The organism is Citrobacter sp. Cpo148, from assembly GCF_030332375.1.
Taxonomy (GTDB): domain Bacteria; phylum Pseudomonadota; class Gammaproteobacteria; order Enterobacterales; family Enterobacteriaceae; genus Citrobacter; species Citrobacter portucalensis.
Genome location: NZ_JAOWHY010000042.1, coordinates 288,358 through 682,178 on the forward strand (window position 1 = coordinate 288,358; position 393,821 = coordinate 682,178).

Annotated in this window: 357 protein-coding genes, 13 tRNA genes, 3 pseudogenes and 1 riboswitch (1 of these 374 running past the window's edge); of the genes and pseudogenes, 173 read left to right on the plus strand and 200 right to left on the minus strand. The window is 52.3% G+C overall.

Translation table 11 applies throughout. The annotated features are described in order from the left end of the window. On the minus strand, positions 1-110 hold the 5' end (the start) of the coding sequence (locus tag OGY10_RS08000) for a heme/hemin ABC transporter substrate-binding protein (protein ID WP_032942568.1). Its footprint begins 715 nt before the window's first position; the window shows 110 of its 825 coding nt (coding positions 1-110); its start codon is at positions 108-110; its stop codon lies off the left edge, out of view. Between the two features lie 2 nt (positions 111-112). Next, positions 113-2,257 (minus strand): TonB-dependent receptor plug domain-containing protein, encoded by a 2,145-nt coding sequence (locus OGY10_RS08005; RefSeq protein WP_100272827.1) that lies wholly within the window; start codon positions 2,255-2,257, stop codon positions 113-115. Between the two features lie 290 nt (positions 2,258-2,547). Between OGY10_RS08005 and cueR the strand changes: the two genes are divergently transcribed. Next, positions 2,548-2,958: a Cu(I)-responsive transcriptional regulator gene (gene cueR / locus OGY10_RS08010; RefSeq protein WP_048214774.1), complete on the plus strand. Its 411-nt coding sequence runs from the start codon at positions 2,548-2,550 to the stop codon at positions 2,956-2,958. On the opposite strand, the gene OGY10_RS08015 is transcribed toward cueR, so the two are convergent. From OGY10_RS08015 to OGY10_RS08030, 4 genes are read right to left on the minus strand one after another with little or no spacing between them, the layout of a single operon-like run. Beyond that, entirely contained in the window at positions 2,955-3,671 is a 717-nt protein-coding gene (locus tag OGY10_RS08015; RefSeq protein ID WP_137377101.1) for a DUF3142 domain-containing protein, read from the minus strand. The two genes, cueR and OGY10_RS08015, sit on opposite strands and share 4 nt — an antisense overlap. Beyond that, the gene (locus OGY10_RS08020; RefSeq protein ID WP_286576602.1) at positions 3,641-5,785 is read right to left on the minus strand and encodes a PA5441 family protein; all 2,145 of its coding nucleotides are present in this window, start codon (positions 5,783-5,785) and stop codon (positions 3,641-3,643) included. The genes OGY10_RS08015 and OGY10_RS08020 overlap by 31 nt, the downstream gene beginning before the upstream one ends. Before the next feature lie 19 nt (positions 5,786-5,804). Further along, on the minus strand, positions 5,805-6,263 hold the full coding sequence (locus OGY10_RS08025; RefSeq protein ID WP_286576604.1) for an NfeD family protein: 459 nt from the start codon (positions 6,261-6,263) through the stop codon (positions 5,805-5,807). Next, the gene (locus OGY10_RS08030; protein WP_003831073.1) at positions 6,260-7,177 is read right to left on the minus strand and encodes an SPFH domain-containing protein; all 918 of its coding nucleotides are present in this window, start codon (positions 7,175-7,177) and stop codon (positions 6,260-6,262) included. Before OGY10_RS08030 ends, OGY10_RS08025 begins: the two co-directional genes overlap by 4 nt. Positions 7,178-7,310: 133 nt before the next feature. Between OGY10_RS08030 and fetA the strand changes: the two genes are divergently transcribed. Together fetA and fetB are read left to right on the plus strand one after the other, a co-directional pair. Next, on the plus strand, positions 7,311-7,988 hold the full coding sequence (gene fetA, locus OGY10_RS08035; RefSeq protein ID WP_286576605.1) for an iron efflux ABC transporter ATP-binding subunit FetA: 678 nt from the start codon (positions 7,311-7,313) through the stop codon (positions 7,986-7,988). Next, positions 7,975-8,754, plus strand: coding sequence for an iron efflux ABC transporter permease subunit FetB (gene fetB / locus OGY10_RS08040; protein WP_008783989.1), 780 nt, complete (start codon positions 7,975-7,977; stop codon positions 8,752-8,754). Before fetA ends, fetB begins: the two co-directional genes overlap by 14 nt. A 105-nt stretch (positions 8,755-8,859) precedes the next feature. Here fetB and OGY10_RS08045 read toward each other — a convergent pair whose 3' ends face one another. From OGY10_RS08045 to tesA, 3 genes are read right to left on the minus strand one after another with little or no spacing between them, the layout of a single operon-like run. Further along, a complete protein-coding gene (locus tag OGY10_RS08045) occupies positions 8,860-9,714 on the minus strand; it encodes a co-chaperone YbbN (RefSeq protein ID WP_048226259.1) in 855 nt (284 codons plus the stop codon). A gap of 58 nt (positions 9,715-9,772) precedes the next feature. Next, on the minus strand, positions 9,773-10,543 hold the full coding sequence (locus tag OGY10_RS08050; protein ID WP_003835790.1) for an SDR family oxidoreductase: 771 nt from the start codon (positions 10,541-10,543) through the stop codon (positions 9,773-9,775). 28 nt (positions 10,544-10,571) lie between these two features. Further along, entirely contained in the window at positions 10,572-11,195 is a 624-nt protein-coding gene (gene tesA, locus OGY10_RS08055; RefSeq protein WP_032932667.1) for a multifunctional acyl-CoA thioesterase I/protease I/lysophospholipase L1, read from the minus strand. On the opposite strand from tesA, the gene ybbA reads away from it, so the two are divergent. The 6 genes from ybbA (at position 11,166) to OGY10_RS08085 (ending at position 18,407) form a co-directional block, all read left to right on the plus strand. Beyond that, entirely contained in the window at positions 11,166-11,852 is a 687-nt protein-coding gene (ybbA, locus tag OGY10_RS08060) for a putative ABC transporter ATP-binding protein YbbA (protein WP_008783992.1), read from the plus strand. The genes tesA and ybbA overlap by 30 nt on opposite strands. Next, the gene (ybbP, locus tag OGY10_RS08065; protein WP_079934836.1) at positions 11,849-14,263 is read left to right on the plus strand and encodes a putative ABC transporter permease subunit YbbP; all 2,415 of its coding nucleotides are present in this window, start codon (positions 11,849-11,851) and stop codon (positions 14,261-14,263) included. Before ybbA ends, ybbP begins: the two co-directional genes overlap by 4 nt. A 186-nt stretch (positions 14,264-14,449) precedes the next feature. Continuing rightward, entirely contained in the window at positions 14,450-15,583 is a 1,134-nt protein-coding gene (locus OGY10_RS08070; protein WP_008783995.1) for a porin, read from the plus strand. Positions 15,584-15,844: 261 nt separating this feature from the next. Then, positions 15,845-16,675 carry a MetQ/NlpA family ABC transporter substrate-binding protein gene (locus tag OGY10_RS08075; RefSeq protein WP_003831083.1) on the plus strand — a complete coding sequence of 277 codons (831 nt, stop codon included), beginning with the start codon at positions 15,845-15,847 and terminating at the stop codon, positions 16,673-16,675. A 63-nt stretch (positions 16,676-16,738) separates the two neighbouring features. After that, on the plus strand, positions 16,739-17,755 hold the full coding sequence (gene sfbB, locus OGY10_RS08080) for a virulence-associated ABC transporter ATP-binding protein SfbB (protein ID WP_267454098.1): 1,017 nt from the start codon (positions 16,739-16,741) through the stop codon (positions 17,753-17,755). After that, the gene (locus OGY10_RS08085) at positions 17,748-18,407 is read left to right on the plus strand and encodes a methionine ABC transporter permease (protein WP_003831085.1); all 660 of its coding nucleotides are present in this window, start codon (positions 17,748-17,750) and stop codon (positions 18,405-18,407) included. The genes sfbB and OGY10_RS08085 overlap by 8 nt, the downstream gene beginning before the upstream one ends. On the opposite strand, the gene mnmH is transcribed toward OGY10_RS08085, so the two are convergent. The 5 genes from mnmH to ppiB all read right to left on the minus strand — a co-directional run bounded on the left by mnmH (position 18,408) and on the right by ppiB (position 22,621). Then, positions 18,408-19,493 carry a tRNA 2-selenouridine(34) synthase MnmH gene (gene mnmH, locus OGY10_RS08090; RefSeq protein WP_267438902.1) on the minus strand — a complete coding sequence of 362 codons (1,086 nt, stop codon included), beginning with the start codon at positions 19,491-19,493 and terminating at the stop codon, positions 18,408-18,410. 96 nt (positions 19,494-19,589) lie between these two features. Next, positions 19,590-20,657, minus strand: coding sequence for a 5-(carboxyamino)imidazole ribonucleotide synthase (purK, locus tag OGY10_RS08095; protein WP_286576611.1), 1,068 nt, complete (start codon positions 20,655-20,657; stop codon positions 19,590-19,592). Further along, complete coding sequence (purE, locus tag OGY10_RS08100) at positions 20,654-21,163, minus strand: 5-(carboxyamino)imidazole ribonucleotide mutase (protein WP_003831107.1); 510 nt, start codon at positions 21,161-21,163, stop codon at positions 20,654-20,656. The genes purK and purE overlap by 4 nt, the downstream gene beginning before the upstream one ends. A 238-nt stretch (positions 21,164-21,401) precedes the next feature. Then, complete coding sequence (gene lpxH, locus OGY10_RS08105; protein WP_267445360.1) at positions 21,402-22,124, minus strand: UDP-2,3-diacylglucosamine diphosphatase; 723 nt, start codon at positions 22,122-22,124, stop codon at positions 21,402-21,404. A 2-nt stretch (positions 22,125-22,126) separates the two neighbouring features. Next, positions 22,127-22,621: a peptidylprolyl isomerase B gene (ppiB, locus tag OGY10_RS08110; protein WP_003021875.1), complete on the minus strand. Its 495-nt coding sequence runs from the start codon at positions 22,619-22,621 to the stop codon at positions 22,127-22,129. A 173-nt stretch (positions 22,622-22,794) separates the two neighbouring features. On the opposite strand from ppiB, the gene cysS reads away from it, so the two are divergent. Further along, entirely contained in the window at positions 22,795-24,180 is a 1,386-nt protein-coding gene (cysS, locus tag OGY10_RS08115; RefSeq protein ID WP_208744600.1) for a cysteine--tRNA ligase, read from the plus strand. A gap of 77 nt (positions 24,181-24,257) precedes the next feature. Here cysS and OGY10_RS08120 read toward each other — a convergent pair whose 3' ends face one another. From OGY10_RS08120 to folD, 3 genes are all read right to left on the minus strand, one after another. Further along, complete coding sequence (locus tag OGY10_RS08120) at positions 24,258-24,782, minus strand: metal-dependent hydrolase (RefSeq protein WP_003831110.1); 525 nt, start codon at positions 24,780-24,782, stop codon at positions 24,258-24,260. 125 nt (positions 24,783-24,907) lie between these two features. Further along, on the minus strand, positions 24,908-25,120 hold the full coding sequence (gene ybcJ, locus OGY10_RS08125) for a ribosome-associated protein YbcJ (RefSeq protein WP_003831111.1): 213 nt from the start codon (positions 25,118-25,120) through the stop codon (positions 24,908-24,910). Position 25,121: 1 nt separating this feature from the next. Continuing rightward, positions 25,122-25,988, minus strand: a complete 867-nt coding sequence (folD, locus tag OGY10_RS08130; RefSeq protein ID WP_003831112.1) for a bifunctional methylenetetrahydrofolate dehydrogenase/methenyltetrahydrofolate cyclohydrolase FolD — start codon at positions 25,986-25,988, stop codon at positions 25,122-25,124. 575 nt (positions 25,989-26,563) lie between these two features. Here folD and fimA point away from each other — a divergent pair. From fimA to sfmF, 6 genes are all read left to right on the plus strand, one after another. Continuing rightward, positions 26,564-27,118 (plus strand): type 1 fimbrial major subunit FimA, encoded by a 555-nt coding sequence (fimA, locus tag OGY10_RS08135; protein ID WP_032934356.1) that lies wholly within the window; start codon positions 26,564-26,566, stop codon positions 27,116-27,118. A 77-nt stretch (positions 27,119-27,195) separates the two neighbouring features. Beyond that, entirely contained in the window at positions 27,196-27,729 is a 534-nt protein-coding gene (fimI, locus tag OGY10_RS08140; protein WP_267445361.1) for a type 1 fimbrial protein subunit FimI, read from the plus strand. A gap of 41 nt (positions 27,730-27,770) precedes the next feature. Then, positions 27,771-28,463, plus strand: coding sequence for a type 1 fimbria chaperone FimC (fimC, locus tag OGY10_RS08145; protein ID WP_008784004.1), 693 nt, complete (start codon positions 27,771-27,773; stop codon positions 28,461-28,463). A gap of 7 nt (positions 28,464-28,470) precedes the next feature. Next, positions 28,471-31,092 carry a fimbrial biogenesis usher protein gene (locus OGY10_RS08150; protein WP_057067808.1) on the plus strand — a complete coding sequence of 874 codons (2,622 nt, stop codon included), beginning with the start codon at positions 28,471-28,473 and terminating at the stop codon, positions 31,090-31,092. A 4-nt stretch (positions 31,093-31,096) separates the two neighbouring features. Further along, the gene (fimH, locus tag OGY10_RS08155; RefSeq protein ID WP_191226311.1) at positions 31,097-32,104 is read left to right on the plus strand and encodes a type 1 fimbria D-mannose specific adhesin FimH; all 1,008 of its coding nucleotides are present in this window, start codon (positions 31,097-31,099) and stop codon (positions 32,102-32,104) included. Positions 32,105-32,138: 34 nt separating this feature from the next. Then, positions 32,139-32,633, plus strand: coding sequence for a fimbria assembly protein (sfmF, locus tag OGY10_RS08160; RefSeq protein WP_187392937.1), 495 nt, complete (start codon positions 32,139-32,141; stop codon positions 32,631-32,633). A gap of 49 nt (positions 32,634-32,682) precedes the next feature. Here sfmF and fimZ read toward each other — a convergent pair whose 3' ends face one another. The 3 genes from fimZ to fimW form a co-directional block, all read right to left on the minus strand. After that, the gene (gene fimZ / locus OGY10_RS08165; RefSeq protein ID WP_003831119.1) at positions 32,683-33,315 is read right to left on the minus strand and encodes a fimbria biosynthesis transcriptional regulator FimZ; all 633 of its coding nucleotides are present in this window, start codon (positions 33,313-33,315) and stop codon (positions 32,683-32,685) included. A gap of 586 nt (positions 33,316-33,901) precedes the next feature. Then, positions 33,902-34,624: a fimbria biosynthesis regulator FimY gene (gene fimY, locus OGY10_RS08170; RefSeq protein WP_191226310.1), complete on the minus strand. Its 723-nt coding sequence runs from the start codon at positions 34,622-34,624 to the stop codon at positions 33,902-33,904. 386 nt (positions 34,625-35,010) lie between these two features. After that, positions 35,011-35,604, minus strand: coding sequence for a fimbria biosynthesis transcriptional regulator FimW (gene fimW, locus OGY10_RS08175; protein ID WP_191226309.1), 594 nt, complete (start codon positions 35,602-35,604; stop codon positions 35,011-35,013). A gap of 34 nt (positions 35,605-35,638) precedes the next feature. On the opposite strand from fimW, the gene OGY10_RS08180 reads away from it, so the two are divergent. Both OGY10_RS08180 and OGY10_RS08185 read left to right on the plus strand, forming a co-directional pair. Then, the gene (locus OGY10_RS08180) at positions 35,639-35,818 is read left to right on the plus strand and encodes a hypothetical protein (protein ID WP_003831122.1); all 180 of its coding nucleotides are present in this window, start codon (positions 35,639-35,641) and stop codon (positions 35,816-35,818) included. Positions 35,819-35,857: 39 nt separating this feature from the next. Continuing rightward, positions 35,858-35,934: transfer RNA gene (locus tag OGY10_RS08185), tRNA-Arg, on the plus strand. Positions 35,935-35,971: 37 nt separating this feature from the next. On the opposite strand, the gene torS is transcribed toward OGY10_RS08185, so the two are convergent. Then, positions 35,972-38,737: a TMAO reductase system sensor histidine kinase/response regulator TorS gene (gene torS / locus OGY10_RS08190; protein WP_286576613.1), complete on the minus strand. Its 2,766-nt coding sequence runs from the start codon at positions 38,735-38,737 to the stop codon at positions 35,972-35,974. 82 nt (positions 38,738-38,819) lie between these two features. On the opposite strand from torS, the gene torT reads away from it, so the two are divergent. Then, a complete protein-coding gene (torT, locus tag OGY10_RS08195; RefSeq protein ID WP_032942593.1) occupies positions 38,820-39,851 on the plus strand; it encodes a TMAO reductase system periplasmic protein TorT in 1,032 nt (343 codons plus the stop codon). Here the strand turns inward: torT and torR are convergent. Further along, complete coding sequence (gene torR, locus OGY10_RS08200; RefSeq protein ID WP_020996565.1) at positions 39,824-40,516, minus strand: two-component system response regulator TorR; 693 nt, start codon at positions 40,514-40,516, stop codon at positions 39,824-39,826. The two genes, torT and torR, sit on opposite strands and share 28 nt — an antisense overlap. Before the next feature lie 131 nt (positions 40,517-40,647). Between torR and torC the strand changes: the two genes are divergently transcribed. From torC to torD, 3 genes are read left to right on the plus strand one after another with little or no spacing between them, the layout of a single operon-like run. Then, a complete protein-coding gene (torC, locus tag OGY10_RS08205) occupies positions 40,648-41,826 on the plus strand; it encodes a pentaheme c-type cytochrome TorC (RefSeq protein ID WP_191226299.1) in 1,179 nt (392 codons plus the stop codon). Further along, entirely contained in the window at positions 41,816-44,356 is a 2,541-nt protein-coding gene (gene torA, locus OGY10_RS08210) for a trimethylamine-N-oxide reductase TorA (RefSeq protein WP_191226298.1), read from the plus strand. The genes torC and torA overlap by 11 nt, the downstream gene beginning before the upstream one ends. Further along, on the plus strand, positions 44,353-44,967 hold the full coding sequence (gene torD, locus OGY10_RS08215; RefSeq protein ID WP_191226297.1) for a molecular chaperone TorD: 615 nt from the start codon (positions 44,353-44,355) through the stop codon (positions 44,965-44,967). The genes torA and torD overlap by 4 nt, the downstream gene beginning before the upstream one ends. A gap of 55 nt (positions 44,968-45,022) precedes the next feature. Here torD and uspF read toward each other — a convergent pair whose 3' ends face one another. After that, a complete protein-coding gene (uspF, locus tag OGY10_RS08220; protein ID WP_003831130.1) occupies positions 45,023-45,451 on the minus strand; it encodes a universal stress protein UspF in 429 nt (142 codons plus the stop codon). A 527-nt stretch (positions 45,452-45,978) separates the two neighbouring features. Here uspF and OGY10_RS08225 point away from each other — a divergent pair. Then, a complete protein-coding gene (locus OGY10_RS08225; RefSeq protein ID WP_191226296.1) occupies positions 45,979-47,073 on the plus strand; it encodes a NapC/NirT family cytochrome c in 1,095 nt (364 codons plus the stop codon). Between the two features lie 20 nt (positions 47,074-47,093). After that, on the plus strand, positions 47,094-49,538 hold the full coding sequence (locus tag OGY10_RS08230; protein WP_032942601.1) for a trimethylamine-N-oxide reductase 2: 2,445 nt from the start codon (positions 47,094-47,096) through the stop codon (positions 49,536-49,538). Between the two features lie 69 nt (positions 49,539-49,607). On the opposite strand, the gene OGY10_RS08235 is transcribed toward OGY10_RS08230, so the two are convergent. The 5 genes from OGY10_RS08235 to cusR form a co-directional block, all read right to left on the minus strand. Next, the gene (locus OGY10_RS08235; protein ID WP_191226295.1) at positions 49,608-50,411 is read right to left on the minus strand and encodes an MBL fold metallo-hydrolase; all 804 of its coding nucleotides are present in this window, start codon (positions 50,409-50,411) and stop codon (positions 49,608-49,610) included. Positions 50,412-50,494: 83 nt separating this feature from the next. Next, on the minus strand, positions 50,495-50,998 hold the full coding sequence (locus OGY10_RS08240) for a hypothetical protein (protein WP_048235932.1): 504 nt from the start codon (positions 50,996-50,998) through the stop codon (positions 50,495-50,497). 372 nt (positions 50,999-51,370) lie between these two features. After that, positions 51,371-51,697 carry a PcoE/SilE family metal-binding protein gene (locus OGY10_RS08245; protein ID WP_191227222.1) on the minus strand — a complete coding sequence of 109 codons (327 nt, stop codon included), beginning with the start codon at positions 51,695-51,697 and terminating at the stop codon, positions 51,371-51,373. A gap of 125 nt (positions 51,698-51,822) precedes the next feature. After that, entirely contained in the window at positions 51,823-53,274 is a 1,452-nt protein-coding gene (locus OGY10_RS08250) for a Cu(+)/Ag(+) sensor histidine kinase (RefSeq protein WP_032942607.1), read from the minus strand. After that, entirely contained in the window at positions 53,264-53,947 is a 684-nt protein-coding gene (gene cusR / locus OGY10_RS08255; RefSeq protein WP_003831137.1) for a copper response regulator transcription factor CusR, read from the minus strand. Before cusR ends, OGY10_RS08250 begins: the two co-directional genes overlap by 11 nt. 195 nt (positions 53,948-54,142) lie before the next feature. Here cusR and OGY10_RS08260 point away from each other — a divergent pair, with 195 nt between their 5' ends. From OGY10_RS08260 to OGY10_RS08275, 4 genes are all read left to right on the plus strand, one after another. Further along, a complete protein-coding gene (locus OGY10_RS08260) occupies positions 54,143-55,525 on the plus strand; it encodes an efflux transporter outer membrane subunit (protein ID WP_191226294.1) in 1,383 nt (460 codons plus the stop codon). 32 nt (positions 55,526-55,557) lie between these two features. Further along, positions 55,558-55,905 (plus strand): cation efflux system protein CusF, encoded by a 348-nt coding sequence (cusF, locus tag OGY10_RS08265; protein ID WP_191226293.1) that lies wholly within the window; start codon positions 55,558-55,560, stop codon positions 55,903-55,905. Positions 55,906-55,982: 77 nt separating this feature from the next. Next, a complete protein-coding gene (locus OGY10_RS08270; RefSeq protein WP_191226292.1) occupies positions 55,983-57,275 on the plus strand; it encodes an efflux RND transporter periplasmic adaptor subunit in 1,293 nt (430 codons plus the stop codon). Between the two features lie 11 nt (positions 57,276-57,286). Continuing rightward, positions 57,287-60,430: a CusA/CzcA family heavy metal efflux RND transporter gene (locus OGY10_RS08275; RefSeq protein WP_071445813.1), complete on the plus strand. Its 3,144-nt coding sequence runs from the start codon at positions 57,287-57,289 to the stop codon at positions 60,428-60,430. Positions 60,431-60,482: 52 nt separating this feature from the next. On the opposite strand, the gene rclR is transcribed toward OGY10_RS08275, so the two are convergent. After that, a complete protein-coding gene (gene rclR / locus OGY10_RS08280) occupies positions 60,483-61,337 on the minus strand; it encodes a reactive chlorine-specific transcriptional regulator RclR (RefSeq protein WP_191226291.1) in 855 nt (284 codons plus the stop codon). A gap of 237 nt (positions 61,338-61,574) precedes the next feature. Between rclR and rclA the strand changes: the two genes are divergently transcribed. From rclA to OGY10_RS08310, 6 genes are all read left to right on the plus strand, one after another. Then, positions 61,575-62,900, plus strand: a complete 1,326-nt coding sequence (rclA, locus tag OGY10_RS08285; protein WP_137377131.1) for a reactive chlorine resistance oxidoreductase RclA — start codon at positions 61,575-61,577, stop codon at positions 62,898-62,900. A gap of 171 nt (positions 62,901-63,071) precedes the next feature. Further along, entirely contained in the window at positions 63,072-63,302 is a 231-nt protein-coding gene (gene rclB / locus OGY10_RS08290; RefSeq protein ID WP_048216347.1) for a reactive chlorine resistance periplasmic protein RclB, read from the plus strand. Between the two features lie 11 nt (positions 63,303-63,313). After that, entirely contained in the window at positions 63,314-63,874 is a 561-nt protein-coding gene (gene rclC / locus OGY10_RS08295; protein ID WP_008784029.1) for a reactive chlorine resistance membrane protein RclC, read from the plus strand. Between the two features lie 569 nt (positions 63,875-64,443). Then, positions 64,444-65,139 (plus strand): flagellar brake protein, encoded by a 696-nt coding sequence (locus OGY10_RS08300; RefSeq protein ID WP_008784030.1) that lies wholly within the window; start codon positions 64,444-64,446, stop codon positions 65,137-65,139. Positions 65,140-65,160: 21 nt separating this feature from the next. Then, positions 65,161-65,742, plus strand: coding sequence for a helix-turn-helix transcriptional regulator (locus OGY10_RS08305; protein WP_003831148.1), 582 nt, complete (start codon positions 65,161-65,163; stop codon positions 65,740-65,742). A gap of 100 nt (positions 65,743-65,842) precedes the next feature. After that, a complete protein-coding gene (locus OGY10_RS08310) occupies positions 65,843-66,610 on the plus strand; it encodes a putative bifunctional diguanylate cyclase/phosphodiesterase (RefSeq protein ID WP_003831149.1) in 768 nt (255 codons plus the stop codon). A 144-nt stretch (positions 66,611-66,754) separates the two neighbouring features. Here the strand turns inward: OGY10_RS08310 and OGY10_RS08315 are convergent, their stop codons facing one another. The 3 genes from OGY10_RS08315 to OGY10_RS08325 form a co-directional block, all read right to left on the minus strand. Continuing rightward, positions 66,755-76,099, minus strand: a complete 9,345-nt coding sequence (locus OGY10_RS08315; RefSeq protein WP_286576619.1) for an autotransporter outer membrane beta-barrel domain-containing protein — start codon at positions 76,097-76,099, stop codon at positions 66,755-66,757. 196 nt (positions 76,100-76,295) lie between these two features. Beyond that, positions 76,296-76,874 carry a helix-turn-helix transcriptional regulator gene (locus tag OGY10_RS08320; protein WP_008784033.1) on the minus strand — a complete coding sequence of 193 codons (579 nt, stop codon included), beginning with the start codon at positions 76,872-76,874 and terminating at the stop codon, positions 76,296-76,298. 617 nt (positions 76,875-77,491) lie between these two features. Continuing rightward, positions 77,492-78,667: a coiled-coil domain-containing protein gene (locus tag OGY10_RS08325; protein ID WP_032942620.1), complete on the minus strand. Its 1,176-nt coding sequence runs from the start codon at positions 78,665-78,667 to the stop codon at positions 77,492-77,494. A 299-nt stretch (positions 78,668-78,966) separates the two neighbouring features. Between OGY10_RS08325 and OGY10_RS08330 the strand changes: the two genes are divergently transcribed. From OGY10_RS08330 to OGY10_RS08355, 6 genes are all read left to right on the plus strand, one after another. Further along, on the plus strand, positions 78,967-80,052 hold the full coding sequence (locus OGY10_RS08330) for a YncE family protein (RefSeq protein WP_137377133.1): 1,086 nt from the start codon (positions 78,967-78,969) through the stop codon (positions 80,050-80,052). Positions 80,053-80,198: 146 nt separating this feature from the next. After that, the gene (pheP, locus tag OGY10_RS08335; RefSeq protein WP_008784036.1) at positions 80,199-81,593 is read left to right on the plus strand and encodes a phenylalanine transporter; all 1,395 of its coding nucleotides are present in this window, start codon (positions 80,199-80,201) and stop codon (positions 81,591-81,593) included. Between the two features lie 180 nt (positions 81,594-81,773). Further along, positions 81,774-83,015, plus strand: a complete 1,242-nt coding sequence (locus OGY10_RS08340; RefSeq protein ID WP_003835691.1) for an MFS transporter — start codon at positions 81,774-81,776, stop codon at positions 83,013-83,015. A 15-nt stretch (positions 83,016-83,030) separates the two neighbouring features. After that, complete coding sequence (locus OGY10_RS08345) at positions 83,031-84,059, plus strand: sugar phosphate isomerase/epimerase family protein (protein WP_103284851.1); 1,029 nt, start codon at positions 83,031-83,033, stop codon at positions 84,057-84,059. After that, on the plus strand, positions 84,056-85,207 hold the full coding sequence (locus OGY10_RS08350) for a Gfo/Idh/MocA family protein (RefSeq protein WP_111465954.1): 1,152 nt from the start codon (positions 84,056-84,058) through the stop codon (positions 85,205-85,207). Before OGY10_RS08345 ends, OGY10_RS08350 begins: the two co-directional genes overlap by 4 nt. 77 nt (positions 85,208-85,284) lie before the next feature. Continuing rightward, entirely contained in the window at positions 85,285-86,265 is a 981-nt protein-coding gene (locus tag OGY10_RS08355; protein ID WP_191226289.1) for a LacI family DNA-binding transcriptional regulator, read from the plus strand. Positions 86,266-86,268: 3 nt separating this feature from the next. Here the strand turns inward: OGY10_RS08355 and OGY10_RS08360 are convergent, their stop codons facing one another. The 4 genes from OGY10_RS08360 to OGY10_RS08375 form a co-directional block, all read right to left on the minus strand. Beyond that, positions 86,269-87,513: a mechanosensitive ion channel family protein gene (locus OGY10_RS08360; protein ID WP_057066482.1), complete on the minus strand. Its 1,245-nt coding sequence runs from the start codon at positions 87,511-87,513 to the stop codon at positions 86,269-86,271. 65 nt (positions 87,514-87,578) lie between these two features. Further along, the gene (gene nfsB / locus OGY10_RS08365; RefSeq protein ID WP_003831162.1) at positions 87,579-88,232 is read right to left on the minus strand and encodes an oxygen-insensitive NAD(P)H nitroreductase; all 654 of its coding nucleotides are present in this window, start codon (positions 88,230-88,232) and stop codon (positions 87,579-87,581) included. Between the two features lie 119 nt (positions 88,233-88,351). Then, positions 88,352-88,720, minus strand: a complete 369-nt coding sequence (locus OGY10_RS08370) for an MmcQ/YjbR family DNA-binding protein (RefSeq protein ID WP_191226288.1) — start codon at positions 88,718-88,720, stop codon at positions 88,352-88,354. After that, positions 88,720-89,301, minus strand: coding sequence for a TetR/AcrR family transcriptional regulator (locus OGY10_RS08375; protein ID WP_032942632.1), 582 nt, complete (start codon positions 89,299-89,301; stop codon positions 88,720-88,722). The genes OGY10_RS08370 and OGY10_RS08375 overlap by 1 nt, the downstream gene beginning before the upstream one ends. 190 nt (positions 89,302-89,491) lie before the next feature. Between OGY10_RS08375 and OGY10_RS08380 the strand changes: the two genes are divergently transcribed. Together OGY10_RS08380 and OGY10_RS08385 are read left to right on the plus strand one after the other, a co-directional pair. Further along, positions 89,492-90,604, plus strand: coding sequence for an MBL fold metallo-hydrolase (locus OGY10_RS08380; protein ID WP_008784042.1), 1,113 nt, complete (start codon positions 89,492-89,494; stop codon positions 90,602-90,604). A gap of 17 nt (positions 90,605-90,621) precedes the next feature. Then, entirely contained in the window at positions 90,622-90,963 is a 342-nt protein-coding gene (locus OGY10_RS08385; RefSeq protein ID WP_003021996.1) for a RamA family antibiotic efflux transcriptional regulator, read from the plus strand. Between the two features lie 21 nt (positions 90,964-90,984). Here OGY10_RS08385 and OGY10_RS08390 read toward each other — a convergent pair whose 3' ends face one another. Together OGY10_RS08390 and OGY10_RS08395 are read right to left on the minus strand one after the other, a co-directional pair. Then, positions 90,985-91,233 (minus strand): DUF1158 domain-containing protein, encoded by a 249-nt coding sequence (locus OGY10_RS08390; RefSeq protein WP_032942634.1) that lies wholly within the window; start codon positions 91,231-91,233, stop codon positions 90,985-90,987. A 67-nt stretch (positions 91,234-91,300) separates the two neighbouring features. After that, positions 91,301-92,419, minus strand: a complete 1,119-nt coding sequence (locus tag OGY10_RS08395) for a YbdK family carboxylate-amine ligase (RefSeq protein WP_008784045.1) — start codon at positions 92,417-92,419, stop codon at positions 91,301-91,303. 142 nt (positions 92,420-92,561) lie between these two features. Here OGY10_RS08395 and OGY10_RS08400 point away from each other — a divergent pair, with 142 nt between their 5' ends. After that, a complete protein-coding gene (locus tag OGY10_RS08400; RefSeq protein ID WP_167820321.1) occupies positions 92,562-93,266 on the plus strand; it encodes a GNAT family N-acetyltransferase in 705 nt (234 codons plus the stop codon). A 42-nt stretch (positions 93,267-93,308) separates the two neighbouring features. On the opposite strand, the gene OGY10_RS08405 is transcribed toward OGY10_RS08400, so the two are convergent. The 8 genes from OGY10_RS08405 to OGY10_RS08440 all read right to left on the minus strand — a co-directional run bounded on the left by OGY10_RS08405 (position 93,309) and on the right by OGY10_RS08440 (position 102,146). Beyond that, positions 93,309-94,094, minus strand: a complete 786-nt coding sequence (locus OGY10_RS08405; protein ID WP_060682608.1) for an SDR family oxidoreductase — start codon at positions 94,092-94,094, stop codon at positions 93,309-93,311. 35 nt (positions 94,095-94,129) lie between these two features. Further along, positions 94,130-94,927 (minus strand): SDR family oxidoreductase, encoded by a 798-nt coding sequence (locus OGY10_RS08410; protein WP_003831170.1) that lies wholly within the window; start codon positions 94,925-94,927, stop codon positions 94,130-94,132. Positions 94,928-94,980: 53 nt separating this feature from the next. Further along, positions 94,981-96,048 (minus strand): ABC transporter permease, encoded by a 1,068-nt coding sequence (locus tag OGY10_RS08415; protein WP_003831171.1) that lies wholly within the window; start codon positions 96,046-96,048, stop codon positions 94,981-94,983. 17 nt (positions 96,049-96,065) lie between these two features. Next, complete coding sequence (locus OGY10_RS08420; RefSeq protein ID WP_008784047.1) at positions 96,066-97,610, minus strand: sugar ABC transporter ATP-binding protein; 1,545 nt, start codon at positions 97,608-97,610, stop codon at positions 96,066-96,068. Position 97,611: 1 nt separating this feature from the next. Beyond that, entirely contained in the window at positions 97,612-98,232 is a 621-nt protein-coding gene (locus OGY10_RS08425) for a DUF2291 family protein (RefSeq protein WP_020996556.1), read from the minus strand. Between the two features lie 43 nt (positions 98,233-98,275). Beyond that, positions 98,276-99,211 (minus strand): D-ribose ABC transporter substrate-binding protein, encoded by a 936-nt coding sequence (locus OGY10_RS08430; protein WP_003831174.1) that lies wholly within the window; start codon positions 99,209-99,211, stop codon positions 98,276-98,278. A 125-nt stretch (positions 99,212-99,336) separates the two neighbouring features. Next, on the minus strand, positions 99,337-100,857 hold the full coding sequence (locus tag OGY10_RS08435; protein ID WP_191226287.1) for an FGGY family carbohydrate kinase: 1,521 nt from the start codon (positions 100,855-100,857) through the stop codon (positions 99,337-99,339). 338 nt (positions 100,858-101,195) lie between these two features. Next, positions 101,196-102,146 (minus strand): sugar-binding transcriptional regulator, encoded by a 951-nt coding sequence (locus OGY10_RS08440; protein ID WP_003831176.1) that lies wholly within the window; start codon positions 102,144-102,146, stop codon positions 101,196-101,198. Positions 102,147-102,507: 361 nt separating this feature from the next. On the opposite strand from OGY10_RS08440, the gene OGY10_RS08445 reads away from it, so the two are divergent. Both OGY10_RS08445 and OGY10_RS08450 read left to right on the plus strand, forming a co-directional pair. Continuing rightward, positions 102,508-103,338, plus strand: a complete 831-nt coding sequence (locus OGY10_RS08445) for a transketolase (protein WP_003831177.1) — start codon at positions 102,508-102,510, stop codon at positions 103,336-103,338. Beyond that, positions 103,331-104,266, plus strand: coding sequence for a transketolase family protein (locus OGY10_RS08450; RefSeq protein WP_008784049.1), 936 nt, complete (start codon positions 103,331-103,333; stop codon positions 104,264-104,266). The genes OGY10_RS08445 and OGY10_RS08450 overlap by 8 nt, the downstream gene beginning before the upstream one ends. A 3-nt stretch (positions 104,267-104,269) precedes the next feature. Here OGY10_RS08450 and entD read toward each other — a convergent pair whose 3' ends face one another. Further along, the gene (gene entD / locus OGY10_RS08455) at positions 104,270-104,893 is read right to left on the minus strand and encodes an enterobactin synthase subunit EntD (RefSeq protein ID WP_008784050.1); all 624 of its coding nucleotides are present in this window, start codon (positions 104,891-104,893) and stop codon (positions 104,270-104,272) included. A 50-nt stretch (positions 104,894-104,943) separates the two neighbouring features. Further along, positions 104,944-107,238, minus strand: coding sequence for a TonB-dependent siderophore receptor (locus OGY10_RS08460; protein WP_191226286.1), 2,295 nt, complete (start codon positions 107,236-107,238; stop codon positions 104,944-104,946). Positions 107,239-107,491: 253 nt separating this feature from the next. On the opposite strand from OGY10_RS08460, the gene fes reads away from it, so the two are divergent. The 4 genes from fes to wzz(fepE) all read left to right on the plus strand — a co-directional run bounded on the left by fes (position 107,492) and on the right by wzz(fepE) (position 114,207). Continuing rightward, entirely contained in the window at positions 107,492-108,709 is a 1,218-nt protein-coding gene (gene fes, locus OGY10_RS08465) for an enterochelin esterase (RefSeq protein ID WP_191226285.1), read from the plus strand. A gap of 30 nt (positions 108,710-108,739) precedes the next feature. Beyond that, on the plus strand, positions 108,740-108,958 hold the full coding sequence (locus OGY10_RS08470) for an MbtH family protein (RefSeq protein WP_032941816.1): 219 nt from the start codon (positions 108,740-108,742) through the stop codon (positions 108,956-108,958). After that, positions 108,955-112,845: an enterobactin non-ribosomal peptide synthetase EntF gene (entF, locus tag OGY10_RS08475; RefSeq protein WP_191226284.1), complete on the plus strand. Its 3,891-nt coding sequence runs from the start codon at positions 108,955-108,957 to the stop codon at positions 112,843-112,845. Before OGY10_RS08470 ends, entF begins: the two co-directional genes overlap by 4 nt. Positions 112,846-113,073: 228 nt before the next feature. Further along, entirely contained in the window at positions 113,074-114,207 is a 1,134-nt protein-coding gene (gene wzz(fepE), locus OGY10_RS08480) for an LPS O-antigen length regulator Wzz(fepE) (RefSeq protein ID WP_153686930.1), read from the plus strand. Between the two features lie 46 nt (positions 114,208-114,253). On the opposite strand, the gene fepC is transcribed toward wzz(fepE), so the two are convergent. From fepC to fepD, 3 genes are read right to left on the minus strand one after another with little or no spacing between them, the layout of a single operon-like run. Next, entirely contained in the window at positions 114,254-115,051 is a 798-nt protein-coding gene (gene fepC, locus OGY10_RS08485) for an iron-enterobactin ABC transporter ATP-binding protein (protein ID WP_100272788.1), read from the minus strand. Then, positions 115,048-116,040 (minus strand): iron-enterobactin ABC transporter permease, encoded by a 993-nt coding sequence (fepG, locus tag OGY10_RS08490; protein ID WP_191226283.1) that lies wholly within the window; start codon positions 116,038-116,040, stop codon positions 115,048-115,050. Before fepG ends, fepC begins: the two co-directional genes overlap by 4 nt. Next, positions 116,037-117,044, minus strand: a complete 1,008-nt coding sequence (gene fepD, locus OGY10_RS08495; protein WP_003831192.1) for a Fe(3+)-siderophore ABC transporter permease — start codon at positions 117,042-117,044, stop codon at positions 116,037-116,039. The genes fepG and fepD overlap by 4 nt, the downstream gene beginning before the upstream one ends. Positions 117,045-117,153: 109 nt before the next feature. On the opposite strand from fepD, the gene entS reads away from it, so the two are divergent. After that, positions 117,154-118,389 (plus strand): enterobactin transporter EntS, encoded by a 1,236-nt coding sequence (gene entS / locus OGY10_RS08500; RefSeq protein WP_286576628.1) that lies wholly within the window; start codon positions 117,154-117,156, stop codon positions 118,387-118,389. Between the two features lie 60 nt (positions 118,390-118,449). Here entS and fepB read toward each other — a convergent pair whose 3' ends face one another. After that, on the minus strand, positions 118,450-119,406 hold the full coding sequence (gene fepB, locus OGY10_RS08505; protein ID WP_191226281.1) for a Fe2+-enterobactin ABC transporter substrate-binding protein: 957 nt from the start codon (positions 119,404-119,406) through the stop codon (positions 118,450-118,452). A gap of 187 nt (positions 119,407-119,593) precedes the next feature. On the opposite strand from fepB, the gene entC reads away from it, so the two are divergent. From entC to entH, 5 genes are read left to right on the plus strand one after another with little or no spacing between them, the layout of a single operon-like run. After that, positions 119,594-120,769, plus strand: a complete 1,176-nt coding sequence (gene entC / locus OGY10_RS08510) for an isochorismate synthase EntC (protein ID WP_057066466.1) — start codon at positions 119,594-119,596, stop codon at positions 120,767-120,769. Positions 120,770-120,802: 33 nt separating this feature from the next. After that, the gene (gene entE, locus OGY10_RS08515) at positions 120,803-122,413 is read left to right on the plus strand and encodes a (2,3-dihydroxybenzoyl)adenylate synthase EntE (RefSeq protein WP_191226280.1); all 1,611 of its coding nucleotides are present in this window, start codon (positions 120,803-120,805) and stop codon (positions 122,411-122,413) included. A 13-nt stretch (positions 122,414-122,426) separates the two neighbouring features. Further along, positions 122,427-123,284, plus strand: a complete 858-nt coding sequence (locus tag OGY10_RS08520) for an isochorismatase (protein WP_003831197.1) — start codon at positions 122,427-122,429, stop codon at positions 123,282-123,284. After that, on the plus strand, positions 123,284-124,039 hold the full coding sequence (gene entA / locus OGY10_RS08525) for a 2,3-dihydro-2,3-dihydroxybenzoate dehydrogenase EntA (protein WP_032942661.1): 756 nt from the start codon (positions 123,284-123,286) through the stop codon (positions 124,037-124,039). The genes OGY10_RS08520 and entA overlap by 1 nt, the downstream gene beginning before the upstream one ends. Positions 124,040-124,041: 2 nt before the next feature. Then, positions 124,042-124,455, plus strand: coding sequence for a proofreading thioesterase EntH (entH, locus tag OGY10_RS08530; RefSeq protein WP_032944336.1), 414 nt, complete (start codon positions 124,042-124,044; stop codon positions 124,453-124,455). A 38-nt stretch (positions 124,456-124,493) separates the two neighbouring features. On the opposite strand, the gene OGY10_RS08535 is transcribed toward entH, so the two are convergent. Next, positions 124,494-128,903, minus strand: a complete 4,410-nt coding sequence (locus tag OGY10_RS08535; protein WP_191226279.1) for an autotransporter outer membrane beta-barrel domain-containing protein — start codon at positions 128,901-128,903, stop codon at positions 124,494-124,496. Positions 128,904-129,402: 499 nt separating this feature from the next. Between OGY10_RS08535 and cstA the strand changes: the two genes are divergently transcribed. Together cstA and OGY10_RS08545 are read left to right on the plus strand one after the other, a co-directional pair. Further along, positions 129,403-131,508, plus strand: coding sequence for a pyruvate/proton symporter CstA (cstA, locus tag OGY10_RS08540; RefSeq protein WP_008784063.1), 2,106 nt, complete (start codon positions 129,403-129,405; stop codon positions 131,506-131,508). Between the two features lie 63 nt (positions 131,509-131,571). Further along, on the plus strand, positions 131,572-131,769 hold the full coding sequence (locus OGY10_RS08545) for a YbdD/YjiX family protein (protein ID WP_008784064.1): 198 nt from the start codon (positions 131,572-131,574) through the stop codon (positions 131,767-131,769). Positions 131,770-131,867: 98 nt separating this feature from the next. On the opposite strand, the gene OGY10_RS08550 is transcribed toward OGY10_RS08545, so the two are convergent. Beyond that, a complete protein-coding gene (locus OGY10_RS08550) occupies positions 131,868-132,956 on the minus strand; it encodes an oxidoreductase (protein WP_212024117.1) in 1,089 nt (362 codons plus the stop codon). 132 nt (positions 132,957-133,088) lie between these two features. On the opposite strand from OGY10_RS08550, the gene OGY10_RS08555 reads away from it, so the two are divergent. Next, positions 133,089-134,249 (plus strand): pyridoxal phosphate-dependent aminotransferase, encoded by a 1,161-nt coding sequence (locus OGY10_RS08555; protein ID WP_153686936.1) that lies wholly within the window; start codon positions 133,089-133,091, stop codon positions 134,247-134,249. Here the strand turns inward: OGY10_RS08555 and OGY10_RS08560 are convergent, their stop codons facing one another. The 4 genes from OGY10_RS08560 to dsbG all read right to left on the minus strand — a co-directional run bounded on the left by OGY10_RS08560 (position 134,250) and on the right by dsbG (position 138,093). Continuing rightward, positions 134,250-134,867 (minus strand): IbrB-like domain-containing protein, encoded by a 618-nt coding sequence (locus OGY10_RS08560; protein WP_079934786.1) that lies wholly within the window; start codon positions 134,865-134,867, stop codon positions 134,250-134,252. It lies immediately after the preceding gene. Then, positions 134,852-136,075, minus strand: coding sequence for a phosphoadenosine phosphosulfate reductase (locus OGY10_RS08565; RefSeq protein ID WP_153686937.1), 1,224 nt, complete (start codon positions 136,073-136,075; stop codon positions 134,852-134,854). Before OGY10_RS08565 ends, OGY10_RS08560 begins: the two co-directional genes overlap by 16 nt. A gap of 165 nt (positions 136,076-136,240) precedes the next feature. Continuing rightward, the gene (gene citR / locus OGY10_RS08570; RefSeq protein WP_079934602.1) at positions 136,241-137,143 is read right to left on the minus strand and encodes a DNA-binding transcriptional repressor CitR; all 903 of its coding nucleotides are present in this window, start codon (positions 137,141-137,143) and stop codon (positions 136,241-136,243) included. A 203-nt stretch (positions 137,144-137,346) separates the two neighbouring features. Beyond that, positions 137,347-138,093 carry a thiol:disulfide interchange protein DsbG gene (gene dsbG, locus OGY10_RS08575; RefSeq protein ID WP_032942669.1) on the minus strand — a complete coding sequence of 249 codons (747 nt, stop codon included), beginning with the start codon at positions 138,091-138,093 and terminating at the stop codon, positions 137,347-137,349. Positions 138,094-138,467: 374 nt separating this feature from the next. Here dsbG and ahpC point away from each other — a divergent pair, with 374 nt between their 5' ends. The 6 genes from ahpC (at position 138,468) to OGY10_RS08605 (ending at position 145,117) form a co-directional block, all read left to right on the plus strand. Next, on the plus strand, positions 138,468-139,031 hold the full coding sequence (gene ahpC, locus OGY10_RS08580; RefSeq protein WP_002894394.1) for an alkyl hydroperoxide reductase subunit C: 564 nt from the start codon (positions 138,468-138,470) through the stop codon (positions 139,029-139,031). Between the two features lie 154 nt (positions 139,032-139,185). Further along, positions 139,186-140,751 (plus strand): alkyl hydroperoxide reductase subunit F, encoded by a 1,566-nt coding sequence (gene ahpF / locus OGY10_RS08585; protein ID WP_048226121.1) that lies wholly within the window; start codon positions 139,186-139,188, stop codon positions 140,749-140,751. Positions 140,752-140,974: 223 nt separating this feature from the next. Beyond that, on the plus strand, positions 140,975-141,529 hold the full coding sequence (locus tag OGY10_RS08590; protein ID WP_008784072.1) for a TorD/DmsD family molecular chaperone: 555 nt from the start codon (positions 140,975-140,977) through the stop codon (positions 141,527-141,529). Continuing rightward, on the plus strand, positions 141,526-143,796 hold the full coding sequence (locus OGY10_RS08595; protein ID WP_286576634.1) for a molybdopterin-dependent oxidoreductase: 2,271 nt from the start codon (positions 141,526-141,528) through the stop codon (positions 143,794-143,796). The genes OGY10_RS08590 and OGY10_RS08595 overlap by 4 nt, the downstream gene beginning before the upstream one ends. Beyond that, positions 143,793-144,350, plus strand: a complete 558-nt coding sequence (locus OGY10_RS08600) for a 4Fe-4S dicluster domain-containing protein (protein ID WP_008784074.1) — start codon at positions 143,793-143,795, stop codon at positions 144,348-144,350. Before OGY10_RS08595 ends, OGY10_RS08600 begins: the two co-directional genes overlap by 4 nt. Beyond that, positions 144,350-145,117: a dimethyl sulfoxide reductase anchor subunit family protein gene (locus tag OGY10_RS08605; RefSeq protein ID WP_057067699.1), complete on the plus strand. Its 768-nt coding sequence runs from the start codon at positions 144,350-144,352 to the stop codon at positions 145,115-145,117. Before OGY10_RS08600 ends, OGY10_RS08605 begins: the two co-directional genes overlap by 1 nt. A 69-nt stretch (positions 145,118-145,186) precedes the next feature. Here OGY10_RS08605 and uspG read toward each other — a convergent pair whose 3' ends face one another. Both uspG and rnk read right to left on the minus strand, forming a co-directional pair. Next, positions 145,187-145,615: a universal stress protein UspG gene (gene uspG / locus OGY10_RS08610; RefSeq protein WP_003022101.1), complete on the minus strand. Its 429-nt coding sequence runs from the start codon at positions 145,613-145,615 to the stop codon at positions 145,187-145,189. Positions 145,616-145,798: 183 nt separating this feature from the next. Further along, a complete protein-coding gene (gene rnk / locus OGY10_RS08615) occupies positions 145,799-146,209 on the minus strand; it encodes a nucleoside diphosphate kinase regulator (protein WP_003831264.1) in 411 nt (136 codons plus the stop codon). A gap of 275 nt (positions 146,210-146,484) precedes the next feature. On the opposite strand from rnk, the gene OGY10_RS08620 reads away from it, so the two are divergent. Together OGY10_RS08620 and OGY10_RS08625 are read left to right on the plus strand one after the other, a co-directional pair. Then, positions 146,485-147,315, plus strand: coding sequence for an alpha/beta fold hydrolase (locus OGY10_RS08620; RefSeq protein WP_048235896.1), 831 nt, complete (start codon positions 146,485-146,487; stop codon positions 147,313-147,315). Positions 147,316-147,411: 96 nt separating this feature from the next. After that, positions 147,412-148,035 carry a flavin reductase family protein gene (locus OGY10_RS08625; protein WP_103284869.1) on the plus strand — a complete coding sequence of 208 codons (624 nt, stop codon included), beginning with the start codon at positions 147,412-147,414 and terminating at the stop codon, positions 148,033-148,035. Between the two features lie 41 nt (positions 148,036-148,076). On the opposite strand, the gene rna is transcribed toward OGY10_RS08625, so the two are convergent. From rna to citC, 8 genes are all read right to left on the minus strand, one after another. Further along, entirely contained in the window at positions 148,077-148,883 is an 807-nt protein-coding gene (gene rna, locus OGY10_RS08630) for a ribonuclease I (protein WP_048236469.1), read from the minus strand. A 110-nt stretch (positions 148,884-148,993) separates the two neighbouring features. Next, positions 148,994-150,457 (minus strand): citrate/succinate antiporter CitT, encoded by a 1,464-nt coding sequence (gene citT / locus OGY10_RS08635; RefSeq protein WP_003831271.1) that lies wholly within the window; start codon positions 150,455-150,457, stop codon positions 148,994-148,996. Between the two features lie 25 nt (positions 150,458-150,482). Continuing rightward, positions 150,483-151,388, minus strand: coding sequence for a triphosphoribosyl-dephospho-CoA synthase CitG (gene citG, locus OGY10_RS08640; RefSeq protein ID WP_003831272.1), 906 nt, complete (start codon positions 151,386-151,388; stop codon positions 150,483-150,485). Then, entirely contained in the window at positions 151,357-151,911 is a 555-nt protein-coding gene (gene citX / locus OGY10_RS08645) for a citrate lyase holo-[acyl-carrier protein] synthase (protein ID WP_071445765.1), read from the minus strand. The genes citG and citX overlap by 32 nt, the downstream gene beginning before the upstream one ends. 3 nt (positions 151,912-151,914) lie before the next feature. Beyond that, positions 151,915-153,447 (minus strand): citrate lyase subunit alpha, encoded by a 1,533-nt coding sequence (gene citF / locus OGY10_RS08650; RefSeq protein ID WP_003831274.1) that lies wholly within the window; start codon positions 153,445-153,447, stop codon positions 151,915-151,917. 9 nt (positions 153,448-153,456) lie between these two features. Continuing rightward, positions 153,457-154,365 (minus strand): aldolase/citrate lyase family protein, encoded by a 909-nt coding sequence (locus tag OGY10_RS08655; RefSeq protein WP_003831275.1) that lies wholly within the window; start codon positions 154,363-154,365, stop codon positions 153,457-153,459. After that, complete coding sequence (gene citD, locus OGY10_RS08660) at positions 154,362-154,658, minus strand: citrate lyase acyl carrier protein (RefSeq protein WP_003831276.1); 297 nt, start codon at positions 154,656-154,658, stop codon at positions 154,362-154,364. Before citD ends, OGY10_RS08655 begins: the two co-directional genes overlap by 4 nt. Next, the gene (citC, locus tag OGY10_RS08665) at positions 154,655-155,731 is read right to left on the minus strand and encodes a [citrate (pro-3S)-lyase] ligase (RefSeq protein ID WP_003831277.1); all 1,077 of its coding nucleotides are present in this window, start codon (positions 155,729-155,731) and stop codon (positions 154,655-154,657) included. The genes citD and citC overlap by 4 nt, the downstream gene beginning before the upstream one ends. A 391-nt stretch (positions 155,732-156,122) precedes the next feature. Here citC and dpiB point away from each other — a divergent pair, with 391 nt between their 5' ends. Then, entirely contained in the window at positions 156,123-157,784 is a 1,662-nt protein-coding gene (dpiB, locus tag OGY10_RS08670; protein WP_286576638.1) for a sensor histidine kinase DpiB, read from the plus strand. Further along, positions 157,753-158,433 (plus strand): two-component response regulator DpiA, encoded by a 681-nt coding sequence (dpiA, locus tag OGY10_RS08675; RefSeq protein ID WP_003831279.1) that lies wholly within the window; start codon positions 157,753-157,755, stop codon positions 158,431-158,433. Before dpiB ends, dpiA begins: the two co-directional genes overlap by 32 nt. 116 nt (positions 158,434-158,549) lie before the next feature. Here dpiA and dcuC read toward each other — a convergent pair whose 3' ends face one another. After that, positions 158,550-159,935 (minus strand): anaerobic C4-dicarboxylate transporter DcuC, encoded by a 1,386-nt coding sequence (dcuC, locus tag OGY10_RS08680; RefSeq protein WP_003022136.1) that lies wholly within the window; start codon positions 159,933-159,935, stop codon positions 158,550-158,552. A 462-nt stretch (positions 159,936-160,397) separates the two neighbouring features. Here dcuC and pagP point away from each other — a divergent pair, with 462 nt between their 5' ends. Both pagP and cspE read left to right on the plus strand, forming a co-directional pair. After that, positions 160,398-160,961, plus strand: coding sequence for a lipid IV(A) palmitoyltransferase PagP (pagP, locus tag OGY10_RS08685; RefSeq protein ID WP_003831280.1), 564 nt, complete (start codon positions 160,398-160,400; stop codon positions 160,959-160,961). Positions 160,962-161,150: 189 nt separating this feature from the next. Continuing rightward, complete coding sequence (gene cspE, locus OGY10_RS08690) at positions 161,151-161,360, plus strand: transcription antiterminator/RNA stability regulator CspE (RefSeq protein ID WP_000034825.1); 210 nt, start codon at positions 161,151-161,153, stop codon at positions 161,358-161,360. Between the two features lie 52 nt (positions 161,361-161,412). On the opposite strand, the gene crcB is transcribed toward cspE, so the two are convergent. Beyond that, on the minus strand, positions 161,413-161,796 hold the full coding sequence (gene crcB, locus OGY10_RS08695) for a fluoride efflux transporter CrcB (protein WP_003831281.1): 384 nt from the start codon (positions 161,794-161,796) through the stop codon (positions 161,413-161,415). A 90-nt stretch (positions 161,797-161,886) separates the two neighbouring features. Here crcB and OGY10_RS08700 point away from each other — a divergent pair, with 90 nt between their 5' ends. Next, on the plus strand, positions 161,887-162,675 hold the full coding sequence (locus OGY10_RS08700; protein WP_008784083.1) for a deaminated glutathione amidase: 789 nt from the start codon (positions 161,887-161,889) through the stop codon (positions 162,673-162,675). A gap of 128 nt (positions 162,676-162,803) precedes the next feature. After that, positions 162,804-163,007: a twin-arginine translocase subunit TatE gene (gene tatE, locus OGY10_RS08705; protein ID WP_003022699.1), complete on the plus strand. Its 204-nt coding sequence runs from the start codon at positions 162,804-162,806 to the stop codon at positions 163,005-163,007. 98 nt (positions 163,008-163,105) lie between these two features. Here the strand turns inward: tatE and lipA are convergent, their stop codons facing one another. From lipA to OGY10_RS08755, 10 genes are all read right to left on the minus strand, one after another. After that, positions 163,106-164,071 carry a lipoyl synthase gene (lipA, locus tag OGY10_RS08710; RefSeq protein ID WP_286576640.1) on the minus strand — a complete coding sequence of 322 codons (966 nt, stop codon included), beginning with the start codon at positions 164,069-164,071 and terminating at the stop codon, positions 163,106-163,108. Positions 164,072-164,277: 206 nt separating this feature from the next. Then, entirely contained in the window at positions 164,278-164,919 is a 642-nt protein-coding gene (lipB, locus tag OGY10_RS08715; RefSeq protein WP_032942682.1) for a lipoyl(octanoyl) transferase LipB, read from the minus strand. 114 nt (positions 164,920-165,033) lie between these two features. After that, positions 165,034-165,297, minus strand: coding sequence for a DUF493 family protein YbeD (ybeD, locus tag OGY10_RS08720; RefSeq protein WP_003022706.1), 264 nt, complete (start codon positions 165,295-165,297; stop codon positions 165,034-165,036). 106 nt (positions 165,298-165,403) lie between these two features. Then, entirely contained in the window at positions 165,404-166,615 is a 1,212-nt protein-coding gene (dacA, locus tag OGY10_RS08725; RefSeq protein WP_003022711.1) for a D-alanyl-D-alanine carboxypeptidase DacA, read from the minus strand. Positions 166,616-166,757: 142 nt separating this feature from the next. Further along, positions 166,758-167,867: an endolytic peptidoglycan transglycosylase RlpA gene (rlpA, locus tag OGY10_RS08730; protein WP_128316850.1), complete on the minus strand. Its 1,110-nt coding sequence runs from the start codon at positions 167,865-167,867 to the stop codon at positions 166,758-166,760. A 10-nt stretch (positions 167,868-167,877) separates the two neighbouring features. After that, positions 167,878-168,990 (minus strand): peptidoglycan glycosyltransferase MrdB, encoded by a 1,113-nt coding sequence (mrdB, locus tag OGY10_RS08735; protein ID WP_003022718.1) that lies wholly within the window; start codon positions 168,988-168,990, stop codon positions 167,878-167,880. Positions 168,991-168,992: 2 nt separating this feature from the next. Then, positions 168,993-170,894, minus strand: coding sequence for a peptidoglycan DD-transpeptidase MrdA (gene mrdA, locus OGY10_RS08740; RefSeq protein WP_003831292.1), 1,902 nt, complete (start codon positions 170,892-170,894; stop codon positions 168,993-168,995). Between the two features lie 30 nt (positions 170,895-170,924). Further along, a complete protein-coding gene (gene rlmH / locus OGY10_RS08745) occupies positions 170,925-171,392 on the minus strand; it encodes a 23S rRNA (pseudouridine(1915)-N(3))-methyltransferase RlmH (protein ID WP_003022725.1) in 468 nt (155 codons plus the stop codon). 3 nt (positions 171,393-171,395) lie between these two features. Next, positions 171,396-171,713 (minus strand): ribosome silencing factor, encoded by a 318-nt coding sequence (gene rsfS / locus OGY10_RS08750; RefSeq protein ID WP_003022728.1) that lies wholly within the window; start codon positions 171,711-171,713, stop codon positions 171,396-171,398. Positions 171,714-171,967: 254 nt separating this feature from the next. Then, positions 171,968-172,579: an adenosylcobalamin/alpha-ribazole phosphatase gene (locus OGY10_RS08755; protein ID WP_032942684.1), complete on the minus strand. Its 612-nt coding sequence runs from the start codon at positions 172,577-172,579 to the stop codon at positions 171,968-171,970. A 96-nt stretch (positions 172,580-172,675) separates the two neighbouring features. Between OGY10_RS08755 and cobD the strand changes: the two genes are divergently transcribed. Then, complete coding sequence (cobD, locus tag OGY10_RS08760) at positions 172,676-173,770, plus strand: threonine-phosphate decarboxylase CobD (protein ID WP_191226269.1); 1,095 nt, start codon at positions 172,676-172,678, stop codon at positions 173,768-173,770. Here the strand turns inward: cobD and nadD are convergent. From nadD to leuS, 4 genes are read right to left on the minus strand one after another with little or no spacing between them, the layout of a single operon-like run. Then, entirely contained in the window at positions 173,745-174,386 is a 642-nt protein-coding gene (gene nadD / locus OGY10_RS08765) for a nicotinate-nucleotide adenylyltransferase (protein WP_122973951.1), read from the minus strand. The two genes, cobD and nadD, sit on opposite strands and share 26 nt — an antisense overlap. Before the next feature lies 1 nt (position 174,387). Further along, positions 174,388-175,419 (minus strand): DNA polymerase III subunit delta, encoded by a 1,032-nt coding sequence (gene holA / locus OGY10_RS08770; RefSeq protein WP_032942687.1) that lies wholly within the window; start codon positions 175,417-175,419, stop codon positions 174,388-174,390. Further along, positions 175,419-176,018: an LPS assembly lipoprotein LptE gene (gene lptE / locus OGY10_RS08775; protein ID WP_020996551.1), complete on the minus strand. Its 600-nt coding sequence runs from the start codon at positions 176,016-176,018 to the stop codon at positions 175,419-175,421. The genes holA and lptE overlap by 1 nt, the downstream gene beginning before the upstream one ends. Positions 176,019-176,032: 14 nt before the next feature. Then, on the minus strand, positions 176,033-178,615 hold the full coding sequence (gene leuS, locus OGY10_RS08780) for a leucine--tRNA ligase (RefSeq protein ID WP_095533124.1): 2,583 nt from the start codon (positions 178,613-178,615) through the stop codon (positions 176,033-176,035). A 235-nt stretch (positions 178,616-178,850) separates the two neighbouring features. Between leuS and OGY10_RS08785 the strand changes: the two genes are divergently transcribed. Then, positions 178,851-179,333, plus strand: a complete 483-nt coding sequence (locus OGY10_RS08785) for a zinc ribbon-containing protein (RefSeq protein ID WP_003022748.1) — start codon at positions 178,851-178,853, stop codon at positions 179,331-179,333. A gap of 96 nt (positions 179,334-179,429) precedes the next feature. Here OGY10_RS08785 and rihA read toward each other — a convergent pair whose 3' ends face one another. The 10 genes from rihA to miaB form a co-directional block, all read right to left on the minus strand. Beyond that, complete coding sequence (rihA, locus tag OGY10_RS08790) at positions 179,430-180,365, minus strand: pyrimidine-specific ribonucleoside hydrolase RihA (protein ID WP_191226268.1); 936 nt, start codon at positions 180,363-180,365, stop codon at positions 179,430-179,432. Between the two features lie 116 nt (positions 180,366-180,481). Next, positions 180,482-181,207, minus strand: a complete 726-nt coding sequence (gltL, locus tag OGY10_RS08795; protein WP_003022754.1) for a glutamate/aspartate ABC transporter ATP-binding protein GltL — start codon at positions 181,205-181,207, stop codon at positions 180,482-180,484. After that, complete coding sequence (gene gltK, locus OGY10_RS08800; RefSeq protein ID WP_003831315.1) at positions 181,207-181,881, minus strand: glutamate/aspartate ABC transporter permease GltK; 675 nt, start codon at positions 181,879-181,881, stop codon at positions 181,207-181,209. Before gltK ends, gltL begins: the two co-directional genes overlap by 1 nt. After that, positions 181,881-182,621 (minus strand): glutamate/aspartate ABC transporter permease GltJ, encoded by a 741-nt coding sequence (gltJ, locus tag OGY10_RS08805; RefSeq protein ID WP_003831316.1) that lies wholly within the window; start codon positions 182,619-182,621, stop codon positions 181,881-181,883. Before gltJ ends, gltK begins: the two co-directional genes overlap by 1 nt. Positions 182,622-182,780: 159 nt before the next feature. Continuing rightward, positions 182,781-183,689, minus strand: a complete 909-nt coding sequence (gene gltI, locus OGY10_RS08810; RefSeq protein ID WP_003831318.1) for a glutamate/aspartate ABC transporter substrate-binding protein GltI — start codon at positions 183,687-183,689, stop codon at positions 182,781-182,783. 412 nt (positions 183,690-184,101) lie between these two features. Further along, on the minus strand, positions 184,102-185,640 hold the full coding sequence (lnt, locus tag OGY10_RS08815; protein WP_008784094.1) for an apolipoprotein N-acyltransferase: 1,539 nt from the start codon (positions 185,638-185,640) through the stop codon (positions 184,102-184,104). Positions 185,641-185,664: 24 nt separating this feature from the next. Further along, the gene (gene corC / locus OGY10_RS08820) at positions 185,665-186,543 is read right to left on the minus strand and encodes a CNNM family magnesium/cobalt transport protein CorC (protein WP_003022770.1); all 879 of its coding nucleotides are present in this window, start codon (positions 186,541-186,543) and stop codon (positions 185,665-185,667) included. Positions 186,544-186,701: 158 nt separating this feature from the next. Next, positions 186,702-187,175, minus strand: a complete 474-nt coding sequence (ybeY, locus tag OGY10_RS08825) for an rRNA maturation RNase YbeY (RefSeq protein WP_048214688.1) — start codon at positions 187,173-187,175, stop codon at positions 186,702-186,704. Then, complete coding sequence (locus OGY10_RS08830; protein WP_003022776.1) at positions 187,172-188,218, minus strand: PhoH family protein; 1,047 nt, start codon at positions 188,216-188,218, stop codon at positions 187,172-187,174. Before OGY10_RS08830 ends, ybeY begins: the two co-directional genes overlap by 4 nt. 206 nt (positions 188,219-188,424) lie before the next feature. After that, positions 188,425-189,855: a tRNA (N6-isopentenyl adenosine(37)-C2)-methylthiotransferase MiaB gene (miaB, locus tag OGY10_RS08835; RefSeq protein WP_003831327.1), complete on the minus strand. Its 1,431-nt coding sequence runs from the start codon at positions 189,853-189,855 to the stop codon at positions 188,425-188,427. Between the two features lie 145 nt (positions 189,856-190,000). Between miaB and ubiF the strand changes: the two genes are divergently transcribed. Next, a complete protein-coding gene (gene ubiF / locus OGY10_RS08840; protein WP_191226267.1) occupies positions 190,001-191,176 on the plus strand; it encodes a 3-demethoxyubiquinol 3-hydroxylase in 1,176 nt (391 codons plus the stop codon). A gap of 120 nt (positions 191,177-191,296) precedes the next feature. Here the strand turns inward: ubiF and OGY10_RS08845 are convergent. From OGY10_RS08845 to nagB, 12 genes are all read right to left on the minus strand, one after another. Continuing rightward, positions 191,297-191,371 (minus strand) — tRNA-Gln (locus OGY10_RS08845). Positions 191,372-191,407: 36 nt separating this feature from the next. Continuing rightward, positions 191,408-191,482: transfer RNA gene (locus OGY10_RS08850), tRNA-Gln, on the minus strand. Between the two features lie 43 nt (positions 191,483-191,525). Next, positions 191,526-191,602, minus strand: a tRNA-Met gene (locus OGY10_RS08855). Positions 191,603-191,623: 21 nt separating this feature from the next. Next, positions 191,624-191,698, minus strand: a tRNA-Gln gene (locus OGY10_RS08860). Positions 191,699-191,736: 38 nt separating this feature from the next. Further along, positions 191,737-191,811, minus strand: a tRNA-Gln gene (locus OGY10_RS08865). A gap of 23 nt (positions 191,812-191,834) precedes the next feature. Continuing rightward, a tRNA-Leu gene (locus OGY10_RS08870) sits at positions 191,835-191,919 on the minus strand. A gap of 8 nt (positions 191,920-191,927) precedes the next feature. Beyond that, positions 191,928-192,004, minus strand: a tRNA-Met gene (locus OGY10_RS08875). A gap of 223 nt (positions 192,005-192,227) precedes the next feature. Next, on the minus strand, positions 192,228-193,892 hold the full coding sequence (gene asnB, locus OGY10_RS08880; RefSeq protein WP_071445750.1) for an asparagine synthase B: 1,665 nt from the start codon (positions 193,890-193,892) through the stop codon (positions 192,228-192,230). 251 nt (positions 193,893-194,143) lie between these two features. Further along, the gene (gene nagD, locus OGY10_RS08885; protein WP_003022792.1) at positions 194,144-194,896 is read right to left on the minus strand and encodes a ribonucleotide monophosphatase NagD; all 753 of its coding nucleotides are present in this window, start codon (positions 194,894-194,896) and stop codon (positions 194,144-194,146) included. A gap of 166 nt (positions 194,897-195,062) precedes the next feature. Then, positions 195,063-196,283 carry a DNA-binding transcriptional regulator NagC gene (gene nagC, locus OGY10_RS08890; RefSeq protein WP_048235883.1) on the minus strand — a complete coding sequence of 407 codons (1,221 nt, stop codon included), beginning with the start codon at positions 196,281-196,283 and terminating at the stop codon, positions 195,063-195,065. Positions 196,284-196,291: 8 nt separating this feature from the next. Then, positions 196,292-197,440: an N-acetylglucosamine-6-phosphate deacetylase gene (gene nagA / locus OGY10_RS08895; RefSeq protein WP_003831339.1), complete on the minus strand. Its 1,149-nt coding sequence runs from the start codon at positions 197,438-197,440 to the stop codon at positions 196,292-196,294. A 61-nt stretch (positions 197,441-197,501) separates the two neighbouring features. Continuing rightward, positions 197,502-198,302 (minus strand): glucosamine-6-phosphate deaminase, encoded by an 801-nt coding sequence (nagB, locus tag OGY10_RS08900; protein WP_003022803.1) that lies wholly within the window; start codon positions 198,300-198,302, stop codon positions 197,502-197,504. A gap of 342 nt (positions 198,303-198,644) precedes the next feature. On the opposite strand from nagB, the gene nagE reads away from it, so the two are divergent. From nagE to OGY10_RS08920, 4 genes are all read left to right on the plus strand, one after another. Then, a complete protein-coding gene (gene nagE / locus OGY10_RS08905; protein WP_003831342.1) occupies positions 198,645-200,594 on the plus strand; it encodes a PTS N-acetyl glucosamine transporter subunit IIABC in 1,950 nt (649 codons plus the stop codon). Between the two features lie 187 nt (positions 200,595-200,781). Continuing rightward, a complete protein-coding gene (gene glnS, locus OGY10_RS08910) occupies positions 200,782-202,449 on the plus strand; it encodes a glutamine--tRNA ligase (protein ID WP_286576644.1) in 1,668 nt (555 codons plus the stop codon). A gap of 436 nt (positions 202,450-202,885) precedes the next feature. After that, positions 202,886-204,292 carry a chitoporin ChiP gene (gene chiP / locus OGY10_RS08915; RefSeq protein WP_008784105.1) on the plus strand — a complete coding sequence of 469 codons (1,407 nt, stop codon included), beginning with the start codon at positions 202,886-202,888 and terminating at the stop codon, positions 204,290-204,292. A gap of 49 nt (positions 204,293-204,341) precedes the next feature. Next, the gene (locus OGY10_RS08920; RefSeq protein WP_008784106.1) at positions 204,342-204,674 is read left to right on the plus strand and encodes a ChiQ/YbfN family lipoprotein; all 333 of its coding nucleotides are present in this window, start codon (positions 204,342-204,344) and stop codon (positions 204,672-204,674) included. Between the two features lie 50 nt (positions 204,675-204,724). Here the strand turns inward: OGY10_RS08920 and OGY10_RS08925 are convergent, their stop codons facing one another. The 9 genes from OGY10_RS08925 to ybfF form a co-directional block, all read right to left on the minus strand. Then, positions 204,725-206,020: an MFS transporter gene (locus tag OGY10_RS08925; RefSeq protein ID WP_286576646.1), complete on the minus strand. Its 1,296-nt coding sequence runs from the start codon at positions 206,018-206,020 to the stop codon at positions 204,725-204,727. A 53-nt stretch (positions 206,021-206,073) separates the two neighbouring features. Further along, complete coding sequence (gene tcuB, locus OGY10_RS08930; protein WP_191226265.1) at positions 206,074-207,213, minus strand: tricarballylate utilization 4Fe-4S protein TcuB; 1,140 nt, start codon at positions 207,211-207,213, stop codon at positions 206,074-206,076. Continuing rightward, positions 207,200-208,603, minus strand: a complete 1,404-nt coding sequence (gene tcuA / locus OGY10_RS08935) for an FAD-dependent tricarballylate dehydrogenase TcuA (RefSeq protein ID WP_079934613.1) — start codon at positions 208,601-208,603, stop codon at positions 207,200-207,202. The genes tcuB and tcuA overlap by 14 nt, the downstream gene beginning before the upstream one ends. Before the next feature lie 97 nt (positions 208,604-208,700). After that, the gene (gene tcuR / locus OGY10_RS08940; RefSeq protein WP_191226264.1) at positions 208,701-209,627 is read right to left on the minus strand and encodes a tricarballylate utilization LysR family transcriptional regulator TcuR; all 927 of its coding nucleotides are present in this window, start codon (positions 209,625-209,627) and stop codon (positions 208,701-208,703) included. Between the two features lie 127 nt (positions 209,628-209,754). Continuing rightward, the gene (gene fur, locus OGY10_RS08945; protein ID WP_003022836.1) at positions 209,755-210,201 is read right to left on the minus strand and encodes a ferric iron uptake transcriptional regulator; all 447 of its coding nucleotides are present in this window, start codon (positions 210,199-210,201) and stop codon (positions 209,755-209,757) included. Further along, entirely contained in the window at positions 210,194-210,280 is an 87-nt protein-coding gene (locus OGY10_RS08950; protein ID WP_100247215.1) for a ryhB-regulated fur leader peptide, read from the minus strand. The genes fur and OGY10_RS08950 overlap by 8 nt, the downstream gene beginning before the upstream one ends. Positions 210,281-210,490: 210 nt before the next feature. After that, positions 210,491-211,021 (minus strand): flavodoxin FldA, encoded by a 531-nt coding sequence (gene fldA, locus OGY10_RS08955; RefSeq protein ID WP_003022839.1) that lies wholly within the window; start codon positions 211,019-211,021, stop codon positions 210,491-210,493. 155 nt (positions 211,022-211,176) lie between these two features. Further along, positions 211,177-211,464, minus strand: coding sequence for a LexA regulated protein (gene ybfE / locus OGY10_RS08960; protein ID WP_003831362.1), 288 nt, complete (start codon positions 211,462-211,464; stop codon positions 211,177-211,179). A 128-nt stretch (positions 211,465-211,592) separates the two neighbouring features. Further along, positions 211,593-212,366, minus strand: coding sequence for an esterase (ybfF, locus tag OGY10_RS08965; protein WP_286576650.1), 774 nt, complete (start codon positions 212,364-212,366; stop codon positions 211,593-211,595). Between the two features lie 194 nt (positions 212,367-212,560). Between ybfF and seqA the strand changes: the two genes are divergently transcribed. Further along, the gene (gene seqA, locus OGY10_RS08970) at positions 212,561-213,103 is read left to right on the plus strand and encodes a replication initiation negative regulator SeqA (protein WP_003022848.1); all 543 of its coding nucleotides are present in this window, start codon (positions 212,561-212,563) and stop codon (positions 213,101-213,103) included. A 24-nt stretch (positions 213,104-213,127) separates the two neighbouring features. Further along, positions 213,128-214,768 carry a phosphoglucomutase (alpha-D-glucose-1,6-bisphosphate-dependent) gene (gene pgm / locus OGY10_RS08975; RefSeq protein WP_286576651.1) on the plus strand — a complete coding sequence of 547 codons (1,641 nt, stop codon included), beginning with the start codon at positions 213,128-213,130 and terminating at the stop codon, positions 214,766-214,768. 96 nt (positions 214,769-214,864) lie between these two features. Here pgm and kdpE read toward each other — a convergent pair whose 3' ends face one another. Genes kdpE through kdpF form a run of 6 tightly spaced genes read right to left on the minus strand, consistent with a single transcriptional unit; the run spans position 214,865 to position 222,646 of the window. After that, the gene (gene kdpE / locus OGY10_RS08980) at positions 214,865-215,542 is read right to left on the minus strand and encodes a two-component system response regulator KdpE (RefSeq protein WP_048226088.1); all 678 of its coding nucleotides are present in this window, start codon (positions 215,540-215,542) and stop codon (positions 214,865-214,867) included. Continuing rightward, positions 215,539-218,223, minus strand: a complete 2,685-nt coding sequence (gene kdpD / locus OGY10_RS08985; RefSeq protein ID WP_286576653.1) for a two-component system sensor histidine kinase KdpD — start codon at positions 218,221-218,223, stop codon at positions 215,539-215,541. The genes kdpE and kdpD overlap by 4 nt, the downstream gene beginning before the upstream one ends. Positions 218,224-218,233: 10 nt before the next feature. Further along, the gene (gene kdpC / locus OGY10_RS08990) at positions 218,234-218,800 is read right to left on the minus strand and encodes a potassium-transporting ATPase subunit KdpC (protein ID WP_286576654.1); all 567 of its coding nucleotides are present in this window, start codon (positions 218,798-218,800) and stop codon (positions 218,234-218,236) included. Positions 218,801-218,808: 8 nt separating this feature from the next. After that, the gene (kdpB, locus tag OGY10_RS08995) at positions 218,809-220,857 is read right to left on the minus strand and encodes a potassium-transporting ATPase subunit KdpB (protein ID WP_020996545.1); all 2,049 of its coding nucleotides are present in this window, start codon (positions 220,855-220,857) and stop codon (positions 218,809-218,811) included. A 20-nt stretch (positions 220,858-220,877) separates the two neighbouring features. After that, positions 220,878-222,557, minus strand: a complete 1,680-nt coding sequence (kdpA, locus tag OGY10_RS09000) for a potassium-transporting ATPase subunit KdpA (RefSeq protein ID WP_125362509.1) — start codon at positions 222,555-222,557, stop codon at positions 220,878-220,880. Further along, positions 222,557-222,646, minus strand: coding sequence for a K(+)-transporting ATPase subunit F (gene kdpF / locus OGY10_RS09005; protein ID WP_001670793.1), 90 nt, complete (start codon positions 222,644-222,646; stop codon positions 222,557-222,559). The genes kdpA and kdpF overlap by 1 nt, the downstream gene beginning before the upstream one ends. Positions 222,647-222,954: 308 nt before the next feature. Here kdpF and OGY10_RS09010 point away from each other — a divergent pair, with 308 nt between their 5' ends. The 4 genes from OGY10_RS09010 to OGY10_RS09025 all read left to right on the plus strand — a co-directional run bounded on the left by OGY10_RS09010 (position 222,955) and on the right by OGY10_RS09025 (position 226,315). After that, entirely contained in the window at positions 222,955-223,161 is a 207-nt protein-coding gene (locus OGY10_RS09010; RefSeq protein WP_003022870.1) for a YbfA family protein, read from the plus strand. A 97-nt stretch (positions 223,162-223,258) separates the two neighbouring features. Then, positions 223,259-223,813, plus strand: a complete 555-nt coding sequence (locus tag OGY10_RS09015; RefSeq protein ID WP_100247216.1) for a DUF1722 domain-containing protein — start codon at positions 223,259-223,261, stop codon at positions 223,811-223,813. 18 nt (positions 223,814-223,831) lie between these two features. Next, on the plus strand, positions 223,832-225,250 hold the full coding sequence (gene phrB / locus OGY10_RS09020; RefSeq protein ID WP_125362510.1) for a deoxyribodipyrimidine photo-lyase: 1,419 nt from the start codon (positions 223,832-223,834) through the stop codon (positions 225,248-225,250). A gap of 162 nt (positions 225,251-225,412) precedes the next feature. Continuing rightward, positions 225,413-226,315 (plus strand): Rpn family recombination-promoting nuclease/putative transposase, encoded by a 903-nt coding sequence (locus OGY10_RS09025; protein WP_020996544.1) that lies wholly within the window; start codon positions 225,413-225,415, stop codon positions 226,313-226,315. 46 nt (positions 226,316-226,361) lie between these two features. Here the strand turns inward: OGY10_RS09025 and dtpD are convergent, their stop codons facing one another. Next, the gene (gene dtpD / locus OGY10_RS09030) at positions 226,362-227,843 is read right to left on the minus strand and encodes a dipeptide permease DtpD (protein WP_125362511.1); all 1,482 of its coding nucleotides are present in this window, start codon (positions 227,841-227,843) and stop codon (positions 226,362-226,364) included. Positions 227,844-228,132: 289 nt separating this feature from the next. On the opposite strand from dtpD, the gene ybgI reads away from it, so the two are divergent. Genes ybgI through nei form a run of 8 tightly spaced genes read left to right on the plus strand, consistent with a single transcriptional unit; the run spans position 228,133 to position 234,428 of the window. Further along, the gene (ybgI, locus tag OGY10_RS09035) at positions 228,133-228,876 is read left to right on the plus strand and encodes a radiation resistance protein YbgI (protein WP_057067734.1); all 744 of its coding nucleotides are present in this window, start codon (positions 228,133-228,135) and stop codon (positions 228,874-228,876) included. 15 nt (positions 228,877-228,891) lie between these two features. Continuing rightward, positions 228,892-229,548, plus strand: coding sequence for a 5-oxoprolinase subunit PxpB (pxpB, locus tag OGY10_RS09040; protein WP_191226258.1), 657 nt, complete (start codon positions 228,892-228,894; stop codon positions 229,546-229,548). Further along, on the plus strand, positions 229,542-230,474 hold the full coding sequence (pxpC, locus tag OGY10_RS09045; RefSeq protein ID WP_153686957.1) for a 5-oxoprolinase subunit PxpC: 933 nt from the start codon (positions 229,542-229,544) through the stop codon (positions 230,472-230,474). The genes pxpB and pxpC overlap by 7 nt, the downstream gene beginning before the upstream one ends. Continuing rightward, positions 230,464-231,198 carry a 5-oxoprolinase subunit PxpA gene (pxpA, locus tag OGY10_RS09050; RefSeq protein ID WP_267445095.1) on the plus strand — a complete coding sequence of 245 codons (735 nt, stop codon included), beginning with the start codon at positions 230,464-230,466 and terminating at the stop codon, positions 231,196-231,198. Before pxpC ends, pxpA begins: the two co-directional genes overlap by 11 nt. Positions 231,199-231,253: 55 nt before the next feature. Continuing rightward, complete coding sequence (locus OGY10_RS09055) at positions 231,254-231,976, plus strand: DUF969 domain-containing protein (protein ID WP_003831395.1); 723 nt, start codon at positions 231,254-231,256, stop codon at positions 231,974-231,976. Beyond that, complete coding sequence (locus tag OGY10_RS09060; RefSeq protein WP_032942722.1) at positions 231,973-232,968, plus strand: DUF979 domain-containing protein; 996 nt, start codon at positions 231,973-231,975, stop codon at positions 232,966-232,968. Before OGY10_RS09055 ends, OGY10_RS09060 begins: the two co-directional genes overlap by 4 nt. 9 nt (positions 232,969-232,977) lie before the next feature. Then, positions 232,978-233,622, plus strand: coding sequence for a pyroglutamyl-peptidase I (gene pcp, locus OGY10_RS09065; RefSeq protein WP_003831398.1), 645 nt, complete (start codon positions 232,978-232,980; stop codon positions 233,620-233,622). A gap of 14 nt (positions 233,623-233,636) precedes the next feature. After that, the gene (gene nei / locus OGY10_RS09070) at positions 233,637-234,428 is read left to right on the plus strand and encodes an endonuclease VIII (RefSeq protein ID WP_048214670.1); all 792 of its coding nucleotides are present in this window, start codon (positions 233,637-233,639) and stop codon (positions 234,426-234,428) included. On the opposite strand, the gene OGY10_RS09075 is transcribed toward nei, so the two are convergent. The 3 genes and pseudogenes from OGY10_RS09075 to OGY10_RS09085 form a co-directional block, all read right to left on the minus strand. After that, positions 234,425-235,471 carry an AbrB family transcriptional regulator gene (locus OGY10_RS09075; protein ID WP_267445096.1) on the minus strand — a complete coding sequence of 349 codons (1,047 nt, stop codon included), beginning with the start codon at positions 235,469-235,471 and terminating at the stop codon, positions 234,425-234,427. The genes nei and OGY10_RS09075 overlap by 4 nt on opposite strands. Before the next feature lie 175 nt (positions 235,472-235,646). Further along, on the minus strand, positions 235,647-236,930 hold the full coding sequence (locus OGY10_RS09080; protein ID WP_003831404.1) for a citrate synthase: 1,284 nt from the start codon (positions 236,928-236,930) through the stop codon (positions 235,647-235,649). A 203-nt stretch (positions 236,931-237,133) separates the two neighbouring features. Beyond that, positions 237,134-237,244: pseudogene (locus tag OGY10_RS09085) on the minus strand (hypothetical protein). Between the two features lie 383 nt (positions 237,245-237,627). Here OGY10_RS09085 and sdhC point away from each other — a divergent pair. From sdhC to sucD, 8 genes are all read left to right on the plus strand, one after another. Beyond that, on the plus strand, positions 237,628-238,032 hold the full coding sequence (gene sdhC, locus OGY10_RS09090; RefSeq protein ID WP_003831406.1) for a succinate dehydrogenase cytochrome b556 subunit: 405 nt from the start codon (positions 237,628-237,630) through the stop codon (positions 238,030-238,032). After that, entirely contained in the window at positions 238,026-238,373 is a 348-nt protein-coding gene (sdhD, locus tag OGY10_RS09095; RefSeq protein ID WP_003831408.1) for a succinate dehydrogenase membrane anchor subunit, read from the plus strand. The genes sdhC and sdhD overlap by 7 nt, the downstream gene beginning before the upstream one ends. Next, positions 238,373-240,139: a succinate dehydrogenase flavoprotein subunit gene (sdhA, locus tag OGY10_RS09100; protein WP_003831409.1), complete on the plus strand. Its 1,767-nt coding sequence runs from the start codon at positions 238,373-238,375 to the stop codon at positions 240,137-240,139. Before sdhD ends, sdhA begins: the two co-directional genes overlap by 1 nt. A 15-nt stretch (positions 240,140-240,154) precedes the next feature. Next, the gene (sdhB, locus tag OGY10_RS09105) at positions 240,155-240,871 is read left to right on the plus strand and encodes a succinate dehydrogenase iron-sulfur subunit SdhB (protein ID WP_003022921.1); all 717 of its coding nucleotides are present in this window, start codon (positions 240,155-240,157) and stop codon (positions 240,869-240,871) included. A gap of 265 nt (positions 240,872-241,136) precedes the next feature. Then, positions 241,137-243,938, plus strand: a complete 2,802-nt coding sequence (gene sucA / locus OGY10_RS09110) for a 2-oxoglutarate dehydrogenase E1 component (RefSeq protein ID WP_003831411.1) — start codon at positions 241,137-241,139, stop codon at positions 243,936-243,938. A gap of 14 nt (positions 243,939-243,952) precedes the next feature. Further along, positions 243,953-245,176 (plus strand): 2-oxoglutarate dehydrogenase complex dihydrolipoyllysine-residue succinyltransferase, encoded by a 1,224-nt coding sequence (gene odhB / locus OGY10_RS09115; protein WP_003022925.1) that lies wholly within the window; start codon positions 243,953-243,955, stop codon positions 245,174-245,176. Between the two features lie 90 nt (positions 245,177-245,266). Beyond that, the gene (gene sucC / locus OGY10_RS09120; protein WP_003022927.1) at positions 245,267-246,433 is read left to right on the plus strand and encodes an ADP-forming succinate--CoA ligase subunit beta; all 1,167 of its coding nucleotides are present in this window, start codon (positions 245,267-245,269) and stop codon (positions 246,431-246,433) included. Next, complete coding sequence (gene sucD / locus OGY10_RS09125; RefSeq protein WP_003022929.1) at positions 246,433-247,302, plus strand: succinate--CoA ligase subunit alpha; 870 nt, start codon at positions 246,433-246,435, stop codon at positions 247,300-247,302. The genes sucC and sucD overlap by 1 nt, the downstream gene beginning before the upstream one ends. Before the next feature lie 97 nt (positions 247,303-247,399). Here sucD and OGY10_RS09130 read toward each other — a convergent pair whose 3' ends face one another. Genes OGY10_RS09130 through otnK form a run of 8 tightly spaced genes read right to left on the minus strand, consistent with a single transcriptional unit; the run spans position 247,400 to position 254,154 of the window. Further along, positions 247,400-248,053, minus strand: a complete 654-nt coding sequence (locus OGY10_RS09130) for an aspartate/glutamate racemase family protein (protein ID WP_032942725.1) — start codon at positions 248,051-248,053, stop codon at positions 247,400-247,402. Next, the gene (locus OGY10_RS09135) at positions 248,050-248,469 is read right to left on the minus strand and encodes a GlcG/HbpS family heme-binding protein (protein WP_060682564.1); all 420 of its coding nucleotides are present in this window, start codon (positions 248,467-248,469) and stop codon (positions 248,050-248,052) included. The genes OGY10_RS09130 and OGY10_RS09135 overlap by 4 nt, the downstream gene beginning before the upstream one ends. Positions 248,470-248,474: 5 nt before the next feature. Beyond that, positions 248,475-249,821: a bile acid:sodium symporter family protein gene (locus tag OGY10_RS09140; protein ID WP_191226255.1), complete on the minus strand. Its 1,347-nt coding sequence runs from the start codon at positions 249,819-249,821 to the stop codon at positions 248,475-248,477. Between the two features lie 21 nt (positions 249,822-249,842). After that, positions 249,843-250,655, minus strand: a complete 813-nt coding sequence (locus OGY10_RS09145) for a beta-keto acid cleavage family enzyme (protein ID WP_191226254.1) — start codon at positions 250,653-250,655, stop codon at positions 249,843-249,845. A gap of 28 nt (positions 250,656-250,683) precedes the next feature. Beyond that, positions 250,684-251,460, minus strand: coding sequence for a hydroxypyruvate isomerase family protein (locus OGY10_RS09150; protein ID WP_020996542.1), 777 nt, complete (start codon positions 251,458-251,460; stop codon positions 250,684-250,686). Beyond that, a complete protein-coding gene (locus tag OGY10_RS09155) occupies positions 251,441-252,250 on the minus strand; it encodes a DeoR/GlpR family DNA-binding transcription regulator (protein WP_008784145.1) in 810 nt (269 codons plus the stop codon). The genes OGY10_RS09150 and OGY10_RS09155 overlap by 20 nt, the downstream gene beginning before the upstream one ends. 6 nt (positions 252,251-252,256) lie before the next feature. Further along, complete coding sequence (gene otnC, locus OGY10_RS09160) at positions 252,257-252,901, minus strand: 3-oxo-tetronate 4-phosphate decarboxylase (protein ID WP_191226253.1); 645 nt, start codon at positions 252,899-252,901, stop codon at positions 252,257-252,259. Continuing rightward, positions 252,898-254,154, minus strand: a complete 1,257-nt coding sequence (gene otnK / locus OGY10_RS09165; RefSeq protein ID WP_191226252.1) for a 3-oxo-tetronate kinase — start codon at positions 254,152-254,154, stop codon at positions 252,898-252,900. The genes otnC and otnK overlap by 4 nt, the downstream gene beginning before the upstream one ends. A 372-nt stretch (positions 254,155-254,526) precedes the next feature. On the opposite strand from otnK, the gene OGY10_RS09170 reads away from it, so the two are divergent. Further along, positions 254,527-255,420, plus strand: a complete 894-nt coding sequence (locus tag OGY10_RS09170; protein ID WP_060682561.1) for a PocR ligand-binding domain-containing protein — start codon at positions 254,527-254,529, stop codon at positions 255,418-255,420. On the opposite strand, the gene cobA is transcribed toward OGY10_RS09170, so the two are convergent. After that, positions 255,399-256,187, minus strand: coding sequence for a uroporphyrinogen-III C-methyltransferase (gene cobA / locus OGY10_RS09175; RefSeq protein WP_003831416.1), 789 nt, complete (start codon positions 256,185-256,187; stop codon positions 255,399-255,401). The two genes, OGY10_RS09170 and cobA, sit on opposite strands and share 22 nt — an antisense overlap. A 405-nt stretch (positions 256,188-256,592) precedes the next feature. On the opposite strand from cobA, the gene OGY10_RS09180 reads away from it, so the two are divergent. Then, entirely contained in the window at positions 256,593-257,495 is a 903-nt protein-coding gene (locus OGY10_RS09180) for a LysR substrate-binding domain-containing protein (protein ID WP_003022936.1), read from the plus strand. Positions 257,496-257,577: 82 nt separating this feature from the next. Here the strand turns inward: OGY10_RS09180 and cobO are convergent, their stop codons facing one another. The 10 genes and pseudogenes from cobO to glmS all read right to left on the minus strand — a co-directional run bounded on the left by cobO (position 257,578) and on the right by glmS (position 268,754). Next, entirely contained in the window at positions 257,578-258,180 is a 603-nt protein-coding gene (gene cobO, locus OGY10_RS09185) for a cob(I)yrinic acid a,c-diamide adenosyltransferase (RefSeq protein ID WP_003022939.1), read from the minus strand. A 9-nt stretch (positions 258,181-258,189) separates the two neighbouring features. Beyond that, on the minus strand, positions 258,190-259,842 hold the full coding sequence (locus OGY10_RS09190) for a class I fumarate hydratase (protein ID WP_060682560.1): 1,653 nt from the start codon (positions 259,840-259,842) through the stop codon (positions 258,190-258,192). A gap of 109 nt (positions 259,843-259,951) precedes the next feature. Continuing rightward, positions 259,952-260,953, minus strand: coding sequence for a glutaminase A (glsA, locus tag OGY10_RS09195; protein WP_032942734.1), 1,002 nt, complete (start codon positions 260,951-260,953; stop codon positions 259,952-259,954). 119 nt (positions 260,954-261,072) lie between these two features. Beyond that, a pseudogene (locus OGY10_RS09200) lies at positions 261,073-262,354 on the minus strand (dicarboxylate/amino acid:cation symporter); the annotation flags it as partial. A 169-nt stretch (positions 262,355-262,523) separates the two neighbouring features. After that, entirely contained in the window at positions 262,524-262,841 is a 318-nt protein-coding gene (locus OGY10_RS09205) for a DUF4387 domain-containing protein (RefSeq protein WP_286576657.1), read from the minus strand. After that, entirely contained in the window at positions 262,838-264,208 is a 1,371-nt protein-coding gene (locus OGY10_RS09210; RefSeq protein WP_003022951.1) for an acyclic terpene utilization AtuA family protein, read from the minus strand. Before OGY10_RS09210 ends, OGY10_RS09205 begins: the two co-directional genes overlap by 4 nt. A gap of 3 nt (positions 264,209-264,211) precedes the next feature. After that, positions 264,212-265,453: a methylaspartate ammonia-lyase gene (locus tag OGY10_RS09215; protein ID WP_032942736.1), complete on the minus strand. Its 1,242-nt coding sequence runs from the start codon at positions 265,451-265,453 to the stop codon at positions 264,212-264,214. Beyond that, positions 265,453-266,898, minus strand: coding sequence for a methylaspartate mutase subunit E (locus OGY10_RS09220; RefSeq protein ID WP_003831428.1), 1,446 nt, complete (start codon positions 266,896-266,898; stop codon positions 265,453-265,455). Before OGY10_RS09220 ends, OGY10_RS09215 begins: the two co-directional genes overlap by 1 nt. An 18-nt stretch (positions 266,899-266,916) precedes the next feature. Next, complete coding sequence (gene glmL / locus OGY10_RS09225; protein WP_174770547.1) at positions 266,917-268,305, minus strand: methylaspartate mutase accessory protein GlmL; 1,389 nt, start codon at positions 268,303-268,305, stop codon at positions 266,917-266,919. Beyond that, positions 268,305-268,754: a methylaspartate mutase subunit S gene (gene glmS / locus OGY10_RS09230; protein ID WP_003022963.1), complete on the minus strand. Its 450-nt coding sequence runs from the start codon at positions 268,752-268,754 to the stop codon at positions 268,305-268,307. Before glmS ends, glmL begins: the two co-directional genes overlap by 1 nt. Positions 268,755-269,971: 1,217 nt before the next feature. Here glmS and cydA point away from each other — a divergent pair. From cydA to pnuC, 18 genes are all read left to right on the plus strand, one after another. Beyond that, the gene (gene cydA, locus OGY10_RS09235) at positions 269,972-271,540 is read left to right on the plus strand and encodes a cytochrome ubiquinol oxidase subunit I (protein ID WP_008784156.1); all 1,569 of its coding nucleotides are present in this window, start codon (positions 269,972-269,974) and stop codon (positions 271,538-271,540) included. Between the two features lie 15 nt (positions 271,541-271,555). After that, positions 271,556-272,695 carry a cytochrome d ubiquinol oxidase subunit II gene (gene cydB / locus OGY10_RS09240; protein WP_003831431.1) on the plus strand — a complete coding sequence of 380 codons (1,140 nt, stop codon included), beginning with the start codon at positions 271,556-271,558 and terminating at the stop codon, positions 272,693-272,695. A 14-nt stretch (positions 272,696-272,709) separates the two neighbouring features. Further along, a complete protein-coding gene (cydX, locus tag OGY10_RS09245; RefSeq protein WP_003022970.1) occupies positions 272,710-272,823 on the plus strand; it encodes a cytochrome bd-I oxidase subunit CydX in 114 nt (37 codons plus the stop codon). Then, complete coding sequence (ybgE, locus tag OGY10_RS09250) at positions 272,823-273,116, plus strand: cyd operon protein YbgE (protein ID WP_003831434.1); 294 nt, start codon at positions 272,823-272,825, stop codon at positions 273,114-273,116. Before cydX ends, ybgE begins: the two co-directional genes overlap by 1 nt. Before the next feature lie 542 nt (positions 273,117-273,658). Beyond that, positions 273,659-274,063 (plus strand): tol-pal system-associated acyl-CoA thioesterase, encoded by a 405-nt coding sequence (ybgC, locus tag OGY10_RS09255; RefSeq protein WP_003831439.1) that lies wholly within the window; start codon positions 273,659-273,661, stop codon positions 274,061-274,063. Further along, positions 274,060-274,752, plus strand: a complete 693-nt coding sequence (gene tolQ, locus OGY10_RS09260; RefSeq protein WP_003022976.1) for a Tol-Pal system protein TolQ — start codon at positions 274,060-274,062, stop codon at positions 274,750-274,752. Before ybgC ends, tolQ begins: the two co-directional genes overlap by 4 nt. A 3-nt stretch (positions 274,753-274,755) precedes the next feature. Then, positions 274,756-275,184, plus strand: a complete 429-nt coding sequence (tolR, locus tag OGY10_RS09265; protein WP_003022978.1) for a colicin uptake protein TolR — start codon at positions 274,756-274,758, stop codon at positions 275,182-275,184. 64 nt (positions 275,185-275,248) lie between these two features. Then, positions 275,249-276,505, plus strand: a complete 1,257-nt coding sequence (gene tolA / locus OGY10_RS09270) for a cell envelope integrity protein TolA (protein WP_008784157.1) — start codon at positions 275,249-275,251, stop codon at positions 276,503-276,505. A 128-nt stretch (positions 276,506-276,633) separates the two neighbouring features. Continuing rightward, positions 276,634-277,926, plus strand: coding sequence for a Tol-Pal system beta propeller repeat protein TolB (tolB, locus tag OGY10_RS09275; RefSeq protein WP_003022981.1), 1,293 nt, complete (start codon positions 276,634-276,636; stop codon positions 277,924-277,926). Positions 277,927-277,960: 34 nt separating this feature from the next. Then, entirely contained in the window at positions 277,961-278,479 is a 519-nt protein-coding gene (gene pal, locus OGY10_RS09280; RefSeq protein WP_003022983.1) for a peptidoglycan-associated lipoprotein Pal, read from the plus strand. A gap of 9 nt (positions 278,480-278,488) precedes the next feature. Beyond that, positions 278,489-279,280 carry a cell division protein CpoB gene (gene cpoB / locus OGY10_RS09285; protein WP_003831441.1) on the plus strand — a complete coding sequence of 264 codons (792 nt, stop codon included), beginning with the start codon at positions 278,489-278,491 and terminating at the stop codon, positions 279,278-279,280. A 165-nt stretch (positions 279,281-279,445) separates the two neighbouring features. After that, a tRNA-Lys gene (locus tag OGY10_RS09290) sits at positions 279,446-279,521 on the plus strand. A 36-nt stretch (positions 279,522-279,557) separates the two neighbouring features. Next, a tRNA-Val gene (locus tag OGY10_RS09295) sits at positions 279,558-279,633 on the plus strand. Positions 279,634-279,636: 3 nt separating this feature from the next. Next, positions 279,637-279,712, plus strand: a tRNA-Lys gene (locus OGY10_RS09300). A gap of 45 nt (positions 279,713-279,757) precedes the next feature. Continuing rightward, positions 279,758-279,833: transfer RNA gene (locus tag OGY10_RS09305), tRNA-Lys, on the plus strand. 32 nt (positions 279,834-279,865) lie between these two features. Beyond that, positions 279,866-279,941, plus strand: a tRNA-Lys gene (locus tag OGY10_RS09310). Between the two features lie 281 nt (positions 279,942-280,222). Continuing rightward, positions 280,223-281,266 carry a quinolinate synthase NadA gene (gene nadA / locus OGY10_RS09315; protein WP_003837113.1) on the plus strand — a complete coding sequence of 348 codons (1,044 nt, stop codon included), beginning with the start codon at positions 280,223-280,225 and terminating at the stop codon, positions 281,264-281,266. A 26-nt stretch (positions 281,267-281,292) separates the two neighbouring features. After that, the gene (pnuC, locus tag OGY10_RS09320; RefSeq protein WP_008784161.1) at positions 281,293-282,012 is read left to right on the plus strand and encodes a nicotinamide riboside transporter PnuC; all 720 of its coding nucleotides are present in this window, start codon (positions 281,293-281,295) and stop codon (positions 282,010-282,012) included. Here the strand turns inward: pnuC and zitB are convergent. Both zitB and OGY10_RS09330 read right to left on the minus strand, forming a co-directional pair. Further along, positions 282,009-282,950, minus strand: coding sequence for a CDF family zinc transporter ZitB (gene zitB / locus OGY10_RS09325; protein ID WP_032942740.1), 942 nt, complete (start codon positions 282,948-282,950; stop codon positions 282,009-282,011). The genes pnuC and zitB overlap by 4 nt on opposite strands. A gap of 113 nt (positions 282,951-283,063) precedes the next feature. Then, the gene (locus tag OGY10_RS09330) at positions 283,064-283,438 is read right to left on the minus strand and encodes a YbgS-like family protein (protein WP_003022994.1); all 375 of its coding nucleotides are present in this window, start codon (positions 283,436-283,438) and stop codon (positions 283,064-283,066) included. A gap of 317 nt (positions 283,439-283,755) precedes the next feature. Between OGY10_RS09330 and aroG the strand changes: the two genes are divergently transcribed. Continuing rightward, on the plus strand, positions 283,756-284,808 hold the full coding sequence (gene aroG / locus OGY10_RS09335) for a 3-deoxy-7-phosphoheptulonate synthase AroG (RefSeq protein WP_286576661.1): 1,053 nt from the start codon (positions 283,756-283,758) through the stop codon (positions 284,806-284,808). A 108-nt stretch (positions 284,809-284,916) separates the two neighbouring features. On the opposite strand, the gene gpmA is transcribed toward aroG, so the two are convergent. From gpmA to modE, 7 genes are all read right to left on the minus strand, one after another. Then, positions 284,917-285,669, minus strand: coding sequence for a 2,3-diphosphoglycerate-dependent phosphoglycerate mutase (gene gpmA / locus OGY10_RS09340; RefSeq protein WP_003022999.1), 753 nt, complete (start codon positions 285,667-285,669; stop codon positions 284,917-284,919). Between the two features lie 232 nt (positions 285,670-285,901). Beyond that, the gene (gene galM / locus OGY10_RS09345; protein ID WP_286576663.1) at positions 285,902-286,942 is read right to left on the minus strand and encodes a galactose-1-epimerase; all 1,041 of its coding nucleotides are present in this window, start codon (positions 286,940-286,942) and stop codon (positions 285,902-285,904) included. Then, positions 286,936-288,084: a galactokinase gene (gene galK, locus OGY10_RS09350; RefSeq protein ID WP_032942744.1), complete on the minus strand. Its 1,149-nt coding sequence runs from the start codon at positions 288,082-288,084 to the stop codon at positions 286,936-286,938. Before galK ends, galM begins: the two co-directional genes overlap by 7 nt. 3 nt (positions 288,085-288,087) lie before the next feature. Then, complete coding sequence (galT, locus tag OGY10_RS09355) at positions 288,088-289,134, minus strand: galactose-1-phosphate uridylyltransferase (protein ID WP_032942745.1); 1,047 nt, start codon at positions 289,132-289,134, stop codon at positions 288,088-288,090. A gap of 9 nt (positions 289,135-289,143) precedes the next feature. Continuing rightward, complete coding sequence (gene galE, locus OGY10_RS09360) at positions 289,144-290,160, minus strand: UDP-glucose 4-epimerase GalE (protein WP_003831462.1); 1,017 nt, start codon at positions 290,158-290,160, stop codon at positions 289,144-289,146. A gap of 217 nt (positions 290,161-290,377) precedes the next feature. Continuing rightward, positions 290,378-291,850, minus strand: coding sequence for a molybdate ABC transporter ATP-binding protein ModF (modF, locus tag OGY10_RS09365; RefSeq protein ID WP_286576664.1), 1,473 nt, complete (start codon positions 291,848-291,850; stop codon positions 290,378-290,380). Positions 291,851-291,917: 67 nt separating this feature from the next. After that, complete coding sequence (gene modE / locus OGY10_RS09370; RefSeq protein WP_003831465.1) at positions 291,918-292,706, minus strand: molybdenum-dependent transcriptional regulator; 789 nt, start codon at positions 292,704-292,706, stop codon at positions 291,918-291,920. 129 nt (positions 292,707-292,835) lie between these two features. On the opposite strand from modE, the gene OGY10_RS09375 reads away from it, so the two are divergent. From OGY10_RS09375 to modC, 4 genes are all read left to right on the plus strand, one after another. Then, positions 292,836-292,985: an AcrZ family multidrug efflux pump-associated protein gene (locus tag OGY10_RS09375; protein WP_020996536.1), complete on the plus strand. Its 150-nt coding sequence runs from the start codon at positions 292,836-292,838 to the stop codon at positions 292,983-292,985. A 184-nt stretch (positions 292,986-293,169) separates the two neighbouring features. Then, positions 293,170-293,943: a molybdate ABC transporter substrate-binding protein gene (modA, locus tag OGY10_RS09380; protein WP_003831470.1), complete on the plus strand. Its 774-nt coding sequence runs from the start codon at positions 293,170-293,172 to the stop codon at positions 293,941-293,943. Then, positions 293,943-294,632: a molybdate ABC transporter permease subunit gene (modB, locus tag OGY10_RS09385; RefSeq protein WP_008784169.1), complete on the plus strand. Its 690-nt coding sequence runs from the start codon at positions 293,943-293,945 to the stop codon at positions 294,630-294,632. Before modA ends, modB begins: the two co-directional genes overlap by 1 nt. Positions 294,633-294,634: 2 nt before the next feature. Further along, positions 294,635-295,693, plus strand: coding sequence for a molybdenum ABC transporter ATP-binding protein ModC (gene modC / locus OGY10_RS09390; protein WP_048235822.1), 1,059 nt, complete (start codon positions 294,635-294,637; stop codon positions 295,691-295,693). Here modC and OGY10_RS09395 read toward each other — a convergent pair whose 3' ends face one another. Further along, positions 295,694-296,512, minus strand: coding sequence for a pyridoxal phosphatase (locus OGY10_RS09395; RefSeq protein ID WP_008784170.1), 819 nt, complete (start codon positions 296,510-296,512; stop codon positions 295,694-295,696). A gap of 165 nt (positions 296,513-296,677) precedes the next feature. Here OGY10_RS09395 and pgl point away from each other — a divergent pair, with 165 nt between their 5' ends. Further along, positions 296,678-297,673, plus strand: coding sequence for a 6-phosphogluconolactonase (pgl, locus tag OGY10_RS09400; protein WP_020996535.1), 996 nt, complete (start codon positions 296,678-296,680; stop codon positions 297,671-297,673). An 82-nt stretch (positions 297,674-297,755) separates the two neighbouring features. On the opposite strand, the gene OGY10_RS09405 is transcribed toward pgl, so the two are convergent. After that, the gene (locus OGY10_RS09405; RefSeq protein ID WP_060683743.1) at positions 297,756-299,039 is read right to left on the minus strand and encodes a putative acyl-CoA thioester hydrolase; all 1,284 of its coding nucleotides are present in this window, start codon (positions 299,037-299,039) and stop codon (positions 297,756-297,758) included. A 224-nt stretch (positions 299,040-299,263) separates the two neighbouring features. Between OGY10_RS09405 and hutI the strand changes: the two genes are divergently transcribed. The 5 genes from hutI to hutH all read left to right on the plus strand — a co-directional run bounded on the left by hutI (position 299,264) and on the right by hutH (position 305,577). Continuing rightward, entirely contained in the window at positions 299,264-300,487 is a 1,224-nt protein-coding gene (hutI, locus tag OGY10_RS09410) for an imidazolonepropionase (protein WP_286576665.1), read from the plus strand. Continuing rightward, complete coding sequence (gene hutG / locus OGY10_RS09415; RefSeq protein ID WP_286576666.1) at positions 300,484-301,425, plus strand: formimidoylglutamase; 942 nt, start codon at positions 300,484-300,486, stop codon at positions 301,423-301,425. The genes hutI and hutG overlap by 4 nt, the downstream gene beginning before the upstream one ends. Positions 301,426-301,512: 87 nt before the next feature. Then, complete coding sequence (locus tag OGY10_RS09420) at positions 301,513-302,232, plus strand: histidine utilization repressor (RefSeq protein ID WP_003831502.1); 720 nt, start codon at positions 301,513-301,515, stop codon at positions 302,230-302,232. Positions 302,233-302,369: 137 nt separating this feature from the next. Next, the gene (gene hutU, locus OGY10_RS09425; RefSeq protein ID WP_008784176.1) at positions 302,370-304,055 is read left to right on the plus strand and encodes a urocanate hydratase; all 1,686 of its coding nucleotides are present in this window, start codon (positions 302,370-302,372) and stop codon (positions 304,053-304,055) included. 1 nt (position 304,056) lies between these two features. Next, positions 304,057-305,577: a histidine ammonia-lyase gene (gene hutH / locus OGY10_RS09430; protein WP_286576668.1), complete on the plus strand. Its 1,521-nt coding sequence runs from the start codon at positions 304,057-304,059 to the stop codon at positions 305,575-305,577. A gap of 95 nt (positions 305,578-305,672) precedes the next feature. Here hutH and OGY10_RS09435 read toward each other — a convergent pair whose 3' ends face one another. Beyond that, positions 305,673-306,149 (minus strand): kinase inhibitor, encoded by a 477-nt coding sequence (locus tag OGY10_RS09435; protein WP_191226242.1) that lies wholly within the window; start codon positions 306,147-306,149, stop codon positions 305,673-305,675. A gap of 57 nt (positions 306,150-306,206) precedes the next feature. Next, positions 306,207-307,496, minus strand: a complete 1,290-nt coding sequence (gene bioA / locus OGY10_RS09440) for an adenosylmethionine--8-amino-7-oxononanoate transaminase (protein WP_020996533.1) — start codon at positions 307,494-307,496, stop codon at positions 306,207-306,209. A 76-nt stretch (positions 307,497-307,572) separates the two neighbouring features. Between bioA and bioB the strand changes: the two genes are divergently transcribed. From bioB to bioD, 4 genes are read left to right on the plus strand one after another with little or no spacing between them, the layout of a single operon-like run. Beyond that, on the plus strand, positions 307,573-308,613 hold the full coding sequence (gene bioB / locus OGY10_RS09445; RefSeq protein WP_008784180.1) for a biotin synthase BioB: 1,041 nt from the start codon (positions 307,573-307,575) through the stop codon (positions 308,611-308,613). Beyond that, the gene (gene bioF / locus OGY10_RS09450) at positions 308,610-309,767 is read left to right on the plus strand and encodes an 8-amino-7-oxononanoate synthase (RefSeq protein WP_191226241.1); all 1,158 of its coding nucleotides are present in this window, start codon (positions 308,610-308,612) and stop codon (positions 309,765-309,767) included. The genes bioB and bioF overlap by 4 nt, the downstream gene beginning before the upstream one ends. After that, positions 309,751-310,506, plus strand: coding sequence for a malonyl-ACP O-methyltransferase BioC (bioC, locus tag OGY10_RS09455; RefSeq protein WP_032942762.1), 756 nt, complete (start codon positions 309,751-309,753; stop codon positions 310,504-310,506). The genes bioF and bioC overlap by 17 nt, the downstream gene beginning before the upstream one ends. Then, on the plus strand, positions 310,499-311,197 hold the full coding sequence (gene bioD / locus OGY10_RS09460) for a dethiobiotin synthase (RefSeq protein WP_071445157.1): 699 nt from the start codon (positions 310,499-310,501) through the stop codon (positions 311,195-311,197). The genes bioC and bioD overlap by 8 nt, the downstream gene beginning before the upstream one ends. Here the strand turns inward: bioD and OGY10_RS09465 are convergent. Further along, a complete protein-coding gene (locus OGY10_RS09465; RefSeq protein WP_008784184.1) occupies positions 311,163-311,885 on the minus strand; it encodes an ABC transporter ATP-binding protein in 723 nt (240 codons plus the stop codon). The genes bioD and OGY10_RS09465 overlap by 35 nt on opposite strands. A gap of 768 nt (positions 311,886-312,653) precedes the next feature. Here OGY10_RS09465 and uvrB point away from each other — a divergent pair. Next, complete coding sequence (uvrB, locus tag OGY10_RS09470) at positions 312,654-314,675, plus strand: excinuclease ABC subunit UvrB (RefSeq protein WP_008784186.1); 2,022 nt, start codon at positions 312,654-312,656, stop codon at positions 314,673-314,675. A gap of 121 nt (positions 314,676-314,796) precedes the next feature. On the opposite strand, the gene yvcK is transcribed toward uvrB, so the two are convergent. Beyond that, complete coding sequence (gene yvcK, locus OGY10_RS09475; protein WP_060682511.1) at positions 314,797-315,705, minus strand: uridine diphosphate-N-acetylglucosamine-binding protein YvcK; 909 nt, start codon at positions 315,703-315,705, stop codon at positions 314,797-314,799. A 329-nt stretch (positions 315,706-316,034) separates the two neighbouring features. Beyond that, positions 316,035-316,180: riboswitch (molybdenum cofactor riboswitch) on the plus strand. Here yvcK and moaA point away from each other — a divergent pair. From moaA to OGY10_RS09505, 6 genes are all read left to right on the plus strand, one after another. Continuing rightward, positions 316,168-317,157, plus strand: a complete 990-nt coding sequence (gene moaA, locus OGY10_RS09480; RefSeq protein ID WP_149617946.1) for a GTP 3',8-cyclase MoaA — start codon at positions 316,168-316,170, stop codon at positions 317,155-317,157. Its footprint overlaps the riboswitch before it by 13 nt. A gap of 19 nt (positions 317,158-317,176) precedes the next feature. Continuing rightward, complete coding sequence (gene moaB / locus OGY10_RS09485) at positions 317,177-317,689, plus strand: molybdenum cofactor biosynthesis protein B (RefSeq protein ID WP_003035187.1); 513 nt, start codon at positions 317,177-317,179, stop codon at positions 317,687-317,689. 2 nt (positions 317,690-317,691) lie between these two features. Further along, positions 317,692-318,177 carry a cyclic pyranopterin monophosphate synthase MoaC gene (gene moaC / locus OGY10_RS09490; protein ID WP_003035188.1) on the plus strand — a complete coding sequence of 162 codons (486 nt, stop codon included), beginning with the start codon at positions 317,692-317,694 and terminating at the stop codon, positions 318,175-318,177. After that, positions 318,170-318,415, plus strand: coding sequence for a molybdopterin synthase sulfur carrier subunit (gene moaD / locus OGY10_RS09495; RefSeq protein WP_003831530.1), 246 nt, complete (start codon positions 318,170-318,172; stop codon positions 318,413-318,415). Before moaC ends, moaD begins: the two co-directional genes overlap by 8 nt. A gap of 1 nt (position 318,416) precedes the next feature. Beyond that, the gene (gene moaE / locus OGY10_RS09500; RefSeq protein WP_008784190.1) at positions 318,417-318,869 is read left to right on the plus strand and encodes a molybdopterin synthase catalytic subunit MoaE; all 453 of its coding nucleotides are present in this window, start codon (positions 318,417-318,419) and stop codon (positions 318,867-318,869) included. Positions 318,870-318,910: 41 nt separating this feature from the next. Beyond that, a complete protein-coding gene (locus OGY10_RS09505; protein WP_003831536.1) occupies positions 318,911-319,615 on the plus strand; it encodes a Bax inhibitor-1/YccA family protein in 705 nt (234 codons plus the stop codon). A 72-nt stretch (positions 319,616-319,687) separates the two neighbouring features. Here the strand turns inward: OGY10_RS09505 and OGY10_RS09510 are convergent, their stop codons facing one another. The 3 genes from OGY10_RS09510 to OGY10_RS09520 are packed head-to-tail and all read right to left on the minus strand — an operon-like array spanning position 319,688 to position 322,649. Next, positions 319,688-320,650 carry a lysylphosphatidylglycerol synthase domain-containing protein gene (locus OGY10_RS09510; RefSeq protein WP_191226240.1) on the minus strand — a complete coding sequence of 321 codons (963 nt, stop codon included), beginning with the start codon at positions 320,648-320,650 and terminating at the stop codon, positions 319,688-319,690. Then, positions 320,650-321,891: a cardiolipin synthase ClsB gene (gene clsB / locus OGY10_RS09515; protein WP_032942766.1), complete on the minus strand. Its 1,242-nt coding sequence runs from the start codon at positions 321,889-321,891 to the stop codon at positions 320,650-320,652. The genes OGY10_RS09510 and clsB overlap by 1 nt, the downstream gene beginning before the upstream one ends. Next, entirely contained in the window at positions 321,888-322,649 is a 762-nt protein-coding gene (locus OGY10_RS09520; RefSeq protein ID WP_286576673.1) for an endonuclease/exonuclease/phosphatase family protein, read from the minus strand. The genes clsB and OGY10_RS09520 overlap by 4 nt, the downstream gene beginning before the upstream one ends. A 132-nt stretch (positions 322,650-322,781) precedes the next feature. On the opposite strand from OGY10_RS09520, the gene OGY10_RS09525 reads away from it, so the two are divergent. Beyond that, the gene (locus OGY10_RS09525) at positions 322,782-323,192 is read left to right on the plus strand and encodes a YbhQ family protein (RefSeq protein WP_003831542.1); all 411 of its coding nucleotides are present in this window, start codon (positions 322,782-322,784) and stop codon (positions 323,190-323,192) included. On the opposite strand, the gene OGY10_RS09530 is transcribed toward OGY10_RS09525, so the two are convergent. The 5 genes from OGY10_RS09530 to cecR form a co-directional block, all read right to left on the minus strand. After that, entirely contained in the window at positions 323,154-324,260 is a 1,107-nt protein-coding gene (locus tag OGY10_RS09530; RefSeq protein ID WP_008784194.1) for an ABC transporter permease, read from the minus strand. The genes OGY10_RS09525 and OGY10_RS09530 overlap by 39 nt on opposite strands. A gap of 115 nt (positions 324,261-324,375) precedes the next feature. Beyond that, on the minus strand, positions 324,376-325,509 hold the full coding sequence (locus OGY10_RS09535; RefSeq protein ID WP_003831545.1) for an ABC transporter permease: 1,134 nt from the start codon (positions 325,507-325,509) through the stop codon (positions 324,376-324,378). After that, positions 325,502-327,238, minus strand: a complete 1,737-nt coding sequence (locus OGY10_RS09540) for an ATP-binding cassette domain-containing protein (RefSeq protein WP_032942768.1) — start codon at positions 327,236-327,238, stop codon at positions 325,502-325,504. The genes OGY10_RS09535 and OGY10_RS09540 overlap by 8 nt, the downstream gene beginning before the upstream one ends. Beyond that, positions 327,231-328,226 carry a secretion protein HlyD gene (gene hlyD, locus OGY10_RS09545; RefSeq protein ID WP_008784196.1) on the minus strand — a complete coding sequence of 332 codons (996 nt, stop codon included), beginning with the start codon at positions 328,224-328,226 and terminating at the stop codon, positions 327,231-327,233. The genes OGY10_RS09540 and hlyD overlap by 8 nt, the downstream gene beginning before the upstream one ends. Then, positions 328,223-328,900, minus strand: coding sequence for a transcriptional regulator CecR (gene cecR, locus OGY10_RS09550; RefSeq protein WP_003831550.1), 678 nt, complete (start codon positions 328,898-328,900; stop codon positions 328,223-328,225). Before cecR ends, hlyD begins: the two co-directional genes overlap by 4 nt. 221 nt (positions 328,901-329,121) lie before the next feature. On the opposite strand from cecR, the gene rhlE reads away from it, so the two are divergent. From rhlE to OGY10_RS09570, 4 genes are all read left to right on the plus strand, one after another. Further along, the gene (gene rhlE / locus OGY10_RS09555; RefSeq protein WP_032942769.1) at positions 329,122-330,468 is read left to right on the plus strand and encodes an ATP-dependent RNA helicase RhlE; all 1,347 of its coding nucleotides are present in this window, start codon (positions 329,122-329,124) and stop codon (positions 330,466-330,468) included. A 96-nt stretch (positions 330,469-330,564) separates the two neighbouring features. Then, complete coding sequence (gene dinG, locus OGY10_RS09560) at positions 330,565-332,715, plus strand: ATP-dependent DNA helicase DinG (RefSeq protein WP_191226239.1); 2,151 nt, start codon at positions 330,565-330,567, stop codon at positions 332,713-332,715. A gap of 29 nt (positions 332,716-332,744) precedes the next feature. Then, positions 332,745-333,713, plus strand: a complete 969-nt coding sequence (gene ybiB, locus OGY10_RS09565) for a DNA-binding protein YbiB (RefSeq protein WP_048214626.1) — start codon at positions 332,745-332,747, stop codon at positions 333,711-333,713. A gap of 162 nt (positions 333,714-333,875) precedes the next feature. After that, the gene (locus OGY10_RS09570; RefSeq protein WP_100272726.1) at positions 333,876-334,961 is read left to right on the plus strand and encodes a malate/lactate/ureidoglycolate dehydrogenase; all 1,086 of its coding nucleotides are present in this window, start codon (positions 333,876-333,878) and stop codon (positions 334,959-334,961) included. Positions 334,962-335,057: 96 nt separating this feature from the next. Here the strand turns inward: OGY10_RS09570 and ybiJ are convergent, their stop codons facing one another. From ybiJ to mcbA, 5 genes are all read right to left on the minus strand, one after another. Beyond that, entirely contained in the window at positions 335,058-335,318 is a 261-nt protein-coding gene (ybiJ, locus tag OGY10_RS09575; RefSeq protein ID WP_003831561.1) for a DUF1471 family protein YbiJ, read from the minus strand. A 300-nt stretch (positions 335,319-335,618) separates the two neighbouring features. After that, on the minus strand, positions 335,619-335,885 hold the full coding sequence (locus tag OGY10_RS09580; RefSeq protein WP_032942775.1) for a DksA/TraR family C4-type zinc finger protein: 267 nt from the start codon (positions 335,883-335,885) through the stop codon (positions 335,619-335,621). A 75-nt stretch (positions 335,886-335,960) separates the two neighbouring features. Further along, positions 335,961-336,638 carry a PKHD-type hydroxylase YbiX gene (gene ybiX, locus OGY10_RS09585; RefSeq protein WP_137377809.1) on the minus strand — a complete coding sequence of 226 codons (678 nt, stop codon included), beginning with the start codon at positions 336,636-336,638 and terminating at the stop codon, positions 335,961-335,963. Between the two features lie 43 nt (positions 336,639-336,681). Next, entirely contained in the window at positions 336,682-338,967 is a 2,286-nt protein-coding gene (locus OGY10_RS09590; RefSeq protein ID WP_032944356.1) for a catecholate siderophore receptor Fiu, read from the minus strand. A 292-nt stretch (positions 338,968-339,259) separates the two neighbouring features. Next, positions 339,260-339,520, minus strand: a complete 261-nt coding sequence (gene mcbA / locus OGY10_RS09595) for a DUF1471 family periplasmic protein McbA (protein WP_003831565.1) — start codon at positions 339,518-339,520, stop codon at positions 339,260-339,262. 210 nt (positions 339,521-339,730) lie between these two features. Here mcbA and rlmF point away from each other — a divergent pair, with 210 nt between their 5' ends. Then, positions 339,731-340,657, plus strand: coding sequence for a 23S rRNA (adenine(1618)-N(6))-methyltransferase RlmF (gene rlmF / locus OGY10_RS09600; protein WP_191226237.1), 927 nt, complete (start codon positions 339,731-339,733; stop codon positions 340,655-340,657). Here the strand turns inward: rlmF and ybiO are convergent. The 6 genes from ybiO to rhtA form a co-directional block, all read right to left on the minus strand. Then, positions 340,654-342,891, minus strand: a complete 2,238-nt coding sequence (gene ybiO, locus OGY10_RS09605) for a mechanosensitive channel protein (RefSeq protein WP_100272722.1) — start codon at positions 342,889-342,891, stop codon at positions 340,654-340,656. The two genes, rlmF and ybiO, sit on opposite strands and share 4 nt — an antisense overlap. 118 nt (positions 342,892-343,009) lie before the next feature. Then, complete coding sequence (glnQ, locus tag OGY10_RS09610) at positions 343,010-343,732, minus strand: glutamine ABC transporter ATP-binding protein GlnQ (RefSeq protein WP_003035246.1); 723 nt, start codon at positions 343,730-343,732, stop codon at positions 343,010-343,012. Then, positions 343,729-344,388 (minus strand): glutamine ABC transporter permease GlnP, encoded by a 660-nt coding sequence (gene glnP / locus OGY10_RS09615; RefSeq protein ID WP_003035248.1) that lies wholly within the window; start codon positions 344,386-344,388, stop codon positions 343,729-343,731. Before glnP ends, glnQ begins: the two co-directional genes overlap by 4 nt. 137 nt (positions 344,389-344,525) lie before the next feature. Then, positions 344,526-345,272: a glutamine ABC transporter substrate-binding protein GlnH gene (gene glnH / locus OGY10_RS09620; protein WP_048235778.1), complete on the minus strand. Its 747-nt coding sequence runs from the start codon at positions 345,270-345,272 to the stop codon at positions 344,526-344,528. 365 nt (positions 345,273-345,637) lie between these two features. After that, positions 345,638-346,141, minus strand: coding sequence for a DNA starvation/stationary phase protection protein Dps (dps, locus tag OGY10_RS09625; protein ID WP_003035253.1), 504 nt, complete (start codon positions 346,139-346,141; stop codon positions 345,638-345,640). A gap of 303 nt (positions 346,142-346,444) precedes the next feature. After that, a complete protein-coding gene (gene rhtA, locus OGY10_RS09630; RefSeq protein WP_008784209.1) occupies positions 346,445-347,332 on the minus strand; it encodes a threonine/homoserine exporter RhtA in 888 nt (295 codons plus the stop codon). A gap of 411 nt (positions 347,333-347,743) precedes the next feature. Here rhtA and ompX point away from each other — a divergent pair, with 411 nt between their 5' ends. Then, complete coding sequence (gene ompX / locus OGY10_RS09635; RefSeq protein WP_003831579.1) at positions 347,744-348,259, plus strand: outer membrane protein OmpX; 516 nt, start codon at positions 347,744-347,746, stop codon at positions 348,257-348,259. A 138-nt stretch (positions 348,260-348,397) separates the two neighbouring features. On the opposite strand, the gene OGY10_RS09640 is transcribed toward ompX, so the two are convergent. Together OGY10_RS09640 and mntS are read right to left on the minus strand one after the other, a co-directional pair. Beyond that, positions 348,398-349,978, minus strand: coding sequence for a phosphoethanolamine transferase (locus tag OGY10_RS09640; RefSeq protein ID WP_057067342.1), 1,581 nt, complete (start codon positions 349,976-349,978; stop codon positions 348,398-348,400). A gap of 276 nt (positions 349,979-350,254) precedes the next feature. Further along, positions 350,255-350,383, minus strand: coding sequence for a manganase accumulation protein MntS (gene mntS / locus OGY10_RS09645; RefSeq protein ID WP_003831584.1), 129 nt, complete (start codon positions 350,381-350,383; stop codon positions 350,255-350,257). A 186-nt stretch (positions 350,384-350,569) separates the two neighbouring features. Here mntS and mntR point away from each other — a divergent pair, with 186 nt between their 5' ends. Both mntR and OGY10_RS09655 read left to right on the plus strand, forming a co-directional pair. Further along, positions 350,570-351,043, plus strand: a complete 474-nt coding sequence (gene mntR, locus OGY10_RS09650; protein ID WP_003831586.1) for a manganese-binding transcriptional regulator MntR — start codon at positions 350,570-350,572, stop codon at positions 351,041-351,043. Beyond that, positions 351,040-352,149 carry an anion transporter gene (locus tag OGY10_RS09655; RefSeq protein WP_286576674.1) on the plus strand — a complete coding sequence of 370 codons (1,110 nt, stop codon included), beginning with the start codon at positions 351,040-351,042 and terminating at the stop codon, positions 352,147-352,149. Before mntR ends, OGY10_RS09655 begins: the two co-directional genes overlap by 4 nt. Positions 352,150-352,243: 94 nt before the next feature. Here the strand turns inward: OGY10_RS09655 and ldtB are convergent, their stop codons facing one another. Further along, positions 352,244-353,164, minus strand: coding sequence for a L,D-transpeptidase (gene ldtB, locus OGY10_RS09660; protein ID WP_008784213.1), 921 nt, complete (start codon positions 353,162-353,164; stop codon positions 352,244-352,246). 232 nt (positions 353,165-353,396) lie between these two features. Between ldtB and OGY10_RS09665 the strand changes: the two genes are divergently transcribed. After that, positions 353,397-354,989 (plus strand): ABC-F family ATPase, encoded by a 1,593-nt coding sequence (locus OGY10_RS09665; RefSeq protein WP_008784214.1) that lies wholly within the window; start codon positions 353,397-353,399, stop codon positions 354,987-354,989. 78 nt (positions 354,990-355,067) lie between these two features. On the opposite strand, the gene OGY10_RS09670 is transcribed toward OGY10_RS09665, so the two are convergent. From OGY10_RS09670 to OGY10_RS09685, 4 genes are all read right to left on the minus strand, one after another. Next, positions 355,068-356,330: a DUF1479 domain-containing protein gene (locus OGY10_RS09670; protein WP_103015135.1), complete on the minus strand. Its 1,263-nt coding sequence runs from the start codon at positions 356,328-356,330 to the stop codon at positions 355,068-355,070. A 152-nt stretch (positions 356,331-356,482) separates the two neighbouring features. Further along, on the minus strand, positions 356,483-357,298 hold the full coding sequence (locus tag OGY10_RS09675; protein WP_218659426.1) for a Cof-type HAD-IIB family hydrolase: 816 nt from the start codon (positions 357,296-357,298) through the stop codon (positions 356,483-356,485). Between the two features lie 226 nt (positions 357,299-357,524). Then, entirely contained in the window at positions 357,525-359,957 is a 2,433-nt protein-coding gene (locus OGY10_RS09680) for a glycyl radical protein (protein ID WP_191226236.1), read from the minus strand. 5 nt (positions 359,958-359,962) lie between these two features. Further along, entirely contained in the window at positions 359,963-360,862 is a 900-nt protein-coding gene (locus OGY10_RS09685) for a glycyl-radical enzyme activating protein (RefSeq protein ID WP_008784219.1), read from the minus strand. Between the two features lie 132 nt (positions 360,863-360,994). Here OGY10_RS09685 and fsa point away from each other — a divergent pair, with 132 nt between their 5' ends. After that, a complete protein-coding gene (fsa, locus tag OGY10_RS09690; RefSeq protein WP_032942786.1) occupies positions 360,995-361,657 on the plus strand; it encodes a fructose-6-phosphate aldolase in 663 nt (220 codons plus the stop codon). 86 nt (positions 361,658-361,743) lie between these two features. Here fsa and moeB read toward each other — a convergent pair whose 3' ends face one another. Together moeB and moeA are read right to left on the minus strand one after the other, a co-directional pair. Further along, on the minus strand, positions 361,744-362,493 hold the full coding sequence (gene moeB / locus OGY10_RS09695; protein ID WP_153753452.1) for a molybdopterin-synthase adenylyltransferase MoeB: 750 nt from the start codon (positions 362,491-362,493) through the stop codon (positions 361,744-361,746). Next, on the minus strand, positions 362,493-363,728 hold the full coding sequence (gene moeA, locus OGY10_RS09700; protein WP_286576675.1) for a molybdopterin molybdotransferase MoeA: 1,236 nt from the start codon (positions 363,726-363,728) through the stop codon (positions 362,493-362,495). The genes moeB and moeA overlap by 1 nt, the downstream gene beginning before the upstream one ends. Before the next feature lie 174 nt (positions 363,729-363,902). Between moeA and OGY10_RS09705 the strand changes: the two genes are divergently transcribed. From OGY10_RS09705 to gsiD, 6 genes are all read left to right on the plus strand, one after another. Next, positions 363,903-364,691 (plus strand): aminoglycoside adenylyltransferase family protein, encoded by a 789-nt coding sequence (locus tag OGY10_RS09705; protein ID WP_286576676.1) that lies wholly within the window; start codon positions 363,903-363,905, stop codon positions 364,689-364,691. Between the two features lie 191 nt (positions 364,692-364,882). Further along, complete coding sequence (gene iaaA / locus OGY10_RS09710; RefSeq protein WP_003836974.1) at positions 364,883-365,848, plus strand: beta-aspartyl-peptidase; 966 nt, start codon at positions 364,883-364,885, stop codon at positions 365,846-365,848. Next, positions 365,835-367,706: a glutathione ABC transporter ATP-binding protein GsiA gene (gsiA, locus tag OGY10_RS09715; protein ID WP_057067350.1), complete on the plus strand. Its 1,872-nt coding sequence runs from the start codon at positions 365,835-365,837 to the stop codon at positions 367,704-367,706. The genes iaaA and gsiA overlap by 14 nt, the downstream gene beginning before the upstream one ends. Positions 367,707-367,734: 28 nt before the next feature. Beyond that, positions 367,735-369,273 carry a glutathione ABC transporter substrate-binding protein GsiB gene (gene gsiB / locus OGY10_RS09720; RefSeq protein ID WP_079936827.1) on the plus strand — a complete coding sequence of 513 codons (1,539 nt, stop codon included), beginning with the start codon at positions 367,735-367,737 and terminating at the stop codon, positions 369,271-369,273. A 46-nt stretch (positions 369,274-369,319) separates the two neighbouring features. After that, a complete protein-coding gene (gsiC, locus tag OGY10_RS09725; RefSeq protein ID WP_032942797.1) occupies positions 369,320-370,240 on the plus strand; it encodes a glutathione ABC transporter permease GsiC in 921 nt (306 codons plus the stop codon). 2 nt (positions 370,241-370,242) lie between these two features. Next, the gene (gene gsiD, locus OGY10_RS09730; protein WP_032942798.1) at positions 370,243-371,154 is read left to right on the plus strand and encodes a glutathione ABC transporter permease GsiD; all 912 of its coding nucleotides are present in this window, start codon (positions 370,243-370,245) and stop codon (positions 371,152-371,154) included. Between the two features lie 92 nt (positions 371,155-371,246). Here gsiD and rimO read toward each other — a convergent pair whose 3' ends face one another. Next, on the minus strand, positions 371,247-372,554 hold the full coding sequence (rimO, locus tag OGY10_RS09735) for a 30S ribosomal protein S12 methylthiotransferase RimO (RefSeq protein ID WP_286576677.1): 1,308 nt from the start codon (positions 372,552-372,554) through the stop codon (positions 371,247-371,249). A gap of 231 nt (positions 372,555-372,785) precedes the next feature. Here rimO and OGY10_RS09740 point away from each other — a divergent pair, with 231 nt between their 5' ends. Together OGY10_RS09740 and glgP are read left to right on the plus strand one after the other, a co-directional pair. Continuing rightward, on the plus strand, positions 372,786-372,971 hold the full coding sequence (locus tag OGY10_RS09740) for a glycine cleavage system protein T (RefSeq protein WP_239497869.1): 186 nt from the start codon (positions 372,786-372,788) through the stop codon (positions 372,969-372,971). Between the two features lie 51 nt (positions 372,972-373,022). Further along, positions 373,023-375,473 carry a glycogen phosphorylase gene (gene glgP / locus OGY10_RS09745; RefSeq protein WP_057067352.1) on the plus strand — a complete coding sequence of 817 codons (2,451 nt, stop codon included), beginning with the start codon at positions 373,023-373,025 and terminating at the stop codon, positions 375,471-375,473. 32 nt (positions 375,474-375,505) lie between these two features. Here glgP and OGY10_RS09750 read toward each other — a convergent pair whose 3' ends face one another. Then, entirely contained in the window at positions 375,506-376,432 is a 927-nt protein-coding gene (locus OGY10_RS09750; protein WP_286576678.1) for a LysR family transcriptional regulator, read from the minus strand. A gap of 220 nt (positions 376,433-376,652) precedes the next feature. Here OGY10_RS09750 and bssR point away from each other — a divergent pair, with 220 nt between their 5' ends. Next, a complete protein-coding gene (gene bssR / locus OGY10_RS09755) occupies positions 376,653-377,036 on the plus strand; it encodes a biofilm formation regulator BssR (RefSeq protein ID WP_048225978.1) in 384 nt (127 codons plus the stop codon). 102 nt (positions 377,037-377,138) lie between these two features. Further along, positions 377,139-378,236, plus strand: coding sequence for a PQQ-dependent sugar dehydrogenase (locus OGY10_RS09760; protein ID WP_191226231.1), 1,098 nt, complete (start codon positions 377,139-377,141; stop codon positions 378,234-378,236). A gap of 5 nt (positions 378,237-378,241) precedes the next feature. Here the strand turns inward: OGY10_RS09760 and OGY10_RS09765 are convergent, their stop codons facing one another. Next, on the minus strand, positions 378,242-378,868 hold the full coding sequence (locus OGY10_RS09765) for a glutathione S-transferase family protein (RefSeq protein WP_003831628.1): 627 nt from the start codon (positions 378,866-378,868) through the stop codon (positions 378,242-378,244). Positions 378,869-379,196: 328 nt separating this feature from the next. Here OGY10_RS09765 and dacC point away from each other — a divergent pair, with 328 nt between their 5' ends. Next, positions 379,197-380,399, plus strand: a complete 1,203-nt coding sequence (gene dacC, locus OGY10_RS09770) for a serine-type D-Ala-D-Ala carboxypeptidase (RefSeq protein WP_020996521.1) — start codon at positions 379,197-379,199, stop codon at positions 380,397-380,399. A 45-nt stretch (positions 380,400-380,444) separates the two neighbouring features. On the opposite strand, the gene deoR is transcribed toward dacC, so the two are convergent. After that, entirely contained in the window at positions 380,445-381,203 is a 759-nt protein-coding gene (deoR, locus tag OGY10_RS09775) for a DNA-binding transcriptional repressor DeoR (protein WP_008784233.1), read from the minus strand. A gap of 64 nt (positions 381,204-381,267) precedes the next feature. Continuing rightward, positions 381,268-381,876, minus strand: a complete 609-nt coding sequence (gene ybjG / locus OGY10_RS09780) for an undecaprenyl-diphosphate phosphatase (RefSeq protein WP_060682487.1) — start codon at positions 381,874-381,876, stop codon at positions 381,268-381,270. A 297-nt stretch (positions 381,877-382,173) separates the two neighbouring features. On the opposite strand from ybjG, the gene OGY10_RS09785 reads away from it, so the two are divergent. Continuing rightward, the gene (locus OGY10_RS09785) at positions 382,174-383,406 is read left to right on the plus strand and encodes an MFS transporter (RefSeq protein ID WP_191226230.1); all 1,233 of its coding nucleotides are present in this window, start codon (positions 382,174-382,176) and stop codon (positions 383,404-383,406) included. A gap of 217 nt (positions 383,407-383,623) precedes the next feature. Here the strand turns inward: OGY10_RS09785 and OGY10_RS09790 are convergent, their stop codons facing one another. The 3 genes from OGY10_RS09790 to OGY10_RS09800 form a co-directional block, all read right to left on the minus strand. Further along, a complete protein-coding gene (locus OGY10_RS09790) occupies positions 383,624-383,905 on the minus strand; it encodes a hypothetical protein (protein WP_003831642.1) in 282 nt (93 codons plus the stop codon). A 107-nt stretch (positions 383,906-384,012) separates the two neighbouring features. Continuing rightward, entirely contained in the window at positions 384,013-384,828 is an 816-nt protein-coding gene (locus OGY10_RS09795; RefSeq protein ID WP_191226229.1) for a Cof-type HAD-IIB family hydrolase, read from the minus strand. After that, positions 384,828-386,036, minus strand: a complete 1,209-nt coding sequence (locus tag OGY10_RS09800) for an MFS transporter (RefSeq protein WP_008784238.1) — start codon at positions 386,034-386,036, stop codon at positions 384,828-384,830. Before OGY10_RS09800 ends, OGY10_RS09795 begins: the two co-directional genes overlap by 1 nt. A gap of 85 nt (positions 386,037-386,121) precedes the next feature. Between OGY10_RS09800 and OGY10_RS09805 the strand changes: the two genes are divergently transcribed. Continuing rightward, positions 386,122-386,682, plus strand: coding sequence for a TetR/AcrR family transcriptional regulator (locus tag OGY10_RS09805; protein WP_003831648.1), 561 nt, complete (start codon positions 386,122-386,124; stop codon positions 386,680-386,682). Here OGY10_RS09805 and OGY10_RS09810 read toward each other — a convergent pair. The 5 genes from OGY10_RS09810 to OGY10_RS09835 all read right to left on the minus strand — a co-directional run bounded on the left by OGY10_RS09810 (position 386,669) and on the right by OGY10_RS09835 (position 392,048). Next, positions 386,669-387,466 (minus strand): SDR family NAD(P)-dependent oxidoreductase, encoded by a 798-nt coding sequence (locus OGY10_RS09810; RefSeq protein WP_191226228.1) that lies wholly within the window; start codon positions 387,464-387,466, stop codon positions 386,669-386,671. The genes OGY10_RS09805 and OGY10_RS09810 overlap by 14 nt on opposite strands. A 200-nt stretch (positions 387,467-387,666) precedes the next feature. Next, the gene (locus OGY10_RS23715) at positions 387,667-388,719 is read right to left on the minus strand and encodes a phage integrase (RefSeq protein WP_353655382.1); all 1,053 of its coding nucleotides are present in this window, start codon (positions 388,717-388,719) and stop codon (positions 387,667-387,669) included. Between the two features lie 89 nt (positions 388,720-388,808). After that, the gene (locus tag OGY10_RS09825) at positions 388,809-389,738 is read right to left on the minus strand and encodes a hypothetical protein (RefSeq protein ID WP_137397199.1); all 930 of its coding nucleotides are present in this window, start codon (positions 389,736-389,738) and stop codon (positions 388,809-388,811) included. Positions 389,739-389,754: 16 nt separating this feature from the next. Further along, a complete protein-coding gene (locus tag OGY10_RS09830) occupies positions 389,755-391,431 on the minus strand; it encodes an SNIPE associated domain-containing protein (protein ID WP_124038722.1) in 1,677 nt (558 codons plus the stop codon). A gap of 20 nt (positions 391,432-391,451) precedes the next feature. Further along, positions 391,452-392,048, minus strand: a complete 597-nt coding sequence (locus tag OGY10_RS09835) for a phage repressor protein CI (protein WP_087052922.1) — start codon at positions 392,046-392,048, stop codon at positions 391,452-391,454. A 95-nt stretch (positions 392,049-392,143) separates the two neighbouring features. On the opposite strand from OGY10_RS09835, the gene OGY10_RS09840 reads away from it, so the two are divergent. The 6 genes and pseudogenes from OGY10_RS09840 to OGY10_RS09865 all read left to right on the plus strand — a co-directional run. Next, positions 392,144-392,365, plus strand: coding sequence for a regulator for prophage (locus tag OGY10_RS09840; protein ID WP_004201303.1), 222 nt, complete (start codon positions 392,144-392,146; stop codon positions 392,363-392,365). Between the two features lie 32 nt (positions 392,366-392,397). Continuing rightward, positions 392,398-392,907, plus strand: coding sequence for a phage regulatory CII family protein (locus OGY10_RS09845; RefSeq protein WP_286576681.1), 510 nt, complete (start codon positions 392,398-392,400; stop codon positions 392,905-392,907). A 7-nt stretch (positions 392,908-392,914) separates the two neighbouring features. Then, positions 392,915-393,115 carry a phage filamentation protein Fil family protein gene (locus OGY10_RS09850; protein ID WP_000956168.1) on the plus strand — a complete coding sequence of 67 codons (201 nt, stop codon included), beginning with the start codon at positions 392,915-392,917 and terminating at the stop codon, positions 393,113-393,115. Beyond that, entirely contained in the window at positions 393,079-393,420 is a 342-nt protein-coding gene (locus tag OGY10_RS09855; protein WP_000963480.1) for a DUF5347 family protein, read from the plus strand. Before OGY10_RS09850 ends, OGY10_RS09855 begins: the two co-directional genes overlap by 37 nt. Before the next feature lie 67 nt (positions 393,421-393,487). Then, on the plus strand, positions 393,488-393,721 hold the full coding sequence (locus OGY10_RS09860) for a DUF2732 family protein (RefSeq protein ID WP_001244238.1): 234 nt from the start codon (positions 393,488-393,490) through the stop codon (positions 393,719-393,721). Further along, positions 393,721-393,821: pseudogene (locus tag OGY10_RS09865) on the plus strand (TraR/DksA family transcriptional regulator); the annotation flags it as partial. The gene OGY10_RS09860 and the pseudogene OGY10_RS09865, both read left to right, overlap by 1 nt.

A 393,821-nucleotide genomic window follows, 5' to 3' on the forward strand; every position in this document is an offset into this window, starting at 1 on the left:
ATGGCGTATACCAGTTCACTAAGCGAGCCGCCCGCCACCACCAGGCGGTCGGCGGACTGGGCACTGAAAACGCAGGCGAGGCTCAGTAAGCCAATCATGAGCTTTTTCATCGTCAGAAATTCCACGCAAAGCCAACGGCGGCATTGAAACCAGCATCTGGAATAGATTCATGTGCGGTTCTGTAACGCTTATCGGTCAGGTTGTTGAGCGCGAGGTTGACCTGATACTGGTCCTGCGGACCGAACTCGGTGTTGAATGCGAGGTTAAGTGTGGCCCAGCCTGGGTAGTTGATTTCCGTGGTGCCGGTATTATCTTTAGCGCTGGACGCCGCGCGGATAAAGGCATCGGACGTCACGTTAGCGACATTCATCAACCAGGTATGTTTCAGGCCGACACGCCCGGTCAGCGTGGGTTCGCCGGTATCCCAGGTTTTTAGGGTATTGCCTTCGTACTGACGGCGAATGAGATTACCGCTCAGGTAAGGTGAAACCGCCCAGCCGTTGTATTCTGCGGTGAGTTCCATGCCCCATGTTTTGGCCCGATCGATGTTTTCGTAGTAGTAATAGCCGCCCCGTGAAGAGGTGGTATTACCGCTGCAAACGGGTTGGCCTGAACAGGCCAGGCTGGCGATATAGTCTTTGGCTTCGGAGTAATAAATGGCGCCGTCAATCAGCCACATATTCCCTTTATACCGTGCGCCCAGCTCATAGTTATTCGAGTGTTCCGCCTTCAGGTTTGGGTTGCCGTAGGTCACGCTTCCGCCTGCGGACGTCTGCATAAACAGCTGAGTCAGCGTGGGGAAAACATAGCCCTGGGCATATGCTGCCCGGAGTTCAAGATCTTTAAAACCGGAATAGCGTAGGCTGGTTGAGGTCACCAGTTCATCATCGTGTACTGAATTTCCCCCGGTGGAATGCCAGGTGCTGCCGCTGCTTTGCAGGGTTTGCGTATCGTTGCGATTGAGCTTCGAAGACAGCCAGTACTGGCGTGCGCCTACGGTCCAGGTCCAGTCATCGGCAAAGCGCCAGTCGTTTTGCGCGAACAATGAGGTGTTGCTTTGCTCCGCTTCGTTGTATGACAGGGTGCGGGTTTGCGTATCGAAGAAGCCGGTAGCTGCGGTCTGGCGCGTACTGCCGTCCGTGTCCTGTTTGATTTTGTCATGCTGATATTGAGTGCCAATTACCAGCTCGTTGTTCGCGGGAAGGGAGAAATTGCCCTGCAGCGTTACCCCCTGGGTATACTGTTTGTCGTTGGTATTGGTTTGATTGTTTATCGTCAGCGCTTTAATCGCCGGGCTGGGGATTACCTGAGTCGTTTTGACCCGGTTTTCAAATTTGCGCTCTATTGTCTGGGTGTATGCGTCAACATGGATTTTCTTCAGGTAATCCCCGCCAGCCGCGTAGTCGTAGAAAAGACCAATTTTCTCGCGTTCCAGCTTAGGTATTTTGACGCTAAAGTCGTCGAACTGGCCCTCTGGATCGTCAAACCAGGTTTGAGTAGACAGTTTGTAACGATCGAGGGAGAGTCCGATTTTATGGCGATCGAAATTGTAGCCAAGCCACACGCCCTGGCCGTTATTACGGAAATTGGTGTCGGGCAATCTCCCGTCAGGTGTATCGCGGTCCCCCTGGTCGGAATAGCTGCCATTGATGCGGTAGTCAAAGTTTCCGATGCTGCCCCAGGCTGCTGCTGATTCTTCCCATCCTGCCGTTGCGGAGTTATAAACGGCCTTAACGCTGCCGCCGAGAGGCTTATCGCCACCTTTTTTCGTAATAAAGTTTACGACACCGCCAATCGCCTGCGAACCGTAAAGGACAGAGTAGGGGCCTTTTACTACTTCAATCCGTTCCAGCGCGGATTCGTCAATCAGCAAACCGGCCCCGTAGTTTTGCCCGGCGCGCTGGTAGCTGACGACCTGGCCGTCGATCAAAATCAGCACCCGCGAAGAGGCTTCGCCACGGATACGAATTTGTTTCCGGCCAGCGAGGGCGTTATCGGTGACTTCGACGCCGGGAATATCTTGTAAATCATCAGCAATAGAAACGCTGGTGGAGTTTTGCAGCGTCTGGCGATCGATAACCTGAATAGTTGCCGGGCTATCCCAGAGACTACTTTCAGAGCGGTTAGCCGTGACGATCACCGTATCATCGTCGGGCGTTGAAGCGTGTGTTGTAGAGGTAGCTGCAGAAGCAGCGCCGGACATGCATAATGTCAGGGCTGAAAGAATAAATGGCCTTTGGTTAATCCGTGGCAACATAAGAGAACCTTTATTAAATGTAAATGATCATCATTATCATTCGCATTTGTATATAAAAATGTTTCCCTTTGTTCAATATGAAAGATGCATAACCAATATATCTTTTGATTTGAGTCAATTTTGTACGGTCAATAAATACTGAAATGTGATCTGTATCGGGTATAACAATGTGAATAGAAAGGATTTATTCATCTCTTTGTTGGCTTATAATGTGCAGATTTCTCGGGTAAATGATTACGGCAATCTGGGCTATAATGTGGCTCAGCACCAACAAGCACCGCGGGGGAAATGTGAATATTAGCGATGTTGCGAAAAAAACCGGTTTAACCAGCAAAGCCATTCGCTTTTATGAAGAGAAAGGACTGGTGACGCCGCCGCTGCGTAGTGACAATGGCTATCGCACTTACAACCAACAGCATCTGAATGAACTGACGTTGCTGCGTCAGGCGCGGCAGGTTGGGTTTAACCTGGAAGAGTGCGGCGAGCTGGTAAACCTGTTTAACGATCCGGCGCGTCATAGCGCGGATGTGAAAAAGCGCACCCTGGAAAAGGTGGCTGACATTGAGCGGCATATCAGAGAATTGCAGGCCATGCGCTTGCATTTACTGGCGCTGGCAGACAGTTGCCCTGGCGATGACAGCGCTGAATGTCCGATTATGGATAATCTCTCCGGTTGCAGTCATCACAAAGCGAAGGCTTAACGGCGAGAGGGATTAAGCATAAACACCACCGTGCCGCGGTACCACGGGGATTTCTCAAGCTGCGCTTCAGCCAGTGGATCCTGATTACCGTTTTGCACCAGTCCCAGCTTAAATGGAATGCGCAGGCGGCTCAGCGCGGGTAGATACGCCTGATAATTCGTCACCGTGTGACGCCCCTGATAGCTTTGCACCACCAGTTCATCGACCGCCAACGCGTTCAGCGTAGCGACGTCGCCCGTTTTTGCCCAATCCAGTAGTCCGGTTACGCCTAGCGCAAACTCGGCCGGGAGCTGTTGGCGCAGTTGCTGTAGAAAGCGGGCGTAGTCGGTCAGTTGATGGGTCGCAGCGTCAAAATCAACCTGCAGGCCGACGACGTGATTCCCTGCAATCTGCCAGCGCTGCATCAACCGTATGATACGCGCCGGGATCTCTTCCGGTACGTCGAGGGTGGTAAAGCGTACGGTCAGCCAGATTGAGGGAAAAGACAGACGACTGACCGGCAGTCCGAGGCGCTGGAACACCACGTTACCGGAACGAACCAGTACCTCGCCCTGGTGCAGATAAACCGTTTGCGCGTCTTTCAGCTCGTCACTGGCCTTCACCCCAGACCACAGCCAGAAGGCTGAATGTTCACGGGCGGCGACGATATCCGCCGCCTGTGCCTGGCCGAGAAGCAGTGCGGTTACCAGTAATATTTGAGTTTTTGCGCCCACGGGCTTCCCGGATACTGCGTTTTCAGTTGGGTGAACCAGCCCTTACGCTGCAATTTGTCCACGTCTTCTCCGCCACATTCGTTAGCGCCTGATGGCGCATAGCACATGATGGCGCGATACAGCGCGAAGCTCTTATCTTCGACTTCCGCGGTGGGTGAGGTGATTACCTGCTGATAGTAGCTCTGCCTGTCGAACTGGCCGAACGGTTTCTTACGCGAAATAGCTGATTCAAGCACGTCGTTGCCAGCGCTGTTTTTCCACAGGTCGACTTGTGTTTGCGTGGTGCGGAAGAATTCGCCAAGGCAGTTCAGCGCGTGAGCATCATCCGCTTTTTTGCTCAATACCGTTACCGTTTCATTGAGGCTGCGGCACGTATAACCCTCCTGCGCCGTGTCGCCATTCCAGTCGAATATGCTCAGGTTAACGTCAGCAAACGCTTCGCCAATGACCGGTGATGTAATCGCGCTGGCCAGTTTTCTGTCAGTAAGCCAGTCGCCAAAACGATTATCTGTAAGATCCCGCACCAGCAGCGTATGCAACGCAATGGTACGCTCTTCGTTATTCGGGCCATGAACGGCCTGCTGGCGCAGCAGTTCTGGCGTGGCCTGCGTTTTCAGCACCTGCGAACGAAAGCGCAGGTTGGTCACCGCGCTATTCGGTGCGAAAACCGCTGCCACGTCGCCGCTATACACCAGCGTGGCGGCAAGCTTAGCCTGTACATATTGCTGCTGTTCGTTATCCTGGCTGAGTTTTAACAACTGCTGCCAGAAATTGCGCGCCTCGGCCCATTTTTTCTGGCCCATCAACGCTTCGCCGTACAGCACCTGTTCGCTGAAGGCGAGGGTATCGTGAGCGGCAAGTTTCTGCGCTGGCGTAACTGCCTGAATAATTGCCGCGTAGTTGCCCGTTGCCAGCCACAGATTCAGTTGCAGATCGCGCCATAGCGGCAGTTTTTGGCTCTGTTCAAACACCGGTTTGCTGGCGTCGAGCTGTGCCTGCGTCAGCGTCGGTTTGTTATTGTTATCCAGGCGCAGCGCGCGTAGTAGTTCGATATAGCTGACTCGCGGCGCGTCGGGGAAGGACTCAACGACGGACTGGTCGTAGAACGCCATGCCATAGACATTATCGTATTCGATGACATTTTCGCGCAGTTGCCGTGCGTCTGCCGACTGCTGCAAAGCCTGTTCATACAACCCGGCCAGCTGCGGCCATGACTGTAAATACCAGTTGATGCGACGCAACATGCCTCGTGAAGAGTCAGCGTAGAGTCCTTGGGGAAAACGCTGCAGATAGGCCTGCGCCAACTCTTGAGCCTGAGTGGCATCCTCGCGGTTAATTTTCGCAATATCAAAATCGCCGTACTCGCCCACGCTGTTCTGACTGCTCTTGTTCAACGCCGTGCGCATCAGCATGTATTGCGCGGTTTCTGCTAACCACGGACGATCGCTTTTGGCAAGCTGAGTGAAATCCCGTTCGGCACTGGCATAATCACCGGCATAGAAACTGGCGGCTGCTGCCAGATAGCTTTTATAGGGCAGAGCTTGAGAATCTGCCGGGAAGGTGGCAAGAGAAGACTCAATTTGCTCGCGGGTTGCCCCAGAAAGCAGTCCTGTACGCGCCTGGGCTAAAGCCTGACGCTGTTCCGCTGTTAATGTAGAATCGGCCAACAGCGCGGCAAAAAAGGCGCTAACGCTCCCGGTATTATTCGAAACATGACGGTTCTCTAGCTCAGCGTCATTGATGTTTATTTCGTCGGCGCTAATGTTCAGCTCGGCCATCTGTCGGGAGAGAGGACTGTCCGCGGCGGATGCCTGAGCTGCCGCTGTTTGCGGGGCAGCCTCATCCCATTGCGGGTGATAGGCAAAATAGAAATCTCGGGAGCGAGTGATGTCTGCGGGCATCGACTGCACGGGCAGAACAAATGATTTTTCCTGGCTCAGCAGCCGCAGCAGGTTGTCGCGGCTGTCGTTTTCAGGGTTAAAGGTCGGCGTTCCCTTCAGCAGGCAGCTGTCGTCGCTCCATTTGCAGTCTTCCATATCGAACGAAGCGAATGCCTGCGGGGTGGCGGTCAGCAATGTGCAAAGGGCAAAGGCAAGGGGTGTCTTCCTGACCATAGTCTTATTTCCTGTCTTTTTAGTGTGATACCGCTTTTATAATCAGGGTTATTCCCTCAACGGCAATGACTTCAACCTGCGTTCCGGCGCTCAAATCGTCACGGGCGCTAACGGGCCAGGAACTGTCGCCGACGCGCATATGTCCGCGACCATTGACCAGGTTAGTTTCCAGAGTAAATTGACGGCCAACTAACTGTTGTCCACGTTGGTTAAGATGGCTGTCGGCTGGCTGCTGCTCCTGAACGCGTCTTGCCAGCCACTTCCACCACAGCCAGGCCGCCAGCAGGGTGAGGGCGGCGAACATCGCCCCCTGCCACGCCCAGTCTAGCGGAACGAGCCAGACGACCAGACCGGTAATCACCGCTGCCACGCCGCTCCACAGCAGATAACCGTTGCCGCCCAGCATCTCGGCGGCCAGTAACAGACCACCGAGGCTGAGCCAGAAAATATGCTGGTGCGCCAGAATCATCGCTATCATGATTTTTTCCGCTCGCTGGCGCTGTCCTTAACCAGTTCGGCGATCCCGGCAATGGAGCCCATCAGGCTGCTGGCATCCAGCGGCATCATCACCACTTTGCTGTTATTCGACGAGCCGATATGCTGCAGCGCTTCAGTGTATTTCTGTGCCACGAAGTAGTTCACGGCCTGAATATCCCCGGCGGCAATGGCTTCAGACACCATCTGTGTTGCGCGGGCTTCTGCTTCTGCGGAACGTTCACGCGCTTCAGCCTGTAAAAATGCGGACTGACGTTCACCTTCCGCGATGAGGATTTTCGACTGCTTCTCACCTTCGGCCTTGACGATTTCCGCCTGGCGGATCCCTTCGGCTTCCAGAATGTAGGCGCGCTTGGTACGTTCGGCTTTCATCTGCGCGTTCATGGCGTCAATCAGTTCCGCCGGTGGACGCACGTCACGAATCTCAATACGGGTGATTTTGATGCCCCAGGGATTGGTGGCCTCATCAACAATATGCAGCAGGCGCGTGTTGATGTTGTCACGCTGGGAGAGCATTTCATCGAGCTCCATCGAGCCGAGAACAGTACGAATGTTGGTCATGGTCAGGTTGATGATCGCCAGTTCCAGGTTGCTGACTTCATACGCGGCTTTCGGCGCGTCGATCACCTGAATAAAGCACACAGCATCAATCGAGACGTTGGCGTTATCTTTGGAGATGACTTCCTGAGAGGGGATATCAAGCACCTGTTCCATCATATTGATCTTACGACCAATGCGGTCCATGAACGGTACAACAAGGCTTAAACCCGGTTGCAGGGTTTTGGTGTAACGGCCAAAACGCTCTACCGTCCACTGATATCCCTGCGGGACGATTTTGACGCCTGCGCCGACGATCACCAGCGCGACAAAAATAAGAATAGGAATAAAAATGAGCATTGATGAAACCTCCTGTTGTGCTGTCCTTTACTGCCTCATTAGTCAAATTATACCCGATTTATCAAGGTGGGCTCCCCTATAATAAATTACAGGGATAGACTATCTGCACGAAAGATGTAAAAAGGGATTGGTAATGGAAGAAAGCAGCATTCTGCTTCAGTTAAAAAATGTCGCATGGCAGGCAGGGGCGACGCGGGTTCTTAATAACATCTGTTTTGATCTCCACGCCGGAGAATTTAAGCTGATTACCGGCCAGTCCGGCTGCGGTAAAAGTACGTTACTCAAGATAGTCGCGTCGTTAATTAGCCCGAGTTCTGGTGAAATCCTTTTTGAGGGTAAGGAGATATCAACGCTTAAGCCTGAAGCTTATCGCCAGCAGGTCTCTTATTGCGCGCAAACGCCCGCTTTGTTTGGTGACACCGTTTACGACAATCTCATTTTCCCCTGGCAAATTCGCGACAAACGTCCGGATCCGGATGTGTTTCTGGCCGATCTGGCCCGCTTTGAGTTACCCGAGACGATCCTCAAAAAAAATATCAATGAGCTATCCGGCGGCGAAAAGCAGCGCGTCTCGTTAATTCGTAATTTGCAGTTTCTGCCGAAAATTCTGCTGCTTGATGAAATCACCAGCGCGCTGGATGAAGCCAACAAGCGTAATGTGAACGAATTAATTCACCACTATGTTCGCGACAAGAATATTGCTGTGCTGTGGGTGACGCATGACAAAGATGAAATTGAACATGCGGATAACGTCATAACCCTTCAACCGCACGCCGGTGAAATGCAGGAAGTCAGCAATGAACGAGCATAATATTACCAATGAATCCCTGGCGTTAGCGATGATGCTGGTGGTGGTCGCGATACTGATCAGCAACAAAGAAAAGCTGGCGCTGGAAAAAGATATTCTCTGGAGCGTTTGCCGGGCAGTGGTTCAGCTTATTATCGTGGGCTACGTGCTGAAATATATTTTCGGCGTCAACCATAGCATTCTGACCTTATTGATGGTGCTGTTTATCTGCTTTAACGCGGCCTATAACGCGCAAAAACGCAGTAAATATATTGATAAAGCTTTTCTCTCGTCGTTTATTGCTATTACGGTGGGAGCGGGGCTAACGCTTTCGGTGCTGGTTCTTTCAGGCTCTATCGAGTTCACGCCGATGCAGGTCATCCCGATCTCCGGCATGATTGCAGGCAATGCGATGGTGGCGGTGGGGCTGTGTTACAACAATTTGGGGCAGCGGTTTAACAGCGAGCAGCAGCAAATTCAGGAAAAACTCAGCCTCGGCGCAACGCCGAAGGTGGCTTCTGCACCGCTTATTCGCGACAGCATTCGCGCCTCACTAATCCCGACGATTGATTCAGCGAAGACCGTGGGGCTGGTGAGTTTACCGGGAATGATGTCAGGATTGATCTTTGCAGGTATTGACCCGGTAAAAGCGATTAAGTATCAGATTATGGTGACGTTTATGCTGCTATCAACCGCCAGCCTGTCGACCATTATCGCCTGCTACTTAACCTATCGAAAATTCTATAATTCGCGCCACCAATTAGTGGTGACGCCATTAAAGAAACCGTGATGTGATGCCGTATGGCGGCTACCGCCATATCCGGCCGACGGGAATGAGGTGTTGGTTGTGTTTGTAGGCCCGATAAGCGTAGCGTCATCGGGCATGATGAACCAATTAGTACAACAGCGCGTACAGCTGGCGGCGATACTTCGAGGCCAGCGCATCACCGGTACCCAGTGCGGCAAGGATCTCCTGGAAAGTCTTACGCGCCTGACCATCAGCAGCCGTAAGATCTTTCTTCAGGTGGCTGAACAGTAATTCCAGCGATTCCTCGTTGCGCCCGACCTGGTGCAATTGAATAGCCAACTGCGTTGCCAGCGCCGCATCCTGTGGATTGCTGGCGACCTGCTGCTGCAACTGTTGGATTTCCGGTGTATCAGCGGCCTGCTTCAGCAGTTCGATCTGTGCGATAAGCCCTTGATAGCGGGTGTCCTGATCCTGCAACGGAATGGTTTTCAGTACCGCTTCGGCTTCATCAGAACGGTTCAGGGCGATTTGCGTTTCCGCCAGCAGCAGACCGATTTCGCTGCTCTGGTTGGAGATCTGCCAGGCTTCTTTCAGCAGTGGCAGCGCATCCGCGTGATTACCGGCTTCGATGAATTCGATAGCCTGGCGTGCTTTCAGCTCTTCTTCGCTCGGCAGCACTTTCTCCAGCAGTGCGCGAATAACCTCTTCCGGTTGCGGGCCCTGGAATCCATCCACTGGCTGGCCGTTCTGGAACAGATAAACCGTAGGGATCGCGCGCAGACCAAACTGGGAGGCGATCATCTGCTCGGCGTCGCAGTCCAGCTTAGCGAGAATAAACTGACCGTTATACTGGGCGGCAAGGCTCTCCAGTACCGGCGTTAATTGCAGACAATGCTGGCTGCGCTCAGACCAAAAATAGAACAGGACCGGGGTGGTCATCGACTGTTCGAGGGTCTGCTGTAGGTTCGATTCGTTAATGTTAACAATATTCTGTGTGGACATGGAGTTACTCTCTTTTGTCGATTTCTTGTTACATGGGGGCTGACGCGCGAGCTTCAACTCAACCCTGTAAAATTTTGTCCATTATGCGGCCTGGCAACAGGCGTTTAAGCAGCATCACTGCCCAGGTCACCAGCGTAACCGGATAACGTAGCTTTGGTTTATCGCTCTCAAACGCGTGACGCACTTTGGCGACAACCGCTTCTGGTCCCAGCGTAAAACGCGCGGCAATGCCGGGATTTTCCACGGGAGCATCGCTCTGGGTCTGGTTGACGTTTTCGGTAAAGCGGGTACGGATGGGGCCGGGTTCAATCAGGCTGACCTTAATCCCGCTGTGGCGCAGTTCCATACGCAGTGCGTCGGACCAGGCTTCCAGTGCATATTTGCTGGCGGCATAGGCGCCGCGTCCCGGCGTTGAGATCAATCCCATCACCGAGGAGGTCATCACGATGCGCCCTTCGCCGTGGGGTAACATGGCAGGTAACAGGCGCATGGTAAGCTGATGTGCGCCAAAGAAGTTGGCGGAAAACTGCTGTTCCATCTGTTCGCGGCTGATGGTGGGCAGGGGACCATAGACACCGTATCCGGCGTTGTTAAAGATCCCATATAAACGATTATCGGTCAGGGCGATCACTTCATCGGCGGCACGATCCACGCTTTCGGGTGAATCCAGATCCAGCAATACGCCGGTGAATCCCATACTGTTCATACGCGCGACATCGTCAGGTTTGCGGCAGCCTGCCAGAATTTGAAAACCCTGGCGCTTTAGCTCAAGCGCGCTTTCCAGACCGATTCCGCTGGAACATCCTGTTATTAAGACCGATTTTTGCATAACTTTACCTGTCAGGATCTCCGTTGTTTTACGAGTCGTGATTTACTAGAGGTGTGAGATGTTGCGCCATCCAGTCGGCGATAAACGGCTGGGCGTCACGGTTAGGATGAATACCATCATCCTGCATCCACTGGGGTTTCAGATAAACCTCTTCCATAAAAAAAGGCAGCAGAGGAATATCAAACTCTTTGGCGAGCTTTGGATAAATCGCGCTAAAGGTTTCATTATAACGGCGACCGTAGTTTGCCGGCAGACGAATTTGCATCAGCAGTGGTTCGGCATTTGCCGCTTTTACGTCCTGCAGAATCGTGCGCAGGGTTTGTTCGGTTTGCGCAGGTGCGAAGCCGCGCAGGCCGTCGTTGCCGCCAAGTTCGACCAGTACCCAACGCGGCTGGTGCTGCTTGAGTAATGCTGGCAGACGGGCCAGACCTTGCTGCGAGGTGTCGCCGCTAATGCTGGCATTCACCACCGGCGTTTTGGTTTGCCATTTATCATTAAGTAGCGCAGGCCACGCGGCGCTGGCGGACATTCGGTATCCGGCGCTCAGGCTGTCACCCAGAATTAATAACGTGTCCGCTGCGGCGGCGCGGAAAGTTAACAGGACCAGGAACAGGAAAGGCCAATGCCAGCGGAAAACATTGTTGAAGTTCATCATCTTAAGAAATCCGTCGGTCAGGGTGATCATGAGCTATCCATCCTTACCGGAGTTGAACTGGTTGTCAAACGCGCCGAGACCATTGCGTTGATTGGCGAGTCGGGATCGGGGAAATCCACGCTGCTGGCGATTCTCGCCGGGCTTGACGATGGCACCAGCGGTGAAGTCAGCCTGGTGGGGCAGGCGCTGCACACCATGGACGAAGAAGCCCGGGCGCAGCTGCGGGCGCGGCACGTGGGTTTTGTCTTCCAGTCATTCATGTTAATTCCGACCCTCAACGCGCTGGAAAACGTCGAACTGCCCGCGCTGTTGCGCGGCGAAAATAGCGGAAAAAGCCGCGACGGGGCAAAAACGCTGTTGGAACAACTGGGACTGGGAAAACGTCTCGATCATCTTCCGGCCCAGCTTTCCGGCGGGGAGCAGCAGCGCGTGGCGCTGGCGCGGGCCTTTAACGGTCGCCCTGACGTGCTGTTTGCCGATGAACCAACGGGCAACCTCGATCGCCAGACCGGAGACAAAATAGCCGACCTGCTGTTTTCTCTGAACCGGGAACACGGCACCACCCTGATTCTGGTGACGCATGACCCGCAGTTGGCGGCGCGTTGCGACAGGCGCTTACGTCTGGTGAATGGACAGTTGCAGGAGGAGGCATGATTGCACGCTGGTTCTGGCGCGAATGGCGCTCGCCTTCATTACTGATTGTCTGGCTGGCACTAAGCCTGGCGGTAGCCTGTGTGCTGGCGCTGGGCAATATCAGCGATCGTATGGAAAAAGGGCTGAGCCAGCAAAGCCGCGAGTTTATGGCGGGAGATCGGTCGCTACAAAGTTCGCGTACCGTGCCGAAAGCGTGGATTGACGAGGCGCGACAGCGTGGCCTGAAGGTAGGCGAACAGCTCACCTTTGCCACCATGACTTTTGCCCGGGATACGCCGCAGTTGGCGAACGTCAAAGCGGTAGATGATGTGTATCCGATGTACGGCACACTGCAAACCAACCCGCCGGGACTGAAACCGCAGCCGGGCTCGGTGCTGCTGGCCCCACGTCTGATGGCGCTACTCAACTTAAAAGTCGGTGATTCCATCGACGTTGGCGATGCCACGCTGCGTATTGCCGGGGAGGTGGTGCAGGAGCCGGACTCTGGTTTTAATCCGTTCCAGATAGCACCGCGTCTGATGATGAACATGGCGGATGTCGAAAAAACGGCGGCGGTCCAGCCGGGAAGCCGCGTGACCTGGCGCTATAAATTTGGCGGGACGCCATCGCAACTGGAAGCCTATGAAAAGTGGCTGCTGCCACAGTTAAAGCCTGAACAGCGCTGGTATGGGCTGGAGCAGGATGAAGGGGCGCTGGGGAAATCACTTGAGCGTTCGCAACAGTTCTTGCTGCTGTCGGCGCTGTTAACGCTGTTGCTGGCGGTCGCCGCGGTTGCCGTGGCTATGAGCCATTATTGCCGCAGCCGTTACGATCTGGTGGCTATTCTGAAAACCCTCGGTGCGGGCAGAGCGCAACTGCGCAGGCTGATTGTTGGTCAATGGCTGATGGTGCTGGCGCTGTCTGGCGTGACCGGCGGACTATTCGGACTGTTATTCGAGCGCGTGCTGGTGCTGCTGCTCAAGCCGGTTCTGCCTGGAGAACTACCGCCTGCCAGCCCCTGGCCGTGGTTATGGGCACTAGGCACCATGACGGTGATTTCGCTATTGGTGGGGTTACGCCCTTACCGCCTGCTGCTGGCAACGCAGCCGCTGCGGGTGCTGCGCCGTGACGTGGTGGCAAACGTCTGGCCCCTGAAGTTTTATTTGCCGGTGGTCGTGATAGTCGTGATTGCACTGCTTGCTGGACTGATGGGCGGAAGTCCACTGCTGTGGGCGGTACTGGCTGGTGCGGTGGTACTGGCGCTGTTGTGCGGGGTGCTCGGCTGGATGCTGCTCAACGTGCTGCGTGGTCTGACGCTCTCCTCACTGCCGCTGCGTTTGGCGGTCAGTCGACTGTTACGCCAGCCGTGGTCAACGCTCAGCCAGCTATCGGCATTTTCGCTTTCCTTTATGCTGCTGGCGTTGTTACTGGTGCTGCGCGGCGATCTGCTCGACCGCTGGCAGCAGCAAATGCCGCCGGAAAGTCCGAACTATTTCCTGATCAACATTGCCACCGAGCAGGTGGTTCCGCTGAAGGCTTTCCTGTCCGAGCATCAGGTGATCCCGGAATCGTTCTATCCGATTGTGCGGGCGCGTCTGACGGCTATCAATGAGAAGCCGACCGAAGGCAATCAGGATGAGGCGCTGAACCGCGAGCTTAACCTGACCTGGCAGGATACCCGACCGGATCATAACCCGATAACCGCCGGAAGCTGGCCGCCAAAAGCGGGCGAAGTATCGATGGAAGAGGGGTTAGCGAAACGGCTGAATGTCAAACTCGGCGATCGGGTGACTTTTATGGGCGATACCCAGGATTTCAGCGCCACGGTCAGCAGTCTGCGCAAAGTGGACTGGGAAAGCCTGCGGCCCAACTTCTTCTTTATCTTCCCCTCCGGCGCGCTGGATGCTCAGCCGCAAAGCTGGTTAACCAGCTTTCGCTGGGAGAACGGCAACGGCATGCTAACGCAGCTTAACCGCGAATTCCCGACCATCAGCCTGCTGGATATTGGCGCCATCCTCAAACAGGTGAGCCAGGTGCTGGATCAGGTGAGCCGCGCACTGGAGGTGATGGTGGTACTGGTCACCGCCTGTGGCATGCTGCTGCTATTGGCGCAGGTCCAGGTCGGGATGCGTCAGCGTCATCAGGAGTTGGTGGTCTGGCGCACGCTGGGCGCGGGTAAGAAGCTGCTGCGTACCACGCTGTGGTGCGAGTTCGCCATGCTCGGGATGGTTGCCGGACTGGTGGCGGCCATCGGTGCGGAAACAGCGTTGGCGGTACTGCAAACCAAAGTGTTTGATTTCCCGTGGGAGCCAGACTGGCGACTGTGGGTAGTATTACCATTTAGTGGAGCATTGCTGCTCTCTTTATGCGGCGGATGGCTCGGTTCACGTCTGCTAAAAGGTAAAGCGCTGTTCCGTCAGTTCAGTAGTTAATTCATATTCGTGATGATTACGCACCGGTTTTAAAATCGGTGCGTCTTTTTTTCTATGTAGCACAAATTGATAACTCCTTGATATTTAACAGCACAGAACAATAAAAACCCAACAACACGAGAGTATTAATAAACGTTAATATTTGTGTGCTGAATAATTGGCAGGCTATCTATCAAGGTATAAATAATGACTATAAAAAAAACAGCGCTGGCGGTATCGATCGGCGCAGCAGTGGCATTAACGACTTTCGCTTCACAGGCGGAAATCACGGTCCTGAAACAAGATCCGCAGGCGGGCAACCCGCTGAGCCGTCTTAACTTCACCGTCGGCGGAAGTATTCGTCCGCAGTTCCAGAATATGGCCGGTGACGATGGTAAGAATGGCTACAAACGTAATGGCTTCGATGGCGGTACACGTTTCCGCTTCGCCGCTGACTACTATTTGTTTGATGATATCAGTTGGGTGAGCTACTACGAGCTGGGCGTTAACTTCCCGGCGATGTTCAACTGGGATAACCACTACGCTGACGGTGCCAACGATACCACGCGTCGTATGCTGTACACCGGTCTGAAGAGTGCAACCTGGGGTACGCTGACCTTCGGTCAACAAAACAGCATTTACTATGATGTAGTCGGTGCGAAAACGGATATCTGGGACTATGACATGATCGGTCAGGCGCCAGGTAACGGTATTAATGGCGACTATGATGGTTCCTATCGTACGCGTAAATCACTGAAGTATAAGAATACCGTTGGTGATGTGGATCTCTACGCCTCTTATCTGTTCAGTGATGATTACAACCCGAACAACGGTCTGCGCTACAAGCGTAAAGGCGGCGGCTCACTGGGTGTGGATTATCACATTACCGATGACCTGACCTGGGGTACGGCGTGGAACTACACTCGCGCGGAAATGCGTGGCAACACCAGCAAAACCTACGATCAAAACATCGTCGGTACCGCGCTGAGCTGGAAACCGGACAACTGGACCTTCTCGATGGGCGGCGGTTGGTATCAAAACTTCATGACCACCAAAAAAGTCTCTGTTAACGACTACTTTGCCGGTGACGCCTGGGGTCTGGAATACTTCGCCGGTTACACCTTCCCGGTGGGTCAATATGCGCTGAAATCCGTTCAGCCGTACTTTATGGGCGACCGTATTGAGTACGTGAATGGCCGAAACTATCTGCGTACCGACAACGGCGTGGGGATCAGCTTCCAGCTGGATTACGGTTTCCGTGTTGACTACGAACACGTCTTTACCTCCAGCACCGACAATCTGGGTGACATGAACCTGGTTCGTCTGCGTTACGACTTCTAATCGAACGCCTGCCGCCCGATACGCTTGCGCTTATCGGGCCTAAGAAAGCTGTTGTAGGCCGGATAAGGCACTTGTGCCGACATCCGGCTTTTTCATACCTTCTTTCATTTAAAAACATACTCTGCAACATCATGAAATAATTTCAAGGACAGCAGGTTGTGATCTGTGTCATGTTAACAATCAGCCTGTTAACGGGCCAACAAGAACAACGCCGCAAGAACGGCGTGAGACATGACACCACAACGTTAAAATGGAGAGAATATGGGATTGCGTCAGAGTTTACGCGTCGCGACCGGGGCGCTGTTACTGGCCTGTGGATTACAGTTTGCTCATGCGAACAGTGACCCGCACACAATCGTGTTTGGCGTCGCGCCTGGGCCATACGGTGATATGGTGAAACAGGCCATTGCCCCCACGCTGAAAGAGAAAGGCTATAAGGTAGTGGTGCGCGAATTCAGCGATTACGTGCAGCCAAACATGGCGCTCTCCAACGGTAGCATTGATGCTAACCTGTTCCAGCATTCGCTCTATTTTGACAAATTCACCGCCGATAAAGGCCTGAAGCTGAGCAAGCTGATTGTGGTCCCGACGGCCGGGATGGGGTTTTACTCACATAAAATCAAAAGCCTGGATGAGTTGAAAAAAGGGGATGTGATCACGCTTTCCAACGATCCCACCAACCTGGCTCGCGGTCTGCGTTTCCTGCAGTCTATTGGCCTTATCACCATCAAAGACAATATTGATCCAACTAAAGCCTCCGAGCGCGATATCGCCAGCAATCCCAAAGGGCTGGTGTTTAAACCGCTGGAAGCGGCACAGCTGCCGCGTACGCTGGACGGTGTGACCGGTGCGCTGGTCAACGGTAACTTTGCCGTGGCGGCAAAAATGGATCTCGCCAGCGCCATCAAGCAGGAACACCTGGACGAAAATCTGAAAAATATCATCGCGGTACGCAGTGAAGATGCGGATAAACCGTTCGCAAAAGATATTGTTGAGGCGGTGAAATCTCCGGCGTATCGCGCGGTGATCGACGATCCGCAAAATATCTACAGCGCCTTCCAGAAACCGGAATGGATGTCGACAGCCCAATAATCGCTGCGCACAAGGGTTAACAGGGGCAGCGACGACTGCCCTTTTCGCATTTCTGAGGTGGCTATGATTGAGATTGAGAAAGTTTGCGTGGATTTTAGCGCGGGCCGTGGACCATCAACCCGGGCGGTTGATGACGTTAGCTTGCGCATTGGCGCAGGTGAGATATTTGGCATTGTCGGGACCAGCGGCGCGGGGAAAAGTACGCTGCTGCGCACCCTGAACGCCTTAACGCGTCCGAGCCAGGGAAGCGTGAAGGTGAACGGCGTAGAAATTTCCGCGCTGGAAGGGGGGCATCTACGTAAAGCCCGTCAGCGTATCGGTATGATTTTTCAACATTTTAACCTGATGCATACCCGTACCGTGGCGCAAAACGTCGCCTTTAGCCTGAAGGCTGCCGGATGGGAGCGCAGTAAAATTGGCCCGCGCGTGAGCGAAATCCTGGCGCTGGTGGGGCTGTCAGACAAGGCGAACCGCTTTCCGGTTCAGCTCAGCGGTGGGCAAAAGCAGCGTGTGGGTATTGCCCGCGCGATTGCCAATCACCCGGATGTGCTGTTGTGTGATGAACCTACCTCGGCGCTGGACCTCGAAACCTCAGCCACGATTCTGGCGTTGCTTAAGCAGATCAACCAACAGTTGGGGATCACGATCGTGCTGATCACTCACGAGATGAACGTGATCAAATCGATTTGCGATCGCGTGGCGGTAATGTCTGGCGGCAAGGTGGTGGAGTCTGGTGAGGTGTTTGACGTTTTTGCTCACCCGCAGCACGCGTTCACGCAGCAGCTGGTGTCGCATACCCTCAATTTGACGCTGCCCGAGCGTATGCGCCAGCATCTGCCTGGTCAGTTGCTAAAAATTCTGTTCATCGGCGATTCGGCGGAACAGCCGGTGTTGTCAGAAGTCGCGGTTAAATTTGGCGTGGCGGTGAACATTCTGCACGGCAAAATTGAATATATTGGCGAACGTGCGCTGGGGATTCTGGTCGTGCAACTGACCGCGCCGCATAACCCTTCAGCGGTGGAAGTCGCCGTGGAACATATTCGTCAACGTACTGCACAGGTGGAGGTGATTCGTGGATGATTTATTGCCGGATTTGACGCTGGCGTTTAATGAAACCTTCCAGATGCTGAGCATCTCTACGGTGCTGGCAATTATTGGTGGTCTGCCGCTCGGTTTTCTGATTTTCGTCACCGACCGGCATTTATTCTGGCAAAACCGTTTTGTGTATCTGCTCAGCTCCGTGCTGGTGAATATCATTCGTTCGGTACCGTTTGTGATCCTGCTGGTCCTGCTGCTGCCGCTAACCCAGTTTTTGCTCGGAAATACCATTGGCCCGATTGCGGCGTCGGTCCCGCTCTCAGTGGCGGCAATCGCCTTCTATGCCCGTCTGGTTGATAGCGCGCTACGTGAAGTCGATAAAGGGATTATTGAAGCGGCGGAAGCGTTTGGTGCCAGCCCGATGCGCATCATCTGCACCGTTCTGTTACCTGAAGCGAGCGCGGGTCTGCTGCGTGGGTTGACGATAACGCTGGTGAGTCTGATCGGATACTCCGCGATGGCCGGGATCGTTGGCGGCGGTGGAGTCGGCGACCTGGCGATTCGCTTTGGTTATTACCGCTACGAAACCCAGGTCATGATCGTCACCGTGGTGGCGTTGATTATTTTGGTGCAGGTCGTTCAGGTGCTGGGTGACTGGCTGGCAAAACGCGCAGATAAGCGCGACAGACACTGATCACTGTGCGTTAAGCCACTCGGCAACGTCCTGCCATGTGCCGCGAAAGACGATTTTCGCGGCTTTCTTTTCCAGCTGATAGCGATACATCGGGTCGTAATACTCATTGAGCAACGGTACCAGCCAGCCCATATGGGCGTCGGTGCTGCCCGTTGCCTGCTGTTCGCGCAGAGCCTCGTCGAGCAGGGTGGTCAGCTCGGCAAAACGTTGTAAACCCAGACGACGGCGTATAGCAAACAGGCCGTGGTGCAGATACTCGCTGTACTCCTGCCAGCCCTGGCTCTCGCCATAAGCGTGGGTAAAATCGTGGTGCATCTTCACGAAATACTCTTCGCGTAGTCGCTCCAGACGACGCTCAAAAGGATCGTCCACCACCGCAATTGATGCCTGGGTCATGCGCTCGCGCAGGCATTCTGGCAGATGATTAGCCCCGATCATGCGGCCTTCATCTTCCAGTACCCACAGACGTAAATCCTGACGGCTATCGGTTTTGAGCATTTCAACCGCCAGCAGGTTTTCAAAACTCGCCTGACTCAATTGAGGTTCAACGGTGCGCCCAAACGAGGAGCCGCGATGGTGCGCCAGACCTTCGAGATCCACACCGTTTGGCTGCTGTTGCACCAGTTGCGTTTTACCGTTCCCGGTACAGCCGCCAATTAAGACGATCGGCTTTTGCACTAATTCTTCAGTCAGCTGTATCACTGCCTGGCGCAGGGCTTTGTAACCGCCTTTAATCAACGGATAGTCAATGCCGGACTCATGCAGCCACTGCTGCACAATATGCGAACGCTGACCGCCGCGCGCGCAGCATAAATAGCCCGCAGGATGTTGACGGCAGGCGTCCTGCCAGGCCCGCATTCTCTGTTGGCGGGTCTCACCCGAGACCAGTTGATGGCCGAGCGCGAGGGCGGCTTCGGGCCCCTGACGTTTATAACAGGTCCCGACGGCGGCACGTTCGTCATCGTTCATTAAGGGAAGGTTGATTGCGCCCGGCATTGCGCCTTGCTGAAATTCGACGGGGGCGCGTACATCGATTAAAGGCGTACCGGCGAGCAAAATTGCGCGGTAGTCCGTTCCATCGTTCATGTTTGATCCTGAAAATACAAAACAGCAATGGAGGGGATTTTACGCGCCAGAGGAGGGGCCGGGGAAGGATAAAATCAACTCCCCGGCATTATTGGCTTATTTCAGCTTTGACTGCGCCCAGATAATACCGCTGGCATATTCCGGCGGCAGCAGGGGGATAAGCGCTTCCAGCGTCGCGCTAAGGCGCGCGGTATCGCTGTCGCTCAGGTTCAGGTGACCCACCTTACGCCCTTCACGCACCTCTTTGTCATACCAGTGCAGATGCACCAGCGGCAGCTTCAGCCAGTCGTAGTTCAGGTCGCTACCAATCAGGTTTACCATCACCGAAGGGTGGTTCACCACCGGCGTCGGTAATGGCAGGTTGGTAATGGCACGTAGATGCAACTCAAACTGGCTGATGCTGGCGCCGTTTTGCGTCCAGTGGCCACTGTTGTGCACGCGCGGAGCCAGTTCGTTAATCAGCAGACCTTCCGGGGTGATGAAACACTCCATCGCCATCACGCCGACATAGCCCAGCTCCTGCATGATGGCAGAGAGCATTGCTTCAGCCTGTTCCTGCTGTCTGGCGTTAGCCTGCGGGAATACCACGCAGGTGCGCAGAATACCGTCCTGATGGAGGTTATGGGTCAGCGGATAGAAAACGGTGCTGCCGTCGTGCGCACGAGCGCCAACCAGGGAGACCTCACCGGAGAAGTTGATTCCCCGCTCGACGATGCACTCGCCGTAGCAGTCGTCCGGCAGTTGCTCAGTTTCATTTGCGCGCAAGCGCCACTGTCCACGTCCATCGTAGCCGCCGACGCGACGTTTCACGATCGCCAGCTCGCCAAGTTTGTCGAATACCGCAGACCATTCGCTTTTATCTGCCAGCAGCTGCCACGGCGCGGTCGCCAGACCGAGCTTGTCAAAAAGCTGCTTTTGCGTCAGACGGTCGGCAATAATCGGGAAGACGTCGCGGTTAACAAACGCCGGGTGGCGTGCCAGTTCGCGGGTGAGTGCCGTTTCCGGCCAGCGCTCAATCTCAGCGGTGATCACGCTTTGCTGAAAAGGGACCGCAGCCGGTTCAGCGTCCAGCCCGACGGGCCAGACCGCTATGCCCAGTGGCTCACCGGCCTGGCGCAGCATGCGCCCTAGCTGTCCGTTGCCAAGTACGCAGACCTGCTTCATGCGACACCTCGCGGGTCCGGGTTCTCCAGCACCTCATCGGTTTGCGCTTTGCGCCAGTCGTTCAGACGCTGGTGTAATGCTTTGTCGTGTGTTGCCAGAATTTGTGCTGCCAGCAGGGCCGCATTTGCCGCGCCCGCTTTGCCGATAGCCAGCGTGCCGACCGGAATACCGCGCGGCATTTGAACGATAGAGTAGAGGCTATCTACGCCACTCAGCGCTGCGCTTTGCACCGGGACGCCTAAAACAGGCACCAGCGTTTTCGCCGCAATCATGCCAGGCAAATGCGCTGCGCCACCGGCCCCGGCAATAATCACCTGATAACCGTTCTCCTCAGCGCTTTCGGCGAAGCTAAACAGTTTGTCTGGGGTGCGGTGGGCGGAGACGACTTCAACATGATGCGGAACGTCCAGGATTTCGAAGATTTCGGCGGCGAACTGCATGGTAGCCCAGTCGCTTTTGGACCCCATCACGATGGCGACACGCGCCGGATTATTGCGGGAAGACATGCGTCTGAAAACTCCTGTGGTGCACTACACTCGACTTTTGAGGCCACAGAGAATAGCATAATTCACCGCCAAGGAAAACGATTGCGCGCTTTGCACTTCACTCTTCAAGTAGCCTCTTTGTTGGCTGCATCTGCTCACCCCAGTCACTTACTTTTGTAAGCTCCAGGGGACTCACAGATTTGCCGCCTCGATGCAACTCGAATAGTTTTGTGTAAAGAGGAACTGGGTATCTGCAGAATTAAAACGGAAAGGCGATCAGTTCAACGTCGTCAGGGGTGACTTTGATCATCGAACCTTCGGTGTGCCATGCGCCTAATACCACGCGGAAAGCGGGTTGCTCATTGGCCGTAAGTTTGTGGACGGCAGGGCGGTGGGTATGGCCGTGAATTAACCACTGAACCTGATGTTTTTCCATTTCGCTAATCACGGCCTGCTGATTCACATCCATGATTTCCAGCGATTTGGTGTTGTTGGCTGCTTTGCTGTTGGCACGCATTTTCGCAGCGATTCGCTGGCGAACGAACAGCGGCAGAGCGAGGAACAGCTTCTGTAACCAGGGTTGATGCACTTTGGCGCGAAATGCCTGATAGCCTGCGTCGTCGGTGCATAAGGTGTCGCCATGCATGATCAGCACCTTGCGGCCATACAGGTCGAGCACTTTTTCTTCGGGAAGCAAGGTCATGCCGCTCGCACGGGCAAAACGTTTACCGAGCAGAAAATCACGATTGCCGTGAATAAAAAAGCAGGGAACGCCGGAATCAGTCAGTGATTTTATCGCCGCGGCCATTTCACGATGCAGCGGATTAGGATCGTCGTCACCAATCCAGGCTTCAAACAGGTCGCCAAGAATATATAGCGCATCGGCCTTTCGCGCATCACCGGCTAAAAAACGCAGAAAACCGGCGGTAATCGCCGGTTCTTCTGTGCAGAGGTGAAGATCTGCAATAAACAGTGTCGCCACGATTACTCGCTGACGGTCACGTTTTCGATGATAACGTCTTCTTTTGGCACATCCTGATGCATACCGCTGCGACCAGTGGAAACGCCTTTGATTTTATCAACCACGTCCATGCCTTCAACAACTTCAGCGAACACGCAGTAACCCCAACCCTGCATGCTTTCGCCGGAGAAGTTCAGGAAGTCGTTGTCTGCAACGTTGATGAAGAACTGTGCGGTTGCGGAGTGCGGAGCCTGAGTACGCGCCATCGCCAGCGTACCACGGGTGTTTTTCAGACCGTTGTTCGCTTCGTTTTTGATCGCTTCTTTCGTGGCTTTTTGCTTCATGCCTGGCTCGAAACCGCCGCCCTGGATCATGAAACCGTTAATAACACGGTGGAAAATGGTGTTGTTGTAAAAACCTTCGCGGCAGTAGTCCAGGAAGTTTTTAACTGTTTCAGGCGCTTTATCATCAAACGTTTTGATTACGATATCGCCGTGATTAGTGTGGAAAGTAACCATTTTTGCATCCTGTTCCGATAGATTGGTGCTTCGACCCCGTCAAGGGTCAGAGTTAGGGGTGTGTTATAGCATAACCGCAAGCTGCGATCACCTCGCAAAGTGTGCTGCTTCCGGTCTAAATTATGGGTATTATACAGACTTTACTATCCACACACGTCTACACGGAATCTTCGATGTTAAAAATCTTTAATACACTGACGCGCCAAAAAGAGGAATTCAAACCTATTCATGCCGGGGAAGTCGGCATGTACGTGTGTGGTATTACCGTTTACGATCTCTGTCATATTGGCCACGGACGTACCTTCGTTTCTTTCGACGTCGTTGCGCGTTATCTGCGCTTCCTCGGCTATAAGCTGAAGTATGTGCGCAACATTACCGATATCGATGACAAAATCATCAAGCGCGCGAATGAAAACGGCGAAAGCTTTGTGGCGTTGGTCGACAGAATGATCGCGGAAATGCACAGCGATTTCGATGCGCTGAATATTCTGCGCCCGGATCTGGAACCGCGTGCTACGCACCATATCGCTGAAATTATCGAAATCACTGAACAACTGATTGCCAAAGGTCACGCTTACGTTGCTGATAACGGCGACGTGATGTTCGACGTGCCGACTGACCCGAACTACGGCCAGCTGTCGCGCCAGGATCTGGATCAGCTGCAGGCAGGCGCACGCGTTGACGTGGTTGATGTGAAACGCAACCCGATGGACTTCGTGCTGTGGAAAATGTCCAAAGAAGGCGAGCCGAGCTGGCCGTCTCCGTGGGGCGCGGGCCGTCCGGGCTGGCACATCGAATGTTCGGCGATGAACTGCAAACAGCTGGGCAACCATTTCGATATTCACGGCGGCGGTTCGGACCTGATGTTCCCGCACCATGAAAATGAAATCGCTCAGTCCACCTGTGCTCATGACGGTGAGTACGTTAATTACTGGATGCATTCCGGGATGGTGATGGTTGACCGCGAGAAAATGTCCAAATCGCTGGGCAACTTCTTTACCGTTCGCGACGTGCTGAAATACTACGACGCCGAAACCATCCGTTACTTCCTGATGTCCGGTCATTACCGTAGCCAGTTAAACTACAGCGAAGAGAACCTCAAGCAGGCGCGTTCTGCGCTGGAGCGTCTGTATACCGCGCTGCGTGGCACCGACAAATCCGTTGCGCCAGCCGGTGGCGAAGCCTTTGAAGCGCGCTTTATTGAAGCGATGGACGATGACTTCAACACCCCGGAAGCCTACTCCGTGCTGTTTGATATGGCACGTGAGGTTAACCGTCTGAAGGGTGAAGATATGGCGGCGGCTAACGGCATGGCTGCGCATCTGCGTAAGCTTTCCAGCGTACTGGGCCTGCTGGAACAGGATCCAGAAGCGTTCCTGCAAAGCGGTGCGCAGGCGGATGGCGGTGAAGTTGCTGAAATTGAAGCGCTAATCCAACAGCGTCTGGATGCCCGTAAGGCGAAAGACTGGGCGGCAGCTGACGCCGCGCGTGACCGTCTCAACGAGATGGGCATCGTGCTGGAAGACGGCCCGCAGGGTACCACCTGGCGTCGTAAGTAACTCTGTAATGCCCGGTGGCGCTTACGCTTACCGGGCCGTATAGGCCGGATAAGACGCATCGCGTCGCATCCGGCAGATTAATGTTTCCGATACCACCACAGCACACCCATCATTACGATTCCCGGCAGCCATACCCACATCAACTCCGACATGATCACCTGGTGCCCGTACGGCGTGGCGTAGCGTGATAACGCAAACGGGGCGACTTTAATCACCTGCCATGGCGCGAAGAAGCGCTCATCCGACCACGGCCACAGCCAGCCGACGCCTTTACCGCCGGTGGTGACAGAATCCAGCAGACTGTGCGACAGCAGTGAAACCGTCAGGAATAGCCAGCAGCGAATCAATCCCGCCTTAAACCATCGTCGGCCAATCAAGACGCAGAGCAGCGGTACCACGAAGGCGAACAGCAGTGAGTGGGTAAATCCCCGGTGGCCAAACACATTGCCGTAGGCGACGCCGAACTTAAATGACAACACGTCGGCATCTGGCAGCATAGCCAGAACGACGCCAGCAAACAGTAATCGTGGGGGGATGACTTTAAGTCCGAGACCTAACCCTAAACAGAGCGGAACGGCCGCGTGGGTAACGATAGTGGGCATGATGATCGCTTCGTATGGAAAAACAACATGCTATCAGTTCACTGTGAAGTGGGGATGAAGTCATTATCTGAAAACGAGAGGGGGAAGTGGCCGGATACGGTGTTAACCTCATCCGGCACTTAGGGTCACGCCACGACGTTAATGCTGTGGCCTTCAAAGCTGACGGTCTGTCCGGCAACGATTTTGCAGCGTTTACGCGTTTCAACAACGCCATCGACCTTCACTAACCCTTCGCCAATAGCAATTTTTGCCTGGGCGCCACTTTCGCTCCAGCCTTCCAGCTTCAGCAAATCGCAGAGTTCAACGTGTGGGTGTTTACCCAGTGAAAATGTGGCCATCTTAAACGTCCTTTACATCATGATATTCAACACACGCCTGCAGCGTGTTTTCGATAAGTGTGGCGACCGTCATTGGTCCTACGCCGCCGGGGACCGGCGTGATATATGACGCTCGTGCGGCCGCATCGTCAAAGACCACATCGCCAACAACCTTACCATTCTCCAGACGGTTGATGCCGACATCAATCACAATCGCACCTTCTTTGATCCACTCACCAGGAATAAAGCCCGGTTTACCGACGGCAACAATCAGCAGGTCAGCATTTTCTACGTGGCGGCGCAGATCTTTGGTGAATCGGTGGGTGACGGTGGTGGTGCACCCAGCCAGCAGTAGCTCCATACTCATTGGGCGACCGACAATATTCGAGGCACCAATGACCACGGCATTCAGACCGTAGGTATCGATGTTGTAACGCTCAAGCAGGGTAACAATACCGCGCGGAGTACATGGGCGCAGGCGCGGCGCGCGCTGGCACAGACGACCGACGTTATACGGGTGGAAACCGTCAACGTCTTTATCTGGCGCAATACGTTCCAGCACTTTCACGTTGTCAATACCCGCCGGCAAAGGCAGTTGTACCAGGATACCGTCGATGGTGGTATCTGCATTGAGCGTATCGATCAGCTCAAGAAGCTCCGCCTCGCTGGTGGTTTCAGGCAGGTCATAGGAGCGGGAGACAAACCCCACTTCGTCACAGGCTTTGCGTTTACTCGCAACATAAATCTGCGAAGCCGGGTTGCTACCTACCAGCACAACAGCCAGGCCTGGGGCGCGTAATCCAGCCGCTAAACGCGCCTGAACTTTTTGAGCAACCTCAGAGCGCACCTGCTGCGCAATCGTTTTACCGTCAATAATCTTTGCTGCCATCAGAGAGAGAATTCCGTCTGTTACGTTAAACCGAAGGGGATGTCACTATTTTGTCAGAAGCGGGGCGTGCTGTCAGTTTTCGTTTGCGTTTTTACGTGCGATAACGGGTGCCATGGTCAGAGCATGGGATCAGCACAGAGGCTGAAGTCCCCCGGATAATTAATGAGCATGCGAATTAAAATTAACGTGAATGAAACAATTCATCACCCTGGTGTTTTCAGGGGTAATGCGCCATAAACCAGTCTGTTACGTACCTTTATGGGAGCATTTAAGTAATATTCACCCAGATTTTTCTTAGGTCCCAATAAGAATTGGCCAGGGTCAATAAAAGGATTTGCAGGTATTTTTCATTAATTGAAATGTTTAATTTAACCCTGTGACGAATAGTCATATTCGCGAAGATTAATTAGTGAATCAAATACTCAGGAGAGTTGGGGTAAAAGGTTAGCTAATTCTCTTGCGATATATATCTTTACAGGATGCAGAGATAATTAGCCTGACATTTAATGTCGATAATGATTCAAACGGATCCCGCAGGACGCCGGAGCCGGATGTGTGTAATTCAAGGGAAATCCATGAAACGTAAATTAATGACCTCTTCTGTTATTGCCAGCCTGATGTTAGTTGCAGGTGCAGCGGTTGCAGCCGATCCGGTAAGCGTTAGCGGCGGTACTGTGCATTTTGAAGGTGAACTGGTCAATGCAGCCTGTGCAGTCAGTACTCAGTCATCCGATCAGGTTGTCACCTTAGGCCAGTATCGTACCGCCAGTTTTACCGCAGTTGGCGATACAACGGCGCAAATTCCGTTCTCAATCGTGCTGAACGACTGTGACCCGAAAGTTGCCGCAACCGCAGCCGTGGCTTTCTCTGGTCAATCCGATATTACCAACAACAACCTGCTGGCTGTCACTTCTGCAGATAACGGTACTACTGCCAGCGGTGTCGGGATTGAGATCCTGGACAATACGTCCACCGCGCTGAAGCCGGATGGAGCTACCTTCTCTACCGCTCAGGCGCTGGTAGAAGGGACCAACACCCTACGTTTCTCTGCGCGTTACAAAGCCACAGCCACCAGCGCTACGCCGGGTCAGGCAAATGCCGACGCGACGTTCATCATGAAGTACGAATAAGCCGTTCTGATTTGCGCAAGGATGACGTTCGCCTCACTGGATGAGGCAATTTCCGGGGATGATGAAGGATGCGGCAGATGATAGGGAAAGGCGTGGCGCTGGCGGGAATGCTGTGCGTACTGCCTGTGTTTGCACATACGGTAATACTGGAAAGTGGCCGCCTTCACTTACGGGGGCAGCTCGTCAATGGTGCCTGTACGGTCGCTACCGACAGCCAAAATTTGCGGGTGCAAATGGGGCAGTATCGCACCAATGCTTTCTCCGGGACGGGAAGCTTTGCCTCTACCAGCGTGCCGTTTTCACTGCGCTTAACGTCATGCAGCTCCGATGTTTATGACCACGTTGGGATTGCGTTTGCAGGTGTGACACCAGCAGAAGATCCGCAGGTTTTTCTTGCCAGTGGTGATGCGTCTGCGGCTTCGGGGATCGGTCTGGCGTTATTTGATGAGCGCCAACAGCAAATTATTCCGAATACGCTGCCGCTTCATTATGCGCCGATTATAACGCAAGAGATGACGTTTCATTTCACTGCTCGTTATCGGGCTGTCTCGGAAAATATAACGCCGGGAACGCTTCGTTCAGACGTGTGGTTTACGTTGGTTTATCCCTGATTAATTTCCCAACGATAATCACACCAAAGGTATTTGTAGCTATGTTTAATTATCTAAAATCAGGTTTTATCCTTTTACTGGCCTTATTTTCTGCTGCCAGTGTTCAGGCTGCCGGAGGCATTGCATTAGGCGCCACCCGCGTTATTTATCCAGCCGATGCCAAACAAACGTCCCTGTCTATTAGCAATAGTGATACCAAAGAACGTTACCTGGTCAATTCATGGATCGAGAATAGCGCAGGCGTTAAAGAAAAATCGTTTGTGGTTACGCCTCCGCTGTTCGTCAGCGAACCCAAAAGCGAAAACACGCTGCGTATCATCTATGCAGGTGTTCCGCTGCCCAAAGACCGTGAATCGCTGTTCTGGATGAATGTGAAAGCCATTCCGTCAGTCAATAAAAACAGCCTTGAGGGTAAAAACGTTCTGCAACTGGCGATTCTGTCCCGCATCAAGCTTTTTGTCCGTCCGAATAATCTGCCGCAAATTCCGGAAGATGCGCCCGGGATGCTGAAATTCTCCCGTACCGGCAACCACCTGAAAATCAATAATCCGTCAGCGTATTACGTCACCTTGGTCAATCTCAACGTGGGGAAAACGAAGGTTGATAACGTGATGGTCGCGCCGAAAAGTGATGCGCAGGTCCTGCTACCAACGGGCGTTCAGGGCAACGTCACGTTCCAGACGGTCAATGATTATGGCGCCGTGACCCCGGCCCAAACGGTTAGCGTGCGTTGAGATAACGATGAATAAGACAACGTATTTTCCTGGCCTGTTACCGGGGGTTACGCCACCGCTGGCGGGGGTGGCGTTGTCCACGCTGGCGGCGCTCTTTCCCTCTTTAAGCCATGGGGAAAGCTATTTTAATCCGGCCTTTTTATCTGCGGATACGGCAACCGTGGCGGATTTATCACGTTTTGAAAAAGGCAATCATCAGCCTGAAGGCGTTTATCGCGTGGATATCTGGCGCAACGATGAGTTTGTTGCCACTCAGGATATTCGTTTTACGACCAGCGCGGGAAAAGCCGGGGAGAAGTCTGGTGGGCTGATGCCGTGTTTTGGACTCGACTGGGTGAAGCGCCTTGGCGTCAATATCACCGCATTTCCGGCACTCAGTAAGGATCCGAACGATACCTGCATCAATCTACCTGAGGCGATTCCAGGCAGTGAGATTGCATTTGATTTTTCTACCCTGCGCTTGAACGTCAGCCTGCCGCAGGCGTCAATGTTAAACAGCGCGCGTGGCTATATTCCGCCGGAGGAGTGGGATGAAGGGATCCCGGCTGCGCTGGTCAACTACAGCTTTACCGGCAGCCGCGGCAGTGACACTGACAGCTATTTCTTAAGTATGCTCAGTGGCCTGAACTATGGCCCCTGGCGCTTGAGAAATAACGGCGCATGGAGCTATTCCAAAGGTGACGGATACCACTCACAAAGCTGGAAAAATATCGGTACATGGCTTCAGCGCGCGATTATCCCGCTGAAGGGTGAACTGGTGATGGGCGACAGCAACACCGGCAACGACGTTTTTGACAGCGTCGGGTTTCGCGGGGCGCGGCTCTATTCCTCAGACAGTATGTATCCCGACAGCTTACAGGGCTACGCGCCAACCGTTCGCGGCATTGCGCGTACCGCAGCGAAACTGACCATTCGTCAGAATGGCTATGTGATTTATCAAAGCTATGTGTCACCGGGCGCTTTTTCGATAACCGATCTCAACCCGACGTCATCCAGCGGTGACCTTGAGGTGACGGTGGACGAAAAGGACGGCAGCCAGCAGCGCTATACGGTGCCGTACTCCACGGTTCCCTTGTTACAACGAGAAGGGCGTTTCAAATACGACGTGGTTGCCGGGGATTTTCGCAGCGGCAATAGCCAGCAATCTTCACCGTTCTTTTTCCAGGGAACATTAATTGCCGGGTTACCAGAAGGCTACACCGCTTATGGCGGTACGCAGCTGGCCTCACGTTACACCGCGGTAGTTTTAGGCACTGGCCGAAACCTGGGGGACTGGGGGGCGGTTTCTGTGGATTTAACCCATGCGCGCAGTCAACTGGCGGATGACAGTACGCATCAGGGGCAGTCTTTGCGTTTTCTGTATGCAAAATCGCTGAACAACTTTGGTACAAACTTCCAGCTGTTGGGATATCGCTACTCAACGCGCGGTTTCTATACCCTCGACGATGTCGCGTATCGCAGCATGGAAGGGTATGAGTATGAATACGACAGCGAAGGCAATCGCCACGACGTGCCCGATGTGAAGAGTTACCACAACCTGAGTTACAGCAAAAAGGGCCGCTTCCAGATTAACATTTCGCAGAACCTGGGAGACTACGGCTCGCTGTATGTTTCGGGGAGTCAGCAAACGTACTGGAATACCTCAGACACCAATACCTGGTATCAGGTGGGCTATGCCAGCGGTTGGCAGGGAATTAGCTATTCACTCTCCTGGTCGTGGAATGAATCGGTAGGCATTTCCGACACTGACCGTATTCTGGCATTCAATATGTCAGTGCCGTTCAGCCTGCTAAGCGGACGGCGCTACTCGCGTGATAACGCGCTCGATCGCACCTACGCCACTTTTAATGCCAACCGCAACAGCAACGGACAAAACAGCTGGCAGAGCGGGATCGGCGGTACGTTACTGGATGGACGCAACCTGAGCTATAGCGTGAATCAGGGGCACAGCAGCACCAACGGTTACAGCGGAAACGCCAGCGCCAACTGGCAGGCGGCTTATGGCACGCTGGGCGTGGGATACAACTACGATCGCGATCAGCATGACTATAACTGGCAGCTCTCCGGCGGCGTGGTGGGGCATGCGGACGGTATTACGCTCAGTCAGCCGCTGGGGGACACCAATGTGCTGGTTAAAGCACCTGGCGCGCAGGGTGTGCGGATAGAAAACCAGACCGGCGTGCAAACCGACTGGCGCGGATACGCGGTGATGCCGTATGCCACCGTTTATCGCTATAACCGCGTCGCGTTAGATACCAATTCAATGAACAACAATACCGATGTGGAAAATAACGTTAGCAGCGTCGTGCCAACGCAAGGGGCATTGGTGCGAGCAGCGTTTGATACACGTATCGGCGTGCGGGCGCTGATAACCGCGAAATATGCAGGTAAACCTGTGCCATTTGGATCCGTTGTGCGTGAAAACACCAGCGGCGTGACCAGTATGGTGGGCGAAGACGGACAAATCTACCTGAGCGGCTTACCGCTAAAAGGCGAATTGCTGATCCAATGGGGGGAAAGCGCTAACGCTCGCTGCGTGGCGCACTATGCCTTGCCTGAGGAGAGTCTGAAACAGGCGGTGACGCTCACGAACGTGACGTGCGAATCTCCAACGGCACGACAGGAATAATACGATGAAACGACAAACAGGTTTGTTACTGGGAAGCGCTTTACTGCTGATGGCTCATTCGTCCTGGGCGACGGTCTGCCAAAACTCGAATGGCACACCAACGGATGTTTTTTACGATCTGTCGAACGTCTTTAACAGCAGCAATAATCAGCCGGGGCAGGTGGTGACGTTACCGGAAAAATCGGGCTGGGTTGGCGTTAATGCCACCTGTCCGGCTGGGACAACGGTGAATTACACCTATCGAAGCTATGTCACTGAACTTCCTGTTCAAAGTACCGAGGGTGGTTTTCAGTATCTGAAGCTCAATGACTACCTGCTGGGGGCCATGAGCATCACCGACAGCTATGCAGGGTTGTTTTATCCTCCGCGAAATTATATCCGTATGGGGACTCACCCCAACGTATCGAAACAGCAGCCTTTTGGCGTAATGGATTCAAAGCTGGTGTTTAAACTCAAAGTGATTCGCTCGTTTATTAACATGGTGCCGATCCCGCGCCAGACCATGTTCAGAGTCTATGTCACGACCAGTACTGGAGATGCGCTAAGCACGCCGGTTTATACCATCAGCTACAGCGGTAAGGTGGAGGTTCCACAAAACTGTGAGGTGAACGCTGGGCAGATTGTCGAGTTTGATTTTGGCGATATTGGCGCATCGTTGTTCAGCAAGGCGGGGGCAGGAAACCGTCCCGAAGGCATTAATCCGCAGACCAAAACGGTGGCGATAAAATGCACCAACGTCGCTGCACAGGCCTACTTAACCATGCGGGTAGAGGCCGAGAAAGCCTCCGGGCAAATGATGGTATCGGACAATCCTGACTTAGGGTTCATTATCGCCGACAAAACCGGTAGACCGCTGACGCCCAATAATCTGTCCAGCACGATCCCATTTCAACTGGATGATAACGCCGCGGCAAACGTGAGTATTCGGACTTGGCCGGTCAGCGTGACGGGGAATAAACCTACCGAAGGGCCTTTTACTGCCCGTGGCTATCTGCGAGTAGATTATGACTAACAAGCAAACGCCAACTTCATGGGCGCTTCTGGTGATGCTGCCCATACTGACATTCAGCTCGTTGTGCCATGCGGCCTCATCGCTGGGCGAAATCAATATTGAACTGCGCGGAAACGTGGTGGACTTTACCTGTGCGGTGATTGCCAGCGACAGCAATAAGTCGGTTGAATTGGGCACCTGGCCAACAAAGCAGTTACAGACCAGCGGGGATACTACCCAACCAGTCGCGTTTACGCTGAAGCTGGAAGGCTGCCCGCCGGGATCCGCGTCAATAACGTTTTCTGGTACTCCGGCCCCCGGTACGACGTTGCTGGCGCTTGATGACGCGGTGATGGCGCAAAAGGTGGCGATCGAACTGCATGACAGTGACCGTACGCGATTACCGCTCGAGCAGGCCAGCCAAACCGTAGGGATTGATGAGAACGGCAATGCCACGCTGACCTTTTTCGCCAACTATATCGCGTTAGCAGACGGGGTTCAGCCAGGCCTCGCCAGGGCCGATGCCACATTTATGATTAACTATAACTAATCAATGCGCGGATAAAACACTCCCGAACGAAGTCTCGCCGGGAGTGCTATTACATTAATTCATGCATTTTTGCGTAATCGATCAGCTCAACGATAGTGTGCAAGCCGAGTTTGGCGTAGATGTTAGCTTTGTGAGCACTAATCGTTTTATTGCTGAGTAACAGCTGCTCAGCAATTTCCTTATTAGAGAGGCCATTTGCCAGATAACGCAAAACCGTAACTTCGCGATTAGAGAGCGGCATGTCATTCAATACACCTTTTTTCATATTTATATTGTTAATGAAGTTAAGGGTATCTGAAGGGAAAAAAGAATATCCCGATAAAATCATTTTTACCGCATTGTAGATATCATTCAAATCCTTTCGTTTACTGACAAAACCATTTGCACCGGCCCGGATAGCACGCCCGGCATAAAAAGACTCCGATTTGGAGGAGAGAAACAGCACCCGAGTATTCTCCTGCAGAGACTTTATTCTCTTGAGTAATGTAAATCCATCTGAACCAGGTAGTTCAATATCCAGAATGACAAGATCGACAGGGTAAGTGCGCAGGTGCTCTATTGCCGTACGGCTGTCATCGGTCTTCAACACAACCTGGATATTACTGTTTTTTTCAAGTAGTACTTCTATCGACATTCTGACAATAGGGTGTTCGTCCATAATGATAACGGATGCTGGTTTCATTGTTGTATGCCTCAAACTGTATGCGTATCTTGATAATTTTATAAAACATCAGGCGTTATAATATTGTCAAATAGCCAAGGGTTGTTCTGAGGGAGAGTCGAATAAATATTATTTCATCCTTGTTTATTCGGTTGCTCTTCTACAGAACAATGAATTTGTGGAAAATCCATTTCACACTGGGAAAACTAACAATTAATCAGAAAACTATGGGGATTATACCTGCTCTGTTCTTTCGGAAAAGGCTTACAACATTCAGGTTGTTAATGTCAGTTAGGATGTTCTAAAAGATCCAGATGTGTTAATGACTATTGGCATTATTTTACTGCTGTTTGAATTATGGCAGACTGAAAAAAATTTTTAAATGGTAAAAACAATACAATAAACTAATTGTTTAGGATTTGTTAAGGTGGGAATGACGCTATTTGTGCTGATATGCACAGAATCAGTATGGTTTACTAGGGTGGTGGAAGTTAGCATAATACCAGGAATAGTTGTAAATATTAAATAGTTGTGAAATTTAGATCTTTTATCTCATATAAAAATAAGTAATTTCCTAAAAAATCTTATGGCACATAGGGTTAGGGTGTTAAATTAAATGAGCAGAGGTAACGCTGAGGCGATGTATCAGGTGCAAAAAACGCTGCCGGTTTGCTAAGCCCAGACGCGCAATCAGCTGGTTCAAGCGATAGATGATACGGTGGTAGGGGCGAGCTTGTAACAAAGCAATCTCTTTTAAGGAGTTACCTTGTAAGAGTAATTCCACCATCTCCCAATCGAGTTGGTTTATGTGCCTGGAGTGAATATAGTTAAGGACTGGCGACAATAAAGCGCGGCGCATCTCCGGGAGGCGCAGGCTACGTGACAAGATATAAAATGGACCGGACAGAGAAATAAAAGGGATTAGGTCTTCATCGTGGCGGGAAAGCAATATGAAGATTTGGATGTTATTCCGCGGTTTAATTAGCTGGCGCAGATACTCCAGAACATCAAAATAAGAGATTGTTAAACCTTCCATATCAACCACTAACTGACTAATTACCGACTCTCGCAGGCTGGCTTTGGCCGATTCAATGGTCTGGAAGATTGCGGTACGTGCTCCTGAAAATAAATGTCGACCCAGCGCATAGGCCAGATAGTAATCTGTCGTAATAATCGCCTGAGATATAGTGTCACTCGGTAATGTGTATTCGAGTTTTTGCGTCAGATACTCAAGTTGGTCAAATACCTGTGATGTGTAGTGAGGATATTGCCAGGTACAGTTAGTGTTTCGTATACGGCGAAGTCGATCCCGGCGTTTTGCGCTGTGCATCCTTTTCCATTCCATTTCTGTTGCGGCAGGTCTGGATAAATTGCCGACTATAAACATCCCTGACCCAAATTTTCTCCAGCATAAAGGCGAGTTTCCTTGTGCTGTTGGGTTTCAATGCTTCAGCAATCATCAGACTGGCAATTGCGTATCCCATCAGAATAATCTGCCGGAAGTTTTCTGATGTCTTACTCAATGCCCAAAAAGTCGTTTTATCCAGTTCAACCTCTCTATGGGATTAGATAAAATATTACCGGGTGTGTCTTTCTGTTACCCCGGAAATAGTAAGCCAAGATTATTCTGGCAGCATGGAGATAGGTACAGTAGGTGTCGATACTTAATTGGTGATGAGATTTTTCTCAATAAAAAATCAGGCAGAGAGATGCCACCTAATTTTGTAGAAAGTTCAGATGCGCCCGGATGTATCTTAAGAATTGCTGATCGTTTTTCACATGCAGCTTTTTCATAATGCTGCGACGGGTGGCTTTGGCCTGAATTTCGCTTACCGAGAGCAAGTGGGCCGTTTCGGCTAAGGTATAGCCGCTGGCGAGAAACATTAAGAACTGACGTTCTTCGATAGAAAAGTTACGAGTGGTGCAGTAATGGCAGATAGTTGCGGGCACGTTGTTGCGCAGCGCACGTTTTTGCAGGATGAGGACTAATTTTTTAGTCATTTCCTCAACGTCATCTTCCCGATAGATCAGTGGCAACATGTACAGGCAGGGCCGGAACATCAGCTTATCTTTATCGTTTCTGTTGCAGATGACAACCCGGTGTTGGCGGCGGGTATGGACCGGAATCTGATAGCAATCGGCGCTGAGCCAATCTTCATCCAGGGAAATAAACGCGATGTCAGCGCGATCGATATCCTCGACAGGCAAAAAGCAAATCTCCTGATGCCACTGATTTGCCAAATGGGAGATGATAATTTTTAGTCCATGTTCGAAGTGACAGTTTTCTTCCTTGATGGCGATACTTAACATTAAAGAGTTCCTGAACCGCTGGAGGGGTAAGGGAATGTTAAGCAAAATCATAAATATTCTAAATACATGTATCCCTAAATCTGGCGTTTCGTGGGCTGAGTTGTTACCAGGCGATTTCCTGGATACCCTTGAACAAGCAGAAAAAATCAACATTCGTTCACTTCGCCAGCAACTGAAACAAAAGGCATTGACTCAGCAGGCGCTGACCGTATAATTCACGCGTTTCATCTGCATGAAGTAATCACTTCGCAATGCGCCCTTAGCTCAGTTGGATAGAGCAACGGCCTTCTAAGCCGTAGGTCGTAGGTTCGAATCCTACAGGGCGTACCATTTAAAGTTAGTCCCTATGCTCAGCTTCAACGTACCGTTACGCGCGGGACGGTTTTTCTTTTTCCAGCCAACGTTCTACCTCATAAAGACTTTGTTGGATCTCCTCTCTGAGTGAAAAATCACCCAACGGCTGCTGTTCAAGTGCTGCACACATCGTGCTGGCTGAGCGCATTCCCATGCTGACGCAGCTGCTTTTTAGCTGATGCGTCAGACGTTTTATCCGCTCGTCGTCATGTGCTGCGCGGGCAGCGTCAATCTCATCTAATACAGGAAGAGTGTGTTGCTTAAAGAGCGCTAACCATTCGCGCACCTTTTGCCATCCCATAACCTGGATATCTCCAGACAACTGATGAAAATCTAACCGTTTGTTGTCATTTTCTGATGCAAGCGGGAGAGTCGCACTACCGTGCAGATAATGCGTAATAAGTCGACTGAGTTCATCCCGGGGGACTGGTTTTTGAATAATGCCGAGGAACAGGGTGCTGGTTCTTTGGCTTAGCGTTTCGTCGATGACGTGCGCGCTAAAACCGATCAGGCTAAGTGCCGGATAGTCGTGGGCTAACTGCTGTGCCAGCGTGATCCCGTCGATATCAGGAAGATCGAAATCAACCAGAGCAGCATCGTAGCGAGTATCTTCCTGCAATATTTTTAGCGCCTCAGCGGCGCTGCTGGCAGCAGTAACCTGTGCGCCATTGAGGATGAGCATTTCAGTACTGATACGTTGTGTAAGAGGATTATCCTCGATAAGCAATAAGCGTAAGCCCTGTAACGATATGGAGCGTTGTGCGGGTTTCATGATGGGCATCGTGGTTGCCCGCAATGGCAGACGCAGCTGGAAACAACTCCCGACGCCGGGTGTGCTGGTGACGCTCAGCTCTCCCTGCATTGCCTGAGCGAGACTGGCGCTGATGGTTAGTCCGAGTCCGGTTCCACCTCGTTTACTGCTTACCTGAACAAACGGCTGAAAAATATCGTGCTGGCGGGCAGGGTCAATACCACATCCCGTATCTTCAACCTCGATGTACCAGTTTTTGCCCTCACATCGGCTACGCAGGATGATGTGTCCCCGATCGGTAAAGCGTAGTGCGTTGTTTAATAAATTAGTAATGATTTGCCGAATGCGGCGCGGATCGCCACGCAGGGAAGCGGGAACGTCATCGGCAAAATCCGCAACCAGCACGACCGGGCGACCAGCAACACGGCTGTTCATGAGTTGAAGCGTACTTTCCAGCAAGGGTTTGGGTTCAAAAGGCTCATCGCCTATCGCCACATTTTTTCCACCGGCTTCGATGGCGGAATAGTCCAGGATATCGTTGAGGATGGTCAGCAAAGACTCGCCCGAGTCGGTGATTGCGCGTAGATTTTCCCGATGCTGTGCCAGGGAGGGATTGTCTGAGAGTAACTGCGCAGTGCCGAGGATACCATACAGCGGGGTGCGTATTTCATGGCTCATGGCGGCAAGAAACGCCGATTTTGCCTGGTTAGCTTTTTCAGCTTCTGCACGGGCCTGTCGGTGTTCAGATACCATAGAACGCAGCTCGGCGGTGCGAGCTTTGACCTGTGCAGCCAGATGTTCGCGATGGCTATTGAGGGCGTGAACGCTGCCGCGAAAGGCATCCATCAACCGCCCGATGGTATCCAGTTCACGAACGCCTGCGGTTTCCGGGAATGGGGAGTCAATATCCCCCTCGAGCAGACGCTGTAACGCCTGGGTTTGCTGTGCCAGTGGTCGAGTGACTGAGCGATAAACCACACGCCAAAGTATAAGAATCAGCAAACATAATGACACGCCACCTAACAGCAGCAGCAAGTGTTGCCCGCGCTGGCTGGTCTGTTTGAGATGCGCCAGTCCACTTTGATTACGCTGGCCGATGGTTTCCACCAACTGGCTGACTTCGCTACTGAAACGGGTAAATTGCTCGATATTATTCTGCGATAAGATCTGCAATTGGGTCGTGATGTCATTATCCTGGCGATACAGGGACAGCAGCTCAACATAACGGCTAATCGTATTGACGGTGTTGGCCACCTGAGTGCGCACCACGGGATCTTCAATACGAATTTGTCGGCGCTGAAGTACTCTGACGGCGGCATTCAACTGGTTTTCCAGCGCAGCCAGGTTATTCTGCGCCTGGTTATTCCCCAGATTCATCACCATTTGCTGCACGCGTAGCGCACTCAGGCGCAGTTCATTCATCTGGTTATAATATTCCAGATCGATATCGATGAGCCTGTCCAGCGCGTGTTCAGCGGCCTGCCCCTGATGGCTCTCAATCAAATCATAAATGCTGGCCTGTGTCGCTCCCGCCGACGTGGCGGCATTACTGGCCTGACCGCGTGCCATTTCGGCAACGTCAGCGGTGGCCTCAATAATTTGCTGGCTGAGTTGTTGCTGTTGAGCACGTAATTTCAGGCGTTCGCCAACCATCTCCCCCTGATGGCTTAACGACCGGGCGATTTCTTTCTCCTGCTGTTCAATGGCAGAAGTATCAAAGCCCTGTTCACGAAGGGTTTTGAGTAATGTGGTTATTTTCAGACTCTGGGCGGTTAGCATTCTCCCCTGAGCCAGCCACATATTTTCATTGTCTGCGGTGGTCAGATTTTGTGCGGAAAACAGTTCCCAGGCGCTGGCTTCGCTGAGCTGGCGTGCCATATCCATGGTTGGAATTAGCGCCTGGGTATTGGCCTGCTCAACCTGGCTGACAAAACGCAGGTTATACCAGCCTGTCAGCGTACTGATGAGAGTCAGTGCCGCCATCAGCGCAAAGCCTATCCACAGTCGTTTGGTCAGAGATAAATTCACTGTCTGGTCGCCACAGATTAAAAAGGTTGAGTCCAAAAGAGGAAAGCAACTAGGATAAAGCCTTATCAATGTTGAGGCTATCATGCGCGTATTGGTTTTCCTGTTAATCACGCTTTTTCCCGGTTTGAGTCATGCGGCTGGGGCCGCATTGCTGCGCTGGCAGGATACGCAGCAGGCAGTCCCGGAACTGCAATCGGACGTTACTGCAAACAAAGTCTGGAAACTGTGCGCGCTGTATCCCAGCCTGAAAGACTCCTATTGGCTTTCAGTGAATTACGGCATGCTTGAGGCGGCGAGAAAATACGGAGTAAGTCTGAAGGTGTTAGAGGCGGGAGGGTATCGTCAGTTCTCCACGCAAAAAACACAAATCGCCCAGTGCCAGCAATGGGGAGCAGATGCCATATTGCTGGGTAGCAGCACGACGACTTTCCCGGATCTTTCCGCGCAGGTAGGCGCGTTGCCGGTCATTGAGGTAGTGAATGCGATAGACGATCCGACGGTGAAAGCACGGGTCGGTGTTCCGTGGTTCCAGATGGGGTATCAGCCGGGCCGCTATCTGGTCAAGTGGAGCGGCGGCAAACCGTTAAAGGTTCTGCTATTGCCAGGACCTGATGACGCCGGAGGCAGCCGCGAAATGGTGGCAGGATTCCGTCAGGCGATTGCCGGTAGTCAGGTGAACATCGTGGATGTGGCGTTGGGGGATAATGATATTGAAGTTCAGCGCAACCTGTTGCAGGAGATGCTTGAGCGTCACCCGGATGTCGATGTGGTTGCCGGTACGGCAATTGCTGCGGAAGCGGCGATGGGAGAGAAGCGGAATCCGGGGACGCCGCTAACCGTGGTCTCTTTTTACCTGTCGCATCAGGTGTATCGCGGACTTAAACGCGAAAGAATCATTATGGCTGCCAGCGATCAGATGGTCTGGCAAGGTGAACTGGCGATTCAACAGGCGATCAGGGTGCTACAAGGGCAACCGGTACCGGAAAATATCAGTCCGCCGATCCTGGTGCTCACCCCGAAAAATGCCGACAGCCAGCATGTTCAACGCTCGCTGTCTCCTGGCGGGTTCCGTCCGGTTTATCTGTATCAGTACACGTCGGCCGCTAAAAAATAACCTTCGCCGTGCTGTGTCACCAGTAAATCAGCCCGTAGCTTGTGGCGCAAACGGCGGATCAGTACATCTACGGTTCGTAAGTCTGGATTGTCTACCCGTCGTGCCGAAAGCATACGCAGTAAACGTTCGCGGCTGAGAATTTCCCCCGGATTGGTGACAAAGGCGACCAGCATTTCATACTCGGCGCGGGTGAGTTTGATCGTCTCATCTCCCAGCTCCAGGGTATGCCGGGAGACATTCAGACAGTATCCGGCAAACTGATAGCAGTTATCTTTAGTCTCCGGCTGTGCCTGGCGGGCAAGATCGATACGCCAGAGCAAATTTTTAACCCGAACCACCAGTTCACGTAGCTCCAGTGGCTTGGTGACATAATCATCAGCGCCCATTTCCAGGCCAACGATCCGGTCAATTTGATCGCTACGACCTGTCACCAGAATGATCCCCACCGTTGAGCGTTCGCGCAGGGCGCGGGTCAGCATTAAGCCATTTTCGTCCGGGAGGTTGATATCCAACAGAATGAGATCGACAGGATGTTGTGACATTATTTCACGCAGACCAGCTCCGCTGGCGGTGACAGAGACATGATAACCTTCCTGTTCAAAATAAGCCTGTAACCTCGCCTGGGTGACGGGTTCATCTTCAACAATGACAATGTGATGCGGCATCCTGATGGCGTTCTCTTTCTGTTCATATCTGTTCACATTGTGCCGTAAGCCATTCATCCTGACCAGTGTTGCTGTTCACATTTGAGAAATAAGATCCTCTGTAACTAAACCATAAGATTACAGGGGCTATTATGCGGAAACTATGGAGGGCGCTGCTCAGACCGAGCGCACGTTGGTCAGTGTTGGCGCTGGTCGTTATCGGGATTGTGGTCGGTATTGCGCTGATCGTCTTGCCGCACGTTGGTATTAAATTAACGAGTTCTACCGAGTTTTGCGTGAGCTGCCACAGTATGCAGCCGGTTTACGAAGAATATAAACAATCTGCGCATTTTCAGAATGCCTCCGGGGTGCGCGCAGAATGCCATGACTGCCACATTCCATCCGATATTCCAGGCATAGTGAAACGTAAGCTGGAGGCCAGCAACGATATTTACCAAACCTTTGTTGCCCACTCTATTGATACTCCAGAGAAATTCGAAGCCAAACGCGCTGAGCTGGCGGAGCGCGAATGGGCGCGAATGAAGGAGAACAACTCCGCGACCTGTCGTTCTTGTCATGACTATGATGCGATGGACCACGCTAAACAACATCCTGAAGCTGCGCGCCAGATGAAGATTGCGGCCAAGGACAACCAATCCTGTATCGACTGCCATAAAGGTATTGCACACCAGCTTCCCGATATGAGCAGCGGTTTCCGCAAGCAGTTTGATGAGTTACGCGCCAGGGCGAACGACGATGGCGAGACGCTCTACTCTCTGGACATCAAACCTATTTATGCCGCCAAAGGTGATAAAGAACCTGCAGGCTCACTGCTGCCCGCTTCTGAAGTGAAAGTGTTAAAGCGTGACGGTGACTGGCTGCAAATTGAAATTGTGGGCTGGACCGAGAGTAATGGGCGTCAGCGCGTGTTGGCGCAACTGCCGGGCAAGCGCATTTTTGTGGCTTCCATTCGTGGCGACATCCAGCAGCACGTGAAGACGCTGGAGCAAACCACCGTTGCGGAAACGAATACGCCATGGAGTAAATTGCAGGCCACTGCCTGGATGCAGAAGGGCGATATGGTCAACGATATCAAACCTATCTGGGCTTATGCCGACTCGCTCTATAACGGAACCTGTAACCAATGCCACGGTGCACCAGAGAAAGAACACTTTGATGCTAACGGTTGGATTGGCACGTTGAACGGCATGATTGGATTTACCAGTCTGGATAAACGCGAAGAACGTACCTTGCTGAAATATTTGCAGATGAATGCCTCTGACACTACGGATAAGCCGCATGGCGATAAGGGAGAAAGCAATGAAAAATAACGATCTCTTTCAGGCATCGCGCCGACGTTTTTTGCTGCAACTGGGCGGCTTGACCGTAGCCGGTATGTTAGGGCCTTCGCTGCTCACGCCGCGTAGCGCTATTGCCGCAGAGGTGCAGGGGGCAGGCGTCAAAGAGGGGATTCTGACCGGTTCTCACTGGGGGGCGATTCGTGCCACCGTGGTTGACGGTCGTTTCATTGAAGCCAGGCCGTTCGAGCGCGATAAATACCCGTCAAAAATGATCGCCGGACTCCCGGATCACGTACACGGTGGAGCGCGTATTCGCTATCCCATGGTCCGCGTGGACTGGTTGCGTAAACGCCATCAGAGCGATACCTCGCAGCGTGGAGATAACCGCTTTGTGCGCGTTTCGTGGGATGAAGCGCTGGATTTCTTCTATCAGGAGCTGGAGCGCATTCAGAAGACTTATGGTCCGAGCGCGCTGCTAACGGCCAGCGGCTGGCAATCGACCGGGATGTTCCATAATGCTTCCGGGATGCTGGCGCGTGCCATTGCGCTGCATGGCAACAGCGTGAGTACGGGGGGCGACTATTCCACCGGTGCCGCTCAGGTGATCCTGCCGCGTGTAGTCGGGTCAATGGAGGTATATGAGCAGCAGACTTCCTGGCCACTGGTACTCGAAAACAGCAAAACCATTGTGCTGTGGGGTTCTGACCTCATCAAAAACCAGCAGGCGAACTGGTGGTGTCCAGATCATGATGTCTACGAATACTACGAGCAACTGAAGGATAAAGTGGCGCGGGGCGAGATTTCGGTCATCAGCGTTGACCCGGTCATTACCTCGACTCACGACTACCTGGGCCGCGACAAGGTTAAGCACATCGCCGTGAATCCGCAGGCTGATGTGCCGCTACAGCTGGCGCTGGCACACACGCTGTATACCGAGAAGCTCTACGATAAGCATTTCCTCGAGAACTACTGCGTTGGGTTTGAGCAATTTCTGCCTTATCTGCTGGGAGAAAGTGACGGACAGCCTAAAGATGCCCAGTGGGCGGAAAAAATCTGCGGGATTGATGCTGAGACAATCCGTGAACTTGCGCGGCAGATGGCGGGCGGCAGAACGCAAATTATTGCTGGCTGGTGCGTGCAGCGTATGCAGCACGGGGAACAGTGGGCGTGGATGATCGTGGTGCTGGCCTCAATGCTCGGTCAAATTGGCTTACCCGGGGGGGGATTTGGCTTTGGCTGGCACTACAACGGCGCGGGCACCCCAGGGCGTAAAGGCGTTATCCTGAGCGGATTTTCTGGTTCCACCACCGTTCCACCGGTACATGACAGCACCGATTATAAGGGCTACAGCAGTACCATCCCGATCGCGCGTTTTATCGATGCGATTCTGGAGCCGGGCAAGAGCATCAACTGGAACGGTAAAACCGTCAAGCTGCCACCGTTGAAGATGTGCGTTTTTGCCGGGACCAACCCTTTCCATCGTCACCAGCAGATCAACCGTATTATTGAGGGCTGGCGCAAGCTGGAAACCGTTATCGCCATCGACAATCAGTGGACTTCGACCTGTCGATTCGCCGATATCGTATTACCGGCGACGACCCAGTTTGAACGTAACGATCTCGACCAATATGGCAACCACTCCAACCGCGGCATTATCGCTATGAAGCAGCTGGTGCAGCCGCAGTTTGAAGCGCGTAATGATTTCGATATTTTCCGCGATCTTTGCCGCCGCTTTAACCGTGAAGAAGCGTTCACAGAAGGGTTGGATGAGATGGGCTGGTTGAAGCGCATCTGGCAGGAAGGAAGCCAGCAAGGGAAGGGACGCGGTGTTCATCTTCCGGCTTTCGACGTTTTCTGGAATCAGCAAGAGTACGTTGAATTCGAACATCCGCAGATGTTTGTCCGTCATCAGGCCTTCCGCGAAGATCCCGACCTTGAGCCTCTGGGGACGCCGAGCGGTTTGATCGAGATCTATTCGAAAACTATTGCCGATATGCAATATGACGATTGTCAGGGGCATCCAATGTGGTTTGAGAAAATCGAACGTTCACACGGTGGGCCTGGATCGCAGCGTTGGCCGCTGCATCTGCAATCCGTCCACCCGGATTTCCGTCTGCATTCACAGCTCTGCGAGTCCGAAGCGCTGCGTAAGCATTACGCGGTAGGTGGCAAAGAGCCGGTGTTTATTAACCCGCAGGATGCCAGCGCCAGGGGGATCCGCAACGGCGATATAGTTCGTGTATTTAACGCGCGTGGACAAGTGCTGGCCGGAGCGGTTGTCTCCGATCTCTACTCGCCGGGCGTGGCGCGCATCCATGAAGGTGCCTGGTACGATCCTGATAACGGCGGAGAAATCGGAGCGCTGTGTAAATACGGCAATCCGAACGTGTTAACCCTAGATATCGGCACGTCTCAGCTGGCGCAGGCGACCAGTGCGCATACTACGCTGGTGGAAATTGAGAAATATACCGGTAAGGTGGATAACGTGACGGCGTTCAGCGGCCCGATAAAAATGGTGGCGCAGTGTGAATATGTCCCGGCACAGAAGGTGACGTCATGATGAAACACACCTCCCTGACGACAGAACAGATGGCCTGTGTTTATGCATGGTTGGCGCAAATGTTTTCCCGGGAGCGTGACGGTGAGGGATTAGCGCAATTGCAGTCCAGCGAAATGACTGAGTGGTTCACCGTACTCAAAGGTGAACCGTCGCTTGAGGCGGATGTTCTTTTGCTGGAAGCGAAAATTGCCGCGCTCAAGGTACGTGAAGACGCTACCCTGGAACTGGCGGCTGATTTTTGCAGCCTGTTCCTGATGTCGGATAAACACGCCGCGTTACCCTATGCGTCGGCTCATCTTGAAGAAGGGCCAAACTACGGGGTCATTAAACAACTGTTATCTGATGCGGGCATGCAGGTAAGCGATACGTTTAGCGAATCAGCCGATCATCTGGCGATTTTTATCGAATTGCTGAGTCATCTGCATTTTTCTCTTGGTGAGCCAGGGGGGAGCCGTCAGCGTATTGATGCGTTGCGCAGAGAAACGCTGGCGGGGCTGTTACGCTGGTTACCGGAGTTCACCGCTAAATGCCGCCGATATGATGACTTTGGTTTCTACGGTGCGTTGAGCCAGCTGCTGCTGGCATTTGTCAGGCTGGATCATCAGAACTGAGTGATGGCCTGAGCCACAGAAAAACGGGAGCACATTCGCTCCCGTTTTAACCTTATCACCGCACAACCAGCACCGGGCATTTCGCGTGGCGGACTACGGCTGCCGCCGTTGAACCCAGTAAATAAGTGCTAAACCCCGGCTTGTGTGAGGCGATGACGATAAGCTCGGCGTCAACCGCCTCCGCCAGCTTGAGGATCTGATCCTTCGGCGGGCCGTAAACAACGTGGGTCTGAGTCCTGCCGGCAGGAATATTGAACTGCTTAATAATCTCTTCGAGTTTTTCGCTGGCCTTGGCCTGCAGACCACTTCTGTCCGGAAATTCGGTAGAGTAGGCCAGTCCCAGCGAGGCATAGAACGGAACGGTAGGAATAACGGCTAAAAAGTGGACCTTCGCGGTTTTGGCATGCGCCTGGACCTGCGGCACAACATGACGAGTGAGATCGGCTTCAGAGATATCAATGGGCACCAGAATTGAGCGATACATATTCACTACCTCCTGTTTGTTTTACCTCTACCCTGAGTGTAGCGAAAGTTGTTTCTGTATAATAAGTGACCAGATCAAGGATGTGTGCATCAGTGCGCGTCATTAAGCAGTATGTACTGTAAGCCTATCTTGAATGTATTTCTGAGCAAAACCAAAAGAGATGTCCCCTCGTTAATGCTTGCCATCTCGAAATAGAAAAGGGTGCTTTTTTATATTTTTCATTGTATATTTAATTATATAACGATGGCCGTTAAGGGGGTAATTTCAACAGCGTTATGAACTCCGTAATTTTTTATTCTGACATCATCTTACTTTACAGATGTATAAACTTGGTAAGTGGTTTAAAAGTCTGTTTTTAAAGAAAAAACAATAATTACATTTCGTTCTCACTAATTATGCGAGCCTCTTCAAACTTACCCATTTGCTGATTCTCATTTCTCTCCGCGCTTGATGAATATCAATAAATAGCTGCTTTAGGATATTTATTGTCTACCTCTAAAAGGGTATTCGTCTGATGGAATTAAAAGATGAGAAAAATAAATAAAACTATCCTATGGACGATGCTGCTGTGCATTGTTCTTGGTGCAGTTATTGTTTTGGCAGGGCAATGGACATTACATAAAACCTCGAGTACAGAATTCTGTTTGTCTTGCCATACGATGCAGGCACCCTACGAAGAATATACAGGCTCGGTTCACTTCCAGAATCAGAAAGGCATTCGCGCAGAGTGCGCGGACTGTCATATCCCGGAGGGCGGTTTGGATTTTCTGGTGGCTAAGCTGCGGGCCTCAAAAGATGTTTATCATCAGTTCATAACCAAAAAAATCGATACCCCGGAAAAATTTGAAGAACACCGTCTGGAGATGGCGCAAACCGTTTGGGCACAGCTCAAGGCTAATGATTCTGCGACCTGCCGTAGCTGCCACAGTATGGACGCCATGGATCTTGCCGCACAAAGCGCGGATGCTCAGAAGATGCACAAAATGGGCATCGCGGAAAAGCAAACCTGTATTGATTGCCATAAAGGCGTCGCCCATTTCCCACCTGAAATAAAAATGGATGACAGTGCGCTTAAAGGGCTTGAAGCGCAGTCAGCCTCCACCCCAGCTTCAGCAACTGAACTTTATGCTGTAAGCAACACCGCGTTGGGCGATCTGGGAACTGTTTACCCGGCAACTAAAATGCAGGTCCTGAAAACAACGGACAACGCGCGACTGGTCGAGATTCGCGGTAGCCAGATGCAAGGAAGTGAACAGGTTATTTACTACGCAGCAGGGCAGCGTTTGATTCTTGCCAGCCTGAGTGAAAAAGGTCAACAGTCGCTGACGATCCTCTCCGACTGGAAAAAAGATGACTACGGCAATGCGTGGCGAGATGTCGTGCTGCAGGGCGAATGGAGCGGTTCCGCACTCGCCAGCCGTGAACCTATGTGGGATTACGCGCGCAAACTCGACAATGTTTACTGCGCGGGCTGTCATGCGCCAATTCCGGCGAATCACTTCACGCTCAACGCCTGGCCTTCAGTAGCCAAAGGGATGGGGGCTCGCACCAATATCAGTGAAACCGAACTGGATATCCTGAGCCGTTACTTCCAGTACAACGCTAAAGACATGAATAAATAAGCGATCAATCAGGAGAAATCATGAAACTCACAAGACGTGACTTTATTAAGACGGCTGGCGCGGCAACCGGGACAATGGCGATTTCTTCGGTGATCCCAATGCCAGCTTGGGCCGAAGGCCAGAATGGCGGAGCAATCCTGACGGCAGCACGTTGGGGTGCGGTATACGTGGAAGTAAAAGACGGAAAAGTGGTTTCCTCAAAAGGTGCGTTGCCGAAAACGGTGCCGAACTCATTACAGCAAACCGCGCCAGATCAGGTTCATACCAATATCCGCGTTAAGTATCCGATGGTGCGCAAAAGCTATCTGGAAAACCCGGGTAAAGCGGATGGCAAACGCGGTAACGATCCCTTTGTGCGGGTCAGCTGGGAACAGGCGCTGAAGCTCATTCATGAACAGCACAGCCGGATCCGCAGCAGCTATGGTCCCGCTTCGATATTTGCCGGTTCTTATGGCTGGCGATCCAGCGGCGTTCTGCATAAGGCGCAAACCTTACTGCAACGCTATATGAGCATGGCCGGTGGCTACGCTGGGCATACCGGAGATTATTCAACCGGTGCCGCGCAGGTGATCATGCCATACGTTGTGGGATCGGTTGAGGTTTATGAGCAGCAAACCACCTGGCCGATGGTGCTTGAGCACAGTCAGGTCGTGGTGCTGTGGGGGATGAACCCGCTCAACACCCTTAAGATTGCCTGGAGCAGCACGGATGAACAAGGGATCGAATACTTTAATCTGCTGAAGAAATCAGGGAAAAGCGTCATCGCCATCGATCCGATGCGTTCTGAAACCATCGAGTTCTTTGGTGATAATGCGACCTGGATTGCGCCACATATGGGGACCGATGTGGCAATGATGTTAGGGATCGCCCATACGCTGGTGAAGAAAAACCTTCACGACAAAGCCTTCCTGGAAAAATACACCACCGGATATCCGCAGTTTGAAGAGTACCTGCTCGGCAAGAGCGATAAAGTAGAGAAAACCGCCGAATGGGCATCTGGCGTGTGTGGCGTGCCTGCTGAGCAACTGGAAAAGCTGGCGGAAATTTTCTCCAGCAACAAAACCATGCTCATGGCAGGTTGGGGGATTCAGCGCCAGCAATACGGTGAGCAAAAACACTGGATGCTGGTGACTCTGGCGGCGATGCTGGGGCAAATTGGTACCGAAGGCGGCGGCTTCGGGTTCTCTTATCACTATTCCAACGGCGGTAATCCAACGCGCATCGGTGGGGTCTTACCGGCGATCTCCGCCAAAATTGAGGGTGGGTCATCGGCAGGTAATGACTGGGCGGTTTCCGATGCGGTGACCAGCCTGCCGGTAGCGCGAATTGTCGAAGCGCTGGAAAACCCAGGCGGCAAATATCAACATAACGGTAAAGAGCAAACCTTCCCGGATATCAAAATGATCTGGTGGGCGGGCGGCGCTAACTTTACCCATCATCAGGATACCAACCGCTTAATCAAAGCCTGGCAGAAGCCTGAACTGGTTGTCATCTCTGAATGCTACTGGACCGCTGCGGCCAAACACGCCGATATCGTTCTGCCAATCACCACCTCGTTTGAGCGTAACGATCTGACCATGACCGGTGATTACAGTAACCAGCATCTGGTACCGATGAAGCAGGTCATTGAGCCGCAGTTTGAAGCGCGTAGTGATTTTGACGTATTTGCCGATCTGGCTGAGATGCTCAAGCCGGGGGGGAAAGCTGTCTACACCGAAGGCAAAGACGAAATGGCGTGGCTGAAGCAGTTCTATGACGTCGCGCAAAAAGCCGCCCGCGCCCAGCGTGTTGCCATGCCTCAGTTCAACGCGTTCTGGCAGCAGAATAAGCTGATCGAAATGCGTGAGAATGAAAAGAATAACAAATATGTGCGCTACGCGGATTTCCGCAGCGATCCGGTGATGAACGCACTCGGAACGCCGAGCGGCAAGATTGAAATCTACTCGAAAACGATTGAAGGCTATCAGTATAAAGACTGTCCGCCGCATGCGTCCTGGATTGAACCGGATGAATGGAAAGGAACTGCGGATAAAGATCAGCTGCAGCTACTGACGGCGCACCCGGCACATCGTCTGCATAGCCAGCTGAACTACGCGTCGCTACGTAAAGAGTACGCGATTGCCAATCGTGAACCGGTGACGATTCATCCGGATGACGCAAAAGCCAGAGGGATTGCCGAGGGCGATCTGGTCCGCGTATGGAATGCTCGTGGACAGGTTCTGGTTGGGGCGCACGTTAGCGACGGCATTAAACCGGGTATCATCTGTATTCATGAAGGCGCATGGCCGGATATTGAAAACGGTATCTGTAAAAATGGCGGCGCGAACGTGCTGACGGCGGATATCCCGACTTCAAGACTGGCGAATGGTTGTGCCGGGAATACCAGCCTGGTATACGCAGAAAAATACACCGGTGAAGCGCCAAAACTCACCGTCTTTGATGAGCCAGCAATTGTCACCATGTAATGATGACTGATAAACGGGGGCCGTAAGGCTCCCGTTTTTTATTGCTGTTTGGGCAACGTTTTACTGTTGTTACTCAGCCAGCACTATCACATCTCCCGTTGCCGGGGCGTCAGTTCCCGGTAGCCACAATCGCCCCCACGAACCGGTGCAATGACAGCCGAGCAGTTTTTCGGGTTGCTGTTGCTGAATAAATTGTCGGGTCCGCCATAGCTTAGCGGGGGAGGCGGAGCGTAAATGAAAGCCACCGACCAGGGCGTGAATTTTGGTAACCCCGGTGATTTTCTGGCAATGGCGTACGATGTTCTCTATTCCCCGATGCCCGCAACCGGTAATGATGACTAACCCGCGTGCAGATTTATAGATCAATACGCCTTCGTCACTGATGTAATCTGGCTGGAGTGTTTTCTCGCTAATCACGCCATAGGACTGTGGCGTGGGGACACTGATTTCCCCGGACCACAAAAAACGATCGCTGATAGCCAGCGGCTCGCGGGTGTATTCCATTATGAATCGAGAGTAGTTGTTATCACGCGAGAGTTTTTTTATTTTTCGTGGTGTTCCCGCAACCGTAACTGAGGCGTACCGTTCGCAGGCTATTTGGGGATGGCAAATGATACGGCTGTTATCCGCAAGCCACGGCACGCCGCCGCAGTGATCATAATGACCGTGCGACAACACTACGGCGGTTAAGTGCGTCAGGTCCACGCCCATTTGCGTAGCGTTGTGCATGAAGCTGCCATCCGGCCCGGTATCAAACAATATTGTGGTTGTTTCATCCTGAACTAACAGACTTAATCCAGGCTTGGCCAGTATTGATTTTTCTGCGCCAGCAGCGCGTCGGTTTTCAAGCAGCACTGTGAGGGTTAAAGCCATGCCTGACTCCCGTATTAAAACGGCATACTGTAATGCATCGCTTTTGAGAGCGCTGTGATCGCAGCGCTCTTTAGCGTTATCCGTTATTCACGCACAATTTTGCCTGCGTTTCCTGCATCGCTGTCATTCCAGCTACCGTGACCATTTGTTTTAATCGTATAGGTGGCATAGCCGACACGGAAGGTCATCGTATCCTTATAGGTATTTACGTCACGCACTTCATTACCATTGACGTAAACGCCGGAATCTTCGACGTGAATATCAACGCTGCGTTGACCACTGGCAAATTTGGCTACGTAATTTCCGCTGAATTTGCCATCAATACCGGCATTATCGTGGTTATCCGTGTTAGTGGTATTTTGCTGTTTTTCACCATGATGATGACGATTCTGCTGGCCGTTACTGTTCTCAATAAAGCCATGATCGCGGTTCCACTGATAGGATTTATTCACATCGCAGCCATTGAGTTCACTCATCTGCGTACAACCTGAACGTTCATACTTTTTCTGCATTGCCGGGGTAATTGCACATGCTGTTGTGGCAGTTGTCAGGCCAAGGACCAGGAGGGTTAGCAGACGTTTATTCATTTTTTACTCACTATCATCATTAAATTTATTTATAGGAATGCGAACTTTTTGACTGTCATGTTTACGACGACGGCAGTCTCCCATTAAATATTAATGAAGCATACCAGGGGGAATCCTAATTTATAATTAGGGTGGGGTGGTGAATGCTGTAATACGCAACATAATAAGCTGTTTATTTACTTATTTTATACAATCCGGGTAGAGAGCTAAGATACATTTACTTTTAGAAGAAGGATTTAATGAATTATTAATATTGACATTAACGATGAAGTGGGACGCGGGCTTGTATATAAACAGGCCCGCGTGGGGAGAGTAGTCCACAATATTCAAACTTCGCGTATTTATGGATGTCGTTGTCAATATAGTTCGTCTTTACCCCTGAGTGGAGATCTGCGCGCGGTGCTGCTCGGCCTGTACCTCATGAGCAAATGAATGGCCGTTGTTTACCGATTGGTGAACAACCATCGCTTTTTCATGTTCATTCATTTGTGAAAATGATTGCGCATTGGTTGGTGTTGACGATGAATTATTTGCTTGCGCGGCGTGTGCTTGTGCCATTTGTTGATGTGCAGGAGCGTCGCTGTTATTCATCATTTCATGAGCCATTGCGGCCTGCTGATGCATTTTTGGTGTTTCTGCCGCATTAACGCCAGCTGAAATAAAAAACGCGATAGCTAAAAAAGAGGACATCTTATTCATCATATTTCTCCTGTTTGGGTTTACGGAAGAAAGTATAATTAATAGGGGCTGTCAGTGGCGTGACAGGATTATGACGGTTGTGTCAGACAACAGGTGATGACGGGTATAAGCGTCATCACCATAAATTAAATCGCGTGCTTGGGTAGCGTCAGAATAAAGCGAGTGGCATGAGGGTCGGAAGTCACCGAGACTTTTCCTTGATGGGCAGTCACAATTGATTTCACAATCGCCAGACCAATGCCGCTGCCTTCGCCCTTACGCTGTCGTGAAGGGTCCACTCGATAAAAGCGGTCAAAGAGTCGCGGAAGATGTTGCGGGGGAATGGGGTTTCCGGGATTCTCAACGACTATCTGCACCTGGCCATCCGCCTCTTTCACCCGCACGGTTACCGACTCGCCTTTTGGCGTATAGCGCATGGCATTTGACAGCAGATTACTCATTGCCCGGCGTAACATTAATGGGTCGCCTGAAACCCAGCATGCGCGTCCTTCAAACCGTAAACCAACCTCACGCTCTTCAGCCCAGGCTTCGAAAAAGTCGAACACTTTACCGACCTCATCAGCCAGATTGAGCGCTTTTTTTTCTGGGATCAGCTGATTGTTATCCGCCTGCGCCAGAAACAGCATATCACTCACCATCTTCGACATACGGCCAAACTCTTCGAGATTGGAATACAGCACATCTTCCAGCTCTTTTTGGCTGCGGGTCTGGCTGAGTGCAATCTCCGTTTGGGTGACGAGGTTAGTTATTGGCGTGCGGATCTCATGGGCAATATCCGCTGAGAAGTTCGACTGGCGTTTAAATACGTCTTCGATGCGTTCGATCATATGATTAAACGAACTCACCAGTTGTTCCAGTTCAATAGGAACAGCTTGCGGATCGAGGCGTACATCGAGATCTTTCGAGGTGATATTTTGGATGCGACGACTGACGTTACGAATCGGTTCATGACCTTTGTATACGGCGAACAACACGATAAAAACAATCATCATGCTAATCAGCGATGCTGTCATAATCAGCTTGTTTTTCAGATCGTTAATATAGTGCAGATGAAAGTCGATCGATAATGCCAGATACAGCGTATACGCTGGTTTTCCATCGGCAAGTTGTCCTACCGGCAGGCGAATCATTCGCCAGTTAGACGATGTTTTCTGTCCGTGGATATGTTTGGAGGTTTGCAGTGTGGGGCCTGAGATAATAAAAACATCGCTGGCATGAGCATTTTTATCCGGCCTTGCACTGGCGATAAACTGCCGGAGATCCGGCGCATTGGGCGAATGGAAAATGGCCTTTTGGTTGTTATCTTCCAGAGAAATAATGACGTTCGAATAACCCGCCACCACATTTTTTAGCGTTTCCAGGCGGCGTGATTCTGGCTCGTTGGGTTGGTTAATAATCCTCTCCAATGTGGCGCTAATCTCTTGTAAATCGTTGATGTCCTGCTCGGCGAAGTGGACTTTCACGGAGTGGATCATTATCCATGCAAAGGCGAAAAATGAAGCAATTGTCGCCAGGCTGATAAAAAAGGTCAGTCGTGTCGCCAGTGAAAAAGGGCGCCGCCATCGTTTACTGGTCATCAGGAACCTCAAGCATATATCCCACACCGCGCACGGTCTGAATCAGTTTCGGCTCAAAATCGTTATCAATTTTGGCGCGCAGACGCTTAACGGCGACGTCGATGGCATTAGTATCGCTGTCAAAATTCATATCCCAGACCTGGGAGGCGATCAGTGAGCGGGGTAAAACTTCCCCCTGATGGCGCAGGAAAAACTCAAGCAGCGTAAACTCTTTGCTGGTCAGGGTGATGCGCGTACCGCTGCGGGTGACTTTCCTGCTGACCAGATCGACCATTAAATCCGCGACCTGAAACTGGCTTTCAACAATCACCGCAGCGCCCCGGCGCAGCAGCGTTCTGACCCGTGCCAGCAGTTCGGCGAAGGCAAACGGTTTAACCAGGTAATCATCAGCACCTAATTCCAGACCTTTAACCCGATGTTCAATGGTACCCAGTGCGGTGAGGAGAAGAATGGGCATTCCTTTGTTGGCGGAACGCAGCATCCGCACGATATCCCAGCCGTTTACATCCGGCAGCATGATGTCGAGTATGAGCAGATCGTAATCGCCGGTCATCGCCAGGTGATACCCGTTCAGGCCGTTATCCGCCAAATCCACAACAAAACCCGCTTCCGTCAGGCCTTTCGTCAGGTATTCACCGGTTTTTTTCTCATCTTCGACTATCAAAACCTTCATCGCATTCTCCTTCTCGCACTGGTTGTGCGGACTTTCAATTCTAGGGAAGCGGGATCGGATAGCAATCTGTTATTGGGAAAATGACAGTTTTGTCATTTTCCTGTCACCGGTTAAACAGAGTCACTTCGTTAAAGTACAAGACTATAAATTCCTACTTATTTTAGGGACATCAGTCCGGTCAGGACGAGAAGAACTATGAGCAAATTTAAGCTTCTTACTCTCAGCGCTATATTCGTGCTCGCTGGTTGTTCATTGGCGCCGGACTATCAGCGCCCGGCCTTGCCGGTGCCACAGCAATTTTCTTTAAGCCAGAATTCCCTGGTGTCGGCTCCTGGTGAATACCAGGACACGGGGTGGCGAACCTTTTTTGTTGACGACCAGGTGAAGGCGTTGATTGGTGAGGCGCTGATCAATAACCGCGATTTACGCATGGCGACGCTGAAGGTTCAGGAAGCGCGAGCGCAGTATGGCGTCACGAACGCTGACCGTTATCCGCAAATCACGGCAGGCTCCAGCGGTACCTACAGCGGTAAATTAAAAGGTGATAGCAGCACCGATCGTGAATTCGAAGCTGGACTCAATCTCAGTTTCGACCTGGATTTCTTTGGGCGGCTTAAAAATATGAGTGAAGCCGAACGGCAGAACTTCTTCGCCAGCGAAGAGGCGCGTCGGGCGGTGCATATCTTATTAATTTCCAACGTGTCGCAAAGCTATTTCAACCAGCGTCTGGCTTACGCGCAGTTGCAAGTTGCCGAAGAAACGCTGCAAAACTATCAGCGCTCTTACGCTTTTGTAGAGAAGCAACTGATAACCGGTAGCACCAACGTACTGGCGTTGGAACAAGCGCGCGGCGTGATTGAAAGTACGCGTAGCGAAATTGCCAAGCGTAAAGGTGAGTTGGCACAGGCCAATAACGCGCTGCAACTGTTGCTGGGTACATACGGGAAATTACCTGATGACCAGGCGCGCAGCCGTGGGGATCTTAAACCGGTAACGCTGCCGCCATCGCTTTCGTCGCAAATACTGTTGCAGCGCCCGGATATTATGGAAGCTGAGCACGGATTATTGGCGGCAAATGCCAATATCGGTGCTGCGCGGGCGGCATTTTTTCCGTCGATAACGTTGACCAGTTCCGTGTCCAGTAGCAGTAGCGATCTTTCCAATTTATTTAATGCCTCCAGCGGCATGTGGAATTTTGTCCCCAAAATAGATATTCCAATCTTCAACGCCGGACGTAATCAGTCCAATCTCGACCTGGCAGAAATTCGCCAGCAACAGTCAGTAGTTAATTACGAACAAAAAATTCAGAACGCGTTTAAAGAAGTGGCGGATGCACTGGTGTTACGCCAAAGCATTGCCGATCAAATTAGTGGGCAGCAGCGTTATCTGGATTCATTGCAAATCACACTACAGCGCGCCAGAGCGCTTTATCAGAATGGCGCAGTTAGCTATATCGAAGTATTAGACGCAGAACGTTCTTTATTCGCTACGCGGCAATCGCTGCTCGATCTTAATTACGCCCAACAGGTTAATGAAATTAAACTGTTTGCTGCCTTAGGCGGCGGTTGGGTGGAGTAATCCTTAATATTAACTTTTCAGGAGCATGATGTATGAATACTACCGCCAAAGCCGTACTGTTTAGCCTTTTCTCTGTGGTTATGTTTAACGCCCAGGCCAATGAAAATCAGCATGGCGAGATGATGAATATGCAGCCAGCGGCTCAACAGGAACAACTCATTAGCGCTAACGGGGTGATTGAAGCTGTTGATACGGAGAGTAAAAAAATCACGATTAAGCATGACCCTATTCCAGCGGTGAACTGGCCGGCCATGACGATGCGCTTTACGCTGGTTGCTGATACGAAGGCTGATGATATTAAGCCAGGCGATAAGGTCGCGTTTACGTTTGTTCAGCAGGGAAATCTCTCTGTGTTACGCGATATTCACATCAGTAAATAACGTTCTCGCTGGTCTCTTTTATTCTTGCCCGAGTTTTTTGCGAACGCGGGTGAGACTATCGCGCAATGGAAATCACTATGGCGTCTTTAAATATTAAAAATACCGCGCTTATTCTCGGTAGCATGATTGCCGGCGGGATTATTTCTGTCGGTGTTTATACTTATTATTCATCGGTAAAAATATCGTCTGTAGCCGGGCCAGTTCAGCAAAAAGAAGCCAGAAAAGTGTTGTTCTGGTATGACCCCATGTATCCGAACACGCGCTTTGATAAACCGGGTAAATCGCCGTTTATGGATATGGATCTGATCCCGAAATATGCCGATGAAGAGACCGCGAACGCGTCATCGCCTGGCGTGCGCATCGATCCTACACAGACCCAGAACCTGGGGCTGAAAACAGAGCCAGTGCGTCGTGGACCACTGCACTACGCGCAAACGTTCCCGGCCAACGTTAGTTATAACGAATACCAGTTTGTTATTGTCCAGGCACGCTCTGCGGGCTTTATCGAGAAGGTTTACCCGCTGACCGTGGGGGACAAAATTAAGAAGGGTTCGCCGCTGATCGACCTGACTATTCCTGATTGGGTTGAGGCGCAGAGCGAATATTTATTGCTGCGGGAAACGGGCGGTAGCGCGACGCAGGTGGAAGGGATTCTGGAGAGATTACGTCTGGCTGGAATGCCTGAAGCAGATATCCAGCGCTTAAAATCGACTCGTAAAATTCAGACTCGCTTTACCCTGAAAGCGCCTATCGATGGGGTGATCACCGCATTCGATTTGCGTACCGGTATGAACATTTCCAAAGACAATGTGGTCGCGAAAATTCAGGGTATGGACCCGGTATGGGTTAGCGCGTCGGTCCCGGAATCTATCGCCTGGCTGATTAAAGATGCCTCGCAATTTACCATCACCGTGCCCGCCTGGCCGGATAAGCCTTTCACCATCAGCAAGTGGAGTATCTTACCAAGCGTTGATGCTACCACGCGTACGCTCCAGCTCCGTTTACAGGTCGATAACCCCGACGAGGCGCTCAAGCCCGGGATGAATGCTTACCTGCAACTGAAAACACAAAGCGAGCCAATGCTGCTGATCCCGTCTAAAGCACTGATTGATACGGGTACCGAGCAGCGGGTCATCACCGTTGATAACGAAGGCCGATTTGTGCCGAAACAGGTTGCGGTATTCCATGAATCCCAGGGGCTGACGGCTATCCGCTCCGGCCTGACCGAAGGCGAAAAAGTGGTGTCCAGTGGCCTGTTCCTGATTGATTCCGAAGCGAATATCTCTGGCGCACTGGACCGTATGCGCGCCCAGAACAGTAAGGCGCAAGACGCAGCCGCCATGCCAGCCCAGGCGACCCATTCACACTGAGGACATGATAAATGATTGAATGGATTATCCGTCGTTCGGTGGCAAACCGTTTTCTGGTGATGATGGGGGCGCTGTTTCTTAGCGTCTGGGGAACCTGGACCATCATCAATACGCCGGTTGATGCGCTGCCCGATCTCTCTGATGTTCAGGTGATCGTCAAAACCAGCTATCCGGGGCAGGCGCCGCAAATTGTTGAAAATCAGGTGACCTACCCGCTGACCACCACCATGCTGTCGGTACCCGGCGCGAAAACCGTGCGCGGTTTCTCGCAGTTTGGTGATTCCTACGTGTACGTCATTTTCGAAGATGGTACCGATCCTTACTGGGCGCGCTCGCGCGTACTGGAGTATCTCAACCAGGTTCAGGGAAAATTACCGGCTGGCGTTAGCGCGGAAATGGGACCGGACGCCACGGGCGTCGGCTGGATATTTGAGTACGCGCTGGTGGATCGCAGTGGGAAACATGATCTGGCGGAATTACGCTCTCTTCAGGACTGGTTTTTAAAGTATGAGTTAAAAACGATTCCTAACGTGGCGGAAGTAGCTTCGGTAGGCGGCGTGGTTAAACAGTATCAGGTCGTTATCGATCCGATGAAGCTGACGCAATATGGCATCAGCCTGGCGGACGTGAAATCGGCGCTGGATACGTCGAATCAGGAAGCGGGCGGCTCATCTGTTGAGATGGCTGAAGCGGAATATATGGTCCGCGCCAGTGGATATCTGCAAACGCTCGATGATTTTAATAACATCGTCCTGAAAACAGGGGCCGACGGTGTACCTGTTTACCTGCGCGATGTGGCGCGCGTACAGATTGGACCGGAAATGCGCCGTGGGATCGCCGAACTGAATGGCGAAGGCGAAGTCGCGGGCGGGGTGGTTATCCTGCGTTCCGGTAAAAATGCGCGTGAGGTGATCTCTGCCGTTAAAGCCAAACTCGACACGCTGAAAAGCAGCCTGCCGGAAGGCGTAGAGGTAGTTACAACATACGATCGCAGTCAGCTCATCGATCGCGCCATTGATAACCTCAGCTACAAGCTGCTGGAAGAGTTTATCGTCGTGGCGCTGGTGTGCGCACTGTTCCTGTGGCATCTGCGTTCGGCGCTGGTGGCGATTATTTCCCTGCCGCTGGGGCTGTGTATCGCGTTTATCGTGATGCATTTCCAGGGTTTGAACGCCAACATCATGTCGCTAGGGGGAATTGCCATTGCCGTCGGGGCGATGGTTGATGCCGCAATCGTGATGATTGAAAACGCCCATAAGCGGCTGGAAGAGTGGGGGCATCAGCATCCGAATGAAAAGCTCGATAACGCAACGCGCTGGAAGGTTATTACTGACGCCTCGGTAGAAGTCGGCCCGGCGTTGTTCATCAGCCTGTTGATCATCACGTTGTCGTTTATCCCCATTTTCACGCTTGAGGGGCAAGAGGGGCGACTGTTCGGCCCGCTGGCGTTCACCAAAACGTATGCCATGGCAGGCGCGGCATTTCTGGCGATTGTGGTTATTCCGATCCTGATGGGATTCTGGATCCGTGGAAAAATACCGGCCGAAAGTAGCAACCCGCTTAACCGTTTTCTGATCCGTATTTACCATCCGTTGTTGCTGAAGGTGTTGCACTGGCCCAAGACCACCATTCTGGTGGCGGTGCTTTCAATACTGACGGTTGTCTACCCGCTGAATAAAGTCGGTGGTGAATTCCTGCCGCAGATTAACGAAGGCGATCTGCTGTATATGCCTTCGACATTGCCGGGGATCTCAGCGGCGCAGGCAGCGGATATGCTGCAGAAAACCGACAAGCTGATCATGACCGTTCCGGAAGTGGCGCGCGTGTTTGGTAAAACCGGTAAGGCAGAAACCGCAACAGACTCCGCGCCGCTGGAAATGGTTGAAACGACGATCCAACTGAAGCCGCAGGACCAGTGGCGTCCGGGGATGACGATGGACAAAATCATCGCCGAGCTGGACAAAACCGTACGCTTGCCGGGGCTGGCGAATCTGTGGGTTCCGCCGATTCGTAACCGTATCGACATGCTCTCTACGGGGATCAAAAGCCCAATTGGCATTAAGGTGTCGGGTAATGTTCTGGCAGATATCGACGCCACGGCGGAGCAAATTGAAGAGGTGGCCAGAACCGTGCCGGGTGTCTCTTCGGCGCTGGCCGAGCGTCTGGTGGGCGGACGCTATCTCAACGTAGATATCAATCGTGAAAAAGCGGCCCGGTACGGCATGACCGTAGGTGCTGTGCAGCTGTTTGTCACTTCAGCGGTAGGAGGGGCAATGGTGGGCGAAACGGTGGAAGGGATTGCACGCTATCCTATCAACCTGCGCTATGCGCAGAGCTATCGTGATAGCCCGGAAGCATTGCGTAATCTGCCGATTCTGACGCCCATGAAACAGCAAATTACGCTGGCGGATGTCGCCGATGTGACGGTGGTTTCGGGGCCTTCGATGCTGAAAACCGAAGATGCGCGACCAACCAGTTGGATTTACATCGACGCCCGAGATCGTGACATGGTCTCAGTGGTAAACGATCTGAAAAAGGCTATTGCTGAAAAGGTCCAGTTAAAGCCTGGGACCAGCGTGGCGTTTTCGGGGCAATTCGAGCTGCTTGAGCGCGCCAGCCATAAGCTCAAGTTGATGGTGCCAATGACGCTGATGATTATCTTCGTCTTGCTTTATCTGGCCTTCCGTCGCTTTGGCGAAGCGCTGCTGATTATCACCAGTGTGCCTTTTGCGCTGGTGGGCGGCATCTGGTTCCTTTACTGGATGGGTTTCCATATGTCGGTCGCAACCGGAACCGGATTTATCGCCCTGGCAGGTGTTGCAGCGGAGTTTGGCGTGGTGATGCTGATGTACTTGCGCCACGCTATTGAAGCCGAACCCGCGCTGGAAAATCCGCAAACCTTTACGGCGGACAAGCTGGATGAAGCGTTATATCACGGTGCCGTGCTGCGCGTGCGCCCAAAAGCGATGACCGTGGCGGTGATTATCGCGGGTCTGTTACCTATCTTGTGGGGGACGGGAGCTGGCTCAGAAGTCATGAGCCGCATCGCAGCGCCGATGATTGGCGGTATGATCACCGCACCATTGCTGTCGCTATTCATTATTCCGGCTGCGTATAAGCTGATGTGGCTGCACAGACACCGCGGTCAAAAATAATGCTCTAAAGCGCGCGCCTGCATTCGGATTTGTTGCCGAAGCAGGCGCCGCGTTATACCTCCAGTGCCTTCACGCGTTTGCGGTACTCACCCGGCGTGCAGCCAAATTCCCTTAAAAAGACTTTATGGAATGACGATTCGCTGGCGTAGCCCACCGACTCGGCCACCACAACCAATGGCTGCGACCCGCGAGACAGCATCTGGGCAGCGAATTGCAGGCGTAATGTGGTTAATACTGCGAGCGGCGTGGAGTTTGAGACTTCACGAAATAGCTGCGCGAAGCTGGCCCGCGACATATGCGCACGTTTCGCCAATTCTTCGACGGTCCAGGCAAATGCCGGTGACTCCAGCATCATGAAGACGACAGCCCCTAGTTTGGGATGAAGCAGTAGATTCAACACGTTTTGAACGGGGGTCGCCTTGGTTAACCATTCGCGAACGGCTAAGGCGAACAGTGTGGCGCATTGTTGACTGCAGACTACACTGGAACCTGGCAGAGAACTCATGGATTCCTGTTGCATCAACGCAATCATGGCCTTGAGCCATTGGCTGACAGGGCTATTTTCATCAGGTGCCAGAACCAATACTTCCGGTAACGCAGTTAAAAAATAGCGTGAGGAAGCGTGCAATCGAAGGCTGCCACAAACAATGTGTGTTTGTTCATCGCCAGACTGGCAGAGCCGATGTGCGGAGTTTTGCGGCAGGATCACGATAGTACCGGGCCGCAGAGTAAAAGATGTTCCATCGGGCATGTCCAGTTGGGCTGCCCCTTGTGTGACCGTATGCCAGCGGATAATGGACAATTCACCTGCTGCGTGCGGCAGTTGCCAGTCCCTGCTCAGTAGGCAGTTTTTGTCAATTGAGCCTTGTGGGTCGTTAAGCATCAGTAATCGGCTAAGGGCATCCATGGAGACTCCTGAACATTTTTTGTTGTCGTTTATTGAAACGATATTATCTCTTTATTTCATTATTATATTAATACCTTCAAAGTGTTAGTGTAATAATTCATTCTCGAAATGTTAGTCATCTTTAAGGCTAATTTAGACGATCTGACAGTTATCTGCGAGTTGTGGATACATTGTTCTGGCAGAGTTAGACCTATACTTCATTTCATTAAACGAACAGTGACTTGGCGGAGAGACAGCATGAATCAGTATCAGGCGATTATTATTGGATTTGGCAAAGCGGGTAAAACGCTGGCGGCAACACTGGCCAAAACGGGTTGGCGGGTAGCGATTATTGAACAGTCAAACACCATGTATGGCGGGACATGCATCAACATCGGCTGTATCCCAACCAAAACCCTGGTACATGATGCTGAACTTCAGCATGACTTTGCCGAAGCAATGCAACGCAAGGCCTCTGTTGTCAGTTTTCTGCGCGATAAAAATTTCCATAATCTTGCCGATCTGGAAAACGTGGATGTGATTGAAGGTCGTGCTGAATTCGTTGATAACCATACTGTGCGAGTCGTGCAGTCAACAGGCGAGATTGAGCTGAGCGGCGAGAAAATCTTTATTAATACTGGCGCCCAGTCAACGATTCCAAACGTTGAGGGATTAACCACGACACCTGGCGTATTTGACAGCACCGGGCTGTTGAATTTGACGCAACGTCCAGAGCGTCTGGGCATTTTGGGCGGTGGGTATATCGGCGTTGAATTCGCATCGATGTTTGCCAACTTTGGTAGCAAAGTCACTATTTATGAAGCAGCTCCGCAGTTTTTGCCTCGTGAAGACCGGGATATTGCTGACGCTATCGCCAACATTTTACGCGACAAAGGCGTCGAGCTGATCCTCAATGCCAACGTGCAGTCGGTCTCCTCTCATGATGGTGCAGTACAGCTGCACATGCCGGAGGGTGCCCAGACGGTGGATGCGCTGTTGGTAGCATCAGGTCGCAAACCGGCGACAGAAAACCTGCAATTGCAGAAAGCGGGTGTGGATGTAAACGATCGTGGTGCCATTGTTGTGAATAAATATTTGCGTACATCGGCAGATAACATTTGGGCAATGGGCGATGTCACTGGTGGATTACAATTTACCTATATCTCACTGGATGACTTCCGTATTGTGCGTGACAACCTGCTAGGCGAGGGGTTACGTAACACGGGCGATCGCCAAAACGTACCGTATTCCGTCTTTATGACGCCGCCGCTTTCCCGCGTCGGAATGACTGAAGAACAGGCTCGCGCCAGTGGTGCGGCGGTGCAAGTCGTGACGTTGCCGGTAGCGGCTATCCCGCGTGCACGTGTGATGAATGATACGCGTGGTGTTCTTAAAGCGGTGGTGGATAGCGAAACGAAACAAATATTAGGCGTGTCGCTGCTGTGCGTGGATTCTCATGAAATGATTAATATCATCAAGACGGTTATGGATGCGGGGTTACCTTATACCACATTGCGTGACCAGATATTTACCCATCCAAGTATGAGCGAATCATTAAACGATCTCTTTTCTCTCATAAAATGATAATAGCGTAGTCTGCATATTTGCCCCACCCGTGTGGGGCTTTTTTTTATTTGTTTTTATATTCCTGATACTAATTGACAGTTATTCTGGCGTTACGGATGAAATAAAATAAAGTGACATGTTTTATTATATTCCCACTGAAATAACTCGTTAATGGAAATAGAAATGAACATGCTTAAAACTACGTTACTAATGACTGCGTTACTGACTGCTCCGGTGACATTTTCCGCGTTAGCGCAAACCGAGGTTGCCCACGTTAGCGTATCAGCCGTGTCTGGCTCTCCTTCCGTGGTGGAAGATGCCATTGCGAAACTGGCGCAGGAAAAGAATGCGACTTCCTGGAAAATTACCTCAATGCGCATTGATAGCAGCACTCACGCAACGGCAATTTTGTACAAGTGAGGAGAGCCGGGATGGAAAAGTATCTTCGTATATTGGGCAAAGGCGATAGAGTTGGATTAACCTTGATTCGCCTGAGTATCGCGATTGTTTTTATCTGGATTGGTTTATTAAAATTTGTACCTTACGAAGCCGACAGCATTACGCCGTTTGTCGCCAATAGTCCGGTAATGTCATTTTTTTATGAGCATCCAGAAGAATACAAACAACATTTAACCCACGAAGGTGAATTCAAACCACAGGCTCGTGAATGGCAGACAGCGAATAACACGTATACGTTCTCAAATGGCCTGGGCGTAGTCGAAGTTCTTATCGCTTTGCTGGTGCTGGCTAATCCTGTTAGCCGTTGGTTGGGATTAATTGGCGGCGTTCTGGCATTTGCCACACCAATTGTTACCTTATCATTTTTAATAACCACTCCAGAAGCATGGGTAATGCCGCTGGGTGATTTACACCACGGATTTCCGTACTTGTCAGGCGCTGGGCGGTTGGTGTTAAAAGATACGTTAATGTTGGCGGGAGCAGTGATGATTATCGCAGATTCATCCCGATCAATAATTAAGCAGCGGTATTGAATTTTTAACGTTGTGCCCTCTGTAAGATAGCAAGCCACTATAGTTCGATTCGGTACTTACCGGGCCAGCAGGATGCTGGCTTTTTTTCTGACTTAAGGTAAATTTATTAAGCATATATAAATTGCAATTATTCAATTTAGAAGCATAACGAGTCAGGGCTATATTTTAGTTAATGATAGAGTGCAGTAAACATCTTCTCTTATCCCCCGCGATAGCACGCCAACCCGCATGTTGCGTAACCCCTCCATCATGATTGCTTTATTTTTTTCTGTACAATTCTTGCTATTTGTTATCTCAAAACCTCATTTTAAAAATTTTGTTATTCGCTTTTGTTATAGCCAGTACGCAAGTTCGCGTGGTTTTAGGCCTGGCTTGAGCTAGAATTAATCCTGATTAAATGTTTTTACGTATCAATAACTGACTAAAGATAGTTAAAAACTTAATTTTTAACCAACTGTTTGACATGGAATCCACTATGGTAATTAAGCACCAGGGGTGGATGCTGATCTCGCGTTTTGTGAGTAACCAAAGGCGGGACATATCTTAAATATGGAAATAAGGGTTTTAGAATGAGCTTTGGCTTAGCAAAGGAAGACAAGTTTGAAATCATCGCTATCCTTCGTGAAGAGCTTCATAAGAAAACGAAACTGGAAATCCTGTGTGGAGACAGTAGCGTTATCACGCAGTTAGAGAAGATTGATTTCGAACGGTTTGTCATCTCCGGACACGGAGACATTGTTCCTGAAAAGGTCCAATACTTTATCCTGCACAGTGAAAGCGGGATTGTAAAATTTAGTGCCAGGTTCGAACAAACCTCGTCAGCAGGTGCGGAAGCAGGATTATCCTACTTCATCCCGGATATGATTTTCTTTGCCCAGCAGAGACAAAATCAGCGTTTTTCATTCCTGAAGGGTTATGACTTTTTCTGTTTTGGTCGTTACAAAAATGGAGAAAACTACTCTCTCAAGATTAAAAATATCTCGCAGGGTGGTTGTGCGTTAATCGTTAAAGATGTAAACGCCCGTTTTCTTTATAAAGATGCGGTGATTAAAAATGCATCTCTGGATTTCGATACCTTTGGCAGTTTACAACTGGACTTAAAAGTGATCGATGTCGTCCCGATCAATGAATTTGATGAGGATAACCAGTTGTATTCCTGTCATCAGATCTCATGTGAGTTCGACTTTAAAAATCGTCGTGAAGAGACTGAAGTCGAGAAAATCATTATTAAATTTTTAATGAGTAACAAGATTAGAAGCTTATAAGGAACGGTGAACAGGATGTTGATGTGTGGCAGTGATAATTTTGTGGGCAATGGTATGTTTGCCTACCTGACCAGCAAACATGTACCGATACAAACATTCCAGTTTGAGGATATGTTGCATCAGTCATCATTATGCCAGCATCAAACCATGGTTTTTAATATCATTGATAATGAACAAGCGTGTTCAGACATTGTTCAGTTTTTGAATAAAAACCGATTCAAATTTTATAATAACGTCGTGGTGATTGTTGCTGATAGTTTGGTGGCGAAATTATGCGTAGAGTTATTATATGTCGAAAAAACAATAGTTTTGACTGAAAAATCTTCACTGCGCGATTTTGGTCAATTGGCGAAATTATCAGTCGGGAAATGGAACCCCCGACTGTATCGTTCGCAGAAGAGATTAACCGAAAGAGAACAGCAGATCCTGAACTTACTGGTAAGTGGTTATACAGCCAAAGAAATTTCTGAGTTAGTTAGCCTGAACTATAAAACGATTCAGGCACATAAGATGAGAGTCGTCGCCAAACTTGGCCTGACCAATACCTCTGATTTAAATAAGTTAATTGTCAGATTTACCCATCGTATGTCTTTTTTACCCTAACCTGACCATTCTTTTCTGATGTAATACACCTAATAGTAGATACAATTTGGGAGTGATTTTGACTGGTTTTTAATTTTATGATTTGTAGAGGGAGAGGGGAATGTTTAATTCCAATGAGGTGCTAACTGCGCTTGAAAAGGCTTTGAATACCAGTCAACTTTATATGGTTTATCAGCCTATTTTCAATTTGCATGCCCAGCGTATAAGCGGATTTGAAGCATTAATGCGTTGGAATAGTCCTCAGATGGGTATGATCTCTCCCGATGTTTTTATTACCTTACTGGAAGATAGCGGCAATATTATTTCCATTGAAGATATGGTTACTCACTCTCCGTGGGATGTTGCAACTTCCTGGCCTGACCCCATTGTATTATCCGTCAATATTTCCGCGCTTGAATTCTGCGATCCTCTGCTACCCCAACGCGTCAGACAAAATCTTGCCACTTCCGGACTGCCGGTCCATCGATGCCAAATAGAGGTCACGGAAACGTCACCGCTGTGTGACAGCCAGATTGCGGCTAAAAATATGACGGAATTAAAGGCGATAGGGGTCAAGCTTGCACTTGATGATTTTGGAACCGGCCATGCTAATCTTAATTACCTGTTGAAATATCCTTTTGACACTTTAAAAATTGATAAGGAATTTGTCACCGGTATTGAGCCCGACACCCGATCAACGAAGATTGTTGAGGGTATTATTTCACTGGCGCATAATTTTGGCATTGAAGTTCTTGCCGAAGGGGTGGAAACCCAGTCCCAGCTGGAGCGGTTGATGCAGATTGGTTGTGACAAAATTCAAGGCTTTTTCATTTCTCCCCCGGTGCTGGCAGAAGAGATCCCTTCACTCTTAGCACAATATAATCGTTAATCCCTCCTTTTCACGTTTCCCAACCCCTTGGTTGTTCCGCGTTGCTGTTAAGTCTGTAGGCCTGATAAGCGTAGCGCATCAGGCGGCTTTGAACGGCAAAAAAAAGCCCCCTGCAGAACAGGGGGCTGGTGAGTTTATGTCAGCTTAGAACGATTTCTTAAAGCCGATAGAGGCATTGACCGGCGCTTCTACCTGCGATTTACTGCCGCCGTTGCTGAATTGCGTACCCAGCTCACCGTAGACCTGCAGGTTTCTGTCGATGGACCATGACAGGCCGGCTGCAACTTCAGTGCTGGAGTACTGCTGTGAAGATTCCAGCGTGGTGGTGGCTACCGCATTGGTAAAGTGCGTTTTGTCTTTTGAACCCAGACCCTGCCAGACGTTTACCCTGCCATACGGCTGGAATTTGCCATGGTTGGTGTCATAGTCAGCGACCAGACGCACGCCCAGACGCGCGGTAAAGGAATCCGCAGTATCCATTTTCACTTTCGTTGGGGTCACACCATCCAGCGTGCTGTTATCAAAGTCGCTGTACTGGTAGATCAACTGAGCCTGAGGTTCCAGACTCCATGCGCTGGCACCTAAACGGAACGATTTACCTACCTCTGTCGACGCCGTCAGCGTGTTGCCTCTGACCGTATACGAGCCGTTGTTACCGGTCGCCTCCAGGCGGGATTTATGGTTACCGTACTGCAGGACGTTATCAACATACATACCGTCACCCGAGAACCAGGTAGCATATCCGCCGACGTAAAATGCGTTGTCGTCGATGTTACCGCCTTTGCCATCGCTGCCTGTCTTCGTGCCTTTCACGTTGCTGTCGATATCAAGGATGCTGGTATACATCCCGGCTTTCCAGCTTTCGTTAGCATACATATCAACGCCGACCTGAATGCCCATGGTATGGGAGCTGGTTTGCGTACCGGCCGCGTCATCCAGTTTGGTTTTACCGGAGTAGCCAATCATTCTTGCCCACGCGCGATTGTCTTCATCAATGCCCGGTTTAACCTCGTCACCCATACGTTGGTGCATGTTACCCAACAGGCTAAGATCACCCTGACGTACGACGCTGGCGAGGCCAGAATACAGCATGGTTTCTGGACGGTATTCACTTCTCAGATACCAGTTTTCACCCTGGCCCTGAGCATTACCCGCATGCAGTTGGTACTCAAACGCACCTGCAGCCATACGATCGGCGGCAAGATGGAAGGCATCCCGCGACGTTTGTGCGGTGGTGGTTGCGCCATTGAGCGCTGTCACCACTTCGATACCATCCCCAATGGTCGGCGCGCCGAGACCAGAACCATCGACATCCAGCAGCGTGCTACCGCTGGCTTTACCGCCATCGATAATCAGACGGTCGGCAATGCCTGCGCCGCTACCATTCTGGATAGCCGCCATGTTGATAGTCCCTTTTTCGCCGGTGTAATCCCCTTTGACGGTTAAGGTTGTGCCAGTCTGCTGACCGATGAGCGAGACATCGCCACCGTTGCTCAGGCCCGCTACCGTTTGGTTGTAACCCTGAGTGTTCAACGTGGTGTCTGCGACCACATAGTGGTGCGATGCGCTACTCAGGGTGTTGGCATTACCCGCTTGCAACACGCCGTTGGCGATCAACGTCGCGCCGCTGTAGCTGTTTTCACCTTGCAGCTCGGTAATGCCGCTACCGGTCTGATGCAACTGGCCTTTACCACTGATATTGCCGGTCAACGCCAGGGTATCGCCACGATTGACGTTGAGTACGCCGTTATCAACGACATCCCCCTGAATGCTGCCGATATCACCGCCGTTACCCAGCTGTAAAACGCCTTGTTCGATGGTGGTGCCACCGGTGTAGGTGTTATCCAGCGTCAGGGTGAGGGAGCCTTTACCGGTTTTGGTCAGTTGACCGTTACCTTCGACTTCAGTCAGCAGAGAAACGTCATGCCCGTTGGTGTCGAATGTCCCGCCGCCGGATTCCAGCGTCACCTGACGGGCAGTATCAAACGCTTCGCCATACTTCAGCGTACCGCCATTAAAGGTAATTCCCGTATCTGCCGCACCCAGGTTGGTATCGCCCGCTACCTGCAGCGTCCCGGAGGTGATGGTCGTTCCGCCGCTGTAGGTGTTGTCGCCCGTGAGGATGAGGGTACCGAGATCGCCTTTATTCAGGCCGCCGGTACCGCGGATAACGCTGTCGATAGTCGCGGTGTAGTTGGCGCCGTCTACTGTGCCATCGCCAACGCGAATCAGGGTGTTGGCCGTATCGGTGGTAATGGCTTCGCCACCCACGCGATAACCATCGGTGGCGAACTGCGCGCCGCTGATGATGACGTCGCCTTTGCTGTTATCGACGGTCACGTTGCCTGCTTCACCCTGGAAGACGGCAAACGCGGCATCGGTAAACGGTGCGTTCAGCGCGCCTTCCGGCGTTGATTCATCGGTAGTCCAGTTGTCGTTACCCTGGCTGGATTGCCAGATACCGTCGCCGCCGTTGATGACGCCGTTGTTTTTCAGCTCGCCATTCTCACCGCCGGTGCCGTCCCAGAAGCGCAGCGTTAGTCCTGCGTGGTTGACCAGGTTGACCTGATTTTTCACCGATGTCTGCACGTACAGGCTGTCAGCCGCTTCCGGCGCGTTAGCAATATCCATCACATTGTTGGTCAATGTGCCGGTGTAGTTGATGACGCGATAGACGCCGACATCAAAGCTGCCGCCCGGTGAGGTTTCAATGTTGAGCTTACCGTCGAGCGTCAGATCGCCATTTACATCAATCAAGTCGTTGAAAGCACCGCCCGGGGTGTAAGCCTGACCAAACTGATAATCCAGCTGTGCGTTATCACTGAGCGTCAGCGAACCGGTAGTCAGTTTACCCACGCTGTTGATGGCCGCACCTGCGGTAATATGAGCGTCGTCCAGCACATCAACCGCGCCGCCAATAATCCCGTTACCGCCGAGCGTTGCCCCGGATTTCACTGTCACCTGGCCGGTAGCCGCAGACTGATTACCGTTGACCAGCAGCACGCCTTCATTGACGTCCGTGGTGCCGGTGTAAGTATTGTCGCCGGTCAGCGTTAACGTACCGTCACCGATTTTCACCAGGCTGCCGTCGTTGCCGCTGATAATGCCGCTGATGGTGTCATCAAGATGCAGATTACCCAGCGACAGCTCTTTATTGCCCAGTTCGACATTACCCGCACCGGACAAGGAGCCGATCGATGTTGCGCTGTCGACTGCGCTGATATCGACCTTACCGCCCGCCAGGTTTTTAACGACGGTATTTTCTGCCATCGCCTGGTCAGCGAAGGTCATCAGTCCGCTGTTGTTCACGGTGGCATTGCCGCCGCTGGCGTCTTCTTCCAGCGCCAGAGTACTGTCTTTTGACACGTTAACCGTCGCGTTGCCCGCGGTGGCGTTGTTGGTTAACACCGCTTTCGCCGTGCCCGTCAGGTTCAGCATTGCGCTCGCTGCGGTGACGTTATCTGCCAGCGTTAACAGGCTGTCGGCGATGTTCATGGTCAGGGATTTCAGGCTGGTATCTGTCCCGCTGACATTGAGCGTCGCGCCCTTATTGACATTCACGGTGCTGCTTTCGTTACTGCCAAAGGCTCCGGTTTTGCTGACGTTGACCGTCACATTGTTGGTGTTTCCGGTACCGGCAATTTCTGTGTCGCCTTTGTAGCTGTTTGCGCGGTCGAGCGACAAGGTGCTGCCCGCATCGCTAGAGCTGCTGGTGACTTTCAGTTTACCGTCGCCAGTAATCTCACCGGTTGGCGTGAAGTGGTGCGAATTGAGATCGAACACCGCTGCGTTCTCATTCGCTCCCAGCTCGATGGTGCGATTGCTGGTCAGGTCCGCGCCCAGTTGCAGCGTTGAACCGTTATTGATTGCCAGGTCAGTTCCGCTCTGGCCGAGATTGCTGTCGGAGGAGATCTGCAACGTGCCGCCATCAATGCGCGTGCCGCCGCGATACTCGTTATCGCCGCTGAGGATCAGACGGCCAAGGTCGGTTTTCACCAGCGTCAGCTTGTCAGCAGTACTGGCTTCGCGGATAACAGACTCAATGGTCGCGGTATAGTTTTGCCCCGCGCCACCGGCGCCAACGCGCAGCAGCAGTTCGCCTGTTCCCGGCGTCTGGCCTGCGTGGGTCGCGTTTTCAGTGGTGGCATACGCGTTAAGCGCATCGCCTTTAACGACATAGCCATCGGCATCAAACTGTGCTCCGGAGAAGTTAACTTCTCCCGCGGCGTTGTCCACGGTAACTGTACCGCCTTTGGTGGTGAAGACGGCGAAGGACTTCTGTGCCCAAGGGGCGTTACCTTCACCGGTTGCGGTGGTCCAGTTGTTATCACCCTGGCTGCCGATTGCCATCCATTTGCCATCGCCACCGTCAATTTTGCTGTCGCCTTCAATGCCCGACGCGCCGTGGCTCTGATTGACGGTTGCGCCGTCCCAGAACTGCAGGGTAACGCCGTTGGCGTTCACCAGGTTGACCTGTTTGTCGATAGAGGTCTGGACAAAAATATTGCTCTTATCCTGACTGTCCGGTATTGCGCCTAATTCCAGCGTCTGGTTATCCAGCGTGCCGCCGTAGTTATAGATACGGTACACGCCCGGTCCGAAGTTACCGCCCTGTGAAGTGGTGACATCCAGAGTCCCGTCCAGTTGCAGATCGCCCGCGACGTTAATCAGATCGTTTAGCGCGCCGCCTGGCGTATAGGCCTGACCCAGTTCGAAAGCGGAAGTCGTTTTGCTACCAAGCTGCAGATTACCGTTAATGGATAACGTACCCGCACCACCGTCACCGGCGCTGAGGGTCGTGGCATCGTTCATCAGCACGTTGCCGCCGATAGTGCCATTACCGCCAAGTGTGGACGTGCCGCTAACGGTGGTGGCACCGCGTGCCGCGCTTTGATCGCCATTCACCAGCAGCGTGCCGTTGGTAACGGTGGTGTCGCCGGTATAGGTGTTGTTGCCGTTCAGACGGGTAATGCCGCCGCCGATTTGCTGTAGCGCGCCAATACCTGAGATCACGCCGTTGAGAAGCACGGTGTTGGCGCGATTAATCGCCAATATGCCGTTGTCGATAATGTCTGACACGGCGCTGACTTCGCCTGTATTTCCGCCGTCACCCAACTGCAGCGTACCGGTTTGAGCGATAGTGGTAGAGCCGGTGTAGGTATTGTTAGCTGTGAAGATCGTGGTACCGCCCGCCGCACGTTCGAACTTCCCGTCACCGCTGATGATACCGCGATAAATTTGCGCCGCTGAAGCATCCCCCTGGGTATCGAAGATAACCCGGCTGCCTGTGCCCTGGGTCGTAACATTGTAATCGCCAATGCTTGCTGCAGTACTGGTCGGCTCGACGTGGTCGCCGGTGCTCAGGGTTGCGCCATTGTTTACGGCAATGGTTTTGCTTGCCAGTGTCAGGTTTTCTACGACGCGGACATCCGCGTTTGAGCCGCTGATGGTCAGCGAATCCCAGCCGGTGCCGATGTTGGTGCCAGTGGTCAGATTGTCGCTCGCCAGCGTACCAATCTTCGCACCTTTTGTATCGGTGAAGGTGAGGGCGTTGCCGCTACCAGCTTCAGTAGTGATGTGGCGTGTTTTATCCAGCGTCACATTGCCGATGTTGGCTTTATTGTTACCGCCAGTACCGGCGAAATTCACTTCACCCGCATAGGAGCCACTACGCCAGTTAAAGATGTCCGCACCTTCGCCGGTATTGATTACGCCGCTGGTTACACCGCCGCTGATATCAATGGTGTCATTGCCTTTGCCGGACTGAATGGCCACGGCCGTGTCGTTGATGGCCTGCAGGGTTCCCGTGTTGGTAATGGTTTTACTGCTGTCGCCGCTGGCGTCAATAACCGGTGAGGTGGTGCTGGCAGAGATAATCTTGCCGCTGTTGGTCAAGGCGCTGACGTTTTTCGCGATGATCGCCGAACCGCCTGCGTCGTTATGCACGTTAATGTCGGCATTGGTGGTGACATTACCGTTGGTATTAGCGCGGATACCGCTGCCTTCGCTGTTCAGCACCTCAATGGTGTAGCCTTTGCCGATGGTCAGATCGCCCGATACCGAGCTGCCATCGCGTTTTTCAAAGGCAAAGCCGGTACCTTTCCCGTTGACGTTGAGGATATTTCCAGCGCTGTCTTTATCGGTCATGGTCAACGCCACGCTGGTGCGGATGCCTGCGCCATCGTTGGAGTTTATGGTGACGTTTCGTAACAGGATATTGTTATTGTTAGCATCGTTTTGAATGCCAGCACCGTCACCCTTTGCACTGATCTCCACATTTTGCGCGGACAGAGCGCCAGCGCCTTCGGCCAGACGAATACCGTCAGCGGTGCCATCGGTAGTAATACTGTCGCCAGAAATACCGTTAATCAGCAGGCTGGCTCCTTGGGTGAGCAGAACCCCGGCAGTACCATCATCAACCTGAACTTTGCCCAGTGTATTGATCTGTGCGCTGGCACCTGAAGCCCTAACACCGATGCCGTTGCTGACATGCAGGGCGCTGGAGGAGTTATTGGTTAAGCTCCCGCCTTGTTGAACATCAACGCCGATGCTGTCGACGCTGGCCAGATCAATAATCGAGTTGGTATCCAGGATCAGGTTGCCCTGATTCCTCGCCACATAAGCGATAACCTCATTGCCGCTAGCTTCAGAGGTAATCTTCGCGTTGGAGGTGAGGGTGGTGCTAGTAGGATTACCCTGCGTGTCACCATTCAACTGGTGAGCCTGACCATCCACAACCCCGGCAACGGTTCTTTCGCCGGTTAAATTGATGGTCGTTTTATCGCTGATAGTTCCTTTCGCGCCGCCTTCGATAACCAGCGCCGCTGAGTCGCTACCCTTAACGGTAAACGTAGCTTCACCGGTATCTACGCTACTGCCAGCGCCGGTGGCGAGAACGCCCACGGAATTCTTACCGCTGAGGGTAAGATCAAGGTTGGAGCCAGCCTGACCATTCGGCGGCGTGGTATTCCCGGCCAGCAATGCGCCATTGGCGATACGGAAAATGGTGGTGCGATCCTGACCATTGTCATTCATCACCGCCTGACCAATGTTGGCGGTAGCGCCTTTACCAAACAGGTAATAACCAATCTGATCGGTGCTGTTAAATGTCGGGCTACTCAGACTGTCAACGTTAGCGATGGCGTTATCACGTACGTGCACACCGATGTTACCGGCTTTATCCAGCGTAATGTTGGAGTAGACGTTGACCACAGCCTGGCCGTTAGCGCCGCCTTCTGCCCAGATAGCGTAGTTACGGTTACCGACACCGCCTTCACCGTCCACCACGATAGAGCCTGAAGCGCTGGTGGTGACTTCGGCATTTTTGTTATTGGCGCTAACGTGGATCCCCACGTTGTTGGTGCCATTTACGTTAATCTTGCCGTCGTTGCGGATTTCCTGATTATTTTCCGCGCCGCTGTCGCGTACGGAGATGCCGTAGTTTTTACTGCTGCCCCCGTCAGAACCTCCATTGATCACGATATTGCCGGTATTGAGAACGTTGCCTGTGGCATTCCCGACCAGAATCCCCGCGGCGTTGCGTATCCCGGTTCCCAGCGTGATCAGACCGTTGTTAATCACCTCTTTGGCACTTTTGGTCATGATCCCGGCGCTCAGACTAGAGCCGCCAGCCATCGTGACATCTTTAGACGGATCGCTTGCGTCGCGACCAAGATAAATTGAGGCATCCTGAGCGTTAGTGAAAGTGGCATTCCCGGCAACTTCTACGCCATAAGCGGTGCCTTTGGCAAAGGATGCACCGTTTTTGCGCCCGTCCACGACGTTGATATCGCCGTTGTTGACGCCTTGCGATTCGTCAGACAGTTGCATGCCAATAGCCAGCGTCAGCGAAGAATCTGGCTCATCCTTACTCCAGGGATCTGCTGCCGACGCGGTACCAAAGTTATCGGTGGTGATCGCCTGGTTAATGGTGCCGTTGTTTGCTATCTGGCTGGCGCCTTGCCCCTGCATGCCAAATGCGCCATAGCTGTTGACGTTTTGATTGCCGTCTTTGTCGATAAACAGCCCGGAGTTGATGATCCCGTTGTTGGTTGCCGTTGCGTCTTTTGCCAGCATGCCAATCGCCAGACTCTGCCCGGTAGACGTGCGTAATGCGTTCAGCTCGCCAAGGTTAGTGATAACCCCGCCATTAAGGGATTTCATGACACCGTTAATACTGCCGTCAACGGCAATAATCGCATCTTTGTTCAGGGTGCCGGAGGTGCCTGCACCGTTGGCGTAAATAGCATGCAGCTCACCGCGGCCAGCGGTCGCGTTATTGCTATGCGACAAGCCGTCGGTCCAGACGTCGTAATCCCAGGTAAGCACGTCTGAAGACTTGCTGGAGTTGATCAAGCCATCAATCAGCTCCGCGTATTTTGTCTGCGCGGCGGTGACGGTTGTGATATCACCGTTTTCAACATCCAGCCACAACTGCAGTTGGCTGACCTTTTGCCCTTCAGGGTTTTCTGCTGCGTCGCTGCTTTTACCCAACAGCCAGTCGTTAAAATCGGCCAGCTCCTGCGTGCTGGTAATGTTAAATGTGCGCGTACCCGTTTCGACTACTTTACCGTCTGCATCATAGCCGTAGGACATGAGTGTTACATCATCGCCAAACACGGAGGTTTGCGCTGAACCGGCGAACGTTTTTTCAGGGATAACTGGGGCGGCGTTAAATTTTATATAGTTATCGGATTGCCAGTTAACCTGGCTACCTGCGTCCTGAGCCTCCAGCAAGGAGGAGTCTTTAGCCAGCAACTCGATAGTATTGGCTTTGTCACGGACATTGAGCGTGTCGTTGCCAATATCCAGATTGGCTATGGAGCCATTTGTCGCCAGCGCGATGCCAAATTGTTTATAGATTTTAGACAACGTTGGATCGTAGGTGTTTAATACCGAATCGCCGATCTGTGATTCGGTAAGAAAACTACTTAACTCTTGGGTATCAAAGACTTTAATTGATGCCGGCTCACCAGGAAATGCCGGGTCGTTAATAGAGAATTCTGTGCTCTGTGAAGGCGTCGACGACCGGTTGTACGTCAGGTATTCCGCCAGCTCTTCAGCATTAGTAATCGTTTTTACGCTCTGGTCAGGGCTGGTGGCCTTAAGAGTGATTTTGCCGGTTTGCAGCAGCTCTCTGATGGTCGTTGATTCAACAACGCCACTTTGACCCGGACTGATCGTTGGGATCGCACCGCTGATATTGAGCGCCTGACCAGCAGTGATATCTTTATATAAGAATCCGTAGTCGTGGATACCCGCATAATCCCCAACGGAAATACCTGCCTGGTAGTCGGTGAAAATATTGTGATCACCGATATCGATAATCGGATCAGCGGAAACCTGCATTGAAGCAGCGCTTAATGCACCCGCTGCTAATACCGCAACCGTTTTACGCGAGCTGCTTTTTTTCTTTCCTTTGGTTAATTCAGAAACGACCACCCAGATACCGAGCGCCGCGTTCCAAATAATGCTGTAAACTTTGTTCATATATAACCCTCGTCTACATTCCTGTTATGCATGTGTTAATACATTGAGTTGTTGGCTATGGTTGGCACGCGGATGTGCTACCCGGTAATATATTTTTGGGAATAGGGTTTCCTTCCGTGCGATGCGGAATTAAAAAGCGAGTCGAAAGAAAACTTTTTTAAATAATAACCGTGATAATTGTCCTTAAATAAGTCAGTTACGGCTGGCTATAGTGAGAAATGGTGTACTTGAGCCGGGTGTTATTTTTGCCGAGTTTTCTGGCAATATTGCTTTTGTACGCCCCGATGGTTTTTTCACTTTTTTGTGATGCCCCGGCGATTTGTGTCAGTGACCATCCTCGGGCAAGCATCATCATTACGTTGAATTCGTTTGCTGTGATCTTGTTGTGTAATGCTTTGATATTTTGTTGGTTATTGTTTTTTGTGATACGTGTAACGGCATGGTGTAGCCGATCAAGACTGGCATCTTGATCAAGAAACAGCATGTTCTTCCCACAAACGGTTTGAAAAAGAGTAAAAGTAGCTTCATCTGCCAAAACAATAATTTTGGTGACAGGTCGTAAAGCCATGTTGCGGATAATCCTGGCATATTTTAAAAAATCTGATTTGTCAGGATTAATGATGATGCAATCCGTTTCATAAGGAAGCATTTTGACAGCAGAGAGCGTCTGGGAGGAGTAATACGCGATATCAATATATAATGATGAGCCACGTAGGATTTCTCGCATGCCTAGCCAAGGGTAAATTGAGTCACCCAAAAAAATAGCCTTTGACATAACGATCTCCTTGAAATTTTGGTGCAAGCAGCCGCCTCTTTTTGTAGGTTAAAAAAGAGTTTCTTGCGACGCGTGAAATGTTAATTAAATCTCGTATTACGTTCTGTGCTGTGAACGTATCCTTATTAATTCCAGATTAAACAGATATTCTCTGTATTTATTAGAATCATTAACTATTCTTAAAGTAGATATTACACTTTGTTAAAATTTAAGATAAATCGTTTATTTCAGCTCTGCGTAAATGATTGATAGATTTCGCTTATGAATCGCATGAATAATGATTGAGTGGTTTCTATAAAGACAGGGTATTCCTATCTGTTTTGGAAGGGATTTATATGAAAAACATTATATTTCAGATGGATACCCGTTTTTCTTAATGGGCTTACTGGTTGGTAGGAGAATTCTTAATCAAGACCAGGACAAAGAGAAGGCGCGTCGAGGGGAAGAGAGAAATATCGCTAAATTTGCAGTTATCGACCTGAAACTCGAGTATTCAGGTTGATAATTCTTAGTGTTGTGAATTTTTTAGGGAATTATCCTATTTTTGGCTTTTTGTGCTTAATTTTAAAAACTCACTTGAAGAGGTTATTTTTTCTGATTGCTATTGCTGATAGGGCTTAGCCCGCCAACAGTTCCTGTTCAACCTGATGCACCTGCTGTTCCAGCGTATTGCGGATTTCCGTAAGCGCCCGTTGTTGATCGGAGAAGTAGGCTTCTTTATCAGTCACGGAGGTGGCAAGCCGCCAGGCGTTCTCGGCTTCCAGTTCGGTAATCTCTTTGAGCAGCGCGTTAATTTGTTCTCTGAGCTGCTGTATTTTGCTGCGTAAATGCTGCAAATCGTTCAATCGGTCACTCGCCATCATCGGTTCGAGGCCGCTTTGCAATTGAGTCAGTAGCGCCCGGACGGCGGCAAGATCGGCATTTTGGCGCGCCTGGTTAAGCTGCACCATCATCTGATGCGCTTTCTCTTTCAGATCATCGGCTACCACGTCCGGGTGGCAAAGACGGCTTGCCTGACGCCACAGGCGTTTTAACTCATTACGTTCATCAGAGGAAAGCCGCTGGTCACGGCTAAAACGATGCTGTGCATCCTGCTGCTGCTCCTGATATTCATCATATTCATGGCTGGCCTCTTCCTGTGCCTGACGGGTTGCGCTGTCGTCCTGGCGAGAAAAGTCGTTTTCCAGCTCACGAATCTCAGCCAGCAGGGCGGTAATCAGTTCAGTTTGCTGCTGAATACGTTGGCGTGTTTCCACCGATTCGCGCGAATCTGAATTCTGGTTCATCCAGTGCTGCTTGAGCCTGGCCAGTTGATCAACAGCCTGGGAAATATAGTGCTGACAGGATTGATAGTCTTTTTCCCGGCGTTTTCGCTCCGCTTCCTGTTTGCGCTGGGCACTGGCGGCGAGCTGTTTACGCAGTTCGAGAATGCGGCTCATCAGCGGTCCAAGACGAAGGTGATACAGATCGTTGAAATCATCGAGGATTTGAATGCGCGTGTTACGCTTATCGATCAGGTCACGCAACTGTGTTTCGAGTGCTTTGAGTTCCAGCTTACTGGCGGCAATGGCGGGATCCTGCCACGTAGAGACTGCCCGTTGAGATTGCAGCCAGGCCGAGATTTCACGCAGGGCATCACCAAAGCGTCGTTCTTCGATCGCCTGCACAATGGTGCCTGGTACGACTGACAAAGGCTCATTTTTAAGATGCGCCACCTGCTGGAAAATAATCTCCTCATCTTCCAGTTCAATAGCGCTTTTGACGATTTCCAGTCGTTTGATGATCTTATTCATGACAGTCGTTGCCTGGCCTGGCTAAAAAACGAGTGGCTGAAGTACAACAGGTTCACCCGTTTGAAAATGTTAGAAAAACAGTAAAGCGCATTCTGTGGCCTGCGATGCCTTTTCGTCCAGAATAATTCACTGTAATTATGAAAAACCGGAAGTCGCGCGCACCTGTCTGCATCTTCAAACCTCTGTTTCATGTTTTTTACTCTCGGGTAATTATTCTTGATTCAGTAAAGATAATGCGTATAGTTCTCATTCTCTTTTGTTATTAACTCCCTGTATTACTTCTGGTAAGGATCCCGACAATGAAAAAAACAACATCCGCGCTGGCATTGCTGATTACTGCGGCGTTAAGCGGTTGTGCGGCGCATACCACGCCAGCCAGCAACGCCAGCGTTACGGAAAAAACAGCGCAACCTGCCGTCAGTGATGTGCAACAACGCGCGCTGGCGGATGGGTTATATGAAATGGCGCTTAGCCCGGCAGGGGATGCGTTGTACGTTGCCAGCGCCGAAGGATTTAAAGATGTGCAGGGCGGCGTGGTTTACAAGCTGGATCCAAAAACGCTTAAAACGCTCGGCTTGAGTCATACCGATATGAAAAACTTTGGTATGGCTATCTCGCCGGACGGTAAAACGGTGTATGTCACCAACTCATTGGATGGTGGCCTGAGCGCGCTGAATACCGCTGACGGCAAAGTGAAAAATCGCGTACTGTTCCCGGAACGTAACCCAGAAGGTTTCCCGTATGGTGCGCGCCAGGTGCTGCTGCATAACGGTTTGCTCTATATTGGTGCCGTGGCGGATCCGGCGGTGATTTGGGTGGTTGACGCTGAAACCCTGAAGCTAAAAACCCGCATTAAAAATACGGGTAAATGGATGACCGGACTGCATTATTCAGAAGTGACGCAGCGAATTTATGCAGCTAACGGCGGCGGTGAAATTCTTGTTATCAACCCGCGTAATCAGCGCGTAGAAAAACGCTGGCAACCGCTGGGAGAACAACCTGCGCTGTTGCTGAATATGACGGAGGACGCACAAACGGGTCGCCTGTTTGTCACCGACAACTCGAAAGCGAAGACTACCCTGGTGCTGGATATCCATACTGGTAAGCTGCTGAAAAAATTGGATGTGGGTGATTCGCTGGCGGTGAAATTTAACGCAAAACGCAACGAAATCTATATTACCCAGCGTGATTCAGGGAAATTGCTCAGCCTGAATGCGACCGATTACAGCGTGAAGAAAAGCTGGGATTTACCACCAAACCCTAACAGCTTGCTGCTCTCGGCGGATGGGCAAACCCTGTTTGTCACCGTGAAACAGAAATTTAATAAAGACCACTCTACGTCTGCGCCAGATAACGTGGTACGTATTGACCTGAATAAACAATAACAACTCGCCTTCTTTCTATTGTTTTTCTCCCGAGCCTCGGTGCGTTGGGCAAGGAAGCCCGGCGTATCCAATCGATTGCGCCTTGCGACAACCAGGTTGAAATGTTAAAAGAAGCCCCTTCAATAAAAACCACACAGGGGAAGGGCGTGAAAAACGCGTCAACTGCATCTGACACCAGCGTGTCTGATGCCGCGTCGACGAACGAGCCGACGCTTCAACGAGGGTTGCAAAACCGCCATATTCAGTTAATTGCGCTGGGCGGCGCAATTGGTACCGGCCTGTTTTTGGGCATTGGCCCGGCTATTCAGATGGCGGGACCTGCGGTGTTACTGGGTTACGGCGTTGCCGGGATCATCGCTTTTTTGATTATGCGTCAACTGGGCGAAATGGTGGTCGAAGAACCCGTTTCCGGATCGTTTGCCCATTTTGCCTATAAATACTGGGGACCGTTCGCGGGTTTTCTGTCCGGCTGGAACTACTGGGTGATGTTTGTGCTGGTCGGCATGGCAGAACTGACAGCGGCAGGGATCTACATGCAGTACTGGTTGCCCGATGTTCCAACCTGGATTTGGGCCGCGGCATTCTTCGTGATCATCAACGCCGTCAATCTGGTCAACGTACGTCTGTATGGCGAAACGGAATTCTGGTTTGCGCTGATTAAAGTACTGGCCATTATCGGCATGATTGGTTTTGGCGTGTGGATGCTGTTTTCCGGTAACGGCGGGGAACATGCAAGCATCGATAACTTGTGGCGTTACAACGGCTTTTTTGCTACCGGCTGGAACGGATTAATTCTGTCGCTGGCAGTGATTATGTTCTCCTTTGGTGGGCTGGAGCTTATCGGGATTACTGCCGCGGAAGCGCAGGATCCGCAGAAAAGCATTCCAAAGGCGGTAAACCAGGTGGTGTACCGTATTCTGCTGTTTTATATCGGTTCTCTGGTGGTGCTGTTGGCGCTGTACCCGTGGGTGGAAGTGAAATCCAACAGCAGCCCGTTCGTAATGATTTTCCATAATCTCGACAGCAACGTAGTGGCTTCTGCGCTGAACTTTGTCATCCTGGTGGCTTCGCTGTCGGTGTATAACAGTGGCGTCTACTCTAACAGCCGCATGCTGTTTGGTCTTTCGGTTCAGGGTAACGCGCCGAAGTTCTTAACCCGCGTCAGCCGTCGCGGCGTACCGGTGAACTCACTGATCCTTTCCGGTGCTATTACGTCGCTGGTGGTACTCATCAACTATGTGCTGCCGCAAAAGGCCTTTAGCCTGCTGATGGCACTGGTGGTGGCGACGCTGCTGCTGAACTGGATTATGATCTGCCTGGCACATCTGCGATTCCGGGCGGCGATGCGTCGTAAGGGACGTGACACGCAGTTTAAAGCGCTGCTGTATCCGGCAGGGAACTACCTGTGTATTGCATTCCTTGGCATGATTCTGGTGCTGATGTGTACGATGGATGAGATGCGCCTGTCAGCTATCCTGCTACCGGTGTGGATCCTGTTCCTGTTTGTTGCCTTCAAACTGCTGCGTCGTAAGTCCCGCTAAGTTTCTACCGATCTTGTTATTACCGATCCCATCGTCAGGATGGGATCGGATCCTCACTCAACGTTTATCGTGACCGTTCTCGCAATTTTGCTGCTGCTGACAGGATCTTTATTTTGTAATCGATTACTTTTCTATTGAATCTATTTTGTAATCGATTACTTTTTAAGGATGGGGCAAAAAATGGTGTCAACAACCGAAAGTAGTGGAAAACAGAGCGTACAGTACCGGCTGCTGGTCCCCCGGCTGTCGCTAATGATGTTCTTACAATTCTTTATCTGGGGAAGTTGGTCCGTCACGCTGGGGCTGGTGATGAGCCAGCACAACATGTCGCTGTTGATTGGCGATGCGTTCTCAGCCGGGCCCATTGCCTCTATTCTGTCGCCATTCGTCTTAGGGATGCTGGTAGACCGCTTTTTTGCCTCGCAAAAGGTGATGGCGGTGATGCACCTTGCTGGCGCGGCAATCCTGTGGTTTGTTCCGCAGGCATTGGTGGCGCAAAACGGTGCACTGTTGATTGGTCTGCTGTTTGGCTACACGTTGTGCTACATGCCAACGCTGGCGCTTACCAACAATATTGCTTTTCATAGCCTGTCGGATAAGGACAAAACCTTCCCGGTGGTGCGGGTGTTTGGCACCATTGGCTGGATTGTCGCGGGGATCTTTATCGGTGTAACCGGAATTTCGGACACCACCGGCATCTTTACGCTGGCGGCGATTATCTCTGTGATTCTGGCCCTCTACAGCCTGACGCTGCCCAACACGCCTGCACCGGCGAAAGGACTGCCGGTGAAAGTTCGTGATCTGTTTTGTGCGGATGCTTTTGCCTTACTCAAGGTCCGTCACTTTTTTGTCTTCTCGCTCTGCGCGACGCTTATCTCTGTACCGTTGGGAACCTATTACGCGTATACCGCGTCGTTTCTTGCTGATGCGGGCGTCGGCGACGTCAGTACGGCGATGTCGTTTGGTCAGATGTCTGAAATATTCTTCATGCTGGTGATCCCGTTCCTGTTCAGACGTTTGGGCGTGAAATACATGCTGTTAATCGGGATGTGCGCCTGGTTCGTGCGCTACGCATTTTTTGCCCTCGGCATCAGCGAAGAGGGGCGATTCCTGCTGTATCTCGGCATTCTGCTGCACGGCGTGTGCTACGACTTCTTCTTCGTGGTCGGCTTTATTTACACCGATCGTATCGCCGGGGAAAAAGTAAAAGGTCAGGCGCAAAGCATGATCGTCATGTTTACCTATGGGATCGGTATGCTGCTGGGCTCGCAAATTTCAGGCGCACTTTACAACCGGCTGGTGGCGGGGCAAACCGTGCCTCAGGCGTGGACCACATTCTGGTGGATCCCGGCAGTCGCTGCCGCAGTGATTGCCGTGATTTTCCTTTTCTCTTTCAAGTATGACGACAAAGAGCAGGCATAATTTTCAGGAGGGGTTATGAAAACCATCAAGGGGCCTGGCATTTTTCTGGCGCAATTTATCGGGGATCGCCCGCCATTTAACACCCTGGAAGGCGTGGCAAAATGGGCGGCGGAGCTGGGCTATAAGGCATTACAAATCCCGTGTAATCACAAGTCGCTGTTTGATGTCGAACAAGCTGCTGTAAGTCAGGCTTATTGTGATGATATTCGCGGGATGCTGGCCGGATATGGGTTAGTGATTAGCGAATTATCTACCCATCTTGAAGGTCAACTGGTTGCCGTCCATCCGGCTTACGATGACGCTTTTGACGGATTTGCTCCGCCGTCTGTACGCGCTAATCCGCAGGCCAGACAGGCATGGGCCATCGAAACCTTACACCAGGCCGCTGCGGCTTCGCAAAGACTGGGGCTGACGGCACATGCCACGTTTTCAGGTTCGCTTGCCTGGCCTTTCTTTTATCCGTGGCCACCGCATAATCGTCAGCGCTTTGAAGAGGCTTTTCTGGAGCTGGCGCGCCGCTGGAGACCGATTCTCGATCGCTTTGATCACCATGGGGTGGATGTTTGCTTTGAGATCCATCCCGGCGAAGATCTGCACGATGGCGTGACGTTCGAGCGTTTTCTTGCGCTGGTTGATAATCATCCTCGCTGCAACATTCTCTATGACCCGAGCCATCTGTTATTGCAACAGATGGATTATCTTGGGTTTATCGATGTCTATCACTCGCGTATTAAAGCGTTCCACGTCAAGGACGCTGAGTACCATGCCAGTAGCCGCAGCGGTGTCTATGGCGGTTATCAGCCGTGGCTCGATCGCGCCGGGCGCTTCCGTTCTTTGGGGGACGGGCAGGTCGATTTCAAAACGATCTTCAGCAAGCTCACACAATATGATTTCCCTGGCTGGGCGGTGCTGGAATGGGAGTGTTGCCTGAAAGACGCGCAAACCGGGGCGCGTGAGGGGAGTGATTTTATACGCCGCCATGTTATTCCGGTTTCTGCACGTGCATTTGATGATTTCGCCGCTGGCGATGAGGTACGCAAATGATACAGGTTGGCATTATTGGCAGCGGATTTATTGGGCCTGCACATATTGAGGCGTTGCGTCGACTCGGCGGTGTGAACGTGGTGGCGCTCTGTGATAGCTCGCTGGCGGTTGCCCAGGAACGCGCAGATGCTCTTCATATTCCTCATGCGTACGGCAGCGTTGAAGCGCTGCTGGCGCATCCCGGACTACAGGTAGTGCATAACTGTACACCGAATCATCTGCATGCCGACATCAATCGGCAGATTTTACGCGCGGGTATGCACGTGTTTTCAGAAAAGCCGCTGTGTATGACGCCGGATGAGGCTCGTGAACTGGAAACGCTGGCGCAGCAGGCTGGAGTGGTGCACGGCGTGAGCTTTGTCTATCGCCAGTTTGCAATGGTGCAGCAGGCGGCCAGTATGGTCAGAAGCGGCAGCGTGGGCAGTCTGTTTGCCGTACAGGGGAGCTACCTGCAGGACTGGATGCTGCTGGAGACTGACTACAACTGGCGGGTCGATGCCGCACAGGGCGGCGATTCACGGGCGGTAGCGGATATCGGTTCGCACTGGTGTGATACGGTGCAATTCGTGACTGGAAAACGTATTGTCGAGGTGATGGCCGATTTGGCTATCGTCTGGCCGGTACGTAAAGCCAGCATTGCCAGTAACGCTACGTTTGGCCAGCAAACGGCTGATGTGCAATTTGAGGATAAAGCGGTTACGACAGAAGATCGTGGGTCGGTGCTGGTACGTTTTGATGATGGCAGCAAAGGCTGCTTTAGCGTTTCGCAGGTGAGTGCCGGGCGCAAGAATCACCTGAGCTTTGAAATTAACGGTAGCCACTGTTCACTGCACTGGGATCAGGAAACGCCGCAACAGCTTTGGGTTGGGCATCGTCAGCAGGCGAACCAGATCCTGACGGACGACCCTGGATTGATGAATGCTGATGTAGCTGCCAGTGCGCACTTTCCGGGTGGGCATATTGAAGGCTGGCCGGATGCGTTCAAGAATATGATGCAGCAGTTTTATCAGGCGGTGTTGGCAGGCAAAATGCCCGCGACGGCGGAGCGTCGATTTGCGTCTTTTTCTGATGGTGCGGATGTGATGTATATTATTGATGCAATTATAAAAAGCCATCAGCAGCAGCGTTGGATATCAGTACAGCGCTAAACACGCATCCGGTTCGCCAGTCGGCGATTTTATGGTAGCCTCAACGCAAAGCGTAAACCGCAGGATGTGTCGTCGTTATGTCTATTCAAAAAATCGCCCAGCTTGCCGGTGTGTCGGTGGCGACGGTATCGCGTGTACTGAATCACAGTGATACCGTCAAAGCCAAAAATCGTGAGCGCGTGCTACAGGCTATTAAAGAAAGCAATTATCAGCCCAACCTGCTGGCGCGTCAGCTGCGTACGGCACGTAGTTCGATGATTCTGGTGATGGTTTCCAACATCGCCAATCCTTTTTGTGCAGAAGTTGTTAAAGGCATTGAAGAGGAGGCGGAGAAGAATGGCTATCGCATTTTACTGTGTAATTCCGGCTCGGATACAGCCCGCTCAAAATCAGCATTGAAGCTCCTGTCGGGGAAAATCGTCGATGGCATTATCACCATGGATGCATTCTCCAAATTACCGGAACTGACTACGCTGATTGGCGATGCGCCCTGGGTTCAGTGCGCGGAATATGCTGACAAAGGCGCGGTTTCCTGCGTGGGGATTAACGATGTTGACGCCGCACAGTCGGTAATATCTCACCTGGTGGATAAGGGCTACCGACGAATTGCCTTAATCAATCATGACCTGAGTTATAAATATGCTCGTTTGCGCGAACGCGGCTATAAAGCGGCGCTGCATGCGCTGTCGCTTGAATATCAGGCTGTGGAATATGCCAGTGAATTAAGTTCCAGTGCAGGAATTGCGGCGATGAAAACACTACTTGCCGCAAAGGTGAAACCCGACGCGGTGTTTGCCGTATCGGACACGCTAGCCGCTGGTGCGATGCGCGCTATTTTCGATGCCGGATTACAGATCCCGCAGGATATCGCCGTTGTTGGTTTCGACGGTACGGAACTGGCAGAAATGGTTTCTCCACAGCTTTCGACCATTGAGCAGCCCTCACGGGATATAGGCCGCAAAGCGGTAGGATTATTGCTGAATAAAATAGAAAATCCTGACGCGCAGACGGAAAGGGTGATGATGGACTGGCGCTATATTTCACGCGCCAGTACCTGAGCTTTATCGCTGAAACGCGCCAGACAGCGCACGAATATCGTTTCCGGTAGGCGACTGATGAATGCGCAAGCCAAACTCTTCGACTACGGCAAATATATGGTCGAAGATATCAGCCTGAATACTTTCATATTCCAGCCAGACCACCGTATTGGTAAAGGCATAAATTTCGATCGGTAATCCGTGATCGTCCGGCGCAAGCTGGCGCACCATTAACGTCATATCTTTGCGAATACGCGGATGATGACGCAAATACTCGTTCAGATAAGCGCGGAAGGTGCCAATATTGGTCATCCGGCGGTGATTCAACACCGATTCAGGCGCATCTAACTGCTGATTCCACTCGTCAATTTCCTGGTGACGTGCGGTTAAATACGGTTTCAGCAGGTGGGCTTTATGCAGACGCTGGCGCTCATCCTCATCAAGAAAATGGATGCTGGTGGCATCGATGCTGATGCTGCGTTTTATTCTCCGCCCACCGGAAGCCGACATTCCACTCCAGTTTTTAAAAGAGTCTGAGACCAGTGACCAGGTTGGGATAGTGGTGATGGTGTTATCCCAGTTGCGCACTTTCACGGTGGTTAAGCCAATATCGATAACCGCGCCATCTGCACCATATTTCGGCATTTCCAGCCAGTCACCCAACTTCAACATATCGTTGGCTGAAAGTTGTATTCCGGCAACCAGTCCGAGGATTGGATCTTTAAACACCAGCATTAACACGGCGGCCATGGCGCCCAGACCGCTTATCAGTATTGCCGGTGACTGACCAATCAGCAGGGAAATCATCAATATTCCGACGAGAATTGCGCTGATGAGTTTGATGCCCTGGAATATGCCTTTTAGCGGCAATTGCGACGCAGCAGGGAGTTTTTGCGACAGATTGAGAATAACGTCCAGCAGGGAAAACAGGGACAGCAGGGCGTACATCATGATCCACAACTGTGCGCAGGTCACTAATATTTCTGCTGCTTCGCTGCCTTTCTGTAGCCAGAGTGCGGCCTGTATATTGACAATGATACCCTGTAGGGTGAATGCCAGTCGGTGAAATAACTTGTTCTGCGTGATGATTTGTAGCCACAGGCGGGAGCTGGCGCTGGCGCGCTTTTCAAATGCGCGTAATACCACCCAGTGCAAAATAACGTGAACAATAATGGCGGTGATAAAAATAATGCCAAAAATCATCACCAATGAGGTGGTGTGATTTATTTCAATGCCGAGTTCTTCTACCTGAGATATCAATTCCTGCATAACGTCTCCTTAATAAACAGCGGTCTATGATGACCGCTGCGCGGAGCTTATGCAAATGCGGAGGATTAGACTTCCGTCAGCGTCGTTTCCAACGGCAGACGAGATTTCGGCAGCGCGGCGTTGAAATCTTCTACGCTGTGATGACCCACAGGAACCACCACTACGCTGGTGAAACCTTTTTCTTTCAGGCCAAATTCTGCATCCATGACTGCTGAATCAAAGCCTTCGATCGGCACAGCATCCAGGCCCATCGCCGCAACGCCCAGCAGGAAGTTACCGACGTTCAGGTACACCTGTTTTGCCATCCAGTGGTTGTCATCTTTCAGTTCTTTGCGATGCATGTCGGCAAAGAAGGTGCGGCCTTTGTGGTTTGCGGCTTTCGCTTCAGGCGTGGCGAAACGACCATCGCTTTCTTCTTGATCCACCACGCGTTCCAGCCATGCATCATCCATCGCCGTTTTGGCGCAGAACACCACAACGTGGGAAGCATCCAGCATTTTACGTTCGTTGAATACAAAGCCGCCGGCTGCGGATTTAGCCACACGCGCCTTACCTTCGTCAGTGCTGGCGACGATAAAGTGCCATGGCTGAGAGTTGGTGCTGGACGGGCTAAACTGCAGCAGCGTTTTTAATTTTTCGGCCTGCTCAGCGGTCAGTTTTTTATTCGGATCGAATGCCTTAGTGGAGTAACGTTTTAAGGCGACAGAAACAATATCCATAACTACTCCTGGTGATTTTCCATACCCTGCGGGTGCGTTTTGTTTCAGCAGGGTACAGGGTTAGCAGGAAAAAGATAAGACAGGAAAATGCAAAAACACTTATCGGGGTTAGCGATAAATCAACCTGGACGCAGGCGTTTTTGATCCCGCTTCGGCAAGCCGTCGACGACGCGGTGCCAGGAATCATTCACCAGCTCTGCCAGTAATGACTCGGTAATATCGTCACCAGGATAGACCGAGATCCAGTGCTTTTTATTCATGTGATAGCCGGGCTTAATGCTGGGGTAGATCTGCTGGTTTAACAGTGATTTTTGCGGATCGGATTTCAGGTTAATAAGCGGCCGTCTGCGAAGCTCCGTGACCAGCATAAAAATTTTACCGCCAACCTTGAAGACATCGTATTCCGGGCCGAAAGGCCAGCAGTGTTCGGTAAAAGGCAATTCAAGCGCAAGGCGTTTCGCACAGGCAGGTAGGGTCTGGCCGTCCATTATTGTTCCTCGCGGGTCAGGGCGCGCCACATGGCTTCAAACCCCATCGAAATATATTCATTTGCGCGGGCAGCGTCGCGGGCGGCGAACTCCATGGTGGTTTCTGCCAGAGAAAGGAATAGCGCGTCGCCAAAGGCGCGATATTCGTCAGACATAAACTCGGGTCGTACGGAACGATGACAAAGATCGCGCAGTTCCGGGAACATATCGTCAGCCTGTTGTTCGGTTTCTTTGCTTATTTTCTCGCTGACGGCCAACTGACGAATCGTGCGATGCCCGCAGGTGTGGTTCAGGCCCCAGCTAATGTAGCTGTTCCAGATGTAGTGAGTCATGGTTTTGGCATCGGTCACTGAACGATCCAGGTTTGCCATCATCGACTGACAAAGGTCTTGCTTCAAAAAGAGGTAAAGCTCGTTGATCAAATCATCTTTGGTCGCGAAATAGCGAAACAACGTTCCCTCCGCAACCCCTGCATTGCGCGCGATTACGGCGGTAGAGGCCGCAACACCTGATTGTGCAAATGCTGTGGTTGCAGCTTCCAGTAATGCCAATTTTTTGTCTTCACTCTTCGGACGAGCCACTACACTTTACCCTTAAGTCTGTAAAAAACATGATTGAATCACGGCGTTTGCTGCGCCGCAACGGCGAATGTCAAAGATTGAAAATCATCTTGACGGAGAACTTTCGATTTCTATAATGAGTGCTTACTCACTCATAATCAAGAGTCAGTCGCGCAAACCAGCGGAAAGGGGGCGCGTTTAAGGTCAGGATATGAAGCGTCTCACAGTTTGTGTGGTTGTTATTATGCTTATTGCTGCAGCTGCAAGTTTACCGTTTGTACTCAATGCCGGGTTTGGTCAGGCGCCGCAAGGGGCACAACTAAGTCAGGTTGAACAGTCACCGCACTATCGTGATGGACAGTTTCATAACCAGGTGCCGACACCGGGCTATACCGGCAACAAAGGCATGCTGGCGGCCTGGTGGGAGTTTCTGGTCGCTAAGCGTGAAAATGCACGACCAGCACAACCGTTACCTATGGTCGCGACCGATCTCGCCGGGCTTTCGCCGCAGCAGGATACCCTGGTCTGGCTGGGCCATTCTTCGTGGTATTTACAGCTGGCGGGTCAGCGTATCCTGATTGATCCGGTTTTCAGCAATTATGCCGCACCGTTCTCGTTCCTGAACAAGGCCTTTGCCGGTGATTATCCGTGGACCGCACAGACGATGCCGGAGATAGACCTGCTCATCATCTCGCACGATCACTATGACCATCTGGATCTCGCCACTATCAAGGCGCTAATGCCGAAAATTAAGCGGGTGATTACGCCGCTCGGCGTGGGATCGCATTTGCGTTACTGGGGGATGCGCAGCGAGATAATCGAAGAACGGGACTGGAATCAGTCCGTCAGAGTGACGGATTCTCTGATCGTTCATGTGCTGCCTGCTCGTCATTTCTCGGGACGTGGTATCAAACGCAACCAAACGCTATGGGCGAGCTTCATGTTCGAAACGCCGGAGCAGAACGTTTATTACAGCGGCGATTCCGGCTATGGACCGCATTTTAAAGCCATCGGCGAGCAATTTGGCTCTGTCGATTTGGCGATTATGGAGAACGGTCAGTATGACCAGGACTGGAAGTTTATTCACATGATGCCGGAAGAAACGGCGCAGGCTGCGGCAGATCTGCATGCGAAAGCCGTGTTGCCAGGGCATGCCGGCCGTTTCGTTCTGGCGAAACATACCTGGGATGATCCTTACAAACGACTGGCGCTTGCCAGCCGTCATCAGGATTACCGACTGCTGACGCCAATGCTGGGTGAACCGGTAATACTGTCCGAACCGGACCAACCGTTTACGGCCTGGTGGCAACAGGTGACTCAATGAATACAGGGGAGAGCATGATGACGATTTCTGCTCAGGTAATTGATACGATTGTTGAATGGATTGATGATAATTTGAATCAGCCATTGCGCATTGATGATATTGCACGCCATGCGGGATATTCCAAATGGCACCTGCAGCGTCTTTTTATGCAGTACAAAGGCGAAAGTCTTGGGCGTTACATCCGCGAGCGCAAGCTGCTGCTGGCGGCGCGCGATCTACGCGATACCGACCAGAAAGTGTACGACATCTGTTTGAAATACGGATTCGATTCGCAGCAGACCTTTACGCGTATTTTCACCCGTACGTTCAGCCAGCCGCCGGGAGCTTATCGCAAAGAAAATCATAGCCGAACGCATTAACAGCAGAGGGTTCTCGCGGGCCTAATCCGCCAGCGAGAACCAGCGCCGCCAGATGAAGCGCAGCACCAAATATTCAATCACGCCCAGCAGTAAAAACCACAGGCAAAACAGTAAAGTATAAAACTGATTGAGATCCATCAGATGAAAAATGGCGACGAGTTTTTGTGCCAGCATCAGGCCAAGTGAGGGGGCAGGTAGCAGCAGGCAAGACAAAAAAGCCAGTAGCAGGATCCCTGCGACAGTCATCAGTGATTCAAGCGGGTGTTTCATGACATTGTTAAACTTGAGTTAAAAAGCTATTGTCCGGGATCTCAGCGGGCAACGCAAATTCCCACGCTTACAACCCCGCCCAAATCTCACAATGTTTTTTCACCAGACCACTTAGTGACCCGCCTTCGGCGACAAAGTCACGCATGTTTTGTGCTTCATCATGACCATTTTTAACCTGCAGATGTATAGCTTCAATCGCGCTGGTTGCGCCTACTTTATCTGCAGAGGTAGCGATATTCTCCAGGAGTCGCAATGTGTCTTCTGACAGGCGGCAACCGTCGCCGGTATTGACGTCGGTGACGATTCCCGCCATACCAAAGCGACAGGCCTGAAAACGATTGAATTTATACAACAGGTAATCACGCTCCTGGTGCTTGAATGGACGTTTGGTGAGTAACCAGTGGGCGGTAGCCTGAATAAGTCCTGCCATATTGACCGCATGATCAAGGGTCAGCGGCGTATCCATGACCCGAACCTCTACCGTGCCAAAGTGCGGGCTGGGGCGGATATCCCAGTGTAAATCTTTAATGCTATCAATCATGCTGGTGTAAGCCAGTCGACGGAATAGCCCCTCGAATTCTTGCCAGTTATTCACCCATGGCATCGGGCCATTATCGGGAAATCCGGAGAATATATTCAGTCGCGCGCAGGCAAACCGCGTGTCGGAGGTCTGCATATAAGGTGAGGCGGCCGAGAGCGCAATAAAATGGGGAACAAATCGCGACAGGCCGTGTAGCAGGTAAATGGCATCATCGCCGTTTGCGCAGCCGATATGTACATGCTGGCCGAATACCGTCGCCTGCTGGATAAGATAGCCAAAATTTTCCAGGTTGCGCCGATAGCGTTCGTCATCGCAGACTTCCTGACGTTGCCATTTTTGAAATGGATGTGTGCCGCCGCCACAAATGGCGAGGTGATGCTCTGCAGCAACTCGCATAATTATCTGCTGCATAGCGGACAATTCAGCATCAGCCTGGTCGATATTTCGGCAAACTCCGGTCGCCATCTCCAGCATACTTTCGGTGATATCGTGCTTCACTTCTCCGGCGGTGAGCTGCGGTTTTACGGCATCAATCAGCCGGGAAGAATCCTGGCTCAGGTCGTAGCCTGGCGGATTGACCACCTGCATTTCCAGTTCAATGCCTAACGTAAAAGGGTCGGAAACATGAAAATCGGGTAGTGGCATAAGGCTCTCTTCCGCGTTGATTTTTAATCAGTATAGAAGGACTGCTGATTTTCTGTTTGTTGTCAAAATCACCCTGGTGACGCTTTGAAGGTGTAATGGCCGGTGTTATAACTATTTTTTTCTTCGCAACTGGGGTTGAATCGTGCCGGAAATAAATCTTTATGGGCAGACCGTCGGCGATGTCGTGCCGGACTGGAATGGCGCTGCCGTACTGCCACGGGAAACGCTGATAGGGCAATATTGTCGACTGGTTCCCCTGGATGCCGACAGCCATGCCGCCGATCTGTTTGATGCCTACGCGCAGGCGCCGGACGATCGCGACTGGACCTGGCTTGCAAGCTCTCGCCCCACAAGCGTCGAGGCCGCAGCTTGCTGGGTGCAGGGGAAAGTTACTGATGCATCTCTGGTTCCCTATGCCGTCATTGAACAGCGTTCAGGACGTGCCGTTGGACTGGTGTGCTTTATGGCGATTGAACGAGAGCACGGTTCGGTCGAAATTGGTCATGTGACCTGGTCACCGCGTATGAAAAATACGGTTCTCGGCACCGAAAGCATCTGGCTGCTGTTACGCCAGGCATTTGCGTTGGGCTATCGTCGCGTGGAGTGGAAATGCGATTCTCTGAACACCGCTTCTCGAAGGGCAGCGGAACGCCTTGGGTTTATCTTCGAAGGTCGCTTTCGCCAGAAGATTGTGCGCAAGGGGCGTAATCGCGACAGCGACTGGTTATCAATGATTGATAGCGAATGGCCCCAGTGTGACGCCGTGTTACAGCGCTGGTTGGCCGCAGAGAACTTTGATGAACACGGGCGGCAACGAAAAACGCTGGCTGCCTGTAGCCGCGAATAAATTAACGCCCGCAGCTAACAATGGCTGCGGGCGTATTGCTGTTTACCAACAGATAAATCCGCCATCTACAACCAGGTCTACACCGGTGCAAAATGAAGCGGCATCGCTGGCCAGAAAGAGTGCCGGGCCCGCCATCTCTTCCACTTTTGCCATGCGCTGAATTGGCGTCTGGCTTTCAAACTCCCGCGTCTGATGAACCATTTCCGGTCGAGTATTCATCGGCGTGGCGGTATATCCCGGGCTGATGGAGTTCACGCGTATTCCTTTTCCAATCCACTCCATCGCCAGGCTTTTCGACAGATGAATCACCCCCGCCTTAGCGCTATTGTAATGGGCTTGTTCAAGGCCTCGGTTAACAATAATCCCGGACATGGATGCGATGTTAATAATCGAGCCACCACCGGATTCCAGAATCAGCTCGGCTTCGGCTTTACAGGAATTCCACACGCCAGTGAGGTTAATGTCGATAACGCGCTGCCACTGCTCGCTTTCCATTTCCAGCGCAGGGTTGGCGTTGGCAATGCCTGCGGCATTGACCGCAATATCCAGACGACCAAAGCGTTCCTTCGCCAGGGCTACCGCGGCGCGAAGGTCGCTAAGCTGGCGGACATCGCCCGTATAGAGCGCAGCCTGGGCGCCAATAGCGGTGATAGCATCAACGGTCGCGTTCAGCCCGCCGTCTTCGCGCAAATCAAAACAGATCACGTGCGCGCCCGCGCTGGCAAGTGCGCAGGCGATAGTCTGACCGATGCCGCTACCTGCGCCAGTAACGAAAGCGACGCGCCCCTCAAGATTAAACAGTTGTTGAGCAAAATCTTTTGTAATCATAGTGATGACTCTCTTAACAGATACCCTGGTGGGCATTAAGACATAATCAGGCCGCCATCGATGTTGATGGTTTGTCCGGTGAGATAACGCGCATCGTCAGAGGCGAGAAAAGCGACCAGTCCGGCGACATCCTCAGGTTTGCCCGCGCGTTTCATGGGGATGCCTTTAACCCATTCCGCCATCAGTTCACCTTTGCCATAGCGTTTTTCATCTGTGCTGAGAATTTCGCCCCAGACACGATCGTTGTAATCCCACATTTCGCTTTCGATTATCCCTGGGCAAAAGGCGTTGACGGTGATATTCCACGGTGCCAACTCATGCGCCAGGCTTTGCGTAATACCAATTACGCCCATCTTGCTGGCGGCGTAGTGTGGGGTATAGATGAAACCCTGGCGTCCCTGACCGGAAGAGGTATTAATCAGACAGCCCTGGTTTTGCTTAACCATATATTTTGCTGCTTCCCGACAGCAGAGCCATACGCCAGTGGTATTTACGGCGAGGACTTTTTCGAAATCGGCTTTCGGCATGCGGTCGAAATAGTCGATGGTGATAACACCCGCGTTTTGAATCGAGACATCAATGGTGCCGAAGCGCGCTGCGGCCTGCTCGTACAGAGATTGCACCTGCGCCTCATTGGTGACATCCACCTGCAAAGATAAAATATCTGCCTGATAGCGCTGACGAAGCTGTTCCGCTGTTTCGTGGACGCGCTCTGCATTAGATACCATCACCAGGTTTGCGCCGTCGCGGGCAAAACGTTCGGCGATACCTGCGCCAATCCCTCGACAAGCACCAGTGATGACAATTGTCTTACCATGAAAATCACGTTGCATATTTTTATCCCCTGTATAGGCCGGGCAAAAGATGCCCGGCGGAATGTTGCTGCTTAACTGGATACGGTATTTACTGAAGGTGCTGCCGCCAACTTTTCTTCATGGCGACGCATAAGAATGACTTTGTTCTGCAGCTTTTGCTGGAACTGATCGACAACAACGGCGGTGACGATAACCACACCTTTGATAACCATCTGCCAGAAGTCGCTGACGCCCATCATCACCATGCCATCGGCGAGGAAGACAATTACGAAGGCACCGATAATGGAGCCGGAGACGCGTCCGCGTCCTCCCGCGAGCGCAGTTCCGCCCAGCACAGTTGCGCCAATGGCATCCATCTCAAACATATTGCCGGTCATCGGATGTGCGGTTTGCAGTTGTGAAGCCACAATCAGCCCAACAAAAGCGGCACACAGGCCGGAAAAGGCGTACACAAAGATCTTCGCTTTTACGATAGGGACACCCGCCAGACGTGCGGCGGACTCGTTCCCTCCAATCGCGTAGATATAGCGGCCAAGTGGGGTTTTGGTGGTTACCCAGTAGCCCAGCAGCAGGAAGGCAATCATCAGCCAGATAGGGAGATAAATCCCCAACAAAGTACCTGAACCCAGCGTGGCAAAACCGGTATTGCCCAGCGCGTCCATGCCGTTAAGATTTGGGTAAGTGCTGCCGTCGTTAAACAGAAGAGCAGATCCTCTGGCAACGTACATCATGCCGAGCGTACAGATAAACGGCGCAACGCCGAAACGCGTGATGACGGCACCGTTGACAAAACCAACGACAACGCCGAAGAGGGCAACACAGATTATGACCTCTGGTACGTTGAAGAAGATGATGTTGCCACCCCAGATGGGCAGACCGTTGGTAAGCAAGGCGCCTGCAACCATGCCGCAAATACCCGCTACCGCCCCGACGGACAGATCGATACCGCCAGTGAGTATCACCAGCGTCATACCAATTGCCAGTAAGCCCGTGATGGCGACGTGCTGGGTCATGATCAACAGGTTAGAGGTGGTCAGGAAATTAGGTACCATCACGCTAAAGAATGCGATAACCAGCAGCAGTGCGATAAACGTTCTGGCCTTCAGGAGGTACATATAAATCATATATTTCTGGTTCATGATGGATTCCAGCCTGATTAATCTTGAGGTGTAGAAGCCGCGATTAATGTCTCGCGGGTGACCGCATGACGGGGGACATCAGCGGTTATTCGGCCATCGGCCATCACCAGAATACGGTCCGCCAGCGCCATCACTTCGTCCAGCTCTGATGAAGAGAACATCACAGCCAATCCTTGCTGCGCCATTTTGCCGATAAGGTGATACACGTCGGTTTTGGCACCCACATCAATGCCTCGGGTGGGTTCATCAAGGAAGACCACCTGCGGTTGCGTCATCAATGCTTTACCCAGCACCACTTTTTGCTGATTACCACCGCTTAATGAGGTGATAGGCAATTGGGGATCGCTCACTTTGATGGCCAGTTGCTGGATCATCGCCTTCACGCTGGCCTGCTCTTTATGCGGGTTTAACCATTTCCAGGCCCGACGAAAGCCTTGCAGGCTGAAGTCAGACAGCGTCATGTTGGACTGAATCGACATCATCTGCACAACGCCTTCGCCCTGACGGTCTTCAGGCACCAACGCCAGCCCCTTTTTAAGACGTGACTGAAAATGGGCTTTATCAATGCATTCGCCGTTAAGCTGCACGCTCCCACTCTGGCAGGGCATAAGTCCCACCAGACCTTTGAACAGTTCCGTGCGTCCAGCGCCCAGCAGACCATAGATTCCGATGACTTCGCCTTTACTGAGGCTAAACGTCACGTCATTAAGCTTATAGCCGCCGCTCGGATGAAGGGCTGTGAGACCCTGTACGGATAAAACCGTTTCACCTTTTGGTGCGGGTTGATAATCAAAATGTTTTTTCTTGTCACCCACCATTTGTTCAATGATCCACGGAATACTGGCATCATTGACTGGGCGTTCGCTGATAAAACGACCGTCGCGGAAAATCGTGATGTAATCACCAATTTCCATCAACTCTTCCAGACGGTGAGATATATAGATGATGGTGACACCGCGCCGTTTAAGTTGCTCAATGACGTTAAACAACACTTTCACCTCAGACTGGCTGAGTGCGGAGGTTGGTTCATCCATGATTAAAACGCGGGTATCTTTGGAGAGCGCACGAGCAATTTCGACCAGTTGCTGATGACCGATCCCTAGTTCCTCCAGAGGTGTATACGGATCAACATCCAGCTCGAGTCTTTCCAGTAAGGATTTTGCCAGTGCGTACTGGTATTTTTCGTTGATTTTCCCTTTTTGAAAGAACTCGTTAGCCATGAAAATATTATCCATGACATTCATGTTTGGGAATAAATTCAACTCCTGAAAAATAATGCTGATACCCAGTTTTTCGGCCTGATGGGTCGAATTTAATGTGACGGGTATGCCATCCATAATAATTTGTCCGGAAGAGGGACTTTCGACACCAGCAAGCATTTTCATCATGGTGGACTTACCAGCACCATTTTCTCCGATCAGCACGTTTACTTTATTCCGATATACCCGGTAGTTGACGCTATCTAATGCCACTACCCCAGGGTAAACACGCGATAAATCGTGTGTTTCGATAATAACTTCAGATTCGACGGAATGAGGAGTGACGATATCTTGCTGCTGCATGTTATTGTCCTCCTACAGATTCAATTTTCGCTGGTGTAATAACCGGGATGGATTTTGGTATCTCCCACTCAGAGAAAACACCATAAACGTGTACTGATTCTCCGGTTTTAAGCTGCGCAGATTGGATCATCTTTATTGCTTGTTCGTTAATTCCTCGACCATATTCACCAAATAATACCTGGTCATTGAAATCACTATAACTTGTGCCTTTAAAGGCATCGCGTAATTGTGTGCCGCGCAGCGTCGGACCAATCTGCACAATAATGCTGTTGCCGCTTTTATCGGCGATAGTCATTTTTCCACTACGAGAGGCGGTATCAAGATTGCTAATTTTTCCTTCTACTTGTACGTAAAAGATGCAGGGATTCTCTTCCTGAGAACGGTAGCCGAGATTTTTACAGGCGCTATCAAAATCTTTTTCAGCATGCAAGGCCATTAATAAATCGGCCACCGGACGAGCCTGCCCGACAATTTGCGGAACAATTTTGTTTTGCCACGTTTGATCAATATTGGCCATGTGTGGATTCGGTGGCGACTTGAGGTCCGCAAGTTCCTGCTGCGAGACGATGCGGCATCCGCCCACGGTCAACAAGGCCAGCGCAAACCAGGCTTTTTTAGACATAATGTTCTCCTCTGCGCCTCCTGAGAGGCGCAACAACCCGGGATCAGGACTTGATATTGAAATCCTGCACTTTATCTGCGTTTTCTTTAGTGATAAGAATTCCGCGGAACATGACGCGTTGCTTTTCGGGTTTTATGCCTTTTTGCAGGTAGTTATCCAGATCGGTAACCCCTTGTGCTGCGATAGCCTGAGCCTGGAGCATGACGGTTGCCTGTAGAGTGCCTGCTTTCACCGCATCACGTTCGTCGTTGCTGCCGTCGATACCGACCACTACCACGTCGCTGCGGTTCGCCGCTTTTAATGCAGCAATAGCGCCCAGTGCAACAGGACCGTTACCGCAGATGATACCTTTCACGTCCGGGTGGGCCTGTAGGATGCTGTCCATAATACGTTTACCGTCGATAAGCGTACCTTTGGCATCCTGTCTGGCGACACTAACCATATCCGGGAACTGATCAATAACCTGGTGGAAGGATTTGGAGCGCGTAACACAATTATTATCCGCAAGGTTACACGTCAGTTCAGCATATTTACCTTTTTCGCCCATCTTCTCGACGAAAATATTTGCAACTTCGGAACCCGCCTGGAAGTTATTGTGGGTAATTTGCACCAGTGCAACATCATCAACGGGAATTTCACGGTTGATTAATATGACGGGAATTCCAGCTTTTTTCGCTTTTTCAATTGCCGCGACGCTGGCCGTTGAATCTGCATTATCCAGAACGATACCCTGGACTTTTTTGCCGATTGCCGTATCAATCAATTCATTCTGTTTTTTCACATCTTCACTGTGCGACAAAATTGTGGTTTTGTAGCCCAGTTCCTTGGCTTTTTCACTGGCACCTTTTGCTTCTGAGGCGTAATACGGGTTATCCAGTGAATTCACCATAATCATGATTGTCCCTTTTTCCGCTGCATGAGCAGTAAAAGACAAAGCAGTCAGGGTTGCAGCAGTTAACAGCGTTAAACGTAATTTCATGACAATGTTCTCTCTGTGTTGTTATTGTCGGGTACGGTGAAACAACGTAAAGCTTGAATTTCTTATGGTCCGGTGTCCTCCTGTATGTGTGGTAAATAACGTCGCGCGTTTTCCCAGGTGAGGCATCAGGCGGACGGGGCCGGTTTCCATAATGTTCTGTTTACCGCATGGCGCCATTCCTGCCATCTTTTTTGCAACCGATGATGGCGATCCATGTCGGGTTGAAATGTGCTATGTACGGTTAAAAAAGCTTTTAAATCAGTCAGTGAGCCAGGGTAAAGCGCTTTACGCGCCAGTAATGCCGCGCCAATGGCGGAAAGTTCTGGCACATCGCTACGCATAACCGGATAACCAAGCAAGTCTGCCTGGTATTGCATTAGCCAGTCGTTTTTGGTGGGGCCACCGTCAACCATTAATGCAGTTAACTTGAAATCATCGTGCTGCTGCATGGCAACTACAACATCGGCGATTTGATAGGTAATCGACTCAAGTGCGGCACGAATGAGATGTGCTCGTTTAACTCCCCGACTGAGTCCGCAGATGACTCCACGGGCACTATCATCCCACCACGGTGCGCCAAGCCCGGTCAGTGCTGGCACAAAATAAACGCCGAGGGTTGAATCAACGGAGGCGGGAAGGGTGTTGAGTTCGTAGGTCAGTTCGGCATCCGAAAGTTCGCTCAGACCCGTACTGTCTGCCATCCATGCCACCGCATCACCCGTGTGCGGGATATTGCCTTCCAGTCCGTATATGATGCTGTTTCCATCGTGCCAGGCGATGGTGGTAGCCAGTGCGTCAATATCACATTGGGCTGATTTGACCGGCGCCATCACCGATGACCCGGTACCGTAAGTTGCTTTAACGCATCCCATTTCGCCAAGAGCATGGCCAAACAGAGCGGCATGTGAGTCACCCACCATCGACATCACAGGAATGCCGTCTGGGATGCCATTGAGTCCACGAGTATGACCAAATAATCCACTGGAGGGTTTGATTTCCGGTAAGGCGGCGCGCGGAATGTGGAAGAGTGCCAGCATGGCTTCATCCCACTCTCCAGAGTGCAGGTTTAGCAACTGTGTGCGGGCGGCATTGGAATAGTCACAGCAGAAGGCTTCACCAGCGGTTAAATTCCATAGCAACCAACTGTCGATCGTTCCCAGGCAAATTTGTCCCTGCGCAGCCAGCTGTGGGCCATCGATCACGGATTCCAGTAGCCAGCGCATTTTTGATGCGGAGAAAAGTGGTGCGATTGGCAGACCAGTGGTTGATTTTATTAGTTGTTCTTTATTTTCATGCCGCAGTTCCTCGCAGTAAGCCGCACTGCGCGTACATTGCCAGGTGATTGCGGAATTTAGCGGTCTGCCAGTCTGGCGATACCAGCCTATGGCGGTTTCACGCTGATTACTGATAGCCAGTGCTGCGACGTTTTCAGCACCAACATGATTCACAGCTTTGGCAATGACACCAATAGAAGTATCAATCAACACCTCGCCAGATTGTTCAACCCAGCCATCCCGAGGGGTCTGAATCGCCAGTGGCTGAGAAAACTTTGCCACCACATTGCCCTGTGCATCAAGCGCAACCGCTTTGGCGTTAGTTGTGCCTTCATCCAGCGCAATGATGAACTCTTTCTTCGCTGCACACATAGATTATCTCCTGAGTCACATTGCGTCCCGGTTTGGAGGATAAAGCCCCCTCATTGTCGCGTCATTACTACATCAGGCCTGGCTGTGACATCGTTTTTCAATTATTGAATATATATTCGGTAGTGATTATTTATTTAATACCTTAGCCACAATCTTTCCGTTGGGCTACAGAAAAAATCATCAATTGTGCTGAGAATCACACTTACACAGACGGGACAATAACAGAAAGAAGAGTAAATTAAGGCGAGGTGAAACCTTTCAGTCTATTGAAATATATGGATTTTAGTCACAGCCTTTGCTTTTTATCTTTCGTGCAAAGGCTATCAGCGAATTGAGGATCAGGAGGTGACCAGCATGCGGGCCGTAGGATAGTCGGTAATGAGCACGTCGATATAACCTCCGTTCAACGCCCCTTTAATTGCCGCGACTTTGTCTGTACCGCCAGCAAGCGCCACGACATTCGGGCATTTTTTTACCTTGTCCAGGGCCATGCCAATCACTGGATCTTCGTCATCTTGCAATACCGGCTGGCCCTTGTTGTCGTAGTAATGCAGGCAAATGTCTCCGACCGCGCCGCGATCTGCCAGTACCTGCAACATATCTTCGTGGTAGTAGTTGCCTGATGTTTTCAGCAATTGGGACGGTTCGAGGATCCCGACGCCAACAATGGCGATGTCTACATTATCAAAGCGTGAAATCACATCGGCGACATCTTTGCTGGCAACGAGACGGTTTTTCTCTTCAACCGAGCCTTCGATACTCTGCGAAGGAAGCAGCCAGGCTTCACAATTCAGATGTTGTGCCAGCGTCTGCGTCAGAATTGTGGCCTGTACGTTGCCGTTGGGACCCACGCCGCCCAACAATTGAATTACGCCGCCGGCCTTCAGGTTCTGCGTATGGACTTCATCCACCATCGCTCGGATAGTCGAACTCCATGAGGAAACGCCCACCAGATCTTTGGGGCGCAGCCGGGTTTCCAGATAGTGGGCTGCGGCAGAACCAATGGCGCGTTTGATGGTGTGGTCGCTGGCATCCTCTTCGGTATCAACCACAATGGCCTGCTTAATGCCGTAACGTTCCTCGATCCCTTTTTCAAGATTAAGGAAGATATTTGAGGGCTGGACAACGCTGATTTTCACCACCCCTTCTTTCTGACAGCGGGTGATGGCGCGGGAGATAAACGACTGAGAAAGCGAGAGAAGTTGAGCAATATCGGACTGTTTGCGTCCTTCAAGATAGTAAAGGGTAGCGATTTTAACCAATAGCCGTTGTTCGTCCTGCTTAGCCATATATTTCCTCGAAAATCATTTACGTACCGCCATTATCTTAATGCGTTTTATCATACGCGAAAATTGAAGACAGGTAAGTGTGATAAAGCTCTAACTTTAACCAATCCTCCAAAACAGCTATGGACAAATACGAAAATTAGGTTGCATAATTGAATAAAGAATCATTTGTGAATATATATTCATGGTGGTTACAGGTCAACTTATTATTACCAGCGTCAGTGTGGTCGCGGTAAGGAGGCAGAATGTTCCTGAGTATGATACAACGGCGTAAGCCTGAAGATGTGACGTATGGGAAATTCTGGTTTTTTTAGTCCCATGCGGAATAAATATTCCATATTGAAAATAAATTCAGAGGTGCTAAATGAATCCCTGGAACTATGATATCCAGACTCTTGAGCGCAAAGCGCGGGCGGTTCGCCGTCACATCGTTAGATTAAATGCTAACAGCCCTGCGGGTGGGCATACTGGTGCGGACTTGTCTCAAGTTGAGCTGTTGACGGCACTCTATTTTCGTATACTCAATGTCGCTCCGGAGCGTATCGCTGATGAGGCTCGGGATATCTACATCCAGTCTAAAGGTCACGCGGTAGGCTGTTACTACTGCGTTCTGGCGGAGGCGGGTTTTTTTCCCGTTGACTGGCTGGAAACCTATCAACATGCCAATTCCCATCTTCCCGGACACCCGGTGCGCCAGAAAACGCCGGGTATTGAGCTGAATACCGGTGCTCTGGGCCACGGTTTACCTGTTGCGGTGGGACTGGCTCTGGCTGCGAAGAAAAGTAACAGTTCACGCCGCATCTTTTTAATCACAGGCGATGGCGAACTGGCCGAAGGAAGTAACTGGGAAGCGGCGCTGGCTGCTGCTCATTATGGCCTCGATAACCTGATCATTATTAATGACAAGAACAATCTTCAATTAGCCGGACCGACTCGCGAAATCATGAATACCGATCCGCTTGCCGCAAAATGGCAGGCATTTGGTATGACGGTGACTGAGTGTCAGGGGAATGATATGGCGTCGGTTGTCGCCACGCTGGAAGGACTTAAGCAGGATGGCAAACCTAACGTCATCATTGCCAATACCACGAAAGGCGCGGGTATATCTTTTATCCAGGGGCGCCCTGAATGGCACCATCGGGTGCCAAAAGGTGAAGAGATCGAACTGGCTCTGGAGGAATTAAAAGATGAGTAATGCAGAACACCTCGCGAACGTCATGGTTCAGGCGTTCATTGATGCAGTGGAACAAGGTGTTGACCTGGTGCCGGTCGTAGCGGACTCGACATCAACCGCGAAAATTGCTCCTTTTATAAAGCAGTTTCCCGGTCGCCTGGTCAACGTAGGTATTGCCGAACAAAGCATGGTTGGAACGGCGGCAGGACTTGCACTTGGCGGTAAGGTCGCCGTCACCTGTAACGCTGCGCCATTTCTTATCTCCCGTGCCAATGAGCAAATTAAAGTTGATGTTTGCTACAACAATACCAATGTGAAGCTATTCGGTCTTAATGCCGGTGCCAGCTATGGCCCGCTGGCGAGCACTCACCATTCGATCGATGATATTGCCATTATGCGAGGCTTCGGCAATATCCAGATTTTCGCCCCATCTTCGCCACGAGAGTGCCGACAGATTATCGATTATGCGATTGGTTATCAGGGACCGGTATATATTCGTCTTGATGGAAAAGCACTGCCGGAACTTCATGACGAGAGTTACCGTTTTGTTCCGGGGGCGGTGTTGACGCTGCGTGAAGGGGAGCATGTGGCGCTGGTGGCAACGGGCTCGACAGTTCATGAAATTGTTGATGCCGCTGCGCTGTTGGCTGATGCCGGTATTCAGGCGAAGGTGGTCAGTGTACCTTCAATTCGACCATGTGATACCAAAGCCCTGTTGTCAGCACTACAGGGCAGCAAAGCGGTGATTACCGTAGAAGAGCACAACATTAATGGTGGATTGGGAAGCCTGGTGGCAGAAGTGCTGGCTGAGGGCGGAGTCGGGGCGGTGTTAAAGCGTTTAGGCATTCCGGATGGAGAGTATGCAGCGGCAGCGGATCGTGGCTGGCTACGCCAGCATCATGGTTTTGACGCCGCAGCTATCGCTGCTCAGGCGCGAGAACTGCTGTGACGTTCACACTGTTGCCAGTGTGATTACATCATTGCCCGAGAACCGCCATTGCACGCGATACGTTTGGTGGTGCGCGCGGAGGATCATCTGGTTATGCTGTAACACCACGATTTGATATTGCGTAAACCCGGCGTCTGCTTGTCTTGATGTCCGGGTTGCTTTAAAAGCGCTCTCTTTGGCGGAAAACGCCAGGGTGAGCGCCTGTTCAATAGACAAGCCGCTGTTTGCCAACAATTCTTTCTCAGCATGAGTGACAATGCTACTTGCCAGTTCGGTTGCCGTTTGTGGCGTAAAAATGGCTTCTATGTCAATACCCACCGGCTGTCTTGATACCACCGCCAGCGCAGTTGATGCGCTATGGCTGATACTGCCAAACAGCCCCTGCGGCCATACCGGTTGGCGTTGTGTACCGATGCCGGGTACCGTTTTAAGGCCAAATTCGCGCAAAGCGTGTACTGCGGCGATCCGCCCTGCTAAGTGTTCAGCTTTACGCTTGCGTCCGCTGGACAGAAGCTGCGCGTGGTGGGGGAGCCAGAGCAGATCGTGGTCATGGCAGCTGGCGGGATCAAACTCGACAAAATGCAGCGCGTGGTCGGCGAAGGGAAGCGATGTGTGTGTTGTACGCATGGTTGTGTATCGTTTCCCTCTCCCCGTCGCGAGGAGAGGGAACAACGCTATCAGAAGTGGGTGTTAACGCTCATATACCACGTACGACCCGGCTCGTTATAGGTGTACGCGCCAGCGCCCGCCATATAGTCGCCAGTTTTGATATCGCTGGTGGTTTGGGCATTACCTTCACGCCACAGACGTTTGTCGAAGACGTTATCCACGCCGCCGGTCAGGCTGACGTTTTTCGTCACATCCCAGGTTGCGCTCAGGCCGACGATGCTGTACGGACTCACTTCCTGGGCTGAACTGCCGGTTACTGGTTTACCCTGGTAATCATATTTCTTCGGCTGTTGTTTGCCGTACCAGGTAAAGGTGGATTGCAGTGACAAATCTTCACGCGCCTGCCAGCTCAGCGTTGAGTTCAGCGTGTATTCAGGAATAATCGACAAGCGTTCGCCGGTCTCTTTATTCTTACTTTGCAGCATGTAAGTGATGTTGTTGGTCCAGGTAACGGTTTCGCTAACCGGTACGTTCAACGTCCCTTCCAGGCCTTCCACCACAGCTTTAGGTACGTTTTCCCACTGATAGATATCGGTGTAGGTTGTTGTTTCTTTACCCGTAGTCGGGTTTTTCTGGGTAATTGACGTTCTGCTTAGCGGTACAGTCCCCGCTTCGATCTTGTTACGGTAATCGTTGCGGAACCAGGTTACGCCGGCCAGCCAACCGTCACGTTTGAACTCCAGACCAATCTCTTTGTTGATACTGGTTTCGGCCTTCAGGTCATCGTTGCCCATCATGTAGCAACCAATGCCCGTCGCAGATCCGGTGGCATAGCAGCCCTGGCCTTTGCTGTACAGAATATAGTTCGGGTTAGTCTGGTACAGGCTAGGTGCTTTATAGGCCCGTGCGATACCCATTTTCAGCGTAAAGTCGTCGCCCAGACCTTGGGACAGGTTCAGGGACGGGCTCCAGTTGTCGCCAACGACGCTGTGGTGGTCGAAGCGCAGACCCGGCGTCAACATGGTGCTGTCGGTCAGCTCCATGTTATTTTCAGCAAACAGGGAGAAAATTTCAGCCTGTGAATATGGGCTACGATCGGTGCTGCTGGCACCAGGTATGTTCCCGCCCATAAAGGTCTGGGTATTGGAACTCATGTCTTTCATTCGCTGCTGGTTCCATTCGGTACCGAGCGTCAGGTTCTGGTTAACTAACAGGTCGAATGGAATGCTAATTTCGCTGTGCAGGGTGACATCCGCCAGGTCAGTGTCGGTAAATTGATTACTGTTAAATAACCCTTCAAGGCCACCTGCCAGACCTTCACCCAAACGGGAGTTACGGGTGTGTTCGTATTGCGCCCAGTTGCTGGTGGTAATGCCGTTGTCCCAGCCGCCGTTCCACGTCAGCGCATAGTTCTGGCGGTACATACGGTTGGTTTCTTTACCGTAGTATCTTTTTACCAGCCCGTTAGTTTTGTTATCGTTGTTGGTGTTTTGAGTGTCACCCGCATACAGGTTGCCCTGACGGCTGTAGCCAGCTTCAAACTCCAGCGATTGCATTGGGGCAAAATCCCAACGCAGCAGGCCGTTGATATCTTTGTTTTTTACCCCTTCACGACCCGCAGGCATCGTATCGGCATATGACCCTGTACGTGCTGACTGGTGACCGTCGTTAATGTCCCAGGCATCGGCCTGGGTTTTGTCGAGGTTACCGTTCAGGCGGAAGCTGAAATCTCCGCCCAGCGGTCCATTCAGACTAAAGTTGGTACGCTTGGTTGAACCTTCCTCTTTGTGTTCCGGGGCGTTGAAATAGGTATTCCAGGAACCATGCCACTCATCGCCGCCTTTCTTGGTGATGATGTTCACCACACCGCCAGCTGCGCCATTGCCATAGCGTGCTGCGGCAGGACCGCGCAGCACTTCAATACGTTCAATCATTTCCGGAGCAACCCAGGCGGTATCGCCGCGGGTATCACGCTCGCCGCGCCAGCCCTGGCGTACGGAGTTACGGCTGGTAACCGGTTTACCGTCGATCAAAATCAGGGTGTTTTCTGGCCCCATGCCGCGAATATCGATCTGACGGTTGTTGCCGCGCTGTCCGCTGGTTGAGTTACCGGTCAGGTTAACGCCAGGCATGGTACGGATGATTTCCGACACATCGCGAGCGGGAGGATTCTTACGAATTTCATCAGCGGTAATGGTTGATACGCCCGGTGCCTGCAGGTTCTGCTGGGCGGCGGTAACGACGATGGTGTCTTCATGAGAGACAGCGACGCTATCGGTTTGATCTTCTGCCATTGCTGGCAGGGCTACCCCGTAAATCCCTAAATTGACCAATAAGGCCAGTGAATGAATCTTGTTGTTCATTGTATGTCCTGCTGTTCTTTTAGCCACGAGTACCAATGTGCCGTGGTGCGGCATTTGGCCTGATGTCGCCCGCATCTGCGTAAACTATCCATTCCAGAAAAAGTACGCAGCGCCAGGTCGGTTTATAAGTGGTGAAAAACTGTACGCGCTTCCCACAGCGCGACAATACGCTATTGCAAATGCAAATAGTTATCAATAATATTATCAATATATTTCACGCTAGATCATAAAATTTCACAATAAACATGGGGTTATGGTTGTGACGACGTTAAAGATGGGAAGCGAGGCGTGGTGGCAGTCAAAAAAAGGCCCGGAGTGGGAGCGTGAAGACAACGGAAATTATCGGGTAACCTTCTGGTGGCGTGACCCGCAGGGAACGGAGAAAGAGTCAGCCATTCATCACGTTTGGGTTTATATCACCGGCGTCACCGACCACCATCAAAATGCTACCCCTCAGTCGATGCGACGCATTGATGGAACAAATGTTTGGTGCTGGAGTGTTTCCCTCAGCGCCAACTGGCGTGGCAGTTACTGTTTTATCCCAACAGAGCGCAACGATATCTTTTCCTCGCTTGTGGCAGGCGAAGCGCCTGACCGAAACGTGCTGCGTGAAGGCTGGCGGCAATTGCTGCCACAGGCCATTGCCGATCCCCTTAATCCGCAGAGCTGGCGGGGCGGTCGTGGCCACGCGGTGTCTGCGCTGGAAATGCCGGAGGCACCCGTACAGCCAGGATGGGATCGACCTGAAAACCCAGATTCACCCGCAGTTTGCCTGCAATGGCATAGCGCCAGGCTCGGCAATACGCGTCGCGTATGGGTGTTTACCACCGGTGATGCTCAACCCGAAACGCGTCCGTTGGCTATCCTGCTGGATGGGCAGTTTTGGGCACAGAGTATGCCGGTCTGGCCTGCGTTGACTTCACTCACGCATCGCGGACACCTTCCTTCTGCCGTTTATCTCCTGATTGATGCCATTGATACGGCTCACCGCAGCCATGAGCTACCGTGTAATGCGGATTTTTGGTTGGCGGTGCAGGAGGAGTTATTACCACTGGTGAAGACAACGACCGCGTTTAGTGACGATCCGCAGCGCACCGTGGTGGCTGGGCAAAGTTTTGGCGGGTTGTCATCGCTGTATGCTGGACTGAACTGGCCCGCGCGCTTTGGCTGTGTGCTTAGCCAGTCGGGCTCTTACTGGTGGCCGCATCGTGGTGGTCATCAGGACGGGGCGATCGTCGAGCAACTGAAAAGCGGGAAGGTGAGTGCTCAGGGGCTGCGTATTGTCCTGGAAGCGGGGATCCGCGAGCCCATTATTTATCGCGCTAATCAGGCGCTATATGCCCAGTTACCTTCTGCACCACAGTCTATTTTCTGGCGTCAGGTTGATGGCGGACACGATGCGCTTTGCTGGCGCGGCGGTCTGATGCAAGGGCTAATGACGCTCTGGCAACCGCTTACCGACACGATTTAACCGGACGATGTTCCACGACAGGAGTTGAGTATGGAATTCAGTAACCCCTTCGATAATCCGCAGGGCCAGTTTTACATTCTGCAAAATCCCCAGCGTCAGTTTAGCCTTTGGCCGCAGCAGTGCTCGCTTCCTGCTGGCTGGCAAATTGCTTGCGAACCCCAATCCCAGGAAGCCTGCCAACAATGGCTGGAAGCAAACTGGACCACGCTTACGACCGCGAACTACGTCGATGTGCAGGAGGCTCCATGACTCAGCGTTTACCGTTAGTGGCGGCTCAGCCGGGGATCTGGATGGCGGAAAAACTCTCCACATTGCCCTCGGCGTGGAGCGTGGCGCACTACGTAGAGTTAACTGGCGAACTGGACGCGTCGTTGCTGGCGAAAGCCGTTGTGGCGGGCCTGGAGCAGGCCGATACCCTGCGGATGCGGTTTAGCGAAGATAACGGTGAGATCTGGCAATGGGTGGATTCTGCGCTCGCCTTTGCGCAACCTGAAATTATCGACCTGCGCGCAAAATCAAATCCACATGAGGCGGCGCGTGCGTTGATGCAGGCAGACCTGCAGCAGGACATACGTGCTGATGGCAATAAACCGCTGGTTTTTCACCTGCTTATACAGGTGGGAGAAAAGCGTTGGTATTGGTATCAGCGTTACCATCATTTGCTGGTCGATGGCTTCAGTTTTCCGGCCATTACCCGCCAGATAGCCGCAATTTATCGCGCATGGCTACACGGCGAGCCTACGCCAGACTCGCCTTTTACGCCGTTCGACGAGGTGGTGGAAGAGTATCAACAGTACCGTCAAAGCGATGCCTGGCAACGCGACGGCGCTTTCTGGAGCGAGCAGCGAAAGCAACTCCCGCCTCCTGCCTCGCTGTCGAACAATCCGTTGCCGGGACGATCGGCCAGCGCGGATATTATTCGTATGAAGTTAACCGCGCCTGAAGGGGCGTTTCGTCGGCTTGCGGCACGTATGCCTGACGTTCAGCGTGCGGATCTGGCCCTCGCGCTGGTGGCATTGTGGCTGGGACGTTTATGCAGCCGAATGGATTATGCCGCCGGGTTTATCTTTATGCGGCGCATGGGGTCGGCGGCGTTGACCTCCACAGGACCGGTTTTAAACGTACTGCCATTTGGTGTGAGGCTGGATGCGGCAGAAAGCTTGCCTGCGCTTGCACAACGACTGGCCGGACAGTTGAAGAAAATGCGTCGGCATCAACGTTATGATGCCGAACAAATCGTTCGCGACAGCGGGCGTGCAGCCGGTGCCGAGCCGCTGTTTGGCCCGGTGCTGAACGTGAAAATATTCGACTATCAGCTGAATATTCCCGGCGTTCAGGCGCAAACCCACACGTTGGCGACAGGGCCGGTGAACGATCTTGAACTGGCGTTATTCCCGGATGAAAACGGTGGGCTGAGTATTGAAATTCTGGCCAATAAACAGCGCTACGATGCAGAAACGCTGGCGCAGCATGCCTCGCGTTTAATCGGGCTTATCGAGCAGTTTGCCGACAATCCGGCGCTATGCTGCGGCGACGCCGGGATGCTGTTGCCAACAGAACATGAGCGGCTGGCGAAGATTAATCACACCACCGTGGAGATCCCGTCCACTACGCTGAGCGCGCTGGTGGTACAGCAGGCCGATAAAACGCCGGATGCCCCGGCGTTGGCCGATGCCCGCTATCAGTTTAGCTATCGCGAAATGCGCCAGCAGGTCGTGGCGCTGGCGAGCCTTTTGCGTGCACGCGGCGTCAAGCCTGGCGACAGCGTCGCCGTGGCATTACCGCGTTCCGTGTTCCTGACGCTGGCGCTGCACGGTATCGTTGAAGCCGGTGCAGCCTGGCTGCCGTTGGATACCGGATACCCGGACGATCGCCTGCGGATGATGCTCGAAGACGCGAAGCCAAAATTGTTGATCGCGACCGATGAGCAACTGGCGCGCTTTAGCGATATTCCCGGGCTGGAAAGTCTGTGCTATGACTCGCCCCTGCCAGCAGAAGATGCTGCTCCGCTGGCGCTATCTCAGCCCAATCATACTGCCTATATCATTTTTACTTCCGGTTCTACCGGTAGACCAAAAGGGGTGATGGTTGGGCAAACCGCCATCGTTAACCGTCTGCTGTGGATGCAAAATCACTATCCGCTGACCGCGGATGATGTGGTGGCGCAGAAAACACCGTGCAGTTTTGACGTCTCGGTATGGGAGTTTTTCTGGCCGTTTATTGCCGGGGCAAAGCTGGTAATGGCAGAGCCTGAGGCGCACCGCGATCCGCTGGCGATGCAGCAGTTCTTTGCCCGTTATGGGGTGACGACCACGCACTTTGTTCCCTCTATGTTGGCCGCTTTTGTCGCTTCACTGACGCCGGAAACCGCGCGGGAGAGTTGTGCCTCGCTGAAACGGGTATTTTGCAGCGGCGAAGCCTTGCCTGCAGATTTATGCCGTGAGTGGGAACGGTTAACTCATGCGCCACTGCACAATTTGTACGGACCAACGGAAGCGGCGGTTGATGTGAGCTGGTATCCGGCCTGGGGGGAAGACCTTGCTGCTGTAACCGGCAACAGCGTGCCGATTGGCTATCCGGTATGGAATACCGGTTTACGTATTCTGGATGCCATGATGCGCCCGGTGCCTTTCGGCGTGGCTGGTGACTTATATCTGACAGGGATCCAACTGGCGCAAGGTTATCTGGGCCGTCCGGATCTGACCGCAAGCCGCTTTATCGCCGATCCGTTTAACGCTGGCGAACGCATGTACCGTACCGGGGATGTGGCTCGCTGGCTGGAAAATGGCGCGGTGGAATACCTCGGGCGCAGCGATGACCAGCTTAAAATTCGCGGACAACGCATTGAGCTCGGCGAGATTGACCGGGTGATGCAGCAGTTGCCTGATGTCGAGCATGCCGTTGCCCACGCCTGCGTATTCAACCAGGCGGCGGCGACAGGCGGCGATGCGCGTCAACTGGTGGGGTATCTGGTGTCACAATCGGGTTTACCGCTGGATACGTCCGCGTTGCGGGAAAAGCTGCGTGAAAAACTGCCTGCGCATATGGTGCCGACGGTTTTGTTGCAGCTGGCGGAGCTACCGCTTAGCGCGAACGGTAAACTGGATCGTAAAGCGCTGCCGATGCCGCAGTTGACGTCGCGTACTTCCGGGCGCGCACCGCGAGCAGGGACTGAAACCACCATCGCGCAGTCTTTTGCGGCTTTGCTGGGTTGCGAGGTTAATGACGTGGCGGCAGACTTCTTTGCGCTTGGCGGACATTCGTTGCTGGCGATGAAGCTGGCGGCACAGTTGAGCCGGGTTTTTGAGCGTCAGGTGACGCCGGGGCAGATTATGGTGGCCTCTACCGTTGAACAACTGAGCGCTCTGTTGGAGAGCACTGATGATGAGCAGTCGCAACATATGGGATTTGAGGCACTGCTGCCGCTGCGTGAAAGTCACGGCCCAACGCTGTTCTGTTTCCATCCGGCGTCGGGTTTTGCCTGGCAGTTTAGCGTGCTGTCGCGATATCTCAGCCCGCAGTGGTCGATTATAGGTATTCAGTCGCCGCGCCCGGATGGCCCAATGCAGACGGCGGAAAATCTTGATGCGGTATGCGAACATCACCTGGCAACGTTGCTCAGTCAACAGCCTCACGGACCTTACTATTTATTAGGTTATTCGCTGGGCGGCACGCTGGCACAAGGGATCGCCGCGCGCTTACATGCCAGAGGAGAGACGGTTGCATTCCTCGGGCTGTTGGATACCTGGCCGCCAGAAACGCAAAACTGGCAAGAAAAAGAGGCTAATGGGTTGGATCCAGCGGTACTGGCGGAGATCGAGCGTGAACGCGAAGCGTTTCTGGCGGCGCAGCAGGGGAATGCGTCAGAGGCTTTATTTAACGCAATTGAAGGCAACTACGCCGATGCGGTTCGCCTGCTCACCACGGCACACAGCGTGCCGTTTGCAGGTCACGCCACGCTCTTTGTTGCTGAGCGCACGTTAGTACCGGGTGTCAGTCCTGAACGCAGCTGGTTACCGTGGATATCCAGTCTGGATGTTTACCGCCAGGACTGCGCGCATGTTGATATTATTTCCCCCACCGCGTTTGAGTCGATAGGGCCTGTGATAAATACACTGATTAATAAATCTGTGTAACAAGACGAATAATGCTATCGCGGTGATCGAACAGCTCCATAATGTAAATAATATGTTATGGATCTGTTTTTTTCATGTAATGCAAGGTGATGAAAGGGGTGAATAAATTCCGAATATAATTTTTGGTAGGGCGACAAGCACAAAGAGTGTTTCGGATAATTCTGACTAGCTGGTAGACTTCTCCCACAGGAATGTTTTTCTTTTAGGAAAGTTTTCAGGTCACGCAACATGTCATCATTAAATATAAAGCAAGATAACGTTTCGGAATTTACTGGGTATCCTCAGCCAACGGCAAACGCAAATGAAATCGATTTAGTGAATCTAATCGAAATCTTATGGCGCGCAAGAACGAAAATTATAGCGACCGTTTTCGCCTTTGCTTGTGTGGGTATTCTGGTCTCTTTTCTGCTGCCACAAAAATGGACCAGTCAGGCCATCGTGACGCCGGCGGAAGCGGTTCAATGGCAGGGATTAGAGAATACGCTGACCAAATTGCGCGTGCTGGATATGGATATTAGCGTTAGCCGTGGTGATGTGTTTAACCTGTTTATCAAAAAATTCCAGTCGCCTTCATTGTTAGAAGAATATCTGCGCTCTTCGCCTTACGTAATGGATCAATTGAAAGGTGCTGATATCGACGAAATGGAGTTGCATCAGGCAATTGTCAGGCTCAGTGAGAAAATGAAAGCGGTTGATACTAACCTGGGTAAGAAGAACGAAACTTCGCTGTATACCGCATGGACGTTGAGCTTTACCGCACCTCAGGCCGAAGAAGCCCAGTCAGTGCTGAAGGGATATATCCAGTATATTTCTGCCCTTGTGGTGAAAGAAACGCTGGAAGATATTCGTAATAAGCTGTTCATCAAAACCAGCTATGAGAAAGAAAGACTGGAGATGGATCGCGTCAGGCTCAAAAACCAGTTGGAAGCAAATATCCAGCGACTGAACTATTCGCTGGAGATCGCCAATGCAGCCGGGATTAAAAAGCCGGTCTACAGTAATGGCCAGGCCGTGAAGGATGACCCCGATTTCTCTATTTCACTGGGTGCTGACGGCATCGAACGTAAATTAGAAATAGAAAAATCAGTGACCGATGTTGCTGAAATTAACGGTGAATTACGTAATCGCCAATATCACGTTGAGCAGCTGTTAGCGATGAATGTGGGTGACGTAACATTTACGCCGTTTAAATATCAACTTTCACCTTCGCTGCCGGTGAAAAAAGATGGTCCGGCTAAATCGATGATCGTTATTCTGGCCGCATTACTGGGGGGAATGGTGGCGTGTGGTGGTGTTCTGTTGAACCATGCCATGATGTCGCGTAAGCAAAAAATGACGTTTATTGATCAGCAACTGGTGTGATGAATTGTCGTATGGCGGCAAGCTGGCCGCCATACTGTAACGCGTGTTATTTGTTGCGTCCAAGCGGCACCACTAACGGCGTTCCGGCAACCGGATCGTCGATAATCATACAGCGCAGTCCATAGATTTTTTCAATAAGCTGCGCGGTGACGATCTCCTTCGGTGCACCCTCGGCAATAATTTTTCCGTCACGCAGCGCAATCAGATGCGTTGCATAGCGACAGGCCTGATTCAGGTCGTGCAAAACGGCGGCCAGCGTGTAACCTTTTTCCCGGTTTAGCTCACTCAGCAGTTCCAGCAGATCGATCTGATGACTGATATCCAGCCAGGTGGTGGGTTCATCGAGCAGCATAATCGACGTTTCCTGCGCCAGCACCATCGCAATCCATGCACGCTGACGTTGTCCGCCGGAAAGGGTATCCACACTTTGTGATGCCAGGTGGGTGATACCCGTCGCCTGCATGGCGTTTGAGACCGCAATTTCATCCTCTTGCCGCCAGCGGGTAAACAGCGGCTGGTGCGGGTAGCGTCCGCGGGCAACCAGCTCCTGTACCGTAATATCTCCCGGCGTGGTGGCGTTTTGCGCCAGCAAACCTATTCTGCGGGCGACTTCTTTGCTGGCATAGTGCTGAATATGCTCACCATCGAGCCAGACCTTGCCATGCGCGGGCGTCATCAGACGACTCAGCGTGCGCAGTAGGGTTGATTTCCCGCAGCCGTTTGGCCCGATAATCGCGGTGAAATGGCCGTCGGGAATCGACACATTGAGTTTTTCCGCCACGGTAAACTTGCCATAACCCAGCGTTAACTGGTCGCCACGCAAACGGGCTACTGATTCGATCATTTTTTGCGGGACTCCTGAATTAACAAGACGATAAGATAAATACCGCCGAGGCTTACGGTGACAACGCCCACCGGAAGCTGATAAGGCATAAACAGCTGTTGGGCGCATAAATCCGCCATCAGCAACAGCAACGCGCCGCACAGCGCCGACAGGGTTAATCCCCAGCGAGATGTACCGCTTATACGTCGCGCGATATGCGGCGCAACAAGAGCAATAAACGAGATAGGACCGGCCAGCGCGGTGGCGGCAGCGGTCAGTACTACCGCAACCAGCATCATCATTAGACGTGAACGCTCAACGCTGACGCCAAGCGCACAGGCGCTGTCATCACCCATTTCCAGTAAACGCATCCGGCGTACCAGCAGCGCGGCGCACACCAGCATGATGATAATCAGCGGGGCAGAAGGCCAGGTTTTGGCCCAGGTCAGGCCATTGAGCGATCCGGCGTTCCACAGCCCAGCCGTCAGCGCGGTTTCTAATGATGCTTTCAGCAGCAGCCAGGTGTTGAACGCCACCAGCATGGCGCGAATGCCGATACCAATAATAATCAGCCGGAAGGTGTCGATCCCATTGCGCCAGGCGAGTGCCCAGACCACCAGAGAAGTCAGGATCCCACCCAGCATGGCTGCCAGCGCGATAGCGGTGAGATGCTGTCCGAACAGCACCATTGCCACCAGCACACCGCTCCAGGCTCCGGTATTGAAACCCATCACATCCGGGCTGCCCAGCGGGTTACGCATCAGTGACTGAAATATTGCGCCGCTCACACCGAGAGCCGCGCCAATCAATAGCGCCATGAGCACGCGTGGCAAACGCCATTCGGTTACCACCAGCGTAATACTGCGCGGCGCATTGCCGAGCAAGGCGGCAAAAATTTGCTGGGTTTCCAGCGTAACAACGCCGCTACGCAGGCTCCACAAACCAATGACGAGACAACCTGCAACCAGCAGCAGGCTGCTGATTATCAGGCGGCGGGAGAGGTGCATCATGCGCCACCTCCGCGCGATTTACGGCGTACCAGAAAGATAAGCACCGGTGCACCGATAAACGCACTGACTACCGACACGCGCAGCTCGCCGGGGACAATCAGGCGACCGATTATATCGGCAATCAGTAACAGAGAAGGCGTTGCCAGTAGGGTTACGGGCAGTGACCAGCGGTGATCCGCCCCCACCAGCCAGCGCGCCATGTGCGGCATCATTAGGCCGATAAAGGCGATAGGACCAACAATCGCGGTCGCACTGCCGCACAGTACGGTAATAACCAGCAGGCCAATAAATTGCGTGCGAGCGACTTTACTGCCAAGCGCGGTAGCGGTGTCGCTGCCGAGACTCAGGCTATTCAGAGCGCGACTGAGAAACAGTGCGACAGCCGCGGCAATCAGTACCGGTACCAGCACAACTTTCAGCGTTTGCAGGCTGCGGATATCCAGTGAGCCGGCTTGCCAGAAACGCAGCTGATCGTAAACGTCCGGGTTGAGCAGGGCGATGCCGGTGGATAATCCTTCCAGCACCGCGCCCAGCGCGACGCCCGCCAGGGTCAGACGTACCGGGCTTAACTGCCCGCCGCCCTGACTACCGGTAAAAGCTACGATCAGCGATGCAGCCAGCGCACCGCAAAAGGCCATCAGCAGCTGTTCTTGCGCAGAGGAAAAGCCGAACAGCGCGGCCCCCAGCACAATAGCGAAGCTGGCGCCGGAGTTGACACCCAGAATGCCGGGATCGGCGAGAGGGTTACGCGTGAGCGTTTGCATTAGTGCGCCAGCCAGGCCCAGCGCACCACCGGCGAGCAGCCCCGCCAGAGTGCGCGGCAAGCGCGCGTCCAGCACGATGGTGCAATCAGCACTTTGACAACTGCCGGTGAGCGCATCCAGCACCACGGAGGCAGGTAGCGACTTGGCGCCAATAACCAGACTTAATACCGTGGTGAGAACAAGTAATAACAATAGTCCGGGCACGGCGAAGGCGCGTGTCGCGGAAACAGAGCATGACATATCAACTTCCCTGATAATGATAGTAATTATCGTTATCGATCTTATTTGGATATGTTAGCATGTGCAGCCATCGAATGGATATTGAAAAAGTACCTGGTAAGGCTCTGTAATGAATCGACAATCCTGGCTGCTCAATCTCAGCCTGTTAAAGACCCACCCAGCATTTCGCGCTGTCTTCCTCGCCCGTTTTATTTCCATTGTCTCTCTGGGGCTACTCGGCGTGGCGGTTCCGGTACAGATCCAGATGATGACCCAGTCGACCTGGCAGGTGGGTTTGTCGGTGACGTTGACCGGTAGCGCAATGTTTATTGGCCTGATGGTGGGCGGAGTGCTGGCCGACCGCTATGAGCGTAAAAAAGTGATCCTGCTGGCGCGTGGAACCTGTGGTATTGGCTTTATTGGCCTGTGTCTGAATGCGCTGCTGCCCGAACCGTCGTTGCTGGCGATTTATCTGCTTGGCTTATGGGATGGTTTCTTTGCCTCTCTGGGCGTGACCGCATTGCTGGCTGCGACGCCAGCGCTGGTTGGGCGCGAGAATTTGATGCAGGCCGGGGCGATTACCATGCTGACGGTGCGTCTGGGATCGGTAATTTCACCGATGCTTGGCGGGGTGCTGCTCGCGACTGGCGGCGTGGCCTGGAACTACGGACTGGCGGCGGCGGGAACCTTCATTACCTTACTACCGTTGCTGAGCCTTCCTGCGTTGCCGCCTCCGCCGCAGCCGCGCGAGCATCCGCTGAAATCGCTGCTGGCAGCATTTCGCTTTCTGCTTGCCAGCCCGCTGATTGGCGGCATTGCGCTGCTCGGTGGTCTGTTAACCATGGCGAGCGCCGTGCGTGTGCTGTATCCGGCGTTGGCGATTAACTGGCACATGTCGAGTGCGCAAATTGGCCTGTTGTATGCGGCTATTCCGCTGGGGGCAGCCGTGGGCGCATTGACAAGCGGACAACTGGCGTACAGCGTTCGCCCGGGACTGATTATGCTGGCATCGACCGTGGCTTCATTTCTGGCTATCGGCCTGTTTGGCTTGATGCCCGTCTGGCAGCTTGGTGTGGTTTGTCTGGCGCTGTTTGGCTGGTTGAGCGCGGTCAGCTCTTTGTTGCAGTACACTCTGTTACAGACGCAGACGCCGGAAGCGATGCTCGGGCGAATTAACGGTTTGTGGACGGCGCAAAACGTCACCGGCGATGCGATTGGCGCGGCGTTGTTAGGTGGTCTGGGCGCGATGATGACGCCGGTTGCTTCGGCAAGCGTGAGTGGATTTGGACTGGTGATTGTCGGTCTGTTACTGCTGCTGCTGTTGGGAGAAGTGCGCCGATTCCGGCAGGTCCCCGTGAATGCCTGATCGCGTTGTGCTCTACGGTTGTAGGCCGGATAAGGCGTTAGCCGCATCCGGCGCTGAACATTAAAACAGAGCCGACAGACGTTGCAGCAGCAGCGTGGCGCTGTAGTAGTCGAGACGGAAGGTTTCCGTACCCAGGGCGTAAACGCGTTTATTCTGCACGGCTGGCAGATGCGCCAGAAGCGGATTGGCGTAAATAGCGTCGACATCTTTGCTGTCGCCTGCAAACAGGAACAGCGCTTCGCCGTTCAGGCCTGCCGCCAGGTTCTCACCGCCAAGCTGGATGATATCGTGGCGTTTGCCCTGACTCTGGCTGGTGTGCAAGTTGGCAGGCAGCGTTGCCAGCGTGAACCCTAACTGCTCCATCAGCTTGCCTTGCGCTGACTCAGGCGTCCACAGGTTGGCGCTGTGCGCCGCGGCGGTATATACCAGCGCGCTGACCGGCTGTGGTGGCAGGGTAATATGTTGCTTAACCGCCTGAAGTTGCTTATCAAACTCGGCAATTCGCGCAGCTGCCTGTTGCTCCTGACCGGTAATTTCACCTAACTGGGTCAGCAGCGACTGCCAGCTTTTATCGTCGTAATTAATGATGAGCGTTGGCGCAATGGTGGACAGCTGATCGTAAAGCGCGAGGGCTGAATCGCCCCCAGTGGCGCTTATCAGAATCAGATCCGGCATTTGAGCTGCGACGGCCTCGGCGCTCGGTTCGCCGATATACAGGCGGCTCAGTTTGCGTTCTTTTGCTACTTCGCTCCACTGACGTAAAAAGCCCTGCGCATCGCCGATGCGATTGTTCGGCGTAGTGGCACCGCTGGCAATGACCGGGGCATCAATCGCCAGCAGCGAGCCGGTGAGGGTGACGCTGGTGGAGACAATTCGCTGTGGCTTATGCTCCAGTGTATGCGTGCCGCGACTGTCAGTAACCTGACGCGGCCAGTCGGCGGCGTGACCTGAAGAAATTCCTGAAAGAGATAAACCTGCCAGTAAGAGCACGGTGCAGCAAAAAGAGGGGAGACTCACGAATCGGCTTCCTGTTATCAGTATAAGTAATGCTTCTCATTTTCATTGTTAGCGAGCAAGGATGCAAGCCAAAGTCGCACATTGTGCTACCACAAGAGTTGACATACCGCCGCTTTACTTTTAGGTTAGCGACCAAAAATATAAATGATAATCATTATTAGAGCCTTTATCATTTTTGGAGGATGATATGGATACGTCACTGGCCGAGGAAAAAACGCAGACTATGCCGACGCTCGCTCCCGACAGTTTTTTCTTTATGTCGCCGTACCGTAGTTTTACGACGTCAGGATGCTTCGCCCGCTATGCGGAACCGGCAATTGATGGCGATTCGCCAGACAGCCCTTTCCAACAGAAAATGAACGCACTGTTTGCTGATGCCAAATCGCAGGGCATCGTGAACCCTGTCATGGTCGGGGCGATTCCCTTTGATACCCGCCAGCCATCATCGCTGTTTATTCCCCAATCATGGCAGAGCTTCTCTCGTACGGCGAAGCAGCAATCATCACGTTACTTTACCGCGCATCAGTCGCTGAACGTCGTTGAACGTAAATCGATCCCGGAACAGGACTTTTTTGAAGATATGGTCGCCCGGGCGGCAGCGCTGACGGCAACCCCGGAAGTCGACAAAGTGGTGTTGTCACGCCTGATCGATATCACCGCCGATGCCAACATTGACAGCGGTGCGCTGCTGGAGCGTCTGGTGGCGCAAAATCCAGCGAGCTACAACTTCCATGTACCGATTGAAGACGGCGGCGTATTGATTGGTGCCAGCCCGGAACTGCTACTGCGCAAAGAAGGCGATCGTTTTAGCTCACTGCCGCTGGCAGGCTCGGCACGTCGTCAGCCAGATGATGTGCTGGATCGCGAAGCAGGGATCCGCCTGCTGGCGTCTGAGAAGGACCGCCATGAGCACGAACTGGTGACTCAGGCGATGAAAACGGTATTGCGCGATCGCAGCCGTGAATTGCAACTGCCTTCTTCTCCGCAGCTGGTTACCACGCCGACGCTCTGGCACCTCGGCACGCCGTTTGAAGGTAAAGCCAACCCGCAGGAAAACGCCCTGACGCTGGCGTGCCTGCTGCATCCGACGCCTGCGCTAAGCGGCTTCCCACATCAGGTTGCGCGCAAGCTTATCGCCGAGCTGGAGCCGTTCGATCGTGAATTGTTCGGCGGTATTGTCGGCTGGTGTGATGCCGAAGGTAACGGTGAGTGGGTGGTGACGATCCGCTGTGCGAAGCTGCTGCGCAATCAGGTGCGTTTTTTTGCCGGAGCAGGAATTGTTCCAGCCTCTTCCCCGGTTGCGGAATGGCGTGAAACGGGGGCCAAGCTCTCCACGATGTTGAATGTTTTTGGACTGCATTAAGAGCCTTATTGACCAGGCTTCTGAGGAGCGATAATGAGTATTCCTTTCACCCGCTGGCCGGAGGAGTTTGCCCGCCGCTATCGTGAAAAAGGTTACTGGCAGGATTTGCCGCTGACCGACATTCTGACCCGTCACGCAGAAAGCGATCATACGGCGGTAATTGATGGTGAACGCCATCTGAGCTATCGCCAGCTAAATCAGGCCGCTGACAATCTCGCCTGCAGTTTGCGTTGCCAGGGGATCAAACCCGGCGAAACCGCGCTGGTGCAACTGGGCAATGTGGCTGAGCTGTATATCACCTTCTTTGCGCTGCTCAAGCTGGGCGTAGCTCCAGTGCTGGCGCTGTTCAGCCATCAGCGTAACGAACTCAACGCCTACGCCAAACAGATTGAGCCGGCACTGCTGATTGCCGATCGCCAGCATACGCTGTTTAGCGGCGACGATTTTCTTAACGCTTTTGTGGCCGAACACAATTCAGTGCGCGTGGTGTTACTGCGTAATGATGAAGGTGAACACAATCTGCAAACGGCGATAAACCAGCCTGCGACAGATTTTTCCGCCACGCCATCGCCTGCTGATGAGGTGGCGTACTTCCAGCTTTCTGGCGGGACGACCGGGACGCCAAAACTGATTCCTCGCACTCATAACGATTACTACTACAGCGTGCGTCGCAGCAATGAGATTTGCCGCTTCACCGGGGAAACGCGTTATTTATGCGCAATCCCGGCGGCGCATAACTACGCCATGAGTTCGCCAGGCGCGCTGGGCGTATTCCTGGCCGGTGGCACCGTGGTACTGGCGGCAGACCCGAGTGCCACGCTGTGTTTCCCGTTGATTGAACAGCATCAGGTTAACGTCACGGCGCTGGTGCCGCCTGCGGTGAGCCTGTGGTTGCAGGCGATTGCGGAGTGGGGCAGTAATGCGCAACTGGCTTCGCTGAAACTGCTACAGGTCGGTGGCGCAAGGCTTTCCGCCACGCTTGCGGCACGTATTCCGGCTGAGATTGGCTGCCAGTTGCAGCAGGTCTTCGGCATGGCGGAAGGGCTGGTTAACTATACCCGTCTGGACGACAGTCCTGAGCGCATCATCAATACCCAGGGGCGCCCGATGTGTCCCGATGATGAAGTCTGGGTAGCAGACGCTGACGGCAACCCTTTAGCCCAGGGAGAGACCGGACGCCTGATGACGCGTGGTCCGTACACCTTCCGCGGTTATTTCAAAAGTCCTGAGCATAATGCCAGCGCCTTTGACGCCAACGGCTTTTACTGTTCCGGCGATCTGATCGCTATCGATCCGGATGGTTACATCACCGTTCAGGGGCGTGAAAAGGATCAGATCAACCGCGGTGGGGAGAAAATCGCCGCTGAAGAGATTGAAAACCTGCTGCTGCGCCATCCAATGGTGATCCATGCCGCGCTGGTCAGTATGGAAGACGAACTGATGGGTGAGAAAAGCTGTGCCTGGCTGGTGGTGAAAGAGCCGCTGCGCGCGGTGCAGGTGCGCCGTTTTCTACGCGAACAGGGCATAGCGGAATTCAAATTACCCGATCGTGTTGAGTGCGTTGAGTCATTACCGCTGACTCCAGTGGGGAAGGTAGATAAAAAACAATTACGTCAGTGGCTGGCATCACGTTCACTGGCCTGAAGGAGAAATAGAAATGGCAATTCCTAAACTGCAGGCTTATGCGCTACCAACGGCGCTCGATGTTCCGGTGAACAAAGTCGACTGGGCATTTGACCCTGAACGCGCCGCGCTGCTGATCCACGACATGCAGGATTATTTTATCGGCTTTTGGGGCGATAACTGCCCGATGATGGAGCAGGTCGTCGCGAACATCGCCGCGCTGCGCCAGTACTGCAAAGAGCATAACATTCCGGTGTATTACACCGCTCAGCCGAAAGAACAGAGTGATGAAGACCGCGCTCTGCTCAATGATATGTGGGGACCGGGCCTGACGCGTTCCCCGGAACAACAAAAGATCGTTGAGGCGCTGGCGCCGGATGAAGCGGATACCATTCTGGTGAAATGGCGTTATAGCGCATTTCATCGTTCCCCGCTGGAACAGATGCTCAAGGAAACCGGGCGTAATCAACTGATCATTACCGGGGTGTATGCGCATATCGGCTGTATGACCACCGCAACGGACGCATTCATGCGTGACATCAAGCCATTTATGGTTGCCGATGCGCTGGCGGACTTTAGCCGTGACGAACACCTGATGTCGCTGAAATACGTGGCGGGACGTTCCGGGCGTGTGGTAATGACCCAGGAATTATTGCCGACACCGGTCCCGACCAGTAAAGATGCGTTGCGCAGCGTTATTCTGCCGTTGCTGGATGAGTCTGAAGAGCCGATGGATGACGAAAACCTGATCGACTACGGGCTGGATTCCGTGCGCATGATGGCGCTGGCGGCGCGCTGGCGTAAGGTTCATGGTGACATTGATTTCGTGATGCTGGCGAAAAAACCGACCATTGACGCATGGTGGGCGCTGCTCTCCCGCGAGGTGAAGTAATGGCTGGATTTGATTTTGCCGGGAAAACCGTCTGGGTAACCGGCGCGGGTAAAGGGATTGGCTACACCACGGCGTTGGCATTTGCGGAGGCTGGTGCTGAGGTGACAGGATTCGATCGCGAATTTCCTCAGGATAACTACCCGTTTGCGACCGAAGTGCTGGATGTGGCGAATGCCGGACAGGTAGCTGAAGTGTGCCAGCGTGTCCTCAAAGCGCGCGAGCGTTTAGATGTGTTGGTCAATGCCGCAGGTATTTTGCGTATGGGGGCCACCGATGCGCTGAGCGCTGAGGAGTGGCAGCAGACGTTTGCGGTTAACGTTGGTGGGGCGTTCAATCTGTTTCAGCAGACGATGGCGCAGTTTCGTCGCCAGCAGGGCGGGGCGATCGTGACCGTCGCGTCGGATGCGGCGCACACGCCGCGTATCGGCATGAGTGCTTACGGCGCGTCAAAAGCCGCGTTGAAAAGCCTGGCGCTGACCGTCGGACTTGAACTGGCGGGCAGCGGTGTGCGCTGTAATGTGGTGTCGCCAGGCTCGACCGACACCGATATGCAGCGCACGCTGTGGGTTAGCGATGACGCGGAGCAACAGCGCATTCGTGGATTTGGCGAGCAGTTTAAACTCGGGATTCCGCTGGGGAAAATCGCCCGGCCGCAAGAGATCACCAACACTATTTTATTCCTCGCTTCCGATCTGGCCAGCCACATTACGTTACAGGATATCGTGGTGGACGGCGGTTCCACACTGGGGGCATGACGATGATCTGGAAGCGTCATTTAACGCTGGATGAACTCAATGCCACCAGTCAGAACACGATGGTGGCGCATTTAGGCATGGTCTATACCCGGCTGGGTGATGATGTGCTGGAAGCCGAAATGCCGGTGGATAGCCGCACGCATCAGCCATTTGGCCTTCTGCACGGCGGCGCATCCGCGGCCCTGGCGGAAACGCTGGGTTCAATGGCGGGTTATCTGATGACCCGCGACGGGCAGTGTGTGGTGGGGACGGAACTCAACGCCACGCATCATCGGGCGGTATCGCAAGGGAAAGTGCGCGGTGTCTGCCAGCCGCTGCACCTCGGGCGTCAGAGCCAAAGCTGGGAAATCGTTATCTTTGATGAACAGGGACGACGCTGTTGCACCTGTCGTTTAGGCACTGCAGTGATGGGGTGAAGATAAGCGCGTCGTTTAGACGCGCTGCGTGACACCAGTTACCAGCTATAGCGCAGATTAAAACTCCCGTTGAGATCGCGGTAGTCGTTATTACCTTTCTGACCCGCCGCCTGGACGCTGACGTTCCACTGGCTATTGAGATTCGCCTGAATTCCCACTTTTAGCTCGCTGCGATCGGCAGGAAGATCCTGTTTTACCGTTGCGTTATCAAATGATACGGCCAGATCGTCGGTGGAGTGTAGCCAGTTAATCTCTGCGAATGGCCGGACGGTTGCATCGACGAATGAAAGCTGGCTGTCAATTCGAAGGCCAATACGTGTGGTCCAGCTATCGCCATTTTGCCCGTCTATGCGTGTACCGTTTGTCTCAACGCTATCTGCCTCGTAGCGTTGCCAGATAACCTGCGCCTGTGGCGTCAGGCTTACTGTGTTAGCGCTGCTCAAGTTAATGTTGTAGCGGTAACCGCTTTCCAGCGAAATCGCGTGAGCCAGGGAGTCGTAATGCGTTGAACCGGCATTGCCATTCTCGACGCTGTTATTGTAGAAGCCATACTGATACCACGTATCAACATACCAGCCGCGATGTTGCCGGGCATCAGAGAACCAGGTGGCATACGCGCCAAGATTGTAACCGTCGATATCGCCTGTGGCTGTAAACTGACTGCCATCCGCGCCGCGATTTCCGGTGCTGTCGGTACTGCCGTCAAGGTAACTGGCCATCAGGCCAAACGTGATGCTTTGCTGATCATCGCGCCAGGTTGCAAGGTCGCTGCCAAGCTGAAACTGGGTGTAATCGCTGTCCATGTCGATATTGCCATTTACAGCCGATGTGTCCGTTTTTCCGCCTTTCATTCGCGCCCAGACGCTTCCTTCGGCCGAGCGGTACTGGCTCCCTTCACGATCGAACAGCGTTTGCATCTGCAGGCTACGCGCCAGCCATTGGTTGCCCAGATAAGCGCCTATATCGGCGCGATATTGTGGATTTGACGGAGTAACGTTGCTGCCGCCGTCATCAGGATCAACCGGTGTGACGTCGCTGCCGCCGTCATCAGGATCAACCGGTGTGACGTCGCTATCGCCGTCATCAGGATCAACTGGCGTCACGTCGCTGCCGCCATCGTCAGGATCAACTGGCGTCACGTCGCTGCCGCCGTCATCAGGATCAACTGGTGTCACGTCGCTGTCGTCAGGATCGATCGGAGTGACGTCATCATCCGGGTCGTCGGGTGTTTCTGCTTTGGAACGCAAATACCAGCTTTCGGTATCTTCATACAGACGATACTCATACAGGCCGATTTGAATCTGATTGCCAAGAGAAAATGCGTCATCCGATGATATCCCTCCGACGTCGACAATCTCGATACCTTGATCGGTATATGCACCCACGCCATCCACATTATTGATGTAGAGCGTGGTGCTGCCGTTAACATTACCCGAGACAATGAGCTGGTCGGTTGGTGAATTATCATCGCCTAAACTGGCGTTAAGTGAGAGCTGACCACCGTTGCCCGTGTAGTCGCCGTTGATGATTAACGCATTCCCGGGAGTCGTGCTACTGCTGCGGATTACACCTTGATTGGTTACGTTACCATTAACGATAAACTGGCTATCTGGCGTTGTACGATCACCAAAGCTTAGCAGGCCGACGTTGTTCACAGCACCGTTGATTACCCCGTTACCGCCGAGAGTGGCTCCAGCTTCAACATCGATGCTCTGCTTGCTCCCTTCAGAGCCAATAGCGCCAGAACTAGTCAACCACAGCGTTCCCTGCTGAATGTCTGTGATTCCGCTCCAGGTATTCTTTGCGGTAAGGGTGAGCGTGCCGTCTCCTTTTTTGGTCAGACTTTTACCGTCCCATCCCGTGGTGGCGTTGGGTGAGGTATCTGCAAGCAACCCATTGACGGTAAATGTCTGGCCCGCGTTCAGGGTGAACGTACCGTGTGCAGGCGTAGAGACCGCGGCGGAGTCTCCGGCGTACCAACTGAGCCCCACGCCCAATTCATATTGGGTATTATCAAGGGCATTAACCTGACCAGAAATCGCGATATAGTCGGGCAGGGTATCCGGATCGGTTGAGATCGAAGCGAAATCGCTCACGATTGCGGAGTTGGCATCAATTAGCGTAACCGTGTCGATGTCTGCCAGTTGACTGTCTGAGGTCAGCGCGTTGAGATCCAGCGCATTACCCGAATTGCTGATGTGTAGATCGCCGCCAGGATTAACCTGTCCGCCGGTAATTAGCGGGTTAGCGGACTGACTGGCCAGCGCCGCGGCGCTTAAATCGACGCTGAGAATACTGCTTTCTTTCAGCGTGACCTCGTCAGCATGCAAAGTGCTGTAAGTTCCGGCTGTGTGGTCTGCCGCCAGCTCAAGGGTTCCTGCGTTGGTCAGCGTCGTGAGCGTGGAATCATCGGTAACCCGCCACTGGCTCTGCTCGGCAAGGTTAAGATTGAGGATTGAATCAATCCCCTGAGCGTTGAAGCTTTCATTAACCGAGGTTGCTCCGGCGAAATAAGAACCCGCGTCCATATTGAGGTTGATATATCCCCAGCCGCTGTTAACGATGTCGCCGGTTATGGTCATTTTTCCTGAGCCACTTACCGTCCCGCCAGGTAGAACATTCCCGCCCGAGGAAACTTTCGGGTTCCAGATGGCAACGCCGCCGTCGGCGATGATGGTGGTATCGCCCGTCAGATTCACGATACCGCCTTCTTGCACCACCACGCCGTAACCACTGCCGTTAGCGCCGGTCATATCAATGGTCAGATTCTCACCATTGATGATGCCTGCATGGGTAAAATCCCCATCGCCGATGGCCCAAAGACCGTAAGGATTTTTACCGCTCATGATGATATCCGTATTGGATATATTGATCGTCGCGCCACTGTATTGGGCTGATGCGCCATAGCCGTTAACCGCGTAGATAGTGTTTCGCTGCTCTGCGGAACCGTTGAAATTTATGGTTGTCGGTGCGCTGTAAGGGGTGTTGGCCACAATACCGTTGGTCGTGTGGCCTGTGGAATTTCTTCCATCAATGCTGCTGCCTTCACCAATGTTGGCGACGGCGGCATGCATGCTGCTCATTAGTGTAAGAGCGGTGGACTGCGCGGTCGTGACGGTCAGATTTCTGGCATTGAATTCACTGTATCCTCGGCCGGTCAGGTAAATTGTTGATGCAGTCCCGTTTGCGCTAATGGCGCTGTCTGACCCTAAATCAACCACGCCGCCTTCTATTCGAAGCCCTTCCGTCTTCTGGCCGGTGACGTCAATGGTGAGGTGATTGGCCTTTACTGTTCCGATGGCATCATCTTTACTGGTTGCCGAATAATCCTCAACAATCATCCCGTATCCTTCGGAGAAACCGTGCACGGTGATGGTGGAATCATTGCCAAAATCCACGTTGCCGCTGATGTCCGCGCCTGTACCGTTTGCGCGCTCGTTAGAGGTTGTGGAAAGGGTGATATCAAGGTTATCTGCCGTAAAATAACTTTGTGAACCAGAAACAAGTCCATATGCCGTACCTCCAGGCGTTGAGAGCGTAATTGCGCTGTTCTTGCCCAGATTAATTTGGCTGTATTGCCCCTCCTGGATACCATAAATCGTGGTGCCTGTTCCTGTCTCTGATACGGTGAAATCAATGTTCAGCCCGTTCGCGTTAACCTGGGTGTTTTTTCCAAGATAGAGCGCGCTGCCGCCGGCTGTGCCGCTGGTTAATTCTATGCGGCTGTCATCCCCAAAATTGAGCGTGGTACCATTTGCCCAGTATGTGTCGATACCTACAGCCTTACCGGTTGCATCGGTGTTAACCTGGATTAATCCAGCGTTCATGGTTAACGTATTATTGTCGTCATAGAAATAGACACCCGTCGCATTACCATTTTGGGATTCGGTGATAATTTTACTCTTGTTGCCGAAGTTCAGCGTGGTGTTTTCTGTATGAACGTTAATTCCGTAAGCATCTTTTTTACTGATGGTGTTAATTGATATATTCTCGGCGTCTATATTTGTGCCTGGACTGGTGTTGTTAATATAAAGACCTGTGGTTGATGCTGCTTTCGCCGTTCCTGTGTCTGTAACGTTAATCTGTGTACCGGTACCTAAATTATTATTGGCGCTGTTATCAAGTTTTACCCCAATAGAACCACTATCACCGGTAACGTTAATGGTGGTTTTACCATTAATCTGTACGCCTTGCCCCCCTGAGGACAGACTTTCGATACCCGTGGTTCCATCGACAGATGTCACGGTATCGCCATCATTTAAGTTGATGGTTTCACCGCTAAGCGGGCCGTAGTCGCTGGCATGAACGCAATTTGCCATTAATCCAACTGCCGATAACACCAGGCCTGCGACGGTTGCGCGAACCCGTTGATCGCCCTGCGAGAGTTCTGACGTCACCACAAACATATTTCTCGCGATATTCCAGACGATGCGATAGCATTTATTCATAATTTATATCCTTATACGGCCATCCTGAACAACCTGGCGCTGAAAAATTCTGCTGAATTAATTTTATTTTTTTTATGTGGGGTATTTTGTCATTAAAACTGGTGCTGCAGGTATATTCTTTGTTTTGAAATTGGTGATTAAGGTGAAATAAAGCACTTACTGCATACAAAATCAGGATGGTCTGAATCTCTAAGAGCCATAACCGTTAAGCTGAGAAAGTCAGGTTAATATTGTTAATTAATATCCTTATTAATAATAAAAATATTAAGTGGCACGCTCAGCATCATGCTGAGAGGAGAATTGGATAAAACATAGAGGTGTTGGCACATACTGCGCAATTTTTTCAGTTGTCTCTGCGTTGATAGTGATCAAGTTAACAATACAATGTAAAAAATCAGTGATATATCTGCTTTGCATGGTTGTCAGGTTGTTAAATTCAGAAAAGATGTTATAGAAACAAAATGTAACATCTCTCTGGATCGGACAACGGATAACAACTATGAACAAATCAGGGAAGTACCTCGTCTGGACAGTGCTCTCCGTTATGGGAGCATTTGCCCTCGGCTATATCGCATTAAATCGTGGTGAACAGATCAACGCGTTGTGGATAGTCGTGGCGTCGGTCTGTGTCTACCTTATCGCTTACCGTTTCTACGGCCTGTACATCGCGAAAAATGTACTGGCGCTTGACCCGACGCGTATGACGCCAGCCGTGCGCCATAACGACGGTCTGGATTATGTTCCCACCGATAAAAAAGTGCTGTTTGGTCACCATTTTGCGGCAATTGCCGGAGCGGGTCCGTTAGTTGGACCGGTGCTGGCGGCGCAAATGGGTTATCTGCCGGGGATGATCTGGCTGCTCGCCGGGGTAGTACTGGCAGGGGCGGTGCAGGACTTCATGGTGCTGTTTGTTTCTACCCGTCGCGATGGTCGTTCCCTTGGCGAATTGGTGAAAGAAGAGATGGGCCCAACGGCGGGCGTTATTGCGCTGGTGGCCTGTTTTATGATCATGGTGATTATTCTCGCAGTACTGGCGATGATCGTCGTGAAAGCGCTGACCCACAGTCCGTGGGGAACCTACACCGTAGCGTTCACCATCCCGCTGGCGATCTTCATGGGGATTTATCTGCGCTATCTGCGCCCGGGCCGCATTGGCGAAGTGTCGGTCATCGGTCTGGTGTTCCTGGTGTTTGCCATTATTTCCGGCGGCTGGGTGGCTGAAAGCCCGACCTGGGCACCGTACTTTGACTTTACCGGCGTACAGCTGACGTGGATGCTGGTGGGCTACGGTTTTGTTGCCGCCGTCCTGCCTGTGTGGCTGCTGCTGGCCCCGCGTGATTACCTCTCTACCTTCCTGAAAATCGGCACCATTGTTGGTCTGGCAGTAGGGATTCTGATCATGCGTCCGACGCTGACCATGCCAGCGCTGACCAAGTTTGTTGACGGTACTGGCCCGGTCTGGACCGGTAACTTGTTCCCGTTCCTGTTTATTACCATTGCCTGTGGTGCGGTTTCTGGCTTCCATGCGCTGATCTCCTCCGGAACCACGCCGAAGATGCTGGCGAATGAAGGGCAGGCCTGCTTTATCGGCTACGGTGGAATGCTGATGGAATCCTTTGTCGCCATTATGGCGCTGGTTTCCGCGTGCATCATCGATCCGGGCGTGTACTTTGCAATGAACAGCCCGATGGCGGTGCTGGCTCCTGCGGGCACGGTTGACGTAGTGGCTTCTGCGGCACAGGTAGTCAGCAGTTGGGGCTTTGCCATTACGCCAGACACCCTGCATCAAATCGCCAATGAAGTGGGTGAGCAATCCATCATCTCCCGCGCAGGTGGTGCGCCGACGCTGGCCGTCGGGATGGCGTACATTCTGCACGGCGCGCTGGGTGGCATGATGGATGTGGCGTTCTGGTATCACTTCGCCATTCTGTTTGAAGCGTTGTTTATTCTGACGGCGGTAGATGCCGGTACACGCGCCGCGCGCTTTATGCTGCAGGACTTGCTGGGCGTGGTATCACCGAGCCTGAAACGTACCGATTCGCTGCCTGCAAACCTGCTGGCTACAGCGCTGTGCGTGCTGGCCTGGGGTTACTTCTTACACCAGGGCGTGGTGGATCCTCTGGGTGGTATCAATACCCTGTGGCCGCTGTTTGGTATCGCTAACCAGATGCTGGCCGGTATGGCGTTGATGCTCTGTGCTGTGGTGCTGTTCAAGATGAAACGCCAGCGCTACGCGTGGGTGGCGCTGGTCCCAACGGCCTGGCTGCTGATTTGTACCCTGACCGCTGGCTGGCAGAAAGCGTTTAGCCCGGATGCGAAAATCGGCTTCCTGGCTATCGCCAACAAGTTCCAGGCGATGATCGACAGCGGTAACATTCCGGCGCAGTATACCCAGTCGCAGCTGACGCAACTGGTGTTTAACAACCGCCTGGATGCGGGTCTCACCATCTTCTTCATGGTCGTCGTTGTGGTGCTGGGTCTGTTCTCCATCAAAACTGCGCTGGCAGCATTGAAAGAAGACAAACCAACTTCGAAAGAGACACCGTACGAGCCAATGCCTGAGAATGTTGAAGAGATCGTGGCGCAGGCGAAAGGCGCGCACTAATATTCTCTTAACCAACCAGCCCTCTCCTGAACGGGGAGGGCGTTTGTACGACAGGGAAACGCTATGTTTGAAACACTCGCCAAAGCCGGGAAGTATTTAGGTCAAACCGCCCGATTAATGATAGGTATGCCGGATTATGACAACTATGTTGAACATATGCGCGTCACTCATCCGGACCAAACACCAATGACCTACGAAGAATTTTTCCGCGAGCGCCAGGATGCGCGATATGGCGGGAAAGGTGGCGCGAAGTGCTGTTGATTTTTTGCCGGATGGCGTTGATGCTTATCCGGCCTACCACAATGCTCTGACCGTAGGCCTGATAAGGCGAAGCCGCCATCAGGCAACCCGCACCATAATCACACCGTAAACGACTCCACCTTTTCGAATGCTGCGCGCAGTGTCTCCGGCGTTAACGTTACCGGCAGGGCGTGAATGGACTCCACCGGGCGCAGAGTGTGCGCAATCACTTTGTCGATTTCGGCGCGGTTATTGATGTCCACTTCCAGTTGAGCTAATCGGGTTGGCAGGTTGAATCGCTGATAAGCGGTAATTAACTGCGCCAACACGTCATCTTGTCCCAGCAGCGCGCTCTGCACCAGGATGCCGTACGCCACTTTGGTGCCGTGTAAAAACTTCTCGGTTTGTGGGAGGACGGTCAGGCCATTGTGAACAGAATGCGCCGCCGCCACGCGTGTGTAGCGCTCACCCAGACCACCAACCATGCCGCCTCCGGCAATAATCGCATCCACCACATCGCAAAACGTGCGGCTTAGCGTGCCTTGTTGTTTGTCTGCCAGCGCCTGCTCGCTGCTTTCCAGCAGGACGTCGCGGATGGTCTGCGCGGCTTGAATACCCAGACGTACTGTCAATGGCAGTGTTTCCGGCTGAGGTGCGAGCACGACGGCTTCATACCACTTTGCCAGCGTGTCGCCGATCCCCGCCAGTAAGTATTCTTCTGGCGCATTGAGAACGATCTCGGGTTCGACCAGCACGAGGAAGTTCGCGTCAGGGAAAATTTCGAAATGTAGTGCCTGGCCCGCATCGTTATACCAGACAGAGAGCGGCGTCCAGGCAGCGCAGGTCGCCGCGATAGTAGGAATACCGACAAACGGCAGATCCAGACGACGGGCCAACGCTTTAGCGGTGTCGAGTAATGTACCGCCACCCACGCCAATCACCACACTGCGATCCTCTCCCGACTCTTTTGCCAGTTGAGCAACATCGGTTTCGCTGCAATGTCCCGTAAACAGCAGGCGTTTAGCCTCGGCAAGATGAAAAGCCTCTGGCAGGTAAGGGCGGGCCGCATCGATGGCGCGTTCACCATAAACCCACACGGCGCGTGAAAGTTGGTCGGCAGAGAAAAAATCGTTCAGTCTCGACAGACTACCAGGATGGGAAAAATAGTTAGCTGGGCCGGTGACGACGCGAATTTCGGTATTACTCATGTTGTGTTGTCCTTTTGGCTGTCCTGTCCAGGCAGGTTATTTTTATATAGACGTCTGAACGTCTTGATTGCCAAATACTAGCATCGTGCTATAGTGGCTTCAACCACAACATCACACGCTGGGATAACAATAATGAGTAATAACCCGCTGATTCCGCAAAGCAAACTGCCTAATCTGGGCACCACTATCTTCACGCAAATGAGTGCGCTGGCGCAGCAGCATCAGGCCATTAACCTCTCGCAGGGGTTTCCTGATTTTGACGGTCCACTCTTTTTGCAAGAGCGTCAGGCGTATCACGTCGCGCATGGCGCAAACCAGTATGCGCCGATGACGGGCGTGCAGCCGCTGCGCGAAGCTATCGCGGATAAAACGGCAGACCTGTACGGCTATAAACCTGACGCGAATAGTGAAGTGACCATCACGGCGGGGGCCACAGAAGCATTATATGCCGCGATCACTGCGCTGGTGCGCCCTGGTGATGAGGTGATTTGTTTTGACCCGAGCTACGACAGCTATGCGCCTGCGGTTGAATTATCCGGCGGTGTGGTTAAACGTATCGCCCTGCAACCACCATCTTTTCGCGTTGACTGGCAGGCGTTTAGTGCCTTACTCAGCGACCGTACCCGATTGGTTATCCTGAACACGCCACATAATCCTTCTGCCACCGTGTGGCATCACGCCGATTTTGATGCGCTGTGGCAGGCGATTAAAGAACGCGAGATCTTTGTCATCAGCGACGAAGTTTATGAGCATATCTGTTTTGCCAAACAGGGGCATGCCAGCGTGCTGGCACATTCAGAGCTGCGGGAACGCGCTGTTGCTGTTTCATCGTTTGGTAAGACCTACCATATGACCGGCTGGAAGGTCGGATACTGCGTTGCGCCAGCCGCCATTAGCGCTGAGCTACGAAAAGTGCACCAGTATCTGACGTTTTCCGTCAACACGCCGGCTCAGCTCGCACTGGCGGATATGCTACGAGAAGATCCGGCACACTACCGTGAACTGCCCGAGTTTTATCAGAAAAAACGCGACGTGTTGGTGAACGCACTGCGTGATAGTCGGCTGGAAATTCTGCCGTGTGAAGGTACGTACTTTTTACTGGTCGATTACAGCGCCGTTTCCTCGCTTAACGACGTGGAGTTTTGCCAGTGGCTGACCACTGAAGTGGGCGTTGCGGCAATTCCGCTGTCGGTGTTCTGCGCCGATCCTTTCCCGCATAAACTGATTCGCCTCTGTTTTGCCAAGCAAGAATCGACGCTGTTAGCGGCAGCCGAGCGTCTGGTTTCGTTGTAGCTATTTCACAGTCCAGGCTTTGGAGAATCGACGGTCAGCAAACAACGCTTGCAGGCCGTTGATTTGCTTCAGGCGTAACACCTCGTCGCTGTCCATACCAAGATCCTTGCCAATTCTTTCTTCACTCCATCCCAGTTGCGATAGCTCGCGGACAATCTCGGACATGGCGTGGATTTGATGACGCCCGCGAGCGCGGTTGTGGCGAATGGTTGCCGCCATACGCTCATGGCGTTCGCGTTCTAAACAGGCAACCGGTAGATATCCTTTCAGCCTGGGCCTCAGAGAGGCTTTGGCTTTACCTAACTCGTGGCGGTGGAAACCGTCGACAATTTCGTACTCTTCAGCCGTTGAGTGAACCACTACAATGGGCTGCGTAAACCCGTCAGCTTCGAGGGACTTCAGCAGCAGCTTTTTCTCCGGTGGCGCAACGTTATTGGGGTTGTAGTCATTGGGTGAAATATGATCATTTTTAACCCAAAGTACGCAATCTACGGGCTCCTCGCGAAAGGGACTGACGCTGTGTATTGCCTTTCTGAATTCATTTATGGCTTCAATTCTTTCTGGTTCTGATAAACCAGAAAGAAAGCTGAGGAGTTCCTGAGTTAATCGTTGTTGCATAAGAGTCCCCATTCCTGGCGTTTTGTTTTCATGCGCTCATTGTAGCGTTGATAGTTTTTGGGTTTCGTTGGACTAAATGAGAGAGCCCGGCACCAATAGTCGTTATTCAGCAGAACCTTACAGATACGCCGCCACGACGGAATATCCACTGAACCAATATCTCTTTCCTGGGTTTGTGGGATATTCTCCATGCCTTTTTTCTTATACCACTGTAAATAGACGGCGATTTTATTGCGGTAATGTTCGGCGGTCGTTTCCGGCATACTCTTCAATAACAGCATGGCGTATTCCTGCCAGCTTAAATGTTCGGGTTTTAATATTTTGCGGTGACCGTAAAAATGGTTGTCCTGACCAGCATATATCCCGCCACTTTTTACCCCGCTGACGCGGGAGCACATCATTGCCCAGCGTTCAGGCTCAATAACATGGTAAAGCCACAGTCCCTGGCGTTGTTCAGGCCCAAAGGGTTCGCAGATACGCATGTATCGCGTGGGAACTCCCGCCTGATACATCAGGTTGTACAGGGGATTACACGGGAGCGTTGACTTGGCAAACCACGTCCAGATGTCAGCAGTTTTCCAGTCATAAATCGGATAAATATACCAGGTATGTCCGCCGGGGGCGCTGGTGGTCCAGGGTTTGTCATCGGCAAAACGCTGTTTTTTCGAGTTCGCAATGGCGACGAAACGATTATATGACTCATCGGCGCGTATCCCGACCATCATGGCGGCCGGTCGTTTCTGCGAAAACCATTCAGCGAACTCACGAACAAATTGCTCGAAAGTCATACCGGGTTGGTAGAAAGAGAAAAACTCGGGATCGGTAATGGCATCTGCAGGCGGTTGGCGAACCCATTGAGTACCCGGCTCCCAGCATTGCCATTCAGGCTGAAATTGTGACAGTGAATTTTGCGTCGTCAGCGGCAATGCAACCCAATAAAATTCTTCGATGACATCGGAATAATTCTCGCGTAGCGCCTGGACATAGTCGATAGTGCAGGAAAACTGAGCCTCCCAGTCGATAAATAAGACGTTTATTTTTTTCTGTAACTGGCGGGCAATGGCGGCAGTCAGATGTAACATCAACCCCGAATCTTTACCTCCAGAGAAAGAAACGCAGACACGCGGTAGAGTTTCAAGCGTCCAGGTAATGCGTTCCTGTGCTGCTTGCAGAACATTTTTATCCAACGGTATTTTATAAACAGACATATCAAATCCATATCGAATTTTTATTATTTGCAGCCATAATAAATGTCCGTAATAGGATAAGCTTTTTCTTGCAGCATGCAATATTTAAATATATTCATTATCTGCATGCTATTTTGTTATTGTATATTTTATATGAATTATAATGTGCTTTTAATCATGTTATCCTTAACTATCCAAGGATAGTTTGCTTATGTATTCTGCGAAGGCTTTGTTATTCAATGATGCCCGGTTATACATTATGAATAATTTTACTTTTGGTAATTCAAAATCGGTTTTAATTTCTTTAAATTTCAATGCTGGCTGATAAATTTCATAAATTTGTCTGGGGAGTGCACCAATAATATCTGTACTGGCGATAACGTTAGCAATCGAGAGTAAGGAGTCGCTACTAAAACCTACTTTATGGAATGCCATCGATTCGCTTGCACGGGAACGATAATCTTTAATACCCTGATCTTCAGAGGAAAAATATGTAAATTGCTCTTGTTGGATTTGTTCGAGTGTGCTCGTTTCATTTATTCTGGGATGGTTGCCACTGCACACTAAAACACAGTCAATAGTCTTGAAATGAGTACATACAATAGAACGATTGTGAACTGGCGTTGTTGTAATCACCAGATCGGCTTTACGATAGGCAAGGATGTTTTCGGCCGTTTCTGCTGACATTAATATATCATGATGCTCAATTTCAATATCTGAATTTTCTCTGAGGCTATTAATTAAAGATGTCACATTCAGGTTGGTTGTAATTTGTGGACTGTAGATGACGAATTTATTTTTCAGGCTGGAACCGTGCATGATATTGATGGTTTGTTCCAGATTATTGAGATTTTTTTCAAGGTGAAGATGAAGGTTTACCCCTGTGACCGTAGGCGTAATGCCTTTGCCTGAGCGAATAAACAGGGGGTCGTTAAACTGTGTACGCAGTCGCTGTAATGACTGGCTGACGGCTGAAGGGGTGATATACAGTGTTGCCGCAGCTTTACTGATGCTCAAATGTTGATAAATACATTCAAAAATTACCAACAGGTTAAGATCGAATTTTTTGAGGTCATAGAGGTTAGCCATGCATACCTTCCTGTGATGGTAATGTATAGGATAATTCAATTGTTGAATAATTTAAATTCTAATCATTCTTAGAGTTTATGTTTATGGCTTAATGAATAATTAACTTAAACTAAAATAACACAGATTGCTTGATGGTTACGATAAAAATACATTTTAAAGAGTGATTGAAATGAGAACCATAACAATCACTCATTCTGTTACCTTTATTTATTTCCCATAATAATATTTAATTTATCTTTATCGGGTAATCCCACTTCCTGTTGTAACGTATCGTCTTTGCTCATGTAGTAGATCGCGGGCGTCACATTAGCACCTAAATCATCCATGAGTTTTTGGTTGATATTCAGTACTTTCATCTGTTCTGGATGGACAGACGTGGGGATTTCCAGCTTCATTTTCCCGCCCGATGCTTCATAGTCATGCCAGGTTTTGGCCGGATCTTTGGATGCCAGGATTGCAGCAGCGGTTGCCGGGCTTTCGGGTTTGATCACGCCAACCAGCAGCGTACGCAGCTGAACTTTACCGGAATCTACCCATGGGCGCGCCTGCTGCCAGAACTGTTTGCAATAAGGACAGAAGGGATCGGCAAACACGTAAACGATGACCGGGGCTTCTTTTTTCCCGTCCAGAATCCACGACGCTTTTTCCATTCGCTGCCACATCTCACGTCCGGCAGGGGCATAGATCTCTTTTTCTATGAGCGCATTACTGAGGTTTTCTCCTTTTTCATTATACATGTAGCCGGAGATGGCATGTTTACCGTCAGGCGTGACATAGATAGTGACCCCCATGTCCTGGTATTTTCCCAGATAGCCTTTCATTCCACCCGGTGCGTCGAAGGGCTTCAGGATCGTAATTCCCTGTTTCTCAATGGCTTTAACAGGGGCAGGGAGCTCCTCTGCGTGCACGATAGCGGGGAGAAGAGTTAAGAGTAAGGTGCGTTTAAACATTGATTTTCCTTATAAAATCAGCAGGAAAGTGGGCTTAATTGCAAAACCTATCACAGCCATAGGTAAGATCGACGGTCTGTCGATTGCCCTTTCTTTAGTTGGGTGATGTAATCCCCATCGCTGTTACGACCTTTGTTAAGGTAATGTAGAGCGCAACACATAGCCAGCCCTGCTGGCACTGACGTTACCTGCGGGTAGCTCGGGTAATGAGGCTCCCTGCAAAGGGGGCCTTTTTTACTTTTATCTTTAGGTTCACAACATGAGTTTGAGTGGGTTGTTAGTTAACGCTTATTGATTTGATAAAGGAAACGCATTAGCCCTGCGAAGAGATTTTCGTTAACTTATCTCTCAACGAAAACACGGAGGAAGTACAGATGTCTTTGATTAATACCAAAATTAAACCTTTCAAAAACCAGGCGTTCAAAAACGGTGAGTTCATCGAAGTAACCGAGAAAGATACCGAAGGTCGCTGGAGCGTCTTCTTCTTCTACCCGGCTGACTTTACTTTCGTATGCCCGACCGAACTGGGTGACGTTGCAGACCATTACGAAGAACTGCAGAAACTGGGCGTAGATGTGTATTCCGTGTCTACCGACACCCACTTCACTCACAAAGCATGGCACAGCAGCTCTGAAACCATCGCGAAAATCAAATACGCGATGATCGGCGACCCGACTGGCGCCCTGACCCGTAACTTCGACAACATGCGTGAAGATGAAGGTCTGGCTGACCGCGCAACCTTCGTTGTTGACCCGCAGGGTATCATCCAGGCAATCGAAGTTACTGCTGAAGGTATCGGCCGTGATGCGTCTGACCTGCTGCGTAAAATCAAAGCCGCACAGTACGTCGCTTCCCACCCAGGTGAAGTTTGCCCGGCAAAATGGAAAGAAGGTGAAGCAACCTTAGCGCCATCTCTGGACCTGGTTGGTAAAATCTAAGTCGCATAGTTTGTAGGCCGGATAAACGTAGTGCATCCGGCATTCCACAGGCGCAAATTTGCGCCTGTTTCATTCCAGCACCATGACGCAAGTTGCATTAATGCAGTCCTGCAAAATCGGCTTGCATGATGATGTTTTCAGAGAGGGAAGAAGAATGCTCGACACAAATATGAAAACCCAGCTCAGGGCTTACCTTGAGAAACTGACCAAACCTGTTGAGCTGATTGCGACGCTGGATGACAGCGCTAAATCGGCAGAAATCAAGGAACTGCTGACTGAAATTGCTGAACTGTCAGAAAAAGTCACCTTCAAAGAAGACAATACTCTGGCGGTGCGTAAGCCATCGTTCCTGATTACCAATCCCGGTTCTCACCAGGGACCGCGTTTTGCCGGTTCTCCGCTGGGTCATGAGTTTACCTCTCTGGTGCTGGCGCTGTTGTGGACCGGTGGTCATCCGTCAAAAGAGGCGCAGACGTTGCTGGAGCAGATCCGCGATCTCGAGGGTGATTTTGAATTTGAAACCTATTATTCACTTTCCTGCCATAACTGCCCGGACGTGGTGCAGGCGCTGAACCTGATGGCGGTGCTGAACCCACGTATCAAACATACGGCGATTGACGGCGGTACTTTCCAGAACGAAATCACCGATCGTAACGTGATGGGCGTTCCGGCGGTATTTATGAACGGCAAAGAGTTCGGTCAGGGGCGTATGACGTTGACTGAGATCGTAGCGAAAGTGGATACCGGCGCAGAAAAACGTGCGGCTGAAGAGCTGAATAAGCGCGATGCTTATGACGTGCTGATTGTCGGTTCTGGTCCTGCAGGTGCGGCGGCAGCGGTGTACTCCGCACGTAAAGGCATTCGCACCGGTCTGATGGGCGAACGTTTTGGCGGCCAGGTTCTTGATACTGTTGATATTGAAAACTATATCTCAGTACCGAAAACTGAAGGTCAGAAACTGGCAGGCGCGCTGAAAGCACACGTTGATGATTATGATGTCGATGTGATTGACAGCCAGAGCGCGAGCAAACTCATTCCAGCAGCGCAGGAAGGCGGTTTGCATCAGATTGAAACGGCCTCCGGCGCGGTGCTGAAAGCACGTAGCATTATCATCGCCACCGGCGCGAAATGGCGCAACATGAACGTTCCGGGTGAAGATCAGTATCGCACCAAAGGCGTAACCTACTGCCCGCACTGTGATGGCCCGCTGTTTAAAGGCAAGCGTGTTGCGGTGATTGGCGGCGGTAACTCCGGCGTTGAAGCGGCTATCGACCTGGCAGGTATTGTTGAACATGTGACGCTGCTGGAGTTTGCTCCTGAAATGAAGGCTGACCAGGTGCTGCAGAATAAGCTTCGCAGTCTGAAAAACGTCGACATCATTCTGAATGCGCAAACGACAGAAGTGAAAGGCGATGGCAGCAAAGTTACTGGCCTGGAGTATCGTGACCGTGTGAGCGGCGATGTTCACAATGTGGAACTGGCAGGTATCTTTGTTCAGATTGGTCTGCTGCCGAACACCAACTGGCTGGAAGGCGCCGTTGAACGTAACCGTATGGGTGAAATCATCATCGATGCCAAGTGCGAAACCAGCGTGAAAGGCGTTTTCGCTGCCGGTGACTGCACCACCGTACCGTATAAGCAGATTATCATCGCGACCGGTGAAGGCGCGAAGGCCTCGTTAAGTTCGTTTGATTATCTGATTCGCACGACAGTAGCATAAAAAAAGTAAGACTCACCTGCAATGCCAAAACCGCCAGTCATCCGCTGGCGGTTTTTTATTTCCATACACTTAAATTGTCAATTCTTGAAACAATAAACCGTTTAAAAGATTCACTTAATTAGCCTGATCATTATTTTCATCAAAGAAAGAGAGGGCGTTATCTTTATTATATTAACCTGCATTATTTTTTCATTTGTTGTGTGAATAAATGGTTGGTTAATTCATGGGTGAAATATATGAAACCCTGACGATCTTTGAATCGACAGGGTTATTGTTACGTGATTTTTTTATCTCTCACGATAGTTACACGCTGAAAGCGGCTTATTCAGCTTTAGATACAAATGCCTCAACGCTAACAGAGCAGGAGTGGCTGGAGGCGGAGTACGACTTCAATGCACTATTTGTTGGGCCGCAGACGCTAAAAGCCCCGCCGTTCGCTTCGGTATACCTTGAAGAAGATGCCCTCGTAATGGGTAAATCAACCTTAAGCATTCGGGAATTCATGGCAAATATAGGTCTATCTATAAACCATGTAAATAATATCCCGGATGATCATATTTCCTGCGTATTGGAATTAGCAGTTTTATTATCGGCTAATGCCAGGATATCAGCAGAATACCAGATCGTTATGACTCGATATGTAATTGAGTATATAGCGATGTGGATGCCCGCGTATATAGAAAAAATACATATAAATGCACAAACCGTTACGTTGAAAAACGTCGCGGAAAGGTTGTCTTTTTGGCTTGATGAATTAAACACGAGAGTATCAATATGAGTAATGAACCGGGAGTTCTGAACAGACGTTCATTTTTGAAAGGGTTGATTGCCCTTGGAACGGTGGCTGCCCTGCCAGGGGGATTGCTGACTTCACGCTGTGCATTGGCGCAACCGCCAATTCCGTTTAATCCCAAAACCTACAAAATCTATCGTAACGCCTGTCCACGTAACTGCTATGACACTTGTAGCCTGAAAACCTGGGTGAAGGATGACGTCATCACCTTTGTGGAAGGCGCGCCTGAATCAACGTTTACGCATGGAACTCCGTGTGTGAAGGGATTGAGCTATCCACGTAGGGTATACAGCCCGGACCGCATTAAATATCCGATGGTTCAGGATGTTCGCGGCAGCGGTAACTGGCGTCGTATCTCCTGGGATGAAGCAATGCAGCGCATTGCGACCAAGATGCTGGAGATTAAAAAGAAAGATGGTTCAATGTTGGGTCTGGCGCTGACCAAGTACTCAGGCAAATTTGGTGTATTGAACTATGCCGTTGAAGGGATGATGTCTTCACTGGGTTACACCACCCGTTTTGCCGGAACACCTTGCTGGCCAGCCGGTATCGACGCGCAAAACTACGACATGGGCGACATGTGGTGTAACGACCCGGAAGATATGGTGAAAGCCAAATACATTATTATCTGGGGCGCTAACCCGGCCTGGTGCTCTATGCACACCATGAAGTACATCTATCAGGCGCGGGAAAAAGGCGCAAAAGTGGTCGTTATCGATCCACTGTTAACCCAAACCGCTGCGAAAGCCGATCTCTATTTACGCGTTCGGGCAGGATCAGATGGCGCTCTGGCGCTGGGGATGGCACGCCACCTGGTGGACAAAGGATTGGTTGATCAGGATTTCGTTAACAACTATTCCCATGGTTATGCTGAATTTGAAGAGTATTTGCGTAATAACGTTACCGTAGAGTGGGCATCTGAGATTTGCGGGCTGTCGGCGGATGTTATTCGCCAGTTGGCGGAAGAATTTACCGCGGTTAACCCTGCTACCGTGTGGATTGGCTACGGCATGCAGCGCCATGTCAACGGCGGCGCTAACGTACGGGCGATCGATGCCTTTGTGGCAATGACCGGCAATATTGGCATTGAGGGCGGTGGCGCTCGCTACGGTCATTTGCATACCTGGGGCTTTAACTACAATGCCATGTTGCAGAAGCCACCGGTAGGCTCTATCGGGATGCCGGGAGCGGCGGGCACAACCAGCGAGTTTGGTTCTGCGGGGGAAGTCGCACAGTATTCCGATCGCTCGTTGAATATCAACCAGACCGCAAAGGGAATTCTGGAAGCCAAAGAGCCGCCTGTCCGAATGCTTTGGGTTGCCTGTAAGAACCCGTTTGCTCAGGATTTTGATCGCAGCAAGATGGAAAAAGCATTCGAAAAACTGGAAATGGTGGTGTGCGCCGACCAATTCTTTAACGAGACCGTCCAGCATGCCGATATCGTTTTGCCTGTCACCACAGCCTTTGAAGAGTGGAACGTAGACGCCTCATATTGGCACTACTGGCTCTCAATCAACCAGCCTGCAATTAAGCCAATGTATGAGGCAAAATGCGATCTGGAAATCGCCGTTTTACTTTCCCGCACAATCAACAAGCTGGAGCCGGGTTCTTGCACATTCCCGCAGGAGTTCGATCATAAGCGCTGGCTGGACCAGGAGTTCAATGACGGAATGGCCAAAATGTTTGGTATCTCCTCCTGGGATGATTTACTGGAAGGGCCGAAAAAAGCCATTCTGCCAAGTTCTGCGGCCTGGTATGACCGTAAGTTTAAAACGCCCTCTGGAAAGTTTGAGTTCAAATCTGAGCTGTGTGAGAAAAATGGCCATACGGCGCTGCCGGAATACAAACCGGAGGCAAAAAGCACGTTGCCATTCCACCTGTTTACGCCGCATGTGCAGTTCGGTATCCATTCCCAATTCATCAACCTTGACTGGATGCAGGTCTTCTATCCTGAACCGTTTGTTTATATGCACCCGGTTTCCGCCGGGAAAAGAGGCATCGCTGAAAATGACCTGGTGAAAGTGTTTAACACCGCAGGTGAGGTGGAGTTACGTGCGAAGGTAACCGCTAACGTTCCGGAGGATTTCCTGGTGATGTACGAGGCGTGGTTCCCGAAACGGAAATACAACGTTCAAAACGTAGTGGCGGATACTCCAGCCGATATGGGCTTGATGAAAACTGGTGCGCCAGGTGCGGCCATCCATAGTCAGTTTGCGGACATCATTTTGATCGATAAAGGAGCAGCGGCATGAGGCGCGCGTTTTTAGTTAATAGCGATAAGTGTATCGGCTGCCGTGGCTGTGCGATGGCGTGTAAGAGTTTTAACCAGCTGGAGCCAGAACGTTTCTGGCGCTACGTCTACCCGCTGGATAAAGAAATTTATCCGCATGAAGAGCGAGCGTTCTACTCGCTGGCCTGTAACCACTGCGAAAATCCGGCCTGCCTGGCGGCTTGTCCGGTAGAGGCGTACACCAAACGTGAGGATGGCGTTGTAGTGCATAACCCGGAACGTTGTATCGGATGCAAAAACTGTATTCGCAACTGTCCATACGGTGCGCCGCGCTTTAATGAAGAGACGAAAAAAGCGGAAAAATGCAGCATGTGCTATGAGCGTCTTGATGTTGGCATGCAGCCGGCGTGCGTGAATGCCTGTCCGGTAGGTGCGCTGACGCTTATCGATCTGGATGCCGATCCTATACCTGATAATGCGGTGCAGTATCCGCCGGGATTCCCGCGTATGCCGCAGCTTAATCCTGGCACGCGTTTTATCCTTGCGCGTCAACCAAAGCAGCCGGAGGCCAAGTAATGGAAAAGTATGAACTTCCTCTGGTCATTTTTACCGTATTAAGCCAAATGTCGGTTGGGATCACGCTCATTCTGACGCTGCGTGTGCTGCAAGGAAAACTGGAGAGCAAGCGCCTGTACTGGCTGGTAAGTGGACTGGTTCTGGCGGCGGCGTCCGTGGCGGCGATATTACACCTTGCGCATCCGGATCGCGCCTACGATGCCTTGATCAACCTGCAGCACGCCTGGCTGAGCCGAGAGATTCTGGGCGCCACTTTATACGGTGCAGCTGTCGGGGTGACGTTTTTGGCAAAAGGGCACAAAGCACCAGCTGTTCTGGCCTCTGTTCTCGGTATCGCGCTGGTGGCGGTACAGGGGATGACCTATGCCGCCCCGGCAATGGTGGCGATCGCCAACGGTCTGACAATGCTGTTGTTCTTCATCACGGTGTGGGTGATGGGGTGTGCTGCGATTCCACTGCTTAACCTCGCACCTGCCGTTGCTGCATTGCGCCAGGGGATTGTCGTGTGTATGGCAGTCATGATCGCCGCACCCATTATCTGGCTAAGCGGTGGCACCATCATGCAGATGACGGCGCATGCCTGGCTGACGTCGCCACTTTATCTGGCGAGTCTGGTGTGTCTGGCGGTGGCCTTTGTGCTTAGCCGTCAGGGCGAGCATCGCGCAAAAGCGCTTTTCGTCCTGCTGTTTGTTGGCATATTCCTGAGCCGTCTGACGTTTTTTGGCGATACGATCAGCTCCATCGTGAATATCGGCCATTTGTATTAATCGTGAGGTAATAAAAACCCCTGTCAGGCGTTAACCTGGCAGGGGTTTTCTTTAGCAAATCAGTGGCTGTTAACGAACAACCAGCACTGGCAAAGTCGCGTGTCGAACAACGCTGGAAGCGTTTGAGCCAAGCAGATGGGTGCTGATTGATGGGTTACGCGACCCAATGACAACGACATCCGCATTCAACTCTTCACCCAATTCGTTGACCACGTCACGTACGCTGCCAAAGCGGACGTGTTGCTTAATACGGGAAGGATCGATGCTGAAGTGACCGACCATCGTTTGCAGACGGGTTTCCGCTTCGTGTTGCAGATGCTCTTCAAAACGACGGACATCGGCTGCAAAGCGGTGCAGGCTTAAGCTCGCTGAGCCTGGCAGCACATGCAGTAGATGGATAACCCCTTTATCCTGGGCCAGAAATTCTGCATGGCGAATAGCCTTGTCGCTCAGTTCCATTTCGAATACATCAACTGGCATTATGATTGTGTTGTACATAAACATTCTCCTTGTCATTACATGAACACATAACAGCATAGTATTAAAAATGATTCTGTCAGTCACGACACAGATTTATGTTTTGCGAACAGGAAATAAAGCGAGGAGCAGGGAGATCTAACCGGAAAGAGGATGCGGATGCATCCCCTGTAAGATAAAGCGAGTGGCTTTGATAAGACAGAGTTAGCGCAGGTAGTCGCCTGCAGCTTCAGGCTGGTACTCAAGCTCGATAACTTCGAGGTGCGTTGAGGTCCCGCCTGGCAGTTCCCAGTGAATGGTATCACCAACGCGCAGCCCCAGAAGTGCAGCGCCGACAGGTGCCATTACCGAAAGCTGTGTGTTGCTGTCAGTCATAGTTGCCGGATACACCAGGGTACGCACACGGACTTCGCCATCACTCAGATTGCGGAATTTCACGCGGCTGTTCATGGTCACGACGTCGTGCGGCATGGTTTCTGGAGAACACATTTGGGCACGATCCAGCTCGGCGTTAAGGGCGTCGGCAATCGGTAAACCAGCAAACGCAGGTTGCTCCAACAGGCGGTCAATGCGTTCCGCATCGAGGTCGTTAATGATGATAGTTGGTCTGGACATTTATTACTCCATGTCGTCGATACTGCGGGTGCGCAGGTAAATAATCCCAAAAGAAAACCCTCACCGTCAGGCGGCAAGGGTTTAGCTTTTATGATGATACTGAGACTTACCCCATGTTTGAAGTGATTTAGTTCACATTCAGGTAAATCATCAACATTGTCGCATATGGTGTGATTTTAGCCGAAAAACGTGATCGTTCTCCAATTTGAATTATGCTTTTTAAGCGCTCGCTGCGGGCGCGTCAAACAACTCAGTGTTCCGCGACAGGAGATCTCATGAGCCAGTACGACAAACTTACCTTGAAAGACGGCAGCTATTTGCATTTTAAAGACTGGGGAAGTGGACAACCTATTGTGTTTAGTCACGGTTGGCCGCTGACGGCAGATGCGTTTGAAGATCAGATGCTGTTCCTTGGATCGAAAGGATTTCGTGTGATCGCCCATGACAGGCGCGGACATGGGCGTTCGGCCCAACCCTGGGATGGACATCATATGGATCAGTATGCTGATGACCTGGCTGAACTTACCGCGCATCTCAATCTTAAAGATGCCGTACATGTTGGGCACTCTACCGGCGGTGGGGAAGTGGCTCGTTATATTGGCCGGCATGGGACGCAGCGGGTGGCAAAAGCGGTGTTAATTGGCGCGGTGACGCCTATTATGATCAAGACTGACTTTAACCCAAATGGCGTGCCGAAAGAGGTATTCGATGGCATCCGTGAGGGGGTTGTGAACGATCGCGCCGCCTTTTTCTATGAGCTGACTGCTGCATTCTATGGCTACAACCGTCCGGGCGCAAAAGAGTCGAAAGCCGTCAGGGAAAGTTTTGTTGAACAAGGTTTACAAGGTTCTATCAAAGCGTTGTACGACTGTATACACGCGTTTTCGGAAACAGATCTGCGTGAAGACCTCAAAAAGATGACCATCCCGACGCTGGTGATCCACGGTGATGACGATCAGATTGTCCCGTTTGAAACCTGCGGAAAGGTCGCGGCGGAAATGCTGCCGGACTCGCAGTTAAAGGTATATGTCGGCGGCTCGCATGGCATTTGCACCACCCATAAGCAACAGATCAACGGTGACCTGCTCAACTTTATTCAGTCGTAATCGTTGGCAGATTGTTCTACGCTGATCTTCTTTTTCCAGGGGGATGAGCGAAGCATAATTTGTGCTGCGCTGACGTTAACTTCAACAGGGAACGCTATGTATTTCTATCAACCGTCACAGGGACACGGCTTACCGCATGATCCGCTAAATGCCATTATTGGACCCCGCCCGATTGGCTGGATTGCGTCGCGTGACGGCAACGGTCGGCACAATCTGGCACCATACAGTTTCTTTAACTGTTTTAACTATCATCCGCCGATTATCGGTTTCGCCAGCAGCGGCTGGAAAGACAGCGTGCAGAATATTATCGAAACCGGTGAATTTGTCTGGAACCTGACGACTCTTGAGCTGGCCACTGCGATGAACGAAACGTCAGCCAGCTTGCCGCACGGTGAGGACGAGTTTTTTGCCGCCGGGCTTAGCAAGGCAGATAGCCGGATAGTCAACGTGCCGCGCGTGGCGCAAAGCCCGGTCAATTTTGAGTGTCGCTTATCGCAAAGCCTGCAACTGACTACCGCTGATGGCTCACCGGTTGATACCTGGCTGGTGTTGGGAGAAGTGGTAGGCATTCACATAGATGAAACGCTCCTGGAAGACGGCATCTATCAGACGGCGAAAGCGAAACCGGTACTGCGTGCAGGTGGGCCAACGGCGTATTATTCGATCAGTGAAACACATCGTTTTGATTTAGTTCGCCCGGACGTCCGTGCAAAACGCTAAGTTTACGGACCGACGCCAGCTCGCAGCGTCGGTCGCAAGTTTCAGTATCCCACTTTGTCGATAATAAACTGTTTACCGCAGCTACCCGGATGCGGTTGCGGTAAGAATGACTGGGCAGATAACGTCTGGTTGATGTTGTCGGCTTTCAGGGATAACTGGATCTCAGTGAGATACGCTGGATTGCCGTGGCAGCTTAGCTTCACAGCTTTGACGTTCTCTTTGCCCCAGCTTTTGGCAACGGCGGCGTCAAATGCGTTACGGCTGACGGTTTTGCCGTAGTTTTCCGCCAGGAATTTGCCCACCTCGCTGTCCTTAACCTCATTATTCAGCCGCACCATCGTGCCGAAGTACGCGTCGGGATCAAAACCGAAACACGCGCCATGTTTGGCATACTCGTAACGTTCCAGACAGGATCTTCCTCCAGCGCCGGGCATTACGGCGCTGAGTTTTGCCGCGCTTTCCAGCGACAGCCCGGTTTCGGGGGCCGCGCATTTACGGCTGGCGCGGGCTTCAGGCAGGTTGGGAATAGGGCGAGTCGCGCAGCCAAAACGCATCCAACGGCGATTGTCTACTCCACGGGCGGCAATGGATTTAGGCAGGCTGGGCCATAAACCGTGAACGGTCAGGAAATCAGCTTTGTCTGCGCTCTCTTTTTGCAAACGACATTCGTCAGGCTCCTGACGATTACGCTCATGTTGGCTCTGACAAAATCCGGTTTGCCAGGAGAGAGCCAGCACGTAGCTGTCAAAATCAGCGTACTGTTTTGCCTGAAGTTCATCGGCCTGAGCTGCAGAAACTGGTAGCAGGAGTGCTGCCAGCAACGAAGAATAACGCCATGTTGATGTCATGATGATTTCGGACACTTATATAAATTCTGAATATCATCTATTTAATCATAAAAAATGCCAGTCAGGTTTAGCTGACTGGCATCATTTTCATCAAGCGTGAACGGGAATGATTAGCTCCACATTGCCAGAATCGGCCAACCGACCAGCAGAAGCATAGCGATGTAGATAACGCCGAAGATAGCACCCAGACGCCAGTAGTCTTTGGACTTCACATAACCACAGCCGTAGATGATAACGCCAGGGCCTGTTGCATATGGAGTCAGACAGCCCATGATACCGATGGACAGTACCAGCAGGATACACAGGTGTTCCATTGGCACGCCCGGGATACCTTTACCGACGGCCAGAATAACCGGCAGCATGGTGGCGGTGTGAGCGGAAAGGCTGGCAAACAGGTAGTGAGCAAAGTAGAACACCAGCACCAGAACGATCACGGTCGCGTTAGGCGAGAAGCCTTCCAGGTGCGTGCTCATAGTGTTGGCGAACCAGTCGATGAAGCCTGAACGGGTTAAACCATTCGCCATAACGACCAGCGTGGCGAGGTTAACCAGAGTGTTCCATGCGCTGTTATAACGGGTAATGTCTTTCCACGGTACAACGTGCAGCGCCAGCATCAGGGAGACAGCCAGCAGGCCCACTGCGGTTGCATCAATCAGTTTACCACCGAAGACCCACAGGCCCAGGCTGAGCAGTACCAGACCGATCAGCGTTATCTCTTTACGGGTAAGTTTACCCATGCCTTTCAGTTCATCACCGGCCCAAGCGGCAACTTCAGCACTGTGAGTAACTTCTGGTTTGTACAGAACGTATGACAGCCACGGGGCAACGATCAGCAAAATAATACCGACCGGCAGGAAGCTGAGGAACCACTGCAACCAGCTGATTTGAATACCGGCAATTTTGTTGACGAATTCCAGACCCAGCACGTTAGGCGCAGCGCCGGTCACGAACATCGAGGAACTCAGGCTGGTACTGATGACCATCATCCACATCAAATATCCACCGATACGGCGCGCGGAAGGATCGTTCGGGAATGATTTAAACAGCGGCGGCAGGTTTTTGATAACCGGGAATACGGTGCCACCAGTACGCGCGGTGTTAGATGGAGTAAACGGTGCCAGCAGAATGTCGATGATAACAATCGCATAGCCCAGCGTCAGGGTACGTTTACCCATGAATTTTACCAGGAACAGCGCGATACGACGACCCAGACCGGTGACTTCATAACCCAGTGCGAAGATAAACGCACCAAACACCAACCACACGGTGGTGCTGGAGAAGCCAGCCAGACCCCATTTCAGCGCTTGCTTACCCGCTTTAAACGCCGGGTCGGCCAGTTCTGAAGCATCAAACAGCAGATAGTTGCTGCCGATAACGCAGATCGTTACGGCGATAAAGCTGATCGCTGTTGCCGGAATTGGCTCCAGGATCATGCCGACGATCATCGCCACAAACACGGCAAAGTAGTGCCAGGCCTGTGGAGGCATTCCATCAGGGACGGGGATTAGAAACATGACACCCATGACGACCAGGGGGGCCAATAACTTCCATATTTTATCTTTTGCTAAAGACATGTGTGTGATTCTCCGGAAAGGATCTTTAATTGTGATAATGATGAACTTGTGAAATCTGAGCTAAGAACCAGGTGACGATCAGCAGATCGGCGCAGCCTCCGGGACTGAGGTTGCGTTCAATGCACTGTTGGTCGAACTGGTGTAGATATTCGAGATCGGCAGGGGTACGAATCCCCCCTTGCTGCATCAGGGCGGTGGCCTGCTGCTGTAGCCAACGCAGACCTTCTGCGCCGCCACGTGAAGCCACGTTGGTGTCGCCGTTGATAGACATCAGCAGCAATAATGTGTCGAGTAACGCCAGTTCAGGGTCGCGGCCCTGAGTCAGCAGTGCGCGGTAGTGCGGCAGGGCATGCTGGATGACAAGCGGATATCCCGCTTCGGCTTCGCCCCGTGCGCCGGTTAATCCCAATTGCTGATAAAGACGTTGGCCAGCCGTGAGTTGTTGATTGTTCTGGCGCAGTTCGCGCTCGGTCAGGCCACGGCAAAATGTTGCTGCCGTAGAGCAAATGGTTTCAGCGGTAACAGTGAGTTGGAGCTGGTGCAGGCGGCCAATGGCGGCGCACAGCAGTCCCAGTGAAAAGATGCTCCCTTTATGGGTGTTCACCCCGGCGGTGGCGCGGAACATATCGGCTTCGCAGGCCATGCCCAGCGGGCGCAGTCCTTTCAATACATCTTCAGGCGACAGCTGTGCGCTAAACGCCCCATATTCAATAAAACGTGGCAGCCATGACTGAATCGCTTCAGCGCTGCGATGAAAATCTTCCAGCGCCATATCTTTATGCGCGCCGTTGTTAATACGATCTACCAGACCGGGTTTGGGCGACAGGTTGACTTCAGTCAACATGGCGCGCCACGCAAGCGTTGCGTAAGCATCAGGCAGATCCAGAGGGAGGACTGCGTTATTGGTTGATGTTGCGGGAATCGGCATCATGCAGCAGTGCCTCCATCTGAGTGAGTAAGTCGGAAAGCGCGTGGGTTTTACCCCGCGCACAGTCGGCAGCACTTTGCTCGCACAGCAGACAGCGGCGGGCAGGGAGTGCGAAATGACGCCGGGACAGAATTTCCCCTTCAGGGGTCAGGACATCGATGTCCCATAGCCGTCCCAGCGGGTGTGAATGCTCAAGTTCAATTGTGGCGAGCTTGAGGTCGTGGGCCGGAGCCTCAATAGACAAAAGACCTTCTGGACCGCTGGCAGAAACCAGCGCTGTTTGCTCCCTGACAATCCAGGTGGATTGTTCCGCCAACGCGAGCAAGGCGGTTACGCCGTGATTAAAGATACGACGGGTTAATTCGCTGTCTTTAATCGGTCCCGGTGCTACGACGGTAAACGAGACCAGCGGCGCAGAGTGGCGTGTCAGCCACTCCTGTTGCCTTGCTTGTCTCTCATCGCGGCTGGCGAGCAGCTCCGGAATGGAAACCGCGTGTTGGGTGGCGTATTCAGGGAGCAGGTGCATGGTTTATTCCTTCACCTGATGCACAACGTCAATCACTGAACCATCGCGGTAACGCACAACGGCAATCACGCGGTCAGTGAATTCGATAGCGCGTGGCTGACCGGTGAGCTGCTGTGCACGTTCGCGCAGCCATTCAATGGACACCACTTTCATACCGGCTTCTTTCAGACGTTCTGCCAGTTCCGGACGTGCAGGGTTGACGGCGATACCGTGGTCGGTGACCAGAATGTCAACACTGGAGCCTGGGGTTACGCAGGTCAGCACGTTATCAACCAGGGTCGGGATGCGTCCGCGAACCAGCGGCGCGACGATGATAGACAGCGCAGCGGCAACCGCGGTATCGCAGTGACCACCGGATGCGCCGCGCAGTACGCCGTCAGAACCGGTCAGTACGTTAACGTTGAAGCTGGTATCAACTTCCAGCGCGCTGAGCACCACGACGTCCAGACGATCGACGGATGCGCCTTTTGAGCCCCAGTTGGCATACTGGTTGGCACTGATCTCAATGTGGTTTGGATTGCGGGCCAGCGATTCCGCGGCGTTACGGTCAAAACTCTGAACGTCCAGCAGTTTGCGAATCAGGCCTTTTTCGTGCAGGTCAACGATGGTAGCGGTAATGCCGCCCAGCGCGAAGTCGGCACGGATATCGCGGCTGCGCATTTTGTCTTCCAGGAAACGCGTAACGGCCAGAGAGGCGCCGCCGGTTCCTGTCTGCAGTGAGAAGCCTTCGTTGAAGTAGCCGGAATTAGCAATGACCTCAGCCGCGCTACGGGCGATTAACAGTTCACGCGGGTTGGTGGTCATGCGGGTCGCATCGGCACCAATTTTGTCCGCATCGCCGACCTGATCGATCTGCACGATCAGATCTACCTGATCCTGCGTAATGCTGGCCGGGTTATGCGGATAGGTCAGCAGCTGTTCAGTCAGCAGGACAACCTGTTTTGCGTTTTCGGCGTCTACGCGGGCATAGCCTAGTGAGCCGCAGCACGCTTTACCGGTATAACCGTTGGCGTTGCCAAACTGGTCGCAGGACGGCACGCCGAGGAACGCCACATCAATGCTGAGCTCGCCACTTTGCACCAGGTGCACACGGCCACCGTGGGAGTGAATTTGTACCGGTTCGGCTAGCAGGCCACGTGAGATTTCTTCCGCCAGCGGACCACGCAGACCGGAGGTATAAATGCGGCTAACCACGCCCTGACGGATGTGCTCAACCAGCGGAGCATGGCAGTCGCTCAGAGAGCTGGAGGCCAGCGTCAGATTTTTAAAGCCCATATTGGCGATGGCGTCCATCACCAGGTTAATCGTCAGATCGCCACCACGAAAAGCGTGGTGGAAAGAGATAGTCATACCATCCTGTAAACCTGAACGACGAATAGCGTCTTCCAGGTTAGTGCACAGCTTTTTGTCGCGCGGTTTTTGCGCCTGCAATTCTACTTTTGCGGTGCTCTGATAAGCGGAAAGCTCACTTTCTGCATGACGGCTCCAGGTCGCCACGCGATCCTGGCGTTGAGACTGTTCGATTTTCTGCGTCATTTTTTTGCCTTATTCTTCGCGAATGCCGGAAAGTTCTGCACGGGAGATAACCAGAAGGGCGCGCTCGATAACCGGGCTGTCGACCATTTTGCCGTTCAGGGAAACTACGCCACGACCTTCGCGAGCAGCGGCTTCAGCGGCTTCCACAACCAGACGGGCGTGAGCCAGCTCTTTGCGCGTTGGGGCGTACAGGTTGTGCAGGAGTTCGATCTGGCGCGGGTTGATGAGCGATTTGCCGTCAAAACCCAACTGCTTGATGTGTGCGGCTTCGTGCAGGAAACCCGCTTCGTTGTTGGCATCGGAATACACGGTGTCGAACGCCTGAATACCGGCAGAACGTGCAGCCTGCAAAATAGAGCAGCGGGCAAAAAGCAGTTCAGTACCTTCCGGTGAGCGCTCAGTGCGCAGGTTACGTACATAGTCTTCCGCACCCAGGGCAATACCGATCAGACGTTCGGAAGCATGGGCAATTTCTACCGCGCGGGTAATGCCTAACGGCGATTCGATGGCGGCTAACAGACCGGTGCTGCCTGGCTCACGGCCACAGGCGTTTTCGATACGCAGAATTTCGCTTTCGATGTCGATGACATCCTGCGCGGTATCGGTCTTCGGTAAACGTACAATGTCAGCACCGCCACGTACCACGGCTTCAAGGTCGTTGATACCCCATTCGGAGTCGAGGGCGTTTACACGCACGATGGTTTCAACGTCGTGATACAGCGGATGCTGCAGCGCGTGGTACACCATGCGGCGAGCGGTATCTTTTTCACGCAACGCGACGGAATCTTCCAGGTCGAACATCAGTGCATCTGCCGGGTAGATGAACGAGTTGCTGACCATGGCGGCATTGGCGCCCGGTACGAACAACATGCTGCGGCGAGTACGAGTTTTACGTTGTTGCAAAGATTCGGAAATCACTGGCAATCCTCCCATGGCAGTGCCGGAATACCGCCAGCGCGGGCCAGTAGTGCTTCCAGTCGCGCACGTAAAATGCAGTCCAGTGCGCCTTTATCATCAACATTCAATTGCACGCCGCGTACGTTGTAGCGGGACAGAACGTCCAGAATGGTGGCCCGGATGGCATCACCGAACTGCTTTTCGACGCTACTGTTAACCTGCAGGTCAATATCCTGCGAATCGAGTGGGGCGATGCGAATCATCACATCACCGGACTCGAGTGTGCCTGCGACGGCTGCCTGGTTTATTTTCATTTTTCACCTGTTGCTAATGCGGGGGTATTTTGGCGGACTGCCGCACCCGATGAGGCTCGCTCAACCATGCTTTGCAGATACTGCAGCGTGGCGTCAGGGACCAGGGATGCGATAGCCGTGAGATCTTTTTTAACCAGCAGCTTGCGCACCCAGGAGGCGGAAATCGGCATCTCCTGGAAACACAGCCGCTCAATTTCCACCAGTTCAATCGGTGGGGCGGGAAGCGTTGGGGTCTCCAGCCAGTAACGCATATCGTTGTTGTACTGGGAGGTGACGGTGCAATACGGCTCAGTACCGACGAAGCGGTGCGTGACGCCGAGAGCCGGAGCCAAATACTGGCGGAAGATTTTCAGGTCTATTTCGGTGTAGCAGTGGTTAATAACGCTCTGCTCTTTGATGAAGTAACACGGGAACGTGGCGCGGGAAATGATGTACTCCGAACCGCGATGCACGGTTAAACGTGGAATGTCTTTTGTTCCTTTAAGCACCAGATCCAGGCGGTCTTCATACGGAAAACGTGAGGTATCTTCTTTCACCAAAAACAGATGCAGCCAGTCACATTGCGCGGCCGCCTGTTGGATCAGAAAACGGTGTCCGTTGGTGAAGGGGTTGGCGTTCATGACGATACAGCCAATTTTTTTCCCATCATGACGCTGTTTTGCCAGTGATTCGGCGTAGCGTTTCAGACGTGTGGTGCTGTTTTCCATCAATACCATAATGCCGGGAACGCTGGTGAGCGTAGAAAAACCGCACTGTTTAAACAGCGATTCGTACTCGGTTTTGGTATAGATGAAAAGGTGCGTACAATGGCGTTCATAGGCAAGGTTGATTAACTCGGTCGCCAGCGTCAGCGCTAAACCCTCGCCGCGGACAGATTCACAGATTGCGACACACTTAATAATATTCCCAGCGATACCACCGCAGGCAATCAGACGGTCGTCACGGGTGACGGTGATAAATACTTCGACGGTCGTATCTACGCTCAAATCATTCTCTTTCAGAAATTGCGCGATAGCCGCCATCTTTTTATTTTCTGAGCGTTTAACTTGCGTGAATATATTATTACCGAACATAGTGAATAGAGCCCCGATGCTATATTTGTTACTGGGTTTCTGTTTTTGTTGCTCTGTTTAGCAACCTGATAACGTTTTGTTTGCAATTGAAGGGAATGGTTTTTTATTACGGAGTATTTCTTTTTTTCCCTGCTGCATACATCGTAAGGGGTATTTTGGAGGTAATTTTTGATTTATTTCACAATAAGTTAGAAGGTTTTAATGTGTTTTATGGTTTTAAGTTTTTTAATTAATTTAACCCTAAAATAAGGTGTGGTTTTAATTTGTTTAATTGATTTAAGGTGGGGAATCTGCAACGATCTTGTTTTATACAATAACGTGTAAATAGAACATTTTAATTACAACTACAATGAGAAATTAGTTTTAGTTAACGTCGGTGAGGAAAAATGTGATGGCAGAACAGAAAAATAAAATACGGTTTCCTTTTTTCCGCAGTCTGGCGTTTCCTTTACGTATCTTTCTGCTCATTCTGGTCGTTTCTGTTTTTATCATTGCCGCCCTGGCACAATACTTCACCGCCAGCTTTGAAGATTATCTGGCAACGCATGTCCGCGATATGGCAATGAATCAGGCCAAAATCATCGCCTCTAACGACAGTATCATCACGGCGGTTAAGCATCGTGATTACAAGCGATTGGCGACGATTGCCGACAAACTGCAGAGCGGAACTGACTTCGACTACGTGGTTATCGGGGATACCAACTCCATTCGTCTATATCATCCGAACCCGGAAAAGATTGGCTATCCGATGCAGTTCACCAAACCCGGTGCGCTGGAAAAAGGCGAGAGCTACTTTATTACCGGTAAAGGCTCCATTGGGATGGCAATGCGCGCTAAAACGCCCATCTTTGATGACGATGGCAAAATCATTGGCGTGGTCTCAATTGGTTATCTGATCAGCAAAATCGATAGCTGGCGATCGGATTTCTTACTGCCAATGGCTGGGGTATTTATCCTGCTGCTGTTGGTTCTGATGCTGCTCTCCTGGTTTTTCGCTGCCCATATTCGTCGGCAGATGTTGGGTATGGAACCGAAACAAATTGCGCGTGTGGTACGCCAGCAGGAAGCGTTGTTCAGCTCGGTGTATGAAGGGTTGATTGCCGTGGATCCTGATGGATATATCACCGCAATAAATCGCAGTGCGAGGAAAATGCTGGGGCTGTCTTCACCTGGGAGAAAGTGGCTTGGAAAACCGGTGAGTGAGGTAGTTCAGCCAGTGGACTTTTTCACCCAACAGATTGCGGAAAAACGACAGGACGCGATGGTCAACTTTAATGGACTGAGCGTTATCGCCAACCGTGAGGCGATTCGCTCCGGTGACGAACTGCTTGGGGCAATCATCAGTTTTCGTAGTAAAGATGAAATTGCTACTCTTAATGCGCAGTTAACGCAAATCAAACAGTATGTAGAGAGCCTGAGGACGCTGCGTCATGAGCACCTGAACTGGATGTCGACCATCAATGGTCTGCTGCAAATGAAAGAGTATGACAAGGTTCTGGCCATGGTGCAGGGAGAATCCCAGGCGCAACAGCAACTGATTGACAGTCTGCGCGGCGCGTTTGCCGATCGTCAGGTAGCCGGTCTGTTGTTTGGCAAGGTGCAGCGCGCGCGGGAACTGGGTCTCACCATGACTATTGTTCCGGGTAGCCAACTGCATCAACTCCCCGAGGGGCTGGATAGCACAGAGTTTGCAGCAATTGTTGGCAATCTGCTTGATAATGCATTTGAAGCGAGCTTGCGCACCCAGCAAGGCAACAAGGTCGTCGAACTCTATTTGAGCGATGAAGGGGATGACGTGATCATCGAAGTTGCCGATCAGGGATGCGGTGTGCCGGAAGCATTGCGTGAAAAAATATTTGAACAGGGTGTGAGCACCCGTACCGATGAACCAGGTGAACATGGCATCGGTTTGTATCTTATTGCAAGTTATGTGAGGCGCTGTGACGGGGTGATTACGCTTGAAGATAACTCCCCCTGCGGCACCTTATTTTCTTTATTTCTTCCGAAAGTGAAAAAAAACAATGACGGAACCATTAACGCTATTGATCGTTGAGGATGAAACGCTACTGGCGGAAATGCATGCTGAATATATCCGCCATATACCCGGCTTCAGCCAGATTTGGCTGGCGGGTAATCTTGCGCAGGCGAGGATGATGATTGAGCGTTTTAAGCCCGGTTTGATTCTGCTCGATAACTACTTGCCGGACGGCAAGGGAATTACGTTATTGCATGAGCTAACCCAGGCGCGTTATCCGGGCGGTGTGGTGTTTACCACGGCGGCCAGCGACATGGAAACAGTCTCCGAAGCTGTGCGCAGCGGCGCGTTTGATTACCTGGTCAAACCCATTGCTTACGAGCGGCTGGGGCAGACCCTGACGCGTTATCAACAGCGTCGACGCATGTTGGCCGGTAATGATAGCGCCAGTCAAAAGCAGATTGATGAGATGTTTAATGCCTACGCGCGGGGCGAGCCGAAAGGGGATTTACCGACCGGGATTGATGCGTTAACACTGAATGCAGTGTTGAAATTATTTGCCGATCCGACGGTACACCATACAGCAGAAACGATCGCCCAGGCGCTCACCATCAGCCGAACGACTTCCAGACGCTACCTGGAGTACTGTGCCAGCCGTCATTTGATTATTGCGGAGATTATTCACGGTAAGGTGGGTAGGCCGCAGCGTATCTATCACGGCGGCTAAATGCTGATTTCTGACGTAGGCCGGATAAGATGCTTTAGCATCGACATCCGGCAACGTTGCAATCGAAATGCCGGATGCGGCGTGAATGCCTTATCCGGCCTACATTTCTCTGAGTATCAGCCGCCAACGACGGCTGAAGAAGAGCCTGGTACCATCACTTCAGTTGCGATAATCACAACCAACAGTCCAACCAGAACCGGAACCGAGGTACGTTTCACCACTTCGAACGGAGAAATCTTCGCCATACCAGCAACAGCAACCACCACGCCGGAGACCGGGGAGATTGTGCGTCCAAGGTTTGACGCCTGCAGCATCGGGATAACAAGGTAAGCTGGGTTAATGCCGGAGGAATGCGCCAGCTTAGGGATCATCTCAACGAAGGCATAGAACGGAGCGTTACCGGAACCCGTAGTCATTGCCGCCAGCATAGTCAGGATCACCAGCACCATCATCAGAATAATGCTCGCTGAACCAAACGAGGTAGCGATAGAAATCAGACTCTGAATAAAGCCGATTGTGCTCAGGCCCTGGGCAAAAACACCCGCAGCGACTAACAACATCACCACGTTAGCAAAGGCATCCGCCATGCCACGGTAAGCGACTTCCAGACCAGAGAAAACCTTTTGGGTGTTGAACCCACGTACGAACTCCAGAATAGCCGCGATGAGCATGCACAGAACCAGAATCGTAATGATATGCAGCTGTGGACCCCATTTACCATCAAAAATCAGGACGCCAACAATCGGGGTAAACGGCAGAATGGCGTAAAATGACGGAGCAGTCGTGGTGATTTCAGCCACATCTAACATTTCATGAGAAATGTTCTCTTTTTTATCCAGAAAACGCTGCCAGAAAAAGTGGGCAATCGCCATAGCAATGATGGCGGCAATGGAAATTGGCAGCGTGGTTTTAAAGGCGAAATCGATCAGCGGCATTTCCGCAGCTTTTGCCGCCAGCACCACATCACCGGATGTTGGTGAAAGAATAATTGCAGCAGGGGAGGCACAAATGGCCGCTGCGGCACCACGGCTGATCCCAACGTTAACCATGACCGGGAACAGTGTTGCCATCAGCAATACGCCCAGACCGGTTGCTGACGAAACCGCCAGTGACATCAGGCAGGCGACAAAATAGGCGGCAATCATTAGCAGGTAAGGAGAATTGATGTATTGCAGAGGCTTGGAGGCCAGCTTAACGACCATATCGTTCGCGCCAATGTGGGTCATATAAGCGGCAAAACCACACAGCATCATGATCATCATGCCGAGATCGCCACCACGGCTCATCAGCAAAATTTTAATATATTCAACAATGTCTGTTGCCGTATAGCCCGTTGATGCCGCGCTGGACGGCAAAACTTTATGCCCCATCAGCGCACTGATAATCAGCAAAACCAGACCACCAACAAACAGTACGCCTGTCGCGGAATAACCTTTAATGATGTAGCGCGCTACACCCACAATAACCACAACCCCAATAAGGAGTTCAATAAATGTCAACATCGTTTCCCCTGTCGCATTGCTGCCCAGAAAGTAAAAAAACTAAAAAAAGTAAAAAGTGGTGACAGAATGTGCCTAATAAACCGATAACTCTTGCTGATTAAAATCAATAAAAATACGGATTCAAGCGATGGTTAAGCCGTTTTTTCAGCATCGCGGTTTAAAAAAGAATCTCACAATAAGAAACTGTGAAGCGCAGCGCTGATGTGTGTGTTTTGTGGTGGTGATGAATATTAATTGTTAATTTATTGTGATGATATTTAACTTTTTTCGCAGGAAAGAACAATTTATTGGCAATAAAGAGAAAATAGTTCCTATTAGATGGCTCAATAAACTCATGGATAATTATCTTAAAAATTATAGGCTGAGGATTATTCTGATTTTTTAGCTGCGCATTTTTGTTAAGCTAACATTAAGGTTGGGTTTGCTACAATTAATAATAAATCCCAGGATGGTAATTAAGTTGTGATTGTCGCTAAACGATATTTTCTCATTTTTTCATTTCTTTTTATTCAGTTAGCTTTCATTCCCCAGGGCGCTGCTGAAGATAAAGGCTGGTTCGCTACTTTTAAAGACAACGTCAGTGAAACCTGGCAGCAGCCAGAACATTATGATCTGTACGTGCCGGCTATTACCTGGCATGCTCGTTTTGCTTATGATAAAGAAAAAACGGATCGCTACAATGAACGCCCATGGGGGGCGGGCTTTGGTCAATCCCGTTGGGATGATAAAGGTAACTGGCACGGGCTTTATATAATGGCCTTTAAGGATTCCTACAATAAATGGGAACCTATTGGTGGTTATGGCTGGGAAAAAACCTGGCGACCGCTGGCAGATGAAAATTTCCATACCGGACTTGGCTTTACCGCCGGTTTTACCGCGCGCGATAACTGGAACTACATTCCGGTTCCCGTGCTGTTACCGCTGGCATCGATAGGGTATGGTCCGGCAACGTTCCAGATGACCTACATTCCGGGAACGTACAACAACGGTAACGTCTACTTTGCATGGATGCGTTTCCAGTTTTGATGGACTACCTGTATTGTCAGGTGGATTATTAAAAAGTCTTTTAAAAACAGTGCGATATTAACTTTAACTGAAAAATAACGCGACATTTATCACTTTTTGATAAAGTTCGACTGGACAAAGTCCACCACAATTGTTGTACTGATACCCGACACAGCATTTGTGTCTATTTTTCATGTAAAGGTAATTTTGATGTCTAAGATTAAAGGTAACGTTAAGTGGTTTAATGAGTCCAAAGGATTCGGTTTCATTACTCCGGAAGATGGCAGCAAAGACGTGTTCGTACACTTCTCTGCAATCCAGACCAATGGTTTTAAAACTCTGGCTGAAGGTCAGCGTGTAGAGTTCGAAATCACTAACGGTGCCAAAGGCCCTTCTGCTGCAAACGTAATCGCTCTGTAAGCATACGACAGCAAGCATTCAAAACCCGCTTAATTGCGGGTTTTTTTTCGCTTCAGTGCGCGGGAGAGGCCGAAACCAGCCAGAATGCCAGGGCGGTCATCGCAAATGATCCCAACAGATTAACCAGTACATTCACCATAGCCCAACCAAAGCGTCCTTCCTGTAGCAAAAACACCACCTCAGCTGAGAAAGTGGAAAACGTTGTTAGTCCCCCGCAAAAGCCAGTGGTAATCAGTACCTTCCACATTGGATCAATGTTAGTCATGCGATTAAACCACGCCAGACCCATACCAATGATAAATGCGCCAAGTAAGTTTGCAGCCAGTGTACCGAATGGGATGGCCTGATGTAGCGGGTTAAACCTCATGCTCAACATCCATCTTGCTACACTACCTGTACCACCACCGATAAAAACCGCTAAAAGGAGTTGTAACACTGCATAATCCTGCTATTTGATTGTATATAGGATGAGTGTAACGCTGAATAATCGTAGTTGGCGAGCCTAACAACGTTTTCTGGAGGGAATATGTTCGTTGCAGCAGGGCAATTTGCCGTGGGACCTTCATGGGAAAAAAATGCAGAAACCTGCGTCTTTTTGATGTCACAGGCTGCAGGAGAGGGGGCGTCGCTGTTGGTATTACCGGAGGCGCTTCTGGCCCGTGACGATCTGGACCCAGACCTGTCAGTGAAATCAGCTCAACTGCTGGAGGGCGGATTTTTGACGCGCTTGCTGCGAGAAAGCGCGCAAAACGAGATGACGACAATCCTGACGATTCATGTTCCTTCTGTGCCAGGCCGGGCGTTTAACATGCTGGTGGCGCTACGGGCAGGTCAGGTCGTGGCCCATTACGCTAAATTACATCTCTATGATGCCTTTTCGATTCAGGAGTCACGAAATGTGGATGCAGGGGACGCCATAGCGCCGCTGCTGGACGTAGACGGGTTAAAAGTAGGGTTAATGACCTGTTATGATCTGCGCTTTCCTGAGTTGGCGCTGGCGCACGCATTGCAGGGAGCGGAAATTCTTGTCTTACCCGCAGCCTGGGTTCGGGGATCGCTTAAAGAGCATCACTGGGCTACGCTTTTGGCGGCAAGAGCGTTAGACGCGACGTGTTACTTGATTGCGGCGGGAGAGTGCGGTAACAAGAATATCGGCCAAAGCAGGGTCATCGACCCCTTTGGTGTGACCATTGCTGCTGCGGCAGAAACGCCCGCGCTAATTATGGCCGAGGTTTCCGCCGAGCGGGTGAGGCAGGTTAGGGCACAACTCCCGGTGTTAAGTAACCGACGCTTTGCTCCACCGCAATTATTATGACGTTTTTTTAAACAAGGCTTGATTCACCTTGTTACAGATTGCTATTGTGTGCGCGCGTCGAAAGGCCGTTAATATTCTCAGGTTAATATGGCGCTTTATGCAGCCTGGTTTAAGTCAAGAAGGTATCTATGGGTGAGATTAGTATTACCAAACTGCTGGTGGTTGCCGCACTGGTTGTTCTGCTGTTTGGTACCAAGAAGTTACGTACACTGGGTGGAGACCTGGGAACGGCAATCAAGGGCTTCAAGAAAGCAATGAACGACGATAATGCCGATGCTAAGAAAGATGCTGATGGTAGCGTTCAGGCTGAGAAGCTTTCTCATAAAGAGTAATGTCAGGAGCATGATGCTCTTACTGCATACTCTGCATGAAAAAAAACCGGCAATTTGCCGGTTTTTTTATTGCTGATATGTAAGTGAGTATTACACGATTACTTCACTTCCAGCCCTTTGGCCTGCATGTCAGCATGGTATGAAGAGCGAACGAATGGACCGCAGGCTGCATGGGTAAAGCCCATGGTCATTGCTTCGGCTTTCATCTCATCGAACTCATCCGGGCTCACATAGCGTTGAACCGGCAGGTGATGGCGGCTTGGCTGTAAATACTGCCCCAGCGTCAACATGGTTACACCATGGCTGCGCAGGTCACGCATGACCTCAATGATTTCCGCATTGGTTTCGCCCAGACCGACCATCAGACCTGATTTGGTCGGAATCTCCGGGTGCGCTTCCTTGAAACGTTCCAGAAGCTTCAGTGACCAGTTGTAGTCAGCCCCGGGGCGTACATTGCGATAAATACGTGGTACGTTTTCGAGGTTGTGGTTAAACACATCCGGCGGAGTGGCCGTGAGGATATCCAGCGCACGATCCATACGACCACGGAAGTCAGGCACCAGCGTTTCGATTTTAATCGACGGGCTTTTCTCACGAATAGCGGTGATGCAGTCAGCAAAGTGCTGAGCACCGCCGTCACGCAGATCGTCGCGGTCAACGGAGGTAATGACGACATACCGCAGCGCCATGTCAGCAATCGTCTGAGCAAGTTTTAACGGCTCGTTAGCATCAGGAGCAACCGGACGGCCATGGGCAACGTCACAGAATGGGCAACGGCGGGTACAGATTGCGCCGAGGATCATAAAGGTTGCAGTTCCGTGATTGAAACATTCAGCCAGGTTAGGGCAGGAAGCTTCTTCGCAGACAGAGTGCAGGCCATTTTTGCGCATTGCCGCTTTGATGCCCTGGATGCGAGTGGAGTCCGCTGGCAGTTTTATTTTCATCCATTCCGGTTTACGCAGCAGGGCTTCACGCTCTGTTGCCACATTTTTTACCGGGATAAGAGCCATCTTATCGGCATCGCGGTATTTAACACCGCGTTCCATCACAATGGGTTTACTCATAGCTTGCGTGTTCCAGTTGCGAATTACGAAGGAAAGCGTTTCAATTCAAGGGAATGTTGCATTTATCAACTATTTTTGAATTAGTGATACGCAGTATATCATTGAAACGGGCCAGAAAGCAGCCTGACAGGCTGGCAAAATGTAAAATAGTTGTTGTTTTGTGCCATTTGCCACAACATATGCCGTGGCAAAGTATGCGCGTATTTTCAGTCCGCAATGTACTCGTGCGGTGGGTTACCCAACAGCGCCAGAATGTTGGCCAGCAGCCGGGGGCGAACGCTCTCGGTCGTGGCGGTGCTATCCCACTGCGATACCTTCGCCATTTCCATTCCGGCATAACCACAAGGATTGATACGCAGGAAAGGAGACAAGTCCATATCCACATTGAGCGCTAAGCCGTGAAATGAACAACCTTTACGAATACGTAACCCCAAAGAGCAGATTTTCTTCTCTCCAACGTATACGCCTGGCGCATCGGCTCGCGGGTGGGCGTCAATACCGATTTCCGCAAGGGTATTCACAACGGTTTGCTCCAGCAGCGTAACCAGTTCGCGAACGCCAAGTTTACGACGCTTCAGGTTCAACAGCACATACATGACCTGCTGGCCCGGCCCGTGATAAGTCACCTGACCGCCACGATCGCTCTGGATCACCGGAATATCTCCTGGCATCAGTACGTGCTCTGCTTTACCTGCCTGACCCTGGGTAAAAACAGGATAATGCTCTACCAGCCAGATTTCGTCATAACTGTTTTCATCGCGGGTATCGGTGAATTCGTGCATGGCCAGAGAAACTGGCTCGTAAGGTTGAAGACCGAGCTGGCGGACAAGAATTTTATCCTGATACAAAACGGCATCTCCGTAGATACTCACATAGAGTAGAGAATATAAAAGAGGGGAAAAAGTATATCACAGGAGGGAGGGGTTACCCGAGCGGGGATGCAGCGGGTAACCAACAGGTTTTTACAGCACCATGCGAACGATATCGATATTGCCTAATTCTTCGTACAGCGTTTCAACCTGCTCAATGTGTGTAGCAGTAATAGTGATTGAGACCGAGTGGTAGTTGCCTTTGCTGCTCGGTTTTACCGTCGGAGAGTAATCACCTGGCGCATGGCGCTGTACCACTTCAACCACCTGATCAACCAGCTCAGGCAACGCCTGCCCCATTACTTTGTAAGTAAATGGAGTAGGGAATTCAAGCAGTTCGTTAAGTTTGGTTTTCATGTCAGCTCCGGCGTTACATCAATAAATAATAACTCCCACAGCGCGTGGGAGTTATCTGGATACCTAGTATATGGGGACGTAAATCACACTTTCAAGTGTTCGATTTTTAGCCAAACCAGTGATGGAACATTAATTTAATGTAATCAATGATTTTCCCAAAGAAGTTGCCTTCAGGGATTTCCTGCAGGACTACCAGCGGGCGCTGCTCAATGGTTTTGCCATCCAGCTGGAAGTTGATGGTGCCGACAACCTGGTTTTTCTGCAGCGGTGCGTGCAGTTCTGTGGTGTTCAGCACATAGCTTGCTTTCAGATCTTTCATGCGGCCGCGCGGAATAGTCAGGTAGACATCTTTATCTACGCCTAACGATGCACGATCGGTATTACCAAACCAGGCGGGCTCTGAAGCAAACTCTTTACCGACTTTCAGTGGGTTCACGGTTTCAAAGAAACGGAAGCCCCAGGTCAGCAGTTTTTTACTTTCGGTTTCACGACCTTTATAGGTGCGGCCACCCATGACGGCGGAGATCAGACGCATCTGACCTTCGGTTGCGGATGCAACGAGGTTATAGCCAGCCTTGTCGGTATGACCGGTTTTGATACCGTCGACATTCAGGCTGTTATCCCACAGCAGGCCGTTACGGTTTAACTGACGGATGCCGTTAAAGGTGAACTCTTTTTCTTTATAGATAGAGTATTCGTTAGGCACGTCGCGAATCAGCGCCTGACCAATCATCGCCATGTCGCGAGCCGAGCTGTATTGACCGTCAGCATCGAGACCATGAACGGTCTGGAAGTGGGTGTTTTTCAGGCCCAGCGCGTTCACATAGCTGTTCATCAGACCGACGAAAGCATCCTGGCTACCGGCTGCGAAGTCCGCCATTGCCACGCACGCGTCATTCCCGGATTGCAGGTTGATACCACGGATAAGCTGAGAAACAGGAACCTGCATGCCAGGTTTCAGGAACATCAATGATGAACCTTTAAAGACCGGGTTACCTGTAGCCCAAGCGTCATTGCCGACGGTGACCAGATCGGTTTCTTTGAATTTCCCGGCTTTCATCGCCTGGCCGATGACGTAGCTGGTCATCATTTTGGTCAGACTGGCGGGATCGCGGCGAGTGTCAGCGTTCTGTTCTGCCAGAACTTTACCTGAATTGTAATCAATCAGGATATATGACTCCGCATCGATCTGCGGAACACCCGGGATCATGGTTTTAATATTCAGGTCATCGGCATGGGCAGCAGAGAGAGAAGCTGCGCAGAGAGCCGCGGTGAGCGCCATACGCTGCACGAAACGAGCGGAAAAAGTGGTCTTCATGGTCTGAACTACGACGTCCGTGATGAAATTAAAAAAAGTGCCCTACTATAGCAAATGCAAAACGGGCAGGCATCTGACTTTCCGCGTGACTTTGTTAATGTCATTTACAGAAACTGACAGTTCAGATACCCGATTTACGTTATTACACGCCGGTGATGAAGGACTGTAATTGCGCCTCGGCTTGAAGACGCTGCTGCAATGTGGAGGCTTCAGCTTTGCTGGCGAACGGCCCCATCTGGATACGCCAGACTGCGCCGTTTTGTACCACCCGACCTGGGACGCCAAATTGCTGGCTTAAACGTTTTTGATACTGCTGCGCACGCGACTGCTCGCTGACTGCGCCAACCTGAACCACGTAGCGTCCGTTGGCTACTGCCGCTGGCGCAGGTGCTGCGACGGCGGCTGGTGTTGCTGCTGGTGCGGTTGGTGTTACCGGTGCGGTGGTGGTCGGTTGCGGAGCCGGAGGCGGCTCGCTACCTTCCAGCACGCCTGCAGCGAGCGTGGTCGGCGCACCGAGGAATCCACTGCTGTTCACTGGCGCACCGGTTGTATCATCGCTTTTCAACGTGGAATTGCTGATCGGACGAATATCGCCTTGCGGCTGACCCGCATCCGATGGCGCAGGCATGCTGCCCATATTGCCACCGCCGCTTAAATCAGGACGCGCGGGCAGGGCATAGGTTTGTTTCGCTACCGTGGTACAAGCCATTCCCGGCCCGGACAATGAACCATCCTGGGCGACGATGATCGGGTCGATACGCACTTTGGTATTGTTGGAGGTATTCAGACGGTCGGCTGCTGCACGTGAAAGTGAAATCACGCGATCGTTGCCATAAGGGCCGCGATCGTTAATGCGCACGACAATCATCCTGCCATTTGCCAGGTTAGTTATTCTGGCATAGCTTGGGACTGGCAGCGTCGGATGCGCTGCGGTTAACTGCATCGGGTCGAACGCTTCACCAGACGCGGTTAAGTTGCTTCCGGGTTCCGCATCATAGATAGCGGCAAGCCCTGCCTGGCTAAAGCGGGAAGGGTCCTGGACGATTTTGTAGCTCTTACCATCACGCTGATAGTCCTGATTCGCCGTTGGGTTCAGGGGTTCAAAGCGCGGATCGGCCCCGCTGATTTCAACAATCGGACCATTACACACCGCAGGCTGCGGCGCGACAGCACCCTGTTGCTGACCATCATCACTCGAACACGCCGCGAGCATTCCTGCTGCGATGCAGATACCAAGCCACTGCTTACGCATTGCGTACCCCTTACACGCTTTTCGACAACATTTTTCTATGGGTATGGATCGACATAACAATCCCGAACCCAGCCATCAGCACGATAAGTGCCGAGCCTCCGTAACTAACCAGTGGGAGAGGAACGCCAACCACGGGCAGAATACCGCTCACCATACCAATATTTACGAAGACATAAACGAATAATATCAACATTAAACCACCCGCCATGACGCGACCAAAGGTGGTTTGCGCGTGGGCAGCGATCCATAATCCGCGCATAATCAGCAAAATGTACAGCGCCAGCAGAATTAAGATCCCTACCAGACCCAGTTCTTCCGCTAATACCGCGAAGATAAAATCTGTATGACGTTCGGGTAAAAACTCAAGCTGTGACTGCGTACCGTGTAGCCAGCCCTTACCACGTAGACCGCCGGAGCCAATAGCAATTTTAGACTGAATGATGTGATAACCCGCACCCAGCGGATCGGTTTCCGGATCGAGTAACATCATGACGCGCTGGCGTTGATAATCATGCATCAGGAAGAACCACAGTATCGGGATAAACGCCGCAACCAGGACTACCGCAACACCGATTAAACGCCAGCTCAAACCAGAAAGGAACAGAACAAACAGACCGGAAAGAGCGACCAGTATTGAAGTTCCGAGGTCTGGCTGGGCGGCCACCAGCAGGGTGGGCATAAATATCAGCACCAACGCAATGGCGGTATTTTTTAGCGATGGCGGGCAAACATCACGGTTGATGAAGCGCGCGACCATCAGCGGCACGGCAATCTTGGCGATTTCGGAGGGCTGAAAACGCACAATCCCCAAATCCAGCCAGCGCTGCGCACCTTTGGAGATAGCGCCGAAGGCATCTACTGCCACCAACAAAATGATGCAAAAGATGTAGAGATAGGGAGCCCAGCCTTCATAAACTCGGGGCGGGATTTGCGCCATCACCACCATGATGACCAGGCCCATTGCGATCTGACCGACCTTGCGCTCCATCATGCCAATATCCTGGCCGCTGGCGCTCCAGATGACCAGCGAGCTGTAAACCAGCAGCGCCAGCAAAATAAGCAACATCGTGGGATCGATGTGGATTTTGTCCCAGAATGTTTTTTTGTTCGGATTATCCGTCACGATTATTGGTCCTCCGCTGCTGCAACCGCGGGGTTTTCTGCAGGCAGATTGGTGTTATTGTCGCCCAACATAATGTGGTCAAGGATCTGGCGCATAATGGTACCCACAGCCGGGCCCGCGCCACCGTTCTCAAGAATTATGGCGACAGCAACCTGGGGCTTATCATAGGGTGCGAAGGCCGTCATCAGCTTGTGGTCACGTAAGCGCTCGGCGATCTTATGTGCGTTATAGGTTTCATTGGCTTTCAGGCCAAAGACCTGTGCAGTACCGGATTTCGCCGCAATTTTGTAAGGTGCGCCAGCGAAATATTTGTGTGCAGTACCGTTAGGACGGTTGGCTACACCGTACATGCCGTCTTTTGCGATTTCCCAATAACCGGAATGAATGTCACCAACGGGTGGTTCGTGCGGCTGGATCCACGGCACTTGCTTGCCGTTTTCTGCTGTGCTCATCAGCAGATGCGGGACTTTTACCAAACCGTCGTTGATAAGGATCATCAGCGCTTTACTCATCTGGATAGGGGTTGCCGTCCAGTAACCCTGACCGATGCCGACCGGAATGGTATCACCCTGGTACCATGGCTTTTTAAACCGTTTTTGCTTCCACTCGCGGGTTGGCATGTTTCCGGCGCGCTCTTCGGCAAGATCGATACCCGTATATTGGCCGTAGCCAAACTTGCTCATCCACTCTGAAAGGCGGTCTATCCCCATATCATAGGCGATTTGATAGAAAAACGTATCCGCCGACTCTTCCAGAGAACGGGTGATGTTCAGATGGCCGTGCCCCCATTTTTTCCAGTCGCGGTAACGTTTTTCAGAGCCCGGTAATTGCCACCAACCCGGATCGAACAGACCAGTATTGCGGGTGATGACGCCTGCACTTAATGCAGAAACCGCGACGTAAGGTTTAACCGTCGAAGCAGGAGGGTAGACACCCTGAGTCGCGCGGTTAACCAATGGGGTATTCGGGTCATTGAGCAATCCAGAGTAATCTTTGCTGGATATGCCATCCACAAACAGGTTCGGGTCGTAGCTCGGCATGGACACCAGTGCGAGAACGCCACCGGTACGCGGGTCGGTGACTACCACCGCGGCACGACTGCCCGCCAGCAGCGTTTCGATGTACTGCTGGAGTTTCAGGTCAAGGGTGAGATAGATATCGTGCCCGGCCTGCGGCGCCACTTCTTTCAGTTGGCGAATGACGCGGCCACGGTTGTTCACTTCAACTTCTTCATAACCCGTCTGGCCGTGAAGTACGTCTTCATAATAGCGTTCAATACCCAATTTACCGATGTCGTGCGTCGCCGCGTAGTTGGCCAGCTTGCCGTCTTTGTCCAGGCGGTCCACGTCTTTATCGTTGATCTTCGATACGTAGCCAATGACGTGGGTCAGCGCAGAGCCGTAGGGGTAATAGCGGCGTTTATAGCCTTTAACTTCGACGCCGGGAAAGCGATATTGATTAACGGCGAATCGGGCCACCTGCACTTCACTGAGGTTAGTTTTTACCGGAATGGAGGTGAAGCGGTGTGAACGGGCGCGCTCTTTTTTAAAGGCGGCAATGTCGTCGTCCGTCAGGTCTACGACGTTACGCAGCGCGTCGAGGGTATCCTGAACGTTGTCGACCTTTTCCGGCATCATTTCTATCTGATAAATGGTGCGGTTAAGGGCGAGCGGAATTCCGTTACGGTCATAAATGATGCCGCGACTGGGGGCGATAGGCACCAGTTTGATGCGGTTTTCGTTCGAGCGAGTCTGATAATCAGTAAAGCGAACGATTTGCAGATTATAAAGGTTGGCGATCAGCACGCCGGTGAGCAGCAAAATCCCCAAAAAAGCGACCAGCGCCCGGCGCACAAACAGCGCGGACTCAGCCGAATAGTCGCGAAAAGAATTCTGTAGTTTCATCCGCTGCTTAATCTACTCAAGAATCAATGATCACTCACGGTGATAAGGATGGTTGGTGGTGATGCTCCACGCCCTGTACAGACTCTCCGCGACCAGAACCCGAACAAGAGGGTGAGGAAGGGTTAACGCAGAGAGTGACCAGCTTTGTTCCGCTGCCGCTTTACAGGCAGGGGAGAGACCTTCCGGCCCGCCAATCAACAGACTGACGTCACGACCGTCCAGTTTCCAGCGTTCCAGTTCAGTCGCCAGCTGCGGCGTGTCCCAGGGTTTACCAGGGATATCAAGGGTGACGATGCGGTTTTTGCCTGCGGCAGCCAGCATCTGCTCACCCTCTTTGTCGAGAATGCGTTTAATATCCGCGTTCTTGCCGCGTTTTCCTGCCGGGATTTCGATCAGCTCAAAGGGCATATCTTTCGGAAACCGACGGAGATACTCCGTAAACCCGGTTTGCACCCAGTCAGGCATTTTCGTACCCACAGCGACAAGTTGCAGCTTCACGCATTAACTCCAGAGTTTTTCCAGTTCATACAGGCGACGGCTTTCTTCCTGCATCACGTGGACAATCACATCACCGAGGTCAACGACGATCCAGTCTGCAACGTTCTCGCCTTCTACGCCGAGCGGCAGCAGGCCAGCTGTGCGGGACTCCTGAACAACGTGGTCTGCGATAGACATTACATGGCGGCTGGACGTGCCGGTGCAGATAATCATGCAATCAGTGATGCTGGATTTGCCCTGAACGTCTAAGGCGATGATGTCTTGACCTTTCAGGTCATCAATTTTGTCGATTACAAAATCCTGAAGTGCTTTACCCTGCAAGTGTTCCCCCTGGGTGAAAAGAGTTAAAAACGTCTGTTAGTATACCTGAACCAGAGGCGATATCGGGACAAATGTCTCCGAAAGCGCTTTTGAAGTGCGCTATCATCCCACCCCACGCCGCAGAATGCATCGCCATTTTTGTAAAACAATTTCTGCAAAGCTCTGAAGGGCGGGAAAAGTCAGGTTGCGGAGAATAACAGCCTGTCATGGGGTGTCAATGGGAGAGAAGCCCTTCGGCAGAAAAAACAGTGCGTTCACTCCCCGTCGTGCCATACAGCCCGGCTGTTGAGCACTTTCAGAACCGCAAAATTGTCGCAAAAATCAATTGCGCTCCAGCAACCTTGTTCGACGCGAAAATGCCACATTGCTGCAGCCGGCATGGACAGCAGACGGGCGATCAACACGCTCAGAACACCCTGATGGCTCACCACCAGCAGGTTTTGGCACGTTTTGTAATCAGCGAGCTGAGCAATAAAGCGTTCCACGCGCTGGGAAAACGCCTGAAAGCCTTCACCATTGGTTGGCGTCGCATTCTGCCAGTCGTTACACCACACGGCGTAGTTTTCGGCGTCTTCTCGCGCCAGATCGCGATGATGGCGCATTTCCCAGTCACCAAAAAACATCTCATTGAGCTCAGGCATGTTGCGCACAGGGACCTCACGATCGCCTAAGATCAACTGCGTTGTATGGCGGGCACGTTCCAACTCGCTGCACAGAACGTTGTCGACAGGCACATGGCGTAACAGCGTACCCAGTGTTTGCGCCTGAGCGATACCCCGTTCCGTTAGCGGTGTGGGGGCGTGGCCGCTGTATAAACCAGCAACATTGGCTTCAGTTTCTCCATGACGTACTAACCAGAGTCTCATTTTTTCCTCTTGAGGTTATTCGCACAAAACATGATGTTTGCCCTGATTGCGCAGAGATTTTTCACTAAAATACCTTTTTTTGCGTGGAGCGGCACGATGTCTTTATTGAAGAGCGCGCATGGTGGCAATACCCGAGAAGCCGCCGAACTGTTGGGCATCTCGCCTGAACAATTGTTGGATTTTAGCGCGAATATTAATCCGCTGGGTATGCCGGCAAGTTTAAAACGCGCGATCGTCGACAACCTGGACTGCGCGGAGCGTTACCCGGATGTTGATTACGCTAAATTGCATGCGGCGCTGGCGGAGCATCATCAGATTCCTGCCTCATGGATACTTGCCGGAAACGGCGAGACTGAGTCGATTTTCACTTTGGTGCAAGGACTTAAACCACGTCATGCGATGATCGTGACGCCCGGGTTTGCTGAATATCGTCGGGCGCTGCAATGGGGAGACTGTACGATCCATGAGTTTGCGCTGCGCGAAGACGATGGCTGGCAGCTTACCGATGTAATCCTCGATGCGTTAACCTCAGAGCTGGACTGCCTGTTTCTCTGTACGCCCAACAATCCCACTGGCTTGCTGCCCGATAACCGCCTGCTGCGCGAAATAGCCGCGCGTTGTGAGTTGCTTGGGATCAATCTGATCCTTGATGAAGCGTTTATCGATTTTATTGCCGGGGAGCAGGGGTTTATTCCGCTGCTTCGGGATAACCCGCATATTTGGGTGCTGCGCTCGCTAACCAAGTTCTATGCGATACCGGGGCTGCGGTTAGGGTATCTGGTCAACAGTAATGAACAGGCTGTGGCACAGATGCGCCGTCGACAAATGCCGTGGTCAATTAACGCATTTGCTGCACTGGCAGGCGAGATTATTTTACACGACAGCGCATATCAGCAGGCAACATGGAAGTGGCTGGAGCAAGAGGGCGCGAGGTTTGATCGGCAGTTGAAAGAACTGCCCGGCCTGACGGTGTATCCTGGCAGGGCAAATTATCGCTTATTGCGCTGCGATCGGGCGGATTTTGATCTGCAACGCGCAATGCTGGAACAACATGTTTTGATTCGCAGTTGTGCTAATTATCCGGGGCTGGATGCGCGCTATTATCGGGTAGCCGTTCGCAGCCAGGAAGAGAATAACCGCCTGTTGGCGGCTTTACGCAAGGTGCTTAGCGGTACAACCCCTGCTGATTGATATAGTCAAGCACTGCAGCTGGCATCAGGTCGTCGCACGGCTCGCCTTTTTCCAGACGCTCACGGATGAGCGTGGCGGAGATGTTAAACCACGGCGTTTCAGCCAGATAAATTTTCCCGCAAGGCAAGTTGTGCAGGTCATCTGGCGAATGGGTCAGATGATCCTCCAGCCACTGCTGGTGCTTTTCCTGCGCCATTTCGAGCGGATAGCCCGGACGTCGGCAGACAATGAGGTGGGTGTTACCCAGAATCGTGTCGTAGTCATGCCAGGACGGAAAGGTAAGCAGTGAGTCCTGGCCAATAATAAACGCTAACGGTACTTCCGGGCCTTGCTCCTCGCGCCACTCTTTGAGCGTTTGCGCGGTGTAGGAGGCGGTATCGCGTTTCAGTTCGCGTTCATCGAGGGAGAACAACGGCTTATCGGCAATGGCCAGTTCAACCATGCGCTGACGTTGTTCGCCGGACGCTTCGGGTTGCGCACGATGCGGCGGCACATTATTGGGCATGATAATAACCCGGGAAAGGCCAATCAGATTCGCCAGAATTTCAACCGGTTTAAGATGACCATAATGCACCGGATCAAAGGTGCCACCGAACAGAGCCTGCAATGATTTCATATCAACCATCAATAAAAACATCGGCCAGCGATTTATGGCAGAGCAACAGGGAAAGCCCCTCAAGTTCCGCCCACACTGACTGACCATAGTCTTGTTTAAGCGTAATTTCCGTACGCGTTAACAGCGTTACCGCCTGACGCAACTGCGCAGGATTCAGCCGGTTTAGCGCGTCTCCCATCATACCCCGGCGATTTTGCCACACCCGGTGTTTATCAAACAACGTGCGCAAAGGCGTATGGGCTGACTGCCGTTTTAAGTTGACCAACAGCAGTAATTCACGCTGTATCGTGCGCAGCAAAATAACCGGCTCACTGCCTTCCAGGCGTAACTGTTGCAGAATGTGCAGCGCGCGTTTGCTTTTGCCCATCAGCAGCGCATCCACCCAATGGAACGGGGTAAAGTGCGCGGCATCGTTAACGGCTTTCTCCACGCGAGGCAGCGTTAGTTTGCCATCAGGCCAAAGCAATGCTAGCCGTTCCAGCGCTTGCGCCAGCGCTAACAGATTACCTTCATAGCAATAGCACAACAGCTGATTGGCTGCGTCATCCAGTTGTAGATTGTTAAGCTTAGCTCTGGCGGCGACCCAACGAGGAAGCTGTGCTTGCTCCGGCGTCTGGCAGCTTACCTGCACCGCATTATTGGCAAGTCCGGTATACCATGCGGCGTTTTCCTGCGCTTTAGTCAGTTTGTTGCCGCGAACGATCAGCAGCAGGTCGTCATGTAGCAGTGTGACGAGTGAAGCGAGCTGTTCGTTAATGGCGGCATTGGGGCCATTTTCAGGCAACTGCAAAAGTAGGGTTTGACGGCTGGCAAACAGGCTCATTGCCTGGCAGAGTGAAAAAATCTCTCCCCAGTCGGTGCTATTGTCCAGGGTGAAAGCGTGGTGTTCTTCGAACCCTTGTGTGGCGGCAGCCTGACGGATAGCGTCCTGGCTTTCCTGCAACAAGAGAGGATCGTTACCTAAGAGCAAATACGCCGCGCGCAGCCCTTCATTGAGCTGTGCGCGGAGTTGTTCAGGGTACAACTTGAGCATCAGTTACCCAGCGTGGTGGAAACACGCGCCGGAGATGACGCAGGCTCTGCGGCTTTTGTCGCCGCTGGCTTAGCATCATCATCAGCATTGGATGACAGAGTATCGGCCAGATGTACGCTTGGCAGCTTACGAATTAACTGTTCAGCCGCTTTGTCATACATCTCTTTAACGATCATCTCTTGCTCGTTATCCTTCGCCAGTGCAGCCTGTGGGTTGTCAAAGAACGAACGATAAACTTTGGCGCTGATTGGATAAATATCATGACCTGGAATCAACACAGTAGCACTTACGGACATCACCATCTGGTATTCAGCCGTTTGACCGTTCTGGAATACCGACGCCGTATCCTGCGAAATGCTGACTGCGCCAAGACGTAAGGACGTCACATCTTTACGCATTGTACCGTCTTCAAGCAGCGTAACGCCGTTCAGGCGCAGCTGATTACGAACCGCGCGGCTTAATGGGCCGTTCGGATCACCAGAGTTCAGGATCATGGTTTTCATTGAGGGTGGAACCTGCGTAGTATTACGCAGATGCCAGCCACACCCGGCGGTGACAAGCACCGCCAGAGATAACAACAATGTTGTCAGAAGTCGCACGCTTCCTCCCGCGCTTAGCCAACGACCAGATTGAGGAGTTTACCTGGTACATAAATCACTTTACGTACGGTAACGCCATCAAGATATTTTGCCACCAGGTGCTCCTGGCCAGCACGTTCACGAACCTGTTCTTCTGTCGCATTTACCGGAACGGTAATTTTGCCACGGACCTTACCGTTCACCTGAACAACAACCAGCGTCGAGTCTTCAACCATTGCGGCTTCGTCCGCCACCGGCCACGGTGCGTTGTCGATATCGCCTTCGCCTTTCAGTGCTTCCCACATCGTGAAGCAAACGTGTGGGGTGAACGGGTTCAGCATGCGAACGACGGCCAGTAAGGCTTCCTGCATCAGGGCTCTGTCTTGTTCGTCTTCCTGCGGTGCTTTCGCCAGCTTGTTCATCAGCTCCATAATCGCCGCAATTGCGGTGTTAAAGGTCTGACGACGACCGATATCATCGGTAACTTTAGCAATGGTTTTATGCACGTCGCGACGCAGCGCTTTTTGGTCTTCGCTCAACGCATCAACGTTCAGGGCAGCAACATCGCCTTTGGAAGTATGTTCGTAAACCAGCTTCCATACACGTTTCAGGAAGCGGTTCGCCCCTTCAACGCCGGATTCCTGCCATTCCAGCGTCATATCAGCCGGAGAAGCGAACATCATGAACAGACGTACCGTATCAGCGCCGTAACGTTCAACCATGACCTGCGGGTCGATACCGTTATTTTTCGACTTGGACATTTTGCTCATGCCGGTATAGACCAGTTCATGGCCTTCTGCGTCCTGAGCTTTGACGATACGACCTTTTTCGTCGCGCTCAACGATGGCATCAACCGGAGAAACCCAGTTACGCTCGCCGTTTGCACCAACGTAATAGAACGCATCAGCCAACACCATACCCTGGCACAGCAGCTGTTTGGCCGGTTCGTCAGAGTTGACCATGCCCGCATCGCGCATCAGCTTGTGGAAGAAGCGGAAGTAGAGTAGGTGCATGATGGCGTGTTCAATACCACCAATGTAGATATCAACTGGCAGCCAGTAGTTTGCGGCTTCTGGATCCAGCATCCCTTCGTTGTACTGCGGGCAGGTGTAGCGCGCGTAGTACCAGGAGGATTCCATAAAGGTATCGAAGGTGTCGGTTTCGCGCAGCGCAGGCATGCCGTTAACGGTGGTTTTTGCCCACTCCGGATCGGCTTTGATTGGGCTGGTGATGCCGTCCATAACCACGTCTTCCGGCAGAATAACCGGCAACTGATCTTCTGGCGTCGGCAGTACGGTACCGTCTTCCAACGTCACCATCGGAATTGGCGCACCCCAGTAACGCTGACGGGAAACACCCCAGTCACGCAGACGGTAGTTCACTTTACGCTCACCCACGCCTTTCGCTACCAGCTTGTCAGCAATGGCGTTGAAGGCAGCTTCGAAGTCGAGGCCGTCAAACTCGCCGGAGTTAAACAGCACGCCTTTTTCGGTCAGAGCTTGTTCGGACAGATCCGGCTCTGCGCCTTCAGCGGTCAGAATTACTGGCTTGATGGTCAGGCCATATTTTGTCGCAAACTCGTAATCGCGCTGATCGTGGCCCGGAACGGCCATGACTGCGCCCGTACCGTATTCCATCAGGACGAAGTTTGCTGCCCAAACGGGGATTTCTTCGCCAGTCAGCGGGTGAACGGCTTTAAAGCCCGTGTCGACGCCTTTCTTCTCCATGGTTGCCATTTCGGCTTCAGCAACCTTGGTGTTGCGGCATTCGTCAATGAAGGCGGCCAGTTCTGGGTTATTTGCAGCAGCTTTCTGCGCCAGCGGGTGACCTGCGGCAACGGCCAGATAGGTCGCACCCATAAAGGTGTCCGGGCGGGTGGTGTAAACGGTTAGCGTGTTGTCGTAACCGTTCACATCGAAGGTGATTTCCACGCCTTCAGAACGGCCAATCCAGTTGCGCTGCATCGTTTTCACGGTGTCAGGCCAGTGATCCAGGTTATCCAGGTCACGCAGCAGTTCGTCAGCGTAAGCGGTGATTTTGATGAACCACTGTGGGATCTCTTTACGCTCGACTTTGGTATCGCAACGCCAGCAGCAGCCGTCGATAACCTGTTCGTTCGCCAGTACGGTCTGGTCGTTCGGGCACCAGTTGACCGCAGACGTTTTCTTGTACACCAGGCCTTTTTTGTACAGCTCGGTGAAGAATTTCTGTTCCCAACGGTAGTATTCCGGGGTGCAGGTCGCCAGCTCACGGCTCCAGTCGTAACCGAAACCCAGCATTTTGAGCTGGTTTTTCATGTATGCGATGTTGTCGTACGTCCACGGTGCTGGTGCGGTATTGTTTTTAACCGCAGCGCCTTCTGCAGGCAGACCGAACGCATCCCAGCCAATTGGCTGCAGTACGTTTTTGCCCAGCATGCGCTGGTAGCGGGCGATCACGTCACCGATGGTGTAGTTACGTACGTGGCCCATGTGTAGTCGACCAGAAGGATAGGGAAGCATAGACAGGCAGTAATACTTCTCTTTGCTCTCGTCTTCGGTAACTTCAAATGTGCGCTTCTCATCCCAGTGAAGCTGTACTTTGGATTCTATCTCTTCCGGGCGGTATTGCTCTTGCATGGCAGCCAGTGGTCCTGTTTTCAATACAGCTACAAACGTAGCTCTAGATGTGGTGTTTCAGATCCGCATAGCATAGCCCAAACGCCCGCGCCAAAACAGCCTTTCGCGCATTCAGCGTTGAATTCCCGCAAGGATAATTCTTGCACGAATTTACACACTCTGTGGACAGTCTTGCAAAGCGTAGCGTAAATAACGTCTATTATTATAGACAGTTAACGACCCAGGAGGCGAAGCGATGAACAAGGTTGCTCAATATTACCGTGAACTGGTGGCTTCACTGAGCGAACGTCTGCGTAATGGCGAACGCGATATTGATGCGTTGGTGGAGCAGGCGCGTCAACGAGTTATGCAGACCGGGGAGTTAACGCGAACCGAGGTGGAAGAGCTCACCCGGGCCGTCAGACGCGACCTGGAAGAGTTTGCTCTGAGCTATGAAGAAAGTCTCGATGAGGAGACAGACAGCGTCTTTATGCGGGTTATCAAGGAGAGTATCTGGCAGGAACTGGCCGATATTACAGATAAAACCCAGCTCGAATGGCGCGAGGTGTTCCAGGACCTCAGTCATCACGGGGTTTATCACAGCGGCGAGGTGGTCGGATTAGGTAATCTGGTCTGCGAGAAGTGCCACTTCCATTTAGCGGTTTACACCCCGGATGTGCTGCCGCTGTGTCCGAAATGCGGACACGATCAGTTCCAGCGCCGACCGTTTGAGCCGTGATCGCTTATTGCCGGATGGCGACGCAAAGCGTCTTATCCGGCCTACAAATTGCACGATTTTGTAGGCCGGATAAGCGTTAGCGCCATCCGGCGTGTATTAGGCGTAAAACTTCAGCCGTTCTGCCAGCAAATCGACAAACCCTTCGCGATCCACGTCTACCATTACGGTGGCGTTTGGCTTATTGCCGCTCAGGAAGTAGTAATCCACCACGGTCATTCCCTGGGTATATTTACCCTGAGTTTCCACGCCGACCCAGCGTTCAACGGTGGTAAACAGTTCAGGTTTCAGCAGCCAGGCAATGGTGCATGGATCATGCAGTGGTGCGCCGATGAATCCCCATTTTTCATCTTTGTGATATTCAAAGAAGAAGTCGAGTAGTTCAGCCACGATCGTCGAAATGGGATTGCCGATAGCGCGGAACCGCTCGGTATCTTCGCGATGTATTTGCGCTTTATGCGTGACGTCCAGACCAGCCATCACCACTGGAATGCCAGACTGGAATACGATTTCAGCGGCTTCAGGATCCACGAAAATATTGAACTCGGCGGCGGGCGTCCAGTTTCCGAGGCCCATCGCACCACCCATAATTACGATACGGGCGATTTTGGCGTGCAGCTCAGGATGGCTATTCAGAAGCAATGCGACGTTAGTCTGCGGCCCGGTGGAGACAATGGTCATCAGTTCCGGGCTTTCACGCAGGGTTTTCGCCATCAGTTCCACGGCGGTACAGTCTTGTGGCGCAAAAGCGGGTTCCGGCAGCGCCGGGCCATCCAGCCCACTCTCGCCGTGAACGTTATCGGCGATAATCAGATCGCGCATCAGTGGTTTCACTGCGCCACCAGCTACTGGTATATCCGTACGGTTGAGCAACGTTAACATGCGCAACACGTTACGCAGCGTTTTGTCAGGTGTCTGGTTACCGGCTGATGAGGTTATCGCTTTCACATCCAGTTCTGGTGAGGCGAGGGCGAGCACAATTGCGATAGCGTCGTCATGACCCGGATCGCAATCAAACAGGATAGGAAGTGCCATTGTTGCTCCTTGTAAGTGGGACTTTGTGACAAGGTTAACGCTGGGCTGTATGTGTTTCGAGAGGCGAAGGGATAAAGCGTGAGGTAGCGCGCACATGGAGGTGCGCGCCAGCAAGATTAGTGCAGTATTTTCGCGAGGAAGTCTTTGGCGCGGTCCGATTTCGGATTAGCGAAGAACTCTTCTTTCGGCGAGTCTTCAACAATTTTCCCTTCATCCATGAAGATCACCCGGTTCGCCACTTTACGCGCAAAGCCCATTTCGTGGGTAACCACCATCATGGTCATCCCTTCATTGGCCAGTTCAACCATAACATCCAGTACTTCGTTGATCATTTCAGGATCAAGCGCCGAGGTCGGTTCGTCAAACAGCATGGCGATAGGATCCATGCACAGCGCCCGGGCGATAGCGACACGCTGTTGCTGGCCCCCTGAGAGCTGAGCTGGAAACTTCTCCGCATGTGCTGACAGACCAACGCGTTCCAGTAACTTTTGCGCTTTGTCGCGGGCCGGCTTTTTATCGCGCTTGAGCACTTTTACCTGCGCCAGAGTCAGGTTCTCAATGATCGACAGGTGAGGGAACAGTTCAAAGTGCTGGAACACCATACCAACGCGAGAGCGCAGTTTGGCCAGATCGGTTTTTTTATCATTCACCACGGTACCATCAACGGTGATGACGCCTTGTTGTACCGGCTCCAGCCCGTTCACCGTTTTTATAAGCGTTGATTTACCTGAACCTGACGGGCCGCAGACCACCACCACTTCACCTTTTTTCACTTCCGTGGAGCAGTCGGTCAGCACCTGAAAGTGACCATACCATTTAGAAACATTTTTCAGGGTAATCATTAAACTGTCCTTTTCTTCAAATAGCTAACCAACAACGATGCGCTCAGACTGAATACAAAATAAACGGCGCCAGCAAACAGGATCATTTCAACCTGTGTGCCGTCACGCTCGCCAATGGTAGAGGCGGTACGGAAGAAGTCTGCCAGACTTAATACGTAGACCAGCGAGGTATCCTGGAAGAGTACGATGCCCTGGGTTAGCAGCAGCGGTACCATCGCGCGGAATGCCTGCGGCAGAATAATGAGCTTCATCGACTGCCAGTGGGTCATCCCCAGAGCCAGCGCGGCGCTGGATTGCCCACGAGAAATACTCTGGATACCGGCACGGATAATCTCGGAATAGTACGCGGCTTCAAACATCGAAAACGCGACCATTGCTGAGATCAGGCGAATATCGGTTTTTGGCGACAGACCCAGTACGTTTTGCAGGAAGCCGGGCACAATCAGGTAGAACCACAGCAGCACCATGACCAGCGGAATAGAACGAAATACGTTGACGTAGCCTTTCGCAAACCAGGCAATCGGCGCGAAGCTGGACAGACGCATTACTGCAAGGATGGTTCCCCAGACAATACCAATGACTACCGCCGTAACGGTGATTTTCAGCGTGATGATTAACCCATCCAGCAGATACGGCAGGGAAGGGATGATAGAACTCCAGTCAAATTCGTACATTATTTGCCTCCCAAATTGCCAGGCAGGCGGATTTTACGTTCAACGAGATTCATCACCAGCATGATGACGGCGTTAATCAGGACGTAAGCCAGAGTGATAGCGGTAAACGATTCCCATGCGTGGGCGGAGTAATCCAGCAGTTTGCCTGCCTGTGCCGCCATATCGACCAGGCCGATGGTGGAGGCGATCGCGGAGTTCTTCACCAGGTTCATCATCTCTGAGGTCATTGGCGGAACAATCACGCGGTATGCGTTTGGCAACAGAACATAGCGGTAGGCCTGCGGTAACGTCAGCCCCATCGCCAGTGCGGCGTTTTTCTGCCCACGAGGCAGAGACTGAATAGCGGCGCGAACCTGTTCGCAGACGCGCGCGGCGGTAAACAGCCCCAGACAAAGCATTGATGAGAGGAAGAACTGGATGTTGGGATCCAACTCAGCCTTGAACCACATCCCAATGTTTTCCGGCAGCAGTTCCGGAATAACCAGATACCAGGTAAAAAACTGGACGATGAGCGGAACGTTACGAAATAGCTCAACGTACAGCGTGCCGATCCCAGAAAGGAAACGATTTGGAACGGTACGTAAGATGCCGAATAAAGAGCCTATGAGGAAAGCGATAATCCAGGCGGTGATGGATAACGCGACAGTGACCTGGAAACCACTCCAGAGCCAGCCGAGATAGGTGGTGTTGCCGAACGGGGCTTGTTGTAAAAAAATACCCCAGTTCCAGTCTATAGACATAAATCTACTCCAGAAAAAAAAGGGTAGCAGCGCTACCCTCGAAGATTGTTATTCGGCGTTTTGCGGTTTTCAGGCCTGATGGGGAACGACCATCAGGCTTATAGTCTGTCCGTGCCGAGTAACAATCGAGAGGGAGGGGAAGCCTCCCATTTATTTTAGTTAGTTAAGCGCTTTATCATTTGGTTCTTTGAACAGAGCTTTCATCTCGTCTGACAGTTCGAAATTCATGTTCAGGTTCTTCGGCGGAATTGGGTTTTTAAACCACTTATCAAACCATTTCTCAGCTTCGCCTGAGGTTTGCGCCTTGGCGATAGTGTCGTCCATCAGCTTTTTGAACTCAGGATCATCTTTGCGCAACATACAGCCGTAGGCTTCCTGAGACTGTGGCTTGCCGACGATCTCCCAGTTGTCTGGTTTCTTCGCTTTCGCGCGCTCGCCAGCCAGCAGGGCGTCATCCATCATAAAGGCAACGGCACGACCGCTTTCCAGAGTACGGAAAGAGTCACCGTGGTCTTTCGCGCTGATGATGCGCATATCCATTTTTTGTTCTTCATTCAGCTTGTGCAGCAGAACTTCGGAGGTGGTACCCGAAGTCACGACTACGGCTTTACCTTTCAGATCGGCGAAATCTTTGACGTCGCCGCCTTTTTTCGCCAGCAGACGGGTGCCGACAACGAAAATGGTGTCAGAGAAAGCGGCTTGTTTTTGGCGCTCGACGTTGTTGGTGGTGGATCCACATTCAAAATCGAAGGTGCCGTTTTGCAGCAGCGGGATACGGTTTTGTGAAGTAATCGGGATCAGTTTCACCTGCAGATCAGGCTTGTTCAGCTTTTTCTTCACGGCGTCAACGATCGCGTTGGAGTAATCCTGTGAATAACCGACCACTTTTTGCTGATTATCGTAGTAAGAAAACGGTACTGATGATTCACGGTGGCCGACAACGATCACGCCATTTTTGGCGATCTTATCCAGCGTGCTGCCTGCCGCTGGTGCTGCGTCTTCTGCGTGCGCCAGACCGGCGGACATTCCCATGACCAGCATGGCAGTGGCGAGCTTACGTAATTGCATATCCAACTCCTTTATCGTCTGCGCCAGGGACGCATTGATACCCATTGTGATGTTGTTATTGTTTGCTACTAAAACGTGCAGTCTTGTATGTGTTTGTTAACATTTAGTTTGGATGAATGTAAAGAATTTGCTGTGTTATTGTTTATTTTTGCGAAGTGCGCCGCACCATTTGGGGGCAAAAATAACTTGTTGCACTTTTCAGGTGCTACCGGCGCTCAACTTTGGTGCGACCAGGTTGCACATTCAGCCAAAACAGCGTTTGCCTTGTAGAACAAAGCAATAGACGTGCCAGAATGGTCTTTTGGATGGAGGGAGTAGGCCTGATAAGCGTAGCGCCATCAGGCACGATGCTGCACAACTGCCGGATGGCGGCGTACCGCCTTATCCGGCCTGCATTTGATGGGGCACTGTTTTACTTACGACGTTGGCGCAGACTCATTACCACTGCGCCAAAGCCAAACAGCGCGGTTAGCAGCCAGAGCGGCCAGTTTCCGGTACGGGCATAAGGGGTTAAGCCCGTCGTTGGCGTCACGCTGGTGGTCAGCACCTGACGGGTAAACTGCGGGATCATCGCCTGAACTTCGCCCTGCGGACCAATCACCGCCGTAATACCGTTGTTGGTGCTACGCAGCAGAGGTCGCGCCAGCTCCAGGGAACGCATACGCGCCATCTGGAAGTGCTGCCACGGGCCAATAGATTTACCAAACCATGCATCGTTAGAGATAGTCAGCAGGTAGTCCGTATCCGGGCGGAAGTTATCCCGTACCTGTTCGCCAAGAATGATTTCGTAGCAGATGGCAGCGGTCAGCTTAAAGCCGTGTGCATGCAGCTGTGGCTGTACATAAGGACCGCGGCTGAACGAAGACATTGGCAGGTCAAAGAATGGTGCTAGCGGGCGCAGGATAGATTCCAGCGGGACAAATTCGCCAAACGGTACCAGATGGTTTTTGTTGTAGCGGTTGCTGGAGTCGTAATTGTATGGGCTGTCTTTACCCAGTGTGATGATGGTGTTGTAGGTGTCGTAACGATTCTGCTTGTTCAGACGCGCGTCTACAATACCGGTAATCAGCGTGCTATTTTTCGATTTCAGCAGGTCATCCATCATGCTCAGAAAACGCTGCTGGTTAATTTCCAGGTCCGGAATAGCGGATTCTGGCCAGATGATGAGCTGTGATTTGCCCATCTCAGGCTGGGTGGCGTCGAGATAAATCTTCAGGGTGTTGAGTAACTGGCCTTCATCCCATTTGAGCGACTGCGGGATGTCACCCTGCACCATCGAGACCTGGGTGGTTTTTTCCGGCTCCAGCGTGTACCACTGAATATAACGTAGCGGGAAGGGCAGAGCGAAAAGCACCACGGCGGCAGCCAGCGGCTTCCAGTTACGCGTTACCAGTGCAAGTGCCAGCAGGCCGCTAACCATCATCAGCAGGAAGTTTATCGCCTCAACGCCCATTACCGGCGCCAGCCCTTTTAACGGACCGTCGATCTGGCTGTAGCCGAATTGCAACCACGGAAAACCGGTCAGTACCCAGCCGCGTAGAAATTCAGTGATTTGCCAGACTACCGGCGCGGCAATCGCTACACGTATCCAGGTAGTTTTCGGCCACAGACGCGCCAAAACGCCGGCAAACAGGCCAGTGTAGAGGGAAAGGTAAGCAGCAAGCAGAACCACGAGGAAGACGTTAACGGGGCCCGGCATACCGCCAAACTGCGCGATACTGACGTAAACCCAGTTGATGCCTGAGCCAAACAGTCCCAGTCCCCAGAAATAGCCGATAGCGGCAGACTGGAGCGGACGGCGGTTGAAGGTGAGAGCCTGCAGGCCCATCAGCGAAACAATCGCAGCGGGCCAGATGTCATACGGTGAGAAAGCCAGTGTCCCGCAGGCACCGAATAATAACGCCAGCAGCAGGCGAATGCGCTGGCGTTCAATTAAAGGGGCAAATGCCATGTAGTCTTAGATCCAGTTTCGGGTTTATTCGTCCAGTTTGGGCTGGGGTGAGTCGTCCGGAATTCTGACATGAACCTGAATAATACGACGGCTGTCGGCCATTGCCACTTTGAACTGGTAACCATCAATGTCGATGGTCTCTCCACGCGCGGGCAGATGACCGAAGGCCTGCATGACCAATCCGCCAATGGTATCTACTTCTTCATCGCTGAAATGCGTGCCGAAAGCTTCGTTGAAGTCTTCAATCGGCGCCAGCGCGCGAATAGTCCAGGTGTGGCGACTGAGCTGACGGAAATCAATATCGTCTTCTTCGTCGTACTCATCTTCAATTTCACCGACAATCAGTTCAAGGATGTCCTCAATGGTCACCAGACCTGAGACACCTCCAAACTCGTCGATGACGATAGCCATATGATAACGCTGGGAGCGGAATTCTTTCAGCATGCGGTCAACCCGCTTGCTTTCAGGGACGACAACCGCCTGGCGTAACACTTTCTCCATGCTGAAGGCTTCGGCATCGCTACGCATAAACGGCAGCAGATCTTTGGCCATCAGAATCCCTTCAATGTGATCCTTGTCTTCGCTAATTACCGGGAAACGCGAGTGGGCAGACTCAATAATGACATCGAGGCATTCGTCCAGAGTTTGGTTGCGTTTCAGGGTAATCATCTGGGAGCGAGGGATCATGATGTCGCGAACGCGTTGGTCCGCAATATCCATTACCCCTTCGAGCATATCGCGCGTATCTTCATCGATAAGGTCGTTTTGCCCGGAATCACGGATCAGCTCCAACAGTTCGTCGCGGTTTTTCGGTTCACCGTGGAAAAGTTGGCTCAGTAACAGGGAAAAAAATCCCTTTTTGCTGTTTAAGGTGTCACTACTGTGTGAATTGTCGTCGCTCATGGCGTCGTATGGGTTCTCATGTTAGTTAATACAAAGCGCGTCATGCGTTTACTCAGCTGTTGACGGCATGTTTTGCCTGATGGCGCTACGCTTATCAGGCCTACGAAAGGCATGAATGTAGGCCGGATTAGGCGCAAGCGCCGCCATCCGGCAAGCTACTATTCTGCAATCTTCTCGGCAATGTACGGATCCTCATAGCCCAGAGCAAGCATAATCTCTGTTTCGAGGGATTCCATCTCTTCCGCTTCATCGTCTTCAATATGGTCGTAGCCGAGTAAATGCAGGCTACCGTGCACCACCATGTGCGCCCAGTGGGCCTCAAGCGGTTTGCCTTGCTCCTGCGCTTCTTTCTCGACCACCTGACGGCAGATGATCAAATCGCCCAGTAGCGGCATCTCGATGCCCGGCGGGGCTTCAAACGGGAAAGAGAGCACGTTGGTGGATTTATCTTTCCCGCGATAGGTCAGGTTCAGGTCGTGGCTTTCCGCGTCATCGACCAGACGAATCGTCACTTCAGACTCTTCCTGAAACTGCGGGATCACCGCATCCAGCCAGCCCTGAAACTGACTTTCTGTTGGCAAACCGGATTCGTCTTCACATGCCAGCTGTAAATCGAGGATAACCTGACTCATTTTTGTTCCTGCTCCTGAGCTTCGCGCTTGCGTTCTGCAGCCTGCTCGGCTTTGCGTTTCTGTTCTGCTTCTTCCCAGGCTTCATACGCCGTGACGATACGGGCAACCACCGGGTGGCGCACCACGTCTTCGCTATGGAAGAAATTAAAACTAATTTCGTCGACTTCAGCCAGCACTTCAATGGCATGACGCAGACCGGATTTGGTGCTACGCGGCAGGTCAATCTGGGTAATATCGCCAGTGATAACCGCTTTGGAGTTAAAGCCGATACGGGTCAGGAACATTTTCATCTGTTCGATGGTGGTGTTCTGGCTTTCATCAAGAATGATGAACGCATCGTTCAACGTACGACCGCGCATGTAGGCCAGGGGCGCAACTTCAATGACGTTACGCTCAATCAGCTTTTCAACCTTTTCAAAGCCGAGCATTTCGAAAAGCGCGTCATACAGAGGTCGTAAATACGGATCGACTTTCTGGCTGAGATCTCCTGGCAGGAATCCCAGTTTTTCGCCCGCTTCCACTGCCGGACGGGTCAGCAGAATGCGACGGATCTCCTGACGCTCAAGCGCATCAACCGCAGCGGCAACCGCGAGATACGTTTTACCCGTACCCGCAGGGCCAACGCCAAATGTGATGTCGTGGTCGAGGATATTCGCAATGTACTGTGCCTGGTTCGGCGTGCGCGGCTTAATTACTCCACGCTTGGTTTTGATGTTCACCGCTTTGCCAAATTCAGGCACGCTGTCTGCGCTTTGCTCAAGCACACGCGCTTCTTTGATCGCCAGATGAATTTGTTCAGGCTCGATGTCCTGCGTCTGACCGCGCATTGGGGCGGTATCGACGTACAGGCTACGTAAAATATCTGCCGCAGCGGTGACGCAAATTGGACGACCGGTCAGTTTAAAGTGGTTATCACGGCGGTTAATTTCGATGCCGAGGCGACGTTCCAGCTGTTTGATGTTGTCATCAAATGGGCCGCAAAGGCTCAACAGGCGGGCGTTGTCTGCGGGTTCAAGGGTGATTTCGCGAGTGTCTATGTTCAAACTGTTCCTCTTATGCATGTCTCGCCGGACGCTGAACATTTACCGGCATCTAAGGAAATTATTCACGCCATGGGGGAAAGGCGCAAGCATTGCAGCAAATATGGGGATGATAGGGCAGATTACAAGACCCGCCGGGACAGCGAGCCCAGGATTGTAGGCCCGATAAGTGTAGCGGTATCGGGCCTTTTTTACGTTTTTCAGCAGGATTAAGGCTGATAAATACCGACGCCCAGATCGTTTTCTTTGCGGGTACGCGCAATGACCGATTCAGGGGATTCTGCGATACGCAGACCCATTTCGTCCTCGGTACGCACCACTTTACCGCGCAGGGAGTTAGTCCAGACATCGGTAATTTCTACGTCTACGAACTTACCGACCATGTCCGGGTTGCCTTCAAAGTTCACCACACGGTTATTTTCGGTACGGCCTGACAGTTCCATGATGCTCTTACGCGATGTGCCTTCAACCAGAATGCGCTGGGTCGTGCCGACCATACGGCGGCTCCAGGCCATAGCTTGCTGGTTGATACGCTCCTGTAGAATGTACAGACGCTGTTTCTTCTCTTCTTCCGGTACGTCGTCAACCATATCGGCGGCAGGGGTGCCAGGACGCGCAGAGAAAATAAAGCTGTAGCTCATGTCAAAATTGACGTCAGCAATCAGCTTCATGGTCTGCTCGAAATCCTGAGTGGTCTCACCCGGGAAGCCAACGATGAAGTCGGAGCTAATCTGGATATCCGGACGCGCAGCGCGCAGTTTGCGGATGATCGCTTTGTATTCCAGCGCGGTATGGGTACGCCCCATCAGGTTCAGTACGCGGTCTGAACCGCTCTGTACCGGCAGATGCAGGAAGCTCACCAACTCTGGCGTATCGCGATAAACTTCAACGATATCATCGGTGAATTCGATCGGATGGCTGGTGGTGAAGCGGATACGATCAATACCGTCGATCGCTGCGACCAGACGTAACAGATCGGCAAAAGATCCGATCGTGCCGTCGTAGTTCTCACCACGCCAGGCGTTCACGTTTTGCCCCAGCAGGTTCACTTCACGCACGCCTTGGGCTGCAAGCTGGGCGATTTCAAACAGAATATCATCCGCCGGACGGCTGACTTCCTCACCGCGGGTGTAGGGCACCACGCAGTAAGTACAATATTTATTACAACCTTCCATGATGGACACAAACGCGCTTGGACCTTCAGCACGCGGTTCTGGCAGGCGGTCGAACTTTTCGATCTCCGGGAAACTGATATCAACCACCGGGCTACGGGTCGTGCTTCCACGCACTTTGTTGATCATTTCCGGCAGGCGGTGCAGCGTTTGCGGCCCAAAAATAATATCGACGTAATGCGCGCGCTGGCGAATATGATCGCCTTCCTGAGACGCAACACAGCCACCGACCCCAATGATGAGCTTGGGGTTTTTCTCTTTTAACAGTTTCCAGCGGCCCAGTTGATGGAACACTTTTTCCTGAGCCTTCTCACGGATTGAGCAGGTATTCAGCAGCAGCACATCCGCTTCTTCCGCCACGTCAGTCAGTTGATACCCATGAGTGGCATCCAGCAGATCGGCCATCTTCGATGAATCGTATTCGTTCATCTGACAGCCCCAGGTTTTAATATGGAGTTTTTTGGTCATCGACTTGCTCTTGCGAAATTGTGGCTGAAATGCAGGGCGCATAGTGTACTGCTTTGGCGCGGTTGTGACCAGTATGACGGATGTCAGCCTCAAGGGGTAAAAAATCCTGTAAACTTACACAATACATGTAACTGGATAATTGACCATGACAAATCAACCAACGGAAATTGCCATTGTCGGCGGGGGGATGGTCGGCGGCGCGCTGGCGCTTGGACTGGCGCAGCATGGATTTACGGTAACGGTCATTGAGCATGCCGTTCCCGCGCCGTTTGTGGCTGACGGACAGCCTGATGTCAGAATTTCTGCCATAAGTTCCGCATCGGTGTCGTTGCTAAAAGGGCTGGGCGTCTGGGATACGGTGCAGGGGATGCGCAGCCATCCTTATCGTCGACTGGAAACGTGGGAGTGGGAAAATGCCCATGTGATGTTTGATGCCGCCGAGCTTAAGCTGCCTCTGTTGGGCTATATGGTGGAAAACACGGTCCTGCAACAGGCGCTCTGGCAGGCGCTGGAAGCTCACCCTAAAGTCACGCTGCGCGTACCGGCGTCCCTGATTTCTTTGCATCAACATAACGATCGACATGAGCTTGAGCTGGCAGGTGGCGAAACTATTAGCGCGAAGCTGGTCATCGGCGCCGATGGTGCCAACTCTCAGGTGCGAAAAATGGCCGGGATTGGTATCCATGCCTGGCAGTACGCGCAATCCTGTATGTTGATAACCGTGCAATGCGAAAATTCACCGGGGGACAGCACCTGGCAGCAATTTACGCCTGACGGCCCGCGCGCGTTTTTACCGCTGTTTGATAACTGGGCCTCGTTGGTGTGGTACGACTCACCGGCTCGCATCCGCCAATTGCAAGCGCTGAATATGCCGCAATTGCAGACGGAGATTGCTAAACATTTTCCATCGCGACTCGGTAAGGTGATGCCAGTGGCTGCGGGGGCGTTCCCGCTTACGCGTCGTCATGCGCTGCAATATGTGCAACCGGGTCTGGCGCTGGTAGGTGATGCCGCGCATACCATTCATCCGCTGGCGGGGCAGGGCGTTAATCTGGGCTTTCGTGATGTCGATGCGTTGATTGATGTGCTGGTGAACGCGCTCAGCTACGGTGAATCCTGGGCCAGTCAGCCGGTGCTCAAGCGCTATCAGAATCGCCGTATGACTGACAATTTCATCATGCAAAGCGGTATGGATCTGTTCTATGCCGGATTCAGCAATAACCTGCAGCCGCTGCGCATCATGCGTAATCTCGGGCTCATGGCCGCAGAGCGCGCTGGCGTACTGAAACGTCAGGCACTGAAGTATGCGTTAGGGTTGTAGCTCGAGTGGTGCCTGATGGCGCTACGTTTATCAGGCCTACAAGTCATGTAGGCCGGGTAAGGCTTGCCGTCACCCAACGTTAGAAAAGCAAAAAGCTCGCCGAAGCGAGCTTTTTTAATATGGCTGGGGTACGAGGATTCGAACCTCGGAATGCTGGTATCAGAAACCAGAGCCTTACCGCTTGGCGATACCCCAACGGGCGCACCCACAGAGTGGACGACTTTTTGAAATTGGCTGGGGTACGAGGATTCGAACCTCGGAATGCTGGTATCAGAAACCAGAGCCTTACCGCTTGGCGATACCCCAACAATTTTTTGGATTTACCGAACGAGTCGATACGTCCTTAATATGGTGGCTACGACGGGATTCGAACCTGTGACCCCATCATTATGAGTGATGTGCTCTAACCAGCTGAGCTACGTAGCCAAATACTAACATTTTCTTCGATGGCTGGGGTACCTGGATTCGAACCAGGGAATGCCGGTATCAAAAACCGGTGCCTTACCGCTTGGCGATACCCCAATGACCGTTGCGGTGAACCGCTATATCGAAGAAAAAAATGGCTGGGGTACCTGGATTCGAACCAGGGAATGCCGGTATCAAAAACCGGTGCCTTACCGCTTGGCGATACCCCATCCGTGCAACGCTTACGGGTGAATGGTGCGGGAGGCGAGACTTGAACTCGCACACCTTGCGGCGCCAGAACCTAAATCTGGTGCGTCTACCAATTTCGCCACTCCCGCAAAAAAGATGGTGGCTACGACGGGATTCGAACCTGTGACCCCATCATTATGAGTGATGTGCTCTAACCAGCTGAGCTACGTAGCCATCTTTTTTTCGCGTAACCTTATCGGCGTTGCGGGGCGCATTATGCGTATTGAGCCTTGAAGCGTCAACCCCTTTTTCATTGAAAATAGCTGGAATGTGACTGTTTGGTTAGGTTGCGAACAGCATGACGCAATATTCGGCAATTATTAGTTATTAATTGTTTTTTTGCACAGAAAACAAACATAAAAAAAGAGCCCCGCAGGGCTCTTATCTAAGGATTAACTTATTTATAAGCGGACTGGTGTACGCCAACGGCACGGCCAGACGGATCGTTCATGGTTTTAAACGCCTCATCCCATTCGATTGCCTTGGCAGAAGAACAGGCAACCGAAGGCCCGCCAGGCACACATTCCGCTGCACTCGCTACCGGGAACAACTCTTCGAAAATCTCACGGTACAAATACGCTTCTTTAGATGATGGCGTGTTGTACGGGAAACGGAAGCTGGCAGTTTCCAGTTGTTGGTCAGAAACTTGTTCTGCAGCCACCTCTTTCAGAGTGTCAATCCAGCTGTAACCGACACCGTCAGAGAACTGCTCTTTCTGACGCCATGCGACGCTTGCCGGCAGGTAGGACTCAAAACATTCGCGCAGAACGTGTTTTTCCATTTTGCCGTTGCCGCACATTTTGTCCTGTGGGTTGATGCGCATCGCCACATCAAGGAATTTCTTATCCAGGAAGGGCACGCGGGCTTCTACACCCCAGGCCGACATGGCTTTGTTGGCACGGGCGCAGTCGAACATATGCAGCGCTTGCAGCTTGCGCACGGTTTCTTCGTGCAGTTCTTTTGCATCTGGCGCTTTGTGGAAATAGAGATAGCCGCCAAACACTTCGTCCGAACCTTCACCCGACAACACCATTTTAATGCCCATCGCTTTAATTTTACGCGACATTAAGTACATTGGCGTCGAGGCGCGAATCGTCGTGACATCGTAAGTTTCGATGTGGTAAATCACGTCGCGGATCGCATCCAGACCTTCCTGCACGGTGAAGTGGATCTCATGGTGCACGGTCCCCAGATGGTTCGCCACCTCTTGCGCAGCTTTCAGATCCGGAGCGCCTTCCAGGCCGACGGCGAAGGAGTGCAGCTGTGGCCACCAGGCTTCGCTACGTTCCTGATCTTCAACACGGCGTGCCGCGTATTTTTTAGTGATCGCGGAAATGACGGATGAATCCAGACCACCGGACAACAGAACTCCGTAAGGAACATCTGACATCAGGTGACTTTTCACCGCATCTTCCAGCGCCTGGCGCAGCTCGTTTTTATCGGTAACGTTGTCTTTGACTGCATCGTATTCAAACCAGTCGCGCTGGTAGTACTGACGAATTTCACCGTCTTTACTCCACAAATAGCTACCGGCCGGGAATTCTTTGATCGTGCGGCAGACAGGAACCAGCGCTTTCATTTCAGACGCAACGTAGAAGTTACCGTGCTCGTCGTAACCCATATACAGCGGGATGATCCCGATATGATCACGACCGATCAGGTAGGCGTCCTGCTCGCTGTCGTACAGGGCAAAAGCAAACATGCCTTGCAGGTCATCGAGGAACGCGAGTCCTTTTTCCTGATACAGCGCGAGGATAACTTCGCAGTCGGAACCGGTCTGGAACTGGTAGCGATCGCCGTATTCAGCACGCAGTGTCTGGTGGTTATAAATTTCACCGTTAACCGCCAGGATATGTGTCTTCTTCACGTTGTACAGCGGCTGAGCACCGGCATTGACGTCGACGATGGACAGACGTTCGTGCGCCAGAATGGCGTTATCACAGGCGTAAATACCTGACCAGTCCGGGCCGCGGTGGCGCATCAGACGAGACAGTTCCAGGGCTTTTTTACGCAGTTCAACTGCGTCAGTTTTAATATCGAATACGCCAAAAATAGAACACATAACCTTCTCCGTTAATCTGTTGCGTGATGCTTTTTATGTTTGCTTGATAAAGAAAATGCCGCAAAGCTGGAGAGGGCGCAAGCGAATTACGGGTCAGAAAATAAAAAACGCAATGGTCATTGCTGATTGATGAAAAAAGATTATGTAATGAGCGCTATTATTGATGAATCAACAGTGAAGTGATGATTTTATTGAATGGATGTTTTTTTCAGGCCGGATAACTTGCAGATGTTGTTATCCGGCTAAAGAGATTAAATGACGTCTATTTCAGCAACGGACGGGTAAATCCAGCTTGGTCTGAACGGCATGTTGTCAATATCATCAAGCTTGGAAACGCCAGACAGTACCAGGATAGTTTCCAGACCCGCCTGAAAACCTGCCAGAATATCGGTACGCAGGTTGTCACCAACGATAACGGTTTCTTCCGAGTGCGCCTGCATTTTGTTGAGAGCCGCGCGAATAATCCACGGGCTGGGTTTGCCGACATAAAACGGTTTACGGCCTGAGATCTTCTCAATACCGGCACAGAGTGCTCCACAGGCGGGATAAAAGCCGCGACCGTGGGTATCCGGGTTAGTGGCGATAAAACGCGCGCCGTTGGCGACAAAATAGGCTGCTTTATGCATCATGTCCCAGTTATAGGAACGTGTCTCGCCAACAATCACAAAATCGGGGTTCACGTCGGTAATGGTAAATCCAGCTTTATACAGTTCGTGTATTAACGCGCCTTCACCCACCACGTAGGCCTTTTTTCCTTCCTGGCGACGAAGAAAATCAGCGGTAGCCATCGCGGAAGTATAAAAGACACTATCAGGGACATTCACACCCGCGGTGGCGAAGCGGTTTGCCAGATCTTGCCCGGTCTGCGAAGGGTAGTTAGTCAGCAGGACTAACGGCAGGCCTTTTTCCAGGATCCCAGTCAGAAATTCTGCCGCACCTGGTACAGCAACATTGTCGTGCATCAGCACGCCGTCGATATCACAAATTACATTCTTAATGGCCATGGACAATCCGACATTAAAAAAAGAAGGCATTACTATACACAAAATACACTACATCATTCGAGTTGCATCAAGGCGGCAAGTCTGCGAACCCCTGGAGCTTACTGAAGTAAGTGACCGGGGTGAGTAGATGCAGCTAACGCAGAGGCAGCTCGAAGGATGACGTGTATTAGTTTTCCAGCAAACGTTGCAGCAGTGTACCGTTGAGCATTGCGCGCTTCACCAGCGCAAAGGCGCCAATGGCGGAGCGGTGATCCAGCGTGGACCGAACCACCGGTAAATTATGGCGAAACGCCTTTAACGCCTGCGTGTTGATACAGCTTTCTATTGCAGGCAGCAGCACCTTATCCGCCTCGGTAATTTCGCCCGCAATGACGATTTTTTGCGGGTTAAACAGGTTGATGGCAATGGCGATAGTTTTACCCAGGTGGCGACCAACGTGCTCAATAACTTCTGCTGCCAGATTATCGCCTTTATTTGCTGCCTTACAGATGGCTTTGATGCTGCAATCATCCAGCGTGAGTCGACTTGGATAACCCTGCTTCAGTAAGTTTTGCACGCGATGTTCAATAGAAGCATTGGCGGCAATGGTTTCCAGGCAGCCGAAATTACCGCAGTGACAGCGCTCACCCAGCGGCTCTACCTGAATATGACCAATCTCGCCGACGTTGCCATTGCGACCGATGAAAATTCGGCCGTTGGAGATGATACCCGCGCCGGTTCCGCGGTGCACTCGCACCAAAATGGAGTCTTCGCAATCCTGGCTTGCCCCGAAATAGTGCTCAGCCAGCGCAAGGCTGCGAATATCATGACCAACAAAGCAGGTGACTTTGAAGCGTTTTTCGAGCGCTTCGACCAGTCCCCAGTTTTCGACCTGAATGTGTGGCATATAGCGGATGACGCCGCTTTCAGGATCGACAAGGCCTGGCAGGATGACAGAAATTGCGATCAGCTCACGGATTTTCCGCTGGCAGCTCTCAATAAAGATGGCAATGGTGTTGAGCAGCGCATATTCCAGCGTTTCCTGGGTGCGCTCCGGGAGGGGGTAATGCTCTTCGGCGACAACTTTACTGCTCATATCATAGAGCGTGAGCGTTGTGTCGTGGCGACCCAGTCGTACGCCAATGGCGTGGAAATTGCGGGTTTCTGTGACGATAGAGATAGCGCGGCGGCCCCCGGTGGAGGCCTGCTGATCGACTTCTTTGATCAGCCCGCGTTCGATCAACTGACGCGTAATTTTGGTTACGCTGGCGGGGGCAAGCTGGCTTTGCTCGGCAATTTGAATTCGCGAGATTGGCCCATGCTGGTCAATCAGGCGATAAACCGCCGCGCTGTTAAGCTGTTTTACGAGATCAACATTACCTATTTGAGCTTGTCCGCCTGGTGTCATTCTTTCTCTTACTCAGTAACGACCTCGTTGCCATTAACGATGGTCTTGATAATTTTAAAGTCGTGCGTGAACGCAGTCAGGTTGGCTACTTTGCCTGGCGCGATGCTGCCGAGTTGTTTGTCGACGCCGATGGCGCGAGCAGGGTAGAGCGTTGCCATGCGTAAGACTTCGTCGAGGGCGATATTTGCATGCTCGACCAGATTGCGTACGCCTTCAATCATGGTTAATGATGAACCGCTCAACGTGCCGTTCTCATCAACACACAGTCCATTGCGGTAGTATATTGTTTTACCAGCGAAAATGAACTGTTCAATGTTTGCACCTGCTGGCGCGGTCGCGTCAGTAACCAGGCACAGCTTGTCGCCTTTCAGGCGCTTAGCATTACGAATGTTAACGTAGTCAACGTGCAGGCCATCGGCGATGATACCGCAGTAGATATCGGCTTCATCCAAAATAGCGCCCGCCAGACCGGGTTCGCGGCCGGTAATGTACGGCATCGCGTTGAACAGATGCGTTGCAAAGGTAATACCTGCACGGAATCCGATTTTTGCTTCTTTTACCGTTGCATTGGAATGACCCGCAGAAACCACGATACCCGCATTCACCAATTTGGTGATGACCTCTACCGGGACCATTTCTGGTGCCAGTGTGACTTTGGTAATCACATCCGCATTATCGCACAGGAAATCAACCAGTGCAGCGTCCGGCTGACGGACAAATCCCGGATTATGGGTGCCTTTTTTAACAAGATTCAGCCACGGGCCTTCAAGATGAAGTCCTAATGCCTGATTCGGGTGTTTCGCCAGGTATTCACGCATCACGCGAACACCTTGTTTCATCAGGTCATCGCTGGTGGTGATAAGCGTTGGCAAATAGTTGGTGCAGCCAGATTTTTCATTGGCTTTTTGCATGATTTCCAGCGTTTCAACGGTTACGGCTTCTGCCGTATCGTTAAACTGCACGCCACCGCAGCCGTTCAGCTGTACATCAATAAAACCGGGGGAAACAATGGCCCCATTCAGTGAGCGCTGTTCAATCCCTGACGGTAATTCAGCCAGTGGGCAAACGCTGTCGATCAGGCCATTGGCGACAACAATCGCATGGTCATCAAGAATTTCGTGACCGGTAAAGATCCGGCCCTGGGTTAAAGCATACATTCCGACCCCCGATTTCAAAAAAATGCCGCCCTGCAACTTATCGACAGGGCGGAGACATCAATTACAGACCTTTAATATTTTCCGCTTCTAACTCGTTGAAGTATTTCAGCGTCTTCACTTTCAGTTCCATGGTGGAAGGCTCATCGCAGACCACAACGGCTTTTGGATGCAACTGCAGGCAGCTGATGGTCCACATGTGGTTAACGTTGCCTTCAACGGCGGCTTGCAGCGCCTGTGCTTTCTGGTGGCCCAGAACCAGGATCATCACTTCTTCAGCATCCAGCAGGGTGCCCACGCCAACGGTCAGCGCATATTTAGGCACCTGGCTTACGTCGCCGTCAAAGAAGCGTGAGTTAGCAACACGTGTGTCGTGAGTCAGCGTTTTGATGCGGGTACGGGAAGCCAAAGAGGAAGCTGGCTCGTTGAACGCGATGTGACCATCGTTGCCTACACCGCCCATAAACAGGTGGATTTTACCGTAAGAACGGATTTTTTCTTCATACTGACGGCATTCTGCATCAATATCCGGCGCGTTACCATTGAGGAGGTTGATGTTTTCTGCTGGAATATCAACGTGATCAAAGAAATTGCGGTGCATAAAGCTGTGGTAGCTTTCCGGATGCTCTTTCGGCAGGCCAACATATTCGTCCATGTTGAACGTAACAACATGCTTGAAGCTCACCTGGCCCGCTTTGTGCATTTCAACCAATGCTTTATAAGCTGTCAGCGGAGTACCGCCAGTCGGCAGGCCCAGAACGAACGGACGATCTGCCGTTGGTTTGAACGCGTTAATACGGTTAACGATATGGCGAGCAGCCCATTTGCCGACTTGTTCAGCGGTATTCAGGGGGATCAGTCTCATTCTTCACCTCAAAAGTAAAAGTAAGCAGTTGGCGGATTGAGTCTCTGTGCAGTAATAAGCGTAACCTGGTTTTGCATCGGTAAGGATCAATCCGTTTCGATTTTTTGAATGATAAAATAAGTTTTCGTAGTTAGCCAGTGAAAGGGAGGGTTAATAACGATATTTGGTGACTGGAATCACAAAAAACACGCGTTTAATTTGCGATACGAATTAATTTTTCACACACTCTGAATGTAGATGAATGGTTAATATCGTTGTTCCAGAATCTTGCTGTCAGGAATGGTCGCACAATAAAAATATGGCTTCAAAGAAGCCTAATCGGGGTCTCGTAGGGGGAATAAAATGAATATTTTAGGTTTTTTCCAGCGGCTGGGTAGGGCGTTACAGCTCCCCATCGCTGTGCTGCCAGTCGCGGCACTGCTGCTGCGATTCGGCCAACCAGATTTACTTAACGTACCCTTCATCGCGCAAGCGGGTGGGGCCATCTTTGATAACCTCGCGTTAATTTTTGCGATCGGTGTTGCTTCCAGCTGGTCAAAAGACAGCGCAGGTGCAGCAGCGCTGGCAGGTGCGGTCGGTTATTTCATATTGACCAAAGCAATGGTTACCATTAACCCTGCAATCAATATGGGCGTGCTAGCTGGTATCATCACCGGTCTGGTCGGCGGTGCCGTGTATAACCGCTGGTCTGGTATCAAACTGCCTGACTTCCTGAGCTTCTTTGGCGGCAAACGCTTTGTGCCGATCGCCACTGGCTTCTTCTGTCTGGTGCTGGCTGCTATCTTCGGTTACGTATGGCCGCCGGTACAGAACGCCATCCATGCGGGTGGTGAGTGGATCGTGGGCGCTGGTGCGCTGGGTTCCGGTATCTTTGGTTTCATCAACCGTCTGCTGATCCCAACCGGTCTGCATCAGGTGCTGAACACCATCGCCTGGTTCCAGATTGGCGAATTTACTAACGCTGCAGGTACCGTATTCCACGGTGACATCAACCGCTTCTACGCGGGTGACGGCACTGCGGGTATGTTCATGTCTGGCTTCTTCCCAATCATGATGTTTGGTCTGCCGGGTGCGGCGCTGGCGATGTACTTCGCGGCTCCGAAAGCACGTCGTCCGATGGTTGGCGGTATGCTACTGTCCGTTGCGATCACCGCGTTCCTGACCGGTGTTACCGAGCCGCTGGAATTCCTGTTTATGTTCCTGGCTCCACTGCTGTACCTCCTGCACGCACTGTTAACGGGTATCAGCCTGTTCGTTGCAACACTGCTGGGGATCCACGCAGGCTTCTCCTTCTCCGCAGGTGCTATCGACTACGTGTTGATGTACAACCTGCCGGCAGCAAGCCAGAACGTCTGGATGCTGGTGGTGATGGGGCTGGTGTTCTTCGTTATCTACTTTGTGCTGTTCAGCGCGGTTATTCGTATGTTTAACCTGAAAACGCCGGGCCGCGAAGATAAAGAAGACGATATCGTTACTGAAGAAGCCAACAGCAACACTGAAGAAGGTTTGGCTCAACTGGCAACCAACTACATTGCAGCGGTTGGCGGCACTGATAACCTGAAAGCGATTGATGCCTGTATCACTCGTCTGCGTCTGACCGTTGCCGACTCCGGTCGCGTAAACGATGCGATGTGTAAGCGTTTAGGTGCATCTGGAGTAGTTAAGCTGAACAAGCAAACTATCCAGGTCATCGTGGGTGCGAAAGCCGAATCCATCGGCGACGAAATGAAGAAAGTTGTCGCGCGTGGTCCGGTGGCAGCAGCATCTGGTGAAAGTGCGCCAGCAGCAGCGGCCCCAGTAGCAAAACCGCAGGCTGTAGCGAATGCAGTCACCGTTGAAGCGCTGGTTTCTCCGATTACTGGTGACGTAGTTGCGCTGGAACAGGTTCCTGATGAAGCCTTCGCCAGCAAAGCAGTAGGCGACGGCGTGGCAGTGAAACCAACGGATAAAATCGTGGTTGCTCCGGCTGCGGGCACTATCGTGAAAATCTTCAACACTAACCATGCGTTCTGCCTGGAAACTGTTAAAGGCGCGGAAATCGTGGTCCATATGGGCATCGATACCGTAGCGCTGGAAGGCAAAGGCTTTAAGCGTCTGGTTGAAGAAGGTGCGGAAGTTACTGCAGGCCAACCGATTCTGGAAATGGATCTGGAGTTCCTGAACGCTAACGCACGTTCGATGATAAGCCCGGTTGTGTGCAGCAACAGCGATGATTTCGGCGCTCTGGTTATTAAAGCCGAAGGTCATGTGGTTGCCGGTCAAACACCACTGTATGAGATTAAAGGTAAATAACTGCTCCTGAGTAAAGTGAGTTAAGTGCCTTAAGCGGCGGGGGATATTCCTCCGCCGCTTTTTTTTGCAGCAAATGCCCTCATATATCCTGTTGAAACACCTTTTTTGTGCAACTAATAGTTGTCTCCTGACGTCGCTTATAAGATCATACTCCGTTATACGTTGTTTACGCTTTGAGGAATCCACGATGAGTGAGGCTGAAGCCCGCCCGAGTAACTTTATTCGTCAGATCATCGATGAAGATCTGGCCAGTGGTAAGCACACCACTATCCATACCCGTTTTCCGCCGGAGCCAAATGGCTATCTGCACATTGGCCACGCGAAATCCATTTGTCTGAACTTTGGCATTGCGCAAGATTACCAGGGCCAGTGCAACCTGCGTTTTGATGATACGAACCCGGTTAAAGAAGATATCGAGTACGTTGAGTCGATTAAAAACGACGTTGAATGGTTAGGTTTCCACTGGACTGGCGACATTCGCTACTCTTCGGATTACTTCGATCAGCTTCACGCCTATGCAGTAGAGCTTATTAATAAAGGCCTGGCGTACGTTGACGAACTGTCAGCGGACGAAATCCGCGAATACCGCGGCACGCTGACTCAGCCTGGCAAAAATAGCCCGTACCGCGATCGTAGCGTCGAAGAGAACCTGGCGCTGTTCGAAAAAATGCGTGCCGGTGGCTTTGAAGAAGGTAAAGCGTGCCTGCGTGCGAAAATCGACATGGCGTCGCCGTTTATCGTGATGCGCGATCCAGTGCTGTACCGCATTAAGTTCGCCGAACACCACCAGACCGGCAACAAGTGGTGCATCTACCCGATGTACGACTTTACCCACTGCATCAGCGATGCGCTGGAAGGCATTACGCATTCCCTGTGTACGCTGGAGTTCCAGGATAACCGTCGTCTGTACGACTGGGTGCTGGACAACATCACCATTCCGGTTCATCCGCGTCAGTACGAATTCTCGCGCCTGAATCTGGAATATACCGTGATGTCCAAGCGCAAGCTGAACCTGCTGGTGACCGACAAGCACGTTGAAGGCTGGGACGATCCGCGTATGCCGACGATTTCTGGCCTGCGTCGTCGCGGTTATACCGCTGCCGCGATCCGTGAGTTCTGCAAACGCATTGGCGTGACCAAGCAAGACAACACCATTGAGATCGCTTCTCTGGAATCCTGTATCCGCGAAGATCTGAACGAAAACGCCCCGCGCGCGATGGCGGTTATCGATCCGGTTAAACTGGTTATCGAAAACTATCCGCAGGGCGAAAGCGAATTGGTCACCATGCCTAACCATCCGAACAAACCGGAAATGGGCAGCCGCGAAGTGCCATTTAGCGGTGAAATTTGGATCGATCGCGCAGACTTCCGTGAAGAAGCGAACAAGCAGTACAAGCGTCTGGTGATGGGCAAAGAAGTACGTCTGCGCAATGCTTATGTGATCAAGGCCGAACGTGTTGAGAAAGATGCGGAAGGGAATATCACCACCATTTTCTGCACCTACGATGCCGACACCCTGAGCAAAGACCCGGCCGATGGTCGTAAAGTCAAAGGCGTTATTCACTGGGTGAGCGCGTCCCATGCGCTGCCGATTGAAATCCGCTTGTACGATCGTCTGTTTAGCGTGCCAAATCCAGGCGCGGCGGAAGACTTCCTGTCCGTTATTAACCCGGAATCGCTGGTCATTAAGCTGGGTTACGGTGAGCCGTCGCTGAAGGCAGCGGTTGCAGGTAAAGCGTTCCAGTTTGAGCGTGAAGGTTACTTCTGCCTGGACAGTCGTTATGCAACGGCTGACAAGCTGGTGTTTAACCGTACCGTTGGTCTACGTGACACGTGGGCTAAAGCGGGCGAATAAGCCGCAACACATCCTCTCTAAACGCCGCTTCATGCGGCGTTTTTTTTCGCAAAAAAACCGTGTTCCAGGCTCCGTTTGCGGAGCGAATTAATTACATGTCCGTAATAATGGACTGGGCGAATGTTTTTACGTTTAAATAACTTACCTCAATATGAAATGGGCTGAAACCGATTTCATCTCCATGGAAAACAAGCGATTTTTTCATTTTTTCAACGCTTTTTTATCTTCCAATGAAAATGTAACAGAAAGCAATCAAATATGTGCGGTTGCTCATACTATTACATACTCGTTACAGAAAGAGATTGATAATTCGCGTCGCGAAAAATAGTCTATTCATTGTAGTCACTGAGGTTTTCTTAGCGCTACTTTTTTATTTTTTGTTTTTTCGCTGTCCGCTTTTGTCGGCAGCATTTTATACGTCAAAGAGGATTAACATATGCGTACGTTTAGTGGCAAACGTAGTACGCTGGCGCTGGCTATCGCCGGTATCACAGCAATGTCGGGTTTTGTTGTCGCTCCGCAGGTACACGCCGAAGGATTTATTGATGACTCAACCTTAACCGGCGGCATCTATTACTGGCAGCGTGAGCGTGACCGTAAAGATGTGACCGATCATGACAAATATAAAACCAACCTTTCTCACTCCACCTGGAACGCTAACCTCGACTTCCAGTCCGGTTACGCGGCCGATATGTTTGGTATTGATATCGCAGCATTTACCGCTATTGAAATGAACGAAAGTAGCGAAAGCGGCCATCCAAACGAAATCGCATTCTCTTCTAAAAATAAAGGCTATGACGAGGATTACTCCGGCGATAAGAGCGGGATTAGCCTTTATAAAGCAGCAGCCAAATTTAAATACGGCCCAACCTGGGCGCGCGCCGGTTACATTCAACCAACCGGGCAGACTCTGCTGGCACCGCACTGGAGTTTTATGCCAGGTACCTATCAGGGTGCTGAAGCCGGTGCCAACTTCGATTACGGTGATGCTGGCGCACTGAGCTTCTCCTATATGTGGGCTAACGAATATAAAGCACCGTGGCACACCGAAGTCGATAAATTCTATCAGGCTGATAAAAAGACCAGCGTTGATTACCTGCACTCAATTGGCGCGAAATATGACTTCAAAAATAACCTGTTGCTGGAAGCGGCATTTGGTCAGTCTGAAGGTTACGTCGATCAGTACTTCGCAAAAGCCAGCTACAAATTCGATTTAGGCGGTAACCCATTTACCACCAGCTACCAGTTCTACGGTGCACGCGACAAGGTTGATGATCGTACCGTGAACGATATTTATGATGGCACTGCCTGGTTGCAGGCGTTGACCTTTGGCTACAAAGTGGCAGAAGTCGTTGACCTTCGTCTGGAAGGGACCTGGGTTAAAGCGGACGGCCAGCAGGGTTACTTCCTGCAGCGTATGACCCCAACCTACGCCTCTTCAAACGGTCGTCTGGATGTCTGGTGGGATAACCGTTCTGACTTCAACGCCAACGGTGAAAAGGCAGTCTTCTTCGGCGCAATGTATGACCTGAAGAACTGGAATCTGCCGGGCTGGGCGGTAGGCGCGTCCTACGTTTACGCATGGGATGCTAAGCCATCAACCTGGCAGCTCAACCCGGATGCGTACTACGACAAAAACCGGACTATCGAAGAATCTTCTTACAGCCTGGATGCGGTCTACACCCTGCAGGAAGGTCGTGCGAAGGGCACCATGTTTAAGCTGCACTTCACTCAGTACGACAACCATTCAGACATTCCGAGCTGGGGCGGTGGCTACGGCAACATGTTCCAGGATGAGCGCGACGTGAAGTTCATCGTTATTGCTCCGTTCACCATCTTCTAATGCCAACAGCGGCAGGCCGGGTGCCTGCCGCCTCGTTGAGGAAAGTGCTATGAAAAAACTGATACTCATCGCCGTTATGGCATCAGGGCTGGTGGCGTGTGCGCAATCTCCTGCGCCGAAAGAGGACAGCCGTCTGAAAGAAGCCTACAGCGCGTGTATTAATACCGCGCAGGGATCGCCGGAGAAAATTGAAGCCTGCCAAAGCGTGTTGAATGTGCTGAAGAAAGAAAAACAGCACCAACAGTTTGCCAATGAAGAAAGCGTACGCGTGCTGGATTATCAGCAGTGTATCCAGGCCACGCGCACGGGTAACGGTCAGTCCGTCAATGCTGATTGTGACAAGGTCTGGCAGGAAATACGCAGTAAGAATACTGCGCAGTAAATCGAAAAATGAAAATACAACGGGCGGAGAATTCTCCGCCCGTTTGCATGTCAGAGTTTCTGTTCGGCCGGTTGATAATGACGACTCAGGCGGACAAACAACATTGCCGTGGCGGCGAGTCCGCAAAGTGCCGCGCACATCAGCCACCATCCCGGCGAGCTTTTATCTCCGGTTAGCTGGACCAGCGCCGTGGATATGACGGGTGTCAGACCGCCAAAAATCGCCGTAGCCAGACTGAAGGCCAGTGAAAAACCCACCGTACGGACATAGACAGGCATCACCTCGGTGAGTGCCGCGACCATTGCCCCATTGTACATACCAAAAAAGAACGAGAACCAAAGCAGGACCAGCGTCATGCGCATAAAATCTGGCGCGGCGGTGAGCCAGTGCATGACCGGCCAGGTGGTGAGCAGTGCGAGTACGGTAATCCCCATCAACACCGGGCGGCGACCAATTCGGTCAGAAATCGCTCCGCCAATCGGCAGCCAGATAAAGTTAGAAATACCGACCAGCATGGTGACGATCAGGCTGTCGCGAGCGCTCAGATGGAGTACAGCCCTGCCATAGGTCGGGGTATAGACGGTAATAAAGTAAAACGTCGTTGTGGTCATCGCCACCAGCAGTGTACCCGCTGAGATCAGACGCCAGTTTTTGATGATAGTGGTGAAAATTTCCCTGGTGTCGGGACGGTGTGTACGTTGTAAAAATGCGTCCGTTTCCTGAAGCGAGCGGCGCAGGACGAAGATCAACGGAATAATCATACAACCAATAAAGAACGGAATGCGCCAGCCCCATTCAGAGATTTCATCGTGCCCCAGCGTGGCATTCAGGCCGTAGCCAATCAGCGCTGCCACCACAATGGCAACCTGTTGGCTGGCGGACTGCCAGCTGGTGTAGAAACCTTTATTGCCAGGCGTGGCGATTTCAGAAAGATAAACCGAAACGCCGCCCAACTCTACGCCCGCAGAGAAGCCCTGCAATAATCGACCGACTAATACCAGCACAGGAGCCAGCAGGCCAATACTTTGATAACCGGGTACCATGGCAATCAGCAGGGTACCGCATCCCATAATGGCCAGCGTCACCATCAGCCCTTTCCTGCGACCAATTCTGTCGATATAAGCACCCAGCACGATTGCGCCAACGGGCCGCATTAAAAAACCCGAACCGAAAACCGCAAAGGTCAACATGAGCCCGGCAAACTCACTCTCCGCGGGGAAGAAAGTCTTTGCGATATAGGTGGCGTAAAACCCGAACAGAAAAAAGTCGAACTGTTCGAGAAAATTACCGCTGGTTACCCGCAGTATTGCGCCGAAAGTTCCGGTGCGCGATGGTTGTTGTGTCATTGGGTTTGCTCCACTGTCTTATCATAATATTTATAGAGGTAAGAGTGTGCGGGTTAGTCGCCTGTGACCCCCGCCTGTTTGCCGCGCCGTTTCTCAATCGCCCACTTGAGTAAGGCTGCGCAGCGGTAAAATCCGTGGGCAAATTTTCCGTAAGGAATGGTCAGAAAAAGCGCCATGACCACGCCGAGATGAATGGCCAGTAAAATAGCCATCCATGAGGTATCTCTTCCCGCCAGCAGCGCCAGACCGGTCAGACTGGTCAGCAGCAGCAGCAAAATAAAACCGCGATCCATCGGTTTTTGCCGGGCGTCGCCGTGTAGCGGTGAGCGCCTGAGATTAAGCCATAGCAAGCCAGCCGGACCGACAACCAGGCCAATGCCACCCAACGTGCCCAGCATGACCGGAACGCTGAAGAACGGGTAGGGTGCTTCTATGCCTGCAAAGTAGTGATAGCCCGTTGCCACCACGGTGGCGGCAAAGCAGAGCATAAAACCATAGAAGGTAAAGTGGTGGAAACGGCGACGCATCAGGGTGAAAGCATCATCCGCTTCGTTACAACCTTTGCCATGGCCTCCATCGAGATACTTCAGCGTCAGCGCATTGTGCGAGGCTTCAGCAATCTCGGCGGAACGCGGCATGCCCGGAGAAATCTCGCGCCAGAAGCGGATCACGCCTGCCATCAGCAAACCGATCGCCAGAACAAAGACCGAACCAAACATCCAGGCCAGCAGGTTATGCGGGAAAATTTGATAGAAATCCCCGGCCAGCGGAGGATGGAATAGTGAACCTTTCAAACCTATAGCGAGGAGTAAAAACAGGATCAGACCGAATACCAGCGCCAGCGTCACGGTTACGCCTGCGCGACGATATAGCGCTCCAAAAGCGGCGGGCTGCGCGTAATGCTGATAGGTTTCGAGCCGGACTTCCGCCATCGCCTTCGGCACGTTGATGGCAAATTCATGAGGCGGGGCATACTGACACGCGTGCAGGCAAGCGCCGCAGTTATGGCACAAGTTTGCCAGATAATTGATATCCGCTTTACCGAATTCCAGACGTTGCGTCATGGCCGGGAATACGGCGCAAAAGCCTTCACAATAGCGACAGGCATTGCACACCTGCATCACACGTTCAACTTCAGCTTCCGGTTCGGTGATAATTTGCGCTTTGATGATCAGTTTCTCAAGCTGCTTCATGACGTGTCTCCTTACGTGCGGCCAGCGCGGCTTCTTTTCCGGCAATGCGGCCAAAGGTCGTGCCGATCGACATCCCCACGCCTGCGGTGTAACCCTTGCCCAGCACGTTGCCCGCCATCATCTCTCCGGCGACGAACAGGTTACGGCTTGGAAGCCCTGCAAAATGCACAGCGGCGCGTTCGTTCACTTTTAACCCAAGATAAGTGAAGGTGATTCCTGGCCGCAGGGCGTAGCCGTAGTAAGGCGGTTGATCCAGCGGTCGCGCCCAATGCGTTTTCGCGGGTAGCAAATCTTTAGTGGCGCAGTTATCCAGAACGGTATGGTCGAACTGACCTGGCTGGCAGGCGTTGTTGTACTCTGTCACGGTGTGGGTAAAGCGTTCGGCATCCAGTCCTAACTGAAAGGCCAGTTCAGCCAGCGTATTGGCCTGCGTGCCAGGAAAGACCGGAGGCATGAAGTGTCCGATAGCTTTACTGTCGATGATGGAGTAGCCAATCTGTCCTGGCTGTTGAGCGACCAGACGTCCCCAGATGGCGTAGCGTTTGGGCCAGAAATCTTCACCTTCATCATAAAAACGCTCAGCATCCCGGTTCACCACAATACCGAGCGAAACGCAGTCCACGCGGGTGCAAATCCCGCCATCATATAATGGTGCTCTGGCATCAATAGCAACACAGTGTGACTGGGAGGGATCGCCGATAATGTCTGCGCCAGCATCCATCATAAATTTGAGCAGTACGCCCTGATTAAAACTCGTGCCGCGAATCAGGAAGTTATCCGCAGGCCACTCGCCGCGGGCATTTTCCCCCCAGGCTTCGCGCAACCACTCCCGGTTAGATTCGAATCCGCCAGCGGCAAGCACGCAGGATTTCGCTGTGATGCGCTCTTCGCCTGCCAACGCCGCCACGAACTCACCATTACGCAGTTCAAGCGTCTGAACGGGGGTGTTATAGCGAATTTGAACGCCCAGCTTTTCTGCGCTGCGGTAATAGGCATTCACCAGGGCCTTTCCACCGCCCATAAAAAAGGCGTTGGTTCGCGCCACGTGCAAAGCGCCGGAGAGAGGAGGTTGAAAGTTAACGCCGTGCTGACGCATCCAGTCACGGCATTGTGAAGAGGTACGGATCACCAGACGCGCCAGCGCTTCGTTGGTATTCCCTTCCGTGACGCGCCACAGATCCTGCCAGAATTCTTCTTCAGGATAGCTTTCCACCAGCACATCCTGCGGCGCGTCATGCATACAACGTAAATTACGTGTGTGTTGGGAGTTTCCTCCGCGCCATTCACGGGGAGCCGCTTCGAGCAGGAGTACCGAAGCTCCTTGCTCGCGGGCAGACAAGGCAGCGCATAACGCGGCATTGCCACCGCCAATTACCAGAACATCAACCATCGTATACTCCATTACCATTTAACTAATTGTTAAATTTGTAATTGAAATGTATACGCACGGCTTGTGCGGGCGCTATGACGTGGTGCTAAACGGTACTTTAGTTATTGTAAAGGATGGCGCCAGGCCAGCTTCCTGCTTCCACCAGTTGATGCATCACTTTCGTCAGCACCACGCGGGCCGCGAGGCCTGCCGGGGTGAGTTCATCGTCTGAGAGACTCACCAGAAAGTTGGGGCGGCTAAGTATTGGATTGTGGACGCCGATCACTCTTAGCGTCTCTTTATCGAGATGGGAAATTGCCGCGCCGGGCTGGAGAGTGGCACCAATGCCACTGCGCACGGCGCGCATGAGTAGCGCCAGACCATCAATTTCCGTGGCGATCTCAATGTTCAGCGCGTGTTCCTGACAAATCGCTTCCAGCCTGCCGCGCAGACCGTGGCCCGGGCTTGGCATTATCAATGGGATACTTGCCAGCTGGGCTGGAGCAATATTGTCTTCGGCAATATCAGCCAGTAAAGCATGAGTCCCAATCAAAAACAGCCGCTCTTCGAGAATTGGTATGGCGCTCCAGCGCAGGATCTTTTCTTTCTGAAATACGACAGCCAGATCAATCTGGCGGGTATTAATCATCCGCTCCAGATTGCCAGAGAGGCTTTCCACCACATGCAGACGGACATCACTGTAGCTTTCCCGCATGGCGTTGATAAACGGCATTCCGAGAACGGAAGCAGTACTGGGAGCCATGCCGACGCTGACGTGCCCGGAAAGCCGGGACTCGCGTGCGGCGAGGATCGCGTCGTCTGCGTGACGAAGCACCAGCTGCGCCTGGGAGTAAAAAGCCATCCCGGCGCTGGTGGGCGTCACGCCTCGCGAGGTGCGCTGCAGCAGGCGAATAGCGAGTTCGTTTTCCAGACGCGACATTTGCTGGCTGAGTGCCGAAACCCCGATATTGAGATCGAGTGCCGCGCTACCCATGCTGCCGGTTTCTACAATGCGCACAAAATAGCGTAGCTGGCGAAGTTCCATTTCGACTCTCCGGAAGGGGCAATTGATTTTACATTAAAGCAACACAGGAGCAGAGGGAAGGGGAAAAGGGCAGGTAATGCCCATAAAAAAAGCCAACCGGAAGGTTGGCTTTTCAAAAAGCATTACATTATTTGCCGTCGTGGGCATGCTCATCTTCGCGGCAATCGCCTTCAGCGCAGTGGCCGTAGAGATAGAGACTATGGTTGGTTAAACGAATACCATGTTTAGCCGCAATCTCACGCTGGCGCGCTTCGATGGAATCATCGCTGAACTCGACCACTTTGCCGCAGTCGAGGCAAATGAGGTGATCGTGGTGATGCTGTTGAGTCAGTTCGAAGACGGATTTACCGCCTTCAAAATTATGGCGGGTCACGATACCGGCATCATCAAACTGGTTCAGCACACGATACACGGTCGCCAGACCAATCTCTTCACCCATATCGATCAGGCGTTTGTATAAATCTTCCGCACTGACGTGATGGTTATCCGGTTCCTGAAGAACTTCCAGGATTTTTAAACGAGGAAGCGTTACTTTCAGGCCAGCCTTCTTTAATGCGGTATTGTTGTCAGTCATGCGGAATCTGTCCTGTAGCTAAACGATTCACTTCATTAACAGAAGTGACAGAAATTGCACTTGAGATAATGCGTATCATTATAGAACTGCCATGGCTAAATGAAAACTGCAAGTCTCTGGCATATATTGTTAATCAAAACGTGGTATCGCCGACAAACACACTGTGCAACACCCGATTGGCATCCAGCCATTGTACAGGGTCAGACGAAAAAGTTACAAATTTGTAGCAATTATTTTGATTGGTTTTATCTATTGATGCGGCGCAGATGGAAATCTGCGCCGCACGAAATCAGGCATTAATGATTTCGTCGAGGTGCAGCTCTTCAGAGATCTGCTTAACCCATTTTTCTACGCGTTCTGCTGTCAGTTCTGGCTGGCGATCTTCATCGATAGCCAGACCGACAAAGTGGTCGTCGTCAGCCAGGCCTTTAGACGCTTCAAAGTGATAACCCGCAGTCGGCCAGTGACCAACGATAGTTGCGCCGCGCGGTTCGATGATGTCGCGAATGGTCCCTAACGCATCGCAGAAATATTCTGCGTAATCTTCCTGGTCGCCGCAGCCGAACAATGCAACCAGTTTGCCATTAAAATCAATGTCTTCGAGGGTAGGGAAGAAGTCGTCCCAGTCACACTGCGCTTCACCGTAGTACCAGGTTGGGATGCCGAGCAGCAGAATGTCATAACCTTCGAGGTCTTCTTTGCTGCTTTTTGCAATGTCATGAACATCGGCAACGTCTTTACCAAGCTGTTTTTGAATCATTTTTGCGATGTTTTCGGTATTACCGGTGTCGCTGCCGAAAAAGATGCCAGTGATTGCCATGAGTAAAATAACCTCTTGAAACTTATTGAAATGGTGGTGGCGCATTGCCCACGGATAAGGGCAATCATAGCAGAACAGTCAGGCATGCGGAAACAGCAAACACGCAGGACTGCACTCTGTGCTACACGATTTATGATTTAGAGCAGAAATTCAGACTATGCCTGACCGCGCAATGTGCTGAGTTGGGTCATCAGCATCTCTTCGATGAGTTCACTGCGACTCATGTTACGCGCCTCAGCCAGCTCGTTCAGAGCGTCAACGGCATCAGCGTTCAGTTTCAGTTCGACACGCTTAAGCCCGCGAACTTTGTCACGCTTAAGCTGATTACGTTTATTAATACGTAACTGTTCATCACGCGAGAGCGGATTAGTTTTGGGGCGTCCCGGACGACGCTCCTGCGCGAACAGATCTAATGTCGTACGGTCCGTTTGTTCTTTGGCCATGATCTTGGTGACTTCGGGGAAACAATCAGCCAGGCGTCTGCCCGGATGGATAGCGCGCCATAATACATCAGCAGGGGGGACACGCCAACGCCCACGCGCGTAATCGCGCGCAGACGCTGAGTTTTTAATCAGTTAGCCTGTTCGTTCAGATAACGACGGATGGCGCGCAGCACCGCCTCCGGTTTTTCCGCATGCACCCAATGACCGGCTCCAGCAATAACATGCGCCCGAGCCTGTGGGAATTGCGCCAGCAGTTGTTCGCGATACGCTTCGGTAACATACGGTGAGTTGCCGCCAGGGATAAACAGCGCCGGGTGCTCCCATGCAGGAATGGTTTCCCAACCGACGATATGAGGATACTGATCCCACAGCACGGGAACGTTAAAACGCCACTCGCCGTCGACGAAAGATTTCAGCAGAAACTGGATTACGCCTTCTTCATGCAGATGTTGACGCATGACGCTGGCCGCCTGCTGACGCGAAGTGGCCTGGGCATCGGTTACGGCATTAATAGCGGTAAAGATCGCATCGTGACGGCGAACATGATAGTCGACCGGCGCAATATCAATGGCCACCAGTCGATCGATACGATCAGGAGCCAGCGCGGTTAACGCCATGACGGCTTTTCCCCCCATCGAGTGACCAATAAAGGTCGCCTTTTCTATTTGCTGAGCGTCCAGCGTATCCAGCAAATCTTGCGCCATGGCCGGATAATTCATCTCAGGGGAACGAAGGGAGAGGCCATGATTTCGCATATCGACCTGGATGATATCGTGATCGACCACCAGATCGCGTGCCAGGATCCCCAGGTTATCCAGACTGCCAAACAGGCCGTGAACCAGGACGATGGGAGAATTATTGTGCAGGTTTTGCGCAGATTGCGCTCGGATATTCAATTTCATGGCAAAGTTCTTTTTTTCACACTCACGGGTTAGGGTATCATGTTGACCATTCTGCCACATGGCTGCAACAACTACGGTTACTCTGAGTTTTGCTGGCCACCAGGCTTGACGCTATCCGCTGTTGGGATTTGCCTTTACACTACGTGTGTTTACCCCGACAACTTGTATTCAGCTAAACACTGCACTGGATTAAGATGAAAACGATTGAAGTTGATGATGAACTCTATAGCTATATTGCCAGCCACACCAAGCATATTGGCGAGAGCGCATCCGACATTTTACGGCGTATGTTGAAATTTTCCGCCGCATCACAGCCTGTCACTCCGATAGTCAAAGAAGTCCGCGCTGTGCAACCTGTCGTGGAAGCTAAGCCGGTTAACCCCGTAAAAGATAAAGTGCGCGCGATGCGTGAACTGCTGCTGTCCGACGAATACGCGGAACAGAAGAAAGCAGTAAATCGCTTTATGCTGGTGCTGTCTACACTCTATTCACTGGATCAAAACGCGTTCGCCGAAGCAACGGAATCGTTGCATGGCCGTACGCGCGTTTATTTTGCAGCGGATGAACAGACGCTGCTGAAAAATGGTAATCAAACCAAACCGAAACACGTGCCAGGCACGCCGTACTGGGTGATCACCAACACCAATACCGGCCGTAAATGCAGCATGGTTGAACACATCATGCAGTCAATGCAATTCCCTGCGGAATTGATTGAAAAGGTTTGCGGAACAATTTAATCCTTGCATTAGAAGGACCAGGCAATGGCAATCCACAACCGTGCAGGTCAACCTGCGCAACAGAGTGATTTGATTAACGTCGCCCAACTGACGGCACAGTACTATGTACTGAAACCAACAGCAGGGAACGCTGAGCACGCCGTTAAGTTCGGTACGTCCGGACATCGCGGCAGTGCAGGTCGTCATAGTTTTAACGAGCCGCATATTCTGGCTATCGCTCAGGCGATTGCTGAAGAACGTGCGAAAAACGGGATTACTGGCCCGTGCTATGTGGGCAAGGATACCCACGCGCTGTCTGAACCGGCTTTTATCTCTGTACTGGAAGTGCTGGCGGCGAACGGCGTTGACGTCATCGTGCAGGAAAATAACGGCTTTACGCCAACCCCTGCTGTGTCGAATGCTATCCTGGTCCACAATAAAAAAGGCGGCCCGCTGGCTGACGGCATTGTGATCACGCCGTCCCACAACCCGCCGGAAGATGGCGGCATTAAATACAACCCGCCAAACGGTGGTCCGGCAGATACCAACGTCACCAAAGTGGTGGAAGACAGAGCCAACGCGCTGCTGGCTGACGGTCTGCAAGGCGTGAAGCGCATGTCGCTGGACGCTGCGCTGGCATCTGGTCATGTAACAGAGCAGGATCTGGTTCAGCCGTTTGTTGAAGGACTGGCTGACATCGTCGACATGGCGGCGATCCAAAAAGCGGGTCTGACGCTGGGTGTCGATCCGCTGGGCGGTTCCGGTATCGAATACTGGAAGCGTATTGCTAAGCACTACAACCTGAACCTGACTATCGTTAACGATCACGTTGATCAGACTTTCCGCTTTATGCATCTCGACAAAGATGGCGCAATCCGCATGGACTGCTCCTCCGAGTGCGCGATGGCGGGCCTGCTGGCGCTGCGCGACAAGTTCGATCTGGCCTTTGCCAACGACCCAGACTACGACCGTCACGGTATCGTCACCCCGGCAGGGCTGATGAATCCGAACCACTATCTGGCGGTGGCGATCAACTACCTGTTCCAGCATCGTCCGCAGTGGGGCAAAGACGTTGCCGTTGGTAAGACACTGGTGTCCTCGGCGATGATTGACCGCGTGGTGAATGAGTTAGGGCGTAAACTGGTCGAAGTGCCGGTTGGCTTTAAATGGTTTGTTGACGGTCTGTTCGACGGCAGCTTTGGCTTTGGTGGTGAAGAGAGCGCGGGGGCATCTTTCCTGCGTTTCGACGGTACACCGTGGTCGACCGACAAAGACGGCATCATCATGTGCCTGTTGGCGGCAGAAATTACCGCAGTGACCGGTAAGAATCCGCAGGAGCACTACAACGAACTGGCTGCCCGCTTTGGTGCGCCGAGCTACAACCGCCTGCAGGCAAGTGCGACCTCCGCACAGAAAGCGGCGCTGTCTAAGCTGTCTCCGGAAATGGTGAGTGCCAGCACGCTGGCGGGCGACCCGATCACCGCACGTCTGACGGCGGCACCGGGCAACGGTGCTTCTATCGGCGGTCTGAAAGTGATGACTGACAACGGCTGGTTTGCCGCTCGTCCGTCCGGCACCGAAGACGCTTATAAAATCTACTGCGAGAGCTTCCTCGGTGAAGAACACCGCAAGCAGATCGAAAAAGAAGCGGTTGAGATCGTCAGCGAAGTGCTGAAGAACGCGTAAACCGTAGGCCGGATAAGACGCTAGCGTCGCTATCCGGCATGAATTAAAAAGCCGGATAGCTTTGCGCTGATCCGGCTTTTTTTATTCGGCTTAGATTCACGGCATAAACCGATAACCAATCCCGGTTTCGGTCAGAAAATGACGCGGACGCGCCGGGTCCTGTTCCAGCTTCTGGCGCAGGTGTCCCATGTAAATTCGCAGATAGTGACTGTGTTCGACGGCATTCGGTCCCCAAACCTGATTTAACAGCTGGCGTTGCGTTAGTACCTTTCCGGCATTATTCAGCAGTACCGCTAACAGGCGAAACTCAATCGGCGTCAGATGAATCTCTTCATCACCACGATGTACGAGCCGGGCGGCGATATCTACTTTTACGTTGGAAAAATGCACCACCGGCTCGGGAGACGCGCCGCTGGCGTGGCGGCGCAATGCCACGCGTAATCGCGCCTGTAGCTCGCCAATACCAAAGGGTTTACTGAGATAGTCATCGGCACCGGCATCCAGGGCAGCGATTTTATCGCTTTCTTCGCTGCGGGCTGAGAGCACAATTACCGGTATCGCGCTCCATTGTCGCAGGTCACGAATAAAATCAATGCCGTCACCGTCCGGCAGACCGAGATCGAGAATGATGAGATCGGGTTTTCGCGTGGCGGCTTCCAGCAGACCACGTTGCAGCGTTTCCGCTTCATATACACGCAGACCATCGGCTTCCAGCGCGGTGCGCAGAAAGCGACGGATAGCCTGTTCATCTTCAACAATCAGTACGTTCGTCACATATCCTCATGAAAATCTTCAAGTTCAGGGGGGATTTCCCGGGGCAGTGTAACACGGAAACATGCTCCTCCCTGTGCGCGATTGTGGACGGAAATCGTACCGCCGTGCACGTCCACAATGGCCTGACAGATTGCCAGCCCCAGCCCAACGCCCGGTACCGATGACTCTTTGTTTCCCCGGGAAAACTTGTCAAAAACTCGCTGCTCCATACCCGATGGAATGCCGGGGCCATTATCCCAGACGTCCAGTTGCAGGTGCTCGCCATCGACGCTGGCATCAATACCGATTTGCGCCGCTGGACCTGCGTATTTAACGGCGTTTTCCAGCAGATTAATCAGCACCCGTTCAAAGAGTGGGCCATCGACGTGGATCAGCGTCAACGGTGCTGGTAGCGACAAATTAATAGGAGCAGAGAGTTCTGGCTCCAGCATCTGCAGGGCGCTGCCGACCACCTCTTCCAGTGTTAACCACTCCTTCTTAAGATTAAAGCCGCCAGACTGAATTCGCGCCATATCCAGCAGGTTATTAACCAGTCGGGTCGTATTCAGGACGTGCTGGCGAATCTCACTGGCCTGGCGCGCGTGCGGCGATCCTTCGCTTGCCAGATCCAACGTTAAGATCTCTGCCTGACCAAACAGCACCGTTAGCGGTGTACGTAAATCGTGGGAAAGGGCGGCGAGCAGCGCGTTGCGAATGCTTTCGCGCTCGCTGGCAAACCGGGCTTGCTCTTCGCTGGCAGTCAGCGTCAGACGCTCCAGCGCACTGGCGACCAGTAAAGTAAAAGTTTCCAGCAGGCGTTGCTGTTCGGGGATCATCAACTGGCGTAAATTTCCTGGTTCCACAACCAGCAGCCCATGCGTTTTGTCAGCACTTTTTAACGGTAAAATTTGATACGGCACACCTGGCAACGTGTCAGTACCTGCGCCAGCCGGTTGCCCTTTATCAAAGCTCCATTGGGCAATGGCATCATCCCACGGCGTCATGCCCTGTTGATGGGTGAGAGGGGCCAGCTTACCGTTCTCACCGGGCAGTAAAACCTGGCTGCGGGCCTGGAACGTTGAGGCAATAAACTGTTCGCTGGTGGCGGCAATATCTTGCTGACTACGCCCAACGGCCAGCGCTTTTGACATCTCATACAAATGGCGCGTACGTTGTTCACGATAACGGGCCACCCGCGCCTGATAACGCACTCCGGCGGTAAGATTACCGATTACCAGCCCTACCGTTAGCATCACGGCGAAGGTAAGCAGGTACTGGACATCGGAAACGGCCAGCGTGCCGCGCGGAGCAATAAAGAAGAGATCGAAGCTGGCGACGTTAATAAAAGTTGCCAGCACCGACGGCCAGCGTCCGTAAAAGAGGGCGATAACCACCACGCCCAATAAATAGATCATCACCAGGTTGGCGGCGTCAAAGGCCATCAACCACTGCATGGCAATCAACGTAATGATGGCGCACAGCGCGACGGCAACCACACAACCCTGAATTTGTACCCGCCATTTATCCTTAAAGGTGCGGTTATCTGCAGTTTGTAGCACAGGGCGCGAAGGTGGCTCATCGAGCGCAACAATCATCAGGTCGAGATCCGGTGCGCGATGGGCCAGTTTGTCAGCAAAGGAATCACTGCGCCACCAGCGTCGTGTAGTCGGACGTCCGAGGACAATTTTTCCCAGATTATGCTCACGGGCATAGCGGATTACCGCCTTGTCTTCAGCGGGATCGGAAAGGGTGGCGGTTTCTGCACCCAGCTCCTGGGCTAACCGCAGAGCGCTTAGGATTGCCCGGCGCTGTTTTTCGGGCAGTCGGTGCAGCGCTGGCGTTTCGACATACACTGCATGCCAGACGCTGCCGAGGCGCGCTGCCAGACGCGCGGCAGCACGCACCAGCTTTTCGCTGCCGGTATTGTGTCCAATACACAGTAAAATAGCATCACGGGTATGCCAGACTTTTTCTTCCCCCGGACGCCCTCGCCAGGCACGCATCTGATCGTCAACCCGATCGGCCGTGCGCCGCAGGGCCAGCTCACGTAGCGCGATCAAGTTCCCTTTGCGAAAGAAATGCTCGATGGCTCTTTCCGCCTGACCGGCAATATAGACCTTGCCTTCGTTCAGGCGTTGGCGCAAATCGTCGGGGGGAAGATCGACCAGCACCACATCGTCGGCGGCATCGAAAAAAGGATCGGGGACGGTTTCGCGAACCTGAATGCCTGTGACGCCGCTGACCACATCATTGAGGCTTTCCAGATGCTGCACGTTGACGGTAGTAAAAACGTCAATACCGGCTTCGAGCAGTTCTTCAATATCTTGCCAACGCTTAGGGTGGCGTGAGCCAGGCGCATTACTGTGCGCCAGTTCATCCATCAAAATGAGCGCCGGACGGCGGGCCAGCGCCGCGTCGAGATCGAACTCGCTGATATGACGACCATGGCGCGCCTGTCTCTTTAGCGGCAGGATGCTGAGACCGTCCAGCAGCGCGGCGGTCTCTTTGCGTCCGTGGGTTTCCACCACGCCAATCAGCACATCTAACCCCTGCGCCCGCAGCCGCTGGGCCTCTGCCAGCATGGCCCAGGTTTTACCGACGCCTGCACACGCGCCGAAGAAAATTTTCAGTTTTCCGCGGTGCGGGGCAGCGGTCTGCTCCAGCAGGCGATCGGGGTCGGGGCGTAAGGGTTCGTTATGCATGTCCTTTTTCTCAGTGCTTATCCAGCGCTAAATTAAGTTCTACCAGGTTCACCACCGGCTGGCCGATAAAACTGACCAACGGCTTTTGCGTGTATTGTGCAACCAGGCGCGTGACTTCTTCAACGCTGAGGTTGCGAGCCTGCGCCACGCGGGGGATTTGCCAGGCCACCGCGGCGGGTGTCAGGTTGTTGTCCAGCCCGCTGGCAGAAGCCGTTACCAGCTCTACCGGAACGGCAGGATTTGCCAGCGGGTTGGCGGCACGCAGCGCGGCTATCCGGCTTTGCAGCTGTTTATCCAGTTCCGGGTTGCTGGCTGCCAGATTGCTGCCGCCTGAAGCCATTGGATTATAGGGCATTTCTGCTGTAGCAGACGGGCGTCCCTGAAAATAACCGGCCGCGGTAAAATGCTGCCCAATGAGCGCAGAGCCGCGAACGACTTGACCTTCGCGTAGAAGCGAGCCGTTAGCCTGGTGGGGAAACCACCACTGCCCCAACGCGGTGGTCAACAACGGGTAAGCCCCGCCGGTGATAAGCATCAGGAAAATCAATGTTGATAATGCAGGACGTAATCCACTCATCTGAAACCTCACACCAGACCCAGCAGGGTCAGCAGTAAATCAATTGCTTTGATACCGATAAACGGCACAACCAGACCACCCAGACCATAGATCCACAAATTACGGCGCAGCATTGCGGATGCGGATAACGGTTTGTAGCTCACGCCTTTAAGCGCCAGCGGGATCAGAAAGACGATAACCAGCGCATTAAAGATAACCGCGCTGAGAATCGCCGAGTCCGGCGAATGCAGCCCCATCACGTTAAGCGCATTGAGCTGCGGGTAGGTGGCGGCAAACGCGGCCGGGATAATGGCGAAATACTTCGCCACGTCGTTGGCGATACTGAAGGTGGTCAGCGAACCACGCGTCATCAGCATCTGTTTACCAATGTGCACCACTTCAATCAGCTTGGTGGGGTTAGAGTCGAGATCCACCATGTTGCCCGCTTCCTTCGCTGCCTGGGTCCCGGAGTTCATGGCGACCGCCACGTCGGCTTGCGCCAGCGCCGGGGCGTCATTGGTTCCGTCGCCGGTCATCGCTACCAGACGACCTTCCGCCTGATACTGACGAATCAGCGCCAGCTTGGCTTCCGGCGTGGCTTCAGCTAAGAAGTCATCTACCCCGGCTTCTGCCGCAATCGCGGCAGCGGTCAGGCGGTTATCGCCGGTGATCATCACCGTTTTGATGCCCATTTTACGCAGTTGGGCAAAACGTTCCTTGATTCCGCCTTTTACGATATCTTTCAGGGCAATCACGCCCAGCACGCGGGAGCCTTCGGCAACCACCAGCGGCGTAGCACCTAGGCGTGCGACGTTTTCGACCTTCTGCTCCACGTCGGCAGGGAAGTGGCCGCCGTTGGCTTCGACGTGACGACGAATAGCATCGACCGACCCTTTGCGGATCATGCGGTTGTCGATGTTGATCCCGCTCATCCGACTTTGGGCGGTAAACGGTACAAAGGTGGCGTGTAGTGATTGCACGTCGCGAATACGCAGATTAAAGCGCTGTTTTGCCAGAATCACGATGCTGCGGCCTTCTGGGGTTTCATCGGCCAGCGATGAAAGCTGCGCGGCGTCGGCCAGCGTTTTTTCGTCCACGCCCTGGGCGGGCAGGAAATCTGAAGCCTGGCGGTTACCCAGCGTAATGGTGCCGGTTTTGTCCAGCAGCAGTACGTCCACGTCACCCGCAGCTTCTACTGCACGTCCGCTGGTGGCGATGACGTTCGCGCCCAGCATGCGGCTCATCCCGGCGACGCCAATTGCGGAGAGTAGCCCGCCGATGGTGGTGGGGATCAGACACACCAGCAGGGCAACCAGTACCGTGACGCTGACCGCGCTACCACCCCAGGCGGAAAACGGCCACAGCGTGGCGGTCGCCAGCAGAAAAACGATGGTCAGGGCTATTAACAGGATCGTCAGGGCGATTTCATTCGGCGTTTTACGCCGCTGCGCGCCTTCAACCATGGCGATCATTCGGTCGAGAAACGTTTCACCAGGGTTTACGCTACATTCAATCACCAGCCAGTCGGAGAGGATGCGGGTCCCGCCGGTGACGGAGGCGAAATCACCACCGGATTCACGAATGACCGGCGCGGATTCACCGGTAATGGCGCTTTCATCCACCGATGCGCCACCTTCGATGACTTCGCCGTCACACGGGATAATATCGCCCGCTTCTACTAACACGATATCTCCTTTGCGCAAATCCTCCGCCGGAACGTGATCCATGGCGGCACCGTATTTCGGTTCGCGGAGTTTGCGAGCAAAAGCGGTCTTTTTAACTCCTTTCAGACTGTTAGCCTGAGCCTTACTGCGTCCTTCCGCCAGCGCTTCGGCAAAGTTGGCGAACAGAACGGTGACCCACAGCCACAGACTTATCGCGCCGGTAAACCACGGATTGCCTTGCATATGGCCTGTGGCCATTGCCAACGTTAACAGGGTTGTCAGCAGACTGCCCAGCCAGACGATAAACATCACCGGATTGCGCCACTGGGTATGTGGGCTTAATTTTTTCACGGCGTCCATCAGCGCCTGTGCGACCAGAGAGGGTTCGAACAGCGCCAGTTGCTTGCGACTCATAGTCATGTGCTCCGCATCACTCAGTGTAATGACAGGTATTCTGCGACCGGGCCAAGCGCCAGGGCAGGAACAAAGGTGAGGGCGCCAACCAGTAACACCGTACCGATTAACAACCCGACAAACAGTGCGCCGTGGGTAGGCAGCGTGCCTGGACTTGCTGGCTGGATCTTTTTACTGACCAGCGATCCGGCAATTGCCATCACGGGAATGATCACGCCGAAACGGCCGAAGAACATGCACAGGGCCAGCAGACAGTTCCAGAACGGGCTGTTGGCGCTTAATCCGGCGAAGGCGCTGCCGTTGTTGTTCGCGGCAGACGATACGGCGTACAACACCTCACTAAAGCCATGTGGACCAGGATTGAGCATGGCGCTGCGTCCGGCGTCGCTCATCATCGCTATCGCCGTACCGAGCAGCACCAGCGCAGGGGTGACCAGAATCGCCAGTGCGGTCATTTTCATTTCGCGCACGTCTATTTTCTTACCCAGATATTCCGGCGTGCGACCAATCATCAGGCCCGCGATAAACACCGCCAACAACACGAACAGCAGCATGCCGTACAGGCCCGAACCGACACCACCGAAGACCACTTCGCCAATCTGCATTAGCCACATCGGCACCATCCCGCCCAGCGCGGTGAAGGAGTCATGCATCGCATCGACAGCGCCGCAAGATGCCGCTGTCGTCACGACGGAAAAAAGACTCGTAGCCAGCACGCCAAAGCGGCTTTCTTTGCCTTCCATGTTGATATTACTGTCTGCACCGAATGCCATCAGGTGCGGGTTGCCTTGAACTTCGGCCCACATCACCACGGCTACGCAGACTACAAATATCAACGACATGGCCCACAGCAGGGTTCGCCCCTGGCGACGATCGCCAACCACATCACCAAAGGCAAAACACAGCGCGGTAGGAATTAAGAAAATGGCCAGCATCTGTACCAGATTGGTCAACGCGGTAGGGTTTTCAAACGGATGTGATGAGTTAGCGTTAAAGAACCCGCCCCCGTTAGTGCCAAGCATCTTAATCGCTTCCTGTGAGGCGACGGGCCCCATCGGCAGCAGCTGTTTCACCCCTTCAAGGGTAGTAATGGGCTGATAGGGCAACACGTTTTGCAGCACACCTTGCTGAATGAAGAACAACGCAATGAGCAATGCAATGGGGAGCAGGATCCACAGCGTAATGCGAACCAGATCGACCCAGGCATTGCCCAGCGTGTTCATGCTCTGGCGAGTAAAGGCACGGGCCAGGGCAAAAATCACCGCAATCCCGGTTGCCGCTGACAGGAAGTTCTGCACGGTCAGCCCGACCATCTGGCTGAAGTAGCTTAAGGTGGTTTCGCCAGCATAGGATTGCCAGTTGGTGTTGGTGACAAAACTTACCGCCGTGTTGAGCGCCAAATCCCACGAAAGCCCAGGTAGCTGTTGCGGATTTAGCGGCAGCAGGTTTTGCGCCATCAGCATTGAAAACAGGACCAGCAACCCCAGCACATTGAGCGCGAGGATCGCCAACAGATACTGCCGCCAGTTCATCTCCTGCTGCGAGATGCCCAGACCGCGCCAGAGCAGATGTTCCACGCCAGCCAGGCCCGGCAGGGACGTATTATTGATCAGCCGAGCCAAGCCAAAACCCAGCGGTCTGGCGAAGATAAACAGTACCAGCAAGAAACTGGCAATGAGTAAAAATCCTTGGGCCGCCATCAGAACGCCTCCGCATTAATCAGGGCATACACCAGATAACCTAATAATAAAAAGACCAGCACAATGCCGGTTATCACGCCTGCACTCACGGTGCACCTCCAGTGGCATAAATGTGATAACCAGAGCGTAGATTTTTGCTTGCAAAGATTTCGCAAAAATCAGTGGGAGGGGTGTAAAAAAAGTATAAAAATGGCAAAGACCATTATTTAACTAATGATTAGTATTAATTTAACTTTTATGTAACTTAATTACGGTTTTTAGCTAAACGGAGCATCAATAGATAAAAATAAGTGGTCGGATGAGTAGCAAAATTACACACAAGGCGGTATTATTTTCATCAGTTAACCAAGTTTATTTTTCCGGTGCGATTCACCGAACAGATATATGGGAGAGGATTATGGACTTTTATAAAGAATATCCAGCACACATTGTTTTCTTGCGCCGTACCTTTGCCGTTGTGGCGGGCGTGCTGGCGCTGCCGGTCATGTTGTTCTGGAAAGACCGCGCCCGTTTTTACAGCTATCTGCACCGCGTCTGGTCCAAAACCAGTGATAAACCGGTGTGGATGGAGCAGGCTGAAAAAGCCACCTGCGACTTCTATTAAGTTGTCGTTATTGTTCAAGAAAACCGCCAACAGCAATGTGGCGGTTTTTTTATACGCCGACGTCTACACTTATCTGAGTAACGGATAAGGAGTGGCGATGAGCACGAGAATTCCTGTTGGTATCCGCACCTGTCTGACCACAGAAGCGAGTGAGGCACCTCAGTTCGACGAAAATACATTAATACGTGTTTACGCTTTGCATGAATTGCACCGCCTGCGTCAGCGAAAATTAACGCGGGGCGCATTAATTGACTATCATACCCGCTACAAACTGGTACTACTGGCGCATTCCCAGCCAGAGTATCGGGAGCTTGGCCCCTTCGTTGCCGCAATCCATGAATGGCAAGATCTCGATGCTTTTTTTACCGAGTATCGCCTACGATTGATCCATCTGTTATTAAATCCTGCTACCCGGCGTAACCATACCAATGTATTGATGCACGTACAGGGCTATTTCCGTAATCAGCTCGATCTGCGTCAACGTCAGGAATTGACCTCGATAATCGATAACTATCGACGCGAGGCGCAGCCGCTACTTGCACCCTTAATGCTCCTCAAACACTATATGGCTGAGCACCCGAACACCTGGTTGTCCGGGCAACGTTATTTTGAACTCTGGCCTGCGATTTGGCGTTTACAGGGCAATGATTAATTTTTATCAGGGAGTGTTATGACCACGCATCTGGTCTGGTTTCGGCGTGATTTACGTCTGCATGACAATCTCGCGCTGGCGGCGGCTTGTCGGGATCGTTCTGCACATGTACTCGCGCTCTATATCTCCACGCCTGTACAGTGGAAGGCGCATGATATGGCCCCGCGTCAGGCGGCATTGGTTAACGCGCAGTTGAACGCGTTGCAAACGGCGCTGGCAGAAAAGGGCATCCCGCTTCTGTTTCATGAAGTCGGTGATTTTGCGACCAGTGTGGAAACCGTCAAAAACGTCTGCGTACAGCATGGCGTCAGTCGAATATTTTATAACTATCAATATGAAATAAACGAACGCCAGCGTGATGCTGCCGTCGAAAAGTCATTACCTCAGGTGGTGTGCGAAGGGTTTGACGACAGCGTGATCCTGCCTCCGGGGGCGGTCATGACCGGTAATCACGAGATGTATAAAGTCTTTACGCCGTTTAAAAATGCCTGGCTGAAGCGGATAAAAGACGGGATCCCAGAATGTGTCAGTGCGCCGAAGGTGAGAGAAAGCGGTGCTCTTGACTCTCCATTAACATCCATCACGCTGAGCTACCCGCAGCAGGATTTTGATTCGCAGCAATTTCCGGCAGAAGAAAAATTGGCCATCGCGCAATTACGCCATTTTTGCCAGCAGGCCGCCGGAGAATATGAACAACTGCGTGACTTTCCGGCGATTGACGGAACCAGTCGATTATCCGCGAGCCTGGCGACAGGTGGACTATCACCGCGCCAGTGCCTGAATCGACTGCTCGTGGAGCAGCCGCAGGCGCTTGAGGATGGGGCAGGCAGCGTTTGGTTGAATGAGCTTATTTGGCGCGAATTTTATCGTCATCTGATGACTTACCATCCGGCGCTATGTCGGTATCAACCTTTTATTCGCTGGACCGATCGCGTGCAATGGCAGAATAATCCGACGCATTTGCAGGCCTGGAAAACAGGGAATACGGGCTACCCCATTGTGGATGCGGCCATGCGTCAGCTCAACGCCACGGGCTGGATGCATAATCGTTTACGCATGATTACCGCCAGTTTTTTAGTGAAAGACCTGCTGATCGACTGGCGTAAAGGCGAACAATATTTCATGTCGCAACTGATCGATGGCGACCTGGCGGCCAATAACGGCGGCTGGCAGTGGGCAGCCTCAACCGGAACCGACGCCGCACCGTATTTCCGTATCTTTAACCCCACGACGCAGGGCGAAAAATTCGACCGTGACGGTGAGTTTATCCGCCAGTGGGTGCCGGAACTGCACGACGTGCCGGGTAAAGCCATTCATGAACCGTGGTCGTGGGCTGAAAAAGCGCAGGTAACACTGAGTTATCCTCGCCCGATTGTGGATCATAAACAGGCGAGGCTGGCGACGCTGGCGGCATATGAGGCGGCACGTAAGGGATAAGCACGCAGCGGATTTCTGCGTAATACCTTCCAGCAGAATGAATATGTTGCAGTGGGGGGGCATTTAGCGCTGAAGCGTGTACGCAAGGCTGCTAATGCCTTGATGAAGAGGTTTTCCGCCAGCAGTAAAGTGCCGTCATCTTCATTCAGGTGACGGAATTTGATGACAACACCAACGACATCTACACCGCACGATGCGGTATTTAAAACGTTTTTACATCATCCAGAAACAGCTCGGGACTTCCTCGAAATTCATCTACCCGCAGATCTGCAAACGCTTTGCGATTTAAATACGCTGAAGCTGGAGTCAGAAAGCTTTATTGAAGCGGATTTACGTACCCGCTACTCCGACGTGCTCTGGTCTGTGCATACGCACGATGGTGAAGGTTATGTATACGTGGTTATAGAACACCAGAGTTCAGCCGATCCGCATATGGCTTTTCGTCTGCTGCGTTACGCAATAGCGGCGATGCAGCGTCATTTGGATGCCGGGCACAAAGAACTGCCGATTGTGATACCCATGCTGTTTTATCATGGCTGTCGAAGTCCGTATCCGTACTCACTGTGCTGGCTTGATGCGTTTACCGATCCTGTAACGGCACGGCAACTTTATGCCAGCGCATTTCCATTGGTGGATATCACAGTGGTGCCCGATGACGAAATCATGGCTCACAGGCGAATGGCACTGCTGGAACTAATGCAAAAACATATCCGTCAGCGGGATTTGATGGGGCTGGTAGATCAACTGGCCACGCTGTTACTTACAGGGTGCGCTAATGACACGCAACTACAGGCGATGTTTAATTACATCCTGCAATCCGGCGATGAATCTCGCTTTAATGAATTTATACAAGAGATGGCGCAACGGATCCCCCAACATAAGGAGAAGCTGATGACGATTGCCGAGCGGTTACGCTTAGATGGATTACAGGAAGGGTTGCAGCGAGGCAAACGAGAAGCCGCATTACGTATAGCGCAAACTATGTTGGAGCAGGGAATAGATCGCAACATGGTGCTTCTGGTTACAGGTCTTTCTGAAGAGGAGTTGACTGCCAGTCATGCGTAATTCCTGAAAAAAGCCCGAATCAGATTACATCATCGGGCCCCTACACTCAGGATTCTACCGCCAGTGAACGGTTTCTGAACTTAAGCGACTGGTACAGCCAAATCAGCAGCACCAGCACCACACAGGCCAGCGCGCCCCAGGTAATTTCACTAAAGACATCAATGTATGCATTGATGGAGTAGTTGATAGCGCCCGCAGCATCAAACGAGCCTTGTGAGGTTTGATCGGCGATAACACCAGCCAGGTAGTTGGCGATGGCGCCGGAAAGCAGCATATAAATGCCGGTTAACACGCCGGTTACACCAGGGATCTCAATACGCGTAATTTGCGACATTGCCACCGGGTCAATAAACAGTTCGGCAAAGCCCATGACCGCCAACCCAAGTACCATCAGCGGCATGGAAGAGTGGCCGTAAGCAGCGGACCAGCGAGCGCTCAAGGTTAGAATACAGAACCCAGCGCTCATTAAGCCGAGGCCAAGGGCAAATTTACCCCAGATACGTACGGTACGATTGCCACTCACGCTTTCTTTGACTACCCACGCCAGTACGATACCGCACAGCATAACGGCAAAAGCGTTAACCGACTGGAACATCGCGGTAGGGACGGAATACCCCAGAATATCGCGGTTAACGAAGCGGTCGATATACAGGCTGATCGAACTGCCGCCCTGTTGAGCAAAGGCCCAAAACAACAGGCTGAAGAAGGTCAGCGTGACGATAAGCCCCAGCTCTTTGCGCTGTTTCTGCGTCTGCGCCTGGCGATAAATCTTCGCCAGAACTGCCAGACCAATAATGGTGGCAACAATCAGTGCGTAAACGGACCACTCTTTCCAGAACAGCACGGTAATCAGCAGCGGTGTGGTAACTAGCAGAACTAACAGCCAGGCCCAGTTTGGCAGAATAAAGGTTTTAGCACACAGAACGGCCTTGTTGACGCCGGTGGTGTGGGCGAAATGGCGATTTCCACATAAGAAAATCACCAGCCCTGCCAGCATGCCGATGGCAGCCAGCGCAAAGCCCATCGCCCAACTGTACTCTTCCTGCACGTATCCGCAGGCAATTGGTGCGATGATCGAACCGATGTTACCGGCGGCGTAGAGCAGAGAGAATCCACCGTCGCGACGCGGGTCTTCAGGTTGATATAACTCGCCCAGCAGGCAACTGATATTTGATTTAAACAGACCGTAGCCGCAGACAATTATCGCAAGCGACAAATAGAGGAACGCCGGAGCCATTTCACTGGCACCTAATACCAGATGTCCCACCGCCATTAAAAATGCGCCGATCATCACCGCCATTCGATTGCCGAGCACTTTATCGGCCAGGTATCCCCCGAGAATAGGGGTGACATAGACCAGCGAGCAGTAGGCGCTGAACAGTTCATATGCGTGATTATCGTCGTACTTAAGCTGGTTAGTGAGATACAGGATCAGCAGCGCACGCATGCCGTAAAAACTGAAGTATTCCCAGATTTGTAGCGCGACGACGTAGTAAATCGCCCGTGGTTGAGATGCTTGTTTATTCATTATTTTCTCGAAGTAAATGCCTCGCGACTGGCTGAACGTGCTGCGCGAGTGTGTTTCCTTAAAGTTGTAACTTTGATACAGATCTGATTATTTTTGCAATATGCTGTCTGATTGCATAAATATACATGAATTAGATCGCGTAGTGGTAAGCAAATCACGTTCAAAGCGGGTGTGATTGTTTCTTTATGTGTCAGTGAAATGGCTATCGACGAACGCAGGCGGGGACGCTATTTTAACCTAAGCTGTGTTGCTGATTGGGCAGGCAGAAATGATGACTACGAGGACGATGATGAAAAACACCGAACTGGAACAACTGATCAACGACAAACTAAACAGCGCCGCCATTAGCGATTATGCGCCGAATGGTTTGCAGGTTGAGGGCAAAGAGACGGTGCATAAAATCGTGACCGGTGTGACTGCAAGCCAGGCATTGCTGGACGAGGCGGTACGCCAGCAAGCGGATGCGGTTATTGTTCACCACGGCTATTTCTGGAAAGGCGAATCTCCGGTTATTCGCGGCATGAAGCGCAATCGTCTGAAAACGCTGTTAGAAAATGATATCAACCTGTATGGCTGGCACTTGCCGCTGGATGCACACCCGGAATTGGGGAATAACGCGCAGTTGGCCGCGTTGTTGGGAATCACCGTTATGGGGGAAATTGAACCGCTGGTGCCATGGGGAGAACTCTCCATGCCGGTTCCGGGGCTGGAGCTGGCATCGTGGATTGAAGCGCGTTTAGGTCGTAAACCGTTATGGTGCGGTGATACCGGGCCGGAGAAAGTTCAGCGCGTTGCCTGGTGTACCGGGGGCGGTCAAAGTTTTATTGATAGCGCAGCCCGATTTGGTGTCGACGCCTTTATTACCGGTGAAGTCTCTGAGCAAACCATTCACTCAGCCCGCGAGCAGGGGCTGCATTTTTATGCTGCCGGTCACCATGCGACCGAACGCGGCGGCATTCGCGCATTAAGCGAATGGCTGAATGAAAATACCGATCTGGACATAACCTTTATCGATATTCCTAATCCAGCGTAACAAAGAGGGATGAAAGTGCAGCGAGCGCGTTGTTATCTGTTAGGTGAAACGGCGGTGGTTCTTGAACTGGAGCCCCCCATCACGCTGGCGACTCAGAAACGCATCTGGCGTCTGGCTCAGCGTTTAGTTGACGCCCCGAATGTGCTTGAAGCTATTCCGGGAATGAACAATATCACGGTTACCCTGCGCGACCCGCAAACACTGGCTCTGGATGCGATTGAACGCCTGCAGCGCTGGTGGGAAGAGAGCGAAGCACTGGAGCCGGATTCACGTTTTATTGAAATACCCGTGATCTATGGCGGTGAGTTTGGCCCCGATCTGGCAGAGGTCGCCCGACACAGTGGATTAAGCGACAAGCAGGTCGTCGAACTTCATGCGTCAGTTGACTATGTGGTGTGGTTTATCGGTTTTCAGCCGGGATTTCCCTATCTCGGGAGCTTACCTGAACTGCTGCATACCCCCAGACGTGCGGAACCGCGTTTGCTTGTTCCGGCAGGTTCTGTCGGTATCGGTGGATCTCAAACGGGGATCTACCCGCTTGCCACACCCGGTGGATGGCAATTGATTGGGCGTACCTCCGTTTCGTTATTTGATCCAAAACGGGAGGAGCCGATTCTGTTACGGGCTGGCGATACTGTGCGTTTTGTCCCGCAGAAGGAGGGGATATGTTAAACATCATCCGCGCTGGCATGTACACCTCCGTACAGGACGGGGGACGCCATAGTTTTCGTCAATCCGGAATTAGTCACTGTGGCGCGCTGGATAAACCGGCGTTGAACGTGGCTAACCTGCTGGTGGGTAATGATGCGAATGCCGCAGCGCTGGAAATCACGCTGGGGCAACTGGTGGTGGAGTTTGAAGCCGATGGCTGGTTTGCCCTTACCGGTGCCGGATGCGAAGCGCATCTGGATCGAACTCCCGTATGGAGCGGATGGCGGTTACCGGTAAAAGCCGGGCAGCGCCTGACGCTAAAACGCCCGCTTCATGGCATGCGCAGTTATCTGGCGGTAGCGGGCGGTATTGATGTTCCTGAAGTGATGGGTTCGCGTAGTACCGATCTGAAAGTGGGCATTGGTGGGTTTGAAGGGCGTCTGCTGCGTGATGGCGATCGACTGGCGATTGGCGTATCGACCCAGCAATTCAGCGGGCCACAAGGTGTAAAACAACTGATGTGGGGTAATCTCATTCGCGCACTGCCCGGCCCTGAATATCAGGAGTTTGATGAGGTATCGCAGGCCTCTTTCTGGCGCTCGCCGTGGCAGCTTAGCCCGCAAAGTAACCGTATGGGGTATCGTCTTCAGGGGCAACCGCTGACGCGCACGACCGATCGCGAGTTGCTGTCGCATGGTTTGCTCCCCGGCGTGGTGCAGGTTCCGCATAATGGCCAGCCAATCGTGCTGATGAACGATGCTCAGACGACGGGTGGCTATCCGCGTATCGCCTGTATCATCGAGGCAGATATGTATCATCTGGCGCAGATCCCGCTCGGTCAGCCGATTCATTTTGTGCAGTGTTCGCTGGAGGAAGCGCTGAAGGCGCGGTACGACCAGCAGCGTTATCTGGAACAGTTAGCATGGCGACTTAACAATGAAAATTGATCTCAATGCAGACCTCGGTGAGGGATGTGCGAACGATGCAGCGTTGCTGCAATTGGTGTCATCGGCCAACATCGCCTGTGGGTTTCACGCCGGCGATGCGCAAACTATGCTCTTAAGCGTGCGTGATGCGTTAAAAAATGGTGTGGCGGTAGGCGCGCACCCCAGCTTTCCGGATCGGGAAAATTTTGGTCGTAGCGCCATGGCACTGCCTGCACAAACGGTGTATGCGCAGACGCTGTATCAAATTGGCGCGCTGGCTGCCATCACGCGGGCAGAAGGCGGCGTGATGCGCCATGTCAAACCGCATGGCATGCTCTATAACCAGGCGGCGAAAGATCCTCAATTGGCCGATGCGATTGCGAAAGCGGTTCATGCCTGCGATCCGTCGCTGGTTCTGGTCGGGCTGGCGGGAAGCGAACTGATTCGCGCTGGAGAACACTATGGCTTGATAACGCGTCAGGAGGTTTTTGCCGATCGGGGTTATCAGGCCGATGGCAGTCTGGTACCTCGCAGCCAGCCGGGCGCACTGATTGAGGATGAAGAGCAGGCGCTGGCGCAAACGTTAGAAATGGTGCAATCCGGCAGAGTAAAAAGCCAAAGTGGAACATGGGCAAGCGTGACCGCCCAGACGGTATGCATTCATGGGGATGGCGAGCACGCACTCGCTTTTGCCCGTCGCTTGCGTAGCGCCTTTAATGCATACAATATTGAAATTGGTGCATAAGATTTACCATACAAAACAACAATATATTACACAACAACATATACGGGAATGAATTATGGGAGAGGTAATTTCTCTCTGGCCATTGACGGGGATCGCCGTCATCGTGGTCGGATTTCTTTTACGTTTTAATCCGGTATTGGTGGTTATTATTGCCGGGATCGTCACGGGACTGGCGGCGCATATGCCGATCGCCACCATCCTCGAGAAGCTGGGTGAAGGTTTTCTTAACACCCGCAACCTGCCGTTTATCCTGCTGATCCCACTGGCGGTTATTGGCCTGCTGGAACGTCACGGACTCAAAGAGCGCGCTCAGGCGTGGATTGCGAAAATCCGCAGTGCCACCAGTGGCCGTCTGCTTATTGTCTATCTGTTCATTCGCGAAGCGACCGCTGCGTTAGGGCTGACCAGTCTGGGCGGGCATCCGCAGATGGTGCGCCCGCTGCTGGCGCCAATGGCGGAAGGGGCCGCCGAGAAAAATCACGGCGAGATACCCGGCGCGGTTCGCTATCGCCTGCGCGCAATGTCAGCGGCGACCGATAACGTCGGGCTGTTTTTCGGTGAAGATATCTTTGTTGCCTTCGGCGCGATCATATTCATGCACAACTTTATGCTGGAGTCTGGTGGGATCCAGACCGAACCGCTGCATATCGCCTTGTGGGGGATCCCGACGGCAATTTGTGCTTTCCTGATCCACGGCACGCGTTTGTGGCGTCTGGATAGCTATTTGCAACGTGAGGTGGCGAAAGCAAATGCCGCAGCGAAAGGGGAAGCGAAATGAATTTTCAACAAAGCTATCTCTACTGGCTGGCAGGTGCGGTATTACTGATTGTGGCGCTGATGTCCTGGCAGGACAAAGCAAACCCGCGCCGTTTCACCACAGGCCTGTTTTGGGGCATATATGGCGTACTGTTTCTGCTTGGTGACTGGACATACTCGCTGTTTGGCGATAAACGCGCAGTGCATATTGCCGTCGGCGTTGCGGTGGTCGTGCTGGCCCTGATCGCGGGTTTTGGCGGTGTGAAGCTGGGAAGCTACCATCAACGCACGCAGCAACAGCGCGAAGAAAGCGCCAGCCGCCTGGGCAACCGCCTGTTTTTCCCAGCGTTGGCGATCCCGGTGGTAACGGTCATTGGCGTACTGATGTTCAACCATATTCCGGGCTTACAGGATGCGCTGTTCGGGCCGGGTAATCACGCCACTCTGGTGACGCTCTTTTCAATGACAGCGGGTTCGTTGATTGGTCTGGCGATGGCGATAAAAATGACCCATGAGCGGGTGCATCAACCGATTCAGGAGGCACGCCGTCTGCTGGACTCCATTGGCTGGGCGTTCATTTTGCCGCAGATTCTGGCTACGCTTGGGCTGCTGTTTACAGCGGCGGGTGTCGGTAGCGGCATTTCATACCTGACGCAGGAATATCTGGCGGTGGATAGTCGCTTTATCGCGGTGGCGGTGTACACCATCGGCATGGCATTGTTGACCATGGTTATGGGTAATGCGTTTGCTGCTTTCCCGATCGTGACCGCTGGGATTGGCATTCCGATCCTCGTACTGCAACACGGCGGCAACCCAGCGGTAATGGCGGCGATAGGTATGTTCTCCGGCTATTGTGGGACGCTGATGACGCCGATGGCGGCGAACTTTAATATTGTTCCTGCAGCGTTGCTGGAACTACCGGACAAAAATGCGGTGATTAAAGCGCAGGTGCCAACCGGCATACTGCTGCTGCTGGTCAACGTGTTCCTGATGTATTTCCTGATGTTCCTGTAAGGAGGAAGGATGAAAACAGTACTCATCACGGGATTTGAACCCTTTGGCGGCGAGTCAGTTAACCCTTCCTGGGAAGTGGTCTCGAGCCTCGACAATGCTATTATCGGTGGATGCCGCGTAATAGCCCGCCAACTACCGTGTGTCTTTGGCGAGTCTCTCGCTGTACTCAATGCCGCGATTGACGCGTTGTCGCCATCACTGGTGCTGGCGGTGGGGCAGGCGGGTGGTCGCACGGATATCACCGTGGAACGCGTGGCGATTAACGTTGACGATGCGCGTATTGCGGATAACCAGGGGCAACAGCCGGTCGATGTGCCGATTGTAGTCGATGGCCCGGCGGCATGGTTTAGTACGTTGCCGATTAAAGCGATGGTTGTCGCCATGCGCAACGCGGGAATTCCGGCCTCGGTTTCCCAGACTGCGGGTACTTTCGTGTGTAACCACGTGATGTATGGCCTGCTGCATAAACTACGCGACGTACCGGCGGTGAAGGGCGGCTTTATTCATATCCCTTATTTGCCGCAACAGGCTGCGCAGCATCCCGGGGCGCCAAGTATGGCGACAGAAACGGTGCGCCGTGCGCTGGAGATTGCGATTGCCACCGCCTTGCAGGTGGAAAGCGATATCGCAGTGACGGGCGGCGCAACACATTAACAAAGGACAGTATTATGCCTGAAGGCCCGGAGATCCGCCGCGCGGCGGATAACCTGGAGGCGGCAGTCAAAGGCAAACCCCTGACGGATGTCTGGTTTGCCTTTGAGCAGTTAAAACCGTATCAATCTCAACTGATTGGGCAACGTGTTACCCAGCTTGAAACGCGGGGGAAAGCATTACTGACCCATTTTTCTAATGGCCTGACGCTGTACAGTCACAATCAGCTCTATGGCGTGTGGCGAGTGGTGGATACCGGCAAAATTCCGCAAACTTCGCGGGTACTGCGTGTCAGGCTGCAGACACACGACAAAACTATCCTGCTCTATAGCGCGTCTGATATCGAAATGCTAACGCCAGAACAGCTCTCCACCCATCCGTTCCTGCAACGGGTAGGGCCGGATGTACTGGATTTACGTTTAACGCCCGATGAGGTTAAAGCGCGTCTGTTATCTCCGCGTTTTCGCAATCGCCAGTTTTCTGGTCTGCTACTGGACCAGGCGTTTCTGGCTGGATTAGGTAACTACCTGCGGGTAGAGATCCTTTGGCAGGTTGGGTTGACCGGGCAGCATAAAGCGTCGCAGCTTAGTGATGAGCAACTGGATAAACTGGCACATGCGCTGCTTGATATTCCGCGGCTGTCTTATACTACCCGCGGCCTGGTCGATGAGAATAAACATCACGGTGCGTTGTTTCGCTTTAAGGTCTTTCATCGGGATGGCGAAACCTGTGAGCGTTGTGGTGGCATAATCGAGAAAACGATGCTCTCTTCGCGCCCCTTTTACTGGTGCCCGGGTTGTCAGCACTAAGCGGGTTGTTTTGGTGCGTGCACCGAAATAAAACGCGCGACTGCGGGGCCAGTTAACAAAATGCTGAACAGTCGCAGGGTTTGCATCGCCATGATGAGCGCCATATCAGCGTGGCTCCCTGCGGCGATCACCGCAACAGAATCCACTCCTCCAGGACTGGTTGCCAGATAGGCAGTGAGAAAATCGATCTGCATGTAATGCGCCAGTCCCCAGGCCATGGCTGCGCAGATCGCCATCAGTGAAAAAATAGACAACAGGATCTGTGGCAGTGGTCGTAATGCCATTAAAAAGATCTTCTTGTCAAAGCCAAGACCGATTTGCCAGCCAATTGACATATAGGCTATTGCCAGTAGCCATTCCGGCAGTTCAATCACCATCACTCCGCTTGCATTCAGCATGGCACCCACCAGCATTGGCAATAGCATAACGCCAGAGGGAATACGCAGTAGGCGTCCAGCCGTGCCGGCAACGGCGGCCAGCATCAGAGTGCTGAAAAGATTGCCGCTTAGTGGCGGAAACCAGATGATTTGTTCACTGACCGTTTGGGCCTGGTCGCCCATCACCAGCCGGGTGACCAGCGCTGCCGCGCCGACCACCAACAGTACGCGCAGATACTGCATAAACGCCACCAGCCGGATGTCGGCGCCATAATCCTGGGCCATTGCGACCATTGCCGCTGCACCGCCTGGTGACGAGCCCCACGCACCGGTATTCCCCGGTAGATTACTATAGCGAACCAGCAGCCAGCCGATTATCGCGCTGCTGATAAGGGTTGCCAGCAGGATAACAATCACCATCGGCCAGTGGGCTGCAAGGGTTGTGAAGATTGAACCGGTCAGATTTTGGGCAATCATGCAGCCGAGAATCGCCTGTGCGCCAAGAAATGTGCAGCGAGGAGGATGCAGCGAGATGCCGCGCATACTGAAAATGATGCCGACGATCATCGAACCGAGCAGCAAGGGGCCTGGAAGATGGATAAACAGAAAGAGCAGGGAAAGAAGGAGCGATAGCACAAACAACAGGCTCCACTGCAAAACAGGCATCCCATGCTCCTGAGTAAAATGTGAGAAATCTCAGTAAATCATAGAGAAAGCACGATAAGAATAAAATAATGTGGATCAAATAAAAACAGGCCGGACACAGGCATCACTGCTTTATCCGGCCTGAGAGCGTTTATAATTTTAAGCCGGACAAGCGCTAGCGCCATCCGGCAGACAATTAACGCTTAATATCAGACTTAAAATCGCGCTTGTCGTAGCCGGTGTACAGCTGACGCGGACGCGCGATTTTCATGCCGTCGGTGTGCATTTCGTTCCAGTGTGCAATCCAGCCAACGGTACGTGCCATGGCGAAGATCACGGTGAACATGGAGGACGGAATACCCATCGCTTTCAGGATGATGCCGGAGTAGAAGTCTACGTTCGGGTAGAGTTTCTTCTCGATGAAGTACGGGTCGTTGAGCGCAATGTGCTCAAGTTCCATCGCCACTTCCAGCAGATCATCTTTGGTACCCAGTTCTTTCAGCACTTCGTGGCAGGTTTCACGCATGACGGTAGCGCGCGGGTCATAGTTTTTATAAACACGGTGACCAAAGCCCATCAGGCGGAAGGAATCATTCTTGTCTTTCGCGCGGCGAACAAATTCCGGAATGTGTTTAACAGAGCTGATTTCTTCCAGCATTTTCAGCGCAGCTTCGTTTGCGCCGCCGTGTGCCGGTCCCCACAGGGAAGCAATACCTGCCGCGATGCAGGCAAACGGGTTAGCGCCAGAAGAGCCCGCGGTACGTACGGTAGAGGTTGAGGCGTTCTGTTCGTGGTCAGCGTGCAGGATTAAGATACGGTCCATTGCGCGTTCCAGAATCGGATTCACTTCGTATTTTTCGCACGGCGTAGAGAACATCATGTTCAGGAAGTTACCGGCGTAGGAGAGATCATTACGTGGGTACACGAACGGCTGCCCGATGGAATATTTGTAGCACATCGCTGCCATGGTTGGCATTTTGGACAGCAGGCGGAAGGCGGCGATTTCACGGTGACGCGCGTTGTTTACATCCAGCGAGTCATGATAGAACGCTGCCAGCGCTCCGGTTACACCGCACATAACGGCCATCGGGTGAGAGTCGCGGCGGAAACCGTGGAACAGACGGGTGATCTGCTCGTGGATCATGGTATGGCGAGTGACTGTGGTTTTGAACTCGTCGTACTCTTCCTGAGTCGGTTTTTCGCCGTACAGCAGGATATAACACACTTCCAGATAGTTGGACTCGGTCGCCAGTTGGTCAATCGGGAAGCCGCGATGCAGCAAAACACCTTCATCACCGTCGATGAAAGTAATTTTGGATTCGCAGGATGCAGTAGAGGTGAAACCTGGGTCAAAAGTAAACATCCCTTTTGAGCCAAGGCTACGAATATCAATAACATCTTGACCGAGCGTACCTTTCAGCACATCCAGTTCAATAGCAGCGTCACCATTTAGAGTGAGTTTTGCTTTAGTATCAGCCATTTACGGTCTCCTTAGCGCCTTATTGCTTAAGACTGCCGGAACTTAAATTTGCCTTCGTGCATCAATAAACCGTTACCAGTTTGTTATTTGGCTCGCCGCTCTGCGAAAGAGGGGATGACCTGGGTACAGAGCTATGGGCGCTTGCAGGTAAAACGGTCTTTTCATGGCGAATAAACTGCAAATCAAGAACTTAGCAATCCGAATTATTTAACCTGTCTATCACTAATAACTGTCCTGAAGGTATTGGTCAATACTTCCACACTGTTACATAACTAAATCTCCGGTGAAAGAGTGACCCCATAACTTTTACGCATTATATGCTTTTTCTGGTGTCGTTTGTAACAACTTTGTTTAATTATTGTCAAATCAGATGATTAAAAATTAAAATAATGTTGTTATCGTGACCTATGTCACTGTTCGGGATAAAACCCGACAAACTATATGTAGGTTAATTGTAATGATTTTGTGAACGTCCTATACTGCCGCCAGGTCTCCGGAATACCCTGCAATCCCGAGCCAACCAGCGTTGTAACGTGTCGTTTTAGCATCTGGAAGCAGTGTTTTATATGACGCGTAGTTATAGTAAGGACGCTGTCTGACCCGCACGCAGACCGGAGGAAGGAAATCCCGTCGTCTTTCAGGCTACAGGTGTCTTCATCTTCTGTACCCGAAGTCTAAAGGGAATAATAAGAACAGCATGTGGGCGTTATTCATGATAAGAAATGTGAAAAAACAAAGACCTGTCAATCTGGATCTGCAAACGATCCGGTTCCCAATCACGGCGATAGCGTCCATTCTCCATCGCGTATCCGGAGTGATCACCTTTGTGGCGGTCGGGATTCTGTTGTGGTTATTGGGTACCAGCCTTTCCTCCCCTGAAGGTTTCCTCACCGCGTCATCCATTATGAATAACTTCTTTGTGGAGTTAATTCTGTGGGGGATCCTGATTGCGCTGGCATATCACGCCGTAATGGGCATTCGCCATCTGTTGATGGATTTTGGCTATATCGAAGAAACCCTCGAAGCAGGGACACGCTCCGCCAAAATTTGTTTCGTTATCATTGTCGTGCTTTCACTTCTCGCAGGAGTCCTCGTATGGTAAGCAACGCCTCCGCATTAGGACGCAACGGCGTACATGACTTCATTCTGGTCCGTGCTACCGCTATCGTTCTGACGTTATACATCATCTATATGGTCGGTTTCTTCGCCACCAGCGGCGAGCTGACGTATGAAGTCTGGACCGGTTTCTTCTCATCGGCATTCACCAAAGTCTTCACCCTGCTGGCACTCTTCTCCATCTTGATTCATGCCTGGATTGGCATGTGGCAGGTGTTGACCGACTACGTTAAACCTCTGGCTGTGCGCCTGATTCTGCAACTGGCTATCGTCGTTGCGCTGGTGGTTTACGTCATTTATGGATTTGTTGTGGTGTGGGGTGTGTAATGAAACTGCCAGTCAGAGAATTTGATGCTGTTGTGATTGGTGCCGGCGGCGCAGGTATGCGCGCGGCGCTGCAAATTTCCCAGAGCGGTCAGACCTGTGCGCTGCTCTCCAAAGTGTTCCCAACCCGTTCCCATACCGTATCCGCGCAGGGTGGCATCACCGTTGCGCTCGGTAATACCCATGAAGATAACTGGGAATGGCACATGTACGACACCGTTAAAGGGTCGGACTACATTGGTGACCAGGACGCTATTGAATATATGTGTAAAACCGGTCCGGAAGCCATTCTGGAGCTGGACCACATGGGGCTGCCGTTCTCTCGCCTCGACAATGGCACAATTTATCAACGTCCGTTTGGTGGCCAGTCGAAGAACTTCGGCGGCGAGCAGGCGGCACGTACTGCGGCAGCGGCCGACCGTACCGGTCATGCACTGTTGCACACGCTGTATCAGCAGAACCTGAAAAACCATACCACCATCTTCTCCGAGTGGTATGCGCTGGACCTGGTGAAAAACGCCGATGGCGCAGTTGTCGGTTGTACTGCGCTGTGTATCGAAACCGGTGAAGTGGTTTACTTCAAAGCCCGCGCGACCGTGCTGGCCACCGGCGGTGCTGGCCGTATTTATCAGTCCACTACTAATGCCCACATCAATACCGGTGACGGTGTTGGTATGGCTATCCGTGCTGGCGTGCCGGTGCAGGATATGGAGATGTGGCAGTTCCACCCAACCGGTATCGCCGGTGCAGGCGTTCTGGTAACAGAAGGCTGCCGTGGTGAAGGTGGCTACCTGCTGAACAAACATGGCGAACGCTTCATGGAGCGTTATGCCCCGAATGCGAAAGACCTGGCGGGTCGTGACGTGGTGGCGCGTTCCATCATGATCGAAATTCGCGAAGGTCGCGGCTGCGACGGCCCGTGGGGTCCGCACGCCAAACTGAAACTCGACCACCTGGGTAAAGAAGTGCTGGAATCCCGTCTGCCGGGCATTCTCGAACTGTCTCGTACCTTTGCTCACGTTGACCCGGTCAAAGAGCCGATTCCGGTTATCCCAACCTGCCACTATATGATGGGCGGTATTCCGACCAAAGTAACTGGCCAGGCGCTGACCGTGAATGAGCAGGGCGAAGATGTGGTGATCCCTGGGCTGTTTGCCGTCGGCGAAATCGCCTGCGTATCGGTTCACGGCGCCAACCGTCTGGGCGGCAACTCGCTGCTGGACCTGGTAGTATTTGGTCGTGCGGTTGGTCTGCATCTGCAGGAATCCATCGCTGAGCAGGGTGACCTGCTGGATGCGACCGAAGATGAAATCGACGCTTCTCTGGCGCGTCTGAACCGCTGGAACGGTAACCGTAACGGTGAAGACCCGGTGGCGATTCGCAAAGCGCTGCAAGAATGTATGCAGCATAACTTCTCGGTATTCCGCGAAGGCGATGCGATGGCGAAAGGTCTGGAAGAGCTGAAAGCGATCCGCGAACGCCTGAAAAATGCCCGTCTGGACGATACCTCCAGCGAGTTCAACACCCAGCGCGTTGAGTGTCTGGAGTTGGATAACCTGATGGAGACCGCGTACGCCACTGCAGTATCTGCAAACTTCCGTACCGAAAGCCGTGGCGCGCATAGCCGCTTCGACTTCCCGGAACGTGATGATGAAAACTGGCTGTGCCATTCCCTGTACCTGCCAGAGTCGGAATCCATGACGCGACGTCAAGTCAATATGGAACCGAAGCTGCGCCCGGCATTCCCGCCGAAGATTCGTACTTATTAATGCGGAGACAGGACAATGAAACTCGAGTTTTCAGTTTATCGCTATAACCCGGATGTTGACGACGCTCCGCGCATGCAGGATTACACCCTGGAGGCGGAAGAAGGGCGCGACATGATGCTGCTGGATGCCTTGATGCAGCTGAAAGAAAAAGATCCGTCGCTGTCGTTCCGCCGCTCTTGCCGTGAGGGGGTTTGTGGCTCCGACGGTCTGAACATGAACGGCAAAAATGGACTGGCCTGTATCACTCCTATTTCTGCGCTGAATCAGCCGGGCAAAAAAATTGTCATTCGCCCGCTGCCGGGTTTACCGGTTGTGCGCGATTTGGTGGTAGACATGGGGCAATTCTACGCACAGTATGAGAAGATTAAGCCTTACTTGTTGAATAATGGGAAAAATCCGCCAGCTCGTGAGCATTTACAAATGCCAGAGCAGCGTGAGAAGCTCGATGGGCTGTATGAATGTATTTTGTGTGCATGCTGCTCAACGTCCTGCCCATCATTCTGGTGGAACCCGGACAAGTTTATTGGCCCGGCAGGTCTGCTGGCAGCGTATCGCTTCTTAATTGATAGCCGCGATACCGAGACCGACAGCCGCCTGGAAGGTTTAAGTGACGCTTTCAGCGTATTCCGCTGCCATAGCATCATGAACTGCGTCAGCGTATGTCCGAAAGGACTGAACCCGACGCGCGCCATCGGCCATATTAAGTCGATGCTGCTCAAACGTAGTGCGTAAGTAGTTGTAGTGGTTGCCGGATGGCGACGTAGCGTCTTATCCGGCCTACGGGTTACGTACCTTGTAGGCCTGATTAGCGAAGCGCCATCAGGCAATATAAGTGCAGGAAACCTCTAAAAACTGCCACATTATTAGACAGTTTTTAAAGGTTCCTTAGCGGACGCAGATGACACGACAGTCCGCAACAAGTGAACCCCGGCACGCACATCGGTGTGCGTGGTAGTATCCACGGCGAAGTAAGCATACAAATGCTTAAGGGATCACGATGCAGAACAGCGCTTTGAAAGCCTGGTTGGACTCTTCTTACCTCTCTGGTTCTAACCAGAGCTGGATAGAACAGCTCTATGAAGACTTCTTAACCGACCCTGACTCGGTAGATGCTAACTGGCGTTCGACGTTCCAGCAGTTACCTGGTACCGGAGTCAAACCGGATCAACTTCACTCAAAAACACGTGATTATTTCCGTCGACAGGCGTTGATTACCCCACGTTACTCTTCTTCTATTTCCGACCCTGATGCCAATGTGAAGCAGGTTAAAGTCCTGCAGCTCATTAACGCCTATCGTTTCCGCGGTCATCAGCATGCGAATCTTGATCCGCTGGGACTGTGGCAGCAAGAAAATGTGGCCGATCTGGACCCGTCTTTCCACGATCTGACCGATGCGGATTTCCAGGAAAGCTTTAACGTAGGTTCTTTTGCCGGCGGCAAAGACACGATGAAGCTGAGCGACCTGGTTGTTGCGCTGAAACAAACCTACTGCGGCCCAATTGGCGCCGAGTACATGCACATCACCAGCACCGAAGAAAAACGTTGGCTTCAGCAGCGTATCGAGTCTGGCCGTGCCGCATTCAGTAGCGAAGAGAAGAAACGTTTCCTCAGTGAACTGACCGCAGCAGAAGGTCTGGAACGCTACCTGGGCGCTAAGTTCCCGGGCGCGAAACGCTTCTCGCTGGAAGGCGGCGATGCGTTAATCCCAATGCTCAAAGAGATGATCCGCCACGCCGGTAACAGCGGTACCCGTGAAGTGGTACTGGGCATGGCGCACCGTGGTCGTCTGAACGTTCTGGTTAACGTACTGGGCAAACGCCCGCAGGAACTGTTCGACGAATTTGCGGGCAAACATAAAGAACACCTCGGCACCGGTGACGTGAAGTACCACATGGGCTTCTCATCAGATATCGAAACCGAAGGCGGTCTGGTGCACCTGGCGCTGGCGTTTAACCCGTCGCACCTGGAAATCGTTAGCCCGGTGGTTATCGGTTCCGTACGTGCGCGTCTGGATCGTCTGGACGAGCCGAGCAGCAATAAAGTCCTGCCAATCACCATTCACGGTGATGCGGCAGTTACCGGGCAGGGCGTGGTTCAGGAAACCCTGAACATGTCGAAAGCGCGTGGTTACGAAGTGGGCGGTACCGTTCGCATCGTTATCAACAACCAGGTGGGCTTCACTACGTCTAACCCGCTGGATGCGCGTTCTACACCGTACTGTACCGACATCGGTAAGATGGTTCAGGCGCCGATTTTCCACGTGAACGCGGATGACCCGGAAGCGGTCGCTTTCGTGACGCGTCTGGCGCTGGATTTCCGTAATACCTTTAAACGCGATGTCTTCATCGATCTGGTGTGCTACCGCCGTCACGGCCACAACGAAGCCGACGAGCCGAGCGCAACCCAGCCGCTGATGTATCAGAAAATCAAAAAGCATCCGACCCCGCGCAAAATCTACGCTGATAAGCTGGAAGCGGACAAGGTCGCCACGCTGGAAGATGCGACCGAGATGGTCAATCTGTACCGTGACGCGCTGGATGCTGGCGAATGCGTAGTGAAAGAGTGGCGTCCAATGAACATGCACTCCTTCACCTGGTCGCCGTACCTCAACCACGAATGGGATGAAAACTACCCGAACAAAGTTGAGATGAAGCGTCTGCAGGAGCTGGCAAAACGCATCAGCACCGTACCTGAAGCGGTTGAAATGCAGTCGCGTGTTGCCAAGATTTACGGCGACCGCCAGGCCATGGCCGCAGGAGAGAAGCTGTTTGACTGGGGTGGTGCAGAGAATCTGGCTTACGCCACGCTGGTTGACGAAGGCATTCCGGTCCGTCTGTCGGGTGAAGACTCCGGTCGCGGAACCTTCTTCCACCGTCACGCGGTGATTCATAACCAGGCGAACGGTTCAACCTACACTCCGCTGCAGCATGTGCATAACGGACAGGGCACCTTCCGCGTATGGGACTCCGTACTGTCTGAAGAAGCGGTGCTGGCGTTTGAGTACGGTTATGCCACAGCAGAACCGCGCACGCTAACCATCTGGGAAGCACAGTTCGGTGACTTCGCTAACGGTGCACAGGTCGTTATCGACCAGTTCATCTCTTCCGGCGAGCAGAAATGGGGCCGTATGTGCGGTCTGGTTATGCTGCTGCCGCACGGCTATGAAGGTCAGGGGCCGGAGCACTCCTCCGCGCGTCTGGAACGTTATCTGCAACTTTGCGCTGAGCAAAACATGCAGGTTTGCGTCCCGTCTACCCCGGCGCAGGTTTACCACATGCTGCGTCGTCAGGCGCTGCGCGGTATGCGTCGTCCGCTGGTGGTGATGTCACCGAAGTCGCTGCTACGTCATCCGCTGGCGGTGTCTACGCTGGACGAACTGGCAAATGGTACTTTCCTGCCAGCCATTGGCGAAGTAGATGAACTTGATCCTAAAGGCGTGAAGCGTGTAGTGATGTGTTCTGGTAAGGTTTATTACGACCTGCTGGAGCAACGCCGCAAGAACGACCAAAAAGATGTCGCCATTGTGCGCATCGAACAGCTCTATCCGTTCCCGCATAAAGCGGTGCAGGAAGCGCTGAAACCATTTGCTCACGTACATGATTTTGTCTGGTGCCAGGAAGAGCCGCTCAACCAGGGCGCATGGTACTGCAGCCAGCATCATTTCCGTGAAGTAATTCCATTTGGGTCAGCTCTGCGTTATGCAGGTCGCCCGGCCTCTGCCTCTCCGGCAGTAGGGTATATGTCCGTTCACCAGAAGCAGCAACAAGATCTGGTAAATGACGCGCTGAACGTCGATTAAATAAAGGATAAATAATGAGTAGCGTAGATATTCTTGTTCCCGACCTGCCTGAATCCGTAGCGGATGCAACGGTTGCAACCTGGCACAAAAAACCGGGCGATGCAGTACGTCGTGATGAAGTACTGGTAGAAATCGAAACTGACAAAGTGGTACTGGAAGTACCGGCATCAGCGGACGGTATTCTTGATGCGGTTCTGGAAGATGAAGGGACAACCGTCACTTCTCGCCAGATCCTCGGTCGCCTGCGTGAAGGCAACAGCACCGGTAAAGAAACCAGTGCTAAGTCTGAAGAGAAAGATTCTACTCCGGCACAGCGCCAGCAGGCGTCTCTTGCTGAGCAGAACAACGATGCCCTGAGCCCGGCGATCCGTCGTCTGCTGGGTGAGCATAACCTCGAAGCCAGCGCTATCAACGGCACCGGTGTCGGCGGTCGTATCACCCGTGAAGATGTTGAAAAACATCTGGCGAAAGCTCCGGCTGCGAAAGCCGAAGCAAAAGCGCCGGCTGCAGCACCTGCACCGCAGGCTCAACTGGGCGCGCGTGGCGAAAAACGTGTTCCGATGACCCGTCTGCGCAAACGCGTAGCCGAGCGTCTGCTGGAAGCGAAAAATTCTACCGCCATGCTGACCACGTTCAACGAAGTCAACATGAAGCCAATCATGGACCTGCGTAAGCAATACGGTGATGCGTTCGAGAAACGCCACGGTATCCGTCTGGGCTTTATGTCTTTCTACGTGAAAGCGGTTGTTGAAGCGCTGAAACGCTATCCGGAAGTGAACGCGTCCATCGACGGCGATGACGTGGTTTACCACAACTACTTTGATGTCAGCATGGCGGTCTCCACGCCGCGTGGCCTGGTCACGCCGGTCCTGCGTGATGTGGATCTGCTGGGTATGGCTGACATTGAGAAGAATATTAAAGAACTGGCAGTTAAAGGTCGCGACGGCAAGTTGACGGTCGAAGATCTGACGGGTGGTAACTTCACCATCACTAACGGTGGTGTGTTCGGTTCCCTGATGTCTACGCCGATCATCAACCCACCGCAGAGCGCCATCCTGGGTATGCATGCCATCAAAGATCGTCCGATGGCGGTAGACGGCAAGGTTGAAATCCTGCCGATGATGTATCTGGCGCTGTCTTATGACCACCGTCTGATCGATGGTCGTGAGTCAGTAGGCTTCCTGGTAACCATTAAAGAGTTGCTGGAAGATCCAACGCGTCTGCTGCTGGACGTGTAGTTAATAAGAGTATCACCTGCCCCGTAGGTCTGGACGCTTATCAGACCTACGGGTAAAAGATAACGATTACCTGAAGGATGGACAGAACACATGAACTTACATGAATATCAGGCAAAACAACTTTTTGCCCGCTATGGCTTACCGGCACCGGTGGGTTATGCCTGTACTACTCCGCGTGAAGCCGAAGAAGCTGCATCTAAAATCGGCGCTGGCCCGTGGGTAGTGAAATGTCAGGTTCACGCTGGTGGCCGTGGTAAAGCGGGCGGTGTGAAGGTGGTAAACAGCAAAGAAGACATTCGCGCTTTTGCTGAACACTGGCTGGGTAAACGTCTGGTCACTTACCAGACAGATGCTCATGGCCAACCGGTAAATCAGATTCTGGTTGAAGCCGCGACCGACATTGGTAAAGAACTTTACCTCGGCGCAGTTGTTGACCGTAGCTCCCGTCGCGTGGTCTTCATGGCCTCTACCGAAGGCGGCGTGGAAATCGAAAAAGTAGCGGAAGAAACCCCGCACCTGATCCACAAAGTGGCGCTCGATCCGCTGGCAGGTCCGATGCCTTACCAGGGCCGTGAGCTGGCGTTCAAACTGGGTCTGGAAGGTAAACAGGTTCAGCAGTTCACCAAGATCTTCATGGGTCTGGCGACTATCTTCCTGGAGCGCGATCTGGCGCTGATCGAAATCAACCCGCTGGTTGTGACCAAACAGGGTGATCTGATCTGCCTCGACGGCAAACTGGGCGCTGACGGCAACGCACTGTTCCGCCAGGCTGACCTGCGCGAAATGCGCGACCAGTCTCAGGAAGATCCGCGTGAAGCGCAGGCTGCACAGTGGGAACTGAACTACGTCGCACTGGACGGCAACATCGGTTGTATGGTTAACGGTGCGGGCCTGGCAATGGGCACCATGGACATCGTTAAGCTGCACGGCGGCGAACCGGCTAACTTCCTCGACGTTGGCGGCGGTGCGACCAAAGAGCGTGTAACCGAAGCGTTCAAAATTATCCTCTCTGATGACAATGTTAAAGCCGTACTGGTTAACATCTTCGGCGGTATCGTACGTTGCGACCTGATCGCTGACGGTATCATCGGCGCGGTAGCAGAAGTAGGTGTAAACGTTCCGGTTGTGGTACGTCTGGAAGGTAACAACGCTGAACTCGGCGCGAAAAAACTGGCTGATAGCGGCCTGAATATTATTGCAGCGAAAAGTCTGACGGATGCAGCTCAGCAGGTTGTTGCCGCAGTGGAGGGGAAATAATGTCAGTTTTAATTAATAAAGATACCAAGGTTATCTGCCAGGGCTTCACCGGTAGCCAGGGGACATTCCACTCCGAACAAGCGATCGCTTACGGTACGCAAATGGTCGGTGGCGTTACGCCGGGCAAAGGCGGCACCACGCATCTGGGTCTGCCAGTGTTCAACACCGTACGTGAAGCGGTAGAAGCGACCGGCGCAACCGCCACTGTTATCTATGTTCCGGCACCGTTCTGCAAAGATTCAATTCTGGAAGCAATCGATGCAGGCATCAAGCTTATCATCACCATCACCGAAGGTATCCCAACGCTGGATATGCTGACCGTGAAAGTGAAGCTGGATGAAGCTGGCGTACGCATGATCGGCCCGAACTGCCCAGGCGTTATCACTCCGGGTGAATGTAAAATCGGTATCATGCCGGGCCACATTCACAAGCCGGGTAAAGTGGGTATCGTTTCCCGTTCAGGTACCCTGACCTATGAAGCGGTTAAGCAGACCACCGACTATGGTTTCGGCCAGTCTACCTGTGTGGGTATCGGTGGCGACCCGATCCCTGGCTCTAACTTCATCGACATCCTGAAGCTGTTCCAGGAAGATCCGCAGACTGAAGCAATCGTCATGATCGGTGAGATCGGCGGTAGCGCGGAAGAAGAAGCGGCTGCTTACATCAAAGATCATGTAACCAAGCCGGTTGTAGGTTACATCGCGGGCGTGACTGCGCCGAAAGGTAAGCGTATGGGTCACGCTGGTGCGATTATCGCGGGTGGTAAAGGTACAGCGGATGAGAAATTCGCTGCGCTGGAAGCCGCAGGCGTGAAAACTGTTCGTAGCCTGGCCGATATCGGCGAAGCGCTGAAAACCGTTATTAAGTAAGAAATAAAAAAACAGCCCTGACTCTCTGCATAGTCAAGGGCTGGTCCCGTTTCGACATGGTTGGCCATCTGATGATGGCCTTTTTTTTGCCGGGAATTTAGCGTTCAGCCAGCGTTTTCAACCAGCGAATTCCGCTTTCCGGTGAGGTCATTACCGGCACCGGCGGGGAAGGGAGCTGTTGTAAAACGCGCGCCATCGAAGCCTGCGCCAGCATCACGACATCCGCCTGGGTAAAGGCGCTCTGTAACCCTTCACTGACGATACGGTCATGGGTATCCATATCTCCCGCCAGCAGCGCGTGGAATGCATCCTCCATTAATACAGGCGTAATGGTTCGTGATTTACCGCTTTGCTGAACTTTACGCTGGACGTAATCCAGCGTTGGCTTCAGCGTGGTTGCCACAGTTGCCAACACGGCGATCCGCTCGCCTTTTCCAATCGCCTCTTCCACCATCGCGCAGTCAATGCGCGCGAGCTGGAGTGGGGTCATAAACTGGCATTGCTCCACCGCAGTACCAATTGAAGAACAGGCGGTAATAAAGATATCGCAGTCCGCCTTTTCAGCAATATGCACATAGTCGGCGATGCGGGCGGCAATATTTGGTGATACGCCTCCGGCTTTCATCACCTGTTTAATCATCGACTCCTCGACCAGATGCATCACTTCCACTTCCGGCATAATGTCGGCGATCAGCTGTTGCATCATTGCAAGGGTGGCTGCACTGGTATGCAGCATGGCGACCTTTTTCATTGGGCAATCTCCTTAAGTAATATTTCTGCGACGGACAGCGCCGCATCATGATCTTCCTGCGCGGATAAACCGCCCACCGCGACGGCTCCAAGGCATTTCCCCTGGTGCAGAATCGGGATCCCGCCCGGCAGCGCCGTAAAACGCGGATCGGCAAAATAGCTAATATCCAGCTGCTCTTTTTGCAGACGCTGTAAAAATGCCTGCGTGGTGCAGCCCAGGCGGCTGCTGGTGCGCGCTTTACGCTGGGTTAACTCAATGGTTAACAGTTTGGCGTTATCCATCCGCGCAAAGCTAAGCAGTTCTCCATTGGCATCGCATACGGCCACACTTAACGGGCGATTTGCATAACGTGTTTCGGCGAGTTCGAGCGCACAGGTTACGGCGCGCAGGGCCTGTCCCAGAGTGAGAGTTGTCATCGTGATTATCCTTTCGACAGATTTTCGCAAGCAGGTTGAACGGGATCTTTGGCTGCTGCTACCTGCGCCTGTCTGGCGTCTTTTTTGCGCCAGTAGTTGGCGAGCAGCGAGCCGCTAACGTTACCCAGCGGTGTCATCACCGCTGATGCGAGTCCAACCGTTGCCAGTTTGCCCATCGCGGCGGCAAGCCCTGACGCCATACCGCCGTTTTGCAGGCCGACTTCAAAGGCCACGGTACGGGCAGACTGCACGTCCATGCGGAAGATCCAGCGGCTCATCAGATAACCAATCAGGAAGCCGCCGAGGTTATGCATCAACATGGCGAAGCAGAGCAGGAAACCGACCTGCACCAGGTTGTCGCGCCCGGCTGCGGCGGCGGTGGTGGTAAAGAAAATGATCCCCATCATTGAGATGGTTGGCATGACCTTCTTCACGCCCGCCACGCGGCCATACAGCCAGTTGTAGAACAATGCCCAAACGAGGCCGCCTGCTACGAAGTTGAGGACCACCGCGTACATCTGCGCTTCGGCGCTGGCATGACCAAACAGCGCGTCCCAGCCGCCGGCAATCATATACAGCAGCCAAATTGCGCCGATCCCGGCCAGCATCTGGACAACACGGCGTCCGCGCACGCCTGCATAGGATTTCAGATAGTCATGCAGAATTGCTGCTCCGATGGGAATTAATACGATTTTCACCACGTCCATCACCATCGCGGTGAGCTGGATATCGATCATCGAACCCGCCAGCAGATTAACCCACAGTGGCGTCATTACCGTTGCCGCCAGCGTTGAGACTGCGGCGATTGACACCGCCAGCGCGAGGTTGGCGTTGGCGATGTAAACCATCACCGTCGACGAGAGACCGCTGGGGCAAGCGCCAATCAACAAAATGCCCACCGCCACTTCAGGCGGAAAATCAAAGATCAGGGTAATGCTCAGGCCGAGCAGGGGCATGATCACGAAATGGCAGAAGGTACCGATAAAAACTGCCCACGGCATTTTGGCGACATCAATAAAATCCTGGATCGTTAGCTTGGTGCCCATGCTGAACATGGTGGCCTGAATCACAAGGAACACGATCCATTTATGGGTGATATTGAAACCGCCCCAGACGATCAGATCCGTAGACCAGGTCATGGCGGCAACAAAACCAGCGATGATCCACAGCGTAAACTGATAGCTGCGTAAACCAGGCCAGTAGCCTGCACCGGCGGCGAATCCGACGGTGAACATCACCAGCCCCGGCTGCCACAGCGCCGTGGACTGGATGAGCGCGCCGATAATCGCCAGCACCACGCCCGCAACGCTGACGCCGAGTCCGGTTTTGTGAATAACAGTGGTCATAGTCATGTTGAAATGTCCTTGCTGTTGTTATTGCTGCCGGGGTGGAATAGATAACATGCGCCGCGCAATTTCCGGCGTAGCAACTTTTTTATCCATACTGCGAATGAGCGTAGCGAGTTTGGCTACCTGCTGATAATTATGCTGCGCTTTTTCTTCGGCGCTTAAATAATAACTATCTTCATAGCCGATTCGCACTTCACTGGCACCCATAGCGACCGCGGCAGCGATAATATCGAAATTCCTTCTGCCAAAATGAGTAATTCCCCATAAGGCTTCGCGTGGGATCATGCTACGCAGAGCAATTAATGCATCAACGGTTGCAGGCGTACTGCCGCGGTGACCGAGAACAATATTAAAGAGCATAGGTTTTTGAAATTTTATTTTATCTTCAAGGTTCAGGATGTTATTAATCATGCCGATTTCAAAAACTTCAAACTCTGGAATAATATTGCGTTCAGTTATTTGCCGTGAACAATATTCCACGTCCGGACCGGGATTAAAATACACCGCATCACCGAGGTTAACGGAACCGACGTTCAGCGAGGCCATCTCCACGCCGGGGCAGGCCAGTGGCGCGCAGCGCTCGGCGATGGACATCGAAGAGACGCCGCCGGTAGAAGCCTGAATAATCAGGTTTGAATGGCGCATAACGCGGTCAATTGTTGCCTGAAAGTCGGTAGTATCTGGCGTCAGGCGTCCCTGTTTATCGCGAACGTGTAAATGGACGATGGACGCGCCATGTTCTACGCTGGCGAGTATTTCCTGCGCCAGTTCTTCGGGTATAACTCTGGGGCAATCCGCGGCAACGGGTGCCAGCGAAATAATAACAGTATCCGACATTTTTTCCTCCGGTACAGAGATATTAAAATTATAGGTAAGGCGTTATCCAGCGTAATGATTCCGGCCCTGATGTTGATGGTTGATATTCACAGCCAATCCAGTCCTGGTAATTCATTTTTCTTATAAAATTAAATAGCCATGCTTCATTTAACTCCCCGGTTCCCGGTTCATGGCGATAAGGAACAGAAGCGATTTGAAAATGTTTAATAAGGGTAAAATAGCGTTCGATATTTTTCGCCACGTTGCCATGAGTTTTCTGACAGTGGTAAATATCAAACTGTAAGCCGATATTCTTCTTACCAACCTCGTGAATGATAGATTCAGCCAGCGGGAAACTGTCAATAAAATAACCGGGCATATCCTGCGAATTTAATGGTTCAATCAGTACATCGATTTCCGCGTCTGCCATCACATCGCAGGCGATGCGCAGTCGATTCGTCAGGAGGTCGCGCTGGGCGTGCAGCGTCAGGTCATTGCAGCGCAAGCCGGACATAACGTGAACCCGGCGACAACCCAGTGCCGTGGCGTAATCTCGCGCCACGTTCAGGCTGTGATGAAATTCCTGGTCTCGACCGGGCAATGCTGCGAGTCCCCGTTCACCCTGTGCCCAGTTGCCAGCCGGGGCGTTCATTAGCACCACCGGCAGAGAAGTTTCCCGCTGAGCGGCCCGCAAATGCTCCAGCGGGTGCTGCCAGAGAAACAGCCCTTCTACGCCGCGAAAACCGGCTGCTTTTGCCGCCTGAAATCGACCCGCTATCGGTAAATCAGTAAATAACCAGTCGAGGTTAGCCGCTAACTTCAGCATGGCGTGCACCCTCCCGGCCATCAACCAGATGCAGCTTAACGCCCTGGCTGACAATAGTCTGCTGCGCATTTTCCGGTAACCGGTTATCAGAAATAATGTCGGTTAACTGCTCCAGCCCACAGATGTGGAACATGCCGTATTTGCCAAATTTACTGCTGTCACAGACCAGCACCCGACGCCGGGAGACGGTAAGCACCGCTTCTTTGACCGAGGCTTTCCCTTCACTCGGCGTCGACATGCCGCGCTCGGTATCCCACGACGATGAACTGAGAAACGCCACATCAATATTAATGGTGCGCAGAAAACTGGCGGCGCTTTTGCCAAGACATGAGCGGTTACGCTGATCCACCAGACCGCCGGTGTGATAGAGCGTAATGTGTGGCATATCCATCAGATAGTGGCTGATGGAAAAATCGTTGGTGACTACCGTCAGATTGAAACAGTGGCTGGCGGCTACCGCTTTCGCCACTTCAAACAACGATGTTCCGGCATCCAGATACAGCGTTTGTCCGGGCTCAATGAGCATTGCGGCGAGCTGGCCCATTTTGCGCTTCACATCATGATTCAACTCGGCTTTTTCCCGCCACGGCAGTTCGGATTTCAGCAGGTTATTGAGCTTCACGCCGCCGTTAATGGCGATAACTTTGCCTTCTTCTTCCAGCAACTGAATGTCGCGACGTACGGTCATATGCGACACGCTCATTAGATCTGCCAGTTCATTAAATGAGGCGGCATTCTTTTCGTGCACGTAGCGGTAGATAAAATCACGTCGTTGCTCGGGGATCATCATGTCACCTCACGCTTGCCGGGAATGTTCAAGTTCGGCCACCGCCTCTTCTGAGAGCGGAACATAGCCGAGCGGTTTTAATGTCAGCCAGATGCGGGCGCTGTCTTCTAGTTCCTCGGCGTTAAACACCGCCTCACGCAGCGAGCGACCGCTTACTACCGGCCCGTGATTGGCCAGCAACGCAGCCGTATGATCTGCCGCGATTTCACTCAGTGCGCTGGCAATGCCTTCATGGCCGGGCTTGAAATAAGGCAGCAGCGGTAGCTGTCCGACGCGCATCACATAGTATGGCGTTAGTGGCGGTAGACAGTTTTCTGGCGTAGAGCAAGGCAGACAGGAGAGCGCGGTCAGCCATGGAGAATGCAGGTGCACAACCGCGCCGCAGGATGGCCGATGACGATACCACGCCAGATGCATGGGTACCTCTTTTGACGGTTTGTCGCCGCTAAGATGCACGCCGTTGGCATCCAGCCTACTTAGCGTGGCAGGATCAAGCTCACCCAGGCAGGAGTTGGTCGGGGTCACCAGATAGCCGCCATCCGGCAATTTGACGCTGAGGTTGCCGGAGCCGCCGCTGCTGTAACCACGCATAAACAAGGAACGGCCATAGCGGACGAGTAGTTCGCGTAGTTGGTGTTCACTCACCGGATTCATAATGCGTACTCCTGGGCTGTAAAAAAGAAATCTTCGTTACCAAAGTTGCCTGACTTCAGCGCCAGCGCCAGACCGGAGGAAAATACCCACGGCACGCCAGGCGCAATGGCTTTGCCAACGGACAGACGCTTCACCTGCAGTGCCTCTACCACGGTGCCGGATGTTTCTCCGCCTGCGACGATAAAGGTGTTTACACCTGCAACTTGTAGCTTTGTGCTCAGTCGGGAAAAAGCGTGTTCGATCGCCTGGCTGGCAGTCTGTTCGCCGTACTCTTGTTGAATGCGTTGGAGTATGTCTGGCGGCTGGGTGGCGTATATCATCGGCGCGAATGGGTCGTTGATATGCGTCATCGCCCAGGCACACAGTTCATCAGTGTAGCGTTCTGTATCAGACAGGCAGCGGGCCACGTCGAGTACACGAGAGGCTGCTGCGGCCTTATAGCGATTGACCTGACGATTACTCATTGCAGAACAGCTACCGGAGAACACCACCGTTTTAGCAGGTAGTGGAAAAGCGTCCAGCGGCATGGTTTGCTGAGTTCCGGTGCAGGCGGCCAGTGCGCCACCGAGCCCGGAGCCCCCGGCTAACAGAGGGCTGGCATGGAGTGCCTGCGCCAGCGTGTTGAGATCTGCTTCATCCAGCGTATCGACGATAACGTGACGCGTACCTTCAGCCTGAAGTTGGGCCAGAGCGTTAGTGACCGCTTCCACACCTTGACGCAGTATCGTGAGGTTAATGCAACCAACCTTACCTGGCGTTTGCGCGCTCAGCAGGCGCGGCAGGCTGGCATCGGTCATAGGATTAAGCGGATGCTTTTCCATCCCGGATTCGTTAAGCAGTACGCCGTTTACAAAAAGATGGCCATGCACCACCGTGCGCCCGTTTTGCGGCAGGGCGGGGCAGTGGACGATCACGGGTGTATGCAGCTCGTTCATCAACGCATCGCTGACCGGTCCAATGTTGCCTGTTGGCGTGGAGTCGAACGTCGAACAATATTTAAAATAGATCTGGCGGACACCTGCCTTTTGTTTCAGCCAGCGGGCACAGGACAGAGATTGTGCGATGGCCTGTTCTGCGGGTAATGAGCGGCTTTTCAGCGAGATGACGATAGCTTCGACCTCTTCATTCCAGCATTGAGTGGTATCAGGCATTCCGGGCAGTAGCGCAACGCGCCACCCCTGCTGCGCCATAAAGCTTGCAATGTCCGTTGCGCCGGTGAAATCGTCGGCGATAACGCCTGTGGTGACGGCCATGGATCAACTCCGTTCAGATTGTTTGCTAATTGAACATATTATTCAGGAGGGCCTTTCACATTCACATGATGATTATCACAAATAAGCACATCATTGATTCACAGTAAAAATGAGTAATCTATTGAAAATAATGGAAAAAGATGTTTTGTTTTGCGAAAAGAGTCTCACAAGAGAGTGTGAAGATTCGTTAATCTTTGAGAAAGCGAAGTCAGTAGCATGCAGCGGAGTATTATCGTGGTTGCTTTAACTCTCTTGCCAATTGATCATAATCATCTGCATAAATGAGATTATTTTTTGCGGTGAGCATCATTCTTTCTCTTGATTAAATTCTGCATATTACCGGCTTTAATTTCATTAATGCCGGAGGATGCCGTGTCGTTGAAAATCCAGGATGATTATCTACAACGTTTTTTCTCGATAGCAAAAGTATTCTCCAGTGCGACTGGATTAGCCACGGTTGTGGTTGATGTTAACGGAAAAACTCTCTCGGATTGCCATAACTTTAATTCGTTCTGCACATTAATGCGGGCGGATGAACGCTATTGTACGAGTTGCCAAAAGTGTGACAAATATTGTGCTTTTGAAGGATTAAAACACCTTAAACCCAGAATACTCAGCTGCCATGCAGGGCTAAGTCTGTTTTCTATGCCATTAATTCGCGAGGGGCATCTGTACGGTTTTATGCTCTGTGGGCAGGTGCGGGCAAAATATCAGGAATATAAAACTATCGTTATTGATAATGAATGCTCATGGATGGATGAACCAAAAATAAAAGCTGAATGGAGTCAGGTGGCGGTAGTCGATAATAATACACTGGTGGCATCAGCTAATTTATTAAATTATATTGTTGATAATTTTGAGACAGAACAGCAACAACCTGATGAGTTTGTTATCCCGCCGACCAGTTACATGCGTCATTATTTTACAGAGCCTTCCCGACACGAGAAAAAGCTTCTGGCAGCGTTGCGTTATATTGATGAGAATTTATATAGTGAATTATCCCTGGAATCCGTAGCAGCTCACGTTTGCTTAAGCGCAAACTATTTCAGCCGTTTTTTTAAGAAACGGCAGGGCGTTAACTTTAAAACCTGGGTGAATCAGAAAAAAATGCAAAAAGCGGGGGAGTTATTGCACGATCCCGTTCATTCAATAGACAGCATTGCCCGGAAACTCCAATACGCACAAACCAGTTACTTTTGCCGTGTTTTCCGGGCGGCGCATCAAACGTCGCCCCAGTCTTTTCGTCATGCCAGACTGTCGCAGTAAAGGTTTTCCGGCAGCGTGATGGCTTCAGGGATAAAAGAGAGCCGATCGCTCAGGGTTACCACATCACCAATCACTATCAGCGCAGGGGGGAGGATGTTAGCTTCCTGCGCCTTGCTCAGTAGTGAACCGAGCGTACAGGTCAGTCGGCGTTGGTTATCGCGGGTGGCGGACATAATTAGCGCTGCAGGCGTATCTGCTGATTTTCCACCCATCAATAATTCCTCACAGATAAACGCCAGATTGGCGATACCCATGACGATAACCAGCGTACCATTCAGTTTGGCCAGCTGACGCCAGTCCTGCTGTTGGTTGCCCTCCCGCGTATGACCGGTTACCACGTGAAATCCCGAGGCGAAATCGCGGTGTGTTACCGGAATCCCGGCATAGGTCAGGCCACCAATGGTTGAGCTAATACCCGGCACCACTTCAAACGGGATGCCCGTCTCGACGAGATCTTCAACTTCTTCAGCCCCACGTCCAAAAACATACGGATCGCCGCCTTTCAGACGCACAATATTATTGTGCGTTTGGGCATACTGGACAAGCAGTGCATTGATTTCATCCTGAGGTACACAATGGAAACCCGGGTTTTTGCCGACATTGATAAGCAGACAATCAGGTAATGCCCATTCCAAAATTTTAGGATTGACCAGCCGATCGTAAATAATGACATCAGCCTGTTTAATGCACATCATTGCTTTGAGGGTAAGTAATGAAATATCACCGGGACCTGCCCCAACGAGCCAGACCTTTCCGAAAGTTTTCACATTGTGTCCTTTATCACATCAATCAAAAAAAGGCAGAAACTACATCAAGGAATGATAAAAAGCAGTCGTTTGCCCGTAAGTTATAACGTGAAATTATCCAAAATTATCGCACTGATAATATTGATTAATCTCGCAAAGTTTTTTCTGCAATAAACAAGATAACTTGAAAAATTATTAAGAACTTATTGGCACCATTTGCTTAGGTTTAACCTTATTTAAATTGTGTTTATTGCTGCTCTTGAGTATTATTGGTTAATATTTATCCGCCATCAGTGTGAGTAAATCATGGATTGGATCAATGACATTAATGGATGAAATAAAATATAACTCTCGGTGCTTATCTGGGTAGCTTGAATTATTTTTTATAAATTAAACTATTTTTGTACGCTGCATATGGAAGAGGTTATGAGAGGAAAAATACCCAAGACGGAGTTGCTGGTAACTTTTGAAGTTGTTGCGCGTCACGAAAGTTATACCCGGGCAGCTGAAGAGCTGGCTTTGACACAAAGTGCTGTTTTCCGCCAGGTAAATGCACTGGAGGATTTTCTCAATACCGCGCTATTTAATCATGCCAAAAAACGCATTTTCTTAAATGCGGCCGGCAAACACTATTTAAGTATCGTTAAAGAAACGTTAAATAAACTTGAACGAGATACGACGACGATAATGACCTGGCAGCCGACGGTACAGGTTATTGAGCTGGCGGTGAATCCGACGTTCAGCACGCACTGGCTGATCCCAAACCTGCGTGAATTTAACAAACTTAATCCTGATATTATCGTGAACATTCATTCCCTGGCGAATATTGGTGATTTTCTCAATCGAGAGTATGACGCGGCAATCATGCGCGAAGACTTTTATTCGCCATGGTCAGGGGTTGAGTACCTGTTTGAAGAGGAAATTCTGCCGGTTTGCAGTCGCTGTTTGCTGGCCGAACCGGAACGAAAACTGGCGGTGAACGAATTACTAAACGAATTTCCGCTCTTACACCAAAGCACGCGCATCAAAGGGTGGCAGGAGTGGTTTGCGCTGTCAGATGTCAGCAGTCCGCTGGTGAATAAAGGTCCGAGATTTGATTTGTTATCGATGCTGATCGCGGCGGTCCGCTCTAATCTGGGCGTTGCGCTGCTCCCACGTTTTGCCATTCAGCACGATCTGGACAGCGGTGATATGGTCATTCCTTGCGATGTTCCAATGCGTACCGGGAATCGATTTATTATGACGTGGCGTGAAGAGAAATCGGAATCCGAGCATTTACAGATTTTCCGTAACTGGTTGCTCAGTAAGTCCGTGGTATCGGCTGCCTGAAGGTGGCTTGCGCCTTATCAGGCCTACAACGATGGGTAGGCCGGATAAGACGCGTTAGCATCGTTATCCGGCAAAAGAACGGCTACCAGTCGATCCCAATCTGTGCCTGAATACCGCGGTCAAACGCGTGTTTGACCGGGCGAATTTCACTGACCGTATCGGCCAGTTCCAGTAACAGCGTATGGCATCCGCGTCCTGTGACGATAACGCTCTGACCGGCAGGACGATTTTCGATGGCGCTGATAACCTCTTGCGTATCCAGATAGTGGTAAGCAAGCATGTAGGTGAGTTCATCCAGCACCACTAGATCGTAATGCGCATCAGCCAGCATGCGCTTACTTTCCTGCCAGACAACCGTTGCCGCCTCGATATCTGCTTGCCGATTTTGGGTTTCCCAGGTAAATCCGGTACCCATAATATGGAACTCGACGCCGAGAGGTTGCAGCGTGTTGTACTCGCCATTATCCCACTGACCTTTAATAAACTGCGCGATGCCAACGGTTTTTCCGTGACCCACTGCGCGCGTTGCCGTGCCAAAGGCTGCGGTGGATTTTCCTTTTCCGTTGCCGGTGAAGACAATCAGGATCCCTTTCTTCTCCGTTGCCGCCGCTACGCGGGTATCAACCTGCTCTTTCAGCTTCTGCTGACGCTGACGGTGTCTGTCGTTATTGGCGCGCGCTTCCATGGAAACTCCTTAATGCCCTGCCGGACAAGTTGCGCAGCGATGCTGCTGCTCGAACTGGCTAAAGAAGTTATTGCCTTTGTCATCCACTAATACGAAGGCCGGCATATTTTTAACTTCCATCATCCATACGGCTTCCATTCCCAGTTCGGGATATTCAAGGCACTGCAGGCTTTTCACGTACTGCTGCGCCAGCAGGGCTGCTGCACCGCCAATGCTGCCGAGGCTAAATCCACCGTGTTTCTGACAGGCATCAGTGACCTGCTGGCTGCGGTTACCCTTGGTGAGCATAATGAGGCTGCCGCCTTGTGCCTGGAAAGCATCGACATACCCATCCATGCGCCCGCCGGTGGTGGGCCCCATTGAGCCACAAGCCTGATTTTCCGGGGTTTTGGCGGGACCCGCGTAGTAAACGATATGCTTTTTCATGTATTCCGGCATCGGTTCGCCGTTATCCAGTCGCGCTTTGATGTTCGCGTGGGCGATATCGCGAGCGACAACAATCGGGCCGCTTAACGACAGGCGTGTACCAATGGGCAGAGCGGAAAGGTCATGCAGAATGTCACGCAGCGGACGGTTCAGATCCAGTTGTACGGTCTGGGCACCGTTTTCTACTCGCTGTGAATCAGGAATGAATTTGCCCGGATTATGCTCGAGTTTCTCCAGCCAGATACCGTGTTTATTAATTTTGGCCTTAATGTTACGGTCGGCAGAGCAGGAGAGGGCCATCGCGATTGGGCAGGAGCCGCCGTGGCGCGGTAAGCGAATTACGCGGATATCGTGGGCAAAGTATTTGCCGCCAAACTGCGCCCCGATGCCAAACTCGCGGCTGGCATTGAGCAACTCGGCTTCCAGCGCCGTATCACGGAACGCCTGGCCCAGCTCGTTCCCGCTGGTGGGTAGATTATCGTAATATTTGGTTGAAGCCAGTTTGGCGACTTTCAGCGCCTGGTCGGCGGATAAGCCCCCAACCACAAAAGCGATGTGATACGGCGGACAAGCGGCTGTACCCAGTGATTTCATTTTTTCGATCAGGAACGCAGTGAGTTTTTCCGGTTGTAGAATGGATTTGGTTTCCTGGTACAGCGCCGCTTTGTTAGCTGAGCCGCCACCTTTATTGACGAACAGGAAACGGTATTCGTTACCTGGGGTGGCGCTAATATCGATTTGTGCGGGCAGGTTGGTCTGGGTATTGACCTCGGTATACATATCCAGCGGGGCATTTTGCGAGTAACGCAGGTTGTTTTCGGTAAAGGTGGAATACACGCCTTTGCTTAATGCTTCTGCGTCATCGCCGCCGGTCCAGACATGTTGTCCTTTGCTGGCCACAATGGTTGCCGTCCCGGTATCCTGGCAGTTGGGCAGTACGCCTTTAGCTGAAACCTCTGCATTGCGCAGCAGCTGCAATGCGACGTACTTATCGTTACTGCTGGCCTGTGGGTCGTGCAAAATGCTGGCAATCTGTTTTAAATGTCCGGCGCGCAGGAAAAATGAAGCCTCATAAAACGCCTGCTGTGCTAACAAGGTTAACGCTTCCGGTGCAACCTTGATCACTTCCTCTCCGTCTAACTCCGTTACCGTAACGTGCTGGTTACTAAGTAATTCATACTCGGTACTATCTTTACTCTGAACAAAGAGTTCCTGCCAGACAAATGGTTTAGACATGTTTACTTCTCACCTCTTCGTGTTGTTTACCGAATGGCGCTTCGCTTATCCGGCCTACGATTAACGCATTGGTGTAGGTCGGATAAGCGAAGCGCCATCCGGCGTAAAGTTATTTGGCTAAAAAGACATTGGCTTTTGTCGCTTCGGCGACATATTCGATAGTTTTCTGGGCACGAACGCTGTTTCCGGCTTCATCAAGCGGCGGAGAATAGACCGCAATCGCATATTCGCCTGGGACAACGGCAACCATGCCGCCGCCGACGCCGCTTTTCGCCGGGATGCCAACGGTGTACAGCCATTTACCGCTACCGTCGTAAAGCCCGGCAATTGCCATTTCTGCCAGCACCTGCGGAACATATTTCTCATTCAGCAACTGTTTACCGTTGAACGGAGATTTGCCTTTGTTCGCGAGTACAGCACCCATTTTGGCCAGTTGCTCAACGGTGATATCCACCGAGCACTGGCGGGTATAAATTTCAACGGCTTCGTCAGTGTTGCCATAGAAGCTGTTATAGGATTCCATCAGTTTGGCCAGCGCCTGATTGTGCTGGTTGGTTTCCATTTCAGATTTGAAAACCGGTTCGTTCACGGTGAGAGTGGCATCGGCCCAGACGTTCAGGTTGTCGAGGATTTTGTTCCAACGATCGGTTTTGTCTTTGGCTTCGATCAGGCTAACGGTGCTCATGGCCCCGGCGTTTACCAGAGGGTTTTCAGGCGCGCCTTTGGTCAGTTCAACAGCTAAACCTGAGTTGAATGGCATTCCGGTGGCATTGGCGCCAAGTTTATCCAGCACTACCTGAGGACCGTGCTGCTCCATGGCGAGCGCCATGGTGAACACTTTACTCAGGGATTCCATTGGGAAAGGTTTGTTAACATCGCCAACCTGGTAGATCTTGCCGTCCACCGTCGCAATGGTGATGGCAAAATTTTTCGGGCTATAGGTCGCCAGAGCAGGGATGTAGTCGGCGACTTTTCCATCGTTGTTACTTTTGTACTTCTGATGAGCCTGTTCTATCAGCTTGGCGTAGTCGGGCGTGGTTTGCGCGAATGTGGTTGCGCTAAACAAGACGCTGAAAGAAAAGAGACTCACGCCGAGAATTGTTTTATTCATTATGCATTCCTGTTGGTGTTGTTGGGAAAACAATCCAGTAGGCCGGATAGGGCGTTCACGCCGCTATCCGGCCTACGATTAGTTGTTCTTCTACTGTCAGGACAAAGCGACTTCCGTTTCGGTAACCGGACGTTCCTGCTCCGGGGACTTCACTGGTGCAGAGCCACGGCAACCCTGGCCGAAGTGTTCACCTTCCCAACGGCTGACAATGGCTGCTCCCATGGCGTTACTCATAACGTTCGTGGCGGAACGACCCATATCGAGGAACGGATCGACACCCATCAGCAGAATCAGACCTGCTTCTGGAATGTTGAACTGGTTCAGGGTTGCAGCGATAACCACCATTGATGCGCGCGGTACGCCTGCCATTCCTTTCGAGGTGAGCATCAGGATCAACAGCATGGTGATTTGCTCGCCCATGCTCAGTTCGATGTTGCACGCCTGGGCAATAAAGACGGTGGCAAATGAGCAATAAGCCATGGAACCGACTAGGTTAAAGGAATAACCGATAGGCAGAACGAAGCTGGCGATTTTTGACGAAACACCGAATTTTTCCAGCTTGTCCAGCGTACCCGGGAAGGCGGCTTCAGAGCTTGAAGTGGTAAAGGCCAGCAGAGCGGGTTCGAGGATTGATTTAGTTAACCGTGCGATGCAAGGCCCGACGATCATAGTAGACAGGCCAATGAGGATCGCCCACAGCATACCCAGCGTCAGGTAGAACTCACCCATGAAGATCCCGGCGCTAACCATCACACCTAGACCACGTTCGGCAATCAGACCTGAAATAGCGGCAAAAACGGTCAATGGTGCAAACAGCATGACGTAACCCGTCAGCTTCAGCATGACGTGCACCAGTGAATCCAGCACTTTCACGATAGGATCGGCTTTTTCACCAATCGCAGCGAGGCTGCAACCGAGGAAGATTGAGAACACGACGATCTGCAGAATTTCGTTACGCGCCATCGCATCGACAATACTGGTCGGTACCGCGTGTGAGATGAATACTTTCAGCGTGAATGGCTCTGACTTAACGGCGGCAACGGCTCCGACGTCATGTGGCACAAAGTTGATACCTGCGCCTGGCTGGAAGATATTAACGATAACCAGACCCAGTGCAATTGACACCAGAGAGGCGCAAATAAACAGGAAGAAGGTTTTCGAAAATATACGTCCCAGCGTTTTGGCATCGCCCATTTTGGCAATACCTACAACCAGAGTTGAAATAACCAATGGAGCGATAATCATTTTCACCATACGTAAGAATATGGTGGTGAAAATGGAAATATCTGCTGCATAAGATTTTGCTGTTTCAGCCGCGGCCATATTATTTATGGCCACCCCGGCAATCATGCCGAGTATCAGGCCTAATATGATCATCTTCGTTAAACTAATTTTCTTCATGTGTACTCCATCGGATAAAGGCTGGTAATTGGAATTGTGTAGGGTGGCGTGCGCCTGAACCTGGACAGCAGCTCAGACGCACGCCTGTTGTGACCAACCGCATGAATAATTCGAAGCACTGTGATACAGCTGAATTCTGTGCTCCAATGGTTGTTATTGTGTTTTTTTGTTACAAGTCGAACTCAATACTTAATAATGGAGCGTGTTGCTGCGCACCATAAACATCATTGTCACCGACATTGCCGGAAATAATATCTCGTGGCATGACGATTTTTACGGCATTCGCTGGATCGAACCAGACGATATTGTGAATAAATTCAGGCTCAACATTATATAAACCGGCAATAAGCTGCGGCGTTAATTGCTCGCAGGCTTTTACCCGCTGATAGTCTTCCCTTGTTTTAAATAAAATATCTAAAACCAGTTCGTACGGTCCGGCATTTTTGGAACGAATAACTTGTGCCAGTGAACAAATTGAGTTTTTCATGCCTGAACTCCTTCTGGCGTCACCTGTTCAATGTGGAAATCAAAACGCAGCGCATCGCTCGCTTCAATCAGGTGATAGATCGAGAACTCATACACCGGTCCACTCTGAATATCAGATGGCGAGAACGGGAAGGCGAGGTTGCCCGCAGTCGCAATGCGATTTTCATAGCCGTAGTGCAGCAGGGTAGAGCGCACCAGCGAGCAAACACTGTTAGCGATATCCTGCGTTGGCGCAACGACATCCAGTAAAATTCCCAGTTCATGGCCCGCAGTTTTCATCGGCTCATGGTTGCCCATCACACCGTTCTTACCGTACAGGTGGAACGTCATGCGGATACTGTCGTCATTCAGTGAGAGGTTACGTGCAACGCTTGCCTGTACCTCTTCAAGAATCGTGTCAATCCCGGCAATCATAATCGGGTCACGTGTTCCGGCGATGGTCAGGCAACGGAAGCCAACCTGGCGTGCACCTTCCAGTTTCAACGCATACGGTGTTTCTTCATGGCGTGAACCGCTGACATACACTTCGCCCTCGTTAACCTGGGTGAAAGTGCATGCCTTCAGGTTCAGCACACCGCCTGGCCCTGGCAGGAAGTACGGATCTGACTTCTCGTACAGGGTGTGCGCTGCTGCGGAAGTCTCGGTGAACTTACGCTTGGGATTGAACGCCTTCAGCGTAAAGCCGTTATCGTCAATGATTCCCATCGCACAATCTGAGCCGGAACCAGGGGTGGCGGCAATGGCTGCACACTCAAGGATCTTACCGCAATGAAGCGCCAGACCTTCATCAAAGCCCTGCATAATCGGCAGCGCGGCGAAGCAGGCCGGATCGTAGGCACGCCCGCCCAGGACCACCTGCGCACCGGCTTTCAGCGCACGCTGGAAAGGCTCGACGCCCATCTGCGCGACAATGTAGGTGCTCTCTTCAATGGCCTCGTGAGTCAGTTCAGGCACAAAATCGAGCGCGGTGATTTTGCCGTTATCCAGCGCCTGATGAACGATTTCTTTGTCGACATCAGACGGAATCAGCGCCATTGAGAACGACAGTTTTTCTTCCTGCGCGATCTCATGGATTATCTGGCGACACCACTCCAGATGCGGAGCTGCGCCAGAACCACCGGCTGTGCCGATCACGACAGGGATGTTGTTCTTAACGCCTGCCACAATCATATAGCGCAGATCGCGTTTCACACCGGCCCTGTCAGTAAAGGGTTTACCTGCCCCCAGGTAGTGGGGGCCAGGATCGGAGGAACCTGCGTCAACAGCAATAAGATCCGGTGACTCTTCCATGGCTTTACGAAAACTTTCTTCCGGGAAGCCATAACCCAGGATAGCCGTAGGCGATAAGATCTTAAATGTGCGTGCCATCTCTTAATCCTTAGTTTGCAACAGCGCGATGGTGCGGTTCATTTCGTTAAACACGATGTTGAGACCTTCATCGAAACCCATACCCGGTTTGATCAGCATGCGCATTGGACGCGCGGCCAGCGCGACGTGTACGCAGGTACGAGCACTGATTTCCGTTTCGTTACAGGTACCGCCCTGATAGGCTTCCATTCCGTGTTTGTTGCAATACAGCACTGCATCAACGATGTTGTGAATACCGCCCAGGTCCGGGGTTTTAATCTGCACCATGTGGCAGCTGCCCGCGTCGGTGAAGTCCACGATGTCCTGATAGGTGTTACACCATTCATCCGCAACGATTTTCACGCCAGAACCCAGACGAGTCAGCTCCTGAGTGATCTCGGTTAACATGCGGATCTGATCCGGCTTGTTACCGGCATCAACCGGGCCTTCAATGTACAGCGGCAGGCCTTGCGCTTCGGCTTCCAGGCTGGCGATGTATTCGGCGCAACGCACTGGATCCATATCGAAGATCAGACCGATGGTGCCGTAGACATCAATGTGCAGCGTTGGGTGATAGCTATCGTTGGTGCGCAGGCTCAGGATGCGGTTAGACAACCAGCGGACGTACTCACGCAGTTTTTCACCTTTAAAGCCCAGCTTCTCTTCTACGTTATTGATCAGCGCATGCGGCAGGACATCCACACCTTTGAGGATCATCTTGTCGACGGCGATATAACGGTCGTCGCCGCTCTGACCAAATAACGGAATGGCTTCCGGGACGCATGGCAGCTGCCATTCATCACAAACCACTTCGGCTTTCAGACGACCGGTAGCCAGTGCCGCTGCGTCGAGCAGCGCCTGAGACAGACCATAACGTACGGCGGTATGCAGCAGATGGCCATCAATACGCAGTTCGTCAAAGAAACGGGCGTTGGTCAGGAACGAATCAACGTCACGACCTTCCAGCAACGGCTTGATGTGGTCGTTGAGGAACGGAATGAAGTTTTCAGCCAGGAACAGCGGGTCACGACCGCCTGCACCTGAATATTGCACCGCTGCGCAATCGCCCACAGCCACCGCGCCGTTTTCCAGAATCAGCTGTACGGAAACACATTCACCCGCCTGACGAACAGACGTAAATCCAGGCGTTACCGGATCGCCGGTATAGATAAACCCGTCATGACCGGCGCCGTTTTTGATGGCCTGCTGATCGTCAAAATAAAATGAGGAGTAGCCAGCTGTGAAAAGGGCCTGTTTAATTTTCATTATGGTCTTCCTATTAATTTACTGTGGGATACGGCGTTGATGTCATCAATGACCATCTGGAAAGAAGGCTTGCGACCTTCGAAATGTGCGCGCTCTGCAACGTAGTCGTGGTGCAGGGCGAGAATATCTTTCGGCAGCGGCACGGCACCGGCTTCAAGAATACGGATTGCGCCTGTGTTATCGCGAACAGGCAGGATCTTACCGGCGTTACAGGCGGCAGGAGCGAAAGGCACATCCAGCACGCCAGCTTCAAAGGCCAGCACCGTACCGCGCGCAATGTCGCCATTGCCCAGTTCGAAGACTTTCTTCAATACCGCGCGGACTTCGCTCTTAATCAGGTCAACTTCCTGCTCCACGGCAGCGCACTGCGGGAATTTCTGATCGCTGACCATGTTGAGCATCTGGCGTGACGCTTTCAGACCCTGGGCGTTAGCTGCCGCGGTTGGGATACCGAATGCTTCGTGCGGACTTTTGGTAATAACTTTTGTGGCACCAGACATACCGGCAACCGCTGCGCCCCAGGCGATAACGGAGAAGGCTTTTGCTTCATCTTCCGGGAATCCGCCCATCCACTGGTGGAAAACGGTGCTCAGCTCGTAATCGTCGAAGCCATGGTTATGGAAGTATTCGTGGGACAGTTCACGCAGTGCCTGAATAGCAGCGATATCCTGTGTCAGGCTACCGACCTGGCCGTAACCGACGGTAATAGACTTCACGCCCTGCTCCAGCGCCAGCAGACCTTCGATAATCGCGACTGAGTGGGACATGAACGGCGGGATCAGCGTGCCGGTCAGCGGACCAAACGGCTCACGGTTGATGCGAATGCCGTTCTCTTCGTACAGACCCATCAGACGGTCGCAGTACTGCCAGTCACGGATAGATTTTTCCAGGGTGACGCGTTTGGCGTAAGGGATGTTGTAGGAGATACCGCCGCCTTCGTAGCTGGTAAAGCCACTGGCCATGGCGATTTCTGCCAGCAGACGCGCATCCGGTGTACCGTGGCGAACCTGGATCGGTTTATCCAGCGATTCAGTCATACGACGGCAGGCAGCAACCCCGTGATTGACGACCGGTAAACCATTCAGCTTGGAAGTACCTGCTTCGATGGATTTTTGGATCCCGACAGCGGCTTCTTCATAGCGGTTCAGACGGGTATAGGCATCGATAGTACTTGGCAGGAGGTCGCACTCTTCCTGCAATGTTTTGAGCAGCGCAATATGCTCATCCATTAATGCCACACCTGCGCGCGGCTGGCTCAGAGTTTTACCTTCCTGATCGGCCTTCAGCAGGGCGAGGGAGAAACGCTTTTTCTCTGGAATTGATTGCTGGTACTTCACGCCATCTTCGAAGTTCTCAACGTCTTTGCCGGTTTCCCAGGTTTGTAACACCTGATGCCTTTCGGTCATAAATTCGTCGTGGGTCAATTTTTTATTTCGAAGTTCCATTCGTAGCTGCCTTAAGTTTTATAGGGTTAAACACTGAATGCTGGTGCGAGCAGCGGCTTGCGGGTACAGCCTGGCGACGTTTGCCAGTAGAGGGAGCAGGCCATTTGAATCGCGGTAATACTCAAACTGATTCGGTAACAGAATTCTTTTACCCTGGTCGTCCAGCTCCCTGTATTTGAGCCAGTTATGGATATCGAACTGGCTGGCGCGAGAGAGCCATCCCCCTGAACCGACGATTTTGCGTACGGTGGTGAGATCGCGACCCATCTGTAAATCCACATTACCCACGCAGGTGCAAACCTGCTTTTTAGTGCCCGCGTGGCGCTCAGCGGCATAGCCCACGCATAAACCTGCCAGCAGGGTGTCGAAATATTTCTCTTCCTCGCTGAGTGGCAGGTAATCCGGTTGCCCAACCAGGTGGCGTAGATAGCGGTAAAACGCTTCCTCGCGCTGTGGCTGCTGGGCGAAGATGACTTTCACCATATCCTGCGTGCTTTCTCCCACCACAACGGCGGAAACGCGCATTCCAAGGTCGCCTTCAACGGTACGTTTGACGAACGGTTCAGGAACACCATGCAGGACGGTATCGGGGGAGAGGGTATTCGCGCTGGCCGAATAGACATCCGTGGTGGCTCCGCCCATATCAATCAGCATGAATTCCTTCCATGCGCTGTCGTAATCGCTAATGGCTTTGACTAACTCATATACCGTCCATGGCGTCGGCATAGGCTCTTCGCCTGTTTCGCCGACGATAACGTCCAGACCTTTGCCTTTGACGATGCGTGACAAGAACACATCGCAAATCGCCTGGCGCGCGGCAAACGGATTCGGGTGATCGAGGTCCGGCAGAATGTTGTCTACCGTGGTCAGATCCTTATGTCCCAGAATTGCTTGTATTTCGTCCTGAATGTCCCGGTTTCCGGCGTAGATAATGGCGCAATCAAGCTTTGAGCCTGCCAGCGCGTGCGCATTCGCCAGGCCGTAACTTTCTTCGCCACCGTCTGTCCCGCCGGTAAACAACAGAATGTCTGGCGGTGATGATTCCAGCTCCTGGATGTCATGACGGTTCAGCTTGTACGAATAATATTGCGCGATTTTCGCTCCTGCCGAATGGGCGGTAACTTTTGCCGACTCCAGCGTAATGGAAGGCACCAGCCCCATTGCTGCAACGGCGAGCCCACCTTTCGCTGAGGAGGAGTATTTCAACTGCACTTCACCACTTTTCAGTAACGGGCGAGCATCGGCAACATTCAGCACCTGATTCAGGCTGGCAAAAAAACCGTCTGCCAGATGATGTGTGGTGGTTGGGGTCAGGACATGGTTTACCAGGGTTAATTCCTCGCCTTCATGTGCGAAGAGGGCTGCCTTGGTCCATGTCGAGCCGATATCGACAGAAACTGTTTGCATCAGATGGCCTCTTCCAGGCAACGCTGTTCGAGGCCATTGTGTTGGTGAATATCATTAGTGATAAGCGCGCAAACATCTTCCAGATCGTGGCTGGGGGCGAAGACCCGGTTAAAGCCCATCTCTTTAAACTTCACTTCCACGTCGGCGAAGTCATGTTTACCGACGACCAGGTTGCCGCCGACGTACAGCAGAATGTCGCCAAGGCCGCGTTCGATGCAGCGCTCACGCAATCCGAGGCAGTCAATGTCGCCATGACCGTAGATAGAGGACACCACGATGGCATCGGCGCCTGTTTCAATCGCAGCATCAATATATTCATCCTGGCTCACCATCACCCCGAGGTTGATTACGTGAAAATCATGAGCAGTAAAAACGCGATCCAGAACTTTATTACCTACTGCATGGCAGTCAGCACCGATGACGCCAATAACAAGTGTAGATTTCTTCATGGGTAATCCTCTGTAGGGCTGATGGTCAATAAGTGAAATTATTTTCTAATATTTAGAACATGGATTGTGACAACCTCTTAATAGGGTTGGAGTTTCTGTGGAAGCGAAAAAGGAAGCAATTGATCTATTTTCAAAATATCCTGAGAAAAATGATTGTTATATTTGTCATCTATAAAATTCTTTCATAATCAATGTGATGGATTATCTTTTCTTAGCTGGTTTTAATTTATTAGAGAATTGGGCAATAAATGACTTGCCATGTTTGTGATCGAAATCTTATTTTGTTATGCGCGCCGTTTATGACGTGTTTTAAATAATTTCAAAAATCCCAATTACTAATTAACTTGTGAACGACATAACGGTTTTTTATTTTTTAATCTTATATGTCACAATTCATTTTTGTTAAATTTAGGATAAAAATGATAAGGAAATGTTTGTGGCATATTTAATCTTTGCCACATAAGAGAAGAGGGGGTGTTAATGATAACTTTCAGTGATGACTTAAGCGAAACGTCAGCGTTCTCTCGCAGAACGACAAACGCAATGCATCGGTCATTGTGGAACGTTTTCGCTTCCAGTTGAGATAGTTACATCTCGGTGTTAATTATAAGTAAAATTTAAATGAATAATTTGTATGAAATAACAAATCCATGACTTGCTAAACAAAAAACTGTGAGCTACCCAGCATTAGTGATTCTTTATCTTCTATCAATTAAGTCATCCGGGCTGGTTAAAAGATCGTGTACATTTAAATAAATATCCTATCATTTGTAGTAACGGTAATTACTCATTGAAAAACATGTTGTTAACATCGCGTTTACTAGTAGCGTGAGTGCTAAACACTATTAACATTAAATTTGAAAATTGATTTAAATCAATGTTTAAAACTTGGAAAACAGCATCAAAAGAGGGTAAATTGCTTCAGATCAAATTGGTCTGAAAGTGGTAAATTAGCTATAAATTGATCACTATCGAAAAATGCAAATTTGTCTCGATAAAAACCTGTTTATTGTAAGGATTTTACGGCGTAATATAATTGCGGGATCAATTTGAGTGTTTTATTAACATGTTTGTAACCTTTCATCATTGTCCTTTCTTCAAATGAGAGGAAAGGGTAGCGGCGGAAGGAAGCAGATAAATTTGTATTGGGGCATGCGTGTGACCCTTTCTAACGGGGTTCACTCTCGGAGTCTTCATGCGATGAGCAAGGAGTCATGATGTTAGATATAGTCGAACTGTCGCGCTTACAGTTTGCCTTGACCGCGATGTACCACTTCCTGTTTGTGCCACTGACGCTCGGTATGGCGTTCTTGTTGGCCATCATGGAAACGGTCTACGTCCTTTCCGGCAAACAGATTTATAAAGATATGACCAAGTTCTGGGGCAAGTTGTTTGGTATCAACTTCGCTCTGGGTGTGGCTACCGGTCTGACCATGGAGTTCCAGTTCGGGACTAACTGGTCTTACTACTCCCACTATGTAGGGGATATTTTCGGTGCGCCGCTGGCGATCGAAGGTTTGATGGCCTTCTTCCTCGAATCCACCTTTGTAGGTCTGTTCTTCTTCGGCTGGGACCGTTTGGGTAAAGTCCAGCATATGTGTGTCACCTGGCTGGTGGCTCTGGGTTCTAACCTGTCCGCGTTGTGGATTCTGGTTGCGAACGGCTGGATGCAGAACCCAATCGCAGCGGATTTCAACTTCGAAACCATGCGTATGGAGATGCTGAGCTTCTCTGAACTGGTGCTCAACCCGGTAGCACAGGTGAAATTTGTTCACACTGTGGCATCTGGTTATGTATGTGGCGCGATGTTCGTTCTGGGTATCAGCTCCTACTATATGCTGCGCGGTCGTGACTTCGCGTTTGCTAAACGTTCTTTTGCTATCGCTGCCAGCTTTGGTATGGCTGCTATTCTGTCTGTTATCGTTCTGGGTGATGAATCTGGTTACGAAATGGGCGACGTGCAGAAAACCAAACTCGCTGCGATTGAAGCAGAATGGGAAACTCAGCCTGCACCGGCTTCCTTCACGCTGTTCGGTATTCCGGACCAGGATGCGCAGGAAAACCATTTTGCGATTCAGATTCCTTATGCGCTGGGCATCATTGCCACCCGCTCTGTTGATACACCGGTCATTGGTCTGAAAGATCTGATGGTGCAACACGAAGAGCGTATCCGTAACGGGATGAAAGCGTATCAGTTGCTGGAAGAACTGCGTGCTGGTACTACCGACCAGGCCGTTCGTGACCAGTTCAACAGCATGAAGAAAGACCTGGGTTATGGTCTGCTGTTGAAACGCTATACGGACAAAGTTACCGACGCGACCGAAGCGCAAATTCAGCAGGCAACGAAAGATTCTATTCCTCGCGTTGCGCCGCTGTACTTCGCTTTCCGTATCATGGTGGCATGCGGCATTCTGATGCTGGCAATTATCGCGGTGTCCTTCTGGACTGTGCTTCGTAACCGTATCGGTGAGAAAAAATGGCTGCTGCGCACCGCGCTGTATGCGATTCCTCTGCCGTGGATTGCTATTGAATCCGGTTGGTTTGTTGCAGAGTACGGTCGTCAACCGTGGGCGATTGGTGAAGTGTTACCAACAGCCGTAGCGAACTCTTCGCTGACTGCTGGCGACCTCATCTTCTCGATGCTGTTGATTTGCGGCCTGTATACCCTGTTCCTGGTGGCTGAACTGTATCTGATGTTCAAGTTCGCACGCCTTGGGCCGAGTAGCCTGAAAACCGGTCGTTATCACTACGAGCAGTCCACTGTGACTTCTCAGCCGGCACGCTAAGACAGGAGTCGTCAAATGATCGATTATGAAGTATTGCGTTTTATCTGGTGGCTGCTGGTTGGCATTCTGCTGATTGGTTTTGCGGTCACTGATGGCTTCGACATGGGGGTGGGCATGCTCACCCGTTTCCTCGGTCGTAATGATACCGAGCGTCGAATTATGATTAACTCCATTGCCCCGCACTGGGACGGTAACCAGGTTTGGCTCATCACCGCGGGTGGCGCACTGTTCGCTGCCTGGCCGATGGTCTATGCCGCTGCGTTCTCCGGTTTCTATGTGGCGATGATTCTGGTTCTGGCGTCCTTGTTCTTCCGTCCGGTCGGTTTTGACTACCGCTCTAAGATTGAAGATATGCGCTGGCGCAACATGTGGGACTGGGGCATCTTCATTGGTAGCTTCGTGCCACCGCTGGTGATTGGTGTGGCGTTCGGTAACCTGCTGCAAGGGGTTCCGTTCCACGTAGATGACTACATGCGTTTGTACTACACCGGTAACTTCTTCCAGTTGCTGAATCCGTTTGGTCTGCTGGCAGGTGTCGTGAGCGTTGGGATGATCATCACCCAGGGTGCGACCTATCTGCAGATGCGTACGGTAGGTGAACTGCATCTGCGTGCTCGTGCAACTTCACAGGTTGCGGCGCTGGTGACTCTGGTCTGCTTCGCGCTGGCCGGTGTGTGGGTGATTTATGGTATTGACGGTTATGTTGTGACCTCAGCACTGGATCATCATGCTGCCTCTAACCCGCTGACCAAAGAAGTGGCTCGTGTGGCTGGCGCATGGATGGTGAACTTTAACAATGCACCTATCCTGTGGCTGGTTCCTGCACTGGGCGTGGTTCTGCCGCTGTTGACCATCCTGACTTCTCGTATGGAGAAAGGGGCATGGGCGTTCGTCTTCTCCTCACTGACGTTAGCCTGCATCATCCTGACTGCCGGTATCGCAATGTTCCCGTTTGTGATGCCATCCAGCACCATGATGAACGCAAGTTTGACCATGTGGGATGCCACCTCCAGCCAGCGTACATTGAATCTGATGACCTGGGTCGCGGCGGTGTTTGTACCGATCATTCTGCTGTACACCAGCTGGTGTTACTGGAAGATGTTCGGTCGCATCACTAAAGAAGATATTGAAAGCAACACCCACTCTCTGTACTAAGTAAGGAGCTTAAAATGTGGTATTTCGCATGGATTTTGGGAACGCTTCTTGCCTGTGCATTTGGGATAATCACAGCGCTGGCGCTTGAGCACGTTGAATCAGGCAAAGCCGGGCAAGAAGATAGCTAATGACCAACATTATCGCGATGGTATACAACGCGATGGACAAGCGCCCCTTGCGGGCGCTTTCATTTGTGCTGGCAATCGTGTTGGCTGGCTGCATATTCTGGGATCCGTCTCGTTTCGCGGCCAAAACCAGTGAGCTTGAAATCTGGCATGGTTTCCTGCTGATGTGGGCGGTCTGCGCAGGCATTATTCACGGCGTTGGCTTCCGTCCTCGCGCCGTACATTGGCAGGGCATCTTCTGCCCGCTGATCGCGGATATTGTCCTCGTTGTTGGTCTGATTTTCTTCTTCTTTTGAATAAGAAACATCCTTAAATATTTATGGGCTTGCATAAGCCCATAATTTTTTACTCTCCGTTTACTTTCCCCCATTCCAAAGCACCATTCCCGCGCGTATAGTAGCGAAGTTTGAAAGCACTAACCTGAGGTTGTGCCCTGTGGTTGTGTGCGGTGGCGACGCTGTACCATCAGGACGTTATCAAGGCGGAGTGCGCTGGACATAGTAGAACTATGTCCAAGTGCGACAACACAGAGAACATCCTGATGGAACGCGTCCCGAAGGGCTGAGAATCTTTTTGCACAGTACTGCGTTACTTGCGTCTTGTTTGGAATTACCAAACTTCGCCACTCGCGCCTTGTTCTGTGCAAAAATTTTCGTCAGCGCCATCCGCGAACAACCACAGGACACAACCTAATTGCATTACCGGGATGTACAGTGAAGACAGCGCGATATACAACGACATTCTTGATGCATCGCGGCGGCAAGAACGCGAATCACCAGACGCTTACGAAGGTAAGTAACTGGTGCGAGTGGGCGAAGCCAACAAAGAGGCAGTAGGAATGAATAAGTATATGTTTCGATGGCCGGTTCGTGTCTATTATGAAGATACCGATGCCGGTGGGGTGGTTTACCACGCCAGTTACGTCGCTTTTTATGAAAGAGCACGCACAGAAATGCTTCGTCATCATCACTTCAGTCAGCAGGTCCTGTTGGCCGAACGTGTCGCCTTTGTGGTGCGCAAGATGACCCTCGAGTATTTTGCGCCTGCCCGGCTCGACGATATGCTCGAAGTTCAAACCGAAATTACGTCAATGCGTGGCACCTCATTGGTTTTCACGCAACGCATTGTCAACGCAGAGAACACCGTGCTGAATGAAGCCGAAGTTCTGATTGTTTGCGTTGATCCACTCAAAATGAAGCCTCGTGCGCTTCCCAAGTCTATTGTCGCGGAGTTTAAGCAGTGACTGACATGAATATCCTTGATTTGTTCCTGAAGGCAAGCCTTCTGGTTAAACTTATCATGTTGATTTTGATTGGTTTCTCAATCGCATCCTGGGCCATCATCATCCAACGGACCCGTATTCTTAATGCTGCTTCACGTGAAGCCGAAGCATTTGAAGACAAGTTCTGGTCCGGCATTGAATTGTCGCGCCTGTACCAGGAAAGCCAGGGGCGTCGTGATAATTTGGCGGGCTCGGAACAAATTTTCTACAGCGGATTCAAAGAGTTTGCGCGTCTGCATCGGGCGAATAGCCATGCGCCGGAAGCGGTCGTTGAGGGGGCTTCCCGTGCGATGCGTATCTCGATGAACCGTGAGCTGGAAACGCTGGAAACGCATATTCCATTCCTCGGCACCGTTGGCTCCATCAGCCCGTATATCGGTCTGTTCGGTACCGTTTGGGGGATCATGCACGCATTTATCGCGCTGGGCGCGGTAAAACAGGCGACGCTGCAAATGGTCGCACCGGGTATCGCAGAAGCGTTGATTGCAACGGCTATCGGTCTGTTTGCGGCAATTCCAGCGGTTATGGCCTACAACCGTCTGAACCAGCGCGTGAACAAACTGGAACTGAATTACGACAACTTTATGGAAGAGTTCACCGCGATTCTGCACCGCCAGGCGTTTACCGTTAGCGAGAGCAACAAGGGGTAAGCCATGGCCAGAACGCGTGGACGAGGTCGTCGCGAACTCAAGTCCGAAATCAATATTGTACCGCTGCTTGACGTACTGCTGGTGCTGTTGCTGATCTTTATGGCAACCGCGCCGATCATTACGCAGAGTGTGGAAGTCGACTTGCCGGATGCGACCGAATCGCAAGCCGTCAGCAGTAACGACGAACCCCCGGTCATTATTGAAGTTTCCGGTATTGGGCAATACAGCGTGGTGGTTGAGAAAGATCGTATGGATCAACTACCACCGGAGCAGGTTATTGCGGAAGCGAAAAGCCGCCTGCAGACCAATCCGAAAACGGTCTTTTTAATCGGTGGTGCGAAAGACGTGCCTTATGATGAAATAATTAAAGCGCTGAACTTGTTACACAGTGCAGGCGTAAAATCGGTTGGCTTGATGACGCAGCCAATCTGATGACTGCGTTTTGCTGGCTTGAAAGATAGCACGTAACAGGCGAACAGTTTTTTGGGAACCGAGAGTGTCAAAGGCAACCGAACAAAACGACAAGCTCAAAAGGGCGATAATTATTTCAGCGGTGCTGCATGTCATTTTATTTGCAGCGCTGATCTGGAGTTCGTTCGATGAGCACATTGATGCTTCAGCCGGCGGCGGTGGCGGTTCGTCCATCGACGCCGTTATGGTCGATCCTGGCGCCGTTGTGCAACAGTACGACAGGCAGCAGCAACAGCAGGCAAGTGCGAAACGCGCTGAAGAGCAGCGTGAAAAGCAGGCGCAGCAGCAAGCTGAAGAACTTCGCGAGAAGCAGGCAGCTGAGCAAGAGCGACTGAAGCAGCTGGAAAAAGAACGTTTAGCCGCGCAGGAAAAAGTGCGCGAACAGGCGGAACAGCAGAAGCAAGCTGAAGCCGCCGCAGCGAAAGCGCAAGAGCAACAGAAACAGGCTGAAGAGGCTGCGGCGAAGGCTGCTGCAGACGCGAAGGCTAAAGCTGATGCCCAGGCTAAGCAAGCGGCAGATGCCGCGAAGAAAGCCGCTGCAGACGCACAGAAAAAAGCTGAGGCTGAAGCCGCTAAAGCCGCCGCTGATGCGAAGAAAGCTGCAGAAGCACAAGCTGCTAAGGCAGCTGCGGACGCTGCGAAGAAAGCACAGGCTGAGGCCGCTAAGCAAGCAGCAGCCGAGAAAGCTGCTGCTGAGAAAGCAGAAAAAGCCGCTGCCGCGAAAGCTGCCGCTGCTGAAAAAGCGGCGGCTGATAAGAAAGCCGCTGCAGAAAAAGCAGCAGCAGACAAAAAAGCTGCAGCTGAGAAAGCCGCTGCCGATAAGAAAGCTGCGGCAGATAAAGCAGCTGCTGCTAAAAAGGCTGCGGCCGAAAAAGCCGCTGCAGCCTCTGGCGTTGACGACTTGTTGGGTGACCTGAGCTCCGGTAAGAATGCACCGAAATCGGGCGGTGGAGCGAAAGGAAACGGCCAACCGGCGAAAGATAGTGGTACAAGTGGTGCCAATGGCGGTGCATCTGGCGCTGATATCAGTGCTTACGCATCTCAAATTCGCAATGCGATCCAGAGCCGTCTGTATGGTGCAGATTTGTATGCAGGTAAATCTTGCGTATTACATATCAAGTTAGCACCCGATGGTCTGTTACTGGATGTGACCGAAGAGGGCGGGGATCCGGCATTGTGTCAGGCTGCGCTGACGGCTGCGAAAACCGCCAGAATTCCTAAACCGCCTAGCCAGGCAGTTTATGAAAAAGTAAAAGATGCCAAACTGGACTTCAAACTGTAATAACGACCCCTGAGAAATCAGGGGAAACGGTCTAAGGTTGAGACAGAGTTCTGGTAGTTTTGTGTATTTGAGTTTGTTAACATTCTGCTAAATTATCGTGGGCTTTCCGTCCAGATAAGGGAGATATGATGAAGCAGGCATTACGAGTAGCATTTGGTTTTCTGATGCTGTGGGCAGCGGTGCTGCACGCAGAAGTACGTATCGAGATCACCCAGGGGGTGGACTCGGCGCGCCCGATTGGTGTTGTCCCCTTCCAGTGGGCAGGACCGGGTGCTGCACCTGAAGATATCGGTGGTATCGTAGGTGCTGACCTGCGTAACAGCGGTAAATTTAACCCGTTAGACCGTTCTCGTCTGCCTCAGCAGCCCGGTACCGCGCAGGAAGTTCAACCTGCCGCTTGGTCTGCGCTGGGCATTGATGCCGTAGTCGTCGGCCAGGTTACGCCGAACCCGGATGGTTCTTACAGCGTTGCCTATCAGCTGGTTGACACCGGTGGCGCACCGGGTACCGTACTGGCACAGAACACCTATAAAGTGAACAAGCAGTGGCTGCGTTACGCGGGCCATACTGCAAGTGACGAAGTGTTTGAAAAACTGACCGGCATTAAAGGTGCATTCCGTACCCGTATCGCTTATGTTGTTCAGACCAACGGTGGTCAGTTCCCGTACGAATTACGTGTGTCCGACTACGATGGTTACAACCAGTTCGTGGTACACCGTTCTCCGCAGCCGCTGATGTCTCCGGCGTGGTCCCCGGACGGTTCAAAACTGGCGTACGTTACCTTCGAAAGCGGTCGTTCTGCACTGGTTATTCAGACACTGTCTAACGGCGCGGTTCGTCAGGTAGCCTCGTTCCCACGTCACAACGGTGCGCCTGCGTTTTCTCCGGATGGCAGCAAACTGGCGTTTGCCCTGTCTAAAACCGGTAGCCTGAACCTGTATGTCATGGACATTGGTTCCGGTCAGATCCGTCAGGTGACGGATGGTCGTAGCAACAACACGGAACCTACCTGGTTCCCGGACAGCCAAAACCTGGCCTTTACGTCTGACCAGGCCGGTCGTCCGCAGGTATATAAAGTTAACGTCAACGGCGGTGCTCCGCAGCGCATTACCTGGGAAGGTTCGCAAAACCAGGATGCGGATGTGAGCAGCGACGGTAAATTTATGGTAATGGTAAGCTCGGCCAACGGTCAGCAGCACATTGCCAAACAAGATCTGGTAGCGGGTGGCGTACAAGTTCTGTCGTCAACGTTCCTAGACGAAACGCCAAGTCTGGCACCTAACGGCACTATGGTAATCTACAGCTCTTCTCAGGGGATGGGATCCGTGCTGAATTTGGTTTCTACAGATGGGCGTTTCAAAGCGCGTCTTCCGGCAACTGATGGACAGGTTAAATTCCCTGCCTGGTCGCCGTATCTGTGATAATAAATAATTGATTAATAAAGGAATCATTGAAATGCAACTGAACAAAGTGCTGAAAGGGCTGATGATTGCTCTGCCTGTTATGGCTATTGCAGCGTGTTCTTCTAACAAGAACGCCAGCAATGACGGCAGCGAAGGCATGCTGGGTGCCGGCACTGGTATGGATGCAAACGGCAGCGGCAACATGTCTTCTGAAGAGCAAGCGCGTCTTCAGATGCAACAGCTGCAGCAGAACAACATCGTTTACTTCGATCTGGACAAGTACGATATCCGTTCTGACTTCGCTGCAATGCTGGATGCTCACGCTAACTTCCTGCGTAGCAACCCGTCTTACAAAGTCACCGTAGAAGGTCATGCGGACGAACGTGGTACTCCTGAGTACAACATCTCCCTGGGTGAGCGTCGTGCGAACGCCGTTAAGATGTACCTGCAGGGTAAAGGCGTTTCTGCTGACCAGATCTCCATCGTTTCTTACGGTAAAGAAAAACCTGCAGTACTGGGTCATGACGAAGCGGCTTACGCCAAAAACCGTCGCGCCGTACTGGTTTACTAAGAGAATTGCATGAGCAGTAACTTCAGACATCATCTGTTGAGTCTGTCGTTACTGGTTGGCATAGCGGCCCCCTGGGCCGCTTTTGCACAGGCGCCAATCAGTAGTGTCGGCTCTGGCTCGGTCGAAGACCGTGTCACTCAACTCGAGCGTATTTCTAACGCTCACAGTCAGCTTTTAACCCAACTCCAGCAACAACTCTCCGATAATCAGTCCGATATTGATTCCCTGCGCGGTCAAATTCAGGAAAATCAGTATCAACTGAATCAGGTTGTTGAACGCCAGAAGCAGATATTGCTGCAGATGAATAATCTTGGTAGCGGTAGTGCACCTGCGGCGCAATCTGCGGGCGGCGATCAGAGTGGGGCAGCAGCAACCCCTGCACCTGATGCGGGTGCAGCGGCAGCGTCAGGTGCTCCGGTACAAACTGGCGATGCGAATACCGATTACAATGCGGCCATTGCTCTGGTGCAGGATAAATCCCGCCAGGATGACGCGATTGAAGCATTTCAGAACTTCATTAAAAAGTACCCAGACTCAACTTACCTGCCAAATGCGAATTACTGGCTGGGTCAGTTGAATTACAACAAGGGGAAAAAAGATGATGCAGCGTTCTATTTTGCTTCAGTAGTCAAAAACTTCCCGAAATCACCAAAGGCTGCAGACGCGATGTATAAAGTCGGCGTCATCATGCAGGACAAAGGTGATAAAGAGAAAGCGAAAGCCGTTTATCAGCAGGTTATCACTAAATACCCTGGCACTGATGGCGCGAAACAAGCGCAAAAACGCCTTGGCGCGATGTAATGAACACCATGCGACCAGAAATCGTGTTAATTCTGGTCGCGTCGTGTGATTCCTAAGCAGTTGAGTTATTTACATCGAAATTTTTGTTGCGCTAAAATCTGAAATCAGTAATATATGCCGCCGTTGCCAAGGGATATCAAACAGCCCGAAAGCGGCAAAAAAAGTGGGTCGTTAGCTCAGTTGGTAGAGCAGTTGACTTTTAATCAATTGGTCGCAGGTTCGAATCCTGCACGACCCACCACTAACTTAGTTAGTAAGTAGTATCCAGCGCAGTATCGGGTGATTAGCTCAGCTGGGAGAGCACCTCCCTTACAAGGAGGGGGTCGGCGGTTCGATCCCGTCATCACCCACCACTCGGGGCGTTAGCTCAGTTGGTAGAGCAGTTGACTTTTAATCAATTGGTCGCAGGTTCGAATCCTGCACGCCCCACCAATTTATTGGTGGCACCGAGTAAAAATTTTCAGGTTATACCCGAGCGGGTCGTTAGCTCAGTTGGTAGAGCAGTTGACTTTTAATCAATTGGTCGCAGGTTCGAATCCTGCACGACCCACCATCCTGAAAGTATTAAGAAGTAAACCCCATAAGGGGGCGTTAGCTCAGTTGGTAGAGCAGTTGACTTTTAATCAATTGGTCGCAGGTTCGAATCCTGCACGCCCCACCAGTGTAAAAAGGCGCCCTAAAGGCGCCTTTTTGCTATCTGCGATTTATAAGATTCGAATCTGCTTGCCTGATGCGCTTCGCTTATCAGTCCTACAGACGACACTATTCACGTAGGCCGGATAAGACGTCAGTCGCCTTCCGGCATTCATCACACGCAATTATTGTGACTTTCTTACGCCAATCCGCTATCTTGTTTAGCATATAAAACAAAACTAACCGAATACGGCGTGCGTCACGCTTTTAATCGGTTATTTCGTTAAGCCAGTAAAACGAGAAAGCAAGATGAGCGTGATGTTTGATCCAGAAGCAGCAATTTATCCGTTTCCGCCGAAGCCAGCCCCGCTGAGTGTGGATGAAAAGCAATTTTATCGTGAAAAAATCAAGCGCCTGCTGAAAGAGCGTGATGCCGTTATGGTCGCGCACTATTACACCGATCCTGAAATTCAGCAGTTGGCCGAAGAGACCGGTGGTTGTATTTCTGATTCTCTGGAGATGGCGCGTTTCGGCTCAAAACATTCTGCCTCTACGCTGTTGGTTGCAGGCGTGAGGTTTATGGGGGAAACCGCCAAAATCCTCAGCCCGGAAAAGACCATCCTGATGCCGACCCTACAGGCGGAATGCTCATTAGATCTGGGCTGTCCGATTGATGCGTTCAGCGCGTTTTGCGATGCGCACCCGGATCGTACCGTGGTGGTTTACGCCAATACCTCAGCCGCCGTTAAAGCACGTGCGGACTGGGTCGTCACATCCAGTATCGCGGTAGAACTTATTGAGCATCTTGATAGTTTGGGTGAAAAAATCATCTGGGCTCCGGACAGACATCTGGGCAACTACGTCCAAAAACAGACCGGTGCAGACGTTCTTTGTTGGCAGGGGGCCTGTATCGTCCACGACGAATTTAAAACTCAGGCTTTAACACGTATGAAGGGGCTTTACCCTGATGCCGCGGTGTTGGTGCACCCGGAGTCCCCTCAGTCTATCGTTGATATGGCCGATGCGGTTGGCTCAACCAGCCAGTTAATCAACGCAGCTAAATCGTTACCGCATCAACAGCTGATTGTGGCAACTGACCGGGGCATATTTTACAAAATGCAACAGGCCGTTCCGGATAAAGAATTGCTTGAAGCGCCGACGGCTGGTGAGGGGGCAACCTGCCGCAGCTGTGCGCATTGTCCGTGGATGGCGATGAACGGCCTCAAGGCGATTGCTGAGGGCCTGGAACAAGGCGGAGCGGCTCATGAGATACATGTTGATGCTGCGCTGCGAGAAGGGGCGTTGTTGCCGTTAAACCGCATGTTGGAATTTGCGGCTACACTTCGAGCTTAATTAATTTTTTGGCTCTGGGGGAAAAGATGGACTTTTTTAGCACGCAGAACATTCTGGTACATATTCCGATTGGCGCTGGCGGTTACGATCTGTCGTGGATCGAAGCTGTGGGGACGATCGCTGGGTTGCTGTGTATTGGCCTGGCAAGCCTTGAGAAAATCAGCAATTACTTCTTCGGCCTGATAAACGTCACGCTGTTTGCGATTATCTTCTTTCAGATCCAGCTCTATGCAAGCCTGTTGCTGCAAGTTTTCTTCTTTGCCGCCAACATCTACGGCTGGTATGCCTGGTCCAGGCAAACCAACCAGCATGAAGCGGAACTGAAAATTCGCTGGTTGCCGTTACCAAAAGCGATCGGCTGGCTGGCGGCTTGCGTGGTGGCGATCGGCCTGATGTCGGTCTATATCGATCCGGTCTTTGCGTTCCTGACCCGCATTGCGGTGAACATTATGCAGGCATTAGGATTGCAGGTTGTTGTGCCTGAGTTGCAACCCGATGCATTCCCGTTCTGGGACTCCTGCATGATGGTGTTGTCGATTGCGGCGATGATCCTGATGACGCGTAAGTACGTTGAAAACTGGCTGCTGTGGGTGATCATTAACGTAATAAGCGTAGTGATTTTCGCCCTGCAAGGCGTATATGCCATGTCGCTGGAGTATATGATCCTGACGGTTATCGCCCTGAACGGTAGCAGGATGTGGATTAACAGCGCGCGCGAGCGGGGTTCCCACGCGTTGTCCCATTAATGGTGATGGTGTGAATGGCCGGATACCCCCTGATACAGGTGGCAGTCCGGCCCATTACACGGCTGATACTCCATCTGGATCGTGGCGTGTTCAATCTGGTAGTGATGGATAAGGAAATGCTGAATACGCTCCAGCAGCGCGTCGTGATCGTGCGGCGGGACCACCTGCACATGCAGCGTCATTACCGGTTTTTCACCCACCATCCAGACATGGACATGGTGCACATTGCGGACTTCGGGGATATCCCGGCTGAGATGGCGCTGTAGTGCGGCGATATCCAGCGTCAGCGGGGCGCCTTCCAGTAATTCATTAACGCTATCCTTTAACAGTCGCCAGGCGCTACGCAGTACCAGCACGGAAACCAGAATCGAGAGAATCGGGTCCGCAGGCGTCCAGCCCGTCCAGATAATAATCAGCGCAGCGATGATCGCCCCGACCGAGCCGAGTAAATCGCCCATCACATGTAGTGCCGCGGCGCGGACGTTCAGGTTTTTCTCCTCACTGCCGCGGTGTAGAACCCAAAAAGCCAGCACGTTAGCCAGTAAACCCGCGACAGCTATAACCATCATCATGCCGCCAGCCACGGGGCGGGGCGTATGGAAGCGCTCAATGGCTTCCCAGACGATTAAAATGGTGATCACGACCAATGCGATGGCGTTAACAAACGCGGCCAGTGTCGTGAGCCTCAGCCAGCCGAAGGTGTGTCGTATTGTGGGCGGGCGATGGGAAAACCGGACGGCCAGCAGCGCAAAAAGGAGCGCTGCGGCATCAGTGAGCATATGCCCGGCATCGGCCAACAAGGCCAGTGAACCTGAAAGTATGCCACCCACCACTTCAACCAACATAAATCCGGCTGTAATGCAGAATGCAAACATCAAGCGGCGGGCATTATTGTCCTTGGGTTGCTCAGAAGAAGTATGAGTATGCGAGTGCGCCATTATGCCATCCCTTTGTTATTCTCATCTTTACTGTATGCCATCATACCGTTTTTGGGATGATAAAATTAAAAAGGAGAGCTATTGCTCTCCCATTATTAGCTTTATTTTCAGCGTTACTGCGTAGTGCCATCAGTTTTTGTCTCAGCATCATTGTTAATGCCGTTTCCGGTCTCAACCTTCTTATTCACATCAGGGCAGCGACCGTCCTTACACATGGTGTTTTTGTGCATCTCGTCTTTGGTCATCCCTTCATGGTTCATTGATGAACCGTTCGGGTGCAGCATTGTGCCACCCGAATTCACGTTACTGTTGTCGACATTATTTGGTGCCACGTTTTCGCGTGCGTCTGGGGCGACCTGACCGGCATCCGCCGAGGAATTTGCCTGGCCGTTATTGGACTGTGTATTGGTTTCAGCAGCCAGCGCCGCGCCGCTGGCGAGGCTGAGTGTAGCGGTAAGAAAGAGTGAAGCCAGCTTTGTCATATGCATAATATGCTCCTGTTATGGTCGATATGTCGGATAACGTCTTCCAACAGTGCATGAGCCAGTTACATCATCAATATGTGGTTAATAGTTTTGCCAGAGAAATTAAACCCAGCATAGAATCTTGAAATTTATGAAAATTAAAGCTGTTACAGTTATAAATTGTAGGTTGGATCTCGTTTTTCGCTACTTTATTGCGTTTTTTTGGCCAATTCCAGGATTAATCCGTCCAAAGTGTAAAACCCCGTTTACACTTTATGACTGAAGATATAGATTGGAGGGATTGCATTCATTTATATAAGTATGGCAACGCTGGAATAATCATGAATTATCAGAACGACGATTTACGCATTAAAGAGATCAACGAGTTATTACCGCCAGTCGCATTGTTGGAAAAATTCCCCGCTACTGAAAATGCCGCAAACACGGTGGCTCATGCCCGTAAGGCGATTCATAAAATCCTGAAAGGGAGTGACGATCGCCTGCTGGTAGTGATTGGGCCTTGCTCTATTCATGATCCGGCAGCCGCCAAAGAGTATGCCGCTCGCCTGCTGGCACTGCGTGAAGAGTTAAAAGACGAGCTTGAAATCGTTATGCGCGTCTATTTTGAAAAACCGCGAACTACCGTTGGCTGGAAAGGGCTTATCAACGATCCGCACATGGACAACAGCTTCCAGATCAACGATGGGCTGCGCATTGCGCGTAAACTGCTGCTGGATATCAATGAAAGCGGATTGCCTGCTGCGGGTGAATTCCTCGATATGATTACGCCGCAATACCTCGCCGACCTGATGAGCTGGGGCGCGATTGGGGCACGTACCACAGAATCTCAGGTGCACCGCGAATTGGCGTCTGGTCTGTCCTGCCCGGTTGGCTTTAAAAATGGTACTGATGGCACGATAAAAGTAGCGATTGATGCGATTAACGCCGCAGGAGCGCCGCACTGCTTCCTGTCTGTGACCAAATGGGGTCATTCGGCGATCGTAAATACCAGTGGTAATGGCGATTGCCATATTATTTTGCGCGGCGGCAAAGAGCCGAACTACAGCGCTCAGCACGTTGCCGACGTGAAAGAAGGTCTGATCAAAGCAGGGCTTTCAGCGCAGGTGATGATCGACTTTAGCCATGCCAACTCCAGCAAGCAGTTCAAAAAGCAGATGGATGTCGCGAAAGATGTTTGCGGACAAGTTGCTGGGGGCGAAAAAGCAATTATTGGCGTGATGATCGAAAGCCATCTGGTAGAAGGCAATCAAAACCCGGATAGCGGTGAGCCGCTGACCTACGGTAAGAGCATCACCGACGCCTGCATTGGCTGGGAAGATACCGATGCGGTGTTGCGCCAGCTGGCGGATGCGGTAAAAGTGCGCCGCGGTTAAAAAATTCATCCGGGCTACGCTCGGTAGGCCGGATAAGGCAACGCCGTCATCCGGCAATAAAAAAGCGTGGAGCATTCCACGCTTTTTTCGTTTGACCCAAGATGAAAATTACTTCGCTTTACCCTGGTTCGCAACGGCTGCTGCTTTTGCTGCGATCTCGTCAGCATTACCCAGATAGTAATGTTTGATTGGTTTGAAGTTTTCGTCGAACTCATATACCAGCGGTACGCCGGTCGGGATGTTCAATTCAAGGATCTCATCTTCGCCCATGTTATCCAGGTATTTAACCAGCGCACGCAGAGAGTTACCGTGAGCGGCGATAATTACGCGCTCACCGCTTTTCATGCGCGGCAGAATGGTTTCGTTCCAGTAGGGGATAACGCGATCGATGGTCAGCGCCAGGCTTTCGGTAACCGGTAACTCTTTGTCGGTCAACTTCGCATAACGTGGATCGTGACCCGGATAACGCTCGTCATCTTTGGTCAGTTCCGGTGGCGTTACCGCAAAGCCGCGACGCCATTGTTTAACCTGCTCGTCACCGTATTTTTCAGCGGTTTCAGCTTTGTTCAGACCCTGCAGCGCGCCGTAATGACGTTCGTTCAGTTTCCAGGATTTTTCAACCGGCAGCCAGGCCTGATCCAGTTCGTCCAGTACGTTCCACAGGGTGTGGATGGCACGTTTCAGCACAGAGGTATAAGCAAAATCGAAGCTGTAGCCTTCTTCTTTCAGCAGTTTACCTGCCGCTTTTGCTTCGCCCACGCCTTTCTCTGACAGATCAACGTCATACCAACCGGTAAAACGGTTTTCGTTGTTCCACTGACTTTCACCGTGACGTACCAGAACCAGCTTAGTTACAGCCATACACTCACTCCTATAAATCATATTGAATGATAATAATTCTCATTATATTGCCGTAAAGCGTCAGCGGCAATGCTTACGCATAACCATAGCGAAAATAGCGCCACAGTGTAAGGTTCTTGTGAATTCAAGGTTGCGATTTTGTCTTTGAGTGGTGGGGATTTGAGCGGTTCTACTGTGATAAACAAATAACAGGCCCGCTACGTTACGTCGTCGGGCCTGTGAGGGGAAAGGATCAGACTGGAATAAACTGATATTCCGTCACGCTGGCATACTCTTCACCCGGGCGTAAGAAGCAGTCCGGCTGCTGCCACTCTGGATGGTTCGGGCTGTCCGGGAGAAACTCACTTTCCAGCGCCAGACCTTGCCAGTCTTCGTAGGCGTCTGGTCCGCGAGATGGTGTACCGCCGAGGAAGTTGCCGGAGTAAAACTGCAATGCCGGGGCGGAGGTGCATACCACCATCTGCAGTTTTTCATCCTGGGACCACAGTCGGGCGACCGGCGTACGCGCATTGCCCTGTGCCTGAAGCAGGAAGGCGTGATCGTAACCTTTCACCTTGCGCTGATCGTCATCGGCAAGAAATTCACTGCTGATGATTTTAGGCGTGCGGAAATCGAAAGTGCTACCAGCGACGGATTTCAGCCCGTCATGCGGGATGCCCATTTCATCAACCGGCAAGTACTCGTCCGCCATAATTTGCAGCTTATGCTGGCGCACATCCGTTTTGTCACCGTCGAGGTTAAAATAAACGTGATTCGTCAGATTCACCGGACAGGGCTTATCGACCGTGGCGCGGTAGGTTATCGAAATACGATTATCGTCAGTCAGGCGATACTGCGCGGTGGCGCATAGATGGCCAGGGAAACCCTGGTCGCCATCGTCAGATGTTAAGGCGAACAGCACCTGACGGTCATTCTGATTGACTATCTGCCAGCGACGTTTGTCGAAACCGTCTGGCCCGCCGTGCAGCTGGTTGTCGCCCTGACTTGGTACCAACTCAACGGTTTCGCCGGCAAAGGTATAGCGGCTGTTGGCGATACGGTTAGCGTAGCGACCAATTGAAGCGCCCAGAAACGCAGCCTGCTCCGGGTATTGTTCCGGACTGGCGCATCCGAGTAATGCTTCACGCACGCTACCATCGCTAAGCGGAATACGAGCAGAGAGCAGCGTCGCGCCCCAGTCCATGAGCGTGACGACCATCCCTGCGTCATTGCGCAGGGTGAGCAGGCGAAACGGCTGACCGTCCGGAGCCTGCACAGGGATTTCGCTTAACATTGTCCTGCTCCTTGTGAAGGTTTGCAGACGTAGAATGTTTCTTTGATACCGGTTTTTGCTTCGTATTGTTCCGCGACGGCCTGCTGTACGGCCGGCACCAAATCTTGCGGGATTAGCGCCACGATGCAACCGCCGAAGCCGCCGCCGGTCATACGGACACCGCCTTTATCGCCGATGGTTGCTTTGACAATCTCGACCAGCGTATCAATTTGCGGCACGGTAATTTCAAAGTCATCGCGCATTGAGGCGTGAGATTCCGCCATCAGTTGGCCCATGCGCAGCAGGTCGCCTTTTTCCAGCGCCTGAGCGGCTTCAACGGTACGCGCATTTTCCGTGATCACGTGGCGAACGCGTTTGGCGACAATCGGATCCAGTTCGTGGGCGACGGCGTTAAACGCTTCAAGGCTGACATCACGCAGCGCTGGCTGCTGGAAGAAACGCGCGCCGGTTTCACACTGTTCGCGACGGGTATTGTATTCGCTACCGACCAATGTGCGTTTAAAGTTACTGTTGATGATCACCACCGCGACGCCCTCAGGCATGGAAACGGCTTTGGTGCCCAGCGTTCGGCAGTCGATCAGTAGCGCATGATCTTTCTTACCAAGTGCCGAGATCAGTTGATCCATAATGCCGCAGTTACAGCCGACAAACTGGTTTTCAGCTTCCTGGCCATTCAGGGCAATCTGCGCGCCGTCGAGCGGCAGATGATAGAGCTGCTGGAATACCGTACCCACAGCGACTTCCAGTGAGGCAGAAGAGCTTAAGCCCGCACCCTGCGGGACGTTACCGCTGATCACCAGATCCGCGCCGCCAAAGGCGTTATTGCGCTTTTGCAGATGTTTCACTACGCCACGCACGTAGTTTGACCACTGCTGGCTGTCATGAGCGATAATTGGCGCATCAAGCGAGAACTCATCAACCTGATTGTCGTAATCAGCGGCGATCACACGGACTTTTCGATCGTCGCGTGCCGCACAGCTGATAACGGTTTGATAGTCGATAGCGCAGGGCAGAACGAAGCCGTCGTTATAATCGGTATGTTCACCGATCAGGTTCACACGACCCGGTGCCTGAATAGTATGGGTGGCAGGGTAGCCAAATGTTTCAGCAAACAGAGATTGTGTTTTTTCTTTCAGACTCATTATTTAAACTCCGGATTCGCGAAAATGGATGTCGCTGACCGCACGCAGTCGTTCAGCCGCTTGTTCTGCCGTCAGGTCGCGCTGGGTTTCTGCCAGCATTTCATAACCGACCATAAATTTACGCACAGTCGCGGAACGCAGCAGCGGCGGGTAAAAGTGTGCGTGCAACTGCCAGTGTTGGTTTTCTTCACCGTTAAACGGTGCGCCGTGCCAGCCCATAGAATAGGGGAATGAGCACTGGAACAGGTTGTCATAACGACTGGTCAGTTTTTTCAACGCCAGCGCCAGGTCAGCACGCTGTTCGTCGGTCAAATCGGTAATTCGCAACACGTGCGCTTTCGGCAGCAGCAGCGTTTCGAACGGCCACGCGGCCCAGTAAGGGACAACTGCCAGCCAGTGCTCGGTTTCAACGACCGTACGGCTGCCGTCCGCCAGCTCACGCTGGACGTAATCAACGAGCATCGGCGCGCCTTGTTCGGCGAAGTACGCTTTCTGCAGGCGATCTTCACGTTCGGCTTCGTTAGGCAAAAAGCTGTTGGCCCAAATTTGTCCGTGTGGGTGCGGGTTTGAGCACCCCATCGCTGCGCCTTTATTCTCAAATACCTGCACCCAGGGATAGGTTTTGCCTAAGTCTTCAGTCTGTTCCTGCCACGTTTTCACAATTTCTGTTAGCGCAGGGACGCTGAGTTCCGGCAGCGTTTTGCTGTGATCGGGCGAGAAGCAAATTACACGGCTGGTACCGCGCGCGCTCTGGCATCGCATTAACGGATCGTGACTGTCCGGCGCGTCCGGGGTATCGGACATCAGCGCCGCAAAGTCATTGGTAAAGACATAGGTCCCGGTGTAATCCGGGTTTTTGTCGCCGGTAACGCGCGTATTGCCAGCGCACAGGAAGCAGTCCGGGTCATGTGCAGGCAGTACCTGCTTAGACGGAGTTTCCTGCGCCCCTTGCCACGGGCGTTTGGCGCGATGTGGTGATACGAGGATCCACTGCCCGGTGAGCGGGTTAAAACGGCGATGTGGATGATCGACAGGATTGAATTGCGTCATGATTGGTCCTTAATCCGAATATCCCTGCGGGTGGCGTGACTGCCAGTGCCAGGTATCTTGTGCCATTTCATCCAGTGTGCGGGTCACGCGCCAGTTGAGCTCTCGATCGGCTTTGCTGGCGTCAGCCCAGTAGGCCGGAAGATCGCCATCACGGCGCGGGGCGAAATGGTAATTCACCGGTTTACCGCAAGCTTTGCTGAAGGCGTTGACCACGTCCAGCACGCTGCTGCCGATGCCTGCACCGAGGTTGTAAATATGTACGCCCTGTTTGCCCGCCAGTTTTTCCATGGCAGCAACATGGCCGTCGGCGAGATCCATCACGTGGATGTAGTCGCGTACGCCGGTGCCATCTTCAGTAGGGTAGTCATTGCCAAATATGGCAAGAGATTCGCGACGGCCAACGGCAACCTGCGCGATGTAAGGCATCAGGTTGTTTGGAATACCTTGCGGATCTTCCCCCATATCTCCCGATGGATGAGCGCCAACCGGGTTAAAGTAGCGCAGCAGGGCAATGCTCCAGTCGGGCTGTGCTTTTTGCAGATCGGTCAGGATCTGTTCCACCATCAGCTTGCTTTTGCCGTACGGACTTTGCGGCGTGCCGGTGGGGAAGCTTTCAACGTAAGGAATTTGCGGCTGATCGCCATAGACGGTCGCGGAGGAGCTGAAAATGAAGTTTTTCACGTTAGCAGCGCGCATTGCATTCACCAGACGCAGAGTGCCGTTGACGTTGTTGTCATAGTACTCCAGCGGTTTGGCAACTGATTCTCCAACGGCTTTTAAACCGGCAAAATGGATGACCGTATCAATGGCATGATCGTGCAGAATTTCGGTTATCAGCGCTTCGTTACGGATGTCTCCTTCCACGAAGGTCGGATGCTTGCCGCCTAAACGCTCAATGACGGGCAGTACGCTGCGCTTGCTGTTGCAGAGATTGTCCAGGATCACCACTTCGTGACCGTTTTTCAGCAACTGCACGCAAGTGTGGCTTCCAATGTAACCGCTACCACCTGTAACCAATACTCTCATAATTCGCTCCGTTAAGCCTATGGTATGCAATAACCATAGCATAACAAAGATGCGAAAAGTGTGACACGGAATAAATTAGTGGAATCGTTTACACTCCAGTGTTTTCACTCGATACTGCCAGTTACTTTATTATAAATCATTATGTTAGGTTGTTATTTCAGCACTTGTCTGAAAAAAAAGCAGAAAAAAGGGCGTGATAAACGCCCTGGCATGAAAATTAACGCAGAGAGGTTTGTCGATAGGCGTAGATATCACCCTCGGGTACAAACTCTAGCCGATGGGTAATGCAGGCCGGGGCATCTTCGGCGTGATGAGAGACAAACAAAAGCTGAGTTTCACCTTCACCGATCAGGACATCCACAAACCGACGGATCAGTTGACGGTTGAGCGGATCTAATCCTTGCAACGGTTCATCGAGGATCAGCAACGTAGGATGTTTCACCAGTGCACGAACAATCAATGCCAGCCGCTGCTGCCCCCAGGAAAGACTATGAAATGGCGCATCCGCGGTACGTTTATCGATGCCCAGAATATCCAGCCACTGTTGTACCAGCTTGTGCTGTCTGTCGGAGACGGCCTGATAAATGCCGATTGAATCGAAATAACCGGAGAGAATAACGTTGCGAACTGTCGTACTTACCCGGTAATCCAGATGCAGGCTGCTGCTGACATAGCCAATGTGTTTTTTGATATCCCAGATAGTTTCACCGCTGCCCCGGCGGCGGCCAAACAGGGTCAGGTCGTTGCTATATCCTTGGGGATGATCGCCGGTGATTAAACTGAGCAGGGTTGATTTCCCCGCACCGTTGGGGCCGATGATTTGCCAGTGTTCCCCCGGATTTACCCGCCAGCTCAGATGATGCAGGATAGGGCGATCGTTATACGAGACGGTGCCGTCGTTAAGCACAATGCGCGGCTCGTTATCTGACAACGTGTGGCGCACCGAAGGCTCATCCGGTTCGGGTAACTGGATGCCTTCCAGCCGTTCGCTATGGGCAAGCTGAGCGATTAATGCCTGTTGCAGAAGGTCGGGTTTTGCACCGGTTTCCGTCAGCGTGCAGTCGGCAAGTACGCCAGCAAACTGCACGAATTCGGGAATTTCATCAAAGCGATTAAGCACCAGTACCAACGTTAAACCGGCCTGGTGCAACTCAGCGAGCAACTCTGCTAACTGGCGACGGGACGCCACGTCCAGCCCGTCAAAGGGTTCATCAAGGATCAGCAAATCCGGTGTGGACATTAACGCCTGGCAGAGCAGGGTTTTACGTGTTTCACCGGTCGAAAGGTATTTGAAACGTCTGTTAAGCAGAGCTGAAATGCCAAACTGCTGCGCCAGCGCAGCGCAGCGGGCGGGATCGTTGACCTCATCCTGAATGATTTCAGCGGTGGTGCGCCCGGTGTCGTCTTCGCCGGGGCTAAGAAGGTCGGTGTTGTTTCGCTGCCATTCGTCGCTGACCAGCTTTTGGAGCTGCTCAAAGGAGAGTCGGGTAATACGTGTAAACTGACAGTGACGTTCGCCTTTCAGAAGCGGTAACTCGCCCGCCAGCGCGCGGGCCAGCGCAGATTTCCCGCTGCCGTTAGAGCCAACAAACGCCCAGCTATCACCCGCGTTTAACGTCAACGTATCTAACTGGAGCGTTTTTGTGTCGCTAAGACGAAATATGCCTTGCGAAATTTGCAACGATGACATTTTGTATCCCATTATTTGCAGCGATGAATAACAGGGATACGTGTTCTTCAGGCTGATGTCAATTAACTCAGCACAGTGTGGCGATAATCACCCTGTCCGCATTAAAATATGCTGTGACGTTAGCGCCTTCCGTTAATGTGTGGGTCTGCTCTATCGGCAAAGTTGCGCACAGCGTCTGGCCGTCTGGCAAGGTCATCAATACTTCACACTGCTCCGCTCCGCGTTCGATATGGCTAATCGTGCCCTGCAACTGGTTATCGGCGGCCTGAGCGATGGCGTCGTCCTGAGTGATTCCTACCCACGGCGCTTTCAACAAAATCAGTACTTCTTTGCCTTCCTCAAGCCCGAGACGCTCGCCGCTTTGTGCAGTGATTGCCACTTTCAGGCGCGTTTCGCCATCCGCCAGCAGCACGTCGACATGCTGTTGAACCTGATCGTGGTCGCGGGCGGTAATGGTGCCAAACCACTGGTTACGGGCGCTGGTTTGCAGCGAAAAGCGAGAGATCGCCGCCAGCAGGCTATTGAGCGGCAGTGCGTCGTCATCGCTCAAAACATCGAAGGCTTTCTGTTGGATTTGCGCCAGTAAATCATACAGCTGGATTAAGCGTTGGCCGTAGCGCGTTAACACCGCGCCGCCGCCGCCTTTGCCGCCAGTGGCGCGCTCAACCAGCGTCTGCTCGCTGAGCTGATTCATTTCGTTAATCGCATCCCAGGCGCTTTTATAGCTGATACCTGCATCCTTCGCGCCCTGACTGATGGAGCCGGAAAGCGCAATGTGCTTAAGCAGAGAAATGCGACGGGGATCGGCAAACAGTTTTTGCTGAAGTTTCAGCGTAAGAAGGATTTCGGCCTGCATCACAAGCTCCTGGCAAAAGGGGTATTGTGACGGAAAACCGCGCGCGCGCAAAGCCAACCGCACAAAAGGGGAGTGCTTTTCTGTGTTATGTGGTTAGAATACAACTAAGGACTATATCTGGAGTTGACCATGTTAGAGTTATTGAAAAGTCTGGTATTCGCCGTAATTATGGTTCCTGTGGTGATGGCTGTCATCCTGGGGCTGATTTACGGACTGGGTGAGGTGTTCAACATCTTCTCCTCTATCGGTCAGAAAGACCAGTCCAGACAGAATCATTGATTCCCCAAACGCCCGCTCAGTCGGGCGTTTATATTTTTTGCCTGCCAACTCGTTTTCTCAAGATCTTGCTTTCCCTGCCGATATTTTCTTTGTGTAACCTCTAATTGGTATCAATAACCACTGGGAAAATCCTGGTTTACTCGTTATATTTGCGCCTACATAACGAAACGCAAAGGAGTTACAGATGGCACGTACATGGTTACGCTTGTTTGCAGGGGCAACACTTTCTCTTACCGTTGCCGGACATGCGCTGGCGGATGAAGGAAAGATTACCGTTTTTGCAGCGGCTTCGCTGACCAACGCGATGCAGGACATTGCAACGCAATATAAAAAAGAGAAGAACGTTGATGTTGTCTCCTCTTTTGCTTCTTCTTCCACACTGGCGCGTCAGATTGAAGCAGGCGCACCGGCCGATCTGTTTATTTCTGCCGATCAGAAATGGATGGACTACGCGGTAGACAAGAAGTCGATTGATACCGCATCGCGTGAAACGCTGTTGGGTAACAGTCTGGTGGTGGTTGCGCCGAAAGCCAGCGCGCAGAAAGACTTCACCATTGACAGCAAAACCAACTGGACCAGTCTGTTGAATGGTGGACGCCTGGCTGTTGGCGATCCAGAACATGTTCCGGCGGGCATTTATGCCAAAGAAGCGCTGCAAAAATTGGGTGCATGGGATACCCTGGCCCCGAAACTGGCTCCTGCTGAAGACGTGCGCGGTGCGCTGGCGCTGGTAGAGCGTAACGAAGCGCCGCTGGGGATCGTCTATGGTTCCGATGCTGTCGCCAGTAAGGGCGTAAAAGTTGTTGCGACTTTCCCGGAAGATTCGCACAAAAAAGTGGAATACCCTATCGCGATTGTTGATGGGCACAAAAACGCAACGGTTAGCGCGTTCTATGATTACCTGAAAGGACCGCAGGCTGCTGAAATCTTTAAACGTTATGGATTTACGACCAAGTAATGATACTGACCGATCCTGAATGGCAGGCCGTCATCCTGAGCCTGAAAGTTTCTTCCCTGGCTGTGTTGTTTAGTTTGCCGTTTGGGATCTTCTTTGCCTGGCTGCTTGTGCGATGCAAGTTTCCGGGCAAAGCGCTGCTCGACAGCGTTCTGCATTTGCCACTGGTTCTGCCGCCGGTCGTGGTGGGCTATCTGCTGTTGGTCGCCATGGGGCGGCGCGGATTCATTGGCGAATGGTTGTACGACTGGTTTGGCATTACCTTTGCCTTTAGCTGGCGCGGTGCGGTACTGGCTGCGGCGGTGATGTCTTTTCCTCTGATGGTACGGGCAATTCGTCTGGCGCTGGAAGGTGTCGACGTCAAGCTGGAGCAGGCGGCCCGCACGCTGGGAGCCGGACGCTGGCGTGTATTCATGACCATTACGCTACCGCTGATGCTGCCCGGCATTATTGTCGGTACGGTGCTGGCGTTCGCGCGTTCCCTCGGGGAATTCGGCGCAACCATTACTTTTGTTTCCAACATTCCTGGTGAAACCCGCACCATTCCTTCGGCGATGTATACCCTGATCCAGACTCCCGGCGGCGAAAGCGCGGCGGCGAGGTTGTGTATCATTTCTATTGTTTTAGCGCTGATTTCGCTGCTGATTTCTGAATGGCTGGCGCGTATTAGCCGTGAGCGGACGGGGCGATAATTATGCTGGAACTCAATTTCTCCCAGACGCTGGGGACGCATTGCCTGACGCTCAACGAAACGCTGCCAGCCAGCGGCATCACCGCTATTTTTGGCGTTTCCGGCGCGGGCAAAACCTCACTGATTAACGCCATCAGCGGCCTGACGCAGCCGCAGTCAGGACGCATCGTGCTCAACGGTCGGGTCTTAAACGACGTCGAGAACGGTATCTGTTTAACGCCGGAAAAACGCCGGGTGGGCTATGTTTTCCAGGATGCGCGCCTGTTCCCGCACTATAAAGTGCGCGGCAACCTGCGTTACGGAATGGCGAAAAGCATGGCCGGACAGTTTGATAAGCTGGTGTCGCTGTTGGGCATTGAACCGCTGCTTGACCGTTTGCCCGGCGGTCTTTCTGGCGGTGAAAAGCAGCGTGTCGCCATCGGTCGGGCGCTGCTGACCGCGCCTGAGTTATTGCTGCTTGATGAGCCGTTAGCCTCGCTGGATATACCGCGTAAACGCGAACTGCTGCCTTACCTGCAACGCCTTGCACGTGAAATTAATATTCCGATGCTGTACGTCAGCCACTCGCTTGATGAGATTTTGCACCTGGCGGATAAAGTGATGGTGCTGGAGAACGGGCAGGTCAAAGCGTTTGGTTCGCTGGAAGATGTCTGGGGCAGCAGCGTGATGCACCCCTGGCTGCCTAAGGAACAGCAAAGCAGTATTCTGAAAGTCAGCGTGCTGGAACATCATCCACACTATGCGATGACCGCGCTGGCGCTCGGCGATCAGCATCTGTGGGTCAATAAGCTGGAGCAACCGCTGCAAACCGCGCTGCGTATTCGTATTCAGGCCTCTGATGTTTCACTGGTGCTCCAACCCCCCCAGCAGACCAGTATTCGTAACGTTCTCCGGGCAAAAGTCGCGCAATGTTATGACGATAACGGTCAGGTGGAAGTTCAGCTTGAGGTGGGCGGTAAGACGCTGTGGGCAAGGATCAGCCCGTGGGCCAGGGATGAACTGGGTATCAAACCTGGCCTGTGGCTGTACGCGCAAATTAAGAGCGTATCGATTACCGCCTGATTACAGCAGGTGGGAGTAGATAAATTTCGCAATGCTGTCTGTGGTGTTGTCACCAATCACGATGTTGGCGCGGGCTTTGACCGCGTCATCCGCGTTGCCCATCGCCACCCCGGTACCTGCGGCTTCCAGCATGCTGATGTCGTTAAAGTTATCGCCAAAGGCAATCACGTTTTCCATTGACCCGCCCTGTGCTTCAATCCACTGGGTCAGGCGTCGTCCTTTGCTGTTGCCTTTACGGGCAATGTCGACCTGATCGTGCCAGGACCATTCACACTCCAGCCCCAGCTGTTGCTCGACGTGCCGACCAAACTGCTGCAATTTCGGAATATCTTCGTCGGTCAGGGCAAATTTCCAGACGGCGTTGACGTCATGTGCGGCCTGCGCCAGCGAAGGAACCTGGGTGAAGGTCGGGCGCTGTTCCGGCGGCAGAGTTTGCGCCCAGTTAGCGGTACGCACCACATGCCCGGTTGGGCGCTCATACAGCATGGCCTCATCCACATACATCAGCCCGTGGATCTGATGTTCATCCAGCATTTCGATCAGCTGTAATGCCTGGTCTACCGGGAGGGGATCGGATTCCAGTACCTTTTTTGCCTGATAATCATACAAGTAGGTACCGTTACAGCAAATTGCAGGTGTATCCAGCGCCAGTGCCTGATAAAAAGGATGAATAGCAACGTGATGGCGACCTGTGACAATGATAAGTTGGTAGCCTGCTTCTCTGGCGCGCGAGAGCGCTTCGAGGGAGGATGGCAGCAAGGTTTTTTTCGGGGTCAACAGAGTACCGTCTAAATCCAGGGCAATCACGCGTGCGGTCATAGTTTTTTCCAGATTAAGGTTGAGAATTTTGTCTGCTGGAATGGTACACCGAGACGGGAGCCGGACAAAATTCTGAGCCTTAATTAAGCATTCACCGTTAAAAGCGTCTACCTTAGGCGTGTGTCAGGCAATTGCAGCCACCTGCCAAAAAGCAAAGGAGTATTCATGAAGCAAACCGTTTATACCGCCAGCCCTGAAAGTCAGCAAATCCACGTCTGGAGCCTGAATCACGATGGTTCTCTGACGCTGACGCAGGTGGTTGATGTACCGGGTCAGGTACAGCCGATGGTCGTCAGCCCGGATAAGCGTTACCTCTATGTTGGTGTGCGCCCGGAGTTTCGCGTGTTGGCTTATCGTATTGCGCCTGATGACGGAGCGCTGACCTTCGCGGCAGAGTCAGCGCTGCCGGGTAGCCCGACGCATATTTCTACCGATCATCAGGGACGTTTCGTGTTCGTTGGCTCTTATAACGCGGGTAGCGTGAGTGTCACGCGTCTGGAAGATGGCCTGCCGGTGGAACTGGTCGACGTGGTAGAAGGTCTGGATGGTTGCCACTCAGCCAACATCTCTCCGGATAACCGTACCCTTTGGGTTCCGGCGTTGAAACAGGATCGTATCTGCCTGTTTGACGTTAGCGATGATGGCCATCTGGTTGCGCAGGAACCGGCTGAAGTGACTACCGTTGAAGGCGCGGGCCCGCGTCATATGGCGTTCCATCCGAATAAGCAATATGCCTACTGCGTGAACGAGCTGAATAGCTCTGTTGATGTCTGGGAGCTGAAAGATCCGTACGGCAAGATTGAGTGTGTGCAGACGCTGGATATGATGCCTGCTGATTTCGCGGATACCCGTTGGGCAGCAGATATTCACATCACACCGGATGGTCGCCATCTGTATGCCTGTGATCGCACCGCCAGCCTGATTACGGTCTTTAGCGTCTCTGAAGATGGCAGCGTGTTGACCAAAGAAGGTTTCCAACCTACCGAAACTCAGCCGCGCGGTTTTAATATCGATAACAGAGGTAAATACCTGATTGCAGCCGGACAAAAATCGCACCATATCGCGGTATACGAGATTGCTGGCGAACAAGGACTGTTGACGGAGAAAGGTCGTTACGCGGTAGGACAAGGCCCGATGTGGGTGGTTGTTAACGCGTACTAATATTGCGTCTAATGCCGGATGAGTATCCGGCACATTGCCCGGCAGAGCATGAATCTGCCGGGTTTACATCAGAGAATGACGTTTACTGCTTAGGTTCAGCAACCACTTTGCTACCGATACCACGGTTGTTGTATTCCCACATACGGTTGAAGTTGGTGTCGTTCAGATTACGCTGGATTTCACCTTTGTCATCTTCCGCACCGGTATTACCGGCAAACGGGCGTTTTGCGATAACACTGTCAGCCCATGGTTTTGCCATGTTAAAGCCTTCGTTAATCACGCTGTCACGAATCACGACCTGACCGTTAGTGTTGGAATCGACATCCAGCGAGCGGCCTAACTGCGCCACGCCATCGCCACTTGCCGTGAAGCGACTATTAATCGCCAGGAAACCGTAGTAGATGTTTGACAGGGTAGCCGGTGCGAATACATAGGCTTCCTGCTGGGTACGGGAGTTCACTACACGGAAATCGGTGTTATCGAACACTACGGCACCGCGACCGGAAACGATATCCACATCGCCTTCAATGTAGCTGTTGGTAACCAGCGTACGCGGCTGACGATCGTTTTCCAGACGGTTTTGTACGCCGCTATTGGTCACGAAGAAGGTATTTTGGCGGCCCAGGATATTGACCTTGTTGATCTGCACTTTATCGCCATCGGTACGCAGTGCAACGGCTGGGTGGTTACCCGCATCAACGCTGTCACCCAGGTTGTTTTCGATGGTCAGATTCTGCAATTGCAGACCGTTATTTTGCGACCAGACGACAGCAGAACACATCACGCCAATATTCGTGCCGCGTTTGTTCTGGCAATTATCAAACATATACCACGCAGGTTTACCCGGCATGTATTTACCGGCTGGGTTCACCGTACGACGCCAGTCCGCTGTGCTCATGTCACCGTCAATGGCCTGGCCAATTTTCACATCGAGCGGTTTTTCGCCCATGCCGTACAGCGTCAGGCTACCTGTTGCTGCCGGGATATATACCGTGCCCTGGTACTCGCCTGGCATAATCGCGATGTACTGACGTTTGTTAGTACGTTTGATGATTGCTGCATCAACAGCGGCTTGAATGCTGGTATGGGTGACGCCCTGAGTCCCTGCCGGGCCAACGACGAAGTCAGGCTGTGCAGGCAGAGAAATAGAAGAAGGGCTCCACGGCGCGGTGTTTGGCGTCAGCGCGGAAAAATAGTGCGCAGTAACGAAGTTTTTCGCTTCATTGGCCGACAAAATTGGGCGCGAAGAGGTTCCTGGCGCGGTTTGATCGGAAGGAATTTGATCGGGCGGCGTAGAGCTACAGGCGGTCAGCGTCACGCCAAAAGCCATTGCCAGCGCCAGACGGGAAACTGATGATATGTTCACAGGTTGCTCCGGGCTTTGAAAGTTATCCATTAAAGCCTGCTTTTTTATACTAAGTTGAGCGAAACGGGAAGGCGAAAAGGTAAAAAGTTGTTTTTTATCGCAGCAATGTCTGGCGCGGAGAGTCTTTATATCACAAATAGATAACAATTATGGTTCTTCAGGTTGACAACATCCCTATAATCAAAAATAAATGTCTATACAACCTATGACAAGTGGTGAGTCGAATGCAGCAATTCTTCCCTGATGATGTTATCTGGCGCAATGTTCGTCTGGCGACTATGGACCCTGAACGTGGTACCCCATATGGGCTGTTGGATGGTCACGCGCTGATCGTCCGCCAGGGCAAGATTCGCGATATCGTCCCGGAATCATCGTTATATCTCACGCATGACAATACTTTTGATATGCAGGGCAGGCTGATTACGCCTGGCCTGATTGATTGCCATACGCATCTGGTCTTTGGCGGAAACCGCGCAGGTGAGTGGGAGCAGCGGCTAAATGGTGTCTCCTACCAGCAGATAAGCGCTCAGGGTGGGGGGATCAATGCCACCGTATCGGCGACCCGCAGCGCCACGGATGAACAACTCTTACACGTAGCTCATCAGCGGATGGAACAGCTGATCAAAGAAGGTGTTACGCTGCTGGAAATAAAATCCGGCTACGGCCTGGATTTGCCGACAGAAGAGAAAATATTGCGCGTGGTGGCAGCGCTGGCGGCAGAGAATATCGTTGAAATCAGCCCGACGCTGTTGGCTGCGCATGCAACTCCAGCGGAATACCGGGATGATCCTGACGGCTATATTACGCTGGTGTGTGAGACCATTATGCCGCAATTGTGGGAACAAGGGCTGTTTGAGACCGTCGATCTGTTCTGTGAAAGCGTTGGTTTTTCGTTGGCGCAGAGCGAGCGGGTGTTTCAGGCTGCACAGGCGCTGGGCATCCCGATTAAAGGCCATGTCGAACAACTGTCATTGCTTGGCGGCGCACAGTTGGTAAGCCGCTACCAAGGGCTATCCGCCGATCATATTGAATACCTCGATGAAGCGGGCGTGGCGGCGATGAGTCAAAGCGGTACGGTCGGCGTGCTGCTGCCCGGCGCGTTCTATTTCCTCAAAGAGCAGCAGCGCCCACCGGTAGCGTTGCTGCGTCAATATCAGGTACCGATGGCGGTAGCGACAGATTTTAACCCCGGTACCAGTCCGTTTATCAGCCTGCACTGGGCGATGAATATGGCTTGTGTCCAGTTTGGCCTGACGCCGGAAGAAGCATGGGCGGGTGTAACCCGTCATGCGGCTCGGGCGCTTGGGCGTCATGCCACCCACGGTCAATTGAAGGCCGGGTTTGTGGCCGATTTTGTGGTGTGGGATGCAACCCTCCCGGTCGAGATCCTGTATGAACCCGGGCGCAATCCGCTCTACCAACGCGTATTCAAAGGACAAATAGCATGACCAACTGGCAACCAGCCTCACCTGCGCTGTGGCAGGGACGTGATGACCGCGCCGAATCGCCGAATGCGCTGCGCCTGTTTCAGACTATCATGCAAAGTCTGACGTTTAGCCCAGAAATGTACCGCGAGCAGATAGCGTTGCTCGGGTTTGCCTGCGACGAAGGCGTTAAACGTAATCAGGGGCGCACGGGTGCCGCCGGAGCACCCGATGAGCTGCGCAAGGCGCTGGCGAATTTAGCCAGCCACGATGGGCACAATCGGCTGGTGGATCTGGGAAATATTGTGGCGCAGGCTCCCGATCTTGAGGGCGCGCAGCAGGCGTTACGTAATGCGGTACAGCGCTGTCAGCAGGAGAACATGCGTACCTTTGTTTTGGGCGGGGGACACGAAACTGCCTTTGCCCACGGCGCTGGCGTACTGGATGCGTTCCCGCAGGCGAAAGTGGGGATAGTCAACTTCGATGCGCATCTCGATTTGCGCAAAGCTGAACAAGCCACATCCGGTACGCCATTTCGCCAGCTGGCGCAGCTTTGCGATGAACAGCAGCGTGAATTTCACTATGCCTGTATCGGCGTCAGTCGGGCGGCAAACACCCAGGCGCTTTGGGATGAGGCCCAGCGGCTCGGTGTTACCGTGGTGGAGGATCTGCATTGCGATACGGCGCAGGCGCAGTTAGCGCAGTTCATTGCCAATCTGGATGTCATCTATCTGACAATCGACTTCGACGTGCTGCCGGTGTGGGAAATGCCCGGCGTGTCGGCCCCCGCCGCGCTTGGCGTACCCTTGGCGACGCTGCTGAGACTGATTGAGCCTCTGTGTCGTAGCGGTAAACTCCTGGCGGTGGATATGGTTGAATTTAATCCACGCTTTGACGATGATGGCAGAGCAGCACGCGTGGCGGCGCGATTAGGCTGGCAAATCGCCCACTGGTGGCACTGATATACCTGATGGCGTTGCGCTTATCAGGCTCGGGTAATGCCTGTAAACTCTACCCACTCACATTTTCAGCTTAAGGAAGGCTCACGCATGCTCCCATCCCGTTCTGCTCCGGCTCCTTTTTACGAAAAGGTCAAACAGGAGATCAGCGAAAAAATTGCCAGCGGTATCTGGCAGCCTCACGATCGCATTCCTTCTGAGGCAGAGCTGGTGGCGCAATATGGTTTCAGCCGCATGACTATCAACCGGGCGCTACGTGAGTTAACGGATGAAGGTTTACTGGTGCGTTTGCAGGGCGTCGGGACGTTTGTCGCCGAGCCCAAAGGTCAGTCTGCGCTGTTTGAAATCCGCAGCATCGCGGATGAAATCAACGCCCGTCAGCATCAGCACCGGTGCGAAGTGCTGACGCTGGAAAAAACCCAGGCCAACGCGCAGCAGGCTTTGGTGTTAAACGTCAAAGAAGGCACCTCCATTTTTCACTCTGTCATGGTTCATTACGAGAACGATCTGCCGGTACAGATTGAAGATCGCTGTGTGAATGCCGAAATTGTGCCGGAGTATCTGGCGCAGGATTACAGCCAGACCACGCCGCACGCATACCTGTCGCTGATAGCCCCGCTGACGGAAGGTGAACATATTGTTGAAGCGGTACGTGCCAGCGCTGAAGAGTGCGCGCTGCTGAATATCAAAGAACACGATCCCTGCCTGCTGATTCGCCGTAAGACCTGGTCTGCGTCGTCCATAGTCTCTCATGCCCGTTTGCTGTTCCCGGGTTCCCGCTATCGCCTGCAAGGACGGTTTATGTCCTGATGTCGGGATATCAAAACCGTGATTGCTGACGCAATATAATAAAAATGTATCTTAATTGTTAAAATCATCCTTGCGATGACTTGTATAGACAAGTATATATTTCTTATCTATCCGACGTTCGCGAGGAGTTTTCTGTCATGTCCCATAGCAAATATCGTCAGCAGGATATTCGTGCCCCACGCGGCACCACCTTAACGGCCAAAAGCTGGCTGACCGAAGCGCCGCTGCGCATGTTAATGAATAATCTGGATCCCGATGTGGCGGAAAATCCGCATGAGCTGGTGGTATACGGTGGGATTGGCCGCGCCGCGCGGGACTGGGAATGTTATGACGCCATCGTCAACGCGCTGACCAAACTGGAGACCGATGAAACTCTGCTGGTCCAGTCCGGAAAACCGGTAGGCGTATTCAAAACTCACGACAACGCACCGCGCGTGCTGATTGCCAACTCCAACCTGGTGCCACATTGGGCTACCTGGGAGCACTTCAACGAACTGGACGCCAAAGGGTTGGCGATGTACGGCCAGATGACCGCCGGGAGCTGGATCTACATCGGCAGCCAGGGCATCGTGCAGGGGACTTATGAAACTTTCGTTGAGGCCGGGCGTCAGCATTATCAGGGTAACCTCAGCGGACGCTGGGTACTGACCGCCGGGCTGGGCGGCATGGGCGGAGCACAACCGCTAGCCGCTACACTTGCGGGTGCGTGTTCGCTGAACATTGAATGCCAGCAAAGCCGAATTGATTTCCGTCTGCGTACCCGTTACGTCGACGAGCAGGCGACATCGCTTGACGATGCGCTGGCGCGTATCGACAAATACACCCGCGAGGGTAAAGCCGTCTCCATTGCGCTGTGTGCTAATGCCGCCGACGTTGTGCCGGAACTGGTGAAGCGCGGTGTGCGCCCGGATATGGTCACCGACCAGACCAGCGCCCACGATCCGCTGCATGGTTATCTGCCGTGCGGCTGGAGTTGGGAAGAGTATCAGGCAAAAGCGGTGTCCGATCCCCAGGGCACGGTGCAGGCGGCGAAACGTTCAATGGCAACGCACGTTGAGGCGATGCTGGCGTTTAGCAAAATGGGTGTGCCGACGTTTGATTACGGCAACAACATTCGCCAGATGGCCAAAGAGATGGGCGTGGAAAACGCCTTTGATTTCCCCGGCTTCGTACCTGCTTATATTCGCCCCCTGTTCTGTCGCGGCATAGGCCCGTTCCGTTGGGTGGCACTGTCAGGCGATCCGCAGGATATTTATAAGACAGATGCCAAAGTGAAAGAGATCGTGGCTGATGATAAGCACCTTCATCACTGGTTGGATATGGCGCGTGAGCGGATTAACTTCCAGGGCTTACCAGCGCGTATCTGCTGGGTCGGCCTGGAGTGGCGACAAAAGCTGGGGCTGGCGTTTAATGAAATGGTGCGCTGCGGTGAAGTATCCGCGCCGATTGTTATTGGCCGTGATCATCTGGACTCCGGTTCTGTTGCCAGCCCAAACCGCGAAACAGAAGCTATGCGCGACGGTTCAGACGCCGTATCCGACTGGCCGCTGCTGAACGCGCTGCTTAACACCGCCAGCGGAGCGACCTGGGTGTCGCTGCATCACGGCGGCGGGGTTGGCATGGGCTTCTCTCAGCATGCCGGGATGGTGATTGTTTGCGATGGCACCGATGAAGCCGCGGCGCGCATCGCCCGAGTCTTACATAACGATCCGGCTACCGGGGTGATGCGCCACGCCGACGCCGGGTATGACATTGCGGTGGAGTGCGCCGTTGAAGAAGGGCTGAATTTGCCAATGATTGCTGCGACGCAGGAGAAACGCTGATATGAACACCATGACACTCACGCCGGGCCATCTGAGTTTTACCCAGCTACGTGAAATCTGGCAGCAGCCGGTCAAACTGAGCCTGGATGCCGGGGCGATTGATGCAATCAACGCCAGCGTCGCCTGCGTCAATAATATTGTCGCTGAAGGCCGTACGGCGTATGGCATTAATACCGGCTTTGGCCTGTTGGCTCAGACCCGTATCGCCACGGAAGATTTGCAGAATTTACAGCGTTCGCTGGTGCTTTCCCATGCGGCAGGCGTTGGCGAGGCACTGGATGACGCAATGGTTCGCCTGATTATGGTGCTGAAAATCAACAGCCTGGCGCGCGGTTTTTCCGGCATTCGTTTGAGCGTGATTGAAGCGCTGATTGCGCTGGTGAATGCCGAGGTATATCCACTGATCCCGGCGAAAGGGTCGGTGGGCGCATCGGGCGACCTGGCGCCGCTGGCACATATGTCGTTGACGCTATTGGGCGAAGGTAAAGCGCGCTGGCAGGGAGAATGGATCCCGGCGACTGAAGCGCTGAAAAAGGCCGGACTGGAGCCGATCACGCTGGAGGCGAAAGAGGGACTGGCGCTGCTCAACGGCACTCAGGCTTCCACCGCCTTTGCACTGCGCGGGTTAATTGAAGCTCAGGAACTGTTTGCGTCTGCGACGGTGTGCGGGGCGCTGACCACAGAAGCCGTGCTGGGCTCCCGTCGTCCGTTTGACGCCCGTATTCATGCCGCGCGAGGGCAGCGTGGGCAGATTGATGCCGCAACGCTATACCGTCATGTGTTGACCGACTCCAGCGCGCTTTCTCAGTCGCATCATAACTGCGAAAAAGTACAGGACCCGTATTCTCTGCGCTGTCAGCCACAGGTGATGGGGGCGTGTCTGACGCAAATGCGCCAGGTGATGGATGTTCTGCTGGTTGAAGCCAACGCGGTTTCCGACAACCCGCTGGTGTTTGCTGAAGAGGGCGATGTGATTTCCGGCGGCAACTTCCATGCTGAACCGGTGGCGATGGCGGCAGATAATCTGGCGCTGGCAATTGCGGAAATTGGCTCGTTATCAGAGCGGCGCATTGCGCTGATGATGGACAAACATATGTCGCAGTTGCCGCCGTTCCTGGTGAAAAACGGTGGGGTTAACTCCGGCTTTATGATTGCTCAGGTAACCGCCGCCGCGCTGGCGAGCGAGAACAAAGCGCTGGCGCATCCGCACAGCGTGGACAGCTTGCCGACCTCCGCCAACCAGGAAGATCATGTTTCTATGGCGCCGGCGGCGGGGCGCAGACTGTGGGAGATGGCAGCAAATACGCGCGGTGTGATTGCCGTGGAGTGGCTGGCGGCGTGTCAGGGGATTGACCTGCGTGAAGGGTTAACCTCCAGTCCGTTGCTGGAGCAGGCGCGACAGGCGCTGCGCGAGCAGGTTGCCCACTACACGCAGGATCGCTTTTTTGCCCCGGATATTGAGTGCGCGACCGAGCTGTTAGCGCAAGGAACGTTGCTGCAATTGCTGCCTGAATTTCTGTAGAAAATTGCCTGATGTCGACGCTGACGCGTCTTATCAGGCCTACGGTCTGCTTTGTAGGCCGGATGAGGCGAAACCGACATCCGGCTCAACACAGCTTAGCTAAACATCGCCGTAATCGAAGCGCTGGCGAGCGAGTGGAAATGGACGTTAAATCCAACCATCGCGCCGCTGGCACCTTCATCGACATCAATACGCTCCACATCCAGGGCGTGAACCGTAAAGATATAGCGGTGGGTTTCACCCTTCGGCGGCGCAGCGCCGCCATAACCGGCTTTACCAAAATCTGTACGGGTCTGAATCACCCCATCCGGCAGTGCAACCAGCCCGGAGCCGGATCCTTGTGGGAGTACGCGGGTATCAGCCGGCAGATTTACCACCACCCAATGCCACCAGCCGGAGCCGGTTGGCGCATCAGGATCAAAGCAGGTCACGACAAAGCTTTTGGTTCCTGCGGGTACGTCATCCCATGCCAGATGCGGGGAAATATTATCCCCGTCATACCCCATGCCGTTAAAGACGTAGCGATGCCCAAGCTTATCGCCATCGCGCAGATCGTTACTGATTAGTTTCATGCTGACTCCTCTCGTTAGCCAAAAAGTGTAGCCAGAAACCGTAGAGCTTACCGCTGATTAATCGCTAAAAAATGTTGCATTGCGCACAGCCTCGTTCACGGCCTGCGTCAGGCGACGTAACTGATCGGGCTGGATAATGTACGGCGGCATCAGGTAGATGAGCTTGCCAAATGGTCTTATCCACACGCCCTGTTCGACAAAGAACTTCTGTAACGCTGCCATATTCACCGGATGCGTGGTTTCGATGACGCCGATGGCGCCGAGCACGCGTACGTCCGCGACCCAGCAGGAATCTACCGCCGGGGCGAGTTCTGCCCACAGCTGCGCTTCAATGGCCGCTACCTGTGCGCGCCACTCGCCGGTTTCGATTAACGACAGGCTGGCGGAGGCGACGGCGCAGGCCAACGGATTGCCCATAAAGGTCGGGCCGTGCATGAAGCATCCGGCTTCACCGTTGCTGATGGTTTCCGCAACCTGGCGGGTGGTGAGGGTTGCAGAAAGGGTCATTGTTCCGCCGGTTAACGCTTTGCCCAGGCATAAAATGTCCGGAGTGATGTCGGCATGCTCGCAGGCAAAAAGCTTGCCTGTACGACCAAATCCGGTGGCGATTTCATCGGCAATCAGCAGGATCCCTTCACGGTCGCACATCTTACGGATGCGTTTTAACCATTCGGGATGATACATGCGCATACCGCCAGCGCCCTGTACGATTGGCTCTAGGATCACTGCCGCAATTTCGTGGCGATGCGCGGCCATCAGACGGGCAAAAGGCACCATATCCAGTTCGTCCCACTCGCCGCCCATGCGGCTTTGTGGGGCTGGGGCAAACAGGTTCTCCGGCAGGTATCCCTTCCACAGACTGTGCATTGAGTTGTCAGGATCGCAGACCGACATCGCGCCGAAGGTATCACCATGGTAACCATTACGAAATGTCAGGAAACGCTGGCGGGATTCGCCTTTAGCCTGCCAGTATTGCAGTGCCATTTTCATTGCAACTTCTACGGCGACCGACCCTGAATCTGCGAGAAAAACGCACTCCAGCGCCTCTGGGGTCATCGCCACCAACTGGCGGCACAGCGCAATGGCCGGGGCATGGGTAATGCCGCCAAACATTACATGCGACATGGCATCAATCTGCGTTTTCATCGCGGCGTTCAGTTGCGGGTGATTGTAACCGTGGATTGCCGCCCACCAGGATGACATGCCGTCAATCAGCTTCTCACCGCTGGCTAAGATCAGTTCGCAACCTTCGGCACGCGCCACCGGATAAACCGGCAACGGGGAGGTCATGGAGGTGTATGGGTGCCAGATATGGCGTTGGTCAAACGCAAGATCGTCCGTTGTCATAATCGACTTGTAAACCAAATTAAAAAGATTTAGGTTTACGAGTCTACACCAAACTAACAACGAAACGTATACCAATATGGCTCATTCTTCTCGCTGGACAATGTCGCAAGTCACCGAATTATTTGAAAAACCGCTGTTGGATCTGCTGTTTGAAGCGCAGCAGGTTCATCGTCAGCATTTCGATCCGCAGCAGGTACAAGTTAGTACGCTGCTGTCGATTAAGACCGGTGCTTGCCCGGAAGATTGCAAATACTGCCCGCAAAGCTCCCGCTATAAAACCGGTCTGGAAACAGAACGGTTGATGGAGGTTGAACAGGTACTGGACTCGGCACGTAAGGCGAAGCAGGCCGGTTCAACGCGGTTTTGCATGGGCGCGGCGTGGAAGAACCCGCATGAGCGCGATATGCCGTACCTGGAACAAATGGTTCAGGGCGTGAAAGAACTGGGGCTGGAAGCCTGTATGACGCTGGGCACGCTGGACGAATCTCAGGCCCAGCGCCTGGCCAATGCGGGTCTGGACTACTACAACCACAACCTCGACACCTCGCCGGAATTTTACGGCAATATCATCACCACCCGCTCGTACCAGGAGCGCCTGGATACGCTGGATAAAGTGCGCGAGGCGGGTATTAAAGTTTGCTCCGGCGGGATTGTTGGGCTGGGTGAAACGGTGACCGACCGCGCGGGTCTGCTGCTGCAATTAGCGAATCTGCCGACGCCGCCGGAAAGTGTGCCGATCAACATGCTGGTGAAAGTGAAGGGCACGCCGCTTGCCGATAACGACGACGTAGATGCTTTTGATTTTATTCGTACTATCGCCGTGGCGCGTATCATGATGCCGACCTCATACGTGCGTCTTTCTGCCGGGCGCGAGCAGATGAACGAACAAACCCAGGCGATGTGCTTTATGGCCGGGGCCAACTCGATTTTCTACGGCTGCAAACTGCTGACCACCCCGAACCCGAACGAAGATAAAGATTTGCTGTTATTTCGCAAGCTGGGTCTTAACCCGCAGCAAACTGCGGTACTGGCGGGCGATAACGAACAGCAACAACGTCTGGAGCAGGCGCTGCGTACCCCGGATACCGACGATTACTACAACGCGGCAACCGTATGACCTGGCAGCAAAAAATTAACGATGCGCTAACAGCGCGTCGTCGTGCTGATGCCCTGCGTCAGCGCTATGCGGTGACGCAGGGTGCCGGTCGCTGGCTGCAGGCCGACTGTCGCCAGTATCTGAATTTCTCCAGCAACGACTACCTCGGCTTAAGCCACCATCCGCAGATTATCTGCGCGTGGCAGCAGGGCGCTGAGCGTTTTGGCGTCGGCAGCGGCGGCTCGGGCCATGTCAGCGGTTATTCCGTTGCTCATCAGGCGCTGGAAGAAGAGCTGGCGCAGTGGCTCGGCTATTCCCGGGCGCTGTTGTTCATCTCTGGTTTTGCCGCCAATCAGGCGGTCATTGCCGCACTGATGGGAAAAGATGACAAGATTGTTGCCGACAGGCTCAGCCATGCCTCGCTGCTGGAGGCTGCCAGTCTTAGCCCTGCCGTGTTACGTCGCTTTACTCATAACGACTCGCAACATCTGGATCGTCTGCTGACAGCCCCCTGTCCGGGGCAGCAGCTGGTGATCACCGAAGGCGTGTTCAGCATGGATGGCGACAGCGCGCCGCTGGCAGAAATCCACGTGGTGGCGAAACGGCAGGGCGCGTGGCTGCTGGTGGATGATGCGCATGGGATTGGCGTAAGCGGTGAGGAAGGGCGTGGTTCGTGCTCCCGACAGCAGGTGAAACCTGAGCTGTTGGTGGTGACATTTGGTAAAGGGTTCGGCGTCAGCGGTGCGGCGATCCTGTGTTCTGATAGCGTGGCCGATTATCTGCTGCAGTTTGCCCGTCATCTGATCTACAGCACCAGCATGCCGCCAGCCCAGGCTCAGGCCTTGCGCGCCGCGCTGGCGGTGATCCGCAGCCGCGAAGGCGATGAGCGCAGAGAAAAGCTGGCGATGCTGATCCAGCGTTTTCGCGCAGGGGTGAATACTACGGATTTGACGCTGGCACATTCAGACAGCGCTATTCAACCGCTGATCGTTGGCGACAATCATAAAGCCTTGCAACTGGCACAGACGTTACGGCAACAGGGCTGCTGGGTGACGGCGATTCGTCCGCCGACGGTGCCGGTTGGGACGGCCAGGCTGCGGATTACGCTGACCCAGGCGCATGAAGTCCAGGATATCGACAACTTACTGGAGGTGCTGCATGGCGCAGGTCAATAAGCAGGCGATTGCCGCTGCGTTTGGTCGCGCGGCTACGCACTATGAGCAACATGCGGAGCTTCAGCGTCAGAGCGCCGATGCGTTACTGGCGCAACTCAATGGCCGGGCGTTCTCACGGGTTTTGGATGCGGGCTGTGGGCCTGGGCGTATGAGTCGCTACTGGCGGGAGCAGGGGAGCGAGGTCTGTGCGCTGGATCTGTCGGCGCAAATGCTTACGCAAGCGCAGCGTCACGATGTCGCCCATCACTATCTGCTGGCGGATATCGAAGCCATTCCGCAGGCCGCTGCCACTTTCGATCTGGCCTGGAGCAATCTGGCCGTGCAGTGGTGCAACGACCTGCGCGGCGCGTTACGCGAGCTATACCGGGTGGTGCGTCCTGGAGGGGCGGTGGCGTTTAGTACGCTGGCGCAAGGGTCGATGCCGGAACTTCGTCAGGCGTGGAGAGCGGTTGATGATCGGGAGCACGCCAACCGTTTTTTGCCCGTGGAGCAACTGGAAAACGCTCTGTGCGGCTGGGACGTTGAATACCAGTCTCATGCCGTCACGCTGTGGTTTGACGATGCGCTGAGTGCCATGCGCTCGCTAAAGGGCATTGGCGCGACGCATTTGCATGATGGACGCGAGCAGCGTGTGCTGACCCGCTCGCAGTTGCGCCAGTTACAGCTCGCCTGGCCCTGTCAGCAGGGTAAATATCCGCTGACCTATCATCTTTTTTTGGGAGTAATTCAACGTGACTAACACATATTTTGTCACCGGGACGGACACCGAAGTAGGTAAAACTATCGCCAGCTGTGCGTTGCTTCAGGCGGCGGGACAACTGGGGTTGCGAACGGTCGGCTATAAGCCGGTGGCGTCAGGCAGTGAAATGACGGCTGAAGGTCTACGAAACAGCGATGCGCTGGCTCTACAGCGCAACAGCGTTGTGGCAGTGGATTATGCGGCCATCAATCCGTATACCTTCGCCGAACCTACCTCACCGCATATCATCAGTGCTGACGAAGGACGCCCCATTCAGGCTTCAGTGATGTCTGCGGGTTTACGCTTGCTTGAAGAACAAGCTGACTGGGTATTGGTGGAAGGCGCAGGCGGATGGTTTACGCCACTTTCACCAACGCTGAGTTTTTCTGACTGGGTAAAAGCGGAACAACTGCCGGTGATTCTGGTGGTTGGCGTTAAGCTCGGTTGTATCAACCATGCCATTTTGACCGCCCAGGCGGTGCAGCAGGCCGGGCTGACGCTCGCCGGATGGGTTGCCAATGATGTGATGCCACCTGGCAAGCGTCATGCTGAATATATGGCGACGCTAAAGCGTGCGCTTGCGGCTCCGCTACTGGGGGAAATACCCTGGCTGGCAGAAGAGCCGGAACGAGCATCGACAGGTCGTTATATCGATCTTAGCGTTTTGTCTCTGGCATCCACCAGTCGTTGATTAGCGGGTCGCTGAATTGTGTTATTTGTCCTTGAGCCACGTTGCGGCCACGATGTAACAAGCAATAGCAGTCGGCGACCCGACGAATGAACGGCAGGCTCTGCTCCGCGAGCATAATGGCGATGCCAAGCTCCTGGCTTAGCCTCACAATCAGATTCCCCAGTTTGTGGATATACGCCTGGCCACTTCCTCGCGTCGGCTCATCGAGGATCAGCAGGCGCGGGCGAGTGACCAGCGCACTGGCGAGTGCAAGCTGGTGCTGATTTTCCTCTGATAATGCCACCCCTTTGGCCTGACGCAGTACAAACAGCTGCGGAAACAGGCGGTAAATATCGCTGCTGTTCATCGCTTCGCTTTCCTCAACCGCCTGGCGCGCAATGTGCAGATTTTCCTCTACCGTCAGCTGCGAAAAAATTCGCCGTTCCTGCGATACACAATTAATACCCAGCGCAATGCGCTTTGCCGCCGGAATCTGAAGCAGATCGCAAGGTGGTGCGCCAGCCTGATGCCAGAACATGGTTCCGCTCTCAATCGGTAAATTGCCGATGATGCAATTGGCCAGCGTGGTTTTTCCCATCCCTGGAAGACCCAGCACGGCGGTACATTTACCGGGCAACAGGTCGAGATCGACATCCCAAAGCGAGTGTTGATTACCGTAATAGTGATTCACTGCACGAAGACTCAACATAGATTTCTCCCTCATGATGATATCCGCCTTGCGGGCTGATGGTCGGGAGAAAACTGCAAATCTCTTGCCAGAAGCGGAATTAGGGGAAAATACAGCAGAATAGCGTATTGAGCGGGTTGCGGTATCCGGCTTGTTGTGGATGAGCGCCGCAGTGTGCACATTGTCAGTGCCTGGTGGCGTTGTGATGGTGCAGGCAGGAAAATGATGAAAATGCGAGCAAGATCTCGGCCATCCCAGGTCGCTTCGTTAGCTGATAAATATCAAAAAATAGCGATAATTTTTTTTTATCCCACCAGAAAAGATCATCAGGACGTTTTTGCCAGGCTACAGTCCGTACGGGCTGGAGGCAGTTATCCACTATTCCTGTGGATAACCTTGTGTATTAGAGTTAGAAAACACAAGGTAAGCGAGAGAAGACGCGGCCTGCGACTAAATTGATGCGAAAGACGGCTTGAGATAATAGTCATTAAATTACAGTGTGTTAGATAAATGCAATGGCTGTCGCAGAAGTGTCATGTGTTGCCACAAAACTTTCATCGGGTAGCTTGACAAATGTTAAAAAAGTCATTGGTTTGGGGATAACACATTTTTGCTGGTGTTTTATCTTGCCTGCGGACAAATTTTAGCCTGTAGTCACGGCCATTTTGCTGGCGTAACAGAAATATTCTGGCGCGTTACTGTTTTTTCATCCAGTATATTTTACTAGCAAAATATACTGCTGCGAGTAAAATTACACACCTGCCCGCCCATTGCTTCAGGTAGCTGCTCATGAGTAAACCGTTCAAACTAAATTCCGCTTTTAAACCCTCTGGGGATCAGCCTGAGGCGATACGTCGCCTGGAAGAAGGTCTGGAGGATGGTCTGGCGCATCAGACGTTGCTGGGGGTGACGGGGTCGGGGAAAACATTCACCATCGCGAACGTGATTGCGGACCTACAGCGCCCTACCATGGTGCTGGCCCCCAATAAGACGCTTGCCGCGCAGTTGTACGGTGAGATGAAAGAGTTCTTCCCGGATAACGCGGTGGAGTATTTCGTCTCCTACTACGACTATTATCAGCCGGAAGCCTACGTGCCAAGTTCTGACACCTTCATCGAGAAGGATGCTTCGGTTAACGAACACATTGAGCAGATGCGTCTGTCAGCAACCAAAGCGTTGCTTGAGCGACGGGATGTCGTCGTCGTAGCGTCGGTTTCCGCGATTTATGGTCTGGGTGACCCGGATCTATACCTGAAAATGATGCTGCACCTGACGGTGGGGATGATTATCGACCAGCGCGCGATCCTGCGTCGTCTGGCGGAGCTACAATATACCCGTAACGATCAGGCATTCCAGCGCGGGACCTTCCGCGTGCGCGGTGAAGTGATCGACATATTCCCGGCGGAATCTGACGACATCGCGTTGCGCGTGGAACTGTTTGATGAAGAGGTCGAACGTTTGTCGCTGTTTGACCCACTTACCGGACAGGTCGAATCCACTATTTCGCGCTTTACCATCTATCCTAAAACGCACTACGTGACGCCGCGCGAACGTATTGTTCAGGCGATGGAAGAAATTAAGGTTGAGCTGGCAGAGCGGCGAAAAGTCCTGTTGGCAAATAACAAACTGCTGGAAGAACAGCGCTTAAGTCAGCGTACCCAGTTCGATCTGGAAATGATGAACGAGCTGGGTTACTGCTCGGGGATTGAAAACTATTCCCGCTATCTGTCCGGGCGTGGTCCGGGCGAGCCGCCGCCGACGCTGTTTGATTACCTGCCTGCCGATGGCCTGCTGGTGGTGGATGAATCTCACGTGACTATCCCGCAAATTGGCGGCATGTATCGCGGTGACCGGGCGCGTAAAGAAACCCTGGTCGAATACGGATTCCGTCTGCCGTCTGCGCTGGATAACCGTCCGCTTAAATTTGAAGAGTTTGAAGCGCTGGCCCCGCAAACCATCTACGTTTCGGCGACGCCGGGCAACTATGAGCTGGAGAAATCCGGCGATGATGTGGTCGATCAGGTAGTAAGACCGACCGGCCTGCTGGATCCGGTCATTGAGGTGCGCCCGGTGGCGACGCAGGTTGACGATCTGCTATCTGAGATCCGCACCCGTGCGGCGATTAACGAACGTGTGCTGGTCACCACGCTCACCAAACGGATGGCGGAGGATCTCACCGAGTATCTTGAAGAGCACGGTGAACGGGTGCGTTATCTGCACTCTGACATCGATACCGTGGAACGTATGGAAATCATTCGTGACCTGCGTCTGGGCGAGTTTGACGTGCTGGTGGGTATCAACCTGCTACGTGAAGGTCTGGACATGCCTGAGGTCTCCCTGGTGGCGATTCTGGACGCAGACAAAGAAGGGTTCCTGCGTTCTGAGCGGTCACTTATTCAGACCATTGGTCGTGCGGCGCGTAACATCAACGGTAAGGCGATTCTCTACGGCGATAAAATTACCGCCTCTATGGCTAAAGCGATTGGTGAAACCGAACGTCGCCGTGAGAAGCAGCAGCTCTATAACGAAGAACACGGTATTACGCCGCAGGGGCTGAACAAGAAAGTGGTCGATATTCTGGCGCTGGGGCAGAATATTGCGAAGACCAAAGCGAAAGGCAAAGGGAAGTCACGCGCAGGCGCGAAGTCTGAGGTTGTCGAACTGGATATGACGCCAAAAGCGCTGCAGCAGAAGATTCACGAGCTGGAAGGGCAGATGATGCAACACGCGCAGAATCTCGAATTTGAAGAGGCCGCGACAATCCGTGACCAGTTGCATCAGTTGCGCGAGTTGTTTATTGCGGCATCGTAAGACGGTGTCGGATGCGGGGTAAACCCTTATCCGACCTACGGGGTAGATAGCGTACGTAGGCCGGATGCCGGAGCAATTCGTTTGGTAGGCCTGATAAGCGAAGCGCATCAGGCAAATCCGTTCAGCCCAGCGCCTGCACCGCTTTCTCCAGCGCACTATGCAATAGCTGGCGGTCATGGCGGTAGGGAATATCGCTGGCTTCCAACACTTCCTGGATCACAACGCGGTCGGTAACGGCGGAAGCATCCACTTTCGGCCCCACAACCACCGCATCAATCACTTTCTTCCCGACGTACTGTTCAATAATGGTCAGCTTATCGCTAAGCGTCAGGCTGGCTGCTGGCAGGCTTAATTCGCGCCCAAGATTGCCTATGTAGACCATTGGAGCCGGTGTGCGACGTAATGCCTGTGACATTTCATCGAGTAACAGAATCGGCATCAGGCTGGTGTAAAAACTGCCGGGGCCTATCAAAATTAAATCCGCTTCAGCGATAGCCTCAACGGCCTCCCGTGTAGTCGGGACTTTTGGCGAAAGCATCAGTTCCTGGGGCGGGACGGTGAGCTGATCGATATTCACTTCGCCATAAACTTCGTGTCCCTGGTCATCAATGGCCATCAGATCCACCGGCAGCTCCGACATCGGAATTAAATGTGCGTCAACTTTCAGCAGGCTACGAATTAAATTGATAGCTTCCAGAGGCCGCACGCTGAGGTGATCGAGCGCCTTTAACATCAGATTTCCGAGGTTATGCCCGGAAAGTTCGCCATTACCGCCAAAACGATACTCAAACATAGCGGATGCAACGCTGGGTTGGGTAATTAACTGGTTCAGACAGTTACGCATGTCTCCCCAGGCAATCCCTCCTTCAGAGCGACGAATACGACCTGTCGACCCGCCGTTATCGGTGGTGGTGACGATACCCGTCAGGCGGGAACCTAATGGGGAAAGAGAGGAGAGAACGCGTCCTAATCCATGCCCTCCGCCGAGAGCGACAACGCGGTCCAGATCTGCCAGCGTGCGAGTGCGCATATATTTTCCTGATATCAATTGATCGGCGCTACAGTAACGTAAATAGCGTGTTTTCAGCAATTATCCAGTCGGCATCTGCCGTAATTTTTTTCTGCGATCTACTCCTTTCTGACGACACTCACCTGATGGCAAGATGATGTATATCAATGCAAAACTGTGATTTTTGCTTATTCTGTAGCGAAATTGCACGATCATGTCGCTATATACATATTTATACAGCGAAAGTGTACATGGCAAAAGCGCCATTTACACGCTAGTATCGGCATAACCACAAAGTACTCTTAAAAATTTGAGTTGCCGTAAGCCAACGCATCTGCAACTCGAAGTATGATGAGTATAAACACTCTAGCCTCTGCACCTGGGTCAAATGATACGGTGCTTTGGCCGTGACAAGACTTGAAAAAGTTTGTCACCAGGGCGCAGGAAGAAATGACTACGTCTCCCGTATTTGGAAAGGTGTACATGGGCTCTCAACTTACCGATGCTTTCGCACGTAAGTTTTACTACTTACGTTTGTCGATTACCGATGTGTGTAACTTTCGTTGCACCTACTGCCTGCCGGATGGCTATAAGCCCGGCGGGGTCACCAATAACGGCTTTTTAACCGTTGATGAAATTCGCCGTGTCACGCGTGCGTTCGCCAGTCTGGGAACCGAAAAAGTGCGTCTGACGGGGGGCGAACCTTCACTGCGTCGCGACTTCACTGACATTATCGCCGCCGTGCGCGAAAACGCCGCCATCCGCCAGATTGCGGTAACCACTAATGGTTATCGTCTGGCGCGCGATGCCGCCGCCTGGCGCGATGCCGGACTGACCGCGCTCAACGTCAGCGTCGACAGCCTCGACGCCCGTCAGTTTCACGCCATTACCGGACAGGACAAGTTTCAGCAGGTGATGGCGGGCATTGATGCCGCCTTTGATGCCGGTTTTGAAAAAGTGAAAGTCAACACCGTGCTGATGCGCGACGTAAACCATCATCAACTGGACACCTTCCTGGCGTGGATCCAACCTCGACCAATCCAACTGCGTTTTATTGAACTGATGGAAACGGGCGAGGGCAGCTCTCTCTTCCGTAAACACCATATTTCCGGACAGGTACTGCGCGATGAGCTGCTGCGTCGCGGCTGGATCCACCAGATCCGACAGCGTAGCGACGGCCCGGCTCAGGTTTTCTGTCATCCTGATTATGTTGGCGAAATTGGTCTGATCATGCCTTATGAGAAAGACTTCTGCGCCACCTGTAATCGTCTGCGCGTTTCCTCTGTCGGCAAGCTTCATCTGTGTTTATTTGGTGAAGGCGGCGTAAGCCTGCGTGATTTGCTGGAAGACGATGCTCAGCAACCGGCGCTGGAAGAACGTATTTCAGCCGCGCTGCTGGAGAAAAAGCAGACCCATTTCCTGCATCAGAACAATACCGGTATTACGCAAAACTTATCTTATATTGGCGGCTGATCGCTAAAAGGAGTTTTTCATGAGTCAGGTAAGCGCTGAATTTATCCCGACACGCATTGCTATTCTTACTGTTTCCAACCGTCGCGGCGAAGAAGATGATACCTCCGGCCATTATCTGCGTGACTCGGCGCAAGAAGCGGGTCATCAGATTGTCGATAAGGCGATTGTCAAAGAGAACCGCTACGCCATCCGCGCCCAGGTTTCTGCCTGGATTGCCAGTGACGATGTACAGGTGGTGCTCATTACCGGTGGCACTGGTTTAACCGAAGGGGACCAGGCGCCGGAAGCGCTGCAACCGCTGTTCGACAGAGAAGTCGAAGGGTTTGGCGAAGTATTCCGTATGCTGTCGTTTGAAGAGATTGGCACCGCGACGCTGCAATCCCGCGCGATTGCCGGGGTGGCGAATAAAACGCTGATTTTTGCCATGCCGGGTTCGACCAAAGCGTGTCGTACTGCCTGGGAAAATATCATTGCGCCGCAGCTTGATGCCCGTACGCGTCCGTGTAATTTCCACCCACATTTGAAGAAATAAGTATGTCGCAACTGACTCATATTAACGCCGCTGGCGAAGCGCATATGGTGGATGTCTCCGCCAAAGCGGAAACCGTACGCGAGGCGCGTGCGGAAGCATTCGTAACCATGCGTAGCGAAACGCTGGCGATGATCATCGACGGCAGTCACCATAAGGGTGACGTTTTCGCCACGGCGCGTATTGCCGGTATTCAGGCTGCCAAACGCACCTGGGATCTTATCCCGCTGTGTCACCCACTGATGCTGAGCAAGGTCGAAGTCAATCTTCACGCCGAACCGGAGCACAACCGCGTGCGCATTGAAACGCTGTGTCGCCTGACCGGTAAAACCGGCGTTGAAATGGAAGCGTTAACGGCAGCCTCCGTGGCGGCGTTGACCATCTACGATATGTGCAAAGCGGTGCAAAAGGATATGGTGATTGGTCCGGTGCGTTTGCTGGCAAAAAGCGGCGGCAAATCGGGTGATTTTAAGGTGGATGCGCATGATTAAGGTTCTTTTCTTTGCTCAGGTACGGGAACTGGTGAACACCGATGCGTTAGAAGTTGCCGCCGAGTTTGCAACGGTAGAAGCGCTGCGCAAGCATCTGGCGGCGCAAAGCGATCGCTGGGCGCTGGCGCTGGAAGACGGCAAGCTGCTGGCGGCGGTGAATCAGACGCTGGTCAGTTTTGACCATCCTCTTAACGCGGGTGATGAAGTCGCTTTCTTCCCGCCGGTAACCGGAGGCTAAAATGGCTGAAACGCGAATTGTTGTTGGCCATGCGCCGTTCAGCGTCGGGGATGAGTATCCCTGGCTGGCAGAGCGCGATGAAGACGGCGCGGTAGTCACTTTCACCGGTAAAGTGCGCAATCACAATCTCGGTGACAGCGTTAAGGCGTTAACGCTGGAACACTATCCGGGAATGACCGAAAAAGCGCTGGCGGAGATTGTCGACGAAGCGCGTTCGCGCTGGCCGCTGGGTCGGGTGACGGTGATTCATCGCATTGGCGAACTGTGGCCGGGTGACGAGATCGTTTTTGTTGGCGTGACCAGCGCGCATCGCAGCAGCGCGTTTGATGCCGGGCAGTTCATTATGGATTACCTGAAAACCCGCGCGCCGTTCTGGAAGCGCGAGGCCACGCCGGAAGGTGAGCGCTGGGTTGACGCCCGCGACAGTGATAAGCTAGCAGCAAAACGCTGGTAGAGTACAATTGTTGTAGGCTCATACTGATTCAGGAGATTGTCATGGACCGATTCCCACGATCCGATTCTATTGTACAGGCCCGTTCCGGCCTGCAAACGTATATGGCGCAGGTGTACGGCTGGATGACCTGCGGACTATTGCTGACGGCGTTTATCGCCTGGTATGCGGCAAATACGCCCGCGGTGATGATGTTTGTCTTCTCCAGCAAAATCACCTTCTTTGGCCTGATCATCGCTCAACTGGCGCTGGTGTTTGTTCTGTCCGGCATGGTGCAAAGGCTGAGCGCGGGTATGGCGACCACTCTGTTTATGCTCTATTCGGCATTAACCGGGTTGACGCTATCAAGCATCTTTATTGTCTATACCTACTCGTCTATCGCCAGCACCTTCGTGGTCACTGGCGGGATGTTCGGGATCATGAGTTTGTATGGCTACACCACCAAGCGCGATCTGAGCGGCTTCGGCAATATGCTGTTTATGGCGCTGATCGGTATTGTGCTGGCTTCGCTGGTTAACTTCTGGCTGAAGAGCGAAGCGCTGATGTGGGCGGTGACCTATATCGGGGTGATAGTGTTTGTCGGTCTGACCGCCTATGACACGCAGAAGCTGAAAAATATCGGTGAGCAGATCGACCTGCGAGACAGCTCCAATCTGCGTAAATACGCGATTCTTGGGGCCTTAACGCTGTATCTGGACTTCATCAACCTGTTCCTGATGCTGCTGCGTATTTTCGGCAATCGTCGTTAATTGTCTGTTGCCGAATGGTATAAAAAGTAGGCCGGATAAGGCGTTAAGCCGCATCCGGCACTATAAGCACCATCATTTCGCCATCGCCTTCTCGTTCTTTGCCCGTAGCTTTTTCGCCCGACTCTCCAACAGCAAATAACACATCAGCGCCAGCAGTAGCGGAATAAAATAGTACAGCACGCGATACGCGAGCAGGGCAGCAATGATCGTGCCCTGAGACGTATTCTCTCCCGCCAGCAGCGCCATAAACACCGCCTCCAGTACGCCGATTCCCGCCGGAATATGCACAATAACCCCGGCAATACTGCTTACCAGCAGCACGCCAAGCACGAAGAAATAGTTAATATTCTGACCCAGCAACAACCAGATAATCGCCCCCATAACCATCCAGTTAGTCCCGGATATCGCCATCTGCGCGAGGGCAAATTTCCAGGAGGGGAGCACCAGCTTTTGGCCCTTGATGGTGATGTGACGATGTTTAGCGAAGGTGCAAAACCACAGATAAACAACAATAATCAGCAGCAGCGCTATGCCTAAAATGCGCAATGTGACTTCATCGATATACCAGTGAGTGGGCAGTTCGACGACGCCGAAGGTAAATATAAAACCGCCCAGCAGAATATAGCCCAGCCAGTTAGTGGTAATGCTCAGCGAAAAAATCCGCGTTATTGTGCCCCCCGGCAACCCGAGACGCGAGTAGAGCCGATATCGCATCCCAATACCGCCCACCCAGGTGCTTAACGTCAGGTTGAACGCGTAACAGATAAACGACACCAATATGACCTGGCGTTTTGCCAGTTTGTGACCGCAGTAGTAGCGCCCGAGCAGATCATAACAACCGTAAAGTAAATAACTGACGATCACCAACCCCACGGCACTGAGCAGGGCAATCCGATTATAATCGCGGATTACCGTCCACACTTCCTGCCAGTTGACTTTGCTGGCATAAACGACCAGCAACACGATCACCGCAATAAAAAATAACCATGTGAGGATCTTTTTCGCTAACCGCCAGCGTCGGTGATTTTTTGCCATCAGGTTTTCCCTCCTGCATCCTCAGTTTGTATACGGTCCTGAGTTTCCAGAGCGGGCTGCGCGGGCGGCTCTACCTCGGCCAGATGCGGGGTATGCGCCGGAAGCCAGCCGACCAGCGCCGGGAAGTGGCGTAAAAAGTGGAAGGCCAGCACGCTCTTAGTCAGGTTCCACCAGGTGCGTTTTGGCAGCATAGATTCATCAACCCGCTTGCAGTCCTGCGCAATAATAGGGTTCAGGTTGTCGCGCAGGGTCTGGTTAAACGTGCGGTCATGAATAATCAGATTCGCTTCCAGATTCAGCGACAGGCTCAGCGGATCAAGATTGCTGGAGCCCACCGTCGCCCAGTGATCGTCCATCAGCGCCACTTTGCCATGCAGAGGTTTACGGCGGTATTCGTAGACATGGACGCCACCTTTAACCAGATAGTTGTACAGCAGGCGGGCACCCACTTTCACAATCGGCATATCCGGTTCACCCTGCACAATGAGTTTTACCCGAACGCCGCGTCGTGCTGCTTTACGCAGGGCATGCAGCAGGCGATAACCGGGAAAGAAATAGGCATTGGCAATGATCACTTCCCGTCGGGCCTGGGTCAGCATTTTAAGATAGTGGCGTTCAATATCATCGCGATGCTCTTCGTTATCGCGCCAGACGAACAGCGCCTGCGCTTCTCCGGGGCGATGATTGTCAATTGCCCGGTGATGACGTCGCCACCAGCGCCGTACGGCGCTTTGCCCGGGCAGGTTTTCCAGTACAAAGTTCAGAATGTCAGCAACGACTGGACCTTCAACGCGCACGGCGTAATCCTGCTTGGCCTCCGGGCCGTAATCCGACATATGTTCAGCGGAGTAATTGATGCCGCCGACAAAGGCAACACGGTCATCAATGACCACTATTTTTCGATGCATACGGCGAAAGAGATTGGTGCGCATTCCAAAAAGACGCGGACGCGGATCGTAGTAGCGGAAAACAACACCGGCTACGGTCAGCTCTTCAACAAAACTGTCGCTCAGATCCGGCGAGCCGTAGCCATCCAGCAGCACCTCTGCTTTGATACCTCGTCGGGCGGCTTCGAGCAACGCGGCATGCAGCTGTTTTCCTACCGCATCTTCAAACCAGATAAAAGTCTCAAGGATTATTTTTTGCTGTGCCTGCTCAATGGCGTCAAAGACGGCGGGGTAGAATTGATCGCCGTTTTCCAGCAGTTGAATTTGATTGCCTTCACGCCAGCCATATTTCATAAATGAATCTCCGCACTCAGGGGGGCATGATCGGACAAATGTCGCCAGTGACGCAGCGCAAGCGTCGTTGGGGTACTGGCATTCGCGTTTTTCACATAGATCCTGTCCAGGCGTAGCAGGGGAAACTGCACTGGAAACGTTCGCGCCGGGCGACCGTGGGCGCGGGTAAAAATCTCGTCAAGGCCAGCTTTGGCTTTCAACGGGCGATTGGCCGTTTGCCGCCAGTCGTTAAAATCTCCAGCAATCACCACGGGCTCCGCGTTGGGCAGGGCGTTAACCCAGTCTGCCAGCATCGAGAGCTGGGCCTGGCGGTGAGCTTCACGTAGGCCGAGATGCACACACATCACATGAATGGGGTGGGAGAGCATTGGCGGTACAATGCGGCAGTAAAGGACTCCGCGCTTTTCACTCGCGCCGACTGACACATCACGATTCTCATAATGCTCAATGGGATACCGCGACAACACCGCATTACCGTGATGTCCTTGCGGGTACACGGCGTTACGCCCGTAGGCGAAGTCGCTCCACATAGTGTCCGCCAGAAATTCGTAGTGCGTGGTGTCCGGCCAGTTTTCCACATGCAGTGGATGTACCTCGTGTGCGCCCATTACCTCTTGTAGGCACACAATGTCCGCACCGACCGTTCTGACGGCTTCTCGCAGCTCAGGCAAAATAAAACGCCGATTGAAGGCGGTAAACCCTTTATGAGTATTAATGGTGAGCACATTGAATGAAAACCGTTCTGTTTGTCTGGCCATGATTCTCCCGTTGGCGTCACTTTCCTGATTAAAATAGTGTAGTCGTCGTCACAAAAAGATGCGGTGTTGCGGAATTTTCCGTAAAGTCCGGTACTCTGAACAATTAGTCGAAAATCCTTCAGGAGAATAGCCATGAGGTGGCAACAACGTGTTCGTGTCGCAACGGGTCTAAGTTGCTGGCAGATAGTGTTGCATTTACTGGTAGTGGCGTTGCTGGTAATGGGCTGGATGAGCGGCAGACTGGTGCATGTCGGCCTGGGATTGTGCGTCGTGTACGGCGTTACCGTTTTATTGATGCTTGCATTGCAACGTCACCACGAACAGCGCTGGCGCGACGTGGCTGATGTGCTGGAAGAGTTGACCACGACGTGGTATTTCGGTGCCGCAATGATTGTGCTGTGGCTGCTGTCACGCGTGCTGCAAAACAACGTCTTGCTGGCACTGGCGGGGCTGGTCATCCTTGCAGGACCCGCCGTGGTCTCGCTGCTGGCGAAAGACAAAAAGCTACATCACCTTGCGTCTAAACATCGCATACGCCGCTGATCCGGTCGTGGCCGCTATCACTAATAGCGGCCACAAGCTTCCCCAGACAATCTGCAGACTCGCATCTTTCAGGTAAATCTGTTTCGTGATGTCCGTAAAATGGCGGATCGGGTTTATCCACGTCAGATTCTGCAACCAGACCGGCATGTTTTCGACCGGTGAAACATAGCCCGAGAGTAAAATCGCCGGCATCATAAACACAAACACCCCGATAAACGCCTGCTGCTGGGTGGCGCACAGTGACGAAATCAGCAGACCAAAGCCGACCAGCGACAGCCCGTAAATTACCATCGTGAAATAAAACAGCCCCAATGAACCGGCAAACGGAATGTGATAAGCCCAGATGCCGATCGCCAGCACAATGGTGGCCTGAAAAGTAGCCACAATTAGCGCGGGCACAGCTTTACCGATAAAAATCTGCCAGGTGGTAAGCGGGGAAACCAGCAGTTGATCCAGTGTGCCTTGCTCGCGCTCGCGGGCAACCGAGAGCGAGGTGACGATCATTACGCCGATGGTGGTGATCATGGCGATCAGCGACGGAACCACAAACCATTTGTAATCCAGATTCGGGTTATACCAGTTACGCACCACCAGCTCGCTGTTGTTCGGTTTCGGCTTGCCGTCCATCAGCTCCTGCTGATACTCCTTAACGATTTGCTGCAGGTAATTCGCGGCAATTTGCGCGCTGTTGGAGTTACGTCCGTCGAGGATAATCTGCATGGGAGCCTGCTGGAAGGTATCCAGATTACGCGAAAAATTGGCCGGGAAACGCACCAACAGCAGGGCTTTTTGCGTGTCGATGGTGGGCTGGATCTCCTGCGGACTTTTCAACAGAAGAACATGCGTAAAGGCGCTGGCGCGGGCGAAGCGCTGGGTAAGCTCAACCGAATGTTTACCGTTGTCTTCGTTATAGATAGCGATAGTGGCGTTGGTCACTTCCAGCGTTGCCGCGAACGGGAACAGGATAACCTGAATCAGCACCGGTAAAATCAGAATGGCTCGCGTCTGCGGTTCGCGTAACAGCGATTGCAGCTCTTTGCGAATTAATGTCCATAAGCGATGAAACATGCCTGTCCTCTCAGTCCAGTTTGTAGGCCTGATAAGCTAAGCGCATCAGGCATAATGCCGGATGGCGACGTGAACGCCTTATCCGGCCTACGGCTACAATTATCCATACACGAATTTAATCCAGCCGACGTTTGGTTTTAAGCCACGTCAGGCCAATAAACATCACCGCCGAAGCGATTAAAAACAGCACGTTGATAATCAGCACCACCGGAATATTTCCCGCCAGAAACAGGCTTTGCAGGGTACTGACGAAATAACGTGCCGGAATAATGTAGGTTACCGCCCGGATAATCGCGGGCATGCTGTCTATCTGGAAGATAAAACCCGACAGCATAATCGAGGGCAGGAAGGCGGCATTCAGCGCAACCTGCGCGGCGTTAAACTGGTTGCGGGTGATGGTGGAAATAAGCAACCCCATGCCGAGCGTACTGAGCAGAAACAGGCTGGTAATGAAAAACAAGATCAGCAACGAGCCGCGGTAGGGCACGCCAAGAATAAACACCGACACCAGCATACACAGCAGCATCGCCAGCATGCCCAGAAAGTAATACGGGATCAGTTTGCACAGTAGGAGTTCGACGCGGGTGACTTCTGTCGACAGCAGCGCTTCCATGGTGCCGCGCTCCCATTCGCGCGCCACCACTAATGAGGTGAGGATGGCGCCAATCACCGTCATGATGATGGTTACCGCTCCGGGAATAATAAAGTGCTGGCTGATGGCCGCCGGGTTAAACCAGTAGCGGGTTTGCACGTCGATCAAAGGTTTGAACGATTCCCCGCGATCTTCTGCCCGCTGTTGCTGCCAGATTTGCCAGATGCCTTCGACATAACCCTGCACAAAGTTGGCGGTATTCGGTTCGCTGCCGTCGGTGATCACCTGGATCGGGGCGACATCGTTAGGTCGCGCCATCTGCTGGGCAAAATCCACTGGGATCACCACCAGACCGCGAATGCGCCCGGCCTGCATTTTCTCAATCAGTTCCTGACGATTATCGCTGATGGTGGCGTCAATATACGGCGAACCGGTCATGGTATGGGTAAAATCCAGCGCCTCTTCACTCTGCTGTTCGAGCAAAATCCCTACCCGCAGCTTGCTGGAGTCGAGGTTGATCCCGTAGCCGAAGATAAACAGCAGCAGCAGCGGGATCACCACAGCAATCAGCCAACTGCTGGGATCGCGGACGATCTGGCGCGTCTCTTTCACGCACAGCGCGCGGACGCGACGCCAGGAGAGAGCGGAGTTACTCATGCGTATGCTCCTTATCCCAGTCATTGATTAGCGTGATGAACGCCTGTTCCATGGTCGGGTCCGGCGTGTCGCTGTCAGCAGCCTGAGTCTTCAGGTCGTCTGGCGTACCGCTGGCTATCAGTTTGCCGCGATACACCAGCCCGATGCGATCGCAGTATTCTGCCTCATCCATAAAGTGGGTGGTCACCATCACCGTGACGCCTTTTTCCACCATGCTGTTGATATGCAACCAGAACTCACGACGGGTGAGGGGATCGACCCCGGAAGTGGGTTCATCAAGGAACAGAATGTCGGGTTCATGCATCAGCGAGCAGGCCAGCGCCAGACGCTGCTTAAATCCCAGCGGCAGTTCATCGGTGGCGTGGGATGCGATACTCTTCAGGCCAAATGCCTCGCTCATACGATCGATTTTCTCTTTCTGCGCCCGACCGCGCAGGCCGTAGACGCCGGAGAAAAAGCGCAGATTCTGTTCAACCGTCAGGTTACCGTACAGGGAGAATTTCTGCGCCATATAGCCCAGATGCTGACGCGCTTTACCGGAGCTGACTTTCAGGTCCATATCCAGCACCAGCGCTTTGCCGGAAGTGGGGACCAGCAGGCCGCACATCATTTTAAAGGTGGTGGATTTGCCAGCGCCGTTGGGTCCTAACAGACCAAAAATCTCGCCGCGCTGCACGGCAAAGTCTACGTGGTCGGTAGCGGCAAAATCGCCAAATTTCTTGGTCAGCGCTTTGGCTTCGATCACCGTTTCGCCAGGCGTGCCTTCCACGGTATGCAGGATAGCGCCCAGCGGGGATTCCGATGTTCCGGCTCCGCCGAGTAAATCGATAAAGGCATCTTCGAAGCGGGGTGCGGTTTCGTTGATGGTTATCTCCGGCATGCCGTCAGCGTTTTGGATCTGCTGAGCAGTAGCCTCTTTTTTCAGGATTAAACGGACGGATTTGCCCTGAATCATTCCGTCGCTGACCAGCGGCAGCTTTAACGCGCGTTGCAGCAGTCGGCGGTTGTTTTCCTGCGGACTACTCATCAGGAAGCTGCGACCCGCCATGGTTTGCGTAAGCTGGGTGGGATCGCCCTGGTATAACAGTTCACCTTCGTTCATCAGCAGCACATCACGGCATTGCTCTGCTTCATCCAGATACGACGTACTCCAGAGGATCAGCATGCCGTCCCCGGCCAGCTCGTGGACCATTTGCCACAGTTCGCGACGGGAAATGGGGTCGACACCTACGCCTGGCTCATCCAGCAGCAACACTTTAGGTTCGCCAACCAGCGTACAGGCAAGCCCGAGCTTCTGCTTCATGCCGCCAGAAAGCTTGCCAGCCAGTCGTCCGGTAAATGGTCCCAGCGAGGTGAAGTCCAGGAGTCGGGCAAAGGTTTTTTCTCGCGCTTCACCGGTGACGCTGCGTAAGTCGGCATAGAGATTGAGGTTCTCCATGACGGTTAAATCTTCGTACAGACCAAATTTCTGCGGCATATAGCCCAGCACCGCATGTAGTGCGCTGTCGTCTTTGATGGGGTCAAAACCAATCACTTCAGCACTTCCGGCATCAGGTTTTAATAATCCCGCCAGCATTCGCATCAACGTAGTTTTGCCCGCGCCGTCCGGCCCGACAAGCCCGGTCACGTAGCCTGCATGAACGGTACAGTCGAGCGGGGCGACGGCTGGTTTTTCCATTCCGGCAAAGTTTTTCGTCAGCCCTTTAAGCGTAATGACGGCGTCATTCATGCCGTGCCTCATCGCCAAACTTTATCGTTACCGGCATTCCCTGGCGCAGCGCATCGTCCGCGTCGGTGACGACAATTCGCAGGCGATAAACCAGGTCGGTACGCAGGTCAGGAGTCTCGACCGTTTTCGGGGTAAATTCGGCGGTAGGAGAAACGAAGCCGATTTTGCCGTGATACGGTTTGTCCGGGCGGCCATCGGTATAGAGCAGGATCTCACGTCCTGGCTGCGCCTGGCTCAGATTTCGTTCGTCAACGTAAGCACGAACCCAAACCGGACGCGTGAGCGACAGCGTCAGTACCGTGCCCCCTTCGTTCAGCATGCTGCCGGGTTCAACTGCACGGGTGAGAAGCGTGCCGTCAGACGGCGAGGTCAGCGTGGTGTCATGCAAATTAAGCTCTGCCTGTGCCAGCTCGGCCTGAGCTTGTTCGAGCGTGGCTTTTGCCTGCTCGATGTCCTGCACACGATTACCGCTGCGATATTGCGTGAGTTTATCCTGTGCGGATTTCAGCGAAGCTAACGCCTGATCGCGAGATGAACGGGCGTTTTCCAGATCGTTGGCTGAAATGGTGCGGCTTTTCCACAATCCGACCTGCCGATTGTAAAAGTTCTGCGCGTAATCATAGGCGGCCTGCGCCTGTTTGACTGCCGCCGCGGTTTGCGCGATCTCTTCTTCGCGATACCCTGCCAGCATCAGATCGTATTGTGCCTGTGCGGCGGCAACGTTGGCTTTTGCCTGCATCAATGCGTTTTCATACGGTGCGCGGTCCAGTTCACCCAGCACCTGACCGGCGGTAATCGCATCGCCTTCGTCAACCGCCAGCGAGGCCAGCCTGCCGCCGACACGAAAACTCAGGTTGACGCTACGGATATCGACATTGCCGTACAGTGTTAAACCATTATCTTGCCGACTCTGATACCACCACGTTCCACCGGCAATCACGGCAACGAGGGCCGCGATAACCAGCCCGAGAACGACAGGTTTTTTCATGACTCCAGACTCCTTTGCGTTAAACCTTGCAGAATAAGATCGATGTGACAGGTGATCGTTTGGTCAATCAGCGCGGTTTTATCCTCATCGAATTGTGACCAGCCTGTACGCAACAGAATGGTTTCTTTCCCCAGACGAAAAGCCAGCACCTCGCCGAGTATGGCGTGGGTGTGCAGAATCATTTGGGTATCATTGGCATCGCCGCCCGTATAGGCGGCAATCAGGCGCGTCAGGTGTGTATGCAACGGATTGATAACCTGGTCGTGCACCAGTTGATAAGCCGCGGTGGGGGAAAGCTGTTCGCGCGAGATAAATTTGCTCAGGTTAACGGTGTCGTCCTGAGTTAACAGCATGATCATATTTTTGCAGGCGCGCAGGATCAGTTCGCGCATCGCGCCACGGTCCGGCTCAGGCTGGGCGAATAAACGCTCGGCCTCTTCAGCGTGCGGGCGAAACTGTGCACCGATAAAATCCGCAATCCACTGGGCGCAGGCGAGATATAAATCCTCTTTTGAGCCAAAATAGTAGGTGATAGCCGCAATGTTTTGCCCGGCCTGTGCAGCGATATCGCGCGTCGTGGCGTGCAGACCATACTCACCGAATTGCGCCAATGCGGCGGCAATGAGCTGGTTCTTCGCCTGTTCACCTTTGGTTGTCATGGTGGGTGTATTCATGGCACGACTCTGATCTTAATCAATCGATTGATTAAGATTATGACTGATGTGCAGCCTTGTCCAGTCCGGAGCGTTATTTTCCAGTGAAGGGATAATTTATGCGGCACATCACAAAAACTGCTACACTCCGCCCCTTCATGACATTGTGGTTTTTGTCATCTCTATTGTATGTATCTCCCTGAAAACGACACCGGTAACGGTCAGGGCGGTTCGGAGTTGTTATGTCTTTTGATTCCCTTGGTTTAAACCCTGAAATTTTACGTGCCGTTGCCGAGCAGGGTTACCGTGAACCTACCCCTATTCAGCAGCAGGCAATTCCTGCCGTGCTGGAAGGCCGCGATCTGATGGCCAGCGCCCAGACCGGTACGGGGAAAACGGCAGGTTTTACCCTGCCGCTGTTGCAGCACCTGATCACCAATCAGCCGCATGGTAAAAGCCGTCGTCCGGTTCGTGCGCTGATCCTCACGCCAACCCGCGAACTGGCGGCCCAGATTGGCGAAAACGTCCGTGATTACAGTAAGTATCTGAATATTCGCTCGCTGGTGGTCTTCGGCGGCGTCAGCATTAACCCGCAGATGATGAAGCTGCGTGGCGGCGTAGATGTGCTGATCGCTACTCCGGGTCGTTTGCTCGATCTGGAACACCAGAATGCGGTGAAACTTGATCAGGTTGAGATCCTGGTACTGGATGAAGCTGACCGCATGCTGGATATGGGCTTTATTCACGATATTCGTCGCGTTCTGGCAAAACTGCCGGCAAAACGTCAGAACCTGCTGTTCTCGGCAACGTTCTCTGATGACATTAAATCGCTGGCCGAAAAACTGTTGCACAACCCGCTGGAAATCGAAGTGGCGCGTCGTAATACCGCGTCAGAGCAGGTTACTCAGCACGTTCATTTCGTTGATAAAAAACGTAAACGCGAACTGCTGTCGCAGATGATTGGTCAGGGCAACTGGCAGCAGGTGCTGGTGTTTACCCGTACCAAACATGGCGCGAACCATCTGGCAGAGCAGCTGAATAAAGACGGCATCCGCAGTGCGGCTATCCACGGTAATAAATCTCAGGGTGCGCGTACGCGTGCGCTGGCTGATTTTAAATCCGGTGATATTCGCGTGCTGGTAGCGACCGACATTGCCGCGCGAGGTCTGGACATTGAAGAGTTACCGCACGTGGTGAACTACGAGCTGCCAAACGTCCCGGAAGACTACGTGCACCGCATTGGTCGTACCGGTCGTGCGGCCGCTACCGGCGAAGCGTTGTCTCTGGTGTGCGTCGATGAACACAAGCTGTTGCGTGACATCGAGAAGTTGCTGAAAAAAGAGATCCCGCGTATTGCGACGCCAGGCTACGAGCCAGACCCGTCCATTAAAGCTGAGCCGATCCAGAACGGTCGTCAGCAGCGTGGCGGCGGCGGTGGTCGAGGGCAGGGCGGAGCAGGGCGTGGACAGCAGCCGCGTCGTTCGGATGGCGGAGCGCCAAAAGCGAAGCCGCGTAATGGCGAAGGCAAACCGGCAGGTGATAAACCTCGTCCACCGCGCCGTCCGCGCAAACCGTCTGCAGCACAGTAATTGCGAGCCCGGCCGAAAGGTCGGGCTTTTCTTTTTGCGACACGGGATAGAAAGTGCCACAATAGTGGCTGTTTATACAGTATTTCAGGTTTTCTCATGGCACTAACGGCTGCGTTAAAAGCGCAAATCGCCGCCTGGTATAAGGCGCTTCAGGAACAGATCCCCGACTTTATCCCCCGTGCGCCGCAGCGGCAGATGATTGCTGACGTCGCGAAAACGCTCTCCGGGGAAGAAGGGCGGCATCTGGCGATTGAAGCACCGACCGGAGTGGGGAAAACCCTGTCGTATCTGATTCCCGGTATTGCCATCGCGCGTGAAGAACAAAAAACGCTGGTGGTCAGTACCGCCAACGTCGCTTTGCAGGACCAGATCTACAGCAAAGATTTACCGCTGCTGCGCAAAATTATCCCCGACCTGCGTTTTACCGCTGCGTTTGGTCGCGGACGCTATGTCTGCCCGCGTAACTTAGCGGCGCTGGCCAGCACTGAACCCAATCAGCAGGATCTGCTGGCTTTTCTCGACGATGACCTGACGCCCAACAACCAGGAAGAACAAAAGCGCTGTGCCAGGCTAAAAGGCGATCTCGACAGCTACAAGTGGGACGGGCTGCGCGACCACACCGATATCGCTATCGACGACGGACTCTGGCAGCGTCTGAGCACCGATAAAGCCAGCTGTCTGAATCGCAACTGTCACTACTATCGTGAATGCCCTTTTTTTGTCGCCCGCCGGGAGATTCAGGAAGCTGAAGTGGTCGTGGCTAATCATGCGCTGGTAATGGCGGCCATGGAAAGCGAAGCCGTTTTGCCGGAGCCGAAAAACCTACTGCTGGTACTTGATGAAGGCCACCATTTGCCGGATGTCGCGCGCGATGCGCTGGAGATGAGCGCAGAAATCAGCGCCCCCTGGTATCGACTGCAGTTGGATCTGTTTTGCAAATTAGTGGCTACCTGCCTGGAGCAGTTCCGCCCGAAGACCACGCCGCCGCTGGCGAATGCCGAGCGTCTGAACGGTCACTGTGAGGAATTGTATGAGCTGATTTCATCGCTCAATAACATTCTTAATCTGTATATGCCCGCTACCCAGGAGGCAGAACACCGCTTCGCGATGGGCGAATTGCCTACGGAAGTGATGGAGATTTGTCAGCGTCTGGCAAAGCTAACAGAAATGCTGCGCGGTCTGGCGGAACTGTTCCTCAACGATCTCAGCGAAAAAACCGGCACTCACGATATCGTGCGTCTGCATCGGGTTATTTTGCAGATGAACCGGGCGCTGGGCATGTTTGAGGCGCAAAGCAAACTGTGGCGGCTGGCATCGCTCGCGCAGTCGTCAGGCGCGCCGGTGAGTAAATGGGCGACGCGCGAGGTGCGTGACGGGCAGATCCACGTCTGGTTCCACTGCGTGGGGATCCGTGTGAGCGATCAGCTCGAACGACTGCTGTGGCGTAGCGTCCCGCATATTATTGTCACTTCCGCAACGCTGCGCTCGCTCAACAGCTTCTCGCGTTTGCAGGAGATGAGCGGTCTGAAAGAAAAAGCAGGGGACCGGTTTGTCGCGCTGGATTCACCGTTTAATCACGTTGAACAGGGCAAAATAGTCATTCCGCAGATGCGCTACGAACCGTTAATTGATAACGAAGAGCAGCATATCGCGGAAATGGCCGCCTATTTTCGCGAACAGCTGGAGAGTAAAAAGCATCAGGGCATGCTGGTACTTTTTGCCAGCGGTCGGGCGATGCTGCGTTTTCTTGAGCACGTTACCGATCTGCGCCTGCTGTTGTTGGTGCAGGGCGATCAGCCGCGCTACCGTCTGGTGGAGTTGCACCGCAAACGGGTGACCAACGGCGAGCGCAGTGTGCTGGTTGGGCTGCAATCTTTTGCTGAAGGTCTGGACTTGAAAGGCGACCTGCTGACTCAGGTGCATATTCACAAAATTGCTTTTCCGCCTATCGACAGCCCGGTGGTGATCACTGAGGGCGAGTGGTTGAAAAGTCTGAACCGCTACCCCTTCGAGGTGCAGAGCCTGCCTGCGGCGTCGTTCAATTTGATCCAGCAGGTTGGGCGACTCATCCGTAGCCATGGCTGCTGGGGAGAAGTGGTTATTTATGACAAGCGTTTATTGACCAAAAGCTATGGCAAGCGTTTACTAAACGCGTTACCCATATTTCCGATAGAGCAACCTGCTGTGCCAGACGTTATAGTAAAACCAAAAGAAAAAGCGAAACCCACGCGCCGCCGTCGGCGTTAACGATGCGAGCAACAGGCAAGGAGTTATCGATGGATTACCGCAAAATCATTAAAGAGATTGGGCGAGGAAAAAATCACGCGCGTGACCTGGATAAGGATACTGCTCGCGGACTGTATACCCATATGATGAACGGCGACGTACCTGACCTTGAGATGGGCGGGGTACTGATTGCGCTACGTATCAAGGGCGAAGGTGAAGCGGAGATGCTGGGCTTTTACGAAGCGATGCAAAACCACACCATTCGCCTGACTCCGCCGGTAACCAAACCCATGCCGATTGTCATTCCCAGCTATAATGGCGCACGCAAGCAGGCGAATCTGACTCCGTTGCTGGCAATTTTACTGCACAAGCTGGGTTTTCCAGTAGTGGTGCACGGCGTCAGTGAAGATCCAACCCGCGTGCTGACAGAAACCATTTTCGAACTGATGGGCATTACGCCAACGCTGCATGCGGGACAGGCACAGGCAAAGCTGGATGGTCATGAGCCGGTGTTTATCCCGGTGAGCGCGCTGTGTCCTCCGCTGGAGAAACAGCTGGCGATGCGCTGGCGCATGGGTGTGCGTAACAGTGCACATACGCTGGCTAAATTAGCCACGCCGTTTGCTGAAGATGCCGCGCTGCGTCTTTCCAGCGTGTCCCACCCGGAATATGTTTCGCGCGTGGCGAAGTTCTTCGGCGATATCGGTGGGCGCGGCCTGTTGATGCATGGTACCGAGGGCGAAGTGTATGCCAACCCGCAGCGCTGCCCGCAGATAAGCCTGATAGATTCATCCGGTGTGCGAGTGCTACAAGACCGACAGAGCGAGATGCCTGACGAGCCGGTACCGCTACCGGTAGCAAAAGACCCGGAAACCACCGCGCGCTGGATTGAGCGTTGTCTGGCTGGCAGTGAGCCTGTTCCGGCATCGTTGAAAATCCAGATGGCCTGCTGTCTGGTGGCAACCGGTGAGTCCGCCTCACTGGCTGAAGGACTTGCCCGCGTCGAGCAAAGTTTCTAAACCATTTGTTATCCCGACGGGCCTGTTGCCTGGCCTGTCGGTTCTCTCTTTTCGGCAATGTGAAATTTCTGCACGTTTATTGACCTCCAGCGCACCGTGGCGCAGCATAGTTTGTTGAAAAATAAGAAACACAACAAACACGCGACACAACAGGAGATAACAATGAACAGTGGACATCGCTTCCATGTGCCAACGCTGCACGCCTTTATCCAGGCCGTTTTTCATCAGATGGGAAGCAATGATCAGGAGGCGCGGCTGGTGGCCGACCATCTGATAGCCTCTAACCTCGCCGGTCACGACTCCCATGGCATCGGTATGATCCCAAGCTATATTCGTTCATTCTCGCAGGGGCATCTGCAGATCAACCGTCATGCCAAAGTGGTAAAAGATGTGGGGGCGGTGATTACGCTTGACGGCGACTGTGCGTTTGGTCAGGTGGCGGCGCACGAGGCAATCACGCTTGGAATCGAAAAAGCGCGTCAGTACGGAATCGCTGCCGTGGCATTACATAATTCGCACCATATCGGCCGTATTGGCTACTGGGCGGAGCAATGTGCGGCGGCAGGTTTTGTCTCGGTACACTTTGTGAATGTGGTGGGGATCCCGATGGTCGCACCGTTTCATGGGCGCGATAGCCGTTTTGGCACCAATCCTTTCTGCGTCGTGTTTCCACGTAAAAATACCTTCCCACTGTTGCTGGACTATGCAACCAGCGCCATCGCGTTTGGCAAAACCCGGGTGGCATGGCATAAAGGCGAGCCGGTGGCTCCTGGATGCCTGATTGATGTGGCGGGTGTTCCCACTACCGATCCTGCGGTAATGCAGGTTTCTCCGCTGGGGTCGTTGCTGACCTTTGCCGAGCACAAGGGGTATGCGCTGGCGGCGATGTGCGAAATTATGGGCGGTGCGCTTTCTGGCGGTAAAACCACACATGAAGAGAGCCTGCAGACCAGCGCGGACGCCATCATTAACTGTATGACCACCATCATTATGAATCCACAACTGTTCGGTGCGCCGGACTGCGACAACCAGGTCGCGGCATTTGCTGAGTGGGTAAAAGCGTCCCCGCATGCTGAAGATACCCCGATCCTGTTGCCTGGGGAGTGGGAGGTGAATACTCGCGAGGAACGGCTGGAACACGGTATTCCGCTGGATGCCGGAAGCTGGCAAGCGATTTGTGAGGCGGCACTGCAAATTGGGATGCCAGATGCCGTGTTGCAGGAATTCTGCCAACGGCTGGAAAAATAGGCAAAAAAAGCCCGTCCAGTGGCGGACGGGCAAACAAAGGGTAACAAACAGGGTCAATGAGGGTTGGAGCATTGGGTCGTACAGGTAATCTTTCGGTTATTTATAGATAACCGCGGTGCCGCTCATTTTGTCTTTGCCGATAGCGGAAGTGATGCTGTAGCCAGTTGCGCCAGCTGCATTCGCTTTCTCAGCCAGTTTGGCTTCCAGGCCGTCCAGCGTAGTGGCGCCGTCAGCAGATACCACACCAATTTTGTTCATGTTTTGAGCCTGAGTAGAGGAAACCGGCTCGGCAGCGAAAACGCCAAATGACAGGGTAGACAGGGCGATGGCAGCAACAGCAAATTTGATATTTTTCATGATTAATCTCTCGCAGGGTTGTTCTGTTAGTCAATGTTCTTTAAGAAGACGTTGTTCCGTCGATGTGATAAGTATCACGTTTTTTTTGGTGAGAGAAAATCGAATAGAATTGACGACATCAATCAAAAAAATTGAATGACAAATAACTTATTGAATATTAATAAATTCGAGTAAGGGATTTACAGTTCTTGTCATTGCGCTTTACAGAGAAGGCGACAACGGCACATTTTGCTACACAGGGTGCAAAAAAGCATGCTCGTAAAGGAAATCGTATGCGCTGAAACTTTTGGTAAAGATAAGTCAACGTAGCTGGCTGTCTTTCGAACCCCTGCGATTATATCCTGAAAATGCTGAGTTATGTGAATCTTTATCCTGTTGGCAGGTGATGCATAAGCGTACCCCTGGCACGGCCTCACGTCTGGCCTGAGGGATAGGATTGCCGCATTCTTCGCATTCATACAGACTTTCCCCCGTCGGTAACTCACCGCGAGCGCGGGCAACAGCATCTTCAATAGTATTGTTGATCTGTTCGTTAACCGCGTCGTCATTTGCCCATCCGGATGCCATGTGTACCTCCTGCTGATGTCTACAGACTAAGTATAGCGAAGGTGATGGCTGAAAAACGACCACGCGCCAGCAGTATCAGATTTCAGACCATTCGCGCAGCAGGTTATGGTAGAGATTGAGTAATGACAGGATCTCGCTGCTCTCCCCATGGCGAACCTTCAGGGATTGAATGTTTTTATCCAGTTCAAAAAGCATGGCGCGATTTTTGTCGTCACGGACCATCGACTGTATCCACATAAAAGACGCTACACGAACGCCATGGGTCACTGGCGTGACGCAATGTAGGCTGCTGGAAGGGTAAAGCACCAGATCGCCTGCCGGAAGCTTCACCGCATGCTGGCCGTAAGTATCATTGACCAGCAGTTCTCCCCCTTCATAATCATTCGGGTTACTCAGGAATAAAGTTGCGGAAAGGTCCGTGCGCATCCAGCCGTTTTGCGGATGGCTACGCACCGCACCGTCAACGTGAAAACCGTAGGTCTCGTTGTCCTGGTAGCGATTAAACAGCGGTGTGGAGAGCGTTTTCGGTAGTGCTGCGGCGAAGAAAAGCGCGCTGTTATTTATCGCAGTCTGTACCGCCTGTTGTAAAACGCCGTAGCGTTCACTTTGCGTATTCACCTGCTGGTTGTTTTTAACCTGCGCCCCCTGAGCGCCGGTGGTTGCGCGGCCATCAACCCAGTCGGCAGCGTCCAGTTGTTCGCGAAACCAGGCTACATCCTGCGCCGACAGAACGCCGGGAATGTGGTACATCATCAGTGTTTCTCCTGAAAGTGGGGCTTACGCCCCACGCGATGGATTAGAAATGCATATTGGCGGTGAGCAAGAAAGTTCTTGGCTCGCCCGGATGATAACGGTATCCACTCTTGTTTATGGAGGATACATAATCGGTGTCGAACAGGTTATAGACGTTTAGTTGGAAATCGAGATTGCGATTCACGCGATAGCCCAGTTTGGCGTCAGCGACCCAGTAACCTTCAGTGTAGGATGGCGTACCCACCGCACCATCGGAACCGCGATGCATACTACCCACGTAGCGAGCGCCTGCGCCAACGGAGATATCATCGGTAGCCTGATACTGGTTCCACAGCGTGAACGCATGTTCCGGTGTATATGGCAGGGAAGAGGAGCCATCCTGAGCAACGTTTTTACCGCTGTGGATGGTCGCGCGTTGTTGCGTGTAACCCCCAATAATCTGCCATGCGGGGGTGATGTTACCTGCTACCGAGAGCTCGTAGCCTTCAACGCGTTTCTCTCCGTACTGGGAATAGGTACCGTCGTCGTTCTGCTCAACTTCATTCTCAATATCTGTGCGGAAAATCGCGGCGGTTAACAGCAGGCGCTTATCCAGCACCTCCCATTTGGTGCCGATCTCGCTGGTTTTCGCTTTCTGCGGTTTGAAATCGGTACGGTTCGCACTGTTACCGCTGCCGCCCTGAGCAAGAGCAAAGTTGCTGCCGCCCGGCGGTTGCTGAGAAACGGCATAGTTGATGTACACGTTACCGTTATCGGTCAGGTGATACAGCGCGCCAGCTTTCCAGTTCACCAGATTGCCTGATTTGGCAGTATCTACAGTGGTGACCGGGGAACCTTTAGCCACGCCTGTCGGGCACGCGACTGCGCCGCGACCGGAAGCGCCGCAAGCGGTGGCGCTGTCATATTCAGTCCGGTAATTGTCGAGGCGAATACCACCGTTCAGCTCGAATTCACGGGTAATTTGTAGCGTATCAAAAGCGTATACACCGAAGGTATCTGTTTGCCCGTTAGCGTTGGCGCCGTTGCGAGACAATCCGCCGATATTCACATTGCTGTCGGGGTGATAGATATTCACCGGTGGTGGGGTGATCGGCGCCACGCCATAGTTGGTTTGTGTTTCGCGCGTCAGCTCCACGCCGGTGCTGATGTCGTGACCGATGGATCCCGTGTAGAACGTTGAGGTCAGGTTGGTCTGGTTGGTCAAGATCTTATTGCTGACATCCTTGGTATTTGCCAGGCGTGACCAGGTCCAGCTGTCGACGCTGCTGGTGGGTTGGGTGATGTTAGACGCGCCGCCCATCACCGCCGTCATCAGATAATCCTGTTTAATACGCGACCAGCGGGTGGTGTTGCGAATAGTGGTGCTGTCGTTCAGGTCATGTTCAAAACGCATCGTCGCGGTATCGGTTGTCGAATCGTCATAATCCGAGTTGGTACCGTAGAAATTATGCGTATCCACTTTGCCTGAATGATTCAGTGCAGAAGTCCCCGCAGAAGGTGCGGAATATCCCGGCAAGCCAATGGTAGGGATGCCGCCATCCGGTGTGTTGTGCTGGGTGACATGTAGATAGTTCAGGTACAGTCGATTCTCTGTGCCTAAGCCAAAAGCGAGAGAGGGGGCCACACCGTAGCGTTCATTCTTAACATTATCGCGACCAGCATCATGCGTTTTTTCACCCATCAGGTTTAAACGTGCGGCGGTGGTCTCGCCGATGACCTGGTTAATGTCCAGCGTACCACGGCGGAACCAGGCGCTACCGACGCTGGCTGACGCATCGATCCCGGAATCGGTGCGTGGCTGTTTGCTGATCATATTGATAGAGCCAGTCGGTGCGCTACGTCCATAGTCGGTACCGGAAGGACCTTTGATTACTTCCACCTGTTCGGTATTGAAGGTGTCGCGCGTGACGCTGCCAATATCACGGATACCGTCGATATAAATACTGTTCGAGGTATCCGCACCACGCATGTAAACCGCGTCACCGGTGCTGGAGTTACCGTTCTCACCGGCGAAAAATGCGCCAACGCCCGGGACGTTTTTCAGCGCGTCGGTCAGATTTGTTGCGCCTTGATCCTTAATCACCTGCTCAGAAATCACCGTCATGGTGCGGGTTGTATCCGCCACCGGCCGGGAGAATTTAGGGTCGGCAGACTGTGTTGGGGCGTACAGCGAAGGTTTGGCCGCTTCAACGACCAGAGTGTCTTCTTGTTTTTTATCCTGGTCGTCCGCAGCGACAGCCTGAGCTATAGGGGACAGGCCAATGCACAGACCGGCAAAAAAAGTCAGTGAGTGAAAGCTACTGGACGGCAAGTTGCGATTTTTATCCATGTTAATGAGTGACTTATTATTGTTTGAGTGGACGGTTTCACTCGCGCGAAGGGACATCTCTAAGGATGTTATACCCTGCAGGCCTCGCGGAAATGAATGTGTAATTGATAATGATTTTGATAAGCATTACTAATCAGTGCGACGTTTTAGCATTCATTACTTCAAAAATAAATACATTTGTTTACATTGGATTCAAAATTACTACACGGTGATTACAATTCGCACCGGGAATGACGTGAATTGCGGACAGAAAACTGCATTCGGGTTGAATGCAGTTGGGCTGAGATGGGGGTTACTTATAGATGGTTGCGGTGCCGTACATCTGATTTTTGCCGCCCGCAGAATCAACGACAAAGCCTTTTGCCCCTTGCTCTTTCGCTTTCTCTGCCAGCTTGTCTTCGAGGTCGCTCAGGTTAGAGGCGCCGGTAGCGGATACTGTGCCGGAAGCTTGTAGCTGACCGGTAGCTGGGCTGGTGTATGGCTGTGCAGCAAAGGAGGCAAATGTCATGCCGGAAAGTACGGTAGCAGCAAGTAATGTGAGGCATTTCTTCATGGTGATATCCTCTGAAAAACAACAGGTGTGCCTGATAAGTTTAGGTCGTCAGCGGATGACATTTACCGCAAAAAATTGGTGATGAGCTGTCTGTTTTTTGAACAATTAGTAAAGCGTCAAACAGGTGTAAAAAATCAAATTTCCTTGTTGTGTGTGTTTACCGCGTGGCGTTATGCGGGTATCTTACGCCGCTGTTAAAAGGAGAATGCTATGTCCGCCCAGAAACCGGGATTACACCCACGCAACCGCCACAATGGCCGTTATGATCTTGCGACTTTATGCCAGGTTACGCCCGAGCTGACGCAATTTCTCACCCTCACGCCAGGCGGCGAGCAGAGTGTTGATTTCGCGAATCCGCAGGCAGTAAAGGCGCTCAATAAAGCACTGCTGGCGCATTTTTATGCGGTGAAAAACTGGGATATTCCAGATGGTTTTCTGTGCCCGCCGGTGCCTGGTCGTGCTGACTACATACACCATTTGGCCGACCTGTTGGGTGAAACCAGCGGAACCATTCCGGCAAATGTGAGCGTGCTGGACGTGGGAGTGGGGGCAAACTGTATTTATCCACTGATCGGCGTGCATGAATATGGCTGGCGATTCACGGGTAGTGAAACCAGTAGCGAAGCGTTTAACAGCGCTCAGGCGATCGTCAACGCCAATCCGGGATTAACCCGTGCTATTCGTCTGCGTCGCCAGAAAGATGCAACGGCAATCTTCAACGGCATCATTCACAAAAATGAGCAGTATGAAGCCACATTATGTAACCCGCCATTCCATGATTCTGCGGCCTCAGCCCGTGCCGGAAGCGAGCGCAAACGCCGTAATCTGGGACAGGACAAAGACGATGCGCTGAACTTTGGCGGACAGCAGCAGGAGCTGTGGTGTGAAGGCGGTGAAGTGGCGTTCATCAAGAAAATGATTGCTGAAAGCCAGGCCTTTGGTCGCCAGGTGATGTGGTTCACCACGCTGGTGTCGCGCGGTGAGAACTTGCCTCCGCTGTATCACGCGTTAACGGATGCGGGCGCGGTGAAAGTGGTCAAGAAAGAGATGGCCCAGGGGCAAAAGCAGAGTCGCTTTATTGCCTGGACCTTTATGGATAACGATCAGCGTCGTCGTTTTATGGCGCGTAAACGCTAAAGCGTTGGCTCGGTTGGCGGTAGTGGTTCGCTTGCCGCCGACGCAGGACCATTCCCTGGTGCAGGTAACACTTGATACGTCTGTACCGGGGCGCGTATGTTGGCTAGATCGAAGTATTTCTTCACCTGGCTGTCGAGCGCAAAACGTACCGTCCACTGCTTCAGCGGCAAGGTGGTAAACGAGACCCGTAGCGTGAATGCCGTATTGGTTAATCCTACAATCCCGGCAAACGACGGCTCGCCGATAATCAACCCGCGAATATCATCTTTTTCCATCACCGCAGCAACCGCGTCTTTCAACGCCTGATTCGCTTTATCCGCATCCTCATGGCGGTCTACGTCGTAATTGGCGACGACCGATCCAATTCCACGCACAAAGTTGGCGAAGGTCGTAATCGATGACCAGGGAATGATATGGTACGCCCCGGTGTCCTGACGCACGCCCACAGAACGAATGGACATTCGTTCAACCGTACCGGTGAGTGGACCGATGGTCACCAGATCGCCGGTGTTCATGCCATTTTCAAACTGAATAAAAATCCCGGTAATAATATCTTTTACCAGCGTTTGCGAGCCGAAAGAGATAGCCAGCCCCAGCGCCCCTGCCCCGGCCAGTAAGGGGGCGATATTAACGCCAATTTCCGACAGCACAATCATGATGGTGATCGTGCTGATGATCACCGCCAGCGCATTGCGAAACAGCGTCAACAGGGTGCGGGTACGAGCGCTGGGTAGCGGGCGTCCGTGAATATCGGAAGCCAGACGGTTTTCAATCAGGCTGGCAAGGATCGTCCAGCCGATGGCGGAGAAGAATAAAATCAGCGCGATACGGATCAGAATATCCACCGTTTTTTCTCCTGCGCCGTAATGCAGCCAGTTCCAGAAGTCGAACAGTCCCCAGGCATTCAGTAGCAGCATCACCGCAACGCACACCGTCAGGATCCTGGCCACGCTTAACGCCGTCGACAGCCAGCCATTCAGCCGCTTTTGGAGTTCCGGATAGCTGCGCTGGGTGTGTGGCGAAAGGGTAATAGTTTTGGCTATCCAGCGGGAAAACATGCCGGAAACAAAGGCGGCAATTCCAATGATTACCAGGCTGCGCAGTGTAGCGCCCATCATGAATTTCAGGCTGTTGCCCGGATCAAACAGCGAAAAGAAAAACAGCACAATGAAGTAGGCACTGGCCAGCCAGTGCCATACCAACGCAAAGGCGCGGATAAACAGGCTGAAAAAAGCTAACGATCTTTCTGCCAGATTCTGTAAATGCAGCGTTATCTCTTTCTTATTTCTGAAAATCAGGTACAGCGCCCATAGCGTGATACACAGCATGATGATGACGTTGGCCATCGCGCCGACCTGCACATTGACCTGATTGGAGATAATGGGAACGGCAACTATAAGCCCGTAACCAATCAAACTGCTTAATGAACTCAAACGCCGATTCCAGTAGCGCGCACCGGCATCCTGAATGTTAAACGGACGCAGTTCGGCCACCTTTGGGCAAAATATCAGACGTAGAATGGCTTTGAAGAACTCAATCAGGGCAAAGGCATTGAGAAACAGGCTTTGCTGAAAGGTGATGGTGCGACTGCCCGCATTCATTCTGTCGCTCAGTATCTGCCCGACAAACAATGTCAGCGCCAGCAGAAGCAAATCAATAATGAATGCGCCAACGATCATCGCCGGAAGCTGCAGCCAGTTGCTGCGTTCGCGGTTTTTCCGCCGTGCCCATTGCCCCATTTTGCGATACAGCGGCAGCGCGCACAGGCGAATCAACCAGAAAAAACCGAACACTGACGCCGCCAGCATTAAAAAATGGGTCAGGGCATTGGTGAACGTTTGTGGGTTAAAACTCTTATGCGGTGCGTCGGTAATATTACGGTAAAGTTGGGCAAAGCGGCTGGAGAGCGCCTCACCGTAGTGCTGTGTGATATCCGTGACGTTTTCCAGCACCGTTTTTTCTTCTGTTAATGTGGGTGGAACAATGGTTGGCACCGGCTCGGCAGGGGGCGCTGTCGCCACTTTGCGTAACTGATCGATCAGTTCCTGACGTGAGGCGTCATTTTCCAGCACATCCGCCAGTGCGCCGTAGGCCGCTTTCTTCTGTTCAACATCCGGCTCTTTCGTTGGCGCGGTTTGTGCGTTGGTTGACGTTGGCGAGGTGACGCCAGGTATCGTCACCGCCTGAGCCGGAAGACTCAGCAGACAAACAAAGATGAACAGGATCCAGCGCATGACTCCTCCCATGAGAAAATAAATTCAAAAGGATAAGTATAGATGTCAGGGCGGGAGGGAATTGAAATGAGAGGATTCTGGTGAAAAACCTCCCTTCGGGCGAAGGGAGGTTGAGCTATCAGGAAACGTGCTGCAAGAATTCCTGTAAGCGTTGGCTGGGCGGATTTTCAATCAGGGCCTGCGGATTACCGTCTTCGGCAATACGTCCCTTATCAATGAAAATCAGGCGTGAAGCCACTTTTTCGGCAAAGCCAATTTCGTGGGTCACAATCACCATGGTCATCCCTTCTTCCGCCAGGTCCTGCATAACTTTCAGAACTTCATGGCGCAGTTCCGGGTCGAGTGCTGAGGTTGGTTCATCAAACAGCATCATTTTCGGTTTTACTGCCAGCGCACGGGCGATAGCCACACGCTGTTGTTGACCGCCGGACAGTTCAGAAGGGTAGTGATGTGCACGTTCGGCCAGACCCACTTTTGCCAGCAGCTCTTTCGCCAGTTTCTCGGCCTGTTCTTTATTCGCCCCGCGTACGCGCTGCGGTCCGAACATGACGTTTTCCAGTGCCGTCAGATGTGGGAACAGGTAGAACTGCTGAAACACCATTCCGGCTTCCTGACGGATTAAGCGCTCGTCTACCTTCGGATCGTTTACTTTCAGACCATCGACGATCAGATCGCCGGAGGTTATCTCTTCCAGCTTGTTAATGCAGCGCAGCAGGGTAGATTTACCGGATCCTGACGGCCCGATAATCACCACGACTTCACCCTGCTGAATGTTCAGGTCAATATTGTGCAGCACCTGGGTTGGACCAAAGTGCTTAGAAACGTTTTTAAATTCAATCACAGGATTTTCATCCTTCTTTCCAGACGACGCAGAATGAAGCTCAGCACCAGCGTAATGATCAGATAGAACACCGCAACGGCGCTCCAGATTTCCAGTGCGCGGAAGTTACCGGCAATGATTTCCTGGCCCTGACGGGTCAGTTCAGCGACGCCAATGACAATAAACAGCGAGGTATCTTTAATGCTGATGATCCACTGGTTGCCCAGCGGTGGCAGCATACGACGCAGTGCGAGGGGTAAAATAACGTGGCGGATAGTCTCTGTGCGTGAAAGTCCAAGCGCCAAACCGGCTTCGCTGAACCCTTTATGGATTGAGAGCACCGCACCGCGGGTGATTTCCGCAATATAGGCCCCGGAGTTGATCATGATGGTGACAACGGCGGCGCTAAAGGGGTCAATGCGTAAATCGTTAAATGCCATTGGCAGAGCGAAGTAAATAAACATTACCTGCACAACGATTGGCGTACCGCGAATGACTTCGATAAACACCAGCGCTACGTGGTTGGCGATCCAACCGCCGAAAGTGCGCGCAAACCCTGCTGCAAGTCCGATTATCAGACCGCCAGCCAGACCGAGGACCGAGATCCACAGGGTCATTTTGGCGCCTTCAATCAAAAGCGGGATGGCGGGCCAGATGGCACTCCAGTCAAACTGCATATGTCGTTCCTGTTACCGTGGTGTAAATATTCAAATGCCCGTTTTGCCGGATGTGCTGTGCTTATCCGGCCTACAGGTCTCAAAAATCCAGGCGTAGGCCCGGTAAGCATCACGCTACCGGGCAACGCTGCCGGTTATTATTTAGGTTCAGTACCGAACCATTTTTTGTAGATTTCGTTGTAAGTACCGTTCTCTTTCAGCGTTTTCAGCGCGCCGTTCACTTTCTCACGCAGGTCGTCGCTGCCTTTCGGGAAGGCGATACCGTACTGCTGGGCTTCCAGCGATTCGCCTACAGCTTTGAACTGACCATTGCCAGCTGTTTTGATGAAGTAAAGAATGTTTGGTGTGTCGTGCAGTACAGCGTCTGCGCGGTTGGTGCCCAGTTCCATATATGCGTTATCGATATTCGGGAACTGACGCAGGTCTTTGGTTTTGATATTCGCTTTCGCGTAATCAACGGAACCGGTGCCGCTCTTAACTGCAACGACTTTACCATCCAGATCTTTTACGCTTTTGACGTCGTTGTTATTCGCTTTCACCATCACTAACAGACCGCTTTTGTAGTAGCCGTCGGAGAAGTCGATCGCTTTTTTACGCTCTTCGGTGATGGTGATACCTGCCAGTGCCAGGTCGATATTTTTGGTTTGCAGGGCCGGGATGATGCCGCTGAAATCCATCGGTTTCAGTTCATAATCCAGTTTCAGTTCTTTGGCCACGGCAGCCCACAGATCCACATCAAAACCAACGTATTTGTCACCCTGTTTGAATTCAAACGGTACAAACGCGGTGTCGGTTGCGACAACCAGTTTCTTGTCTGCGGCATGGGAGGACACCGCAAAAGCCAGGGTAAGTGCAGCCAGTGAAACTTTTAATACAGACTTCATAGGATTTCCTTTTATATCCACGGGGCGATCCCCTGCGAGAACATATGGCTTAATGAAAAAATCGTGCCAATTTTGCAACTCATTGTTTTAACAAGAGGGTGTCTCGTTTCTCTGCACAATAAGTAGGGCATAGCGAATAATCTGCACTGTTTTGGGGCACTCATTTGGTGCGAACCAGTCACGGTGCAAACTGTATGACTATTTAGCGTAAAAATTGTTGATAAAACAATCTTTCGTTAACGATTGTGTGAGGTGATTATTACAAATAATTTACTTTGGAGTGACGAATGATCAATGTTATGCACCATAGATGTGCAAAACCCCCGCCGAAGCGAGGGTTATATAGGTAATTCTTATGTCTGCTGTTACTCAATGTTGGCTTCGATAAACCACAGGAATTTATCGAGGTCGCGAGAAGCTGCGGTAAAGATATCCGCGGTATCTTCGTCTTTTGCTTCGCTGATAGCTTTACGTACGCTGTTTGCAACTACGGCATAACGTTCGGCCAGCTCTTTTAAGTGGTCCTGTACGCTATGGATATCCAGCGGGTAACTTTTCAGAGGCGTTTTGCTGTTGATAACCTGAGTTGTGCCCAGTGCCACACCGCCCAACTGTACGGCGCGTTCAGCCATGGTGTCGAGGTGATCGGTAAGGGCTGTACGGAAGCCATCCAGCATTTCATGTACTGCAATGAAGTTTGCACCGCGCATGTTCCAGTGAGCCTGTTTAGTGATCAATGACAGGTCAATGAACTGGATTACTTGCTGATTCAGCAGTTCTACGGTCGCTTTCTTTTCGCTATCAGACACATCGTTGCGGGTATAAAGGAGGGCGGATGCTTTTGTTTTTACCAGTTTCGCGGTACTCATATTTTCATATCCTCTTGATATTTATGTCCCAACTCTTCAACGGAATTAAGTATAGCGCTAAATTTGGATTTTTGTTTCCGGTGTTGCCTATCACTTTAATAGCGAAGAAGAGGGTAAATATAAAATATCAAATAAAATCAATGTGATGAGTGTTTTGCTACTTGCGTGGTGTTATTTTTATGTTAATTTTAAGATTAAATGAAATATGCGGATGAGAAAATTATATTTATTAGAATTATTATCACGCAGATTTACAATTGGATATTCTGCATGATTATGCAAACCATGCAGAATAATACGTGGTTAATTCACGTCGACTTGTTTTATTTGTGGCTCTTTACGAATGGTGAGCGTAGAGCCCATTGATGCGACAATAATGGCGCCCAGAGCGAGCGTCTGGATAAGCGTCAGCGTTTCACCGAGGAAGATCATTCCGGAAACCGCTGCCAGCGCGGGTTCCATGCTCATCAATGTACCGAAAGTACGCGTAGGCAGGCGCGTCAACGCAATCATCTCCAGTGAATAGGGAAGCGCAGTAGAGAGGACTGCAATGGCCAGACCTAACGGCAGTATGGACCAGTGCCACAGGGCATCTCCGGCCTGGAGTGCGCCGATTGGTACAAATACCAGAGCTGCAATGAATGACCCTACTGCGACGGTTGCCGGACCGTGTTCCGCCCCGGCTCGCTGCCCGGTAAGAATATAGATGGCCCAGCAGGCGCCAGCCCCCAGCGCCAGCGCTGCGCCGGTTAAATCTACGTGAGAAACGTCCTGACCCAGAGGCAGCAGGAACCAGAGCCCGAGCACTGCCAACGCAACCCAAATGAAATCCACCGGGCGTCGGGATGAAAACAGTGCTACCGCGAGCGGGCCGGTAAATTCCAGCGCCACGGCGATTCCCAGTGGGACGGTTTGGATTGACAGGTAGAAAAGGTAGTTCATCCCGCCCAGAGACAGGCCATAAAACAGTAGCGGCAGGCGTTGTTCTTTAGCGAATCGTAAACGCCAGGGCTTAAAGAAAGCGATAAGAATGAGCGTACCCAGCGCAAGGCGCAGCGCGGTAACGCCCGGCGCACCGACGAGTGGAAACAACGATTTTGCCAGTGATGCTCCGCTTTGAATGGAGGACATAGCAATAAGCAAAACCAAAATAGGCAACCAGACTGGCGCTTTACGTGACAACCCCGGCATCCTTTCTCCTGTCAAATGATGATTACACGTCTCCATCTGTGCCACGCTTCAGCATTGTTACGACGCAGATGATTATATGTATAGAAAAGTAAAACAGCGAGTGTAATGGAATTACGCTCAACTGGTTGAGTATTCGTTGAAAAAAAAATTGCTCAGTTCCGTACAATGGCATGAAAATGATGGATTAATAATCTGTGTGATTAGGAATGTTCTGGATGAATGTGCCATATTGTGCGCGCAATAATGGTATTTTCAGTTGAAAAAGTGATGTTAATTGAAAGAGATAGCGGGTTTTTGAAATGTTCTGTTACATGAAAGACCCCGTTAGACATCGCGAATCGCAAAGAGTTTCCCATCAATTTTTGGTATATTTAAAACTTAAGATTTACTTGAAGCACATTTGAGGTGGTTATGAAAAAAATTGCATGTCTTTCAGCACTGGCCGCTGTTCTGGCTTTCTCCGCAGGTACTGCTGTAGCTGCTACTTCTACCGTTACCGGTGGTTACGCTCAGAGCGATGCTCAGGGCGCAGCAAACAAAATGAACGGTTTCAACCTGAAGTATCGCTACGAGCAGGACAACAACCCGCTGGGTGTCATCGGTTCCTTCACTTACACTGAAAAAGACCGTACCGATGCTTCTGGCGACTACAACAAAACCCAATACTACGGCATCACTGCTGGTCCGGCTTACCGTCTGAACGACTGGGCAAGCATCTACGGCGTTGTGGGTGTTGGTTACGGTAAATTCCAGAACGTAGAATCTTCGACTTACAACCACAGCACCAGCGACTACGGTTTCTCTTACGGTGCGGGCCTGCAGTTCAACCCGATCGAAAACGTTGCTCTGGACTTCTCCTACGAGCAGAGCCGTATTCGTAGCGTTGACGTTGGCACCTGGATTGCTGGCGTGGGTTACCGCTTCTAATCACTTCGGTGATATGAAAAATCCGCCTCTTGGGGCGGATTTTTTTTGCGTGTAATGCAGAAGGAATGTCGTTGTAGGCCTGATAAGCGCAGCGCATCAGGCATCGGTAGCAAAATGCCTTATCCGGCCGACAACGTATTATTTGGTTGAGAAAATATCGGTACCCAGATGGTTGTAGTCCACCTTCTGCAGTTTGAAGTTGGTGATGTACACCGGCCCGGCTTTTTTCTCTGAGATAAAGCGGTAGCTGTTGGTGATTTCCTTTGCGCTGATCCCTGTCCACTGCGAGAAAAAACTGAGGAAATCATTGGCGGAGCGACGGGCTTTAATCACCCGATGCGCTTTATCATCGCTCGACAGCACCATGAAAGGCACCTGGAAATTCTGCTGGAACTGATCGTCATGCGCCAGGTACTGCACCTCTTTTCCCCGCTCTTTAAACGCGAGGCCATGATCGGAGAAATAGACCATCGAGAAGCTATTACCGCTGTTACGTAACTGCTCGTAAAGCTGGCGCAGCAGGTTATCCGTCTGTGTCATGGTGTACAGATAACAAGATGTCTCTTTTGACTGGACGAAAGTCTCGTATTTACCCTGTGTTCGGTCACAGGCCTGCGGATGCGAGCCCATTAAATGCAGCACGATGAGCTGTGGCTGGGTGCGCTCGGTTGCCAGCACCTGGGCAGTCATCTTCAACAGCGCTTCGTCACGGGTGTTTTTATCCGCTTCGAAGTCACCGCTTTTGAGGAACTGAACCTCATCAGCGCGCTTCGCAATGCTGGCGATGGCCGTATCGTATTCACCAATCTGTCCCTGATTGGAAAACCACCATGTCTGAAAGCCCGCGCGGTTAGCCAGGGTGACAAAGTTATCCTGGAACTGGGGTTTATTATCCACTACCCGATTAAGCGTTAAGCCGAGCGATTTTTGCGTTGAACCGCTGGCCGCAATGTAATCCGCGAAGATATAGCCGTTAACGGAGCTGGCAAACGGGGTGTTATCCCAGTGGCCGCCAAACGCCCCTAACGCATCGCGGCGGGCGCTTTCGCCGATCACCACGACGTAGGTGTGATACTTCGGTTTAACGGCGGTTACCGTCCAGCTGTCTTTTACGCTCGACAGTTTCGCCATACGCTCTTGTTCGTCGAGCACTTCGTTGTTATTGACGATAACGTCCTTGGCGAAACGGAAAACCGGATAACCGGTATCTTTCAGCTTAAACACGCCGCCCCAGGCCAGGTTTTGTACCGGGGTAACAAAGAATGCGACAACGCTAAACAGCAAACAAATGCTGTCGAACTTATTCCAGCTGCGCTGCTGCACATCTTTTTTACGGCGTACGGCGATAACGCCAAGGGCAAAAATAAACACTCCAACCAGATAACTGTACCAGGGGAAGATGGTCAGGATCTCGGTTGACTCTTCCATATTGGTTGAGTGCAGCGCCAGTAAGGTATTGAAGTTCGGTGAGCCGTAAGCCTGGCCGAACGGAAAGTACATTGCCGCAATGAGTGAGCAAATGCCAATCAGTGCCTTCTGCGCGCGCGGCGCGCTACGCCACAGCAGCATCAATATACATGTGAAAGCAACGCTATAGAGCAGGCTAAGCGGATAGCCCAGAGCAAGGTTTATTAGCAGAGACTGTAAGAAATAGAGGCCAGTCCACGGACTAATAGCCCGACTGCGAGCAATGATTGAATCTTTGAGGGTTAAATTCATACGCCACTAATACAAAAACGCCATGTGCTTACCCTGGCGCTAAGGGTCATTGCCTGCCTGAGAGAGCGAGAAGAGGGATAGGGTCCGCATCCGCGAGCCGCAATATACGCAGGGCTGCGAAAAGATAGAGTGTGCGCAAGAGAAGGTCAACTACTACAAAGAAATTGTTTTGCGAGGGACGTGGCAAAACTGACAAAAAGAAGGGTTATTGAGACGAAAACCACCACCGTACCCGAATGACGGCAGGAAAATGAAGCGGCGTACCGCGACGCCGCATTATTTTTCTGAAGGTTTATCCTGCTCTGGTTTGCTGTTAATCATGTCACACAGCATAGAGATCAGCATCAACCGTACTTTAAAGGGAGAGTGACTAAACACGCGTATGCACCTCTTAAATTCATTCATGTAAACCTCCTGACTTCACAATCCCATCAGTCCTTGAGGGATGTCTTTATTATATACAGATATAGCACAGGCTATATTATATAGCTATTGCTAAAACGTTAATTTTTTGTGCCCACGCAACTCTGGTTTACAATGAGCGCTCTCTAATCAGATGCCGTTAACGCGTCACAGTAACGAGGAAGCAGAATGAGTCGTCGCGCAGGTATGCCAACAACAAAAAAAGTGACGCAATTGGTGAATGTCGAAGAACACGTTGAAGGATTTCGTCAGGTCCGGGAGGCGCATCGCCGCGAACTGATTGATGACTACGTAGAGCTGATCTCCGATCTCATTATTGAGGTGGGTGAAGCGCGCCAGGTGGATATGGCCGCGCGACTTGGGGTTTCCCAGCCGACGGTTGCTAAAATGCTTAAGCGCCTTGCTTCAGTCGGATTGATTGAAATGATCCCGTGGCGTGGGGTGTTTTTAACCGCAGAAGGTGAACGACTAGCCCAGGAGAGCCGGGAACGTCATCAGATTGTGGAAAATTTCCTGTTGATGTTAGGCATCAGCCCGGAAATTGCCCGTCGCGACGCGGAGGGGATGGAGCATCACGTCAGTAAGGAAACGCTGGAGGCTTTTAGCCGGTTTACGCAACAGCAAGGAACTGGCTCTGAATGAGTTTTCCTTTATTACGTGCTTTACAGCGCGATCGTTTTTTCCAGCTGTTAATCATCGTTGGGGTTGTACTGAGTCTGTTCACGCCATTTACGCCCCGGTCCTGGCCAGGGGCAATTGACTGGCACACGATTATCACGCTTAGCGGGCTGATGTTACTGACCAAAGGCGTGGAGCTAAGCGGTTATTTCGATGTGTTAGGGCGCAAGATGACCCGCCGCTTCAAAACAGAGCGCCAGCTGGCGATATTTATGGTGCTGGCGGCGGCGTTGTTGTCGACGTTTCTGACCAACGACGTTGCATTGTTTATTGTTGTTCCGCTGACCATCACCCTGAAAAAATTATGTGCCATTCCGGTGAATCGCCTGATTATCTTTGAGGCGCTGGCGGTAAACGCCGGATCGTTGCTCACGCCAATAGGTAATCCGCAAAACATTCTGATGTGGGGACGCTCAGGCTTATCGTTTACCGCGTTTACCTGGCAAATGGCGCCGCTTGCGGGGGCCATAATGCTGACGCTGGTGGTGCTGTGCTGGTTCAGTTTCCCGCATAAAGCGTTGCACTATCATACCGGTACGCGCGCGCCTGACTGGCAACCACGCCTGGTATGGAGTTGTCTGGCGCTGTATATCATCTTCCTGGCGGCGCTGGAGTTAAAGCAAGAGCTGTGGGGTCTGGCTATTGTGGCGGCAGGGTTCATGGTACTGGCGCGTCGCGTGATCCTCAGCGTGGACTGGACGTTGCTGTTAGTATTTATGGCGATGTTCATTGATGTGCATTTGCTGACGCAGCTCCCGGCCTTGCAGGGGATTTCCCACCAGATTGGCACGCTCTCAGCACCGGGACTTTGGTTAACGGCTATTGGTCTGTCGCAGTTTATCAGTAATGTGCCCAGTACGATTTTGCTGCTGAACTATGTCCCGCCGACGCTGCTGCTGGCCTGGGCGGTTAATGTGGGCGGCTTTGGTCTGTTGCCGGGATCGCTGGCGAATCTCATTGCGTTACGGATGGCAAACGACCGACGGATCTGGTGGCGTTTTCATTGGTATTCGGTACCGATGCTGATATGGGCGGCGCTGGTGGGGTATGGTTTGCTGCTGTTGATGTAATTGATGTGATGTGCCGGATGGCGGCTGGCGCCTAATCCGGCCTACTGCGTTGGTAGGCCCGATAAGCGTAGCGCCATCGGGCATATATAGCAGATTAGTTCAAACGAACCGGCATACCTGAACGGTTCTGTACCGCCTGCTCAACGACGGCTTGATCGACGTCAGACTGGCCGGTGATGCTGGTAATGCTCTTGGTCAGGGTAATCGGTACGATTTCTCCGCCTTCGAACTGTGCTTCAGTCGTAGACAGTGGGTTATGTACTTCGATGTAACGGCTGCCGTCTGGTTCGGTAGTGGCTTTTACCGGCTCATCAATAAACTGTACACGGGTGCCGACTGGCACATTTTCAAACAGGAATTTGATGTCGTCGTTACGCAGACGCACGCAACCGTGGCTGACGCGTAAGCCTACGCCGAAGTTAGCATTGGTGCCGTGGATGGCATACAGGCGACCGATATACAGCGCGTACAGTCCCATCGGGTTATCCGGACCTGCCGGAACAACGGCTGGCAGCGGCTCGCCCGCAGCGCGGTATTCCGCATGCATTTTCGCCGTTGGCGTCCAGGTTGGACCCGCTTTTTTACGTTCGACTTTGGTTGTCCAGTTGATTGGCGTGTCTTTGCCCAGCTGGCCGATACCGATCGGCAGAACAATTACGGTGTTGGTGCCTTTCGGGTAGTAGTACAGACGCATTTCAGCGCTGTTGATAACAATACCTTCATGCACGGTATCCGGCAGGATCAACTGCTGAGGAATGTTCAGCACGGTGCCGCCTTTCGGCAGGAAGGTATCCACGCCCGGGTTGGCTTCCAGCATGTTAGACAGACCCATCTGATACTCTGCCGCAAAATACTCCAGCGGTTGGGTGTTGCCTTCAGGAATAGTAATGACCTGGTTTTGGCCAATCAAACGGCTACCATCAGTCGGCAGCGGGTACGTGACGGCTGAAGCGGTATTACAAAAACCAACTATTGCGAGTGCCGCCGCGAAAAGCGTTGTTAATTTCATATTCATATTCATGTATGCGAGATTCAGTGCCAGGCAGGCTAGTGGGTTGAGATTTATGTAGTGTTGGGCACGCATTATATGTGCAATCTGAGCAACAAGGAATTCGGATGTGTACTAAATCACATTTTTTTCCTTTTGGTTTCACTTTTTCCCTTCCGCATGAAGACGCGATCTTCTTGCAGACTTATGGCATAATAAGCGGTTTGTCACATATTTCTTTCTCTTTCAGGATACGCCAGTGTTAGTTTCCAGCAACGTCACCATGCAGTTCGGCAGTAAGCCGCTGTTTGAAAATATTTCCGTCAAATTTGGCGGCGGCAACCGTTACGGCCTGATTGGCGCGAACGGTAGCGGTAAATCCACTTTTATGAAAATTCTCGGCGGCGACCTCGAACCGACGCTGGGTAACGTTTCCCTCGATCCTAACGAGCGCATTGGTAAGCTGCGCCAGGATCAGTTCGCCTTTGAAGAGTTCACCGTACTTGACACCGTGATCATGGGTCACGCTGAACTGTGGGAAGTGAAGCAGGAGCGCGATCGCATTTACGCTCTGGCCGAGATGAGCGAAGAAGACGGCTATAAAGTTGCTGACCTCGAAGTTCAGTATGGCGAAATGGACGGCTACTCTGCGGAAGCGCGTGCGGGTGAACTGCTGCTGGGCGTAGGTATTCCGGTAGAACAGCATTACGGCCCGATGAGCGAAGTCGCGCCCGGCTGGAAGCTGCGTGTGCTTCTGGCACAGGCGCTGTTCTCTAACCCGGACATTCTGCTGCTCGACGAACCAACGAACAACCTGGATATCGACACCATCCGCTGGCTGGAGCAGACGCTGAACGAGCGTGACAGCACCATGATCATCATTTCGCACGACCGTCACTTCCTGAACATGGTCTGTACGCACATGGCGGATCTGGACTACGGCGAACTGCGCGTTTATCCGGGTAACTACGACGAATACATGACGGCGGCAACCCAGGCGCGTGAACGTCTTCTGGCTGATAACGCCAAGAAGAAAGCACAGATTGCCGATCTGCAATCCTTCGTCAGCCGCTTTAGCGCCAACGCGTCTAAATCTCGACAGGCGACTTCTCGTGCGCGTCAGATTGATAAGATTAAGCTCGACGAAGTGAAAGCGTCCAGCCGTCAGAACCCGTTCATCCGCTTCGAACAGGATAAGAAACTGTTCCGTAACGCGCTGGAAGTGGAAGCGCTGGCGAAAGGTTTTGATGAAGGCCCGCTGTTTAAAAACTTCAACCTGCTGCTGGAAGTAGGGGAGAAGGTTGCCATCATTGGTGCCAACGGCGTGGGTAAATCCACTATGCTGAAAACGTTGGTTGGCGACTTACAGCCGGACAACGGTACCGTTAAGTGGTCTGAAAACGCCCAGGTCGGTTACTACGCGCAGGATCATGAATACGAGTTCGAAAACGATCTGACCGTTTTCGAATGGATGAGTCAGTGGAAGCAGGAAGGCGATGATGAGCAGGTAGTACGTAGCTTCCTTGGTCGTCTGCTGTTCAGCCAGGACGATATCAAGAAACCTGCAAAAGTCCTCTCCGGTGGTGAAAAAGGACGCATGCTGTTCGGTAAGCTGATGATGCAGAAACCGAATATCCTGGTTATGGATGAACCGACCAACCACCTGGATATGGAATCTATCGAGTCGCTGAACATGGCGCTGGAAATGTACCAGGGCACGCTGATCTTCGTTTCTCATGACCGTGAGTTCGTCAGCTCGCTGGCAACCCGCGTGATTGAAATTACGCCGGAACGCGTAATCGACTTCACCGGTAACTACGAAGATTACCTGCGTAGTAAAGGCGTCGAATAATTATCCCGTCGTTCTCGTGTTACAGGTGTGATGGTTGCACCTGTAACACGAGATACTTAGGGATAAGGGGATATAAAATTAAACAATCCCCAGCGCGCGTTTACCGTGGATATTCAAATCCTCCAGCGTGAAGCGTCCTTCCCAGTTAGTTTCATAATCCTCCCGTGGAAAATCACCCGGTGATGCACCTTTTTCCAGCGCGGCCTTCACTTTGTGGGCGTAGGCCAGATTCTTTTCGCACATCGGTGCGGCAGGAATGTACATCACGTTACCCCAACCCTGCTGATTTTCCACCGGTGCGACGGAGTGAATCACATCACAATGCCACCAGACGGAGTCTCCGGCGTCCAGTTGTGGAATGCTGGTTAACGCTTCAATCAGCAGAGGATGCCATTGCGTGGAAATCGGCAGCACCCGGCCGGGCGCGACGCCGCAAAGTTCATCTTCTGGCACATCGTCAAGCAATGGGCGTAACAGCACATACGCCATCGCTTCAGGGATCGGGACCACATGCAACAATCCCTGACCTGGCAGCATATCGGACAATGCAGTCCAGCCCTGGAAGGTACGGAATACCGAACATTTGGTGGTGTTATCCACCGTGTACTCTTCTACCTCGGTGCGATGCGCCGCCTGCCACGGATCGTAATCTTCCAGCTTGCCATTGAAAACATGAGCAAAGACCTGCTGATATGCCGGAAGAAGCCAGCGTTCCAGCGCGCCGGAATCCGTATGCGCGCCCAGCCCTTTGGACGTGGTTCCCGGCGGTCGACGGCGAATGCGGTCAGGGTAAATAACGCTGATATCCGGGTTAAACCATTGTTTACCTTCGCTTGTAAAGGTCCACAAACGATTGAGGAACGACTGTGCATTGGCCATTTCTTCACTCTGGCGGGCCTGCATCTGCGCCTGGGACCAGTAGATGGGGTAGATTTCAGGCCGTGATGCGCTCAGAGTACCGAAGAAATTATCGCCGGGTCCTTTATAGACGTCGTCAAAGTGGTTGCGGTCCAGATAGTCCAGCATTGAGCTGTCCCATCCGAGAGCCTGTTCGCGAGGGAAATGACCTTTAATGACCGCGCATCCGCGACGCTTAATTTCTTCACGCTGCTCTGCACTTACGTGGCCCGCTTTGATATCTGCATAAGATATCACTGGCCACACCGGGGCACCTTGCGCTTTGAGGGCGTTGATTTCCGCCACGCGGGTGGCGATAGCATCGCTCAACTGATTGAAGATTAACTGAACATCCCCAAGCTGTGCCCGCAGTTGCTGTTTCATCTGCCGGATTGCCGCTTTGTGATCGGCGGGCAGCGTGTCGCTGGTAAAAGTAAAAGCCATATCCACCTCGCATTAACTTTCATTCGAAACAAAACTAACTTACAGATGATAATATAAGTTAAAATTTAGTTAACGCAAGTTTAAAACTTGATGGAGTGAGCAAAATAGAAAAAGAGTGAAAACCGGGATGAGGGATACCCCGGTTGGCAGGATTAGACGTTAAAAGGGGAGGTGTTATCCAGCACAGCCTGAATTACGTTCAGCGCGCCCTGATGGTTATTGTCGTCGGTCTGATAGCGAGCAATCGCTTTGATATTCTCTGCCGCGTTGGCCATGGCGAAAGAGTAGTGCGCCATTTTCAGCATTTCCGCGTCGTTTCCGCTATCGCCAATGGCGACTACGTTTTGCGGTGACAGGTTCCAGCGTTTAAGCAAGCGGCTGATCCCATTGGCTTTATGTAGGCCCGGAATGATCAGATCGATAAACCCGAAGCCGCTGGTGACGGGCTTCATGATGCCGTCCAGCGCAGCATGCAGGTGATCGACAACCAATGGGATTTGTTGGTCCGGTAAATTTAGCGAGAACTTGAACAGCACATCGTCGATATCCTGATAATCCTTTACGGGTTTCAGGCGATGGTAGTGTTTTGACATCAATGCGACAAAGGACTCCGGCGCATTTTCGCTAACGTAAGCGCTTTGCAGCCCACAAGCCACAAAGTTGAGCTGCTTATCTTTTAGCAGTTCACCAATGACAATACGGGACTCGTGGCGGGTAAGCTCGCCGTGAAACAGCTGTTTGCCATGCTCATAAACCAGCGCGCCATTCTCAGCGACAAACGATATTTCGTCTTTAAGCTCCGGGAAAAAGGAGATCAACTGGTAATACTGGTTGCCGCTGGCCACGACAAATTCGATATTTCGTTTTTTCAGTTCCTGATACTGCGCCATAAAACGTGCACGATCGTATTTCTTGGCGTCGTCGAGAAAAGTTCCGTCCATATCGGTGACGATAACTTTGATGGTCATAAAGATAGGCTCCTGGCGATTACTGCAACCAGAAACATTCTAATAACAATGTGACCTGTAGCACAAATTTAATTTCGAATGAAAGTAGAAAGCCGGATGGTAGCTTCGCCTTACCCGGCTACGGGAAGAATCGTTGTAGGCCGGATAAGGCGAAGCCGCCATCCGGCAATGGGGAGGTTAGCGTGCCGGATGGCGGTGTGGAATCTCATCCGGCCGACAATATTGTTTACAGCATATGTTCAGTACGCGCGATGATGTCGTCTTGCGCATCCGGAGAAAGCGCAGTGAAGAAGGCGGAATAACCTGCTACACGGACCACCAGGTCACGATATTGATCCGGGTGTTTTTTGGCTTCCAGCAGCGTTTCACGGGAGACAATGTTGTACTGAATATGCCAGCCTTTGTGCTCTTCGAAGAAGGTACGCAGCAGGATCATTAGCTTTTGCTTATCGGATTCATTTTCCAGCGTGGCCGGGTTGAGCTTCTGATTTAACAGCACGCCGCCGAGAATCGAACCGGTCGGCAGTTTACCCACCGAACCAATTACCGCCGTTGGGCCGAGATGGTCCGTACCGGAAGCCGGGCTTGCGCCTTCTGCCAGCGGAGTGTGTGCTTTACGGCCATCCGGCGTTGCCATCGTTGCTGCGCCGAACGGCACGTTTGCCGAAATAGACGAGGTCCCGGCGTAGTAATTGCCGCCAACCGGGCCACGTCCGTAACGCGGATTATGATATTGTTTCAGTTCATTGATATAGGTCTGATAAGCGCGGGCCAGTAGCGTATCAACGCTATCGTCATCGTTGCCGTATTTCGGCGCGCCGTTGATCAGTCGTTGGCGTAACTGCTCATGGGTCAGACCGTCAAAATCATCGGCCAACGCAGCGGCCAGCTGTTGTTGACCAATAGCGCCCTGTTCAAAGACCAGTTTCTTCACTGCTGCCAGGCTGTTACCGAGGTTGGCAATACCCACCTGCAAACCCGATACCCAGTCATACTTCGCGCCGCCTTGCTTAATGCTTTTCGCCCGTTCAATGCAGTCGTCTACCAGCGCGGAACACAGAATATCGTGCACGTTCTCTTCCAGCATGGTGTCGACGACATACTCAATTTCTATGGATTTACGCGTGTAGTAGCGGATCTGCGTATCCCAGGCATCCATCACTTCGTCGAAATTGTTGAAGTTACCAGCCGAGAGCGCTTTTTCCTGTGGCAGAAAGACTTTGCCACTGGTAGCATCGCGCCCACCTTCCAGTGCCGCCAGCATCACGCGGGCAAAGTTAATAAAGCTCATGCCGGTGCAACGGTAGCCCCATTTCCCGCCGACTGCGGTTTCGATACACCCAATGGCCGCATAGTCATAGGCATCCTGCGGTTCAATGCCCAACTTAATGAATTCCGGTATGACGATTTCATCGTTGTTAAAGGCAGGCATCCCGAAGCCGCAGCGGATCACCTGCACGCAGGCATCAAGGAAGTCATTACTCATCCCCGCGTGATAACGCACGCTCAGGTTTGGCTGCGTAGAACGCAGACGGCCGCAGGACTCCAGAATCGCGTAGGAGAGCGGGTTGACGGCATCCATCGGCTGGCCGTTGACCAGGTTTTGACCACCAATGGTCACGTTCTGATACAGCGGGCTACCCGCTGAGGCTTTCGAATGGGAGCCGGAACGGATTTTGTTCACTTCCAGCAGTTTCAACCAGCAGCTGTGCAACAGTTCAATAGCGTGCTCACGATCCAGGCTCTGGTTCAGCTCGACGTCGCGACGATAGAACGGGTAGAGGTATTGATCCATACGACCAAACGACACCGAGTGACCGTTTGATTCAATTTGCAGGATCAGCTGGATGAAATAGCATAACTGCAATGCCTGCCAGAACGTTTTTGGCGGTTCATGGGCGATCACATCGCAGTTTTCCGCCATGGTCAGCAGTTCATCTCGACGGCTGGTGCGGGTTTCCGTGGACGCCATTTTACGCGCCAGCGCGGCAAAGCGCTCAATGTGCAGACTGACGGCTTCCAGCACGATATCAATCGCTTTCAGGAACTGATCGCCATGGAGATCGTCCAGACATGTCAGATTGATGCGGGAGCGACGTTCATCGACTTTGTGACGCAGGCCATCGAGACCTTTTTCCAGCAGCAGCGGGAAGTTTACCGCCAGGTGTGCGTCGCCGGAGGTCATGTTACCTTCGGCTTTGATAATGCCGGTTTCCAGCAGCCCTTTCTGCTCATCAGTGAACATCCCGTAGCAGCGATCCTGCACGGTTTGACCACGCCACCATGGGCACACCTCATGCAATACACGTTTGTTCTCTTCGCTTACCGCAAAGCCTGCGCCCGGTCTGTCGGCGAGGTCGTCGATCTCTTTTTCAATCCAGGAGACGGTGTATTCCGGGAAAATAGGCGCGGCACGCACTTCGCTTGCCTGGTTACCAATGATCAGTTCGTCATGTTTGATCCAGATGGTGCGTTCCGCCAGATGATGAGCTAGTGCCAGTGCACGACGTACCGGGATAGGCTTATCCAGGTGTTGCTGATACATCTCGGTATAGTGCTGGGCGCGCTCGGTACAAACCGGTGGTTTCACGATGTGGATCAGGGCCGTTTTATGCGCTTTGATACGGTCGCTGAGTGTGTCCAGTTTCAGAGTGGTCATGGCGATTATCCTCGTAGGGTCGCGGTTAAACCTTTAAGGCTGGCGTACTGCTGGGCAAATTCGAGCAGTGCTGGCGCATCAAGCGGTTTATCCGGTGCGTTGTAGGGTTGACTGAGTAAGTGGTATTTGTTGATGCCCAGGGTGTGGTAGGGCAAGAAATGGATCTCACCGACGTGAAGCTCATCGGCGGCAAAATCGGTAATGGCCTGAATAGCGGCTTCGTCTGCGTTGAATCCCTGAATCAGCGGTACGCGGATAATCATTTTTTTACCGGCGGCAGCCAGTTTTTTTAGATTTTCCAGTACGCGAGAGGCACGTCCATCGGTCCATTGTTTAAACGGCGCATCTGCAACGTGTTTTAGATCTGCCAGAAACAGATCGACGTCAGGTAATGATGGTTCAATATACTTCCACGGGACATGCAAACAGGTTTCCACCGCGGTATGAATGCCTGCGTCGTGGCTGGCTTTGAGCAAAGCAGCTGCCAGCTCTGGCTGCATAAACGGTTCACCGCCGGACAGGGTGAGGCCTCCGCCACTGCGGTCGTAAAACGGTTTATCTCGCAATACGGTGGCCATGATATCGTCCACGCTTTTTACCTCTCCGCAGACGGTTAACGCCTGAGTCGGACAGCAGTCGGTCAGTACGGTGAGAGCGTCATCGGTCAGTTTTTCGCGATGAATAAGTAATCCGCCCAGCGCCCGTTCAATCACCGCGGGTGCAGCCTGAGCACAGAGATCGCAACCGTCGAGGCACAAACGCGCGTCATAAAGCAGGTCCTGCGTACGGGCGCGGCTTTCCGGATTCTGGCACCACCGACAGCCCAGGGAGCATCCCTTAAGGAACACCACAGTACGGATCCCGGGGCCATCATGCGTGGAGTAGCGCTGGATATTGAAAATCATAAGCGACCTCTTTTCTTTCGTATAAAGATTAAATTACTTTCGAATGAAAGTTATATTGACATGCGTCAACTAACCGTGAGGTTTCGCCGTGCTACCTTTTATTCATGCTAATTATTCGTTTGAGGAAAGGTTATGGAACTCTATTTAGATACGTCTGATGTTGATGCGGTAAAAGCTCTGGCGCGCATTTTCCCGCTGGCAGGGGTGACCACTAACCCGAGCATTGTGGCGGCAGGGAACCAGACGCTGGAAGTACTACTGCCGCAACTGCAGGAAGCGATGGGAGGGCAAGGGCGTCTGTTTGCTCAGGTGATGGCGACTACCGCCGAAGGTATGGTCAGCGATGCGCGTAAACTGCGGGCAATCATTGCTGATATCGTGGTCAAAGTGCCGGTGACAGCAGAAGGTCTGGCGGCTATAAAATTGCTGAAAGAAGAAGGGATCCCGACGTTAGGTACTGCGGTATACGGTGCAGCTCAAGGGTTATTGGCTGCTCTGGCGGGTGCGGAATACGTTGCGCCATACGTTAACCGCGTGGATGCGCAAGGAGGGGATGGCATTCAGACGGTGGCCGACCTGCAGACGTTACTGAAAATGCATGCCCCGCACGCCAAAGTACTGGCAGCCAGTTTTAAAACACCGCGTCAGGCACTGGATTGTCTGCTGGCGGGCTGCGAGTCCATCACGCTACCGCTGGACGTTGCTCAGCAGATGATTAGCTCTCCGGCGGTTGATGCTGCCGTCGCGAAGTTTGAGCACGACTGGCAGAGTGCATTTGGACGCACGTCGATCTGATGTTGTTGCCGGGTGGCGCTAACGCTTACCCGGCCTACGTTGGAGCCGTTGTAGGTCGGGTAAGGCGAAGCCGCCACCCGACTTTTTTACTGCCCGCAAACCTCACACCCCGGGTTGCGCATCAGCTTCATTTCGCGAAACTGGCAGGTCATGGCATCGTACATGACGATTTTTCCGGATGCCGGTTTACCGTAGTTTGCCAGTAGCTTAATGGCTTCCATCGCCTGTAACGATCCGATCACGCCGATCAGCGGGGCCATCACTCCGGCTTCTACGCAGGTCAGGGCATTTTCACCGAACAGACGACTCAGGCAACGGTAGCAGGGCTCACCGTCCTGGTATGTAAATACGGTAATTTGTCCTTCCATGCGAATAGCTGCACCGGAAACCAGCGGGACTCTGGCGGCAAAACATCCTGCATTCAGCTGATTGCGGATGCTGACGTTATCCGTACAGTCCAGCACCAAATCGTGTTCGGTAATAAGCGCGTGAATCTCGCTATCGTCAAGCAGCGCATTCACCGGCGTAATGGCGATATAAGGGTTAATCCGCGCTAGCGCGTCACGGGCGGATAGCACTTTGGGTTGCCCGACGGTTGCATCGCTGTGCAGCGTCTGGCGTTGGAGGTTCGACACGGAGACCGTGTCAAAGTCGAGCAGGGTTAAATGTCCGACGCCAGCGCCCGCAAGGTACTGAGTTGCTGCGCATCCCAGTCCCCCCAGACCAACGACCAGTACCCGCGCATCTTTGAGCGCTTCCTGACCTTCGAAATCGAAGCCGCGCAGAATGATTTGCCGGTTATAGCGCATCATCTCCTGGTCGCTGAGTTCTGCCATTACAGGCCTCCAAACAGTGCGTTAAACGGCTCGACCTCAACCCATTCTCCGGCCTCAACGTTACCGCGATCGCGCTCCAGCACGATAAAGCAGTTGCCCTGGCTAAAGGAGCTAAAAATATGCGAGCCCTGGTGTCCGGTGGTGGTGACTTCCAGTTCGCCTTCCGCGGTACGCTGCAATACACCGCGCTGAAAATCCAGACGCCCTGGCGTTTTCTTCAGGCGTGAGGCTGTGCGCACGCGCTGGCGCGGAGGTAACCCACAGGCGGTGTTGCCGCTGAGTTTCGCCAGTAGCGGTTGCACCAGCTGATAAAAGGTGAGGGCCGCAGAAACCGGATTACCCGGCAGGCCGCAAAACCAGCTGTTGCTCAGTTTACCAAACGCGAACGGTTTACCGGGTTTGATGGCCAGCTTCCAGAAGGCAATTTCTCCCAGCTCTTCCAGAATGGTTTTGGTGTAATCCGCTTCGCCTACCGAAACGCCACCAGAGCTGATGACGACGTCGGCCTGGCTGTCGGCTTCGATAAACGCGGCCCGCAGCGCGTTGGGATCGTCGCGAATAATTCCTAAGTTGATCACTTCGCAGCCCAACTGCTGCAGCATCAGGTGAACGGTCAGACGGTTTGTGTCATAAATCTGCCCGTCGCCCAGCGGTTGACACGGCAGTTGCAGCTCATCACCGGTGGAGAACAACGCCACGCGAACTTTGCGAACGACCGGTACTTCGGCAATGCCGAGCGAGGCCAGAACAGGAAGCTCGGCGGTTGTCAGACGAGTTCCGGTAGGGAATACCACCGCGCCGTTTGCGATATCTTCACCGCGCAGACGAATATTTTGTCCGCTGCGGACCTCGGCGGTAAAACGCACACCGTCGTCAGTTTGTTCCGTTTGCTCCTGCATCACCACCGCTTCACAACCGGCAGGCACCGGGGCACCGGTCATAATGCGGATGCAGGTTCCCGCAGGCCACTCGCCGTGGAATGGTTGACCAGCAAAGGCTTTGCCAGCCACCGCAAGAGGCTGGTCTGATTGTAAATCGGCTAATCGCACCGCATAGCCATCCATTGCCGAGTTATCGAATCCCGGCACATCAATCGGGGAGATGACGTCGGTGGCCAGAATGCGGCCAAAGCATTGAACCAGCGGCAGCGTTTCGACGGCGGTGAGTGGGGTAATACGCGAAAGCATCTGAGAGAGAGCCGTTTCAAGCGGCATCAGTCCGGCGGTAAATTCCATGAGAAGACTCCTGCGGGGCAAAATCGAATCCGCTCATTATGTCAGAAAATGGACGCGGACAGTATGCTACCTCAGGCTTAGGATCCGATCTGAGACAGGTTTTCTGCCAGAGAATAGCGCTACAGGAAAAATGCAGTATAGACTCATTATTTCTGCTTTTTTCCAGGAGGCTAAATGGCTGCGACTATCCCGAATTCAATTCGACAACAGGTGAATGCCGCCAGTGCACTGATTGCGCGGATTATAGAGGGCGACCTGGTTGCTGTTCATTTGTATGGCTCTGCTGTTGAAGGTGGCTTAAAGCCCCAAAGCGATATCGATTTACTGGTTACCATTAGGCAGCCACTGAATACCCGGCAAAGAAAAGATCTGATGCAGGGTTTTCTGGAAATATCAGCACCGCCTGGCAGCGTTGATAGCTATCGGGCGCTGGAAGTGACCATTGTGGTCTATTCACAACTTGTGCCGTGGCGATTCCCACCGTCAAGAGAAATGCAATTTGGCGAATGGTTGCGTGACGATATTCGCGCGGGAATTGTTGAACCGAGACAGGTGGATCCTGATCTTTCGATCCTGCTGACCCAGGCCCGGCGCGCCAGCGTAGCGTTGTTCGGTGAACCCGCTGAGACGTTATTCAACGTCATCCCTTTTAGCGATGTCGTGCAAACGTTTCGGCATATCCTTGATATGTGGCAGAAACCGGGCGATTTAGAGGGTGACGAGCGAAATATCATCCTTACTCTGGCGCGTATTTGGTACAGCGTAGTTACGGGCAATATTGTCGCTAAAGATGAAGCTGCCTCCTGGCTTATACCGCAATTACCCGATGAGTATGCTGATACGCTGCAAGCCGCACGTGCAGAACACCTGGGGTTAACCAAAAAGAACTGGGCTGCGTCTATGCCATCTGTTGAACGCTTTGTGTTTTATGCAAAAAAACAGATTGCCGATCGGCTTGAATAATATATTCAACGATGTTGGAAGAAACTCTTTCTGTTTAACTCATCTAAATAACCTGATGGGATGGGGCGTGAGGTACGGGCCTTAACCTTTACATGACGTCTGCATCTTTCTATATTCAAAAATCGAATCAATAAGTCACAGAAATTCTGATATTTATAACCCCGGTACCTGCCACCTGATGGACGAAAAAAATGGGTAAAGCAGTCATTGCAATTCACGGCGGCGCAGGGGCTATCACCCGTTCGCAGCTGAGCCAGGAGCAAGAGTTGCGTTATATACAGGCGCTGTCGGATATCGTTGAAACCGGCCAGCGGATGCTTGAAGACGGTCGTAGCGCACTGGATGTCGTTACCGAAGCCGTGCGCTTACTGGAAGAGTGTCCGTTGTTTAATGCCGGAATTGGCGCGGTGTATACCCGTGATGAAACCCATGAACTGGATGCCTGCGTGATGGACGGTAACACGCTTAATGCGGGAGCCGTCGCCGGAGTCAGCCATTTACGCAATCCGATTCTCGCGGCGCGCCTGGTAATGGAACACAGCCCACACGTCATGATGATCGGTGAAGGGGCTGAAAACTTTGCCATTGCGCAGGGTATGGAGCGCGTATCAGCGGATATTTTCTCGACGCCAGAACGCTACGCTCAACTACTGGCGGCGCGAACAGCGGGTGAAACGGTGCTGGACCATAGCGCGAGCCCGCTGGATGAAAACAACAAAATGGGTACCGTGGGGGCGGTCGCGTTAGATATGTTTGGCAATCTGGCGGCCGCAACATCGACCGGGGGGATGACCAACAAATTACCGGGGCGGGTGGGTGACAGTCCGTTGGTCGGCGCAGGCTGTTATGCCAATAACGCAAGTGTGGCAGTCTCCTGCACCGGAACCGGGGAAGTCTTTATTCGTGCGCTGGCGGCCTATGACATTGCGGCGTTGATGGACTATGGCGGCCTGAGTTTATCCGAAGCGTGTGAACGCGTAGTGATGGAAAAATTACCGGCGCTTGGCGGCAGTGGCGGTTTAATTGCTATCGATCATGAGGGCAATGTCGCCTTGCCGTTTAATAGCGAAGGCATGTACCGCGCCTGGGGATATGCAGGCGATACGCCAACCACCGGTATTTATCGGGAAAAAGGAGATAGCGTTGCCACACAGTGATGAGCTTGATGCCAGCGACGTGCTGGCAGTCAGCAATCTGAATATTGCCTTTGAACAGGAACAGCAACGTGTCAGCGCAGTGCGTAATCTGTCATTTCGCCTGAAGCGTGGCGAAACGCTGGCGATTGTTGGTGAGTCCGGTTCAGGAAAGTCGGTGACGGCCTTGTCGCTGATGCATCTGATTGAACAAGCAGGCGGCGAGGTAAGCTGCGATGAAATGCTGCTGCGACGCCGCAACCGGCAGGTTATTGAGCTGGGTGAACAGAGCGCATCACAAATGCGTCACGTGCGCGGTGCGGATATCGCGATGATCTTCCAGGAGCCTATGACATCGCTCAATCCGGTGTTTACCGTGGGCGAGCAAATTGCTGAGTCTATACGCTTGCACCAGGGCGCCAGCCATGAAGAGGCGATGGTAGAAGCGAAGCGGATGCTCGATCAGGTGCGTATCCCCGAGGCGAAGGCGATTTTATCGCGTTATCCACACCAGCTTTCCGGCGGTATGCGCCAGCGGGTGATGATTGCCATGGCACTGTCGTGTCGCCCTGCGGTTTTAATTGCCGATGAGCCGACGACCGCGCTGGATGTCACCATTCAGGCGCAGATCCTGCAACTGATAAAAGTGTTGCAGCAGGATATGTCGATGGGAGTGATCTTCATTACCCACGATATGGGCGTTGTGGCGGATATTGCTGACCGCGTGCTGGTGATGTATCAGGGCGAGGCGGTAGAAACCGGCAGCGTTGAACAAATTTTTCACGCTCCCCAGCATCCCTATACCAAAGCGCTGTTGGCAGCCGTGCCGCAGCTTGGGGCGATGAACGGGCATGAGCTTCCGCGCCGTTTCCCGCTCATTTCATTGCACGATCCCAGTCATGTCGAACCGCAAACCGAGCAGGACACAGTGGTTGAAGGCGAGCCTATCCTACGGGTACGCAATCTGGTGACGCGTTTTCCTCTGCGCAGCGGTATTCTAAATCGCGTGACTCGCGAGGTGCATGCAGTGGAAAACGTCAGTTTTGACCTGTGGCCAGGAGAAACGCTCTCGCTGGTGGGGGAGTCGGGCTGCGGGAAATCCACCACCGGGCGGGCGCTGCTGCGTCTGGTTGAGTCTCAGCGTGGGGAAATCATTTTCAACGGACAGCGTATTGATACCCTTGCTGCCAGCAAGTTGCAGCCGCTGCGTCGGGATATTCAGTTTATCTTCCAGGATCCGTATGCTTCGCTCGATCCGCGCCAGACCGTGGGATATTCCATTCTGGAGCCGCTACGGGTACATGGGTTATTGCAGGGCGATGCGGGGTCAAAACGGGTTGCATGGTTGTTGGAACGTGTAGGCTTGCTACCTGAGCATGCCTGGCGCTATCCGCACGAGTTTTCCGGCGGTCAGCGTCAGCGTATCTGTATTGCACGGGCATTGGCGCTCAATCCCAAAGTGATTATTGCCGATGAATCTGTCTCGGCGCTGGATGTTTCAATTCGCGGGCAAATCATCAACCTGATGCTCGACCTGCAGCGAGAATTGGGTATCGCATACCTGTTTATTTCCCACGATATGGCGGTAGTGGAACGGATCAGTCATCGTGTGGCGGTAATGTATCTGGGGCAGATCGTTGAGATAGGCACCCGACGGGCGGTGTTTGAAAATCCGCAACATCCGTACACTCGCAAGCTGATGGCGGCGGTTCCGGTCGCCGATCCATCCCATCACCGTCCCCAGCGCGTGCTGTTGTCGGACGATATCCCCAGCAATATTCGTAAACGTGGCGAAGAGATTTCCCCCGTATCACTCCAGTTAGTTGGTCCGGGGCATTATGTTGCGCGTCCGCTACCAGAAAATGCGCTTTCGCGTTTATAACAGGCAGGCAGGGTTTAAGGAGAATAACATGACAAAAATTGTTGCTCGAAAATGGCTGGTTGCTGTGGGAGTGGCCTCTGCACTGGCCGCATCGCCTGGCTGGGCCGCCAAAGATGTGGTGGTGGCGGTGGGATCCAATTTCACGACGCTCGACCCCTATGACGCGAATGACACGTTGTCACAGGCGGTAGCGAAGTCGTTTTATCAGGGGTTGTTTGGCCTTGATAAAGAGATGAAACTGAAAAATGTGCTCGCGGAGAGTTATACGGTTTCTGATGATGGGCTGACCTATACCCTTAAGCTGCGCCAGGGGGTGAAGTTTCAGGATGGAACCGACTTCAATGCCGATGCGGTAAAAGCTAACCTCGATCGGGCCAGTAACCCGGAAAACCATCTGAAACGTTACAACCTGTATAAGAATATCGATAAAACCGAAGTCGTCGATCCGTCGACGGTGAAGATTACGCTGAAACAGCCGTTCTCTGCCTTTATCAATATTCTGGCGCACCCGGCAACGGCGATGATTTCTCCCGCCGCGCTGGAGAAATACGGTAAGGAGATCGGTTTCCATCCTGTGGGGACCGGGCCGTACCAGCTTGATACCTGGAATCAGACGGATTTTGTGAAGGTTAAGAAGTTCGCGGGCTACTGGCAGCAAGGGTTGCCAAAGCTGGATACGATTACCTGGCGTCCGGTGACCGACAACAACACGCGTGCGGCCATGCTGCAAACTGGGGAAGCGCAGTTTGCCTTCCCAATCCCTTACGAGCAGGCGGCGTTACTGGCGAAGAACAAAAACCTGGAACTGGTGGCCAGTCCGTCTATTATGCAGCGTTACATCAGCATGAACGTCACGCAAAAACCGTTCGACAACCCAAAAGTGCGTGAGGCGCTGAATTATGCCATCAACCGCCAGGCGCTGGTGAAAGTGGCTTTTGCTGGTTACGCGACGCCGGCAACCGGCGTTCTCCCCCCGTCGATAGCCTATGCGCAAAGCTATACGCCATGGCCATACGACCCGGCGAAAGCGCGCGAACTGCTGAAAGAAGCAGGTTATCCGAACGGTTTTACCACTACGCTATGGTCATCGCATAACCACAGTACCGCGCAGAAAGTTCTGCAATTTACCCAGCAGCAGCTGGCGCAGGTGGGCATTAAGGCTCAGGTTACAGCGATGGATGCCGGTCAGCGCGCCGCGGAAGTTGAAGGTAAAGCGCAGAAAGAGAGCGGGGTACGGATGTTCTACACCGGCTGGTCGGCGTCTACGGGTGAAGCTGACTGGGCGCTGTCACCGCTGTTTGCATCACAAAACTGGCCGCCGACACTGTTTAATACGGCGTTCTACAGCAATAAGCAGGTGGACAGTGATTTAGCGGCAGCGTTGCAAACTAACGATCCGGCGCAGAAAGCGAAGCTGTACAAAGACGCGCAGGATATTATCTGGAAAGAGTCGCCGTGGATCCCGCTGGTGGTGGAAAAACTGATTTCGGCGCACAGTACCCGGTTGACCGGGTTCTGGATTATGCCGGATACCGGATTTAGTTTTGATGATGCGGATTTAAAATAAGCTATGCATTCGGCCCCTTAGCACAGGGGCCGACGAAGGGAGCCTGATGCTTAACTATGTTTTCAAGCGCCTGCTGGGGTTGATTCCAACTCTGTTGATTGTTGCGGTGCTGGTATTTTTATTTGTTCACCTGCTACCCGGCGATCCGGCCCGGCTGATTGCCGGACCGGAAGCTGACGCCGAGGTTATTGAACTGGTGCGCAAGCAGCTGGGTCTGGACCAGCCGCTGCATGTTCAGTTCTGGCATTACATGACTAACGTGTTGCAAGGCGATTTTGGCACCTCGATGGTTTCTCGTCGCCCGGTATCTGAAGAGATAGCCAGTCGTTTTATGCCATCACTATGGCTGACTATTGCCAGTATGGCGTGGGCGGTATTGTTTGGTATGACGGCGGGGATTATTGCTGCCGTATGGCGCAATCGTTGGCCGGACAGATTAAGCATGACGCTGGCGGTCACCGGGATCTCGTTCCCGGCGTTTGCGCTTGGCATGCTGCTGATGCAGATATTCTCCGTTGAGCTCGGTTGGTTGCCTACCGTGGGCGCAGACACCTGGCTTCACTACATCCTCCCGTCTATTACGCTGGGCGCGGCGGTGGCTGCGGTGTTAGCCCGATTTACTCGCGCCTCGTTTGTTGATGTGCTTAGCGAAGATTATATGCGCACCGCGCGGGCTAAAGGGGTGAGTGAAACCTGGGTGGTGTTAAAACATGGTCTGCGTAATGCGATGATCCCGGTGGTCACCATGATGGGACTACAGTTTGGCTTTTTGCTTGGTGGATCAATCGTGGTTGAGAAGGTGTTCAACTGGCCCGGGCTTGGGCGACTGTTGGTGGACTCCGTCGAAATGCGCGACTACCCGGTGATTCAGGCCGAGGTACTGTTATTTTCTCTGGAATTTATTCTTATTAACTTAGTGGTGGATGTGCTCTACGCTGCCATTAATCCGGCTATCAGGTACAAGTAAGGATGCGATTTTTTAACTGGCGCCGACAGGCGATTTTAAATGCGATGCCCCTTGTTAAGCCAGAGCAGATACGCACACCGTGGCATGAGTTCTGGCGTCGGTTCCGTCGACAGCACATGGCGATGGTCGCTGGGCTGTTTGTATTGCTCCTGATCGTGGTAGCGATTTTTGCCCGCTGGCTGACGCCATTTGATGCCGAGAATTACTTCGATTATGACCGTTTGAATGATGGGCCGTCGATGCTGCACTGGTTTGGCGTTGACTCACTGGGACGGGATATCTTTAGCCGCGTGCTGGTTGGTGCGCAAATCTCGCTGGCGGCAGGAGTCTTTGCCGTATTTATTGGCGCGGCGATTGGTACGGTACTGGGGCTGCTGGCGGGATACTACGAAGGCTGGTGGGATCGACTGATCATGCGAATCTGCGATGTGCTGTTCGCCTTTCCGGGGATATTGCTGGCGATAGCCGTGGTCGCCGTGCTGGGCAGCGGTATTGCTAACGTGATCATTGCCGTAGCCATTTTCTCCATTCCAGCCTTCGCGCGCCTGGTGCGTGGGAATACGCTGGTGCTGAAGCAACAGACGTTTATTGAGTCTGCGCGCAGTATTGGTGCCAGCGATGCGACCATCATCTTCAACCATATTCTGCCTGGAACGGTCTCATCGATCGTGGTCTTTTTTACCATGCGAATTGGCACGTCGATCATCTCTGCCGCGAGCCTGTCATTTCTGGGATTAGGCGCACAGCCGCCGACGCCGGAGTGGGGGGCAATGCTTAATGAAGCGCGCGCTGATATGGTGATCGCGCCGCACGTGGCGATTTTCCCGGCGGTAGCGATATTCCTGACGGTGCTGGCGTTTAACTTACTGGGAGATGGTCTGCGCGACGCGCTGGACCCGAAGATAAAAGGATAAACCGTAGGCCTGATAAGACGCTTCAGCGTCGCCATCAGGCATTGCCGGATGCGGCATAAATGCCTTATCCGGCCTACGTTGGGTTACGCTAATTAAACGCGGGTGCCCCACAGATCGTATTCATCTGCGTTTTCGACCTTCACGCGGATGATATCGCCAGGTTTCACCTTGGTTTCACCATTCAGGTATACCGCGCCGTCGATTTCTGGAGCATCAGCCATGCTACGACCAATTGCGCCTTCTTCGTCAACTTCATCAACGATAACCAGAATCTCGCGGCCCACTTTCTCTTGCAAACGTTCAGCAGAGATCTGCTGCTGCAATTGCATAAAGCGGTTCCAGCGTTCTTCTTTCACCTCTTCCGGGATTTGATCCGGCAGGTCATTAGCGCCAGCGCCTTCTACCGGGCTGTATTTAAAGCAGCCCACGCGATCCAGACGCGCTTCCTTCAGGAAGTCGAGCAACATCTGGAAGTCTTCTTCCGTTTCACCCGGGAAACCAACAATGAAAGTGGATCGCAACGTCAGTTCAGGGCAGATTTCACGCCACTGCTTGATGCGCGCCAGCTGTCTGTCCACGGAGCCCGGGCGTTTCATCAGTTTAAGAATACGCGGGCTGGCATGCTGTAACGGGATGTCCAGATACGGCAGGATTTTGCCTTCCGCCATCAGCGGGATCACATCATCAACGTGCGGGTAGGGGTAGACGTAATGCAGACGCGTCCAGATCCCCAGTTTTGATAACTGTTCGCACAGATCAACCATGCTGGTTTTGACCGGCTCGCCGTTATGGAAACCGGTACGATGCTTCACATCTACACCGTACGCAGAGGTATCCTGAGAGATTACCAGAATCTCTTTCACGCCCGCATCGACCAGACGCTTGGCTTCGCTAAGGACGTCGCCAATCGGACGGCTCACCAGATCGCCGCGCATGGAGGGAATAATGCAGAACGTGCAGCGGTGGTTACAGCCCTCGGAAATCTTCAGATAGGCGTAATGGCGAGGAGTCAGCTTGACGCCCTGCTCAGGAACCAGACTCTGGAACGGGTTGTGTTTTGGTTTTGGCACATAGTGGTGAACGTGCTCCAGAACCTGTTCATAGCTATGCGGCCCGGTGATTTGCAGTACCTTCGGGTGGACTTCACGGATCTGATCGACTTTCGCGCCCAGACAGCCGGTGACGATCACCTTACCGTTCTCGTTCAGCGCTTCGCCAATTGCTTCCAGGGACTCCTGAACCGCACTGTCGATAAAGCCGCAGGTATTAACGATAACCATATCCGCGTCGTCGTAGCTTGGCACAACATCATAGCCTTCGGTACGAAGTTCGGTCAGGATGCGCTCAGAATCGACGAGGTTTTTCGGACAACCTAGTGATATAAAACCAATTTTTGCCATTTTCTTATACTGTACATTGCTCGTAATCGGGGGATTATACAGATGCCTTCACGGTACATCTATATCTGATCAGCATAAGACGGAGAGAATAAAGAGCGATACCTATAAAGAGTAGATCGGTTAGTGAAAGGTGTTTAGTGAGTCTAATTCCGGCTTTAAGTGCCGCTTCTTGGCTATAGACACTCATTATCGTAAATTTTATCTCGTCGAGCGTTACTAATGAGGTTAAATTTGAAAGATATTGTTTTGAAGTCGAAACTTGAAATGGCTAAAACTCTTTATGCTAATGGTGTGAGTTTATATTATATCTCACTTGCCACAGGCTTAAGTTGGCATGTATTAATGACAGAATTAACGTTTATCGCCAGTCATGAAAATATTCGACAAAAAGCTAACGCTCACGTACCCAAACTTTAAATAATTCACCTGTCTATTACCATCCTACAAAATTTGAAAGGTAACGTTAATATGTATATTTCGCCACTTCCGGTCGCCACGGACTCTGATGTTGATAAACTTAGAGATGATATTGCTAATAAACTTTTATTCACTATTGGCAAAGATCCCGCAATCGCCACGAAACGGGAGTGGCTTAATGCGACGTTATATGCGGTACGCGATCGGATGGTCGAGCGCTGGCACCGTTCTAATCGGGCGCAATTCTCTCAGGATGCGCGCCAGGTATATTATCTGTCGATGGAATTTTTAATTGGTCGTACGCTATCCAATGCATTGCTCTCTTTAGGTATTTATGACGAAGTCAGAAGCGCGCTGGAGGCAATGGGGCTTGAACTGGAAGAACTGATTGACGAAGAAAACGATCCCGGGTTAGGTAATGGAGGTCTCGGTCGTCTGGCGGCCTGCTTCCTTGATTCACTGGCGACGCTTGGGTTGCCGGGATGTGGATACGGTATTCGTTATAACTACGGTATGTTCAAACAAAATATCGTTAACGGTGTACAAAAAGAGTCGCTCGATTATTGGCTGGAATACGGTAATCCCTGGGAGTTCAAACGTCATAATACGCATTATAAAGTACGTTTTGGCGGGCGTGTTCAACAGGAAGGGAATAAAACCCGCTGGCTTGAAACCGAGGATATTCTGGCCGTGGCACATGATCAAATTATTCCAGGTTATGCGACGGACACGACTAATACGTTACGCTTGTGGAACGTGCAGGTGAATAGCGAAGTTAATGCGGGCAAACTGAATCAGCAGGCCGACTTTGCTACTGAAGTGGAAAACAAATACCACTTCGATCGTATCTCGCGGGTTTTGTACCCTGATGATTCCACCGATGCGGGGCGTGAATTGCGTTTACGCCAGGCCTATTTCCTGGCCTCGGCGACGATCCAGGATATTCTGAGTCGTCATTATCAGTTGCACAAAACATACGACAATCTGGCCGATAAAATTGCGATTCACCTTAATGATACGCATCCGGTACTGGCGATCCCTGAGTTGATGCGTTTATTGGTTGATCATCATCAGTTTAGCTGGGATAACGCGTTTGACGTGACCTGTCAGATTTTTTCTTATACCAACCATACGTTGATGAGTGAGGCGCTGGAGACCTGGCCAGTAGAAATGCTAAGTCGAATTTTGCCGCGCCATTTGCAGATTATTTTTGAGATTAACGATCGTTTTCTGAAGACATTACAGGAACGTTATCGTAATGACAGCGATCTACTGAAACGTGTGTCGTTAATTGATGAGTCCAATGGTCGTGTGGTGCGTATGGCCTGGCTGGCGGTAGTTGTCAGTCATAAGGTAAACGGCGTGTCGGCATTGCATTCAAAACTGATGACCGAATCACTGTTTGCAGACTTCGCGCGTATATTTCCCTTGCGTTTCACCAACGTAACCAATGGTGTGACTGCGCGTCGTTGGCTGGCGCTGGCGAATCCACCGCTTGCCAAAGTGCTGGACGAAAATATCGGTGACAGCTGGCGGACTAAATTAATGCAGTTGGGCGAGCTGAAGCAGTTTATAGATTATCCGTCGGTGAATGAGGCTGTGCATCGTGCGAAACGTGAAAATAAGCAGCGGCTGGCGCACCATATTGCCACCCACTATGGCGTGGTGGTGAATCCTGATGCGCTGTTTGATGTGCAGGTGAAACGCATCCACGAGTACAAGCGGCAACTCATGAATGTGCTCCACGTTATTACACGCTATAACCGGATTAAAGCCGCGCCGGATGCCAACTGGGTACCGCGAGTGAATATCTTTGCCGGAAAAGCGGCCTCCTCTTATCACATGGCAAAACAAATTATTCGCTTGATTAACGATGTGGCGCAGTTAGTCAATAACGATCCGCTGATTGGCGGAAAACTGAAAGTAGTATTTATTCCGGATTACAGCGTCAGTCTCGCTCAGCTAATTATTCCGGCAGCCGATCTGTCAGAGCAAATTTCCCTGGCCGGGACGGAAGCCTCCGGGACCAGCAATATGAAATTCGGTATGAATGGTGCGCTCACTATCGGTACGCTCGACGGTGCGAATATCGAAATGCGCGAATACGTTGGGGAAGATAACATCTTTATCTTTGGCAATACGGCTAATCAGGTTGAAACTCTGCGACGTGATGGCTATGACCCGAGGCACATCTTTGAAAAGGATGAGGAACTTCATCAGGTGCTGACGCAAATCGGTACAGGGGTGTTCAGTCCGCAGGAGCCAGGGCGTTATAGAGACGTGTTGGATTCATTGATTAACTTCGGCGACTACTATCAGGTATTGGCAGATTATCGCAGCTATGTAGATTGTCAGGATGCGGTGGACGAGTTGTATCGTACTCCCCGGGAGTGGACGACAAAAACCATGCATAATATTGCTAACATGGGGTATTTCTCGTCGGACAGAACGGTTCAGGAATATGCCGACCATATCTGGCGCATAGCAAAAATACGCGTGTAGCCAGTATTTCTAACGCTCAGCCTCTCTGGTTTTCATAACAGGGAGGCTGTTTGCAAATCAGCCAGAATAGGTGAGAGGATTTTATGGGTATTACTTTCTTTGCGCGATGAGGCAAACACGCTAAATTGTGGCAAGGGAAACGGAGTGTTTATTTTTTTTAGTCCATACAGCTGAGCGTGTGTTTCAAATACCTTTTCCGGGATCACCCCTAAACAATGGGTATTGGACACAATCGTCAGAATCGCCGTAAACGATGAGGTAAGCAGGCAGCGTTCTCCGGTTCTAAATTTTTTATCCACAATACTGCGATGATAAATGATTTTCTCATTCTTAGTATTGTAACCGACCAGGTTAGCGTTTCTGAATTGCGCTTCACTGATGGTGTTACCATATAAAGAATTATTCTGCGAGGCCGCCAGCACCAGGCGCATATCGCATATTTTCTGGCATGAAAGACTTGCTGACTCTACAGAAAAGGTAGAAAAAACGGCATCTGCCTGACGCATATTCAGCAGTTCAATAATACTCTGTTCATTCAGGTCGGCGGTAAGGTGCAGGAGGCTGATATCGGCGTCAGTCTCGATTATTCTGGCGGTGACATCTGGAATAACGATAGGGGAAATAAAAGATTCCGTATAAAGCGTTAACCTTTTTTTGGTGGCAGGCGTGGAAAGCGGCATCAGCGTTGACAGCTTATCGATAATTGGGATTGTATTATCATACAGTTCATCAGAATAGACCGTCGGTAACAGTGCATTCCCGCTACGGACAAAAAGATTATCACCCATCATTTCGCGCAGTTTTCTTAATGACTGGCTGACGGCGGAAGGTGAGATGTTCAGCATGTCAGCGACTCTGGAAATGCTACCCACGCTATAGATCAAACAGAAAATGGTCAGCAGATTGAGATCTATTTTTGATAGTGTGCGTATTTTTTCTGCATCATTTGCTTTCGACATAGACCCCTCATCATCAACACCATGGCAGTAACCACATCAGGTATAGCAAAAAAAGTCAGGCGAGTCAGACACAGAGCGCCTTCGATAAGCGTACAGAATGAAGTTGTAACATTGTAAATTATGTTAATCAATTGGGCTTTATTGATGTAGGACATCTATTTGTTCAAAAAACAACCATACTATTAAGTTGCACCATAGTTGGAAAGAGGAGGAACAAAGTATGGTTGTTGACAGACTGAGAACCGATCTTCTCAACAAATTGATAAACGCCCGTATCGAACTTGCCGCTTATCTGCAGTTGAGAAAAGCGAAAGGCTACATGTCAGTTAGCGAGAGCGATCGCCTGCGTGATGTTTTTTTTGCACTGAATCGCGAATTGCACGAGCAATCACAGCTTCACGGTATGCATCTTGATCAGGAAGAGTGGAATGCCCTTCATCGTGCTGAAGGGGCGTTAGCCGCCGCCGCTGTTTGTCTTATGAGTGGACATCACGATTGTCCAACGTTTATCGCCGTTAACGCAGAGAAACTGGAAAACTGCCTGACAACGCTGACGCTGAGCATCCAGTGTTTGCAATCTTATCCAACGCTGGAACACGTCTGAATCAGGGGGAGGGCGCTCCCCCTTTTCGTCAAGGTTATGTAAATGTAGCGGGATAATTCCCCTTGCTGGCTACGCTTTATGCAGAGCCATTAAGGAGGTGTTATGCGTCGACTCTTTCTCTGTGCTATTCCACTTGCGCTATTTTCCACTTATGCCGCCGCGGTAAAAGTGGAAGTGCTGCAAACTAAACTCGATCACCCATGGTCACTGGCTTTTTTACCCGATAACCGCGGTATGCTCATTACACTCAAAGGTGGACAGCTTCGACTCTGGCAGCCTGATAAAGGGCTTTCCGACCCACTGACCGGCGTACCCAAAGTTTGGGCAAATGGTCAGGGAGGACTGCTTGATGTGGCGTTAGCACCGGATTTTGCACAATCTCGCCGGGTATGGCTAAGCTTCGCTGAAGCCGACCGCGAAGGCAAAGCGGGCACTGCGGTAGGCTACGGGCGATTGAGTGACGATCTCAAACATCTGCAAGGATTTCAGACCGTTTTTCGCCAACAGCCAAAGCTTTCCACCGGAAACCATTTTGGTGGACGTCTGGTATTTGATGGTAACGGTTATCTGTTTATTGGCCTTGGGGAGAATAATCAACGCGCTACCGCCCAGGACCTGGATAAATTGCAGGGTAAATTAGTCCGACTGACCGACGAGGGAAAAATTCCGCCGGATAATCCGTTTGTGAACATGGCAGGAGCGCGGGCAGAGATTTGGTCGTATGGCATCCGCAACCCGCAGGGTATGGCGATGAATCCGTGGAGTGATGTGTTGTGGCTCAATGAGCATGGTCCACGCGGAGGCGATGAAATCAATATCCCCGAGAAAGGGAAAAACTACGGCTGGCCTATCGCGACCTGGGGTGTTAACTACAGTGGTTTGAAAATTCCCGAAGCAAAAGGTCAAATTGTTGCTGGCACGGAACAACCCATCTTTTACTGGGAAAAGTCGCCGGCGGTTAGTGGAATGGCTTTTTACAATAGCGATACCTTCCCGCAGTGGAGGCAGAAGTTGTTCATCGGCGCGTTGAAAGATACAGAAGTGATCGTGCTGAGCGTTAAAGGGAATACGGTCACTGAGGATGGTCGTCTGTTGCAGGAAAGGGGGCAGCGGATCCGTGATGTGCGCGTCGGACCAGACGGTTATTTGTACGTGTTAACCGACGAGTCCGACGGGGAATTACTGAAAGTGAGTCCCTGATTTGGTTAGCTGACCGGGATCATCACGATTTTTTGAAACGCCGGGCGCTCGGTCAGTTGTTGATACCAGCGTTCCAGATGCGGGCGCGGGGTCCAGCTCAGACCAACGTTGAACAGGTTATAGATGAACGGTGCAACAGCGATATCCGCCGTGCCAAATTCAGCCCCGGAGAACCATGGCTGGTCTGCCAGCGCGTTATCCAGAATGGCAAACAGGTTATCGCAAACTTGCTTACTTGCCTCAATGGCCGCCATATCGCGCTGATCGGCAGGTGTTCTGACCAGACCAAATAAGATAACCCGATGCGCAGGGCTTAGCGTCTGATTTGCCCAGTCCATCCATTTTTCACCGACTGCGCGCGCGGCCGGGGCGTCAATCCACAAACGTTTTTGTCCGTACTGAGCGGCCAGATAGCGGACAATGGTATTGGATTCCCACAGGACAACGTCTGTTTCATCATCGCGTAGCAGCGGGACCAGTCCGTTCGGGTTCAGTGCCAGATAGTCGGCATCGCGGTTACCGCCATGCTGCCCGCCCGCCAGAATTTGGTTATACGGCAGTTCCAGTTCCTCGAGCGTCCACAATACTTTTTTTACGTTGGTCGAGTTATTGCGACCCCACAGTGTAATCATAGTAACCCCGCAAATTAATTGAGCAGCTTTATGGCTGCAGATGCCATCTGACTAGCTCACATGGTGGGGTAAACCTAATATTTACGCAACAAAGTCTAAAAAAATCGTGCCAGGAGCAGCGCAGCGCGGCGTTATTGCATAAACTTTAAAAACTTTACCAACTTACGGTTTCTTTAAGCTCGTTAGTGCGTTATTACTCACCGCACTTATTTTACACGTCATCCATCAGACTTTTTCTGCATGGGTTGGTCGAGGTCGCTTGGCCGGTTTTGTGTAAACACGGTGTGGTATGACGTGGTTTTTTGGAATGGATACTCGGGTGGCATTTATGACGCAATACTTCTCTTCACTTCGCAGCTTTGCTGCAGGTTCCGCACTCTTAATCCTTTTGGCGCCGACCGTACAGGCGGCGGAGCAACCGACGGCCCCGCCGAGCGTGGACGCGCGTGCGTGGATTCTGATGGATTACGCCAGTGGTAAGGTGCTGGCGGAAGGTAATGCTGATGAGAAACTGGATCCTGCCAGTCTGACCAAAATCATGACCAGCTATGTGGTTGGGCAGGCGCTGAAGGCCGGAAAAATTAACCTCAACGACATGGTCACCGTGGGCAAAGACGCCTGGGCGACCGGTAATCCAGCCCTGCGCGGTTCGTCGGTCATGTTCCTCAAGCCCGGCGATCAGGTTGCGGTGTCCGATCTGAATAAAGGCGTTATCATTCAGTCAGGTAACGATGCCTGTATTGCACTTGCTGATTACGTTGCCGGCAGCCAGGAATCCTTCATTGGCCTGATGAACGGCTATGCGAAAAAACTGGGGCTGACCAACACGACTTTCCAGACGGTACACGGCCTGGATGCGGCAGGACAGTTCAGTACCGCACGTGATATGGCGTTGCTCGGGAAGGCGTTAATCCACGATGTGCCGGAAGAGTACGCTATTCACAAAGAGAAAGAATTTACCTTCAATAAAATCCGCCAGCCGAACCGCAACCGTCTGTTGTGGAGCACCAACCTGAACGTGGACGGTATGAAAACCGGGACCACTGCCGGGGCGGGATACAACCTGGTGGCCTCCGCGACCCAGGGCGATATGCGCCTGATCTCCGTGGTGCTAGGAGCAAAAACCGACCGCATTCGTTTCAATGAGTCAGAAAAACTGCTGACCTGGGGTTTCCGCTTCTTTGAAACCGTTACGCCGATCAAGCCGGACGCGACTTTCGTCACCCAGCGCGTCTGGTTTGGCGATAAGAGTGAAGTGAATTTGGGCGCCGGAGAAGGGGGTTCTGTGACCATTCCGCGTGGACAGCTCAAAAACCTGAAGGCCAGCTTTACCCTGACTGAACCACAGCTAACTGCACCGCTGAAGAAAGGTCAGGTTGTGGGCACTATCGACTTCCAGTTGAACGGAAAATCCATTGAGCAGCGTCCGTTGATGGTGATGGAAGATGTGGAAGAGGGTGGTTTCTTTAGCCGCATGTGGGACTTTGTGATGATGAAATTCCACCAGTGGTTTGGTGGTTGGTTCTCTTAATCTTATCTATTGCCGGATGGCGCAATCGCCGTCCGGCAGTATCTGTTAGTACTTCAGCGTGATACGTTGTGTTTTAGCGTACTCAACAAATGCCTCGTCAGGACGGCTGTCGCTGATGATGGTATCAAAGCGTTTTAATTCCCCCATCCTCGCAGGTCGCACCTTGCCAAACTTGCTGTGATCGACCACCAGCACGTGATGCTGCGCCATCGACATTGCCCAGTGCTTCACCGGCAGTTCTTCCAGATTAAAACAGGTCGCGCCTTTTTCGATGTGAACACCTGCCGCGGAATAAAAGGCGATATCCGGACAGAGGTTGTTCAGCGTTTCCTGGAAATCAAGCGGTTTAAAAATCGCGTTACTGGCATGGAATTCGCCACCACACAGAATGACGCGGCACTGCGGTTTTTCCTGCAGCACCAGAAACGTATTCAACGAGTAGCAGATTGCAGTGAAGGGCAGTTCATTGTCGATCGCTTCAATGATCCACGGCGTGGTCGTACCGCAATCGAAAAAGATGGTCTGATGCGCCTGCACGAGACTCGCCGCCTGCTGGGCAGCACGACGCTTTTCATCAACCAGACGGGATTTTTGATCGCTGATTAAATAGTGGTTAGCGCTGCGGGGTTCCAGAACAATATAGCCCCCGAGCAGCACGACGGGAGCATCATGATTATTCAGGTCGCGACGAATGGTCATCTCAGATACGCCCAGCAACGTCGCGGCTTCTTTGAGGTGTAATTTATCGCTGCGTTTCAGCGCCTGCAGTAATTGACCAATACGCTCGTCGCGTCGAGTTTCCATAGTTCCCCTGGAGAATAGAATAAGTGCTCAGTTTCGCGCTTAATACTACTCTTTTTACCGCGGGTTAGTCACGTACCCAACCTTTACGGATGGGGAGAGCGAAGCAGGTGCGATAGCACGTCTGCAAGCCGAGGTACAAGCTTGTGCCGAACCGTTGCCAGATCATCTGGGCGCTCAGGCAACCGATCAACCCGGCCAGTAATCCGCCCAGCATATCCAGCGGCCAGTGAACGCCAAGGTAAACTCGTGACCAGGCAATCGCCACGGCGACAACCATCAGCAGAGCACCCGTCCACAAGCGATGCCAGAACAGGAAGGCCAGAGCAAAGGTAAAGATAACCGTACCGTGGTCGCTCGGGAAAGAGTCATCTGCCGCATGGTGCAGGAAGTTATAGCCGATGTGGTTAACGAACGGACGATCGTGGGGGAAAAGATGCCCCATCAGCCAAGAAATCGTCAGCCCGACGATGAGCGCAATCGCCATTTTGATGACCAACTGGCGCTGGAGCGTAACCTGACCACGAGGTCCCCAAAGCCAGAGCACAACGGCTAACAGCGGCACAATGCTGATCAGATCTTTGGCAATGAAAATGGCGAGCGAAATTGCCCATTGCGCAGAGTCGGGTGTTGCATTGATCAAGTAAAAAAGCGAATTGTTCAGATTTTCCAGCATAACGTCCAGACTCAGTGTAATCGTTAAAAAGACCCATTTGGGGAGAGCATAAAATTGCTTCCACGGGATAAAAAGCGGTCTTGTCTTATTTGCCTGTTAAATGACGATTTTTAAGACAATTAATGAGACTTATTGAGCATGATAGCGGTCTCAACTTAAATTAACCTTAAAGCAAAATGTTCTTGAGCAAATGAGTGTAAAAATGTGCGCATTTTGCTTTCAAATCACATAATTCACTATCACCAGTACGGCGCATTTATTACACTTTGCGCGATTTTTCTATAGTTAAGAGATTGCATGCAGAACCGTTTATCTTCAGGCGTCCGTTTGGGGCGTCAGGCATTACTTTTCCCGCTCTGTCTGGTGCTTTACGAATTCTCCACTTATATCGGCAACGATATGATCCAGCCCGGAATGTTGGCGGTGGTGGCGCAATATAACGCCGGATTAGATTGGGTACCTACGTCCATGACCGCCTATCTGGCAGGCGGCATGTTTTTGCAGTGGTTGTTAGGACCGCTGTCGGACCGTATTGGTCGTCGTCCGGTAATGTTAACCGGTGTGATCTGGTTCATCGTTACTTGTCTTGCGACCCTGCTTGCACAGAATATTGAGCAATTTACCTTCCTGCGTTTTTTGCAGGGGATAAGCCTGTGCTTTATTGGTGCGGTGGGTTACGCCGCCATTCAGGAATCCTTTGAAGAAGCGGTCTGCATAAAAATTACCGCGCTGATGGCAAACGTGGCGCTGATTGCGCCACTGCTGGGTCCGTTGGTAGGCGCAGCCTGGGTACATGTTCTGCCGTGGGAAGGGATGTTTATCCTGTTTGCTGCTCTGGCGGCCATCTCCTTTTTTGGTCTGCAACGCGCGATGCCGGAAACGGCAACCCGGCTTGGTGAAAAGCTGTCCATTAAAGAGCTGGGCAAGGATTATAATCTGGTGCTGAAGAACGTGCGCTTCGTTGCAGGCGCACTGGCGTTGGGTTTTGTCAGCCTGCCGTTACTGGCGTGGATTGCGCAGTCCCCGATTATTATCATCAGTGGTGAACATCTCAGCAGCTACGAATATGGTCTGTTGCAGGTACCGATTTTTGGCGCGTTGATTGCCGGTAACCTGGTGCTGGCGCGTCTGACTTCGCGAAAAACCGTGCGTTCGCTAATTATCATGGGCGGCTGGCCAATCGCCGTTGGCCTGATTATTGCTGCTGCGGCCACGGTAGTGTCATCTCATGCATATCTATGGATGACGGCAGGTTTGAGTATCTATGCGTTTGGCATTGGCGTGGCGAATGCGGGGCTGGTGCGCCTGACGCTGTTTGCCAGCGAAATGAGTAAGGGTACCGTTTCTGCCGCAATGGGTATGTTGCAGATGCTGATTTTTACCGTCGGTATTGAGTTGAGCAAACACGCGTATCTGCTGGGAGGGAACGGCTTGTTCAGCCTGTTCAATCTGGCAAGCGGCGTACTGTGGCTGATTCTGATGGTTATCTTCCTGAAAGATAAACGGGTAGGGAATTCCCGGGAAGGTTAAGGTCCGGATTTCCACAATCCAGCGCAGATAAGCATAATGACGCCGATAAATTCATCATTATGTTGATAATAGAATCACGCTGTAGGCCGGATAAGCGAAGCGCCATCCGGCGGCCTGTAGCAAATTGCCGGATGGCGGCGTAAACGCCTTATCCGGCCTACCGCTCACCAAAGATCTTAACTGACCAGTATTACGGTTGTCTGGGCCTGGCGACAACTTAGTGGTGGTCGTCAATCTGATGTTCGATAACCATCCCTTCACCGACGCTTGCCACATGTCGCGCATAAGGATGTGCGCGATAGACAGGGGCCGGAGCAGGCGCTGGAGCAACATATACCGTTTGTGGTGCGGTAGTTACGCTGACCGCCTGCGGGACGCTGACGGAAGAGGGCACTACCACCACTTTATAACCGCTGGGGACATCAACGGTAACGCTCTGTGCAAATGTTGTCCCCGCAAAGCCCAGCAACAATGTCGCCATTAGTACACTTTTCTTCATGATCCGCTCGCCTGAAATATTCACTGGAAGTAATAATCCAGCGGGTTAATTTGAGGCGGATTATGAATAGATCATGCCATCATTTTGTTGCCGTCTGTGCTGAGCCGTTAATGCGTAAACGGTGCTTCATTCCTTAACACGCGGTCAATAATATCCAGAACGCCCTCTTCGTTGTTCGAGCCTGCGCGATATTTTGCCGCCTCGATCACCGGCTCATGGGCGTTGGCCATTGCAAAACTAAATCCTGCCTGGCGCAGCATCTCAATATCATTTCCGCCATCGCCAAATACAACAACTTCATTGTCGTTAATATTCCAGCGTTGTTGCAGCAGGCGCAGGCCGTTAGCTTTATGCACGCCGGGAATTATTAAGTCGATGCTGCCGTAGCCGGTATGCACTGGTACCATAATATCGCCAATCGCCTCGTGGAGATCGGCCTGTACCTGTGGAATTCGGTCGTCGGAAATATTCAGCCCGAACTTGAAGAAAACATCGTTGAGGTTGTCAAAATTATCTACAAATTCAAGACGATGATAATACATGGCGGAAACGTTCTTATGCTCATCGCTGTACTGTTTCAACGTATAGGCGCTGTTTTTACCACAGGCAATAATGTCGATATCGGCGCGGGTCAGCAGATGCTCTACGATGGCATGGAAATCGTCTTTAGCCAGTTCGCCGTTAAAGACATCTTCTCCTTCACTGACCACCCAACCGCCGTTTTCGGCGACAAATGAGATTTCATTGGCCAGTTCGGGGAAAAAGGAAATCAACTGATAATATTGGTTGCCGCTGGCGACTACAAAGCGGATCCCTTGTTCTTTCATCTGGCGATATTGCGCCATAAAGCGCTCACGGTTATAGGTTTTTTGGTCGCTTAAAAATGTGCCGTCCATGTCGACCGCAATTAGTTTGATACTCATTAGCTGTTCTCCATCACCGTGGTATTTTTGAGATCCGGTTTCGCTACCGCTTTCGCGACGACGGCGGCGACAAGCACCAGCGCCAGCACCACTAACATAGCGCTGCGCAGGCCATAGTGTTCACCCAGATAGCCTAGCAGCGGCGGTCCAACAAGGAACGCCAGGTAACCGGTGGTCGCCACGACGCTGACGCGGGTTGGGGCATCGGGGCCGGTGTCGCTGGCGGCTGAAATGGTCAGCGGGAAGCCGAGCGATGCGCCGAGTCCCCACAGAATAACGGACACACCCGCCACCCAGGAGCTGTCGACAAAAATAATCAGGCTAATCCCGAGAGCGCCCATCAGCGCACTGGCGCGCACCACCGCAACGCGGCTGTAACGGTCGATGAACCAGCCGCCGGTAAATCGCCCAACGGTCATACCCAGCGTGAAACCGGCATAAATCAGCGAGCCTGATGTCGGGCTAAATCCATGTCCGTCCACCATTAACAGTGGAAGCCAGTCGTTGGCGGAACCTTCAGCAAATGCCATCGCCAGCACTACAACGCCGATCAGCAATAGCTGGATATCACGATAAAAAGGCAGTCCTTTTTCACCGGAGTGAGAACCGTCAGCGGCATTTTTGCCCGTGCCGTCAGGAATAGCTTTGATGGCGATGAAAATAGGTGTGATAGCAACCATTGCAGCCAAAAGAATATGCGCGGTAGCCGGGACGCTGAAGGCGGTAAGCATCATTCCAACTCCAGCACCTGCCAACGTTCCCAGGCTGTAAAAACCGTGCATCATCGGCAGCACGGTTTTGTTCATTTCGCGCTCAACTGCCGCACCTTCGACGTTGATGGCAACTTCTGCCGCGCCAAAGCTGGCGCCAAATACGCTCAGGCCAAACGCGAAAAGCCATGCGGAATGTAGCCAGAGCGCTACGCTGAGGATCGCCATTCCGAGAACGGCACAAGACATGGTGGTGCGGATCACCTTACGCGTGCCAAATCGTTTCACCAGCCAGGCCGAACAAAGTATGCCACTCATCGAACCAATAGAGAGCCCAAACAACACCGCACCCATTTCGGCAGTGGAGATGGAGAGGATATCTCTGATGGCAGGGGTACGCGTTGCCCAGGAGGCCATTAATAATCCTGGTAAAAAGAAGAACGTGAACAGCGCCCAGGTGCGACGTCTTAAGGCTTTGCGTGATGAGATGCCAGTCATGAATTCGAGCCAAAGAAAAGAGGGAAGGAGACAACATTAGCAAGACTGTGTACATTTGTACACAAATGCAAGAAGAGGAAATGTAGTGCGACGTGCAAACGATCCGCAGCGGCGGGAAAAAATAGTTCAGGCGACTCTGGATGCAGTAATAGCCCATGGTATTCATGGGGTTACACACCGTAAAATCGCTATGATTGCCGAGGTACCACTGGGTTCTATGACCTATTACTTTTCGGGAATCGATGAGCTTTTGATGGAGGCATTTGGCCGTTTTACTGACAGGATGATGCTGCAGTATCAGGACTTTTTTGCCGATGTTAAGGATGCGTCGCAGGCTTGCCATGCCATTACCGATATGATTTACGGCTCTCAGGTCACAACGCCTGATAATATGGAGCTCATGTATCAGCTGTATGCTTTCGCCAGCCGTAAACCAGCGTTGAAAACGGTGATGCAGAACTGGATGCTACGCAGCCAACAAACGCTGGAGCAGTGGTTTGATCCGGTTACTGCGCGGGCGCTGGATGCGTTTATTGAAGGAATGACGCTGCATTTTGTAACGGACAAAAAACCGCTGCAGCGAGAAGATATCTTGCTGATGGTGGAGCGTATTGCAGGGATACCCGCGACAGTCAGCTGTGCGTAGCGCCTCCGGTAATATTCACCACCGTCGCGGTCATGGCGCTGGCATGATCTGAAGAGAGAAAGGTCATGACCTCAGCGATTTGTGCAAGCGTAGGCAGGCGCGCGAGCATGGTACTTTGCGCCGCACCCCCTAACCATTGATCGACGGTTAAACCCATTGACTGTGCTTTAGCGGAGAAAATTTCTCCGGTATAGGAGCCAGCTGCAACAGCATCCACAATCGCATGCGAGCGCACGCCGACGACCCGGATATTTGCCGGTCCTACCTCGCTGGCGAGCGCTTTAATAAAAGCCTCTGTTCCTGCACAACCAACAATATGACCCAGATGACCAGGCATCGCCATCGGAGCTGCGGGGGCAACAACGCTGAGAATGACGCCCGCACGATTGCCGCCCATGTGCGGCGTTACGGCTTTAGCGATATTGAACTGCGCCGAGAGGAAAGGGGTGATGCCGCTCATAAACTCAGAGAGGGATAATGCGTTAATGTGTTTGCCCTGTTCGTGCATAAATCCCGTTGCGTTAACCACCACATCTATTCCACCGGTTTGCTGCGCAAGGCGGGTAACTTCCTTCGATGCGTTGTGCTCGTCGAGTACATCGGTGATAAAGGTTTCGACTGTACCACCTGCCGTTCCGATAATACTGGCCGTCCGATCAAGTTTTTCCTGGCTGCGAGCGCCCAGACATATATGGGCTCCTTCGCGCGCCATGGCCTGCGCAACCGCACTACCAATAGCCCCGCTGCCACCAAAAATTACTGCGACTTTTCCAGTAAGCAACATGACTAACCCCCATCCCCGATAAAGCACCGTTTTAAAGTATGTGCCATAACCGGCATGCTGCAAATTTGGGAGGAGTTTCAGAGGTGGAAGGCGATGAGCGCAAATTTCAGGCAACAAAAAACCCATTTATGTAAATGGGTTAATTAAAACAACGAGTTGCATAATAATCAATAAGTTAGTTTAGTGGTGAGAAGTGACGACTACGGAGCATTGTCAACTGCTGCCGCCACTTTGTCGCCACTTGGCAGCGTAGCCAACGGGTTGAAGCGCAGGGCAGTTTCAAGATGATCTGGTGCCAGATGAGCATAGCGCATAGTCATTTTAATGTCGTGATGACCTAGGATTTTCTGCAAGGCGAGGATGTTTCCACCTGACATCATAAAGTGAGCAGCGAATGTGTGGCGCAGAACGTGGGTAAGCTGCCCGCGTGGCAGCACGATAGAGGTCTTATCCATCACAGATAAAAACTGGAAATAGCAGTCGGTAAAGAACCTGAAGCCGTCAAGGGCAATGATTTCCTCATACAGCTCTTTGCTGATCGGAATGCTACGGTTCTTTTTGCCTTTGGTCCTGACGAAAGTGATTCGATATTTTGTGACTTGAGAGCGGGTGAGGTTCACTGCTTCGCGCCAGCGTGCTCCGGTGCTCAAACAGATTTTAACGACCAGTGCGAGTAGGGGACTTTGGCGGTTGCAGTCGTACAAAAGCTCAGTAATTTGTTCATGCGTCAGCCAGGCCATCTCCTTTTCTGCAATGGTGAATTTGCGCATGTTCTCCAGCGGGTTCGGCGCTGTCCATTCACCTAGTCGGGCCAGTTCGCTAAAAACGCCGCTAAGATAGCTTTGCTCAAGGTTGATAGTTACCGGGCTGGCACCTTTTTTCCACTTGTTGCTAAAGTAAATTTCACCCGTTAGGCGTTTATCACGGTAATGTGCGAACAATTTGGAACTGAGATCTGTAGCGAGAGGATTTCCGAGGGCATCGACCATCAAGAGTAGCTTGTCGTAAACATGCTCGCCAGCGGTAAGGGATTTGCCGTGCAGTTTGAACCAGAGTTCAACGATGTCTTTCAACGTCCGACGGTCTACCGATTCACCTAGCCAGGGTTTCGCCTCCGTCTCATCCATAGTGTGGCGTTCAAAAGCCAATGCTTCACCTTTGGTGGCGAACTGTTTACGCACACGCCGCCCGCTGCGCCCTGCGGGGTAGCATTCGCATATCCATTTACCTGTGTCGAGTTTTCGTACTGCCATAAAAAAGCCCTCATGTTTGAGGGCTAAATTTAACTGTATGTTTGAACAGTGGTCAATGTATGAATTTCATAAATTCAAACATCATCTACTTAAGTTCTTAAGGCCTTTGATAAGCGGTCACCTATTGCTCGCTTCCAAACTTTATTATGAACGATACGCTCATATTCAAGGTCACCATTAATGATCTCTGCTTTAGTTAATTGGGATAATATTTCCCAATCTTTTTTAAAAATGTAAGTTGCGTTATCAAGAAAAATGCTTTCAAGTACGTATATATTTTTACTTTCAAAACCAAAGATAAAATATCCGTTGAATCCCGCATGACCAGTAGCAATGAAATCAGGTTTGTAGACATTGATTAACTTGAGTCTGGATTCAATGACCTCTCTATCGCTATCTGATGCTGAAGTTTTTTGGGTGTTAGAAACTATTATTTTCGAAATTTCGTCCCATGGGTATTTCCCTTTAGGTAATACAGTCCATAACACTTTTTTGAATTTTGTTGTTATTAATGGTTCTTTTTCTGTATCTAAAATTTCTATCTCATCGAAACATTCGAGCATTAAGTTTATAATGTGGATGTTTAACTCTGAATTTTCTTCGGATAAATTTAGTAAAGGTGAAGTTATGTATGTCCCATTTTTTGTTTTAGCAACAGAGATCATTATCGCAGGAGCTGGAATATGCTCTCTTGCTATCCGCATAGCTGTTCGTGTGCGCATCCCATAATGAGGATTTCTATGCCAGTCGTATGTAGTGCTTGTATATGAAACGCTGTATTGTTCTTTTGGCAAATCAGGTCGTAGGATTTCCTTTCCGTTAGCATTGAAACTAGTAAACTTACCAATAACACTTGGTATTATCGATAGGCCTTCTTCTGGCGAAACGCCAAAACCAATTTCAACTAGCTTTTCAGGTCCTAAATCATCTAATTTGATACCTAATGTTATATTTTCTTGACCACCACAACATTTCAAAAAACGATCTAATGTTCTAATGGAATTAGCTTTAAATTTCATTACAAACTCTCCTTAGCTAAGCAACGATCAGTTCATCTTCGGGGATTTTATCAGTAAGGATTTTTTCAGTTAGGGCTAGTGACTCACGATATTCTTTAGCCTCTGCAAACATCGTCCAATGCGCATCAATACTCATTTCTTGAATCGTAGATTTGATGTCTTTTATACCAACATTGAAGAACTCTTTGCGTGAGTTAACTTTGTTCACTTGCTTATCGTTAAACACTTTGTGGAGATGATTTTCGAGTGATGGTGCATCATCACTGTAGATCATTGCATGCACATCGAATGAGAAAGGTACGCTGGCATCACCCAACTCACGGACGCGATCGAGCGGTTCAAGTCTGCGCGTCATCCCAATCTTATAAACGTTTTCTCCAAAGGAGCCTATGTTACTGATCACATATACGTGACCAGAGCGTGTTTGCTGCGCCATCGAGATAGCTCTTTGGTTTTTTGCTTCAGCTTCTTCGTATTTAATTTGTAGCTCAGCCAGTTTCTGTTCGAGGGCTATACGTTGTTCTTCGCCAGCAAGCATCAGTTCTTTAGTCGCTTTATCAATGGCCTGTTGAATTGCTTTTTCTTCTTTTTCAGCTTCTTTTATCGCTTTTTCATACTCGCGACGTGCTTTTTCTTCTTCACGTAACTGCTCTTTGATTCGTCTTTGTTCTTCTTTTTCCTCGAGCATAATTTCATTTACAGCAACCCCCCATTTAAGCTCGTTGAGTCGAGCCTGCAAGTAAATATCGGTGATCTTAGCGGACCTAAAGGCTGAACCGTTAAAATTCACAAGCTCAAATGCATCTTTTATTTCTTGGGATAGTTTACCGTAATTGTTATGCTTAATTTTCGAAAGGGTGCTATCAACCTTCCCATTAAAAGCATCTAGTACAAAATTGATTGCGGTGTTTCGTCTGTTCGGTTCGACATATTCACAGCTTGCAGCTTTGCTTGTTTTGATAAGAGACTTGGTTAACTCCCTGGCTTTTTGCAGCTCTTTCCCGGCATCCGTAAATTCATAATTCTCTGCCAGTTCGTCCAAAACACTTCGGTTTGGAACTATCCATTCATCACCGTACCCTTCAATTTTATTTTTCATTGACTTGGCTACAGCCTGATAGGTCTCTGCGAACTCTTTTGCTTCATATGCGGACCCCGCAATTTCTTTTGCACGTATCTCAGCATCTGCGATTATTTTCATCGCATTATCATTTGCATTAGAGATCAGTTCATCCGCTTTACTATTCGCGTTATCGAGTCGTTCTTTGGCTTTCAAGCGGGCATCACGAGCATCTTGGGTGATAGCGACAGCTTCGCTATTGGCATTGCTTATTGTTAATTCAGCCTGGTGGTGGGCTTCGTTCACTGCTCTTGCAGCTTTTTTTTGAGCTTCTTCTATCTTTTCTTTGGCTATGGCGTCAGCAGTTTTTATCTTCTTCTCAGCATTTAGGACTGCATTATGCAATTCTTGATACTGCCATAAGGGAGCTGCTTTCCCTTCAAGTTCTGCGTGTTCGCGTATAGCCTGGGCTAATTTTTCCTGTGTTTCACCTAATTCACCTCCAAGAGTTTTATTACTGGAGGCTAAAACACTCATTTCCTCTCGATATTTTTTACTTTTCTTGAAAAGTACAACGGATAAAATGGGAGAGAGCAATGCTAATAAGAGTACTACTATAATAAATAAATCCATTTCAAAATCCTTTTACCATATCAATTTGAAACAGTTGTGCTTCTTACATATGCGATCACTTCTATATCTGCAAAAGCACATTCAAAACTATTATCTGTAGTGGAAATTTTAATCATGCCCTTAGGCAATCTGGTGATGAGTCTGATGGAATAAGTTCCATCAATGTTGATCAACCAGTGCCCATCAAGCACTTCTGTAAATTTTTGCTCACAGATGTATGTAGTAGGTCCGTCGAGAACAACAATCGGGGCAGAAAGCTTCGCAGGAAGAAATGACGCGTCAAAAACATATGAGCCATCTTCAACCATTTTTCCCGCAACCAGACGAAACTTCACGAGCTCTTCGGTGGTTGCTGTTTGAGAACTTAGTTTAAGGCCTTGCCCGGTGGTTAACCAATTGAGTGAAGTGCCTGTTTCGAGGGCACACTGAATTATCCAATCTGCGGGAAAGGTATCTCGCATGTATCTATTAGCCAAAGTGCTTTTTGACACTTCTAAGTGGTCTGCAAGGGCCTGCCGTGTCGTAAACCCATATGCCTCGACCAATCGCTCAATCGCAGCCTTGCCACCCTGATTGGGATTTATTTTGATCTCATTTGGGTACTTTGATGTTGACATATCTCTTATGCGATCCTAGTATCAATTTCGTTCCCATTTGGGGACTTGTCACGATTACTACCGGCTCACCACAAGCCAATAGGAGATGTTGCATCATGACCCCTAACATTTCAATCACTCTGAATACACCGCACGTCACAATTGAACGCTATAGCGAGCTAACAGGACTGCCTGTAGACACCATTAACGACATGCTCGCTGATGGTCGTTTGCCTCGCCACCGTCTGCGTAAGGACAAGAAGCGCGAGAAAGTGATGATTAATATCGTCGCGCTGACGGTTGATGCGCTTTCTGATTGCAATGTCGCTATTAGTTAGTTCCATTTTGAGATACATCGGAGTTTCTTGCTATGTTTGACTATCGAGTTTCCAAACACCCGCATTTCGATGATGCCTGCCGTGCCTTTGCCTTACGTCATAACATGGCGAAGTTGGCAGAACGCGCTGGCATGAATGTCCAGACGCTGCGCAACAAGCTAAACCCGGAGCAACCGCATCAACTTACGCCGCCGGAGATCTGGCTGCTGACTGATATCACAGAAGACTCAACGCTGGTTGACGGTTTTCTGGCTCAAATCCATTGCCTGCCGTGTGTGCCATTGAATGAAGTGGCAAAAGAGAACCTGCCGCATTACGTCATGAGTGCAACTGCGGAAATTGGGCGAGTAGCTGCAGGCGCAGTATCCGGTGATGTAAAAACCAGTGCGGGCCGCCGCGATGTTATCAACAGCATCAACTCTGTCACGCGCCTGATGGCACTCACCGCAGTTTCATTACATGCGCGTTTGCAGGCGAATCCGGCGATGGCAAGCGCAGTAGATACCGTGACGGGCCTCGGCGCTTCGTTCGGTCTGATCTGAGGTGGTTATGCTGACTAAAGAACCATCTTTTGCATCACTGCTTGTTAAGCAAAGTCCTGCAATGCACTGCGGTCATGGCTGGATTATGGGGAAGGATGGCAAGCGCTGGCATCCGTGCCGCTCTCAGGATGCGTTGCTGGCTGAGCTGTCCACTAAAAAGCAGGGGAAACCATGGCTATTGAAGGCGATGCTGCGACTGTTCCGTTAAGCGCGGGCCTCCGTCTTAATGGGTTAAACCACATCGCGGAATTAAGGGCGAAAGTGTTTGGCTTAAATATTGATTCAGAACTGGAGCGCTTTATTAGCGATATGCGGGACCAACGGGATATTAACCATGAGCAGAATAAACGCGCATTAGCCGCAATATTCTTTATGGCAAAGATTCCGGCGGAACGTCATAGCGTCAATGTTAGTGAACTGACGACTGACGAAAAGCGGGAGCTGATTAAAGCAATGAACCATTTCCGTACAGTGGTGAGTTTATTTCCAAATCGGCTAGCCATGCCGAATTAATCCACAATCGAAATTAAAGGCGTAAACCCGCCGGGCATCTTATTGCCCAAATTCAGGAGAAACAACAATGCGAAATATTGAAACCCGAATCACCAAAACAGGACCAGATGATGCTGGCCTTAATCAGATGCTGACTGATGCACGCATGGAAGAACGCCGTGCACGTGCCGCGGCAATGGCAGCCCGTCTTGATAGCCTGGCTTGCCATATAACGTCACGCCAGCTTAATCACGTTGAAGCGGCGGAGCTGCTGCGTATTGCGGCTGAAAACATTCAGAATGAAGCGCAGGAGATCCACTGATGGCTGATTCAATGGACCTTGTACAGCAGCGCGTTGAAGAAGAACGTCAGCGCCACATCCACACCGCCCGCAACAGAACGCCGGGCGTTTCCCGTGTGCT

Bases quoted from the DNA above. Each gene is read 5' to 3' on its own strand.
- OGY10_RS08005 (WP_100272827.1), bottom strand. From the start codon at position 2,257: ATGTTGCCACGGATTAACCAAAGGCCATTTATTCTTTCAGCCCTGACA.
- OGY10_RS08020 (WP_286576602.1), bottom strand. From the start codon at position 5,785: ATGGTCAGGAAGACACCCCTTGCCTTTGCCCTTTGCACATTGCTGACC.
- OGY10_RS08025 (WP_286576604.1), bottom strand. From the start codon at position 6,263: ATGATAGCGATGATTCTGGCGCACCAGCATATTTTCTGGCTCAGCCTC.
- OGY10_RS08030 (WP_003831073.1), bottom strand. From the start codon at position 7,177: ATGCTCATTTTTATTCCTATTCTTATTTTTGTCGCGCTGGTGATCGTC.
- fetA (WP_286576605.1), top strand. From the start codon at position 7,311: ATGGAAGAAAGCAGCATTCTGCTTCAGTTAAAAAATGTCGCATGGCAG.
- fetB (WP_008783989.1), top strand. From the start codon at position 7,975: ATGAACGAGCATAATATTACCAATGAATCCCTGGCGTTAGCGATGATG.
- OGY10_RS08045 (WP_048226259.1), bottom strand. From the start codon at position 9,714: ATGTCCACACAGAATATTGTTAACATTAACGAATCGAACCTACAGCAG.
- OGY10_RS08050 (WP_003835790.1), bottom strand. From the start codon at position 10,543: ATGCAAAAATCGGTCTTAATAACAGGATGTTCCAGCGGAATCGGTCTG.
- ybbA (WP_008783992.1), top strand. From the start codon at position 11,166: ATGCCAGCGGAAAACATTGTTGAAGTTCATCATCTTAAGAAATCCGTC.
- tesA (WP_032932667.1), bottom strand. From the start codon at position 11,195: ATGAACTTCAACAATGTTTTCCGCTGGCATTGGCCTTTCCTGTTCCTG.
- ybbP (WP_079934836.1), top strand. From the start codon at position 11,849: ATGATTGCACGCTGGTTCTGGCGCGAATGGCGCTCGCCTTCATTACTG.
- OGY10_RS08070 (WP_008783995.1), top strand. From the start codon at position 14,450: ATGACTATAAAAAAAACAGCGCTGGCGGTATCGATCGGCGCAGCAGTG.
- OGY10_RS08075 (WP_003831083.1), top strand. From the start codon at position 15,845: ATGGGATTGCGTCAGAGTTTACGCGTCGCGACCGGGGCGCTGTTACTG.
- sfbB (WP_267454098.1), top strand. From the start codon at position 16,739: ATGATTGAGATTGAGAAAGTTTGCGTGGATTTTAGCGCGGGCCGTGGA.
- mnmH (WP_267438902.1), bottom strand. From the start codon at position 19,493: ATGAACGATGGAACGGACTACCGCGCAATTTTGCTCGCCGGTACGCCT.
- purK (WP_286576611.1), bottom strand. From the start codon at position 20,657: ATGAAGCAGGTCTGCGTACTTGGCAACGGACAGCTAGGGCGCATGCTG.
- purE (WP_003831107.1), bottom strand. From the start codon at position 21,163: ATGTCTTCCCGCAATAATCCGGCGCGTGTCGCCATCGTGATGGGGTCC.
- ppiB (WP_003021875.1), bottom strand. From the start codon at position 22,621: ATGGTTACTTTCCACACTAATCACGGCGATATCGTAATCAAAACGTTT.
- cysS (WP_208744600.1), top strand. From the start codon at position 22,795: ATGTTAAAAATCTTTAATACACTGACGCGCCAAAAAGAGGAATTCAAA.
- OGY10_RS08120 (WP_003831110.1), bottom strand. From the start codon at position 24,782: ATGCCCACTATCGTTACCCACGCGGCCGTTCCGCTCTGTTTAGGGTTA.
- ybcJ (WP_003831111.1), bottom strand. From the start codon at position 25,120: ATGGCCACATTTTCACTGGGTAAACACCCACACGTTGAACTCTGCGAT.
- folD (WP_003831112.1), bottom strand. From the start codon at position 25,988: ATGGCAGCAAAGATTATTGACGGTAAAACGATTGCGCAGCAGGTGCGC.
- fimA (WP_032934356.1), top strand. From the start codon at position 26,564: ATGAAACGTAAATTAATGACCTCTTCTGTTATTGCCAGCCTGATGTTA.
- fimI (WP_267445361.1), top strand. From the start codon at position 27,196: ATGATAGGGAAAGGCGTGGCGCTGGCGGGAATGCTGTGCGTACTGCCT.
- fimC (WP_008784004.1), top strand. From the start codon at position 27,771: ATGTTTAATTATCTAAAATCAGGTTTTATCCTTTTACTGGCCTTATTT.
- OGY10_RS08150 (WP_057067808.1), top strand. From the start codon at position 28,471: ATGAATAAGACAACGTATTTTCCTGGCCTGTTACCGGGGGTTACGCCA.
- fimH (WP_191226311.1), top strand. From the start codon at position 31,097: ATGAAACGACAAACAGGTTTGTTACTGGGAAGCGCTTTACTGCTGATG.
- sfmF (WP_187392937.1), top strand. From the start codon at position 32,139: ATGCTGCCCATACTGACATTCAGCTCGTTGTGCCATGCGGCCTCATCG.
- fimZ (WP_003831119.1), bottom strand. From the start codon at position 33,315: ATGAAACCAGCATCCGTTATCATTATGGACGAACACCCTATTGTCAGA.
- fimY (WP_191226310.1), bottom strand. From the start codon at position 34,624: ATGCACAGCGCAAAACGCCGGGATCGACTTCGCCGTATACGAAACACT.
- fimW (WP_191226309.1), bottom strand. From the start codon at position 35,604: ATGTTAAGTATCGCCATCAAGGAAGAAAACTGTCACTTCGAACATGGA.
- OGY10_RS08180 (WP_003831122.1), top strand. From the start codon at position 35,639: ATGTTAAGCAAAATCATAAATATTCTAAATACATGTATCCCTAAATCT.
- torT (WP_032942593.1), top strand. From the start codon at position 38,820: ATGCGCGTATTGGTTTTCCTGTTAATCACGCTTTTTCCCGGTTTGAGT.
- torR (WP_020996565.1), bottom strand. From the start codon at position 40,516: ATGCCGCATCACATTGTCATTGTTGAAGATGAACCCGTCACCCAGGCG.
- torC (WP_191226299.1), top strand. From the start codon at position 40,648: ATGCGGAAACTATGGAGGGCGCTGCTCAGACCGAGCGCACGTTGGTCA.
- torA (WP_191226298.1), top strand. From the start codon at position 41,816: ATGAAAAATAACGATCTCTTTCAGGCATCGCGCCGACGTTTTTTGCTG.
- torD (WP_191226297.1), top strand. From the start codon at position 44,353: ATGATGAAACACACCTCCCTGACGACAGAACAGATGGCCTGTGTTTAT.
- uspF (WP_003831130.1), bottom strand. From the start codon at position 45,451: ATGTATCGCTCAATTCTGGTGCCCATTGATATCTCTGAAGCCGATCTC.
- OGY10_RS08225 (WP_191226296.1), top strand. From the start codon at position 45,979: ATGAGAAAAATAAATAAAACTATCCTATGGACGATGCTGCTGTGCATT.
- OGY10_RS08230 (WP_032942601.1), top strand. From the start codon at position 47,094: ATGAAACTCACAAGACGTGACTTTATTAAGACGGCTGGCGCGGCAACC.
- OGY10_RS08235 (WP_191226295.1), bottom strand. From the start codon at position 50,411: ATGGCTTTAACCCTCACAGTGCTGCTTGAAAACCGACGCGCTGCTGGC.
- OGY10_RS08240 (WP_048235932.1), bottom strand. From the start codon at position 50,998: ATGAATAAACGTCTGCTAACCCTCCTGGTCCTTGGCCTGACAACTGCC.
- OGY10_RS08245 (WP_191227222.1), bottom strand. From the start codon at position 51,697: ATGAATAAGATGTCCTCTTTTTTAGCTATCGCGTTTTTTATTTCAGCT.
- OGY10_RS08250 (WP_032942607.1), bottom strand. From the start codon at position 53,274: ATGACCAGTAAACGATGGCGGCGCCCTTTTTCACTGGCGACACGACTG.
- cusR (WP_003831137.1), bottom strand. From the start codon at position 53,947: ATGAAGGTTTTGATAGTCGAAGATGAGAAAAAAACCGGTGAATACCTG.
- OGY10_RS08260 (WP_191226294.1), top strand. From the start codon at position 54,143: ATGAGCAAATTTAAGCTTCTTACTCTCAGCGCTATATTCGTGCTCGCT.
- cusF (WP_191226293.1), top strand. From the start codon at position 55,558: ATGAATACTACCGCCAAAGCCGTACTGTTTAGCCTTTTCTCTGTGGTT.
- OGY10_RS08270 (WP_191226292.1), top strand. From the start codon at position 55,983: ATGGCGTCTTTAAATATTAAAAATACCGCGCTTATTCTCGGTAGCATG.
- OGY10_RS08275 (WP_071445813.1), top strand. From the start codon at position 57,287: ATGATTGAATGGATTATCCGTCGTTCGGTGGCAAACCGTTTTCTGGTG.
- rclR (WP_191226291.1), bottom strand. From the start codon at position 61,337: ATGGATGCCCTTAGCCGATTACTGATGCTTAACGACCCACAAGGCTCA.
- rclA (WP_137377131.1), top strand. From the start codon at position 61,575: ATGAATCAGTATCAGGCGATTATTATTGGATTTGGCAAAGCGGGTAAA.
- rclB (WP_048216347.1), top strand. From the start codon at position 63,072: ATGCTTAAAACTACGTTACTAATGACTGCGTTACTGACTGCTCCGGTG.
- rclC (WP_008784029.1), top strand. From the start codon at position 63,314: ATGGAAAAGTATCTTCGTATATTGGGCAAAGGCGATAGAGTTGGATTA.
- OGY10_RS08300 (WP_008784030.1), top strand. From the start codon at position 64,444: ATGAGCTTTGGCTTAGCAAAGGAAGACAAGTTTGAAATCATCGCTATC.
- OGY10_RS08305 (WP_003831148.1), top strand. From the start codon at position 65,161: ATGTGTGGCAGTGATAATTTTGTGGGCAATGGTATGTTTGCCTACCTG.
- OGY10_RS08310 (WP_003831149.1), top strand. From the start codon at position 65,843: ATGTTTAATTCCAATGAGGTGCTAACTGCGCTTGAAAAGGCTTTGAAT.
- OGY10_RS08315 (WP_286576619.1), bottom strand. From the start codon at position 76,099: ATGAACAAAGTTTACAGCATTATTTGGAACGCGGCGCTCGGTATCTGG.
- OGY10_RS08320 (WP_008784033.1), bottom strand. From the start codon at position 76,874: ATGTCAAAGGCTATTTTTTTGGGTGACTCAATTTACCCTTGGCTAGGC.
- OGY10_RS08325 (WP_032942620.1), bottom strand. From the start codon at position 78,667: ATGAATAAGATCATCAAACGACTGGAAATCGTCAAAAGCGCTATTGAA.
- OGY10_RS08330 (WP_137377133.1), top strand. From the start codon at position 78,967: ATGAAAAAAACAACATCCGCGCTGGCATTGCTGATTACTGCGGCGTTA.
- OGY10_RS08340 (WP_003835691.1), top strand. From the start codon at position 81,774: ATGGTGTCAACAACCGAAAGTAGTGGAAAACAGAGCGTACAGTACCGG.
- OGY10_RS08345 (WP_103284851.1), top strand. From the start codon at position 83,031: ATGAAAACCATCAAGGGGCCTGGCATTTTTCTGGCGCAATTTATCGGG.
- OGY10_RS08350 (WP_111465954.1), top strand. From the start codon at position 84,056: ATGATACAGGTTGGCATTATTGGCAGCGGATTTATTGGGCCTGCACAT.
- OGY10_RS08355 (WP_191226289.1), top strand. From the start codon at position 85,285: ATGTCTATTCAAAAAATCGCCCAGCTTGCCGGTGTGTCGGTGGCGACG.
- OGY10_RS08360 (WP_057066482.1), bottom strand. From the start codon at position 87,513: ATGCAGGAATTGATATCTCAGGTAGAAGAACTCGGCATTGAAATAAAT.
- nfsB (WP_003831162.1), bottom strand. From the start codon at position 88,232: ATGGATATTGTTTCTGTCGCCTTAAAACGTTACTCCACTAAGGCATTC.
- OGY10_RS08370 (WP_191226288.1), bottom strand. From the start codon at position 88,720: ATGGACGGCCAGACCCTACCTGCCTGTGCGAAACGCCTTGCGCTTGAA.
- OGY10_RS08380 (WP_008784042.1), top strand. From the start codon at position 89,492: ATGAAGCGTCTCACAGTTTGTGTGGTTGTTATTATGCTTATTGCTGCA.
- OGY10_RS08385 (WP_003021996.1), top strand. From the start codon at position 90,622: ATGACGATTTCTGCTCAGGTAATTGATACGATTGTTGAATGGATTGAT.
- OGY10_RS08390 (WP_032942634.1), bottom strand. From the start codon at position 91,233: ATGAAACACCCGCTTGAATCACTGATGACTGTCGCAGGGATCCTGCTA.
- OGY10_RS08395 (WP_008784045.1), bottom strand. From the start codon at position 92,419: ATGCCACTACCCGATTTTCATGTTTCCGACCCTTTTACGTTAGGCATT.
- OGY10_RS08405 (WP_060682608.1), bottom strand. From the start codon at position 94,094: ATGATTACAAAAGATTTTGCTCAACAACTGTTTAATCTTGAGGGGCGC.
- OGY10_RS08410 (WP_003831170.1), bottom strand. From the start codon at position 94,927: ATGCAACGTGATTTTCATGGTAAGACAATTGTCATCACTGGTGCTTGT.
- OGY10_RS08415 (WP_003831171.1), bottom strand. From the start codon at position 96,048: ATGAACCAGAAATATATGATTTATATGTACCTCCTGAAGGCCAGAACG.
- OGY10_RS08420 (WP_008784047.1), bottom strand. From the start codon at position 97,610: ATGCAGCAGCAAGATATCGTCACTCCTCATTCCGTCGAATCTGAAGTT.
- OGY10_RS08425 (WP_020996556.1), bottom strand. From the start codon at position 98,232: ATGTCTAAAAAAGCCTGGTTTGCGCTGGCCTTGTTGACCGTGGGCGGA.
- OGY10_RS08430 (WP_003831174.1), bottom strand. From the start codon at position 99,211: ATGAAATTACGTTTAACGCTGTTAACTGCTGCAACCCTGACTGCTTTG.
- OGY10_RS08435 (WP_191226287.1), bottom strand. From the start codon at position 100,857: ATGTGTGCAGCGAAGAAAGAGTTCATCATTGCGCTGGATGAAGGCACA.
- OGY10_RS08440 (WP_003831176.1), bottom strand. From the start codon at position 102,146: ATGGCTAAGCAGGACGAACAACGGCTATTGGTTAAAATCGCTACCCTT.
- OGY10_RS08445 (WP_003831177.1), top strand. From the start codon at position 102,508: ATGAATCCCTGGAACTATGATATCCAGACTCTTGAGCGCAAAGCGCGG.
- OGY10_RS08450 (WP_008784049.1), top strand. From the start codon at position 103,331: ATGAGTAATGCAGAACACCTCGCGAACGTCATGGTTCAGGCGTTCATT.
- entD (WP_008784050.1), bottom strand. From the start codon at position 104,893: ATGCGTACAACACACACATCGCTTCCCTTCGCCGACCACGCGCTGCAT.
- OGY10_RS08460 (WP_191226286.1), bottom strand. From the start codon at position 107,238: ATGAACAACAAGATTCATTCACTGGCCTTATTGGTCAATTTAGGGATT.
- fes (WP_191226285.1), top strand. From the start codon at position 107,492: ATGGTTGTGACGACGTTAAAGATGGGAAGCGAGGCGTGGTGGCAGTCA.
- OGY10_RS08470 (WP_032941816.1), top strand. From the start codon at position 108,740: ATGGAATTCAGTAACCCCTTCGATAATCCGCAGGGCCAGTTTTACATT.
- entF (WP_191226284.1), top strand. From the start codon at position 108,955: ATGACTCAGCGTTTACCGTTAGTGGCGGCTCAGCCGGGGATCTGGATG.
- fepC (WP_100272788.1), bottom strand. From the start codon at position 115,051: ATGATCGAATCAGTAGCCCGTTTGCGTGGCGACCAGTTAACGCTGGGT.
- fepG (WP_191226283.1), bottom strand. From the start codon at position 116,040: ATGATGCACCTCTCCCGCCGCCTGATAATCAGCAGCCTGCTGCTGGTT.
- fepD (WP_003831192.1), bottom strand. From the start codon at position 117,044: ATGTCATGCTCTGTTTCCGCGACACGCGCCTTCGCCGTGCCCGGACTA.
- entS (WP_286576628.1), top strand. From the start codon at position 117,154: ATGAATCGACAATCCTGGCTGCTCAATCTCAGCCTGTTAAAGACCCAC.
- entC (WP_057066466.1), top strand. From the start codon at position 119,594: ATGGATACGTCACTGGCCGAGGAAAAAACGCAGACTATGCCGACGCTC.
- entE (WP_191226280.1), top strand. From the start codon at position 120,803: ATGAGTATTCCTTTCACCCGCTGGCCGGAGGAGTTTGCCCGCCGCTAT.
- OGY10_RS08520 (WP_003831197.1), top strand. From the start codon at position 122,427: ATGGCAATTCCTAAACTGCAGGCTTATGCGCTACCAACGGCGCTCGAT.
- entA (WP_032942661.1), top strand. From the start codon at position 123,284: ATGGCTGGATTTGATTTTGCCGGGAAAACCGTCTGGGTAACCGGCGCG.
- entH (WP_032944336.1), top strand. From the start codon at position 124,042: ATGATCTGGAAGCGTCATTTAACGCTGGATGAACTCAATGCCACCAGT.
- OGY10_RS08535 (WP_191226279.1), bottom strand. From the start codon at position 128,903: ATGAATAAATGCTATCGCATCGTCTGGAATATCGCGAGAAATATGTTT.
- cstA (WP_008784063.1), top strand. From the start codon at position 129,403: ATGAACAAATCAGGGAAGTACCTCGTCTGGACAGTGCTCTCCGTTATG.
- OGY10_RS08545 (WP_008784064.1), top strand. From the start codon at position 131,572: ATGTTTGAAACACTCGCCAAAGCCGGGAAGTATTTAGGTCAAACCGCC.
- OGY10_RS08550 (WP_212024117.1), bottom strand. From the start codon at position 132,956: ATGAGTAATACCGAAATTCGCGTCGTCACCGGCCCAGCTAACTATTTT.
- OGY10_RS08555 (WP_153686936.1), top strand. From the start codon at position 133,089: ATGAGTAATAACCCGCTGATTCCGCAAAGCAAACTGCCTAATCTGGGC.
- OGY10_RS08560 (WP_079934786.1), bottom strand. From the start codon at position 134,867: ATGCAACAACGATTAACTCAGGAACTCCTCAGCTTTCTTTCTGGTTTA.
- OGY10_RS08565 (WP_153686937.1), bottom strand. From the start codon at position 136,075: ATGTCTGTTTATAAAATACCGTTGGATAAAAATGTTCTGCAAGCAGCA.
- citR (WP_079934602.1), bottom strand. From the start codon at position 137,143: ATGGCTAACCTCTATGACCTCAAAAAATTCGATCTTAACCTGTTGGTA.
- dsbG (WP_032942669.1), bottom strand. From the start codon at position 138,093: ATGTTTAAACGCACCTTACTCTTAACTCTTCTCCCCGCTATCGTGCAC.
- ahpC (WP_002894394.1), top strand. From the start codon at position 138,468: ATGTCTTTGATTAATACCAAAATTAAACCTTTCAAAAACCAGGCGTTC.
- ahpF (WP_048226121.1), top strand. From the start codon at position 139,186: ATGCTCGACACAAATATGAAAACCCAGCTCAGGGCTTACCTTGAGAAA.
- OGY10_RS08590 (WP_008784072.1), top strand. From the start codon at position 140,975: ATGGGTGAAATATATGAAACCCTGACGATCTTTGAATCGACAGGGTTA.
- OGY10_RS08595 (WP_286576634.1), top strand. From the start codon at position 141,526: ATGAGTAATGAACCGGGAGTTCTGAACAGACGTTCATTTTTGAAAGGG.
- OGY10_RS08600 (WP_008784074.1), top strand. From the start codon at position 143,793: ATGAGGCGCGCGTTTTTAGTTAATAGCGATAAGTGTATCGGCTGCCGT.
- OGY10_RS08605 (WP_057067699.1), top strand. From the start codon at position 144,350: ATGGAAAAGTATGAACTTCCTCTGGTCATTTTTACCGTATTAAGCCAA.
- uspG (WP_003022101.1), bottom strand. From the start codon at position 145,615: ATGTACAACACAATCATAATGCCAGTTGATGTATTCGAAATGGAACTG.
- rnk (WP_003831264.1), bottom strand. From the start codon at position 146,209: ATGTCCAGACCAACTATCATCATTAACGACCTCGATGCGGAACGCATT.
- OGY10_RS08620 (WP_048235896.1), top strand. From the start codon at position 146,485: ATGAGCCAGTACGACAAACTTACCTTGAAAGACGGCAGCTATTTGCAT.
- OGY10_RS08625 (WP_103284869.1), top strand. From the start codon at position 147,412: ATGTATTTCTATCAACCGTCACAGGGACACGGCTTACCGCATGATCCG.
- rna (WP_048236469.1), bottom strand. From the start codon at position 148,883: ATGACATCAACATGGCGTTATTCTTCGTTGCTGGCAGCACTCCTGCTA.
- citT (WP_003831271.1), bottom strand. From the start codon at position 150,457: ATGTCTTTAGCAAAAGATAAAATATGGAAGTTATTGGCCCCCCTGGTC.
- citG (WP_003831272.1), bottom strand. From the start codon at position 151,388: ATGATGCCGATTCCCGCAACATCAACCAATAACGCAGTCCTCCCTCTG.
- citX (WP_071445765.1), bottom strand. From the start codon at position 151,911: ATGCACCTGCTCCCTGAATACGCCACCCAACACGCGGTTTCCATTCCG.
- citF (WP_003831274.1), bottom strand. From the start codon at position 153,447: ATGACGCAGAAAATCGAACAGTCTCAACGCCAGGATCGCGTGGCGACC.
- citD (WP_003831276.1), bottom strand. From the start codon at position 154,658: ATGAAAATAAACCAGGCAGCCGTCGCAGGCACACTCGAGTCCGGTGAT.
- citC (WP_003831277.1), bottom strand. From the start codon at position 155,731: ATGTTCGGTAATAATATATTCACGCAAGTTAAACGCTCAGAAAATAAA.
- dpiB (WP_286576638.1), top strand. From the start codon at position 156,123: ATGGCAGAACAGAAAAATAAAATACGGTTTCCTTTTTTCCGCAGTCTG.
- dpiA (WP_003831279.1), top strand. From the start codon at position 157,753: ATGACGGAACCATTAACGCTATTGATCGTTGAGGATGAAACGCTACTG.
- dcuC (WP_003022136.1), bottom strand. From the start codon at position 159,935: ATGTTGACATTTATTGAACTCCTTATTGGGGTTGTGGTTATTGTGGGT.
- cspE (WP_000034825.1), top strand. From the start codon at position 161,151: ATGTCTAAGATTAAAGGTAACGTTAAGTGGTTTAATGAGTCCAAAGGA.
- OGY10_RS08700 (WP_008784083.1), top strand. From the start codon at position 161,887: ATGTTCGTTGCAGCAGGGCAATTTGCCGTGGGACCTTCATGGGAAAAA.
- tatE (WP_003022699.1), top strand. From the start codon at position 162,804: ATGGGTGAGATTAGTATTACCAAACTGCTGGTGGTTGCCGCACTGGTT.
- lipA (WP_286576640.1), bottom strand. From the start codon at position 164,071: ATGAGTAAACCCATTGTGATGGAACGCGGTGTTAAATACCGCGATGCC.
- ybeD (WP_003022706.1), bottom strand. From the start codon at position 165,297: ATGAAAACCAAACTTAACGAACTGCTTGAATTCCCTACTCCATTTACT.
- dacA (WP_003022711.1), bottom strand. From the start codon at position 166,615: ATGAAGACCACTTTTTCCGCTCGTTTCGTGCAGCGTATGGCGCTCACC.
- rlpA (WP_128316850.1), bottom strand. From the start codon at position 167,867: ATGCGTAAGCAGTGGCTTGGTATCTGCATCGCAGCAGGAATGCTCGCG.
- mrdA (WP_003831292.1), bottom strand. From the start codon at position 170,894: ATGAAACTACAGAATTCTTTTCGCGACTATTCGGCTGAGTCCGCGCTG.
- OGY10_RS08755 (WP_032942684.1), bottom strand. From the start codon at position 172,579: ATGAGACTCTGGTTAGTACGTCATGGAGAAACTGAAGCCAATGTTGCT.
- cobD (WP_191226269.1), top strand. From the start codon at position 172,676: ATGTCTTTATTGAAGAGCGCGCATGGTGGCAATACCCGAGAAGCCGCC.
- nadD (WP_122973951.1), bottom strand. From the start codon at position 174,386: ATGAAATCATTGCAGGCTCTGTTCGGTGGCACCTTTGATCCGGTGCAT.
- holA (WP_032942687.1), bottom strand. From the start codon at position 175,419: ATGCTCAAGTTGTACCCTGAACAACTCCGCGCACAGCTCAATGAAGGG.
- leuS (WP_095533124.1), bottom strand. From the start codon at position 178,615: ATGCAAGAGCAATACCGCCCGGAAGAGATAGAATCCAAAGTACAGCTT.
- OGY10_RS08785 (WP_003022748.1), top strand. From the start codon at position 178,851: ATGAACAAGGTTGCTCAATATTACCGTGAACTGGTGGCTTCACTGAGC.
- rihA (WP_191226268.1), bottom strand. From the start codon at position 180,365: ATGGCACTTCCTATCCTGTTTGATTGCGATCCGGGTCATGACGACGCT.
- gltL (WP_003022754.1), bottom strand. From the start codon at position 181,207: ATGATTACCCTGAAAAATGTTTCTAAATGGTATGGTCACTTTCAGGTG.
- gltK (WP_003831315.1), bottom strand. From the start codon at position 181,881: ATGTACGAATTTGACTGGAGTTCTATCATCCCTTCCCTGCCGTATCTG.
- gltJ (WP_003831316.1), bottom strand. From the start codon at position 182,621: ATGTCTATAGACTGGAACTGGGGTATTTTTTTACAACAAGCCCCGTTC.
- gltI (WP_003831318.1), bottom strand. From the start codon at position 183,689: ATGCAATTACGTAAGCTCGCCACTGCCATGCTGGTCATGGGAATGTCC.
- lnt (WP_008784094.1), bottom strand. From the start codon at position 185,640: ATGGCATTTGCCCCTTTAATTGAACGCCAGCGCATTCGCCTGCTGCTG.
- corC (WP_003022770.1), bottom strand. From the start codon at position 186,543: ATGAGCGACGACAATTCACACAGTAGTGACACCTTAAACAGCAAAAAG.
- ybeY (WP_048214688.1), bottom strand. From the start codon at position 187,175: ATGAGTCAGGTTATCCTCGATTTACAGCTGGCATGTGAAGACGAATCC.
- miaB (WP_003831327.1), bottom strand. From the start codon at position 189,855: ATGACCAAAAAACTCCATATTAAAACCTGGGGCTGTCAGATGAACGAA.
- ubiF (WP_191226267.1), top strand. From the start codon at position 190,001: ATGACAAATCAACCAACGGAAATTGCCATTGTCGGCGGGGGGATGGTC.
- asnB (WP_071445750.1), bottom strand. From the start codon at position 193,892: ATGTGTTCTATTTTTGGCGTATTCGATATTAAAACTGACGCAGTTGAA.
- nagD (WP_003022792.1), bottom strand. From the start codon at position 194,896: ATGGCCATTAAGAATGTAATTTGTGATATCGACGGCGTGCTGATGCAC.
- nagC (WP_048235883.1), bottom strand. From the start codon at position 196,283: ATGACACCAGGCGGACAAGCTCAAATAGGTAATGTTGATCTCGTAAAA.
- nagA (WP_003831339.1), bottom strand. From the start codon at position 197,440: ATGTATGCTTTAACCCAGGGCCGGATCTTTACCGGTCACGAAATTCTT.
- nagB (WP_003022803.1), bottom strand. From the start codon at position 198,302: ATGAGACTGATCCCCCTGAATACCGCTGAACAAGTCGGCAAATGGGCT.
- nagE (WP_003831342.1), top strand. From the start codon at position 198,645: ATGAATATTTTAGGTTTTTTCCAGCGGCTGGGTAGGGCGTTACAGCTC.
- glnS (WP_286576644.1), top strand. From the start codon at position 200,782: ATGAGTGAGGCTGAAGCCCGCCCGAGTAACTTTATTCGTCAGATCATC.
- chiP (WP_008784105.1), top strand. From the start codon at position 202,886: ATGCGTACGTTTAGTGGCAAACGTAGTACGCTGGCGCTGGCTATCGCC.
- OGY10_RS08920 (WP_008784106.1), top strand. From the start codon at position 204,342: ATGAAAAAACTGATACTCATCGCCGTTATGGCATCAGGGCTGGTGGCG.
- OGY10_RS08925 (WP_286576646.1), bottom strand. From the start codon at position 206,020: ATGACACAACAACCATCGCGCACCGGAACTTTCGGCGCAATACTGCGG.
- tcuB (WP_191226265.1), bottom strand. From the start codon at position 207,213: ATGAAGCAGCTTGAGAAACTGATCATCAAAGCGCAAATTATCACCGAA.
- tcuA (WP_079934613.1), bottom strand. From the start codon at position 208,603: ATGGTTGATGTTCTGGTAATTGGCGGTGGCAATGCCGCGTTATGCGCT.
- tcuR (WP_191226264.1), bottom strand. From the start codon at position 209,627: ATGGAACTTCGCCAGCTACGCTATTTTGTGCGCATTGTAGAAACCGGC.
- fur (WP_003022836.1), bottom strand. From the start codon at position 210,201: ATGACTGACAACAATACCGCATTAAAGAAGGCTGGCCTGAAAGTAACG.
- OGY10_RS08950 (WP_100247215.1), bottom strand. From the start codon at position 210,280: ATGATACGCATTATCTCAAGTGCAATTTCTGTCACTTCTGTTAATGAA.
- fldA (WP_003022839.1), bottom strand. From the start codon at position 211,021: ATGGCAATCACTGGCATCTTTTTCGGCAGCGACACCGGTAATACCGAA.
- ybfE (WP_003831362.1), bottom strand. From the start codon at position 211,464: ATGGCCAAAGAACAAACGGACCGTACGACATTAGATCTGTTCGCGCAG.
- ybfF (WP_286576650.1), bottom strand. From the start codon at position 212,366: ATGAAATTGAATATCCGAGCGCAATCTGCGCAAAACCTGCACAATAAT.
- seqA (WP_003022848.1), top strand. From the start codon at position 212,561: ATGAAAACGATTGAAGTTGATGATGAACTCTATAGCTATATTGCCAGC.
- pgm (WP_286576651.1), top strand. From the start codon at position 213,128: ATGGCAATCCACAACCGTGCAGGTCAACCTGCGCAACAGAGTGATTTG.
- kdpD (WP_286576653.1), bottom strand. From the start codon at position 218,223: ATGCATAACGAACCCTTACGCCCCGACCCCGATCGCCTGCTGGAGCAG.
- kdpC (WP_286576654.1), bottom strand. From the start codon at position 218,800: ATGAGTGGATTACGTCCTGCATTATCAACATTGATTTTCCTGATGCTT.
- kdpB (WP_020996545.1), bottom strand. From the start codon at position 220,857: ATGAGTCGCAAGCAACTGGCGCTGTTCGAACCCTCTCTGGTCGCACAG.
- kdpA (WP_125362509.1), bottom strand. From the start codon at position 222,557: ATGGCGGCCCAAGGATTTTTACTCATTGCCAGTTTCTTGCTGGTACTG.
- OGY10_RS09010 (WP_003022870.1), top strand. From the start codon at position 222,955: ATGGACTTTTATAAAGAATATCCAGCACACATTGTTTTCTTGCGCCGT.
- OGY10_RS09015 (WP_100247216.1), top strand. From the start codon at position 223,259: ATGAGCACGAGAATTCCTGTTGGTATCCGCACCTGTCTGACCACAGAA.
- phrB (WP_125362510.1), top strand. From the start codon at position 223,832: ATGACCACGCATCTGGTCTGGTTTCGGCGTGATTTACGTCTGCATGAC.
- OGY10_RS09025 (WP_020996544.1), top strand. From the start codon at position 225,413: ATGACAACACCAACGACATCTACACCGCACGATGCGGTATTTAAAACG.
- dtpD (WP_125362511.1), bottom strand. From the start codon at position 227,843: ATGAATAAACAAGCATCTCAACCACGGGCGATTTACTACGTCGTCGCG.
- ybgI (WP_057067734.1), top strand. From the start codon at position 228,133: ATGAAAAACACCGAACTGGAACAACTGATCAACGACAAACTAAACAGC.
- pxpC (WP_153686957.1), top strand. From the start codon at position 229,542: ATGTTAAACATCATCCGCGCTGGCATGTACACCTCCGTACAGGACGGG.
- pxpA (WP_267445095.1), top strand. From the start codon at position 230,464: ATGAAAATTGATCTCAATGCAGACCTCGGTGAGGGATGTGCGAACGAT.
- OGY10_RS09055 (WP_003831395.1), top strand. From the start codon at position 231,254: ATGGGAGAGGTAATTTCTCTCTGGCCATTGACGGGGATCGCCGTCATC.
- OGY10_RS09060 (WP_032942722.1), top strand. From the start codon at position 231,973: ATGAATTTTCAACAAAGCTATCTCTACTGGCTGGCAGGTGCGGTATTA.
- pcp (WP_003831398.1), top strand. From the start codon at position 232,978: ATGAAAACAGTACTCATCACGGGATTTGAACCCTTTGGCGGCGAGTCA.
- nei (WP_048214670.1), top strand. From the start codon at position 233,637: ATGCCTGAAGGCCCGGAGATCCGCCGCGCGGCGGATAACCTGGAGGCG.
- OGY10_RS09075 (WP_267445096.1), bottom strand. From the start codon at position 235,471: ATGCCTGTTTTGCAGTGGAGCCTGTTGTTTGTGCTATCGCTCCTTCTT.
- OGY10_RS09080 (WP_003831404.1), bottom strand. From the start codon at position 236,930: ATGGCTGATACTAAAGCAAAACTCACTCTAAATGGTGACGCTGCTATT.
- sdhC (WP_003831406.1), top strand. From the start codon at position 237,628: ATGTGGGCGTTATTCATGATAAGAAATGTGAAAAAACAAAGACCTGTC.
- sdhD (WP_003831408.1), top strand. From the start codon at position 238,026: ATGGTAAGCAACGCCTCCGCATTAGGACGCAACGGCGTACATGACTTC.
- sdhA (WP_003831409.1), top strand. From the start codon at position 238,373: ATGAAACTGCCAGTCAGAGAATTTGATGCTGTTGTGATTGGTGCCGGC.
- sdhB (WP_003022921.1), top strand. From the start codon at position 240,155: ATGAAACTCGAGTTTTCAGTTTATCGCTATAACCCGGATGTTGACGAC.
- sucA (WP_003831411.1), top strand. From the start codon at position 241,137: ATGCAGAACAGCGCTTTGAAAGCCTGGTTGGACTCTTCTTACCTCTCT.
- odhB (WP_003022925.1), top strand. From the start codon at position 243,953: ATGAGTAGCGTAGATATTCTTGTTCCCGACCTGCCTGAATCCGTAGCG.
- sucC (WP_003022927.1), top strand. From the start codon at position 245,267: ATGAACTTACATGAATATCAGGCAAAACAACTTTTTGCCCGCTATGGC.
- sucD (WP_003022929.1), top strand. From the start codon at position 246,433: ATGTCAGTTTTAATTAATAAAGATACCAAGGTTATCTGCCAGGGCTTC.
- OGY10_RS09130 (WP_032942725.1), bottom strand. From the start codon at position 248,053: ATGAAAAAGGTCGCCATGCTGCATACCAGTGCAGCCACCCTTGCAATG.
- OGY10_RS09135 (WP_060682564.1), bottom strand. From the start codon at position 248,469: ATGACAACTCTCACTCTGGGACAGGCCCTGCGCGCCGTAACCTGTGCG.
- OGY10_RS09140 (WP_191226255.1), bottom strand. From the start codon at position 249,821: ATGACTATGACCACTGTTATTCACAAAACCGGACTCGGCGTCAGCGTT.
- OGY10_RS09145 (WP_191226254.1), bottom strand. From the start codon at position 250,655: ATGTCGGATACTGTTATTATTTCGCTGGCACCCGTTGCCGCGGATTGC.
- OGY10_RS09150 (WP_020996542.1), bottom strand. From the start codon at position 251,460: ATGCTGAAGTTAGCGGCTAACCTCGACTGGTTATTTACTGATTTACCG.
- OGY10_RS09155 (WP_008784145.1), bottom strand. From the start codon at position 252,250: ATGATGATCCCCGAGCAACGACGTGATTTTATCTACCGCTACGTGCAC.
- otnC (WP_191226253.1), bottom strand. From the start codon at position 252,901: ATGAATCCGGTGAGTGAACACCAACTACGCGAACTACTCGTCCGCTAT.
- otnK (WP_191226252.1), bottom strand. From the start codon at position 254,154: ATGGCCGTCACCACAGGCGTTATCGCCGACGATTTCACCGGCGCAACG.
- OGY10_RS09180 (WP_003022936.1), top strand. From the start codon at position 256,593: ATGAGAGGAAAAATACCCAAGACGGAGTTGCTGGTAACTTTTGAAGTT.
- cobO (WP_003022939.1), bottom strand. From the start codon at position 258,180: ATGGAAGCGCGCGCCAATAACGACAGACACCGTCAGCGTCAGCAGAAG.
- OGY10_RS09190 (WP_060682560.1), bottom strand. From the start codon at position 259,842: ATGTCTAAACCATTTGTCTGGCAGGAACTCTTTGTTCAGAGTAAAGAT.
- glsA (WP_032942734.1), bottom strand. From the start codon at position 260,953: ATGAATAAAACAATTCTCGGCGTGAGTCTCTTTTCTTTCAGCGTCTTG.
- OGY10_RS09205 (WP_286576657.1), bottom strand. From the start codon at position 262,841: ATGAAAAACTCAATTTGTTCACTGGCACAAGTTATTCGTTCCAAAAAT.
- OGY10_RS09210 (WP_003022951.1), bottom strand. From the start codon at position 264,208: ATGGCACGCACATTTAAGATCTTATCGCCTACGGCTATCCTGGGTTAT.
- OGY10_RS09215 (WP_032942736.1), bottom strand. From the start codon at position 265,453: ATGAAAATTAAACAGGCCCTTTTCACAGCTGGCTACTCCTCATTTTAT.
- OGY10_RS09220 (WP_003831428.1), bottom strand. From the start codon at position 266,898: ATGGAACTTCGAAATAAAAAATTGACCCACGACGAATTTATGACCGAA.
- glmL (WP_174770547.1), bottom strand. From the start codon at position 268,305: ATGCAAACAGTTTCTGTCGATATCGGCTCGACATGGACCAAGGCAGCC.
- glmS (WP_003022963.1), bottom strand. From the start codon at position 268,754: ATGAAGAAATCTACACTTGTTATTGGCGTCATCGGTGCTGACTGCCAT.
- cydA (WP_008784156.1), top strand. From the start codon at position 269,972: ATGTTAGATATAGTCGAACTGTCGCGCTTACAGTTTGCCTTGACCGCG.
- cydB (WP_003831431.1), top strand. From the start codon at position 271,556: ATGATCGATTATGAAGTATTGCGTTTTATCTGGTGGCTGCTGGTTGGC.
- cydX (WP_003022970.1), top strand. From the start codon at position 272,710: ATGTGGTATTTCGCATGGATTTTGGGAACGCTTCTTGCCTGTGCATTT.
- ybgE (WP_003831434.1), top strand. From the start codon at position 272,823: ATGACCAACATTATCGCGATGGTATACAACGCGATGGACAAGCGCCCC.
- ybgC (WP_003831439.1), top strand. From the start codon at position 273,659: ATGAATAAGTATATGTTTCGATGGCCGGTTCGTGTCTATTATGAAGAT.
- tolR (WP_003022978.1), top strand. From the start codon at position 274,756: ATGGCCAGAACGCGTGGACGAGGTCGTCGCGAACTCAAGTCCGAAATC.
- tolB (WP_003022981.1), top strand. From the start codon at position 276,634: ATGAAGCAGGCATTACGAGTAGCATTTGGTTTTCTGATGCTGTGGGCA.
- pal (WP_003022983.1), top strand. From the start codon at position 277,961: ATGCAACTGAACAAAGTGCTGAAAGGGCTGATGATTGCTCTGCCTGTT.
- cpoB (WP_003831441.1), top strand. From the start codon at position 278,489: ATGAGCAGTAACTTCAGACATCATCTGTTGAGTCTGTCGTTACTGGTT.
- nadA (WP_003837113.1), top strand. From the start codon at position 280,223: ATGAGCGTGATGTTTGATCCAGAAGCAGCAATTTATCCGTTTCCGCCG.
- pnuC (WP_008784161.1), top strand. From the start codon at position 281,293: ATGGACTTTTTTAGCACGCAGAACATTCTGGTACATATTCCGATTGGC.
- zitB (WP_032942740.1), bottom strand. From the start codon at position 282,950: ATGGCGCACTCGCATACTCATACTTCTTCTGAGCAACCCAAGGACAAT.
- OGY10_RS09330 (WP_003022994.1), bottom strand. From the start codon at position 283,438: ATGCATATGACAAAGCTGGCTTCACTCTTTCTTACCGCTACACTCAGC.
- aroG (WP_286576661.1), top strand. From the start codon at position 283,756: ATGAATTATCAGAACGACGATTTACGCATTAAAGAGATCAACGAGTTA.
- gpmA (WP_003022999.1), bottom strand. From the start codon at position 285,669: ATGGCTGTAACTAAGCTGGTTCTGGTACGTCACGGTGAAAGTCAGTGG.
- galM (WP_286576663.1), bottom strand. From the start codon at position 286,942: ATGTTAAGCGAAATCCCTGTGCAGGCTCCGGACGGTCAGCCGTTTCGC.
- galK (WP_032942744.1), bottom strand. From the start codon at position 288,084: ATGAGTCTGAAAGAAAAAACACAATCTCTGTTTGCTGAAACATTTGGC.
- galT (WP_032942745.1), bottom strand. From the start codon at position 289,134: ATGACGCAATTCAATCCTGTCGATCATCCACATCGCCGTTTTAACCCG.
- galE (WP_003831462.1), bottom strand. From the start codon at position 290,160: ATGAGAGTATTGGTTACAGGTGGTAGCGGTTACATTGGAAGCCACACT.
- modF (WP_286576664.1), bottom strand. From the start codon at position 291,850: ATGTCATCGTTGCAAATTTCGCAAGGCATATTTCGTCTTAGCGACACA.
- modE (WP_003831465.1), bottom strand. From the start codon at position 292,706: ATGCAGGCCGAAATCCTTCTTACGCTGAAACTTCAGCAAAAACTGTTT.
- OGY10_RS09375 (WP_020996536.1), top strand. From the start codon at position 292,836: ATGTTAGAGTTATTGAAAAGTCTGGTATTCGCCGTAATTATGGTTCCT.
- modA (WP_003831470.1), top strand. From the start codon at position 293,170: ATGGCACGTACATGGTTACGCTTGTTTGCAGGGGCAACACTTTCTCTT.
- modB (WP_008784169.1), top strand. From the start codon at position 293,943: ATGATACTGACCGATCCTGAATGGCAGGCCGTCATCCTGAGCCTGAAA.
- modC (WP_048235822.1), top strand. From the start codon at position 294,635: ATGCTGGAACTCAATTTCTCCCAGACGCTGGGGACGCATTGCCTGACG.
- OGY10_RS09395 (WP_008784170.1), bottom strand. From the start codon at position 296,512: ATGACCGCACGCGTGATTGCCCTGGATTTAGACGGTACTCTGTTGACC.
- pgl (WP_020996535.1), top strand. From the start codon at position 296,678: ATGAAGCAAACCGTTTATACCGCCAGCCCTGAAAGTCAGCAAATCCAC.
- hutI (WP_286576665.1), top strand. From the start codon at position 299,264: ATGCAGCAATTCTTCCCTGATGATGTTATCTGGCGCAATGTTCGTCTG.
- hutG (WP_286576666.1), top strand. From the start codon at position 300,484: ATGACCAACTGGCAACCAGCCTCACCTGCGCTGTGGCAGGGACGTGAT.
- OGY10_RS09420 (WP_003831502.1), top strand. From the start codon at position 301,513: ATGCTCCCATCCCGTTCTGCTCCGGCTCCTTTTTACGAAAAGGTCAAA.
- hutU (WP_008784176.1), top strand. From the start codon at position 302,370: ATGTCCCATAGCAAATATCGTCAGCAGGATATTCGTGCCCCACGCGGC.
- hutH (WP_286576668.1), top strand. From the start codon at position 304,057: ATGAACACCATGACACTCACGCCGGGCCATCTGAGTTTTACCCAGCTA.
- OGY10_RS09435 (WP_191226242.1), bottom strand. From the start codon at position 306,149: ATGAAACTAATCAGTAACGATCTGCGCGATGGCGATAAGCTTGGGCAT.
- bioA (WP_020996533.1), bottom strand. From the start codon at position 307,496: ATGACAACGGACGATCTTGCGTTTGACCAACGCCATATCTGGCACCCA.
- bioB (WP_008784180.1), top strand. From the start codon at position 307,573: ATGGCTCATTCTTCTCGCTGGACAATGTCGCAAGTCACCGAATTATTT.
- bioF (WP_191226241.1), top strand. From the start codon at position 308,610: ATGACCTGGCAGCAAAAAATTAACGATGCGCTAACAGCGCGTCGTCGT.
- bioC (WP_032942762.1), top strand. From the start codon at position 309,751: ATGGCGCAGGTCAATAAGCAGGCGATTGCCGCTGCGTTTGGTCGCGCG.
- OGY10_RS09465 (WP_008784184.1), bottom strand. From the start codon at position 311,885: ATGTTGAGTCTTCGTGCAGTGAATCACTATTACGGTAATCAACACTCG.
- uvrB (WP_008784186.1), top strand. From the start codon at position 312,654: ATGAGTAAACCGTTCAAACTAAATTCCGCTTTTAAACCCTCTGGGGAT.
- yvcK (WP_060682511.1), bottom strand. From the start codon at position 315,705: ATGCGCACTCGCACGCTGGCAGATCTGGACCGCGTTGTCGCTCTCGGC.
- moaA (WP_149617946.1), top strand. From the start codon at position 316,168: ATGGGCTCTCAACTTACCGATGCTTTCGCACGTAAGTTTTACTACTTA.
- moaB (WP_003035187.1), top strand. From the start codon at position 317,177: ATGAGTCAGGTAAGCGCTGAATTTATCCCGACACGCATTGCTATTCTT.
- moaC (WP_003035188.1), top strand. From the start codon at position 317,692: ATGTCGCAACTGACTCATATTAACGCCGCTGGCGAAGCGCATATGGTG.
- moaD (WP_003831530.1), top strand. From the start codon at position 318,170: ATGATTAAGGTTCTTTTCTTTGCTCAGGTACGGGAACTGGTGAACACC.
- moaE (WP_008784190.1), top strand. From the start codon at position 318,417: ATGGCTGAAACGCGAATTGTTGTTGGCCATGCGCCGTTCAGCGTCGGG.
- OGY10_RS09505 (WP_003831536.1), top strand. From the start codon at position 318,911: ATGGACCGATTCCCACGATCCGATTCTATTGTACAGGCCCGTTCCGGC.
- OGY10_RS09510 (WP_191226240.1), bottom strand. From the start codon at position 320,650: ATGGCAAAAAATCACCGACGCTGGCGGTTAGCGAAAAAGATCCTCACA.
- clsB (WP_032942766.1), bottom strand. From the start codon at position 321,891: ATGAAATATGGCTGGCGTGAAGGCAATCAAATTCAACTGCTGGAAAAC.
- OGY10_RS09520 (WP_286576673.1), bottom strand. From the start codon at position 322,649: ATGGCCAGACAAACAGAACGGTTTTCATTCAATGTGCTCACCATTAAT.
- OGY10_RS09525 (WP_003831542.1), top strand. From the start codon at position 322,782: ATGAGGTGGCAACAACGTGTTCGTGTCGCAACGGGTCTAAGTTGCTGG.
- OGY10_RS09530 (WP_008784194.1), bottom strand. From the start codon at position 324,260: ATGTTTCATCGCTTATGGACATTAATTCGCAAAGAGCTGCAATCGCTG.
- OGY10_RS09535 (WP_003831545.1), bottom strand. From the start codon at position 325,509: ATGAGTAACTCCGCTCTCTCCTGGCGTCGCGTCCGCGCGCTGTGCGTG.
- OGY10_RS09540 (WP_032942768.1), bottom strand. From the start codon at position 327,238: ATGAATGACGCCGTCATTACGCTTAAAGGGCTGACGAAAAACTTTGCC.
- hlyD (WP_008784196.1), bottom strand. From the start codon at position 328,226: ATGAAAAAACCTGTCGTTCTCGGGCTGGTTATCGCGGCCCTCGTTGCC.
- cecR (WP_003831550.1), bottom strand. From the start codon at position 328,900: ATGAATACACCCACCATGACAACCAAAGGTGAACAGGCGAAGAACCAG.
- rhlE (WP_032942769.1), top strand. From the start codon at position 329,122: ATGTCTTTTGATTCCCTTGGTTTAAACCCTGAAATTTTACGTGCCGTT.
- dinG (WP_191226239.1), top strand. From the start codon at position 330,565: ATGGCACTAACGGCTGCGTTAAAAGCGCAAATCGCCGCCTGGTATAAG.
- ybiB (WP_048214626.1), top strand. From the start codon at position 332,745: ATGGATTACCGCAAAATCATTAAAGAGATTGGGCGAGGAAAAAATCAC.
- OGY10_RS09570 (WP_100272726.1), top strand. From the start codon at position 333,876: ATGAACAGTGGACATCGCTTCCATGTGCCAACGCTGCACGCCTTTATC.
- ybiJ (WP_003831561.1), bottom strand. From the start codon at position 335,318: ATGAAAAATATCAAATTTGCTGTTGCTGCCATCGCCCTGTCTACCCTG.
- OGY10_RS09580 (WP_032942775.1), bottom strand. From the start codon at position 335,885: ATGGCATCCGGATGGGCAAATGACGACGCGGTTAACGAACAGATCAAC.
- ybiX (WP_137377809.1), bottom strand. From the start codon at position 336,638: ATGATGTACCACATTCCCGGCGTTCTGTCGGCGCAGGATGTAGCCTGG.
- OGY10_RS09590 (WP_032944356.1), bottom strand. From the start codon at position 338,967: ATGGATAAAAATCGCAACTTGCCGTCCAGTAGCTTTCACTCACTGACT.
- mcbA (WP_003831565.1), bottom strand. From the start codon at position 339,520: ATGAAGAAATGCCTCACATTACTTGCTGCTACCGTACTTTCCGGCATG.
- rlmF (WP_191226237.1), top strand. From the start codon at position 339,731: ATGTCCGCCCAGAAACCGGGATTACACCCACGCAACCGCCACAATGGC.
- ybiO (WP_100272722.1), bottom strand. From the start codon at position 342,891: ATGCGCTGGATCCTGTTCATCTTTGTTTGTCTGCTGAGTCTTCCGGCT.
- glnP (WP_003035248.1), bottom strand. From the start codon at position 344,388: ATGCAGTTTGACTGGAGTGCCATCTGGCCCGCCATCCCGCTTTTGATT.
- glnH (WP_048235778.1), bottom strand. From the start codon at position 345,272: ATGAAGTCTGTATTAAAAGTTTCACTGGCTGCACTTACCCTGGCTTTT.
- dps (WP_003035253.1), bottom strand. From the start codon at position 346,141: ATGAGTACCGCGAAACTGGTAAAAACAAAAGCATCCGCCCTCCTTTAT.
- rhtA (WP_008784209.1), bottom strand. From the start codon at position 347,332: ATGCCGGGGTTGTCACGTAAAGCGCCAGTCTGGTTGCCTATTTTGGTT.
- ompX (WP_003831579.1), top strand. From the start codon at position 347,744: ATGAAAAAAATTGCATGTCTTTCAGCACTGGCCGCTGTTCTGGCTTTC.
- OGY10_RS09640 (WP_057067342.1), bottom strand. From the start codon at position 349,978: ATGAATTTAACCCTCAAAGATTCAATCATTGCTCGCAGTCGGGCTATT.
- mntS (WP_003831584.1), bottom strand. From the start codon at position 350,383: ATGAATGAATTTAAGAGGTGCATACGCGTGTTTAGTCACTCTCCCTTT.
- mntR (WP_003831586.1), top strand. From the start codon at position 350,570: ATGAGTCGTCGCGCAGGTATGCCAACAACAAAAAAAGTGACGCAATTG.
- OGY10_RS09655 (WP_286576674.1), top strand. From the start codon at position 351,040: ATGAGTTTTCCTTTATTACGTGCTTTACAGCGCGATCGTTTTTTCCAG.
- ldtB (WP_008784213.1), bottom strand. From the start codon at position 353,164: ATGAATATGAAATTAACAACGCTTTTCGCGGCGGCACTCGCAATAGTT.
- OGY10_RS09670 (WP_103015135.1), bottom strand. From the start codon at position 356,330: ATGGCTTTTACTTTTACCAGCGACACGCTGCCCGCCGATCACAAAGCG.
- OGY10_RS09675 (WP_218659426.1), bottom strand. From the start codon at position 357,298: ATGACCATCAAAGTTATCGTCACCGATATGGACGGAACTTTTCTCGAC.
- OGY10_RS09680 (WP_191226236.1), bottom strand. From the start codon at position 359,957: ATGACCACTCTGAAACTGGACACACTCAGCGACCGTATCAAAGCGCAT.
- OGY10_RS09685 (WP_008784219.1), bottom strand. From the start codon at position 360,862: ATGATTTTCAATATCCAGCGCTACTCCACGCATGATGGCCCCGGGATC.
- fsa (WP_032942786.1), top strand. From the start codon at position 360,995: ATGGAACTCTATTTAGATACGTCTGATGTTGATGCGGTAAAAGCTCTG.
- moeB (WP_153753452.1), bottom strand. From the start codon at position 362,493: ATGGCAGAACTCAGCGACCAGGAGATGATGCGCTATAACCGGCAAATC.
- moeA (WP_286576675.1), bottom strand. From the start codon at position 363,728: ATGGAATTTACCGCCGGACTGATGCCGCTTGAAACGGCTCTCTCTCAG.
- OGY10_RS09705 (WP_286576676.1), top strand. From the start codon at position 363,903: ATGGCTGCGACTATCCCGAATTCAATTCGACAACAGGTGAATGCCGCC.
- iaaA (WP_003836974.1), top strand. From the start codon at position 364,883: ATGGGTAAAGCAGTCATTGCAATTCACGGCGGCGCAGGGGCTATCACC.
- gsiB (WP_079936827.1), top strand. From the start codon at position 367,735: ATGACAAAAATTGTTGCTCGAAAATGGCTGGTTGCTGTGGGAGTGGCC.
- gsiC (WP_032942797.1), top strand. From the start codon at position 369,320: ATGCTTAACTATGTTTTCAAGCGCCTGCTGGGGTTGATTCCAACTCTG.
- gsiD (WP_032942798.1), top strand. From the start codon at position 370,243: ATGCGATTTTTTAACTGGCGCCGACAGGCGATTTTAAATGCGATGCCC.
- rimO (WP_286576677.1), bottom strand. From the start codon at position 372,554: ATGGCAAAAATTGGTTTTATATCACTAGGTTGTCCGAAAAACCTCGTC.
- glgP (WP_057067352.1), top strand. From the start codon at position 373,023: ATGTATATTTCGCCACTTCCGGTCGCCACGGACTCTGATGTTGATAAA.
- OGY10_RS09750 (WP_286576678.1), bottom strand. From the start codon at position 376,432: ATGTCGAAAGCAAATGATGCAGAAAAAATACGCACACTATCAAAAATA.
- bssR (WP_048225978.1), top strand. From the start codon at position 376,653: ATGGTTGTTGACAGACTGAGAACCGATCTTCTCAACAAATTGATAAAC.
- OGY10_RS09760 (WP_191226231.1), top strand. From the start codon at position 377,139: ATGCGTCGACTCTTTCTCTGTGCTATTCCACTTGCGCTATTTTCCACT.
- OGY10_RS09765 (WP_003831628.1), bottom strand. From the start codon at position 378,868: ATGATTACACTGTGGGGTCGCAATAACTCGACCAACGTAAAAAAAGTA.
- dacC (WP_020996521.1), top strand. From the start codon at position 379,197: ATGACGCAATACTTCTCTTCACTTCGCAGCTTTGCTGCAGGTTCCGCA.
- deoR (WP_008784233.1), bottom strand. From the start codon at position 381,203: ATGGAAACTCGACGCGACGAGCGTATTGGTCAATTACTGCAGGCGCTG.
- ybjG (WP_060682487.1), bottom strand. From the start codon at position 381,876: ATGCTGGAAAATCTGAACAATTCGCTTTTTTACTTGATCAATGCAACA.
- OGY10_RS09785 (WP_191226230.1), top strand. From the start codon at position 382,174: ATGCAGAACCGTTTATCTTCAGGCGTCCGTTTGGGGCGTCAGGCATTA.
- OGY10_RS09790 (WP_003831642.1), bottom strand. From the start codon at position 383,905: ATGAAGAAAAGTGTACTAATGGCGACATTGTTGCTGGGCTTTGCGGGG.
- OGY10_RS09795 (WP_191226229.1), bottom strand. From the start codon at position 384,828: ATGAGTATCAAACTAATTGCGGTCGACATGGACGGCACATTTTTAAGC.
- OGY10_RS09800 (WP_008784238.1), bottom strand. From the start codon at position 386,036: ATGACTGGCATCTCATCACGCAAAGCCTTAAGACGTCGCACCTGGGCG.
- OGY10_RS09810 (WP_191226228.1), bottom strand. From the start codon at position 387,466: ATGTTGCTTACTGGAAAAGTCGCAGTAATTTTTGGTGGCAGCGGGGCT.
- OGY10_RS23715 (WP_353655382.1), bottom strand. From the start codon at position 388,719: ATGGCAGTACGAAAACTCGACACAGGTAAATGGATATGCGAATGCTAC.
- OGY10_RS09825 (WP_137397199.1), bottom strand. From the start codon at position 389,738: ATGAAATTTAAAGCTAATTCCATTAGAACATTAGATCGTTTTTTGAAA.
- OGY10_RS09830 (WP_124038722.1), bottom strand. From the start codon at position 391,431: ATGGATTTATTTATTATAGTAGTACTCTTATTAGCATTGCTCTCTCCC.
- OGY10_RS09835 (WP_087052922.1), bottom strand. From the start codon at position 392,048: ATGTCAACATCAAAGTACCCAAATGAGATCAAAATAAATCCCAATCAG.
- OGY10_RS09840 (WP_004201303.1), top strand. From the start codon at position 392,144: ATGACCCCTAACATTTCAATCACTCTGAATACACCGCACGTCACAATT.
- OGY10_RS09845 (WP_286576681.1), top strand. From the start codon at position 392,398: ATGTTTGACTATCGAGTTTCCAAACACCCGCATTTCGATGATGCCTGC.
- OGY10_RS09850 (WP_000956168.1), top strand. From the start codon at position 392,915: ATGCTGACTAAAGAACCATCTTTTGCATCACTGCTTGTTAAGCAAAGT.
- OGY10_RS09855 (WP_000963480.1), top strand. From the start codon at position 393,079: ATGGCTATTGAAGGCGATGCTGCGACTGTTCCGTTAAGCGCGGGCCTC.
- OGY10_RS09860 (WP_001244238.1), top strand. From the start codon at position 393,488: ATGCGAAATATTGAAACCCGAATCACCAAAACAGGACCAGATGATGCT.